Raw genomic sequence first — 388,210 nt, forward strand, 5'->3', positions numbered from 1 at the left:
TTAGAACAGCCAACCCCTGTTACTTTTACAACGATCCCTACCCATGTAACGTGTAATGGCTTATCGGATGGTACGATCGAAGTTGTTCTTGACGCTTCGAACGACAATCCGCCATACAGCTATGAGCTTTACGACGGCGGTGTATTGATCGCCGGACCACAGGTATCGCCAATATTTACAGGACTACCTGCTGGGAGCTACGAGGTACGAGTGATCTCAGATCGCGGATGTGATAACACTGTAATAGAGATCATCAACGAACCTGCGGCGGTTACTGCCACTGCAGCACTTACAGCAGACTTTACTTGTGATGCGAGCAATGGTGTAAGCCAGGCAGAGATCACGGTAACGGCCGGTGGCGGAAGCGGAAGCTATCTCTACAGTATCGACGGGGTGAACTTCCAGAGTTCGAACGTATTCTTAGTGAACGATACGGGATCTGCAGAGACCTATACGATCGAAGTTCGCGATGGCAATGGCTGTCCTGTAACGACAACGATCGACGTAGATCCTATCAATGTATTTAGTGCCGACCGCGTTCAGAATATTGCGATCAGCTGTATTAACCCCGAAGAAGTACTGGTAACGGTAACCGATGACGGTAACCCTGCCAATACGTATGACTTTGAATTGCTACCTGTTGGAAATGCCAACGGTACGTTTATCAGCAGTCCGAACAATACTTCAGCGATCTTTGAACTCACCGCACCCGGTGACTATGTGTTCCGTGTAACGGATACTGCTACCGGATGTTTTGTAACTACAGTGCCTTATACGATAGCGCCTTACGATACGATCGAGGCTACAGCAGTAACCACAGCGAATGTGAGTTGTTTTGGAGGTAATGATGGCGCTTTAGAGTTCACTGTAGACCAGTATACAGGAAACTTCGATTACGAAGTATTCAATAGTGACGGCACTTCTGCGGGAATTACTGCTAGTGGTGTAGCGCCGACAACGATCGCCGTTAACGGACTCACCACCGGGAATTACTATATTGCCATTACTGCTACAGATTATCCGAACTGTCCTGCCCAGACCAATGTGGTAGCGATCAGTGGTCCGGATGCCCCTGTAAGCCTGGTGGAAGTAAATAACATCAATGGAAATTGTAACAGTGGGGCCGAAGTAGTAGTAGCTGCTTCAGGAGGAACTCCTGATTACCGTTATGCTGCAGTACCTGCAGGCGATCCTGCACCGGCCGCTTCAGCGTATACGAGCAGTGCTACCTTTATATTCAGCCCTGCTACCTATCCTGCGAATTACGACATCTATGTATTAGACAGCAATGACTGTGGTACGTCGATCACGGTGACGGTAGATGTAGATCCTGAGCCAACAGTTACGGCTCCTGCCTTTGCTGCCGATCAGTGTACTTCTGACGGAAGCAGTTATACCTTTACGGTTACGGCTTCAAGTGGTGTGGCACCATACAGCTACAGCATAGGAGGCGCCTTCCAAAGCAGTCCGACGTTCACGGTAACTTCTACGGGAGTTTACACGGTAACGGTACGCGATGCGAATGGATGTACCCATGATGCTCCTATAGAGATCTATCCTCCGGTAGATGTCACTCCGGAACTGGCCGCACAGGTAAGTTGTGCGAATAATGACGGAGCGATCACGGCCAACGGATTTGGTGGAAGCGGAAACTACGAGTTCGAGCTTCAGGACGGTACCGGTACTACCCTGGTAGCACAACAACCTTCCGGAGATTTCCTCGGACTTGGCTTTGGCGATTATATCGTAGTGATCCACGATACTACAACCGGATGTACGGCTAATGCGCCGATCACCCTGGAGCAACCGGCAGCAGTCGTATTTACTACTGCAACCACCAATGCGAATTGTAATGCAATGGGTACGATTACGGTAGATCTTGACGAAACGGTTTCTGTGGATCTTCCTTATCGTTATGAACTAAGCCAGGGAGGAACTGTACTGCAAACCAACAATACGGGAGTATTCACCGGGGTTGCAGCAGGAATTTATGATGTGACCGTTATTTCGGGTAGAGACTGTGCCAACACCCAGTCTGTAGAGATCTTCACCGATCCTACACCTGAGATCACCTTGGAGGTAGCCGATAATTGCGATGCTTCCGGCCAGTATGCCATTACTGTAAATATGACCACAGAGGGCATTGCGCCTTACACATTGAGCGTGAACGGAGCAGTTCGAAACATTACGATAGACAGCAGCACACCTTATGTGATCACCGGATTATCTGAGGGTACTTATGATATTGTACTTACCGATGCCAATGGTTGTGGTGTGAATGCTACCGGAAACATTGACATTGTACCGCTTGATTTCAACGCCCAGGTTACAGGATTACTTTTCTGTGACGGACCTGCTGAGATCACCATAGATAATATTACGGGAGTTGGGCCTTATGCCTACAGTATAGACGGCCCAGGAGGTTCAGATCTCTCGCAGACCACCCTGGATCCTGCCGGAACCACATGGAACGGTGCCGATGTGGCCGGAACCTATGTGATCACGGTTTATGACCTCAATGGTACTTGTGATATCACCAAGGAGGTGATCGTGCCGGAAAGAGTAGAGCCAACCCTGGATGTGATAAGCATTACCGATCCTTCCTGTCATGCAGGGGCCGGTCAGCTTATTGTAAACGCTCCGGATAATGGTATTGGTCCGTTTACCTTTGAGATGATCGCCATTGATGGTGCTGCAACGAATGTAGCTCCTGACCAGGAAGATGGCTATAATGCAGTATTCAGCAACCTTAATGGTACGACCACAGGAACGGTTTACACGATACGTGCCACTGCCCAGAACGGTTGTACTGTAGAAACGGATGCTACCATCACCCAGCCTGAGCAGATCGCCTTCCCAACACCAACCGTTACACCGTTTGGTTGTGATGCGGGAAGTAACAATCCGAATAATGCCCTGGTTACCGTAGATGTAGCTGGAATTACAGGAGGTACCGGAGAATATGTGCGCTTTGCCTTTGAATTTAACGGCATCACTCAGATCTCTTCGAGTCCGCAATTCATCGTTGCCGATCCTAACGGAGGGGTGGTGAATATCACCGTATACGACAGCAATAATTGTACAGCGACCGATAGTGTTATTGTAGCACCGTTCATCGGCATAGAACTTATCGATCTGATCACCGATAGCACTGCTACATGTGTTAATGGGGAAGATATCACCGTAAGTGTTGATGTTTATGAAGGCGTTCCCGGGAATCCGGCAACGGCTAACCTGCAATACGAACTTACCGATATCGACGGATTCGTACTGGAGACCTCTGCTGTGACCACAGCAACGAGTTACCAGTTCACCGATCTGGCACCGGGATCGTATTTCATCAATATCCTGAATACCGATACCGGTTGTGAGGTAAGTACTTCTCATACGGTTAACGATCCGGATACCTTTGTACTCACTGCCGCAATGGCCGATCCTGCTTGTTTCGGTGAATCTAATGGTAGTGTAACCATCAATATGATCGATACCTTCCTTGGAGATGGCGATCAGTCCGGAAGTTTCGACTGGACCATCACCGGTATTACCAATAGTTATACTGTTTCCGGTAGTAGCACTTCAAGCGAGATCACCATCGGCGGACTTCCTGCCGGTCATTATGAAGTATCGGCAGTGATCACCAGCAATAGTCTTGGTTGTGATTTAGATCCAAGTGAGTTCACCATTACAGAGCCACTGGAAGATCTTCAGGCTACCATTGAAGAGGTTGCGAATGTAACCTGCACCAACGACCGCGGTGAGATCTATGTAGATGCCTGGGGAGGATATCCTTATTACGAGATCACCCTTATTGGAGATAACGGATACGCTCAAACGCAAACCAATGTAGACGGTTACGTATTCCTCGGTCTTGCTGCCGGAGTGTATACCGCTTACATCACCGATGAGAGAGGATGTACTTTTGAGACGGAGTCTATTGAACTTATAAGACCTGAATTCATTTCTGCCGAGATCACCGGACAGCCTACAACTTGTTTTGGTTCTAACACCGGAGAAGTATCGGCTATCAATGTTACCGGTGGAGCCGGACCAGACAGCTATTATTACGAGCTGTACGATCAGGCAGGCAATATGATCGGGGAGAGCCAGGAAGAGGCCACCTTTACCGAGCTTCCTGCTGGAGCATACTTCATAAGAGTTAGGGATGCATGGGATTGTGATTTCGATACAGAAGTGTTCGTAGTTTCAGAACCGGAAGAGATCGCGATCACAGTTACCGATCAGCCAAATGTGGTTTGTTTCGGAACTACCGATGGATACTACGAATTCGTACTTACAGGAGGAACCGCTCCTTATACCGCAGAACTGTATCATCCGGAAAACGATACGCCGGTAGCTACCTACACCGGTATCGGTCTTGCCGAGGTGGTGTCGTTCTGGGATCTGGAAGGCGATGTGGATTACCGTATCGTGGTAACTGATGCCAATACCTGTAGCAACGAGTCCAGCTTTATGATCCCTACCGGACCGGACCTTAGTTCGGCTGTAAATGTGGTTTACGAGTGCTCTACAACGCTTCCGGACAATTATATAGAGGTAACCCTCACTCAGACCGATATGGACCCTTCTGAGGTGTTATATGCGCTAAATAGCACAGACATCAATGATGCTGTATTGTTTGCAGAGGTGATCGACGGAAAAGGGATCGTGAGAAACGTTCCTGCCGGATCCGATCAGTTCATCACTATTTTCCACGAAGGATGTGCTCAGGTAATGCCTGCAGAAGAATTCTTTGAGGTGATCGCTTACCAGCCACTGGAAATTTCACTGGCAAATGAGACGTTGAATGTGATCGACTTCACGGCAACTGGCGGTCAGACTTCGTATACGTTCTATGTAAATGGAGAGTACGTAGGAAATGACACAAGCTATCGTATCAGAGAAACAGGCATTTATGAGGTGGTTGTGATCGATGCCCTAGGTTGTGAGAATAGAGCTGAGATCTTCGTAGAATTTTACGATATTGAGATCCCGAATTTCTTTACACCTGATGGCGATAGTAACAACGACGTCTGGGCACCAGGAAATGATACGGCCTACCCGAGTATTCTAACCCGAGTTTATGACCGTTACGGTCGTGAAGTAGGTAAGATGCGCGTAGGACAAACGTGGGATGGTACCTACAACGGTTCGCCATTGCCAAGTGGAGATTACTGGTATGTAATTAAATTCAGCGAAGACGAAGACGAAAGAGAATTTGTGGGTCACTTTACCCTATACCGATAACGAAAGAAGGATTAACCATGATGAGAAAACTTATTTATGCTACGATTGCCCTGTTAGGTATGGAAGCTTCCGCCCAAGAGCTTACCTTGCCTACCTTTACACAGTACACCTCAGATAATGAGTTCGTGATCTCGCCCACCTACGCGGGTATCGGAGACTATGTAAAGGTGAGAGGGAACGCCCTGACCCAATGGGTTGGGATCAAGAATGCACCCGACACGCAAACCCTGGTCGGCGATGTACGACTGGGAGAACGCTCTGGTACCGGAGTGTTATTTTACAACGACCGTAACGGATTTACGAGTCAGCGCGGTGCGCGATTATCATTCGCACACCACCTGACCCTGAACAATCAGGACGACAAGTTCCTGAGTTTCGGTTTGTCGTACAATGTTAACCAGTTCCGTATTGACATCAACGAGTTCGACCCTAATGCCGATCCATCGGTAACCGACGATCGTTCGACCACCAATCACAACTTCGATGTGGGGATACTCTATCGTCAGGGGCAGTTCTTTGCGAGTTTAAATGCGGCAAACATCCTGAACAAGGACCTGAATGTTTTCGCAATTTCTGAGCCTAACCGACTTAGAAATTACTACCTCTATACCGGGTACCGTTATAAGAAGAACATCCGCTCTGACTGGGAATACGAACCTTCAGTATTCTTTCAACTTTTTGAAAGTGACGGCCGTTCGAGTACCGATGTGAATTTCAAGGTGAGGTATTTTGATTTTGAAGACTATTACTGGTTCGGGATCACCTATCGATTCCTGAACGACCAGTTCTTCAACCCTTGGAATATCGGACCTATGGCGGGACTTAAGAAGGGAGGTTTTTACTTTGGTTACAGTTACCAGGTGATCTTTAATGAGATCCAGCTTTACAGTACCGGAACGCACGTGATCACCCTTGGGGTCGATCTGTTCCAGGGAATAAGCAATTGTAAATGTACCATGAGATAGGTTTCATGCGGAATAATCTTTTATCTACATCTTAAACCATAAATCAAAGTCGGAATGATCTTTACACGAGACCATTCCGACTTTAAAGGTTTTAACGAACCAGATGCTACCCATCCCGAATATTGAAAATAATAGCAGGAGTAATTTTATTATGACATCATCTAAATCCTACTTTCCCCCCCAAGGACTATGGTCTTTACTTTTTTTTGTACTTGTTACCGGGCTTCAGGCCCAGGTAAAGCAGCCTTTTGAGGTGCGTTACCAGGAAACCATTAAGGGGGACCTGACCTTTATTGCGAATGGTATCGTGAATCGCGAAACGGGAACAGAAAATCCTGAAGATCCTTACGATCTTACCGGATCGGGCTCACAGGCCAACGATTTCCTGAACATGCAATATATCGATGAGGATAATGACACCATTACATTTAGTTCCTCGTCTGCTCAATTTACCTTACCCGACCCCTCCTGTTCTGTAGTGCGTTACGCGGGATTATACTGGGGAGGTATTTATCCGTTTGAGGGGAGTGATACGACCAATGTCAGGGAGGGCGATTTTTCTGAGATCAAGCTGCGTATTCCGGGGGAAGTGCTTTACAGGGATATTGCGGCAGATACGGTGATATTTGACGGACTCAACGATCCTGATCTTGGAGATTATGCACCTTATGTGTGTTATAAGGATGTTACAGGTGTGCTCACGTCACTCTCTGACCCTCAGGGGGTATATTCCGTAGGAAATGTAAGAGCTGCAGCAGGAGTGGCCAGTAATGAGTTTCCCGGAGGGGTTTCTGCAGGATGGACCCTTGTGATCGTCTATGAGAATCCGAACCTGCCGGCCAAGAATATAACCACTTTTGACGGTTTCGCAGGGATCGAACAAACGGCCACTGCCCCGGTAGACATTCCTTTTAACGGTTTTACCACCTTGCCCAACGGATTACCGGTTCGGGCCAACCTTATGGTTGCAGCCCTGGAGGGAGATAACAACCTTGTAGGAGACCAGTTGTCTTTCAGAGCGAACAGTAATGCTACCTTCACACCGTTGGCAGATGCCCTGAATCCGGCTGATAACTTTTTTAACAGTAGTATCAGTCAGCTGGAAACCCCTTTTAACAACCGAACGCCCAACAGTCAGAATACTCTGGGCTGGGATACCGATCTGCTCGCCATTGACAATCCGGGAAACAGCATTATCCCCAATGATGAGACCGGTGCGGTGCTGCGTGCTACGACTTCCGGAGATAAGTTCGATCTGTTCTTTACAGCCCTGGCCGTAGAAAACATTGAACCAAATATAGAGATCACCAATACTGTAGAAGATCTTAGCGGGACCAATATCGATGGCACTACAGTAGCTCTTGGACAGGAGATGGATTATGTGATCACCTTTGACAATACAGGGAACGATGATGGGGCAGATTTTACCATGACCAATGTACTGCCGGCCAATGTGGATCCTGTAATCGACGATTTTGTGCTTCCGAATAATGGAGATCCGATATCGGTATCTTATGATGAAAATGCACATCGGCTTACTTTCGACATTCCGAATTCGTATATCGAGGTAGCCGATAATCCTTATGAGATCAGGGTACGCGTACGTGTACTTCAGGATTGTTTTGGGTTGAGAGATGCCTGTTCCAATATTCTGGAGAACACGGTGTATGCCACTTACAGAGGTATATTGAATACGAACCAGATCACTACAGACCCCAATGTTTCTGTATTCGGTGCCTGTAGCCTTCCTGCTCCCGGTGCAACGAACTACATCAACCTGGATCAATGTGACTTTGAACGTGATGAATACCTTTGCGGAAGCAGTATTACGCTGACCGCCGGAAGCGGATACTCGACCTATCAGTGGCAACGACAGGATACCGCCGGGAATTTTATCAATATTCCGGGAGAGACCGGGGTGAGTTATGAAGCGACTACTCCCGGAACATACCGTGTGCAGAAAACAGCTCCTTCTCCTTGTATTTCGGACGATGAGACCATTAATTTGATCCTCGTTGGAGATGTGGGGAGCGTACCATTTACCGATGTAGCCGATGAGGTACTAACTTGTGCTGCAGACGGCGCTGTGGTTCCGCATTTTTACTTCTGTGATCCTGCAGACGACCGTTTGCTTGAAACCGATTTTCCAAATGCTATTTCCATAGCATGGCAGCGCCTGGATGCCAACTGTGCAGATCAGATCAACGGGGCTTGTCCGATATCCTCACCTACCTGTAGTTGGAGCACTGTAGCTACGGGAACATCATACACGCTGAACAGTGCAAATGCCGGAGAGTACAGGTTGGTGTTGGAATACGATAACGGATGTACGGCGACCTACCCATTTAAGGCATTCGACTTTTCTATTGACCCAATTGCTGAGGTAACTTATTTATGTGTCGGAAACACTACCTCGAATGAGGTAACGATCACGATCGGTGACAATTCCTTTACCGATGTGATCTATAACCTCGACGGAGGAGACGACAGTTTTGATAATATGTTCCGTAACCTGGCTCCGGGACCTCATACCGTTACTGCAAACTATAGAGGATGCATCAGAACTGTCGATTTTGAGATCGATGGTGTTGCTCCGCTTGAACTGTCTTTGGCTAATGAGATCCCCAATGTGATCGAAATGGGAGCTGTTGGTGGAGTTGCGCCGTATACCTTCTATGTGAACGATGCTTATCAGGGAGAGAACAGGACTTACCGAATAAGGGAAACAGGCTTGTATAATGTACTCGTGGTAGATGCTTCGGGCTGCGAGAGCAGGGCACAGATCTACCTGGAATACTACGATATGGAGATCCCGAACTTCTTTACACCCGATGGAGATGGTCAGAATGATGTTTGGGGACCAACAAATACTGAGGACTACCCGAATTTAACAACCATTGTTTACGATCGCTACGGAAGGGTGGTAGGAGAAATGCGCCCGGGGGAATACTGGGATGGAACGTACAATGGCAGTGCGCTGCCTACCGGAGATTACTGGTATGTACTTCGGTTCGATGAAGGTGATAAGATCAAGGAATTCGTAGGACACTTTACCTTGTACCGTTAAGAAACCATAAATAGCACTTTAAACAGTCCATAGCCTGATGCGAAAGCCTAACCTTTCGGATCAGGCTTTTTTTATGGCAGGGCAGTGCGCTTTAGATCCAATTTCGTTCCTCACATAGCGTCCCGGCTAACCGATCACTCCGGGCCCAATTCGGCATAGATGGTATTCCAGGCAACTATTTTGACCTCCTTTTTTCACGGCATTCCCTCTAAAATGTGCATTACATCGATAAAACACCAAAAATATTCGTTGAAATGCATTCTATCTGTAAGAATTATCGTATAATTACTACATAATTATCTGATTACTCGTATGAATATATAATTACTAATACCCGTTCAAACATTACCGTCTGTCCAAACGGTGATCGCGAACACAACTTTTGCTTATGAAATCAGCCCCAATTCACAGCGCCTTATGGCTTTTCGGGCAACCACGGCACCAGAGCTCCGATCGTACCGACGGTATCTCGTCGCAACGAACAGAAGCTGCACCGGTAATTCCAGCCCATTTCGATCTATGTTTTAGGAGTACTTACAGAAGCCGCCGTTCACACGACTCCTCCTAGTCTGTTCAGGCGAATTTCTTTGTCCGGGAAATTATTCGTGTACCCTAAAATCGATCAACATTATGAAGTCCACAGCTACCTATTTACATAATCTTCTGCTTTTAGCAGGCTTGTTTTTATTGGGATATGTTTCCACGTATGCCCAGGTAAAAAATGATCTTGAAGTAAGATATCAGTCTAATATCAGAGGAGACATTACGTTTATCGCGAATAATATCATGAATCGCGATGACAACGCTCATGATCCTGAAGACCCGTATAATGCAACGGGCACCGCGTCCCAATACAATGACCGGCTCAATATGCAGTACATTGATATTGACGATGATCCTTCGACCTTCTCTTCTTCTTCTGCCGATCTGATCATGAATGACCTTAACTGTACCCGAATACGGTATGCCGGGTTATACTGGGGAGCGGTATATCCCTTTGATGGCGACAAGCAATCGAACGGACGAAGCGACGATTTCAACCAGATCAAATTCAGTATTCCCGGAGGAACCTACCAGGATATCACGGCAGACGAGATCCTTTTTGACGGACTTAATGACAGTGATTTCGGAAGTTACAGTCCGTACATATGCTACAAGGATGTCACCGCACTGGTCACATCACTTGATGACCCTACAGGAACGTATACGGTGGCTAATATAAGAGCCGCTACGGGTGGTAGAAACATCAGGGGAGGAATATCCGGAGGGTGGACTTTGATCCTGGTTTATGAGAATCCCACCATGCCGGCAAAGAACATTGCCACCTTTGATGGGTATGCAGGGATCAAATCGGGAGAGACCATTGATGTTCCGTTCAACGGATTTAAAACCTTACCTGATCCTTTTCCGGTGAACGCAACCCTTGGGGTGGCAACCCTGGAGGGGGATAATCGTATTACCGGCGACGGACTCTCTTTTAAGGCCGATAGTAATTCGGCATTCACCCCATTGGGTGACGCCCTTAACCCGGCGAATAATTTCTTCAACAGTAATATTACTCATTTTGAGAACGAATTTCTCGATCGCGATCCTAATAGCCGCAATACCCTGGGGTGGGATACCGACCTGATCAGGCTCGATAATCCGGCCAATTCGTTATTACCTAATGATGAAACAGGCGCAACCCTTAGAGCTTCGTCAACGGGAGATAAATACGATATCTTTTTTACTTCCCTGGCTGTTGAGGTCATCGAACCGGATATCCGGTTGACCAAGATCGTTGAAGACCTTCTGGGCAACGATATTACCGGTAGCGATGTAAGGCTGGGCCAGGAGATGTTCTACGTACTGGGTTTCCAGAATGTAGGGAACGACGATGCGGTTAATTTTACCCTAAGAGATGTACTTCCGGTCAACGTAGACCCTATTTTGGCAGAGATCGAAGTGCCGGGAGCCATAAACGGGGAGCAGGTGACCTTTGATTATGATCCCGATACCCATGAGATCGTATTTCACATCCCCGACACCTATATCGAAGAAGACGACCCCTATTACGAGATCAATCTAAAGGTTAAGGTGCTTGAAAACTGTTTTGGGTTGCGGGATGCCTGTTCGAACATTATTGAGAATACGGCATATGCCACCTATTCCGGGCTTATAAACGATGCGGTGATCTCTGATGACCCCTCTGTTGCCGGATTCGATGCCTGCGGACTTGCCATTCCCGGGGCGACCAATTTTCTGGTAGACCTTGAAGATTGTGATTTTGTACGTGATGAATACCTCTGTGGGTCAGAGATCACGTTGACTGCCGGGGAGGGCTTTGCAACCTTTCAATGGCAAACAGATATGGGAGGAGGGAATTTCGTTAATATTCCGGGAGCTACCAACCAGACTTTTGAGGCTTCGGCCTTTGGCACCTACAGGGTGATAAAAACAGCGCCTGCTCCCTGTATGGAAATGGAGGAGGTCATTCATGTGATCCCTTTTGATAACGGAGCAACGAATCCGTTTCTGGATGCAGCCGATGAAGTGGTAACCTGTTCTAATGACGGCTCCCAATTACCCAAGTTCTACCTGTGCGGTACCAACGATACCAGGTTTCTGGACGTGACCTTTAGTGATGCCGTGTCTTTTGAATGGCAGCGACTGGATGAAGGGTGTGCCGATGAGGCTATTGATGATTGTCCGACCCGATCGCGTACCTGCTCCTGGACGACGGTTTCCACCAGTGAAGATTACACCCTGGAGGCAGCAGGGGAGTACCGCCTGATGGTGGTGTATCAGAACGGATGCTTTAACCAGTTCTATTTTAAAGCCTATGAGAACTCCTTAGACCCTAAGGTGAATTCACGCGATATTATTTGTGATGCCAACGGAAGTATTACGGTAAGCAATATTCCGTCGGGCTATGAGTTCGCGATCACTACCCAGCCGGATATCTTTGATCAGGCCACAGCGGCATGGCAATCGAGCGGATCTTTCGTTATCACTTCAGAAGGACTTTATACCATCTTTATGCGACAGCCGGATGTCTTTACCGATTCCGGTACGGCCTGCTTGTTCGCTGTTCGCGATGTAGCAGTAGAAGCCAGGGAGTTTCGCGCTGAGGTATCGGTAAATCAACCCCTATGCCCAACAGATTTCGGAAGTATTGGAATTTCTGTTTACGATGCCGAACCGCAATATACCTATGAGTTAAAAGACGATACAGGGCAATTGGTAAACACCTATGGTCCTGATGATGATAACAACCACACCTTTACTTCGCTTCCGGCAGGAGCCTATGAGGTTTCTGTAAGTACAGAAGACGGTTGTGTGTATGCCGAGGAAGTTATCCTGGAGAGTGACTCTGATCTTGATCTCACGGCAAGGGTATCTCAGCATATTGTTTGTGACCAGGGGAATATCCTTGTGGAATCTTCAGGAGGACAAACTCCACACCGCTATGCCATCTGGAGCTACGCACCCGATAGTGAAGCGACCAACGCTCCGGTTAGCTATGCAAGTATTGATGATATTCCGCCTTCAGTGTACCAGACCAGTGTGATCTTTGATATTCCTTTTGGAGGTCAGGGGACCTATCAGTTCGTGGTGATCGACAAAAATAATTGTACCGCATTGTCCAATCCTGTTAAAATTGACCTGATCCCACCAGTGGAATATACCGTAGATCCTACCGATGTTTCCTGTTTTGGAGCGACTAATGGGGCGATCGATGTGAATGTATTGCCCGGTCAAAAAGGTGGCGGATACCGAATGAGTTATGAGCTGACCCATGCCGATGGAACTGTTCTTGGAAATACCTCGGGCACCTATGAGAATCTGGCTCCGGGAGACTACGAGCTTGTGGTGTACCAAACCCATGGAAATCAGACGTGTGAATTCCGTCATGAAGTAACCATATCGCAACCTGATGCTCCGCTGCAAGCTGAGGTTGTCCTGGTGCAGGATGCTAAATGCGACGGGACGTTGACCTATAGTTCCGGAATTATCGAAGTACAGCATATTACAGGTGGAACACCACCCTATGCCTTTAGTATCGATGGTTTGGATTATAGCAATACCACCGGAAGGTTTGAAGGACTTTCACCCGGGACATACACGGTTTTTATACAAGATTCCAGAGGGTGTACCTGGTCGGATAATACGACTACAGTAACACCCCCAACTCCGCCCACAGCTATTGATTTCGATCTCACTCCCGTGGTGTGTCCGTCGCTTTCATCAGATGTTACGCTCAGCGTTAACGGAGGTTCAGGAGATCTGCTCTATGAGATCGTAGCCCCTGCAGGCGCTGCTGAGAGCAATACTACCGGAGTGTTCAACGATCTGACTCCCGATACCTACACCTTTAAGGTTACCGATGCCGATGGTTGTGCCTACGAGGAGTATCTAACGATAGATCCGATCACACCAATTGGAGTTTCCGGAAGACTATTAAGCAATGTGACATGTGCAACGGATGCTGACGGCGAGGTAGTGTTCGAAGTATCGAATTTCAATACGTTCGACTATGAAGTAAGAGATGCCGCAAACGATCCGGTTCCGGGAGCAAGCGGTGCGGGAGCAACCACATCGGCCATTAGCGTCCCCGGTTTAGCAGCAGGTAATTACACCATCACCGTTACCGATAATGTTACCAGCTGTTCTGCTACGGCCAGTGTAACAGTAACTGCCCCTGCAGCAATAGCGGTTGCTCCGGCGATCACCCGAGAGCGTTGTGATGCCTATACCGTAACCCTCGAAACCAACGGAGGGTGGGGTACTTATACGTATGAACTCACCTATCCTGATGGAACACTTATCGGGGGACCACAGAGCGCTGATACCTTTACAGGTATATTGTACCAGACCGGAGATTACTCCTATACGGTAACCGATGTAAACGGGTGTTCGTTTACCGATACCTTTACGATCACAGCGCCCGTTCCTTTAACAGGAGCAGCTGCAGCCAATAGCAGTTGCATTACCGGTGCAGGAGGTTTAACGATTATAGCAAGTGCTTCAGGAGGTACAGCACCCTATGAGTACCGTGTAAATGGAGGGGACTGGCAAAGCGCAATGACTTTTAGTGGGCTGCAGCCCGGAGTTACCTATACCGTTGAAGTGATCGACGCCAATGGCTGTACCGATGTTATTGATACCTCGATCGAAGCTACAGCACCCCTGCAAGCCAATGCTGTGTTGATCAAAGATCTTGATTGTAATACGGCCCCGCCTGAAGCGGTGATCGAATTGAACATCGCAGCGGGAACCCCGGGATATACCTATGATGTGTTCAGAGATGGCATTGAAGTAGCTTCTGATATTTCGGTATCCTCCCTTCCTGTGGTATATACTGCGACGGTATCCGGAGACTATACCTTTGTGGTTTCTGATAACGGACCATGTCCGGATGTGACCACCAATACCGTTACCGTTAGCGAACTGGTTCCGGTCACCTACGATCCTGTGCTTACCAACCCAAGTTGTTACGGAACAAGCGATGGAGTGGTTGACCTGAACATAAGTGGTGGTACTCCTCCTTATTCCATCTTTTTTGACGGGGCAGGACCATCTGCTCAGCAAGTATATTCCGGTTTAAGTGCGAACACCACCTATACCTTCTCCGGAACAGACGCCAAGGGATGTGCCTTCAGCGGGACCGTAACACTCGCCCAGCCGCAACCGATAACGTTTAGTATGCTGGCCCAGGATGTATCTTGTGATTCCGGATCCGGCGCTACGACCCCGGGATCAATAACGGTCACTATAACCAGTGGCGGAGAAGCTCCTTTTGATTACTATTTGTATGACAGTGCTGATGATTTGATAGAAGAGCGATCAGGAGAAACAAATACTTCTTATACGTTCCATGGGTTGGATTACGGTTTTTACTACGTCAGGATCGTCGATGCCAATGGCTGTGAGTCTGAGGTAGGATCAGAACGCGTGGCTGCGGCCCCCTATCTGGATATAGCCGGCGCACCGGTCTTTAACGGGTGTGTTCTTGGTGCCAGTGTTACCCTGGAAGCCAGCGGAGGGTCCGGAAACTATGCTTTCGAGATCTATGGAACGGGCACTCCGCCAACTGCCAATAACGGGGAAGTTTCTCCGGGGGTTTATGAAGTGGTTTACGACGGACTTGACCCAAACAGGGAATACGTTTTCCTGGCGACAGACCTGGATACGGGATGCCTGAGTTATTTTGAGGTCACTACCCCCGGGCCGGTTAATAGCATGGATGTTACAGTTGTAGCAGAAATTCCTTCGACGTGTTATGGCAGTGATGACGGGGCTTTGGAATTTACGGTAGCTAATTACGACCCCGGTGCTTCAGCTTTGGCATATACCATTTTTGAACGGTACACCAATACCGTTGTTCAGGGACCGGTAACCTTTGCTAATCCGCCCTCAGGAATTGCGATCACGGAAACAGTTACCGGAATAGCTCCCGGAGATTACAGTATACAGATCACTGAGATCGGCGGACAGGAATGTGTTGAAAGTGTAAATTTCCGCATCACCGAACCTACCCCCGTAGTTGCGGAGGTAATAAGCAATACCAATGCCAATTGTGTAGACGATACCCAGGTGATCGTACGAGCCACCGGAGGAAACGGGAGCTACGAATACGCCCTGATCCCCGATACCCAGGCAGCTCCTTCGCCCGGAGATTGGCAAATCGGTCAGATCTTTGATCGCGACCCGTCGATCACCGATAACTGGCATCTTTACGCACGCGATGTGAATGGATGTCTTACTACTCCGGTGCCGGTAAGTATCGCCTTTGATCCTGTCGTTGACATTGAAGCCAACCTGGTCGATGCGTGCGCAGGGGAGGGGAATTATGCCATTACCGTAGTGATCGATCCTTCAGGCCTGGGACATATAGGTATTCCTCCTTACCGCATTAGTCTTAACGGGGGAGCTTATCAGCAGGTGAATACCTGGCCATTTACCGGCTATACGAACCTCACTTCAGGAACTTACGATATTAAGGTCGTTGACGCCAATGGAGAAGTGTGTGCCGCCACCGATCAGGTGATCATCCACCCTGAACTTGTATTAAATTCAACCATTGATGCGCAGCCGGGTTGTGATGTTAATGATGGGATCGTTGCTTATGAGGTACTTGGCGGCTCCGGAAGTTTCACCGTCGAATTATTCGATAGCTCGGGAGATCCGGCGGGGATCATCCAGGATACTTCCGGAAATCCGGGAGACCCATCGGTTGCTCCGGGACGATTTGCAGGGCTGGCCCCCGGCACGTATACTGTGAGGGTTATTGATGCAGAAGCCGATATTTGTCGGGTAGAAAACACGCTTACGCTGGACCCGGCTCCGCAGATCATTCCGGGAACACCGGAGATCGATCATGTAACCTGTAACGCAGGATATGGTGCTGTGGCAGTGCATCTCAACGGGACGAATCAGGCTATAATCACTTCATATGAGCTGGAAGAGATCGACGCCATCGGAGGGACGCCGATCGGGGGTATTACCCGCGGGCCACAGGCGAGTCCTTTCTTTAATAACCTGCCGGCCGGGTTCTATAGAATCACCCTGACCTCAACACGGCATTGTGAAGCGACCATTGATATGGAGATCAAAGAACCGGCGCTGCTAACAGCCACTGCAGCCGTTACTACCGATTTTACCTGTAATGTGAGTAATGGGGTGAGCCGGGGGGTGATCACGGTACAACCTATTGGAGGAACGGCACCCTATGCTTACAGCATGAATGGCGGAGCCTTTCAAACTTCAGCAGAATTTTACGTGAATGATACGGGGTCTCCGGAGACCTATACGTTCGAGGTTCGAGATGCCAATGGCTGTATAGCGAATGCGACTGTAACTGTTGATCCGATCAATGCCTTTACCCTGGATCTTACCAGGGATCTGGCTATAAGCTGCGACGATAATGAGCGGGTAACCGTATTTGTGGCTACTGATAACGGCAACCCTTCAAACAGCTATACCTTCGAATTATTACCCATAGGAAATACAGTAGGAAGCCTCATAAGCACCACGGCCAATTCGGCTACCTTCGATCTTACGGCTCCTGGTGATCACACCTTCAGGGTAACCGATAATGTAACCTCTTGTTATCAAACCATCACGCATACCGTTGCTCCTTTCCGTACGATCGAGGCGGTAGTAGTAGCGAATACCCAGGTATCTTGTTTTGGAGGCGCAGATGGCGCAATGGAGTTGACCATAAATGGTTATTCGGGAGCTTATCAATACGAGGTTTTCGATAATAATGGTAATGTGGTTATTGCATCAACTCCTGCCAATACCGCTACCGATCCGTTAACGATTAACGGCTTGCATGCCGGAAGCTTTAATGTGGCGATCACAGCTTTAGACGCGCCATTCTGTGATACGATCTCCAATACGGTTGCTATCACCGCACCTGATGCTCCTGTACTGCTTGACCTGCAGATCTCAAGAGCGATCACCTGTGACGAGCAGGGCCAGCTTATTGCCTATGCCAATGGAGGTAGCGGAACCTATGAATATCAACTTCTGGATGCCGACACCGGCGATGTGCTTGAAGCCTTTTCGTCCAATTATATGTTCGACGGACTCTCTGCAGGAGCCTATGAGGTAGTGGTAAGAGATGCCAAAGGGTGTGAGGCCATTGCCGGGATCACCCTGGATGCACCTGCTCCGATCGCCGGCCTTTTAGTAGCAGGAGCTCCCGTGCTGTGCGAAGGCGCAACATCCGGAAGTATTACCGTAACATCTGTTAGTGGCGGAAGACCGGAGTCTGATCCGAATGCCGACTACCTTTACATACTCAATTACCTGGATGCCTCCGGTAATATGTTATACAGCAGCGGAGGTCAGTTATCCCCTGAATTTGAAAACCTTCCTGCCGGTAGTTACAGCGTTACGATTACCGATGGTTGGGGATGTGATTTTACCACGCCTGTGGAAGTGATCACCGAACCGGACCCTGTAATTGCACGTCTTCGATTGGCAAGCGATAATACCTGTGCTATCGATGCTGTTGTTGAGCTAACGGCAACGGGAGGAACAGCCCCTTATTACTACAGTACTGATGCAGATGGCACTTTTTACCCCATGACCGGAAGTACCATAAGCTTAACGGTTCCTGAGGGTCAATACCGGTATTTTGTGAAAGACGCCAATGGCTGTGTTTCACAAGTAAGTAATGCCATCGGAATTGGCCCGGTAGCACCGGTGATCATCCATGTTGATACGATCTCTGATGTAACCTGTTACGAAGAGGCTACGGGCTATGTTGAGGTCCGTGCAACCGGCGGATTAGGTAATTACACCTATACCTTGCTCAATGCTGCTCAGGACGGGTCTGACCCCGTACGGCCTGCACAAGACACAGGCGTGTTTACCGACCTGCCGGCCGGAGTGTATTACGTGAGGGTAGATAGTGAAGATTGCCATGAAGTAACCCGTATTGAGATCGAAGAAGGGGAGCCCATATACGCCTCAGACCCCGTTGTAACCCAACCTGCTTGTCCGGACGACCTTGGTACCATAGCCATCAATCTCGAAGGAGGAACCGGGATCTATCAGTACGCGATCTCGCCAAGGTTGGATCAGTTTCGGGAGGATAATGTTTTTTACGACCTGGAGCCCGGAACATATACGGTGATCGCCCAGGATTCGAAAGGGTGCAAGCCTTTTGTGTTTGAAATAGACATTGTTGCTCCTGAGCCGTTAGTGATCACCCCGGAGATCCTTTTGCAGGAGTACTGCGAGGGAGAAGATTCGGGAATTATTGCCCTGGATATTACCGGGGGTGTAGCCCCTTACTACACGGCTTTGAACTCCAATAGCCCAGCCGACTATATTGAAGGGCAGTTGGTTTTTGAAGGACTTTCGGGAGGAGCTACCTATACCATTTTTGTAAAGGATGCCAGTGGGTGTGAACAGCATGTGACGGTTAGCCTGGATGCTCCGGTGCCTTTTGATCCAGAAGTGGAGGTGATCTACACCTGTATGGACAATGTATCATCGAATGAGGTGAGCGTTCATCTTGGCGACGATAGGGTGACTGATGTGATCTATAGTTTGGATGGCGGAACCGATCAGTTCGAGAACTTCTTTTTAGATGTGACTCCCGGAAGGCACGTGATCACGGCTTATTATCAGGGATGCGAGCGCACCCTGGAATTTGAGGTCGATGCTGTAGCACCACTTGAGCTTTCTGTAAGTAATGAAGAGATCAATGTCATGGAGATACATCCTTCAGGAGGTTATGCACCCTATACCATCTATGTGAACGGGGAGCATATGGGTAGTGAAACCATCTACCGGATCGAAAAATCGCGAACCTATGAGGTTGTGGTGGTCGATGCCAAGGGATGTGAGGTGCGCACCGAGATCTATTTGGAGTACTACGACCTGGACATTCCGAATTTCTTTACTCCCGACGGAGATGGGAAGAACGATCTGTGGTCGGTTGTGAATGCCGAGGCCTACGATATTGAAAAAACGATCGTTTACGACCGTTACGGCCGCGTGGTAGGAGAAATGCATGTAGGACAGCAATGGGACGGCACCTACAACGGTTCTCCCTTACCTGCGGGAGATTATTGGTATGTATTACGGGTTGAAGAAGGAAAAGCGCTTAAAGAATACGTTGGGCACTTTACCTTGTACCGATAAGCTCATGAGATAGCTATCGGGGCATTTAGCGAGATAAGTGCCCCGGGGCTTTCTCATCCTGTGCGATTAACGTATTTTTGCAGGAAACAATATTCCTGTGGGAACAATAAGGGTTACCAATATTCAGGTATATGCCTTTCATGGCTGCCTGACCGAAGAAGAGAAGATCGGGAGCGATTATCGCGTTGATGTTGCTGTGAAGGCCAATTTACAACCTTCGGCACATAGTGATGAGTTGAAAGACACCGTGGATTACGTACATATTAATCGCATCGTAAAGGAAGAAATGGCGATTCGTTCAAAGCTTCTGGAACATGTGGCTAAGCGTATGTTAGACCGTATCTTTGCTGAGGTTCCTATTGCTATGGAGGCTACTGTTGAGGTTTCTAAGATCAATCCGCCCATCGGTGGTAATGTGGAACAGGTAACCATAGAAATGACCCTTAGCAGGTAATGTAAATTGTTTTTGGTTTAAAGAGAATTTATTTCTTATTTTTGACGCCCGTTAAAACGGCATCGTGGCCGAGTGGCTAGGCAGAGGTCTGCAAAACCTTGTACAGCGGTTCGAATCCGCTCGATGCCTCAAAAAAAAGACCGTTCATTGCGAACGGTCTTTTTTGTTATATGGTGATAAGGTTATAAAGTGATGGGGTGGAAATGTACTAAAGGATTAGAGCCCCTGGAAAATAAGAGGTAATTTCTATTAGGCCTGATGTTTGGTAAAACAATGTAAGATTCGGATCTTCTCATAACCTCATAACCTCATAACCTCATAACCTCATAACCTCATAACCTCACTCCGCCTTTCGGTGCAGAAATCTCGTAAGGGAAAGCGACAGGTCGGTAAAGATCACCTTGCTGTTCACGTTACGTTCTACCTGGTAAAGGGCGGTTTCCAGTTCTTTATGGATCTCGGTGATGTTATTCCCGTGCACGAAAGGCGCAAATTTCTCCATTTTGAATCCGGTTTCGAATTCCATAAAAGCGAGTTCTTTGGCATTGTAATTATACACCAATGCCTGGCGAAATACTTCCATGCAGTAATAGATGAACTTTTTTTGAGTTTCCCGACCTGTTTTGGCGACCTGGTCGCTCCAGGTGATCAGGTCATTGACCACAGCCTTGTTTCCTCTTGCTTTAAAAGCGGTACGCACCCAGGTAACGAACCATTTTTCAAAAACTTCGTCTTCAGAGCGGTTCTCGATGAGGTCAAAGGCTTTGTTCAGGTTTCCGTCTGCACGGTGAGCGATCTTTAAGGCTTCAGCAGGTGGAGTGCCCTTTTGTTCCAGTGCCTTTACCACAGCTGCTTCAGCCAGGGGCGGGAAGTGAATGACCTGACATCGCGAGCGTATGGTTTGTAATAAGGCTTCTTCATCTTCAGCAATAAGAATGAACACGGTTTTCTCCGGCGGCTCTTCAATGAGCTTCAGCAATTTGTTTGACGCTGCATTGTTCATGAATTCGGCCATCCACATGATCAGAACGCGGTAACCACCTTCATAAGATTTTAGCGCCATTGACTTCATAATGTCTTTGGCCTCATAGACCGATATGAGACCCTGCTTTTTTTCGATCCCGATACTCAGCAGCCAGTCAAAGAGATTGCCATAGGGTTGTTCTTTGAGAAAGTCGATCCATTCTGTGGGGTAATCTTTACTGGTAGGGTCCTTTTTTACCTTATCACTGGTATTTACCGGATAGGAAAAATGCAGGTCGGGATGCCCGAGGGCATCGAATTTCATATGACAGGCCTGCTGGTTGTTCAGGTCGTTGTTGCAAATGATATATCGGGCATAGGCAATGGCCATGGGAAGCGTTCCCGAACCTTCGGGGCCTGCGAACAATTGTGCATGGGGAATTCTGCCCTGATCTGCACTGTGTTTCAGGTGATCCTTGATGTGTTCCTGACCGATAATTTCTTCGAATTGCATAGACGCTGTTTAACGTCCGAAAAATAGCGGTTATTAAGGGTTTCTACAAGCGATTACAATGATTTTGAGCAGGAAAACAAAGAATTTTTCCCTAGTAATTTAATAGGGAATTCGCATTTGCAACTTTTGATAAATACGTAACTTTGTGTATAATTTAGATGAATGATATGAAAACAATAGACGATTTTAATTTTGAGAATAAGAAGGCCCTGATCAGGGTTGATTTTAATGTTCCTGTAAACGAAAACTTCGAAGTTACCGATACTACCCGTATCGAAGCTGCGAAACCTACGATCATAAAGGTGCTTGAAGATGGAGGTAGTGCTATTTTGATGAGTCATATGGGGCGTCCTAAGGGGCAGGTGAATGAGTCGATGTCATTAAAGCATATTCTTGATAAGGTTTCTGAAGTTATCGGGGTGCAGGTAAAGTTTGCTGCTAACTGTGTTGGAGAAGAGGCAGAGCAAGCAGTAGCCGATCTCAAACCCGGAGAAGTATTGATGTTGGAGAATCTTCGTTTTCATGCTGAAGAGGAAAAAGGTGATGAGCAATTTGCAGAGCAGCTTTCTAAATTAGGTGATGTTTATGTGAACGATGCTTTTGGTACTGCCCACAGAGCCCATGCTTCGACCACCATCGTTGCGAAATTCTTCCCTGAGAACAAATGTTTCGGGTACCTTCTTGCCCGTGAGATCGAATCGATCGATAAGGTAATGAGCAGTGGTGAGAAGCCGGTAACGGCGATCCTTGGGGGGTCTAAGGTGTCCTCAAAGATCACCATCATTGAAAATATTCTTGATAAGGTAGATAACCTGATCATTGGTGGAGGTATGACCTATACCTTTATTAAAGCCCAGGGAGGTAAGATCGGGGATTCGATCTGTGAGGACGATAAACAAGACCTCGCCCTGAGTATTCTCGAAAAAGCGAAAACTCACGGAGTGAACGTTTACCTTCCTGTAGATGTGATCGCGGCCGATGATTTCAATAACAAGGCCAATACCAAGATCTGCGCAGTAGATGAGATCCCTGACGGATGGCAAGGACTGGATGCCGGTCCTAAGACCCTGGACAACTTCAGAGAGGTGATCCTGAACTCTAAGACCATTCTTTGGAACGGTCCTGTAGGGGTGTTCGAAATGGAGAGTTTCGCCAAGGGAACTATCGCTGTAGGTGAGTTTATCGCCGAGTCTACTGCCAACGGAGCCTTCTCTCTTGTAGGGGGTGGTGATTCTGTTGCTGCTGTAAAACAGTTCGGTTTCGAAGAAAAGGTGAGCTATGTGTCTACCGGTGGGGGAGCCATGCTTGAAAGCCTTGAAGGAAAAACGCTTCCGGGAATTGCTGCTATCAGACAATAGGCAAGATCATTTTACGTTATATATCGCAAACCCTTGTACTTGATGCAAGGGTTTGTTTTTTAACATTGTGTAGGGAGGATTGTTTAAAATTTCTCCGATTTTTGCACGTCCTAAAATGCCCTGAAAGATCATGAATGCAATAAAGTATTTTTTACTGTTTATCCTTTGTGCGCCTTTTGCACTGAACGCCCAGGATGGTGTCAACCCATCGGGTAGCGCTGCGATTACCTCAGACACCACTGCTGTAAATAAAAAGGTGGAAGAAGAGAGATCATCAGATGCTGGATCTGCAAAAGGGATCGACCTTTTCGTGAAAAATGGAAAATACATACTTCCCGATGTTCCTTTCGCTAAAAGGGTAGACAGTCTTTGGTTACAGCAGTTCTACGGATCCGGTCTCTACGATACGGTATATACCGATATTTCTTCCTTAGAATTTGAAAGGCCAGCACCGGTCGTATTGCCTACCGACACCTTGAAAGCGCGTTTGGAAAGGCTTAATCGTAAAACACCGTTTAATATTGAGTACAATCCGGTTCTGGAAAGCGTGATCAATAGCTACCTGAAACACCGCCAAAAGCACCTTACCAAGCTTATGGCCTTGAGTAAGTATTACTTTCCGATGTTCGAACAGGAATTCGATAAACACGATATTCCGCTGGAGATGAAATACTTGGCCATTGTCGAGTCGGCATTGAATCCGCGTGCAAAATCTAGGGTAGGAGCTACGGGACTTTGGCAATTCATGTTTTCGACCGGAAAGATCTACGACCTGAATGTAAGCAGTTATGTCGATGAGCGAAGCGATCCGGCACGTTCTACAGAGGCGGCGGCAAAATTCCTGGCGAAGCTGTACAAGATGTTCGGCGATTGGGACCTTGCCCTGGCGGCGTATAATTCAGGACCCGGAAATGTGTCAAAGGCGATACGTCGTAGCGGCGGAAGTGAGAATTACTGGAATTTAAGACCATTTTTACCCAGGGAAACTGCAGGTTATGTGCCGGCATTCCAGGCTACCATGTATATTTTTGAATACGCCAAAGAACACGGACTGCAGGAGTATCACCCGGAGTGGTCGTATTACGAGTCTGATACCGTTAGGGTAAGGGAGCTCATTACCTTTGATCATGTGGCGGAGGTACTTGATATGGATGTAGAAGCACTCGAGTTCTTTAATCCGTCGTACAAGCTCAATATTATCCCGGATCTCGAAGATCGCAACTACGCGCTGAGATTGCCTGTAGATAAACTCGGAAAGTTCGTGGCCAATGAGCAGGTGATCTACGAGCATGTGAAGGCAGACCTGGCCAAAAGAGAAAAGCCATTGCCTGAATTGGTAAAACAGAATTCGCGCATACGATATCGCGTACAGTCCGGAGATTACCTCGGTAGGATCGCCAAAAAATTTGGTGTCAGGGTTAGTGATATTAAGCGATGGAATGGTATGAGAAATAGTAATATCAGGGCCGGACAGCGTCTTACCATTTATCCGCGAAGACTCTGATGACCGGAGCGATCTCAAGAAGATAAGAAGAGAATACAGGCCTTCTGAACCGCGCTCAACACGGTCTGAAGGCTTTTTTATTAAATTTATGTCCCCGATTTTCGGGATTGGAACGATATTCGCGGTAAGATCTGGTGAATTGTAATCAAAAAAGAATCAAAAGATGAAGAACGTAGTCCTCTTGTTTTTCCTGTCACTTTTCCTTTTTTCATGTGAAGAGTCTGATAAAAAAGTACTCCCCAAGTCTGTGGGAGCGATCAATGAGATCTCTGTAGTGGTTGAAGACGAACTGTGGCAAGGTGCCCTGGGAGATACCATAAGAAAGTATTTCGCAGCACCTGTAGACGGTTTGCCATGGGATGAACCCCTGTTCACTATTCGCCAGGTGAGTCCGGAAGTATTTACCGACTTCGTACGTACCCGAAGAAATATTCTCATCGCCAAGGTAGACAGCACAAAACAGGCAGTTGTAAAGAACGACCTGTTTGCCAAGCCGCAGCAGGTAGCCATTCTCGAAGGTGGCAATACCGAAGCGCTTATGGCTCAGGTGGCACGTTTTGCTCCGGATATTATCGGGAAGTTCAAGGATATGGAACTCAAAGAGTCTCAGAAACGTTTTCAGCGTTCCCTGAATAAGGAGAAAGATCTCCAGGAACTGGGAATATCGCTTACCATGCCGTCGATCTACAAGATCACCAAAAAGGAAAATAACTTTTTCTGGATGGAAAGGATCATTCGCAATAACGGAACTATGAACATCTTGGTTTATGAGATGCCGTTAAACAGTATTCCTAACGATACGACAAGGGTTGAGACCATCGTTAAAATGCGCGACAGCATTGGTGAGACCTATGTTCCCGGAAGGGAAGAGGGTATGTATATGATCACTGAGAAGGCTTATGCGCCTTATGTGTTCGACACCGAGCTTGCCGGCAGAAAGGCTGTAGAGACCAAAGGAATGTGGGAAGTGAAGAATTTCTTCATGGCAGGTCCGTTCGTTAATTATATCGTAGAAGACAAGCCTAATGACCGTTTATTGGTTCTTGAAGGGTTCACCTTTGCGCCTTCGACCAATAAGCGCGATTATATGTTCGAATTAGAAGCGATCCTGAAAACCTTAAGATTCACAGATCAGGGGCAAGGAGACTCCGGTGTAGTTAGTGCATCGAAGTAATTGCGAAGATACCGTAACAAAAAAGCCTTCTGAAAAGAAGGCTTTTTTTATGAAGGTAGATGATTAATTGCTTAATCGTTCTTTTTGTCTGTTTCTGATGGGTCTTCTTCTTTGGAAGCTTCCTTAAATTCTTTAATACCGCTACCAAGCCCTCTCATAAGTTCAGGTAATTTCTTCCCCCCGAACAACAAGAGTATTACAACAGCGATGAGTACCATTTGAGGCCATCCAATCATAAGAGAAAATACTAATGCCATGATTATAAAATTAAGTTCAGCTGCAAAGGTAAGAATTAAACTTTAAACTCTTATTTTTCAGTTATACAAAAAGCCAGTTTCCTCCTGTTGAAATACAGAGGGGTTTGGTTATATTTGCTGTGATATGGCAAAAAAAGAAGAAAAGAGAAAGCAGATCAAACAGAAGTTACTTCACAAATACCGCCTGGTGGTATTGAATGAAGATACTTTCGAAGAACGGCTGTCTTTCAAGCTCAATCGGCTTAACGTTTTCGTTCTGGGTACGCTTTTTACCACGCTGCTTATTGCGGGGACCATTCTTCTTATCGCCTTTACCCCTTTGAAGGAGTATATTCCGGGGTATTCTTCCACTGAACTTCGCATTAAGGCTACCGATCTTGCATTTAAGGTAGACTCCCTGGAGTACAAGCTTGCTGCAAATGAGGCGTATTTTGGAGAGATCCAGAAGGTGCTCAAGGGCGAGATCAATACGGAAGAGATCGACAGGGATTCCCTTTTCTCCGAGTTTAAATTGAACAACGATACGGCCGAGGTGGCTTTACAGCCCAACCGACAGGATTCGCTCCTTCGCGAAAAGGTGGCATTGGAAGATAAATACAATCTTTTTCAGGCGGCTTCTTCCCGTTTGGACTTTGTGCTTTTCCCTCCTTTGCAGGGAACAGTATCTCAGGGGTATAATCCTCAGGAAGAACATTTCGCTATAGATCTTACCGCCCCTGCCCAAACCCCGGTGAAATCGGTTGCCGATGGTACCGTGATCTTTTCTGAATGGACGGCAGAAACCGGATACGTGATCATTGTAGAACATCCTTACGGACTGCTATCGGTATATAAGCATAATTCCTCTTTAAGCAAGCAACAGGGCGACCTGGTAAAGGCCGGTGAGGTTATTGCCATTATTGGGAATACCGGGGAGCTTACTACAGGACCCCACTTGCATTTTGAACTATGGAGTGAAGGGCATGCGGTGAATCCGTCCGATTATATAGACTTTGAATAATATGTCGATTAAAGCAATAGGGGCAAAGGTCTTTGCCCGGATCGTTACCCAACGAATAAAGAAATGGTCAACGCGACCGGTAGAAACTCAGGAAAAGGTTTTTCGCGAGTTGATAGCCAAGGCTAAGGATACACGGTTTGGCCGTGATCATGACTTCAGGTATATCAAGAGTCATGAGGACTTTGCAGCAAGAGTCCCTGTAAGGGATTACGAAGCACTTAAGTCATATGTGGAGCGCGTGGTGAAAGGAGAAGAAAACGTGCTCTGGCCCGGAAAGCCGATCTATTTCGCGAAAACTTCAGGAACCACTTCGGGGGCGAAATACATTCCGATCACCGACGACTCCATGCCCTACCACGTTAAAGCGGCCAGGAATGCTATCCTGTGCTACATTGCCGCAACGGGAAATACAGACTTTGTCGATGGAAAGATGATCTTCTTGCAAGGGAGTCCGATCCTTGAGGAAAAGAACGGAATTAAACTGGGGCGCCTTTCCGGGATCGTAGCGCATTATGTACCGCCTTATCTTCAGAAGAATCGAATGCCCAGCTGGGAAACCAATTGTATAGATGACTGGGAGACGAAGGTGGAAGCGATCGTCGATGAGACCGTTAAGGAGGATATGACCGTGATAAGCGGAATTCCTTCGTGGGTTCAGATGTATTTCGAACGATTGCAAAAGCGTACCGGAAAAAAGGTCGGAGATATCTTTCCCGGATTTAACCTGTTCATTTACGGAGGGGTGAATTTTGAGCCTTACCGCCAGCGTTTTGAATCGCTCATAGGCAGAAGGGTGGATAGTATCGAGCTCTTCCCGGCCAGTGAAGGCTTTTTTGCCTACCAGGATTCGCAAAAGGAACCAGGAATGTTGCTGTTACTGGATGGGGGGATCTTTTATGAATTTATCCGCGCCGAAGAGTTCTTTGATGAGAACCCTGAACGGCTTACCATAGGGCAGGTGGAGAAAGGAGTGAATTATGTGATGATCATTTCTACCAATGCCGGACTTTGGGGATATAACCTCGGGGATACCGTTCAATTCGTTTCTACAGATCCGTACCGCGTGATCGTTTCAGGACGTATCAAGCATTTTATATCGGCCTTTGGGGAGCATGTTATTGCCAAAGAAGTGGAACAGGCTATGCAATTGGTCACTGCGGAACAAGGGATCAAGGTCAGGGAGTTTACGGTAGCGCCACAACTCGACGTTCGGGAGGGAGAACTTCCGTACCATGAATGGCTGATAGAGTTCGAAGAGGTGCCGGCAGACCTGAGCGCCATGATCGCCCGTTTGGATGAGGAAATGCAAAAGCAAAACTCCTATTACTTCGATCTTATAGAAGGTAAGGTTCTGCAGCCGCTTAAGATAAGTGCGGTGAAGCACGGCGGATTCAATGCTTACATGAAGAAGGCCGGGAAATTGGGCGGACAGAATAAAGTGCAGCGACTGGCGAACGACAGAAAGGTGGCTGATGGCCTGAAAGACTTTCTTGTTTAGGATGCCTGTTGCCTGAAAGCCCCAAGGGTAAAATCCTTAGGAATTATGAAACACGATCTTTTTAATATCTCCGAAATAAGAGCAGCTCTTGAAGCTGCTGTGGTTGCCGGAAAGGCCATCATGGAGGTGCATGGAGGCGATCTGGGGACTGAGTATAAGGAAGACGATTCTCCTGTAACTATAGCCGACAAAGCGGCCCATAAGGTGATCTCTGAAACCCTCGAAGGCACCGGGATCCCTTTACTGAGTGAAGAGATGAACCATCCGGAGTACAGGATCAGAAAAAACTGGGAGCGCTATTGGTTGGTAGATCCCCTGGATGGCACCAGGGAATTTGTGAACGGAGGAGACGATTTTACGGTGAATATAGCCCTGATGGAAAATGACTTTCCTGTTCTGGGCATCATCCTGATCCCGGTAACCCGTGAATTTTATATAGGGGGTACTTTGCCCGGGCGTGTTTACAAGCATCAGTTACCTCGTTTGGAGCTTTCAGAGCTGGAAGGCATGGAGCCCGAAGAACTGAAGCCTATAGTGTCTGAGCATATTGGGGTAGCAGTGAGTCATTCGCATTTGAATAAGCGTACTCTGGCATATGTGGAAAAGCTCAGGCTGAAGTACGGTGAAGAACGTATTCGCCTGATCAGGCGTGGTAGTGCGGTTAAATTTTGCATGTTGGCCGAAGGGCAGGCTCAATTTTATCCGCGGTATTCTCCTTGTATGGAATGGGACACTGCTGCAGGGCAGGCCATCTGCGAGACCCAGGGAGCCCGAATGGTGAGAATGGAAGACCAACAGCCTTTGGATTACAACAAAGACGACCTTTATAATCCGCCGTTCCTGTTAAGTGCTTCCGGTTATTATTAGCGGATTTTACGAAAAAACAATACGTTTCAAAATGCTTAAATTACAGTAAGATAGCTCTTGTATAGTGGAGAGTTGGAAAAGAACTCGTATTTTTGCCGGGAAATAGGTGAGATGAGTACTACAGCTAAACGCACCCGGGCCCAGGAATCTACAGCGGCCATTGAACGCATGTACATCACCATGCGTCATCTTTTTAACAGAGGATTTTATAAACCCATGGGAGTTTCGGGAGAGACCCTGAGAGAAGCTTTGTTGCAATTGCGACCGGAGATCTACGGATCGGTGGCTGAGGAAAAAACAGAGCTGCACGGCTTGTTATATGTTTTGGACAGGCTTCCGTATGGGATCGAAGAGTGCAGGTTTATTAACCTGACCAGTGATGAAGGGTATAAGAATTCCGGATTCAAGGTGATCATTCCTCCAAAGCGTCGACGCAATTGCTATCGCATAGACAAGGAGCAAATGAATATTGAGATCACCAGAGGGCGTTCGGATATCTATGATATTCTGACCCATCTTACCTTTATGTTCATCGAGTCGAATAAGATCGCCAATCGCATTTACGATGAAGAAGACAAGACCATCCTGAGGGATTGGGAGCGACTGGAGGAGGCGATCCAAAAGAAAAAGCTTACGGTCACTGAACGTGAAGTAGCCCTGAGTCATATGAGTAATATTATGGGGCGCACCTTTGCCGAATTAAAGAATGCCCACGGCATTTTTAAGACCAAGGAAGAGCCGGACAGATTTCTCCACATCATTTACTGGATGGGGAAACTCGGACTTGCAGAGATCAAAGAAGGGAAGAAACGCACCATAACTTTTAGTCCGGTACTCAGAGAACGCCTTGGACACCATATCCATGGAGAAAGGTGGGCGAATAACATCAAAGAGGTGTTGCACAAGAAAGGACTGCTACGCCGTCCGATCCATATTATCAGTGCAAATATGCACTCGGTCATGAATACGCTTTTCGCCAGAAAGGCTCTTGGTACCCAGGTAAAGGCAAAGTCGGACCTTGACCTCTATACCGAACTGAGTCAGCCGGAAAATAACGCCATGCGTAAGAAGGTGACCGCCTATGCCGAAAAGAATGGCATGATCAGTATTGACGATACCTCAGGAACCAATATCGACGTGCAATTATTCGACCTGAAAAGTATTGGTGGTACAGGTAATAATCCTAATTTTGCAGCCGATAATGAGGCACCTGTCCTTTTTGTGATGGATTATGCCTTTGGTGAGCAGGCTTATGAAACTATTGATGAGTTTTTAAAGCCTTATAAAGAGAAGGATGAAACAAAGCATTATATGAATATTGCTTCCGTTTCGATCATGGGGAAAGCCGGGATCCTTGAAGGAGGAAAAGGCGACCTGATGATCCCTTCGGCACATATTTTTGAAGGAACAGCCGATAATTATCCGTTTAAGAATGAGCTTTGCGCCGATGATTTTAAAGGCAACGGACTCAAAGTGTGTGAAGGAACCATGATCACGGTACTGGGAACCTCGTTGCAGAACAGGGATATTCTGAAGTTTTTCCACGACAGTACCTGGAATGTCATCGGACTGGAAATGGAAGGGGCTCATTATCAAAAAGCCGTGCAATCGGCTTCCCAGATCAGGAAGAGTATTTCTGAGGATGTCAAGGTGAGATATGCGTATTATGCCTCAGATAATCCACTGGAAACAGGGAGTACGCTGGCTTCCGGCGGATTGGGAACAACGGGTGTAAAGCCTACCTACCTGATCACAGAAAAGATATTAGAACAGATATTTAATAGTAAGTAAACCATGGACAACAATTTGCAACCTACCCCCCCAAATCGCAATGCTGAGGAAATTGATCTAGGACAGTTATTTAAGCTCATAGGAGATGGGTTTAGAAAGCTATTCAATTTTATCGGAGGGATCTTTAAAGGCCTTTTCGGATTCTTATTGCAGTTTCTTTTATTCATCCAGAAGCACTTTTTGAAGTTTGTGATCGCAGGGGTGCTTGGAGTTATCCTTGGAGTGGTTGCTGAAAACTTTACCAATACGAAATATGTATCTACCATGGTCGTAGAGCCTAATTTTAATAGTGTTCAGCAGCTCTATAACAATGTTAACTTTTATAACGAACTGGCAGCGGTTAGGGACTCAGTAAGTTTGGCGGAGGCGTTGGAGATTTCTGTCGCGGAAGCTGCGACATTGAGAGAGTTTAGCATTGAATCCTATGCCGATGAGAATCAGAAGGTGAGACTCTTCGATCAGTTCGTTAGGGAGTTAGACACCACCACACAGAAGACCATCAATATGGAGCGTTTTATGGAGAACTTCAACTCTCTGGACGCGCGCTTCCACAATATTTCGGTGGTTGCCACAGATCCTTTTATTGCTCAAAAGACAAGACCTGCGATACTTAATTCCATATCCCGTAACGATTACTTCAAGCTGCAAAAGAACATCACCCAGATCAACCTGGACCTTCAGGATGAGATCATCAAAAAGCAGCTGGCAGAGATCGATTCTCTTCAGGAGCTTTACAAGCGTGTGATGGAGAAAGAAGCCGAAAAACCGCTTCAGGGTACCAATATCAGCCTGGGTGAGAATGGTTCTCAACAAAATAAGGAGTTAGCGCTGATCAACCAGATCGATGAACTTAAGGCTTCTATGGTTTCTTTAAACCAGGAAAAAGCGAATAAGTCAAGTATTATTAATGTGATCTCTGATTTCCCTCGTAGGGGGGTTGAATTAAAAGGACTTGCCAATAATCTGGTCTTTTTAGGACCTGTGGTCTTGATGTTATTGACCTTTTTAGTATTACTGGTTTTAGAGCTTAATAAGTTTCTTATTGCGTATAGAAATAAGTTGAGTTAATTCTATAGTCATAATAATAGATAAGGCCCGGTATTCACCGGGTCTTTTTTGTTGATGACATTCCGTTTGAGATTGAAGAATTGAGGAAAGTTCTTTAATTCTTTCTTATTTTCGTACAAATCGCGAGTTACGCATGACAAAACTACTTATCACCGGAGGTGCAGGATTTATTGGCTCTCATGTGGTTCGGTTATTGGTTAATAGGTATTCCGAATACCAGATCGTTAACCTCGATGCCCTTACCTATGCAGGTAACCTGGAGAATCTAAGTGATATTGAAGGATCACAGAATTACCGGTTTATCAAGGGAGATATCACTGATGCTGCTTTTATTTCAGGACTTTTTGCCAAGGAACGTTTTGACGGGGTGATCCATTTGGCGGCCGAATCTCATGTAGATCGCTCGATTAATAATCCCCTGGTTTTTGCCAAAACCAATATCCTGGGAACGATCAATTTGCTGGAAGGGTTCAGAGCCCTGTGGGAGGATAATTGGGAAGGCAAGCGGTTTTATCATATCAGCACCGATGAGGTCTATGGAACCTTAGGGGAAACCGGTCTTTTTCGTGAAGATACGCCTTACGACCCGAATTCGCCCTACTCGGCATCCAAGGCTTCCTCCGATCACTTCGTGAGGGCATATGGGGAAACCTACGGATTACCCTACGTGATCTCTAATTGTTCTAATAATTACGGACCTAATCAATTCCCTGAGAAGTTGATTCCGCTCTTTCTGAATAATATTATTGAAGAAAAGTCACTTCCGGTATATGGTGATGGAAATTATACCAGGGACTGGTTGTACGTCGAGGATCATGCTGCTGCCATTGATCTTGTTTTGCACAAGGGGAAGACTGGAGAAACTTATAATATCGGTGGATTTAATGAATGGAAGAACATAGACTTGGTGAAATCACTTTGTAGGGTAATGGACTGTAAATTAGGTCGCCCGAAGGGTGCCAGTGAAAAACTGATCACCTTTGTCAAGGACAGACCCGGTCATGACCTGCGTTACGCTATCGATGCCTCAAAGATCAATAATGAATTGGGATGGCAGCCTTCCGTGACCTTTAAAGAAGGATTGGAAAAAACAGTAGATTGGTATTTAGCGCATCAGGAATGGCTCGATCACGTGACCTCGGGAGCGTATCTTGAATATTACAATAATCATTACCATAATAACCAACCCACATGAAAGGTATCATCTTAGCAGGCGGCACCGGCTCTCGATTACATCCGCTTACCCTCGCGGTGAGCAAGCAGCTCATGCCGGTTTACGACAAGCCCATGATCTATTATCCGCTGTCTACCCTAATTTATGCGGGTATTCGTGAGATCCTGATCATTACAACCCCTGAAGACCTGCCGTTATTTCAAAAATTACTGGGCGATGGCAGTCAGTTGGGTTGCTCCTTTCAATATGAGACCCAGGCAAAGCCAAAAGGAATTGCAGAGGCGTTTATTATTGGGGAGTCGTTTATTGGTGATGACAAGGTCGCCTTGATCCTGGGAGACAATATCTTTTACGGCACCGGTTTGGCAGAACTGATGCAGGCCAATAGTGATCCGAATGGAGGTGTGGTTTTTGCGTATCACGTGAACGATCCGGAACGCTACGGGGTGGTGGAATTTAATGAGCAAGGGGTGGCAGTATCTATTGAAGAAAAGCCCGCTCAGCCCCGTTCAAAATTTGCAGTACCCGGAATCTACTTTTATGATAACGAAGTGGTGAAGATCGCCAGGGAGATACAACCGAGTAAGCGAGGTGAATTGGAGATCACGGATATCAATAAAGCCTATATGCAGAAAGGACGGTTAAAGGTTGGCGTATTAGACCGCGGAACGGCATGGTTGGATACCGGAACGTTTCAGTCGCTAATGCAGGCTTCACAATTTGTAGAGGTGATCGAAGAGCGTCAGGGGTTGAAGATCGGATGTATAGAAGAAGCCGCCTTTAGAATGGGCTTAATTGGTAAAGAAGCACTGAAAGAATTGGCCAAGCCCTTAATGAAAAGTGGTTATGGGGAATATCTTTTGGGATTGGTGATATGAATTTGGCTAATTCCGAGAGTTTCGTGAGTTGTAGATGGGGGTAAATTGTAAATCAATTATCAGTTAGTTTGGAAGCTAAGCTTATAAGCATTCGCTTTATGCGCATCAGATCATAGGTGTACTGGCTAATATCGGTAGTGAACCCCAGAAGTTTTGAGATTTCCAGTAATGTTTCTACTTCTGCCGTTGATCCAATGGCAATATTTATAAAGTATAAGAATTGTTTCGAAGTATTCCGGGCGCTTCCTTCAGCGATGTTGGCAGGAACAGATACTGCAGCCCTTCTTATTTGACTGATCAATCCGTATTTCTCTTCTTCGGGGAAAGCTGCAGTTAATTGGTAGAGTAAGCCAACCATTTGGAGGGATAATTTGTAGACATCCAGATCTTTATGTGTTCTGACCAAAACAATTAAATTTATACAAATATATAGAAAATAACCTACACCACTTATTTTGTTATTATCACATTCGTTCAATCTCGCAATTAACGTAATTCAACCAATTCACGCAATTCACGCATTTAATGTAACTCACGAAATTCTCCTATCTTTATCCCAAAACCTGATCAGTGAAAATTACTACAACGCCTTTAAACGACTGTCTTTTACTTGAGCCAAAGATCTATAAGGATGATCGGGGTCTTTTTCTTGAGTCCTTTAATCATAAAGCATTTACCCAGGCGCTTGGATATGAGGTGAACTTTGTCCAGGATAACCTTTCAGTATCTGTTAAAGGGACCTTAAGAGGGCTGCATTTTCAGAAAGGGAGTGATAGTCAGGCTAAATTAGTTCAGGTGTTAAAGGGAAAGGTTCAGGATGTGGTTGTTGACCTTCGGCCGGGATCTTCAACTTATGGGAATACATTTTCCATAGTTTTAGACGATATCGAAAGAAAACAACTCTTTATTCCAAAGGGTTTTGCCCACGGTTTTCTCGCCCTTTCTGATGAGGTGTTGTTTTCCTATAAATGCGACGGGTTCTATGCTCCCGGATCGGAGTCGGGGATTATTTATAATGATCCTGACCTTAATGTTGAATGGCAATTACCAGCGGAGGAATTGGTGCTTTCCGATAAAGACAGAATATTAAAAGGCTTTGATGCCCTTGAATCAGAGCAAGCTTTTCAATGGTAGCGGGGGAGGACAAGAAAGATCCGGTTAAAGTTCTGGTCACAGGAGCCAGTGGACAGCTGGGTATGACCTTGCAGAAATACTATGGGGCAGAGACCGGTATGCAATGGAGCTTTTTTAATTCCAAAGAATTGGATATCTGTGATCCTGAAGCCTTAGCGGCAGTCTTTGAGGATCTCCAACCTGACTACTGCATTAATTGTGCAGCTTACACCAATGTAGAAAAAGCTGAATCAGAACCTGAAAGGGCATTTAAAGTAAATGCTGAAGCGGTTAAGTCTCTAGCGGAACAATGTAAGAAGCATGAAGCCATACTTATTCATATTTCCACTGATTATGTATTTGACGGTACTAAAGGGGCTCCATATACTCCCGATGATAGACCTAATCCGCTGAATGTCTACGGGAAGTCCAAGTTAGCCGGCGAACAATTTATTCAGGAGATATTGGAGCACTATTATATTGTGCGTACCTCCTGGCTATACAGTAAAGAATTCGGCCATAATTTCTACCGCACGATCAAAGCGAAGGCCGAGAAAGGAGAATCGTTAAAGGTCGTCGATGATCAGGTGGGGTGTCCTACCAATACAGTCAATTTATCACGTCACATTGTTGGCCTCATAAATAATACCGTTAGTTTTGGGGTTAAGCATTTTTGTGATGGTGAGGCAATGAGTTGGTATGATTTTGCGCAGAGAATTATAATGGAACTTCGTTCCGAAAGTACACTTCAACCAATGTCTTCAACAGGACTGAAGCAATTAGCAGTTAGACCACCCAATTCTGTGATGCTTACAGAATAGTAAAAAAATTTATGGTTATCCTCACCCATTTGAGCAGTCTCTAATATACTGCTATCTTTTACATGTTAAGGGAATGAAATAATTTGTCAGCCATTGGGGTTGTTGTATTTTTGCAGGCTATGAATTTGCGGTTAAAGAAAGTTATGATTACTAAAGGTTGCCTGCAATTAAATATGGTACGAATTGAAAAGGTATAAAGTATTACTTAAGAGTTCTGATTTCCGGAAGTTGTTTTCGAATTTCAGTGCCTTGTTCGTTATTCAAATCGCGAATTATGTCCTCCCTATTTTGGTACTACCTTTACTGGTAAGGCAATTAGGTGCAGAAAACTTTGGTTTGGTGATGTTTGCACAATCTATGATGGTGTTTTTTCATGTTTTTGTAGATTTTGGGTTTAGTTTAAGTGGAACCAGAGAAGTTTCATTAAACAAGGATACCCCTGAGGAATTATCTAATATCTTCAGTGCTATTTTGTTTATTAAGGTGATATTGTTGATTCTTGGAGCGGGGGTTTTGGCAATAGTGATATTTTCATTTGATAGGTTTAAAGGTGAGGAATTGGTTTACCTTTTAAGCTATGGAATTGTCATAGGGCAGGGGTTGTTTCCCATTTGGTACTTCCAAGGTGTTGAAAAAATGAAAGTTATCACCTTACTCAATGTATCCGCAAAGGTGATATTTACCCTATTAGTGTTTGTTTCAATTCGAGAGGAGTCTGACTACCTGTTAGTTCCAATCTTTAATTCATTTGGATTTATAATTTCCGGTATTCTTGGATTAGTCCTTGCTATAAAAAGTTTGAAAATACGGAAGCCTAAAATGTCCTTGACAATCAGATTACTTAAAGAAAGTTCCTTACTTTTTTACTCTAATGTAGCAACAAGTTTGTACACTGCCAGTAATGTTTTTATACTAGGGTATTTTTCAGGTAATGTTATGGCGGGAATTTTTGCGAGTATGGAGAAGCTGATACTTGCTGTTAAAAATATTTACGTGCCAATCTATCAGGCGGTATTCCCTTGGCTTTCTAAAAAGTCTCCAGCTGAAATACGAGAACTAATAAAGAAATCGTACCCGTTTATTGGTTTAATTGGAGTACTGATGTTTATAACCATTTTATTTGGGGCAGAAACCATCTTAAATTTGTTGTATAATGATCAGAGAATCGGGGAATACTTTTATGTATTACAGTTGTTGGGTCTAATTGCAATTTTTTCTGGTCTGAATATGCTTTTTAATACGTTGTATTTTCCAGCCATAAAGGCTTACAGTGTTAGAACTAAGATATTGATTGCAGGGGCAGTTATTAGCGTAATCCTTAGTTTGATTTTTGTCCCCTTATATAATATTAATGCTACCGCCATCATAACGGTGGTTACGGAATTATTATTATTGATTTTTGCGGTTTTTTATTTCATTAAAGAAAATCCATTTAAAAATGCGTAAACTAGTAATTCTACAAACGACCATTCCCGATTATCGAGAGAAAATATTTTTGTATTTAAGAGAAGAATTGGGTGAGAATTTCATTTTGTTTGGCGGTGATAATTACTTTGAAAGCTCTGTAAAAACTAACTATGGTTTACCATTTATGTGTTTTGTGAGAAATCGGTTTTTTCTAAAAAGAAGGTTTCTTTTTCAAACAGGTATGTGGGGAGCTATTTTGGGGAATAATGTATGGGTTATGGAGATGAATCCCAGAATTATTTCGAACTGGTTGATATTGTTAATACGAAAAGCTGCTGGGAAGAAAACAGTATTATGGGGGCATGCATGGCCACGCGCAGGAAAAGGTTCTAAAAGTGATCGTCTTCGCCATTTTATGAGATCTCTGGCTGATGAAATTATTGTTTATACACATTCTCAAAGAAGGGAGCTTCACGAGCTCATGCCGCATAAAGCTATTGTTGCTGCTCCTAATTCTGTTTTTTTTAAGGATGAGATGTGTTTAATTAATGGAGATCAAGTCTCCAAGCGAAAGAATTTCATTTATGTAGGCCGTTTAACATTGTATAAAAAGCCAATGTTATTGGTTAGGGCATTTAAATGTTTGTGTGCAAAAGATCAAGCTATGGATGTAAATTTATTGATTGTAGGTGCAGGCGAGGAGTATGAAAAAATTCGGCAATATATAGAAGAGAATAATTTAATAGACAGAGTCAAATTGTTTGGACACGTTGGAGATTATGAAGAATTAAAAGACTTATACTCTACTGCAATAGCAAGTGTTTCTCCAGGTTATGTAGGTCTGTCAATTACTCAAAGTTTTGGTTTTGGTGTGCCGATGATAATTTCGAAAAGGGAGAATCACAGCCCAGAGATAGAGGCTGCTGTTGATGGTTTTAACTCGCTTTTCTTTAATACGGATGATATGGAAAATTTAGCAGAGAAAATGGAAGGTGTCATAGCCAATCGTAATTCCTGGATTTCAAGAAGTGAAGAAATAATAGATTTTGCAAAGGAGCGCTATTCTGTTGAAGCAATGGGATCAGCCTTTTTGGAATTGCTGTGATTTATAGTAATTATTAGACAGAAAACGTTACCCACCCCACATGAAAATAAAATTAGCAACTCTTTTCCCACTTATTTTTGCAGGAATTTCGTTTGTGCTATTCTTGTTATATAGCGGTCCGATAAAGGTCTTGGCGTCCTTTATTTTTAATTTCGTTGTTGTTTTTTTTATAACATGGTATCACCTAAATAACGAGAGAAATCACTCCCCTTTTTTATCTTCTTATCTCATTTTTAGTAGCCTGTTTCTTTTTTTTGCACCTGTTATTCAAATAACTAATTTACAGATAAATGGAGGTAAATTTCCAAATGGGTTTCCTTTTAATGATTCCTTGATTATTTACATCAATCTGTTGATTGTGCTCTTTCATATTGTATTTTTTATTTCTTACATATATTTCAGTTCGCGATTGATGGTTAAATTGAAAAGACGGGTAAATATTTCCCGGAATTTTCCATTGCTCGTTATGATCTTACTTGGCGTAGCTTTATTGATTGCAGTTTTTAATTGGAATTACTTAATAACAGAAATGGTAAGGCCCAATTGGTCGGAACTTCAAGAATCTGTTGCCATGTTTTTAGTGAGGAAGAAGGTTCTTTTTCTTGTTCCCTTAGGTATTATTATAATTTGTTCATCTTACCTGAAAAGCGGATTTAAGGTAAATGTAAATTACCTCACAGTCTTGTTCGTTTGTATAATTAGTATTCTTTTGCTTTTATTTTTTAAAAACCCGCTAACAGAAAAGAGAAACGCATTAGGGCCAATCTATATAACACTTATTTTTCTTTTCTTCCCAAGATTATTGAATTCAAACTTAAAATCGTATTCGTTTTTATTTTTTGCACTGATACTAGGATTTCCTTTAATGGCTGTTATCACTCATATTGATGCAACTTTTGATGAAATGATTGGTAGCCCAGGAATATTTATTAATTATCTGAAACATGAAGGCGTCTTTAAAACCTTTAATACTTTGCATTATGATGCCTTTGCAAATATTATGGCAACGATAGATTATGTAAGTGTGAATGGTTTGACCTATGGATTTCAATTGTTAAGTGCATTATTTTTTTTCATTCCTAGGTCTTTGTGGCCGGCTAAACCTATTTCAACAGGTGAATTAATAGGGAATTATTTGATTAGCGATTATGATTTTGTTTTTAATAATTTATCAAATCCATTAATATCTGAGGGGTATGTTAATTTTGGACTCTTTGGAGTGGTATTATTTGCAATTCTGTTGGGATATTTTGGGGCCTATTCTAAAATCTGGTTATTAGAATTTCAATCACCCTTATTGAAGTCGGTTGCATTTTATAGTTCAATCCACTTGATATTCTTGTTGCGGGGAGACTTAACTAACGGATTTGCTTACTTATGCGGTTCGCTGATCGGTTTTTACTTTATCCCTAAATTCTTCAATTTTTTTGTTTCTCGTTTTAGATTATGAAGATCTCAAATATTAATATAAATATCTCGCCTAACGTATTATTCCATATACTTTCCATATTGGTGATGAGTTCCATTTTATTGCCTTTTAATTTTAGACCTTATATAATTGCAATATTTGGTATTGGGGTAATTCTTCATATCATTGCAAATCGTCGAGCCTGGGATAAGGGCTTTTTTATTGTAAATTCGTCAATTTTTCTTGTTTTAGTAATTAGTCTGTTGTACAGTGCAGATTTTCATTATGGGTTAAAAAAGTTAGGTACAATGTTGCCTTTACTGGTTTTCCCATTTTTATTTTCTTTTTTGATAAAGAACAATGACTTAACAATGTATGTTAGGGAAAATCATTTTAGAATAGTGATTTTCTTTCCAATATTTGTTTTGATTTTTAATTCTGTTTTTTTTTCATGGTTTGTTCTGACTGAATTCACATTTTCTGAGACTATAAAGCACTATGCATACTTGGTAGATAATAAGTTGGGGGATTATAATATTCACTCAATCTATCTTTCATGTCATATTGGGATTTCAATATTAATATTAGGGTTTTATATTTTGGACGATAGATTTAAAACGATCCAGAAGATTTTTTGGTTTGTGCTGATCTGCTTTTTGTTAATGTTTTTAATAATCCTTAATAAGAAAGGTCCTGTTCTTTCCCTGTTAATAACATTATTAGGTTTAATAATATTTTTAAAACGTAGAAAAGTTGTTCTTTTTTACTCAGCTATCTTGATTTTGATTATGTCGATATCAACGATTGCGATAATTTCAGACGCAGATAGAGTTCAGCGATATAGAGAGTTGCTTGAAATAAATTATTCTGAGCATACTGGTGGTTTAGATTCAACCTCCATTAGATTGTCCATTTATCAATGTGCATTGAATTTATTTAAATCGAATCCTATTTTTGGCGTAGGTGTAGGGGATACAAAAGACAAGTTGTTGAATTGCTATAATGAGTCGGGTTATGATGATAGATTCACCATTGAGGCATACAATACCCACAACCAATATCTTAGTGTGCTTTTGTCATCTGGATTAATCGCACTTATTGTTATTGTTGGCATGTATTTTAAATTATTGCAGTATTCAGTACGTAATAGTAACATAATGTTATTTATATTTTTATGTTTTTACTTGGTTGAGATGTTGACTGAAAATTTGTTAGAGCGCCAGGATGGAGTGTTTTATTTTTCATTTTTCATCTGCTTTTCGCAACTTCTTAATACACCAAAAAAATGAAGAAAATTTTGATTATAGGTCCCTTGGAGGAGCCAATTACAGGGGTAACTGTGTCCAATGATTTGGTCTTAACCATTTTAGATGAAAGAGGTATTTGTTCGGGTAAGATTAATATGTCGATAAAGTCATTTGAGGGAGATTTTGGAACATTTTCCTTTAAAAAAATGATACATTTTATAACGAAATGGTTTCAGGCTTTTAAGATTATTTATTGTGACACTATTTATATAACCCCAGGACAAACTTTTAGTGGGATTTTGAAATATGCACCATATATAATTATGGCAAGGATTTTAGGTAAGAAAGTAGTAACTCATATCCATGGGAATATTCTTCAATTCACTTATAGCCAAAGCAATGTGGTTAAAAAATCATTTATGAAATTTCTGCTAGGTCAAAGTCACCGGGGGATAGTGTTATCCGAATCGCTTAAGAAGAACCTTGAATTCGCTATTAATGAAAGTCGAATTCATTGTTTGTCTAATTTTGTGACAGATGATATTGTTTTTGATGAAAATGAAATTAAATGTAAAGATTTCAACGTTCCCAAAATTATTTTTTTAAGTAATCTAGTAGAGGGGAAAGGAGTTTTTGTTTTACTAGAAGCTTTAAAAATCATTGAAAGTCTGGGGGTTGAGTATGAATGTCAGTTGGCTGGTAATATCGATGTAAATCATCGCGAAGAGTTGTTGAGAAGTATTAATGATCTAAAACACACTCGCTATCTTGGCGTTGTGAAGGGTAGGGTTAAAAGGGAACTTTTATTATGGGGAAATATTTTCGTTCTTCCTGCATTGCAAGTGGAGGGGCTTCCAATTTCTATTTTGGAAGCAATGTCCTCGGGATGCATGGTTGCAACCACTACACAAGATTCATTGTCAGACTTGTTTTCGAATGAAGAGTTAAAATATATCGAAAGAGGCTCAGTAGAATCCATTGTTGATTTGGTAAAGGAATTTCGATGGACTGAAGATTCTGCATTGAGAAATAACCATCATGTTAACTTAAATTTTACGGAAGAGCATTTTCAAGATCAATTATTGGAGATAATTCATTAATTCTGAATTTAAGTTAGAAATGGTAATAAGAAGGATGATTTGAAAGATCAAAGAAATATTGTTTATCAGGATTTGAAGTTGAACCGTACTCCAAAGGATTTTAGGGGGAGGTCTAAAGTTTATGTTCAATTGTGGTGGATTGTTCAGGCATTGCTCTTCAATCCTTCCCCTCAGGTGTTTTACAGATGGAGAAATTGGCTTTTACGACGTTTTGGTGCGAGTATTGGTAAAGGTGTATTAATACGTCCATCTGTAACTGTCACTTATCCCTGGAAGCTTTCTATAGGGGATTATAGCTGGATAGGAGATGATGTCACGTTATATACTCTGGGAGAAATCAAGATAGGAAGTAACAGTGTGGTGTCTCAAAGATCCTATTTGTGCGCTGGATCTCACGATCACAAGAAGATTGATTTTCCATTAACCAATGAGCCCATAACGATAGAGGATGAATGTTGGGTTGCCACCGATGTATATATAGCCCCAGGTGTTTGCATTGGAAAGGGCACAATAGTTGGAGCGCGAAGTAGTGTTTTTAAGTCACTTCCAGGTGGTAATATATGTGTAGGGTCCCCTGCTAGAATTATTAAGGAGAGAAAAGGATATGATGATTAAAAATGTAACGATAATCGGAATTAATTTTTATCCCGAGGATACTGCAATTGGCCTTTATTCAACAGGAATGGCTAAACATTTCCAAAATGAATCCTGCAATGTAAATGTCGTAACCGGATTTCCATACTATCCAGCCTGGAAGATTTCTGAGGAGTACAGATTCAAAAAAAGGTACCTGGAAGAGAATATTGATGGTATAACCATTTATAGATATAAACAGTATGTTCCTAAGAAGCCGACATTTATCTCTCGGATTTTCCACCTTCTGGACTTCACTTTTGGGAGTATACGTAATGTATTTAAAATTGATAGGACAGATTTGATCATTGTCATTGTTCCCTTTACGAGCTCTTTGTTGCTTGGGACGTTATTAAGGTATCTTAAAGGAGGGAAGTTATGGGTTCATGTGCAGGATTTTGAGTTTGATGCGGCTTCTCAGGCAGGGTTGTCCAATGGCCAAGGCAGTAGGTTGAGAAAAGGGATCTTCAATATGTTGTTCAAATTGGAAAAATTTCTTTTTTCAAAAGTGGATGGCGCCAGTACGATTAGCTTCGCGATGCTCAAAAAGCTTCGCGCTAAAACTGGTCTTACTGATGATAGACTACTGTATTTTCCAAATTGGGTTGATCCTTCCGAAATAAATCCTAACCAAGCAAGACCACATGATTATTTTAATAAGGATAAATTCAACATTCTTTATTCGGGGAATATTGGTGAAAAGCAGGATTGGCAATTATTTGTTGACTTTGTTAAAAGGTTGGATACCAAGCTGTTTAATGTTGTTCTTGTAGGCGATGGGGCGAAGCGAGAATGGGTCCGGGAGGAAATGTCCAATTTAACTAATATTCAATATCATCCACCGGTACCTTTTGAAGATTTAAACGATTTACTGTGTGGAGCAGATTTGCATATTTTATTTCAGAAAGCGGAAGTTATAGACTCTGTAATGCCTTCAAAATTGTTAGGTATGTTTGCCAGTGGAGTTCCGTCTTTAGTTACCGGTAATAAGGAGTCTGAGGTTGCTTCAATTTTTGAAAAGTCACAATGTGGTTATTATGACTCTACCGGAGAGATATATCCTTTAATTGACTTTGCCAATAAACTTCAAAGAGATTTAAGTTATAAGGAAGAGCTAGGTTTAAATGCACGAAGATTCATTATTAAAAACTTTTCTTCTCAGGAAATTCTAAATGCTTATTCGTCAGAGATAGAAAGTTTATTTAGCTCCCCCTAAAAAAGCTAATAGCGATTTTAATGCTTCTACAATTTGACTTACTTTTGCGAAATAAACCTACATCCTAACCAATGTTTCATAAACAAGGGAGATATTCCGGATTGCTAAAACCCGTTTCCTATATCATAGATCTCACCATTATTCTTGGTTTAGCCTATGTCCTGCCCTTGAAGTTGAGATATCCATTGCTTATCCTGGCGTATTTGGCCTTTACTTGGGTGATCATATCGGTTAAGAATGAGTTCTATCAGGTACAGCGTTATGCTAAGGTGTCGCGGGTTTTCTCTCTGTTATTCCGCCAGTTCGTTATTTTCTTTGTGGTGCTCTATGGCTTCATAGGGTTCTTTAAAGAGCATATGGTAAGCCGCTTGTTACTTGCGCAGTACTTCGCACTTTCTTTTTTTTTGGTCGCCTTTTTTAAGATCTTGATGTATTATCTCCTGCAGCGCTATCGAAGGGCTCTTGGAGGCAACTTCAGAAACACACTGGTGGTTGGAAGTAACGTCAAGTCTGAGCAGCTTATCAATATCTTTAAGGATAGGCCTGAGTTTGGTTTTGTATTTAAAAAGCAGTTCAAGCCCGGTTCGAGATCATTTAAGGTTGAAGAGCTTATAGCTTATGCTGAAAGTGAAGAGATCGATGAGATCTACTGCTCGGTGGCAGAGCTAAATAACGAAGATCTGGGTGATATCGTTGACTATGCAGATAACAATCTGAAGGTGGTTAAATTCATCCCGGACAATAAGTTTATCTACAACCGTCGTCTCAAATTTGAATACTACGATTACCTGCCGGTACTGTCCTTGAGAGATATTCCGCTTGATGAATCGATTAATTACGGATTGAAAAGAGTCTTCGATGTGGTTTTCTCACTTCTGGTTATTGTCTTTATACTATCCTGGCTGGTGCCTTTAATGGGCTTACTGATCAAAATGGAATCTAAAGGTCCGATTTTCTTTAAACAGAAGCGTCATGGTATCAACGGAGGTGAATTTCAGTGCTATAAGTTCCGTTCTATGGGGGTTAATAAGGATGCCGATAAGGCGCAAGCCACCAAGAACGATATGAGGGTAACCAAGATCGGAAACTTTATGCGCAGAACAAGTATCGATGAATTGCCTCAGTTCTTTAATGTGCTCTTCGGACAAATGTCTGTAGTAGGCCCTCGTCCGCACATGGTTTACCACACCGAGCTATATGGCGATCTTGTAGACAAATACATGGTACGTCACTTTGTGAAGCCTGGGATTACCGGCCTGGCGCAGGTTCGTGGTTATCGTGGAGAGATCTCCAAGGATAGCGATATCATCAACCGTGTACGACTGGACATTTTCTATGTGGAGAACTGGTCTATGGCACTGGACTTCAAGATCATTATTGATACCGTACTCAACGTCTTCCGCGGAGAGGAGAATGCATATTAGGGTGAAGGTGTAAAGAGGTAAAGGGATAATGGATATTTGTGATTCAGGCCTGAGGATGCTTTTTTCATACCTGCATACCTGCGTACCTGCGTAACTGCGTACCTGCGTAACTGCGTAACTGCGTAACTGCGTAACTGCGTAACTGCGTAACTTAAAATCGCTATCTTTGCTGCGTTTTATAAAACGAACTAATCCATACGTAAATCATCATTTCATGAACATTCTTGTACTCGGTTCCGGAGGACGTGAACACACCCTAACCTGGAAGATCGCTCAAAGTAATCACGTTGATCATCTATTTGTAGCTCCCGGAAATGCAGGCACAGCTGCTATCGCGAATAACGTGCCTGTATCTCCCAACGATTTTGAAGCTGTAAAGGAACTGGTTGTTAATGAAAACATCGATATGGTGGTTGTCGGACCTGAAGATCCGCTGGTACAGGGAATCTACGATTACTTCCAGGAACAGGAGGAGTTAAAAGGAGTGCATGTGATCGGTCCGTCAAAGACCGGAGCGATCCTCGAAGGAAGTAAAGAGTTCGCTAAAGAATTTATGTCAAGACATAACATTCCTACCGCGGCCTACCAAAGTTTTACCTCGGATAGTCTCGAAGCGGGTTATGCTTTTCTGGAAACACTCAAGGCACCGTATGTATTGAAAGCCGACGGACTCGCAGCCGGGAAAGGGGTGCTTATTATTGATGATATTGAAGAGGCAAAAGCCGAACTAAAAAATATGCTGGTCGATGCCAAGTTCGGACAGGCTAGTGCCAAGGTGGTGATCGAGGAGTTCCTTAGTGGGATCGAACTCAGTGTATTCGTGCTTACCGATGGTCGTGACTATCTGATCCTGCCTACAGCTAAAGATTACAAACGTATTGGCGAAGGCGACACCGGACTCAATACCGGGGGTATGGGGGCTATTTCACCGGTACCTTTCGCCGATGCCGAATTCATGCAGAAGATCGAAGAGCGCATCGTTAAACCTACCGTAGACGGCTTTAAAAAGGATAATATCACCTATAAAGGATTTGTTTTCATCGGACTCATTAAAGTCGATGGAGAGCCTTATGTGATCGAATACAATGTTCGTATGGGTGACCCGGAGACCGAGGTGGTGATCCCTAGGATCAAGAATGATATCGTAGACCTGTTCCTTGCAACTGCTAATGGGAGCCTGGCCGATAAGACCCTGGAGATCGATGAGCGTGCTGCCACCACGATAATGGCAGTTTCCGGAGGGTATCCCGAGGCGTATGAAAAAGGTAAGGAGATCGTCGGACTTGAAAATGTGAAAGACAGTATCGTGTTCCACGCCGGAACAAAGCAAGAAGGAGATAAAGTAGTCACCTCAGGTGGTCGGGTCATCGCCTTCACTTCGTTTGGTGACGACTTCAGAGAAGCGCTTAAAACCTCATACGACAGCCTGAACAAGGTGTGTTTTGACGGGATCTATTACCGCAAGGATCTTGGGTTTGATCTTTAAAATGGCCAAGCCATTTTAAAGATCTGTTATGGGCTAGGAGTTAGGAGCTAAGGGTTGTTAGCTTATTGAACGGCTTTAATGAGGTTGATTAACATTCTTCTAATTGAGGTTATTCTACTAGTTAAGTGCTCTGAATATTCAGCATAACCAAGATCAGCTGCAATTTCAAGTTGAGTATCTAGTTCGGCAAGAGATCCTAATGAAATGTATAGAAACCTACAAAGTTCTTTATTTCCTTTTCGTGCAGACCCTTCTGCAATGTTTGAAGGAATCGAAATAACACTTCTTCTAATTTGGCTTTGTAGAGCGTATTGCTCATGTTGAGGAAAGTCTTTGGTGTGCATGTAAACAATGCTTACTAATTCTTTTGAACTTTTCCATACTCTAAGGTCTTTATGTGTTGTGATCATTATTCATCTCATTTTCAACATAATATAGAAAAAATTCTATACATTTCATTCTGAATAGTTTTAATTCTACCTCAAGTTTTCTAAATCCAAAACTTTTAAATTAGCCCTTAGCCCTTAGCCCTTAGCCCTTAGCCCTTAGCCCTTAGCCCTTAGCCCTTAGCCCTTAGCCCTTAGCCCTTAGCCCTTAGCCCTTAGCCCTTAACTTATAACCACAAAAAAACCCCAAAGCCTTTCGACCTCGGGGTTCTTTCCAAAAATTGTATTGTTGAGAAACGCTTACAGGTAAGAGTGCCCTGTTACGTCTTTTCTTTCTTCGTTATTGTCGTTAAATTTCTTTAACTGCCCCATCCAGTATACGAATGCTACAGAACCGATCAACATAAAGATCCAGTTGAGGGTGTTGGCACCCCACCAGCTGTCCATTCCTCTCAAAGCGTGAAGCGGAGCGAAAAGATAATCTTCAAATAAGGTCTGTATACCGTAGAAAAAATCTGCCATGACTAAAAGATATATTAAATTTACCCCGCAAACATACAAAAAGCCTCCATGATTTCAAGCATTTTTGGAAGAACTAAACCGATAAACTATATCTTTCTTGCGCTTTTTGGCCTCATCTTTCTTGTTTGCTATTTTTTGATTGCGGCTCCCGATGTTTTTTCTTTGGCTCAGCTGCCCGGTATCGCCCTGAATATCTTCCTGGTATTGTTTACCATGATGCTGGTCGAGTTCATCAACCGAAAGAACGACCTCACCAGGGATAACACCTACCTGAGTTTTCTTTTTCTGACCTTTCTCTGCATGTTTCCGCGGATCTTCGCCGATCTCAACGCGGTTATCGCACATATTTTTATCCTGCTGGCGTTCCGCAGAGTCATTAGCATTCGCAGCGGCCAGGATGTACGCCTAAAGATCTTTGATGCTGCCCTATGGGTTTTTGTGGCCACCCTGTTGTACAGTTGGTCTGTGGTCTTTCTTTTATTGGTCTTTGCCGGAATATTTCTTTACGGAGTGAATTACTATAAGAATCTTCTGGTGCCTCTGGTGGCACTGGTGGTTGTGGCCATCCTGGCCATCACCTTTAATCTTTGGACCGGCCAGGGCCTGCAATGGGCAACCTACTTTGATCTTACGCCTACCTTTACCCTGGATAAATACGATTCTTTGCGGTTTTTGGTGCCGGTTATTTTAATGGCCTGCTTGGGAATCATAGGGCTTACGGCGTATTTTGTAGGGGTTGGTCGTAAATCGTATAAAGCCCGAATTCCGGGATGGCTTATCCTGTTCTTTTTTGCCCTGGCTGTATTACTGGTAGCACTCGTAGAAAGCGCCAATACTTCAGAACTGATCTTTGTGGCCTTTCCCCTCTGTGTAATGATCGTTAATTACCTGGAAAGCCTGGAGCGAAAGTGGATAAGAGAGGTAGTCCTTTGGCTGTTTCTGCTGCTACCGTTAGTGGCATTATTTCTGTAGTTTTTCTCCAAAGGCCAGGTCCCCGGCATCTCCCAGCCCGGGTACAATATAGGCGTAGTCGTTGAGTTCCGGATCAATATCTCCCACCCACAGTCGTGTTTCCGGCGGAAAATGCTTTGCGATATAATCTACGCCTTCCTGTGAGGCGATAGCAGTTACCAAATGAATTTCTTTGGGAAGTCCGACTTTCGTAAGGGCTTCAAAAGTAGCCACCAGTGAGTGTCCGCTGGCCAGCATAGGGTCGGCGAGAATGAGAACCTTCTTGTCGAGATCGGGACTGGCGAGGTATTCTACGATGATCTCAAATTCGGTGTCGCTTGTGTGATAGCGGTAAGCTGAAATAAAGGCGTTCTCTACCCAGTCAAAATAATTGAGGATCCCCTGGTGTAATGGAAGTCCGGCCCTTAATACCGAACAGATCACGATCTTGTCCTGAAGGTTTTGTGCATGTTTAACCCCCAATGGCGTGACAATGTCTTCTTCCTGAAAATGAAGATGCTTGCTGAGCTCATAACTGAGGATCTCTCCGATGCGTTCCAGATTTCGTCGAAACCGCATGGAATCTTTTTGGATCTCTTGATCTCTTAGCTGGTTCAGGTAATTGTTTAGTATGGAAGGCGCTTTTGCCAGATGATGGATCTTCATGTTCTAAATTTAGGTATTTCTGCTGTTTTATGAGCTGCAATTTCCAGCTGGCTAAGGCTGTTTTCATGATCTATGGGCGTCAGGGAATCCCGTGTGCTGTCATTAACTCCTGATTCAGGATTCCATAGCCTCATTATCCGTTGCTTCCTGGGTAGGTTTTAAGGCGTCGTATTTTTCAGATCCTGCCCCTAATTGCTGCAGCGTACTAATAACTTCTTTGGGGGTCATGTCGAGCTTTATAATTCGTGAGGGATCTACATATATTACAGATCCGGACCACGGATTAGGGGCGCCGGGGAGGTATACGACTACACGGCCTTTTTTGGTGCGTTCGATCTCAAAGCCTACCTGCGCATTATCGTCAAATTCAGCCAGTACAGGCAGGAAGTTCTCTGCAGCCTTCTCATTGCTTTTGAATCCGTCGGTTATCCCTTTGACAAAACGGTATCCCGGCAGATTGATCAGCACCTTGTTTTCAATGACACTCTGAAGCTTTTTAAGGTTTTTAGCGTTTGCCGCCAAACCCGCCAGGAAGCAAAGCACTAAAATAGCCATGATTGCAAGGATGTTGGCCAGGGCTACACCGCCAACCCGTTCTATAGGGATTAATTTACCCAGCGGTTCGGCAACCCTCAGCATGATCTGAAATGCCTTGGTGAGGATGATGAAGATCAAAACAAAAGGTATTAAAAAGAGTATACCTCCAATGATGGTGGTTTTTAGGAATTCGAACATCTTACTCATAATGGTCAGGCTTTAATTGGAGGGTGTAAATAATTTAATATCAGAAAGTTATGAATTATTACTGAATATTTTGTATTTGCATGGCTTACAGCTTGATAGGAGGTGAACGCTCGAATGCCGTTGGATTTTCAATGATGTCTCTTGCCTTTTTTTGCAGCCTGTTTACAAGTTTGAAATATGGTGCGGTTTTTATTGCTTTTACGTTGCGTGTAATTGGGGTGGTATGCCTGGTATGATCATGTGGTTTTGCGCCTTGTTTCCTGTGAACACATCGGTTAAATTGCCTATCTTTACCGACAAATTACAAGCCTATGTTTAGCGAATTTGCTTTCAAGATATTTGACGAGAGTATTGAGAAATACCACGTAAAAGACGATGTTTATCAATCGTTCGAAAACCCATACCCAAAAGACCAGATCGAGCACCTGCTTTACCGCAAGAATTGGATCGATACTGTACAATGGCACTACGAAGATATTATCAGAGATCCTGAGATCGACCCGGTAGCCGCTCTTGACCTTAAGCGCAAGATCGATGCTTCGAACCAGGACCGTACCGATATGGTAGAATATATCGACAGTTTTTTTCTGAATAAGTACAAGGACGTAACTCCTGAAGAAGGGGCTACCATTAATTCTGAAAGTCCGGCATGGGCTATCGATCGTTTGTCGATCCTCGCCCTTAAGATCTACCATATGCAGGAGGAAGTAGACCGTGAAGGCGCTTCTGAAGATCACAAAGCTAAATGTGAAGCGAAGCTGAATGTTTTGCTGGAGCAGAAGAAGGATCTTTCTACGGCTATCGATCAGCTGTTGGCCGATATTGAGAGTGGCAAGAAATACATGAAGGTGTATAAGCAGATGAAGATGTACAACGACGAAGAGCTTAACCCTGTGCTTTACAAGAATAAGAAATAATCTGACCTTTCGGTCGTACAATCACTGCTGATATGGCACAAGACAAGAATATTCACATCTTCTGCATGAAATGGGGAACCCTCTACGGGCCGGAGTATGTGAACCGTTTGCACGCTATGGTAAAGCGCAATCTAACCCTCCCTTTTACCATGGTTTGTTTTACCGACAACGAGGAAGGGATCGATAAAGACGTAAAGTGCTTTCCAATTCCTGAGATCGATATTCCCGGAAACCTTCCGGAGCGTATGTGGAAGAAGCTCACCACACTTAAAGAGGACCTCTACGGACTCGAAGGAACGGCGCTTTTCCTGGATCTCGATATCGTGATCGTAGACAATATCGATTGCTTCTTTGAAGATGATGCACCGTTCCGAATTATTAAGGATCATTCATGGAGAACCTGGAGAATAACCGGGAACTCTTCGGTATACCGCTTCGAGATCGGAAAACACGGATATGTTTTTGATTACTTCACCAAGAATTTTGACCAGATCAGAAAGGATCATCGTAACGAACAGGAATACCTTACCTGGGCGGTTCATGAAAAGGGATATTTGAACTACTGGCCCAAAGAGTGGTGCCCGAGTTTTAAATACGATTGTGTTTCGCGATTCCCCCTGGCCTTCTGGAAGAAGCCGGAGATCCCGGAAGGGTCTAAGATCATTATCTTCCACGGAGAGATCAATCCGCATAAAGCCATTGAAGGCGGCCGCGGAAAATGGTACCGATATGTAAGACCGGCACCTTGGGTAGCCGACTATTGGAAATAAAAAAAAGGGAAGCACAATGCTTCCCTTTTTTAGTTATAACGTTATGAGGTTAAAAAGGTTATGATGCATTAAACCCGTCTTTCCTCTTTCCTCTTGACTCTGATTAAACATCATCGTAATCGAGCGCAAGCGTACTCGTGGTAGGGTGTGCTTGGCAGGTAAGGATCAATCCTTCTTCTAACTCGCTGTCGGTGAGGATCTGATTTTTGACCATTTCTGCCTTTCCTTCGGTTACCCTCGCAATACAGCTGGAGCATATGCCGCCTTGGCATGAGTAAGGGGCATCGATATCTTCTTTAAGTACGGCGTCGAGCACACGCTCTTTTTTATCCATTACCAGAGCGTACTCTTCATCATCTACGACAACAGTGACTTTAGTTTTTCCTTCCGGGAGATCACCGGTAACCTCGGCAGTATCTTCTCCGGAGGTAAAGAGTTCGAATTTCACAGCATCTTTAGCAATACCACCGCTTACCAAGGCATCAGAAACATTGTTGATCATGGTTTCCGGACCACAGAGGTAGAACAGGCAGTCTTGCGGCTTTTCAACTTTGTTCTTGAGAATATAGTTTACTGTAGAACGCTCAATGCGGCCAAAGAGGGCATCCTCATTCTGTTCGCGGCTGTAAACGAATTGTACCTGGAAACGATCCTTGTATTGCTTCGCCATTGCTGCGATCTCCTTATGGAACATGGTTTCTTCCAGCTTCTTGTTTCCATACACCAGGATAAAGTTCTTATCGGTTTCCGATAGCACCGAGTGCATAATGCTCATGATCGGAGTGATCCCGCTTCCCGCAGCAAAAGCCACTACCGTTTCGGCCTCGTCCTTCGAAGCATCAAAAGTGAATCGGCCTTCCGGTGGATGAACTTCAAGTTGTACACCTGCTTTGAGTTCATCATTGGCGTATTTAGAGAAGAGTCCGTCGTGGATCTTTTTGATCCCTACCGATAGTTGCTCTGCATTTGCAGCCGAACAGATCGAATAGGAGCGACGTATCTCCTCTCCATTGATGCGGGTTTTAATGGTGATGTATTGCCCGGGAGTAAAAGCAAATTCTTCTTTTAAGGCTTCCGGAAGTTCGAAAGTCACCTTTACAGCATTGGGGGTTAGCCGTTCTATATGCTCGACATTTAGATGTTTGTACTTATCCATTCGGTAAAATTTTTTTCAAAAATAAGGATTGTAAAGAAGTCTTTCGTCTGACTTTCTGATTTTTATACCTAAATTATTTAGGTATGACGGGTCGATTTACTAGATTGTGAGTGTTTTATGGATAAATGGAAGTTGTATAAAGGGAGTTTAGACACGATCGTGTTGCAATTATTGGGGCAGAATGACCGCATGTATGGCTATGAGATCACCCAAAAGGTGAAAGAGGTTACTGAAGGCGAACTCGAGATCAAGGAAGGAGCACTTTATCCTGCTTTACATCGCCTGGAGGCAAAAGGCTTGTTGGAGGTCGAGGTGGATCATGTGGGTAACCGAATGCGTAAATACTACAAGCTTACCGAGCAGGGATTACGTGAAAAGGACAATGCTTTGCAACAACTGGAAGATTACCTCTCAACGATGAAAAAACTTATTGACCCTAATATTTCATTCGGATGATCACATTGGAACAAAAACATATCGACCACCTGTACGATTTTGTGCGGAGGCACTTCGTGCCCTATTACGACCTGCAAACCGAGCTGGTAGATCACCTGGCCTCGGGGATCGAAAAATTATCGGAGGAGCATCCCGGGAAATCCTTTGAACAGCTTCTCGATATAGAATTCAGGAAGTTTGGAGTACACGGATTTGAAGATGTGGTTGCGAAAAGAGCGAATGCCCTGTCGAAAGAGTATTACCGGTTGGCATTAGAACGGGTGGCCGGTTATTTTAAGTGGCCGGTGATCCTCCAGAGTCTTTTCTACGGGGTGCTATGCTATTTTACGCTTACAGTTATCGATAGCCAATGGCTTCCGATGGCATTTTATGTTTTCATTATTGCAGTTGCGATTGCCGGGGTTGTGCGGCTTTGGAGACAAAAAAAACAAAGGGAACGTAAGTATTCAAGGAAGTGGCTTCTGCAGGAGATCATTTTTAATGGTGGTGGTGGAGGGGTAGCGATCCTACAGCTGCCACTGCAGTTACTTTTGTTCTTTGTTAATCATGGCAGTGAACGGATAGAGTTGCTGTGGTTTCGCCTTTTGGTTGCTGTGAGTGTAGTGGTTCTTTTCAGAATAGTGCAAGTAGTTTGCTGGGTGATCCCAGACCAGATCGATTCCATCCTTGAAGAACGCTATAAAACTTATAAATTTTCAGATTAGTGTAACATTTTACCGGAAATGAACACTAACCTTTTGCAAACCATCAACCTATGCTTAAAACCTTTATTTCCCTACAGTGGAAGTCCTTTTTCCGTGCGGCCTCTTTTCAGACCAACCTGGCCATCAAGATCCTCATGGGCTTTCTTGCCCTGTACTTTATCGTGATCTTTACAGCCTTAGGGACATTCTCTTTTCACATCATTAAAGATCAATTAAATGAAGATCCCTTGCGGGTGGTCAATAAGATCCTGATCTTTTACCTGATCGCAGATCTTGTTATTCGATACCTGCTTCAACGCATGCCTGTTGTGAATATCAAACCCCTATTGGCATTGCCTTTCAGCAAGAATAAGATCGTACATTTTAGCCTCTGGAAGACAGTTATTTCTTTCTTCAATGTTATTCACGCCTTCTTCTTCCTGCCCTTTTTTATTGTTTTACTTGTTGAAGGGTATCCGCCCATACAGGCCACAGCCTGGTTCGTGATGGTAACCGCCCTTATCTATTCCAATAACTTCATCAATATCTTCCTTAATGATGTTGATAAGGTGTTTTATGCGGCATTAACCATCGTTGCTGTTTTTGCAGGACTCATGTATTACGGGGTATTCGATATCACCAAATTCATTGCTCCTGTATTCGATTGGGTATATGATCATCCGCTATGGGTGGTAATTCCGGTAGGAGTACTTGCCGGTTTGTATTATACGGCTTTCCGCTACTTTAAGAATAGGCTTTATCTGGATGACGGATTGCAACGTAAGACACAGGAGGCGACTTCTGAAGATCTCTCCTGGCTTAACCGCTTCGGGAGTCTTGCCGTATTCCTGAAGAACGACATAAAGCTGATCAAAAGAAATAAGCGCTCGCGCACCTCGGTGCTTATGAGTGTGTTCTTTTTGTTTTACGGATTCCTGTTCTTTTCCGGCGGATTAGAAGTGTACGAGGGGCCGATATGGCGCATCTTCGCCGGTATATTTGTGACTGGCGGATTTTTATTCACCTTCGGACAGTTCGTGCCCAGTTGGGACAGTTCGTATTATCCGCTCATGATGAGCCAGAACATTAAATACCGCGATTACCTCAATAGTAAATGGTGGCTCATTGTGATCGGGACGATCATTTCTACGATTCTGGCTTCTTTCTACCTGTATTACGGGTGGGAAGTATATCTCGCCATCGTTGTTTCGGCCATCTATAACCTGGGCGTTAATTCACATATGGTGCTTTGGGGCGGGGCGTATATCAAAACCCCTATCGATCTGACCTCGGCTAAAAGGGCCTTTGGCGATAAACAGGCTTTTAACCTAAAAACCATGCTGTTCACTATTCCGAAACTCGTACTGCCCCTGGCACTTTATGGGGCCGGACATTATACCCTCGGGCCTAACTTTGGATATTTCCTGGTGGCCCTGGCGGGAATCATCGGATTCGCCTTTAAAGACAAGGTGTTTAACCTGATCGAAAAGGTTTATAAGAATGAAAAATACAAAACGCTCGTAGCATATAAACAAAACTCCTAATTCATTTTCTGCGTTATGATCTCATTACATCAACTTACCAAAACATATAAATCAGTAACGGTTCTCAATGTACCCTCCCTCGAAATTCCTAAAGGGCAGAGTTTCGGACTCGTAGGGAATAACGGTGCCGGGAAGACCACCATGTTCAGCATGCTGCTCGACCTTGTACGTCCTACCACAGGGTATGTTCTCAATAACGATATCAAGGTGAACGAAAGCGAGGCATGGAAGCCTTTTACTTCGGCCTTTTTAGATGAGACCTTCCTTATTGGTTACCTCACTCCGGAAGAGTACTTCTATTTTATCGGAGAGCTTCGCGGGCAGAATAAGGCCGATGTCGATAAGCTGATGTCCGGTTTTGAAGATTTTTTCAACGGGGAGATCCTCGGGGTGAAAAAATACCTCCGTGACCTTTCTAAGGGGAATCAGAAAAAAGTGGGCATTGTAGCTACCCTGATCGGGAATCCGGAGGTGATCATTCTCGACGAGCCTTTTGCCAATCTCGATCCCACCACCCAGATACGACTGAAGAAGATCCTGAAGGAACTCAAAGAGACACAGGATGTCACGGTGTTGATCTCCAGCCACGACCTTATGCACGTTACCGAAGTGTGCGAGCGTATTGCGGTGCTTGAAAAAGGAGAAGTGGTGCGCGATCTGCAAACTTCCCCGGAAACCCTGAAGGAATTGGAGCAATTTTTTTCCGGAGTGCTGCAGGAAGCGTAATGCTGTATACCCGCCCTTTTTTACAGGGAAGTCGCAATTGTTGGAAAAGAAACGTATTTTTACCTCGGTACAGCAATATTTTGCCTGTGCCGCGGTTATTATTACTCCAGAGCTATTGCGGTGAAGCACCTACTTAAAATACTACTGACCTTTGCGGCTGTCCTGATCGCAGTGACTTCCTGTTCTACCAAAAAGGATGCTTTCCTCAATAGGAAATGGCACGCCATGAACTCCAAATACAACGCGATCTATAATGGAAAGAACGCTTTAACCGATGGTCGTCAGAACCTTATAGACAACTACCGTGATAATTACTGGGAAATACTTCCCGTGGAGCGCATGGAGGTTCGGGAAGATATCGTATTGGACGGTACAGAACTCACTCCGGATTTTGAGCGTGCCGAAGAAAAGGCAGTGAAGGCCATTCAAAAGCACGGGATGAATATCGGTGGCCAGGAGAAGAACACCCAGATAGACGAAGCTTATCTCCTACTTGGACAAGCCAGGTATTACGATCAGCGGTTCATTCCGGCCCTGGAAGCTTTTAATTACGTGCTCAACAAATACCGCGATAGTGATATCATTGGCCAGGCCCTGATATGGCGTGAAAAGACCCATATCAGGCTCGAGAACGATGAGCTGGTGATCACCAACCTAAAGAAGCTCCTTAATTACGCCGCCTATATTGGCGACCAGGATTATGCCGACGCCAATGCGATGATGGCCCAGGCGTATATGAATCTTCAGCATAACGACTCGGCCCTGCAGCGCCTTAAGATCGCTTCGTTACACACGAAAGATAAGGAAGAGCAAGGGCGCTACTTTTTTATCATTGGGCAACTTTACAATGAGCTGGGGTATGCCGATAGTGCAAATTATGCCTTTGATAAGGTTATTGACCTCAATCGCCAAACATCGCGTATCTATCACGTTAATGCGAAGGTGTTCAAGATCAGAAACCTGTATGAACTTGGGTATGACAAGGAAGAATTGCTGGAGATGCTCACCAAAATGGAGAAGAACAGGGAGAACCGTCCGTATCTTGGCTTGGTATACCGGCAGTTGGCACTATATCACGAAGACCAGGATTCTTTAGATCTGGCAAGTCATTTTTATAACAGATCGCTACGGGCTTCAACTGCAGACTCCATACTCAATGCAAAGAATTACCAGGCCCTGGGTAAATTGGCCTTTGATGCCCGTAACTATACCCTTGCAGGAGCCTATTACGATAGTACGCTCACCAATATGAAAGGGGGGAGTAAGGAATTCAGGTTGCTAAAGCGGCAGCGTGATAACCTGCAGGATGTGATCACCTATGAAGCCGTTCGCAAGCGCAATGATAGTATCCTCGGATTGCTTTCCATGTCGAAAGCAGATCGTACCGCATACTTTGAATCTTATATCGATTCGCTCCGGGCGGAAGAAGAATTAAAACGCCAGCGACAAAGGGTGCGCGAAATGGAAAAGGGTAAAGGTCGTTCGGGCTTCTTTGGCGGAGGTTCAGGAGGCAATGGAGATTTTTATTTCTACAATCCGGCAAGTGTGACCTTTGGAAAGGAAGAGTTCAGAAAGATCTGGGGAAATATAGAGCTGATCGATAACTGGAAATACGGAAAACAGGGCGTGGTTGGCGCTGCGGGAGCAGGGATCCCTGATGCCAATGCCAATACCGCTACTGCCGATATCTATGATGTGAAGTTCTACCTCGACGCCCTGCCTCAGGTTCCGGAGGCTATTGACAGTATTCAGCAGGAACGGGATCAGGCCTACTATCAGCTTGGGTTGCTTTACAAGGAGCGATTCAGAGAATACCAGCTTGCGGCCCAACGTTTGCAGGATCTGTTAACCTTCTATCCGGAAGAGCGATTGGTTCTGCCTGCAAAATATAACCTCTATCGTATTTACAGGGAAACAGGATCACCGCTTGCGGAGGCCATGGAAACCGATATCCTTAATAATTACGCGGATTCGCGTTACGCTCAGTTCATCAGGGATCCTCAAGGTTTTGCTTCAGACGATGCCGATGATCCTGAAAAGAACTACAAAGAGCTGTACAGCCTGATGGAGAAGCAAAAGTATGAGCAGGTGATCACTCGTGCAGAAGCATACAGTAGAAAGTATAACGGAGAAGATATAGCGGCCAAATTCGAATTGCTCCGGGCCATGGCCCTTGGGAAGCTCGAGGGAATAGTGACGTTAAAAAAGATACTTACGGGTATAAGTCTTAATTACCCCTCCAAGCCCGAAGGACTTCAGGCGCAAAAGCTTTTAGAGACCAGTGTGCCACAGCTTGAAGCCCTGGCCCTGCCGGATAATGAAGCCGATCTTACGCATTGGAAGTTGTGCTATGTGCTTAAAAAGACTGACAAGAAAGGGTTGGAAGCCCTGCTCGAAAAGGTTTCGGCAAGCCTTGAAGAATTTGAGCAACGCGGGTATTCGTACTCCGTAGATGTTTATGACCGCGATCTTTTATTTGTTGTGATCCACAAGATTCCTACAGCTCTGATGGCTGAGGGGTATGCTGAATTAATGCTTAAGGATAAGGATTATTTGGTTGATATAGAGAATTTTGTAATTTCGCGTGATGCGTATAAAGTGATCCAGGTAAAGAAGAACCTGGAAGCCTATTTGCTCCGTACGGGGCAATCTAACCCGAATCTAAAATAAACGACATGTTTTCAGAATCTAAAAAAACGAAAATGGAACCTACCAGTGCTTTAAACAACCTTATTACTAAAAACACGAAGATCAAAGGAGATATTTCTTCAGAATCCGATATCCGTATTGATGGGGAGGTTGAGGGAAGTATCCTTACTACCGCTAAGATCGTAATTGGAAAGTCTGGAAAAGTAACCGGGAAGATCCAATGTGAGAACGCTGATTTCGAAGGTACTTTTAACGGAGAACTCAAGGTGAACCAGGTACTGTCACTTAAAAGTTCTGCAGTGATCGAAGGCGATGTGGTGGTTGGTAAACTGGCCGTAGAACCCGGAGCCAGCTTTAACGCCTCTTGTACAATGGGAGGGGCAGCAGTAAAGTCACTTAAAGATGACCAAAAAGGAAGATCCGAAAAATCCGCTTAAAAACTTCGCGATATTTTCAGGTATCGCAATTCAAATGGGTGTAACCATCTTCCTGTTCGCATGGCTGGGAAGATGGTTAGACGACACCTATAACGATGGGGAAAAGCTATTTCTCATCATATCTACCCTATTCGGGGTGGCCATGGCTATTTACGTCGTGATCAAGCAACTAAACCAAATGCAGAAGTGAGGTCTACTTCCCGAAAAATCCTTCTCAATCATATTCTTTTACTTCTGATCTTGCTGGGCGTTGCCGGCGGATTGCACTTTTATGTACTCCAACGTTTGCATATTGAGCCCGAGAGTGTGCTGTTGGGGCGTGCTTATCTGGTCAATACTATAGCAGCTATACTCATACTTGTAGTGATCTACCTGCTCCGAAAACGCATGTTTTCTCAGATAGGCTTCTTATTTCTCGCCGGAAGTATGTTTAAGTTCCTGCTCTTCTTCTTGTTGTTCAATCCTACATACCGTTCAGACGATATCGTCACGAGGCCCGAGTTTATTGGGTTTTTCATACCCTATTGCCTGAGTCTCATTATTGAAACGTTTGCGGTTTCCAAACTGTTAAAAGAAAATTCCGATTCAGACTCCTGAGCAAGTGCGCTTTAGACGGGGGAAAGAATAGCGTAAAATTGTTTTTGTTTTTCGATTAAAGCGTTACATTTGCAGCGATTTTTAAGCCACCTTTACTTGAGTGATATGCGAAGAGAATTAATTGAAAAGATCCTGGTAATCTTATTCATTTCAGCCCCGTTCTTAACCTGGGCACAACATGAAACAACCGAAGGGCATGAGGCCCCGGAGTCGAAAAGAGAAAGTATTAAGGCCTTTATTGACCACCACCTTCAGGATTCTCATTATTTTACCCTTTCCGAGGATGAAGAAGCTGGTGCACATTACGGTATTCCACTTCCGGTGATCCTTTGGGATAACGGACTCAAAGTTTTTTCTTCTTCAAAATTTCATCACGGCGAGACCGTAGCTGAGGTAGATGGCAATCACTACGCTCTTTACCACGGAAAGATCTACAAAACCGATGCTCAGGGTACCATTACCTATGATGAGGATCATCACCCTACTAACGCAAAACCACTTGATTTTTCGATCACCAAAAATGTAGTGACCATGTTATTGGTTTCATTGCTGATGTTCATGCTGTTCAGAGGTCTTGCTAAAAGTTATACTAAGAATAACGGACTTCCAAAGGGGGTTGGGCGTTTCTTTGAGCCGCTCGTGGTTTTTGTGAGAGACGAGATCGCTATTCCGAATATCGGAGAGAAGCACTATAAAAAATATATGAGTTTCCTGTTAACCATCTTCTTCTTTATCTGGTTTCTGAACCTGTTAGGGATGACTCCGCTTGGGGTTAATGTTACCGGGAATATTGCAGTGACCTTTGCGTTGGCGTTGTTGACCTTCCTGATCACAACCTTCACTGCAAATAAGAATTACTGGGGACACATTTTCTGGATGCCGGGTGTGCCTAAGCTAATGAGAATCGTTTTGGCTCCCATCGAAGTTTTGGGAATGTTCATTAAGCCGTTCTCACTAATGATCCGTCTCTACGCGAACATGACCGCAGGTCACGTGGTATTGATGAGTATTATCGGACTGATGTTCATCTTCAAGAACTGGATCGGTAGTAGCTTGTCTTTCGGACTTGCTTTTGCCCTTTCGATTCTTGAATTACTGGTAGCTGCGCTTCAGGCGTATATCTTTACCATGCTTTCTGCACTTTATTTCGGTATGGCGAACGAAGAGCATCACGACGATCATTAATAAATTGAATGTTTAATTTTTAATTATATAACTATGGAAATCCCAACTATTGTAGGAGCTGGTTTAATTGTAATTGGTGCTGGTCTTGGTATCGGTAGAATCGGTGGTCAAGCTATGGAAGCTATCGCCCGTCAGCCAGAAGCTTCTGGTAAGATCCAGACTGCTATGCTTATTGCTGCAGCTCTTATCGAAGGTATTGGATTTGCTGCTCTTTTCGCAGCTTAAGACTACTAGATAGACAGCTGCAACGGTTGGTTGCAGCTGCCTATTATCAATTGTCGATTAAACATTATTAAAAAATATTACATGGAAAAGTTAATAGAATCATTCTCATTCGGACTCTTCTTTTGGCAGATTGTCATTTTTGTTGGATTAGTATTACTCCTTAAGAAATTTGCTTGGGGTCCAATCCTTAAAGCGGTTAACGATCGCGAGGAAGGGATCAAACAAGCTTTAGAGTCTGCAGAAAATGCCCGTAAGGAAATGCAAAACCTTCAGGCGGATAATGAGAAGCTTATTAAAGAGGCCAGAGCAGAGCGCGATATCATGATGAAAGAAGCTCGCGAGGTAAAAGATAAGTTGATTTCTGACGCTAAAGAGCAAGCCCAGGAAGAGGCGAACAAGATCATTGCTTCAGCTCAGGCAAGCATTGAAAGCGAAAAGCAGGCAGCTATCAATGACCTTAAGAACAAGGTTGCAGAGCTTTCTATCGAGATCGCTGAAAAAGTGGTTAGAGAAGAGCTTTCTGCCAAAGACAAGCAATTGAAGCTTGTAGAAGGAATGTTAGAAGACATTAAGCTAAACTAATACAGGAAATGACAGGTAGTAGGGCAGCAACAAGATACGCCAAGGCAGTTTTAGGGTACGCTCAGGAGCAGGGGCTTTTAGCATCTGTGCAGAGCGATATGCTTAAGATCGTTAAGGTGATCGAGGAAAACGAAGAGCTTAAGGCTTTTATAGAAAGTCCGGTGATCAAGGCCGAGCTAAAAAGTGGTGTACTCAGAGAGATCTTCGCAGATCTTAGTGATGCCAGCCATAAACTTATGGCTTTGCTTTTGGAAAATAAACGTGTTGAACTTCTCGGTATGGTAGCTGAGAAATTCACTGTGCTTTACGACGAGCTGGAAGGAAAACAAAATGCTATGGTGACTACTGCAGTTCCATTAACTAAAGAGTTAGAGGCTAAAGTACTTGCTAAGGTACAGGAACTTACCGGAAAAGATATTACCCTTGAGAACGTAATAGACGAAGCCATTATTGGCGGATTCGTGCTTAGGGTTGGAGATATGCAGTACGATGCGAGTATTGCGAATAAATTAAACAATCTTAAAAGAGACTTTATCAATAAAGCGGTAGTCTCTGCGTAACAATTAAAAAATGGATGACCTTTAGCTTTCGGGCTTAAGGTCGAAAATCTAAATACTTAATTAAGATGGCTGAAGTTAAAGCTGCTGAGGTATCAGCAATATTAAAAAAGCAACTATCAGGGTTTGAAGGAAAGGCTTCTTTGGATGAAGTTGGTACCGTTCTAACTATCGGTGACGGTATTGCCCGTGTATTCGGACTGAACAACGTTCAATATGGAGAGCTTGTTGCTTTCGCTAACGGGATGGAAGGTATCGTACTTAACATCGAGGAAGACAACGTAGGTGTCGTACTTCTCGGACCTTCAACTGAGGTAAAAGAAGGTGATACTGTAAAAAGAACTGAGCGTATTGCTTCCCTTAAAGTAGGAGAAGGAATGCTTGGACGGGTAGTGGATACCCTGGGTAACCCGATCGATGGAAAAGGGCCCATTACAGGAGATCTTTACGAAATGCCGCTGGAGCGTAAGGCTCCCGGGGTTATCTTCCGTCAGCCTGTAGATGAGCCACTTCAGACCGGTATTAAGTCGGTAGATGCCATGATCCCTGTAGGTCGTGGACAGCGTGAGCTTGTTATTGGTGACCGTCAGACCGGTAAAACTACCGTGTGTATCGACACCATCCTCAACCAAAAGGAGTTTTACGATGCAGGTGAGCCTGTATTCTGTATCTATGTAGCTATTGGGCAGAAAGCCTCAACTGTGGCTGGTATTGCTAAGACCCTTGAAGATAAGGGTGCTCTTGCGTATACCGTTATCGTAGCTGCAAACGCATCAGATCCTGCTCCAATGCAGGTGTATGCTCCATTCGCAGGTGCTGCGATCGGAGAGTACTTCAGAGATACTGGTCGTCCTGCACTTATCGTTTATGATGACCTTTCCAAGCAAGCGGTAGCTTACCGTGAGGTATCCCTTCTGCTTCGTCGTCCACCGGGACGTGAGGCATATCCTGGAGACGTATTCTTCCTGCACTCAAGACTTCTTGAGCGTGCTGCGAAAGTGATCGCAGATGACGATATCGCGAAGAATATGAACGATCTTCCGGAGTCGCTTAAGCCGGTAGTTAAAGGTGGTGGTTCGCTTACTGCCCTTCCAATTATCGAAACTCAGGCGGGTGACGTTTCTGCATATATCCCTACTAACGTGATCTCGATCACCGACGGACAGATCTTCCTGGAGTCTGACCTGTTCAACTCAGGGGTACGTCCTGCGATCAACGTAGGTATCTCGGTTTCTCGTGTAGGAGGATCGGCGCAGATCAAGTCTATGAAAAAAGTAGCAGGTACACTCAAGCTTGACCAGGCTCAGTACCGTGAGCTCGAGGCGTTCGCCAAGTTCGGTTCAGACCTTGATGCTGCTACTATGGGAGTTATTGAAAAAGGTAAGCGTAACGTGGAGATCCTTAAGCAGGCTCAAAACGACCCTTATACCGTAGAAGATCAGGTAGCTATTATCTACGCCGGTTCTAAGAACCTTCTTAGAGATGTACCTGTAGAGAAAGTTAAGGAGTTCGAAAGTGATTTTATCGCTTATCTGAACACCAAGCACAGAGATGTTCTTGATACCCTTAAAGCCGGTAAACTTACAGAAGAAGTTACCGATACGCTTGAGGCAGTAGCAAAAGACCTTTCTGCGAAATACAAGGCTTAATTTTAATTTCAGATCCGATTCAGGGTTATACATCCCTGGATCGGATTCATAAATCTAAGTATGGCAAATTTAAAAGAAATACGTAGCAGGATTACCTCGGTAGGATCCACCATGCAGATCACCAGCGCAATGAAGATGGTATCTGCGGCCAAGCTGAAAAAAGCTCAGGACGCGATCACTGCCATGAGACCTTACGCCGATAAGCTCACTGAGCTTTTGCAAAACCTAAGCGCTACCCTTGAAGGAGATTCAGGAAGTGTTTTCGCAGAGCAAAGAGAGGTGAACAAAGTACTTATCGTAGCCATTACTTCAAACAGAGGTTTGTGTGGAGCCTTTAATGCCAATGTGATCAAAGAAACTCAGCGAGTAGCTAAGGAAGCTTATGCTGCTAAGGAGGTAAACGTGGTTACCATCGGTAAAAAAGGAAACGACATTCTTTCGAAATCATTCCCTGTTGCATTTAACAACAACGATATCTTCGACGACCTTACCTTTGATAATGCTGCCGCCATCGCAGAAACCCTGATGCAGCACTATGCCGAAGGTAAATACGACAAGATCGTATTGATGTACAACAGCTTTAAGAATGCCGCTACGCAGATCGTAAAGACCGAAGATTTCCTTCCTATCAGCACTGCTCAGGAGAATTCCGGAGCCGCTATGGATTACATCTTCGAACCTACCAAGGTGGAGATCGTGGAAACCTTGATTCCGAAATCGCTGAAGACCCAATTATATAAAGCCATCAGGGATTCTTTTGCTTCGGAACACGGTGCGCGTATGACCGCTATGCACAAGGCTACCGATAACGCTGCTGAATTAAAGGCAGAGTTAACACTTACTTACAACAAAGCCCGTCAGGCTGCTATTACCAGCGAGATCCTCGAGATCGTAGGTGGTGCAGAAGCGCTGAACGGATAAGTATAACAACCTAAGGTTGTATAAAAGCCCCTATGCATATCGCATAGGGGCTTTTTGGTTATGAGGTTTGCAGTTACAAGGTTACAAGGTTATAAGGTTCCAAGGTTATACATTTACGAGTTTATACCGCCGCGAAAGCGTTAATAGGGCTACAGGTCTTTTTGTAGATCAGTGTTGTACTCGAACTACTAATAGGGGGGTAAGTGATTTTTTCCCAGCAGCTAAAAAGTGAACGCTCTCCTTCCCCTGTCAGGGAGGGTCGAGCGTTTAGAAAAAGTCGGTGGACTTTTTTAGCGAAGGGGCCAGCCGGCGCGCGGGAGTTTTGCGAAGCAAAGGCGAAAGGGGTTGATTCTTATTCCTCGCATATCATTTCCCTTTTCCCTCTTCCCCCATCTCTAATACTCGGCATCACTTTTGAATGTGTATCTTTATAACATCAACACGACGCCCATGAAGAATGTTTTTAAGCTATTATTTGCAGGAGTTACGATGCTGGCTTTTGCCCAATGCGGAAGTTCCCAGGTTTTTGAAACCGATCCGCCTTTTAGTTTGGATGCTTGCCATATTGAGCCATGGACAGCCGGAGAACAAAAGGAGTTTCACGGTGTTAATCTCTTCTTTCCTGTGAAAACAGGTAAAGATGTCCTCCTTGATACGGTATACTTTACAGATAAGAAAGCGCCACTTCAGCGCATACAGCGAGACAGCTACCTCGTTTATAAAGCGGTAATAGATATGACCAATGCCCCCTACGATATTATAGCCCACGCCGACCCCAAAGAAGAATTTGGTAATCGTCCGCCGCGAAGCGATAAAAGTCCGTTCGATCTCCAAAAGAATGAGGCTGTTATTTCGTATTCCGATGCAGGGGTGCGCAAGTATTTCAAGGTTACGGGACTGCTTACTTCCCCGGCGCTTCATTATCCCGAACGCCCCAAGATCAAAAATTAGTGCTCATCGCTGGCTATCCCTGATAAAATAGATACATTTAGACCCTAAAAAGCAGCCATTGAGTGCCCTGAAGAAACTTTTTAAGCATACATTCATCTACGGACTGGCTACGGTGCTTCCGAGATTGCTCGGACTTATCCTCACGCCATTGTATGTTTCCGGATTGCCGGAAAAGGAATTTGGGGTGTATATCCTGCTCATGGCATCACTGGTCATGGGTAACGTTTTGCTTACCTATGGTATGGAAACCGCTTTTTTTCGCTTTGTCAACCGGGGAGACGACCAACGTAAAGTGCAGCGTACAGCGCTTACATCCCTTTTGATCACCGCGCTTACCTTCTTGTTGATGGTGGTCTTGTTCCGTTATCAGATCTCCGACTTTGTCGCTTATAAAACGGCCTATATTCTTTACGCCGTGGTGATACTCTGTTTAGATACCCTGGCCGTGATCCCTTTTGCCTGGTTCAGGCAGAACGAACAGCCCATGCGGTATTCTATGATCAAGATCACCAATGTGGTGATCAACCTGGGACTTAACCTGTTCTTTTTTCTCGTATTACCCGTACTTGCATCAAAAGGTTATGGCTGGGTCGATGCGCTCATCTTTGAGAATAAGATCCACTACGTTTTTATCTCCAATGTCATAGCCAGTGCGGCTACCTTTCTGATGGTGTCTCCCTTGTACTTCCGTATCGGATTACATATAGATCTTAAGCTTTGGAAAGAGATGTTCTTCTATGCCTTTCCTGTACTTATTGCCGGTCTGGCCTTCTCTATTAATGAAGTAGGTGATAAGATGATCTTACGCTACCTCCTTCCGGCAAATATCGCAGAGGCAGAGGTAGGTGTTTACGGCGGCGCCTATAAACTGGGGGCTTTTATGACGCTCTTTATTACAGCCTTCAAGCTGGGGGTAGAGCCCTTTTTCTTTAGTCAGGCTAATGAGGATAATGCCAGGTATACCTACGCCAATATCACACAGTACTTCGCGATCTTCGGCTCTTTTATATTGCTGTTCGTGGTCGTCTATACCGATCTCTTTGCAATGATCCTCCTTCCTGAGAAAAGTTATTGGCGCGCTTTGTGGATCGTACCTTTTATATTGCTGGCCAACCTCTGTCTGGGCATCTATCACAACCTTTCGGTTTGGTACAAGATCACAGACCGCACCAGGTTCGGAGCCTGGATCTCCATGGGGGGCGCAGTGATCACCATAGTGCTTAACTTTTTACTTATTCCTGTACTTAGCTATAAAGGTTCGGCTATAGCCACCCTCGCGGCCTATGGTACGATGATGATCGTATCTTATGTGCTTGGACAAAAATATTACCCGGTGCCCTACGACCTTAAAAAGATCGGTGCCTATATGGGGACGTCTGTTCTGTTCTCTGTCCTGTCGTTTTATGTTTTTGACGGGGCGATATTACCGGGAACCGTACTACTTTTAGTATTTTTGAGCCTTATTTATTATCTGGAGCGAAACGAACTCAGGAGGCTGTTCCGGCCCCTGCTGGAAAAAGTCTCCGGAAAGTTTAAATAAACCCATCTTATGAAAATTAACGTTATCAACAGATCCGCACATGCGCTGCCTGAATACGAAACACTGGCTTCTGCAGGAATGGATCTCAGGGCAAATATCGATGCCCCGATCACCCTTCAACCCCTTGAAAGAACCATCGTAAAAACCGGACTTTTTCTGGAGCTTCCTGTAGGTTATGAAGCGCAGGTTAGACCGCGTAGTGGTCTGGCCGCCAAAAAGGGGATCACTGTACTTAATGCGCCCGGAACGGTAGATGCCGATTACCGTGGTGAAGTGGGTGTGATCCTGGTGAACCTTTCTAACGAGCCTTTTACCATTGAAAATGGTGAGCGTGTGGCTCAAATGGTGATCGCCAAACACGAACGTGCAGAATGGAACGAGGTGGCGGAGCTTTCAGAAACCAGCCGCGGAGCCGGCGGATTCGGAAGTACCGGAACGAAATAAGAATTGATTACTATACATAAACAGGAGGCCGAAAGGCCGTAAATGCAAGAAGATATGAGAATAATTGTGCCCATGGCAGGTCGCGGATCACGATTGAGACCACACACCCTTACTGTACCCAAACCCCTTATTCCTATCGCGGGGAAACCTATTGTACAGCGATTAGTGGAAGATATCGCCGGTGTGCTGGAGGAGGAGATCGAAGAGATCGCGTTTATTATCAAGGATGATTTTGGGACAGAGGTAGAAGAAAACCTGGTCAAGGTGGCTGAAGGTCTCGGTGCAAAAGGAACCATTTACTACCAGGATAAGCCTCTTGGTACCGGTCACGCTATTATGTGTGCTAAGGACTCCCTGGAAGGTCCTTGTGTGATCGCTTATGCCGATACATTGTTCAAAGCCGATTTTGACCTGGATAAAAACGCCGATAGCGTGATATGGGTCAAGCAGGTAGAGAATCCGCAAGCCTACGGGGTAGTTGAGCTTAATGAAGCAAATGAGATCACCGGATTGGTCGAGAAGCCGGAAGACTTTGTTTCTGACCTGGCTGTGATCGGGATCTATTATTTCAAGGATGCAGGCGTGTTGAAAAGCGAGCTTCAGTCGGTGCTTGATAATAACATCATCCACGGTGGCGAATACCAGATCAACGACGGGATCAAGGCTATGATGGCTAAAGGAATGCGTTTTGTGCCCGGTAAGGTAGACGAATGGATGGACTGCGGAAATAAGAATGTAACTGTTGAGACCAACAGCCGTATGCTGAACTTCCTTCATGCCGATGGGGAACAACTGGTATCGAAAAATGTAACGCTTAATAATGCAGAGATCGTCCCTCCTTGTTATGTTGGTGATGGAGTGGTGCTCGAAAACGCAACGATCGGACCAAATGTGTCTGTGGGTAATGGTACACATATTGCCAATGCTACTGTTAAAAACAGTTTAATACAGTCTCATTCCACTGTAAAAAACGCTAACTTAGATAATGCGATGATCGGGAACCACGCTACCTTTAACGGGGAGTTTACCGATGTGAGTATCGGAGATTACTCTGCGCTTACCTAAGGACTACAGCGTGGTGACGGTCGGCGCACCTGAATAAGCAGAATTGGATTTTCATGATAACCCGGGTTCGTAGCATAACAATACTTTTACTGGCAGCGCTGTGGTGTATTCCATTGATCGTTATGGGCCAGGAAGAGGGTAGCGCCGACCTTGCTACCGAAGGTGTTGAGGATGCGTTTCAGGAAAGCTTTTTTGAAGCCCTTAAAGAAAAGGGCATTGGCAACCTCGATAAAGCCCTGGGCTTGCTCTCCAAATGCAAGGAGATGCGACCCGACGAACCCGCGGTGTATTATGAATTGGGACGAATTTACCTCGAGCAAAAGCAATATAGCCTTGCTCAGTCTCATCTGGTCAATGCCCTGGAACAAGACCCAACTAATGTGTGGTATCTTCACGCGGCAGCGCAATTGTATCTCGATCAGAAAGCTCCGGAGAAAGCCGTTAGCCTGGCAGAGCAGTATCGGGATCAGGGTTGGAAGCAAGCGCTTTTGCTGGCAGGATTGTGCATAAGAGCCGAAGACCTTGACCGGGCAGAACTGGTTTTGGCAGATGAGGAGATCCTAAAGCATGCCCCGGTGCAAACAGAAGAACTGCGTGCGCGAATTCAGCAATTACGGGATAGCAGTGCAAACCCGGTGGTTATGAAAGAAGCTCCGGAAGTTGATACGCCCGCAACCGAGGTGTTACAAACTGTCGATGGCTTCAGGAGATCCCTGGCCGTGCTTGCAGAAAACAGGGACTACGAGTCACTTTTAAAGCAAAGTACTGAGGCCGTGAGCAATTTTCCGGCACAACCGGAGTTTTATTACTTTAAAGGCCTGGCGCTGTTGCGAACAAATGCCCCGGAAGAAGCATTGGAAGTTGCAGAAGAAGGTTTGGCCTACTTATTGGAGGATAATGAATTGGAGTTGTCCTTCTACAGGCTTATGAAGGAGGCTTATGAACAATTAGGGAACGAGAAAAAACGAAAGGAACTTGAAAACAGGATCGGACAGAAAGGATCGTAGATCGCTAAGGTCATTGGTCGCCGGAAGTTTAGCGGCGACATTGGTTTTATTGGTGTTGTCGTCTTGTGGCTCAAAAAGGGCTGTAGCTTCAGGAGAGGTAGACGGTAAGCTCAATGCCAAGCAGATCATTAGAAATCACTACAAGAACGATCTGGACTTTGAAACGTTGAGAGCACGTGTTAAGGTGGATTACGACGACGGGAAGGCCGATCAGGGTTTTGCCCTTAGTCTTCGAATGAAAAAGGATGAGGCTATCTGGTTGTCGGCTACCCTTTCGGTGGTGAAGGTCCTTATTACTCCGGAAAGGGTGAGTTTTTACAACAAGCTCGATAATACCTATTTTGACGGCGATTTTGAATTGCTCAATAAGATCCTCGGCACGGAGGTCGATTTTTACATGGTTCAGAACCTATTGCTTGGTCAGTCTATCTTTGACCTCAAGGAACAACGTTATACCGCTTCTGTGGCGCAGAACAGGTACCAACTGAAGCCTGATAAGGAGCTGGAGCTATTCAAGCTCTTATTTCTGCTCGAGCCCAGCAATTATAAAATAGCCCTGCAACAACTTTCGCAGCCGGAAAAAGGAAGAATTCTTAATATTGCATATGAAAGTTATCAGGATGTAGGTGGCAAGGTGGTGCCCGATAAGATCGTACTTAATGCTCAAGACGGCCCTTCGGTAACCACTATCGATATCGAATACCGGAATCTGGAATTCGACCAAAAGCTGAACTTTCCGTATAATATCCCCAGCGGATTTAAGCCTGTAGAACTGGATTAAGTTTATGAATAACCTCAGATCGCGCCTCGTTTTTACCTTGTTGTTAGTAATGCTTGCCCTTGGGGGTGCCTATGGGCAAACGGCAGAGCAGAAGAAGCTCGAAGCCCGAAAAGAACGCTTACAACAAGAGATCAAACAGATCAATTCTTTGCTGTCTCAGCAGCGCAAGGAACGAAAATCGGTACTTGAAGAGCTCGAAGATCTCAACCAAAAGATCAGGGTGCGCAGAGAGTTGGTAAAAGTGACTAATCAGCAGGCTAACCTCCTCAACCGCCAGATCAATAGCAATCTTAACGAAATAACGTCGCTGCGCTCCCAGTTGGAGACGCTTAAGCAAGACTATGCGGCCATGATCCAAAAGTCGTATAAGAGCCGTTCTCAGCAAAGCCGACTCATGTTCTTGCTTTCATCAGAGAGTTTTCAGCAGGCCTTTAAACGGGTAAAGTATATGCAGCAATATGCAGCATATCGCAAAGAGCAGGGGCAGGAGATCCTCAAAACAACAGAAAAGCTTAAAGAGCTCAACAACGATCTTATTGTTCAGCGCAAGGAAAAAGAACAATTGCTTGCCGAGAATCGCCTGGTGCAGAAGGACCTGGAGAAAGAGCTCGGGGCACAACGGGAATTGGTAAATTCCATCAAGAAAAAAGAGGGAGAATACGCTGCCCGTATCCGTCAGAAGCAAAAAGAATCGGATGCCATCGACAGGGAGATCGATAAGCTGGTTCGGGAGGCTATAGCACGTTCCAATCGTGAAAACCGTAAGAAAGGCGAAAAGGCATCTGCGACCAGTTTTGCCCTTACTGCCGAGGCGAAGCTCGTTGGTAACGACTTCCGTCAAAATAAGGGTAAGTTGCCATGGCCGGTAGAAAAGGGGGTCATTAAAATGCGCTTTGGTACCCAGCCACACCCCGTAGTACGTTCGGTTAAGATCAAGAGTAACGGGGTGCGTATCGCTACCGAAAAAGGGTCAAAGGCCCGGTCGGTATTCAATGGTAAGGTGCTTGCCGTTACCGGTTATAAAGGGGGGAATAAGGCCGTACTAATCCAGCACGGTAATTATATCTCGGTATACAACAACCTGGGTAAGGTCTTTGTAAAAGAAGGCGACAAGGTGTCTACAAAAGAACAGATCGGAGAGGTGTTTACCAATAACGTGACCAATGAGACCCTCCTTAAATTTATGATCTACGACAACAATAAGATCGACAACCCTTCTAACTGGATATACCGAATGTAATACTTCGTAGTCTGAGCAGTGATCAAAACTGACATTTGTTTGGTGTTTTGTTGAAAATAGCTGGTATTTTTAGCAAATGTGTAATAGAGTAAGCACTTTTATAAATTAAATCCAAATAATATGTTATCAGATATAGAGATCGCTCAAAAGGCGAAGCTGGATCATATTCGAAATATTGCCGCCAAACTGGGAATTTCGGAAGACGATCTTGAGCAATACGGGAAGTACAAAGCTAAACTTCCTCTTTCACTAATCGACGATACTGCTGTAGACCGCAGTAACCTGATCCTGGTTACCGCGATTACGCCTACCCCTGCCGGAGAAGGTAAGACCACCACTTCGATCGGGCTGGCTGACGGACTTTCCCGATTGGGTAAAAAAGTTGCCGTGGTGCTTCGGGAGCCTTCGCTGGGTCCGGTATTCGGGATCAAAGGAGGGGCAGCCGGTGGTGGTTATTCTCAGGTTGTGCCTATGGAGGATATCAATCTTCATTTCACCGGTGACTTCTCTGCCATCGAAAAAGCCAACAATTTGCTGGCAGCCCTTATCGATAATAATATTCAAAGTAAGACCCGTAGCCTGGGTATCGATCCCCGTACCGTGTTGTGGAAGCGGTGTATGGATATGAACGATCGATCACTTCGTAAGATCGTAAGTGCCCTTGGAGGTAAGTCGGGTGGTATTCCAATGGAAACAGGGTTTAATATTACTGCCGCATCAGAGATCATGGCTATTTTGTGTCTTAGTAACGATATGGCCGAACTCAAGGAGCGTCTCGGGAATATCTATGTGGGAGATACCTTTGACGGTAAAGCGATCTACGCGAGAGACCTGAATGCTCAGGGTGCCATAGCTGCCTTGCTTAAAGATGCGATCAAGCCCAACCTGGTGCAAACCCTGGAAAATGTTCCTGCGTTCATACACGGTGGGCCGTTTGCAAATATTGCGCAGGGAACCAATAGTGTGATCGCTACCAAAATGGGGATGTCGATGGCCGATTATGTGGTTACCGAGGCCGGATTTGGTGCAGACCTGGGTGCGGAGAAGTTCTTTAATATCAAATGTCAGAATGCAGGGATCGCCCCTAAGGCTGTGGTCCTTGTGGCTACCATCCGCGCTTTGAAATACCACGGAGGGAGAGCGCTTTCTGAATTGCAGGAGCCCGATGCGAAGGCCGTGGAGGCAGGAGCCGAAAACCTTCGTAAGCACCTGGAGACCATTGCCAGTTTTGAAGTGCCTGCTGTGGTGTGTATCAATCGTTTCCAGTCTGACAGTGATGAGGAAGTGGAAGTGCTTCGTAAGGTATGCGACCAATACGGGGTAAAGGTAGCCGTGAGCGAAGGCTTCGTTAAAGGAAGTGAAGGGACCACAGAGCTTGCACAGGCCGTTGCCGATGTGATCACCGATGCTCCGGCTTCATTCAAGCCAACGTATAACCTCAAAGACCCGGTACGCGATAAGATCGAAAAGATCTGTCGTACTGTGTATGGCGCTAAATATGTGATCCTTTCGAATAAGGCTAAAAGTCAGTTGAGGCGTTTTGAAGCGCTGGGATTCGGAGAGATGCCTGTGTGTGTCGCAAAAACACAAAAGTCGCTCTCAGACGACGAGAAGTTGCTGGGAAGGCCTAAAGACTTCGATATACATATCAGGGAATTCGAGATCGCCGCAGGAGCGGGATTCCTCGTGCCTATAGCCGGAAATATACTCCGTATGCCCGGACTGCCGGGAGTGCCGGCAGCAGAAGGAATGGATATCGATGCTGACGGAAATATCAGCGGACTTTCCTGATCAGGAGCAATGCCATTAAGTTTATATATAAAGGCGGTCTTTGTTAATCAAAGATCGCCTTTAGTTCTTTAGCGTCCTGGGGTTTCATTTTTCCTGCAAGAACCAGGCTGAGCTGCTTTCTTCTAAGGGCGGCGGCAAAACGCTCTTTTTCAAGCTCTGTTTCCGGTCGTACAGGAGGCACTTCTACCGGTCTTTCGGTTTCATCTACGGCAACAAAAGTGTAAATGGCTTCATTGGCCTTGGTGCGGTTACCGCTTTCACGATCTTCGGTCCATACATCAATAAACACCTCCATAGAGCTGGTAAAGGCTCTGGAGATATTGGCTTCTACCGTAACCACACTGCCCAGAGGGATGGCACGATTAAAGGCTACGTGATTTACAGAGGCGGTTACGCATACCCTGCGGGAGTGTCTTCGGGCGGTAATACTCGCTGCCCTATCCATACGCGCGAGAAGTTCTCCACCGAAAAGGTTGTTTAGCGGATTGGTTTCGCTGGGGAGTACCAGGTCGGTCATTACGGTACGGGATTCATTCGGTGTCTTTGCCTTCATTTTTGTGAACTTTTGTGCAAAGATACCGTCTGTTACAGCAAATATGAAATCTTAAGCGGGTGTTTCTGCTTTTGAGGGTGTATTCTAGTTGTAAAAAACCCCTTTTAGGAAGGTTATCATGTCTTCTATCGGGATTATGGCATCCTTCTCAAAACTCGTCCCGAGGTATTCGTTGTTTCCCGAATCCAGATAGGCGTGAGGTTTTCCCGGGTATATCTTGAATAGTGTTTGGGCTCCGGTTGCTGCAATGGCCATTTCATAGGCTTTTATGCTTTCGGGAGTGGTGGTGTTGTCCTTTTCTCCTACATGAAGAAAAACCGGAGGGTGCTTGCGGTCTTCGGGAATGGTATACATAGGTGAAACTGCCTTGTAAAGTTGAGGATGGTCTGCTACGTTGATGCTGTCGCCAAAGATACCTCTGGCTGTTCCGTTACCCATTTGCCAAAAGAAATTGGAAGGACTCTCAAATCCGGTTCCCGGTCCGTTCCCTATGGCTGCTATATGTATGTCTACTGCGGGATAGCTAAGGATGGCTGCCTGTACTTCCAACATATTCCGGGATCTTACCATTTCGGGTGTTACGCCTTCAGGCAGGAACGTAGGGCTAAAACACAGGTGATCGGTGGTGAGTCCGCAACTACCTAATGCAGATGCTCCATTGATCACCATGGCTGCCAGGTGACCTCCGGCACTGTCGCCGGTAACCGCGATCCTGTTCGGGTCGCCACCATATTTGGTGATGTGTTCTTTTATCCAAAGAACGGCGCCCATGGCATCTTCGATGATCTCATGCATGCCCGTTGTGTTGTTGTTGGCGGTAAGAAGGCGATAGTCAACATTACAAACCACGAATTTTCCTGTTGTCGCCATATAAGCGCTCATCTCGTCCATGATCGATTTATTGTTGATGAGCCAGCCACCGCCGTGGTAAATAATAAGGACGGGCAAGGATTCATCGGGTTTCTGCGGACTGTAAATATCCATGTGGAGGGTGGCTTCGGGGGCGTTGGACCAAACGACATCTTTTGCAAGATCGAATTGCTGGGCTCTGATCTCGGCGATCAATAGGGTGAAGAGGAAGAAAATGAGGGTGGTGTAAGTGCGTGGCATGATGCTCTTGTTTTAAGGATTAGGTGACTTTTAGCTGATAAGCAAATTCCTTAAAATAAAGATACGAACTTCAGTAGCGCGATCCTTACTGTAAGTAGGGAAAGCTTTATGAAGAGATGCATTGTAATCGTAAAACATCAGGCTTGCCTATGTGCAAGCTGTTGCTGATCTGTTGTAAAATAGAGGGGTATTAGTCAACGAGGAGCCATGCATCTGAAGTCTCGTCTTTCTTGATCTTTCTGAGATAAGAAAGGGCTTCGTCAACATCCGCAAAGCTCGAATACGCAACCTGGTGCAGGCCGTATTTGTTCACCCCGATAAGGCGTGCATTGTATCCTTTGGCTTCGAGCTCATGTACTCTGTTTTGTGCATTGGCTTCAACGCGAAATGCGCCGGCTACAATGTGGTATTTCAGATCGGCCTGGTGCAGTTCAAGCGTCACAGCGGGTAGTTCGATAGGTGAGGTATCAAAGAAGGTGGCTTGCTGAATGGTTTTCTCGACCTGCTCCTGTGCCTGTTGCTGGGCAACTTCCATGCGATTGTTGTAGTCGCGCTCCACAAGTTTGTAGCCGATAGTTCCTGCAGAAAGGCTTAACAGGAAAATGGCGGCGTACTTAAGCAGCGGAGACGCTTCTTTACGGCGTTCCGGAGTAAATGCGATCGGCGCTTTCTCTTCCAGTGCTTCCACCTCTGCCTTCAATACTTCTCTTGTAACAGCGGGTGCTACGTACGTAGAAAGTCCAAAAGAGCTCGTGAGGTAATTTACATGGTCTGAAGGTTGGAAAAGGATCTTCTGTTCTTCATTGTACCAGATGTCTCCGATGTTTTCCAGAGAAATGGTTTGGCCCTCTGCCATTTTAGAACCCCAGGATCTAACCACTTTCGCGATCTTTTCAGACGCCTCTTCGTATGCGATATCATTGACCTGTGCAACATGCTTGGTAAGCAGTCCGTCATCGGTGCGTAGCTGTCCGTTAAAAGAGATCTCTTTTGACGGTGGATAAAAAGCATTGGTGGTTTGATGCACCTTTGCCGATTGGTACCTGGCAAGGAATGCTCCGAGTCCGGGTACGGTTACACATTGATAACGATAAAGGAGGTCACTGATGTATTTTTCTATTCGCATAAAACAAAGATGTAAAAAAATGCTAGAGATTTTCACTTTGTTATCCTAATTTTATTAACACTTACCCACCCCCGCTTTGAACGGTCTAAAAATCAGTTTAATGGAGTATTCTAAAGAGTTAATTTTTTTATTGGCATTGCAAAATGTCAAGGGGTTGGGCGACCTTACCGCGAGAAAGCTCATCGCTGCCTGTGGCAGTGCAGAGGCGGTTTTTAAAACGTCGCCTTCGTCACTTCGGTGTATTGAGGGTGTGAGGCCTTTTATCATTCAAAAGCTATTGGATCCGCAACATCTGCGCGCTGCCGAATCTCAACTTGTCGCCATTCAAAATTCCGGACTAAGGGTGGTCACGTATATCGATGTTGATTTCCCCGATCGGTTAAAACATTGTCCGGATGGACCCTTGTTGCTGTTTGTAAAAGGAGAGGCCGATCTTAGGGCGAGGAGAATGATCAGTGTCGTGGGTACGCGCAGACTTACCCGGGGAGGACGTGAATTTTGTGAGCAGTTCATCGAAGCGTTGGCGCCTTTGGAGCCAACCATCGTTAGTGGGTATGCCTACGGTGCCGATATCTGTGCACACAGGGCTGCTCTGGATCAAGGATTGCAGACCATAGCGTGTATGGCTCATGGTCTGGATACGACCTATCCTTCGGCTCACTCCCGGTTTAATGAGCAAGTCATGGCGAATGGCGGATTTATCACCGACTTCTGGCTTGGGGTAATGCCGGAAAGAGATCACTTTCTGCGCCGTAACCGGATCATAGCCGGAATTTCGGAGGCTGTGGTTGTTATCGAATCGGCCGAAAAAGGAGGTAGCCTGGTAACGGCCGATATCGCTAATTCGTATGACAGAGAAGTATTCGCAGTGCCCGGCAGACCATCAGATACATACAGTCGGGGATGCAATATGCTTATCAAGGCGCAAAAGGCGCATTTGCTGGAGAGCGCTGCCGACCTTGCGTTTATGTTGGGTTGGGATCCTGAAGATCGCAAGGTGTCTGCACCTGTACAAAAGCAACTTTTTCCGGACCTTGATCCCGTTGAAGAAACGGTTTTTGCTACTTTGAGTAGTGGCGGGAAAATGTTATTGGATCAATTGGCCTTTTCTTGTGAAATTCCCGTACACAAATTGTCATCGACACTATTGTCGATGGAGATGAAAGGGGTGGTGAGGCCTCTTCCGGGAAAATTATACGAACTAACCTGATCTAGTATCCCATTTTTTCGCGCACACGATCGAGCACGCCATTGGCTACGGTCGAAGCTTTGGCAGCACCCGCAGTAAGAATGCGGTCTACTTCTTCAGGGTTTTCCATGTAGTGGTTAAATCGTTCTCTTTCCTGGGCGAATTTTTCCAGGATAAGTTCGTAAAGCGCTTGTTTGGCATGTCCGTATCCAAATCCGCCGGCAAGGTATTTTGCCCTCAGGTCTGCTGTTTGCTCTTCAGTGGCCATAAGCTGAAACAGTGCAAAGACATTACAGGTGTCCGGGTCTTTGGGGTCTTCCAGAGGGGTGCTGTCTGTGGTAATGCTCATTACCTGCTTACGCAGCTTTTTGTCTGGAAGAAATATGTTGATGATGTTGTTGCGGGATTTACTCATTTTTTCACCATCGGTTCCAGGTACGAGTTTGGTGTTTTCCTGTACACGTGCCTCGGGCATCACAAAGATCTCACCCACTTTGTTGTGAATTCTTGATGCCACATCCCTGGTCATTTCAAGGTGTTGTAGCTGATCCTTACCTACAGGTACATATTCTGCGTCGTAAAGAAGGATGTCGGCTGCCATTAACATCGGATAGGTGAATAATCCGGTGTTCACATCATCCAACCTGTCGGCTTTGTCCTTAAAGGAGTGTGCCAGGGTTAGTCTTTGATAAGGGAAATAGCAGCTCAGGTACCAGGTGAGCTCGGTGGTTTGCGGTACATCACTCTGACGGTAAAAAACGGTCTTTTCAGTATCCAATCCGCAGGCTAGCCAGGCAGCAGCAGTAGCCAGGGTGTTTTCCCGTAGCGTTTCGCCCTCTTTGATCTGGGTGAGCGAATGTAGGTTGGCAATAAAGAGAAAAGAATCGTTATTTGGATCTTTTGCCATTTCTATTGCCGGGATGATCGCTCCCAGTAAATTGCCCAGGTGGGGTACCCCGGTACTTTGTATACCTGTAAGAATTCTTGCCATTTTAATCAGATTTGATACTAGACGCGCAAAGTTAAGTATCGCGACACACATTAAAAACTGCCAACCCCATATTTATTGGGGTGATTTGATTTATTCGTTTATGTTTGTAGCTCCCGCGACAAGTTAATACCTATGCTAACCCTCTTAAGAAACCTGTTTCTCGTTTTTTATCGCGTTTGGTTCTACGTGCTGGTAGCTGTGCCTATCATTCTGTTTTTCCCTGTACTGTTAGTGTTGAGTTCGTCAGAGCGTTTGTATCCCCAGTTCTTTTGGGTTGCCCGAAATATTTGGGCAAATATCGTGCTCTACGGGATGGGCTTTGTGCCGAAGTTTGAAAGGGAAGAGGTTATGGAGAAGGGAAAGAGTTATATGCTGGTGGCCAATCATACATCGATGACCGACATTATGCTTATGCTTCGTGCAAGTAAGAACCCTTTTGTGTTTGTTGGAAAGAAAGAATTGGTAAAGATCCCGGTTTTCGGATTTTTCTATAAAAGGGTTTGTATTATGGTAGACCGGTCTTCGGCGCGTAGTCGAAGTGGGGTCTACATACGGGCACAAAGGCGACTAGGTCAGGGATTGAGTGTGTGTATCTTTCCCGAAGGTGGTGTGCCGGAAGAAGAAGTGGTGCTCGATGTGTTTAAGGACGGCGCGTTTAAGCTGGCCATCGAACATCAAATACCTGTGGTACCTATGACCTTTTACGATAATAAAAAACGATTCCCGTGGACCTTTTTTAAGGGTGGCCCCGGGAAGTTGCGGGTGAAGGTCCATCGCTTTTTGGCTACCTCAGGATTGGACCTGTCTTCAAGGCAGCAACTTAAAAAGGAATGCCGCGAACTTATTTTGAATGATCTGCTAGAAGATGCTGCCGGCAATCATACTTAATTGGAGCGGGCTACCGGTACTTCGTAAATAAGGAATTGTTCTTCGCCATTCTCATCTTGACCGGCATAGAATTTAAACACATAGGTGCCGGTAAATAACACTTGAAAATTAAAATAGGCGTCGGTATTGCGTGCATCGTATTCCTGGCAATCTGTTCGGTCCAGCACTGCAGCAATCGGATAAATAGTCCTTTCGGTCATGGTGTCACCGGTTTGTTGAAAATCAAAGCCTTCAAAGAAATGGCAATTACTCGGTAGCCTCATGTCTACATAAATGCGGTAGGTACCGCCTCGAACAAATGAGGTGGGCAGATCTGCGGCAACTACTTCCAGGGCCTCCAGGTAATATCTCGTGCCGTCATCATCGTCATTATTACAACTATGAAGCGATAATGCAAGGGCACTAAAGAGGGTGAGCACCAAAAATTTCTTCAGCATGTTCATCGTCTTCGTTTTTTAAGGATTCTTAATCCAATATAGGTAAAGTTCTCAAAATAAGCGCCTTGCAATGATGTTAAAATCAACAGGGGTGAAGGGTTGTACTTTTATAGATACCAGGGAGTGGCTTCCCCTTTTGTTGGCAAGTTGTTGTCATAAAGATTGTGACGGGTTGGTTGTTGCTTTCTTTAGAATGCGATTAGTGCATAAAAAAATACCCTCAGAAGGTGAAGCACTTCCTGAGGGTATCATATGATAGATTAGTTGGTTTTATTCCTTAAGCGCGTTGATCGCTTCCCTGATCTTCTCTTCGAGTTCTTCAAGAAGTTCCGGGTTATCCTTGAGCAGGGTTTTTACCGCATCGCGACCCTGGCCAAGTTTGGTGTCTCCGTAGCTAAACCATGAACCGCTCTTTTTGATGATATCGTACTCGACACCGAGATCCAGGATCTCCCCGATTCTGGATATCCCTTCTCCGTACATGATGTCGAATTCTGTAGATTTAAATGGCGGAGCCACCTTGTTCTTTACTACTTTAACACGGGTTTTGTTACCGGATACATCTCCCGAAGTGTCTTTGATCTGTGTAGATCTGCGAATATCCAGACGCACAGAGGCGTAGAATTTAAGGGCGTTACCTCCCGTAGTGGTTTCAGGGTTTCCGAACATCACTCCGATCTTTTCCCTCAGCTGGTTAATAAAGATCACGGTACACTTGGTCTTACTGATGCTCGAGGTAAGCTTTCTCAATGCTTGTGACATAAGTCGTGCATGAAGTCCCATTTTAGAGTCTCCCATTTCCCCTTCGATCTCGCTCTTTGGAGTAAGTGCAGCAACAGAGTCAATGATGACAATGTCGATGGCTCCCGAACGGATCAGGTTATCTGCGATCTCCAGAGCTTGTTCCCCGTTGTCAGGCTGGGAAATGATGAGGTTGTCGATGTCTACACCTAATTTTTCTGCATAGAAACGGTCAAAGGCGTGTTCCGCATCGATAAAGGCGGCGATACCACCTGCCTTCTGAGCTTCGGCAATAGCGTGGAGTGTTAGCGTGGTCTTACCGGAAGATTCAGGTCCGTAGATCTCAACGATCCTTCCTTTTGGATATCCTCCTACGCCTAATGCGATGTCCAGTCCGATAGATCCGGTAGGGATCACTTCTACATCCTGAACTACGCTGTCTCCCATTTTCATTACGGCACCCTTACCATAGGTCTTATCGAGTTTGTCAAGGGTAAGTTTCAGTGCTTTTAATTTCGCATCTTTTTCCGAGCTCATGTACGGTGTGATTTAATTTTGTGAATGGTGCTAAAATACTATTTATTTTTTATCGGGCAATCAGAAAACAAGGAAAAATTATGGAAAATATCCACTTATAAGGAAATAATCCAAACACACAACGTACTGAAAACCTTTAGTGTAGAGGTGAAATGCGGTGTGGAATGATTTTCAGGAGGGTTAAAAATGCCTTATTTTTGCAGCTGAAAAAGAATTAAAATTAACGTATAGCATGCAACTGTACAATAAACTAAGCGCAGAAGAGCGCCGGGAATTGATCGAACGCGCCGGGGAAGACCGGTTGACCATCTCCTTTTACCAATACGCGAAGATCGAAGATCCTCAGGAATTCAGGGATGCCCTTTTCATGGCCTGGAATGCCATGGAGGTGCTTGGGCGTATTTACGTAGCACACGAGGGTATCAATGCCCAGCTCTCGCTGCCGGCAAAGAATTTCGAAACCTTTAAAGACCATCTTGACGGGATTTCCTTTTTAAAGGATGTACGTCTTAATATCGCTATCGAACAGGATAATTTTTCCTTCCTTAAGCTTAAGGTCAAAGTGCGCCATAAGATCGTGGCAGACGGACTTAACGATAGTACTTTTGACGTGACCAATATCGGGGTGCACCTCAATGCCGAGCGTTTTAACGATATTATAGAAGATCCTAACACCGTGGTTATCGACATGCGCAATCATTATGAGAGCGAGATCGGACATTTCAAGAATGCGTTAACTCCCGATGTAGATACCTTTCGTGAATCCTTGCCCATTATCGAAAATGACCTTAAAGAGCATAAGGACGACAAGAATCTCGTGATGTATTGCACCGGAGGAATTCGTTGCGAAAAGGCCAGTGCCTATTACAAGCATAAAGGCTTTAAGAATGTTTATCAGCTCGAAGGCGGGGTGATCAATTACTTCCGACAGGTAAAAGAGCAGGGGCTTGAAAATAAATTTATCGGGAAGAACTTCGTTTTTGACGAGCGCCGGGCAGAGCGTGTTTCCGACGACGTGATCGCCCATTGTCACCAGTGTGGTAAACCTTGCGATACGCATGTGAATTGTGCTAACGATGGATGCCATTTGCTTTTTATCCAATGCGACGACTGTGCTCAAGCCATGGATAATTGTTGCTCGGATGAGTGTAAGGAGATCATTGCCTTGCCTTTGGAAGAACAAAAACGACTACGAAAAGGGAAGGATAACGGCAATAAGATCTTTAAAAAAGGTCGGTCTGAAGCGCTTCCTTTTAAGAAATAGTTGGTTTTCGTTGTCAGGAAATAATCTTATCTTTACGAGATAGTAAATTTAATTATGAACTTTCTCCGGAATGACCGGTAAGCGGGCATTTTCGGATCAAGATATATAGATATATGGGTTGTAGCAGTTGTTCAACCGGTAAGGATGGACAACCTCGTGGCTGTAAGAACAATGGTACTTGTGGCACCGATGGTTGTAATAAACTTACTGTTTTTGATTGGCTTTCCAATATGACACTCCCCAATGGTCATGAGCCTTTTGACTGTGTGGAGGTCCGTTTTAAAAATAGCAGAAAAGAATTTTTTCGGAATACAGAAGGGTTAACCCTTTCCATGGGTGATGTGGTGGCTACTGAGGCCAGTCCCGGCCATGATGTGGGTATCGTAACCCTGGTCGGAGAACTGGTAAAGGTGCAGATGACCAAAAAAGGGGTGAAACCCGATGACCCTGCCCTGCCAAAAGTTTACCGAAAGGCTTCTCAAAAAGATATCGATATCTGGCAGGAGGCCAGAGACCGTGAAGCTGCTGTGCAGAAACGCTCGCGGGAGATCGCTATCAGGCTTGGCCTGGAGATGAAGATCTCTGATGTGGAGTTTCAGGGAGATGGTTCTAAGGCCACATTCTATTACACGGCAGAAGGGCGTGTAGATTTCAGACAGCTTATTAAAGATATGGCGCGTGCGTTCAATACGCGAATCGAAATGCGTCAGATCGGTTACAGACAGGAGGCTTCGCGTCTGGGGGGCATTGGTTCCTGCGGGAGAGAACTGTGTTGTTCGACCTGGCTTACCGATTTCCGATCGGTTAATACCGCCAGCGCCAGATACCAGCAATTGTCCCTCAACCCGCAAAAGCTTGCCGGACAATGCGGTAAGCTGAAGTGTTGTCTGAACTATGAGCTGGACGCCTATCTCGATGCTCTTAGGGAGTTTCCGAAACAGGATATTAAACTAGATACCGAAAAGGGGCTAGGGGTTTGTCAAAAGATCGACATCTTTAAAGGGCTTATGTGGTATGCCTATGAAGGTGACTGGGCGAAATGGCATATGCTATCTGTAGAGCAGGCTAACAAGGTCATAGCGAAAAACCGTGAAGGTGATAAAGTAGCCAGTCTTGAAGATTTCTCTTTAGACCTTCCCGAACAAAATAAAAAGGAATTTGAGAACGTTGTAGGTCAGGATAGCCTTACCCGTTTTGATCGTCCGAAAAGACGTAAAAAAGGTGGTCGACCTAATAAAAAACGTCCTGCATCAGGTAAGGGTGGAAATCGTCCTTCAGCCGGAAAGGATGGAAATCGTCCTTCAGCCGGAAAGGATGGAAATCGGCCTGCATCAGGTAAGGGCGGTAATCGCCCGAAAAAACAAAAGTCCGCTCCGAAAGCTCAGTCTGCCTGGAATAAAGAAGGAGGTAATAAAGGGGCGGCTCCTAAAGGGAAAGGCAACAGAAAACCTAATAATCGCAGAAATCCCCGAAATGCTTAAATACACCGTTTTGATCGGCCTTCTCCTCACGCTGTGCAGTTGCAGCAATAACAAGGTCGAATTCGCAGATTACAGTAATTTACCGGACGGGTGGGAAAAGGATAAAGCGGTGAGCTTTACATTTAAAGCACCCGATACCATTAACACCTACGATGTATTCATTAACCTTCGTAACGATGAGCGCTATCCCTTTAGCAATCTTTTCCTGATCGTGAATATGGAATTCCCGGATGGAAAGGTGATCACTGATACGCTGGAGTACGAAATGGCAAAACCCGATGGGGAATGGCTGGGACAAGGCTTTACCGATCTTAAAGAGAGTAAGCTGTGGTATAAGGAGGCTGTTCGCTTTCCGGATACCGGAAGCTACCGCATGGAGATCTTTCACGCCATGCGTAAGAACGGAAATATCGATGGGGTAAGATCCTTAGAGGGTGTTACAGACGTAGGTATATCAGTAGAAAATTAAGAATAGGATTTGATCTATGGCGAAGAAAGCTGCTTCAAAGAGTAAGAAAAAAACACAGGGATTCAGAAAGTATATCGGTTGGTTTTGGCGTTTGTTCGCCTTGGGTGTTCTCTTGATCGCAGGAGTGTTTGCCATGGCTGCCTATGGCTTTTTTGGACCGCTGCCTACTTTCGAGATCCTGGAGAATCCGCAAACTAATCTCGCCTCAGAGATCATCTCTTCAGATGGTCAGACCCTTGGGAAATACTATCTGAGTGATAACCGTACCCCCGTGCCCTTTGAAGAGCTTCCAGAGGAATTGGTAAATGCGCTGATCGCAACAGAAGACGAGCGATTTTATGACCACTCGGGTATCGATGCCAGAGGAACATTGAGAGCAGTGGCTTTCCTGGGAACTAAGGGAGGTGCGAGTACCATTTCTCAACAGTTGGCAAAGCAGCTTTTTACAGAACAGGTTTCGGCCAACATCAGAGAGCGTATCCTGCAGAAGATCAAAGAATGGATCATCGCCGTACAGCTTGAAAAGCAATATACGAAGCAGGAGATCATCGCGATGTACTTCAATATATACGACTTTAATAATAACGCCGACGGAATTCGTTCTGCGGCGAGGATCTATTTCGGGAAAGAACCAAAAGACCTGAAGATCGAAGAGTCGGCCATGCTTGTGGGAATGTTTAAGAACTCGGCCCTTTATAATCCGCGCCGTAATCCCGAAGGTGTAACCAACAGGCGAAATGTGGTGTTAAGCCAGATGTATAAGAACGATTTTATCGATGAGCGCACTAAGGATAGCCTTCAGGCTATTCCCCTGGAGATTGACTACCATCCGGAATCTCACAGCCAGGGTACGGCAACCTACTTTAGAATGTATCTCCAGGACTGGCTTAAGAAATGGGCGGCTGAAGAAGAAAACCGTAAGCCTGACGGATCAAAGTATAATATTTTCCTTGACGGATTGAAAATATTTACCACTATTGATTCGCGCATGCAAACCTATGCCGAAGATGCGGTTAATGAACATATGCCTAGATTACAGGCAGAATTTTTTCATCAAAACACCAAAAAGCGCAACCCCTCCGCTCCCTTCCAGGACCTTAGAAAAGGGCAGATCGACACGTTGATGCGTGTGACCATGAAGCGCTCGGAAAGATGGCGTCATATGAAATACGACCTTAAGAAAGAAGATAAGGAGATCGAAGCTTCTTTTCATGAACCTGTTCCTATGGAGGTCTTTTCATGGGAAGGAGAGATCGATACCGTGATGACGCCGTATGATTCGATCAGGTATTATAAATATTTCCTGAGAACGGGAATGATGTCTATGGAGCCTCAAACAGGACACGTAAAAGCCTGGGTGGGTGGTATTGATTATCGTCACTTCCAGTACGACCAGGTAAAACAAGGGAAACGCCAGGCCGGTTCGACCTTTAAGCCTTTTGTTTACGCTACAGCGATAGACCAGTTACACCTTTCGCCCTGTGATGAGTACCCCGACCTTCCTACATGTATCGAAGCCGGAAAGTACGGTAACATGGAGGCATGGTGCCCTGAGAATTCCAATAGTAAATTTAGCGGGGAGAACCTTACCTTGAAGCAAGGCTTAGCGAACTCGATCAACTCTATTACGGCAAGACTTATGGATATGGTAGGGCCTGAACCTGTGGTGAGGCTCATCAAAAAGATGGGAGTTGAGGCCGATATTCTGGCAGTGCCTTCCATCGCGCTAGGGACACCGGATATTTCCCTTTACGAAATGGTAGGTGCCTATGGTACTTTTGCCAACCAGGGGGTTTATGTGAAACCTGTTATGATCACCCGTATTGAAGATAAGAATGGAACCTTACTCTACGAATACGTTCCGGAAACTAAGGACGTGCTGAGTCCGGAGATCGCCTATGCGACCGTGAATCTTATGAAAGGCGTTACCGAGTCAGGGTCCGGAATGCGATTGAGGCATACCACCCTTGGTGAAGTGCCGGTATATAAGGAGATCATTACCGGTTATCCTTATGGGTTTGAAAACCCTATTGCCGGGAAGACCGGAACAACCCAAAATCAAAGTGACGGATGGTTCATGGGTATGGTGCCGGACCTCGTTACGGGAGTTTGGGTCGGAGGAGAAGATCGTGCGACGCACTTCGCCGGGATCACCTACGGTCAGGGAGCTTCAATGGCATTGCCTATTTGGGGACTGTATATGAAGAAGGTTTATAATGACGAAACCCTGTCGGTTTCTCAGGAAGATTTTGAAGCGCCGGAAGAACTTACCATTCGCGTGGATTGTGATTCCTTGCCGGAAGCTGAAGTGGACAGTATTCCTAAGGTGAAAAAGCCAAAGATCGAGATCGACTTCTAGGGGATATGCTTTAATAAGCGGGTTCTCGTTTTCATTATTGTATTTTTTTGTACCCTTTTATTGATTATTCGTAATTTTCAGGTTAGAACAAAACCAACATCGTTGCGGTAGCGATACCGACAGCGATCACAAACACTGAAAATTATGATCAAAAAAAAGGTGCCCTCTGCTGTGGAAGCTCTTAAGGGAGTTGAAAGCGGTATGACCCTTATGCTCGGCGGATTCGGACTCTGTGGGATCCCGGAGAACAGTATAGCCCGGCTGGTGGCCTTGGGCGTTAAGGACCTTACCTGTATTTCGAACAATGCCGGTGTCGATGACTTTGGACTCGGCTTGTTATTACAAAATCATCAGATCAAAAAAATGATCTCTTCATACGTTGGGGAGAATGACGAGTTCGAACGGCAAATGCTTAGTGGTGAACTCGAAGTAGACCTTATCCCCCAGGGAAGTCTGGCGGAACGTTGCCGGGCCGCCCAGGCCGGTGTGCCTGCATTTTATACCCCTGCCGGTTATGGCACCGAGGTTGGTGAAGGGAAAGAAAGTAGGGAATTCAATGGGAAGATGCATATCCTTGAGCATGCCTTTGATGCCGATTTTGCATTTGTAAAAGCCTGGAAGGGCGATGAAGCCGGCAACCTGATCTTTAAAGGTACAGCGCGTAATTTTAATCCGGTAATGTGTGGGGCTGCCAGGATCACTGTTGCGGAGGTCGAAGAGCTCGTCCCTGCCGGAGAACTGGATCCTAACGCCATACATATTCCGGGGATCTTTGTGCAACGCATCTATCAGGGTGAGCGCTACGAAAAGAGAATCGAACAACGAACCGTAAGAAAACCAGCATAACATGAGCCTTACAAAAGATCAAATAGCACAACGCATTGCCAAAGAAGTTAAAGATGGCTATTATGTGAATCTGGGGATCGGAATACCTACCCTCGTAGCCAATTATGTTCAGGAAGATATCGCTGTAGAATTCCAAAGTGAGAATGGAGTATTAGGCATGGGACCCTTTCCTTTTGAAGGGGAGGAAGACGCCGATGTGATCAATGCCGGGAAACAAACCATTACCACCCTGCCCGGAGCTTCATTTTTCGACTCTGCCATGAGCTTTTCCATGATCCGTGGCCGTCATGTCGATCTTACCATACTCGGAGCCATGGAGGTTGCTGAGAACGGGGATATAGCCAATTGGAAGATCCCCGGAAAGATGGTAAAAGGTATGGGGGGAGCTATGGACCTGGTCGCTTCAGCAGAGAATATCATCGTGGCTATGATGCATACCAATAAGCGGGGAGCGTCTAAATTGTTGGAACGCTGTAGCCTTCCGCTAACCGGGGTAGGCTGTGTGAAAAAAGTAGTCACCAATCTGGCCGTCCTGGAGATTCGGGACAATGCCTTTATTTTGAAGGAACGTGCACCAGGTGTTAGCGTGGAAGATATCGTTAAGGCTACTGCCGGTACCCTTGTAGTGGAAGGGGATATTCCCGAAATGAAGTTTTAATCTACCCCTGAGACAGTATATAAAAGGCCCGTTTGGGTCTTTTTTTGGGTTAGGCGTGCATTTCATCGAAAAAAAAGTGTTTTTCGTCGAGGATGTAGGAAAATTACATATGTTTGTTACAGAAAATGATTTGAACGTTCTTTCAACATATAAGGAGTGGTAAATGAGTGGTTTGCAACAAAATACCTCCGGTTGGCAACATTAATTATGAGAACCTGAGGTTGCTGCATACTTTTATACCTCCTAAATGTCTAACCTGCTTTAAACTACTATGCTATGCGAAGATATTCTGAAGCCTACCGGAATGTTGTTTCCAGGTTCCGTAATGAACTGAAAGCCCTGAATGAGAATTTAGCGTCGATCCTGGAATTGAGTAAAAGTTTGATGTTAGTTACCAAAAAGCTATTCATGTTCTGATTGCCCCTCAGAACGGCCCCAAACCCCGCTTTATTGGTGTAAAATCAAAAAGAGGCGCAAATTTAGATTTGCGCCTCTTTTTTTGTTTTAAAACGGGTTGTATGTTGATGTCTTCCGAGTGTTCTTTTTCCCGGTATTTTTAATTTTATGGACCTGTGTGCCAAGCGAACTAAGAAATGCCTTAAACGCGCTTTACTTAGCTTCTGTGGGACCTGTTTTAATTTGTTCAGGAACCGGGAAAGTTGGGGTGATTCATGATCTCAGAGATCTGATCATTGTGTCGCATCTGGTGCCCGGCTCCAAAGAGCAACATCTGGTAGGTGTCTATAGGGCCAAATGGCAGTTCGGCGTAATGGTTTCGGAGGTCACTATCTGTTTTTCTGATAAATTTCTCGGTATCCTTTCGCGCCTGTTTGAAAGCTTTGAAGGTTTCTTTGGTGCTGGACCACTTGTTTGATGGTTCCAGGGGTGCTGAGGTCTTCACCTTTTGACTCCTGTCGGTGATCATATTGTACAGGGTCTTATCGTCGAAGCTTTTCTTGCTGGCTTTTGAAGGGTCGGCGGGAGTTTCCAGCGACTTATTAAGCATATCCATGAACATGGTTTCTGAAAGCGCCATGTGTTCTATGCAGTCTGCAATAGACCAGCTGTCTTCTGAGGGTTTAAAATTTAATTGTTCAGCCGAAAGTCCTTTGACATAGTCAGATGTTTGCGACATGGCCCGGTCATAGAGGTTTAGTGCGCGTTTACGCTCTTCTTTACTTATGGTTTGCGCTGCAGCAAATGTGATGGTGAGCAACAGGGTAAGCGTGAGTGTTCGTGTGATCAGTGTTTTCATGATTGTTTATTTTAATTAGGTAAAGCTACGAATTAATCGCTTCAAAACATTGAAAAACAGATAGTTAAGGATTAACCGGGAGTGACTTTGGGAATTTCGGGCCATAAAAAAAGCCCGATTTAAAAACGGGCTCTCTTTTAGCATATATAAGGGGGTTATCCTTTAAGCGAAGCCGAAAGGTACTCTCTGTTCATTCTTGCGATGTTCTCCAGTGAAATACCTTTAGGGCATTCGATCTCACATGCACCTGTATTGGTGCAGTTCCCGAATCCTTCGAGGTCCATTTGTCTAACCATGTTCATAACACGCTCTGTAGCTTCTACCTTACCTTGCGGAAGTTGGGCGAATTGCGAAACCTTGGCTGAGGTGAAAAGCATTGCGCTGGCATTCTTACAAGCAGCAACACAAGCTCCGCAACCGATACAGGTCGCTGCATCAAAGGCGTTATCGGCATCGTGCTTATTGATCGGGATCGTATTCGCATCGATGGTATTCCCTGAAGTATTTACAGAGATAAATCCACCGGCTTGCTGAATACGGTCAAAAGCGCTACGGTCTACGATAAGGTCTTTAACTACCGGGAATGCCTTAGCTCTGAAAGGTTCAATATAAATGGTGTCTCCATCGTTGAACTTTCTCATGTGAAGCTGACAGGTGGTGATCAAACGGTCGGGCCCATGTGGTTCTCCGTTGATCTGTAGGGAACAGGTACCGCAGATCCCTTCACGACAATCGTGATCGAATTCTACCGGCTCTTCTCCCTTGGCTATCAATTCTTCATTAAGTACGTCCAGCATTTCCAGAAAAGACATATCGGGAGATACGTTGCTTATCTGGTAATCGTGTAGTTTCCCTTTCGAGTTGGCATCTTTCTGACGCCATATTTTGAGTTTTAAATTCATAATCGTGATGCTTTAGGCCTGCCATAGGACAGGGGTTGCGCGGGCGCAACAGTTTTACTTATAACTTCTGGTCTTAAGTTCGATGTTCTCATAAACCAATTCTTCCTTGTGGAGGACAGAACTTTGTGGGTCTCCTGTATATTCCCAGGCGGCTACATATCTAAAGTTCTCATCATCTCTCAGGGCTTCGCCTTCTGCAGTTTGATACTCTTCTCTAAAGTGTCCTCCACATGATTCTTCTCTGTGCAGGGCGTCTTTGGCGAAGAGCTCTCCCAATTCGAGGAAGTCGGCTACACGAAGTGCCTTTTCCAGCTCTGAGTTCTTTCCGTTGTCATCACCCGGAACGATCACGTTCTTGTGGAAGTCTTCGCGCAGGGCACGGATCTCTTCCATGGCCTCTTTAAGGCCTTGTGCATTACGGGCCATACCGCATTTGTTCCACATGATCTTACCGAGCTTTTTGTGGTAATGGTCAACAGAATGGGTTCCTTTATTGTTAATAAGCTTACTGATCTGCTCCTTGATCTGTTTTTCGGCCTCTTCGAATTCCGGAAGGTCTGTGGAGATCTTTCCGGTACGAATATCATCTGCGAGGTAATCACCCATGGTGTAAGGCAGTACAAAATATCCGTCTGCAAGACCCTGCATCAGGGCCGAGGCACCCAGTCTGTTCGCGCCGTGGTCAGAGAAGTTGGCCTCTCCGGCTACGTAACATCCGGGAATAGTACTCATAAGGTTGTAGTCTACCCAAACACCTCCCATGGTATAGTGTACCGCAGGGTAGATCATCATTGGAGTTTTATACGGATTCTCATCTACGATCTTTTCGTACATCTGGAAAAGGTTACCGTACTTAGCCTCGATGATCTCTTCTCCAAGCTTTCTGATCTGCTCTTCAGAAGGGTTGTTCATACCGCTGGTGATGGCTTTTTCTTTACCGTAGCGCATGATGGCCGCAGAGAAGTCCAGGTAAACCGCTTCTCCGGTTGCATTGACACCGAAACCGGCATCACAACGCTCCTTAGCTGCTCTGGATGCTACGTCACGAGGTACCAGGTTACCAAAAGAAGGGTATCTTCTTTCCAGGTAGTAATCGCGATCTTCTTCAGCGATCTGTGTGGGTTTAAGTTTGCCCTCGCGAATTGCTTTGGCGTCTTCCAGCTTTGCCGGAACCCAGATCCTACCATCATTTCTAAGCGATTCTGACATCAGGGTTAGCTTGGATTGATGGTCACCGGAAACCGGGATGCAGGTAGGGTGGATCTGCGTAAAACAAGGGTTCGCGAAATAAGCTCCTTTTTTGTGGATCTTCCAGGCTGCAGTTACGTTGCTTCCCATCGCATTGGTAGATAGGAAGAATACATTACCGTATCCTCCGGAAGCAACCACAACCGCGTGGGCAGAATGGCGCTGGATCTCTCCACTTACCATATCTCTGGCAATGATCCCTCTTGCTTTCCCGTCAACGATCACGAGGTCGAGCATTTCGTGGCGGTTGAACGCCTGGATCTTACCTCTGTTTATTTGTCTGTTCATGGCGCTGTAGGCACCAAGCAGCAGTTGCTGTCCCGTTTGTCCCTTAGCGTAGAACGTTCTCGAAACCAGTACACCACCAAACGAACGGTTGTCCAGTAATCCACCGTAGTCACGTGCAAAGGGAACACCCTGTGCCACACATTGGTCGATAATATTTCCGGAAACCTCTGCCAGGCGGTATACGTTAGCCTCTCTTGAACGGTAGTCACCACCTTTTACGGTATCGTAGAAAAGACGATAATCAGAGTCACCGTCTCCCTGGTAGTTCTTTGCGGCGTTAATACCTCCCTGGGCTGCAATAGAGTGTGCTCTTCGGGGAGAATCCTGGTAGCAAAATGTCTTTACATTGTATCCGAGTTCGGCAAGCGTAGCAGCTGCCGATCCTCCGGCGAGACCTGTTCCTACCACGATAATGTCTATATTACGCTTGTTCGCAGGGTTAACCAGGTTGATCTCGCTCTTATGTTTTGTCCACTTCTCGGCTATAGGGCCCTGTGGTATCTTTGAATCTAAAGTTGCCATGTTTTTAGTGGTTTAATGATTAAAATGATGGAATAGGGCGATAAAAATGAAACCAAAAGGGATCAGGATCGAGTAGATCATACCTGCTTTTTTGATCGCCGGAGTGTATTTGTTGTTCACTCCCATGGTTTGGAAAGCCGACTGGAATCCGTGCCATAGGTGCATGGCCAACAAGATGAAGGCAAGCACATAAAGACCGGTTCTTACAGGGCTTTCAAATTTATGCACCAGCTCCGGGAAGTATCTGGAAGGGTCCTCCGGGCTGAATTCCACATACTTGTATACCATTTCCGGGATCCAGAAATCGTAAAAGTGAAGGCCTAGAAAGGCTAAAACAGTAACTCCTGAAATGATCATGTTACGCGACAACCAGCTGGCGTTAGCACTACCCTTGAACATAGCGTATTTTACGGTACGTGCTTTTCTGTTCTGAAGTTCCAGGACAAATCCCATAACGAAATGGAATACGACCCCGAATACAAGAACAGGCTGCATGAGAAACTGAATAACAGGGTTGGTTCCCATAAAATGAGACAACTCGTTAAACGTATCTGCGCTTATCACCGAAGCGAAGTTTATGATAACATGTATGATCAAAAAGGTGATCAGGAAGAGACCGGACAGCGCCATCGCTACCTTCCTGGCAATTGAAGTGTTCAGTAATCCGCTCATTGAAATAGTTTTGTTAGTTCCTAGCAAATTTAACCCAGTGCATACTATTGCACAAGAGTAAGCACCCCTTTTTAGAGGGAATTTAGAACGATTTTAAAGTACTTGGTGTGCATTATTTATGGCGGTTTCCTGAAAAATTATGTTATTTCATTGCGATTTTACAAGAATAACACAGGTCGTATTCAAATATAATAAAAACCCCAGTAAGTTACTGGGGTTTATGATTTACTTTAACATTCGACTATTTTATTTCAAAAGACTTTTCGGTTGTGGCCTTATCTTTTTTAACCTTCAGGGTAAATGTTCCCTTGGGTAAATAGGTGGTTCCGTTCGCAGCACTTCGGAGCTTATTAGAACGGTTCTTTTTGTTGTAGCGGTTTGCCAGATCTTCATCTGCAGAAAGGTCGTATGCAACCAGGTTGAATCCTTTCTTCAGCGGAGAACTAAAGGTTTTGAGCTTATTGCCTGAGTCATCGGTTACCTCCAGGGTTGCCTCGCCTTCAGCAAGACTGTAGATCACGATCTCCATTTCCGGCTCATAGGGATTGCCCCATGCTCTTGAGGCTCCCCACCTTGGTGAGCGCCTGGTTTCCGGAAGCTCGAAGATCACAAGCTCTTCTTTTAGAACATTTGCATTTGCATGCTGCAATGCAGCGATATCTATTACATAGATACCGCGGCCATGGGTGCCCACCACGAGGTCGCTCTCGCGTTCCTGTATGGCCAGATCGTGAACCGCTACTTCCGGCAGATTATTGCTAAAGGGCTCCCAGTGCATCCCCCCGTCGAAACTTGCATAGAGTCCGTTGTCGGTTCCTGCAAAGAGCAGGTCTTTGTTTGACGGATCTTCAATGATCACATTTACAGGGGATAATGGAAGGTTGCTGCTTATGTTCTTCCAGGTAGTACCTTTATCGGTACTTACATATACATAAGGTGTAAAGTCGTCCCAACGGTATCCGTTAAGGGTGGCGTATACGGTGTTCTCGTCATGGGCAGATGCTATCACACGGCTCACCCATAGATCCTTAGGGAGGCTTTCTGAAATAAGTTTCCAGGTGCTGCCGCCATTTTCAGAAACATGAATTAATCCGTCGTCGCTACCGGTATACAGGAGCCCGAAACGGAAAGGCGACTCACTTACAGTGGTTAGGGTGCCATAGGCCACATTACCGGGTTTACCGCCTGTGGTAAGATCGTCTGAGATCGCCTCCCAGGTATCACCCTTATCCATACTCCTCATGAGCTTATTGCCACCCAGGTAGAGAATGTCTGCATTGTGGGGTGATAATAAAATAGGTGTTTGCCAGTTAAAGCGGTATGGTCGATCTCCAAGCTCGTGTTTTGGTTGGATGTACTTTCTCGACGCTGCCTCAAGGTCAATGCGGAAATAATTTCCGAACTGGAATCCGGTGTAAACGATATTGGGGTTCCTTGGGTCTACTTCTACCTGCATCCCGTCGCCACCCATGATCATTTTCCATGGGTATTCACCTTGCTGATGCCAGCTTGTATTTTCCCTCGCATTACGAGGGGCCATCCATACCCCGTTGTCCTGAAGTCCGCCATAGATATGGTAGGGTTCCTGGTTGTCTACCTCAATAGCGTAGAATTGTCCCACCGATGGGGTGTTGTTCTTGATCCAGGATTCTCCATCGTCATAACTAATATTCACTCCGCCATCATTACCATTAATAATATGGCCGGGTTTCTCCGGATTGATCCAAATAGAGTGGTGGTCGGCGTGCACATTGTCACCATTGATCGATTTCCAGGTCTTACCGCCATCGTCCGAGCGAATAATAGGTACACCCCCGGCGTATAATTTTTCCGGATTGTTAGGGTCTACTGCGATCTGGCAGAAATAGTATCCATAGCTGTAGAACAGGTCTTCGATACTGCCTTCATGTGTTTTTGACCAGGTGGCTCCGCCATCGGTACTCTTATAAACCTCCGCTCCGATCACAGGTGTGTCAAACAACATGGCATTGGCATCTTCCAGGTAATTGGCCAGGTCGATAGGTTTTACCGCCCCACTTCTCACCAGCTGTTTCACGTTCTCTGCACGGTATTTTTCCTGGAAGCCATTGGTCTTGAGGTAGGTGTTTAGTTTCTTATTGTCGAGAGCAAGGAAGGTCTCCACATCCATTTCTTTAAAATCGTCTTTAGAAAGGTGGTCCTTGTCCTTTGTCGCATCACCCTTCTTTTCACGGTGAAACTGGTTGTCGTGAATGGCGAAGATCGTGTTGTTATTGTAAATGGCCAGTCCTATACGGCCAACGCCCTCCCCGGTTGGAAAGCCGCTCTCTTCGGTCGTGATCAGGGTCCAGTTCTCCCCGCCATCTGTACTTTTATAGATTCCCGAGCCATTTCCGTTTCCAATGAAATTCCAGGCTTTTCGGTCTTTTTGCCATGCAGTGGCAAAGAGGGTCTGCGGGTCTCCCGGTACAGCGGCCAGGTCGATGATCCCGGTTTCGTTGTTAATGTAAAGGGTTTTTTTCCAGGTCTTACCGCCGTCTGTCGACTTGTATACACCGCGTTCTTCGTTAGGTGAGTACAAATGACCTGTTACACCTACCCAAAGGGTGTTCGGATCTTCAGGATGAAGAATAATACGTCCGATATGGTGCGCATCCGGAAGTCCGCTATGTGTCCAGGTAGCGCCCTGGTCGTCTGATCGCAGCATACCGATGCCGGCGTAAGACGAGCGGGAGGCATTGTTCTCCCCCGTACCTACCCAGATGGTTCCGGTTTCCCAGTTCACCGCCAGGTCGCCTATGTTTTGAGTGGGTGCATTATCCATAACAGGGGTAAAGGTGGTCCCGTTGTTATTCGTATGCCAAAGTCCACCGCTGGCATAACCAACGTAAAATTCAGTGGGGTCCTTCGGATTTACCGCGATATCCGTTACACGGCCACTCATGATCGATGGCCCTATATTTTCCAAAGGTAGCGCCTGTACGCGGGAGTTGGATGTGAGTGCTGCTTTTTCTTTTAATGCCTCCAGGTTAGATTCAGGGGTGGTGGCAGGTTGTTGTGCCTGCATCTGGAACTGGAGTCCGGCCAGCAGGGAAAACAATAATGGGTATTTCATAATAGGGTTGGTTTTTAAATCGCGAAAGGCAGTTAGCATTTTGCCTAACAATTTTGTTCAAGTTTAACGCTTAAGGATGCCAATCTTCTTAAATTTGAGGAAATTTAAACAATAGATATGAAATACGACCTAATAGACCGTAATCTATTCATCAAAAACAGAAAGAAATTCATGGCTCAAATGAAGCCGAAGAGTATTGCTGTTTTTAATTCCAACGACATTTATCCCATTGGAGCCGATAGTACGATGCCTTTTCAACAGGCCAGAGACCTGTTCTATCTTAGTGGGGCCGATCAGGAAGAGACCATTCTTGTGCTCTTTCCGGATGCCTTTGAAGAAAAGCACCGGGAAATCCTTTTTGTAAGGGAAACCAATGACCATATTGCCGTTTGGGAAGGAGAGAAGCTCACCAAGGAAAAGGCTTTTGAGGTGAGTGGTATTAAAACCGTTTACTGGCTTACCGAATTCGAAAAGGTCTTTCACGACATCATGACCGAGGCCGAGTCGGTGTACTTCAATACCAATGAACACTACCGCCAGGCTGTAGAGACAGAGACCCGTGAAGATCGCTTTATCAAATGGTGCAAAAAGAAATATCCTGCCCATAAGTGGGAGAAGAGCAACCAGATCCTTCAGCACCTCCGCGGTACCAAGGAAACCCAGGAGCTCGACCTTTTACAGCATGCCTGTGATATTACTGAAAAAGGATTCAAGAGGATCCTGCAGTTCGTTAAGCCGGGAGTCTGGGAATATGAGATCGAAGCAGAATTCATGCATGAATTCCTTAGAAATCGTTCCCGCGGATTTGCCTATACCCCGATCGTAGCTTCTGGTAATAACGCCAATGTACTGCACTATATCGAGAACAAGAATCAGTGTAAGGATGGCGATATGCTCTTGCTTGATGTGGGGGCAGAGTACGCCAATTACGCAAGTGATATGACCCGTACCATTCCTGTGAATGGTCGATTTACTAAACGTCAGAAGGAAGTGTACAATGCCGTATTGCGCGTAAAGAACGATGCTACCAAAATGTTGGTGCCCGGTGCGTTCTGGAAAGAATATCACGAAGAGGTAGGGAAGCTTATGACCAGTGAGCTGCTCGGACTCGGACTGCTGGATAAGGCAGATGTTCAGAATGAAAATCCGGATTGGCCGGCATACAAGAAATACTTCATGCACGGTACCAGTCACCACATCGGATTAGATACTCACGACTACGGGCCTCTCAAAGCTCCGATGACCGCGAATATGGTGTTTACCGTTGAGCCGGGGATCTATATCCCTGAAGAAAAAATGGGGATCCGTCTCGAGGACGACGTGGTCATACGCGATAATGACGAGCCTTTTAACCTGATGAGGAATATTCCGATCGAGGTAGAGGAGATCGAAGAGTGGATGAATAAATAAGTTTTGATTTTTCCATAGTGGAAAGAACCGGTTGGCAAGGTGATCACCTTCCTTCCGGTTCTTTTTTTGTTTGTGCCAAAAGAAAAACTGCTGCTGCCGGCAGGATCCAGCTAAAATGTGTGGTGTTCCATGGGGTAATGCTGCTTAAGTACTCGCTGGGTCCGGAATACCCTAAAGCGTTCAGGATGTCGGGAATGCTGAACAGGATCACGGTTAGGGTCACCGCTCTGAACGTAAAGGCAGATACCCATTTTTGCGGGAGGTTGTGCAAAAGGATAAATATGATAATGAGCGGGTAAATAAAAAGTAGTGCGGGGAGTGCTATCTCGATGATGTATTCAAATTTCAATTGGCCTATAAGCACTCCGGTAATACATGAGAGGAGGGCGGTGAGGAGGTAAGCCCATTTTTGTTTTGGGAGCAGGCCTTTGACAAAGTCTGAGGCCCCGGTAATTATCCCTACCGTAGTTGAAAAACAGGCAAGCGCAATAAGTATGGCGAGGAAAATATGTCCCTTTTCACCCAATGCGTAAGTGATCATGGCATTGAGTACCCCGCTGCGGTCCAGGTCGGGGTCCAGGGTGTTGCTCAACAAAGCGCCTCCGTAGATAAGACCGGCATAAATTAAACACAGGCCGGATCCCGCGAGGATCCCCGCCCTGTTGATCACTTTGCGGCGAACGTTGTAATCGAGTTCCTGTCGGTAATTGAGAGAAATGATGATCACGGCACCTACCACCACGGCGCCCATAGCGTCAAAGGTCTGGTAGCCTTCAAGAAGCCCTTTTGAGATCCATTGTTCCGGGGTATAGGTTAGCTGATCCAGTGAAGTGCCGGTGAGAATGAGAAGGATGATCGCACTAAGTAATACGAGTAACATCGGGGTGAGTACCTTGCCGGTGATATCGAGGATACTGGAGCGAAAGATCACAAAAATGAATACCCCAAGAAAGTAAATGCTGCTGGTAAGCAGACTGCTGGTGTCAAAGTAGGGCGCTATGGCCATTTCATGGGTGAGACTGGCCGTTCTGGGCGCCGGCAGAGCTACAGCTATGAGATATACCAAAATCCCGAAGATCACACTAAAAACCGGAGACATACGATCGGCAAAATCCAGTAAGCTACCTTGCAAACGGGCATGTGCGCGGATCCCGAGAATAGGGATGAATACAGCAGAAATGGCAAACCCCAGGGTTACCGGTAGCCATTGGTCTCCCGAAGTGAACCCCAGATAAGGAGGCAGGATGATGTTCCCCGCTCCGAAGAAAAGAGAAAATAAAGCAAAGGCAGTTATCAGGGTAAGTTTCGTATACCTCATCGGGTTGAATTATCTTTGATAAAAAAAGGTTCAGACCCGGTTAAGATAGCATAAAATGGAATTAGCTTACAAAGGGACGCGTATTTTTTATACCGATGAAGGCAAGGGCACGGCATTGGTGCTCTTACACGGATTTTTGGAAAACAGCAGTATTTGGAAAGAGCTCAAAAGCAGGCTTACTTCCCGGTACCGTGTGGTCTGTATCGATCTTCTCGGTCACGGGGGTACCGGATGCCTGGGGTATATGCATACCATGACCATGATGGCTGAGGCCGTTAAGGCGGTACTCGATCATTTGCGATTGCGCAAGGTGGTCTTTGCCGGCCATTCTATGGGGGGCTATGTGGCCCTTGCCTTTGCAGAGATGTATCCGGACCATGTCAAGGGGCTGGCATTGATCAATTCGACGCCTTTGCCCGATTCTGAAGAAAAGAAGCTCAACCGGGATCGTGCGATCGCCGCAGTAAAAGAGAATCACAAAAGCTTTATCCGCCTGGCCATTGCCAACCTGTTTAGTCCTAAGAATCGCAAGATCTTCTCTGAAGAGATCAAGACCCTCAAGGCAGAGGCTCTGAAAACTCCTCTTCAAGGGATTGTCGCAGCCCTTGAAGGTATGAAGATCAGGCCCGACCGGGAGGTGCTCATGCACTTTTCACCCTATCCCAAACTATTGGTTCTGGGAGAGAGAGATCCCGTTATGGATGCGAAAGCATTGAAAAACAGGCTTGAAGTAGCGGCTGTTGAAATTCGCGTTTACCCCGACGGACATATGAGTTTCCTCGAGAATTTTGAAGTTTTACAACAAGATCTGAAGGATTGGTTAAAAAATATTTGATAAAAAACAAATTTTTCTTAGCTTAGGATTCCCAAAATCTTTCTTAACCTATGAAAATGTTTGAATTTAACCTTGGAAAAACCATTTGTTCGGTTTTTGGCCACCGCTTCCGGGTGGCAAAAGAAGTTACCCCTCACATTTCAGAATACAAATGTACTTGTTGTAACTGCGAGTTAACGACCAATGCCAATGGCCGACTCGATAAACTGACTCCTGAATTAAAAGAGGTGAACAGGACCCTGGCTGATTTTTACAGAAAAAGGCATACCCTGAGACACGCCCTATAATTCTTTATTCTTTCTTTAAAGCATTCCAACCTCTGGCCTCCAGGGGTATTTTGGTATTCGCCCTGGTGATGAGATGCGCTCCTTCGCGCTCTTCGGTCATGTGGCCGATCACGGTGAGGTGCGGATTTCCTTTGATCTTATCGTAATCTTCCTGGGCAATGGTAAAGAGCAATTCATAGTCTTCGCCCCCGCTCAAAGCAACTGTAGTGCTGTTGAGTTCAAACTCCTCAGAAGTAGAGATCACCTGTGGGTCGAGCGGGATTTTATCTTCGTAAAGATTACATCCCACCTTAGAATTTTTGCAAAGGTGAAGGATCTCAGATGAGAGTCCGTCACTTATATCGATCATGGAAGTGGGCTTAACGCCCAGTTCTTTAAGGAGCACAGGGATGTCTATTCTGGCTTCCGGTTTAAGTTGGCGTTCTACAATATAGGTATAGGGTGTAAGGTCGGGTTGGTTGTTAGGGTTTACCTGGAAAACCGCTTTCTCTCTTTCGAGTACCTGTAGCCCCAGATAGGCCCCGCCCAGGTCGCCTGATACTACAAGAAGGTCGTTAGATCCTGCCTCATTGCGATAGGTGATCGCTTCTTTTGGGGCTACTCCCAGGGCCGTTACCGCTATCAAAAGGCCTTTGTTAGATGAGGTCGTATCCCCTCCGACCAGGTCTACCTTGTAGTGGCGACAAGCCAGAGCAATACCTTCGTACAGTTCTTCGAGAGCCTCGAGCGGAAAACGATTGGAGACAGCTATAGAAACCGTGATCTGTGTCGGGGTGGCATTCATCGCGCAAACGTCAGATACATTGACCACAACCGATTTGTACCCCAGGTGCTTCAGGGGGGCGTATGAAAGGTCAAAGTGAACGCCTTCTACAAGAAGGTCGGTTGTAACTACGGTCTGTTGGTCTGTATAGTCCATAACCGCAGCATCATCGCCCACAGCTTTTACGGTAGAGGGTTGCACCGGTGAAAAATTTTTGGTGAGGTGTTCGATCAAACCAAATTCTCCCAGTTGTTCAAGGGACGTACGTTGTGGATTCTTGTCTTCTAGCATGGTGCAAAGGTAAGCAGTAGTGGATATATTCAACAAAACTGAAGGTCATCAATTTGGTGAGGAGGCTAAATTCTCTTTGAGTGGTGTTCGGGAGGGTGAAAAATGGCTGAAAAAACCCGATCAAATAGTGCTAAAGGTTTGATAATTAAGATTATATTAAGGCGTATAGGAAATGTTTATATGACTATATGATTTATAAATTTGTTAAAAGACCATAGTTCATGTTTAACTTCTTATTTTTGTGGACTATTTAGAAATAATCTTGATAAAGATGATTAAAGTATCTGATACGGCTAAAAATAAACTCGCCCAACTCATGGCAGAAGAAGGCTATAATGTGAGCAACGACTTTGTTCGTGTTGGGGTAAAGAGCGGTGGTTGTAGCGGTTTGTCTTATGATCTGAAGTTCGACAAGGAGCAACAGGAGAACGACAAGGTCTTTGAAGATAATGATGTTCGCATCATCGTAGATAAAAAGAGTTTCCTTTATCTCGTTGGAACCGTTCTGGAGTATTCCGGCGGACTCAATGGGAAGGGGTTTGTTTTTAATAATCCCAATGCACAGCGAACCTGTGGATGCGGAGAGAGCTTTTCACTTTAACAGCATAAGAAAAACATAATGGCTTATACCGAAGAAGAATTAAAAAAGGAATTAGAGACCAAGGAGTACGAGTATGGCTTTTATACCGATATAGAGGCCGACACGTTCCCTGTGGGACTTAACGAAGATGTGGTTAGGGCGATCTCTAAAAAGAAGAACGAGCCGGAATGGATGACCGAATGGCGTCTTGAAGCGTTTCGCGTATGGAGTGAAATGGAAGAGCCGGAGTGGGCTAATGTAAAGTATAAAAAGCCCGATTTCCAGGCTATTTCTTATTACTCTGCCCCTAAAGGGAAACCAAAGTACGATAGCCTCGATGAGGTTGACCCGGAACTGCTGGATACCTTCAAAAAACTGGGGATCTCCCTGGAGGAGCAAAAGCGCTTGGCAGGAGTGGCAGTAGATGTGGTAATGGACTCGGTATCTGTAGCGACCACCTTCAAAAAAACCCTGGCAGAAAAAGGGATCATTTTCTGTTCTATCTCTGAAGCCATCCAGGAACACCCTGAGCTGGTAAAGAAATATATTGGGTCTGTAGTACCCCGTAAAGATAACTTCTATGCAGCGCTTAACTCTGCTGTATTCTCAGATGGATCTTTTTGTTACATCCCTAAAGGAGTGCGTTGCCCTATGGAGCTGTCAACTTACTTCCGAATCAACCAGGCCGGAACAGGGCAGTTCGAAAGAACCCTCGTTATTGCCGATGAAGGGAGTTATGTGAGTTACCTCGAAGGATGTACCGCGCCGATGCGTGATGAGAACCAGCTGCACGCCGCTGTAGTGGAACTAATCGCACTTGACGATGCAGAGATCAAGTACTCTACAGTACAAAACTGGTTCCCCGGTGATAAAGAAGGTAAAGGAGGGGTCTTTAACTTCGTGACCAAAAGAGGATTGTGTGAGACCAATGCTAAAATTAGCTGGACTCAGGTAGAGACCGGATCGGCAGTAACCTGGAAGTACCCTTCTTGTGTGCTTAAAGGTGATAATTCTATAGGAGAGTTCTACTCGATCGCGGTTACCAATAACTGGCAACAGGCCGATACCGGAACCAAGATGATCCACCTCGGAAGAAATACCAAGAGTACCATTATCTCGAAGGGTATCTCTGCCGGAAAATCACAAAACAGTTACCGCGGTCTCGTGCAGATCAACAGTCGTGCAGAGAACGCCCGTAACTTCTCGCAGTGTGATTCCCTGCTTATGGGCAACGAATGTGGAGCCCATACCTTCCCGTATATTGAAACCAAGAATAAATCGGCTCAGATCGAGCACGAGGCGACCACTAGTAAGATCGGGGAAGACCAGATCTTTTACTGTAACCAAAGAGGTATTGATACCGAAAAGGCAATTGCCCTTATCGTAAACGGTTTTAGTAAAGAGGTATTGAATAAGCTGCCTATGGAATTCGCTGTAGAGGCGCAAAAACTATTGGAGATCTCATTAGAGGGGTCAGTTGGATAATTAAAAAATTAAAATTTCCGGGAAACCGGAAAGACACATACAGATATGTTAAAGATCAAGAATTTACACGCTAACGTTGAAGGAAAAGAGATCCTGAAAGGAATTAATCTGGAGGTAAATCCAGGGGAAGTTCATGCCATCATGGGGCCTAACGGTTCCGGAAAAAGTACCCTCGCCTCTGTGATCGCAGGTAATGAAGATTTCGAGATCACTGAAGGAACTGTAGAGCTCGAAGAAGAAGAACTCAATGAAATGGCTCCTGAAGAGCGAGCACATCAGGGCGTATTCCTATCGTTCCAGTACCCGGTAGAGATTCCCGGAGTAACCGTGACCAACTTCATGAAAACAGCCATCAATGAGACCCGTAAGGCAAGAGGTCTTGAGGAGATGCCTGCCAATGAGATGCTGAAAAAGATCAGAGAGAAGTCTGAACTGCTCGAGATCGACAGAAAGTTCCTATCGCGTTCCCTGAACGAAGGATTCTCAGGAGGTGAGAAAAAGCGAAACGAGATCTTCCAGATGGCGATGCTCGAGCCGAAACTGGCCATTCTTGACGAGACCGATTCCGGTCTTGATATCGACGCGCTAAAGATCGTAGCTAATGGGGTGAACCGCCTTAAGACCAAAGAAAATGCAACGATCGTGATCACCCACTATCAGCGTCTTCTCGATTATATCGTTCCCGACCATGTTCACGTATTGCTTAACGGTAAGATCGTTAAGAGCGGAGGTAAAGAGTTGGCTCTCGAACTCGAAGAGAAAGGATATGATTGGATCAAGCAGGAAGTTGCTGTTTAAAAACCAGAGAATCACATGGATTTGAAAGATAAATTATTGTCGTCTTTTATGGCCTTTGAAGATACGGTAGATGTAAACCTGCCCGTTCATGAAGTGCGTACAGAGGCGATCAAGAATTTCGAAGCCCAGGGCTTTCCAACCAAGAAAATGGAATCCTGGAAATACACATCACTTAAAGGGTTGCTTAAGAGCGACCTGAGCGTATTTCCTAAGAAGGAGACCACCCTGGAATATAAGGATGTAAAGAAATATTTTATTCACGAGATCGAATCATACCGAATCGTTCTTGTTGATGGTGTGTATAGCTCACAGCTTTCAGAAACGTCGCACGACGGAATTGATGTGTGTTTGATGAGCGCAGCGCTGTGTAAGCCAAAGTATCGCCTGATCATTGAAAATTATTTCAATAAGACGGCAGAGGCCGACGGATTAACTTCGTTGAACACAGCGTTCTCAAAGGAAGGGGCATTTATTAATATCCCAAGAGGGGTAGTGGTAGACAAGCCTATCCAGATCATTCACTTCTCTACGGGAATTGAGCCTTCGCTCATGCTCCAGCCAAGAAGTCTTGTGGTAGCCGGTGAGAACTCTCATGTACAGATCATCGAAAGACACCAGAGTCTTACGGCCAATGCAACACTTACCAATAGTGTTACAGAGATCTTTGCCAACAAGAGAGCGATCGTTGATTATTACAAGATCCAGAATGATGGCGAGGCTGCTTCGCTTATTGATAATACCTATATCTCTCAGCAGCAAAACAGCCATGTCTCTGTGCATACCTTCTCTTTAGGAGGGAAGCTTACCAGAAACAACCTTCAGTTCTTCCACAAAGGAGAGCACCTCGATTCAACGCTTAAGGGGGTAACCATCACCGATAGAAAGCAACATGTGGATCATTCTACCCTGGTGCACCATGCACAGCCTAATTGTGAGAGCCACCAGGACTACAAAGGGATCTATGCCGATAAGAGTACCGGGGTATTCAACGGACGAATCATTGTTGAGAAGGAAGCTCAGAAGACTAATGGATTCCAGCAGAACAACAACATCCTTCTGGATGATACCGCCACCATTAACGCCAAGCCTCAGCTCGAGATCTTTGCAGACGACGTAAAATGTTCGCACGGATGTACTATCGGGCAGTTAGACGATGAGGCGATGTTCTACCTCCAGGCCAGGGGTATTCCTGAAAAGGAAGCCAAGGCATTACTTATGTTCGGGTTTGCGAATAACGTACTGGAGAGTGTGAAGATCCCGCAACTAAAGCAAAGGATCACCAAGCTTATTGCTCAAAAACTGGGAGTAGATCTCGGTTTCGATCTATAGCAGATATATAGAAATGATTGCTATGAAAAAGAGAGGTCGCTCATTGGAGCGACCTTTTTTTATTGAATGGCGTTGGTGATACCTCCTGTAAATTCGTTAAAGTCAAAGTAATTGCCATCTGTGATTCCCATGCGCACCACCACCAGGTCTTTTGAAGGGATCACATATACACGCTGGCCTTGATACCCATCGGCAAAATAGGTGTCTCTGGGCACATCGGGAAGAACGCCCGACTCGTTCAGCCAGAACTGAGCGCCGTAAGTGCCTTCCGAATCCGATGCCGAAGTGCTTACGTAATCGGCCCAGGACTCGGCGAATATACGGTCTCCATTCCAGTTGCCCTTATGGAGATAGAGCAATCCGAATTTTGCCCAGTCTCTCGCTGTTGCCCAACTGTAGGAAGAGCCCACATAGGTGCCGGAAGCATCGGTTTCCAAAACCATGCTATGCATCCCGATGCGGTCTATGAGCATTTGGTACGGGAAGTTGAGGTATTCCTGTAGGTTCCCGATCTCTTGTTTTAAAAGCCCGGAAAGCAGGTTGGTGGTTCCCGATGAATAATAAAAGTGAGTTCCCGGTTCGTGAAGGAGTTCCTTGTTTTCTGCTACTGCACTCATGTCGCTTGCCGTGAAAAGCATTTTGGTCACATCAGAGATCCTGGAATAATCTTCTTCCCAAGCCAGTCCACTGCTCATTTGCAAGAGGTCATTGTAGGTTATATGTTTTCTGTTGTCGTTTTGCCAGGAGGCTACCGGAGCGGGGTTGGCGATATCGATCATGCCCTCCTCCTGAAGAATACCGTAAAGTGTAGCGGTAATACTCTTGGTCATGGACCATCCCAGATGCAGGGAGGTTTCGTCAAATCCCGGCGCGTACTTTTCACCAATGATCCGGTCCTTGTAAACCACAAGAACAGCACGGGTCTTTTTTAAATGATTGTCGCTAAAGGCAGCATCTATGGAGGCGTTTAGTTTTTTGTAATCGATCTCCGGAAAGGTGGTGTCTTTTTGAGCTCCGTTGCCGTAAGGATAGGGAGCTGCGCTTATGGAGTTGCTTCTTCTGGGCCTTTGCGAAAAGTCGAGAGCCTTCTTTCCGGGGGGCATGAGAATACAACCCAGCCCGGGGATGTATTGTGCGGTGCGTTTCTTTAACCCAAAAAGACTGGCCGATGCAGTTTCCTCGGTGCGATTGGTGCGATCACTGGCGAGATTCACCGGAGAAAAATTATTGTCGGTACTGTCTGTAAAAGCCTCCGGGCGTCTGGCGACATAGGTGCAGGAACAATGACTTTTAGAGGAATAACCGGTGATAATGTCGAGCTTAGGGTAGTTGAGGTATAGCGCGATCCCGCCACCGATAATAACCAGAAGGATCACCAGGGTTAGAATTCGTTTGAAAATACGCACGTAACGATGAGTTTTAGAAGGGTTAAATATTGTTCAAGATAGGATTTCTGCTCATAAATACTTAGTATTTTTGCGTAAAGAATTGTTATGATCGATATTAAGAGTTTACGGGAAGATTTTCCCATTCTCCAAAGAAAGGTCAATGGCCAGCCCCTGATCTACCTGGATAATGCAGCGACATCGCAAACACCTAAGCAGGTGGTCGATACTATTGTAGACTACTATTACAACTACAATGCGAATATTCACAGGGGTGTGCATACCCTTTCCCAGGAGGCTACCGATAAATACGAACAGGCAAGAAGAACCATCCAGGAGCATTTTAATGCGGCTCATCCCTATGAGATCATTTTTACCTCGGGAACTACTCATGGGATCAATATGATAGCGAGCGGATTTGAAAGTTTGCTTCAGCCGGGAGACGAGCTCATCGTTTCTGCTATGGAGCACCATTCAAATATAGTTCCGTGGCAAATGCTCTGTGAGCGCACCGGCGCAATACTCAAGGTGATCCCGATGAGTGAAGAGGGAGAACTGTCTATGGAAGCTTACGATACCTTGCTGAATGAAAAGACCAGGTTGGTATTCTGTAATCATATTTCCAATGCTCTGGGAACGATAAATCCGATCAAGACCATCATCGATAAGGCACATGCCGTTGGTGCTGCCGTACTTATCGACGGTGCACAGGCTTGTCCGCATATCAAGGCCGATGTTCAGGCATTAGATGTAGATTTCTATGTGGTTTCTGCCCATAAAATGTGTGGCCCTACAGGGGTTGGGGTGTTGTACGGAAAGGAGGAATGGCTGGAGAAACTGCCGCCTTACCAGGGTGGTGGTGAGATGATCGCAGAGGTGTCTTTTGAGAAGACCACCTATGCCGGTTTGCCCCATAAGTTCGAGGCTGGAACCCCGGATATTTGCGGAGGGATAGCCTTTGGAGCCGCCGTAGATTATATCAATAGGATCGGGATGGAGAACATTGCGGCCTATGAGCACGAACTCCTGGAATACGCTACAGACAAATTACTGGAGATCGACGGACTTCGAATCTATGGAACAGCAGGGAAAAAGACCTCTGTGATCTCCTTTAATATCGAAGGTATTCACCCTTATGACATCGGAGCTATCCTGGATAAACTAGGGGTGGCCGTGCGTACCGGGCATCACTGCGCTCAGCCTGTAATGGAGTTCTATAAGATCCCCGGAACAGTGAGAGCAAGCTTTGCCTTCTACAATACCAAAGAGGAGATCGATACGTTCGTTGCAGCCCTTATCAGAGCAAAGAATATGCTGCTGTGACCGGTGACCACCTATTGGTTAAAGCTATGATAACATTGGTAGAAACAGTTGAATAGGAGGTCTGCATGTTGTATTTTTGCAGGAAAAGTAGTCTATGACCATTAAAGAGATACAGGAAAATATTGTAGATGAGTTTTCGATGTTCGACGATTGGATGCAGCGTTATGAATACATGATCGAACTTGGAAAATCACTACCGCTTATCGATGAGCAATACAAGACCGATGATAACCTGATCAAAGGCTGTCAGAGTAAGGTATGGGTTCATGCCGGCCTCGATAACGACAAGGTGGTTTTTACCGCCGATAGCGATGCCATTATTACCAAAGGGATCATCGCCATTCTGATCAGAGCGTTTAGCGGTCAGGCCCCTAAGGATATCATTGAAGCAGATACCGGTTTTATCGATGAGATCGGTCTTAAGGAACATCTTTCGCCAACCCGTGCCAATGGGTTGGTGAGCATGATAAAGCAAATAAAGATGTACGCTATTGCTTATCAAACACAATTAAATTAGAAGAACATGAGTGAAGCAACAATAAATACTACAGAACTGGGAGAAAAGATCGTAAAGGTGCTCAAGACCATCTTTGATCCGGAGATCCCTGTTGATATCTACGAATTAGGATTGATCTACGATGTTTTCGTTAACGAAGACCGCGATGTAAAGATCCTGATGACCCTGACCACTCCTAACTGTCCGGTGGCAGAAACCCTTCCGGTGGAAGTGGAAGAGAAGGTAAAGACCATCGCCGAGGTGAATGATGCTGAGGTAGAGATCACCTTCGATCCGCCTTGGAGCCAGGACCTTATGAGTGAAGAGGCAAAACTGGAGTTGGGACTGTTGTAAGCAGTAGATCGTTTGCTGTTTGTCTTGAACAGCAGGCAGATCTCTAAGAGAAATACGTGAAGGGGAAATGTCTGTATGAAGAGGCTTTCCCCTTTAAATTTAAAATTCTAACCAAATGGACGAGATCAGAAATCGTGTAGCCGAGAGCAAGCTTATTACTGTAGACCTGGAAGATTATTATCCGGAGGGCCCCCGAAAGGTCATCGATATCAGCCAGTGGTTATATGAAGGGCTCTTGTTGAGAGAGAAGGAATTTCGCGCTGCCCTTAAAGAGGTTGATTGGAGTGTTTATGAAGGCGCTTATGTGGCCTTACATTGCACTACCGATGCCATAGTGCCTGCATGGGCTTTTATGCTTATCGCAGCTAATCTTTCGCCCTATGCCTTAAAGACCGTCAAGGGGAGTGCAGAAGCCTTGGAGAGCGCCCTTTATCAGGAGGTGATTGCTGATCTTGATCTGGAATACACGAGAGATATGCCGGTGATCGTAAAGGGGTGTTCTAATAAGCCTGTTCCTGAAAATGCCTACCTGTTCCTGATCAAGCGTTTACAGCCGCTCGCTAAGAGCATCATGTACGGAGAGGCGTGTTCGTCTGTGCCATTGTACAAACGTCGATAATTTCCTCAGACTTCCCTCTTTTATCTTTCGGTTTCTATATATTTAGTGTAAGAAACTGGCGTTCAGTATGATCGCTGCTTAAACATACACTATGAAACAGGTAATGTTATTTGTCGTGCTCGGGATGTTTGCCCTTACTTCACAGGGTCAGACCGTGGAGGAGTTAAAGGCATTGAAATCACAAAAGCAAGATTCTATAGATGCCCTGCAGTCGGAGGTTGATGATCTTACCAAGCGTATCGATCAGTTTCCCGGATGGAAATTCGGGGCTATTGCCACAGTAGGATTCAACGTCTCGCAATTTAGTAATTGGTATGCCCAGGGCAGTCCTAATGTAGACGCCGGAAAGATCGGTATAGGCTTTAGTGGTTATGCCAATCTGGACAGGGAAAAGTATTTCTGGAGGAATTCTATGACCGTTAATCTTCAGTGGGTGAAATTCGATGATAAGGATGACCCGGATGATGTGGAAGGATATCGCGAGGCTACCGATGTGTTTAATATCAATTCCCTTTACGGATATAAACTGAGCGATAAGCTGGCACTTTCTGCTTTAGGAGAATACCGAACCACGCTACTCAGTAATTTTAACGATCCGGGGTATCTGGACCTTGGGGTGGGTTTTACCTGGACGCCTGTCAATGAATTGGTGGTAGTAGTGCACCCGCTTAACTATAACTTTGTGTTTAGTGACGATGATGATATTTTCGAATCGTCTGCAGGGTGTAAGATCATGGCCGACTACATTAAGGACTTTGGCGGTCTGAAATTCAAGTCTAACTTTTCCGGTTTCCTGAGTTATAAGGATTCCAATTATTCCAACTGGACCTGGACCAATAGTCTGGGGTATTCCCTTTGGAAGAATATTGGGCTTGGGTTTGAGTTTGCGCTCAGGGACAATAAGCAGGAGGCGCTTAATTACGCCATTAATTCTCAGGGCATAGAAGATGCTACCTTCGATAACATAGATAATGACTTGCAGTCGTATTGGCTGTTCGGACTCAATTATAGTTTTTAAAAGAAAAAGGCAGTCCTGTACAGACTGCCTTTTTTTATGGAGTTTTCCTTTGCTGTTGTTCTTCCCCAGATTCGAGGTTCTCGTATTCCGGATAGAGAAAGTTGTTGTATGGAAAGCGCGTAACGTGGATCTCTCTTACCGCCTGGTATACGCGCTTGCGGAACTCTTCAAGGTTTTCCTTGTTGAGCGCCGAAATGAACAGGGCATTATCTCCTATGCGACCCATCCAGGTGTTCTTCCATTCTTCGAGGGTGAAGTGCCTCCCCGTTTTTTCAGTGATCAGGTCGTCTTCGTCTATGGTTTCATGCGTATAGGCATCGATCTTATTGAAAACCATGATCGTAGGCTTGTCGGCACTGTGTATCTCATCGAGGATCTGGTTCACAGAAGCAATATGTTCTTCAAAGTTCGGGTGAGAAATGTCAACCACATGAAGTAACAGGTCTGCCTCCCGTACCTCGTCGAGGGTACTTTTAAACGACTCCACCAGCTGGGTGGGTAACTTCCTGATAAATCCAACCGTATCACTTAGCAAGAACGGCAGGTTGCCAATAACCACCTTGCGAACCGTGGTATCGAGGGTGGCAAAAAGTTTGTTCTCGGCAAACACATTGCTCTTGCTGATCACATTCATCAGGGTCGACTTCCCTACATTGGTATATCCGATGAGTGCGACCCTAACCAATGCTCCACGATTACCGCGCTGGGTTTCCATTTGTTTGTCGATCTTGGCGAGCTTCTTTTTAAGCAAGCTTATCCGGTCGCGAACGATACGGCGGTCGGTTTCGATCTCAGTTTCCCCCGGACCGCGCATTCCAATACCCCCACGTTGACGCTCCAGGTGAGTCCAGAGCCCTGCCAGTCGTGGCAGTAAATACTCGTATTGTGCCAATTCGACCTGGGTACGGGCATAACTGGTCTGGGCGCGCTGGGCGAAAATATCGAGGATCAGGCTGGTACGATCCAATACCTTGCAACGCAATATCCGTTCGATATTCTTTTGTTGGGCCGGCGTTAACTCGTCGTCAAAGATCACGGTTCCGATCTCATTATCATTTACGTAGGTGAGGACTTCTTCCATCTTCCCGCTTCCAATAAATGTCTTCGGATTGGGTACGTCGATCTTTTGGGTGAAGCGTTGTGTTACCTCCCCTCCGGCGGTGTAGGCCAGAAACTCGAGTTCGTCCAGGTATTCCTGAGACTTCTCTTCGTCCTGCTCCTGGTTGATCACTCCCACGAGGACTACTTTTTCATATTCAAAGGTCTTCTTTTCAAGCATAGATTCAATTCTGATGCAAAGGTACTGAATTGTACAGTTATTACGATTCGGTAAGCATGCCATTATTGTACGGAGGTGATCGTAAGGATAGAAAGAAGTATGCTGATTATGAGCAAACTATTGCGATCATCATGGGGGTGATTTTAAGAGGGTAGATTGTTGTTATATAAGAACCGTAGGGTAAATCGGAGAAAGAGTAGACTGATGCAGTTTTATATCGATAAAGAGTATGTTTTTGCAGACCAAATACCATAATAGGGTCATTTTTACAGAGGTTGTAAGCATTAATTTAGGCGAAATCCTACCTTAAGTGTGTATTTCATCGAAAAAATCATGCATTTTACCCGATATTGTCAGGTTAATATTACATTAGTTGTGCCCTTAAATCATGAATATGAATAACCACCGGAGTAAGCTCTTGGTAATTGTATGCCTCGTTATCTGGTCTCTAGCCGGATCCCACGTTGGTTGGTCGCAGGAAGCGACTACTTCTACATACAATAAAGCTGATGTGGAGCAAATATTGCGCGGGCTGGCTGCGAAGTTTAAAAAGCGTGCCATAGCCAATAAATCAGCAGCCGTCAGAAAGGCCAATATTTACGGATGGCCCATTACCTCGACGCTTACCGGCGGTGGTTTTAGAGAATTACAAAAAGTTGGCCCGGATGGTACGCCCCTTTACAAAGAGACCTACAATGATATGGTGGTAAAAACCTCCCGGGCCGACTTTTTATCTGATGGGAATACCTTTGATTTTGGGGTAGATGGTACCTCGATGACCATTGGGATCTGGGATAGTGGTAAAGCGCTTTCAGACCACCAGGAATTTGGAGACAGGATCGTTTTTGGCGACCGTTCTCCCAGGGTAAGCGGTCATGCAACCCACGTCATGGGAACAGCCCTGGCAGCCGGGGTAGACCCAAAAGCTCAAGGGGTGGCATTTAACGCTACCGGACTTTCTTTTGATTGGAATAAGGATGAAGGTGAAGCCGCCGAACAAGCTGCTGCGGGATTGTTGATCTCGAATCACTCTTATGGCCTAAGTGGCCGTAACCTTCCCGATTGGTATTTTGGATCTTATATCTATCAGGCGCAGGACTGGGATGAGATCATGCATGCCGCACCGTATTACTTAATGGTTACAGCGGCGGGAAATACCCGACACCTCAACTATAACGATACGCCTGTGGCGGGTAGCGCAACCGATGGTTATGACCTGCTGCTAGGTTTTGCCCTGGCTAAGAACGGGATCACCGTGGCTGCTGCCGATAATGTGAATGTAGGTAGTAACGGAGAGTTGCTGGGAGCAGAGATCGCGCCATTCAGTAATTTTGGTCCTGCCGATGACGGACGTATTAAACCCGATATTACCGGGGCCGGAGTCGATGTATACTCTTCATACGACAGGGATACAGCTAATTATCGCATACTTTCGGGAACCTCAATGGCTTCTCCCGGAGTGGCTGCTTCCTTGCTGTTAATGCAACAATATCACTATGTGGCCTACGGTAATTACATGCGGGCGGCTACCCTTAAAGGATTAACCCTGCATACGGCAGATGAGGCTGGAGATCATGCCGGGCCCGATCCTAAATTTGGTTGGGGAATTCTTAATAGTAAGCGTGCAGCAGAGGTGCTGGATGCTAAAGATGTAAACAGCAAAGTCGAAGAGCTCACTCTGAGTCAGGGAGCAGAATACACCCTTGAAGTACATGCTGAAACAGGGGCTACGCTCTCGGTTTCTATAAGCTGGACCGACCCTGCCTATCCCGATAAGTTCAATGGAAAGACCAATGATGCAACCCCTGTTCTGGTTAATGATCTCGACCTGAGAGTGTATAAGGGTGGAGAGCCTTACTTACCCTGGAAATTAGAATTGAGTAACCTTGAGGCAGGAGCTGTAAAGGGTGATAATAAGGTAGATCCGTTTGAAAAGGTAGAGATCGCCCTGGCCGAAGGTGAGTATACGATCGTAGTGAGCCATAAAGGACAGCTCGTAAATACCGCCCAGGACTTTTCACTTGTAGTTACCGGAATAACCGATACGAATTGTGCCGTAGTTCCCCCGGGAAATACCCAGGCTGATACCGTTGGACAAGATAACGCCAGTATAAGCTGGGATGCAGTAGATGAAGCCTTTTATGAAGTGCGTTACAAGGCGAAAGATCAGGAGCAATGGCAAAGTGAACTGGTCGCCGATACCGGTATACAGCTTGAAAATCTTTTAGCCGATACGGAATATAGCCTTCAGGTGCGATCCCTGTGTTCGGAGATCATGGGTTCTGATTTTTCTGAGGTGTTGCTTTTTAGAACAGCAGAGGCACAGCATGAAGAGGAAACGAATACAGATCCTGTAGATCCTGAAGGTGATGGCGAAAATACGGATGGTACTACAGGAGAAACCACCGATCCCGAAGCTGGTGCCGGAGATACCGATGGAGGTGATACTACAGACGGTTCTACAGGAGAGACTACCAACCCTGATGCGGGTACCGGCGATACAGGAAATGGCGATGCCACAGGAGACGGGACCGGAGAAACAGGAGGTACTCCCGGAGGAGATAATACTACGGACGGTTCTGCAGGAGAGACTACCAACCCTGATGCGGGTACCGGAGATACTGGGAATGGCGATGCCACAGGAGACGGTACCGGAGAAACAGGAGGTACTCCTGGAGGTGATACTACAGACGGTTCTACGGGTGAAACCACCGACCCTGATGCAGGAACCGGAGATACGGGTAACGGAGACACCACAGGAGATGGTACCGGAGATACGGGTAATGGAGGCACCACAGGAGATGGCACCGGAGATACTACCGGAGGCGATACTACAGACGGTTCTACGGGTGAAACCACCGATCCTGAAGCTGGAACCGGAGATACGAGTAATGGAGACACCACAGGAGACGAAGCGGGTGATACCACCAATCCCGATTCAGGTGCCAACGATTCGGGAACTGGAGATCATACTACCGGCGGTAGCGAGAATGCCGGAAACGACAGTAATCCTGATGCAGGAACCGCAGATGATAATGTAAGCGGTCCGAATACCGACGATAACCTTGGTCAGCTACCGGATTACCCGGATCCGGCGGGGCCTCCGTTTCTTGAGGTTCCCGGTGATAAGGTTTCCGGAAGTGGTCTCGACGACCCGTATGGTGATACTGCGAACGATACCCTGAACGAAGATGAAGAGCCGCAACTGGCCTGGACGCCCGATGGTAATCATGTAGTGGTAGTGGGTAATAAAGATCGTCTTGGTGACTACTATGTTGTAGACCTCATGGGACGGGTATTGCTCACAGGCCCTGATGCCTCAAAACCTATTCCTGTAGATGGGTTCAGTAAAGGCTTTTACGTGCTTGCCTTTGAGGTTAACGGGGAGTATAAGGCGAAGAAATTCGCCAAGTGATCAAACGTGTTTGATGGCGTCTTCCTCAAGTAATTCATCGCCGCGGAGTTTGAGAATGACCTGGGCTACGGCTATCACATCCTTTTCGCAATAGGTCACGATACGGTCTATATCATTTTCTTCCCAATACACCTTACCTACCATACTGCCGTCTATATCGTCCTTGGGCGAGGGGATGCCTAACACATGGGTGAGCAGTTTCAGGGAAGTGTAATGTTTAAAGTCGCCAAACTTCCATAGTTCCATGGTATCCAGATGCGGAATTTCCCAGGGTTTCTTTCCAAAGAGGTTGAGCTTTTCCGGAAGCGTGATCCCGTGAATAAGCATGCGTCTGGCGATATACGGAAAATCGAACTCCTTGGCATTATGCCCACATAAGATCTTTTGCGGGCCGTAATAATGGGTCTCCAGCAGGTTCTTGAAATCCCGTAGCAGGGCGTCTTCTTCTCCAAAGAAAGAGGTGGTTCGGAACTGGCGTTCTCCTTTGACCAAAGCAAAATACCCCACAGAGATGCATACGATCTTCCCGAATTCGGCCCAAATTCCGGCCCGTTCGTAAAAGTCTTCCGGCGATTGGTCTTCCTTGCGCTGGTACCGTGATTTATGATCCCATAAGGTCTGCTTTTCGGGAGCCAGGGACCCGAAGTCCGGGGTTTCAGGAACGGTTTCTATATCTAAGAACAGGATGTTGTCAAGGGCGATCTTATGAAGCATGTTTAATGGGTTATTTTGGGTTGGTTCCGGGTTGCCTTTTCGAACGACTCCATCCCGGCTATATGCTAAATATAGACATATTCGTATTAAAAAAGCGACTGTTGTTTTGCTGGTTGTTCGTGTTCGAGCAGCCATTTTTTGCGCCATAATCCCCCTGCGTATCCCGTTAGCGAGCCATCACTGCCTATTACGCGGTGGCAGGGGATAATGATCCATAGCGGATTCCTGCCATTGGCTGCAGCTACAGCCCTGATCGCCTTGGGATCGCCTAATTGCCTGGAGAGGTCCATGTAAGAAGTGGTCTTCCCATAAGGGATGTCCTGCAGAGCGGCCCAGACCTTTTTTTGAAATGGGGTGCCTACCGGGTCCAGTGCCAGGGCAAAGGTTTGGCGTTTGCCTTCGAAGTATTCGGTGATCTGATCGGCCGCCTCCCGAAGCACTTCCGGTATCGGAGTGTTCTCCCGGGATGCAGCGGTGAGTTTAAAGGATCTTAAACCATGGTGGTTTCCCTCCAGGATGGCAGCTCCCAGTGGGGTGTTAATTACTGCCTGTAGTGTTTTCATCCTGATCGTCGTAGCTTTCCAGTATGCCCATACGTTCTGCGCGGATCTGCCAGTTACGGCGAGCTAATAGCTGTAGATCTTCTACGTTGTCACTCTCATCTACGATCTCCAGGCCGAGAAGGGTCTCAATGATATCTTCCATGGTAACGAGTCCGCCGATCGAACCGTATTCATCAACGACCAGGGCAATATGGTCTTTGTTGGCGATAAATTTTTCGAAGAGTTTCGGGATGGGCATGTTTCGCTTGGTGAGCAGGATCTCTCTTTTTAGTGTAGCTAATGGTTCTGAGCCACCGGCATTGATCATTTCTTCTAATACCTGGTCTTTGAGTACAAACCCGGTAATATTGTCCGGCTTATCCTTGTAGATGGGGATCCTTGAGAAACGGAGTTTCGGATTTTCTTCAAAGAATTCTTTTATGGTTTGATCTTCAGAAGCGGTCTTCATTACCGTTCTGGGCGTCATCACATCTTTTGCTTCGATCTGGTTAAAGCGCACCAGGTTCTTGATCACCTTGGATTCAGATTCTTCAAAAACCCCTTCCTCATGGGCGATGTCGGCCATGGCGGTGAAGTCTTCCCGCTGAAAAACTGACGTATGAACGCCTTTGCCACCGATGAGTTTGGTGGTGAGTTGCATGAACCAAAGTATCCCGGTGTATTTCAAGGGAAGTATGAGTATGGTGAGGGCCTTAGAGGTAAAGTTGGCCAGTTCCTTCCAGTAGGTAGCTCCCAGGGTCTTGGGTATGATCTCAGAAACCACAAGGATGAGAAAGGTCATTACGGCAGAAACAACTCCTACGATATTAACCCCCCAGATATCGATCTTATAAGGGAGTTTTTCGGCTTCCACCCCAACCAGGATGGCTCCAACGGTGTGTGCAATAGTATTAAGGGTGAGGATAGCGATCAAGGGTTGATCTACATCCTTCTTGAGTTTTTCAAGGGTGTTGGCATAGGCTTTTCCTTCCTTTTTAAGCACATTAATATAGGTGGGGGTGATGCTTAAGAACACTGCCTCCAAAATGGAACATAGAAAGGAGAAGAAGATGGAAAGCAGGGCATAAAGAATGAGTATGGTCATTATTGTGATAGTTGCTTTCCTGCTAATTTACTAATAAAATCGCGATTAGCTACTTACCATCCGCTATAACGTGGCGGGGTTAAGTCCATTAAATTTAAATACACCACCAGTTGTCCGCGATGATGGGTTACGTGATCGTGAAGGAGGTTCAGGATCTGCAGTCTGCTTTTAGGGCCCGCGAAGAATTTGACTTCTTCACTCAGGCTCGTCATATCTGTTTGGTTTACCAGGTCGTGAACAACCGTGAAGGCTTGCTCCAGAGCTTTCGAAAGGTCTTCTTTTCCGGCATTTTCGGCAAGAGCAGGATGGGTGTTGGTGCTGTCATCGCCAAAATAGGTATGCCCCAGCCAGAGCATGTTCATGCGAATATGTGCCAGCTGTTCTCTCACCGACATTTGTCTCGGGGTGGGTTTGTAATCCAATGAATCGGCCGGGATACTATCGACCATGGCCAAAAGGTAATTCTTCGAATTTTCCCATTTCTCCAGGAAAGCCCCTTTGGGTTCGTTTTGTTGTGCGAGCATACCGTTGTAATTAAAGGCCAGGATCAGGATAAGTACAAGAGTTCTTTTCAAGAGGGTGGTGTTTAGGTGTTCTGAAGTATTTTGGCAATGTCTTTGGCAAAGTAGGTTGCGATGATATCGCCACCTGCCCTTCTAATGGCCATAGTTTGCTCCATCATAACGGCATCGTGATCAAGCCATCCCTTTTCGGCTGCTGCCTTGAGCATGGCGTATTCTCCACTTACCTGGTATACAGCTACAGGTACATCTACGGCATCTTTGATCTCCCTTACAATATCGAGGTAGCATAGTCCCGGTTTTACCATCACGATATCTGCGCCCTCTTCGATGTCCATAATGGTTTCCTTAATAGCTTCTATACGGTTGGCAGGGTCCATCTGATAGGTTTTCTTATCTCCAAATCCCGGAGCCGAATCTAAGGCATCGCGAAAGGGACCGTAAAATGCCGAGGCGTATTTGGCGCTATAGCTCATGATCCCGGTATCGGTAAATCCTTCTTGCTCGAGTGCCGATCTCATGGCCAGGATGCGACCGTCCATCATATCACTTGGAGCTACCATATCGGCTCCTGCTTTAGCATGACTCACAGCCATTTGGGCGAGCACTTCTACGGTAGGATCGTTGAGAATGAGTCCGTTCTCTACAATACCATCATGGCCGTAAGACGAGTATGGGTCCAGGGCTACGTCGGTAAGTACGTGCATCTCGGGTTGTATGTTCTTTACGGTTTTCACCGCTCGCTGCATGAGTCCGTCGGGATTCAGGGCTTCCGTACCCTTATTGTCCTTCAGATTATCCGGTACCTTTACGAATAGCAGGACAGACCGGATTCCTAATTGGTATAAGGATCTGATCTCTCCTTCAAGCAGGTCCAGGCTATAGCGGTAATAGCCGGGCATGGATGCGATCTCTTCCTTTACCTGTTTTCCTTCAACAATGAACAAAGGTGCCATGAGGTGTTCCGGGTGCAGGGAGGTTTCCCTGACCATGTCTCTGATGGCTGTGTTAGTACGTAATCGTCTGTTTCTGCGTAACGGATACATGATGATGTAATTTATGATTTAAGATACCCAGTTTACCGGGTTTTTCAATACGTTCAGTAATTTTTCTTCTTCAGAACCTTCCGCCGGATGGTGGTCGTATACCCATTGCACATGAGGAGGCAGACTCATCAGGATACTTTCGATACGGCCATTGGTCTTTAATCCGAAGAGGGTTCCCTTATCGTGAACCAGGTTAAATTCCACATAGCGGCCTCTGCGAATTTCCTGCCATTCTCTATGTTCCGGGGTGTATGCTAGGTCTTTACGCTTATTTACGATCGGCGTATAGGCTTCAAGGAAGCTATTGCCTACTTCTGTAACAAAAGCGTACCATTCTTCCATGGTCATGTCTTCATTAGCCCGGCAGTAATCAAAGAATAATCCGCCTATACCCCTCGCTTCATTCCTGTGTGAATTGTAAAAATACGCATCGCATTTGGTCTTGAACTCAGGGTAGAAGTCGGGATGGTGTTTGTCGCATGCATTTTTACAGGTTTGATGAAAATGCGTGGCATCCTCCTCGAACAGGTAATAAGGAGTAAGGTCTTGTCCGCCACCAAACCAGGAATCGATCACCGTACCGTCTTTATCGTACATTTCGAAATACCTCCAGTTGGCGTGTACGGTGGGAACGAACGGATTCTTAGGGTGTATCACCAGGCTGAGTCCGCATGCGAAGAAGTCAACCTCCCCCACATTAAAGTATTTCTGCATGGCAGGAGGCAGTGGTCCGTGAACAGCCGAAATGTTGACCCCGCCTTTTTCAAAAACGTTACCGTTCTCGATCACGCGGGTACGTCCGCCGCCACCACCCTCGCGTTTCCAGAGGTCTTGCTGAAAAACAGCTTTTCCGTCAATGGCTTCAAGGCTGGCGGTAATGGTGTCTTGTAGTTGTTCTATGTAACTGTAAAACTTGTGCTTCATCTTCTTATTCGGTAATGTAGACCAGGTGGTCGTTTAAGGTTTTAAGGTCCTCTGTTGCCCGGATCTTTACTGCCTGGTCCAGCAAAGGTAATAAGGCTTGTGTTATTTGCTCGGGATCAGGGCTTTGGTTTTTAAATTGATGGCTGTAAAGTTCCCTTCCGATCCTATTGTTGTGAAGATCCATGGCTCTTGGTAAAGGCGGATTAGGGGAGAGCTCATCTTCATGCCAACAGGTGAGGTCCTCTGCCCATTTAGCTGCCTCTTCAATGGTCTTTACCACACCGGAGGCAGAGCTCATAAGGAGCATATTCCAGAGGGCGTGCCTAAAGGCATTGGTTTTGTTGTTCTTGTGGTGTGCCGTTCCAAAAAGCCTGTTGCAGACACCTATGCACCTAAGGGTAGCCGGGATGGCAGTGCTAAAAAGTAAGGGGTGCCTGGTAAATAACCGGGCGGCCCCTTTTATTTTTCGCCCATTCAGATCGCGCAGCAACTGCAGGACTTGCTTCATTAATTGGCATATTCTTTAACGGCTTCGATAAACGCCTTGGCGTGGTCTACCGGAACCGTTGGTAAAATACCATGCCCCAGGTTCACCACGTATTTGTCTTTTCCGAAACGGTCGATCATCTCATGTACCATTTTCTTGAGTTCCGGGATCGGCGTGAACAAGCGCGATGGATCAAAATTTCCCTGTAAGGTGACATTACCACCGGTAAGTTTTCTTGCGATCTCCGGAGAGCAGGTCCAATCTACACCAAGGGCACTTGCCTTACTCTGTGCCATGGTGTCGAGTGCGAACCAGCATCCTTTTCCGAATACGATCACCTCGGTAAGTGGCGAAAGGGCTTCAACGATCTGGTTGATATAAGGCCATGAGAAGGTTTGATAATCTTCAGGAGAAAGCATTCCGCCCCATGAATCGAATACCTGCACGGCGTTTACCCCGTGTCTTACCTTTTCTTTGAGGTAGGCAATGGTCGTGTCTGTTATTTTTTGGAGGAGTTGGTGGGCTGCTTCGGGTTGTGAGAAGCAAAAACTCTTCGCGGTGTCAAAACTCTTTGAGCCTTTACCTTCTACAGCATAACATAGAATGGTCCATGGCGATCCGGCAAATCCAATAAGTGGCACCTCGTCGTTGAGCATTTCTTTGGTGAGCTTGATAGCATCCATAACATAGCCCAGGGTTTCATCGATCTCGGGAACGATCACTTGCGCTACATCGGCTGCACTGCGAATAGGTTGCGGCACCCATGGTCCAACGCCCGGTTTCATTTCCACATCAATATTCATGGCTTGTGGTATGACCAGGATATCAGAGAACAGGATAGCAGCATCGGGCTTTACGATCCTGATAGGTTGTACCGTGATCTCGGCCGCCAGTTCAGGAGTACGGCAGCGGGTGAAGAAATCGTATTTTTCTTTCAATACCATAAACTCCGGAAGATAGCGTCCGGCCTGGCGCATCATCCATACCGGTGGTCTGGATACTTCTTCTCCTTTCAGGGCTCTCAAAAACAGATCGTTCTTTATCATATGCTTGTTTCTCTATTATGGGCGTTAATGCTTTTAAAATATTTTACCGTTTCCAGGATGAGGTGTTCAGCAGAAGGCTGCTTTGCTGTAACAACGGTTTTGGTGTGTGCCTCCAGGGCCTGGGCCGTTGTGGGGCCAATGCTGAAACACACGGTTTCTTTAAATGAATTTTCCCGGCTGAAGGCGTCTACAGCACTGGGACTAAAAAAAAGGATGCCATCATAATTTCCCGGCACCCTATGGCTTTCGGGCAGGGTTTTGTATACTTCGATCTCCTTTAACGGTGTGTTATTGGCTTTCAAATGCTCAGGTAGTTCGTCTCTCCTGGAGCGAGTGCCCAGAAAGTAGAATTCTTCTCCCTGATAAGCATCTGTAATTTTTTCGGCCAGTGCACCTGCATTGTCGGCGGTGATCTCCACCTTGTAACCTGCCGAGCTTAATGTCGTGGCCGTTTTTTGACCTACGCAAAAAACCGCGTCGATGCGCAGTTGTTTGTTTGCGATAGCTTTTGCCGCGTTATTGCTGGTAATGATCGCCCTTGCTATGCTGTCCGGAGCTGTAAAAGGTACCTGCTCTGTTTTAATAAAGGGGATCTCGGTCAGGGCAAATCCGGCCGCCAGTAACCGCTCCCTTTGAGGTTCAGTTAATGTCCTGGTGCTTAATATCCGGATGTTCGAAGCCATGACGATTATTTGCTCAGTTTTTTCTTGATCTTTTTCATGATGGCCTCTCCGCCATTGGCGAGTGCTTCGCGGGCGCAAATGGCACCCAGGCCATCGAGGTTTTCGATTAGGATCCTTTTCTCGACTTCAACCTTCTGTTTTCCGTCAAGCGAATGGAGCACCCCTATAAAATTGAGGTAATCGACATCGATAGTGGCCAGGGCTCCGATAGGTGCGGTACAACCACCCTCAAGGGTTCGTAAAAAGTCTCTTTCGATACTTACGCAAAGATCGGTCTCGTAATGGTTGAGTTTGGCGATGGCCTTAAGTAGTTCCTTGTCTTTTTCAAGGGCGGCGATCATCATGGCGCCTTGAGCAGGTGCAGGGATCATCCAGTCGAGTGCTACCGCATTCTCAGGTTTAAGATCGATACGCTCGAGGCCTGCAGCGGCAAAGATAGCTCCATCCCAATCGTTATCCTGTAATTTCTGCATGCGGCTGTTTACATTCCCTCTGAGTTCGGAAACCTTGTGTTTAGGATAGCGACTCAGCCATTGAGCCTTACGCCGGAGACTACCCGTGGCAATATGCGCTTTTTTCTTGTCGGGAAAATCGGCTCCGTCCTTCATGACCATAAGGTCTGAAGTATTGGCGCGTTTCAGGACCGCAGCTTTAACAATGCCTTTGGGGAGCATGGTTGGAACATCTTTCATGCTGTGCACGGCAATGTCGATCTCCTCCTTGAGGAGCGCTACGTCAAGTGTTTTGGTAAAAATACCGGTAATACCCAACTCGTATAGGGGCTTGTCAAGGACCAGATCGCCGGTACTCTTTACAGGTACTAATTGGGTTTTGTGGCCCAGAGCTTCCAGTTGTGCCTGTACATTTTTGGCCTGCCACATTGCCAGTTCGCTGTCGCGGGTACCAATTCGAATTACTTTCGTCATTTAGAAGTCTCTAATTGAAATACTTTCTTGATAAGTTCAATGCTGTCATCAGAAGAGTTCGGACTCTCCCTTAGGTGGTTGGCAAAATGTGTGGTGATCTTTTGTATGATGCGATCGCTGAGGATCTCGGCGTGTTCGTCGTTGAAATCCTTGATCTTTTTTCGCTGATTATCGATCTCGGCCTCTTTGATCGACTTGAGCTTTTTCTTCAGGGCCTTGATGGTGGGGGCAAATTTCCTGGTCTCCAGCCATTTTTTGAAATCGCCTTCTACCTCGTTAATGATCCCTTCGGCCATAGGTACGAACTTTTCGCGACGCTTTAGGGTATCGGCGGTCATCTTGGAGAGCTGGTCGATATGTACCAGGGTCACATTGCTCAGTTCGTTAACGTTTTCATCGACATTACTTGGTACCGAAAGGTCAAGTATGAGCAGGGGTTTGGAGGTGTGTATGAGTTCTTTAGATACCGTTGGGTGTTGCGCACCTGTGGCAACAACCAGCACGTCTGCCTTGCGTATCTCTTCTTGTAGCTGACCAAATTCCTTAACGATAAGGTTGAATTTCCCGGCGATCTTTTCTGCCTTATCGCGGGTTCTGTTGATCAGAACAATATGGTCATTAGTGGTGTGTTTTACCAGGTTTTCACAGGTATTCCTTCCGATCTTACCTGTTCCGAAAAGCAAAATATTCTTTTCAGAGATGTTAGGAACTTTGGAGAGGATGTATTGTACAGAGGCAAAAGCAACAGAGGTCGCACCGGAAGAAAGTTCGGTCTCGTTCTTAATACGCTTGCTGGCCTGGATCACCGAATTGCATAAACGCTCCAGGAACGGATTGGCCATGCCCTCTTCTCTCGAGGCTACAAAACTCTGACGTATCTGACTAATAATTTCAAAATCGCCAAGGATCTGGCTGTCGAGTCCGGTTCCAACACGAAACATATGGTTTATTGCTTCGTAGTTCTTGTAGACATAACCCACGCTCTGGAATTCTTCAACGGTACCGTTCGTATTCCCGCAAAGAAGCTGGATAAGCTGGAAGGGGTGCTGCGCAAAACCGAACAACTCGGTACGGTTACAAGTGGAGGTTACCATAATTCCGTCAATACCAGACGATTTGGCCTGACGCAACAAATTGGTTCTTCCGTCATCGTTGAGGCTGAATCGACCACGCATATGTACGTCGGCCTTCTTATAACTCAATCCTACAACGTAAAAAGAACTATGTTTAGAGATGTTATATGCTTTCATTCAGTTAGTTCCGAAGTGAAATGCAAAAATAGGATGCATCCCTTTAAAAAAATAACGCTCAAAGAACTTTTTATAACGCTATAAGTGATTTGTCTTTTTTTTGAGCGATATTCTCCGTAATTGCCTTATTTTTGAGGTGTTAACAAGGTTTTACACCCTTACTGTTTAGAATAGTTCTAAATAAAATAACGCAAAACACCACTCGCGAACATGGAAAAAAATATCGCTGTAAGTACGCCGGGAGAAGTACACTTTGAAGATGGGTTTATGCTCATTATTACCCGTAATGATTCTGATTCTTTCGCAGAGTTTTCAAGAGATGTCGACCGGACCTTCATTCAGTTTCACTTTTGCCTGAAGGGAGAGGGGAGCTTTCTGTTTAACCAGGGCAGCTATGCCATGAGCCTGAAAGAAGACGATTCCCTCTTGCTCTACAATCCGCAGCGGGACCTTCCCATACATCTGGACCTTACGGCCAAGACCTGGGTGGTTTCTGTGTTGATCTCGATAAAGCAGTTTCATTCGCTCTTTTCAATGGAGGCCGGCTTTATCCCTTTTCTGAGCGAGGAGAACCTGGACAAGAAATACTACAATACCGCTCCCATTAATCCGGCCATGGCCGTGGTGTTGAGCCAGATCATTAATTACAACCTTCACCCTTCAGTGCGCAAGCTGTATCTTAAGGGTAAGGCCTACGAATTGTTGGGGTTATACCTGAACAAGCCTGAGGATGCCGATACCGAGCAGTGTCCGTTCCTGGTAGATGAAGATAATGTGCTAAAGATCAAGCGGGCTAAGGATATTATTATTTCCAGGATGACCGATCCGCCCGGACTGCAGGAGTTGTCTGAGGAGATCGGACTGAATATGAAAAAGCTCAAGGAAGGCTTCAAGCAGATCTACGGTGATTCGGTGTACAGTTTTCTTTTCGATTATAAGATGGAGGTGGCCCGAAAAATGCTCGAAAGCGGCGATCACAATGTGAATGAAGTTGGTCTGAAGGTAGGTTACAGTACCTCAAGTCACTTTATTGCTGCCTTTAAAAAGAAATACGGTACGACTCCTAAACGCTATCTAACGTCTTTAAATATAGGTTAAGCGATGAAAGCATGGATCGCAGTTTTGGTCTTTTATTTATTCGCCTGCGCGGGCGATGAAGCTACCGTGCCTGCCGGGGATCATAGCGGGGAACGCGTTCTGGTGTTCACCAAAACAGAAGGCTATCGCCACGGTTCGATCTCAGATGGAGTTTCACTTATTAGGAGGTTAGGCCGTAAGAACGGATTTGCGGTTGATCGTACCGAGAACGCGGCCGATTTTAATGAAGACGAGCTCAGTAAGTACGATCTGGTGATCTTTTTATCGACTACGGGCGATGTGCTAAATCAAGTACAGGAAAAGGCCTTTGAAAATTATATAGAAAATGGCGGCAACTTTATGGGGATCCATGCTGCCGTAGACACCGAGTACGACTGGCCCTGGTATGGTGCCCTGGTGGGTGCTTACTTCAGGTCGCACCCTAAGGTGCAACCCGCAAAGCTACGTATTGTTGACAACACCCATCCGGCAACCTCCTTTTTGCCCGATCCATGGGAGCGTACAGACGAATGGTATGACCTTAAAGACCTGAAAGACGACCTGCGTATTCTGATCACCCTTGATGAAGATTCGTATCAGGGCGGTCGCATGGGCGACTTCCACCCTTTTGCGTGGTGTCGCGAATTTGGTGACTCCAGAAGCTTTTACACCGCCGGCGGACATACAGGGGGCGCATATAAAGAGCCATTCTTCGAAAAGCATATTTTAGAAGGTATACTTTGGTGTCTCGGGCGTAGCCAGATCGATTAGGTATTGGTTTAAGCTATCGGACTATTTGGATTTTGATCTGCCTGCTGGGGGAGAGACCGTCATTTAATTATAACTTTGCGTAAAAAATATTACTGACTATGAAAGGAGTTTTGCTGGTAAATCTTGGATCGCCGGATTCTACAGATCCTAAAGATGTTAAACGCTATCTCGATGAATTCCTTATGGATGAAAGGGTGATCGATGTCCCGAAATGGCTGAGAACCTTTCTCGTGAGGGGAATTATCCTGAATACCCGCCCGAAAAAATCGGCCGAAGCCTATTCAAAGATCTGGTGGGACGAAGGGTCCCCGCTAATTGTCTTATCTGAACGGCTGCGTAAAAAGGTCGATGACCTGACCTCTGTTCCGGTGGTTATGGCCATGCGTTATGGCAATCCGTCGATCAAAGCAGGATTGCAGGAACTCCATGATCAGGGCGTTACCGAGGTGCTGTTATTGCCGCTGTATCCGCAGTTCGCCATGGCAACTACAGAAACCATTTTGGTATTGGCAGAAGAGCTCCGGAAGAAGCACTTCCCGGAGATGCGTTTTACCAATGTGCCGGCATTCTACAGCCACGACGATTATATACGCGTACTGTCGGAGTCTATAAAAAGACATCTCGAAGATAAGGATTGGGAGCATATTCTGTTCTCTTACCACGGGGTGCCGGAGCGCCATATTAAAAAATCGGATATTACCCGATCGCATTGTAAGATCGACGGACAGTGCTGTAAGTCGCCCTCGCCGGCACATCAATTCTGTTATCGTCATCAGTGCTATGAAACCACACGGAAAGTGGCCGAATACCTGGAGCTTAAAGAAGATCAATACTCTACCTCCTTCCAGTCGCGCTTAGGGTTCGATCCGTGGCTGCAGCCTTTTACCGATAAGACCGTAAACGGTTTTGCAGATAAGGGCATGAAGAAACTCGCCGTGGTTACCCCCGCATTTATTTCTGATTGTCTGGAAACCCTCGAAGAGATCGGAATGGAGGCCAATGAGGAGTTCAAAGAACACGGAGGGGAAGAATTTCACCTTATTCCCTGCCTCAACGATAATGAAGACTGGGTGAAGGTGGTTGCACGATGGGTCGACGAGTGGGCGCATCAGCCACAGGTGCAACACAGTTAATCTATTAGATATGTAACGCATGGCAAGGGTCTCTTCTGAAGATATGGGCACACAGTCCATTGGAAGCCTGTTGGTAAAACAGGCTGTTCCTGCATCTATAGGGATCCTTGTGATGTCTTTGAACATTTTGGTCGATACCATTTTTGTAGGGAACTGGATCGGTTCGGTAGCTATCGCAGCGATCAATGTGGTGCTCCCGGTATCTTTCTTTATCGCAGCTCTTGGTATGGCTATCGGGATAGGTGGGGCTTCCATTATTTCCCGGGCACTGGGAAGTGGTCAGAAGGGTAAGGCCCTGCATACCTTCGGCAATCAGATCGTACTTACCTTATTGCTCACCATAAGCCTTGTCGCGGTAGGTATCACCTGGGCCGATGAGATCATTCCGAGCTTTGGAGGTAAAGGCGCTATTTTTGACCCTGCCCGTATCTATTATCTCGTGGTGCTCTACGGGGTGCCTTTTCTCGCCCTGTGTATGATGGGGAACAGCGTGATCAGAGCTGAAGGGAAACCTCGGTTCGGCATGATCGCCATGATCATCCCTTCCATTGGAAATCTGGTTTTGGATTACCTCCTTATCAAGGGGTTCGATCTCGGGATGGCAGGAGCGGCCTGGGCTACAACCGGATCCTACCTGCTCTGCTTTGCCTATATTTTATGGTTCTTTCTTTCTGCCAATTCTGAACTAAAGATCGGCTGGAGACATTTTAATCCTAACCTGGAGGTGCTTAAAGAGATCGGATCCCTGGGCGGAGTTACGCTGGCACGGCAAGCCGTGGTTAGTGTAACCTACCTTGTGGTGAATAATATCTTATTCGATCTGGGGGGAGAATCTTCCATTACGGTTTATGCCATCGTAGGCCGTATGCTCATGTTCGCCCTGTTTCCGGTATTAGGGATCACTCAGGGATTTCTGCCTATTGCAGGATATAATTACGGTGCCCATAAATACGAAAGGGTCAAAGAGTCGATCAAGACAGCCATTAAATATGCTGCCTTGCTTGGGTTCGTGGTTTTTGCCCTTATCATGGCCTTTCCCGAACAGATCACCAGGGTGTTTACCGATAATGAAGAAGTGCTCAGGGAGGCACCCGATGCGATGAGGTGGGTATTTGCCGCCACTCCTGTAGTTGTGGTTCAGCTCATTGGCTCGGCTTATTTTCAGGCCATCGGAAAAGCAACGCCGGCCTTCTTTCTTACCCTTACCCGCCAGGGATTCTTTTTTATTCCGCTGGTGCTCATCCTGCCTGGATTTCTCGGCGAGTTGGGGGTGTGGATCTCCTTTTCTGTAGCCGATCTTTTGTCAACTATTGTCACGGCATTCTTCTTAGATAGAGAAGTTCGTATGAATTTAGTACGAAATAGCAACGATTCGCAATAAATTCATAAATTCATAACCTAATTTTTTAACCAACTAATTAAGATGCGAGATCTCACATGCCTGAGGGTAACCCTCCTGTTATGCTTATTGTTTGCCTTTGCTCCTGCAGAGGCTCAGAAAAATAAAACAGAATATCCGGAATCGCTTTACGGTTCGTTAGAATACCGGTTGTTAGGTCCGTTTCGCGGTGGGCGTTCTGCTGCCGTGACCGGAGTTCCGGGAAAACCCAACCTCTATTATTTCGGAGCCACCGGTGGTGGGGTTTGGAAAACTGAAGATGGCGGTCGTGTATGGGAGAATATTTCTGACGGTTATTTTGGCGGAAGTATTGGGGCCATTGCTGTTGCTAACAGCGATCACAATGTGATCTATGTGGGTGGTGGTGAACAAACCGTACGTGGTAATGTTTCATCGGGTTACGGAATGTTCAAGAGTGTAGATGCCGGAAAGACCTGGGAGGCTAGCGGTCTTGAAAAGAGCAGGCATATCCCCAGGATCGTCATACATCCTGAAAACCCTGAGGTGGTTTATGCGGCAGTGCTTGGAAATATTTATAAGCCTACGCAAGAGCGCGGGGTGTATAAGAGTACTGATGGCGGTAAGACCTGGAGAAAGACGCTTTTTGCCAACGATATGGCCGGAGCGGTCGAGTTGGTAATGGATCCGAATAATCCACGTATCATGTATGCGTCTACCTGGCGCCTGCAGCGTACGCCTTACAGTCTGAGTAGTGGTGGAGAGGGCTCTGCCCTTTGGAAAAGTACCGATTCCGGGGAAACCTGGAAGCAGATCTCCGGGAACAAGGGTTTTGCAAAAGGAACTCTTGGTATTATTGGGATGGCCGTATCTCCGGTAAATTCAGACCGTGTTTGGGCTATAGTTGAGAATAAAGATAAGGGTGGGGTGTACCGTTCAGAAGACGGAGGTGCTACCTGGAATTATATAAACGACAGTCGTGCGTTGCGCCAAAGAGCGTGGTACTATACCAGGATCTATGCCGATCCTAACGATGAAGATGTAGTTTATGTGATGAACGTGTCTTACCACAAGTCAAAGGACGGAGGAAAGACCTTTAGTTCGAGTAATGCACCACACGGTGATCACCACGATCTTTGGATCGCTCCGGAAGATTCTCGACGTATGATCATTGGTGATGATGGTGGCGCCCAGGTGAGTTACGATGGTGGTGACACCTGGAGCACGTATCACAACCAGCCTACAGCACAATTCTACAGGGTAACGACAGACAATCATTTTCCTTATCGTATCTACGCGGCCCAGCAGGATAACAGTACCATCAGGATCGCTCACCGCTCTGATGGAGGAGGGATTACCGAAGACGATTGGGAGGCTACAGCCGGAGGCGAATCTGCGCATATTGCCGTAGACCCTGAGAATAACGACATTGTTTATGGGGGTAGCTACGGAGGTTTTCTTACCCGTGTAAATCATAAAGCCGGAACCGTAAGGGCGATCAATGTATGGCCCGATAATCCGATGGGTCATGGTGCTGAAGGGATGAAGTATCGTTTTCAATGGAACTTCCCGATCATTTTCTCTAAGCATAATCCCGATAAGCTCTATACCTTCTCTAACCATGTGCACGTGAGTGAAAATGAAGGACAGAGTTGGGAGGTGGTGAGTCCGGACCTCACTCGAAACGATCCCGAAAAACTCAAATCTTCAGGAGGGCCTATCACCCAGGATAACACCGGGGTGGAGTATTACTGTACGATCTTTGCTGCCAATGAGAGTCCGCTAAAAGAAGGATTGCTTTGGGTAGGTAGTGACGACGGATTAGTACATATTACCCGTGATGGTGGAAAAACCTGGGATAATGTTACGCCAAAGCAGGCGCCAGAATGGTTGATGATCAACAGCATTGAGCCATCGCCCTTCGATGAAGGCACATGTTATGTGGCAGGAACACTTTATAAGGAAGGTGACTTCCGTCCATACCTATACAAGACCACCAATTACGGTAAGAGTTGGGAGACCATTACCGACGGTATTAACGAAGAGCATTTTACCAGGGTGTTGCGTGCAGATCCTAAGCGCAAAGGCCTGCTCTATGCCGGTACCGAAACAGGAATGTATATTTCCTTCAACGACGGTAAGTCATGGGCTCCTTTTCAGCTTAACCTGCCGGTAGTGCCTGTTACCGACCTGGCGATCAAGGAAGATAACCTGATCGTGGCAACCCAGGGACGTAGTCTTTGGATCATCGACGATCTAACCGTACTGCATCAGTTAGATGACGATGTGGCTTCGGGCGATTTCACCTTGTTTAAGCCACGCAATAGCTATCGTACCTCCGGAAGAGGAGGGAGGCCTTCGGCAACCCAGGGCACCAACCTTCCTAATGGGGTGATCACGCATTTTTACCTGAAAGACTTCCAGGCAGAAAAGGATTCAGTGGCCCTTACTTACATGGATAAGGCCGGAGATACTATAAAGACCTATGCCACCTACGATAGTAAGAATAAATTAAACAACCTGAAAAAGGGTGGAAATACCTTTGTATGGAATACCCGTTACGATGGGGCAGAGCGTCTCAAAGGTATGATCCTTTGGTGGGCGAGTCTCAGCGGAGCAAAAGCGGTTCCGGGCGCTTATAAGGTAGTACTTAATGTAAATGGCGAGGAGCAGTCGCAGGATTTTGAGATCCTTCCTGATCCTCGTGCTGAGGTTACCGTGGCCCAAATGCAGGAGCAATTTGATTTTGTTGCCGACGTGAATGCTACCGTAGATGGGGCGCATAAAGCCATTAAGAAGATCCGCGGTATTAACGGGCAGCTCGATGCTTTCGTAAAAAGGTACAAGGATCGCGAGGAGGTAGCAGACCTGGTAGAAAAGGCCGAGGCCATGAAGGAGAAGCTGGAAGGTGTTGAAAAGGCATTGTACCAGACCAAGAACAGAAGTAATCAGGATCCCCTGAATTTCCCGATAAAGCTTACCAATAAGCTGGCCCACCTGAACAGTCTGGTGACTATGGGCGATTTTCCTCCAACCGCCCAGGACAAGGCCGTAAAGGAAGAGCTCACCACGCAGATCAAGGCAGAATTAGAGAAGTTTAATGCCGTTGTTGACGAGGAAATAGATACCTTTAACCAAGCGTTTAACGCTAAAAAATTAGAGTATCTGGATCTTAATTAATTTTTCGATGACCGAATCGTATAATTACATAAAAGCCCTGCACATCATCTTTGTGACCACTTGGTTTGCAGGGCTTTTTTATATTCCGAGGCTATTCATGTACCAGATCGAGGCATGGCATAAACCATCGCCCGATAAAGAGATATTGGGCAAACAACTGGCGCTAATGACCAAGCGATTATGGTATATCATTACCTGGCCTTCGGCAGTGCTTGCGACCATATTTGGCGTATGGATGCTCATCCTCTTTCCTTCATGGCTTACCCAGGGATGGATGCTGGTAAAGATCGGTTTTGTCGTTTTGCTCTATCTCTACCATGGTAAATGCCATCAAATGTTCAAGCAACTGCAGGTAAATGACGTTCGCTATTCTACCGGATTTATGCGTATTTGGAATGAAGGAGCTACCATTATTCTATTTTCTGTGGTCTTCCTTGTTGTGCTTAAAAGCACCATTAACTGGGTGTTCGGTGTTGTGGGTATTATTGGTCTGGGCATCTTGCTCATGCTGGGTATCAGGCTCTACAAACGCATCCGACAGCGCAATCCCGAAGCCTGATTGGTGCGGTTATTGCTGTTCTTAACCTCAAAACAGGTCGTTGGTGTATAAAAAGCTTTCACTTAGATCCCGAATATTTTTAACTACCATTCTTTTGGTGGTCATCGCCTCTATCTTTTTTGCGGGACTTACCATCTACCAGTACCGGGAGCAGAATAAAGACTACCATAGAAATCGCCTCGAGCGTAAAGAGGAGCAGCTAAAAACGCATATCGATTATGTGCTTTTTAATACCACCTATGAGGTCAAAACAGAGAATCTCCAGTATATCTTTAAGGACGAGATCTATGTGCTCTCAGATATTCAAAACCTTCCTTTTAATATCTATGACCTGGAAGGTAACCTGATCAAAAGTTCTAAGCCGTTCAGTGAAGACGATTATGAGTATATGCGTATTCCTTCGGAAGTGCTGCAGAAACTAAGTGAAAGTCCCGGTGAGAATCAGAATCTGGGAAAGCGGTATGTGGAGCGTAAAATGGCTGCCGGAGAACGCTATCAGACCTCCTATAGTTATATTTTAGACAAACGTTTTAAGCCTATCGGGATCCTGAATATCCCGTATTTTGAAGACAATACCTTTAGCGACTCCGAATTAAAGGAGTTCTTGTTGCGACAAGGGTTGGGAATACTTATCGTACTGGCATTGGCCGTGTTTTTAGCCTACCTGATCTCGAGTTATATCACCCGTTCGCTAAAGACCATCGGGAAAAAGCTCGATGAGTTCAGGCTCAGTGAGAGAAATGAAAAGATCATATTGGATGACCCCAGCGAAGAGATCGGAGCCTTGGTAGATGCCTATAACAGTATGGTCGAGGACCTGGACGAAAGTGCCGCCCTTCTTGCTAAAAGCGAGCGGGAACAGGCATGGCAGGAAATGGCGCGACAGGTAGCCCATGAGATCAAGAATCCCCTTACACCCATGCGGTTGAGTGTGCAGAGTTTTCAGCGCCGTTTTGATCCTGCCGATCCCGAGGCCGGGGAAAAGCTCTCCCAGTTTTCAGATACCCTTATCCAACAGATCGATACCCTAAGCAATATCGCCTCAGCCTTTAGTGATTTTGCCAGTATGCCTGCCCAGCAAAAAGAAACGCTTAATGTCGTGAAGGTGGTGCGACTGGCGCTGGATATCTTTAATGAAGATTATATCACCTTTGTAAGCAATGAAGAAGAAGTGATCGCTAAATTAGACCGCACCCAATTGATTCGCGTGGTGACCAACCTGGTAAAAAATGCGGTGCAGTCTATTCCCGAAGGTCGTGCACCCAAGGTGGTGGTTACCGTTTATTCTGAAGGGGATCAGGTGAAGATCTCGGTGGCCGATAACGGACTAGGGATCTCAGAGGAGAATGGCGATAAGATCTTTGAGCCTAAATTTACGACCAAGACCAGCGGAATGGGACTCGGATTGGGAATGGTGAAAAATATTGTGGAAACCTACCGGGGAAGTATTAACTTTACGTCTGTACCCCAAAAAGGATCGGTGTTTACCGTTAGCTTCCCCAAAGTCTGATCCGATCTCCGGCCTTTAAATGCTTGGCAATTTATAAGTATTCAACACCAACCTAAAATCATTAATGAGTATGGATTTTGTAAATATTCTATCCGAAAAAGAAGGGAACATGGCTGTTATCACGATTAACAGGCCTAACAAGCTCAATGCCCTGAATCGGGAAACGATCACAGAATTGCATCGTGCCTTTGACGAACTGGATAAGGACAAAGAGGTGCAGGTGATCATTGTGACCGGTTCCGGACCCAAGGCTTTTGTGGCTGGTGCCGATATCTCTGAATTTGCGGATTTCTCTATAAAAGAAGGTTCTATTCTGGCTGCCAGGGGGCAGGAATTGTTGTTCGACTTCGTAGAACAATTAACCACCCCGGTGATCGCTGCAATCAATGGTTTCGCTCTTGGTGGAGGCCTGGAGCTTGCTATGGCGTGCCATTTCAGGGTGGCCAGTGATAACGCGCGAATGGGGCTTCCGGAAGTTACCCTTGGGCTTATTCCGGGTTATGGAGGTACACAGCGCCTTCCACAACTGGTAGGTAAGGGCAGAGCCCTGGAAATGATCATGACCGGTGAAATGATCGGTGTCGAAAAGGCACATCTTTACGGGTTGGTAAACCATATCGTGGCCCAGGAAGAGCTTCTGTCTTACTGCAAGCAAATAGGGGAGAAGATCGCTAAAAATTCGCCTAAGGCCATAGCTACGGCTATCAATGCAGTAAATGCCGGTTTTTCGAGAAGTGGATATCGTTCCGAGATCGAAGGATTCGGAGCCTCCTTTGGCACAGCCGATTTTAAGGAAGGTACTTCGGCCTTCCTCGAAAAGCGAAAGCCGAATTTTAAAGGAGAGTGATCCTGATATGAATTTCATGAATATCGACTACCTGAAAAACGGCAGTTCGACACAGATAAATGTATTTAAGGCGTTGCGGGAACTTCAGGTTCCCGGGCGCCTTTCTCATTTTAGCCCCGTCCTCGCAGGAACATTTCCCCTTGGCCTGAACATTAAGGGAAGTGACCTCGATATTCTTTGCGAAGTCTACGACAGCGATCGGTTTATTTCCCGTATACAGGCGGCATATGGCGGACAGAAAGGGTTTTATATTACGGTGAAAGCCCTGGGTGGAATTCCGGCGATCATCGGGCGGTTTGAATATTCCGGATTTCCCGTAGAGGTCTTCGGGCAGCCTAAACCGGTAACCGATCAGCACGCGTTCTTACACCTGCAGGTAGAATACCAATTACTGCAAGACCGTTTGAGAAACAAGGAGGCAGAACTCAGATCACTAAAGCGCCGGGGCTGGTCTACGGAGGAAGCTTTTGCCGCATTGCTGGAGTTAAAGGGAGATCCTTACAAAGCTCTCATTGCGTTAGGTGATCAAATGGGCTTATTCACTTAACGCTTACCTTCCCACTCTTCATAGAATTGTTCAAGAAAGTCTTTCATGAACTGGTGGCGTTGTTGCGCCAGGCTTTTGCCGGTCTTGGTGTTCATGCGATCCTTTAGTAAGAGTAGTTTTTCGTAAAAATGATTGATGGTCGGAGCCTCGCTCTTTTTGTATTCCTCCTTGCTCATATTGAGTTTTGGAGGTATTTCCGGATCGTAAAGCGGTCTGTTCTTAAATCCGCCGTAATTAAACGTTCTGGCGATACCAATGGCTCCGATAGCATCCAGTCGGTCGGCGTCCTGAACGATATCCAATTCCAGGGAGCTGAATTTTTGATCGAAGTTACCGCCCTTAAAAGAGATGTTCTCAATGATCTTTACGACGTGGTCCGTGACCTTGTTATCTACCCCTAGTTCGGTCAGGAAGCCACGCGCCATTTCCGGCCCTACCGATTCGTCGCCATCGTGAAATTTAGAATCGGCGATATCGTGCAGTAAGGCCCCCAGCCCTACCACTAGCGGGTCTGCAGATGGCTCGTCCTTAGCGATGAAAAGGGAACTTTTAAAAACCCTTTCGGTGTGAAACCAGTCGTGGCCGCCTTCTGCGTTGGTGAGTGCCGATTTTACAAAGGTGATGGTCTTTTCGATGATCTCGCTGTTCGTCATGGTTTGATTCCGGAATTAATGGTTTGTTCGATCTGGTCTATCAGTGCGTCTGTATTGGTGCTGTTCACGATCACCGGTTGGTGCACATCAAAGGTGATGCATTCGCCTATGCCCATGGGCATATTGCCGTATTTCATGGTTTTCCATGAATTATTGATGGTGATCGGGATCACCTGTGCTTCCGGCATTTCTTTGAAGAGGGTACGCAGGCCGGATCTGCGGAAGGGTTTCATTTCTCCCGTTTTACTGCGTGTCCCCTCAGGAAAGATCACCACAGAGCGATTGTGGGTGTTAGCATAGGCTGCGATCTTCTTGATCTCTTTGATCGCCTGGTCGCCATTGCGCCGATCGATAAGTACAGAGCCGCCGTGTCGCAGGTTAAAGGAAATGCTGGGTATGCCCTTGCCCAGTTCTTTTTTACTGATGAATTTCGGGTGGCACTTTCTCATATACCAGATGATCGGGGGAATATCGTACATGCTCTGGTGGTTCGCTACTATGATCGAAGGGCGTTCGTTAGTGCAGGGGTATGGGTTGTTAAAGTTCACCCTGTTTCCAAGGAGTAATAAACAACGTGTGAGTCCCAGGTTGAGGTAGTCTACACTATTTTTGTGCGCCTGATAACCAAGGAGGTTAAAGCATAGCCATTGAATGGGATGGAATACCAACAATAGTAAACCAAAGGCGAGGTAATAGATAATGGTTAGAGGGTAGGCAAGTAATTTACGCATGTTCGTCACTGTGATTGGGGGAGAAAAATACTTCAATTTAACTGCTTCGGCAAATGACCGCTTTTGTTTTTTATACCTGTCGTATCCGGGGATCTGCTATGGATGGATTGCTCGATCGTTTCTTTGAGTTGCCGGGCGATCTCTTGTGCCGGAATGCAGGAGTTTTGCCGCGTTTAGATGTAAAAAAGCCACGAGTAAGACCGTGGCTTTTTGTACTTAACGTATGTTGTTCTTAGCAATACTCGTTGTAAGCATCCATCAGGTTCTCTGCGATCAATTCTGCAGGACGACCCTCGATGTGATGACGCTCTAACATATGTACTAGTTCACCGTCTTTAAAAAGAGCGATAGATGGTGAAGAGGGAGGGAACGGAAGCATAAAGCTTCTTGCTCTGTCGGTAGCTTCACGATCTACCCCTGCGAATACGGTGTAAAGATTCTCAGGTTTTTTAGTGTTTTGAAGGCTTAGTTTGGCGCCTGGTCTTGCCATGGCAGCGGCACATCCACACACCGAATTCACAACAACAAGGGCAGTACCTTTTCCGGCCATTGCTTCTTCTACGGCTTCAACACTTAAAAGTTCTGTAAACCCTGCTGAAGTCAGGTCTTCTTTCATGGGTTTTACTAATTCTGCTGGATACATATTTTTTCTTCTTAATTAATTGCACGGCGTATCTGGATACGCACTGTTTTTTTAGTTATTTAAGCAGTCGCAAATATAGGTAAAAACATACATTTGAAAATGCATTTTTCTTTTTCGGTCTTGGTTTTCAGGAAGAAGGATAGGGTTAAAGAGGTAAAGTTAAAGAGGTAAAGGGGTAAAGGATGGAAGGGTATGTTTTCGAAGTTTGATCTTTTTATATTGTCTTCAGATCATTGCATAACCGCATAACCGCATAACCGCATAACCGCATAACCGCATAACCGCATAGCCGCATAGCCGCATAACCGCATAACCGCATCGCTGCATCACTGCATCCCCGCGTAGCCGTATGTCGGTAACAAAGTGACAGCGGTAACAAGAGTAACAGGGATTATGGATGGTGGATTATAAATGTACAATTTTCGTACCCACGTACCCACGTACCCACATAACTGGGTCACCGTGTCACCGCTTCACTGTATAACTCCATAAACACTATATTTGAAGCTTCAAACTACTACTTATGTATAAATGGATCGCTGCCATTCTTGGTTTTTTACTCTACCGCATGCCTGGGGCATTTCTGGGATTCTTTATCGGGAGTTTTCTCGATGGGTTCAGGGGTGTAAATATGAGAACGGAAACCGTTTTTGGCAACCGCACCCGTGATGTGAGTCCTGCCGATTTCGAACTCAACCTGCTCTCTTTATGTTCGATCGTGATCAAGGCCGATGGAAGGGTGAATACCACCGAACTGGATTATGTGAGGCGGTATTTTGTCTCCACCTACGGCAAGGAGAAGGCTAATGCCATCTTTCGCACCTTTAATGAGGTGGTGAAGAACAGGGAGGTGAATCCCCAGCGTATTTGCGGCTACCTCAACACCAGGTTGCGTTATGAGGTAAAACTTCAGCTTATCCACTTTTTATTCGGGATCGCTGCTGCCGACGGGGCGGTGAGTGAAAAGGAAAGTAGTAAGATCAATGATATAGCCGGATTTTTCCGTATCGGATATCGCGATTTTGAAAGTGTAAAGGCCATGTTCGTTCGTTCTGCAGATAATGCCTATAAGATCCTGGAAGTAGATCCGAAAGCCACGGATGCAGAGATCAAAAAAGCCTATCGAACTATGGTTAAGCGCTACCATCCGGATAAGGTGCGAAGCCAGGACGAGGCCATTCGAAAAGGAGCAGAAGACAAGTTCAGGGAGGTTCAGAAGGCCTATGAGGAAATACAGCAACAACGCGGTTTCTAAGACGTTTTAAAATACTATTTAAGAAGAAAATTTATACTAAAAAGTTGTAAGTTTGGGCTTATTTGAAAAATACCCTCAACTCCTATGAACGACTTTTGGTTTAATTTTAAGCTGGGGCTCACCCATGTGCTGGATATTAACGCCTACGATCACATTCTTTTTCTTATTGCACTTACGGTGCCTTTTACCTTTAACAGCTGGAAGAAATTGCTTTGGCTGGTTACTGTTTTTACCATAGGCCACACGCTGAGTTTGCTGCTTGCAGCATACAATGTGGTTTCGGTGAATATGGCCTGGGTCGAATTTCTTATTCCTGTGACCATTCTCATTACAGCCCTGTTCAATGTATTTACTGCCGGGAAAGGAGCGCGTAAGGAAAAGATGGGAATTCACCTGTTCATTGCCCTTTTCTTCGGGTTGATCCACGGACTCGGATTTTCGAGTTTCTTCAGGATGAATGTGGAAGGTAGGGATAATAAATTGCTCACCCTCCTGGAATTTGCTCTTGGTGTGGAGGCTGCCCAGATCATCGCAGTACTCGCAGTGCTTATCATTGGCTTTGTGGTTCAAAGCGTTTTTCGTTTTAACAAACGCGACTGGGTCATGGTGATCTCTTCCGTGGTCATTGGTGTAGCCCTGCCCATATTGAGAGATACCTACCTCGGTTTATCATAATTTTAATAGGTATGAGGTTGTAAATCAGTGACAAACCTTATATCTTCGTTACTAATCAGATAAGGCAACCTATTGAGTTTTGGATAGCGTTGCTTTTTTTGACCCAATTTTACTTATGTCTGAAAAAAAACAGAGAAAGTATGACAAGGCCTATTTGCGCATGGCCCGGGAATGGGGGAAATTGTCATACTGCAACCGAAAACAGGTGGGAGCCGTGATCGTTAAGGATCGGATGATCATTTCTGATGGTTATAACGGTACACCCACAGGATTCGAGAACTTTTGCGAAGATGAAGAGGGGTATACCAAATGGTACGTGCTCCACGCCGAGGCCAATGCCATTCTCAAAGTAGCCTCTTCTACCCAATCCTGCCGGGGTGCTACCCTGTATATTACCTTGTCGCCTTGTAAGGAATGCAGCAAGCTTGTGCATCAGTCCGGGATCACGCGAGTGGTCTATAACCAGGCGTATAAGGACGATTCAGGGTTGCAGTTTCTGGCCAGAGCCGGAGTCGAATTGGTCCATATGCCCGACCTAGATGAAGATTAAATGAAGAAACGATATTATTTACTGCCTCTTTTTCTCGCGATAACATTCTCATCGGGATTGTTCATCGGGGGCAAACTGAATTTTAATGATACTCCGGAAAAGCTGTTCTCAACCAATTCGAAAAAGGACAAGCTTAACAGGCTCATTGATTTTATCGATTATGAGTATGTCGATGAAGTGAATACCGACAGTATCGTTGATGTTACGGTAAATAATATTTTGGATAAGCTCGATCCGCATTCGGTATATATCCCTAAACAGGAAGCCTCGAGGGTTGCCGAAAATATGAAAGGTGATTTTGTAGGTGTGGGGGTGAGCTTCTATATGTACAAAGATACCCTTGCAGTGATACGGCCGCTCGAAGACGGCCCCAGTATAAAGGCGGGGATACAACCCGGAGATCGTATTCTTATGGCCGACGGAGATACCCTCTATGGTAAAAACCTGTCGAACGAAGCGGTTGTGAGCAAACTTAAGGGCATGGCAGAAACCCCGGTAAAGCTCAGGATATTCCGTAAGTCTGAAGGAAAATACTACGATGTTAATCTGCGTCGTTCCAGTGTGCCTATTCCCAGTCTCGATGCTTTTTATATGATCTCTGATGATCTGGGGTATATACGCCTTAACCGTTTTGCCGAAAGTACATTCAAGGAGTTTAAAACGGCTATGACCGTGCTTAAGAGGCAGGGAATGAAAAAGCTGGCGCTTGACCTCCGTGATAACCCGGGAGGATACCTGGGGATCGCCGAGCAGATCGCCGATGAATTCCTCCCTGCGAAAAAACTCATGCTTTTTACCAGGAACAAAAGTGGCGCTGTAGAGCAGTCCTTTGCTACGCGAAAGGGCGATTTTGAAAACGGAGAGGTCTTTATCATGATCAACGAAAAGTCGGCTTCAGCCAGTGAGATCGTGGCCGGGGCTTTACAGGATAACGACCGGGGGACTATCGTTGGCAGAAGGTCCTTTGGTAAAGGTCTCGTTCAAAGAGAAATGGAATTGGGAGACGGTTCTTCGGTAAGGCTTACCGTATCCCGCTATTATACCCCTACAGGGCGGTCGATACAACGGTCTTACGAGAATGGTACCGATGACTATTACGAGCAATTCTACAAGCGGTTCGAGAATGGTGAATTGTACTCGGCAGACAGTATTCAAGTAGCCGATTCCCTGGTGTTCCGAACACCCGGAGGAAAGATCGTTTACGGTGGTGGGGGGATCATTCCGGATATCTTCGTTCCCCTGGAATCCACGCGTGAAGAAAGCTTTTTCAATAACTTCTTCGAATCCGGATATATGTCTTTTTACATCTTCGAGTATCTCGATCACCACAGGGAGAAATTCGCGGAGATGGATTTTGAGACCTTCCTCGATGAGGTGGAGGTCGAAAGTGCCCTGGCTTACGGATTTACCGATTACCTCAATGCCAGAGGCCTGGATGTAGACCTGGAGAAGTATCGCGATAACCTCGAATTATATCTTAAAGCGGGTATAGCCCAGCAGCTGTATGGAAACAATGCCTACCAGCAGGTATTGCGTGAAAACGACCCCATGATCAAAGTCGTGGTTCACATTAGTGAAGAGGGTAAAATGTAGGTAGGTGACTTTCTCCCCAAAAGGATCGGGACTACTATGTGGTAACCTTGTCGTGAACCTTGGTGTGTGCACCTCCGTTCCAGATAGTGAGAATATCAGTAGCTACCTGTGCTCCGCTACCGGCAGCAATAGCGAACTGACTGCGGCCTCCGGCCAGCGTGCCGGCAACCCATAATCCGGGAAATACCAGATGATCTTTATTCTTAAGCCAAATGCGATTTTTTGATTCCGGAGAAAGCGGGTGCGCACCTATATAGGCTTCCAGTCCCTTGATGGTGAACAGATCGGTATATCCAACGGCAATAACCACCTGTTCGGCGAGGTATTCTCCCTTGTTGGTTTCTACCTTGAAATGGCCTTGTGTTCCCGTTACGCTTTTTACCTTTTCCTTGTGGATCTGATCGATATGAGGGTATAGGTTTTCCAGTTGTTGTTTTCCCTGTTCCAGGATGTCCTTACCGGTGGTCCCGGGTTTGAGTCCCAGAACATTGTTGAAAAGGGCATTCTGTAAATGTGAGCTTTTTTGGTGCATGATAATGCCGATGCGCTTGCCTTGTGCATAGGGTTTAACCCCTGCAGAACCAACAACCAGGGCGCACTGCATTCCGGCAGCACCACCTCCAACGATCAAAAGGTCGTACTTCATGAGTTGTTCTTGATCTTGTCCTGTATCTTTTTAGACAGGTTGAGAATGGTCAATAGCAAGATAGCACAAAGTGCAGCTACAACCCCTATGATGGCTACGGTACTGTCTCCCTGAAAGGGATCGTTAAAGTCGATAAGGGTAGCGTTGTAAACAATAAGGGCCAGCGCAGCAAAAAGAAGTATGGCGTTAAATATTTTCATGATAATGCGTTTATAAAAGGTCTGAAATATTGGTGGTAAAAAGTTTTACGGCGATAGCCAGCAGGATCACGCCAAATATTTTTCGAATTACCGACAGACCGGATTTTCCCAATACCCTTTCGATCTTCTTTGAAGACTTCAGGATAATGTATACAAATATAATGTTGATAATGATGGCAACAATAATATTTTCCACATGATATTCTGCCCTGATCGACAGCAGGGTGGTCAGGGTTCCTGCTCCTGCGATAAGCGGAAAGGCCAAAGGTACTATGGAGGCTGTTTCCGGAGCATCGTCCTTATACAGGGTGATTCCCAGGATCATTTCCAGCGCAAGGAAGAACAAAATAAAACTACCTGCGACGGCAAAGGAGTTAACGTCAATGCCGATAAGTTTTAGGATCTTGTTACCGATAAACAGGAAGGCAACCATGATGATGGCTGCAACCACAGAGGCTTTCTCTGATTCTATATGGCCAACCTTGGCCCTTAGGCTTACGATAATAGGTACACTACCAATGATGTCGATCACCGCAAAGAGGATCATGGTAGCCGGAACGATCTCAGAAATACTGAAATTCATGGGTTTAGGTTTTTAAAATCGGCTGCAAAAGTAATAATAACATTCGGATTGATGTTAGCTGCATGTTAAAATAATACCGGTCGGGTTTTCAAATTAATAAATCGTAAAAACGGGGTATCTTTGCATCATGTTTCAACTGGGAAAAAGTATCGTATCAGAAGAGATCATAGAGAATGATTTCGTGTGTAACCTCACGGCCTGTAAGGGGGCGTGCTGTGTAGAAGGAGAGGCCGGTGCCCCCCTGGAGGAGGAGGAACTGGCTGTAATGGAAGAGATCTATCCTAAGGTGAAGCCCTATCTGAGGCCGGAGGGTATCGCTGCTATAGAAGAGCAGGGGGTCTATGTAAAAGGTAAGGACGGAGAGTGGGAAACGACCCTGGTGAATGGTTCGGAATGTGCTTATGTGATCTTTGACGAGAAGGGAACAGCACTTTGCGGTATCGAAGAGGCCTGTAATAAGGGTGATATCGATTGGAAGAAGCCGGTGTCCTGCCATCTGTATCCGGTACGCGTAAAGCAGTATGCCGAGTTCTCTGCAGTGAACTATCACAAATGGCATATCTGTGATGATGCCTGTACTTTGGGGAAAGAACTTGGAGTACCGGTATACAAGTTTGTAAAGGCCGGACTTATCAGGAAATTCGGAGAGGCCTGGTATAAGGAATTAGAAGAGGTGGCTAAAGAGTTAAAACCCTGATAGTGCCTAAACACAATAGGTCACTCTTTATGAGAAACCAAAGAAAATAAAAAAACCGCAAGCAACGCTTGCGGTTTTTTTTTGTGACAACGTATTTCGTTTATTCGGCATCTGTGGTCACTTCTGCAGCAGGAATACGGCTGTCGTATTCGTTGCTGTAGAGTTCCATCAGATTCATCACTGCAGCTGTCAGGTCTTTGGTCTCCATAAGGAGGCTAAAGTACAGTGAAGTGTTCTTCGGGCTCGATTCTTCGGTGCGGGTTCTTGCGATCTGCTTTTGTACCTTTTCCGTTACGCGACCCGTGATCTGATCTTTGTTCTGTAAGATGGTTTCTATCGCGTCAAAATCTCTGTTCGTAAATGCGTTGTGGATGCTGCTGAACAGGTTTTGCATCTCCTGTTGCAGTTCCAGTAATTCACGGGTTTGGTTGAACTTGAGCTTGCGGTGATTGTTGTTCACGTGCTTGTAGCTGGCCTTGCCTATGAATTCAAGCGATTGACTCATATCCTGCAGGTATCCCAGAGCAGTGATATAGAAGTTTGAGGCTCCAACACTCGACTCATCGAGATTCTTGATGAAGTAGAAGATGTTGTCGCGCATTTCTTCAACCTCGGTCGCAAGCTTGTTGGTTCCTTTTTTACTCTTCTTCAGTAAGGTCAGGTCTTCTTTAGACAGACCGGTTATTGCATCGGTAAAGATCTTGTTACTTCTGCTGGCAACAGCGGCAATATTGTCTGCGCTTTCCTGGATAACTCCCTGGATAGAACTGCTTTCTGCACGCTTCATACTGTCGGCCTCACGTGTGGTCGAGCTTTTCTTCTTGTAGCTAATGTAGTTGCGAACAAGTAGTACGATCGCAAAGAACAAGAGGATAGCAACGGCAGTAGCACCACCCATATAGATAATGTACGCCATGATCGAAGCTGCGATAAAGGCAGAGAAAGCGGTGAAGAACCATCCTCCGATCACGTTAAATACTCCGGCTACTCGGTATACAGCACTCTCACGACCCCAGGCGCGGTCGGCAAGCGACGTACCCATAGCCACCATAAAGGTTACATAGGTAGTAGACAGTGGTAATTTCATTGAAGTTGCGATAGAGATCAATACCCCTGCGATCATGAGGTTTACAGAAGCACGGATCATATCGAATACCGGTGCGTCTTCCTTCTTCATCTCCTTGGTAAGGGCAGGCTTGGTGAATTGCTTGTCGATAAAGGTCAGCGTAGAAGCTGGTAATACCTTCGCAGCACCTTCGCTTACTCTTGTGCTAAATCGTACGATAGATCTCGAAAGCAGGTTCGGGTTAAATTTCTCTTGTCCCTCATCTTGTCTTGCAAGTCCAAGCTCGGTTTCGGTAACCGAACGGGCTTTTTTCGAGAACCAAAGGGTAAGTACCATCACCCCACCGGCGATAAATAGCAGTACCGGTTCTGTTGGTACCTTCTTAGAAAGTACTTCCATCGAGAAGCTGTCGGCAGGCACTCCTGAAACACTCCAGGCTTCGTAAGAGTGGTAAGCAGCCATTGGTACCCCGATAAAGTTTACAAGGTCGTTCCCTGCAAAAGCAAGAGCAAGACCAAAGGTACCCATAGCGATAACGAAGGTCAGGATGTTCTTTTTAAACACCGACTGGAACAATAGTGAGAACAGGGTCCAGAACACGAAAGATCCTCCGATGATCATAAGTTCGTTCCCTTCAAGGATGCTTTTAAGGTCACCGTAGTACGGAGTTCCTTTAAGTCCTTTCATGATGATAAAGTAGGTGATCGCAGAAAGTGCGATACCGCCAAAGATCGAACCGAAGTGCTTGATCTTTTTCTCGTACTGGAATGAGAAAACCAATCGGGAAATGAACTGTACGATGGCACCCACAGAGAATGCGATCACTACAGAAAGCAAGATCCCCGAGATGATCATTAGTGCTTTATCAGAATTGATGTAGTTTCCTAGGTCTGCAAAGGTTTCGGTGTCTGAAGCTCCGATCTTGATCAGGGCCATGGCTACCGCTGCACCCAGTAATTCAAATACGATAGAAACCGTAGTTGAAGTAGGCATCCCCAGGGTGTTAAAGAAATCCAGTAGCAGAATGTCGGTGATCATTACCGCCATAAAGATGATCATGATCTCGCTGAACATGAACTGTCCCGGGATGAAGATCCCCTTACGGGCAACTTCCATCATACCGCTTGAAAAAACGGCTCCAAAAAAGATACCCAAACTGGCAATGATCATGATGGTTCTGAAGGAAATGGCTTTGGAACCGATCGCCGAGTTCAAAAAGTTTACAGCATCGTTACTCACACCTACCACCAGGTCGGCTACAGCCAGGATGGCCAGTGCAACGATCATTAATAAATAAATATTCTCCATTGTGATCTGAATTAGTATGCTATTATGCAGTTAAATTTCTTAGAAGTGGAAGTCCAATTGCAGTCTCCACATGATACGGTCGTTATTGTCGATAAAGTCAATATACGATACGTCAGACTGTAACTTGAGCTTATGGCCTACAAAGTATTTTGAAACTCCAAGGGTGTATTGCTCTTCTTTACCAACACCTGTAAGGGTTTCGTCGATATTGGTCGTGGCATAACGCCCGGTAATTTCGATATTATTCTTAAAGAGGTATCCCGACATCAGGTTGAGTCCGTCTCCTACCCAAACTACATCTCCTGTTGGTGTTCCGTCAAGGTTGGTCGCAACCGGAGTATCGGCATCTCTTTTTGCGTATTCTCCCATAAAAGAGAACCCTTTGTACTTGAACATCATGTCGGCAAAGAAGGTGTTGATATCGGTTTCATGGAACCCGTAATCGGTAGCCATATATCTACCCATATTACTTCTTGTTCTCACCGCATTCTTGTTCATATCGTAAGTAGCAGAAAGCATGAGCTTAGGCGTCGTCTGACGATCCAGGGCAGCTCCTTTGTAATCTCCTTTACCGGAGAATTTACCGAACGGAAGCAATTCGATGCGCCCGGTGTACTGTTGTCCGCCAAGGTTTCCTGTAGTAACATTACGTCCTTCTCCCTGTGAAAGGGCAAGCTTCTCTCTGATAAGGAATTTTTCACCCAGGGTGATGTGGTGTCTCAGTTGGATCCCCATATCACGGTCGATGTTGAATCGTGAGTTCACAATAGAACGGTCAACAAGCTGAAGGTCTCCGGAAGAGATCACACGTTCGATGTTACCGGGTAGTTTTGTTTGTCCGGCCCAAAGTTCAAAGTTTTCGTAAAAATTGTATTTGATCACCGCATCCATGATAAAGCGGGGTGTATTGTTGGTGAAAGGTGAAACACCTCCCATGTCTCTGTTCGAGAGACCAAACTCCATCTTATAGGTGATCTTAGGGCTGTATAAATGCCCTTTGAATTTCAATCTTGACCGTCTGATCAGGGTGTTGGTGCGAGGGTCCTGGAAGGTGCCTTCGTTGTCGGTCCATACCGTGCTTGATAATAACTGTACCCTTGCAGAGAAGTTCATACTCCAGGTACTGTCTTGACCGACAATGTTTAAAAGTCCTTTTCCGAATTTGGGGGCAGTCACTTCCTGTGCTTGCACAGCAGCAGAAGTCATCAACAGCATCATGACTGCGATTGCAAAATGTCTCATTATAAGTAGTAGTTTTTGTCGGTGGCAAAGAACTATCTTCAATGTTAACTTAATGTAAACCGATTGTTATTTAAAGAATAGATTTTCGGTGCTAATCTCCTGGCTTTGATGTAGTGGGAATAAAAAAGGGTTGCCTGGCCAAAGGCAACCCTGTAATACTTCATTGAAGTCGACAAAAACTATTTATAATGAAATATTTCTTGTCTCGAGACTGGCACAAAAATGAGCTTTAATACTTATACAAAAGTTTCCGAAATATTAATTTATCATTAATTGCGAAACTATTTTAAATGATTTTCAGTCGATATCACCTCCTTGTTTTGGTTTGAGCATAGTATATTGCACCGTAAAATCTATAGCATGAACTGGGAAGACCTATTGTCATTGAAACGCCACGGCGATACTACGAAACGCATTAGAAAGGAACAGGATGAGACCCGACTGGGATTCGAGGTCGATTACGACCGTATCATATTTTCCTCAGCATTTCGAAGCTTGCAAGACAAGACCCAGGTGATCCCTTTATCGAAGACCGACTTTGTGCATACCCGGCTTACCCATAGTCTTGAGGTGTCGGTTGTAGGTCGAAGCCTCGGGCGTGCGGTTGGTAGAGCAGTGCTTGAAAAGCATCCTTACCTCGCCGAGGTACACGGGTATAGGTTTAACGACTTCGGAGCGATCGTGGCTGCCGCTGCCCTTGCCCACGATATTGGGAATCCGCCCTTCGGCCACAGTGGTGAAAAGGCAATAGGTGAATTTTTTGAGCAAGGTGCAGGCAAGGAGTACAAGGCGCTGCTTACCGATAAAGAATACCAGGACCTGGTAGATTTTGAAGGGAATGCCAACGGACTCAGTATTCTTACCGAAACCCGTAAAGGGATAGATGGCGGACTCCGCCTGAGTTACGCCACCCTTGGAGCGTTTATGAAATACCCTAAAGAATCCCTTCCGAAACGTCCCTCCGAGAAGATCGCCGATAAAAAGTACGGCTGTTTTCAGGCAGAAAAAGCGGTCTTTAATGAGGTGGCCCGGGAGTTAGGGCTTATCCCTACCGGAAAAGGCGATGATCATTCGTATTGCAGGCATCCTTTGACCTTTCTCGTGGAGGCTGCAGATGATATATGCTATACCATCATCGATTTTGAAGACGGGATCAATCTGGGGCTCATCGGCGAGGAATACGCCCTGGAATATCTCATCAACCTGGTTCGCGATTCTATTAATACGGCCAAGTACCATGCGCTTTCCAGTCGGGAAGACCGATTGGCTTATCTGCGTGCGCTTTCCATAAGTACCCTCATAAATGATGCAGTACGTATCTTTCTGGAAAATGAAGAGGCTATACTTGCCGGAGAGTTTCATGTGGCCTTATTAGAGCGTTCTAAGTTCAAAGCTCAGATCGACGATATTATCAAGATCAGTGTTTCGCATATCTACAGGAGCCAGGAGGTGGTGCAAAAGGAGATCGCCGGGTACCGTATTCTCAATACGCTTCTGGATATCTTCTGTGGGGCTGTGATGAGAGACTATTACGGGAAGGCCTCCAATTACGATAAACTCATACTGGATATGCTGCCTGAACGTTTTAAGGAGGCGAATACACCTTATAGAAAATTGTTGTCGGTGAGCCAGTTCGTGGCCGGACTTACCGATGGTAATGCCTTGCTGATCTTTAATAAGATCAACGGTCAATCCCTTTAGAAATCATAGGTTAACCCGACACCCAGCAGCTGCTTCAGCTGGATCCTGGGGCCGATGGGGGTGACTTCTCCTGTAGGTGATTCCACCGAACTAAACTTGATGTCGTTATCGTAGATGATATGGGTGCCTAGGGTAGCCTTTACGTACTCGTTCACCTTGAGTTCTACATCTACGATCCAGTTCACGTCGATATTTCCGAAACTGTTGAGGTAGTCGGTATAGAGGCTTAATTTATTCGATAGGAACATGTTTTCCATGATCTTGGTCTGGAAAGCGTTCGTGATCAGGATCCCTACCTCTGTGAAAATCATTTGCCCATCTCTGATCTTTTCGCCGGTAACCACATCATATGCGGCCGGCCTTACCCCAAAGGACCCCGCGTCTGCCAGACGTTGATCAAGTACGAAAGTTGACTTTTGGGTTAGGGGAGAAAGGTAAAGGGTGAAATCTTTACCCTCGGGTGAGTATTCTGCTCCAACCCCCAGGAAAAAATATCCGGGAGCCATGAACCTCGAGATCGGAGTGTCCCGGTCCGGGTATTTGTAACCGTTCGAGAATTGGGTGCTGAAGTTACCCTTGGCAGAAAGATACCATTGTGAAAAAGCATCGTGGCGCGCCCCGAAGGTGGAGTTGAGCTGGATCGCATCGTCGGTCTTCCGTATTTTTTGTCCCTCCTGAACGTTAATACCATAGCGCAGCACAAGGTCGTTTGCCCATTGTACGTTGCGATGCTTGTACTTTCGTTTGAATTCGGCGCGAAGGAGGGTGGTAATGGCATTATTTCCCCCCGCATTCCAGTTTACAAAGGCGATCTCACTAAGGTCAAAGCCCAGTTTATTGCTTTTGCTCCATTTAGGGGGAGCCGGGGTGAAATTGATCAGGATCTCCTCCATGTCAACGGTGTCCTTTTCGATCACCATTTTATGCTGAGGTAAAGCCGGGTCACCCAGGATCTCCTTATCGGTTTGGGCTATCAGAGGCGAGCAAAACATAAAAAGCAGGACAACATTCCAGTACTTCATAGGTCGTTTCAGGTTTGTTCAGGGTTGTTATTACGACAGCAGGATCTTCCTCAATTCCTGTGCCAAACTGTTCTCATCTATTTGGGTTAGTTGTTGTAATTCTTTAACGCTTCCGTGGGTTATAAAATTGTCGGGTATCCCTTTTATATGTACAGGGACATTATAGTTGTTCTGAGCAGCAAATTCAAGCAGGGCGCTACCCATACCTCCTGCAATAACGCCATCTTCTATAGTGATCACGGCTTCGTGTTCTCCAAATACCTCATGCAGCGTATTGCTATCAAGGGGTTTTAAGAACCTCAGGTCATAATGCGAGATCTCATTGCGCTCTGTCTCGGTTAACAGTTCGAGAGCGTCTTTTACATTATAAGCCATGGTGCCAATACTCACTACTGCAATGCGTTTTCCTTTTTTCAGGATGTCGGCCTTACCTATAGCAATGCGGTTGAACTCTTTTTCCCATTGGGTAATGCGACCACGTCCACGCGGATACCGTATCGCTAAAGGCCCTTCGATGCCCTTTGAGGCGGTATACAATATATTTCGAAGTTCGATCACGTTGCGGGGAGCAAAGATGGTGAGGTTAGGAATACATCTCAGGTATGCCAGGTCAAATACCCCGTGGTGGGTGGGGCCGTCATGGCCAACCAATCCCGACCGGTCGAGACAAAAGATCACAGGCAGGTTTTGCAGGGCGACATCGTGAATTACCTGGTCGTAGGCGCGCTGCAGGAACGTGGAATAGATACTGCAAAACGGGATGAGGCCATTGGTGGCCATCCCGGCAGCAAGGGTCACTGCATGTTGTTCGGCAATGCCCACATCGAAGGCGCGGTCGGGGTAGGCTTTCATCATGATATTTAAAGAGCTTCCCGTAGGCATAGCAGGAGTAATGGCAGTGATCTTTTCATTATATCCGGCCAGTTCGGTAAGGGTTTTTCCGAAAACATCCTGGAATCTTGGGGGGAGTCCTTCCTCATTTTTAGGGAGGAGCTTTCCGGTTTTGGCGTCAAATCTTCCCGGGGCATGGTAGCGCACCTGGTCTTCCTCGGCCTTTTTAAGGCCTTTACCCTTGGTGGTGATCAGGTGGAGAAATTGCGGCCCTTCAAGATCTTTGAGTCGCCTGAGCTCTTTGATCAGAAGCGGCAGATCATGGCCGTCGATAGGGCCGGAATACTGTATGTTAAGCGCGTCAATGATATTGGGATTGCGCGACTTCTTCCCGCTTTTTACCCTGGTGAGGTACTCTTTAAGGGCGCCCACACTGGGATCAATGCCAATGGCATTATCGTTCAGGATAATGAGCATATTGGCCTTGCTTACCCCGGCGTGATTTAGGGCTTCAAATGCCATCCCGCTGGCGATGGAGGCGTCGCCGATCACCGCAATATGTCTGCGATCAAGGTTCCCCTGAATGTAAGAGGCCATAGCCATACCTAAAACCGCCGAAATGGAGGTGGAGCTGTGCCCCGTGCCAAAACAGTCGTAGATGCTCTCTTCCCTGTTCGGGAATCCGCTTATGCCTTTATATTGCCGGTTCGTATCGAATACCTCTTTTCTGCCGGTAAGCAATTTATGGGGGTAAGCCTGATGGCCTACGTCCCAAACTAGCATGTCGTCGGGAGTGTTAAAGATGTAATGCAGTGCAATAGTGAGCTCCACAACCCCCAGGCTTGCACCCAAATGCCCTTCTTTGGTAGCTACGATCTCGATGATGAAATCCCGAAGCTCACCTGCCAGCGTGCTGAGTTCTGAAGGGTTCAGCCTGCGCAGGTCTTCAGGGGTCTTGATCGTATCGAGAAGGGAAGTGTTCATGGCGCAAATTTACAAGGAGATTCTGTTTGTACCTATCGAATTATTTAAAATACTGCAATAAAGGGTGGTAAATCGTACTTTTGCGGGTATGATAAATGCATTCGACGATAATTATTTTATGAAGAGGGCCTTACAAGAAGCGCAGGAGGCCTTTGACCGGGATGAGATCCCGGTAGGTGCGGTAGTGGTTGTAGACAATCGCATTATTGCCCGTGCTCATAACCTTACCGAAACGCTTAATGACGTTACAGCTCATGCCGAAATGCAGGCCATTACTGCTGCAGCCAATTTTCTCGGGGGGAAATACCTTAAGGGATGTACCCTTTATGTGACCCTGGAACCTTGCCAGATGTGTGGTGGGGCCTTGTATTGGAGTCAGATAGATAGGATCGTCTATGGGGCAAAAGATGAAAAGCGTGGTTGTGGTGCCATGGGGACTCAATTGCATCCCAAGACAAAGGTGCAGGGTGGTGTTATGGAAGAAGAAGCCGGAGCGCTGCTCAAGAGGTTCTTTATAGAGAAACGAAATCTTAACTAGCCCTTTAAGAGGCTAGGGGTGGCCTGTCCTGAAATTGGAATAGGGCCCGTCTTAAAATAGAAATGCACCCCGAAGGGTGCATTTTTACAAAATAAAATATATCACTTAGCCGATAACTTCTACGTCTGTAGCAGTCATCCCTTTTCTGCCTTCTGCTTCTTGATATTCTACTTTGTCACCATCACGGAGCTCAACTCCATTCAAATTAGAAATGTGAACAAAGATGTCCTTTCCTGATTGATCATTGGTGATGAATCCATAACCTTTAGATTCATTGAAAAATTTAACTGTACCAGTCATTGTAATAAATAATAAAAAATTAAAGCCCAAAGGTATGGTTAATAAATTGAGAAAGTGTTAAAAAAACATTTTTTAAATCAAAAATTATTGATTATCAGGTCTTTTGTGTTTTTGTTCCTTCATCTTATCAAAGTTTTCTTTGGTGAGGGTGTAATCCTTTAATTTTTTTCCCTTTGTTCTGTGGAATATGAACAGGGGCATCAAAATAAAGGCCGTAGTGAGGATGGCGATACCTACGATCCGGTCGCCGGTAACATGGTCATTTTGCCATTTAAAGTAGTACCCTACGGCTATGGCGCCAAGAATAAGTACGAACAGGATCTGCAAAAAGCGTTTCATATCTTAACGTGTTATGTGAATGAGTTTTCTTCGGTATGCAGTGAGCAATTTCGATTTTGATACAAAGCCGTAATACTTCCCGTCTTTAATAACGGGTAGGTTCCAGGCTCCACTATCCTGGAACTTTTTCATCACCCGGGTCATTTTATCTTTCTGGATCTTGATCACGGCCGGCGGATTGTGCATGAGGTCTCTTGCGGTGATCTCCTCGTAAAGCTTACGATCGAACATCACCGGACGAAGATCATCCATAAGAATGATGCCTTCAAGATATTGGGTTTCCCTGTTCAGTACGGGAAAGATGTTCCGCGTTGATTTGACTATGGCCTGGTTGACCATTTCTCCCAGGTTCATATCCGGGTACACCGGCACGAAGTTCGTTTCTACCACACTGTCGATATCCATTAAGGTGAGTACAGCATGGTCTTTATTATGGGTAATGAGCTCTCCTTTTCGTCCGAGTTCCATGGCATACACCGAGTGGGGTACAAAATACTTGGTGATCCCGTAAGAGATCGCCGCCGTGATCATGAGGGGGACAAAGAGGTCGTAACCTCCGGTGAGCTCTGCGATAAGGAAGATCGCTGTAAGCGGGGCGTGGAGTACTCCGGCCAATAAACCTGCCATACCTACCAAGGTGAAATTACTCGTGGATATGGTTTTTGGAAAAATGTCGAGGGTGTTGATAAACAAAGCAAGGCAGTAACCCATAATGCTCCCCATAAACAGGGTAGGTGCAAAGATCCCTCCGACACCCCCGGCGCCAAAGGTCAGGGAGGCGGCGACGACCTTAAAGACCACAAGTCCGGCGAGCAAGCCGATAATGATCCATGCGTTTTCCAGATCTAGATCAAAGATGTTATTTTGAAGAGCCGCTTCCGGCTGATCCTGAATGAGGTGGTTGATCACATCGAAGCCTTCCCCGTAGAGTGGAGGGATCAGAAATAACAACAACCCGAAAGCGAGTCCCCCGATAAGCAGTCGCTTGGTCGTGCTTTCTATTCTTTCAAAGTATTTTGCCACCCGTTCGTATACCCATGAAAAATATACCGAGGCAAAAGCGGCAACAATACCCAGAACTATATAAAAGGACAGGTCGCTAATGGTAAAGGTCTCGGTGATGCGGAAGGGAAGAATGATGTCGTTCCCGAAAAAGAAATAGGAGGTCAGGACTCCCGATAAGGAGGCTAGCAGTAAGGGTAGCAGCGAAGCCAGGGTAAGGTCCAGGCTGAATACCTCTACAGCAAAAATGATCGCCGCTATGGGGGCTTTAAAAATAGACGACATGGCTGCCGCAGCAGCACACCCTATGAGTAGCATACGTGAGGCCTGGTTGGTGTGTAAAAGCCTGGAGAGGTTCGAGCTTATGGCTGCGCCGGTAGCTACTGTGGGCCCCTCGAGTCCTACAGACCCTCCAAAACCAACGGTAATAGGGGCAGTAAGTAAACTCCCGAACATCTGAAACCTGCGCATGATCCCCTTTCGTTTGGAGATCGCATAGAGGGTAGAGGGGATGCCGTGACTCACCTTGTGTCTGATCACGTATTTGATGATGAGCAAGGTGATTGAAAATCCGATGATGGGAAATATAAAGTAAAAGGCCAGGTGAAGGTCGCTCACTGCACTGAGGTCCAGAAGGACTTCGATAAAGTGGGTGAGGTTTTTCAGGGTAACGGCCACCAGACCCGAAGCGAGCCCGACGATCACGCTGAGAATATAAATGAAATTCTTGTCAGAGATGTGCTTGTACTTCCAGATAAGGAAGCGCGTCAAAAGATTTTTTTTAGACCTGGCAGTGGGCATTTCAGATAATTTACTAAAAGCTACGGAAATAAAATAAGACTGCCTCCATGGTGGAGGCAGTCTTTATGTTTCTATTGCTTAAGTGCAATGTGTAGTTCATCGAGTTGGTCGTCGTCCAGTTTTGAAGGGGCGTCGATCATCACATCTCTTCCTGAATTGTTCTTAGGGAAGGCGATGTAATCCCGAATAGATTCTTGTCCGCCGAGGATGGCTGTAAGTCGGTCAAATCCGAAAGCGATACCCCCGTGCGGTGGTGCTCCGTACTGGAAGGCATCCATAAGGAATCCGAATTGCTCTTTCGCCTCTTCTTCTGTGAATCCGAGGTGCTTGAACATCAGGCTTTGGAGGTCTTTATCAAAAATACGAATAGATCCTCCACCGATCTCGTTACCGTTTAGTACCAGGTCGTATGCGTTGGCGCGTACAGCTCCCGGATCGGTTTCAAGTTTGGCGATATCCTCTGTTTTAGGTGAGGTAAAGGGGTGGTGCATGGCGTGGTAACGCTCTGTTTCCTCATCCCACTCCAGCAGTGGGAAGTCGATCACCCATAGCGGTGCGAACTCATCGGCTTTACGAAGTCCGAGTCGCTCGGCCATCTCCATACGAAGCGCGCTGAGTTGTGCGCGCACCTTTCCGGTGTCTCCTGAAAGTACACAGATCAGGTCGCCGGGCTTGGCACCGGTAGCTTCCGCCCATTTGGCCAGGTCGTCCTGGTCGTAGAATTTATCTACAGACGATTTAAAGCTTCCGTCTTCATTGCATTTTACATAAACCATACCCAGGGCCCCTACCTGCGGACGCTTTACCCAGTCTATAAGTTTGTCGATCTCTTTTCGGGTATATGCCGCACCTCCCGGAATGGCGATCCCAACAACCAGTTCTGCACTGTTAAATACTTTGAAATCCTTGTGTTGGGCAACGGCATTGAGTTCACCAAATTCCATTCCGAAACGAATGTCCGGCTTGTCGTTCCCGAAACGACGCATAGCCTCGTCATAGGTCATGCGAGGGAACTCCCCAACTTCAACACCTTTAAGCTCTTTAAGTAAGTGCCTGGTGAGTCCTTCAAAGGTGTTCAGGATGTCTTCCTGCTCTACAAAGGCCATCTCGCAATCGATCTGCGTGAATTCCGGCTGCCTGTCGGCACGAAGGTCTTCGTCGCGGAAACACTTTACGATCTGGAAGTATTTGTCCATTCCACCTACCATAAGCAATTGCTTAAAGGTTTGTGGCGATTGCGGAAGGGCGTAGAATTGTCCTTCGTTCATACGTGATGGTACTACAAAATCACGTGCTCCCTCAGGAGTCGACTTGATCAGGTAAGGAGTCTCAACCTCGATAAAGTCCATTTCTGAAAGGTAGTTTCTCACTTGCATGGATACCTGGTGGCGAAACATAAGTTTGTTCTTCACCGGGTTTCTGCGAATATCCAGATAGCGGTACTTCATACGAAGGTCTTCTCCGCCGTCACTTTCATCTTCAATTGTGAAGGGTGGTACTTTTGCACTGTTCAGTACCTCAAGCTCCTTTACCAGGATCTCGATGGCCCCGGTGGGGATGTTCTTGTTCTTCGATTCTCTCTCAATAACCTCACCCTTAACCTGGATCACGAACTCACGGCCAAGTGTGCCCGCTTTTTCAAAAACCTCTTTTGGGGTGCGTTCCTCGTCAAAAATGAGCTGGGTGATCCCGTAACGATCCCTTAGGTCGGCCCATACCATGAATCCTTTATCTCTTACTTTTTGTACCCATCCGGACAGGGTAACCTCCTTGTTGATATCTGTAGCTCGTAACTCGCCGCAGTTGTGACTTCTGTACATATTCTTTTAGTGCATTTAAGCTGCAAAGGTAAGAAGTTCACGAAATAAATACGTCAAAGAAGATAAGGGAATGGAGAAAGAGTTCAGGGCGATAACAAAAGCGGTTTAAAAAATGCTGATACCTGTGTTTTTAAGGTCTCTTGCTGCGATCGGATGGGAGATGAAATACTCCTTATTCAGAGTGTCTGCGTATCATGGGTTCTGAAGATTTTCGATAGCATATGTGTTGGGGAAGCAAAGGAAAGGATCTTAGTAGAAGAGGAGGGGTGGTTGCGTTATTATTTGTTTTTCAGTGAATTATAAGGTCAATGTAAACTTAATGTTAATCAAAATTTGTAAGTAAATGACAGAAAATCAATCTAATAGGGGTTCAATGTTAATTTAATGTTACGTAAATGTTTCTTAAGATTAAATAATTAATTATATTTGTTATATTAATGTAAATGAACTAAAAGCTGAAGGTTATGAGAACGCTACTTTTTACACTCGCAATGATGTTTTCTGTTGTTGCATTTGCGCAGCAGGAAGTGCAACCACAATATGAAGTTGAAGGAGATATGGTAAAAGCTACCTATTTTCACGAGAATGGTCAGATCGCTCAAACCGGATATTACCTCAATGGAAAGCTTCAGGGGGTGTGGAAGGCCTATGATCGCGATGGCAAGAAAATTGCCATGGGGAATTACGAGCAGGGAGAGAAAGTTGGTAAGTGGTTCTTTTGGGAAGCATCTACCCTCAATGAAGTGAGTTATGATAACAGCCGTATTGCTACAGTAACTCAGTGGAACAACGCCAATCCTGTTGTGATCAATCAGGAATAGATTCCAAACTAAAGCTTACAATATATGAAAGCCCGGATTTTCCGGGCTTTTTTTATGGCTTCTGCCGGCCACCTTGCACTCCTGCTTCAGGTAGTTAACAATTTCGTACTTTTGCTCTAATTAAATTCAGAACATGATCCATTCCATGACCGGGTTCGGGAAGAGCGTTAGACAACTTCCCTCCAAGAAGATCACCATCGAGATCAAATCGCTAAACAGTAAATCTCTGGACCTCAATGCCAGGATCCCTTCCAATTACAGGGAAAAGGAACTGGAAATGCGCAGGCTTATTGCCGATAACCTCCAACGAGGGAAGGTCGATTTTAACCTGTATATAGAGATCACGGGAGAAGAGACTACCACCAAGGTAAATCAGGGTATTGTTCGTGAATACGTACAACAACTCATGCAGGTGTTTCCCGGGCAAATGGATGAGGAAGCCGCTAAGGTGGAAATGTTGAAAATGGCCGTGCGCATGCCTGATGCGTTAAAAACGGAGAAGGAAGAGATCGATGCGGCAGAATTCGGGGTGATCCTGGAAGCCCTCGAAGAGGCCCTCGTACAGATCACTGCTTTCAGAAACCAGGAAGGGGAAGCCCTGGAAAAGGATTTTCGTGAGCGCACTGCTACTATTTCCGACCTGCTGGAAAAAGTAAAGGCCATAGACCCGGAGCGTTCTGAAGCGATAAGAACCCGCCTGGAGAATGCAGTTGCCGACCTTAAGGAGAACGTAGACGAGAACCGATTCGAGCAGGAGCTTATCTATTACCTCGAGAAATTTGATATCACCGAAGAAAAGGTACGCCTTGCCAACCACTTGAAATACTTTAGCGAAAGTCTTGATTCTGACGACTCCAATGGTAAGAAACTCGGATTTATATGCCAGGAGATCGGGAGGGAGATCAATACCATTGGTTCTAAAGCCAATTACGCACCTATGCAACAGCTGGTGGTGCAAATGAAAGACGAATTGGAGAAAATAAAGGAACAAGTTTTAAACGTACTATAATACAGATCTATGAAGGAGAGCCAAAAAGGCGGGAAGCTCATTATTTTTTCAGCCCCGTCGGGGAGCGGAAAAACAACGATCGTTAAACATTTACTCAACTACCCTGAACTGAACCTGGCCTTTTCGATCTCGGCCACATCCCGCGAACCTCGCGGAGAAGAGAAAGACGGGGTGAACTATTATTTCTTATCTACCGAAAAATTTAAGGAGCACATCCGAAACGGAGATTTTCTGGAATGGGAAGAGGTGTATCGCGATAACTTCTATGGTACGCTAAAAACAGAAGTAGAGCGCTTGTGGAGCGAAGGTAAGAATGTGATCTTCGATATCGATGTGGCAGGAGGATTGCGCATCAAACGCAAGTTCCCGGAGGAGACCCTCGCCGTATTCGTTAAGCCGCCTAGTGTAGACGAACTCAAAAAGCGTCTTAAAAAACGAAAGACCGAAAGTGAGGACAAGATCAATATGCGTATAGCAAAGGCCTCTGTAGAATTGGCCACTGCCCCGCAGTTCGATACGATTATTAAGAATTACGATCTCGATACGGCCAAGCAGGAGGCCTATGACCTTGTAGCCGGATTTATCGGGCTCAAGCCTGTTGCAGAGCAAGACGAGAAGCAGGGAGAGTAGTCTTCGTTGGGTTTATGAAAAAAGTAGGACTCTATTTCGGAACCTTTAATCCCATTCATATTGGGCACCTGGTCATCGCTAACCATATGGCAGAATTTAGCGATATGGATGAGGTGTGGCTCGTGGTCACGCCACATAATCCGTTGAAAAAAAAGCGAACCCTCCTCGAAGACCACCATCGCTATGAGCTGGTGTATCGTGCTGTAGAGAGTTATCCAAAGCTGTTGCCCAGTAAGGTGGAGTTCGGTTTGCCGCAACCCAACTATACGGTAAATACCTTGGCGCACCTGGAAGAGAATTATCCCGATCACCGCTTTGCCCTGATCATGGGTGAAGATAATCTTCGCACGCTGCACAAGTGGAAGAATCACGAGGTGATCATGGCCAGGTATGAGATCTATGTCTATCCGCGGTTACAGGCCGGAGAGGTGGCAGGTGAGTTTGAAGATCACGGAAACATCCACAAGATCGATGCCCCTGTCATGGAATTATCGGCCACTTTTATCAGGAAGGCGATCGCCGAAGGTAAAGATATCAGGCCGATGCTTCCTGCACCCGTATGGGAGTATATCGATGAGATGAATTTTTACAGGTAAAGCTTCGTAAATACGATTCAAAACCCTCAATGGTTTAAATAAAAAAAACCGTTCTCCTTGTGTAGGGGAACGGTTTTCCAAACTAAATAACCAACCAAAAAAATCAAATAACTAAGCCCACCGGGGTCGTTATGGCATTGCCGGTTCTCCGGTTGCATGTTCGCAGGATCGGTGATCATCGATTCCGCGAAATTGATCCTCTTAATCTCTGTAAACAGAACGCCCGGATGCGCTTATTAATTGTTCGGGGTCTTCATAATCTGATGTTAAAATTTAATGGTGTTTATCGTGCAGTTCCCATGGGTCTTTTAGGTCTCGCAACAAGGAAAAGATCCACGGGTTGGGGAGGAAACCAGCTTGGAATACCATTTAAACCTGACTTGTTACGAAATTTGAGGGGAAGAAGTGTAAGGGATTTAGATTATTACCTGTATTTTTGATCATACATATTTACAGCAAATTCATGAATGATAAGGCTAAAGTGGCGGTTTTTGGTGGTGGTAGCTGGGCTACCGCTATTGTAAAAATGTTATGCGAGAACCGGGAGCAGATCGGGTGGTATATGCGCAGTGTATATGCCAAGGAGCATATTTTAAATCAGCAGCACAATCCCAATTACCTGAGTTCTGTGGAATTTCACACCGAACAGCTCAAACTGAGTAACGACATCAATGAGATCGCTGCCTGGGCAGACATCCTGATATTTGCCATTCCGAGTGCATTTTTAAAGAACGAATTGGAGGCGCTGGAAGTATCCCTGGAAGATAAGGTGGTCTTCTCTGCCATTAAGGGAATCGTGCCTGAAACCGGGCAGATCGTTGGAGAGTACTTTAACGAGCACCATAAAGTGCCCATGGATGCTATCGGGGTGATCACCGGTCCTTGCCACGCCGAAGAGGTGGCACTGGAGCGCCTGTCTTATCTTACTGTTGCTTGTTTTGATGAGCAAAAGGCCGTGGAGGTTGCGGGGTATCTTTCCAGTGATTATATCAAGACCAAGATCAGCGATGATATTATTGGTACGGAGTACGCTGCCGTTCTAAAGAATATCTATGCCATTGCTGCGGGAATTGCGCACGGACTCGGTTATGGCGATAACTTTCAGGCCGTACTTATGAGCAATGCCATTCGGGAAATGAAGCGTTTTATCAAGCGTGTTCACAAGATGAAACGCAATATTAACAATTCGGCCTACCTGGGAGATCTGCTGGTAACGGGATATTCGGTGTTCTCAAGGAACCGGATGTTCGGTAATATGATCGGGAAAGGCTATACGGTGCAAAGTGCCAAAATGGAAATGAATATGGTGGCCGAAGGGTATTATGCCACCGATAGTGCCTATAAGATCGCCAAGAAGCACAAGCGTAGCTCGAAAACCCCTATTCTCGATGCGGTTTACCAGGTGCTCTACCAAGGTAAAGAACCAGTTATGGTATTCAAAAAACTTACTGAAAAGCTCGATTAAGACGTGCTGCTCGTAAAGGTCGAATGCTCCCGTACCGCTTCGCTGATACGGTCGCGCAATAATGCTATTTCTTTCTGTGAAACGTTAAAGGTTTTGGCGTAATCGCTCAGGATCACTTCCGCGTGGTTAGCAACGCTTTCGATATGAAAATACAAGCGCCCCGTACGTCTTATAAAGAAGTCTAAAGGATCCAGGATCATTTCATTTGCTGTGCAGAAGGCAAACTCTGCCCTGAGCATGCGTTCTTCAGCAGGCCCCTCTGCAAGTTTTTGGTAGCGTCCTATGATCTTGTCGGCTTGTTTGCCATAGGTATGCGCCAGGTACCTCGCCTCCTCGGTATCCAGTCCGTCGCACTGCAGGATCTCTGTTAGTTGCCCGATATATGTGTTCACTTCGTCATAGCCTTTTTTCCATGGGCCACCACAGAGTGTAATGGTATGGGTGCTGCAAGGTGAAGTAGTGCGACCCTGATGCTTTTTTAATCGCTCCGCCACCTTATCTACTGCTCTTTCGGCCATCTTCCTGTATCCGGTAAGCTTGCCTCCGGCAATGCTGATTAATCCGCTTTCTGAAACAAAGATCTCGTCCTTTCTGCTGAGTTCAGAAGGCGATTTACCCTTTTCATGAATAAGCGGGCGAAGCCCGGCCCAGCTCGAAGTAACATCGTCTATTTCAAGGGTGATATCAGGGAACATGCTGTTTACGGCATTGATGAGGTAGGAGGCGTCTTCGGTATTAGTGGTCACCTTATCTTTATTGTCGTGGTAGGTAGTGTCGGTGGTTCCTACATAGGTCACTTTACCTCGGGGAATAGCAAAGATCATGCGTCCGTCGGGGGCGTCAAAATAGACCGATTGACGTACCGGGAATTTCTCGACCGGAAATACCAGGTGCACCCCTTTGGAAAGGTGGAGTTCCTTTCCGTTCCTGGACTTGTTCAGGGTTCTGAGCTCATCGACCCACGGCCCGGTGGCATTGATCACATAAGAGCAATCTATTTGAAGTTCTTCACCGGTGATCTGGTCTTTAGCTATGAGTCCGCATATGATGCCTTCTGTATAGGTGAACTCGGTCGCAGCCAGGTAATTAATAGCTGTACCTCCGTGATCCAGGGCGGTTTTAATGTTTTCCAGGGTGAGGCGTGCATCGTCTGTACGGTATTCTGCGTAGTATCCCGCCCCTTTAATGCGTTCCCGGGGGAGTAAGGGCTCTTTTAGCAACGTCTCTTCACGCGTAAGCATCCTTCTTTGGTCGTCAGGAGCTACGCTTGCCAAAAAGTCATAGACCATGAGTCCCATGGAGGTAAGCCATTTGTTGTAGGTGCCATTGGCAACCAGGGGGAGGAGCATTTTTTCCGGGATCACCAAATGAGGGGCCATGCTATGGACTATGGCCCTTTCAGTTCCCACTTCGCGAACCAGGGCGAGGTCGAGTTGTTTGAGGTACCGCAGCCCGCCGTGGATAAGTTTGGTTGATTTGCTACTGGTGCCTGAGGCAAAATCACTCTTTTCCAAGAGCAATGTTTTAATGCCTCGTGAAGCCGCGTCGAGTAGAATACCTGCCCCGGTAATGCCACCGCCGATCACAACAAGGTCGTAATGCTCCTGGGAGATCTCCCTGATAAGGGCTTTACGGTCTAAGTTGGAGAATTTACGTTTCATAGGTGCTCGGTTTTTTTCATAGGTGCCATCCAGTTTCGGGTACGGGCCACGGCCTCCTGCCATCCCAGGTATTTACTACTCCTTTCGTTTGGGTTCATCGCAGGAGCGAACACCTGCTCTATACTCTTGTTTTCTTTTACCTGTTCCAGGTCCCAAATACCCATGGCAACGGCGGCCAGGGCGGCTGCACCCATGGCTGTGGATTCAACTGATTTGTACCTGATCACTTCGCAATCAAGCATGTCGGCCTGGAATTGCATGAGGTAATTGTTAGCACTGGCACCCCCATCGACCTTCAGTTGGGTGAGTTGGGTTCCGGCATCGCGTTGCATGGCATCAAGCACGTCTTTGGTTTGGTAGGCCAGGCTGTCAAGGGTCGCTCTTGTGATATGAGCGATCCCTGTGTCGCGACTCAATCCGAAGATGGCCCCCCGGGCATACATATCCCAATAGGGTGCTCCGAGACCCGAGAATGCCGGCACGACATATACAGGGTTGTCTTTAGCTGTACTCAGTGCGATAGCCTCAGAATCGGGGGCTTCTTCAAAGAACTGTAACTCATCACGCAGCCATTGCACCGCAGCACCCGCTATAAAGATACTTCCCTCCAGGGCGTAGTATACCTCGTTGTCTAGTCCCCAGGCAATGGTAGTGAGAAGTCCGTTCGAAGACCATTTGGGTTCTTTACCGGTATTCATGAGCATAAAACACCCGGTGCCATAGGTGTTCTTGGAATCTCCGATCTCAAAGCATCCCTGTCCGAATAAGGCTGCTTGTTGGTCTCCTGCAACCCCCATAATAGGGATAGGGTGTTCGTCGATCACCAGATGCCCGAAAAGCCCTGCAGAAGGCATCGCTTTAGGAGCCATGCTCAGAGGAATATCGAGGCGGTCAAAAAGATAGGCGTCCCACGAAAGCTTCTTAATGTCAAAAAGCATAGTGCGCGAAGCGTTGCTGTAATCGGTAAGGTGATTGCGTTCTTTGGAGAAGTTCCAGATGAGCCAGGTGTCGATAGTTCCAAAAATAAGGTCGCCATTATCGGCGAGTGTTCGGGCATCGGGCACATTGTCGAGGATCCACCTGATCTTAGTAGCCGAAAAATAGGAGTCTATTACCAGGCCGGTACGTTCGGAAATCTGTTCGGTAAGGCCCTGTTCTCTGAGGTCTTCACATAGCGCAGCTGTGCGCTTATCCTGCCAGACGATGGCGTTGTATAACGGCTTTCCTGTGTGGCGATTCCAAACCACAGTGGTTTCCCTTTGATTGGTAATACCAATAGCGCGGATCTGTTGAGGTTGCAGGTGGTGGGTTTTAAGCAGGTCGGTAAAGGCCTCCATTTGGGAGGTCAGGATCTCTTCCGGGTCGTGTTCTACCCATCCCGGTTTTGGGAAATGTTGCCTGAAGGGCCGTTGTTGCATCCCTTTGATGCGGCCGTTGAGGTCGACTAAAAGGGCTCTTGAGGTCGTGGTGCCCTGATCCAGGGCCACGATGAATTCCTCCTTCATAGTAATGGTCGGTTTTTAAATAAATATACTCGAAAGGCCCTAATTATCAAAAAAATAACCCCGCGAAGGGCGGGGTTATCGGTCTTGTCTATTCACCGTAAATGCCTATATCAAGTTTGCCGTCCTTGTCGATACTGGCCCGATACATACCCGGGGTATTGAACTCTGTCGTAATATTACCGTCCCTGTCAATGGCAATGATACCACCGGTACCACCAAGGGCAGTGAGTTTTTCCTGGATCACCTCCCTGGCTGCTGCTTTTAGTGATCTTTCCTGATACTCCATCTTGGCAGCGATATCATAGGCAACAACCCCGCGTATAAAAAATTCACCCCAACCGGTTGAAGAAATTGCACAGCTGGCATTGTTGGCATAGGTCCCGGCACCAATGATGGGAGCATCACCAATGCGGTTATACCTTTTATTGGTCATACCGCCGGTAGAGGTTCCTGCGGCCAGGTTGCCGTTCTTGTCAAGTGCAGCACATCCTACGGTACCGTATTTAGAATCTTTGATCATAGGATCGTAAAAAGCGGCCTGTCCGTCGTGGTCAAGGGCTGTTTCTTCTCTTTCAATGGCGCGCTGTAACGCTTTCATCCGGTTCTCAGTGTAAAAGTATTCGGGATCTACCATTTCCAGGCCTTGTTCCTGAGCAAAGGTTTCGGCACCCATGCCCGAGAGCATTACATGTTCGGAACGTTCCATGATCGCTCTGGCCAGTGAAATCGGACTTTTTACCTTGGTTACACCCGAAACGGCCCCGGCATTGAGATCCTTCCCGTTCATGATGGAAGCGTCGAGTTCATTCTTACCTTCATGGGTGAAAACCGCTCCTTTTCCCGCATTGAACAAGGGCGATTCTTCCATGACCTGGATGGCGGCGATCACAGCATCAAGGCTTTCGCCTCCATTTTCCAGGATCTCATATCCGGCATGTGCAGCTTCTTCAAGTTTGGCGCGGTAAGCGGCCTCTTTTTCAGGGGTCATGTTCTTTTTGAGTATGGTTCCGGCTCCTCCATGTATCACAAGGCCTATAGGCTGCTTGTCAGGAGTGGTTTCGGTAGTATTTTTCGCAACAGATGGTTCTTCTTTAGGTGTTTTACAACTGATAATCAGTAACATAAGAACGAAAAAACGGGTAGTTTTCATGAACTTCTTTTAGTTTTTGGTTTTAAATCCCTAAGTTAGGTCATTCCTCGTCTTATCAAAAAGGAATTTACCCTTCTTTTCTTTTAGGTTTACAGTCCCCGGGTCTCCGCGCCCCATTCTGATCATGTGCTTGTTAATGAGAAACAAGTAATGAGAAGTGCGTATTTTTTGATTTTGATCTTGTTAGGCGGCTTAGGTGCTTCCTGTTCTAAGGAAGAGGTAAGCGATATTGCTGCCTTGTCGGTAACAGAATTACAGGTAGAGGCTGTCCTCGAAGAGCAGACGGTACGATTGGTTAATGATTTTCGTTCCTCCAACGGACTGGGGACACTTGAGGTGAATGAAGATGCCTATGAAATGGCGCTTGCACACACCCGTAAAATGGCCTCCTCGGGGGTTATGTCACATGCGAATTTTGACGCCAGGGCCAAGAGTCTTGCCAATAAGGTAGGAGCTGTTAAGGTGGCCGAAAATCTTTCAACCAATTTTGATTCTGCTGAAGAGACTCTGGAGAAATGGCTCGAGAGCGAAGGGCATTATACCAATATCATAGGAGACTTTACCCATACTGCAGTTGCCGTGATAAGTACGCCAAATGGCGATATTTACTACACCCAGGTTTTCTACAAAAAAGGCGATTGATCCTTATTTAATAGCCTTATTCCAGGTGGTCTTAAGGAATTTGTCAAGGTTTTAACGCTTGCCTTTTAGGGCTTTTTATAATTTTAAAGTCCAAATAAATACGAAGTATCTATGGCTGTTAAAGCACCATTTAACCTGAACAGGTGGCTCGAAGAGAACCGCGATACCCTTAAACCGCCTGTAGGTAATCGAAATCTTTACAAAGAATCAGACGACTACATAGTTATGGTGGTTGCCGGTCCTAATGCCCGGAGGGATTACCACTATAATGAGACCGAAGAATTGTTCTATCAGCTGGAGGGCGAGATCGAGGTCCATATACAGGAAGACGGCCAAAAGAAGACCATGAAACTGGGGCCCGGAGATATGTACCTGCACCCTGCCGGTGTTCCGCATTCTCCCGTTCGCAAGGAAGGTTCTATAGGATTGGTGGTCGAACGTAAACGCAGCGGAGCATCCGGGAAGGACGGCTTGTTGTGGTTTTGCGACAACTGCAATGCAAAACTGCATGAGGTTTATTTTCCACTCCACGATATCGAAAAGGACTTTCTCAGGCACTTCAAAGATTTTTATTCCTCTGAGACACTTCGCACCTGTAAAAGTTGTGGGGAGGTCATGCCGGTAGATAAGCGTTTTATTGGAAATGGAGAAAGCGAATAGCAGCGTTTTTTTGTTCGCCTAATACTGGGCAGGCATAAAATCTTTTGTACATTCGTGAAAAATGTAACAAAACCTACCTAAAAAGTTATAAAAATGTCAATCACTTTAGCAGATCATGGTATTCAGCAGGCTTTAGACCAACTGGGTGTCAAAGAAATAAATTTAGGAACCTCTACCGGGAAACAATGGTTTGGAACGGGAGCACTCATCGAGTCGGTGTCGCCTGTAGATAACCAATTGATCGGTAAGGTGCACGAAACCACAAAGGAAGACTATGAAAAGGTGGTCAAAGTAGCTTCAGAATCCTTTAAGGTGTGGAGAAAGATGCCTGCTCCTCAGCGAGGAGAGATCGTGAGGCAGTATGGAGAACTACTTCGTCAATACAAGGAGCCTCTTGGAAAACTGGTATCCTATGAAATGGGTAAATCGCTTCAGGAAGGTTATGGAGAGGTTCAGGAAATGATCGATATCTGTGATTTTGCTGTGGGGCTCTCCCGACAGCTGCACGGTTTAACCATGCATTCGGAGCGTCCTAACCACAGAATGTATGAGCAATACCATCCGCTTGGTGTGGTAGGGATCATCTCTGCCTTTAATTTCCCTGTTGCCGTTTGGTCCTGGAATACTGCCCTCGCCTGGGTGTGTGGTGATGTGTGTATTTGGAAGCCATCTGAAAAGACGCCATTAACCGCCGTAGCCTGTCAGCACCTTATGACCAAGGTTCTGGAACAAAATGATCTTCCGGAAGGGATCTCCTGCCTTATTAACGGAGATTACCGCGTGGGAGAGTGGATGACCAACGATACACGCGTGCCGTTGATCTCTGCTACCGGTTCTATCAGAATGGGTAAGATCGTAGCTCAGGCAGTAGCTAAGCGTTTGGGTAAATCATTACTCGAGCTGGGAGGAAACAATGCCATTATCGTAACCCCCGATGCCGATATCAAAATGACGGTGATCGGAGCAGTATTTGGTGCGGTAGGAACCTGCGGTCAACGTTGTACTTCGACCAGACGTCTTATTGTTCATGAAGAGGTGTATGATAAGGTTAAGAACGCCTTGTCTGAAGCATATAAGCAGCTCAGTATCGGGAATCCGCTTGATGAGCGTAACCATGTAGGGCCGTTGATCGATAAGGATGCGGTTAATAATTACCTCAATGCCATAGCCCAGGTGAAAGAACACGGAGGTAATATGGTCGTAGACGGAGGTGTTCTCGAAGGAGAAGGTTATGACAGCGGTTGTTATGTGAAGCCGGCCATAGCTGAAGCTGAAAACCATTGGGAGATCGTTCAGGAAGAAACCTTTGCTCCTGTACTTTACCTTTTAAAATATACAGGTGATGTAGAGAATGCCATTGCCATCCAAAACGGGGTGAAGCAGGGACTTTCTTCTGCGATCATGACCACTAACCTGAGAGAGGCCGAAAAATTCCTTTCACACGCCGGATCAGATTGCGGTATCGCCAATGTGAACATCGGTACCAGTGGAGCTGAGATCGGTGGGGCCTTTGGTGGTGAGAAAGAAACCGGGGGTGGCCGTGAAAGCGGTTCAGATGCCTGGAAGGTGTATATGAGAAGGCAAACCAACACCATTAATTACGGTGCAGACCTGCCTTTAGCACAGGGTATCAAGTTTGACCTGTAGCATCACGATGCAATTAAAATATAAGCCTCCCAATTTGGGAGGCTTTTTTTGTGGCATAGCTCCTTCATCATAAGGGTGATCGTACACCGTGGTAGTTCAACGTCTTATTGCATATTTTCTTACGTCAATTGTTGAAAAGAAGTTGTTTTTGCATAAATTTATAAGTAATTCAAAACTAGATAATTAATGGGTAATAAGAGCGCTTTATTGATAGGTATCGCTTTGGTGATCGCATTGGGGACCTATCTCAACTGGGAGTATTGCTGCAACCCCGCCTCGGCCAGCTGGGATCCTGATGAGGTAACGGTTGCTTCTGGACCAAAGAACAAGTTCGAACTGTCCGACCCTGAGGGAGGCTTTTCTTTTCGACACAACGATCATTTTAATTTTTTCTTTTCACAAAACCGCATCCTTCCGCCCCTGGGCAGGGGAGTAAGTGCCGGGGTCGATTCGCTCAAGGCCTATCTCGAAAAGCATCCGGGGCGTATATTGGAGATCACCGGGCTCTATCGTCCGGGAGAAAAGAACGCTACCGATTATCCCGATCTTGGGGAGGCGAGGGCCTCGCAGGTTAGAAATTATATGATCGGCAGGGGTGTTAAACCAAGACAGATCAGTTATTTTGGCCGTATTTCCGATACCATACAGGTGTACGACAGTATCATCAGGGGGCCATTAGTATTTGCTTTCTCCGGAGTTTCTCCGGCAGCGGTTACCGATCTTGAAACAACCGTAGCATCTGTTCAGGCCGATCCCTTGGTCATTCGTTTTGATTGGGGCGAAAGCGAGATCAGCCTTACCGCTGCCGAGCGTGAAAAACTGGGCCGTATAGCCGATTTTATGGCGCGTTCTGAGGCCGGGGTCTGTGAAGTTACGGGTCATACCGACAATACCAGTTCTGCCGGATTTAATAAGGAGCTCGGATTAAAACGCGCAAACTTTGTGAAAGACTACCTGGTGACCCAGGGTATTCCTCAGGACCGTATCGTAACCCGATCTATGGGTGAAACAGAACCTGTTGCCAATAACGATTCAGAGGGCGGAAGGGCGCTGAACCGACGTACTGTTATTACAATTAGAAATTGATCAACTAAAACACCGACTAGTATGAACCTTTGTATACTCATTCCCGTTATAACCGGGATCATTAGTGCCCTCCTGGGGTATCTTTTGGGGAAACTCCTCACCAATGACAATACAGCCGATATTGAGCTGTGGAAAACGCGTTATGTGGCTCTTGAAAGTGAACTTGCCAAGTGCAGGTCACAGGTCATGGCCATGGAAGAAAATCAACTCTCCGGGGTGGCTTTTGATGCCGCCTTAGCGCGCAGTGTTTTCGGGAAAGCCATTAAGGAGAACGACCTGAAGGTGGTGGAAGGTATCGGCCCTAAGATCGAAGAGCTGTTTAACAAGTTCGAGATCACTACCTGGGAGCATCTCGCCACAACCACGGTTGAGCGTTGTCATGAGATCCTCGATTCTGAAGGAGAGCGTTTTCGTGTTCACGACCCGGAAACCTGGCCGGAACAGGCACGACTTGCATACCAGGGTAAATGGGAGAAATTGCACGAATGGCAACAACAGCTTAAAGGCGGTAAACTTTAATTGCGACCCTGTTCGTCGGGGTAAAGGTGGTCTGCTCGATCGCTTTGCCAGTATTCCTTGCTGTCTACATCCATGATGGTTAGCGGACTGCGGTAGGCCGCCCCCGTATCCATATTCCAAATGGTAGCCACATTTACAGGTGTGGTCTTGCCTATACGTATCGTTGGGGTGTGTCCTATAAAGATCTCGTCGTAATGTAACAACCGCTGCGGATAATTGGGGTCCTGCGGGGTGAGTTCCGGATTTAAGGCCAGAGCCATTTCCCAAAGCGAACGGTCCCAGAACAGCATGTCGGTAAAGTATTCCCGGGTTACGCCGTGAAGGTTGGTGAACCCGGCGTGAACAAACAGCCGGTTCTTTTCGTCGAGGTGATAGTTGTCAAGGGCTTCCAGGAATTGTCGGTGAAGGTCGGTCCTGGTGTTGGTCACTTCCCGGTAGGCATCGACGGTGGTCTGACCACCATGCATGAGCCATAACTTGTTCTCTTCTCTGGTCTGAAGGTAATTCAGGAAGAGCTGGTCGTGATTTCCGCGAATAAAAACACATTCATGACTGCTTTTAAGGGTGATAAGTTTGTCAATAACCCCGGGAGCATCGCTCCACCCGTCAACATAGTCTCCAAGAAAAATAAGCCGGTCGTTCGTGGTAACCGCGGCGCGGTCCAGAACCTGGTCCAAAGCCTTAAGGGCCCCGTGAATATCTCCTATCACTAATGTGCGCTTTGCCATGTTGCTTTAAAATTGAATTACAAAGATACTAACCTCTCTCATAAGTTGTTTTCGCCCTTTTGGAATAAGGGGTAATTGCCTATCTTTAAGAGTGAATACAATGGGATCTGCAGGATGAAAAAAGTTTATTGCATTGGTGAACTTCTGGTTGATATGGTAGCCGAAGGTCAGGGGAAAGACCTGTCCAAAGCTGTGCAATTCACTAAGAAGGCTGGAGGCGCTCCGGCTAATGTGGCTGTGGCCGTTTCCCGGCTTGGGGGTAAGGGCGGTTTCATAGGTGCTGTGGGGAGAGACCCGTTCGGTGAATTTTTAATGCATACCCTGACAGAAGAAGGTGTGGATGTTCGACATGCCCAAAGGGTTCAGGAATTCACCACCATGGCGTTCGTATCTCTTGACAGCAATGGCGAACGTGACTTTGTATTTAACAGAGGGGCAGACAAGGAATTAAAATACGACTCCCAGCTGGTGTCGGTGTTCGGCGGACAGGTACTTCACTTCGGGGCCGCTACTGCATTTCTGGGTGGGGGGCTCGAAACGGCCTATAATCAATACCTTAAAGAAGCCGGTGCTTCAGGGTGCCTGGTGAGTTTTGATCCGAATTACCGTGAAGATCTGTGGAAAGAGGGGGCAGATCATTTCATTCATCATAGTCGTCGCTTTCTTAAAAGAGCCCATTTCGTGAAAATGAGCCTGGAAGAAGCCAGGTTAATTACCGGGCAGGACGAACTGGATACGGCATGTGCTTTTATGCACGATATGGGAGTTGTTTGCGTCACCATTACCCTGGGGCATCAAGGAACTTACCTGAGTGTTAAAGGTGAGGCCCAACTTATTGCATCGATCGATGTTTCGGTGGTAGATACCACAGGGGCCGGAGATGCCTTTGTAGGCTGTGTGCTTTGGCAGCTTGCTTCGACAGGAGATCCCTTTGCCGTGATCAATGATCTCAACCGGATGAAACATATTGTAAGTAAGGGGAACAGAGCAGGTGCTTACACCGTAAGGTCCCATGGAGCCATCCCGGCTTTGCCGTCTCTGGCCGATATTGAGGAGTTTCAAGACTAGCTGTACTGCACCTTTCGCAGCACGCGCAAGGCCTCTTTCAGAGAGCGATAGGTAGCAGCATCCTGGGCCTTTACATATTGTTTATAATCTTCCATCATTTGCTTTGCTCCTTCAAATCCGTTGAGGTAACATATGAGATGTGTTGCGGGTAGTTGGGCCAGATCCCGCCTGTCTGAAATCGAAAGTCTGATGCCTTTCTTTAGTTTTTCAAGGATGGTGTTGTTGGTGTTGAACACGTGATACAGCATTTTTTTGTCGTACTGCGGGGGCTTAAAGATCAGGGTACTGTTCATGCGGTAGGTGCCGTTATTCGCAAAGGTGATCACAACCCTTTCCAGGGGGTAGAATTTCTTTTGATCGCCTAATCCTAATTTCACGTATTCCGTGGTGGTAAAGCTGTGTTCATCATACCTGATCTCGACCTCGTCTAATGCAGAATAGAACAGTTTTACCTGCTCGTTGATGAGCTCGATATCCAGGCGGGAATAGTAGGTTTTATCCTTGACCTTTTTGGTTTGTCCGGCCCAGCAAACTACGAACTGTTCTTTAAATACCTTGTAGTGGGATTCGAGGTCGGGGTGGCGGTTGTTGATAAAGTCCATTACCCCGTCCAGGGTGAGCTCGATGTTGTTGCGCGCATGTTGTTCGATATCGGCTACAATGGCCGAGTTGTGATCCTTCATTTCGATATCAAACACCTTGGGCATGCTCATGCTACCATCCCTGAAAAATACCGAACCTCCCCAGTATTTCCAGATGTTCTTTCTCAAAGCGCAGAGCTTCCCGGCAGACCTGATGGTGACCAGCCCAACCACCTTACCCTCGGGTAAATGCGGGAAAGGGATATTTTCGTAGGTGATCACCGGCGGATTTTGAATGTAAGCATTGACCAGGTTCTGTATCTTACTGTCGTCAAAGAAGTCTACACCTACGATCTTATTGTCTTCATCTTCGACCCCGATCACGATATACGAATTGTTGGCAGGATTGGAGTTTGCCAGGGCACAGATGTGCTTGATGAACTTTGCCTTACCTTCCTTATCGCCAATATTGATCTGTCGCTTTTTGTCATAAAAGCTGTTCTCATCGTTATGAGCGAGCAGGTTCTTTATGAGGAGGCGTTTATTGATCATGGTCTTGTCCTTACCGGAATTTTTTGGAGGCGTGATCACTCACGCCTCCTGAGTATATTATACTTTTTTATTTACTATGGTGCTGCTGGCCTGATCGGTACACATCACGGTAAGGTCTGCAATGTTTACATGGGGTTTACGGGAAACGATGAACCATGCGATCTCAGCAACGTCTTCGGGGGTGAGCGGGGTGTAACCTTCGTACACCTTGGCGGCCCTTTTCTTGTCGCCTTTAAAGCGCACTTCGCTGAATTCGGTTTCTACCAGTCCCGGGTTGATCGCTCCAACGCGAATATTAGATCCGTTAAGGTCTAGCCTCATGCCCTGGTTAATAGCATCTACAGCATGCTTACTGGCACAGTATACATTGCCTCCTGGATACACTTCCTTTCCGGCTGTCGATCCGATATTCAGGATATGACCTCCTCCCCGGGATCTCATTCCAGGCAATATGTGATGTGTCACGTATAGAAGCCCTTTCACATTGATGTCCATCATCGCATCCCAGTCGTCGGGATTACCGCGATCAATAGGGTCCAGGCCGTGCGCATTCCCGGCGTTGTTTATCAGGATATCAATATCCGAGAAGGGGGCACTCAATGAGGCAATGGCATTACCCACCTTCTCCCGGTCTCTCACATCGAAGTTGAGCGTGGTTACCTCGGTTAGAGCAGACAGTTCTGCAGCAAGCTCCTCCAGGCGCTCCTGCCTTCGTCCGCATAGCACCAGGCGTATATTGTTTCGGGCAAATTCTCTGGCTATAGCCCGGCCGATACCACTAGTGGCACCGGTGATCATTGCAGTTTTCATATGGTCTTAATTTTAAGGTACTTCATGTCCGAGGCTGGCTTCGTGTATCGCGAACCAGTCTTCCAGCTCGAGTTCGATCTCTGCGGCCTTAGCCGAATTGGCAATGCGATCCGGATTGGTGGTTCCGATCACCGGGGCAACCCCCGCCGGATGTTTCATGATCCAGGCCAATAACAATTGATCGGCCGAAGCCTTGTATTTTTCGATGAGATCGAACATTAATTGTTTTATGCGTTGTGTCTGAGGGGTGTCTTCCCGGAATACCGACCCCAGCGGATTCCATGCCATGGGTTTGATGTTGTGCAACATCATATGATCCAGGTCTCCATTGAGCATGGAGTTAAAATCGGTGGCCGAGAATTGGATCTGATTTGCTTTGACCTCGGTTCTGGATCGCAACAGATCGGTTTGTGAAGGGGTGAAATTAGAAACCCCCAGTTCGCGTATCTTTCCTGACTTCTTTAGTTTTTCGGCTGCGTTGGCAATTTCGTCAGGATCCATCAAAGGACTGGGTCTGTGAATAAGCAACAGGTCAAGGTAGTCTGTACGGAGGTTCTTTAAACTTTGCTCTGCACTCGAGATGATGTACGATTCACTCTGTTCGTAATGCTTCACCTTGTTGTTTCGGCTCTCTGCCAGGAGCTGTATTCCGCATTTGGAGATAAGCTGTATGTCGCTCCGGTTGACAGAAGCTTCCTTAAGTGCTGCTCCGAATTCAGCCTCCGTGGTATACCCACCGTAGATATCGGCATGGTCAAAAGTAGTAACCCCGTGATCCAGGCAGTAATTGATGAGGTCGCTCATCTGTGTGGTGTTGAATTTTTTTCCCCACACCCCCCATGTCATGGTTCCGGCTATAATATTTGAAAATTTCATTAACGCGTCGGTTTTGTTTTACAAGTTAATTAATACGGGAGTAACGGGGGTTAATATTTGGTAAAACCGACGATTCTTTACCCGTGTTTTTTACAGAGGGGGTAAAAAATAGTTTCTGTGTTGTTGTATTTAAACAGGTTCGTTTTTCCTGTTCCACGGTAATGGTAGAATTTACCATGAAAAGATCCAACCCCCGTTTCTTAGCCGTATATAACAATAACTAATTAATTATTAATAATTTACCTATAATTATGCGCAAGAAAATCTTACTTAAATTCTTTGCAATTATTGCTGTGATGGCGACTTTGGGCAGTTGTAGCAATAATGATGACAGCAGGCTTTCAGACAGCGCCCGTTTAAAACTTTTCCTAACCGATGCGCCGGGAGATTATGACGCGGTGAACATCGATGTTCAGGATGTGATGATCAACACATCTTCTGATGAAGATATGGGATGGGAGAGCTTACCGGGAGTGAATGCCGGTATTTACGACCTGCTGGAACTTACAGGAGGGCTCAATGTGCTTTTGGCCGATAATGAACTACCTCCGGGAGAGCTCAAGCAAGTACGCCTTGTACTCGGACCTCAAAATACAGTGGTTATCGATGGGGAGACTTATCCTTTGAATACGCCCAGTGCAATGCAATCGGGGTTAAAGATCCAGGTGAATGAAACCCTGGAAGCCGGATATACCTATGACATCGTACTTGATTTTGATGTTGATGCTTCGATCGTTGTAGCCGGAAATTCAGGAAAGCGAAACCTCAAGCCGGTGATCAGAGCCAATGCTATTGCTACCACAGGAATTATTTCCGGATCGGTTGTCTTTGACGGAATGGAAGAGCAACCCGATTACCAGGTCATGGTAAGCGTGATGGTTGGAGAAGAACAGGTAAGTGCTTACACCAACGAGGCCGGAGTTTTTATGCTCTATGGGGTGCCTGCAGGGGTTTACGATCTAGTGGTGACTCCCGAGCCTGCTTCCGGATATGGAGAAGTGGTTACAGGCGGAGTTGAGGTGGTAAACGGAGAGACCACTACCGTGGAGACCATCGTTCTGGAAAGACTCGAGAATGCCGGGAATCTTACCGGTAGAATTACTACTGAAAACCTCGAATTTACTGCGACCGTAATGGTTGGTGAAGGTGATGACGAAAAGGAAGTCGAAGCCAGCTACGATGAAGGCGGAGTATTTACTTTTTACAACCTTCCGGTGGGAACGTATATCGTTAAGATCACCCCTGCTGAAGAGTCGGGTTACGGAGTATGGTACCTTGCCGATGCAGAGGTTAAGGACCAGGCAACGACAGACCTCGGTGATATTGCGTTCGACTAACGTTAATTTCTGCTAAAAATATATTAAGAGTGACCTAAACCCGGTCACTCTTTTTATTTTTAACCATATGTTAACAACATACTCTGAGATTAATTTCCAATTTGCGAATTACCACAGTTTATATTCAAACGAAAACAGAAAAGTATATGGAGCAAGAAACTACTATTGATATTAGTAAGATCAATGAAAAGATCGCTACGGAAAGTGCTTTTGTAGATCTTCTTACAAAAGAGATGACCAAAGTGATCGTAGGCCAGCAACATATGGTAGAACGTTTGCTGATCGGGTTGCTTGGTCAGGGGCATATTTTACTGGAAGGTGTTCCCGGACTGGCAAAGACCTTAGCGATCAATACCCTTGCTAGAGCCGTTCACGGTAGTTTCAGCAGGATCCAGTTTACTCCGGACCTGCTTCCCGCAGATGTTGTGGGTACGCTTATCTACAACATTAAAGAGAATGATTTCTCTATCAAGAAAGGGCCTATTTTCGCCAATTTCGTTCTGGCAGATGAGATCAACCGTGCCCCTGCCAAGGTGCAGTCGGCGCTGTTAGAGGCGATGCAGGAAAAGCAGGTGACCATTGGAGATGAAACTTTTATCCTTGACAAGCCTTTCCTGGTTATGGCCACCCAAAACCCGGTAGAGCAGGAAGGTACATATCCGTTGCCTGAAGCCCAGGTAGACCGTTTTATGTTAAAGACGGTGATCGATTATCCGAAGATGAATGAAGAGCAGCTCATCATGAGAGCCAACCTCCAGGGAGGCTTCAGCGAGGTGAAGCCGGTGGTAACCCTGGAGCAGATCTTAAGAGCCCAGGAAGCGGTAAGGGAAGTGTATATGGATGAGAAGATCGAGAAATATATTCTGGATATTATTTTTGCCACCCGATACCCTGAAAAATACGGCTTGGACGAGTTGAAGCCGTTAATTAGTTTCGGGGCCTCACCAAGGGGGAGTATTAACCTGGCCAATGCTGCCAAGTGTTACGCCTTTATCAAGAGAAGAGGTTATGTGGTGCCGGAAGATGTAAGGGCGGTAGTGCTTGATGTGCTCAGACACCGTGTAGGGATCACTTATGAGGCAGAAGCGGAGAACATCAGTTCAGAAGACCTTATCCACAAGGTGGTAAATGCCATTGAGGTACCATAGATCACGATCTTGTAAGAACCTTTACTTCCAGACCGAACCCTGACAATGGATACCAAAGAAATACTAAAAAAAGTACGCAAGATAGAGATCAAGACCCGCAGACTGAGCGATCACGTCTTTGGCGGTGAATACCACTCTACCTTTAAAGGAAGGGGGATGACCTTTAGTGAGGTGCGTCAATATCAGTTCGGTGACGATGTGAGGTCTATAGACTGGAATGTTACCGCAAGGTATAATGAGCCGTTTGTAAAGGTATTCGAAGAAGAGCGCGAACTCACCATGATGCTTATGGTCGATGTGAGTGGTTCTGAATTCTTTGGAAGTACCGGGCAGTTCAAGCGGGAGGTGATCACAGAGATCGCTGCTACCCTGGCTTTTTCGGCCTTACAAAATAACGATAAGATCGGGTTGCTTTTGTTCTCAGATGCAGTAGAGCTTTACATTCCACCCAAAAAAGGTAGGTTCCACGTATTGCGCATCATTCGCGAACTTATCGAATTTACTCCGGGAAGTACCAGGACCGATCTGGACCAGGCCCTGAAATTCCTGTTGGGTGTGATCAAAAAGAAAGCCATCGTTTTTGTGCTTTCAGACTTTATAACCTCGGGCTATGAGCACACCCTGAAGATCGCAGCCAGTAAGCACGATATTACAGGAGTGAGGGTATACGACCGCCGGGAAGCCCAACTGCCCAATATCGGGGTGGTGCATATGAAAGACGGGGAGACCGGAGAGCTCATGCTGGTGGACACCACGTCGAAACGCATTCGAAAGATGTATGAAGCCGACTACCGGGAACGGGTGGAAGGTTTTAACGATGCGTTCAAAAAGAGTGGTGCCGGTGCCCTGAGCACACGGGTCGATGAAAGTTATGTAAGAAATTTATTGGGATACTTTAAAAGAAGAGCGTAAACTATACATGAAGAACTGTTTCCAAAATATCCTATGGAGAAACCGGAGTCTGGACCTTACCGGACTCTTTCTGTTTTTCATCTTTGCGGGGGGGATTACCCTACGGGCGCAGGATGCGCGTGTAGTATCGTCGGCCGATACGGCCCAGATCAGAATAGGAGAGCAGATACAGTTTCGTATCGAAGTGGAAACCGATACGGTAAATCCTGTGTTCTTTCCCGAGGGCCAAACCTTTTTGCCACTGGAAGTGGTAGAGGCCTACCCTGTAGACACCCTCAAGACAGAAGACAAATACAGCCTCATTAAAAAGTACGCCCTCACCCAATTCGATTCCGGAAGTTATGTGCTGCCTGTGCAGCAGATCATGGTGGGTGATAAAGCGTATTTTACAGATTCGCTGGTGGTGGGCGTGAACACCGTCATGGTTGATACCACCAAGCAAAAAATGTACGATATCAAGGGGTTGCAGCCGGTTAAGCGCAGTTATAGCGATTGGTGGAAATATCTCTTGTTGATGCTGTTTATTGGCGGGGGCGTATGGTTTATCCTGTACTGGTTCCTGTGGCGCAAAAAGCCGCTTACAGAAGATGAAAAGGAGGCGATGTTGCCCCCTTATGACCGTGCTCTTCTTGCCCTGGAGCGACTTGATAATTCAAGATACCTTATACAATCGGCGTACAAGGACTACTATTCTGACCTTACAAATATCGTGCGTTCATATCTGGAAGATGAGGTGCATATTACGGCCCTCGAAAGCACGACCTCAGAACTGATCACGAAGCTGGAAATGCTTCGCGATTCCGGAAGTTTAAAACTGGACGATGCCTCTATTCTTCAGTTTCGAAAAGTACTGGAAACGGCCGACCTTGTAAAATTTGCGAAGACGGTGCCCGCCGATGAGGTGATCAAACAAGACCGGAAAGTAGCAGAGCTACTGGTGAACAGAACCAAAGAAGCACTTCCGGAACCGGAAGAGAACAGTGAAGAAGCTCAGGCGGCCATCATGGCTCTTGAGCGTAAACGCAAAAGAAGACAGGTGATCTATGCCGTAGCCGGAGCCTTAGCCTTTTTATTGGCTGTAGGAGGTGTCCTGGGGTATTTTTACGGTTTTAAAGAGGTGAAAGACACCTTGCTCCTCCACCCTACCAAGCGCTTGCTGGAAAAAGAATGGGTGGGTAGTGATTACGGATATCCGTCTATCTATGTGGAGACGCCCGAAGTGCTGGTGAGAACCGATCAGCCTTGGCCGGAAACCATGGCAAAAGAGATCTATGGCAGCCAGGTGTTCGAAGAAGGCGCACTGGGTGATCCGTTTTACATTAATCTCCGGATAACCACCTTTAAAAAGGAGTCCAAGATCGAGGGGACTCAGGCCCTGGATAATGCGATCAAAATGCTCGAGGATTCCGGAGTTCAGAATATGCTGGTCAAGGAAGAAAAGTATACTTCGGTAACCGGTAAAGAAGGTTTAAAGATCTACGGCAGTATGCGGGTGCCTCAGGAAAAGGGAGAAGCCAAGCGCATGGAGTACGCCCTCTACAATTTTGTGCATGCCGGCGGACTTCAGCAATTACTTATCGTGTATGAGCCGGGAGATACCTATGCCGAACAGATCATGGAGCGAATTTTAGATGCTATCGATTTTAAAAAGTCAGGTGCCAATGTTGGATAATATTGAATTTGCAAATCCGCAGTTTTTCTGGTTGCTGTTGCTTTTGCCGGCAGCCGTACTTTGGTATGTGCTTACCCGAAAGCGGGAGGCAGCATCGCTTACCATGCCAACACTTGACAGCTTTAAGAGACACTCGTCTTTTCTGGCCCGCTTAAAACCTGTGCTGTTCGCACTTCGTTTGCTGGCCCTGGCTGCGATCATTACCGCTATGGCCAGACCACAGACCAAGGATGTCTCAACACGAACAAAGACCAGTAAGGGGATTGATATCGTAATGGCTATTGACGTGTCATCCAGTATGCTGGCCAGGGACCTTAAGCCCAATCGCCTGATGGCCTTAAAAGAAGTGGCGGCAGAATTTATTGGTGACCGGGTGAGCGACCGTATCGGACTGGTGGTGTATTCGGGAGAGAGTTTCACCAAGACGCCGATCACGAGTGACAAGGCCATTGTATTAGCCGCCCTGGAAGAGATACGTTACGGGCAGCTGGAAGATGGAACGGCCATAGGAATGGGATTGGCTACTTCTGTAAACCGATTAAAAGAAAGTAAGGCCAAAAGTAAGGTGATCATTCTCCTTACCGATGGAGTAAATAATTCCGGTTTTATAGAACCGGCCACTGCGGCCGAGCTCGCTGTTGAATACGGGATCAAAACCTATACTATTGGAATTGGAACCAACGGGAAGGCAGAAACCCCGGTAGCCTATAACCTTGACGGTAGCTTTCGCTATGCCTACCGTCCGGTAGAGATCGATGAAGAATTGCTTACGGCCATAGCCGAAAATACAGGAGGTCGCTATTTCAGGGCTACCAATAACGAAAGCCTTTCAGAGATCTACGACGAGATCAATAAACTCGAAAAGACCGAGGTCGAAGAGTTTCGTTATACGAATTTTGAAGAGCGCTTCAGACCGTTGGCACTATTGGCCGGAGGATTGTTTTTGCTCGAGATCTTTTTGCGTTTCACCTTTTTCAGAAGCTTTGTGTAAATGTATCAGTTAGACCAACATATTTATTTTTACCTCCTCCTGGTGATCCCGGGGCTGGTAGTGATGTACGTCTTGCTGCAACTCTGGAAGCGACGTGCCCGAAAACAATTTGGTGACCAGAACCTTTTAAGAAGGCTTAGTCCGGAGCGTTCCTCCCTAAAGCCATTGCTTAAGCTCATTTTGTGGTGTCTGGCGCTCGCCCTTCTGGCATTCGCCCTGGTGAATCCGAAGATCGGAACCAAACTGGAAACCGTAAAACGCGAAGGAGTAGACCTGGTCTTTGCTCTGGATGTATCTAAGAGTATGGCAGCCGAAGATATTGCTCCCAGCCGATTGGAAAAAGCCAAACGCATTACCTCAGAGATCATCAATAACCTGGTAAGCGACAGGATCGGGATCATCGCCTATGCTGCCGGTGCTTATCCGCAGTTGCCTATCACTACCGATTACGCTGCTGCCAAAATGTTCCTCCAGAACATGAATACCGATATGATGTCTTCTCAGGGAACAGCCATCGGACAGGCCATCGACCTGGCTACGACCTATTTTGACGATCAGGATCAAACCAACCGGGTGCTTATTATCATATCGGATGGGGAAGATCACAGTGGCGGATTTGAGGATGCTGTAGAAAAGGCTTTGGCAGAAGGAATACGCATCTATACCATAGGGGTGGGTACCGCCAGGGGAGGTCGTATACCCCTGCGCTCAAGAGGAGTTATACAGTCGTATAAGAAAGACAGTAATGGCGATGTGGTGATCACGCGCCTGAATGATGCTACCCTGCAGCAGATCGCCGATCTGGGAGAGGGTGGCTATGTGAATGGAACCAATACCGAAGAGGTCGTTGAGTATGTGAGCGAGATGCTCGCCCAGATGGATAAAAAAGAATTTGAAGCGAAGCAGTTCGCCGATTTCAAAGATCAGTTTCAATGGTTCCTCGGAGGGGCTTTGTTGCTGTTGTTTCTGGATGTGTTCTTTCTGGAACGCCGCACGGCATGGCTGCGCAGACTGAACCTGTTTAATGAAAAGGAAGAAACACCTTAAATGTACATTACTATGAGAATATCGTTGTACAAGATCTTTTTTGGTCTCCTGTTCTTACAGGGAGGTGCCTTTGCTGTGGTGGCCCAGGAGCAGGAGCCTGAGGCTGATGCTAAAGATCTTAAAACTTCTGTAGACCTTACCTATGAGGCGAATAACGAACTGGAAGAAGATTTTGTAGCGGCAGAAGCCACCTATAGAAAAGCGATCGCCAAAAGCGAAAAGAATGCCGTGGCGCGTTACAACCTTGGTAATGCCTATTATAAGGAAAATAGCATGGGAGAGGCCTTTATGCGCTATAAAGAGGCCGGTGAAACGGCCATGACCAAACCCGAGAAACACAAGGCATTTCACAATATGGGGAATGTTTTTATGAAGAACGAGGAGTATCAAAAGGCAGTAGAGGCTTATAAGGAGGCACTTAGAAATGACCCTACCGATGAGGAAACCCGTTATAACCTTGCACTGGCAAAAGAAAAGCTGAAGAAAGAACAACAGCAGAATCAGCAAAACCAGGACGACCAGAATCAGGATAACCAGGATAATAAGGATAACCAGCAAAATCAGGACCAGCAAAACCAGGACCAGCAGCAAAAGGATGAGCAACAGCAGGACCAGGAAGGTGGTGAGCAGGATGACGAGCAGGATAAGGGCGATCCAAATAAGGATGGTGACCAGAAAGAAGAGCAGGAAAAAGAAGGTCAGGGCGATAAAGAGCAAAAGCAAAAGAAACCGGAAGAAGGAGAGGGCGAGCCTCAGCAACCCCGTAAGAGTCAGCTTTCCCCTCAGCAGATCAAGAATATTCTCGAGGCCATGAACAATGAAGAAAAGAAGGTGCAGGAAAAAATAAATGGGAAAAAGGTCAAAGGTGCCCAGGTAAAAACTGAAAAAGATTGGTAAGTCGGTTGAACATACAAATGAAACTTTTTAAAACATATATTTCGGTATTAATGGTATTCGGAGCAGTGTGGTTCGCACACGCTCAGGATGATGAGGTGAGCTTTAATGCTTCGGTAAGCAAGAGCAAGCTGGGCATCAATGAACGCCTCCGTATCGATTTCACCATGAACCAGGACGGAGATAATTTTACACCGCCCGATTTTGACGGATTCAGGGTGCTCATGGGACCAAACCAGTCGGTAAGCCATCAATGGGTGAATGGCAAGAAGAGTTTTTCTAAATCCTACTCTTATGTGCTTTCGCCTCTGAAGAAAGGAAATTTCACCATTCAGCAAGCAACGGTAGAGATCGACGGAAAGGTGTTTAAGACCCTGCCGGTTAAGGTCGAGGTCACTGCTGCAGTAGACGATCCTAATGCACCGCCAAGTGCTAATGATATCGCAGAAGAAAAACTTCACCTGGTCGCCGAACTTTCCAATTCAAGACCCTATTTGAACGAGGCTATTAGCGTGGTGTATAAGCTTTACGTGAGCCCGGATATCAATATTTACGATTTTATTCCAGTAGATAATCCAACCTATAACAACTTTTGGTCTCAGGAGATCGATGTTAAAAGATTGAGGGCAGAGAATGGTCTGTATAACGGGAAACAGTACCGCTATGTCATACTAAAAAAGGTGGTGCTTTATCCACAACGCAGCGGAGATCTGGAGATCGAACCCCTGACCCTTGAGGTGAAAGTAGAGGTGCCTACCAACAGGAGGAATATCTTCGGAGAACGGGTGTATACCCAGGCCCATGTTAAGGTGGCCACTAAGAACAGTACCCTTAAGGTAAAACCGCTTCCTGAAGCGGGCAAGCCGGAGAATTTCTCGGGTGCTGTGGGGAATTTCGATTTCGACGTGATCCTATCTAAAAGCAGCCTTAAGGCCGGCGAATCGCTCACGGCTAAGATGGTGGTTAACGGAGAGGGTAATCTCAAGCTTTTCCAGTTGCCTAAACTAACCTTGCCGAGTTCTCTGGAGGTTTACGAGCCGGAGTTCTCAGAGTCTGTTCGTACCGGATTAGGGGGGATGAAAGGGCAGGTAACAGAGAGTTATACGATCGTACCTGAGTTCAAAGGCAAATACCCTGTTCCGGAGGTGGCGTTCTCTTATTTTGATCCGGAAACCGAACAATATAAGACTTTGCGATCGGTGAGTAGCGTGATCGATGTGTTCGACGGACCAATTGCCGGAGCAGATCCTGCCAATGCTGCAAACGCCCCCGTAGTGAAGCAACGTGTGGCCATGACCGGTGATCAGTTCAGGTTCTTAAAGCTTAAGGCAAACCTTGTTCCCGTTGTACAAAAGGAATTTTTAGGCACGCTTAAGTTCTATCTCTTGTATTTCGGGCCCTTATTGTTGATCCCGCTGGCCATTATTATTGGTAAAAAGCGAAAAGAACGAGAACTTGACGTTGAGGGTAATAAGGTGCGTAAGGCCAATCGTCTGGTGAAAAAATACCTGTCGGAAGCTAAGAAGAATCTCAACGACAGCAATCGTTTCTATGAGGCGCTGGAGCGTGCGCTTCACAATTACCTCAAGGCGAAGCTCAAGCTGGAGACGGCCGATCTGAGTAAAGAGAAGATCAGTGCCCTGCTTAAGGAGAACGGTGCTAATGAAGACGATATCGTCGGGTTTGAAAGGTTGATGAGCTCTTGTGAGCTGGCGCGTTACACCCCTGTGACAGCAGATGGTATGAAAGTAGATTATGAAAAGGCTGCAGAAGTGATCTCTGTACTTGATAAACATCTTAAGTAATGAAGCAAACAGATTACAGTTATACCAGATCTTTGATGGTGTTCGCCTTGTTCCTGCTATGGTCTTTTGCTACCGCAAATGCGCAGCAGGGAAGTCTTTTTGAAACGGGTAACGAACTGTACAATCAGGGAGAATACCAGGCAGCTATCGATACGTATAAGGAGATCTTAGCTGCCGGTGAGCATTCGCCGGAAGTATATTTCAATATGGGGAATGCCTATTACAAGATGGATCGCATTGCGCCGAGTATTCTCTATTATGAAAAAGCCCTCTTCCTGGATCCCGATGATGAAGATGTCAAGGTGAATCTGGCCTATGCACGCAATATGACCATAGACGATATCGATGCCCTGCCTAAAACCGGTTTTGCTAAACTCACCAGGGGGCTGTTGGGAGCGTTTACCTATAGCGTATGGTCTTACCTGGCCATTGTTGGTATGTTGTTGTTCGTGCTCTTTTTTATCGGGTATTATTTTGCCGATCGCGAAGGACGAAAGCGCTTGCTTTTTGCTATAAGCGGCGGATGGGTCTTCTTATCCCTGCTTTGTTTGTTATTTGCTTTTCAGCAGCGTAAATGGGAAAGAAACTACGATCCGGCCATTGTCTTTGCCAGTGAGACCACCGTGAAGTCTGAGCCCAACCTGGGAAGTGATGAAATATTTCGACTTCACGAAGGCACCAAGGTGTTTATTCTGGACGCCATGCACGACTGGAAGAAGATACGTCTGGCCGACGGGAAAGAAGGATGGCTCCCTGCTGAAGAACTTCAAAGGATTAAAGATTTTTAAAAAAAAAGTGCTTCTTTTTAAGAATACTACTAAATTTACTTACGAGAAGAAGCTATTTTGAATACTAAGGAAAGACTTTATCTGTATGTTTTTCTCCTTAGTTTTTGCACCTTTATTATTAGTCCCTCCATACTTGTCTTGATAGAAGATCAAGCCGATGTGGCGTACTTTTTTAATACGGCAGAAGAAGAGGAGAAAAAAGAAGAAGGCAAGGAAAAGGATATGAAAGAACATTTCATATTTGCTTTTCCCAAGGCCGATATGGCCTTTATGCAGGCAGAGGTTAAAGGATTCTTTTATCTTCAGGGTTTTGCGGACGATCTCTTTCCCGACCCCGTACTACCCCCTCCGGAGATCTGTTCCTGATCTTCATTGGCGCTATGCCAAATATTATTCGCTTACATAACCAATAAATAACTTTTAAGGATATCCCTTCCGGGTTGTCCTAAAACCATAATACATCTATGTTCAAATACTTAAAAAATGACCTTCCCGCCAGTTTGGTGGTCTTCTTTGTGGCGCTTCCGCTTTGTCTTGGGATCGCCCTGGCAAGTGGGGCCCCTTTGTTCTCCGGTCTTATTGCCGGGATCATCGGTGGGGTGGTGGTAGGATCGCTCAGTGGCTCCAACCTGGGGGTTAGTGGTCCGGCAGCAGGACTTGCCGTTATTGTTCTTAATGCTATAACCGATCTCGGTAGCTGGGAGGTTTTCCTTGTTGCTGTAGTTCTTGGTGGGGCCCTCCAGATCGTACTCGGAGCCATTAAGGCAGGGGTTATAGGGTATTACTTCCCTTCTTCAGTGATCAAGGGCATGCTGGCCGGTATTGGGATCATTATCTTTTTAAAGCAGCTGCCCCATGCTGTTGGTTACGATTCAGACTATGAGGGAGACCTTTCTTTCCTTCAGGCCGATGGGGAAACTACGTTTTCGGCACTTAGTACCATGATGCAGAACTTTTCTTCAGGAGCTATAGTTGTTACCCTGGTGTCCCTTTTTATTTTATTGTTGTGGGACCTGGTACTCACTAAGAAATCTGATGTCTTTAAGATCATTCCCGGGCCTCTGGTAGCGGTGATCATAGGGGTTGTTTATAACTTCTTTATTGCTCCCGGCAGTACCTTCGGTATTTCACCCGAGCACCTCGTTTCAGTGCCGGTGCCGGAAAGTACAAGTGATTTTCTCGGGCAGTTCTCCTTCCCTGATTTTTCGGCTATAACCCGATATGATGTTTGGATCACGGCCATTACATTGTGTATCGTAGCCAGTTTGGAAACGCTTTTATCGGTGGAGGCTACAGATAAGCTTGATCCGCAAAAAAGGGTGACCCCAACCAACAGGGAGCTCTTTGCTCAGGGAACCGGAAACATCGTTTCCGGACTCATAGGGGGATTGCCTATTACCCAGGTGATCATTAGGAGTAGTGCCAATGTGCAAAGTGGAGGGAAGACGAAGATGTCGACCATAATCCACGGTTTTCTTTTGCTTACTTCTGTAGTGGCCATTCCTGCCTTACTCAATAAGATCCCGCTGGCAGTGCTGGCAGCCATCCTTCTTGTGGTGGGGTATAAACTGGCCAAGCCAGCTCTTTTCAGGAAAATGTATAGCTTGGGAAGAGAGCAGTTCATACCGTTTATCGTGACGGTGCTTGGGGTGGTGTTTACCGATCTTTTACTCGGAATAGGACTTGGGCTGGGGATCGGGATCTTGCTCATTCTTATTAAGAACTACCAGAATTCACACTTCCTGCACATCGTAGAGCGGGATAGCGAAGTGCACCGGGTAAGAATGACCCTTTCTGAAGAAGTGAGTTTTTTGAATAAGGGAGCAGTGCTAAGAGAGCTTAATAATCTTGAAGACAACACTCACTTGGAGCTCGATGTGTCGAAGGTGGTGCGATTTGATTACGATATTCTGGAGATCCTCGATGAATTTCGACTCAGGACCAAAGACAAAGGCATTCATATAACGGTGATCTCGGAGAAAGGTACTTTTGAGAACCCGGAAAGTTTCATCAAACTGTTTCGCTCAAAGAGTATCGCCTGAAGCATTTAATAACGACTAATTCTTTCCAATAATGGACTATAAACAAATATTTGAGAACAACGCTGAGTGGATAAAAGATAAGCTGAATACCGATAAGAACTACTTCGAGGAACTCGGTAAGGGGCAAAGCCCGGAAATGCTTTATATAGGGTGTTCAGACAGCCGTGTTACCGCTGAGGAACTCATGGGGCTGGCGCCGGGTGAGGTTTTCGTACATCGTAATATCGCTAATGTAGTGTCGAATATCGATCTCAATGCGATGTCGGTTATAGAATATGCCGTAAACCACTTAAAGGTGAATCACGTAGTGGTTTGTGGCCATACGAGTTGTGGTGGGGTTAAAGCGGCCATGCAGGCTGTTGACCTCGGACTGCTTAATCCGTGGCTGCGAAATATTCGCGATGTATACCGTTTGCATAAGGATGAACTCAATGCCATAACCTGCGAAGAGGAACGTTACGACAGGCTGGTAGAACTCAATGTACAGGAACAGTGCGTGAACCTTATTAAAACAGCCGCCGTACAAAAGGCCTATAACGAGAGAGGACTTAAGGTTTACGGTTGGGTTTTTGATCTGCACAGTGGAAAACTGGTCGATCTTCACATCGATTTTAAGGGTATACTCGACAACATTAAAGAGATATACAACCTCGGATAATACCGCTAACGATTGCGTAAAAAACCCTCAGTAGTACTGCACTATTTGAGGGTTTTTTTATGTCTTTTCCGATTTTTCTCGGAACTTTGAAAGAGTTAAAGAAAACATAAAATGAAACAATTTTTCTCCAACTTTAAGGGAGACCTCTTCGGTGGGGTCACGGCTGGTGTTGTAGCGCTGCCTCTGGCGCTTGCGTTTGGAGTAAGTTCCGGAATGGGTCCGAGTGCCGGATTATACGGTGCGATCTTTATAAGTTTTTTTGCTGCTCTTTTCGGGGGTACTAATACGCAGATCTCCGGGCCAACTGCTCCTATGACGGCCGTGACCATGGTGTTAGTGGCGAGTGTTGTAGCGGCCTTTGGGGGTGATCTCCAGGAGGCCTTACCCTCCATACTTTTTGTATTCCTGTTAGCAGGGGTCATGCAGATCGGACTCGGACTGCTCAAGGTAGGGCAGTTTATACGGTATATTCCGTATCCGGTGGTTTCCGGATTTATGACTGCTATTGGGGTGATCATTCTCATCACCCAGTTGTTCCCTATGCTGGGGTATTATCCAAAGGAAGATGCTGAGCTTGCGACTGAATTCCGCTCTGTATCACAAGAGGTTATTCTCAATAAAATGCTTAAAGAGGAAGCCGGAGATGGTGTTTTGGTCCTGGAAGATTTTAAAGGTGCCATCGCAAGGGCAGAAAAGATCACTATGGATGATATCGAAAAAGAAGCTGCCATTCAGGCAAAAAATGCGGCTTCGGGGGTGAAGGGTACGATCTTTTATGCCGGGCGCGCATTTAAAAATATCGATTGGCTTGAACTCGCCCTGGGGGTGATCACTATTGTGATCATTTACGGTTTCAAGAAGGTCACCACAGTTATTCCAAGTACCCTGGTAGCACTTGTCGCTGTAACGGCAGGAGCGTATTTCCTGGGGCTTGATTACCGTCCCATACAGGAGATCCCGGCCGGATTCCCGGAACTGCGTTTAGAGCTTTTTAGCGGATTTAAATTCAGCGCGGTGAGTCCGTATATATTTACTGCTTTTACCCTGGCCTTGTTGGGGTCAATAGATTCCCTGCTTACCTCGGTGGTAGCAGATAACCTGACTAAAACCCGTCACGAGCCAAATAAGGAATTGGTTGGTCAGGGTATAGGTAACGGAGTTGCAGCCTTGTTTGGCGGTATTCCCGGGGCCGGTGCCACGATCAGAACCGTGGTGAATATCAATTCCGGAGGAAAGACCAGGCTTTCGGGTATGGTTGCCGGACTATTGCTTCTGTTTATATTACTGGCCATGGGGCCTGTTGCTTCTCAGATCCCTGCAGCGGTACTTGCAGGTATCCTGGTCACTGTTGGGATCGGGGTTATGGATTACAAAGGACTACGTGCAGCGCGGTTTATGCCGGTGAGTGAAGTGATCATTATGGTGGTCGTATTGTTGCTTGCGGTATTCTGGAACCTGGTTTATGCGGTAGGTATCGGCCTTGTTCTCGCCTCTATTGTCTTTATGAAGAAAATGGGTGATGTTACCGCAGGACTTTCAAGGGTGTTGCCTTTAGAGACCTATGGAACCGATAAGAGCCTGGATCTCGACCACGATGGCTATAAGGATGTGTTTATCAAAAGACTGCAAGGGCCGTTGTTTTTCGGATTTACTTCAGAGTTCCAGGATATGGCCGAGCAGATCCCTGCAGAGGCACAATGGGTGATCATAAGAATGAAACAGGTGCCTTATATGGATCAATCGGGTGTCTATGCCCTGGAAGATGTAGTAAGGCAGCTAACCAAATCGTCGAGAAAGGTGTTGTTTACCGGTTTGCAGGAGAGGCCCTTGGCGTTTATGGAGAAGGCAAATATCTTTAAGGGTCTTGATAATGACGTTCACTTTTTCGATCATCTCAATGATGCTTTGAGATTTATAAAGGAAAAAGAAAGTGAAAAGACCTCTTGATATTAAAGTGATCTTAAGGCGTTTTGATAATAAATTGATCTTAGAGCGTTTCGGGGATCTCCTGTAGGTCAGGGATCCCTGATTCTTCTTTAAGGATGAACTGGAAAATCAGGTTTCCCATATCTTTCACCGGCTCGTAGAGGTAAGATTCCTCGGTTTGTGCCGATTCAAAAATGGGGATATTCACCTGTAGACGGGAGATAAATATGAGCAGGCCGCCCAAAACCACTATGAATTTGAGGGCGCCAAAAACACTTCCCATGATCTTGTTCACCAGGCCAAGGGCTGCAATATTGGCCAGTTTGGTGAGTAGTTTACCAATAAGCGATACAGCAATAATGATCGCGATAAAGGTAATGGCAAAGGCTGCAAGGTTAATGTATTCTTCATTCCAGTCTACATGCTCAGTTAGAAAGTTACCCGCCACATACGAAAAGTGAATGGCTCCAAAGATCCCTGCGATCAGGGCAACAAGTGAGGCTACTTCTATGAATAAACCATTTAGGAACCCCTTGATGAGCCCATAGAGGATAAGTGCTCCCAGAATAATATCAATGAAATTCATACAGACAGGAATTTGAACAAATATATGTTATTTGAAGTTCTTATTTTTGCGAAAAAAGAAAGCTATGGCACGCGATGCGCAACTCAAGCAACGATGGGAGACCCTTGTTGAAAAACTCTCTATGCGGTTTGCAGATGGAGATGAACTCGATCTTGACTCTGTGATCTACCTGGTAGGAGTACAGGAGTTGGGACAGCTACACCGACGTTTTAAGAAAGATGAAAAGGTAAACCTGATGCATATCGCGATATGTCGATTGCTCGAGCCTTACGGGTACTACGAGTTCGACTTTTTTGATAATGACGGCTGGCCGCATTATAAGCTTCTGCAGCAATTGCCTGTGCTTAAAGCAGGAGAGCAGAGCGTTTTGATGAAAGAGGCCATTGTACAATACTTTCTGGAAAAGGAGTTTATCGATTAAGTCCGGCAAGAAGTGGTTCCCTGTAGGTTTGACTACACTTCAATGTGTTGAGCCGCCTTGCCATGTGTTGAGAAGTCCTTGCGCGTATTGAGTGAAACCGTTATGATCAGTGCCAGGACATCTTATTGAACCTGTAATAATAATGGTATGACATTGCGCCTGAATCTGTAATATCATTGGTATGACATCGTACCTTTACCCGTATTATCAGCGGTATGATATCAGGCCTTGTAATAACCGCATATAAGGGGTTAGTATATGCGAGAATTATTTAAATTTGCCCATCCAAAGTAATTAGGATTATGATAGAGACCATTAAGGAGCATTTGGCTCAGGTAGAAGCGTTTACTGCAGATAGTGTGAAAGAGGTAGAAGCTTTTCGAATTAAGTATCTTGGAAAGAAGGGACTGCTTAACGACTTTTTTGCCGAGTTCAAGAATGTTCCGGGAGATCAGAAAAAGGAATACGGTCAGACCATCAACCAGCTGAAAACAGCGGCTATGGAGAAGGTGAACACCTTGAAGGAGGCGTTAGAAGACCAGCAGCAGGAAACCCGTCTCTACGGTGACCTTACCCGTCCGGGAACCCCACTCGAATTAGGGGCAAGACATCCTATCTCTTTGGTGAAAAACCAGATCGTAGATATCTTTTCGCGTATCGGATTTAATGTTTCTGAAGGGCCGGAGATGGAAGACGACTGGCATAACTTTACGGCGCTGAACCTTCCGGAATACCACCCTGCAAGAGATATGCAGGATACATTCTTTATTCAGACAGATCCTGATATTTTATTGAGAACCCATACCTCTTCGGTACAGGTGCGTTATATGGAAAACAATCAGCCGCCTATAAGAACCATTTCTCCGGGACGTGTGTACCGTAATGAAGCGATCTCTGCTCGATCGCACTGTTTCTTCCACCAGGTGGAAGGGCTGTATATTGATAAAGGGGTTTCGTTTGCCGATCTTAAGCAAACCCTGCAGTATTTCACTACCGAAATGTTCGGAAAATCAAGGATCAGACTGCGTCCGTCTTACTTCCCATTTACCGAGCCAAGTGCCGAGGTTGATGTGTATTGGGGGCTGGAAACAGAAACCGATTATCGAATGACCAAGGGAACCGGATGGCTGGAGATCATGGGTTGTGGGATGGTAGATCCTAATGTACTTGAAAATTGCGGGATCGATTCTAAGGAATATTCCGGATTTGCCTTCGGGATGGGGATCGATCGAATTGCTCTTTTACTTCATCAGATCTCTGACATCAGAATGCTGAGTGAAAATGATAAGCGATTCCTCGAGCAATTTAAGACCGTACTTTAATCAAGAGCCTCTTAAGAAGTATAGAAGATGAAGAAGGATATACAGATCCCTGAGGTAAAAGGAGTTTCATTGCTCGCCCTGCACGAAGCGCAGGAAGGTTCTGATGCTAAGGTTTGGAACATCTATTTGCTCAATAGCGGAGCGCAAAGCATGGAAACCATCATGATCGTGTTGCGCGGGTCTTCTGAAGACAAGAAAACCTCTGTGATGAGGCGTAGCCTTGAAAAACTGGGTTCGGGGTGTTTCGCCCGATTGGAATTCGTGCCCGACGAGTTGGTGAGCTTTCGCAATGAATATCTTATTACCTATTTTCAGGATAATACCATGTTCGAAAAGAATTATACGTTGGAGCCGGGGAGCCTGAATACCGATGCCATGGTCAACATACCTGAACTGGGTGCACAGGGGATACGCTTTGAATAGCATGTTACGTTTCCGCGAATACCCCGGGATATAAATAAACACAGGGGGAGTTGTTGATGAAACTCCCCCTGTTCTTTTTAATACGTTTTACAGGCCTGTAATTACCGGTCTTGTACCAGTTTCATTTGAGTGATAAGACTGTCTGTTATCCGTTCGAGTACCTTCCTGTTTCTCGTTAGGGGCTGCAGATCTAAAATGCGAATGTTCCTGAAGTCTATGGGGTGACTTTCACTTTGCAAGGCAATATATCCTTCTTTGAGTGGCTTGCCTTCATGTCTGAAGGCCTCAGCTGCATCCTCGGCCATAGTTCCACCCAGTTGTGGCTTGCTGTATCTTAAAACCTCTTTTCCGTTCACGTAGTGTACGATAAGCGAATCGGCTAAGACCAGGAATCCCGCTCTGACCCATTGTTCGTCGTGGAAGGTGGGAGACGTTGAATTTACGCAATGTGGAGTGAACAGGCTGTCTGCCATAACCACATTGGTGCCCGGGGTGCAAAGGTTCATGGTGGGGCGTGGATCTGTGCCATTTCCCCCCAGGAACTGGCCTTCAAGACTTACCGGGAAGTTCTGGTCGGGTAGCATGGATGACGCCGATTGCGAATGGAACATGACTCCGCTGTTCTTGAATGCCCATCCCTCCCCGTCGGGAGCCTGATCGCCCAGAAAGCGGTACTCAAGACTGAGGTAGTAGGCTGCATAGGCTTCTTTGTAAAAAAGATGCCCGAAGCGGTTGCCGAAAGTCTCGTAATTGTCGTAAGTCACCCGGATCATGCCGTCTTCAGCCTTAAAGGTATTAAGAGAGTCCATGCCTGCCGGTTGCCCTGTGATCTTCGGTGTCCATCCCTCAAGGGATTGTCCGTCGAAAAGCACCTCCCATTGCAGATCGGGCTGCGCTGTATGGGCAGTTTTTGCACCGGGGGAGCTTTCCTTACAACCTAAGATGGTGAGGGTGAGCAGGAGTGTGAGCATTTTTTTCATAGAGAAAGGGCTATGGTCTTATTCCTCTACGATAAAGGTACCTTGCATCTGTGCAAAATGCCCGGGGAAACTACAAAGGAACTGATAGGTTCCGGGTGCGGGCGCTTCGAAGGTGATCGTATCTGTTTGACCTCCGCCAAGCATTTTAGTGTGGGCGATCACGTCTTCTGTACCTTCAGGAATATAATCAGATTCCTGAGCCGAAGATGCCTGGGAAGCAAAGCCAATCAAGTCTGCTCCTTGCTTGAGTAAAACCCAGTTGTGGCCCATGACCTGCTTGTCGAGTTTCCCGATGTGTTTCAGGGTAAGCGTAACCGTGGTGCCCGCTTTAACACGGATCTCCTTGGTATTGTACTGCATCATGTCGTTTCCGGTGATCACGATACCGTCTTCGGCCTTATCGCTTGCAGGAGCTTCTTTTTCCGGAGCTTGCTCGTATTGGAATCCGTCTTTCTTTTCCTCTTTTTGACCTTGTCCGCAGCTCATAAAAAGGAGGAGACTAAGGCTTAGCATAGTTGATAATATGGTTCTCATAGATCTAGTTTTTTGGTTTTAAGCTAAAATACATTATTCCGTTTTAATTAAAAGGGAATTCCCGGTACACTTCCCAGTGATCGCCGCGATGCTTTAATAGCGCTATTCCGGTGATCCCAAAGTCGCGTGTATAGGTGCGATCGCGAAAAGCATCCCAGCAGGCCGGAAATCGTTCCGGGGTAAGGTCTCTGTTGGCGATGGTTATATGTGGGTGAAACCGTTGGGGGAGCTTTTTATCGCCAAACCCAAAGGTTTCCCGGAGCATAACTTGCAGGTTGATGCGTAAGTTGTTTAGGGTGGTGTTAGGGTTTATGGCTATAAAGATGGTGCGATCGCCAAAATGCCCCAATCCTTCTGCCGTACATGAAAAGTTATGGTGGCTCTTTGCCAGGGAGGCCAAGGCTGTTATAAGTTGCGATTCCTGTGCTTCTTCAAAATGAAAGGGCATCTGAAGGGTGATGTGGGCCGGGGAACGCAGGGCATGTCCCGATCCAAAATCTTGGAGTACCTCTTCCTTAAAGACTTTGATCTCACTTCTGATGTCTTCCGGTGGTAATACTGCGATGTAGTACATGATCTTCATTGCGCTCTGCCTGTTGTTTAAGGGGTTGCCTTTTCCATGACAAACCGAATGGTTCGCGATTCGCTGTAATAGTGGTTGTTGCGATCATAAAATCCAACATGGCCTCCGTATTTAGGCACTTCGAGATGAAGGGCATTGTTTTGTTCGGCACTGGTTACAGGATAGCACCCTTCATCCAGAAAAGAATCGTTGGCCGCATTAAGAATAAAGGTAGGTACCTGTATCCTGTTGAGGTGAGGTAAGCTGCTGGCCTTTTCGTAATAATCCAGACCGTCGCGATAGCCATGGGCTACACTGGTGTATACATCGTCAAAGTCTCTCAGCAAACGTAATCTTTTAAAATCGTCTTCATGGATCAGGTCTGGGAAGTGAGGCTGTTTTTTACGGAGCTTGCCGATGAGATTCTTTTTGAATTTCAGGGCGTAAAGAAAGTTTTCAGCTTTGTGTAGGGCGACCATAGAATGGTACAGGGAACAGGGTACCGAAATAGCGATGCCGGCCTTGATCTCTTTGGGTATATTGTTATGGGTACCCAGGTATTTCAGGGTCACATTGCCACCAAGACTAAATCCGTTGATCACGATATGGCTGTATTTCCTTGTTGCCAGGATGTGTTTGATCACCCGCTCCAGGTCGTCGCTGGCACCGGAATGATACGATCGGTAAAGGCGATTGGTCTGGCCGCTGCACCCGCGGAAGTTCAGGGCGCAGGCATCGTATCCTGCATCCAGAAAGGCCTTCACCGCTCCCAATACATACGGGCGCTGGGCGTTTCCTTCAAGTCCGTGAAGTACGATGGCAAGATGTTTTTTCGCGACCGGATTTGGGGTGTAACTCCAGTCGAGGTCCATAAAATCACCATCTTCCAGTTCGATGCGCTCACGTTCCTGCCCCGGATTTTCTACCCGGCGTACAAGTCCCGAATAAAGGGTCGAGATGTGTCCGTTGCGAAATGGAAAAGGAGGAAGGTAAGCAGACTGTATTACCGGCATAGCTTAATTTTCATTTAAAGATAACGATGATTTGTCAAAAAGGCCCTAATTTTGACTAGATGCTATGCATGCATAATAAAATCAAAAGAATGTATTTTAAGGAATTTGAGATCAGGTGGAACGACCTGGATGCCAACAGGCACTTAGCGAATAAGGCATATGTGGAATTTGCGGCACATACCCGTATGTCGTTTTTAATAGAACGCGGATTTGACCATTCATTATTGGATAAGCTCAATATCGGGCCGGTCGTATTTTACGAACATATCTACTATTTTAAGGAAGTGTTCGCCGGGAAGCCGGTAAAGGTTTCATTAGAGCTCAGCGGACTTAGTGAAGACGGTATGTTCTTTGAATTCCGCCATAATTACTACGATTACAAAGGGCGCAATGTGGCGCATTGCGAGATCATGGGAGCGTGGATCGACCTCAAGACCCGTAAGCTCATAGGGCTTCCAGAGGAGGTTTTGCCTATGCTGGCCGACGTAGCGAAATCTGAAGATTTCAGGGTGTTGACCAAAGAAGATACCCGTCGCCATCAAAAGCGTCCTGTAGACCTTAAATCTTAAGGGGCTGTTCTCCTGGAGACCAGGTAAACCCCGGAAAAGACCATGGCAGCTGCTGCCAGTTTTAAGGGGCTGAGCGTATCGGCCCCTGCCATCAGGGCAAATACAATGGCAATTATGGGCTGTAGATAGATAAAGGCACCTATGGTCGAAGCCCTCAGCACTTTCAGGGCATAGATATTTAAGAGGTAGGTCATAAAGGTGGTCCCAATGACCACAAAGGCCATTTTCCAGATGGCCTCAAAGGGTAGTTCACGCCATTGTACTTCCATGAATTCTCCCAATGTTATCGGTAAGTTGATAAAAATAGCGATCAGGAAGAGCCATTTCATCAGCGTGATGGCGTGGTATTTCGCGGTGAGCGGTTTTGCCAGCACCAGGTATATGGCGTAGCTGGTGGCATTGATCAGAAACAGGCTGTTTCCAAGGGGGATGTTCGGGGCGTCCTGCCGTATCTCCTGGCCGTAGAGTACCAATAAAAGTGCTCCGGCAAATCCGGTTAGAATACCCAAGCTTCTTTTCAAAGTGATCTTTTCGCCTATGAGGATGGCAGAGAGAATGAATACGATAATGGGCGACAAGGTGATGATCACCGAGCTGTTGATCGGGGTCGACAGGGAAAGGCCCTTAAAGAACATAAGCATATTGATGACCATTCCGAAAACGGCACACGCCAGAAGACGAAGGCGGTCTTTGGGCTCGATCCTTTCTTTTGGACCCCAGATGCTGAGGATCCAGAACAATATCGCAGCGCCTACCACTCTTAATAGTATGAGTCCGTAGGGCTTGATATAAACGGGCATTAACCCCTTGGCAATGGTGTGGTTCATCCCGTAAATGGCACTGGCTCCGAAGGCGGCCAGAATGGCGAGAGTTCTGCTGTTCATTCTTTTGGTATCCGGATAACTATTGAAGGGCTGCTTTTGCTTCGGCTACGGTTTTTTTGCTATTCCCTGCAAATACCTTTCCGTTGATCACCAGTACCGGGCGTTTTAAGAACGTATAGTGTTCCAGGATCAAGGCGCGGATATCGTCTTCGCTCAGGGCTACGTCTTTTAGTCCGCGTTGCTTGTACAACTGACTTCTTTTGTTGAGCAGCGCCTCATAGCTTCCGGTATCACCGTACATTTCGTCCAGTTGCTCTTCGGTGACCGGCGTTTTCTTGATATCAATGATCTCTGCATCGGCGGGAAGATTGAGTTCTCCCATGATCCTTTTGCTGGTATCGCAAGTACTGAGGTAGTAAAATTTTTTCATGCCCAAATGTACATCATCCTGAGAAAATAATTCAGGGGATATAGGGAATTGCATGAGGTGGTGTTAAGACCTTGATCCCACCTGGTATCCTAAAAATGCATTGACCTCTGCGTAAGGGATCTCCAGGGTGATCTGTCCGCTGGAATAGGGAGCGATCTCGTACGGATTGTAGATGAGTTTTAGACCGTTGTTCGTAAAGCCGATGTTATCCGGCAGGTGAAATTGATCATTTTCAAACATGAATCCCTGTTCGTTCAAAGGCGTATTCACATCAGAAGCATAGTGCTCTCTGAATTTCTGTTCTGCCAGAGCAGTAAATCCGTCAACATCTTTTATGAGCTCTTCTCTGGTGATAAGCGCTCCTTTTTTCTTGTCAAAAAGCAGGTAGTGGGAACTGCCGTAGCCGTGGGCACCTCCGGTGTAGGAGTAGGTTTCCATACAAAAGGCCAGGAGCTTTTCATCCTGGTAACACATTTCTCCCTGTACGGAGGTTTCCCATGTAGCATGGTAATCATCGGGAAAATCGTTAGCCACCTCTTGGTACCCTTTGCTGAAATTTGAAACGGCTTCTTCTACAGTGGAGGGAAGTGATTCTGAAGTAAGTTCGATGGTGCTGATCACCCATTTTTCAAGGGCGGCATTGATCTTTCGTTCGGTTCTGTTCTTACCCGCGGTAACAGGGTACTGCAGTGATGTCCTGGCACACGAATCACATTCGGGTTCGATATATTCAAAATCAACGGTCTCGATGGTTTTATTGCGGTCGCAGGCGGTAGACAGGCATAGCATTGCAGCGGCAGCCAGTAGGATCTTCTTCATGTTCAGGGGCATTACTAATTATTCCGGGCGATAAATATACGTCCTTCTTTGTATTGGAAAAAAACAAAAATTACATTTGTTTAAAACAACTTTAAAACGATGAGCAGCAGCAAAATAGCTTTTAATACGAAAGTGATCCACGGTGGGCAGGAGCCCGATAAGGCTTACGGATCTGTAATGCCTCCAATTTATCAGACCTCGACCTACGCCCAGTCTACGCCGGGGGGACATAAGGGGTACGAATATTCCAGAAGTGGGAATCCTACACGACATGCCCTGGAAAGATCCCTGGCCAGTATTGAAGGGGGTGAATACGGACTCGCTTTTGGGAGTGGTCTGGCTGCTATTGATGCGGTCATGAAGTTGCTCTCTCCCGGCGATGAGGTGATCTCCACCAACGATCTATATGGGGGTAGCTACCGTCTTTTCAAGCAGATCTTTGAAGGTTTTGGGATCCGCTTTCATTTTGTTGGCATGCAGGATGCCCAGGCCGTCGAGGCGCTCATCAATGAAAACACACGTTTAATATGGGTAGAAACCCCAACCAACCCCATGATGAACGTCATCGATATCCGGGCGATGGTAGCCCTGGCGAAGAAACACCAGGTTTTGCTTGCGGTCGATAATACCTTCGCCACACCGTATTTGCAGCAACCATTAGAGATGGGTGCAGATATCGTGATGCATTCAGCGACCAAATATTTGGGCGGTCACAGTGATGTGATCATGGGAGCCTTGGTGGTTAAGGATAAGGCGCTTGCAGACCGTTTGTATTTTATTCAGAACGCAAGTGGAGCGGTTCCGGGGCCTATGGATAGTTTTCTTGTGCTCAGGGGGCTCAAGACCTTGCATGTGCGCATGCAGCGACACTGTGAGAACGGAGCCGAGATCGCGGCGTATCTACAAAAGCATCCGAAGATCGAGAAGGTCTTTTGGCCCGGGCTTGAAGATCATCCGAACCACGATGTGGCCAGGACACAAATGAACGATTTTGGAGGGATGATCTCATTCATTCCCAAGGGAGCCGATTTTAAAGATGCCGTGACTATAGTGGAGACATTAAAGGTGTTTACCCTGGCAGAATCGCTGGGTGGTGTAGAATCTTTGGCGGGACATCCGGCCAGCATGACGCATGCTTCAATTCCAAGATCTGAACGCGAAAAGAGCGGGGTTGTCGATTCGTTGATACGCTTAAGTGTTGGTATCGAGGATGTTAAGGACCTGATATCAGATCTTGAAGCTGCCTTAAAGAAAATTTAACTACAACGTTTGAGAAATTCTAAAAAAGTAGGGGGTTAAGTTTTTTTATTTACATAATTTTGCCCCCAAATTATAAATCTTTCATTTATTCGATTTTTATGAACACGATCGACCAGAAAATAGAGACGTTTATGGAGGAGGTAAGACTCCGTAACGCTCATCAGCCGGAGTTTCTTCAGGCAGTGCAAGAGGTAGCAGAAACAGTGATCCCTTATATTGCCAAGAATGAGATCTACAACGGTAAGAATATTCTTCTTCGCATGGTGGAGCCTGAAAGAGCAATTACTTTCAGAGTGCCATGGGTAGATGATAAGGGAGAGATCCACGTGAATCGTGGTTACAGGATTGAAATGAATTCTGCGATTGGTCCGTATAAAGGAGGACTGCGTTTTCACCCTACAGTGAATATGAGTATTCTGAAATTCCTCGCCTTTGAGCAGGTATTTAAAAATAGTTTGACCACCCTTCCTATGGGAGGTGGTAAAGGAGGTTCTGATTTCGATCCTAAAGGGAAGTCGGATGATGAGATCATGAGATTCTGTCATAGCTTTATGTCAGAGCTCTTCCGTCATATTGGGCCAAATACCGATGTGCCTGCAGGTGATATCGGGGTAGGTGCTCGTGAGATCGGATTCCTTTTCGGAATGTACAAGAAGATCAAGAACGAGTTTACCGGGGTATTAACCGGAAAAGGGTTGTCATGGGGTGGATCACTCATCCGTCCTGAGGCTACCGGATACGGTACGGTTTACTTTGCTCAGAATATGCTTGAAACCCGTAATGACAGCATCGAAGGAAAAACAGTGGTGATCTCCGGTTCCGGTAACGTAGCCCAGTTCGCGGCAGAGAAAGTGCTTCAACTGGGAGGTAAGGTTGTGACCCTTTCAGATTCTTCAGGATATATCTACGATAAGGATGGTATCGACGAGGAGAAGCTGAAATTCGTTATGGAGCTTAAGAACGAGAAGCGCGGACGTATCTCCGAATACGTGAATACGTATCCGAACGCCGAGTTCTTTGCAGGTGAAACGCCATGGGGTGTTCCTTGTGAGGTAGCCCTGCCTTGTGCTACCCAGAACGAGCTCAACGGAGACGATGCGAAAACTCTCATGGCCAACGGATGTATCTGTGTGAGTGAAGGGGCTAATATGCCGAGTACTCCTGAGGCAGTTCACGCATTCCAGGATAAAAAGATCCTTTTTGCTCCAGGTAAGGCATCGAATGCCGGAGGGGTGGCGACATCAGGATTAGAGATGTCTCAGAACTCGCTTCGTGTGAGCTGGACCCGTGATGAGGTTGATGACCGCCTTAAGGCCATCATGAAGAATATTCACGAGTCTTGTGTGGAATACGGCACCGAAGGCGATTATGTAAATTACGTTCAGGGCGCAAATATCGCCGGCTTTGTAAAAGTTGCCGATGCTATGCTTGCCCAGGGGGTGATCTAAATCGTCATATCCATAAAAAATGCGAACAGCTTCCCTCTTGGGGAAGCTGTTTTTTTTGATACTTTTAGGGTCGAATTTCAGGCAACAAACCTTTCTAATGATCGAGCAATCGCGAGCCATCGTTATCTCGGCCCTCAAATACGGAGATAACGGCCTCATAGTGAAAATGCTAACCGAAACATCGGGTATTCGGTCATACCTCGTACGTGGTGTTCTGGGGTCGAAGAAAGGAAAGTTCCGTATTGGCTACTTTCAGCCGTTAACGCTCCTGGAGGTGGTCGCCACCCATAAGGACAAAGGCGGATTGGAATACCTGAAAGAAGTAAAGCTGCTCCAGCATTACCGCACCCTGCAAACCGATATCCGAAAGAGCGCCATCGTTATGTTTCTCTCCGAATTGCTCAACGGAGTGCTCCGGGAAGAAGAGGAAGATGTTTCCCTGTTCACCTTTTTGATGACGTGTTTTGAATGGCTGGACCACCATGATGATGTGGCCAATTTTCATATTGCCTTTATGATCCAGTTAAGCCGCTACCTGGGGTTCTACCCTGAAATTAGCGGGGCAGGCCTCCCGATGTTCGACCTTCGGGAAGGAGAGTTTACTACAAATACCCTGCATGAGACGATAACAGGAGAGCAACTCGAAAAGTTTAAGGCTTTTTTGGTTGCCGATATCGAAGAAAGTGCCCTGATCAAAATGAATAAGCATCAGCGAAGCGAAATGCTGAGGTCACTTATCACATACTTTCAGTTACATTTACAAGGCTTTCGGGAACCCAGATCCCTTAACGTGTTGAATGAGATCTTTAATTAGTATTTGCTATGAGAACCGTATACATCGTTTTTTGTGCTCTGCTGGTAAATGCTTTCGCCTTTGCCCAGGGGGTCACTGTGGTGAATGCTGAGACGGGCGAGCCCTTGAGTCATGCTTCGGTTACGACCCAGGGTAAAGACCGCTATGAGATCTCTGATGCCGATGGCCGGGTAGACCTCTCCGGTTTTTCAGATAATGATCTGTTGTTCTTTAATCACGTGGCTTTTGAGACGTTCAGGTCGCGGAAGGGCGCCATTTTGGACCGCGGGGGACAGGTGGCTATGATTCCCCTTTCTGAGGAGCTCGATGAGGTAGTGCTTTCTGCCAGTAAATGGAAAGAAAAACGAGATGATGTAGATCAGCGCGTGGTACTTATCAATAAAGAAGAGGTGATGTTCTCTAATGCCCAAACCAGTGCCGACCTCTTGCAATCTTCCGGGAAGGTATTCGTGCAAAAGAGTCAGCTCGGAGGAGGGAGCCCGATGATCAGAGGCTTCGCTACCAATCGCTTGTTGCTGGTGGTTGATGGGGTGCGAATGAACAACGCCATTTTTCGCGGCGGAAATATCCAGAATATCATCTCTATTGATCCCCTTACCGTAGCGCAAACAGAGGTGATCTTTGGGCCGGGGTCTGTGATCTATGGGAGTGATGCTGTTGGTGGGGTCATGAACTTTTTTACGGAAACCCCCGAATTGCGTTTTGAAGGCGCAGGGTTAAACGGAAGGGCTCTCGCCCGATATGCTTCTGCCAACAATGAACGAACGGTGCATTCGCTTCTCAATTATGGGGGGCGCCACTGGGCCGGGGTTAGTGCAGTTACGTATTCAGACTTTAATGACCTGATCATGGGGAGTTATGGTCCGGAAGAATTTTTAAGGCCGGAGTATGTGGCCCGTATTGACGGAGTCGATGTCGTGGTGCCCAATGACGATCCAAAAAAGCAAACGCCCACGGCGTATGAACAGTTAAATTTCCTTCAGAAATTTCGATTTGTGCCTTCTTCCGCCTGGGAATTAAAGGCCAACCTAATCTATAGCACTACTTCCGATTATGCTCGTTACGATCGTCTTACCCGATACCGCAATGGGCTGCCGAGGGCTGCCGAATGGTATTATGGACCGCAACAGTGGTTTCTCGGGAGTCTTTCAGCCGAGATCCACACTCAGAACAAGTGGTTCGATGAGCTCAGGATCACCAATGCCTATCAGCAATTTGGCGAAAGTCGCAATGACCGTGATCTTGGCGACGATCAACGGTTCGTGACCAGTGAGAAGGTGCATGCTTTCTCTTCGAATGCCGATCTTAAAAAGGACCTGGGCGCCAAAAGCACCTTGTATTACGGATTGGAATACCTGTACAATAAGGTGCGCTCAGACGGGAAAGTAGTTATCCTGCCGGCGTTAACAGAAGCACCCATCGCTTCGCGATACCCCGATGGATCAACGTGGGAGTCGTTTGCTGCCTATACCAATATGAATTACCGTCCGGGACGGAGGCTTACGCTCAGGGGTGGATTGCGATATACACTTATAGCTATCGATGCCGATTTCAGGGATAATAACATTTTTTACGACCTGCCGTTCGATACGGCTTCTATTAATACCGATGCCCTTACCGGTAGTTTGGGGTTGCATTGGAGGCCCGGAAGAATGTTGCAGTTCCGATTGCAGGGAGCAACGGCATTCAGGGCGCCCAATATTGACGATATCGGGAAGATCTTTGACTCGGAACCCGGGTCGGTAGTGGTGCCAAATCCGGGATTAAAGCCGGAGTACGCCTACAATGTAGACCTTGGAGTGCAGCTCAATATGCTGGAAAGGCTCAAGGTAGACCTTACCTATTTTCATTCCTGGCTTAAGGATGCCATGGTGAGAAGGGATTTTTCGTATAATGGACTCACCCAGATCGAATACAACGGAGAGCTTTCCAATATCCAGGCCATACAAAACGCATCAAAAGCCCGGGTATATGGATTCGAAGGTGCGGTAAACTGGAGGTTGAGTGATGTGTTCAATGCCGGGGGTACCATGACCTGGGTTAATGGGGAGGAAATTCTGGAAGATGGATCGCGATCACCGTTGAGGCATGCGGCACCTTTGTTCGGAAATGCTTCCCTGACCTACGAAAAGGAGCGGTTGCGATTTGAATTATGGACACAATTTAATGGTGAGATCAGCTATAACGACCTCGCGATATCGGAAAGAGGAAAGCCCTACCTCTATGCGATCGATGACAATGGGAATCCTTTTGCGGCTTCCTGGTATACCCTCAACCTCAGAGGGTCTTATGATGTGTTGGAACAAACCAGATTGCAACTGGCTTTGGAGAATATTACCGACCAGCGTTACCGAACCTATTCCTCGGGGATTGCCGCTGCAGGGATCAACCTGGTGGTTACCCTGAGGCAAACCTTTTAGGTGCGGTGCGAAATGTTGACTGTGATACAGACAGAAGGCTGCGGGTAGCTTTTATTTTAAGGTCTTGTGGGGCCTACAATTAACTGGAATTTAGTAATTTTGCCAACTTTAATACGAGAAGGTATTTTGAAAATGAATTTTACAGAATATAAGGGATTGGATCTTCCGAAGGCCGCAGAAGAAATTCTGAAGTATTGGGAAGAGCACAAAGTGTTTGAAAAAAGTATTAGTGAAAGAGAAGGAAATGAGCCTTTTGTCTTCTTTGAAGGTCCGCCTTCTGCAAATGGTTTACCCGGGATCCACCACGTGATGGCGCGTGCCATCAAAGATATTTTCTGTAGATATAAAACCCAAAAGGGATACCAGGTAAAGAGAAAGGCCGGATGGGATACCCACGGACTTCCTGTTGAGCTTGGCGTAGAAAAGGAACTTGGAATTACCAAGGAAGATATCGGAAAGACGATTACCGTTGAAGAGTACAATGCTGCTTGTAAAAAGGCGGTAATGCGCTACACAGATATCTGGAACGATATGACCCGTAAGATCGGGTATTGGGTAGATATGGATGATCCCTATATCACCTACAAGTCAAAATACATGGAGAGTGTATGGTGGCTGCTTAAGCAGATCTATGATAAGGGTCTTATTTACAAAGGTTACACCATACAGCCATATTCGCCTAAGGCAGGTACCGGATTGAGTTCGCATGAGCTTAACCAGCCGGGAACCTATAAGGACGTTACCGATACTACGGTTATCGCCCAGTTTAAGGCCGTGCAGGAAAGCCTTCCGCAAGTATTACAGGGATTTAAAGACCTGCACTTCCTGGCATGGACGACAACCCCGTGGACCTTACCTTCGAATACTGCGTTAACGGTTGGTAAAAAGATCGATTATGTGGTGGTAAGGTCGTATAACCAATACACCCATGAACCTATAACCGTGGTACTTGCCAAGGCACTGGTGAAAAGTGTTTTTAGCGGGAAGTTCCAGGCCGTGGAATCGGCAGAAGCCCTGGAGGCTTATGAGGAAGGTGCTAAAAAAGTGCCTTATCTGGTGGTTAAGGAATTCAAGGGAGCTGAGATGTTGGGTGCGCGTTATGAGCAGTTGCTCAATTATGCCCTTCCGTATGAGCATCCGGAAAATGCCTTCCGAATTATTGCCGGTGACTTTGTAACCACAGAAGATGGTACAGGGATCGTGCATACGGCTCCGACCTTTGGTGCCGACGATGCCAAGGTGGCCAAGGAGGCTGAGCCCGAAGTGCCACCAATGCTCGTGCTTGATGAGAACGGGAATGCCGTTCCGCTTGTCGACCTGCAGGGACGCTTCAGAGAAGAGCTTCCTGAGGTGGGTGGTAAGTACGTGAAGAACGAATACTATACCGATGGTGATGCTCCGGAGCGCTCTGTAGATGTAGAGATCGCTATTAAGCTCAAAGAAGAGAATAAAGCATTTAAGGTTGAAAAATATGTCCACAGTTATCCGCACTGTTGGAGAACCGATAAGCCGGTATTGTACTATCCGCTCGATTCGTGGTTCATCAAGGTGACCGATGTCAAAGAGCGCATGTTCGACCTGAATCAGACCATTAACTGGAAGCCTAAGGCCACCGGGGAAGGTCGATTTGGAAACTGGCTTCAAAACGCCAACGACTGGAACCTTTCCAGATCTCGTTTCTGGGGGATCCCGATCCCGATCTGGCGCTCAGAAGACGGAAAAGAGGTGAAGGTGATCGGTTCTGTTGAAGAGCTGAAAGCCGAAATGGCCAAGGCTGTTGAAGCCGGGGTAATGGAGCAGGATATCTTTGCCGATTTCACCGTTGGTGATATGTCGGAAGCCAACTACGAAAAGATCGACCTTCACAAGAATGTGGTAGATCGTATCGTGCTCGTATCGGAGACCGGTAGACCTATGAAGCGCGAGGCCGACCTGATCGACGTATGGTTCGACTCCGGGTCGATGCCTTATGCCCAGTGGCACTACCCGTTTGAAAATAAAGAAAAGATCGATAAGGGAGAGACCTTCCCTGCCGATTATATCGCAGAAGGGGTAGACCAAACCAGAGGTTGGTTCTATACCCTGCATGCCATAGGAACCATGGTGTTCGATTCTGTGGCCTATAAGAACGTAGTTTCTAATGGTCTCGTTCTCGATAAGAACGGACAGAAAATGTCTAAGCGTTTAGGTAATGCTGTAGATCCATTTGAAACTATTAAGGAGTACGGCCCTGATGCCACCCGTTGGTATATGATCGCAAATGCCAATCCGTGGGATAACCTTAAGTTTGACCTTGAAGGTGTTGCCGAGGTACGAAGAAAGTTCTTCGGCACCCTCTACAACACCTATTCGTTCTTTAGCCTTTATGCGAATATCGACGGATTTGACTACAGCGAAGCTGATGTAGCCCTGGAAGAACGTCCGGAGATCGACCGATGGATCCTTTCAGAACTTAACAGTCTCGTGGAAAAAGTCGATGCGTCGTATACCGATTACGAGCCTACAAGAGCAGCACGTGCTATTTCAGATTTCGTACAGGAGAACCTGAGTAACTGGTATGTGCGCTTATGCAGAAGGCGATTCTGGAAAGGGGAGTATGGTACCGATAAGATCTCGGCTTACCAGACGCTGTATACCTGTTTGCTAACGGTTTCTAAACTGGCCGCACCTATAGCGCCATTCTTTATGGACAGGCTGTACCAGGACCTGGTAAAGGCGACCAAAAAAGAGTCGCATGAGAGTGTGCACCTGGCCTACTTCCCGGAATACAATCCGGCATTTGTAGATAAAGATCTCGAAAGCCGTATGGAAAAAGCGCAGGTGATCTCATCGCTGGTATTGTCGCTTAGAAAGAAAGAGATGATCAAGGTGCGTCAGCCCCTTATGAAAGTGATGATCCCTGTACTTGATGCGAAGCAAAAAGACGAGATCAAAGCCGTTGAAGACCTTATCAGGTCTGAGGTGAACGTAAAAGAAATAGAACTCCTTGACGATGCTTCCGGTATCCTGGTGAAACAGATCAAGCCTAATTTTAAAGTGCTTGGACCTCGATTTGGTAAGGATATGAAGCAAATTGTAGGAAAGATCAATACGTTCACTCAGGAAGATATCCAGAAAATTGAACGTGAAAATTCGATTTCACTTGATATTAATGGAAAAAGTATTACTTTAGGAATCGATGAGGTGGAGATCTCATCACAGGATATAGAAGGCTGGTTAGTAGCCACCTCAGGTCCGATCACAGTAGCCCTGGATGTTACCATAACCGATGAATTGAGAAAAGAAGGTGTGGCCAGGGAGCTCGTTAACCGAATTCAGAATTTGAGAAAGGATTCAGGTTTCGAAGTTACCGATAAGATCAATGTTTTGTTGCAGAAGGATGGAGTGATCGAAAGCGCCGTAGAAAGCAATCTCGATTATATCAAAAACGAAACCCTTACAGCAAATCTTTCTTTAGAGGATAACCTCGATAACGGTACGGAGATCGCATTTGATGAGGTCAACACCAAATTATTGATTCAAAAATACTAGTACTATGGATGCCGATATAAAAGTTAGATATTCGGATAAGGACCTGGAAGAATTCAGAGTGCTTATTGAAAATAAGATCGAGAAGGCTAAGCAAGATCTGGAGCTGCTCAGAAGTTCTTATAAGAATGATGGTAATAATGGTACCGACGATACTTCACCAACCTTTAAGGCTTTTGAAGAGGGGTCGGAAACTATGAGCCGTGAGGCGAACACCCAACTTGCATTAAGACAAGAGAAGTTTATTCGTGACCTTAAGAACGCCCTTGTGCGTATCGAGAACAAAACCTATGGTATTTGCCGTGTTACAGGTAACCTTATCAACAAGGAGCGCCTGAAGCTGGTTCCACACGCTACTCTGAGTATCGCTGCAAAGAACATGCAAAAGAGATAATACACGTTACTATGCCGTATAAAGGATTACGCCCTTTCAAAGGGCGTTTTTTTATGGCCATAGCCACGGTCGCTATCCTGCTCCTCGGAGGGGCGGAACTGAAGGCTCAAAAGCGATCGGTGAGAACCTTTGACGCCACCACCCTCACCAAGCTCGAGATCGACGCCGAAAAGATCTTTGAGGTTATTCTTGAAGAAAGCGCCGGAGATCTGTTGCAGGCAGAAGTGGCTATAGAAGGTGAATACCAACAGGAAATGACCCTGGGTGTCAAAACAGAAGGGAGTACCCTTTTTCTCAGAGGACTTTTTCTGCCAACTTTCGAAGACCCGAACGATAAGCTAAGTGCTCATAAGGTGTTGTCGGTGCGCCTTAAATTAAAGGTTCCCCGTCACCTTATGGTTTCCCTTGCCGGGCTCTCGACCCGGGTGGTGGCTACAGGATACTTTGAAGATCTGCAGCTGCGTACAGCCAAAGGTCCGGTCGTGCTTAACAGGCCGGAGGGCATGATACATGTAAGAACTACGGGAGGTATGATCAAAGCGTCTCAATGCGCAGGTTTCGTTTCGGCCACTTCATCCTATGGGCATGTTTACAGAGGGGCACTTCCAGAGGGTAGATCGACCCTGATCCTTCGATCGGTAAGTGGTGATATTTACATGAACAAACACGAATAATATTCTTATTTTTGAGGGCCTTTGAATCGTCAAACGCCCTGAATAATCTGAAATCGAACTGAAATAAAATGTCGTTAAAAAAAGCCGGATTAGTGATCTTCCTGGTCATTCTTATAGACCAGTTGTCAAAAATATACATCAAAACCCACTATGTATTAGGAGAGTATACCGAAGTTTTTAGTTGGTTCAAGATCTTATTTATCGAAAACGAAGGTGCTGCCTGGGGAACCAAACTCAGCGATATCGTACCTGCGATCTCTGATAGTACCGGAAAACTCGTATTGACCATCTTCAGGATCTTCGCAATTGGCGGTATCGGATACTGGCTTTGGGATACGGTGAAGAAAAAAGGGACGCCTACCCTGATCCTCGCCATTGCCCTGATCTTTGCAGGTGCCCTTGGTAATATTATCGATTCTGTTTTTTACGGTGTTATTTTCAACGACAGTTACGGACAAGTAGCTACCTTATTCGCAGATGAACCTTACGGCAGTTTGTTGAAAGGGAAGGTGGTCGATATGCTTCATTTTCCTCTTTTCGATACCGTTTGGCCTGATTGGGTGCCGGTACTGGGTGGAAGTAATTTTCGATTCTTTGAGCCCGTCTTTAATATTGCAGATGCTGCAATTAGTATCGGGGTGGGTATTTTGATCGTATTCAATAAAAAGGCCTTTCCAAAACAACACGAGGCACTGGAGCCTTAATCTCTGAAATCATAGATCTCTTCGGGGGTAATACACATGTCGAGCGCAATATCCTGCCCGGCTACATCGTCTATGGCGCTACAGGGAGGGAAGAATGAAAGTCCGGCCTTGATCGTGTGCTCCGGACAATTCGCCAGAAACCTGTCGTAGAATCCCTTTCCATATCCAACCCTGTTCCCTTGGCGGTCGTAAGCCAGTAAGGGGATAAAGACCACATCGAGTGTATCGGCCTGTACTTCAGGCCCGGATTGCGGTTCGGGAATGCCATAGGAGTTCACCCTGATCGCGGTGTCTTCGGTGAGTAAGAAATGGCGCATGCTTCCGTCGCTGAAATCAGACCTGGAGATCACCACATCCTTATCCTTGCCTTGAAGGGCACTTAGAAGGAAAGAGGTGTCAACCTCCTTGTGCCGGGCTATAGGCAGAAACAAATGATAGGTGTTAAATTGCCAAATGGGAGCTTTTAGGGCCTTGTTGGCTAGTGCCAGGCTTAGGTCTTCGATGGTGTCCTGGTCCATTTTGCCTCGCTTCTCCTTATAGAGTGTTCTGAGATCGGTTTTGTTCATGATCGCAATAAGCTGTTCAGCGTGATTCATAGAAGACGGTAGTATTACGCACGCCTTCTTGTGAAATGTTTATCGAATGTAAGCGTTTTGATCCTATATGTCACTGAGTTTTGGAAGATGTGCCTGCCTTGTCAGATGAATGGGATTTGAGTTTGGCATGTAATGTACTGTAGTCAAATGACTTAGTGTGTAAAAATGACTATTTCTTCCCGAAGGCAAGAACGGGTTGCTCCCGGCGATGTTTTTGGTAATTTCATAAATTATAAAGCCTATTCCCGCTAAGGTATTAACTTTATACACCTGCTGAACAAGATGGCCGGTCATAGTTAAGGATAGAAAATTACATGTCAGAGACGAATTTAGATCTTCAGGTTAAAACACTCCCCGATAGTCCGGGGGTGTATCAGTTTTACGACAAGGACGACAAATTGCTCTATGTTGGGAAGGCTAAGAACCTGAAGCGAAGGGTGTCTTCGTATTTTCAGAAAACTCACGATCACGGGAAAACGAGGGTGCTGGTGAAAAAGATCCGTTCGCTCAGGCATGTGGTCGTTCCTACAGAGACCGATGCCTTATTGCTGGAGAACAACCTGATCAAAAAGTACCAGCCGCGGTATAATGTCATGCTGAAAGACGACAAGACCTATCCCTGGATATGCATCAAAAACGAGCGTTTCCCAAGGATATTTCAAACGCGGAGGGTGATCAGGGACGGGTCGGAATATTTTGGTCCCTATACCAGTGTGAAGACCATTCGCACCTTGCTCGACCTGATCAAAGGCCTCTATAGTATACGAACCTGTAATTACGACCTCTCTGCAGAAAAGGTGAGCTCCGGGAAATACAGGGTGTGTTTGGAGTATCACCTGGGCAATTGTCTTGGTCCTTGTGAGAATTTGCAATCGGAAGCTGCCTATAACAGGCAGATCGAAGAGATCAGGAAGATCATTAAGGGCGATTTTAAAGATTCCCTGGGGCATTTTCGAAAGCTCATGAATTCCTATGCCAGTGAAATGCGATTTGAAGATGCTCAGAAGATCAAGGAAAAGATCGAGGTGTTGGAAAATTACCAGGTGAAGTCAACCGTTGTGAATCCGAAGATAAGTAATGTCGATGTATTCAGTATCATTTCTGATGAGGGGTTTGCCTATGTTAATTTTTTGCAACTCTCCTATGGGGCGATCATCAGGGCACATACGGTGGAGATCAAAAAGAAGCTCGATGAATCTGACAGGGAATTGCTGGAGTTGGCGATCACCGATATGAGGCGGAAGTTTCATTCCAATTCGCCCGAGATCTACACCCCGTTTCCGGTAGAGGTAGGAGAAGGTATCAAGGTGACCGTACCTAAACTGGGTGATAAGAAACGCATCGTGGAATTGTCTGAACGCAATGCCAAGCTTTACAGACAGGAAAAGTTCAAGCAGATCAGAATTACCGATCCGGACAGGCATACCAAGCGTATCATGGAGCAAATGAAGAAAGATCTGCGCCTTCCCTTTGAGCCCAGGCATATTGAATGCTTCGATAATTCGAATATCCAGGGTACAAACCCCGTGGCTGCCTGTGTAGTCTTCAGAGATGGGAAACCGGCCAAAAAGGAATACCGTCATTTTAATATCAAGACCGTGGAAGGCCCCGATGACTATGCCTCTATGGAAGAAGTGGTGCACAGAAGGTATAGCAGGATGCTGGAAGAAGACCTCGATCTCCCTCAGCTTATTGTTATCGATGGAGGAAAGGGGCAACTTAATTCTGCCTTAAAAAGCCTCGAAAGACTTGGATTGCGCGGACGAATAGCTATTATTGGCATCGCTAAAAGGCTCGAAGAGATCTACTACCCCGACGATCCTGTGCCTATGTACCTTGATAAACGGTCGGAAACCCTGAAGATCGTACAGCACCTCAGAAATGAGGCACACCGATTTGGCATCACTTTTCATCGAAAGAAGAGGGCTAAGGCAGCAATAGATTCCGAACTTGAACGTATAGATGGCGTGGGGTCTAAGACAGTAGCCCAATTGTTAACCAAATTCAAGTCGGTAAAAAGAGTCAGAGAAGCTTCCCTTGAATCATTGACAGCCGTGGTAGGTCCTTCAAAAGCATCGAAAATATACAAAGCTTTTCACTAAAATTCGCAGTATCTTTAGGGCATGAGGTCATGGATTATACTTTTTATCCTTTTCGTATCTCCTTATTTGTTGTTCTCACAGAGCGAGAGTAGGGACAGTATAAAGGTTGGCCTTGTTTTAAGTGGTGGGGGAGCCAAAGGGCTTGCCCATATCGGGGCGCTAAGAGCCATTGAAGAAGCCGGTGTTCGCATTGATTTTATTGGTGGAACCTCGATGGGGGCTATTGTTGGGGCATTATATGCCAGTGGGTATTCTGCACAGGCCCTCGATTCGATCTTCAGGAATACCGATATCCAATCGCTTATACAGGGGGAGATCCCCCGTGGCTCCATGAGCTTTTACGAGAAGAAAAAGGATGAACGCTATGCCCTAAGCCTTCCTTTTGACGATTTTAAGGTTTCCGTGCCTTCTTCGATCACCAGTGGTCAACGGGTATACAACGAATTTTCGCGTCTTCTTTTTCACGTGAGTGACGTCGAAGACTTTAACGATCTTCCCATTCCCTTTTTCTGTATGGCGACCGATGTGGAGACCGGAGATATGGTCAAGTTAGATAACGGCTATTTGCCGCTCTGCATTAGTGCTTCCGGGGCATTTCCTTCGCTTTTTGAGCCAGTGCGCATAGGTGATCGTACCCTGATCGATGGTGGGGTGGTAAACAACTATCCTATTGAGGAGGTTAGAGCGATGGGAGCCAACGTCATTATTGGGGTCGATGTACAGGATGCGCTAAAGACCAAAGAAGAGTTAAGGTCTGCCACCCAGGTATTGCTTCAGATCAATAATTACCGCACCGTTAGGGGAATGGTAAACAAAAGAGATTCAACCGATATTTACATCAAGCCTGATATTACAGATTACTCGGTGATCTCCTTCGATGAGGCTTCAGACATCATTGACCAGGGCTATCTTGCCGGGGAGCGCAAGCGAAATGCCCTTGATAGCCTAAGTGCTTTGCAGGCTCCCAAAAAGAAGCAGGAGGCATTTCCCGAAATAAAGAATGATTTTGTGTTGAATAGTGTGGAGATCTCCGGGAATCAACAGTATTCAAGACGCTATATAAAAGGTAAGCTGCGATATGAGATCAATGAGGTTACCAGCTTTGATGAGCTGGAACAAGGGTTTAGTAATCTGGAAGCGACAGAGAATTTCAGCAGTATAAAATATGTTTTAAGGCCCGCGGCTAAAGAAGGCCGGTATGATATGGAATTGCAATTGCAGGAAGATGCTACCAAAAGCTTTCTGCGTTTGGGAATTCATTACGACGGACTTTACAATACCGGTGGTTTGGTGAATTTAACGCGTAAGCATTTCCTGTTGTATGACGATGTGGTCTCTCTTGACTTTGTGGTGGGAGACCAGGTGAGGTATAATTTTAATTACTACCTCGATAAGGGGAGTTACTGGAGTCTCGGTGTTCGCTCCCGGTTCAACACCTTCGAGAAAGATGTCGATTTTGAATTCGTTACCCGGGAGACCGGTGTCGATCTTCCGGAGGTCAATAAATTGGATATCAAGCTTGCAGATCTTACCAACCAGATCTACGTGCAGACCAACTGGGGAGAAGAATTCGTTTTTGGTCTCGGACTGGAGCATAAATGGTTGCGCATACGTTCGGAAACCGTAGCGGCACGCCAAGGGCAATCGGTTGATCTGGATAATTCGAATTACCTTAGTGGTTACGGATTTCTAAAGCTGGATACCCTGGACGACCTGTATTTTCCAACAAGAGGCGTATTCTTTGATGCCGATTTTCATCTGTACATGGTCGTGACCGGATTGGAGTTTGAGGATACGAACAGTTTTTCGATCGCAAAGGCCAAGGGAGGTTTTGCCTTACCCATTACGCATAATTGGGCGCTAAATCTTTCTACTGAAGGTGGATTTAGCCTCGGAAGCGCCGACGTTAACTCCCTGGATTTTGTTTTAGGGGGCTATGGCGCAGCCTTCATCAATAACCTGACAGAATTCGTAGGGTACGATTTTTTGAGCTTTGGGGGCGATAGCTATGTTAAGGCAACCTTTAAGACCGACTGGAATTTTACCGGGAGTCACCACCTGAACTTTACGGCTAATATTGCAAATGCCGGGAACGGCATCTTCGAAAATGGCGAGTGGTGGACTCTTCCTGATTATATAGGATATGCTGCCGGATATGGATTCGAATCTCTGGTGGGGCCTGCAGAGATCATGTACAATTGGTCCCCTGAAGGTTCCAACGGTTTCTGGATGTTTAGTATCGGGTACCGGTTTTAAGATTTCCTTGTTGTAATTCCCCGACAATAATTACGATATTTGTCAAAAATTCAAACGTTTGAGTTATGCCTTTCTATCATAAATTGGGTAAGATCCCGCATAAACGTCATACCATTTTCCGCAAACCAGACGGTTCGCTCTATTACGAACAACTGTTCGGAACCATTGGCTTTGACGGGATGTCTACCAATTTGTATCATGTACACCGGCCTACACAGGTAAAAGAGATCAAAGGGAAAAAAGATGTGACCCCGAAAGTGGCTATTGAAAACAATATGCAGTCGTTCCGTTTTCACGGATTTAAAGTGAAACCCGAAGACGATTATCTTGATAGCCGTAAGGCTGTGCTTACCAATAGCGATTGTACCATTATCCTGGCTGCTCCGCGCAAATCGTTGAAAGACTATTTCTATAAGAACACCGATGCCGATGAGCTCATCTTTATTCACAAGGGTAGCGGAACCCTGCGTACCATGCTCGGGAATATCGATTTTAAATACGGCGACTATTTACTGGTGCCCCGGGGAGTGATCTACCAGATCGATTTTGATAGTGACGAAAACCGACTGTTTATCGTAGAGTCGAGGCGTCCGATCTATACGCCCAAACGCTACCGAAACTGGTTCGGGCAGCTTCTCGAGCACTCGCCTTTTTGCGAACGCGACCTGAGAGCTCCGGAAACCCTGGAAACTATCGATGAGAAGGGCGATTTCCTGATGAAGGTGAAAAAGCAGAATGCGGTCTTTGATATGGTGTATGCCACGCACCCTTTTGATGTGGTGGGATACGACGGATTTAATTTTCCGTATGCGTTCAGTATTCACGATTTTGAGCCTATAACGGGAAGAATTCACCAACCGCCACCGGTGCATCAGACCTTTGAGACCGATGCCTTTGTGGTGTGTAGTTTTGTTCCCCGACTGTACGACTATCACCCGGAATCGATCCCGGCGCCATACAATCACAGTAATATTGATTCTGACGAGGTGCTCTATTATGTCGATGGCGATTTTATGAGCCGTAACGATATCGAAGCCGGACATATATCCCTGCACCCTGCAGGAATTCCTCACGGCCCGCATCCGGGAGCTGTAGAGCGCAGTATCGGTAAGGAAAAGACCGAAGAGCTCGCGGTAATGGTAGACACCTTTAAACCCCTTATGGTTACGGAAGAGGCTATGGCCATCTCAGATGGTGATTATTACCGTTCGTGGTTAGAATAAAGAGAAGAAACTTATGTTAGACAGAAGAATAGATATTACCCCGCATCTGCGAGCAATGTGGTGAGTTGTTCATCAACAACATAAACAAGCGATGAATACTAACCTGTTAAATGAGAAAACAATGTCAACGAATACAACTTATGATCTGAATAAAGAGGTGGAAGGAGCAGAAGACTTCCTGCCTATTCTTGGAACCGATTACGTAGAACTTTACGTAGGTAATGCCAAACAGGCAGCACATTATTACCAATCGGCATGGGGCTTTCAGCCTGTGGCCTTTGCCGGACTGGAAACCGGTGTTAAAGACCGTGTGTCTTACGTGCTGCAACAAGATAAGATACGTCTGGTGCTTACTTCGCCCCTGCAGCAGGGAGGTGAGGTGAACCGTCATATCGAAAAACACGGTGATGGTGTTAAGGTGGTAGCCCTATGGGTAGACGATGCCACCAAAAGCTACCACGAGACCGTAAAGCGCGGGGCCGAAAGTTATATGGAGCCTAAGACCATTAGCGATGAGCAGGGAGAGGTAACGCTCTCCGGGATCCATACCTATGGTGAGACCGTGCATATTTTCGTAGAGCGTAAAAATTACAAGGGGCCTTTTATGCCCGGATTTAAAAAGTGGGATCCCGATTTTAAGCCTGAGCCATTAGGACTAAAATACATTGACCATATGGTAGGGAATGTGGGCTGGAACGAAATGAATAAATGGTGTGAATTCTATGCCAAGGTAATGGGCTTCGCCCAGTTGGTGTCTTTCGACGATAAGGATATCTCTACAGAATATACAGCCCTTATGAGTAAGGTGATGAGCAACGGGAATGGAAGGATCAAGTTCCCGATTAACGAACCTGCAGAGGGACGCAAGAAATCACAGATCGAAGAGTATATCGATTTTTACAACGGTGCCGGAGTGCAGCATATCGCCGTGGCTACCGATAATATTATAGAAACCGTAAAGCAATTAAAGGCTCGAGGTGTAGAATTTTTGTATGTTCCTGAGACCTATTACGATACGGTGCTGGATCGTGTGGGAGAGATCGACGAAGATCTGGAGCCACTAAAAGAGCTTGGGATCCTGATCGACCGCGATGATGAGGGGTATCTTTTACAGCTTTTTACCAAGCCGGTTCTCGACAGACCGACCATGTTTTTTGAGATCATTCAGCGAAAAGGGGCTCAATCTTTTGGAAAAGGGAACTTTAAAGCCCTTTTTGAAGCCATTGAAAGAGAGCAGGAATTGAGAGGAACACTGTAAAAAATTAAAATAATTGACGATTCGGCAACTTTTTGACCCGAACGTTAACCAGAAACTGCTAAAACAGTTAAACTTTATTTTGTCGCTTTTGCATCTGGAAACCTGTAGTATATTTGCCCTCGCAAAAGCGGGTGGTGCCCTTTTGCTGACTTTAAGTAAAGTTTTCATAATTTAAAGTTTTTGGTTGGTTAATGGAAGCCTGGCGTTATGCCGGGCTTTTTTTTTGCCCTTTGGAATAATAATTGTTTAGTACTCCGTTAGCATAAGTATGTTACTGAATTTTTTATTTTTGCACCATGTTTAGATACCTGCGATATAGTATGTTAGTGGTATTGCTCCTTTTCTCCACCGGCTTTGCTGTAGAAGAACCATCGGAGTACGGGACTAATACTTTTGAATCCGGTGAATGGTTTCGCTTTCGCATCCATTACGGATTCCTCAATGCGAGTTATGCAACCCTATCGCTCACAGAAGAAGAGTTCAAAGGCAAAGAGGTATTTCATGTCGTAGGGGAAGGTAGTACCACGGGATTGGCCCGTTGGTTCTTTAAAGTAGACGACCTTTACGAAACCTATTTTGATAAGCGATCGGGAAAGCCTTACCGCTTCATACGAAAGATCGATGAAGGAGGATACACCAAAGATCTGCTCATTGATTTTGATCATAAGACAAACGAAGCCCTGATCATAAACAGGAAACACGGGAAGCAAAAGACGATCCAGACCTCGGAAGGTATTCAGGACCTATTGTCGGGGTTCTACTATCTTAGGAATAATTATGAATCCAAGGACCTGGTCGTAGGAGAAGAGATCTCTCTTGATCTTCTTTATGATGAAGATGAGGTGTTTAAGTTCAAATTGAAGTTTCTCGGCAGAGAGGTTGTTGAGACCAAGTTCGGAAATGTACAATGTTTGAAGTTCAGGCCTTACGTATATTCCGGAAGGGTGTTCAAGGAGGAAGAAAGTCTTACTCTTTGGGTGTCTGATGATGATAACAAAGTGCCGGTGCGTATCAAGGCCGATCTGGTGATCGGTTCGCTTAAGGCCGATCTGGATGCCTTTAAAGGGCTCAAGTATCAATTTAAAATACTGATGTAGATGGCAATATCGCCTGATATTGAGAAACGTATTAAGTTACTCGAAGAGAAATACAAGAATTCCGGGCAGGACCTGGGATCTTACCTCGACGGATTATTACACGACCGGTACCTTACGTACTGGGACTATATACATTTAGACACCTTGCTGAGCTTGCAGGTGCCTAAGACCCACTTTCCCGATGAAGAGATCTTCATCATGTACCACCAGATCACAGAGCTCTACTTTAAACTGATCATCCATGAGCAAAAACAGCTCATCGATCACAAGATGCAGGATGTGAAGTTCCTAGCCTCCAGGATCGAAAGGATCAATAATTACTACCGCACGCTTATTTCTTCTTTCGATATTATGATCAAGGGGATGGACAGGGAGCAATTTTTGCAGTACCGGATGTCATTATTGCCTGCCAGCGGATTTCAAAGTGCGCAGTTCAGGATGATCGAGATCTACGCGACGCCTCTGGAAAATCTTCTGCATAATTCGGTTGCCGACACCTATGATATGGACACCGATCTGGAAACCCTCTATGAGAATATCTATTGGAAGAAAGGGGCTATAGACACTGCAACGGGAGAAAAGACCCTGACGCTAAAACAGTTTGAATACCGCTATACGCCGAGGTTCATGCGCATAGCTACCCAGGTTAAAGGGAATACGCTTTATGAAAAATACCTGAAGCTCCCGAAGGAGATCCGTGAAGACCGACACCTGGTAAAAGCCATGAGAACTCTCGACCAGAATGCCAATATTAACTGGAATCTCATGCATATGGGGGCGGCATACCGCCACCTCAGTAAAGATAAAACCACCATTGATGCTACCGGTGGTACAAATTGGAAGCAATACTTGCCGCCCAGTTTTCAAAAGGTCATCTTTTTCCCTGAGCTATGGAGTGCTCAGGAAAAGGACGAGTGGGGAAAACAATGGGTAGAACATATTTTTAATCCTCAAATCAAAAAGAACAATGCTTAAGAATGTAATGATTGGGATATTGCTGGTGTTCGCAGCAATAGGATGTAAGAGTGAAACTAAAAGTGATGAAGGGCTTGGAGAAAATGCCCTGACAGCAGAAGCTGTTGAAATTCCGGAGCCGGAAATAGCCTATGGTTATGACCTTTCGGAATATGAAGTGATTCGGGATACCATTGAGACAGGCGACAGTTTTGGTGCTATTCTACAAAACAACAAGCTGGAGTATCCGCAGATCTATCAGATCGTAGAAGCGGCTAAAGATTCTTTTAATGTAGCTAGTTTACAAGCCGGGAAGCCCTATACCTTGTTGTGCTCTAAAGAAGACAGTCTGCAGCGCCCCGTATGTTTTATCTATGAGCCTAACAAGGTGGAGTATGTGGTGATCGATTTCTCAGATTCTACCAAGGTGCGTAAAGAACGCAAGCCGGTGAAATTAGTAGAACGCGAAGTTTCGGGAGTCATTAACAGCTCCCTGTATGAGGCTTTCGTAGAGAACAATACGAATATTCTTGTCGCGTATAAGCTTTCGGATATCTATGCCTGGACCATCGACTTTTTCCGTATTCAGGAAGGCGATCGTTTTAAGGTGATCTTTACCGAAAAGTTCGTAGAGGATACCATTCCGGTTGGAGTGGGAGAGATCAAAGCTGCCTACTTCGAGCATAAGGGAGAGCCTATCTATGCCTTCCCTTTTGAAGTGGATTCGACCAAGCATATCGTAGATTACTTCGATGAGAATGCAAAAAACCTGAGGAGGGCCTTCCTGAGAGCCCCTGTTCAGTTTAGCAGGATCTCATCAAGATACAACCTGAAAAGACGTATCGCCTATTACGGATACAAGGTGCGTCCGCATAAAGGAACAGATTTTGCAGCTCCTATCGGAACGCCAATTCTTGCCACCGCCAACGGTACGGTGATCGAGTCCAGAAGAAAAGGGGGTAACGGGAATTATGTAAAGATCAAGCACAATGGAACCTATTCGACCCAGTACCTGCACATGCAGAAACGTCTGGTGAAAGTGGGTGACTTCGTAAAACAAGGCGATGTGATCGGGACCATTGGGATGACCGGAAATACCGGAGGCCCTCACGTGTGTTACCGCTTTTGGAAGAATGGACGCCAGGTAGATCCTTTCCGTCAGGACCTGCCGGATGCCGAGCCTATTAGTGAAGACCTTAAGGAAGAATACCTGAAGCATATCGCCCCGATAAGAGAACGTATAGATCTACTCGAATTTCCTGAGGAAAAACAGGAGATCCAGGGTAATGAGGAATTAATAACATTAAACGAATAACACAGGATATTATGGCTTTAAAAGCGATAAACCCCAGTAAGACCGGGGCATGGGAAAAACTGCAAGCCCATTTCGAGGAGATGAGCGACAAGCATATGAACGACCTCTTTAGTGAGGATCCTGCAAGGGCTAAAGAGATGGCCATTGAGTGGAACGACTTTTTTATAGATTATTCTAAGAACCGAATTACCGGTGAAACCCTTGAGCTTCTGCAGGAATTGGCAACAGCTTCTGAACTCAAGGATGCTATCGAAAAATATTTTTCAGGAGACCTGATCAATGAGACCGAAGGAAGAGCGGTATTGCATACTGCCTTGAGAGCAGCAGAAGATGCAGAGGTTATGGTGAACGGTGAGAATGTAATGCCTGAGATCTATAAGGTTCGCAATAAGATCAAGGAATTTTCTGAGGCTGTGATCAATGGTACCTTTAAAGGGTATACCGGAAAAGCGTTTACCCATGTGGTGAATATCGGGATCGGAGGTTCTGACCTCGGCCCTGCGATGGTGACCGAAGCTCTGGCCTATTACAAGAATCATCTCGATGTTCGTTTTATCAGTAACGTAGACGGAGACCACGTATGGGAGTCATTAAAGGGACTTGATCCTGAAACGACCCTTTTTGTGGTGGTTTCTAAAACCTTTACTACCCAGGAAACCCTGAGTAATGCGACTACTGCTAAGAATTGGTTACTGAAGACCGCAGCTCCGGAAGATGTAGCGAAGCATTTTGTTGCGGTGTCAACCAATCTTGAAAAGATCGATGAGTTCGGAATTGACAGTGCTAACGTATTCCCGATGTGGGACTGGGTTGGCGGACGATTCTCCCTTTGGAGTGCAGTAGGACTTTCTATCGCTCTGGCTGTAGGTTACGACAACTTTGCCAAGCTGCTCGACGGTGCAAGAGCCATGGATACCCACTTTAAGGAAACACCATTCGAAAGAAATATCCCAGTAGTACTCTCACTTATTAATGTGTGGTACAACAATTTCTATGGGGCCGATACCGAAGCTATTATTCCTTATACACAATATTTACAGCGTTTCTCGGCATACCTGCAACAAGGTATCATGGAGAGTAACGGAAAGAGCGTTGACCGTAATGGGAATCCTGTGGCTTACCAGACCGGGACCATTATCTGGGGAGAGCCGGGAACCAATTCACAGCACGCGTTCTTCCAGTTGATCCACCAGGGGACTAAATTGATCCCGGCCGACTTTATCGGTTACGCAGAGCCACTGCATGGGGATATGGATCACCACAACAAGCTCATGTCGAACTTCTTTGCCCAAACGGAGGCCTTGCTTAACGGGAAAGCCAAAGATGTGGTGGTAGCAGAGTTGAAGGCTCAGGGTAAATCGGAAGCAGAAATAAAAAAACTTACCCAGTTTAAGATCTTTGAAGGGAACCGTCCTACCAATACTTTCCTTATTGATAAGTTAACACCTCAGTCACTGGGAGCACTCATCGCCATGTACGAGCATAAGATCTTCGTTCAGGGGGTGATATGGAACATTTTCAGTTACGATCAATGGGGTGTGGAACTCGGAAAACAGTTGGCAAATAACATCTTAAAAGACTTTTCAGGCGAGTCCGGCCAGAAGCACGACGCATCTACCGAAAACCTTATAATGAGATATCTTCAAAAATAATGTGAAAATATTGACTTTTTAGCGACTTTTTTAACTAAAATGGCTGATGGTTTATATTGACTGTCAGCCTTTTATGTTTAATAATTTGTTAATTTTGCATCGGTTAGTCATAAGACTGACTATTGTATTTTTGCAATTATAATTCAAACTAACAATTCAAAAATGAGAACATTCTACAAATTTCTCTTACTGGTTGCGGTATTCTTCGCGGGCAGTTCAGTTTTTGCACAAGGTGTTGTTACCGGTACGGTAACCGACAAGGATCTCAATGAGCCTCTGCCGGGAGCCAACGTGACCGTAAAAGGTCAGACCGTAGGAGCATCTACAGATTTTAACGGAGAGTTTTCCCTTGAGGTGAACTCGAATTCAGGAACACTTTTGGTGAGCTACATTGGGTTCGTAACCCAGGAAGTGCCTTTTACGTTAAGTGGAGGTACTGCGAATGTAGGGACTATTAGCTTGGCTGCCGACGCAGAAGAGCTTGAAGGTGTTGTGGTTGTAGGTACAGGTGTTATTGACCTTGCCAGCGATCGTAAGACTCCAATTGCTGTTTCAACCATCAGCGCAGCTGAGATCCAGGAAAAAGCGGTAGGTAACGTTGAGTTTCCTGAGATCATGAAGAACACGCCAAACATTTACGTGTCTAACCAGGCAGGTGGATTTGGAGATTCTCAAATGTTCGTGAGAGGTTTTGACCAGACAAACGTAGCATACCTGCTCAATGGTCAGCCGATCAACGGGATGGAAGATGGTAGAATGTACTGGTCTAACTGGTCAGGGATGTCAGACATCGCTAACGGGATCCAGGTACAACGTGGTTTAGGATCGTCTAAACTTGCGATCTCTTCTGTTGGAGGTACGGTGAACATCGTTACCCGTGCGACCGACAGACAAGAAGGCGGATTTGCTCGCTTTATGGTAGGTAACGGAAGTTACTTCAAGACTACAGCTTCTTACAGCTCAGGTCTTAATGAGAACGGATGGGGATTCTCTTTCCTTTTCGATCACTGGCAGGCACACAGCAAGTGGGCTAACGGTACTAAAGGTCAGGGTCAGAACTATTTCTTCTCTGTTGGAAAGCAAGCAGGAAACCACAACTTCAACTTCCTGATCACCGGTGCTCCTCAGTGGCACGATCAGAACTTCTCTAAGAACCTTGATCTGTATGATGCATACGGTCTGAAATACAACAACAACTACGGTTTCAGAGATGGTGAATACCTTTCACTTCGTCGTAACTACTACCACAAGCCGGTTATGAACCTTAACTGGGACTGGAACATCAATGAGAAATCTAACTTCTCTACAGTAGTTTATGCTTCTTTTGGTAGAGGTGGAGGAACAGGAGATTACGGTGGTGGTATCCGCTTTATCGACTATCCTAATGGTGGAACAGATCCGCTTCAAAGAGGTGCTTATGATCCTGAGAACGGTCTGATCGATTGGGATTATATCGTGAATACTTCGAACTCGGGACTTCCTGGAAACCTTAGTGATGGTTTCAACGGAACAGTGCTTAGAGCTTCTGTGAATAACCACGCATGGTACGGATCTGTATTCAACTACAGCTACGATACCCTTAAGAACTTTACCTTTAATGTAGGTGCCGATTTCCGTTTCTATAAAGGAGATCACTTCCGTCAGCTAACCGATCTTTTAGGTCTTGACGGACGTATCGAAGATGGTATCAGTGGCCGTCCTGACGGTTATGTAGTATCTTCTACTTTTGAAGCTAATCCATGGTCTGCCCTATTCGATTTTGCCGATGAGGGAGAGCGTATTAACTATGACTACTCTGAGAATATCAACTATCAGGGTGCTTTCGGACAGGTTGAGTATGCGAATGGCGGATTTACTGCCTTCCTTCAGGGGTCGCTTTCGAACCAGTCTTATAAGCGTGAAGATCGTGCTAATTTTGATACTCCTAAGCAATCGCCTACCGTTAACAAGGACGGATACAATATCAAAGGTGGTGCTGCATGGAACTTTACCGAAGGACATACCGTATTTGTAAACACCGGTAAGTATTCAAGACAGCCTTTCCTGGATAACATCTTTGGAAACCGTCGTGATCAAACCGAGCTTGCTGAGCCTGAAGTAGAAAATGAAGAGATCTTCGGATTCGAAGGAGGTTACCGCTTCCAGACTTCAGACTTCAGATTGAACATCAACGGGTACTACACCAAGTGGGATAACAGATTCCTCGCTTCAAGCGGTGATTACGAAGATGCTGCCGGAGATATCGTATTTGCGAACTTCCAGTTCAGCAACATCGGTCAGGTGCACACCGGTATCGAGATCGATGCGAAATACAAGCCTTCTGTAGACCTTATGTTTAGAGGTTACTTCACCGCTGGTGACTGGAACTTCGACGGAACGACTCCACTGCGTATTTTTAACAATGATACCAACGAGGAGATCGCTCAGGAAACCGTAACTCTTGATACTAAAGTTGGTCAGGCGCCACAAACGTCTTACGGACTAGGAGTGTCTTACAGCCTGCTGCCTAACAAGCTTAGCTTTGATCTTGACTGGAATGGGTATGCTAACCTCTACGGATTTGTTGATGTAGAAGATGTGGTTGAGGCTTCCAGAAATGGTGAGTCTTACGAGGCTGAAAAATTGAATAACTATTCACTGTTCGACCTCGGAGCTTCATATATCTTCAACCTTGGAGAAAATGACCTTGTATTGAGAGGAAACATCTATAACCTCTTTAATAATGAGTATATCAACCAACGCGATAACTTCGGGTACTTCTACGGAAACGGAACTACCTATAACGTAAGCGTTCGTTATAACTTCTAATAGCTTTTAAGCTATAATAAGAGGCCCCATCAACCGATGGGGCTTTTTTTATACGTAAAATGCTTACATTTGATACCATATAAAATCGCTAACAACTATGTACACCTATCTGAATACCTTACACTCGTACTGGGCATACTTTACCCTGTTCATTCTTGTAGTAGCCGTTATTAACGCTGTAGCCGGATTGTCTTCCAATAAGGAATACACCATGGCGAAAGACCTGCGTATCGGACTCTTCGCGCTCATTTTTTCACATATCCAATTGGTGTTGGGACTTATTCTTTATTTCGTTACTCCGCTTTTCGAGGCGTGGAAAGCCGGTGGAGTGATGGGAGATAGTTTGTTGAGGTTGCTCCTGGTGGAGCACCCCTTCGTGAATATCCTGGCCATCGCCTTGATCACTATCGGATGGAGCAAGCATAAAAAGGAAACTACATCGAAAGGGAAGTTTAAAAAGATCGCCGTATTCTACGGTCTGGGGCTAGTTCTCATTCTTTCCAGAATCCCCTACCACCTTTGGTTCGACTAAAGGGTCGTGTTCAGAAGCAGTAAAAAGAACGTAGACCGGAAAATGATCGCTGTATCCGCCGGTATAAGTTCTGCCAATATAGGTTCTTAACGGGTATCCCCGGTAAGCACCCCTTGAAGACCTTAACCAGGCCGGCATGAAAATGCCGGCCTTTTTATATGCATAAGAGTGTTCCTGATTACCCAACTTTTTACCGGAAAGCAATATTTGATCAAATAAATGCCAGCGATCCCTGTAGGCCAACGAGCCGTATCCCTTTCTGAATAGTTCGAGCATGGGGTTAAAAAGCGTTTCCAGGCTGTCTGAAGCCTTATTTCTTCCTCTTAGGCCGTAGTACATGCTGGGGTCCGTAGGATCGTCGTTAAAATCGCCCATAGCAATCAGAAAAGGCTCGCTGTACAGCCGTTTTATCGAATCTATCGCCCTGCGGTTAAGCTTTGCGGCCAGCGACCTCAGTCGTGCGCTTTGTTCCTTTCCACCCCTTCGTGAAGGCCAGTGGTTAATGAGAATATGAATGAGTTCTTCTCCCAGGTAACCGCTAACTACCAAAAGGTCCCTGGTGTATAGGCGGTACCCTTCTTCATGGTACATGCGTAGGGTATGAGTCTCAGTGTGATGGGGTATAAACGATGATCGCCTGTATAAAAGGGCCACATCGATGCCTCTGTGATCGGGAGAATCTTTATGGATGATCTCGTAATCTCCACCCTGAAGGGCATCGTGATGTATAAGATCTTGCAATACGCCTGCGTTCTCAACCTCTGCCACCCCCAGAAGGTCTGGCCCGGGTTTTTCATGAAGGCCTCCCAGAGACCTGATCACCCTCCCCAGGTTCCTGATCTTGGTGTTGTATCGCCTAAGGTTCCACTCCGGTTGGTCGTAAACCGAATTCGATGGTTCGGGTAGTTCAGCACGGTGTGGCGAAAAAAGATTTTCTACATTGTAAAAGGCAATAAGCGTTTCGCGCGTCTCCTGGCTGCACACCTTCGAACACGAGCATAAATGAAGAAGGATAAGAATGATTACTGTTCGCATATGGGAAATTATTCAGCATAAATATAGAAAATATTCTCTATATTTGTTTGGTAATCAATTCAGTAAGGTATGTTTCGCATATGTTTGTGGCTTACCTGCTTGTGCTTCCCGTTAAAGATCTTAGCTGTTAATTTTTCATCCCTCAGTGGCCTGGTGGTCGACGACCGTACCAGGGCACCGCTCTCTTCGGTTTCGGTATGCCTCGATGACTGCCGTATACGCACCATCACCGATGGTTCCGGAACCTTTATGTTAAGGGATATCCCTCCCGGGAATTATGAATTGCGACTGGAATTATCGGGGTATCGCCCTGTGACAATGCCTTTAGAGTTAACGCCGAACAAAGCCTTAAAATTAGGGGTTGTGACCATGGAATCGAAGGTGAATCCAGGCGATGAGACCGACGAGTTGTCTGATACGGGGCTGGTATTTGCAGAGGGTGATATGATAGCCGATTTCACACCCTTGAGTGCACTTCGTGAACCTTACGAAAAACGTATCGCCTTTAATTTCAGCCAGGCCTTTTATCGTTACCGCGGGTACGACTCCCGATACAGGGAAGTATTGATCAATGGTATACCTGTGAATTCGCTTGATAACGGAAGGGCGCCTTTTGGACTATGGGGCGGATTAAACGATATGTTTCGCAACAGGGAGTTCGCTACGGGTCTTGGCAGTTTCGCGATGGGTAGGGGTAGTGTTGGGGGAAGCTTACAGTTCGTTCTGGACCCCGATCTCAACAGGCGGGGCTTGCGGGTGAGTTCTTCGGCATCTAACCGGGGTTATGGCGGAAGGCTCATGGCGACTTATAATTCGGGAAACCTTCCCGGCAGGTTTTCTTATAGCTTCTCTGTATCTCGTCGTTGGGCAGAACAGGGGTATGTTGAAGGTACGCTTTACGATGCACTGTCTTTTTATGCGGCCGCGAGATATCGATTGGGCAGTAAGGAATCCCTGGTGTTGAATGCGCTTTATGCGCCTCAGCGCAGAGGTTCCCGTTCGGCACTTACGCGGGAAGTGGCCCAACTGGCGGGACATCGCTATAATCCGTTTTGGGGATATCAGGGAGGTACACGGAGAAACAGCAGGGTAAAGCGCAATAATACACCTTTGCTCCTGCTCAATTATCAGCACCGGTCTGTAAAGACCGATTGGGACCTGGGACTTATGTACTCTTTTGGAAAACGCAGTTCCGGGAGGCTGGGGTATTTCAACGCTCCGAATCCCGATCCCGCATATTATCGGTACTTACCCTCTTTCCAGTTGAATAGTGGTATCGTGAATTATGAGAACGCCAGGTTGGTGAGAGCGCGTTTTATGGAAGATCCTCAATTGAACTGGGTAGAAATGTACAGGATCAATCATAGTGGAAACCCCGATGGCAGGGCTTCCTATGTACTGTATGACGATGTAAGTTCCGGGTATCGATTCGGGGTTAATGCCCATGTGCTTTTTCGGTTGAAGAACCGCGGGGAGCTGCGTTTGGGCGTCTACGGACAGCAGGTAGCAGGCGATCATTTTGCCTTGCTCAGGGATCTGCTGGGGGCTCAGTATCATCTGGACGAAGATCCCTTTTCTGAAACTGCAAATCAGCTCAATGGGCAGGACCGGGTATACGAAGGCGACCGGTTTAACTACAACTACCGGTTAACCTCTCAGAATGCCCGAAGTTATGTGCGTTACCGGCACAGCTTTAAGAAGGGGCAGGCCTATCTCACTCTGGCAGGAGACTACCTGCAAACCATCCGGGAAGGACTGTTCAGGAATGAGCGGTATCCGGAGACTTCTTTTGGTGGCGGCGATCCTGTTCGGGTCTGGGGGACATCGGTAAAGGCCGGAGGGTCCTATCGCTTTAACGGGAGGCATATCCTGTTCGCAGATGGTGCTTTTATTAATAGGATACCACCGCTCACTGCGATCTTTGCAGATCCTCGTGAGAACCATTCCACGGTCATGGATCCCCGGCCGGAAAAGGTTGTGGGGGGAGATCTGCGCTATCGCATGGATCTGCGGTCTCTAAGGTTGCGTTCGACCCTGTTTTACACGGAATTCTCTGAGGTCAATAAGGTGAGCTACTACTACCTTGATGGCGGGGTGGGTAATGCCTTTGTTAAAGAGATGCGCACCGGGGTAGACAGCAGGCACCTCGGGGCAGAATTGTCACTTGAATACGACCTTTCTTCAAGCGTAAAGGCCGATCTGGTGGTAGCTTATGGCGACTATCGCTATACCTCTGATCCCGATATCACCCTCAATTTCAATACGGTTAATGAAGAAGAGGTGATCGATGAGACCGGAGCTTTAGACCTCGGAAAAGCCACAATGAAAGACCTATATGTGTCTAATGGTCCGCAATCGGCCGTTTCGGTGGGGATCGAGTACCGGTCTCCGGATTACTGGTGGGTAGGTGCTGTGGCGAGTTATCTCGACAGGAACTTTACCGGGGCCTCTGGGGTGCGAAGAACAGCAAGTTTTTTTACCGACCCCGATACAGGTGAACTCTTTGAAGACCTGGATATGGAGTTGGCCGGCTCCCTGTTGCAGCAGGAACGCCTTCAGCCCATTTACTATCTCGACCTTACGGCAGGGAAGTCGTGGCTGTTCAATTCGGTGTATGTGTCCTTATTTCTGAGTGTGAACAACCTCTTTAATGCCATTTATGAAACGGGTGGGTATGAACAACATCGCACCGCAAATTACCGGGATCTGTACAGGGATTCCCTTAGTGGCGACCCTTCTTTTGGAAATAAGTACTGGTATGGCTCCGGTCGTACCTTCTTTATAAACCTCGCTATTACTATTTGATATAATGACGACTATAGGAAATATGAAAACCCTACGTAAATACTCCATCCTTTTGGTATGGTTATCCTTGTTTCCTGGGTGTGTTCCGGGAGACGATTATGAAAGTATTTCTCCCTGCGAAGCTCCGGAAGTAAGTGCGGTGAAAGCAACCGCCTTCTTCGATACGCTGCAAAATGAAGTGACCCGTATAAAGGAGCCAATTTACCTAAAGCTCTATGTGACCTCGAGTGATAAAGAAGATAATATCTACGGGGCGATCTACCTCCAGGACCATCCTTCTTCCCCCTCTTTGGGGGTAGAACTTCGCACCGGATTGCGAGACGCTTACCTCCTTTATCCGCCGGGAACTGAGGTGTTGCTGGGTCTTGAAGGTTTGTATGTTAAGCCGCATAAGGGCGGACTCCAGGTGGGGAGTAAGCTCGAGAGCTTTGGGAATACAACGCTGGGTAGAATACCCGCCCAGGTTACCAAGGAGTACCTCCGGTTGTCTTGTGGGGTTGTAAAGGAGGTCGCTGCAAGATCTGTTGCTGCCGACACTCTGGACGGTAACTACAGTTTTATGTATGTGCGTTTTAATGATGTGCAACTCGTGACCGACGATCTGTGCAAGCGTTTTGCTGAACCACAGCACACGACCATAAGGACCTTAAACACTTGTGACGAAAAGAAACTGGAGTTGCTCAATAGTGGCTATTCAGCATTCAGTGACAGCCTGTTGCCTTCGGGTACAGGTCATGTACAGGGAATTCTTAAATATAGGGGGAGTGTGCCTCAGCTCCTCTTGAATTCGGTTAAGGAAGTGCAGCTTACCGATAGCCGTTGCGATGGCCTGGAATTGGACTGCAGTTTATCTCAGGCGGATTCAGGATCGGAGGAGGATGACCCTGTCCCTACAGAGGAGGGGCGTGTTCTGATCTCTGAACTCGCCGATCCTTTGAATACAACTACCTCCGGGAACGGACGGTTCATAGAGCTTTATAATGCTTCTGATCTACCCGCAGATCTTTCCGGCTGGGAGCTCAGGAGGTATACCAATGGCAATACGGAATTTACAAACAGTACAGTGGTCACCTTCGATCAGGTCGTAATGAAGGGGAAAAGCACTTTGGTGATCGCAGCCAACCCGACACATTTTGAGGAGATCTACGGATTTGCCCCGGACCTCTCCGGAGGAAGTGCAACTGCTGCCGATAGTAACGGAGACGATAATGTGATTCTCGTTAATGCTCAGGGGCAAACGGTAGATGTGTTCGGGGTTCCGGGAGAAGATGGTACCGGTACGGATCGCGATTTTATGGATGGGAGAGCAGTGAGGCACGGGCATGTGACCTTGGGAAACCCTGTTTTCGATCTGTCTGAATGGGAGGTCTATCAGGGCTATAATGCAGACGGTAACAATTTCCTGCCCCGTTATGCTCCCGCCGATCTTACTCCGGGAGTACATGATGGAAGTTGATCGGATAATTGTTCGGACTTGCTGAATTATGTATCTTCAGGTGGATGTTTAAACAGCTTTATGGAAACACTGAAGACAGCACTGGTACAAGCCGATCTCATATGGGAAGCCCCGGGAAAGAACAGGGCGTATTTTGAACGTGTATTTGAGGCTTTAGATTCCGATACCAACTTGGTGATATTACCCGAAATGTTCACTTCGGGATTCACTATGAGTCCTGAGGCGGTTTATGAGACCATGGATGGGGAGACCGTAAGCTGGATGAAAGAAAGGGCCCGGCATTACGGCTTCGCCATAGCCGGTAGTTTGGTGATACGGGAAGATGGGGTTTACCGCAACCGATTTTTGTTCGTGCATCCGCACGAACAGGTAGACCATTACGATAAGCGCCATGCCTTTACCTATGCCGGGGAGCATAAAGCTTACGTTCCCGGAGACCGGCGGGAGCTTATAACCTATAAGGGTTGGAAGATCTTTCCCCAGGTGTGTTACGACCTCAGGTTTCCGGTATTTTCCCGCAATGATATGGATTACGATCTTTTGATCTACGTGGCCAACTGGCCCGTGATGCGCATCGATGCATGGGATGCCTTGCTAAAGGCCAGGGCCATAGAAAATATGGCGTACTGCATTGGCGTGAACAGGATAGGAAAAGATGCTAACGGCTATGAATACCCCGGACATTCAGGGGTATACGATGTGCTTGGCCGGGAGGTTGTGCACACCACAAAGGAAGAAGTGGTATATGCCTCCTTAGAAAAAACACCTGTCAGTAAACTTCGCAATAAACTGGGCTTCCTTAAAGACCGGGACCAATTTGACCTAAAATAAAGGTTTGCTCGATCTCCCAATTGGCTCGCAATTCGATCATTTCGGGGTAATAGCTAATTCTTTCCGGTTGCCTTTTTTCGAGGAAATCTCCCGTATCCCATTTGCCATTACCGTTTACGTCATGAATGACGCGGATCATGTAGTTGCCGGGGTCGATATTGCTGAAATTATAACCGGGCAGGGGTTCCCGAATGACCTTCGATGCTTTCACCTTGTTTTGCTGGTCGGTGAGCTGAAGCACTATCGGATAAGAATCTACTCCCTGAAGCTTAACCCTGATGGTTCCCAGTTTCCCCAATTCTTTGGTGCTTATGCGGTATTGAAGGGTGTCGTTCTGTTTTTCAAAGAGGTCGGTCATAGCGCCGGGCAGGAGCTGGATATCATAGCGACTTCCGGGCTCCAGAAGCCACAATAAGCGCATTTCGTTCTTTTGTTCTTCCAGTAAAACAGAAAAATCTACCGCGGTAGAATCCTGATCGAGAATAGAGATCAACTCTTTCTCGTAACTGGTAAGTGGTGTGTTTGCGGCGATCGCAAAAGTATCTGTTAATTGGATGTTCCCGCTTTGAACAGCAGTTACCTGCAGGGTATCGTTGTATAACTCTCTCAGGCGAACGGTGAACGTATCGATTATTGTTTCTTTCTCTACCCTGAATAAAAGTGAATCGGCTTCAAAGGGAGTGAAGTAATAATTTAGTGTATCGGTTTCGCGATCTTGGATGATCACCGAACGGAAATCTTCCGGAGTGTCAGACAGCAGTTCGATCTTCATGCCTTCAGGCCTGCCTTCGTAACCGAAAACGATCTTGTTCTTGTTTGCCAGTGATGGGCGGGTAGCTCTGAATTTTGGAACCTCCCTGAAAAGGGTTAGTTCATAAATGGTATCGTTAGGGATCAAGATCGTATCTGCCACAAAACCTATCTTATCGGTCTTTGGTGAAAAGAGGTTGTCGTTGTTTTCATCTTTTATGGCAATAAGTCTGTATTTCCCTTCCTTGAGGTTGGTAAGCCTGAAGTCGGTTAAACTGTCCAGGGTATTGGTAATATAAGTGGGTTGCTTTCTGAAAACGGCAGAGTCGGTATAAGCCGTATCCATTTCATAAAGCATGACACTTACAAAATTGTCGGGTTCTTTTTGACTTGCATCAGTAACGAATCCGCCCAACTCGAGAGAATCGATATAAGAGCCGGTGGAGAATACGTACGAATAGAAAGGATAAGGATTACCTTCGTTATAATCTACAATGCTTTGCCCGAAATTGAGTACGTAGGTGGTGTTCTCTTTGAGGGTGTCGAGCAGTTCGATGGTTATTTTTTTATTCGCCGACCCCTGGGGAGATACCATGGGGGCATTTTTTAACGGGGGCGATACGATCAGTTGTTTTTGGAGGTCGTTTAATTTTACGAGCTCATCAAAGGTCAGGGTGATCTTATTGCCGTCGAAACCAACCTGGTAATTATCCGGATTTGTAGACAGGATCTCCGGCGGGGTCTCATCTTTTGGACCTCCGGTTGGCGTACTCCTTTTAGCGCAGTTGATAAGCGAAAACATCAGCCCGAAGAACAAGCTGTAATAAAGAAATTTACTGGATCTCATCGAAGCTGTTTAACGCTGCAAAATAACGATTATTTTTACGAAAGATAAAACTCAGGCTGTAATTGCCATAGTGGCAATACTGATCTTGATGTCGGCATGGGTCTTGATCGCCCGGGCTGCAGCTTCAAGGGTTGTTCCCGTAGTAACAACATCATCGGTTAGCAAAACATGTTTATACGGTTTAAGCGCTTCGGCATCGACCTCGAAAACAGGCCCGGTTTCCAAAGCTCTTGTTTGACGGCCACGGAAGGCAAACGCTCCCGACCTGTCGGTTCTGGTAAGTACATCTTTTCCAAGGGTTACTCCTGATCCCTGTGCTATGGCCTTTGCAAAGGTGTGGGTTTGGTTATACCCTCTTTTTCTCAATTTTCTTTTTTGTAATGGCATGGGTAATACCAGGTCGATATCTTGGAACCTCGAAGATCGTTGCATTTCCTCATACATCCATTCGCCCATCCACGATCCGGCATATTGCTGTTTCCTGTATTTTAATTCATGGATAATTTGCTGAACCGCTCCCTTCTTATGAAACCAGAATAAGGCAGTGGCTGCTTCTATCCTTACGCGACCGTAAAAGATCCTTTCTACCTGGTTTTCAGGCCTGTCTGTAAAATGTGTTTGCGGTAGTTGGTGAAGGCAGGTAACACAAACCAGTTGTTCTCTCAGAGGCAATATGGCCCTGCAGGAAAGACAAGCCCCGGGAAAGAAAAGGTTTTGGAGATCATTTACTATCTTTACTGCGGTCCGCAAGGTTCAAAATTATAAGTTATTCTCAAAGCTAATTATTTTTGATGAGCTCCCAAAAGAAGCAAATTGGTCAGAAAATAGTCCTGGGAGTCCTGCTACTATGCGTTATAGCCTTAACAGGATTTTCCTACTTAAACTACATTGAAACAGAAAAAAAGGTCTCTTTCCTGGAGAATGCCAAGGGTATGATCATGGATGATCTCGAAGAGATCGAAGACGACCTTGAAGGCCTGGCCCGTGAGAACGATTCGTATGCACGCGAGATCGAATCGAGCAGAAAGCGTATCACCCTGCTCATGGATTCGATCAAGCGAATGGAGGTAGACTACCAGATCCTGGATCGCTATCGAAGGGAGCTTGCTTCCATAAGAAAAGACAACCGGGAGTTAAAGGAAACCCTGGATTCTGTGCGACGACAAAATGCCCTGTTGGTGCAGGAGGTCGACAGTGCAAAACTTCGTTATACCGAACTGGAGCGTTATTCTGAGGCACTTAAGATCGCTAATGAGGACCTCTCCCAGTTCACCGATTCCCTTATTAATGAAAACATACAGCTTACCGCAAAGGTCAAAGGGAGTGCCGCCCTGAGCATTAGTGCTCTTGAAGGTACGGCCTATCGCGTACGCAACAATGGTAAGGCAGTAAAAACATCGAAATTTCACAATGCAGAACGCCTCAGGGTATGTTTTAACCTGGCGCCGAATACGTTGTTGCAGCCGGGAGATAAGGTGTTTTACATTCAGTTCGTAGATCCAAAGGAGAATGTTCTCGGGCAGTCAGACGGTGGTGCCGATACATCCGGTGAGCTCCCATACAGTAAAAAGGTGGTTATCGATTACGAAAACCGGCCGATGAATATTTGCGATTATATTGTCGTGAACGATCTGCAATACCCGGGGAATTACAGGGTAAATGTATTCTATGGCAATAATCTGCTTGCATCCTCGCTTTTTACCCTGAATTAAGTAAAAATCTTTTCAAATAGCATATTTTTGCGGCATGGCAAAACAAGAAGATCAATTTAAAAAGGTGATCTCACACGCTAAGGAATACGGGTATATTTTCCCTTCCAGTGAGATCTATGATGGCCTGAGTGCTGTATATGATTACGGGCAGAAAGGTGTTGAACTTAAAAAGAATATCCGCGAATACTGGTGGAAGGCAATGGTGCAGATGCACGAGAACATCGTAGGTCTCGATGCAGCCATTTTTATGCATCCTACCACCTGGAAAGCGTCAGGACACGTAGATGCTTTTAACGATCCGCTTATAGATAACAAGGATTCTAAAAAGCGTTACCGCGCCGATGTTTTGGTTGAAGATCACGTTGCCAAGATCGAAGCCAAGATCGAAAAGGAAGTGAATAAGGCGGCGAAGCGCTTTGGGGATGCTTTTGATAAGGAGCAGTTCATGGCAACCAATCCTAGAGTACTGCGCTACCGTGAAGAAATGGATGCCATCCTGAAGCGTTTAGGGAGTTCTCTTGAAAAAGAAGATCTGGCCGATGTCAAAGCGCTTATCGAGGAATTAGGGATCGCCGATCCGGAGACCGGAAGTAAGAACTGGACAGATGTTAAACAGTTTAACCTGATGTTCGGAACAAAACTGGGTGCGAGTGCCGACTCGGCAATGGACCTCTACCTGCGTCCGGAAACGGCACAGGGTATTTTTGTAAACTTCCTGAATGTGCAAAAGACCGGAAGAATGAAGATCCCATTTGGGATCGCTCAAACGGGGAAGGCCTTCAGAAATGAGATCGTTGCCCGTCAGTTTATCTTCCGAATGAGGGAATTCGAACAGATGGAGATGCAATACTTTATCAAGCCGGGAACCCAGAAAGAATGGTATGAATACTGGAAGGAGGCACGTCTTAAATGGCATCTTTCCCTGGGAATGGGTGAAGATAACTACCGTTATCACGATCATGAAAAACTGGCGCACTATGCCGATGCTGCCGCCGACATAGAATTTAAATTCCCATTCGGATTCAAGGAGTTGGAAGGTATTCACTCCAGAACCGATTTTGACCTTGCTAAACACGAAGAGTTCAGTGGGAAGAAGTTGCAGTACTTCGATCCTGAAGAGAATAAGAGTTACACTCCTTATGTGCTTGAAACCTCTATCGGACTCGACAGAATGTTCCTCGCTGTATTCTCAAAAGCCCTTCAGGAAGAAGAGCTCGAGAACGGAAGTACGAGAACTGTTCTGCGTATTCCGGCTGTTCTGGCTCCAACCAAAGTGGCTATTCTTCCATTGGTGAAGAAGGACGGACTTCCGGAGGAGGCCAGAAAGATCTTCGATGAGCTTAAATGGGATATGCAGGTGGATTATGACGAGAAAGATGCCGTGGGAAGAAGGTACCGCAGGCAGGATGCTGCAGGTACGCCGTTCTGTATCACTGTAGATCACGAAACCCTGGAGAACGATACTGTTACCCTGCGTCATCGCGATAGCATGGAGCAGCAGCGGGTTGCCATAAAAGATCTTAAAGATTTGATCAGTAAAGAGGTCGATATGCGTTACTGGCTGGAGAAGTGCAAGTAATGAATTAGACCCTGAAAAATAAGAAGACCTGTGTAAGCGGGTCTTTTTTTTTAAGTACGCTAAGGTGCGGACAGAAAAGAAGGATTTTTATATTTTAACCCACAGCAAAAGAAAGCATATCATTTATGAAAATCATAAGTTATAATGTTAATGGAATACGAGCTGCGCTCAGAAAGGGATTTATTGACTGGCTAAAGGCTGCCGATCCCGACGTGGTTTGTATTCAGGAGACCAAAGCCCATAAGGAACAGCTGGATCTGCGCCTGTTCGAAGAGGCCGGCTATGCATACAACTATTGGTTTAGCGCTCAGAAAAAAGGATATAGCGGTACGGCCATTCTCTCGAAGACCGAACCCGACCATGTGGCCTACGGTACCGGGATCGATTATATGGATGCCGAAGGGCGCAATATCAGAGCCGATTTTGGAGATGTCTCGGTAATGAGCATGTACCTGCCATCCGGGACCAATATGGATCGCCTCGAATTTAAGTTGCAATATATGGACGACTTCCAGCGTTATGCAGATACCTTACGAAAGGAGCGTCCAAACCTGATCGTGAGTGGAGATTACAATATATGTCACCGCGCCATCGATATCCATGATCCGGTGCGAAATGCCAAGGTGTCCGGATTTCTGCCCGTAGAACGTGAATGGATCGATAATTTTATTAAAAGCGGATTTACCGATTCGTTTCGCGCCATGCACCCTGAAGTGGCTCATGAATATTCCTGGTGGACCTACAGGGCAAATGCAAGGGCCAATAATAAGGGGTGGCGTATCGATTATAATATGGTCTCCGAGCCTTTACAAGAGCGCATTACAAGAGCCGTAATGCTTCCTGAGGCTAAGCACAGTGATCACTGTCCGGTGTTACTTGAGCTGGATAACTAGGGCAGACTGTTCCGTATCATTTGAGCAACATCGCTGGGAGTAGATGCATTCGACATTCCAAAGATTAAACAATCCGATAAATAAACCCTAAATACTAATAACAAAACTATGAAGACCTTTTTATTCGCTTTGGGAGCCGGGCTCATGCTTAGCTCTTGTGTAACGGCTAAGGTGTATAAGGACCTGGAGTCGCGTTATGAGGAATTGAAAGAAGAACGAGCCGCCCTGGCCGACGAGAACCAGAGATTGCAAAAAGAAAATAATAAGCTTTCGAATACGATCGAGGGTCTTGGAAAGACCCTGGAAGAAATGCGTGCGGAACGCAATAAGTTGCAACAGCAATATACGGCAGCAAGTAAGCATCTGGAAGAATTGAAAAAAGCTTACGATGCCCTGGAGCGCAATAGCAGTAGTGCACTTGCCGAAAATGCCCAGCGCAACAGGAGCTTACTGCAAGATCTGGAGAATCGCGAAAAGGTTCTTGATCAGAAATTGGAAGAGCTGGAGCGTATGCGGAGGCAAATGGAGTTTCAGTCCGGACGCGTAGCCGAACTGGAGGGGATACTGGCGTCTAAAGAAGCCGCCATGCGTTCGCTTAAGGTGGCCATATCGAAAGCCTTGTTAGATTTTGAAGGGAAGGGGCTAACCGTAGAACAGCGCAATGGAAAGGTGTATGTTTCCATGGAGAACAAACTCTTGTTCGATAGCGGTAGCTGGTCGGTCAATGCACGGGGGAGACAGGCCGTGATGCAGCTGGCCGGGGTCCTTGCTGCCAATCCTGATATCGCTGTGCTCATAGAAGGTCATACCGATAATGTGCCTTATGCCGGAAAAGGAATGATCGAAGACAACTGGGACCTTTCGGTAAAGAGGGCGACGACCATCGTAAAGATCCTTACCGAAAATAGTGCTATTGATCCCGGCGGACTTTCAGCTGCAGGTAAAAGCTATTATATGCCCGTGGCCGATAATGGAAACGCCGAAGGAAGAGCCAGGAACAGGCGTATTGAGATCGTCCTTGCACCCAAGCTCGATGAGGTTAGTAAATTGCTTAGCGAGATCTAATGTCTCGGATTTAGTATTTTTGAAGTCTCCTGCCGGTTCGGTGGGAGGCTTTTTTGTTTGAAAAAAATTGTGATATGAAATATACATTGTTACCGCACACCGATATCAAGGTGAGTAAGATCTGCCTGGGAACCATGACCTGGGGGCAGCAAAACACAGAAGCCGAAGGGCATGCTCAGATGGATTACGCCTTTGATCAGGGGGTGAATTTCTTCGATACTGCCGAATTGTATCCGGTACCTGCAAAGGCTGAGACGCAGGGAGAGACCGAGCGTGTCATTGGAACCTGGTTTAAAAAGAACGGGAATCGTGAGCAGGTGGTTCTCGCTTCCAAGATCGCAGGTCCGGCTGCCTTCACTCAACACATTCGTACAGGCGGATTCAAAAAGGAAGAGATAGAAGATGCCATCCATAAGAGTCTGAAACGGCTTCAAACCGATTATATCGACCTGTATCAGCTTCACTGGCCGGAACGAAATACCAATTATTTCGGGTCTCGTGGGTACATCCATGATGAGCAGGAGCAATGGGAAGATAACTTCCGAACGGTATTGGAAAGTCTTGAAGATTTTGTGAAGCAGGGAAAGATCCGTCAGGTAGGATTGTCTAATGAAAATCCTTTTGGGGTAATGAGATACCTCGAGGAGCATCGCAATCACGACCTGCCGCGAATGATCACCATTCAAAATCCGTACAACCTTCTTAATCGTTTGTTCGAAGGAGGTAATGCTGAGGTTTCCATGAGAGAAGGAGTGGGGCTGCTGGCGTATTCTCCTCTCGGATTCGGAACGCTGTCCGGTAAGTACCTTGGCGGTAAGATGCCGGAAGGTTCGCGTATAAAATTGTTCCCGAATTACAACAGGTATATCAAACCACAAGGGGTTAAGGCTACAGAGAAGTACGCTGCCCTTGCCGAAGCGAACGGACTGTCGTTAACACACATGGCGCTGGCCTTTGTAAATGCCCAGCCTTTTGTGACCTCAAATATTATCGGGGCTACCCGTCTGGATCAATTAAAAGAGAATATCTCGAGTATTGACGTGGAGTTATCGCAGGAGGTGCTCGATGCGATCAATGAGATCCACAATGAGATCCCGAATCCTGCGCCGTAGTAACAGGGTTTAAAGGGCATAGTTAGCCGAATAGGAATTGAGCAACGTCTTCTATTCGGTTAACTTTTTTGATCACGATCTGATGGTTCTTCACCGTGATCTTATTGCTTCCGGCAACCATAATGGTTGAGAATCCGAGTTTTTCAGCTTCCAGAATACGTTGGTCAATACGCTGTACCGGGCGAATCTCTCCCGCGAGTCCGACCTCTGCAGCAAAACACACGTCTTTACTTATTGCAATATCTTCATTAGAAGACAATACAGCTGCTACCACAGCCAGATCGATCGAAGGATCGTCTACATTGATGCCCCCTGTGATGTTCAGAAAAACATCCTTGGCACCCAGTCGGAAGCCGGCTCTTTTTTCAAGTACCGCCAGCAGCATGTTCAGACGTTTTACATTGAACCCCGTACAGCTGCGCTGGGGTGTGCCGTACACGGCAGTGCTCACCAGAGCCTGGATCTCTACCATTAAAGGGCGCATACCTTCAATGGTGGCGGATATCGCTGTACCGCTGAGTTCTTCTCCGTTCTTGCTGATCAGGATCTCCGAAGGGTTGGTAACCTCTCTTAATCCGTCGCCAAGCATCTCGTAAATACCCAGTTCGGCAGTAGATCCGAAACGGTTCTTATGAGCGCGAAGTATGCGGTATACATGATTCCGATCGCCTTCAAACTGAAGCACGGTATCTACCATATGCTCCAGGATCTTGGGCCCGGCTATGTGGCCGTCTTTTGTGATGTGGCCAATGAGCAAAACAGGGATGTTGGTTTCTTTAGCGAACTTGATCAGTTCTGAGGTGCATTCCCTGATCTGGGAAATGCTTCCTGCCGATGATTCTATATGTTCGGTTTGCAGGGTTTGTATGGAATCGATGATCACGATCTCGGGTTTGGTCTCAGCGATCTGCTTAAATATGTTTTGTGTCTTTGTTTCGGTTAGCACATAGCAGTTCGCATTAGAAGGGTTGATGCGCTCGGCCCTCATCTTGATCTGCTTTTGGCTTTCCTCTCCCGAAACATATAGGGACCTTATGGGGAGCTTAAGGGTGATCTGAAGTAAAAGTGTACTCTTTCCGATCCCGGGTTCCCCACCGAGAAGGGTTACCGATCCTGGCACGATACCTCCGCCCAGAACCCTGTCGAGTTCTCCGTTACCGGAGGGGACGCGCAATTCACTACTGCCGTCGATCTCGTGGATCTTTAGGGGGCGGTTTACTTTTTTGACCTTACCAGGTTCGCGGTTCCAACTTCTCTTATCCTTTTTTTCCACCAATTCTTCTACAATGGTGTTCCACGCCCTGCAAGAGCTACATTGCCCTTGCCATTTTGCGAATTGGGTGCCGCACTGCTGGCAGAAATAAGTGGTCTTGACCTTAGCCATGAAAAACAGAATTAGAGGGTTGCTGTAAGAGCTGCTAAAATACGCATTCAGGTTGAAGCGTAGGTCTTACCAACCGAAATCTTGCTTTAGCTGATCGATACGTTGCAGTGTCAGATCTTTGGTCAGGAAATCGATCTCCGGCATGCTGAAGGCTTTTTCGTAGGTGCGCATGGCCTTTTTAGGTTCTCCGGAGAGCTCGAGGTACTCTGCTTCGATAAAGAATCCCAGCATGGTGTCCGGAAATTCTTTTTTAGCAAGCTTGCTGAGAGCATCGAGAGATTCTAGACTTTCTTTCTTCTTACTTGCCGCATACACCGCCATAAAATCGTTCAGGCTCATCGCCTTTTTAAATCCGAACAGACTTTCTATGGTGTTGTATTTGTTTTCGAGGTACTCATAAGGCTCGCCCACATAGGTCATGAGTTTGTTCTTGTATTCTTTTACACTTATAGGGGTGTAAATATCAAAGATCTGGTCCATGGCCTTGGGTATGGCATAGGCGGCCAGAGCGTGGTGGTCTGCGATCTCGTATTTTTCATAGAGGTAGTGCAGGTTGTCATTGCTTATGAGTTTTAAGCGGGTGTTGAGTCGGCTTACACTCTCTTTGTTCTCGCGGGTATCGTTGGCAGAGGTGGCAAGAAAGTAAAAGGTATTTCCGGAGGCTTCGGCAAGGCGTTCCGGTATATACTCTTCCATCTGAACAGGAAGGGTTGGAGACAAGCTGATATACGCCTGGAAAAGCGGATCTTCTTTGAAGAGGTAATAATTGATGAAATTCCCTGTTAGGCCGTGGCCGATCACCGCCTTAAAAGGCGCTATTTCGTATTCTTTTTCTATGGCCGGAATGAGTTCCATACCTAAGAATTCAAAGAAATTTGCTCCCGATTCTTCCGGGAGTCCAGAGGTAACACTATAGGCGATATCGCGATCTCGGGTGTTCTTTTGGTTAACGCCCAGGACGATGCATTGCGGTAGTTCTTCTTTGTATGCAAAGAATTTTGCAGACGCTACGGCCTGGTCAAAAAGGTAGTCTCCGTCGAGAACTACAATTAGAGGGTATGATCTTTCGGGGGTGTAGTCGTTGGGTACGTAAAGGCGGTAGCCTCGCTTTTCTCCCAGTTTATAAGAATCTATAGATCCGAGACTGGTTTGTGATAAAACGGGCGCGCAATAGAGTAGTCCTGTGATTAGCAGGCAAATAAATTTTCTCATGATACGTTGATTTGGGAGAGAAAGATAAGAAATTATTTGCTTCTGTTGTAAAAAGGCAAATACAAGAAAGAGAAGGCTCCAAGGATCACGACCATAAGGGTTTGGGAAGTCCACATGATCCATCCGAAGGAGTCTGCAGCGGTTTGAGTAATGCCGTACAGTACAAGTACTTTCCCCACGGCCAAAGGGTAGAGTCCGATACCTCCGTTTGTCGTGCTCATAGCGAAGGCTCCGGCAACAAAGGCTACCAGCATGGAGGCGATCCCCAGATCGATAGTTTCCGGGATACTGTATTTGATGAGCCAGAACATAACGATGTACATGATCCAGATACCCAGGGTGTAGAGAATGAACGCTCCTTTGCGGCGCATTTTGAAAATACTGGTGATCCCCTCCATGAGTCCGCGAACAAGTTGACGTATGCGTTGCAGCCAACCAATATGGGTACGGTTGATAAAGTAAAGGAACGCCAGGCCTGCACATCCGAGAACGGCTAGAACGGCAATGGTCTTTAAGGGGTGAATGCCTTTGCTTTCCAGGTAACTCACGATGAATTCCGTTTGAAATGCAGCGGCTGTAACCACGACCAGCAAGAGCATGATGAGGTCTATGATGCGTTCGGCAACGATGGTCCCGAAGCCTTTTTCAAAAGGGATCTTCTCGTAGGTGCTTATGGTGGTTGCCCGGAACACCTCTCCGGATCGCGGAATACCCAGGTTGGCGAGATAGGCTATAAAAATAGCCATGATATTATTGGCAAACCTCGGGTGGTAGCCCATAGGTTCCAGCAGCAGGTTCCATCGCCAGGCTCTGAACAAGTGACTCAATAAACCCGCCAGGAGAGAAAGCACAACCCAAAAGTAATTGGCTTCTTTTATAGTATGGTAGATCTGCGTGCGATCTGCGGGGGTGGTTTGGCGGTATGAGTAATAAACAAGAAAAACTCCCAGGGCTAGTGGGAGTATGGTCTTTAATTTATTTTTTAGTCTTTTGTTCAAGCTTAGGTAAGCGTATTGTCTTTCTCATTTGGGAAAACCAATGAAGGCTTAAAGCTTTTTGCTTCTTCAAAATCCATAAGGGCATAAGAAATAATAATGATCACATCTCCTTTTTGAACCTTGCGTGCCGCGGGTCCGTTAAGGGTGATCTCACCACTGTTTCTGTTGCCTTTAATGGCGTAGGTCTCGAGGCGTTCACCGTTATTGATATTCACGATCGTAACCTTTTCCCCCTCAATGATGTTCGAGGCTTCCATCAGGTTTTCGTCAATGGTGATACTTCCTATGTAATTAAGGTCGGCTCCAGTCACCGTAACGCGGTGAATCTTAGACTTTACAACTTCAATTTGCATGGCGCAAAGATATTAATTTAGGGCAATATTGTCGATGAGGCGTACATCATTTGCGAAAACGGCAATGAAAAGCCTGTAATCTTTCCCTTTTTCAAATTTTTTAACGGGTCTTAACGTAGATTCATCAGCAATTTCGACATATTCAAGCTTCAGGAACGGGTGGTTAACGAACTGATTTTCAGTCCATTCCTTGATCTTTTCGGCTGATTCTTCCGGAAATTTACTTTTCGCTTCAGTGATCGTTGCGTAGATAAAGGCAGCTTCTTTTCTGCTTTCTTCGCTCAGGCGTTCATTACGGGAGCTCATGGCAAGGCCATGGGGCTCTCTTAGTATCGGACACCCGATGATCTCTGTTGCTATATGTTGTTTTTCAACCAATTTTTTAATGATCTGTAGCTGTTGAAAGTCTTTTTCTCCAAAGTAGGCCTTGTCGGCTTCAACCAGATCGAGGAGTGATTTAACGATGGTTCCAACCCCGTCAAAATGCCCGGTGCGAAACTTACCTTCCATCTGATGTTCGAGTCCGTCAAAATCAAATTTCCCTGCGGTAACCTCTTCAGCGTACATTTCTTCTACTGAGGGAGCAAATACCACGACCTCTTTTTGCGTTCCTTCGAGTAATTTGAGGTCTTGTTCAAAGGTAGATGGATACTTGGCCAGGTCTTCCTTATTGTCAAATTGTGTAGGGTTTACAAAAATACTCACTACCGTGAGGTCGTTTTCCTTCGCGGCATTCAAGACCAGGGACAGGTGTCCGGCATGCAATGCACCCATGGTAGGTACGAGGGCAATTCGTTGTCCTTCGCCCCTTTTGAGGTCCAGATAATCCCTGAGCTCATTTTTGTGTTCGAATACGCGCATTTGAGAAAAAATTAACAGCGTGCAAAGCTAGGTATTTTAAATAAAATAGGCATATTTTTTGTAATTTTGCATGCTTAAGACTTAAAGTGTAAAGAAATAATTGAATTTATGACAGACAAAAGAGTATTATTTGTCGCTTCTGAAATGATCCCATACCTTCCGGAAAATGAAGTATCATCTTTGGCTTACGAAAGTCCAAGAATGGTGAACGACAGAGGCGGGCAAATACGCATCTTTATGCCTCGTTTTGGGAATATCAATGAGCGCAGACATCAGTTACATGAGGTAATTCGACTTTCGGGAATGAACCTGGTGGTGAACGATATGGATATGCCTTTGATCATTAAGGTGGCCTCGATCCCAAAAGAACGCATACAGGTGTACTTTATTGATAATGAAGAGTACTTTAAGCGCAAAGCCACTTTTACCGACGAAGATGGAAATCTTTTTCCGGATAACGATGAGCGTGCGATCTTTTTCGCCAAGGGTGTAGTGGAGACTGTTAAGAAGTTGAACTGGAATCCTGATATTATTCATGTTCACGGCTGGATGGCGTCTTTACTGCCTCTTTATTTAAGGAAGTATTATGCCGATGAGCCCTTGTTCAACGAGAGTAAGATCGTTACTTCGGTATATGGGAAAGGGTTTGAAGGAAGTTTAGATCCGGAGATGATCAATAAGGTTACCTTTGATGGTATTGAGAAGGAAACGGTTCAGGTTCTTGAAGATCCAACCTATAACAACCTGCTTAAGGTAGCGGTTGATAATTCTGACGCTGTTATCGTGGCTTCTGAGACTATCGACGACGACCTTAAGACGTATCTTGATAACTTGTCTAAACCGGTACTGCCCCACAAATCCATTTATGAGTTCGAAGAGGCTTATAGTGAGTTTTATGAGAACGAAGTCTTAAGTTAACCTGCTAATTCCATGATTTTGAAAAAGAGTTATGTTAAAAAGACACTGCTCATTATGAGTGGTGTTGTTTTTTTTACCTCCTGTGAAAAAGAATTTACTACCCTTGGTGCCGACCTGGTTGAAGATCCCGGGTTTGAGGTGAATAAAAGGGTGTTTGAAGTAAATGCCGAAAATCAGGGGCTGGATGCGGTGCGAACCGATCTTATGCCTATGTACGAGCTCTCTGATTATGTGGATCCGGTTTTTGGGCGATCTGAAGCTTCTTATATTACACAGCTCTCGCTTAGTCAGACCTCACCTTCATTTGGCGGACTTTCTGCGGAAGATGAAGCTGCAGCCGATGCTGATGAGGATCCGTCTACGATCAGGGAAAATGAAACGGTGACTGCGGTTTACCTCGACATTCCTTTCTTTAGTGTGGCTAATGACACCTTAGACGATAGCAATCTGGCCATACCTTATGAGATAGATTCTGTTTTTGGTGATGTGGAGTCTCCAATAAGGATTAGCGTTAATGAATACACCAAATACCTGCGTCAAAACGACCCGTCTACTAATTTTCAGTCTGAGCAGGAGTATTTTTCGGATGAAGACCCTCAGGCGTTTTTAGCAGACCTTCTATTCGATGGTGATTATACCTTAAATTTTGAAGAGCTTCGTTTCTTTGATAACGAGGACGATCCCGATACCGATGAAGATGAGTCTGAGAATGTTTCTTCCCGTTTGTCTCCACGTATCAGGCTGGAGCTGGACAATGACTTTTTTCAGCGTCGTATCATAGACATGGAAGGTCAGGATGTGCTCAAAGATCAGGAGCTCTTTCGTGAATACCTGAGAGGGATCTATGTGAAGATCGATCATCCTTCTGACAACCTCAAGATGTTGCTCAATACCCTGGAAGGGAATATTACCATTAAGTATACTTACGATGACTATAACTCCGAGACCGAAGAGGTTGAGGTAGCCAGAGATAGCTTTATTCTCAATCTGGGTCGCAAGTCGATCAATGTATTTAACGGTGATATGTATCCCGGAAGTGTAGAGGATGCGATTGCTGCCGGCTCAGATGCCGGTCGCTTGTATCTTAAAGGGCAGTCTGGTGTGAGTGCTAAGATCGATATTAGTGCCGGACAGGATGTTGAGAGCTTTTTGGCTGAAGCCAAAGCCAATAACTGGTTGGTTAATGAAGCAAACCTGTATTTCTATATCGATGAGCAGGCTTCTGATGCTCAGAATATTCCTGACCGTCTTTATTTATACGACCTGGACAACCAGGTGGCCCTTCCTGATTATGTTCAGGATCCGGTGGGTGTGGTAAATACCGCTCCGGAGTTGAGTTATGCCTTTTATGATGGCCGTCTTGAAGAGGAAGAAGGTGATGATCCTTTTTACAGGTTCCGTATCACCCAGTTTGTAAGGAATATAATTAATAACGACTCTACCCATGTGAATCTTGGGCTTGGAGTAACCTCAAGTATTGCTAACCCGGCACTGGTTTCGGCCAAGAATCGTCAGGGGGAAGAGTTGGTGGTGCCTCAGGCTTCTATAGGATATCCTTATGGGGTGGTGTTATACGGGGCAAATGTGCCTGCCGAAGAACAATCTAAACGCGTCAGACTCGAATTGATCTATACCGAGCCTGAGCAGAAATAATCAATAAAATACTTAAATAACCATTTTTAGGAAGTTATGTGTGGGATAGTTGGATATATTGGAGAGAGAGAAGCCTTCCCGGTGATCATTAAAGGATTACAGCGCCTGGAGTACCGTGGGTACGACAGTGCAGGGGTAGCGCTTTATAACGATGGAAAGATCAACTTGTGTAAGACAAAGGGAAAAGTTGCCGATCTTAAGGCAAAAGCAGAGCAAGAAGTTGTTTTAGGTGGTAAGATCGGGATCGGTCATACACGTTGGGCGACGCACGGGGAGCCTAATGATGTTAATGCGCATCCGCATTATTCGAATAGTGGAGACCTTGTGATCATTCATAATGGGATCATCGAGAACTATGCATCGATCAAAGAGGCGCTTATCGCACGAGGATACCACTTTGAATCGGATACCGATACTGAGGTATTGGTGAATCTTATTGAAGATATAAAAAAGAATGAAAAGGTAAAGCTGGGTAAGGCAGTGCAGATCGCCCTGAATCAGGTGGTTGGTGCCTATGCGATTGCTGTGTTCGACAGGACCAAGCCCGATGAGATCGTGGTGGCTAAATTAGGTAGTCCGCTGGCGATCGGGGTTGGTGATAATGAGTACTTTATTGCCAGTGATGCTTCTCCTTTTATCGAGTATACGAATAATGCCATCTACCTGGAAGATGAGCAAATGGCAGTGATCAAGAAAGGTCGCGATGTAAAGGTAAGACAGGTCAAGGGTGATAAGGTCGTTAATCCTTATGTTCAGGAGCTCAAGCTTAATATCGAGCAGATCGAAAAAGGTGGTTACGATCACTTTATGCTAAAAGAGATCTATGAGCAGCCGGAAGCGATCAAGGATACCTATCGTGGTCGTCTGAGGATCAACGACGGGATCATTAAAATGGCAGGGATCGAAGATAACCTCCAGAAGTTCCTTAATGCCAACAGGATCATCATAGTTGCCTGCGGTACTTCCTGGCATGCCGGTCTGGTAGCAGAGTATATTATTGAAGAGTTGGTTCGTATTCCTGTGGAAGTTGAATATGCTTCTGAGTTCAGATACCGTAACCCGGTGATCAACAAGAACGATGTGGTTATTGCGATCTCTCAGTCCGGAGAAACGGCCGATACCCTGGCAGCGATCAAGTTGTCAAAAGAAAAAGGAGCCTTCGTATTTGGAGTTTGTAACGTAGTAGGTTCTTCCATCGCAAGAGAAACACACGCCGGTGCCTATACCCACGCCGGTCCTGAGATCGGGGTGGCTTCGACCAAGGCCTTTACCACGCAGATCACCGTACTCACGCTTATGGCGTTGAAGCTGGCACAGGAGAAAGGTCAGATCTCAAGGTCAGATTTCTACAATTACCTTTCAGAATTGGAAGCCATTCCGGAAAAAGTAGAGCAAACCTTGAAGTCTGATGCCAATGTAGCTGCCATCGCCGATATATATAAGGACGCAGAGAACTGTCTTTATCTGGGTAGAGGGTACAACTTCCCTGTGGCTCTGGAAGGAGCGCTTAAGCTTAAAGAGATCTCTTATATTCATGCCGAAGGATACCCTGCGGCCGAGATGAAGCACGGACCTATTGCGCTTATCGACGAACAGATGCCGGTGGTGGTAATAGCTACCCGAAAAGGGCACTATGATAAGGTGGTAAGTAACGTGCAGGAGATCAAATCGAGAAAAGGAAAGATCATTGGTGTAGTAACTGAAGGTGATAAGGAGGTTCGCGGTTTGGCCGATCACGTGATCGAAATTCCGGAGACAAGCGAGATCCTCACGCCTCTGGTAACGACCATACCGCTTCAGCTGCTTTCATATCATATAGCCGTTATGCGCGACTGTAATGTGGATCAGCCAAGAAACCTTGCGAAATCGGTTACGGTAGAATAGTGTAGCACATTGCAGTTATATCAAGGTATTAAAACCCCGAATGTAGGAAAAACATTCGGGGTTTTATTTTTTTGTTTATCTTTCTCGCCATAACTTAAAAAATTATTGATGAGAACTTTACTATTACTGTGTGTTTTTCTGGTAGGGGCAACACTATCTGCTCAGACGACACTATCGGGAACCGTGGTCGATCCAGACGACCAGCCTGTACCCGGTGCCAATGTAAAATTGGTCGGGGCTGCAGCAGGGGCGGTCACCGACTTTAACGGGAAATTCGAATTAACGACCCGTGAATCACTTCCATTTTCTATTACCGTTAGTAGTATTGGATTTAAAACGCAAACGATTGAAGTTTCTTCAGCTTCTCAGGCTTTGTTTATCCGTATGGAAGAAGAAACTACACAACTTGGAGAGATCGTGCTTTCGGCATCGAGAACTCCGGAAAGGATCTTTGAATCGCCGGTAACCATCGAGCGTTTCGGAATTAAAGAAATTAAGAATACAGCCTCGGTAGATTTCTACGACGGATTAGAAAATCTGAAAGGGGTTGATATCAACACGAACAGTTTAACCTTTAAGTCGATCAACACCCGCGGATTTGCCACTTTTGCCAATACGCGTTTCGTTCAGTTGGTAGATGGGATGGATAACTCTGCGCCTGCGCTTAACTTCCCGCTGGGTAACCTTCTTGGTATTACAGAGATCGATGTTCAGAGTGTTGAACTTCTTCCCGGTGCATCTTCTGCGCTTTACGGTGCCAATGCCTTTAACGGGATCCTGTTCATGAGAAGTAAGAGTCCGTTCGATTACGAAGGGGTAAGCGGATATGTAAAATCGGGGATCACCTCTCAGGAGGCTGCCGGTGATAACGAATTCTACGACGTTGGAATTCGTCTGGCCAAGAAATTCTCAGACAAGTTCGCTGCCAAGGCCAACTTCTCTTTCTTAAGAGGTACCGACTGGTGGGCTGTAGACGAGGCTAACCTCAATAATCCTGGTCTAGGTCGTGGTGATGATGTGAATTACGACGGATTGAACGTTTACGGAGATGAGGTAAGCACGAACATCAGAGGGGTAGGTGAAGCCCTCGTGAACCTTGGGGTGCTTCCAAGTGCCGGTCTGGTAAATCTTTTGCCGGATGAGAACGTAAGTAGAACGGGGTATCTGGAAAGCGACCTTACCAACTATAACGCAGAAAGTGTCAAGTTTGATGCTGCCTTGCATTACCGACCTTTTGCAGATGATTTTGAGATCATTTATCAGGGGAAGATCGGGAAAGGTACTACCATTTATCAGGGTGCTAACCGTTATACGATCAAAGATTTCTTCCTGCAGCAGCACAAGCTGGAGTTTAAGAACGACAACTTTTTCGTAAGAGGATATATTACAGATGAAGATGCAGGGGACTCATACGATATGCGTTTTGCAGGTATTAATATTAACCGTGCCTGGAAAAGCGATAACCAGTGGTTCGGAGAATACGCTGGAGCCTATATCCAGGCTGTTCTGGGTGGAGCGAACAGCGAACAGGCGCACGGTATTGCCCGTGGTGTAGCCGATACCGGTAGGTTGATCCCCGGTACTCCTGAATTCCAGAATACTTTCGATCGTATAACCGATGATCCGGACCTTACTACAGGTGCTAAGTTCCAGGATGCGTCGCAGTTGAGACACGTTGATTTCAACTACAACTTTGCTCACCTTACGCATGATATCGCCGACATCCAGGTGGGTGGGTCTTTCCGCGAATACAAACTGAACTCTTTCGGTACAATTTATACCGATTTCGACGGACCGATAAGATATAGCGAAGTAGGTCTCTACACGCAGATCCAAAAACAATTACTCGACGATCGCTTAAAGCTTACCGGAGCGGTGCGTTACGATAAGTCCGAATTGTTCGACGGTCAGTTCACGCCAAGATTATCTGTGGGGTATACTGCCGGAGCGAACAGGGATCACAACATCAGGGCTTCTTTCCAGACAGCCTTCCGTAACCCGACCACCCAGGACCTCTTTATTGGTCTTGACGCCGGACGTGCTATACTGGTAGGTTCAGCTCCAACCAACCTCGACAGGGATGTAAGAACCTTTGAGCTTTCAGGACAGGGAGCTGCTATTGTTGGTTCAACAACTGTTGACGTTGTTGGACGTCAGGCTTATGAAAATGCCTTCTCTCTGAGTTCTGTAGGTGCGGGTGCTCCGGCATCTGCCAATGTAGGCTTGGTTGCTCCGGAAAAGGCGAAGGTAGCCGAACTGGGGTATCGTGGAGTTGTAGGGCCCTTTACTATTGATATGAATGGGTACTACTCCTGGTACGACGATTTTATCGCTAACGAAACGGTTCTCGTACCTTTCTATGGTGATGTTAATGATGTTGCTGCCGATGGCACGCCACAGCAAGGGTACGGACTCGCAGTTCAAGCCCTTCAGAACGACGACTTCTTTGCTTACCAGACCTATACCAATGCAACAAGCCAGGTAAGATCTTATGGTGCGGCTATTGCAGCCTCTACCACGATCTTTAAGAAGTTCGATGTTAGTGCGAATTATACGTATGCAGATTTTGAATTGGACGATCCTGATTTCCGTGCCAACTTCAACACGCCAAGACATAAGTTTAAAGCGAGCTTTGGTAGTGTGAACCTCTTTAAGAATTTCGGATTTAACGTGAGTTACAGATGGAATGATACCTACCAATGGCAATCGAGTTTTGCCGACGGTCAAATTCCGTCATTCGATGTGCTCGATGCGCAGATCAATTATCGTGTACCATCGCTTAAATCGACCTTTAAGGCGGGTGCTGCGAATATTGGAGCCGATGAGTACTTTACAGCTATTGGTACCGGACGTATCGGTGCTCAGTACTATGTGTCATGGACCATCAATAACTTATAATCTTAAAAACGTATCAAAATGAAATTATCATATAAATGGATCCTTCCGATCTTAGCGCTTGGGTTTGTCGCCTGTGAGAGTGACGACGATGGCGGAATGGACCCGATCACCGAGGTAGAGTATTCTGCCGGAACGGCCGATTTTTCAACCTATGTTTCTCTTGGAAATTCCCTGACTGCGGGGTATACCGACGGAGCCTTGTTTCAGGCTGCGCAAATGAGTTCCTTTCCTAATCTGCTGGCCGGGCAATTCGGCCTTGTGGGAGGTGGAGAATTCACTCAGCCTCTAATGGCCGATAACCTGGGAGGTATGCTTATTGGCGGAAACCAGTTCCTGGAGAATCGTTTGATCTTTGACGGTTCAGGTCCGGTTCGTTTGCCCGGTAACGCCACTACTGAGGTAACCCAAAAATTGTCAGGACCTTTTAATAATATGGGGGTTCCGGGTGCTAAGAGTTATCATTTGGTAGCTCCGGGATACGGAAGTCTGGCTGCCTTGCAGCAAGGACTCGCCAATCCGTACTATGTACGATTCTCCTCGGGTGAGGCCTCTACTGTTCTTGAAGATGCGATGGCGCAAAATCCTTCTTTCTTTACCCTTTGGATCGGTGCTAACGATGTACTTGGGTATGCGATCGATGGAGGTGATGGTGAGAACCAGGCAGGGAATTTTGATCCTTCGACCTACGGGGGGAGTGACATTACCGATCCTCAGGTGTTTGCTCAGGTTTACAGCTCTATTGTTACTGCACTGACTTCGGGAGGTGCCAAAGGAGTTGTTGCCAATGTTCCTAATGTAACCGTGATCCCTTATTTCACGACCGTACCTTACAATGCCATTCCTTTAGATGGTCCGACTGCGGCCTTCGTAAACCAGGGATTTGCACAGTATAATGGCGGATTGCAGCAGCTTGTGCTTGGTGGAGCTATCACTGCTGAGGAAGCTGCACTAAGAACTGTGAACTTTATGGAGGGGCAAAATGCACCTGTGATCATCGATGAAGATCTTACTGATCTTTCAGGATTCGGATTGCCTCCATACAGACAATTGAAAGAAGGCGAGCTCCTGGTGTTACCAAGTGCCAACTTCCTGGGTACTTTGGTTAACGATGATCCAACCCTGGTAAACGGTGTTTCTGTGCCTCTGGAAGACAAGTGGGCGCTCACCGCAACCGAGCTGGAAGAGATCGATGTGGCCACCCGTGCCTTCAATGAAGTGATCGCAGCAGTTGCTGCTCAGAACGATCTGGCTGTAGTAGATGCCTATACCATCATCAACCAGGCTCCGGAGGGAATTCCTTTCGATGAGTTTGTTTTCACCAATGACCTGGTGACCGGAGGATTGTTCTCCCTCGATGGGATACACCTTACTCCAAGAGGAAATGCCTTTGTAGCCAACCAGTGTATGGCTGCTATCGAAGCGAAATACGGTGCTGTATTACCAAGGTACAAGGCCGGTGATTTCGGAGTTTTATATCCGGTACAATTACCGTGATCCTTTTAAAATATTGAATAGAAAAAACCCGATGCTATATCGGGTTTTTTTTGTCTCTACTCTAAGGTTTGAAGTGTCTGTTTCAGAGGGTCAAAAAAAAAGATCAAAAAGGATGGATTTTCAATTAAAAGCATATCTTTGCAGCGCGAAAAAAGTCCGTTTTGAAGCGAATGCAAGTGGTTTTTTCGCCAAGATTAAGCTAAATATTAAACACTTAAGTAATGTCTAAAGTTACAGGTAAAGTTGCACAGATTATTGGTCCGGTTGTAGACGTGGAATTTGGTTCTGAATCAGAACTGCCAAAGATTTACGACTCACTGGAGATCACTAGAAAAGACGGTTCCAAATTGGTTCTTGAGGTACAGTCTCATATTGGAGAAGATACAGTAAGAACGATCTCTATGGATTCTACCGATGGTTTAAGTAAGGGTACTGAGGTTGTTGCCATGGGTAGCCCTATTCAAATGCCTATCGGAGACGATGTATACGGACGTTTGTTTAACGTGATCGGAGATGCAATTGACGGACTTGGAAATCTTCCGAAAGAAGGAGAAAACGGACTTCCAATTCACCGTGAGGCACCTAAATTTGAAGACTTAACAACCACAACTGAGGTTTTATATACTGGGATCAAGGTGATCGACCTTATCGAGCCTTATGCAAAAGGAGGTAAGATCGGACTCTTCGGTGGAGCCGGAGTAGGTAAGACCGTATTGATCCAGGAATTGATTAACAACATCGCGAAAGGACACGGAGGTCTTTCTGTATTCGCCGGTGTTGGAGAGCGTACTCGTGAGGGGAACGACCTTCTTAGAGAGATGCTTGAATCAGGAATTATTAAGTACGGAGATGGTTTCATGCACTCTATGGAAGAAGGTGGATGGGATCTTGAAAAGGTAGACAAGAAGGCGATGAAAGAGTCTAAGGCTACCTTCGTATTCGGACAGATGAACGAGCCTCCTGGAGCACGTGCACGTGTTGCCCTTTCAGGTCTTACCATCGCTGAGTACTTCCGTGATGGAGCTGGAGAAGGACAAGGGAAAGACGTTCTTTTCTTCGTAGATAACATCTTCCGCTTTACCCAGGCCGGTTCTGAGGTGTCTGCACTTCTTGGACGTATGCCTTCTGCGGTAGGTTACCAACCAACCCTGGCTACTGAGATGGGTGCTATGCAGGAGCGTATTACTTCTACTAAGAGAGGATCTATTACATCTGTTCAGGCGGTATACGTACCTGCGGATGACCTTACTGACCCGGCACCTGCTACAACCTTTGCTCACCTTGATGCTACAACCGTACTTTCAAGAAAGATCGCCGAGCTTGGTATCTATCCTGCAGTAGACCCACTGGAGTCTTCTTCAAGGATCCTTGCTCCTGAGGTGATCGGGAAAGACCACTATGCTTGTGCGCAACGTGTAAAAGAGCTTCTGCAGCGTTATAAAGAACTTCAGGATATTATCGCCATCCTTGGTATGGAAGAACTTTCTGAAGAAGATAAGCTTGCTGTAGCAAGAGCGAGACGTGTTCAACGTTTCCTTTCTCAGCCATTCCACGTAGCAGAGCAGTTTACCGGTATCCCAGGTGTTCTTGTAGATATCAAAGACACTATTAAAGGATTCAACATGATCATGGACGGTGAGTTGGATCACCTTCCTGAGGCAGCCTTTAACCTTAAAGGGACCATCGAAGAAGCTATCGAAGCTGGTGAGAAAATGCTTGCTGAGGCTTAATCAGATAACGGTTTTGGGAGCGATCCCGATAAGGAATACTGAAAATTGTAAACTATGTATTTAGAAATAGTAACACCCGAAGCTACACTGTTCAAAGGAGAGGTAACCTCTGTTGCCGTTCCGGGTATCGATGGTGAGTTTCAGATGTTGAATAACCACGCCCCGATCGTTTCGATCCTCGGAGAGGGTAAGGTTAAGATCTATGGCGATATTACTATCGAAAAGCAATACGCCGACAGGTTCACTAAGGGTGAGAAAGATGCAACTATTCTCGCTATCAATAGCGGAACCATCGAGATGAACGATAATAAAGTGATCGTTCTCGCAGACTGATAAGTTTAGACTTTAGATAAAAAAAGCGCCGGTAATTACCGGCGCTTTTTTATTTTCTCCCTTTTTATTCCTTCTTCTTTTCAAGCCACTGCTTTCTTTTTTTCTTCGCTTTCGCAGGTGCATTCGGGTCTGTACTTATAGTGACCACGGGAGACCTTCCGAGGGTTACCTTCCTGTTCATGATCTTCCCGAAACGTGCTATTTCCAGGGTTACCTCTTCCTTCGGTTTTACCATGCTCAGAAAGGCCTCTTGGTCTTTGATGTTTGCCTTTACACCATTTACCTTGATGATCACGTCGCCCTTACTTAGCCCTGCCTTATAGGATGGACTTCCTTGTATTGGATAGCTGGTAATGGTATTGTTGGTTAGTTCGGCTCCGAAATAGGGGGAATTCGTATCCGTGGCGATCATGACCCCCATGTTTCTAAAGAGTTTTTGGTAATCAGGTCGCTCTGCACCGTAGATGTATGCCTCGAAGAAACCTTCTGCAAAGGTTTTTCCCGCATATTCACCTAATGTGGTTTTGAGGTTGTCAAGGGTGTAGGCTCTTTCTGTTTTTCCGTATTGGGACCATAGAATTTTAAAGTACCCATCCAGGTCTTTATCCATACTTCTTAATTCCAGGTCAAGTGCGAGTCCCAGCATATGTCCGTATGAATAATAGGAGATAAAGGTGTTACCTCTGTTTACCGGGTCAACAGAGGTTGCGGCATCTACAAAGGGGGCCTGGTAGCTCATCTCTACCGGATTGAAATACGCCCTTGCCGGTGATCCCCACACGTAATTGAAGGTTGGCGTGATACTGGTGAGGTATTGCTCTGTATCGATTATGCCTGCACGTTTAAGGGTGAGGTTGGTGTAGTAGGAGGTAAACCCTTCTGCGAACCACAACGCACCGCTCATATTCGCATTCCTGTAGTCAAAAGGTTCCAGCGACACCGGTCTTATGCGTTCTACGTTCCAGGCGTGAAAAAATTCATGGGCGACGGTACCCAGTAAGCGGGCCTCATTTTCAGGAGTGAGCTCGAGGCTGCTGGTAAGAATTGTGGAATTGCGGTGTTCCATCCCGTCGCCATACACCCAGGGCAGGTAACAGGCAATAAAGGTGTATTGCCCCATATCGTAATCGGGAGCTTCTCCAAATACAGCGATCTCTTCAGAAACAATAGACTTTACCTTCTCAAAGAATGCATCAAAATGTTCTGCGGTACTGTTGTGGTGCAGGGCGAAGGTGATGCGTTGTTCTTTGTCGCCTTTTTTTATGATCGTTGTTCGGGTGTCGTGGTCTGATAGTTCTGTAGGACTGTCCATGAGGTAATCCAGATCGGGGGCGCTATAGGTATGATCATTTTCCTTAGCCAGCTGGGTGGCTATCTTCCAGTTGAGGTCTTTTCGCGTCTCAAAGGTAATGCGGTGTTCCTTGTTCCTTTGGGAAGGAGCATATATCAGGGTAGCGGGCATATTGAGGTGGGCATGCGATTCGCTGATGTCACTATAGGTCCCGTCGGCATAGTTGGCGAAAAGGGTGTAGGTTACTTTAAGGTAATTTCCGCTAACCGGGATCTTCCAGTCATACGGATTCGGTCTTACGGCCGATACTTCTTCCCCCATGTTGTTAAATGCTTTCAGGCTGTATACATTTTTCATGAATTCGTGAAGGGCATATCTCCCCGGAGAACTCCTGCTCATGGTAAGGTCCAAAGTGTCTGTGTCCAGATCTCGGAATTCGATCGCAATGGTTGCTTCGTGGTGAATAGCGTTGTCAAAATTCACAGTGTAGGCCACTGCCGATTGAGCGCCTGTCTTGATCATACTGAAAAGGAAGAGGGTGAAAATGATGTTCTTCATGGATGCAGGTTGGTTAATAAAGGCCTGAAGTTATTGAATATTGGCGGTTTGACGATGGGGTCGTCGGGGATTTTATGCGATAAGAGTTGTATTTTTACCTGCGAAAAAATTGCAGATCAGTGAAGTTTCCTGAAAAGTTAAATCAAAAGTTAGCAAAGCGTATCGCTGAAGATGCACTTCGTACGCTCTCCGGAAAACGCCCGGCAACAGACTTTTCTTCTAATGATTACCTGGGACTTTCCAGGTCTGAAATGTTGTGGCAACGCACGCACGAGATCCTTGAAACGTATGAGGTGACAACCTCAGGAAGTACAGGTTCCAGACTAATAAGCGGGGATCATGCGCTGTATAAAGCTGCTGAAGATCGTTTAAAGGAACACTACCTGGCTGAAGATGCCCTGATCTTTAACTCCGGCTACGATGCCAATGTAGGTTTCTTTTCTGCTGTACCTCAGCGCGGTGATGTGGTGATCTATGACGAGTATATACATGCTTCGGTCAGGGATGGTCTTCAAATGGGGATCGCCCGAAAATTCAAGTTTCCACATAATGATCTATCCGCTCTTGAGGGGTTGCTTGACAAGTTTGCTGATCCCGATACTACGGTATACGTGGTCACTGAATCTGTTTTTTCTATGGATGGTGATCGGGCCGATCTGCCTGCTATGGTCGAACTCTGTAGAAACCACCATGCTTATCTCATTGTTGATGAAGCTCATGCAGTAGGAATTATAGGTGAAGGCGGACGCGGAGCGTCTTACGATGCGGCGGTACGCGATAAGGTGTTCGCCCGGATCGTGACCTTTGGTAAGGCGCCCGGTGTTCATGGAGCAGCTGTTCTCGGTTCTGCAACGTTGAAGCAGTACCTTGTTAATTTTGCCCGAAGCCTTATCTATACTACGGCGCTTCCTCCGCATGCACTGGCAGCTATTATGGCGTCGCATGAGCTCATGAAAGATGATGCCCTCAGGGAAGCTTTGGAGGCGAGAATAACACTTTTGGCCAAAAACCTACAGCAGCTGCCCGATGGGATGATCGTTAAAGCCGGTAATTCTGCCATAAGTACGGTGGTCATACCGGGTAATGAGCGCGTTAAGCAAGTGAGTGATGACCTTATGCGATCGGGATATGATGTTAAGGCTATTTTATCGCCAACTGTTCCGGAGGGGCAGGAGCGTCTTCGTATTTGCTTGCATACGTATAATTCTTTTGAAGAAATAGGGGGGCTTATTGAGAGACTTCTTATTTTTGTGAATCCCAGTCGGGAAAATGTCTAATGTGTACAGTATTAGTGATCTATGAGTAAAAGAATCTTCGTTACCGGCATCTCTACCGATGTTGGTAAAACCATCGCTTCGGCCATCATAGCAGAGGCATTGGAAGCCGACTACTGGAAGCCCGTACAATCCGGTGATCTGGATTATTCAGATACAGACAAGGTTAAGGAACTGGTGAGTAATCTGAAAACCAAATTCCACCCTAATAGCTACGCACTTAAAGTTCCTATAAGTCCGCACGCTTCAGCAGCCATCGATGGGATAACCATAGATAGCGCAAAGATCACTGAACCCGAAACAGAAAACAGTCTCGTCATCGAAGGGGCGGGAGGGCTGTTGGTTCCGCTTAATGATCATGCGACCATTCTGGATATCATGAAACCCGATTACAAGGTGGTCGTGGTTTCCAGGCATTACCTGGGAAGTATCAATCACACCTTGCTAACCATCGACATGTTAAAGCGAAAGGGATATGACATTTCCATTCTGTTTAGCGGAAAGAAGCATCCTACAACAGAGCAGATCATTCAGCGTATGACGGGAGTTCCGGTGATAGGCCGTATTGACGAGGAAAAAGAATTCACCAAAGAGGTCGTAAGGCGGTATGCCGATCATTTTCGTGAGCCTCTTAACAAGCTCTGATCTCATATAGATATCAGTTAATTATATTCAGGCTCAGTAATCGGGCCCCTTGCGCCATGCGTACAGATCAATTAATCAAAGATCGCAATGACCTTATCAGAAAGAGATAAAAAACACCTGTGGCATCCGCTCACACAACATAAAATAAACCCGGATCACCTGGCAATAGCAAGTGCAAAAGGCGCTGTGTTTACAGATGAGAAGGGCAAAGATTACGTAGATGGCATCGCTTCGTGGTATACGAGTATGTACGGGCATTGTAATCCCTACATCACGGCCCGGATGAAAGATCAGCTGGAACGTTTGGACCATGTGATCTTCTCGGGACTTACCCATGAACCTGCAGTCAAATTATCGGAGCTGCTTGTGGAGATCCTTCCTGAAGGGCAGGAAAAGCTCTTTTTTTCGGATAATGGTTCTACCTCTGTAGAGGTAGCCATCAAGATGTCGTTGCAATACCATTTTAACCGCGGGGAGCATCGTAATACGATTGTCGCCTTTGATAACGGATTCCACGGGGATACCTTCGGGGCTATGTCGGTGTCGGGCTTGTCTGTGTATAACGGGCCTTTTGAAGATTTCTTTTTACGCGTAGAGCGAATTCCGGTACCTGACGGCCGTAATAATGAAGCGGTGATCGATCGCTTCAAGGCCTTTCTTTCTTCGGGAAAGGTAGCTTCCTTTATCTTTGAACCCCTGGTTCAGGGTGCGGCAGGTATGAAGATGTATGATGCAGCTCCCCTGGAGCAACTTATGGAGATCGCTTCGGCTCACGGGGTGCTCAATATTGCCGATGAGGTTATGACAGGCTTTGGGAAGACCGGAACCTTGTTCGCTTCTGATCAGTTAAGGATTAAGCCGGATATGATCTGCCTGAGTAAGGCCCTGACCGCCGGAATGCTCCCAATGGCAGCTACCAGTTGTACGAAGGAGGTTTACAATGCCTTTCTTAGCGATGATCTGGGCAAGGGCTTTTTCCACGGACACACCTATACGGCAAATCCGTTAGCCTGCGCCGCAGCCATTGCCGGAATCGAATTATTGCGCTCGGAAGACATGCAAGAGAATATAAGTCGTATCCGGTCGTTGCACAGGGACTTCGAGGCCCGGATCTCTCCGTCTCCCCTGGTTAAGAATACCAGAAGACTTGGGGTGATCTTTGCTTTTGAGCTGGATATAGAAATGGAGCGTTACGGCAACCTGCGCCAAAAGCTATACGACCATTTTATGGCTCATGGTGCCTTTTTAAGGCCTTTAGGAAATACGATCTACATCCTCGCGCCCTACGTAACTACGAATGAGCAAATGGAAGTGCTCTATAGCGCTATAGAGGCCGTTCTGGATAAGGGTGGGGCGTTGTAGTTGGTTATAGCGGGTAATGCATTGCCCTGCGCGTATTATCTCGTATTTTTGCCTGCCGGATCATCCGATAAAGAAATTGCATGAAGAAGATAGCTATCACAGGAATTGGAAGTGTTTCGCCTCTTGGGGGAACGCTTGAAGAAGCCTGGTCGAGATACCAACAACCTGATCATTGTTTTGAAGATCGTCTGGAAAACGGGAAGGTGTTTCCCGTTGCACCAGTAACCGAAAGTGAGGCCCGGATTATAGATTTATTACGGAATTCGGATAGTAAGTACGGCGAGCTCGACGATTCTGTTTTATTCGCATTACAGGCCTCCCGCAGGGCGGTGCAAATGGCCGGATGGAAAAAGGGTGATCATTTTGGTGTTAATGTGGGGTCATCCAGGGGCGCTACGGGGTTATTTGAAAAATATCACGCTACTTATTTAAATGAGGGGTATGCACCCACACTCTCTTCGCCAACGACCACGCTGGGGAATATTGCTTCCTGGGTAGGGCACGACCTGCAGGCAGACGGGCCTGTGATCTCTCATTCTATCACATGCTCAACAGCACTTCACGCTGTGCTCAATGGTTTTGCCTGGTTGCATTCGGGACTCACAGATAAGTTTCTCGCAGGTGGCAGCGAAGCCGGATTAACCCCGTTTACCCTCGCACAAATGAATTCCCTGAAGATCTATGCAAAGGCCGGGGCCGATTATCCTTGCAGGGCTTTAGATCTTGAAAAGAACAGGAATACCATGGTCCTTGGAGAGGGGGCGTCTATGATCTGTATGGAAAGTGACCCTCACACAATACCGTTGGCCTATATTGCCGGGATAGGCTATGCTACAGAACGGTTAAAGCACAACATCTCGATCTCTTCAGATGCAAAATGTTTTCAAAGGTCAATGAAAAAGGCACTGGGCGATCTTTCGCCCTCAGAAGTAGACGCCATTGTTATGCATGCTCCCGGAACCATTAAGGGAGACCTGTCTGAGGTGCGCGCTATCGAGGCTGTTTTCGGGAAGGAGAAGCTACCTGCCATAACCTCCAACAAGTGGAAGATCGGGCATACCTTTGGAGCCTCGGGCACCCTGAGCCTGGAACTTGCGCTTTTGATGCTCGAGAAACAGGAATTTGTAGGCGTTCCCTTTACCGAAAATAACACCGGTCCCAAAAAACTGGAGAGGATCATGGTCAATGCCGTAGGCTTTGGCGGTAATGCGGTGAGTGTTTTATTGGAAACACCTTGAAATTATTTTCAGGAGTAATTTTTTTATAGGCTCACAAGTACGATGATGCCAATATATTTGGCCTGTGTATACGCCTTAGCAATTCCATTTTCTTTATTTTTGCCTCTATATTCAACCAACGATCTGCTGTGAAATTTGAAGGCAGATCCATGATAAGTAATGTCCTTATGAGTGAGATAAGACACAATTGGACCAGGGAAGAGATCCTGGAGATTTACAATAAGCCTCTAATGGACCTGTTGTACGAGGCTGCAACAGTGCACAGAAAATATCACGATCCTAATACCGTTCAGGTATCAACCCTTTTATCTATTAAGACCGGTGGGTGTCCTGAAGACTGCGGGTATTGTCCGCAGGCAGCAAGATACCACACCGACCTGGAAGGTAATGACCTCATGTCTGTGTCACATGTAAAGGCACAAGCTTTGAGAGCGAAGGCTTCGGGTAGTTCCCGTGTATGTATGGGAGCAGCCTGGAGAAATGTAAAGGATGGTCCGGAATTCGACCAGGTGCTTGAAATGGTGAGAACCATTAACAAGCTGGATATGGAAGTTTGTTGTACCCTTGGAATGATCACCGAGACCCAGGCTAAGCGACTTGCTGAAGCCGGACTCTACGCCTACAATCACAACCTCGATACCTCTGAAGAATACTACAAGGAGGTGATCTCTACGCGCGGATATGAAGACCGCCTGGAGACCATCGATAACGTACGTAAGACCAATGTTACCGTTTGTAGTGGTGGTATTATCGGGATGGGTGAATCTGTAGAAGACCGCGCAGGGATGCTCGTTTCATTAGCGAGTTTGAATCCGCAGCCTGAATCAGTGCCGATCAACGCGCTTGTTGCAGTTGAGGGTACGCCTATGGAAGAGCAAAAGCCAGTGCCTATCTGGGAGATGATCCGTATGGTGGCCACCACCCGAATTGTGATCCCTGAAACCCAGGTACGTCTGTCGGCCGGTAGAACCGAAATGAGCAGGGAAGGGCAGGCCATGTGCTTCTTTGCCGGTGCCAACTCTATCTTCGCAGGAGATAAGCTGTTGACCACTCCCAATCCCGATGTGAACGAGGACATGGAAATGTTCGAAATGTTAGGACTGAATCCGCAGAAACCTTTCATTAAAAAGATGCAACCGGAAACTGTGGAAGCTGAAGATTCACAGTACCAGGCCCTGGGTGAAAAACCAAAATGGAGCCGTCCGGGACATACTATCGAGCGTAATGAAGAGGCTAAGATGAAGGCCAAAGAATTGAAAAAGGCGAAGTAGTCACTTCGCCCCGATACCTAAACCCTATTTTCTAACCGAAATGTTTCTGGAAAAGATTCCCGAGATCGAGAATATAAGTAAGGAGGAGTTTTTGAGGTCTTATGTAAGGCCTCAGCTCCCCGTTGTGGTTAAGGGGTTTGCGAAGCATTGGCCGGCTTATGAAAAATGGGATCTGGATTATATAAAGTCTATCGCAGGAGAGCGGGTAGTGCCGCTCTATGACGACAGGCCCGTGTCTCATGAAGATGGTTTTAATGAGGCGCATGCCGAAATGAAGATGGCAGCGTATATAGATCTTCTTAAAAGCAAACCTACCAACTACCGCATCTTTCTTTATAATCTGATGAAGGAGGTGCCGGGATTGCAAAAGGATATTCGTTGGCCTGACCTGGGGTTAAAACTTGTAAAACAGCTTCCGATGCTGTTTTTTGGAGGTGCAGGGAGTAAGGTGTTCATGCATTTTGATATCGACCTATCCAATATCCTTCATTTTCATTTTCACGGTGAGAAGCGATGTGTCCTTTTTCCGCCCGATCAAACCGATTACCTGTATAAGATACCTCATTCGCTGATATCACGGGAAGATATTGATTTCGATGCTCCCGATTACGAGAAGTGGCCTGCCTTAAAGGAGGCTAGAGGTTATGTGGCAGATCTCGAGCATGGTGATATGTTGTATATGCCGGAAGGTTACTGGCATTACATGAAGTATGTTACACCGGGGTTCTCTATGAGTCTGCGGTCATTCCCCGGAAAGCCTGCTAACTTGATGAAGGCGGCTTACAATGTTTTTGTGATGAGGCATTACGACAACCTGATGCGCAGGTGGAAGGGGCAGGAGTGGATCGATGTCAAGAATGAGCGGGCTGTGGTTGAAACGCACAGGAAGTTGGGGATTACCCGATAAGTTCACTGACCTTCTCGTAGACCAGATGAGACTCCCATCCGCGATATAGCAGGTAGTCTGCGAGCTTTTTTCTTCTTTTCAGGGGGTTGACCTCTTTAATTTGTTCAAGGCGTTTTAAGGCTGTTTCATGAAGGGTGTCGAGGTATTCGCCTTCAGGGATCTCTTTCATGGCATCTTGTATATTGAATCGCGAGATCTCCCTAAGTTTTAATTCCCTGATGATCCTGTTTCGACCCCATTTTTTAACCCTGAACTTTCCTCTTGCGTACTCCCTGGCAAACCTGCCTTCATTTAAGTAGTTGTGTTCTATGAGATGGCCTATAATACTATCGATGGCCAAGGGGATCATGTTCATTGCCTTGAGCTTGTTGATCACTTCTTTATGGCAGCGCTCCTGGTAGGCGCAGTAGTTTTCCATTTTCCGGGTGGCTTCTTCGACGGTATAGGAGGGCTTGGTGTTCATGGAGGCAAATGTAAACAATTGCCGGTACTTTAGGTTCGGCGATCGGTAGGGAGTAGCTGTTGAGAATGTAAAGGAGCCGTTTGGTGCGTAAAGGGAATAGGGTAGGGTAGAAACAAAAAAACCACGCCCTGAGACGTGGTTTTTATAGCTATAATAAATTCTGACCGTCTTTATCTTTAAAACGGTATTCTAAATAAGTGTAAGCATCTCTGGGTAGGACTTTAACCCATTTTTTGTGTTCCAAAAACCATTTGGAACGGACGGATGGAAATCCTTTGGTTACGTAGGCTGCAATAAAGGGGTGTGCGTTAAGTACGATCCCATTCTTGTATGCCTTGTTGTTAATAATGCGCTCGAGGTCGGCGGTCATCTTTTGGATCAGAACGATCGGAGCTTCTACTTCTCCTGGTCCGTTCGGATTCTCTTCTCTTGTTTTGATGTTAACCTCCGGTCTAACGCGTTGTCTTGTAATTTGTATGAGGCCAAATTTACTTGGGGGAAGTATTTTGTGTTTGGCCCGGTCATCCTTCATTTCTTCCCGCAGGTGGTCGTATAGTTTTCTGCGGTTTTCTGCAGACGACATATCGATGAAGTCGATCACGATGATTCCACCCATATCCCTGAGGCGCAATTGTCTTGCGACCTCTTTAGCAGCGATCAGGTTTACCTCCAATGCGGTGTCTTCCTGATTTTTCGCTTTGTTCGAACGGTTACCGCTGTTAACGTCGATAACGTGAAGGGCCTCGGTGTGTTCTATCACTAGGTAGGCCCCTTTGCTGGTGGATACTGTGCGTCCGAAAGAAGTTTTGATCTGTCGTTCTATCCCGTATTTCTCGAAGATAGGAACGTTAGATTCATACAATTTTACAATAGATTCTTTTCCCGGTGCAATTTGTTGCACGTAGTCTTTGATCTGAAAGTAAAGCGTTTCGTCGTCTACATAGATGCCGGTGAACTCATCGTTGAACACGTCTCTTAAGATAGAGGCTGCTCTGTTAAGCTCACTAAGTACCTTAGACGGGTGCTTTGCTTTGTAGATCTTCTTGCACATTGCTGTCCATTTGGTCAGCAAATTGTTCAAGTCTTTGTCTAGTTCGGCGACTTTTTTGCCATCGGCTACGGTACGAACGATCACCCCGAATCCTTTCGGTTTGATACTTTGTACGAGCCTTTTTAAACGGTCCTTTTCTTCCTTGCTTTCGATCTTTTGTGATACGGAAACGCGGTCTGAAAACGGAACCAAAACCAGGTAGCGTCCGGCTATAGATAGCTCAGAACTGATCCTGGGCCCTTTTGTCGAGATAGGTTCTTTAACGATTTGAACCAAGATTGACTGGTTGGCTTTTACTGCGTCGTTAATGCTGCCATTCTTGTCAATGTCCTTTTCAAAAGGGAAGCCTTTTAGAGAATAATCTTTTAGTTTACCTGTGCTTACACGTTTAATGAATTTCAGCAAAGACTGGAGCTGAGGCCCCAGATCGTGGTAGTGAAGAAAGGCATCTTTCTCATACCCCACGTTTACGAAAGCGGCGTTAAGGCCGGTAACCGGCTTTCTGACCTTGGCAAGCATGATGTCGCCTACCGAGAAGTCGCTGCTGTCCTGTTCTTTGTGTAATTCAATGAGTTTTCCATCCTTTAATATGGCAAAATCAACGTCAGAGGAACCAGATCTTACGATTAATTCTTTATTCACTCTGAATGAATTTATATCTGTCTGAAATGAACAGACCGATGGATTAAACAATCATTTAAGATCCGGGAGGATCCTAAATCTTCTTGTTGTTCGACAGGTTTAAAATTATAACCCGACAGGATGGGTGCGTTTGCATATGCCATCCTTATTTCAATGAACGATCGGTATACTTTACCTATACCATGAAAAAAGAAAAAGTAGTTAATCTAACTACTTTTTCTTGTGACGGTTAGCTCTTCTTCTTTTCTTACGCTTATGCGTGGCTACCTTATGTCTTTTTCTTTTTTTACCACTTGGCATCGACTAATGAATTTATATTAATACTAATTTATTTTACTTCTACGTTAGACTTAACGCCTTCTACAAAAACTTTCGCAGGCTTGAACGCAGGAATATTGTGTGCTGGGATCTTAATAGTAGTGTTCTTAGAGATGTTTCTTCCTGTCTTCTCAGCTCTTGTCTTAATGATGAAGCTACCAAAACCTCTTAGGTAAACATTATCTCCACTTTCTAGTGAGATCTTCACTTCTTCCATAAATGATTCCACAGTTGCCTGCACATCATTTTTTTCCATTCCAAGCTTCTCCGAAATCTTCGCTACGATGTCTGCTTTTGTCATTTTAGTACTTTTGTTTAGAGTTATAATTTAGGGGTTGCAAATATATAAATTAATTAGTCAATAAATAAAGTGTAATTAATTAAAATTAAACTATCTAAAGCCAATATAGGAAAAATTTTTACTTTGCTCTATGACTTTTCATCAACACTTAACACGCTGGTATACAAGCAATAAGCGCGACCTTCCGTGGCGAAATACGCTAAACCCCTATAAAATATGGCTTTCCGAGATCATGTTGCAACAAACCCGGGTCGATCAGGGAATGCCTTATTATCTCAGATTTGTTGATAAGTTTCCTACCGTTCATCACCTTGCAGCGGCAAAAGAAGATCTTGTCATGAAGATGTGGCAGGGTTTGGGGTACTATTCCAGGGCGCGTAATCTTCATGCAACCGCCAAATACATTAGTAATGAGTGCGATGGGAGGTTTCCTCAGACATATACCGAGCTTAAAAAGCTGAAAGGTATAGGTGATTATACGGCAGCAGCCATTGCTTCGTTTAGTTTCGGGGAGGTGGTGCCCGTTGTAGACGGTAACGTTTACAGGGTGCTGTCCCGGTATTTTGGAGTAGACATGCCCATAAATGCTACGGAGGGGGTTCGCTATTTCAGGGAACTTGCAGCCGGCCTGATCAGTGAAGAAGATCCCGGAACCTATAACCAGGCCATTATGGAGTTCGGCGCCCGGCAGTGTACTCCCAGAAATCCCGATTGCAATGTGTGTCCGTTGAACACTAGTTGTGTTGCCTTGCAAAAAGACCAGATCGGGGAGTTGCCTGTGAAGTTGAAAAAGACCAAGGTGAAGAAAAGGTATTTCAACTACCTGATACCTTATAATAATAAGGATGTGCTAATTACCAAAAGAACGGGTAAGGATATATGGAGAGACCTGTATGAATTCCCATTGGTGGAGACACCACACACAGCAGATTGGGAGGAGGTGAGCCGGCATGCGCTTGTTCGGGATATTCCCGGCGTGTCTTCGGCCGATGTACGACTGTATAATGAAGCGGAGGTGGTTCACAAATTATCTCATCAACATATCTATACGCGTTTCTGGATCGTTGAACTTGAAGGCGACCTGAAGCAGGGGGTGTCAAAAAGTAGCCTTTCAGATTATGCCATGCCCGTTTTGCTGGCTAACTTTGTAAACGAATTTGAATTTTCCAATTAGGTAAATTTTAATACATTTATCGATACTAAGAACAATAACCATACTTAAACATGAGTGGAACACTAAATAAAGTAATGTTGATCGGTCACCTTGGAGATGATGTGAAGATGAATTATTTTGAAGGAGGGAACTGTATTGGCAGATTCCCACTCGCGACCAACGACTCCTACACGAACCGACAGACCGGAGAACGCGTTACCAATACAGAATGGCATAATATAGTCATGAGAAATAAGGCTGCCGAGATCTGTGAAAAGTACCTGAAAAAGGGAGATAAGGTCTATGTTGAAGGCCGTTTGAAGAACCGTCAGTGGCAGGGAGAAGACGGGAACATGCGATATACCACAGAGGTGCATGTAACCGATTTTACCTTTTTGTCTAATAAGACCGAGTCCGGATCTTATTCGCCCGATGCCCAGCGTTCTGCACAGCAGAGCCAGGGAGGTGGGTATACTGCCGGAGGTTCACAGCAACAGCAACCAACACAGCAACCGCAACGTCCTGCAGCGCCACAGCAGCAAGAGGAAGACGACGATCTTCCATTTTAATGTTGTCTAATCAAATTTGAAGCACTTGGACCCTGAGCCCTCGAGTTTACTTACTTTTTTAATGACCGTAGAAACGGCCGTCGTCCTTAAGTTCGCAGTATTGATCCTGCTGCTTATGTGTTCGGCCCTGATATCCGGCGCAGAAGTATCATTCTTTTCATTAAATCCTTCCGATCTCCAAAAAGGAAAGCAGGAGGGAGATGGCAGAGCAGTTGTTGTAAGCAGTTTGCTCGACGATCCGAAACGACTGCTTGCCACGATCCTTGTCGCTAATAACTTTATCAATATCGCTATTGTATTGCTTATTAGCTCTCTGGGCGAATACCTGTTCGGCAACATCAAGGGGGCGCTATTAGGTATTGTTTCCTGGCGCTTTATTACCGAGGTAGTTCTGGCTACCTTTCTTATTTTGCTTTTCGGGGAGATACTTCCTAAGATCTATGCCAGCAGGAATAATGTGAGTTTTTCGCGTTTTATGGCCTATCCGCTGCAATTCCTGAGTAAATTGTTGTCGCCGCTCAATGTGCCGATGCGGGGTATCACGCTTTACCTTCAGGATAAGCTGGGGAAGCAAAAGGCTAATATTTCTGTCGACCAGCTGTCGCATGCACTGGAGCTCACCTCTTCTGAAGATACCACCAAGGAAGAGCAGAAGATACTTCAGGGTATCGTGACCTTTGGTAATACCGATACCCGACAGGTCATGAGGCCCCGTATCGATATCTTCGCCCTGAGCGAAGATATGAAGTTCGAGGAAGTGATCTCTTCTATCATAGAAAATGGATATTCCCGTATCCCGGTATTCAAAGAGCATATGGATCAGGTAACCGGGGTGTTGTATGTAAAAGATCTTCTGCCGTATCTCGATCGTAAGTCCTTTGACTGGAACGCTCTTAAGCGAGAGGCTTATTTTGTGCCGGAGAACAAAAAACTGGATGACCTGCTGAAGGAGTTCCAGGATATGAAGAGTCACCTCGCGATCGTGGTTGACGAATACGGGGGTACCAGCGGTCTGGTTACCCTTGAGGATATTATTGAAGAGATCGTTGGTGACATCAGTGATGAGTTCGACGATGAAGACCTGATCTACTCCAAGCTTGACGATAAGAATTACGTCTTTGAAGGCAAGACTTCGCTTAAGGATTTTTACCGCGTACTGCGTTTAGAAGATCCTGCGGCCTTTGAAGAGAATAAAGGAGAGTCTGAAACCGTGGCCGGATTTGTTCTGGAGATCGCCGGAGGTTTCCCGAAAAAAGGAGAGCGCATACGATTCAGGGAATACACCTTTATAATTGAAGCCCTGGATAACAGGCGTATCAAACAGATAAAAATTACCCTTGATCCATGAATGTTATGATAAAATGTCTGAGTGTATGCTTTGCAATGACCATTGCTGTTGGTATGGTTTCCTGCTCAGATCCGGTAGTGCCTAAGCCTAAGGCGATGTTGCGTCTGGAATATCCTGAGGCGCAATACGAAACGGCAGAACTGCCTTGTTCCTTCGCTTTCGATAAAAATACTTCTGCTAGGCTGGTAGGCGAGAAAGACTGTTCGTTCGTTCTCGATTACGACAAGTTCAATGCCAGTATCTATGTAACCTATAAACCGGTAAAGGGCGACCTGGATAAGTTGCTTCGCGATGCCCAGAAGCTCACCTATGAGCACGTGGTCAAAGCCGATAATATCACCGAGCAGCCCTTTGTCAATGCAGAAGACGGGGTGTATGGCATGTTTTATGAGCTTGAGGGGAATGCGGCTTCTCAGAGCCAGTTTTATCTTACCGACAGTGTTCGGCATTTTATTACCGGGTCTCTTTATTTTAAGGTGAAGCCCAATTATGACTCCGTGATGCCTGCCGCTCACTACCTGGGTAACGACATCCGAAAGGTGATGGAGTCGTTCTATTGGAAGTAGCCGGACCCGAATTTCTTTCATAAAGTTTAAGATACCGGGTATAAAAAAACGCCTCTAAAGTGCAATGCATTTTGGAGGCGTTCTCGCAAAGGGTGTTTTCTGTTTCCGGTCAGGTTATTGCATTAGTAGCTTTTCGGCTGCTTCGATGCTTGAATTAACCTGGTCGCGCATTGCCTTGACTTTGATCTCTTCTTCGTCCAGCCATTGCTTTTTTTCCGGGGTGAGGGCTTTGCCTTTCAGGATCTCCTCAGAGTCAAATCGATCTCCAAATCCTTTCATCCAATCCATCATCGACTTGTGTGCCGCTTGCAGATCGGTCATGGCTTTATGGTATTCAGAGTCTGCTGCCGTAGTATCGGCTATAGGCTTGAGTTGGCCTACCAGGCTGCTTATTTTCGACATTTTTGGCATCACTTCGTCGTGAATGGCCATCACCTGCTCCATTTTTGTAGGTCCCTGGGCCTTGGGCTCCTGCTTGCAGGAGTAGGTGACAAAGAGAGAAAAGCAAAGTAGTAGTGCGAGTAATTTTTTCATCGGTGTGCATTTTAAATGATACCGTAAAATTACGGAAGAAAGATGTAATTGCAGGTATGTGCGGTTGAGGATTCCCATAGCAGTGTCGATCGGTGCATGGGGGACGATGTCGAGTTTCACCTGTCTTTCGGCCCTGCTCGTCGCTCTCCGTATCTAATTATTCCCCGAAGGTGTTTTTTTTCGAAAAAAATATCAGACTTTTGCCACTTAATTTTCAGGATGCATACAGATCAGCGCAAATGGGTATACCTTATCGTGCTTTCCCTGGTATGGGGGAGTTCGTATATTCTAATTAAGAAAGGGTTAGAAGGATTTACGCCGGTTCAGTTGGGGGCGGTGCGTATCGTTTTCTCTTCTGCATTCTTGCTGTTGGTTGGTTGGAGTTCTCTTAAAAAAATTGAACGATCTCACTACAAATGGATCGCGGCATCGGCTTTATGCGGCACCTTTATTCCCGTATTTCTCTTTGCTTATGCAGAGACTGAGATCGATAGCAGTATTGCCTCGGTGCTCAATTCTCTTGTTCCTTTGTTCACCATCCTTATCGGGTTCCTGGCCTTTCGTATGCAAACGCGGTGGGTACAGGTTGCAGGGGTACTTCTGGGGCTGGCAGGGGCTGTGATCCTAATCCTTCAGGGGGCAAAGGTAAACCCCGGACAAAATTACCTTTATGCCTTGTTGGTGGTTCTTGCGGCCCTTATGTATGCGGCCAATGCTAATATTATAAAAGCGAAACTTCAGCATGTTCCTGCCATGGCCATTGCTACCGGGAGTTTTGTGCTTATGGTGATCCCTGCGATCTTCCTTTTGTTCTTTTCAGGAGTGTTCTCACAACAAGTGATCTCGGGAGATCATTTTTGGTCCGGTATAGGGTATGTTGCCCTGCTTTCGGTCGTGGGAACGGGGATCGCGAAGATCATGTTCAACCGGCTCATTCAGATCTCTACCCCGGTGTTTTCTACGTCTGTCACCTATTTGATCCCTGTGGTGGGTATCTTCTGGGGGCTCCTGGACGGGGAGCGTTTTACCCTGATGCAGGTTGCAGGGGCCGCGGTGATCCTTGCGGGTGTCTATCTCGTGAACAGAAAACGGAAATAAAAAAACCCGACCTTGATAAGGCCGGGTTTAAGGTTTCCTCAAAGAGGGTATTGTCTTAGTTGAAATCTGACTCTTCCATAGGTTGGTTTACCAATACTTCCTGGGTTTCCAGGTCTATGGTTTGTGGTCCTATGTTCTGAGACATGCTAAACGGCATCATAACCCCTTCTACAGCTCTGTAATCTCCGAAGGTCTGAATGTTCTTCATGGTATTTGGTCCCATTTTCACGGTGCTTTCCTGTTTTACTTTAAGGCCTGTTTCCTGGTCGTAGTAATACAGTTCGCCTTCGGCGATCTCAAGAACATAGGCGGGCTTCCCGTCTACCATTTCCATACCTTTTAATTCAGGAGCATTTTCCAGCCAGTCGAGCTCCGGAATAATAGCGGCAGATTCAGCCAGTTTTTTGGCCTGTTCGCCCTCGAGCACGTTCTTTTGTCCGCGGGCAACAACAAAAGCTTCAGAGCCGTTGTACACCTGCTTGCTCATCGAATTGCCCTGCATTTTCATGTCGAGCATGAACTTGCCATTACCTTTTTTCATTTCTACCTCCAGGGGCATTCCCTGGATGTTGGCAGTAGAGGTAGCCTGGATCGTTTTGATGGCTTCAATAGCAGATCGTCCGCCAATGGCTTCAATGTAATTATTTAGAACTGTAGCGCCGTCCATGCCTTCAGGAGCGCTCACTTCGTATACCGGTCTTTCGATGGCTGTAGCTTCGCTGTCAAAATATTTAACAGGGATCTTTTTCCCCTGGTAGTTGATGTTTTCGAGTCCGTTTAGTACTTCGCTTCCTTTTCCAACCACTACGATGCGGAATTTTTCGGGCTTCAGGTACTTTTGTGCTACCCTCTGAATGTCTTCTACACTCACCTTGTTAACGTTTTCAAGGTAGGTTTTGTAGAAGTCTTTGTCGAGGTCATTGATCTTTACGTTAAGTGCCAGGTCGGCGATGGTTTCTTCGTCTTCTAAAGACATGATGAAGTTTCCTGAGTATTTGGCTTTGGCTCTCTTAAGCTCTTCTTCACTAACAGGGTTGTTCCTGAAATTGTCGATCACGTCGAGAAATGCAACTACTGCGCTATCGGTTACCTCGTTCCTTACACTTGCGCTGGCCTGGAAGGTCGTAGGGCCGTATTTGCTTGGGGTTGCTCTGGAGTACGCCCCATAGGTATATCCTTTTGCTTCTCTCAATTCCTGGAATAAACGCGCTTCACCACCACCTCCAAGAATGTAGTTGGCCAGGAGGGCAGGGAAGTAGTCTTCATCATTAAGCGTGAAGTTCACCAGATTCTGTACGCGAATATCAGACTGTACTGCATTGGGCATATCTACAAAGTTGATCTGGCGGTACTGCGCATCCTCTGGTTGGGTGTATGACAGATCAAGTGGCGATGATTTTGCCCATTTAGAAAAATGGTTGGTGATCTTTTTCTTGATGTCGCGGTATTCGATGTCTCCCACGGCGATCAGGTAGGCACTACCCGGCGAAAAACTGTTGTTGTAAAAAGATCTGACGTCGGCGAGGGTAACGCGATCTACACTTTCCTCTGTAGCGAACTCTCCCCTCGGGTGTTTTTTACCATAGGCAAGGGCTCTTGATACTCTACCGGCGATGTTGCTCACGTTCTTAGCGTTGTTGGCTATGTTTTCTTTGAGCTTTTTCTTCTCATCTTCCAGCCCCTCTTCTTTGAAATCCGGATTCAATATCGCATCAGAGAATAATTCCAGGATGCGGTCGGTGTACTTTGAGAGTCCGCTGGCAAAAGCTCCTCCTGAATAGACGTTGATACGCGCTCCCATAAAATCTACCTCTTCGTAGAATTCGTCTTTGGGAACGTTTTTAGATCCTTGCCCTAACAGGCTTGAGGTTAAAGAAGCTACCCCGGTCTTATCGCCTTCTGCCATTGGCGGATTGTCGATGTTGAGGTAGAAAGCTACCTTCGGTAATTTTTTGTCTTCTACCACCAGAACGGTTAATCCGTTAGGCAGAGTAAACTCTTTTGGTGAGCCCAGGTTGATCTCCGGTTCTGGGCCTGATTTTGGCATTACAGAACGGTCGATCTGAGCCGAAACGGCAGTGAAACTGCAAATCAGTAATAATGTTATAAGCCTTTTCATAGTAATTTTTTTATTGGTTTTCTTCCGGAAGATATTCGATAACTGCTTTCTTGCCGGGTAAGAGGTATTTGATGGCTACATCCTGGATCTCTTCCCTGGTAATGCTTCGGTAGATGTCGATCTGATCATTGATCAGGTTGGTGTCTCCGTAAAGCATGTAGTAACGGGCAAGGCTGTTTGCGATACCCTGAACACTCGAATTTGAGTTAATGTAGTTGCTCTCAAATTGATTTTGAAGCTTTTTAAAGTCGCGTTCAGAAATGAGCTCGGTTCTCAGCTTTTTCATCTCCTCTTCGATCTCTTCCTCTAAAGTTTCCAGTGAGGTTTCACCCAGTGGCAATGCAAACACCAGGTAAATGCCGTAATCTTCCTGCTCCAGGTTAAAGGCGCTAACCTGCAGGGCTTGTTTTTGGTCGTCTACCAGTTTCTTATACAGTACAGAACTTCTTCCGTTGCTCAGGTAGGTAGAGATCATATTGAGCACATAAGCCTCTCTTGATCCGAATCCCGGAGTGCGGTAAGCGGTAATAAGGGCCGGATTCTGAATGTTACTGTCGTAGTGCTTTGTTCTGATGGTCTGTTCGATCGGAGCTTCTTTAGGGTAGTTTCTAACTACAGGAGCTCCCTTTGGCACAGGGCCAAAATACTCCTTGATCATCTTTTTGGTCTTGTCCATGTCAATATCCCCGGCAACAACCAGAACAGCGTTGTTGGGAACGTAATACTTTTTAAAGTACGCCTGGAACTCTTCCAGCGATGCTGCGTCAAGGTCTTTCATGTACCCGATGTTCGGATCTTTATAAGGGTGGTTCTCGAAAAGCGCCTCGCAAACAGCATTAAGCAACTGACCATAAGGGGCATTGTCTACCCGCAATCTGCGTTCTTCTTTTACCACCTCGTTCTGGGTGTCTACGCCTTCTTGCTTGATTATGGGGTGAAGCATTCGTTCGGACTCCATCCACAGCCCCAGTTCGAGGTTGTTCGATGGGAATACTTCGTAGTAGTAGGTGCGGTCGTTACTCGTATTGGCGTTGTTGTTACCGCCATGAGAGCTAACGATCTCGAACCATTTACCTTTTTCGATATTCTCTGTACCTTCAAAAAGAAGGTGTTCGAAGAAGTGTGCGAACCCGGTTCTGCCTTCTTCGCGGTCTTTACCACCAACGTGATACATGACCGAGGTGGTAACTACAGGAGCTGAATTGTCCTGGTGAAGAATAACGTGCAGCCCGTTGTCGAGGTCGTATTCTTCGAAATCGACCTGTTGAGCTAAAGCGGTGTATCCCGAAAAGAGGCAGGCTAGCACCAAAGTGATCTTTTTCATAGTTTACATGTTTTGGTTTTATTTTAGGAAATACACCCTTGATAACCAGGTGTTTTTCCTGTGAAGTGTTTCAGATTCCGAAGATATAGGAAATTTCCCTCAGTTCAAAAGTGCGCAGGTTAATTTTAGTGCAATTTTAACCTGCTCAAAATTGATTTTTTGTAAATTCGAAAGAATCATTAAAAAATATAATACATTGAATCCGAATAAAATACACATAAGGTATGGCGTTGTGATCGCTATCATTCTGATCGCATATTTCCTGGTAGTTCGCTTATTTGGCCTTCACGAAAACCCTTGGTTACGATTGCTCAACGGAGTCATCATGGCTTACGGTATCTATATGGTCATTCGCTTTAGAAAAGTTTTAGAAGGTGAGAACTTCGAATATTACAACGGCTTCAAGACCGGGATCTATACCGGGTTTCTCGCTACGCTCATTTTCGTGGCGTTCCTGGCCGTTTACATGTTCCACATAGATCCGACCTTTGCCGAGCGCATTTTAGATAATTGGATGGATGACTACAATCAGGGGCCGGGAATTCTCTTATTCGTGCTCGTGGTCGAGGGGTTTGCATCTACAGTAGTTCTTACTCTGGCGTTTATGCAGAAATTCAAGCCCAGCTGGAACCTGAAAAAAACGCCTAAAAAGGCATAATACATTTGCGTTTTAGTGAATTAGCAGTATATTTGCACCCGCCTTAAAATGAGATTGAGGCGTTTTAAGTTGTAAATTAATTTATTAATCCATACGTATATGTACGCAATTGTAGAGATAGCAGGGCAGCAATTTAAAGTTGCGAAAGACCAGAAGGTTTACGTGCATCGTTTGCCATCGGCAGAAGGAGATAAGGTTACTTTTGATAATGTTCTTCTTCTTGATGATAACGGTAATGTAACCATTGGCGCCCCGGCTATAGACGGAGCCGCAGTAGAGGCGAAAGTCGTTAAGCACCTTAAAGGTGACAAAGTGATCGTTTTCAAAAAGAAAAGACGTAAAGGTTACCGTGTTAAGAACGGTCACAGACAGGCCCTTACTGAGATCGTGATCGAAGGGATCACTGCCAGCGGAGCTAAGAAAGCTGCTCCAAAGAAAGAAACTAAAAAGGCAGATGCACCAAAAGCTGAAGCAGGAAATGACCTTAGCGGTCTTACCGTAGCTGAGCTTAGAGAAATGGCTAAGGCAAAAGAGATCAGCGGATATTCTTCAATGAAGAAAGCTGAGCTTATCGCTGCATTGAGCTAATTGTTTAATTTGATAACGAAATAAAACTCTAATACAATGGCACACAAAAAAGGAGTTGGTAGTTCTAAGAACGGTAGAGAGTCAGAATCGAAACGCCTCGGGGTGAAGATCTTCGGAGGTCAGGCTGCTATCGCCGGAAATATCATCGTAAGACAGCGTGGTACTTCTCACAATCCAGGTGAGAACGTATACATGGGTAAAGATCATACCCTGCATGCTAAAGTTGATGGAATTGTAAAATTCCAGAAGAAAAAAGACAACAAATCTTACGTTTCTATCGAGCCTTTCCAGGCATAATGAAACAAAAGATACTTTTTAGAGAAGCCCTTCAGGAAACTGAGGGGTTTTTTTGTGTCCCTTTTGTGGTGGCGCCCTGTCTTCCTTCGGGTTTTGGGTTGTTGTTAGTTTTTGTGGTTGTTGCTGTGATTTGTTGAAATCCGGGTTGGTACTCGCTGTCAGGTCTTTTGAGTTCGGCCTGTGAAGGTGTATTCTTATGAACTTAGTGGCTTGTCACTTTTGTTTTATGTAATCCCGAGTGTATGGTAGTGGTTGAAGGTGTGATGTGTATTCTATCGACTTTTAGGTGCAGTAGCCTAATTTTGAGGGAATTAGAATCGCTGGCTGGATATTTTTTCTATATTTAGTTTTCGCAACTAAAACTATCATTATGAAAAAAACTATCATTTGTATCGCATTGGCCAGTTCGGTCATGTTTACCAGTTGTCTCGGTTCTTTCTCGGCCTTTAATGGATTAAAAGACTGGAATATGGAGCTCACCGAGAATAAATTTGTAAATAACCTGGTGTTCTGGGGGTTGGTGATCGTTCCTGTATATGAGATCTTTCTTGTAGGTGACGCACTTATCTTTAACACCATCGAATTCTGGTCGGGGAATAACCCGGTAGCCATGAAAAAAGGTGAGAAAGAAGTTCAACTTGTAGAGCGCGATGGAAACACCTATCAGATGACAGCTACGCAAAATCGCATGCAGATCGAAGTGATCGATGGTCCTAAGGCCGGCGAAAAAGTAGACCTGGTATACCGTCCGCATGAAAAGAGTTGGAATGCCATCAAGCCCGATGGAGAGGTGATCCCATTGAGTTCCTTTAAGGAAGGATATTATATCGTACACACTCCTGAAGGCGATATCAAGATCGATGCTGAGGCCACCCGTCAGGAAGGACTTGCTAAGATCCAGGCCTTCAAGCAGGATTACGTAGCCAAGTCTATGCTCGCAGAGGCAGAGTGATCAGGCTCTTAATATATCAATTAAAACCCCGCCCGGAACGGCGGGGTTTTTAGTTGGTTGCCCTACAGTTTAAGTTGTACACCATAGGGGTACGGTGAGCATTAACTTTGCTATATTTGTTTCCTGCCTGCTGCTTAGGCTTGTCAAGATGCATAACCTATGAATGAATATTTAGACCCTACGGGTGATCACTTTACTCCGGAAGAGAATGATATCGAGAAAGCGTTAAGGCCTTTGTCGTTTGATGATTTTGCAGGCCAGGATCAGGTTTTAGAAAATCTTCAGGTTTTTACTGAGGCGGCTAACCTGAGGTCTGAAGCGTTGGATCATACCCTTTTTCACGGGCCTCCAGGATTGGGTAAAACTACCCTCGCGCATATTCTGGCCAATGAGCTTGGCGTAAATATCAAGGTGACCTCCGGGCCCGTGCTCGATAAGCCCGGCGACCTGGCAGGACTGCTCACCAACCTGGAAGAAAGAGATGTCTTGTTTATCGATGAGATTCACAGGTTGAGTCCGGTGGTTGAAGAGTACCTGTATTCGGCCATGGAAGACTATAAGATCGATATTATGATCGAGAGCGGCCCCAATGCCCGTACCGTCCAGATCAATCTGAATCCTTTTACCCTCGTAGGGGCCACCACGCGTTCCGGGCTGCTTACCGCTCCGATGCGGGCGCGTTTCGGTATTAGCAGCAGACTGCAGTACTATACCACCGAACTTCTCGCCGATATCGTGCAGCGAAGTGCGCAAATACTAAGAGTTCCCATCACCATGGAGGCGGCTATTGAGATTGCGGGGCGCAGCCGCGGGACACCTCGTATAGCCAATGCTTTGTTGCGCAGGGTAAGGGATTTTGCCCAGATAAAAGGGAATGGGAAGATCGATATCGAGATCTCCAGGTTTGGATTAAAGGCACTTAATGTTGATGCCTTCGGCCTCGATGAGATGGATAATAAGATCCTGGCGACCATCATAGATAAGTTTAAAGGTGGTCCGGTAGGGATCACAACTCTGGCTACTGCAGTTTCTGAAAGTGCAGAGACCATTGAAGAAGTCTATGAACCTTTTCTTATTCAGCAAGGATTTATTGTGAGAACCCCCAGGGGGAGGGAGGTTACCGAATTGGCTTATAAGCATCTCGGAAGAACGCAACACGGGACTCAGGGCGGACTTTTTTAGGAAAACCGTTACTCTTGGCGTTTCTGCCGATGAGATCAATGAAATAAAATTTGTGGAGCGGTCTGCTCCGCAATAAATGATAAAAACCGATTTAGGACTTTAGAGGCCTTGCCGTTGATTGGCAAGGCCTTTTTATTTGGTTTCCTAAAGATTGATTGCATTGCTTACCTTTGAATTTATGGGAACCCGTGAAAAATATACCCAAATGATAAAAGCTGAGGCGAAACGCCTGGGATTTCTCTCCTGTGGTATCTCAGAAGCCGGCTTTTTGGAAGAGGAGGCACCCCGTCTCGAGGACTGGCTTCATAAAGGGATGCAGGGAGAAATGGGGTATATGGCCAATCATTTTGACAAGCGTCTTGATCCCCGACTTCTGGTTGACGGTGCGAAGTCTGTGATCTCCGTCATTCTGAATTATTACCCGGAGCAAACCCAGAAAGACCCTGAGTCACCTAAGATCTCCAAGTACGCCTATGGTGCCGATTACCACTTTGTGATCAAGGATAAACTCCGGAATTTACTAGAATTTATTCAGGAGGAGATCGGGGAGGTCCAGGGACGGGCCTTCGTAGATTCGGCTCCCGTGCTGGATAAGGCATGGGCGGCAAAGAGCGGACTCGGATGGATCGGGAAGAATGCTAATTTACTCACCAAGCAGGTGGGGTCATTCTATTTTGTGGCAGAGCTTATAGTAGACCTTGAACTGGAGCCCGACACCCCGGTTACCGACCACTGCGGGTCTTGTACCGCTTGCATAGATGCCTGTCCTACACAGGCTATCGTGGCGCCTTACATTGTAGATGGCAGCAAGTGTATCTCTTACTTTACTATCGAGCTTAAAGATGAATTGCCCCCTTCCTACAAGGGTAAGTTCGATAACTGGATGTTCGGCTGTGATGTGTGCCAGGATGTTTGTCCGTGGAACCGCTTCTCAAAACCCCACCGTGAAGAAGCTTTTAAGCCCCATCCGGAATTGCTCGAAATGAGTAAGGCCGATTGGTATGAGCTTACTGAAGATACCTTTAAAAAGGTGTTCAAGAAGTCGGCTGTCAAGCGTGCTAAATACAGCGGACTCACCCGTAATATTTCCTTTCTAAAAGACGCCTCAGAGTAAAGGTTGTTCATTTTGTTATCCCTTAATATTGTGTATATTGAGAAAAAATTATGAAAAGCCTTGAGGTATATGTAATATTTGGCTTTAAATATTGTGACATCTCAAAAGGCGCTTTTACTTAACTAAATCATACCACAGCTACTTATGGGCTCATTACAGACGCTTGACGTAATTGTGATCCTGGTCTACCTGGTAGGGATCATCATATACGGAATATCCAAATCGAGAAGAAGCAGTTCAGAAGATTATTTTTTAGGAGGAAGAACCATGACCTGGCCCATTGTGGGGATCGCCCTTTTCTCGGCGAACATCTCCAGCTCGACCCTGGTAGGTCTGGCTTCAGATGCCTTTCAGACCAATGTGAACGTGTATAACTACGAGTGGTATGCGGTCGTGGTGCTTATATTTTTTGCCATCTTTTTCCTTCCCTTCTATCTGCGGTCTGGAGTGTATACCATGCCGGAATTCCTGGAGCGCCGATATGACAGGCGTTCCCGCTATTACTTTTCATTTATCACCATTGTGGGGAATGTACTCGTTGACACCGCTGCCGGATTGTATGTGGGGAGTATCGTCTTGAAGTTGCTCTTTCCGGAGATCTCTTCGACAACGATCATCATTATTCTCGCCATTGCAGCAGCTGCCTATACGATTCCCGGCGGACTCAATTCGGTGATACAGACCGAGGTTGTGCAAGCAGTCTTGCTCATTATAGGTTCTTGTTTGTTAACCTATTTCGCCTTTGATCGTCTCGGTGGGGGGTGGAATATGATGACGGATAAGCTTGATCTTATGCTGGCTTCCGGCGATGTGAATTTTGGCGATCGTGCGGCAGAGGGTAAGTTCATACCCCAAAATGCCGATGAGGTATTTAGCCTTGTTCGTCCGGGTAACGATGAGTTTCTTCCCTGGTGGGGACTTCTTTCGGGTGTACCGTTGCTCGGATTCTACTTTTGGGCCAATAACCAGTTCATGGTGCAAAGGGTTCTGGGAGCTAAAAACCTGAATCACGGTAGGTGGGGAGCCTTGTTTGCAGGATTTTTAAAATTGCCGGTGATCTTTATCATGGTCGTTCCCGGGGTGTTAGCGCTCTTGTTGTTCAGTGGCCTGGATATTTCCGGACTTAATTATCCGTTGCCCGATGGCGGTGTTTGCGAGGACCTTGCAGACTGTCCTAATCTCACCTATCCGGTATTGTTATTCCAACTATTGCCAACGGGGGTACTCGGACTTGTGGTCGCCGGATTACTGGCGGCTATGATGTCTTCTGTGTCGGCTACATTTAACTCGGCATCGACTTTGATAACCATGGACTTTGTTAGAAATATGAATCCGCGTCTTACCAGTAAGCAGTTGGTGAGGGCCGGACAGATCGCTACGCTAGTATTGGTGATCCTGGCTTCTGCCTGGGTGCCTTTTATTGAGCGGGTAAGTGATTCGCTCTGGGGGTATCTCCAATTGGTGATCGCTTATACGAGTCCGCCTGCCGTTGCTGCCTTTGTACTTGGTTTGTTCTGGAAACGCGCCAATGGTACCGGGGCTATCGTAAGTTTGATCTCCGGTGGTGTTCTGGCGGTATTGATGATCTTTTCCCAGATAAATGGCTGGTTGCCCCTGATTGATGATATGCATTTTCTCGCCCGGGCATCCTTGCTCTTTGTGATCTGCATCCTGATCCTGGTCGGGGTGAGTTTGATGACCGCGCCACCCGAAGCAGTGCAGGTGGCTGAATATACCTATAAATCGTCCCTTTATAAAGAAGAGACCGTTGAGCTTAAGGCACTGCCATGGTATAAGAATTACCGCGTGCTTTCTGTGATCCTGTTGGTGATCACGGCAGTGATCGTGGGCATATTTTGGTAATAAAAACGAAACGATTTACATATGAAGATCTTTTTGAAATTTTCGCTCATTGCGCTCCTGTTGGCAGTCTTACATTCTTGTGCTGAAGATAAGCCCTATGCCTTAGAGGTTGTGGTAGATGCGAGCCTTAATGCCTTGCTCGATGATGAGGATACCGATGGCGATAAGAAGATAACCCGTGATGACGAGGGCGATAAGACTTTCGAACTCGAGCTTACAGATGGTGATACCTATACGGTGGCTACGACCTATCATTTGTCGAATTTACTTCAGGAACTAGCACTTCAAAAAGCCGATGGTGTCGACACGGCCCTTATTGAAGTGGGCAGGATCGAAGAGTTGCCTACGCAGCGTATTTCCAGGAATATCAAACAGGTTTATTGGGATGACCTCACCCGAACGATAGACCGAAAAGGCCTGAAGCGCATTCTTGAGGATTCTAAGTCGTCTGATACCATAACAAGAAGGATCTATGTTCCTGCTACCGACCCTGCAGGTCAAAAGTATTTTGAATCTTTAGCCCTGGAGTTCGATAATTTTAAGGTCGAAATATTGCCGGATAGTATTACTCCTGAGTATGTGAAGTCTATTAACGATAAACCGGGAATACTTTCCCTCAAATTAGACCAGGGAAAAGGGGTGCCCTTTGTAGTGCCGGGCGGCCGGTTTAATGAGATGTACGGTTGGGATAGTTATTTTGAAGGTGTAGGACTCATTATAGACGACCGTATTGATCTGGCCAGGGCTATGGTCGATAACTTCGCCTATCAGATCGAGCATTACGGTAAGATCCTTAACGCCAACAGGACGTATTACCTCACCCGATCCCAGCCTCCGTTCCTAACTTCCTATATCAGGATGGTCTATGATGCCATGGGGGTTGAAGATATCGACTGGTTGCGCGGGGTTGTAGAGGCTGCCATTAAAGAATACGAGACCGTATGGATGACACCCGGTCAAAGACTTACACCTAATGGCCTCAATCGTTATTACGCTTCCGGTATCGGTATTCCTCCGGAAACCGAAGAGGGACATTTTGATGAGGTGTTGAGCGTTTTTGCCGATCGCTATAATGAGGCGAGATCAGCATTCGAAAAGAAAACCTTGACGGTCGAAGCCTATGCCGAAGCTTATCAAACAGGAGAGATCCTCGACCCTGAGCTCGACAGGTATTTCCTTCATGACAGGAGCCTAAGGGAAAGTGGTCATGATACCTCCTGGAGGCTCGATAATGTGTGTGCCGATCTCAATACGGTTGGTCTTAACGCCCTTTTGTACAAATATGAGAAGGACTTCGCCCTTTTAATTCACGATCATTTTGGCGGTACCTTCGAATCGGAAAATGGCCGCACCTATACTACCGGCGAATGGGAAGACCGGGCAGAGCGTCGAAAGAAGCTCATGAACAAGTATATGTGGGATGAGGAAAAAGGTGGTTTCTTCGATTACAATGTATTGGCAGGTAAGCGAACCGATTTTGAATCGGCTACCAATTATATTCCGCTTTGGTCAGAACTCGCTACCCCCGAACAGGCGGTCGTGATGCTGGAGCGCTTGCAGGCTACCCTGGTGGAGCACTGCGGGGTAGCTTCCACTTCTAAGGAGTCGGTGGCGAAATACGCCTCGAACGATGTGCAGCGCCAATGGGATTACCCCAACGGTTGGGCACCCCATCAAATGATGATCTGGACGGGCTTGCGAAATTACGGTTTCGACGAAAAGGCAGAAGAATTGGCCTATCGCTGGTTGTGGATGATCACTAAAAATGCGGTCGATTACAACGGAACCATTCCGGAGAAATACGATGTGGTATCCTGTACCCATAAAGTGTATGCCGAATATGGGAACGTGGGCACCGAATTTGACTATATCACTACTTCCGGATTCGGATGGATGAATGCCTCCTACCAGTTAGGGCTTGAAATGATTTCTTCTGAACTCAAAGAAGATCTTGACGCGCTGTTGCCTCCGGAGGAATTGTTTTGACTTTTTTTTGTTGGGCCGCACATATTGCCTTTAAAAGTTTAATATTCTTTTACCTTTGTCTGCAACAAACGAACAACTATGAGCAAATCGAGTAAAAGAAGAGAGGCTTTAATTTATCATGCCAAGCCTCAGCCCGGTAAGATCAAGATCGTACCAACCAAGAAATACTCTACCCAAAGAGACCTTGCCTTAGCCTATTCTCCCGGGGTGGCAGAGCCCTGCCTCGAAATAGCCAAGAATAAAGATGATGTTTATAAATATACCACCAAGGGGAACCTGGTGGCTGTGATCTCCAATGGTACTGCTGTACTTGGATTGGGTGATATCGGACCGGAGGCGTCTAAACCTGTGATGGAGGGTAAGGGATTACTCTTTAAGATCTTTGCCGATCTCGACGGTATGGATATCGAACTTGATACCAAGGATGTCGATAAGTTTATTGAGACCGTAAAGATGATCGCACCGACCTTTGGAGGGATCAATCTTGAAGATATTAAAGCTCCGGAAGCCTTTGAGATCGAAAGGCGTCTGAAAGAGGAGTTGGATATTCCGGTAATGCATGACGATCAGCACGGAACGGCCATTATTTCGGCTGCTGCGCTGCTCAATGCACTGGAGATCGCCGGAAAGAAGATCGAAGATGTGCGTATCGTGATCAGTGGGGCCGGTGCCGCTGCTGTTTCCTGTACGCGTTTGTACAAGGCTTTTGGTGCCAGTGCAGAAAATATTGTGATGCTCGACAGTAAAGGGGTCATCAGAAAGGACCGCGAAAACCTTACACCCGAAAAACTGGAGTTTGCCAGCGATCGCAAGATAGATACGCTGGAAGAGGCTATGGAGAATGCCGATGTGTTCATCGGGCTGTCTATTGCCGATATCGTTACCCCCGAGATGTTGCTGTCTATGAATAGCGATCCTATCGTATTCGCTATGGCAAATCCGGATCCGGAGATCGCCTATGACCTGGCCATAAAGACCAGAGAAGATATTATCATGGCTACCGGACGTTCGGACCACCCTAACCAGGTGAACAATGTTCTTGGGTTTCCTTTCATTTTCCGTGGGGCCATGGATGTTCGCTCTACCAAGATCAATGAAGAGATGAAAATGGCCGCCGTAAAGGCTTTGGCCGACCTGGCTAAGCAGCCGGTACCCGAGCAGGTAAATATCGCCTACGGCCAGACACGACTTACCTTTGGAAAAGATTATATTATCCCGAAACCTTTTGATCCGCGACTTATCGCAGCAGTACCTCCTGCTGTAGCCAAGGCTGCAATGGATTCCGGGGTGGCCAGAATGCCGATAACCGACTGGGAGGCCTACGAAGAAGAGCTTTTACAGCGTCTGGGTAATGATCATAAGATGGTGCGTATGCTTCACAACAGAGCCCGTACCAATCCGAAAAAGATCGTTTTCCCCGAAGGAGATCAACTCGATGTGTTAAAAGCTGCTCAGATCGTTCATGATGAGGGTATCGCTATTCCTGTACTTCTCGGTCGTAAAGATGTGATCGAAGAGCTTATGGCAGAGATCGAATTTGAAGGTGAGGTGGAGATCATAGACCCAAAGGGTGATTGTACCAAAGAGAAGAAAGCACATTATGCCCAAAAACTGTGGGAACGCAGACGAAGAGACGGGTTTACCCAATACGAGGCAGAAAGAAAGATAAGAGATCGAAATTACTACGCGGCCATGATGGTGAATGAAGGTGATGCCGACGGATTGGTTTCCGGGTATTCGCGCTCATACCCAACCGTAGTTAAGCCTTTGTTCGAGCTTATCGGAAAAGCTTCAGGGGTGTCAAGGGTAGCGGCGATGAACCTGATGATCACCGATCGCGGGCCGATCTTCCTTTCCGATACTTCCATCAACATAGATCCTGATGCCAAGCAGTTAGCCAAGATCACTCAAATGACATCTCAGGCTGCTAAACTGTTCGGGGTAGATCCGGTAATAGCTATGTTGTCTTATGCCAATTTCGGATCGTCCAAGCATCATAGTGCGACCAAGGTAAGTGAGGCGGTAGAATACCTGCATCGCTATTGTCCCGATATTTGTGTAGACGGTGAGGTACAGTCGGACTTTGCTCTGAACAAGGAAATGCTTCAAAGCAAGTTCCCTTTCTCTAAGATCGCCGGTAAAAAGGTGAATACGCTGGTATTCCCTAACCTGGAGTCTGCCAATATCACGTATAAGCTCATGAAAGAGCTTGACGGGGCCGATTCTATCGGGCCGATCCTTCTCGGGATGAACAAGCCTGTTCACGTGCTTCAACTTGGGGCCGCAGTAGAGGAGATCGTCAATATGGCAGCCGTTGCTGTGGTCGACGCTCAGGAAAGAGAAAAACGTCAGAATAAATCAGAATAAACCCGCATTGCAGCAGGTAGGTTAATGTCTCAGTTGGAAATTATTTTACTACATTTGAGGCATTAACCTATTTGTTGTAATGATTTCACATATAAATGGAAAACTCGTTGAGAAAAATCCGACAGATGTTATTATAGAATGTGGTGGTGTCGGCTATCTTATCAATGTTTCCCTTTATACCTATTCCCGGATCCCTTCCCAGGAGAATATTAAATTATTTACACATCTTATCGTTAGAGAGGATGCGCATACCCTTTATGGATTTTTCGATAAGGGGGAGCGTGAGATCTTCCGTTTGTTGATCTCAGTTTCAGGTATTGGAGCGGGAACGGCAAGAACCATGTTGAGCTCGATGACGCCCCAGGAGATTATGGAGGCTATCGCTTCGGGTGATGCCCCGGCCATCCAGTCGGTTAAAGGTATCGGTGCTAAAACAGCCCAGCGTGTGATCATCGATCTGAAGGATAAGGTGGTTAAATTATACGGTATGGAGGAAGTCTCGGCTGTTGAACACAATACGGCCAGAGATGAAGCGTTATCTGCTTTGGAGGTGTTAGGATATCCCCGAAAACAAGCAGAAAAAGTTGTAGCTAAAATCTTGAAGAACGAACCAGGTTCAGGTGTCGAAGAGATCATAAAAGGTGCTCTGAAAAGTTTATAGAGGACCGAAGAACCATAAATAAGCCACAAAATTGCTTAACCGACTTAACAAAGCTGTACTTACATTTCTTTGTGTTCTTGTAAGTGCTTTTTCGTTTGCCCAGGAGGAGGACCGGCAGGAGCAGGATACCACCAGGGTTGGCGTGGCTTTGGGCAAGATCAAACTTCAGGACCCGGAGAGCATAGTAGCGAAGTACACCTACGATCCCATCATGGATCGTTATATCTACACGGAGAAGTTGGGAGAATACGATACGCGATACCCCATTATTCTCACCCCTCAACAGTACCAGAATATGGTACTCAAGGAGCAAATGCGGGCTTATTTTCACGAAAAGATCGATGCGGTTAGCGGACGCGCAGGAGAAGAGGACGCCCAGAAGAACCTGCTGCCTTCCTTCTATGTGAATTCAGACTTTTTTGAAAGCGTATTTGGTGGAAATACCATTGAGGTGATCCCTCAGGGGTCGGTGGCGATGGACCTGGGGTTGCGCTACCAGCAAAATGACAATCCTGCCCTGTCTCCCAGGAACAGAAATAATTTTTCTTTTGACTTTGATCAGCGTATTTCGCTGAGTCTTCTCGGTAAGATCGGTTCCCGCCTGTCGGTAAATGCTCAGTATGATACCGAGGCGACCTTCGATTTTCAGAACCTGATCAAAATTGAGTATACACCTACCGAAGATGAGATCCTGCAGAACATTGAGATCGGTAACGTGTCCATGCCCATAAACAGCTCTCTGATCACAGGGGCCCAGAGTCTATTTGGGGTAAAAACAGAACTTCAGTTCGGGAATACCACCATTACCGGGGTGTTCTCAGAGCAACGTTCCCAAAGCCGTAATATCACCGCCCAGGGAGGAGGGACCATTAACGAGTTCGAGATCCTCGCCCTGGATTACGATGAAGACCGTCACTACTTTCTTTCCCAGTTTTTCAGGGATCAATACGATGAGGCCTTAGAGAATTATCCCTTTATCCAGTCTCAGATCCAGATCACCCGTATCGAGGTTTGGGTAACCAACCGCGTGCAGCGAACAGATAATGTGAGAAACATCGTGGCGCTTCAGGATATTGGAGAGCCCGATCCCGATAATACCCGTATTAATGGTAATGCCCCTCCGGGATTCTTTGATCCGGCAAATATTCTACCGCGTAATGAGGCTAATGCTTACAACCCAAGAGCGATAGGAGAGGCGGGAGCTGCCCTGAACGAGAGTATTCGCGATATTTCTACCGTACAGCAAGGTTTTAATACCGGAGCCTATATGACCAATCAGGGCTATGACTACGCCATTCTTGAAAACGCCAGGAAGCTGGAGCAGGGGCGCGACTTTCAGTTGTATCCGCAGTTGGGGTATATCTCCCTGACTCAAAAGCTCAGCAATGATGAGGTATTAGGGGTGGCCTTCCAGTATACGTACCAGGGAGAGGTTTACCAGGTAGGAGAATTTGCCAACGACGGGGTGAACGCAACCTCTTTCGAATCGAATAACGGGATCGTAACAGCTGTGAATCCGCAGTCGCTTGTCGTGAAGATGCTAAAGAGTAACATCTTTAATGTGGCAGATCCGGTCTGGGACCTTATGATGAAGAATATCTATTCTACAGGTGCCTTTCAGCTGATGCAGGAAGATTTTCGTATGAACATCCTCTATGTGGATCCTTCTCCGGTGAACTATATCAGTCCTATCGATGAGGCTACCTGGCCGCAGGGGCTTGAAGAAGATATTTTACTTGATGTTTTTCACTTTGACAGGCTTAATATCTATAACGATGCCCAGAACGGGGGGGATGGATTCTTCGATTTTCTGCCGGGTATTACGGTAGATACCCGGAACGGAAGGATCATCTTTACCAAGGTCGAGCCTTTCGGGGAATACCTTTACGACCTTTTGGGGGATGGTGGTAATTACGACGATCCGAACTTTACGCCTAATAACCCCAACCAGGAGCGCTACGTGTTCCGCGATCTCTATAAGCTTACTAAGGCGGCGGCCCTGGAGGCAGCAGATAAGAACAAGTTCATGCTTAAAGGCCGCTATAAGGCAGAGAGTAGTGGGGGAATCCCGATCGGCGCATTCAATGTGCCTCGTGGTTCTGTACGTGTTCGTGCCGGCGGACGATTATTACAGGAGGGGGTAGACTATACCGTAAACTACCAGGCCGGTACGGTACAGCTTCTCGATGAAGGGCTCAGGGCCTCTAATGTGCCTATCGAGGTTTCGGTAGAGAACAACGCTGTTTTCGGCCAGCAAACCAGGAGGTTTACCGGACTTAATATCGAACACCGTTTTGGGAAGAAACTTACCCTTGGGGGGACCTTCCTCAACCTTAATGAACGTCCGCTCACACAAAAAGCTAATTTTGGAGTGGAGCCGGTTAATAACAGTATTTTCGGGGTCAACCTGAACTATTCTACCGAGATGCCCTTTATGACCCGATGGGTGAATAAGCTTCCCGGTATCGATACCGATGTGCCTTCGAACCTTTCGGTGCGGAGTGATTTCGCCTATTTGGTTCCCGGATCGCCTCGTAATGCCGATTTTGACGGGGTTACCACCTCTTATCTTGACGACTTCGAAGGGGCTCAGGCCTTTATTGATATACGCTCGGCAATTGCGTGGTCGCTCTCCAGTGCTCCGATAGGTTATGGCGGGGAGCTTGAGAACGACAACCTCGCTTCCGGTGGGCGCAGGGCTAAGATGTCCTGGTATACGATAGACCCGGTATTCTACAGTTCTCAGCGTCCGGACGGGGTAACCGATGCTGACCTTTCAGAAAATGAGACCCGCCGTATCTTTATCGATGAGATCTTTCCGCAGCAGGATGTTCCGCAGGGGCAAACCCTGGTGCAGCCTACCCTTGATGTAGCTTATTATCCGCAGGATAAAGGTCCTTACAACGCCAATAGTAATTTTGAGTCGCTTTCCGGTAACGACCGCTGGGCAGGGATCATGAGGTCGCTGAGCAGTACGAACTTTGAACAGTCTAATGTAGAGTACATACAATTCTGGGTGCTCGATCCGTATTACAAGGATGGGGTAATACCCGGGCAAGGGGGTGAGCTCATCTTTAACCTGGGTAACATAAGTGAAGATGTGCTTAAAGACGGGAGGAAACTTTACGAGAACGGATTGCCTCTCGAGCGCGATCCTGCACTCATACATACCACGAACTTCGGGGAAGTTCCTGCGTCACAATCGCTGGTTTATGCCTTCGATAACGATCCGGAACTGCGGCCTGTGCAAGACGCCGGTTTTGACGGGATCCTGGATGAGGACGAAGCGGCCATCTACGGCAACCCCGGGCCGGACCCCGCACTCGATAACTACGAGTTCTACCTCAATAGAAGCGGAGGCATTCTGGAGCGCTATTACAATTACAACAACCCCCAGGGGAACTCTCCCATTGAGGTAAATAATACCAACAGGGGGTCTACGACACTCCCTGATGTAGAAGATGTGAACCGCGACCTCACCATGAATACCATCGATAGTTATTTTCAGTATCGTATCCCTATTCGTCCGAACATTCAGCGTAACGATAATTATGTGTCTGATATTCGTGAGGTGAACATAGAAACTCCCGACAACCAGCAATACCGGGTGCGATGGATTCAGTTCAAGGTTCCTGTAAGGGAGTTCGATGAGGCCATTGGTGGTATTACCGATATCCGTTCGGTGAGTTATATGCGTATGTTCCTGACCGGCTTTAACGATCCGGTGGTGTTGCGTTTTGCGACCCTTGACCTCGTACGCGGTGACTGGAGGAACTTTGTGGGTACCTTCCAGCCGGATGAGGACCCCAATCCCGACGACGATGGAACCCTGGTCGATGTGAATACGGTCAACATTTTGGAGAATGAGCAGCGCGATCCTATCCCGTACCGACTTCCACCGGGTGTAGTACGTGAGCAGCTCAATAATAACAATACCATTGTAAGGCAGAACGAGCAATCGCTGTCGTTCGCTGTATGTGGCCTCGAGCCTAAGGATTCCAGGGCTGTATTTAAGAATGTCAATGTAGATCTCAGGCAGTATAAACGCCTTAAGATGTTTATCCATGCCGAAGCTTATAATAACGTTCCGGTGAACGATGGGGAGGTGGTAGGATTCCTGAGGTTCGGTACCGATTTCCGCGATAATTTCTATCAGGTCGAAGTGCCGCTGCGTATTACCCCGCCGGGTACTACCGATCCGCAAACGATCTGGCCGGAGGTCAATAATATCGATCTGGCCCTGTCGCTGCTTTCAGAGATCAAATCGCAGGCTATAGCCAATGGTAGCCTTCAGGAGCTCAATTATTTTGATGAAGAAGGGAATCCGGCTCCAGAATTCGGACTGCTGGAGCCCGGGCAACAGCGTGTGGCTATAAAGGGTAATCCGAGTTTGGGTAACATCCGTGCTGTGATGGTCGGGGTGAAGAATCCGAGTACGACCCTTGGTGATGACGCCTGTGCTGAGGTTTGGTTCAATGAGCTCAGGCTTGCCGAGCTGGATAACCAGGGTGGTTGGGCAGCGATCACTACTATCGACGCGAATGTAGCCGATTTCGCCACTGTTTCGGCAACGGGACGAATGAGTACTTCCGGATTTGGCGGTCTCGATGAGTTGCCAAATGAGCGCGCGCGGGAAGAGGTGCAGCAATACAACCTGAATACCAATGTGAACCTCGGGCAATTGCTTCCGGATAAATGGGGAGTGCAATTACCACTTAACTACAGCGTATCTGAAGAGTTGATCACCCCGGAGTTCGATCCGCTCTACCAGGACCTCAAGCTCGACGATCGCCTTGCTGCAGCAGAAACGCCGGAAGAGGCCAGGCTGCTTGAAGAACAGGCGCAGGATTATACCAAAAGAAAAAGTATCAACCTGATAGGTGTTCGCAAGAACAGGAATGAGGAGCAGCGTGCCGATTTCTACGATGTGGAGAACCTCACGTTTAACTATGCCTACAACCAGACCGATCACCGCGATTTTGAGATCGAGCAGTTCAGAGATCAGAATGTGAAAACAGGAGTACTCTACAGCTATAATTTCGATCCGTTAGAGGTTATGCCGTTCAAAAAGACCGACTCCATCTTAAAAGGTGCCTATTGGGACTGGTTGAAGGACTTTAACTTTAATCTGCTTCCGTCGAGCATATCTGCAAATACAGGATATACCAGAGCCTTTAACCGTCAAAGTTTCAGGCAGGTTGTTGGTCTTGGCGGCGATACAGAATTGCTGGGGCTTCCAGAACTGCAGCAGCGAAATTACATGTACGATTGGCAATTCGCCATGAACTACAACCTGACTCGCTCCCTGCAGGTTAATTTTACCGCCTCGAATAACAATATCGTTCGTAATTACTTCACCGAGGATGAGAACGGTGAGCGCATCGTAGATCCTACCCTTGGATTGTGGGACGATTTTTGGAATATCGGTGAGCCTAACCGTCATGCGCAACGACTGCAGGTAAATTACACCTTGCCTTTTAGTAAGATCCCTTTACTGAGCTTTATCGATGCCACCTATGCCTATTCTGCCGACTTCAGCTGGCAGCGTGGTAGTGATGTCTTGAATGAGGTTGCAGGAGAAAATCTTAATACCATTCAGAATGCCGGAACCCACGATATAAATGCTTCCCTGGGTATGGAGCGTCTCTATCGCTACCTGGGTCTGGTGAAGCGATCGTCTGCAGGAGCCTCTGCACGAAGGGCGGGCAGAAGTGCCATTCCGGGGCAGGATGATGTGGCGCCATCTGAAGCGGTTACGGCAGGACAAAAGAATTACGGGGTGACCAATACCCTCGTCGGATTGCTTACCATGGTTAAGCGAATGAATCTGACCTATAGTGAAAATAGCGGAAAGATGCTCCCGGGGTATACGGAAAGTATCGGATTTATAGGGACGCTGAGGCCATCGCCGGGATTCGTTTTTGGTAGCCAGGCCGATGTGAGGTACGAGGCCGCCAGAAAAGGGTGGTTGACCACCTTCCCCGAATTTAACCAGCAGTATACAGACCGAAAGCAGGAGCAGTTGAGTATGACCGCCAACCTGGAGCCCTTCCCTGAGCTTACGGTAGATCTCATTGCCGAGCGCACCTATGCAGATGCCCTCACCGAAAATTATAACGTGATTGATATCGATGGGGACGGACTCCTCGATTATAATCCGCTCATCGAGAATCGCACCGGTGACTTCTCCATTTCGGGGATCATGTTAAAGACCTCATTCTCTCCAAAGTCGGAGGGCGAATCAGAATTGTTCAGCACCTTTGGCGATAATCGTATCGTGATCGCCCAGCGTCTGGCAGGGGTGCCGATAGATCCAAATGCTACAGAATACCCCGAAGGATATGGCCCCGACAACCAGGCGGTAATGTTGCCTGCGTTTGTTGCGGCCTATACCGGTGAAGATGCTTCAAGCGTTGATCTGGGCGCTTTCAGGGATGTTCCGTTACCGAACTGGACGGTGAAATATACCGGGCTCATGCGTTCCAAGTGGTTTAAGAATACCTTCAGGAGGTTCTCTCTTACCCATGCCTACAGGTCGAGCTATAGTATAAATCGCTTCCGCAGTAACCTGGAATTTGGTAAGGGGTCTGACTTTAATGAAGCCGGAAACTTTAAGAACGAGCTGTTGTTCACCAATGCAACCCTCATCGAGATGTTTAATCCGCTGCTGCGAATTGACCTGGAGATGAAGAATTCTATAAGCGTACAGGCAGAATTGCGAAAAGACCGGGCGCTTTCACTCAGTTTTGACAATAACCTGCTTACCGAGCAATGGGGCGATGAGTATATCGTGGGGCTTGGCTATCGCTTTGCCGATGTGCGGCTGCCCACCCGGATCGGAGGCAGGCAAACCGTGCTTAAGGGGGATATCAACCTTAAGGCCGATCTCTCGCTCAGAGATAATGTGACAGTGATACGAAACCTGGATATCAATACCAACCAGGTAACCGCCGGACAAAATATCTGGGCGCTTAAGTTTACTGCAGACTACGCTTTGAATAAGAATATGAACGTGTTGTTCTTCTACGATCACACCTTCTCTCAGTTCAAGGTGTCGACGGCATTTCCGCAAACCACCATCCGTTCTGGCTTTACCCTGCGCTATAATTTCGGAAATTAACCGCACACCCTTTTGAATTCAACACAAGAATGAATTACATTTGTGGCACGTAATATCTAATCGATTTTTGTTATGAATATTCCATCAGATTTGAAATACACCAAAGACCACGAATGGGTGAAGATCGAAGGTGATGTAGCTACCGTTGGGATCACCGACTTTGCACAAGGTGAACTTGGTGATATCGTTTATGTGGAAGTAGAAACCGTAGATGAAGAGCTGGAGCGCGAAGAAGTATTTGGTACGGTAGAGGCTGTGAAAACAGTTTCTGACCTGTTCCTGCCACTTTCAGGAGAGATCGTTGAGTTCAACGAATCCTTGGAAGAAGAGCCTGAAAAGGTGAATTCTGATCCTTATGGAGAGGGGTGGATGATCAAGATCAAAATGACCGATGCTTCGGAGGTAGAAGATCTGATGAGCAGTGACGAGTACAAAGAGCTTGTGGGTGCTTAAAAAATTTGGTTTTTTGCTCGCTGCAGTACTTTGGTTGCTGTCGGTGAGTCTGGCCAGCCTGGTGTCTGCATCCTTTCTTCCTAAAGTCGAAGGAGGAATCCCTAATTTAGATAAGTTAGTTCATGCCGTATTCTACATGGTCGCTACCCTGCTACTGTATATGCATTACAGGAAATCGCAGGCAAAAGGCCTTTTGATCAGGATCGCAGGATTCTGTTTGGTGTATGGTATAATTATTGAGGTTTTACAGTATAGTTTGCCCTACGAAAGAGCTTTTGAATGGGCAGATATGCTGGCAAATGCAACGGGAATTATCCTTGCTATTATTTTGATAAAGTTTGTCTTAGCACCCCGGCTGGGGTTAAAGGATAAAATTTAGTTGCAAGTAATGTGAATAAATAATTAAATTAGCGAACATAAACAAACGAAACCTATGGAACCGAAAAAGAATCCAAAAGCGGATCTGACGAGAAATAGCGGGCTTTACTTCGCGATCGGTCTGGCGCTGGTACTGTTCATTACCTGGCAGGCGATCGAGTGGAAAACCTACGAAAAACAAGAGAAGTTCGAATATTCAATGGACGTTGATGAACTCTTAGATGAGGAAGTTCCAATTACCGAGCAACTCAATACGCCACCACCACCGCCACCACCACCGGCAGCTCCCGAAGTGATCGAGGTAGTTGAAGATGAGGCTGAAGTGGAAGAAACCATTATCGAGTCTACTGAAACCGACCAGGAAGAAGAGATCGTTGAGGTTGAGGAGATCGTAGAGGTTGAAGAAGAGATCGCTGTAGACGTTCCATTTACGGTTATTGAAGATAAGCCAATGTTCCCGGCTTGTAAAAATGTTCCTAAGAACCAACAGTTCCAATGTTTCAAAGAAAACCTTGATAAGCACGTAAGAAAGACATTCCGCTATCCGGAGATCGCTCAGGAAATGGGTATTCAAGGTAGGGTTTATGTAAACTTCCGTATTAATAAAGATGGTACGATCACCATTCTTAATACACGTGCTCCCGATAAGTCTCTGGATGAAGAGGCTAAAAGGATCATTAACAGCTTGCCTAAGCTGATCCCAGGAAAGCAAAGAGGGAAACCAACTCCTGTAACCTTCGCTTACCCTATTGTATTTAAGTTGAACTAACAGTATTTCAGATATATAGAAAAGCCCGGACGTGAGTCCGGGCTTTTTTTTGGTATGCTTCTTGTGTTTTATGATTTCATTAACAAAAACAATAATTTATGAGATCAGTGAAAACCGGAACACCATCCCACGGCAATGGGGTGGGTTCCAAGCTAAGAAAGCACGATGTTAATTTACCAAAAAATGGCTTCTTACGGTTCCAGGTAGCCTTATTATTAGTGCTGATGTTCGTGTATGGCGGCTTACAGCTGTCATTCGAAGTATCTGCGGCTAGTCCGCCGGCGGTCACTTCGCTCCCCGAAGAGATCGTGGAGTATACCATTGGGGAGGTCACTGCCGAGGAGGAAGAAGTGCCGGAGCCGGCTGTGGAGAAACAAGTGGTCAAGGTTGTAGAACCGGAGGTGTTCAAGGTGGTTGAAAACACCAGTAAGACCAAAGAGAGTGCTGTGGCTCCCACAGAAACGGACGCACCGGAATTAGAGGTGGGCGATGTGCCCGATGTAGAGCCGGAACTCGAGCCTATTCATGTCAATGTGGTGGAGTTTGCCCCCGTTTTTCCGGGATGCGATGTGAACATGAGTAATCCCGAACTCATCTCGTGTATGAATGAACAGATGAACCGGTATATTCAAAAGTATTTTGATACGAATATTGCTGCCGATCACGGGTTAACAGGGAGGCAGCGTATCTATCTTAAGTTTACCATCAATACCGATGGTATGATCACCAATGTAGAGGTACGTGCCCCGCATGCCGTGCTCGAGCGCGAGGTTAGAAGCCTCGTAGGTAAGTTTCCGAGGATCGCTCCCGGTAGGCAGGGATCACAGCCTGTAAAGGTGGTTTTTATGAAGCCTATTATTTTTGATGTGCAGTGATCCTTGAGATGAAACATATTTAAAAACGGGCGGTATGCCCGTTTTTTTATGTCAGGTAATTAAGTGGTTGGGGGTGTGGTGTTGTTCGGTGTGCTCATGAATTGTTTGGGAAGAGGTGTGTACCGATTAATGTAATCTGTCTGTCGTAAGCGTAATTTAATTTCGCACAGGATGTTAAAACGCCTGATCCGTTGCATTGTACACTTTTGAACGTTATCTTTGCCACCCGATTTTTAGAGAGAATAGATGAAGACCGCAGTGAATACCGTAGCTAAATCAAGGGTTTTACCCTTAAGTTTTAGCGATTTTAAGCAGCTAACCAAGGCAGGACTCGCTTTTAGCGTAGTTTTTTCGTCTATAGCAGGGTATATGCTGGGAGCCGACAGGCTGGACCCACTTGTGATACTCCTTCTGGCGGTTGGTGGTTATTTTATGGTAGGGGCTTCTAATGCGTACAACCAGGTTATTGAGAAGGACCTCGATGCCCTGATGAAACGCACCCGTAGGAGACCCGTGCCTTCAGGGCGTATGTCGTCTACCACGGCCCTGACCATTGCTACGACCTTCACCATTTTGGGTGTGCTTACCTTGTACGTGGTGAATCCGAAAACAGCCATGTTCGGTGGATTCTCCATTTTTATGTATGTCTGTGTGTATACACCCCTGAAGACAAGAACGCCCCTGGCGGTTTTTGTCGGAGCCTTCCCGGGCGCCATCCCTTTTATGTTAGGTTGGGTGGCTGCCACTAATAACTTCGGGATCGAACCGGGGACACTTTTTATGATACAGTTCTTTTGGCAGTTTCCTCATTTTTGGGCCATCGGCTGGTTTCTGGACGACGACTACAGGCGCGCCGGGTTCAAGATGCTCCCCATGAACAAAAAAGATACGGCCACCATTATCCAGATCATTATGTACACCTTCTGGATGATCCTGGCTTCTGTATTCCCGGTTACCGGCCTCACCGGTGATCTTACCCTTAGTCCTGTTGCAGCGGGAATAGTGGCCTTGTTGGGATTAGGGATGCTGCTTTTTGCCTTTAAACTCTTTAGTAAACGCGATAATCGTTCTGCCCGACAGCTCATGCTTGCAAGTGTAAGCTATATTACCCTGATGCAGATCGTTTACGTAGCCGATAAATTCTTATAGATACATGGACCTTACCCAAGGAAATTTTCAAGAGAAGAACGCCAGAGCCAAAAAAATGATGCTTTGGTTTGGAATGATCAGTATTGCGATGATGTTCGCCGGACTCACCTCTGCATACGTGGTGAGTAAGTCGCGTCCGGACTGGCTGCAAGACTTCCAGATACCTGCCGCCTTCTTTTACAGTACTGCCGCTATTGTGCTGAGCAGTCTTACTTTTCATCTGGCCGGCAAGGCCATCAAAAAGGAAGAGCGACAAAAGTCGAATGTGCTTCTGGGGATCACCCTGGCGCTGGGACTTGCTTTTGTGGTGCTGCAGTTCGTTGGTTTCGGTGAAGTTATCGACGCCGGATATTATTTTACCGGGATGGAGAGTACGGTGACCACCTCCTTTCTGTATGCCATTGTTTTCTCGCACGTTGTTCACGTAATTGCGGGGATCCTGGTGCTTTTAGTAGTGATCTTTAAAAATTTTAAAGGAAAATATAATCCCTCCCAAATGCTTGGTTTCGAGCTAGGCGCTACCTTTTGGCACTTCCTCGATTTTCTCTGGGTTTACCTCATTTTCTTTTTCTATTTCTTTAGATAAATAAAAATCTTAAATTTGACCAATTTTTTAACTGGATTTCTTAAAAAACAATAATGGAAGCTACTGCTAACACAGCTACTGATCAAAAAGTATGGAGCGGAGGGAATGAACCTCTCAGAGCGAGCTATGGAAAAATGATGATGTGGTTCTTCATCGTATCGGATGCCCTTACCTTTTCCGGGTTCCTCGCTGCTTATGGATTTTCGCGATTTAAATTTATTGAAACCTGGCCCATTGCCGATGAGGTGTTTACTCACTTCCCGTTCTTGCATGGAGTAGATGCTCCTATGTATTACGTGGCCCTGATGACCTTTATACTGATCTTTTCTTCGGTAACCATGGTGTTCGCCGTAGATGCAGGACATCAAGGTAACAAGAACAAGGTAGCCTGGTATATGTTGCTTACCATTATCGGTGGTCTGGTGTTCGTTGGATCACAGGCCTGGGAGTGGAAGAACTTCATTAAAGGGGAGTACGGAGCAGTAGAACTTAAGTCAGGAAGAATTCTTCAATTCGTTGACGCTTCTACCAATGAGCGTATCGCCCTTTCAGAGTTTGCAGTTGATGTGCCTTCTGAGCGAGTTGCTCACGAAAATAAGAACGGATTGTGGTTCGAAGATGAAGGTAGCCTTACTGAGCATAGTTTGGAAAGTGTATTGGCCGGATTTGAGGCTAATAAGAATATTGTCGTGCGTACCGAGCGTCTCAACGAAGAGGGTAAAAAGACCGTTCTTTCAAGAGAAGCATCGGCAGAGCGCCTGAAGCAAGCCGTTATGGTAGTAGAAGGGGCAAATCTTGTTCACAACGAATACGGGAACAGACTGTTCGCCGATTTCTTCTTCTTCATTACAGGTTTCCACGGATTCCACGTATTCTCAGGGGTAGTGCTTAACATCATTATCTTCTTTAACGTGATCCTTGGTACTTATGAGCGAAGAGGTCACTACGAGATGGTAGAGAAAGTTGGTCTCTACTGGCACTTTGTAGACCTTGTTTGGGTATTTGTATTTACATTCTTCTATCTGGTTTAAAACACTCTATTATAAAATGGCACACGCACACGAATCAAACACAAAAAGAATCTGGACAGTATTTGTTATCCTGTCTGTAGTAACAATAGTAGAAGTTGCTTTTGGTATTGTAAAGCCGGAATGGACCATGGCTCCCATTTTAGGGATGAAGATCCTGAACTGGATCTTTATTATCCTTACCATCGTTAAGGCGTATTATATTGCCTGGGCGTTCATGCACCTCGAAGGAGAAAAGGGTAGTTTCAGATGGTCTATTGTATTGCCATTGCTTATCCTTATCCCTTACCTGGCCTTTATTCTGCTTGTCGAAGGAAATTACATCCACGATGTTTATGCAGATGGCTTTGTAAGCTGGGACTTCTAAGCGATACAAACACAGAATAAAAGACGGTTTTTCAACCGTCTTTTTTTATTTTTGTACCCACTAAAAAGCATGTGCTCCATGAAAAAATACCTGGTACTTGGAATACTTTTCGTGTTACCCATCCTGGCTTATATGTTCTTCGCTTCCGGGGTGAATAATTTTGGAAAATTATCGGTTATGCATGAAGGGGTGACCGCTCCTGCATCGGGTGCGGTGCAATTTGATGGTAAGATCACTATTCTCGGGTTCCCGGGAAGGGATATCGATCAAAAAATGACCAACGCCCTTAACCTTAATCAGAAGATCTATAAACGTTTTAACGGTTTTGACGATCTGCAGTTCGTGATGCTCATACCTCCGGGAACAGAAGATAAGGTGGCCGACCTAAAGCTCGAACTGGAGAAATTGACAGACATCGGTAACTGGAACTTCGTAACCCTTCCGGAAGATGAGATCACTACAGTTTTTAACAGTCTAGGGACCATTCATAGTCTTAATGCCGACCTGGGAACGGACCTGGTGTTTATTGTAGACAAAGAAAGTAGGTTGAGAGGACGCGAACAAGACGATAATGATCTGCCATTGTACGGCTATGATGCTACCTCTGTGGCGGTGATCAACAATAAGATGGTCGACGATGTCAAGGTGATCCTTGCCGAGTACCGCTTATCACTTAAAAAGAACAACAATGCAACCGGTGGACGGGACGCTATTTTGAAAAAGAAGTAAGTCATGATGAATAAGAAATATATATGGCTCGGACTCGTTATCCTGGTTTTCGGAGTGATCTTTATCCCCGATATCTACAACAGGCTTACCTCCGGTAATGTGGTCGATAGTGACAGGCATAGTGTAGGCATGCCCACGGTAGCTGAAGAAGAACTGCTCACCATAGGAAAGGTGCCTGAATTTAGTTTTACCGACCAGGATGGGGAAACCATTACCAATGCCGATTATGAAGGTAAGGTATATGTTATTGAATTCTTTTTTACGACCTGCCCGACCATCTGTCCGGTAATGACCGGGAATATGCTCAAACTGCAACGGAAGTTCAAGGATAGAAACGATTTTGGGGTAGCCTCCTTTAGTATCAATCCGATGAATGATACTCCCGAAGTGCTTAAGGCCTATACAGAGACCTACGGGATCACGCATCCTAACTGGCATTTGCTTACCGGGGATCTCGATGCGGTGATGAAGCTGTCAAATACCGGTTTTAACCTTTATGCGGGGATTAACCCTGAAGTGGAAGGCGGATTTGAACATTCCGGAATGTTTGCCCTTATAGACAAGGAAGGACGTATACGTTCTCGTGCCGACCAGTTTGGCAACCCCATTGTGTATTACGACGGTACCACGAATGAAGGTACAGAGCTTATTGCTATGGATATTGCAACCCTTTTAAACAAGTAAAATGAAAGGAACACAGAACGCTTTAGAAAAGAAATACAACAAATACATCTGGATACTCTCTGTAGTGATCCCGGTGGCCGTAGCCGTGCTATTCAGGGTGCGTATTCCTAATGTGGAGCCTTTGAGCTTTTTGCCACCGGTATATGCATCTGTAAATGCGCTGACGGCTGTCTTGCTGGTCATGGCGGTCGTAGCTGTGAAGAAGGGGAACCTGAAGACTCATGAGAAACTTATGAAGGCTTGTATCGGGTTATCTCTGGCTTTCCTCGTGATGTATGTGGCCTATCATATGACCTCAGATCCGACACCTTTCGGAGGGGAGGGCGCCATAAAGTATATCTACTACTTCCTACTTATAAGTCATATCCTTTTGTCTGTTGGTGTGATCCCATTGGTGCTTATCACCTTTGTGAAAGCCCTGGCCGAAAGATTCGACAAACATAAGAAGATCGCCAAGGTAACCTTTCCTATCTGGTTGTACGTGGCCGTAACCGGAGTGGTGGTGTACCTGATGATCGCTCCGTATTACCAATATTGATCGTAACGGGTTATGAAGAAAAAGGGATTACTCTTATTGTTGCTTCTGTTTGTGGTATGCTTGCCGGAACAGGCGTTTGGTCAATGCGCTATGTGTCGCGCTGTGCTGGAAAGTGGTGCCGATCAGGAGGCTGCCAAAGGCCTTAATGACGGGATCATCTATCTCATGGCGGTGCCCTATGTGCTTATTGGAGCTGTAGGTTACTTTATTTATAGAAAGATGAAGTAGTTGAAGCCGGGTTTTAGCATTTTAACATAACCTTAATAAATATTCTGTAACAGATCGCCCTTTGAATAGTCTTACATGATGAACGCCTTATGCAATAAGGCAAGACATAACCTCGTGCAAATGTCGGGGTGACAAAATACTAACCATCATGATTGAGATCAAAGATCTTCACAAGTCCTATCGTACAGGTAGCACTTCCCTGCATGTATTAAAAGGGATAAATTTTTCTGTTAAAGAAGGAGAGCTGGTAGCCATTATGGGTTCTTCCGGTTCCGGGAAATCTACCCTTTTGAATATTCTGGGAATGCTCGATGGTTACGACGAGGGCTCTTATCACCTTGACAACGTCCTGATCAAGGACCTCAATGAGACCAAGGCGGCCAATTATCGCAATAAGTTTCTCGGTTTCATCTTTCAGTCATTCAATCTTATCAACTATAAAACGGCCTGGGAAAACGTATCTCTGCCATTGTATTATCAGGGCGTGGGCCGAAAAGAACGCAAAGAACGCGCTATTGCCTACCTTGATTCTGTTGGTTTGAAGCCCTGGGTAGAGCATCTTCCTAACGAGCTTTCGGGTGGTCAGAAGCAACGTGTGGCCATTGCCCGTGCCATGGCTGCAGAGCCTAAGGTACTCCTGGCCGATGAGCCCACTGGAGCCCTGGATAGTGTGACCTCTCATGAGGTGATGGCTTTGATCCAAAAGATCAATGATGAAGGAAGAACCATTCTCGTGGTTACCCACGAAGAGGATATTGCCCATATGTGTAAACGTATCGTTCATCTTAAAGATGGGGTTATTGTAAGTGACGAGGTAGTTGAACAGCAAAGAGTAGAGGCCAATGTTTAGCAGGGATCTCTGGGGTGAAATCTTTCACAGTATAAAGAGTAACAAGCTCAGAACCTTTCTTACAGGGTTCTCGGTAGCCTGGGGGATCTTTATTCTGGTGATCTTACTCGCTTCCGTAAAGGGAATGGAGAACGGATTTATTAAGCAGTTCGGAGACGATGCAACCAACTCGATCTTTATATTTCCCTCAACGACCAAAAAGCCTTACGGCGGTTTCGAAGCCGGCAGGCGTATCAGGTTAGACAATGACGATGTTACCTTTATAAAAGGTACGTTCGAGGATTCTTATGAATATATCTCGCCGCGATTTTCCAATTCGGTGAATGCCTCTTACGGCAATGAAACCGGAAACTACAGTATTACCGGAGTAACTCCCGATCATCTTTATATCGAAAAGACCGAGATCTATGCCGGGAGGTATATCAACCAGAACGATATGGCGAACACCTTAAAGGTGGTCGTTATGGGAAAGGTTATCGCCAAGGAATTGTTCAAAGACGAAGACCCCCTGGGGAAACAGGTTATTCTGAACGGATTGGCATACCGGATCATCGGTTTGTTCTCTGACGATGGTAATGAGCGTGAAGAGAACAAGTTCTATGCTCCGATTTCCACCATGCAAAGGGTTTACGGGAATACCGATCAGGTCGATCAATTGGCGCTTACCTATAATCCGGAATTCACCTTTGCCGAGGCGATCAATTTCTCTGATGTTCTGGAGATCGTTATGAAGCGTCGAAAGGTCATTGATCCAGACGATCAGGGAGCCATATACGTTAGAAATTACGCAGAGGGATTTGCACGGGTAACCGATTTTACTACAGTGCTTAACCTCATAAGTATCGCCGTTGGATTTTTGGTGCTTATTGCCGGGATCGTGGGGATAGGTAATATCCTGATCTTTATAATTAAGGAACGCACCAAGGAGATCGGAGTGAGAAAGGCTCTGGGAGCAAAACCTTTTGATGTGATCAAATTGGTGTTGCTGGAATCTGTATTCATTACCACCATTGCCGGTTTTGCCGGTATGATCTTCGCCATGGGGATCATTACGGCGATATCGCCTTTTATTGATACGGAGGCCTTTTCAAATCCATCTGTAGATATTGTCACTGTAGTTACAGCTACCGTAGTGCTCATCGTGGCAGGGTTGATCGCAGGACTGGTTCCGGCGATCAAAGCGGCAAAAGTGAAACCAATTGAAGCATTAAGAGCAGACTAAGATGAAAATATTCGATAAAGACTTATGGGACGAGGTGATGGCTACGCTAAGCAAGAACATGCTGCGTACCTTTCTTACCACCCTGGGCGTAATTTTTGCCGTTCTCATCCTGATCTTATTGTTGGGCGCTACTACCGGGTTATCTAACGGATTTGCAAAGATATTTGCAGGAACGGCCACCAATAGTATGTTCCTTTGGAGCCAGCAAACCTCTATGCCCTACAAAGGATTCGATAAGGGTAGGAGAATTGAGTTTACCCTTGACGATGCCGAGCTCCTTACCAAACAGGTTCCCGAGATCGAATTGATCTCACCAAGAACCCAGCTCGGTAATTTCCGTGGAACAGTAACCGTTACCCGTGAAGGGCGCACGAGTGGTTCAAGTGTATACGGCGATTATCCTTCTATCGATAGGGTGTCTAAAAAGCGAATGGTAGAAGGACGCTTTATCAACCAAAGTGATCTCGATGAAGCGCGAAAGGTTTGTGTGATCGGTCTCGATACCTATCAGCTCTTATTCGATAAGGGCGAGAAAGCAGTAGGAGAGTTTATTCAGGTAAACGGGATCTACTTCATGGTGGTCGGAGTTTACAAGCGAAACGACAATATAAATTTTGAAGGTGAAAATTCTGTCTTCCTCCCTTTCTCCACCTTTAGCAGGGCCTTTAATACAGGAGATAAGATCGGCTGGATGGCCATTATGGTAAAGAGCAATGCATCGGTAGCCACCGCCGAAAGAAAGATCAAAACCATCTTAAAAAGAAAATACTCCGTTCACCCGGATGACCCCAGAGCGATAGGATCCTTTGATTTTTCACAGATCTTTCAGGGCATTAGCGCATTTACATTTGTGCTGCAAGGATTTTCCTTTTTTATAGGATTGTTCAGTTTGATCGCCGGTGTTATTGCGGTGAGTAACATCCTTCTTATTACCGTTAAGGAGAGAACCAAAGAGATCGGGGTGCGCAGGGCGCTGGGAGCAACACCCAGGATCATCAAGACCCAGATCCTGATGGAGTCTATCGTACTTACGGTATTCGCAGGGCTTGTTGGTTTCGTGATCTCGACGGGACTGCTTTATGTGCTCAACGTCCAGTTCGGTGATGGGGAAGATTTTCCATTTAAGAACCCTACAGTAAGTATCGTACAGGTCACAGTGCTTTTTGCACTGATGGTCGGTCTCAGCCTGTTGATCGGATTAATACCGGCCAACCGCGCAATTAAAATAAAACCAATAGAAGCATTAAGAGAAGAATAAACTATTTAAACCTATGAACAAGTATTTAAAGTTTTCATTGATCGCTGTTTTGATCGTAGCGGTATTAGGTGCCGCAGCCTGGATCATTAAATCGAACAGTGCCCCTCCTGTTACTTTTAAGACCACTTCTCCCACCAAGGAGACCATTATCAATAAAGTAGTAGCAACAGGGAAGGTGATCCCGAAAGAAGAGGTGCTTATCAAGCCGCAGATCTCCGGGATCATTGATAAGATCCTTGTAGAAGAAGGAGACAAGATCAAATCCGGCGACCTTATCGCGATAATTAAGGTAGTTCCTAACGAGCAGTCCTTGATGAGTGCCCGTGGCCGTGTGAGCAATGCCGAGATCGCCTTGAGAAATGCCAAGATCGAATACGAAAGAAACAAGACCCTTTTCGAAAGAGGGGTGGTAGCCAACCAGGACTTCCTTGATATCGAACTGCGTTACAACCAGGCACAACAAGAACTTAAGAATGCCAAGGTCGATTACCAGATCATCAGTAGCGGTTCTGCAGGAGGTTCAGCAACAGCGAATACTAATATCCGCGCGACCATTTCAGGGACCATCCTCGAAATTCCGGTAGAAGAAGGATTCCAGGTGATCCAGGCCAATAACTTTAACGATGGTACGACCATTGCTACCATTGCCGATATGAATCGTATGATCTTCGAAGGGAAGGTAGACGAGGCCGAGGTAGGGAAACTGAAGCTGGGTATGCCATTGGAGATCAGTCTTGGTGCCCTCCAGGAGGAGACGCTTAAGGCCGACCTGAAGTTCGTTGCACCTAAAGGTATCGAAGATCAGGGAGCGGTTCAATTCAAGGTCGAAGGTGATGTGGCCCTGGATAGTATCAGCTCTTTTATCAGAGCGGGTTATAGTGCCAATGCCTCGATAGAACTCGACAGGAAAGAAGATGTGCTGGCTATTAAAGAAGCCTTGCTGCAGTTCGAGAAGGATTCGGAAGAGCCTTATGTTGAGATCCTGATAGGAGAGCAGGAATTCGAAAAGAGAAAGGTAGAATTGGGTATTTCAGACGGGATCAATGTAGAGATCTTATCCGGACTTGAGGAGAATGATAAGATCAAGATCTGGAATAAGCTGGAGCCTATTGAAGAAAATACTGAAAACGACGCCTAATCCATGATGAATATGAAAATTAAAAATAGCCTGAAGCTGTCTGTTCTTTTCCTGTGCCTTGTAGGGATGCAAACTTCCTTCGCGCAGCAAAAGAAATGGAGTCTGAGGGAATGCGTGGAATACGCGATCGAGAATAACATCACCGTGCAACAGTTCGAGCTGGACCTGGAAACGGCAGAGCTTGACAAGAGTGATGCGATCGGAAATTTCATTCCTTCGTTTAATGCCAATACCAATGTGGGATTCAGTAGAGGTCTTACCATCGATCCGATATCGAATACCACGGTTTCTGAGAATATTGTAACCATGAGTGGCGGCTTGACTTCTCAGCTCTTGATCTTTGACGGACTCCGAAATTTCAAGCAGCTTAACCGGGCCAAACTGAGTGCGCTTTCTGCACGTTATCGCCTGGAGGGGATGAAAGATGATATCAGATTGTCTGTAGCCAATGCCTATCTCAACGTGCTGGCCAACCGTGAAACCCTGAATACCTTCAGAGCCCAGTACCGCGCTACCGAACAGGACTTGAAGCGTACCGAAGAGCTCGTGGCTAATGGAGTGCTGCCCGAAGGTGACCTGTTGGAGATCCAGTCTACAGCGGCTACCCAGGAGCAACAGATCATTAATGCAGAGAACAATGTTTACATTGCCCGCATTAACCTGGCGCAATTGCTGCAGATCACCGATTATGAGAATTTCGATGTGCTCGATGAAGGATATATGATCCCACAATCGGATATCCTGGATTATTCTGCGAAAGATATCTTTACCAAATCGCTGGATGTGATCAACAACATCAAGGCATCAGAGCTCAATGTAGAGCTTGCTCAAAAGGACCTGGAGATCGCGAAAGGGGCAAGGTATCCTACCCTTGGAGCCAGCATGAACTACAATACCCGTTACAGTTCTATTGATTATGTAAGGGATGAGACCGGCCGTCCTGTTATTCCGCTGTCGACCATTCCCTTTGTAGATCAGCTCTGGCTCAATGACGGGATCACCTATGGGATCGGATTGAATATCCCTATTCTGAATGGGTTTACCGTAAAGAACAATATCAAGAGAAGAAGGATCGCCCTGGAGCGTCAGAGATTGCAGTTCGAGAATGACAAGCTTGACCTGGAAGCCAATGTGAACCAGGCCTATGCCGATGTTAACGGAGCCTTTAAATCGTATGAGGCCGCTACCAAAACGGTTGAGGCACGACGCCTGGCCTACCAGTACGCCAAAGAGCGTTATGATGTGGGACTTATGAACAGTTTTGATTTTAGTCAGGCCCAGGCCAGACTGGACAATGCCGAGGCAGAGCTCATACGTTCCAAGTATAATTACATCTTCAATTTGAAAGTATTGGAATTTTATTTTGGGGTGCCTCTGGATGAGTTGTAATTTTGCAACTAAATTCAATGTATGGCCACCATATTAAATTTAGAAACAGCCACCACCAATTGTTCCGTAAGCATTAGCAGGAACGGGGAGGTGGCTTTTTTGCGCGAAATAGCCGAGCAGGGGTATTCGCATGCAGAGAACCTGCATCGTTTTATACGTGAGGGCATGGAAGCTCTGGATATGGGTTATAACGACCTCGATGCCATAGCGGTAAGTATGGGGCCGGGGTCATATACCGGACTGCGCATAGGTGTATCTGCTGCCAAAGGTCTTTGTTTTGCCGGGGATATTCCCTTGATCGCCCTTGCTACCCTGGAGGTGCTCAGCAAGCAGTATATGCAGGAAGACGGTCACACCGTGGCCATGCTCGATGCCAGACGTATGGAAGTGTATTCGGCCGTATTCGATGCTGAAGGCCGGCAGGTGAGAGATACCCGTGCAGAGGTCATTGATTCCGATTCATTTGCAGAAGAGTTGGAAAGGGGTAAGCTGTATTTTGTCGGGAACGCCAATGAGAAATGCAAGGAGGTTATTACCCATCCCAATGCCTGTTTTATAGATTCGGTTACCCTGCCTTCTGCTAAAGAGATGGCCGTGCTGGCAGAGGCGTATTACCAACAGGAGAAGTTTGAAGATGTGGCTTACTTTGAGCCTTTTTATTTGAAAGACTTCGTGGTGACCAGGATGAAGAAATAAGGATCACCGGTTTGCTCTCCGGTAATTCATGTTCATAATAAAAACCCGCTCAAGGCGGGTTTTTTTATAAGTTGAAAGGGCGTAAAAAGCCTTATCCCTGCTTGTGTATCTCCACCTGGTGAGGAAATGGGATCTCGATGCCTGCAGCATCGAGGGCGTTCTTACAGCGTTCCACACACCCAAATCGCACATCCCAGTAATCTTCGGCGTTGGCCCATGGCCTTACCACGAAATTTACCGAGGAGTCTGCCAGCTCCGAAACCGCTACTGTCGGGGCCGGGTCTTTTAGGGTCTTCGGATGCGAGGTGATCGCTTCCATAAGTACTTCCTTGGTCTTTTGAAGGTCGGAAGCGTAGTCTACCCCCATAACGAGATCTACCCGAAGCTGTCCTTTTCTGGTGTAGTTTACGATGTTTCCGTTAGAAAGTGCCCCGTTCGGGATCACAATGGTCTTATTGTCCGGTGAGTTGAGAATGGTATTAAAGATCTGTATTTCTTCTACTACTCCCAATTCGCCTTGTGCTTCGACAAGGTCGCCCACCTTGACGGGTTTAAAGATCATGAGCAGGATACCGCCTGCAAAGTTCGATAAGGAACCCTGTAATGCCAGACCAACAGCAAGACCGGCTGCAGCGATCACGGCGGCAAACGATGCGGTACTCACCCCGAGCGTGCCCAACACTACGATCACCAAAAGGATCTTGAGTCCGTATTTTAAAAAGTTCAGGAGAAATTTGGTGAGACTTATATCGTAGTCCCGTTTCTCCATAAGGTGTTTGACCACTTTTACAAGACGGGAAATAAGCCATGATCCTACGAGCCATATGAGAATGGCGCCAATGACCTTTGGACCGTAAAAAACAATAAAGTCCAATCCCTTGTCTATCCATTTATCTAATTCCATGCTAACGGTGTTTTAAAAGGTTAATGAAAACCTTAGCACAGTAAGTCGTCGGGGATCAGACAAGGGGGAGGATCGCTTTATGCCTGCTTGTGGATCTCTACCTGGTGCGGATAAGGGATCTCGATGCCTTCAGCGTCAAATCGCATTTTCAGCTCCTCCATAATATACCATCGGCAGTCCCAGAAATCGGCATTGGTAGCCCAATACCGCAGGTAAAGATTCACCGAACTGTCGCCCAGTTCTGCAACCATGACCTGTGGTTCAGGGTCCTTGAGTACTTTATCAAAATTGGTGGCAATATCCAGAAGAATATGCTTGGCCTTTCGAATGTCCGAATCGTAGCTGATCCCTATGGTCAGACTTTCTCTTCGGGTGTTTTCTGCGCTGTAATTAATGATATTCTCATTGGCGAGTTTTCCATTGGGCACTACAGCCAACTGATTTCCGAAGGTGTTCATCTTGGTGTTGATGATGCCTATTTCTTTCACGGTACCCATAACCCCCTGAGCTTCGATAAAATCACCTACTTTGAAGGGTTTGAATATGAGAATGAGTACGCCACCTGCAAAATTGGCCAGCGATCCCTGTAAGGCCAGACCCACCGCTAAACCGGCCGAAGCGATGATGGCAGCAAAAGAGGTGGTCTCTACTCCCATGGTGCCGAGAATTGCCAGGATGAGAAGTATTTTCAGAGCCCAGGAGAGCAGGTTCTTTAAAAAGAGTTTCAGGGAGAGGTCGTACTCCCTTTTATCCATGATGAATTCAACTCCCCTAACAAGCTTTCTGATCAGCCAGAAGCCGATGATCCAAAGGGCAATGGCGGCCCCTACTTTGATGAGCATGTCTACCAGGTCGAATTGAGCTGCATAATTGATGGCAGTATCGATCCATTGTTTGGTGTTGGTTGATGTGTCTTGCATGGTTATTTATTTTTCTTAAAATTAAGAAATCCATTAAAGGAAAAATACATAATAACTTTCAAATGATTCATTTGGTCGTTATGGTGAATGGGGTCCTAATTGGGCTTTACAGGCCTCAAGGTTGTTCACCGGAAGGTTGCATTGCCGGTCGCGGCAAACATAGAAAAGCGTCTTTCCGGATTGATGGCGATCGCGAAGCAGCGGAATATTCCCCGGTTGCTCTGCAGGGGCCACGAGCACATTGGGCAGGTAGTCTGTTTGCAGTTTTCTTGCCTCTTGTACAGCATTGCTTCCGCTAATAGCCACCTCGTAGAAAGGGTGAGTATACCGCAGGGCGAGGCTCAGCCAATTGGCGTGGCTGTATGCATAAGCGCTGAGGTCTCCCTTCATGCGTCTAAGCATTTCATCGCAAATATTGCGGTAGCCGGTGTTTCCGAACAAGGCAGCCAGGAGGAACAGGTTATGAGCCATGGCCGAATTGGAAGCAGGGGTCACATTGTCGCTTTTTTCGATAGGGGTACTCACCAGTTGGGTGGTGCGTATGGAGGTAAATCGAAACATTCCGTTTTCCGGATCGTAGAAATTATCGATCACATAATTGGTGAATCCCCGTGCTTTGAGCAGGTATGCATCGCCGCATCCGGCCTGATAGAGGTTGATATACGCTTCGATAAGAAAGGCGTAGTCTTCGAGGAATCCCTCGATCGTACCGCGGGTACCTCTGCGATAGTTGTGGATTACCCCTCCGTCGGATTGGGTCATGACCTGCTCGATAAAGGCCAGGTTTTTCAGGGCTGTTTCGAGAAATTTGGTTTCTCCGGTGGCGAGATAGGCATGGGTCATACCGGTTATGGTAAGGGCATTCCACGAGGTAAGGCATTTATCATCAAGGCCGGGCGACTGCCGTTTCTTGCGAACCTCCAGTAATTTATTTTTACAGGCTTCCAGGGTGTTGTTCAACCTTGCCCGATCTATCCCGTGATCCTTCATCAGTTCTTCGGTGGCAGAAGTTTTTAGCAGTACATAACGCCCTTCTTCCCAATGCCCTCTGGCATCGATGTGATAGGCACGTGCAAAGAGGTTGAAATCATCTCCAAGGATCTCCTCAAGTTCTGCCTTGGTCCATGTGTAATACGCCCCTTCTTCCATCTTGCCTTCATCATTGAGACTGTCGGCATCGAGGCTGGAGTAAAATTCACCTTTTTCGCCCTGCAGCTCCCGGGTTATAAAATTGTATATACCATGAATGGCTTCCAGGTGATCCGGATCTTTGTATTTGCGCCAGGCCAGGGCATAGGTGGTGAGTAGCTGGGCATTGTCGTAAAGCATCATTTCGAAGTGGGGCACATGCCAGCGTTCGTCGGTAGAGTACCTGGCGAATCCGCCCCCAAGCTGGTCGTAGATGCCCCCTCTTAGCATATGGTCAAGGGTGGTTTTAAAATGATCTTCTGTTTCCCGGTCGCCGGTAAGGGTAGCGTATTGAAGCAGGAAATTGAGGTTAACCGGCATCATGAACTTGGGGGCACCCTTTCTTCCCCCGTATACCGGGTCCATATAGGTGCTCCAATGCGCTACGGCCTCTGAAATAGCGGTTGCATTGGGCAGGCTTTTGTCTTCTGCCGGAGGCACCATGTTCACGATCTGAAGTCCTTCGGTAAGTTTTTCGGCGTATTCTTCAACTTTTGGAAGGTCACTATGATAGAGCTCTCCCAATTGCTTCAGGGTAGAGAGCCATTGTTGCTTTTTAAAATAGGTACCTCCCCAGAAAGGCCTTCCGTCCGGTAATGCCACTACATTCATGGGCCAGCCGCCATTCCCGGTCATGATCTGTACGGCCGACATATAGAGCTGGTCGATATCGGGCCGCTCTTCGCGATCGACCTTGATGTTTATAAAATACCTGTTCATGACCGCAGCCACTTGCGGGTCTTCAAAACTTTCTTTCTCCATGACATGGCACCAATGGCAGGCAGCGTAGCCTACGCTAATGAGCAGGGGTTTGTTCTCCTTCCTGGCCAATGCCAGGGTGTCTTCGTTCCAGGCCTTCCAATGTACCGGGTTTTCTGCGTGTTGCTGGAGGTACGGACTGTTTTCCTTGTGTAATTCGTTTCCCATAAGTTCATAAAAAAAACGTCCTCGCTAGAAGGACGTTGATCGGTCATTTTTGCGGGGTGCAATTATTTAATGCCAAAGGTGATCTTAACATTCACGCGATAGGATGAGATCTTACCGTCTTTTACAGTGGCACTTTGCTCGTTAATATACACAGATCTGATATTATCTACGGTTTCGGAAGCTTTTTGAACAGCTTTGTCGGCGGCATCTTCCCAGCTTTTATCAGATTCAGCGAGGAGTTCGATTACTTTTAATAGAGACATAATTCTACGTTTTAAATTTTACTTAAATTTATAGAATAAAGATAATAAATTCCTTCGGGAAGACATTGTAAATAGCTGGTAATCAATAGGTAACATATCGGATAAATATAGAGTTAATCTATTTTTAACGCTTAGATAACGGGTGTTGTTCAAAGATGTACCACATTTACAGTTAGCCAAATATTTTTTATGGAACAATTATATATCTTCATGTTGGTAGCCCTGTTCGTATTGGCTATTACCGATCTGGTCGTAGGGGTTAGCAATGATGCAGTAAATTTCCTGAATTCAGCCGTAGGTTCAAATGCGGCTACCCTCCGAACTATTTTAATCATTGCCAGTATTGGGGTTGCTGTGGGAGCGATCTTTTCCAGCGGACTCATGGAAGTGGCACGTAAAGGGATATTTGATCCTTCCCGGTTCTATTTTGATGAGATCATGATCATTTTTATATCGGTCATGATCACCGATATCTTATTGCTGGACCTGTTCAATTCTCTGGCTCTGCCTACCTCTACTACGGTTTCTATCGTATTCGAGTTGCTGGGAGCAGCGGTTGCTGTTTCGATGATCAAGATCCTCAGTGCCGATGGCAGCATGCTGGAACTGGGCGATTATATTAACGGTGCCAAAGCTACCGAGATCATTTTGGGAATACTCCTGTCTGTAGCCATTGCCTTTACTATAGGTGCGATTGTACAATGGTTATCCCGGATGCTGTTTTCCTTTCACTATGAAAGACGCCTGAAATGGGTTGGTGGTATTTTTGGCGGGATCGCCATTAGTGCCATTACGTATTTTATACTTATTAAAGGGATCAAGGGGATTAGCATTATCCCTGCATCTTTCCTCAAACTGGTTACGGAAAATCAATGGGTGATCCTGTTGGGTAGTTTTGTGGTCTTCGGCCTGCTCTCCCAATTCCTGGTAAATTACACCAAGGTGAATTTGCTCAAGGTGATCATCCTTATCGGGACCTTTGCCCTGGCGCTTGCTTTTGCGGGGAACGACCTGGTAAACTTTATCGGGGTGCCTATTGCAGCCTTCCAGTCGTATGAGCTGTGGCACGCTTCCTACGAGGCAACGGGCGTATTGCCCTCGGAGTACGCCATGGATTCGCTGGCCGGAAAGGTAGAAACCCCGACTTACCTGCTGGTGTTTGCAGGGATCGTTATGGTGGTTACCCTGTGGCTGTCTAAAAAGGCACGTGCCGTGATGTATACAGAGATCAACCTCGCCCGAAGTGGAGATGGTTCGGAAAAATTTAATCCTAATTTCCTTTCCCGTATCATCGTTAGGGCTTCGGTGAACCTTAACGCTGCTCTGCTTTTGGTCATGCCTAATAAGATAAAGACGGCCATTGACGAAAACTTTAAGCAACCATTTGAAGAGAAGAAGAAAAGTAAGGAAGAGCCTGCCTTCGATATGGTTCGTGCTGCTGTGAATCTTATGGTGGCCAGTATCCTGATCTCGATAGCCACCAATATGAAATTACCCCTGTCTACTACCTATGTGTCATTTATGGTGGCCATGGGTACCTCTTTGGCTGACAAGGCTTGGGGAAGAGAGAGTGCTGTATACAGGGTAGCCGGGGTGTTCAATGTGATCGGTGGTTGGTTTATTACTGCCCTGGTCGCTTTTAGTGCAGCTGCCATCTTCGCTACCTGTATCTATTTTGGAGGGCTGTATGCGCTTATTGCCCTTCTTGCTCTTGCGGCAGTATTATTGGTGCGAAGCTTCCTGGCACATCGCCGTGCTGAAAAGAAACGAGCACTGGAAGAGAAAAAAGACCGTACCTCCCTGATCACGATCAATGAATTGATCACTGAGAGTTCCGGGAATATATCCAGTGTTATAGGCGGAATAAATAGTATCTATTCGGACACCATAGACAACCTGGGACTCCAGGATCTTAAGAAGCTTAAAAAAAGTAAAAAGAAACTTGGGGCACTTGAAGATGAGGTGGATAACCTGAAAGGTGAGGTGTTCTATTTTATCAAATCCCTGGATGAAAATTCGGTAGCTGCCAGTAAGTTCCATATTCTCATACTCGATTACCTTCAGGATATGATCCAGTCTATTGGCTATATCAGTAAGTATTCATACAACCACGTAAATAACAACCACCGCAACCTGAAGTTCAACCAGATACGCGACCTGAAGCGTATTGACGATCGTCTACAGGAACTTTTTGATCGGGTTAAGGCCGATTTTGACAATAACAGCTTTGAGAATATCAGTGAGATCGTAACAGATCACCACGCCTTGCTCGATGAGGTTTCTGCACTTATTGAAAAGCAGGTAAGCCGCATTCGAAGCACAGAAACGAGTCCGAAGAACACCAAACTGTACTTCAGTTTACTTTTGGAGACCAAAGACCTCATTATCGGAACCGTAAATCTGCTGAGCTTGTTTAGCGAGTTCAATGTGAAATACGCTAAGATCAAATAAGTACACGCACTACATAAAAAAACCGCGCTCATGGCGCGGTTTTTTTTATGCTTTAAGGCTTGCTTACCCGTTAATAGCGATCACTTCATTTACCTTATCGTGAAGCATGTTCTTCAACATGGTCTCGATCCCGTTCTTCAGGGTAAAGGTAGACGAAGGGCATCCGCTACATGCCCCTTGCAGGATCACTTTTACGGTTTTTGCTTCTTCGTCGTAAGAGTCGAACATAATATTCCCACCATCGCTGGCCACAGCCGGTTTCACATATTCGTCAAGGATAGCCACGATCTGCTGTGAAGTTTCGCTGAGATGGGACAGGTCCGGTTTAGCAGGGTTGGCCTTGGCAGCACCTGCTGCCGGCTGACCTCCCGGTTGCTTGCTTATAGCTTCTACGGTCACAATATCTTTTCCTTCCTCTATGAACGATCTCAGGAATTCTCTCAGTTCCATCGTGATGTCGTTCCACTCGGCAATATCGTATTTGATCACCGATACGTAGTTTTCGTCAATGAATACCTCTTTTACGAATGGGAAGTGGAAGAGTCCTGTTGCCAAGGGCGAAGGTTTAGCCTCTTCGATATTCTTGAATTCGTAGGGCGCCAGTACCAGTTTCTTATTGGCAACGAATTTCATCGCTGCCGGGTTTGGGGTGCTTTCGGCATAAATGGTAACCGGTACTTTTTTATCCTGGGTGTTATCTGTATCAACGATCACCGGTTCTCCCGAATTGAGGTAGTTTTCGATCTGCTCGGCAACCTCTTCCTGAACATCGGGCCACTCGACAATATCAAAACGCTCGATGGCGATAAAGTTACCCGAGATGTATACGGTTTTGGTAAACGGCAGATAGAATAACTGCTTAGCCAGCGGACTCACAGCCGCTTCGTCGACATTGCGGAATTCGTAATTCCTGTCTCTCGAAATAAATTTATTGGCTTCAAATTTTACTATAGAAGGCCTGTTGGTAGGCTTGATCTGGATCTCAACCTTTGTCATAGTCACAATTTTAGCGCAAAAATACAAAAACACAATCGAATAGCACACAGGGTTAAGAGGTCTTATGACCGGCGACCATCACACTTAGAGGCAAGTCTGTAATGAATTCATGTTAAAGAGCGTTTTTTTGTTTTCAGGTTAGATGAATTCCCCCGAAATTTGCTTAAAAGCGCAAGCATGATCATCAAAGAAGTCAGGGGGAAAGCCCCACAATACGGAAAGAATTGTTTTTTTGCCGACAATGCCACCATCATTGGAGAGGTCATCATGGGAAATGAGTGTAGTGTCTGGTTCAACGCGGTCGTACGCGGAGATGTACATTTCATCAAAATGGGCGATAAGGTCAATGTGCAGGATGGAGCAGTGATACACTGTACCTACCAGAAGTGCCCGGTAACCATTGGTAACAATGTCTCTATAGGGCATAATGCCATTGTGCATGGCTGTACCATAGAAGATAACGTGCTTATTGGTATGGGAAGTATTGTGATGGATGAATGTGTGGTAGAAAGTAATGCCATTATTGCCGCCGGAGCTGTGGTGACCAAGGGAACCAGGGTGCAGTCGGGTTGTATTTATGCCGGCGTACCGGCTAAAAATATAGGCAAGGTAAGTCCGGAACTCAGCACTGGTGAGATACAGCGTATTGCCGATAATTATGTGACCTATGCCTCCTGGTTCAAGGAAGGTGATACGGTTTGAATTAATTAGCTACTTTTGCATTTGAATATTCAAAACACGAAGCATGAAAGCATTTGTTTTCCCCGGACAGGGGGCGCAATTTTCGGGTATGGGATTAGACCTCTATGAGAGATCTCCCGAGGCCCAGAGACTTTTTGAACAAGCGAACGAAATTCTTGGGTTTTCCATTACCGATATCATGTTTGAAGGTTCTGCCGAAGACCTCAAGCAAACCAAAGTTACCCAACCAGCGATCTTTTTGCATTCGGTGATCCTGAGCAAAGTAATGGGAGACGCCTTTAAACCGGATATGGTTGCGGGGCATTCACTGGGAGAACTATCTGCCCTGGTAGCCAATGGCGCATTAAAGTTTGAAGACGGACTCCAACTGGTATCCCGAAGAGCTATGGCTATGCAGAAAGCCTGTGAGCTGGTACCAAGTACCATGGCTGCGGTTTTAGGTTTAGACGACAAAGACGTTGAAGAAGTATGTGCAGATATGCAAGGTATCGTTGTTCCCGCGAACTACAACTGTCCCGGACAGTTGGTGATCTCCGGTGAGCTGCATGCCGTTGAAAAGGCCTGTGAGGCCATGAAGGAACGCGGAGCGAAAAGAGCGCTGCTACTTCCTGTTGGAGGTGCTTTCCACTCACCACTTATGGAGCCTGCCCGTGAAGAACTGGCAGCAGCTATTGAACAAACGGAGTTTAGCACACCGATTTGTCCGGTATACCAAAATGTGACCACAACCGCTGTGACTGATCCTGAAGAGATCAAGAAGAACCTGATCGCTCAGTTAACAGCTCCTGTTAAATGGACGCAGAGCGTTAGACAAATGATCGCCGATGGTGCTACATCCTTTACCGAAGTAGGTCCCGGAAAAGTGCTGCAGGGTCTTGTGAAAAAGATCGATCGCAGTGCTGAAGTGGCATCGGGGTTATTCATTTCGGAGGAATAGCCTGTGGCCTGTTAACCCTGGATCGTCAAATGAAGAAGTTTATAATGATTGTTCTGGCCCTGGGAGTAGCGGTTGGAACAGTTTCCTGCAGGGAGAAAACTACTGCAGAAAAGATCGAAGATTCCCTGAAAAGGGCCGGTAAGAAACTTGAGGAAGCCGGAGAAGAACTTGAAGACGCAGCAGAAGAAGCCGGGGAGGCCCTGGAAGAAGAAGCTGAAAAAGTTCAGGATCGATTAAAGAAAAAGATCGGCAAGATCAAATAATAAAAAAAGCCCCGGAGATCATCCGGGGCTTTTCTTTTTTAGGCTGAAAGTACACAGTCTTTGCAATCTTTGACCGTGCCGTAATAGGTCTCGCGGTACTTGTGCAAAGTTTGAAGCGGAATTAAACCTAAAAGCATCTTCTTAATATAAGTTACTTTCACGCTCACGTTCCCCATCTTTTTGCTGTACCTTTTTTCTACTCGGGTCTTTCTTTTGATTCGTATCAAAATGATTTATTTAGAATTATACCTCAAATAACGTGTTTACAGGCACTTAAGTCAAATAGTTATATCTTATGTAAAATAGAAATAACGCTCCTGAGCCTCCCCAAAGCACCAATACTCCGCTGTAAGATTAGTCTTTAGGAATGTTTAAATACGATAAGCACATTCCTTTGTTACCCCCTATGTTCATAGACTTAAGCGAAGGTTGCTTTTTTTTTAAACCCCCTTTTTTTACTGGGGTTTTGGCGTGCTAATCTTGCGGTATAGATAAAACTTATAGCAGCCCTGAAATTCGCACTGAAAAATAAATGGTTAAACATTTATTTGGTCATATGATACGTTTACCATAGCGAAACAGGGTACAACTTTAGGTTCTGCGGCCAAGTATCCCAGACTTCCCCAAACCCGTATATGGTCGCTATATAGGGTTGCCTGAAGTTATTCTTTGGTAGGATCAAGAACGAACACGGCGAGTGGGGTTTCTGAAGTGCTGCTGCCCAGGGTAAGCGTATTTCCCGTAATGCTATAGGTTTCTGTGGTTGTCATAACATCCATGAAGGGACCTTCGATATCGTTTGGGGGACAAGCCATTTGGGTGTTCATTAATTGTGAAAAGCTCAGAGAGTTGTTATCCCCCAACGTGTAGAAGCCACCAATACGATTACAACCGTTGCTGCCGGCAACCCTGCGTTCTTCTTCAAGGAATACTAAGGAGGCTTCATCGGTCATTTCTACATTGCTTACATCGACACCCTTAAGGGTAATAAGTTTCCAGTAACCGTCGGTAAGGGAAGCATTCGCAACAGGCTCAGGCTTTTCCGTTTCGGGAGTGGCATCTTCACCTTTCTTTTCTTTTTGTTGACCACAACCGGTTACGGCGGTAGCAACGATGAGTACTGTTAAGAAGAGTTGGACGATTTTCATGATCGGTGGTTTTTGTTGTTTGAAATTTAGAATAATATTAAGGAAAATAGCGGTAACTAACTGTAAAACAGTGGTTAAAAATGGTTATTTTTAAAGAAGAGGTGGATGAATACACCGCATAGGATCGTCCTTAGATAGCGAAAGGCACTCTTTATGAACTGTAATAATCGTGGTTATGAGATATACAACAAGATCAGTGCAAGTACCCCAATGGTTAGGCATGTTCATGCTCGTGGTACTATTAGGTGCCTGCGGTTCAGGCAAAGAGGTCGTGTCGGAAGCCCAAAGGGAGGCGGTACGGCAGATGGTCGAATCCCGTGAATTTGAATTCAGAGGCCAATGGGCCATGCCGCTATCTGGTAATGACATGAATGCCTTATGGAGGGCAGGTCTCCTGCCACCCGGCGATACCCCCAACCGGATCGATCTGTCCAGTAATCCGAATTATTTAAAATTGAACAAAGATGAGGTAAGCGCCTATCTTCCCTTTTATGGTACCCAGCAATTTAATGTTAGCCTTAATTCTCAGGATCAGGCCATACAGTTCGACGAGGAGGTGAGCGATCTGCAGGTGACTTACAATAAAAAGAAAGACCTGTACGATATGCGTTTTTCTGCCTCAAAAGGTACCGACGGTTATGTGGTATTTTTAACGGTATTTCCTAATGCCACAGCAACCCTACGTATTAGTAGTGCTTCCCGAAATAATATAAGCTACCAGGGGCGTATCAAGGCACTGGAAAAAGACACGGAGGAACCCGAGGAGTAGGTCGGAGACCCTGATCAACCATCCGATATACAGGTTCTTGTTATCGTCTATTTTCTAAATAGCGTAAATTCATCTGCTTTGCGATAAGGCGTCTACAGAAATCATGATCATCGTGCAGGTGATAATGAATTTAGATGTGATGAAATGACCTGAAAAACAGCTTTAAAAGTTTCATTTAGGGTTGATTTGTGGGAGATCAAGCCCATCTGTTAATATAAATTTTGTTAATGATAACATTACGGTTTGTATAATAAAGCTGATGATTGTGGTATCATATTTGTGTATGATGTAGTATAAAATCTATATGTATGAAAAAAATTGGTTTATTATTTACAGCTCTCCTGATGCTTTCCTGTAGTGCTTCTAAGGAGGTCATAAAGGGTGACGAATGGAGCGGATTTGAAGAACTCGTAACCGATCAGGGCATAGAATTCAGGGCCGAATGGGCCAAACCACAACAACAAATCAATATGGGTGGTCTTACCAGGGTAGGTGACAGCCCGAACAGGATCAATTTACTGGGGAATCCGAATTTTGTGCAAGTTTCCGGAAACAAGGTCTCGGGACAGCTTCCTTTTTTTGGTTCGCAGTCGTTCAATGTGCAGTTTAACTCCCTTGACCAAAATATTGCCTTTGAAGATGCCACACCCCAGAACATGCGTATGAAGTTCAATGAGCGTAAAAACCAATACGAGATCTCTTTCAATGTCACCGGACAATCAAATACCTATACTATGCATATGACCGTGTTTCCGAACAAGAGCGCTATCCTTAGGGTAAATAGCGCCAACAGGAGTACGATAAGTTATGAGGGTAAGTTGGTCGAGGAAAGAACAGAGATCTGAGAACACGACTTTAAACCTGGCCGTGGAAGGCAATAAGGTAGTCTGCAGGCCAGTCATGCTTGCCAGGTATGGGTACTTGCTTGTATATCTCTTGTCTGTTGATCGATAAGATCCTTATGGAGCAGTGGGTCTGTCCCTAACGAGAGTTACACTGTTACCAGGATCCAAGCAAGAAGTGAACCCGGTAGCCACCTGCTTGTGCCGAACCAGTTTTTTGATCATTGTTGACTTGAATCTTATAATTCTTTTTCTATGATAATGGGATATATCCATTACCGTATTTACCGCGCAGGAATACCCCTGTTTCTAAATCTTCTTTTGCTGCTTCCTATGGCTGTATTGGGACAGGAAAAAGAGCAGTTTCCCGTTTTTATAACCGATAGTCTGGAACAGTATATCGTTACAGGTATGGCCGAATGGAAGATCCCCGGACTTTCTGTTGCGATCATTAAAAACAACAACGTGGTGCTAAGCAAGGGGTATGGAGTTACAAGGGCTCATGATACTGTTCCCGTAGACGAGAATACCCTATTCATGATCGGTTCGCTCACCAAACAGTTTACGGCTACGGCCTTATCGATGATCGCAGAATCGTCATCATTTAGTTTAACGGATAAAGTACAAAGATGGTTGCCGGAGTTTAGGTTGAAAGATCCCTACGCGTCCAAGGAAGCCAATATCATAGACCTGCTTTCGCACAGGCTGGGATTTGATGCCTTTCAGGGCTCTTTTGTGCACTGGACCTCCAGGCTAACCCGGGCTGAGATCATAGAAAGCATGAGCCGTATTGCTGCGCCCAATGATTTTCGATCTTCCTGGGGGTATAGCAATGCCGCCTACGTGGCTGCAGGGGAGCTTATTCCAAAAGTGACCGGAAGGACCTGGAGAGAAGTGGTGAGAGACAGTATACTGAAACCGCTAAAGATGCATCGTACCCTCACCTTATCGGCTACTTTATCCGGTAATAGCAATGTGGCCCGGCCACACGCCCTGGTCAATAACGAGCTTGTTGAGGTGCCGGTGAATCAGATCGATAATATCGCCGCTTCAGGCAGTATGAGCTCTACGGTAAAAGACCTCTCAAACTGGTTATATGCCCAGCTTAATAACGGCTGGTTGCTGGGAGAACCGATCCTGCCTATCCGTAGTGTCGGAGCCATCAGGCAACCTCATAACCTGGTCGACCTGGATGAGCGTATGGGGAGACGTACCCGGTTTAATTTATACGGTCTGGGATTATTTATACGCGATGTTCATGGCAAATTAGAATACTATCACGATGGTTCGGTTGAAGGGTATACGGCTGTGCTTTCTTATATCCCTGAGGAACAACTGGGGGTGGTTATCCTCACCAATACCAATAATTTCTTTGCCCAATCCCTGTTGAACAAGATTCAGGATACCTACCTGGGAATAAACCCGGAAGATTATACCGTTAAATCTGCTATCGGAAGAGGAAGTGTGAATACCGTTCGGGACCAGAGAATAGATTCATTACGGGCCATAGACAATCGATTAGTGCCCAAATTACCAACCAAGGCCATAATAGGGAATTACTCGAACACGGCATATGGTCAGATCGCCATCAGGAGACAGCAAAATGACCTCATCTTGCATTTTTCAGAGCATCCTGATCTTATCGGAAAACTGGAACACCTGCATGATGCTACCTACCTGTGCACCTTTTCCAATCCGCTTTTCGGGAGGTCTGAGGTACCGTTTTACGTTTTGAACAATAAAGTTCTGGGCTTTGATTTCAAGGTGGATCCAAGGATCGAATACTCAGAATACGAATTCATCAAGACCAGGTAGGGCAGTATTCCCCGGCGGACTCTAAAAGGAGGTTTGACAGTATTCCTCACTCTTTTGCAGGAGCAACTTTCGTTATGTATCCCCGATAGAAAAACGCCACCCCGAGAGGTGGCGAATTCAAATTTGCTTTTGGTCCTGCCGGAATTGAGCTTTGCTCACCATAGCCTGGCCTAATTTTTAAAGAGCAATTCGGCTTCTTTATTCTCCATCTGCGGAAGGTCTTCTTTCTTTTGTTTTAAATAGTGGTCGAACCAGCGCATCATGCGCAGGCTGTAGTCGTAACGGGCGGTCGATTTTCGGTTACCGTGACCTTCTCCCGGATAGAGCACCATACGTACCGGAGTGTCGGTACGGGTTTTAATGTGTCGGTACAATTCGTAAGATTGCCCCGGATCTACCCTGGTGTCGTTCTTACCGTGCATAATGAGCAGTGGAGTTTCGGCCTGATCGGCATAGTAAATGGGGCTGCGTTTCAGGAAGAACTCATAATCGTCCCAGATACGCTTTCTGCTGTGCACCAGGAACATCTCTTCAGGAATATCGCTGGTTCCCCATTTTGAGAGGTTGTTGGAGATACCCACGAACATCACCCCGGCCGCAAAGCGCTTGGTATGTCGGGTAGACATCCACGCGGTGGCATAGCCACCGTAAGAACCTCCGGTGACCCCGACCCGGTCTTTGTCGATCCCGTAATTGGCGATCAGGTGATCGATCCCGTCTATGATATCGTCAAATTCTTTTCCTCCGGGATCTCCCTGGCTCGACATGGCAAATTTCACACCCCGGCCGGTACTACCCCTGTAGTTGGGGTAGAACACCGCGAATCCTTGTCCTGCGGCCATCTGTCCCGGCATGGAATATCCGGTGAGCCATCCGTTGTCATAATGCGCCTCCGGTCCGCCGTGAACCACGGTGATCATGGGCACAGGACCATTCTTTTCTACAGGATGTATCAGGAGTCCCTGGATCTCCATCCCGTCTTTCGCCTTGTAAACAATTACTTCCTGTTTCCCCATTTTTTTATTCTTCAGCCATGGGTTGAGGTCGGTGATGCGTTCCGGAGCGCTGCCCATACCCTTGAGCAGGAACAATTCTGAAGGGTGCTCCGGAGTGCTGGCCACAACAGCTACCACACCATTATTGGCGGCGCTGAAGTCATTGATAGCATAGTTCTGGCTGGTGTATAGTCGTGTCATTTTGCCGTTCTTATCTATGCTTCCCAGGGTCGAACTTACTCCCTCGCTTGCCAGGAACATCAGATGGCCATCTGCCGACCATTGTAAGCCATCTATAGAGCCTTCCATACCTTCGGCCTGCATCATCGGACTACCACCTACGGGGCGAACCTTGAACAGTCTTCCTGCGGTGGGATCGTGCTCATCGGCGCCGGCTATAAAGGCGAGGAACTTGCTGTCGGGCGACCATTTCATAGGGCCCATTTTACCTTTGTGCATGACCTCCCCGGCGATGGATCGGTCTATGGTATTTAGGATATAGATCTTCTGGCTGGTGTAGAAATCGTCGACCAGGGTACTGGGCGATACCCGCACCGCTATTTGTCCGCCATTGCCATTCCAGGCTACGGCCGTAACATGACCCGACATCGGGATCTCAGTGAGTTTGTCGCTGCGGAGATCGGTAACAAAAGCCCTGCTCATTTTCATACCTTCCTCATAGATCTCGGGAGTATAGGGAAGGTCAGGCTTGGTTTCTTCTTCCACCTCTTTGGCAATAAAGGCCAGGGTGTTGCCATCAGGATTCCAGTCGTATCCCGAAATGGAATTTCCATAAGAGAGGATCAGGGCAGGAGCACCTCCCTCTGCCGTCATTTCGTAGATGCCCGTATGATCGGCACCTTCGGGTTTTGCAGTAAAGGTAAGTGTGTTGCTACCCGGACGAAAGGCCAGGTTACCCACCGAATGATCGGTGATCAGGGCAGTATGGGCCTTGGTATCGGTGTCGTATTTGTACAAATGACTGCTCGCCGGAGCGTTTTCGACCTTCGGATCGGCAGGAACGCTTACCGTGTAATAAACGGTTTTTCCGTCTTCAGTGATCATGGCACTGGTTACCTGTTGCAGCTTAGCAATGTCCATGGGTGTTAAGACCTCTGATTCCTGAGCATATCCCCAGGAAAAACTTGCTAAGAACAGCAATAAGACTATTCTTTTCATAAAGTAATGGTGTTGGTTATTGACTGTATTAAGATATTGAATTTGTGTGAATTAAAGGAGGTTGTGGTTCCGTTTTCGGTAAAAGGGAGGGATGTTGAATCGCGGGAAAATTTAAGTGATTGTGTTCATAGGATCACTTAGAAGCAGCCCTGGTCATGCGATCGTTCACGGAAGCCCCAACGCCTTCTTCAGGGAGTAATTGGGCGATGATGAGGTCGAGGCCGAGTTCGTCAAGTTCGTGCATCATACCGTAGAGTTTTGAGGCTGCCTCCCGGGCGTCTCCTTCCGGGGAGAGAATTCGGTACAGGGCATGTGCGGGGGGGGTGTCCGGATCGCCGAAATACAGGATCCCCAGTTTTTTACCGGGGTGTTTTTCTACCTCTTCCTGTACATTGGTCGTCACGGTAAACGGCGTTCTTGGGGAATAATGCTTTTTAAACATTCCCGGTGCTACGACCACCTTTCCGGGGGTGTTGCCCATTTCAACGGGTCTGCCCAGAACCTTCTCGAGCTCTTCTCTGGCGGTAGTCCCCAACCTGTAGATCGTTGGTGTGCCTCGCTCAAAGCCCACAATGGTCGATTCTATGCCCCTGGTGCAATGACCACCATCAAGGATAAAAGGTGCTTTATCGCCTAAGGAGTTCTTTACGTGTTCGGGTCGGGTCGGACTAATATGGTTCGAGCGGTTTGCACTGGGTGCTACCAATGGGAAGTCAAGCTTACGCAACAATTCAAGGGTAAGCTCATGGTCGGGGATGCGCACAGCAACGGTAGTCTTTCCCGCAGTGACCTTATCAGAAATATGCGGAGCTTTTTCCAGTACCATGGTCAACGGCCCGGGCCAGAAATGTTCGGCCAGGGTATAGGCCATATCCGGGATGTTTCTCGCGATCTCCGGCAATTGGTCGATCGAATGGATGTGGACGATAAGCGGATTGGTAGACGGACGGTTCTTGGTCTCGAAGATCTTCGCCACAGCTTCATTAGAAAAGGCATTGGCGGCCAGTCCGTAAACCGTCTCGGTCGGGATGGCAACCAGCTCGCCCTGCTTTAGGAGGGTTGCTGCTTTTTCGATGTCTGACATATTTTCCACTACCTGTTTTTATTTCACGAACGGTGTTCGGGGCATGTATACTTCAGCAAAGATACTTCACTCCGGTCGTTATCAAACAGCAAAGTTTCTAATTTATACGCCCTTTTTGAGAAATGCGAAAGGAAGGTGTTTGCAAATCTTCGGCTGTAAAAATTGTGAATATCAGGGCCTTGCGTTATTTTTAAGAAGTTTCCTGACCCCACTCCTTCCGCAATACCCTTATCTACAGGACCTGTGAAGCATAAATGTGCAAGATGAAAAGAAGAGAGTTTAATAAGAATGCGGTTCTGGGACTTTTCGGGGCAACAGCGCTGACATCAGGATGCGAATCTGCATTTCTTCCGGATCCCGGACCCCGGATCAAGGTGAACACTCCGCCGGTATCGACCGATCTAAGTGAGCGTATGTACACCAAAGCTTTGGAGCTCACCAAGGCTAAGGTGCGCGGGGGCGTCAGTGAACCCTTTTTTAAAAAGCCTTTCGTCGATGCCGCCTTTTCCGATAACATCTTCCTTTGGGATACCTGTTTTATCGTCTGTTTCGCCAAGTACCATTTGGATACCCTGCCTGTGTATCAGGCCCTGAATAATTTTTATGACCGCATGGATCCCGATGGATTTATCTGCAGGGAATACCGCAGCGATGGCAGGCCGCTTTGGTCAAAAGACCATCCCGTATCTATTAATCCGCCCTTGCTCGCTTTTGCCGATGACCCCGATTATAAGGGTTGGGGCGATTACTGGCTGGGCGGGGTCTGGCCGCCTACAACCTATATGGTGTTGAAGGGATTAACGGCCTATGGCAAACACGAACTGGCTTACGACCTCGCCGTGAAGACCTACACTGCTGTGGCAGCGGTGTTCGAGGCTAACGGCACCTTCTGGGAAAATTACGTCCCCGATCTGATCGCCTATGGCATGCCTTCCAAAAAGGATTTTTGCGGGTGGACAGGGCTGGTGCCAGTGGCCATATACAGGGAATACCTGGCGGAGACTCAGGATAGTTAAATTCATCTAATGCGATGACAATACATTGTAATTCAGTAAATTGAATTTTTAAAATTTAAATGATGAAACGAAGATTATCGATCATAGGGGTGGTGATGTTCACTGCGTTGGTGGCCTGTAATTCAAAGAATGCTGAAAAGTCAGCTCAGGAACCTGAGGCCGTTATTTATCACAACGGGGATATCCTGACCATGGAAGGCCCAACTCCTGTTTATGCAGAGGCCCTGGTGGAAAGGGAGGGTAAGATCGCCTTTGTGGGCAGTGCTGAAGAGGCCAAGGCCAATTTTGGAAGCCATGCGCAGTGGGTAGATCTGGACGGTAAAACCTTGTTGCCCGGGTTTATTGACGGCCATGGCCATATGTACAACACCGGATTGCTGAGTCAGGCGGCCAACGTGCTGTCCCCGCCTGATGGTGCCGGAGGCAGTTTTGATGAGCTGGTAAATGCCGTTAAGGCATGGGCAGATAGCGACGATGGCAAGTTCCTGGTGGGAAAAATGGGATGGATCATTGCCAACGGGTATGACGATTCACAGCTTCAGGAAAAACAACACCCTACCAAAGATGTACTGGACAGGATAAGCACCGAGGTTCCCGTGGTGGTCATTCACCAATCCGGCCACCTGGCGTGTGTGAATACCAAGGCTCTTGAAGTGGTGGGGTATTCCAAAGCCACAGGGGAGATCGAAGGCGGAGTCATGCGCAGGGACAGCAACGGGGAACCCAATGGCGTTCTGGAGGAAGCGGCTTTCTTTAATGCCTTACTACCCATCATCATGGAAAAGACCGATGCCGAGCTCCAGCAGAAGAGTGTTCAGCGCGGACAGGAGCAATACGCGGGTTACGGGTATACCACGGCTCAGGACGGACGCAGTACTGCCGATGTTACTTCGGCCTTTGAGAAGGCTGCCGCCGGGAATCAGTTCTTTATCGATGTGGTGGCCTATCCGGACCTGATCTGGAATAAGGAGGCGGTAACTCCGGATTTTTACAAGCCCGACCGCAGTTATACGAACCACTATCGCATAGGGGGGGTAAAACTCACCCTGGATGGTTCGCCTCAGGGAAAAACCGCCTGGCTATCGAAATGTTACCACGTAAACCCTGAAGGAAAGGAAGGCTGCTATACGGGATATCCTATTCTTCCGGATGAAAAGGCTATCGAATACGTGACCACGGCCTTTGAAAACCAATGGCAGATCCTGGCACATACCAATGGCGATGCGGCCATCGACCAGCTGATCAAAGCGGTGGATGCGGCCCAAAGTACCCATGGGTATCCCGATCACCGCACGGTGATGATCCACGGACAAACACTGAGGAAGGACCAGATCCCCGATCTGGTTCGCCTGGAGATCCTGCCTTCTTTGTTTCCCATGCACACCTTCTATTGGGGTGACTGGCATAGGGAATCGGTGCTCGGGGAAGAACGGGCTGCCTATATTTCCCCTTCCAGGGATGTAGTTGATGCAGGGATGACCATGACCTCCCATCACGATGCTCCGGTGACCTTTCCCAATTCGTTAAGGGTACTGGATGCTACAGTGAACCGGGTAACGCGCAGCGGATTCATTCTTGGACCCGATCAGCGATTGACTCCTTATGAAGGACTTAAATCGCTTACCGAATGGTCGGCCATTCAGCATTTCGAAGAGGATAGTAAGGGGACGCTTACCGAGGGTAAATTAGCTGATCTGGTGATCCTGAATAGGAATCCGTTGAAAGTGGATCCGATGAAGATCAACGAGATCAAAGTATTGGAAACCATAAAAGAAGGAAAAACCGTGTATAAGAATGAAAATGCCCTGGGTGGGTGGAATACAACCAAAGTAGAAGGCGATGTGAAAGAAGCTTTGGACTATGCTTTGGGAGCCGTAAGGCCTAATGCGGAGCTCAGGGAGGTGCTACGTGCAAAGAAACAGGTGGTCAGGGGATTGAACTACGATCTGGTCTTCATCCTGGAGAACGGGGAAACCTGGAATGTCACCGTTTACAGGGACCTGGATGGGAATTTAAGTGTGACGAAGAAATCAAAGACACCTGTGCCCGGAGGATGGTCGGCTACAGAGATCACTCCGGAAGTAGAGGAGGCTGTAGATTTTGTGCTTTCCCGAATGAACAATGCCTCACCGCTAAAAGAGATCCTGTCGGCCGAACGTCAGGTGGTCAAAGGCATGAACTACCTGGTGACCTTTGCCCTGGAGAATAATAGTGAATGGACGGCCAGGGTGCATCGCGATCTGGACGGGTCCTTCACGATGCTGGAGCAGGCGAAGCAAAGACAGTAAAAGGCAGGGCCTGGTGGTAAACCGGCGTGCATTTAAATTTTATCATTGCCGTAAGGGTTGGGGTTTTATTTCCTAACACTGGTTGAGGTATGGGGGCAGATTAAACTTTACAGGAGGCCGCTCTTTTCAAGGGAAGTCCGAAGCTTCTTCTGATTTTCCCAAAACCGGTCATGGATCTGCTGAATGGTGGTCTGATATTCGGGATGCTGTTGCAGGCCTTTGATCAGCGGGTCTTTTTCGAGGAATAACAGGATCCAGTATTTGTAATGGTCACGGGTGGCGAAGGCCTTGAGCTGTTCCATAGCCTCTTCTGTTTTCCCCTGGTAGAGATAGAGAAAGGCCGTACTGGCACTTTTGTAAATGGATGCGTCAGCAGCACAGTAGTCCGCGTACCGGTCGACAAATTCCTTAGCTTCTGCTTTCAGCCCCATCTTTTCGTAGACGATACCGATCTTAAGGTCTTCGTGCGGATAAATGGTCAGGCCCCGGGACTTTCGGAGCTCAGTGAATTTTTTATAGTAGGGGAAGGCACCTTCATAATCTCCCTGAAAATAGTACAGCTTGCCTACCTCCTGCATGAGGTCCAGGCGGGTAGTGTCTTTCTTGAATTCCCGGATCAATGTATTTTTTGCCCGCTCCAGATCCTCATCCTTCGCATACTGAATAAACGCTTTCAGGTAGGGCGCATAGTAATTGTTCGGGTCGAAGTCTGTGCATCGGCCCATATAGGTCATGGCCTCTTCTGTGAATCCGCTTTGCGCCAGGGCATCGCTAAGGCCCAAATAGATATAACTTTGGGTGATGGAATCGTTCACTCCGATCTCCAGTTGGGAGCCCATCAGGGCGTATTTCAGGTATTTGGCGGTATCGGGAAGGTAATTGTTGTAAATGCTGGAAAGTACCTGCACCACGGCAGCCGAATTCGGGTTGTATTCCAGGGCTTTCTCTAGGTGAGGGACGGCCAGGCGGTATTCTCCCGTATGGATGTAATAAAGGGCCTTTGCGATCAGGCTCAGGTCCGACCGGGAGTCGTAAAGCAATGCCTTATCGGCATTTTTATTGATGCGTTCGGTGTACTGTTTTTGTTGGCGGTTGATATCCAGGAAATAATAGGAAATGGCCAGATCGGCATAGGCCATAGCGAATTTCGGATCCTCACTGATCGCCTTTTCAAACAGGGGGATGGCTTTTTCCAGTCCTTCCTCCGTACGGGACTGATAGGGATCCAAGGCCTGCAGGTAGTAATCGTAGGCTGCCAGATTGTCGGTAGGGCGTTTTTCGATCTGTTCGAGCTCGGCAGGGGTGATCACGGCCTCGATGGCTTTGGCGATCTTTTGGGCCACATCGTTCTGCAATTCAAAGATGTCGACCACCTCCCGGTCGTATTGTTCGGTCCACAGGGGTGTGTCATTAGCAGCATCGACCAGTTGTATATTGAGCAGCACTCGCTTCCCGATCTTTTGTCCGCTCCCTTCCACGAGGTAGTTCACCTGCAGTTCTTTGGCAATATCGGGGATGCTTTTGTCGGTTTTCCGGTATTTCTCTACCGAGGTGCGGCTCACCACCCGAAGGTCTTCGATCTTCTGCAGGTTGTTCAGTGCCGAAGCCATGAGTCCGTTCACAAAATACAGGTTGGTCGAATCGGCACTTTCATTCTTAAAGGGAAGTACCGCGATCGACCGATCAACTTTTATTTCGATGCCTTTTTCCTTTTCCTGAAACAGTAAAAAGTAGGCTAAGGCCCCGATAAGGAGTAGGGCCGGAAGCGGTAGCCATAGGTATTTCTTTCTGGAAGGGACTTCTTCTTGTTTAGGGGCAACAGTGTTAGGTCGGGTACTTTCCTCGACCACTTCCTCTAGAGTTTCTTTTTGTTCCTCAAGTGCTCCTGGAGGAAAACCATAGTGTTCCCGGAAGCATTTGATAAAATAGGACGGACTGCCAAATCCGACCTTGAAAGAAACCTCAGAGACCGTCATCGATCCCTCTTTGAGCAGGGGTAAGCTTTCTTGCAGGCGCACCTGGCGAATGAACTGGCTTGCAGACAATCCGGTTTCTTTTTTGATCTTCCGCAACAGGTTCGACCGACTCATATGCAGGGCTTCCGCAAGTTCGGAAACACCGAAGTTCTCGTTGCCTAAATGCTCCTGAAGAATGGTTTCAGTTTGTGAAAGAAATGCCGATCGATGCGAAGAAGTATGGGTCATGCTGTTGTTTGGAGCTTCTAAATTAGAAAATTGCGGGCACATATGCCCTATTCCACCATCCCTTTATTTACCGTGTTCCGCATGCGTTTTGCGTCATAATTTATATCCCTGCGCCATAGTTTTCAAGGGCTGTTGAAACTTGATAGCTTCCTCTGCATAGGTCATAGGTGCTGCGTCATGGTTAGCCCCAACTTTGTAGTAACAAAAACAAATGTTAAACCTTTAAATAAAAAGATCATGAAAACTTTAAAGATCAAATCACGAATCGCCACAGGAATCCTGACCCTGGGACTCTTAATGTTCACTGCCTGCGGACAGCAAGGCGAAAAGTCCGTAGAACGAACCGCCGGTGGGAGCGCAGCCCTGTCGGAAGTAAAAGCACCGAAGGTCGGACTGCAGGAGGCGGTCCTTACCGATAACCTTGAGGCGGTAAGGCAGCATATTGTAGCCGGAACGAATATCGACGAGAGGGACGCCCTGAGTGGATCGACCCCCTTGATCACTGCCGCGAGCTTTAATAAGAAGGAGATCGCCGAGGCGCTTATCGATGCCGGGGCCGACCTCGAAGTCAAGAATAATGACGGGGCCACCGCCCTCCATACGGCCGCCTTTTTCTGCAGGGTAGAGATCGTACAACTGCTTATGGATGCCGGGGCAAATCTTCAGGCTAAGAATGCCTTTGGAGCCACCCCGAGGGAATCGGTTATGGGAGCTTTTGACGAGGTGAAACCTATTTACGAGATGCTTCAGCAACAACTGGCACCTTTCGGGATGCAATTCGACCTGAATGAGATCGAAAAAACACGTCCGGTAATCGCCGTGATGTTACAATAGTCAATCTTAAAAAACAAGGATCATGAAAACGAACAGAAGATACGATATCGATTGGCTGCGGGTCATTGCCATTGGCCTGCTGCTGCTCTATCACATCGCCATAGTATTTCAACCCTGGGCCACCTTTATCGGCTTTATCAGGAGTGACGAACTCCTGGAGGGATTGTGGAAACCCATGACCATGCTCAACGTCTGGCGTATTCCGTTCTTGTTCTATGTTTCCGGGATGGGCGTATTTTTCGCCATCCGCAAACGCAACTGGAAGCAGCTGCTTTCAGAACGTGCCCGCAGGATCCTGCTGCCCTTCGTCTTCGGATTTGCAGCGATTACCCCCCTGCACATCCTGTTGTTCCAGAAATACTACCATATGCCCCTGTCGTATTATCCGCATGCAGGCCACCTGTGGTTCCTGGGGAATATTTTTGCGTATGTAGTAGTGCTGTCACCGTTGTTCTTCCGGATGAAGAAAAGTGCGGACAGCAAGTGGGTCAAAGGGCTGGCACGCATCATGAGGAATCCGCTGGGGCCCTTATCGGTAACGGTGTTCTTTATCGCTGAGATCATGCTTGTAAAACCCCAGTTGTTTGCGATGTATGCAGAGACCTGGCACGGCTTCTTCCTGGGGTTGCTGGCCTTCTTTTTCGGCTTTGTCTTCATGCTTAGCGGGAATACGTTTTGGGAGACCGTACGCAAATGGCGTTGGGGGTACTTCGCATTGGCCGCTGTATTGTTCGGGGTGCGCTATGCGCTATATGCCACCGAAGCTCCGGGCTACCTGATGGCTGTCGAATCCAACAGCTGGATCTTTTGGGTGTTCGGCACGGGGTATACATACCTTAACAGGCCCGGTGCTGTACTTAGCTACCTGAGCGAAGCGGCTTATCCGGTGTATATTTTGCATATGTTCGTGCTCTACGCCGGTACCATGCTTATTTTGCCTACGGAAATTCCCGCCATCCTGCAATTTGTCGCCATTAGCGCATTTACCTTTGCCGGGTGTTTTCTGATCTACGAGCTGGTGGTAAAAAGGGTATCATTTTTAAGGCCGCTGTTCGGATTAAAACCGAGACTGAAAAAGGAGGTAAAGCTGATATCGACCATAGCCGAGGTATAGCGTAGCATGGAACCTGAGTGCTTAAAGGGAATGAAATAAGCACATCAAGATCAATAAGTGTAGGAATAATAGGTATTTTTAAAAAAATAATAATCGTATGGCCTTCTGAAACCCGCTTTCAGGTGGAAGCGATCTCAGACAAAGGGCCATGCCGGTTTCTCCCGAAAATAGGAATCATAATGGATCAAAAAACCAAAAAACGCATCTTTCAGGTTGCACTCTTTCTGGGTACAGCCATCTCCATGTTCTTTGTACCCTGGCTATTGGTCAAGGCGTGGATACTCCCGCTGCCGGATACGGTACAGGAGCAGCTGGATCAGGCTGTTGGTCACGGATTTGAAGGCGTGATCGTTTATGTGGATCAGGCAGGCCAACCTCCGCAGTACTACGCTTCGGGGTGGCATGACCGGGAAGCCAAGATCCCCGCCGATGCGCATGCACTGTTTAAGATCGCCAGTATGGATAAGTTGTATACGGCCGTAGTGATCACTAAACTGGCAGCCCAACAACGTGTGGAGCTGGATAAACCGATCATTGCGTATTTCCCGGAGTTCAAAGGGAAAATCGCAAACGCAGATAAGATCACGGTGAGGATGCTCGTTCAACATCGCAGCGGACTCCCAAATGTTACCGACACTCCAAACTTCTGGACCGATCCTCCAAAAAGCAGTCAGGAATCCCTGGAGCGCATTTTCGGCATACCGGTCAGGTTTGACCCGGGCGAGAAGTACGAGTACTGCAATACGAATTATCTGCTCTTGTCCATGTTGATCGAAAAGATCACCGGAAAGCCTAAATATGAGATGATCAGGGAAGGTATCCTGGAGCCCCTTGGGTTAAAGAATACCTATGGATCCATTCACGATATTGATATGGATAGATTGATGAGCGGGTATTATGTCGGGGTAGACGAAGATATTAAAACTACCGATTACGGTGCCATGGTGGCTACTGCCGAAGATGTGGGCATCTTTATTCGGGCATTGAATACAGGTGTCTTACTCACCCCGGAAGAGCAGGAATTGTATGCCTCCCTTTATGCATACGAGCACGGCGGACTCATTCCCGGGTACCAAAGCCTGGCAGCTTATGATAAAGAGAGCGATGCGGTGATCGTTCAGTTTATGAACACTACCGATTTTGAAGGATATCAATGGAACCTGTCACAGATCGTTTTTGGGCGCATAGAAAAGATCGTAGCCAGGTCGGGGGCTGAGTGAGGTGGAGGCTTAAAAGTCGTAGATCCCTGTAACAACACCTGCGGTTACTCGTCATCATAAGACACTAACCTAAGGATCGACATATGACTTCACAAAAAGACGATCGCTCATCATTGACCGATACGCCCGTAAGCACTAAATTAAAACTGGCCTCCCTGTGGACGGCCCTGATGTTTCTCTACATCTATGCCGATTATTTTAGGCTGATGACCCCGGGGAAACTGGAAAAGATGATGGAACTAAAAACGCCCATGGGACCTACAACCCCGGAGCTACTGATCATTTTTTCTTCGATCCTGATCGTACCGGCACTGATGATCTTTCTTTCGGTTTTTCTGAAACCACTATTCAATAAATGGCTCAATATCACCATAGCACTTCTGTATGCTGCCATCTCTATTCTGATCATCGTATCCGGTATGGGCGATGCCTGGCAGACCTTTTTTGTGCTGTTCAATGGTATCGAACTGCTGGTTCTGGGGATCATCCTGTACCAGGCATGGACATGGCCGCGAAACTAAAATGCGTAGATTGTAGTAAATATTAAGGCATAAAAATGAACCACACTCCCCGACTTAAGTTCACTGTAAAAAGAGTTGTATTATTATTCGTTGCGCTGGTTTTTACAGCCGGCTGTTCCTTCCCGACCCGGGAATCCGCTCACTCAGGGAGTCAGACAGCTAAAGCGGATTGTCATACCCCCGGGGATGGAGATAGAAGGAAGGTGGCATTGGAGCATGGGATTCGCGGACAGGTGCGGTTCGTGGACACACCTGAACAGTTAAGTACCATCCGGGATAAAATGTCGGAATATAAGATTCCGGCCCTTTCCCTTGCCGTTATTGAAGCAGGTGAAATTGCATGGGCTGACCTGTACCGGGATACCACACTTTCAAAAGGGCATCAGCTGGATTGTAACAGCATTTTTCAGGCAGCATCCTTATCTAAACCGGTAACTTTTTTAGCCGCCTTGCGCATGCAAGATGCCGGAGCGATCGATCTGGATGAAGATATTCAGAAGTACCTGAAGAGTTTCAACTTGCCGGAGGGTGAACAAACAGCAGATAATCCGGTGACCTTTCGCAATATCTTCGCTCATACCTCAGGGATCACTCCCGGGGGGTATCAGGGGTATCTTAAGGAAGTGCCTTTTCCTTCAGACCAGGATGTGTTGAAAGGTGCTGAGGGAGTGAATTCCCCCGCTATTTCGGTGGTGTCGCCGCCAAACGAATTACTGGCGTATTCCGGTGGCGGATATACCCTGGCGGAGGTTGCCCTCCAGGATCATTTTGGCAAGGAATTCTCTGAGATCATGAAAGAATGGATCCTTGACCCTGTTGGAATGAAGCATTCTGAATTCACCCAACCGTTACCCGAATCGGAGTATGAACGTGTAGCGAAGGGGCATACCGCAAATGGAGAAATGATCGCCGGAGGCTGGCATAACCATCCTGAGCAGGCAGCGGCAGGGCTTTGGAGTAATGCCGGAGATATGGCTAAGTTTCTTATTGAACTCTATAAAGGATACCAGGGAGAGAGCGAGGTGTTTTCAAAGGAGGATATTCTGAAGATCTTAAAGGAGGAACGCGACGGACTTGTTTACGGATTCATCATCAACCGGAACGGCGATGACCTGGCGGTCACCCATTATGGAGGGAATGCCGGTTACCGTACCGGAATGACCATAAGCCTGACCACCGGGAAAGGATTGGTCTACCTCAGTAATTCCGACAGCGGGGGAGCCCTTGGTAACGAGTTGCTTTTGTCTGCCTCCCGGATCTACGGTTGGAAGCATTTCGAGCAGATCAGCTTTGAGCAAACACAGGTAGAGCCGATGGTTTTAAAGGGACTCGAAGGCAGGTACCTCTGGGATGATCAAGTAGCGCTTTCAGTAGCCCTGGATGACAATGAGGGACGTATAGCTTTATTTTTCCCCAATGGCGACGCCTATAAACTCACGCCTGTTGTAGGGGAGGATCTGGATTTTGTTCATCCGGGTACAGGAGTTACCGTTGCCTTTAAAAAAGATGATGATCACCGGTCTTTCACCCTCTATGGGCGAACCGCCGTTAAACTTGATTCGTTGTAGCATCGGGTTGAGGCCGATCCTCCTGAAGCCGCTTGCAACAAAAATCGAGCAGAACGATAGCCCTGCGTAAATAAACTAAAACCGTAAAAAAGAATAGCCATGATGAATAACCAACCAAAAGAACTGATCAAAACCGCAAGAGTCGCCGGGATCTGGTACCTGCTTATGGCCATTTCAGGTATTGTTGGATTTTTGATCCTGCACTCCAAGGTGTACAACGCCGACCCACAGCAAACCTTGAACAACCTGATGGAGGCAACTTCTATGGCCCGGCTGCGACTGCTCATGGAATTTATGATCATCTTATCTCAGGCCCTTACCGCGGTGTGGTTCTATAAACTATTTAAAGACATCAATAACACCGCTGCCCTCGCTACCGGAATATGGGGTACGGTCAATACGGTGATCATTACGGTGAGTGCCATTGCCATGGCAGCTGCCATTAAGATCGCTCTTTCGGATCATCCGGAAGCCGATAAGGTCTTGGTCATCGACCTGCTCACCAACCTGATCCGGGGAGCCTGGGGTGTTGGCGGACTCTTTTTCGGGATGTGGCTGCTTCCGTTGGGATATATCGTGACCAGTTCCGGAAGAATGCCTGTTTGGCTGGGGCGGACTCTCATTTTGGGAGGTGTAGGTTACCTCCTGAGTACTTTTATTGCCTACGCCGGAGTTTCCGGATCGTGGGAGAGTAGCCTGACCATTCCTGCTACCATCGGAGAGTTCTGGATGATCGGGTATTTACTGATCTTTGGAATACGTCCTGAAAAAGAATAATGGAATGAATACAGAAGATCACTACAGGGAAACTCATGCTACCTGGGACAGTATAGCCGGTCCCTATGAGGAGCTGTTTATGGATCTGCCGATCTACGATCAAACCTATGTGCAGTTTTGTGAGCTTTTGCCTCATGCCAAAGCATCGGTACTGGAATTGGGATGCGGCCCGGGGAATATTGCCCGGCGCCTGTTGGAAATACATCCCGACCTGGATATCCTGGCCACCGATGTGGCACAGAACATGATCGACCTGGCCAGGAAGAACAATCCCTCGATCAGGACGCAATTATTAGACTGTCGGTATTTGGATAGCCTTAGCGGGTCATTTGATGGGGTCGTTTGCGGATTCACCATTCCCTATCTTGCTGCTGAAGATGTGGCTAACCTGATCGCGCATTGCAGCAGGTTGTTGAATCCCCGGGGTGTATTGTATCTGAGTTTTGTGCCGGGGTCGAATGACCGCTCCGGATTTATTTCCGGGAGTACCGGACAGCGCACCTATTTTTATTACCACGACCGGGAGACGGTAAAAGAGCAGCTCATACAAAATGGCTTTAACAGGATCACTGAGGAGGAGATTATTTATGAAAGAGCAGGAGGGGCGATTGAAACTCACCTTGTTGTGCATGCTCAAAAAAATACCCTTTAAGCTATCCGAATAACTTTTACTTTTCGATCATGATGAAGTACTTAGCATGATTGCGTATATTGTAGCGTCATAGAAACATTGTTTCAGGAAGAACTCTTGACCTGCAGCTTCCTTTGGTTAGCGGTCGAGGAATTGTATAGCATAAATGAAATACTTCTCCATACATCTGTATCGAAAAATGCTCAATTGCGCCATCGCAGAGGGCATGTCGCGGGAAGATTTTACGGACCTGCCTACCCCCATTAACGCTATGGATCATTTGCAGGTGGTCGCAGCCGAAGAATTTCTTTCCCTCCATGAGCTTCTCGATGAAAAACTGGGACCCGGATTTGGTGTAAGGGTCGGACAGCAAATGAAGATCGACGATTACGGGGTGTTGGGTTTGTCATGGCGAACCTGCTCTTGGGTAGGAGAGATCTTTGAAAGGAGTGAGCGCTATTTTAAATTGCTCTCGAATACCTTTGCCTGGACGATACGCGAGGAGGGTGATATTTCCCGGATCTTACTGAACAGAGAAGCCCATCGCAGGGGTATGGAGTTGTCTACAGAAGCCAGCTTGTCGGCTACGGTCGTGGTACTCCAGGCGATGACTGAGAAAGAAATCCTTCCTGTTGAGGTGACCTTTAAACACGGTCCGCCAATAGACCTTTCCAGCTTTACCCGTGCTTTTAAATGTGCTGTACGCTTCAATGAGCCGCAGTACAGTATTAGTTATCAAACTGCAGATCTGAAACTTAGGACAGCCAAGGCCGATGCCAGTATAAACCATTACTTATTAAAACAGGTCGATGAGAAAACCAAAGGGATCAAAATTCCCGGGAATAGTCTTCTTCGCGATGTAGAAGCCCTGATCCGGGACGGCCTCCCTACAGGTATACCGAGTGTAGATCATATCAGTGATCTGCTGGCGATGAGCAAAAGAACCCTGACCCGTCGACTGTCGGACGAAGGTGTAACCTATCGCGACCTGATCAGAAAAGCTCAGGAGGCTATCGCGAAAGAAAAACTAAGGGAAGCCGAACTTAGTATAGGAGAGATCGCCTTCCTCACCGGGTTTTCCGAACAAAGCGCCTTCAACCGCGCCTTCAAGAAATGGACGGGCCAGACACCCACCGACCTCCGCAAGAACAGCTAGATCTTCCAATTGGCGTAAAATGTCAAATCATTGACCAATAGGGTCAAAAATCAAAGCCTTTATCCTCAGACCTTTGCTTCATCAAAGTAATAAACTAATGATGACGTTAGCACTGGTTAAAATGATCACCGTATTCATAACCTCCCTGGTTACCCTGAGTGCCGCTCCGCAATTACAGGATCCCATCCGGGGAGAAAATCAGATCGTAGCCTCTTTCTATGAGGAAACTCCGGAAGTGTTTTCCATTTTAGACCATAAGTGTAATGTATGTCATAAAAGACGCAATCGAAGACGTGTCTTTACCCCGGAAAATATGGGGAGTTATAAAAACGAAATATACACGCAGGTATTTGTAAAGAAAAGGATGCCTAAGGGCAACAGCATACGGCTTACTACTAAAGAACAACAAGAATTACTAACGTGGATAAGCTCCACCAAAATTGAACGTCATGGAATTTAATTTTAAACTCAGCGTATTACTTATTGGGATTCTGTTCACCGGATTAACAGCGGGCTTGTGTTTTACCTGGTCCAATGCGATAACTCCCGGAATAGGACGGTTGGATGACCTCACTTTTCTGAGATCGTTCCAGGCCATGAACCGGGCCATTATCAATCCTTCCTTTTTAGCGGTATTCTTTATGCCGGCTTTGTTGCTGTTCGCTAACGCCTACCTGTATCGAAATGCCGACCCTAAGGTGTTCTGGTCTTTTTTGATCGCAGCGATACTGTTCTTCGTAGGTATTGGATTGATCACGGTCTTTAAGAATGTACCCCTCAATGAACTCCTTGAACATACTGTGCTGGAAGAACTCACCGATATCCGCTTAAAGGAATTAAGGACAAAGTTTGAAGCTCCGTGGAATCGCTGGCATATGATGCGCACGATCAGTTCCACAACGGCATTTCTGTTATTGATCATCGGACTGATCTATACAAAATAGAACAGCCATTTTCAAAAGATCACAGAACAAATCGTTTCAAAAGAATTTTATAAAGACTTCAGAAAGCTGGAGTACCATACTCATCAATTAAATACCATAAATTATGAAAACAGAGAACATTTTAATTATCGGAGGAACCGGGAAGACCGGTAGTCGAGTAGCGCAAAATTTAAGAAGAGAAGGTCACAACGTAAGGGTCGTGGGAAGAAGAACGGTCCCGGCATTCGATTGGGAACACCCGGAAACCTACGATGCTGCTTTAATTGGGATCGACAGGGCATATATCGTTTACTACCCGGATCTTGCGGTGCCCGGAGCGAGAGACGCGATCAGCACCCTTACAGCGAAAGCCCTGAAAGCAGGTTTGGAGAAAGTGGTCTTACTCTCGGGGAAAGGGGAGAAAGAAGCCGAGGCTTGTGAGGCAATTGTTGCCCATTCAGGACTTAACTATACCCTGGTGCGAGCTTCCTGGTTCAATCAGAACTTTAGTGAGGGGGCCTTTTTGGAATCGGTGCTTAACGGCGCGGTTGCTCTTCCTATGCCGGAGGCGGAGATCCCGTTTGTCGATGCCGATGATATTGCCGATGTGGTAACCAAGGTATTGGTAGACGATAGTTACAACGGTCAAACCATTACGGTAACAGGTCCGGAAAAATTAACTTTTAAGGAAGTGGTAGGTATGATGGCAGAAGCTTCCGGGAAAGACATCGCATACATCCCTGTTTCCATAGAAGATTTTAAGCAGGGTATGCGGGATGCCGGCCTTCCCGATGACTATGTTTGGTTATTCGGCTACCTGTTTAAAGACGTATTGGGGAATCCGGAAAATCAGGAGGTGTCGGATGATGTCGCTAAGGTGTTGGGCAGACCACCTGTCTCATTTGAAAGCTATGCCGAAAAGGTTGCAGCCACGGGACTCTGGAATACCCCGGTCACCGCAAAATAATAACTGGTTTAACCCACTCCTCCTTACCTCATTACTCCTGAGGTTTGGGGGAGTCGTTTAAATGTCACACCTTTATGCAAACAACAATAAATAAAGGCTCATGACAGGCCCGGATAAAAACACAAAATTCCCGCTGGAGCATTACAACAGGCTCTGCTTTTTAAAGAACGTGGTTAAGAATCCGAACATCATCGTTGGGGATTACACCTATTACGACGACTTTGAGAATGTGGAAAATTTTGAGAAGAACGTCAAATACCACTTTGATTTTACGGGCGATAAACTGATCATCGGGAAGTTTTGTATGATCGCTTCAGATGTGAAGTTTATTATGAATGGGGCCAATCATTTAACTGAGGCCATATCGACCTATCCCTTTGCCATTTTCGGCAACGGCTGGGAAAACGCCATGGAAGGAAAGTCGTATCCGTCAAAAGGAGACATTAATATTGGCAATGATGTGTGGATAGGCTATAACGCCACCATCATGGCGGGGGTCACCATAGGCGACGGGGCTATTATTGCCACCAATGCCACGGTAGTCAAAGACGTTGCGCCCTATACCGTTGTTGGGGGCAATCCGGCCCGGGAAATTAAAAAACGCTTTTCGCCCGAGGTCATCGAAAGACTCCTGGAACTGCAGTGGTGGGACTGGGATATCGAAAAGATCAGCAGAAATGTGCAACATCTTACGGGGAATGATCTAGATAAGATCGTAGAATAACCCGGGCATAGCTACCCGGCTGTTGGCTTGCCGCGGTCTTGAAGCAAATAACCTCACTATCGCTCGTCGTCACGAGATCCCTTATCAGAAGTCCGATGGAACCTGGAAATTCATGTGGTGGTTATAGCCCGTAAACTGTAGAGCATCATCGATATCTTTTGAATCCAAAGAACCATAGGGTATTAAATGATCTCAGTAATCCAGGGTAAAAAGGATATTTATTGTAATCCGGACGACTCGGGAGAAGGGTGATTTCACTACCGCTTTAACGAACTTTGTTTTTCAGGGTGCCTTATTAAACACAGACCTGGAGAAAATAAACCAGCTTTTCCCCTGGTCGGTAGTGCCTTCAACCAAATGTGTGAACGAGCGTTCTGTTATGTCTTTGTATGTTAATCGAAAGTGCAGGTGTTTACCGTCTTCAGTTTTAACAGGGAGGTCTGAGCTTAGATTGTCAAATACCAGCGCATTGTTCGTCCACCCACCTAGGTAAATATCCATAAGGCCATATTCTTTATCCATGGCCGAGAGCTTGAACTTTTTGGCCTTGCTGTCAAATCCTATAAAGGTGATCATGTTGATCGTTCCAAAGGGAGTTAGAAATTTGGTCCTTTCAGAAACAAACCTACCATCGTGCTCCAATGCCCCCGTAGATTTTGTGGTTCCGAGAAGCTTCCATGTATCGTTCTCCCGGGCAAAATTACGTACTTCCCAGGTGCCGGATAAAAAATGCAACGATGCAGTAGTATCTGTTTCAGTCTGTGCGTAGGTGCCGGAAGTGAATGCCATACACACCAGGATGGCTGTGATATGTACCATTTGGTGTAATTGTTTCATAATGCAGGTGTCTTTAATTTGCAATAGCTCGTATGACGAAGGTACCCTAAGTTGATCTTTACAGGGTTCTGATATTTGAAAGATCGTAAATTAGAACCATATGTTGGTTGCGGATCGGTGGGAGTGTTCTTGAATTATTCATATTAGTTTTATACTTTGCCCACCCTATGGGGGTTCTCAATACATTACAAATAATCGCTGCCTTTAATTTTTTCCTGATAGGGTCGCTCATCTTGCTGAATAAGAAAGTAGTTACCTATAGCGTAAAATTGCTAGGGGTATTCCTGGTCGCTAAGGGAATTACCCTGTTCACCAATTTGGTGTACATCATGCAATGGCCGGTTCCCCGAGCATTGGTCCTGATCCTATCTTCGGCTCTGTTCGTATATGCACCATTTTTGTACTTCTTTGCACGCTACCTGGTGCACAGAACCGTGGTAGACCTGCGTAAAGACTGGCTTCATTTTATACCCTTTGGCGCGTATCTCTTATTCAACCTTATCCAGGCCGTTGCCCCTTTTCAAAGTATGGTTGCCGATTATGTGATCACAGCGTCGTACTACCTGCAGGCGGTGACCTATACCCTGTTTGCCTTCAGGCTTATGCATAATAAGGGCGATAACTCCAAAAGTCACTATTGGTTAAAGAACCTCTTATTGTCGTTTCTGGTGGTTTGGTTCATGTTCCTCTTTGAGGTTGTTTTCGGCTTAGCGGGGAATGCGGACATGGCCTTGTTGTTTAAAACCCTGGGGGTACTAAGTATTTTAATACTCGCCAACCTCACCCTGGTTATTGCGATCTATTCTCCGGAACTCTTTTTTAAAGGATTGCGGGTGATCAAAAAGGCGAATGTTGAGAATGCGATAGTGACGGAAGGCAACTATAATCGCATGTTGTCTTTAATAGCAGAGAAGGCCCTTTATACCGATCCTCAGTTAAAATTGGCCGACCTTGCCAATGCCATGGGACTCTCGGAGCGCAATACCTCATTGATCATTAAAACATTCCACAAGGGGAATTTTCCCGATTTCCTGAACTCCTTTAGGATAGAGGAGGCCAAAAGGCTGTTCGTTGAGAAGCAAGACGAGCTTACCATTTCAGAAGTGCTGTACGATGTCGGATTTAACAGTAAATCTGTTTTTAATACCCTTTTTAAAAAGAAGGTGGGCATGACCCCTACCCAGTTCAAAAAAAGTCACGCCGAACGATACTCCGCGAGCTGACCTTTTTTTCTGTTTCATTTGTTAAGGCCTGTTAAATACAGGTTCGGATAACCGCTTTTACGATAATCCGAACCCTGTAACCTGCTGTTGCTCATAGTTTAGCCGTCAAATCAATATAAAAATGAAACTTATGAACTTTATGATGTATGGACTCATCTCCATGTTATTACTGATCACCTGTGCCGATAAGCAGGTGGCAAAACCGGAAGTGTTTCGGTTTGGCCAAAGCCTGGCGGAAATTAAAGAACGGGTAGCCGCTTTTAGCGATTCAGTTACCGTACGTCCGGAGGAAGAACTTCAACTACCAACTGCCAGAAAGTCTCAGGCCCAACTGGATGTTTACGGATTTATGTTTGCCGGGAAAAAGCGACATGTAGAGCTCATCTTTGCCGATGATCAACTGGACGTGGTTTGGATATTAACTGATGCTGAAGAAGAAAAACGATTTATCGACGCACTGAAAAAACAGTTTGGGGAACCAACCCATAAGAACGACATGTTCACCTTTTTTATTGATGATGGGGTAGCTGTAAGAAATCAGCCCCACGAGGTGTTGTTCATTTCCGAGCGATTAAAAGCCCCTTATAAACAATGGTTAAACGGTCAGGGATGAAAAGGGTAATGTTTTATATACCACTGTTTTTGCTTGCAATTTTATCGGTAGGTTGCACAAGTGGTAAGGGCCCTTTTGCTGCTTATTCCGATGCAGTATCTCCTGAGAAATTAGGGGCCGGAACCTTTTCTGCAGATGGGGTGCAGTGGAACAATGTTTACGTTGCCCAAACTGGGGAATGGTATTTTACAAAAATGGAAGCCTCTGCCTCTGTGATCCATAAGATGAATGAGGAGAACGGCACCTTCAGTCCTTCGGAAGCCCTGCCGTTTCCCGCCGGATCGCCCCACTCTGATGTATATGTGAATGAAGAAGGCAATACGATGTTGTTTTCTTCCCTTATGCCGGAGCATGCACAGGATACGGTTACAGATTGGAATATCTGGATGTCGAAGCGGAAAGATGGTAGTTGGACCGCTCCAAAGCCTTTTTTTGATAAGCCAGTAGAGGGGAATCAGTTTTACCCGTGGCTTACCGACAGTGGCAACCTCTATTTTGCGATCACCCCTCATGGGTCTTCGAACAGTGACCTCTATGTCGCCCCCTATGTTAACGGGGAATATAAGGCTCCGCGAGCACTGACCTCGGTGAATTCAGAACACCTGGAAGGCGATGCCTTCGTGGCCCCCGATGAATCGTATATGATCTTCGCAGCCTTTGACAGGCAGCAAAACCTGGGGAGATCAGACCTGTTCATCAGTTTTCGCAAGAAAGGCAGCTGGTCGGCCCCGGTCTGGTTGGGCGAAACCATCAACTCTGAAGGATACGACGGGAGTCCGTTCGTAACTAAAGATGGCCGCTTCCTCATCTTTACGAGCAGCAGGGGGAGTACAGATGAGAACACCTTCTTTAATCATTATATCATACCGCTGGAGATAGATAAATACCGATCCAAATGATCATAGTTCATCCTTAGTTCAGAGAATTACAAAATGCGGCTCCTGCCTCGGTTAGGACGGGGTGGATCGAGGCAAGGTCTCGAGACGGGATGGGTTGTTCTCAGCTCGAATAAAACGGCTCGTAAAACACGACTAAAATGGTTCTGATTCGTGATTCAGCAAAGATCAGAACCCCTGGATCAGGCAGACCGGCTAGGTTTGCTTCAACATCATAAATCCTAAAAAACGAACGAATATGAAAGTCATACAACTTATCACAGCCCTGATCATAACGCTTTTTACTCAGCAATTACTTCAGGCACAACACACCGAATATTACAGGCATCTGGTATTCAGGGAGAGTCCGTATGCAGACCTTAGGGGAATCCACCAGATCGATAAAGCCAAGGCAGAGGCCGAAGCCCATTATCGGTTCGTATACGACGAGGAAGAGCAACTCATTGAAGTGTCTCATCGCATAGGCGATGACGTTATTGCGAACAACAATAACTGGGACAGCTTTATGTGGTTCAGTCCGAAAGTGACCATACAGTACACTTCGGGTGAAGAGGTTCGTGAGTATTACGACCACCTCGGTCAGCAGATCGCAGCGCATGGTAATGTGTACCGGGCTGTATTTAAAAAAGACCCACAAGGCAGAAGAACAGCGATGCGATTTTACGATGAAAAGGGACAACCTTCAGAAAGTGAATGGGGCATTCACCGCTACCAATGGACGCAGCACACCGGGGAGTCGGTCATGGAAGAACGCTTCGATCTAAATGGAGAACCCAAGACCATCCGACCTGAATTCACCTTCTATACCGTGCAATTGGTGTATGGGGACGACGACTACCTGGATTTTATCTATCACCTGGACGAGAACGGCGAGTTGATCAATAATACCATGAAGGCGGGCCTCGATCGCATTGTATACGACAATGAGGGGAATTTTTCGCGCTGGATGGTCTTCGATAAGGACAGGAAACCGGTAGAAGGCAATGCCCCCGGATTCGCCATCGGGGAGCACCTGTACGACTGCAGGGGGAATAAGGTAGGACTAAGGGGATTTGATGTGGAAGGGAACCTGAAAGCCTTCCCCTCGGGAGGGGCAAGGGTAGTGAACACCTATGACCGGTTTAATAATCAAACCGAAGTGAAGGTGTATGACCTGGCCGGAGCATTGTTGCAAAGGGTAGGCTACGAATATAGTGCCGATGGCAGGCGACTGGAATGGATCCGGTTTTTAGATGCCGAGGGTAACCTGGTCGACGATCCGCGGTCAAACTTAGCAGCGATACACCTTACGTATTCCGAAGATGGTCGCGTTGCCTCCAGGGTGCGTTATAACGCCGAATTGCAAGAGATCAAAGAAATCTAATCAAAAACGATGATACTTATGAATACAATGAAAAAAAGCAGGCTGCTGCTTCTGATCACCCTTATGTGCGTTACCTCTGTGGCTGCTCAGCAATCTTTTGATTTCGCAAAAAATCAAATAAAGGTATGGGAGCTGGCCAGATCAAGAACTATTGAAGTGGCTAATGCCATGCCGGAAGGCAGCTATAATTATAGCCCGGTAGCAGGAGTGATGAGTTTCGGACAGCAAATGACACATATGGCCAATAGTCTGCTTTCCATGCACACACGATTTATAAAAGGAGCAAGATACCAGGGTAGGGAAAAGGACGCTTCAAAAATGAACAAGCAGCAAATTATCCAAGCCCTTGATCAGGCGTTCACTACCGTAATTGAAGATATGCAAACGCTGTCTGATGCCGATCTGAAAGCCACTGGTAAAATGCACGGTGCTTTTCCGTTAACCAAGTGGCAATCCCTTTTATTTATGCGGGATCATATTACCAATCACAGGGCTAAGGCTGTTGTATACCTGCGTCTAAATAATATTATGCCCCCGGCTTATGGATTCAATTAATATCGGTAACATGTTCGTAAAATGTATTGCATTAGCGCTCATCGCGACATTGTTTACAGCATGCTCTGGCGATGGTGAAGTGTATGTGATCTCTGAACAAGATAAAAAGGAGATCGAAGCGCTTAAAAGGAGTATCCCGCTGGTACTGGCCGAACAGGGTTGGGAGGCCTACGAATCGCTCTTTTCCGAAAATTATCAGAACTGGCATATGATGAGCGATGAGGTGCGTAAGCGGGATGAATTCCTGCAGTCGGTAAGGCAATGGTATGAGGCGGGCAACAGGGCTACAGATAGCGAGGTGGCGTCTATCGCCTTTATTCCCCTGGCAAAAAATAAGGTCATGTACCTCCACAAGCAGGTGGAAACCTTTGACCTTGCCCATGATGAAGAGAGCACTTCTCGGGATATCCGATTTTTAGGGGTTTTTGTAAAGGAAAAAGAGGAGTGGAAGGTGGAGTTTACCGCATTTATGGATGCCCATTGAGATAGCTGTCCGTAGTGGATTTTTGAAGAACAAAATTTTGAAGTATGAAGAATACCCTATGGGTTATAGGCGTTTTTTACCTTTTCACCTGTAATGGGCAAGAGGAGCGGCACCATGCAGCGCAAGGCGGTGCGGTGGAATACTATACCAAGCTTGCCGGGATCATATCCCCTTACCTGGAATTCAAAGGAAGGGGGCAGATCACCGGGGAAGAGACTGTAAGATTATCGCATTATGAATTCACCTATGGCCCTCAGGGAGAATTGCGGTCCATCCGGTTTTTTGAGGAAAATGAACCGGGCAATAACAGTTATTACGGCACCCATGAAGTTCGATATACCTATGGGACTGGGCAACGGGTGCGAACGTATTACGATGCCAACGGCAATAAGGCCACAACTTACAGGCATTATTATTCCGGGGGAAACATTCATAAGGAGGTGTTTACGACCGATGATGGTGACCGCACTTCATTAGTGTTCCTGGATACACTGGGCGATCAGGTGGCAACCGGGATGGGGACGTACAGGATGGAGTTCCAAAGATGCAATGAGAGGCACTTTATTCAGGAGCAATTTAAAAAGGACGGGACTCCCAATATCCTCACGACCTATTTCCCATTGTACCGCACGGAGATCAGGACCAACGAATCAGGCTTTTTAAGGTCGATCGTAAATCTGGATAAGAACGGTGCGGTTGCAAAGAGTGAGCAGGCAGGGTATGCGCGGGTGGTATTTGACTTTGATGCCTATGGTAATGAACTGGGTTGGTCCTTTCATGGTATTGATAACAACCTGTCTGATCGGAAAGCGGCATTTGATATGGATTTTGGATTTGCAAAAGTAGTTTACGAGTTCCAATGGAAAGATAAAAAGCTAGGACTTCACCATGGGTTTAAAGAGTTCTATTACGACGAACAAAATGAGCCCGTAGAAAATAACAGGGGAGTGCATCGCATTGCATACGTTTACGACGACCATGGTAATTTTCTCCGCAGTGTAGCCTATGACCTCGGGGGTAGGGAAGTGGAATAAATGGACTTCAGATCGGGGTTGTGAGGAGTCCCAGTCCTAATTGATCTGATGATGGGGGCTTGTATTAGCCGTGTTTTAAGACCTTACTTTTCTTCCCAAAGGCAATAAGCACCAAACCGATAATGGTAACGAGTCCGCCGATTAGCGCTATGTGCTCCGGAAACTGTCCGAAATAGAGGTAGGCGCCCAGTAAAACGAATAGTCCCTTGGTGCTGGTAATAATGGCCCGTTGGGACAAAGGGATATACTGCAGGGCCAGGTAGCTGGAGATCACCGTTAAGAACGGACCCAGGGTGGCGCCGATGGCTATATTGGTAAGCGGTTTAATGCCTATAACCAGAGATTCTCCCGTATACCACAACGCCAGGATGGAAAAGGTGAGGAGGAATAAACTGCGATTGGTAGTGATCACAATGGGGTCGATGTGTTTAATGTTCTTCTTTATGATCACTGCGCTCACTGCAGAAAAGGCACTCGCGTAGATCACGTATTGCGCCCCTTCCATAAACATATCCTTAAAAGCAGCATTCCCTTTATAGCTGATGATAAATGCACCGAGAAGGGCGAGTAGCATCCCGAAAAACTCCATACGGTTAAAGCGTTCTTTCAAGAACAGAAAACTTAATGATATCACGAATACCGGCGATATGTTTCCAATGAAGGAGGTGATCGCCGGATTGGAAATGGTGTATATGGCCTTAAAGAAAAAATAAGAGCTGGCGATCTCTATAGCCCCTAAAAGCAGGAGTATTCGGGTGTGGTCTTTTGCGAACAAGGTAACCGAACGGAAGGTGCGTTGGGTACAACCGTAGATAAAGATCCATAACAAGCCAAAGCTAAACCAGTACACTCCGAACTGTGGCAGGGACACTTCCATAAGGGCGGCCTTGGAGAAAATGTAGACGTTCGATACCGCGATGACCGATACTAAAGCCAGCAGAACACCTTTGAAAGTTGAGGAGATATTCATTATATAAAGATACTTCCGGATGAGTTTAATGAGCGTAACATTTGTTGCAAATGGGTTTGCTTCACATAAAGGCTCCTGGGGTCGGGTAGATCTTTTTACCGATGAGGATGTGCTTTTTTCTTTTTTTTTGCGAGTTTATCGTTGTGATTTAAAGCAGGTTAGCTTACATTTAAAAAGATGCCTGTTCGAGGGTGTTTCAGGCTGCCGTCCTACCGATCCGGGGCAAGAACAAATAAGATCGCGAATTCCTGACCATGATAAGTCGCAGCGTACATAAATGTATACCTTCCGTCTTTTTTACCGGGCAGTCCCGTTATACCCGGGGCAGGACCCGATCGGGGGGGCTGATGTCCTTCGAACATTTAAGTGTTTTGTTTTTTCTCTTCATTTTAATCGGGGTAGCAGAGGTGGTATCGGCCCAGAAGCGGGAGGTGGTTTACAGTGATCAACAATGGTTCCAGTATTACAATCAAACGAAACTTAACGATAAGTGGACCCTGCTTTTTGATGCCGGATCCAGGTGGCGGGAAGGATTTGAAGAAAGTTCTCAGTATATCGCCAGAGCAGCCATAGGATATGCCTTAAGGCCAGATATCCGCATTTCTTCAGGGCTTGCACATTCAGGTTATTATATTGCAGACAAAATAAAGAAAGTTGAATTCCGGCCTTATCAGGAAATTGCGGTCAGGAATACCTTTCATAAGATCGGACTGGTTCACAGGTACAGGATCGAGGAACGTTTCTTTAATGCTGTGGCCAATAGCGAGATCGAGATCCCCAACAGGTTTAATTTCCGCTTTCGGTATTCATTGATGTTAAGTATTCCGCTGTTTCATTTGTCAAAAGAAAATACCGATAAGGTGTTCCTGCTTAATATAGGAGATGAGATCTTTGTGAATGCCGGAAAGGACGTGGTCAATGTCTTTGGGCAGAACCGGTTTGTTGTGAGTCCTTCTTTAGGGTTTAATGAGATCCTCACCTTTTCTTTGGCCTGGAACAGTCAGTTTACCAGTACCCCTGTTGAAGATGTTTTCAGTTATTCTGACGTCTTCTGGTTGCAGATCAAACACCGGCTTGATCTAAGTAAGTAGCGGTCGTAATACTTTGGGTTCCGGTTTTGAGTACAGATCAGGAATGTTTCAGTTTCTTCACCGGTCCTGGGTTGGAATTCCTGGGATGAGGTTTTTTATATTAAGGATCTCAATGCCGTTGACACACAAGTTGACCGTGTTTTATTGATCATACTTTATAAAAGTCTGTAAAGCCATATTCCCGGAAATAATAGCTGAATTCAAGAGTGTGGTATTTTTACTATATTAGTTAGGTGAATCTTTCTTTTAAGATGGTTTTTGGCGTCATTCTTTATATCCGGTATGGTGGGAACCAAGGGAAGAATGAATAAGCAGAGATCATGAGATCAGATATACGCATCGGCCTTATCGTATGTGCCATCGTACTGTTACTCGCTATTGTGTTGTTTCAGTTGAACGTTCTTGACTCCCAATTGGTGTTCAATATTTTCATTGTGCCGGTATTTATCGGGAACTTGATCCTGATCTTTAGAGTTTACAGAGCGAATAAAAAGGTCAGGTAGGCCCCGGTAAAGCTGCGTTAACCATTGTTGTAAAAATCGGCGTATGAATATCAAGTATAACGAATCGGATAACACCATCGAGATCAAGGACAGACTTAAATCGGTTTATTGGTATCAAAGGATATCGGCGATCTTCATAATCATTGCTGCTATGTCTTTAAGCAGCTCCGTTTGGGGTAAAGATCTGGCTTTATGGACTGTTTTTATATGGGGATTTTGTGTCTTAGGCGGAATAGCAGTAATGCTTTACCTTTCTTTTAAAAAGACTTCAGCAGAACGATTGAAACTTTCTGAGATCAGTGCACTTTGTGAAGATCAGTTTTTTGGCCGGAGGCGGTTACGTATTAAATTGCATAATGGAAAGTCCAGGGACCTGGTCGACCTGAGTAAGGAATCTGATATGAAATTCACCAAGGCCTTTTTTAAGGAAAGGGGTATTCCGATCATTTGATCTAAGATGATAATAGACGATCAGCAGGCCTTAGCTTAGACTTACTTGCTTAAACGGAATAAAAGTTTGAGATCTTTTCTGGTGTCTTTATCAAAGCTTACGTAGCCAATATTGGTGATAAAATGACTCAATAGCACGGCAATGGCAGCGCCGGTTACCCCATATCCGGGAATCAGCAGGCTGCATAGTATGACATTGCTTACACAACCCAGGGCAAAGCGGTAGATATTGTGTTTTAGCCTATTGGTGGTGAGTAAATGCTTTTCGTAGAGCATGCCAATGAATACGAATAGAGGCGCCCAGGAGAAAATGCGCAACGCCGTTTTGCCCTCGTTGTATTGTTCTGAAAAATAATGGTCAAGTACGAAGTCGCCAAAGGCCGTATAAAACATGGCAATAGCGAACCCTAACAGGACCAGGAGGTATAGCAGATGCCTGTTCTTATTGTAATAATAAGTTTTATCAGTGTTGAAGGACTCTGCTAAAGACGGATACAAGGCATTGACTATCGCAAATCCGATCGTCCAGCATAATCCGATCACCAGGAATTGCACACTGGCAAATACCCCATTGGCATGATCGTCATGAAAGTACCTTAAAAAGATCTCATCAATACCGATATAGACCATGATGAGGGCTTCAGAAACGATGAGGGGCAATGCCATGATAAGCAGGTTCACCCCTAATTTCCGGGAGAATTTTAAATGGCGGAAGCGTATTTCCCTTTTTGACCATAACACCAAAAAGTAAAACACACCCTGCAGTAAAAAATCCAAAACAATGGTGAATGCAAAGTACGATACACTCAATTGTTGTTTGATCCCGTAGTACTGTAAAGAAACAACACAAGCAAGACTTAACATCTTTCCTATAAAGATGAATTTAGCCCTTTTATTGGCGAGGAGGTAATACTCGAATACATCGGTTAGCCGAAAGAGGTATCCAAAAACTAAAATGGCATAAATAGAGAGTAGGGTTTCGTTGTTTTCCAAATAGAAATACCCGATAACCCCCACCGCAACAAATGCCCATGCGATGAACCGCATCACAAAGGCCGTAGCCATGATGCGCTGACTATCCCTAGGTTTAAAGACCATTTCGCGCACGCAAACCGCAGATAACCCTAAAAAGAACAAAGGCGAAAACATGCCCAGTATCGACTCTGCCAGTTTCAGTTTTCCGATATCTACAGTCCCTAGCGTATTAAAGATCTTAGGCATGATAAATACCGAAACGATCATAAGGATGATCTTTTCCAGTGAAAACCAAACGGTTGTGCTTATGTCTTTTTTATCAAAGGAAGTAGCCATGAAGATGTATTGGGTTTCAAAGATAAAAAACGCGGGGTGTTTGAGTCCTGTTTATTACATTTAGCGTGAATAAAGCTCGCTTATGACTCCTGAGTTTCTTCGACGATACTATGTGATGCGCATCATTACCACCCCGAAGGTGTATGGCCTTCCGGATGGGTATGTCGCATTGGAACAGTTACAGGGTACCCTGGAAGACATCCGGGAGCGAAATGCAGACGATGTGCTTTATGAAAAGCTCGAGTTACACAGTCGTAAAACCATCAACCGGGATCTTAAGAAGATCGAATCCTACTACAAGGTGTTCATCAAACACAAGCGCAATTATGGCTTTTACGTAGAGGATAACATTAGCCGGGATGAGGAGCAGCTTAAAGAGGTATACGAGAAAACAGAGTTGTACCTGCTCAATCATCACGCGCATGCCTGGAAGGATTTTGTAACCTCGGCGCGTACTTCCCTGAGTACCTATGTGGATATCGTCGGACTCATTAATGCGATAGACCTGCAGTTACTGGTGGAATTGGAGTATAAGGGATGGTATGACGATAATAAGTTCACCACCTTCAAAGGGGTGGTCCAGCCATTGCATATCAAGGAGATCAACAATGCCTGGTATTTAATAGCACGCCATTCGGAGAAGGGTATTAATGCGTTTTGTTTGGACCGACGAATCCGGGAGTTTAAGGTAACTACCAGGAAGGCTGTTAACCAGGAACCCTTTGATGAAGCGGAATATTTTAAAAACTCCATAGGGATCTTAAGAACCGGCATGAAACCGGAGTGGATCCACCTGAAAGTATCCAACCATCATTTGCGGTATTTGGAGGCGAATAAGATGCATCCTTCCCAGGAAGTGATCTCTTATCCTAAAAAACCGGAGACGGACTTTATAGATTTTAGCGATCCGGATATTTGGGGGGAGATCAAGATCTGCGTGGAACCGAATTACGAGTTTTTAATGGAGGTCCTGAAATACAATCTCTGGGTACAAGTGGTTAGTCCCAAATCGGTTCGGGATATGGTCGCATCACATGTGGATCGAATTGCTGATTACTACAAGTAACACCTCCCCTCTATAGCGAATATTTAAGGCTCTTACGATATTTCTGTCATACCAATAGATTCTTACAAAAAGAATTAAACTTTCGAGTCAACTCCGTTATTGATGAATAAATCATAGTGTTAACCGTTTCCTGCCCTGTGGATTTAGATCCTCGCTGAAAGCGTATCCTAAAAAATTCTTTCCACCTCCTGAATCGGACACCTTTTGTCCTTTTCAGGGCTACATTTGTGTAGGAAACCAAGTACACTTAACCGAATCTACTACGCTTATGGCCTCCTTCGAGATCAAAACCAAATTCGCAATCAATGTTCAAGGTAAATATGTTGATGGAGGATTATCTGTTCAAGTAACTTCTATGTGTTCTAATCCTTTCGACGAAGCAGATAAAATTCATAAGGCATTTAAAAGGATCTATGATATTGATCTGAAGCCGGAAGGGTATTTGAATCAAGGGTATTTGGAGTATAGAGCATTGTAAACAAACTTAATCATAATTAAAATTCAATCTATTTATGTCAAATCAAACTGTAGTAAAGGAGAGTTATGAAATGAAGTCACCTGATTTCATTGATATTATCAAAAGTGCTATTACGAAAGCAACTAAAGAGCGAGGTCAAGTAAATGTTCTAATTGCGGGAAAATCAGGGGTAGGGAAATCAACGTTGATCAATGCTGTTTTTCAGGGAGATTTTGCTACAACCGGACCAGGAAGGCCTGTGACACAACAAACTCGTGAAATTAAGAAAGAAGGGGTACCTCTAACTTTATTTGATACAAGAGGCTTAGAATTAAAAGAATATAAGGAAACTTTTGAAGAACTCGAGAATCTTGTTGAGAATAGAAATAATGATTCTAATCCTATGAATCATATTCATATGGCTTGGGTTTGTATTGATGAAAGTTCCAGACGAGTTGAAGATGCTGAAATTGAACTTTGCAAATTACTTGCTAATCATATGCCGGTTATTGGTGTAATTACAAAAGCTTCTTCTGATGAAGGTTTTAGATTGAAAGTTTTAGATATTTTATCTACGGTCAAAAATGTTGTACGGGTAAATTCAGTTTCAAAAACTTTAGATGATGGTTATGTAATTAAGCCTTCGGGATTAGAAGAATTAGTGGAATTGGCCATGGAGGTTGTTCCTGAAGCTCAGAAAAATGCCTTCGCAGCAGCACAGAGGGTTAGTATGAATCAGAAAATAAACAAATCACATGCAATTGTAGCTACTGCAGCAACCTCTGCCGCTGCAACTGCTGCTGTTCCTATTCCCTTTTCGGATGCTTTAGCTTTAGTTCCAATCCAAGTGGGAATGTTGGCAGGGATCACATCTGTTTTCGGATTTGAATTAGAAAAGGGATTCCTTTCTACATTAGTTTCTTCAACAATTACTGGAGGAGGAGCTACTTTATTAGGCAGAACAATTGTTACAAACTTATTGAAGATGTTTCCTGGAGTAGGAAGTGTTGCGGGTGGAGTCATTGCAGCTACAACAGCTTCAGGTTTGACAGTTGCATTTGGAGAGGCGTATATTGCTGCATTAGCCCATATTTTACAGGAAAAGGAATTACCTGAGGTGAAACCAAACGATATTGTAGTGGAATTCAAAAATAGATTTAAGAAGTAAATTATAAACTAAATAATACAAAATGGAGTTTAATGAGCATTATATGTAGACCCATATGCGCTATAATGACTAGGAGGATGATGAGTGGACTGATGAAGATGCCAATGATATCCCAAATTCAATATTTCCTAATGGTTTGGATGATGATCATGATTAGCTTTTTTTAATACAATCTGTATTAACCTTTAACAGGGATAAGTAATGAGATCTATAGAAGAATTAAGGGAATCGGTTTTTAAAATGATTGGTGAAATGGAATCGGATACAGATTATAGTAGAAGCCAGGAATTTCTTGAGGAATTTTGGAAAAAACGTAATGAATTGTATGATGAAAAGTACGGTTCTTATGGAGAAGAAGAGAAGGGTGTTATCAGCGACCTCATTAATTTGTTGAATAGAAAAGGTGAGGAAAATGACATGGAGTCTTGGTAGATATTATGATTACTCTTAAAATAGACATTCTAACCTGCTTTACGTCATGTGGGTGTTGCAAATATTTAAATGATTCTTGTGAAAAGGAATTTAGAAAATGGATTTAATTCATGAGTAAAGAAAATCTTCAGCTCGTTTACCTTCCTGAGTTCAGCCCAGGTAAACGAGCTTTTTTATTTCAATTCATATAGTTTCCAAAAGTAGCCCCACACCCCCTCTAAGTGTGGGTTAAAATAACTTCAGAAAATTTCACATAATACTTACTTTTCAGATTATGAACAGGACATGTTCTGTCCGTTTCGTTTCTACATTTGCGTAGGAGATCAGCGAGTTGAAGCAGATCTCTTTGAAGTGGCCTCAAATTTTATCATAATTTATAATTTAATAGAGCTATGTCTAGTCTAACCTTAGTGGAGGAAAAGTATGAAGCGAAATACTCTGATGTCCGATTTTGGAATAAGGTTCAAAAAGTGTGCAAATGGGCAGGGGTTAAAGTGATCTATCCTGCTTTGCTACTCAACTATGCACTACAAGAAAAGGATGTTCCGCTGTGGGCTAAAACCACCATTATTGGAGCATTAGGCTATTTTATATCCTCATTAGACGCTATTCCCGATCTTATTCCCATTGCCGGCTATATCGATGATCTAAGTGTGCTGACTACTGCGGTTACGATTATGGGAGACCATATTAATTGGGGCGTTAAACAAATGGCAACAGATAAACTACAAAATTGGTTTGGAGAGTTTGATGAAAAGGAACTTTTAGACGCTTAGATCCTATTAATTTTTTTAGCATAAACAAAGACAGTGTGTTTGTAAATCCATGGAGCTCGTTTACATGCCTTTGAACCAGGTTGGGTAAACGAGCTTTTTTTTAGGGTATCCAATAAAAGGTCCAACACTGCAATCATGTTTGTATGTTTCTTGATCTACAGCCTTATGCACTTGCCAATAACGGGACATGGAAACCTGACTTACATTTTTTGTCCCTGCTGCAGGGGTTTAGAGGAGGTATGACAAGCTGATGTGCGGTAATCTGTTTCTTACAGATATAGGATATTTATTATATATTTATGATCGTAAAATAAACGGTTCAATTTCATTGATGGTTGGAATGTTGATCTTGACAGTTGTCTAGCAAAAGGAGCGGACAATTGCCCCGGTGGTCATAGCAAACATGAATACGCAGTATCTTTTGAGGATGTTCTGTTTTCCACACTATGGATAAAGAATATAAACTTTATAAAACCAAAGCCCTTGCCATGGCAACCTTGATCGGAGGTCCCTTGGCAGGTGCTATTCTGTTAAGGGAGAATTACCTCTCATTAAGTAATAAGAAGAACGCCCGAAGAGCCCTGATTATGGGGGTGATCCTGTTCTTTGTTTTTGATCTTTATCTCATGCCAAATAATACGCTGATGTCATTAATTGTCAGAGCAACCAATAATACATCACCGGTAGCTGGAATCTATAAGCTGATCTATTTTGGGGCTGCCTTTTTTTGTTATAACGCATTACAGGCAGACGTGCTCCTGAAACACGAAAAAGCAAAAAGGGATTTCTACCCCAGCCTGGATGGATTTACCATAGGTTTGGTGATCTTCGGAATGCAAATTCTCATCTTATACCTGATAGGTAAATTTATTTATGCATGATGGATCAGACCTCAATTCTTAATAAGAAAGCTATCCAGTCGCTTGCCATGAATTTTGGTATTCATAATTGCGTTCGGAATCTAAATAATACCATAAAAACAACCTTATGAGTTTTGGAGCAGGCCATGTAATGGACATGATCAAACGCAGGAAACAAAAAAGTGTTCTCGATCCTTCTAACAGATCCAAATTTAAGGCAGATAACAGAGAAACTATTTATTCTAAAACGGATAAGGATTCAAAGAAGCTGAGGTTTAAGGTCCTTCCCCCAAAAGAACTGAAATATGTTTTAAATCAGATAAAGCAAAAAGCGACAGCGGAAAGGAAAAGGAAGCATGTTATTAGCAGTATTGTGATCTGCATCCTTACCATCCTGGTTTTGGCAGTTTTCAAATGGTTAAACTATGGATGAGTTACAATAAAAAATTGGAAAGAACTAAAAGCCTTATGGAATACTTAGTTTATTCAGGCAATATCCTTTATCGATCCCGGGAACATGTAAGCAGATAGGGAAGGATCCCAGCTTAACAAATTATATTTAATAATGCAGAACAACATTCAAAGCATCTTGCGCAATTCGGTAGATGTAGTAAAAAATAATTATAAGATCATTCTCACCTTAGGAGTCATCAGTTCGGCACTAAACATATCTTATCAGTTATTACTTATTATACAGGAAGGCATAACTTCCATTGGATTAAAGTTGTTATTTCTTCTGTTTACCCTTGGGAGCTTGATACCTTTTGTCTATTACAGTACAAGATTATTCATCACCATGATCTTTATCCTTGACGATCGATTACATGAAAAGGATACATCATTAAGCCTCGCTTTTTCGCGATCGGGGAAGCTATTCTGGGGAGTGTTCGGGAATCTGTTTCTTCTGATACTGATATTTATTGTCCCGGTGATCTTCTTTACGTTTATCTCCTCTGCCGGATTGAATGCAATAGCTACGCTAATTTTGAAGTTTCTGGTGATCTTGGGATTTATGGTCTTTTTATTACTTAATTACGGCATGTCTATTATCATTAGTGTATTAGATCCCCGGGAGCAGAGCTATTTTAAGAAGAGCCAGTCGTTATTTTTCGCGAACAAGTGGATGATGATACAAGTTTATGTTTTGATTGCGTTATTGTCTGCTATAAACTCCTTACTGCCGGAAATGCTTATGGAGGATCAGCTCTTATTTGGGATGATCAGTTCAAAATTGATCCTTGCTGAAGCTATCAGCATTTTTATATCCCCCTTGATGCTTAGTTTGATGGTAGCGTTCTACAAATATGCCAAGCGCGACAAAGCAGAAGTTTCAGGTGAATCCTTTGCGTAAGGATTTGGCAGTGATTGGAATACCAGCATTAAGCGCAAGATCAGTAAACAATAACCAACCATCACCACCAAATTCAAACAAATGAACAAACTGAAGCTTATTTTCGTTTTGGTACTTGCAGTATCGGTTCTCTCCGGCTGTGACTTCCTGGGAAACGCCCTCACTTATAAAGATACGACAGCGCAGTTTGTTGAGGCTTTGATAGCAGAAGATTATGATAAGAGTGTCTCGTATATGACTGCCGGAAATGAGGAGGTCATGCGGGCAAATCTCGATACATTAAAAGCAGGGCTGGCGAATTTCCGAAAGGTCGTAGTAAGCAATTTTGGGGAAGACTTGCAGTATAAGTTCATTACCGCCGAGAAAAGGTTCTCCACAGAAGAGGGGGAGGGTACAGCTCCCAATACAACCCTGGCACATATTCAATTTTCCAATACTTCTGAGTTTGGGATGTTTGAGATCACCTTCGATGATCTTACCAATAAGATCTTGCACATAAGGATCCTGGATGTAAAAGAGCCTATCCCCGGGATGATCTTGTACTGGGTATTCGGACTCCTCGCCATTAGTGTACCTGTGTTCAATATTTTAGTGATCCGCATGATCAAGAAGAGTGATCTAAAGCGAAAATGGGTGAAGTATATGGCTGTGGTCTGTTTGAATATTACGGCAATAACCTACGCCCCGGTTTCCGGGATCACCTTTGAGGCGTTTAGTTTACAGGTGTTGTTCGGATTTAGCTTTGCCTATATGGGATACCTCAATTCGTTTTGGTCTTTCGGCATACCCCTGGGTGGCATCTATTGGATGATAAAACTGAAACGTTAAAAGAGAACAACAAAAGAGGTACTGAAGCCTCAGATCGCTATGGAATAGGAAAGCGCTTCCGTTAGCATGATCAACACCATATGATGGTCCCTCTTCGGAAGAGCTAAGCTCTAATTAACCGCTCATAATTTCAAAGTTTAATCTGAAATAAAAAGGAATATTTTCGCTAGATTAGCTAACGTAATCAGTATGCAGCCTCTTCTTTTTAAGGTGGTTTGTATCCCAATCAAACGTATGATGAAATTCAAGATCCTTATTACGCTTTTCCTTGGAAGCTTTGTAGCCATTGGTCAATCTACTCCGGAGACCGTAAGCTCAGTTTTAGAAATATCGGGGGTAGATCAACCCATAAAGCAAATAGATGCCATGGTCGAGGCTAAGATCAATGAAAAGCAAGGTTCTTTCCAGGATGAAGCAGATTATAACAAGTTCGCAAAGATCATGCGTTCCGGTTTCAAGGCCGGGGTAGCCATGGAATACTACAAGGAGTATTTTGTAAAGAACGCTTCAGAAGATAGTCTTAAGATGGTGCTCAAAATGTATGAGGATCCATTATTCGCAGAAATGAATGCGCTTGAAATGGCGGCGGCAACATCTTCTGATGAGCAGGAAATGATGACCTTTTTTCAAGGTTTACAAAGTGATCCGCCTTCACCGGAAAGGATTCAGGACCTGATGGCTTTAAATAAGGAGGTTTGTTCTTCAGACATGACCGTTAAGATCATCCGTAATACCGTGATCTCAATGGCCGAGGGGGCCAATAAGTTAATGCCAGAGGAAGAACAGTTGGACCAAGAAGAATTGAAGCAAAAGATGGAAAATGCTTTCTCTCCGGCTATGGTCGAGCAGTTAAATAACCAAATACTTGCACTCTCATTGTATACTTATAAAGATGTTAGTGGTGAAAAGTTAAAGGCCTATATAGATGCCTGGAAAACTCCCGTAGGGCGGTACTTTGTCGGGCAATATCTTAAGGCGATGGATTATACCTTCTCAAGAATGGGAGAAGACCTCGGGGCTTCCCTGGTCAAAGATCTTGAATAGGACTTCTCTGGTGTATTAATTCACATTATCAAGCATTGAACAACCTTCTTTCTTCCTTTTACAGGAGAAGGTTACCATGGGATTTGTTGCTTACCTCCCGCCTGCATTTTGCTATCTTTACGGCCTTATGAAAGCATCTTTAAGAGCGTTCATTCTTGAACAAACCGGAGCTTCTTCATGCTATCAAAAGGAGGTGATCCAGGAATTGTGGAGTGGATATGGAAAAATATTGCGCATAGGACTTGATAATGCTGATGTAGCCAGTGTCGTGGTCAAGCATGTGCAGATCCCCATGCATAGCAATCATCCTCGCGGATGGAACACCGATATGGGTCATCAACGCAAACTGAAGTCCTACCGGGTAGAAACTACCTGGTACGATCGCTATAGTAAGGTCAGCGCTGCCCGGTTACCGCAATGCCTGGGTATTGAAACGCAAGGTGATGAGGTGATCATGATACTAGAAGACCTGGATGCAGCGGGTTATCCCTTACGGAAGGGTACAGTCTCATGGGCTGAAATAGCAGCCTGCCTGGAGTGGTTGGCCGGGTTTCATGCGAGTTACATGGGTCAAACTCCGGAAGGCCTGTGGGACGTTGGCACCTACTGGCATTTGGAAACCAGACCCCAGGAGTTGGAAGCATTGGAGGACCTTAAGCTGAAAGCCGCTGCGCCGATCATAGACGAGAAACTCAATAACTGTACCTATAAAACCTTTGTTCACGGCGATGCCAAACTCGCCAATTTCTGTTTTTCAAAAGACGGACAGGTCAGCGGAATCGATTTTCAGTATGTCGGCGGTGGTTGCGGGATGAAAGACGTCGCCTATTTTATAGGAAGCTGCCTTCGTGAAAAGGACTGTGAGCGATTGGAGGCTAAGATCCTCGACACTTATTTCGGGTATTTGCAGGGAGCATTGGCAGCACCTAATGAGGCCCTGGAAGCCGAATGGCGGGCTTTATACCGGGTAGCCTGGGCCGATTTCCATCGTTTTTTGAAAGGATGGAGCCCCGGCCACTGGAAGATCAATAGTTATAGCGAACGTATCACCGCAGAGGTGATCGATAATTTATAGCCATGGAATTGTCAGCACTCACCAATATTGCTATCCAGGCTGCCAAGGCTGCAGGGAAGATCATTCAGCAGCACATGAATGATGATGCCAAAGCTATGAAAAAGGAGGTAGGTTCAAGCCAGGCCTCCCAGGTGGTCACGGCAGTGGATATGGCCTGTGAAAAGGAAATTCTTTCGTATCTCCTTCCCACTTGCAGGGAGTACGAATTGGGACTATTAACTGAAGAACTCGAAGATGATGGTAGCCGATTTAAGGCCAGTCATTTTTGGTGTATTGACCCCATGGATGGTACCCTCCCGTTTATTAACAAACAACCCGGTTTCTCGGTGTCCATTGCCTTGATCACCAAAGATGGAAGTCCGCAGATCGGCGTGGTATTCGACCCTGTTACAGATACCTTGTATCATGCCGTTAAAGGAGAGGGGGCGTTTAAGAATGGTGAACCCTGGAGCATCACCCATAGCAATGACTACCTCACCTATGTAACCGATAAAGAATTAAAGAATACCCCCAGGGCTTCTGAAATAAAAGCTTTGCTGGCTGAGCAAGCAGAACGATTGAACCTAAATGTGGTAAAGGAACTTTCCGGAGCGGGGTCGGTGATGAATGCCATTAGAGTCCTTGAAAATGGCCCGGCCTGCATGCTAAAACTTCCAAAGAAAGAAAAGGGTGGAGGAAGCATATGGGATTTCGCCGCTACGGCATGTATATTTCATGAGTTGGGATTGCCGGCAACGAATTTTGCCAGAGGAAGGTTGGTTTTGAATAGAAAAGATGACACCTTTATGAACCGTGAAGGGGTCTTTTACGGAAATTTAAAATCTTGATTTCTGGGGTTTCCGTTCAATGCATTAAACCCAAAGTATACCTTCATATCTAATAACTAAAAGACCATCATGAAATATTCCCTACTGCTAATTTTCACGGTATTGCTCTTTGGTTGTGATAACAACGATGAGTCCGCTGCGCTTCCTGAAGGATCACCCATGTATTATCCTCCTTCAGACACTAACGAATGGCTTAGTATTTCTCCAAATGAAGCAGGATGGAATTCCTCTTCTATCAATGAGCTCTTAACATTCCTGGAGGATAACAATACAAGAGCATTTATTATGCTTAAAGACGGGAAGATCGTGATCGAAGAATATTTTGGAAACAATCTGTCCGGAACCGGACCCTTTGGTCAGAATTCCCAATGGTATTGGGCTTCGGCAGGAAAGACGTTGACAGCTACCCTAGCGGGAATTGCCCAACAGGAGGGGCGGTTGAATATCGCTGATCCAACATCCGACTATTTAGGTAAGGGGTGGACAAGCCTGCCTGCTGATAAAGAAGACCTGATCACGGTAAGAGACCAATTGACGATGACCACCGGTTTGGATCATGAGGTAGCAGATCTCAATTGTACCCTTCCCTCTTGCCTTACCTATAAAGCGGATGCCGGACAACAATGGTTCTATCATAACGCACCTTACACCTTGCTGGAAAAGGTGATTGAGAATGCGACAGGTGTGGACTATAATGCGTATACCGATCAAAAATTGGAAGCGGTTACAGGGATGCGAGGCCAATGGATCAAACAGGATTATAATAATGTTTATTGGAGTACTGCCAGAGATATGGCCAGGTTTGGACTATTAATGCTTAACAAAGGGGAATGGGATGGTACAAAAGTGCTTTTGGATGATGCATACTATGATCAAATGGTAAATACCTCTCAGGTCTTAAATCCTTCCTACGGCTATTTGTGGTGGCTAAATGGCAAAAGTTCGATAATATTTCCGGGGTTACCGGATGTATTTAATACCTCCTTATCAGAAAATGCCCCAGGTGATCTGTTTGCCGGGTTGGGTAAGAATGGACAATTCGTAGAAGTGATCCCAAGTAAGAAATTAGTCGTTGTCAGAATGGGAGAAGCACCTGATGGATCACTCGTGCCCATCGCTTTTCATAACGAAATGTGGGAAAAGATCAATCTCCTCTAACAGTAAACATAATACAAATGAACAGAAAACTTTTAGTCCCCTTACTTTTTACCACGCTCCTGATGTCGGTTTTGAACGCGGGAACACATAAGTTTCAAACGCACCGGCCACAGGAAATGGATGGCATTGAACGTATTGAAGATGAATATATAAAGATCACCTACAACCAGAAAGTTAATGGGTATGATGTAAGGGTCACCTGGAAGCCGGAAATGATGGGTCTTGATGAGGTTATTGGGCCCGCCATACTTGAATTTAAAAAGAGCGATGCTGAATTTACCATAACGAACAACTACTTTTCGTTGCCTATGGAAGCAGTCGATCTGAACATTGATCAGGGGGGCGTAGTTGGGATCAATAAAAACAATATTTCCCTGGACTATCACGATCCCGGTTTTAAAGACGGAGGCTTTGATGCTATTGATGTTCCCTTTGTATTCGTGGATCTGGACTTTGACGGAAACGAGGAATTGGTCGTGACAAAGACGAATCAAGGTCAAAGATACGTCAATGCGTATAGCGTTTATTCAGTTGAAGATGGGGGATTGGCGCCTGCTCAATATCAACTAACAGATCAGAAGCCATTCTCTGAATTAGATGCTATGGCTGAATTGAATAGGGAAAAGAAAGAAATAACCCTTATTGGCTCCGGCGGATATTGTTTCGTCACTTTTGAAACATATAGCTTGATTAACGGTGCATATGCACTAACCAAAATTGTTGAGATGGAAAGAGATGATAATGAAGACAAGTGCTATAAGTTCGTGTATGATGTAGTTAACGGAATTAAGAAGCTAATGTCTAAGGAAGAAATGCAATAGTAAACAGGTACCACCAAATTGGGCTCCTTTTACGTATATGACAGGGGGGAGGCACAAATACCCCTTTTGGAAATGTAATATTCCCCATCATTCCAGGCAGGGCCCAGCGCATTAAATCATCCGCAGCTCCGTTTTAGCTAAGGAGGCAGCCGGCGTTGGGGTATTCATGGCAAAGCCATGAGACGGGGTGGTTCCCCGGCGGACAAATAATTAATCACCAGATTGAATTTTGATCTTTTCTACAAACTCTTTCCGGTTACTCACCTCTAACTTGGCATAAATATTACGGATGTGGGTTTTTACCGTACTCACAGAAATGAAGAGTTCGGTGGCAATTTCCTTGTTCGTTTTATCGAGAACGATAAGCTCGGCAATGCGTTCCTCCTGGGCCGTTAGGTTGATGTTTTCCTGTGGGATAGCTGCCTTTTTACTTCGTTTTAGTTTTATCAACAATAAGATGATGCCTATTACTAAAATAAAACTAACAACTCCAAGGATATAGGTCGCTCGTTGGTAATAGTCTAATTTCTGATCCCTTTCGGCCCTGGTAAGGGAATTGATCAACTCTTTAAACTGTTGGGCATAACCGGTATTATTGTAGTAGCTATTAAGACGCTCCTGAAGCTCCTCATAAAATCCGGGGTTATTTTTATGGTCCTCCTTGAGAACACTGTATTCAACATCAGAAAGTAAGATCAGGGTGACTAAGGGATGGACGTCTTTGTTGATGGCGTAAGCCTTTAATTCGGAAAGTAGCTGGGTATTTGGCTCTTTCTTCTGCTTAAATTCACTTACCGATAAGAGCTCCATCTTTAGCTGACTAGCATAGCTGTAGTATTCCTGCCATTCCTTGTCAACAGGGTTCGTATTGGTATTGCTGGAGAACCAATATTTGCTGTTTTTTTCAAAAACGATGGTATCCTGGTTAGAGAACACAAAATTGTGTAAGTTCTTGAGCTCCTCATGATTGGCCATTTGTAAGGGTCCTTCATTTTCATCAACCCTGGAATGGATACGATATAAGGCATGCTTTTCGGAGAGTAATTTACCCTCAAAGGAAAAATAGCCCAGGCTGTCGGTGAGCGTAGACATTAAGATCTGTTCTGGAGCGATCGTACTTTGCTCGTTATATTTCAGCAGACTCAGATACACCCGTTTATTTTTGGTCGGAGTATCCAGGTATCCTGAAATGGAATATTGACCAAAGGCAGAATACCCTGAGGCTAAAAACAAAAAGCAAATAAGGAATAAGGAGCGCTTCATATGATAAATAAAAGTAAAGAATTTCACTGATTATCAAAATCAAATGAAAACTTTAACCTTCACCATCATACCCATGGAGGTATGGGTAAAGCGCTTGGGAATAAGATGTCAACAGGGCGTTTAATGCCCTTGATTTATTCCAGGAAACCGGTTAAATGAAGTGTGGCTAACAACTTCTGTCATTAGCCACACACTTTAGAACCCCGGTATCATCAATCGGTCTAAATCAAATTTAGAAATCTTGAGTTCTATTGTAATGCTTGCAGTTCTTCCATGGTGAATATTTTGTTTTCCTGGTAATTTTCGATGCAGTAAGCCAGAGCATCTTCAACTTCTTTTGACTGCATTCCTTGTTCATTCGCCAGTTTCGCAATGTGATAATTGAAAAACAAATGGTAGTATTTTACACGCTTTGGTTCAAGATCGAGATCGGTTGTGGTATTTAAATAGGCTTTGGTCTTCAGCATAAGCTCCATCAACCCATCATGATCTTGAATCTTTTTAAATGCGGTGATCGCTTTTTCAAAGTTTGCCAAATAAATTACCGGAGGCAGGAATGTTTGGATCTGATCGAATGCCAGGGTATAGCTTTCAGCACTTTTCTTATAATCCTCAACCATAAAATAGAAATTCCCTTTATTGGCCCCGTCCAAGCCCGCTGCTTCTTTCATTTTAGGGAGGTGCCATAGTTTATGATCCTCAATGAATGCTAATAGCACTTCCAGCTCATCCTTTTTCTTCCCCTCCAGGATATCCGTCAATACGGGCTCCATGTCGGTAATAGCATAGGCTTCTTTTAACCCGTAATGCGCTTCCATATCTTTTAAATAATGGTCTCTGTATGCGGCCAGGTTGGTATAGTTTTTAAGATTTCTGTAATCTTTGAAAACAAAGCGAATACCATCAACTAACGCGAGGGGGACTACCGAATTATGATTGGCCTCGTAGGTGTTCTTTTTGAAGTGGAAGTTCGGATTCGTATTCCCCCCGTAAAGTTTTTCATAGTCATTACCTGCTTCAATGCGGTCCGGGGAATCGGAGGTGGCATTGGCAACAAAGTAGTACAGGTTCTTACCGGTATAGTTATTCATGAGCTCACCTATTTCTTGTCTCACATCGGTAGCGAAGAAATTCGTAGAGAATGATATGAATCCTCTGAACGGGTTTTCTTCCTCAAGTAACAGGAAGTGATTGTATTCAGCACCATTAGAGTGTCCGATCATCACATTAAAGTCAGATGTACTGTAAGTGGTATTGATATAGGGAACAAGTTCTTTAAACACGAAGTCCTTGAATTTTTTACCGCTTTCTCCGTAATACACGTCCAGGTCGTCATTTCTGTTTGACCGGCCATTGGTGCTTCCGTGAACAATGCCAACCAAAATAGATTCCGGCATCAATTTATATTCTTCAAGGGGAAGGTTGGCCATATAATTTTTTACTACAGAAAAGATATTCCATCCGGCGTCTGTGGTATAGAAAACAGGATACTTTTTAGCGGGGTCATAATTCTTTGGCAGCACAATTTTGATCGTGCGCTCGGCCCCCAGGTATTCCGATTTGAAGTTTTTAATGTCATAGTCCAGACCTAATGCCTTCGCATTGGGATCATTGGCCCAACCCTTGATCATAAAAATGTTTCTGGAATCGCTGTTTTCCAGCTTTTGGTTCGGATTGTCTTCAAGAGTATTAACGATCCCTTCATTTTCCCATTGGCCTTTGGTGAATTTGAATTCGGCAGGATACGTAATGTCTACAACAACCTCTCTTTCGAAATCGGATACCTTTTTCATTTTCACAGTACCCGGATCCCAGCTCCCGAGGACATCCTGGTTCCCGGTAATATAAACCTCGTCTGATGCGTCTGGTACAATGACCTTAATAGTTCTCTTTTCCTGGGCAAATACGTTTGCTATAAAAAGCAAAGCCAGAGTAAATACGATTGATTTTTGATACATGATATTCAGTTTTTGATTTGGAACAAATGTACCCTGAAATTCAGGTAAGCCCAGTAAATACGGGGGGTGATATTGGTGCTAGTCCCCCGGATGAATTTTAAACAACACATGTATACCCCACTTTTTGAGCCTGGGTCAATAGGCTATTACACGTCTTTGCGAGGGGTCGCTAAAATTGGATATCTTGTGGAGGATGATGACGAGTGTCACCTCGATCGTGCCTACCGAAAGTATACTTGCGAACTGAAGGTATGGTGATCTCGCAAAGCGGGATCGTATGGAGAGCTTAAAAGCCCGAATAGTTCTCGATACACTACACTTTTGGCGTGGCACCTGCCTACCTCAGGCAGGCTCGAACTGACCTCAGAGGATATCAGTTATGCAATACTGTTTAGATAACATGAGGGGTAGCTTTCGCAACAAAAAAATGGAGCTTGTTGTTACAGGGATTATACTTGTAGTGAATTTCAGTTCTTGTAATAAAAATCTTCATAATTATACATAATGGCATAGAACTTGTCTGAAGGCATATATCAAACAAGAACCGATCTTAACTTAATCTTACTCAAATGAAAAAAATTAAACTCACTATTGCGCTTTTGATCGTTGCTGTAGTTGCTCATGCGCAAAATGCACCTGAGACATGGAACAAGGAATTTCCGGAGGCTGTGCAATTTCAAAAAGTTTCTGCTTTTGGCCATTACCTGGTTGGAACCGATAATGCTTTATGGTATATAGAGCAGGAAACCGGAAATATCATATGGAGTAATCCTGAATTTAAAAATTTACAAGAAGGCGATGTATCGCAAGTAGGTAATTCACCGCTTATTTCCGTGAATCAGGGTACTACTGTACATATGATCGACCCCTTTACCGGCGAATCTAAATTTGATTCAAAAAAGGCTGGTATCAAGGAGATCAATGACCAAATGTTCATGTACAATGCTGACGCTATTTTGGTTTCCGGTCGTACCTACGATAACAACGATATTTTGATCATGTCTTCTTTAAGCGACGGTGAAATTCTGTGGAAACTGGAAGATGATTTCGGCCGGTTTATTACCGCCAGGGATCTGTCAGATTCAGAAGTGCTCATCGTTACCCTGTACAATAACTATAAGATAAATACGGCCTCCGGTGCATTGATCTGGAAGAACGATACCTCGAGCGCTAACGAAGAATTAGATAAACTGGGAGCACTTGGCGGATTAATGAAAAAGGCTGCTGCGAATGTAGCTCAGAATATGGATTTCAATATTCGGTTCTATCAAAACCCTTTTGAGCCTGTGTTTTACATTGCCTCAGAACAGGAGGGTAGAGCAAAGACCAGTGGCTTTTCATCAAGCGTTTCCAATGGAGACCCTATGTACCATACCACGTATACCGCTTTTAGCTTAAAGGACGGGAGCAGACTGTGGAAAAAAGACCTGGATGTAAATGGAAGAATGGGGCAATTGTATTTCCACGAGCAAGGATTGGTGATTTTACCTGATGATGGCTCAAAAACAAAGATCAATTTATTCGATTACAATACTCAGGAAGGCCTGTGGGGTAAAAAAGGGAGAGGTATTAAGATCAAAGGTGGTGTATACGACTATTTGGAGACCGACAACGGACTCATACTGATCTCTCAAAAGCCGAATAACAAGAATTACATCTCATTCCTTGGTCTGGACTCCGGAAGTTTAGCGTTAGAAGATCCTGTAAAGATCAACGGGGAAGTGGTATTTGGTGAAATAACACTTGCCGGTTTGCTTTATGTGACGACGAATGAAGTGAATATTTTAGATATCCAGTCCGGGGAAACCATTCTTGACAAACAAATAAGAACCAGTCCTTCCCTTGTCGATCAAAATGAAGCCGTGCTTTACGCCTATGACCATGGTAGTGCCACAATAAAAATGTTGGATAAAAATACCGGATCTGTAAGTGTGTTAAGTGATGCGATCGAATTTGAAGGAAAGGAATCGCCTGCTGCGATAAGCATGAGAGACAACGGAGTATTGGTTTCCTCTTCTCAGAATTTAGCATTGGTAGATTACTCGGGTAAAACAACCTTTCAAACCTACCTGGAAGCACCTCGCGAACCTGGTATCATAAAGGCCCTTCGTTATGCCCAGGCCATTAGAGCCGCTTATGTAAGCGCTGCATCTTATGCCGGATCTGCGGTATACAGAAGTGCTGCAACCGATGTGAGCAATGAAAATCAGGCTGCGGGAGCCCTCCTTGCAGATGTAGGTGCGGCATACCAGGACCTGGGAGACCAGGCTGCCGATATGGCTAAAAGATCACTGCAAATGGCCAATGCGCGATTTAAAGCCACTCAGGAGGCAGATGATTATGTGGTTATCTTAAGTCAGGTGGATAAAACCAACTACCTGATGAAAGTGAGCAAAAATACCGGTGAGATCGAATCGAGAATTGATCTTGGAAAAGACAGAGAACCGTCCTATGCCATGGATGGCATTACCGGAGTGGTGTTTTACAAAACGAACACTAATCAAGTTACGAGTTATAAGCTCTGATCCGGTCACAGATAAGATCACATCGTAATAATGCAAAAGGCAACCTTTCGGGTTGCCCTTTTTTATATTCCGTCGTCTTTGCGAGGCGACCTTTAGGTCGACGTGGCAATCTCCCTAATACATACTGAAGTGCCGGAACCTAATAAGGACTATTTCTTCTTCTTACGATTATTAGATCTTTTATCACCCCGGGTTTTAGGCTTCTTATATTTCTGTTTGATCGTCCTTCGATAGGAGCCACCTTGGTTGGTCTTCTTGTTCTTTTCCTTTTTTTCATGGAATGCCGGTCCGGGGGCATCGCTGTCGGAATAGGTCAACGGATTGTAAGCTTCCTTTTTTTGTGGCCGTTCATCGGGGCTCAGCTGGGTGGCGATCTCTATGTCTTCCGGAAGCGTAATTTCCGGGATCTTGAGATCCATAAGCTCTTCGATCGCTTCTTTCAACGGTTGTTCCTTTTCTGTGAACAGTAAAATAGAGGTTCCCTTTTCCTTGGCCCTCCCGGTACGTCCTATACGATGAATGTAGTTTTCCGGATAAAACGGGGTGTCAAAATTGATCACATGAGAGATCTTCTCGAGATCGAGTCCGCGGGAACTCACATCAGTGGTTACCAAAATACGCTGTTCACCTTTTTCAAATTGCTCCAGGGACCGAAGGCGGTAATTCTGGGTTTTGTTCGAATGAATAACGCCTAGCGATTCTCCAAAAGTATCTTGCAGGGTTGAAGCTAGCAGGTCGGCACTTTTTTTATTGGAAACAAACACCAGGACCTTTCTGAACACTTCCTCATCTGCCAGGAGGTCACGCAGCAGATTTACCTTGGTGTAAAAGTTGGGTACGGCATAGGCCGTTTGGGTAATGTTTTCCAGGGGGGTGCCACTTAGGCCGACGGAAACCTTGGTCACGTTGGTGAAGAAATTCAATATAAAGGCTTCAATGTCTTCGGTCATCGTAGCAGAGAACATAATGTTTTGTCTGCGCTCGGGAAGCAGATCAAAAATATTGGTCAGCTGAAAACGGAATCCCAGGTCCAGCATAATATCTACTTCATCCAGTATGAACTTATTGATGTTGCGCAGTTGTACAGCCCTGGAAATGACCAGGTCGTATAGCCTTCCCGGGGTAGCCACCAGGATATCACAGCCGAAGCTTAGCATATCTTTTTGGCGGTTGATATTCGTACCTCCATATACCCCAAGAACACTGAGATTCAGATCCCGGCAAAGGGTCTCAGCAGTATCGGCCACCTGAACCACCAACTCTCTGGTGGGAACTACGATGAGTACCCTGGGATGCGGGTCTTTGGAGAATTTCAGTTGATCTAAAACCGGTAACAGGTACGCCAGGGTCTTTCCGGTACCTGTTTGTGCTATTCCGAGCATGTCAGACCCGGACTTGATAACCGAAAATGATTTTTCCTGAATAGGTGTGGGTTGGGTGATCCCAAGTTCGCTCAGGGGTTGTTGTAGGCGTGGGGACAGGTTGAATTCTTGAAACGATGACATGTATATGCTTTTTAATGGGAAGAATAAACGAAGTCCTCCGAAATGCAGGGCAAAGATAGTGAGACATTTAACGTGATGGGTAGTGGGAGGGCTTTTTTGGAATAGAATGTCTCATTTTTGAGGGGTCTGGTTCCAATTTTTAGGGTTGAGCGGAATCTTTAGTAATACGTTATATGCCTTAGTGTGTTACCCTTTCGTTTTTCCGCCTTTTTTTTTATTGACCTGTTAATGAAAAGGTGGGAAGAACTTTTGAATAATAGCGGGTATAAACTATATTCGATATAACGTAAGTGATAGTGTTTTACCTCTGTAATTAGGGGGATATAAACCACGAAACTACTTATATAAAAACAAGTTGGTAATAATTTAAAAAAAATCACAATCAACAACTTAGTATTTTTAAACACATGAAATACTTCTCTATAAATCTATATGTCAAATTGCTTAATTGTGCTATCGAAGAAGGTGTGCCTAGAGAAGATTTCATGCATTTACCAACACCTATTAATGCTCTAGACAATGTGTCTGTGATACCTGCAGAAGAGTTCTTATCCTTGCACGAATTTCTTGTCAATAAACTCGGACGTGGTTTTCCAGTGAGGGTTGGTCAAAAAATGATTATTGAAGATTATGGCGTTTTAGGTCTTTCTTGGCGCACATGCTCAAAAGTTGGAGAGATTTTTGAACGTAGTGAACGCTATTTTAAACTCTTATCCAACACATTTGATTGGCAAATTAAAAAGGAAGGAAGTATTTCTCATATTGTACTCAATCGTGAAGCACATCGAAAAGGGATGGAACTATCAACAGAGGCTAGTCTTTCTGCAACAGTAGTAGTACTCAAAGCCATGTCTGAAAAAGATATTTCTCCTATTCAAGTAAGTTTCAAACATGAAAAACCCGAAGATCTTACTAGTCATATAGTGGCATTTAATTGCCCTATGTTATTTGACCAACCACAATACTCCATAAGTTATAAAACAGTCGATCTAAATTTAAGAACTGCTAAGGCAGATGCCAGTATCAACAGGTATTTACTTCAACAAGTTGAAGAGAAAACAAAGGGTATAAAAATTCCTGGCAATAAGTTTGTTCGTGATGTTGAAACGCTTATAAAAGATGCCCTCCCAACTGGTATTCCAAGCATACATTTTATAAGCGATCTTATGGCAATGAGCAACCGAACACTTGCCCGAAGGCTTGCTGAGTCTGGTGTTACCTATCGTGATTTGGTCAAAAAAACCCAAGAAAAAATAGCTAAAGAGATGCTTCAAAAAAACACGGAGAGTATAGGTGAAATAGCTTTCTTAACAGGTTTTTCTGAGCAAAGCGCTTTTAATCGTGCCTTTAAAAAATGGACTAGCCTTTCCCCTTCTGAATACAGAAAAAATATTTAGAATTCACGTTTTGGCGTAAAATGTCAAAAGCTTGTCTTTAGGTGTCAAAATAATCTTTTGAACACAGCGCATCTTTGTACCATCAAATTAATTAAACAAATTAATGATGGTAATTACAGTAAAACTTCTAACAGGAATTATTATAGCGCTTTCAGCTGATTCACTAAATACTTATACATCTGTTGAACCCAATAAGGAACAAGCTGAATTACACACATCAAATTATATAATTACAAACCCTAGCGAAAAAGCTTTTCAAATTCTAGACTACAAATGCAACGTTTGCCATCGCAAGCGAAACAAAAGACGTGTTTTCACGAAAGAAAACATGGATTACTTCGCGCCTGATATTTATAAACAGGTATTTGTAAAAAAACGTATGCCTAAAGGCTGAAAAATAAAACTTACGTCTGAAGAGTATCAGGACGTTTTGACATGGATATCAAACACAATAAAATAAATAAAATGGAACTAAATTTTAAAATAACTGTATTGACGCTAAGTATCTTATTTACAGGGCTAACCGCAGGATTGTGCTTTGCCTGGTCCAATGCTGTGACACCTGGGTTAGGCCGGTTAGATGACCTAGGGTTCTTAAAAGCATTTCAAGCGATGAACAGATCCATCCTTAATCCAACTTTCATAATCGTATTTATGAGTCCATTTTTACTGCTTTTTATAAATGCTTTTTTATTCAAAAACACAAACCAGTTTACATTTACCTCTTATTTGGTTGCAGCGGTTCTGTTTTTTATAGGCGTCGGTCTGATCACAATATTTAAAAACGTCCCTCTTAATGAAATACTGGACAAAACGATATTAGAAACTGCCACTAATGTAGAGCTCGTGGAATTACGAAAAACCTTTGAACAGCCCTGGAACCGCTGGCACATGATACGTACCGTATGCTCATTTATCTCATTTGCATTACTGGTTACAGGTCTGCTATTCCATAAATAAAAACACTTTTAATTTTATTAATCAACATCAAAAAACGAACAATCATGAAACATTTAAGAGCAATAGGTGTTGGTATTATCATCTGGATTCTAGGTGTCAGTGTTTATAATCTGTCCTTTTATATATCGTTTTTAGAGGACACACAACAACAAGCCAATATGCTGCTTTTTATTGCAGTAATGCCTTTGGTCTGGTTTGGCGCAAAACAGTATTACAAAAAAGGTGCGAACGCACATGGCTATTGGGTAGGCCAAACCTTCTTTTTAACCGCAACCGCTTTAGATGCCTTAATCACGGTTCCCGTTTTCATTATTCCAAATGGCGGTTCTTATTATCAATTTTTTACCGATTTAGGGTTTTGGCTTATAGGGTTCGAATTTATAAGCATAACAGTACTGTATTGGTATATCAAATTGGGTATAAACAAACAAAATCAAACTATATAAAACATAAAAAACATGAAACAGAATATTTTAGTTATCGGAGGTACCGGTAAAACCGGTCGCCGAGTAGCCCAAAATTTAACGCAAACCGGACACAACGTACGTGTCGTGGGAAGAAAAACTAATCCAGCTTTTGATTGGGATAACCCTGAAACGTATGCTGCGGCATTAAAAGATATGGATAGAGCTTACATCGTGTATTATCCGGATTTAGCTGTGCCTGGAGCAAGGGATGCCATAACAGCATTGACCGAAAAAGCCTTGAAAGCTGGTTTAGAAAAAGTAGTCTTACTATCGGGTAAAGGAGAAACCGAAGCTGAAGCTTGTGAGAATATCGTTGCCCATTCAGGGTTAAACTACACCTTGGTTAGAGCTTCGTGGTTCAATCAAAATTTTAGTGAAGGTGCCTTTTTAGAATTTGTACAAAATGGCCTAGTCGCTTTGCCGTTGCCGAATGCAGAAATTCCTTTTGTGGATGCAGATGATATTGCAGATGTGGTTTCCAAAGTCTTAATGGATGATTCATACAACGGACAAACGATAACCGTTACTGGCCCTCAAAAAAGGACGTTTAAAGAGGTGGTAAACATTATGGCTGAAGCTTCTGATAAAACCATACAATTTGTGCCGATTTCAATTGACGAATTCAAAGAAGGAATGAGACAAGCCGGTTTACCCGATTCTTATGTTTGGTTATTCGGGTATTTGTTTAAGGAAGTTTTAGGTAATCCAGAAAACCAAGAGGTTTCTGAAGATGTGGCCAAAGTCTTGGGCAGACCTGCCAAAGATTTTGAAACCTATGCAAAGGTAACTACTGCCACTGGTATTTGGAATTAAAATAATTAAAGTGAAGACAAAGAAAGTTACAATATCTCTTGTCATTCTTCTTTATTCTGTAGCCGTGCCATTTTTAGAGATTAACGACACCCATGTATATAATCCAGATTGGACGCCACATGCCAAAATTCATGAAGTATGGCAACTTATCACTAACTCCTCCATAGGTATACTTTGCCTATGGTTGGTTTGGGTGAAAAATGAGTTGAAAACTAGTATACTGTTGAGTATGCTTGTTACTGGTGGGTTCTTAATCGCTTATTGTATACAAGATGTATATGGAGGTTCTATGAAATATTTAGATGGGAGTGAGAAAGCTATTCTGGGTATCAATATCGGTGTTCTTGGGTTTGGAATCAGTTTTATACTTCTAATACTAATTTTTTTTAGGCTAGAACATCAAAAAAATAACCACAGCATTAAATTGGATTATTAAGGAATAACAATAGTTGTAGTTAATTAAGTCGGTAACATTATTATGATTAGAGAATCGTCTTCATTATAAAACATTTAGTAAATGAACTTTAAATCAATCAAAATTTCGCTTGCGGTACTTTCTGTAATCTTCTTTCAACTTATTGCTAATGCACAATTAGCAGACAAAATAGATCTAACCGAAGACAATCAGCTTTTAGGTTTAGGAACACAGTACATCTTAAAATCTGAAATTTTACAAGAAGACCGTCCAATTATTATTTCATTACCAAAGGGATACAAAGAGGGTGATGCCAATTACCCTGTTCTTTATCTTTTAGATGGGTTGGGTAACATAAAACATCAAGTTGGTACAGTTGAACTTTTAACAGAATCAGGAATTATTCCCCCAATGATTATTGTGGCTATAGAAAGTCTAGATAGGGCAAGAGATTTAACGCCATCACAAGCAGGCCAAGATGTTTATGGAGGAGCAGGTACAGATATACCTCAAAGTGGAGGCGCTCCCAATTTTCTCAAGTTTTTAGAAAACGAATTAATTCCATACGTAGAATCAAATTTTCGAACTCATCCCTATCGACTATTGGAAGGGCATTCTTTTGGTGGATTGTTCTGTACATACGCATTGATGAACAAACCAGAATTATTTAATGCATTCATCGTTCAGGCACCCGCTTTATGGTGGAATAAAGAAGAAATGACCGAGCAAGCTAAAGATTTTTTCAATTCCAATGATTCCCTAGATGTATCCGTTTATTTTGGAACTGGTGGAGCTGAAGGCTGGGGCATGCGACAAGAACTAGCTCGTTATGTAGATATTATTAAGCAGAATGCCCCTAAAAATTTCCGTTGGAAACATGAAGAAACTGTTAGTGGTGAAGAACATGATGATTCTCGTTTATTACTAAATTATTATGGTTTGAAATTTGTGTTTTCAGATTTAAAGGCTTCTGAGGATTTGCAAACAAATTACAGTGACGAATCTTTTTTGCAAGGTGAGCAGGAATTAAGAGATAAGTATGGGCAAAAGGCCCGAAGACCAGCCAGTGATTACGTTTACATAATTATGGAATTGCTAGATAAAGAAAACAACCTGGGAGCAATTACAGTATATAAAAGAGCTTCAGACGCATATCCAAGGTATATTATGTTTTTAAACAATTTAGCTGTGTTGTATGAGAAAACAAACCAATTAGATAAGGCAATTGAGACTTATAAGTCGGCTATAACGGTTTCAAAAAAATTGAAATTAGGAAACGAGGAAGGTTATCAAAAAGAAATTGAAAGATTGAAAAAAATTAATTACAGCAATGTGCAAAAAAAATAGCACAAGCCTTTCCTACAACTATGGTTTGGTCATCTTTGGAAAATCGCCAAATTTTTAAATCTGACGATTTCCAAGAATAAGATATAAAGTAAAATTTAAAAATATTGCTTGTGTTTCATCTGAGAAGTAACAGCTTATTTTCAGGGCTAACTTTCATATAGGAGATCGTTAGTCTTAATTAGAAAAATAAAATATTTGAATTAATTAACATAGTACCTTGCATAACAAAGTTCTTTGTGTTTGTTTTGTGTGTTTAATTCATCAATCAAAATCAATCAAAAATGAAAAACCAAAATTTACTAATAGTAGTATTTATCGCGCTACTATGCTCTTGCGGAAATAAAAGCGATTCAAAAGATTCAGAAGTAGCATTTAATGAAAAACCGTATACAGATAAACTCAATGATTTGTTTGATGTTCTTCATAAAAATAACAAGTTCATGGGTACGGTGTCCATTTCACATGAAGGTAATACCGTCTATTCAAATACAATGGGTTTTGCTGATGTTGAAAATCAGAAGGAGACAACTACTTCTACCAAATATAGAATTGCCTCAATCACCAAAATGTTCACAGCGACGATGGTTTTTAAAGCCATAGAAGATCATAAGTTGAGCATCAATCAAACCATAGATGATTTTTTTCCATCAATTGAAAATGCGAACAAAATAACAGTTGGCAATTTATTGAACCACAGAAGTGGTATTCCTAGCTTCACTAAGGATGGTACTTTTTTTGACTATCGCACAGAGCACAAATCCAGAAAAGACATGCTAAAAATTATTTCCAATTATGAAAGTAACTTTGAGCCCAATAGCCATAATGAATATAGCAATTCAAATTATTTCTTATTATCTCAAATTCTAGAAACGGTATATGATTTGCCCTATGAAGATCTTTTACTTGAAAAAATAATTAAGCCATTAGGTTTAACAAACACCTATTCGGGTGGGCTAATAACGATAGACAACAACGAATCGTACTCCTACAGCCGCTCAGAAAAATGGACTGAATTCCCAGAAACCAACCTATCCATTGCTTTAGGAAGTGGTTCGATTATTTCGAATCCTAGCGACCTGAACGCGTTTATCGAAGCGCTTTTTAATGAGAAGATTATTTCAAAAGAAACGCTCGATGAAATGACTATGATTAAAGACAACCATGGTATGGGTATCATGCCATTTAACTTTAAGGAAAAAAAAGGGTTTGGACATGGCGGCCATATTGATGCTTTCCACTCGATATCCATTTACATACCTCAAGAAAAACTAGCAGTAGCTATTTCAGCTAACGCAATTGATTATAACATAAACAATCTGCTAACAGACGTATTAAAATGTTACTTTAAAGAGCCTTTCGAGCTTCCCAATTTCGACCATGTTGAAATTACGTCAAGTGAACTAGAAAAGTATGTCGGTGTTTATACCGCCCAAGAAGGAGGCGGAAAATTCACCATAACACAAGAAAATAACACTTTGTTTACACAATTAAACGAACTTCCTAAGGAACCTTTGGTGTACAAGGGAAATCATAAGTTCACAAATGAGGAGATTGGGGCAAACTTCATTTTCTACCCTGAAAAAAGCCAACTAGGTTTGGAACAAAGCGGTGTAGCGGATATTTATCTGTTTACCAAACAATAACTATAGTTCCCAAATAAATAACAATGAGAACAAATTTAAAGTTCATGATAACGCCGCTACTTGTTTCATATGCTATTATTATGTCGGCTCAAAACAATACAGAGCAAATCAACATTGATCACATAGCAACCAAAATCGATAGCCTTTTAAGCAATTACAATGAGAGTGAACCAGGAGTGGCAATTGGTCTTGTACAGAACAATCAATTGATGTATGAAAAGTACTTTGGATTGGCCAATCTTGATTATGAGATACAAATTCACAAAGGGACTTCTTTTCATGTGGCCTCAGTGTCCAAACAGTTTACTGCATTTGCCATACTCTTACTTGAAGATGAAGGGAAACTGTCTTTGGAGGATGATATTAGAATCTATCTACCCGAGATGCATGAGTTTAAGCATAAAATAACCATTAGCCACCTGTTAAATCATACAAGTGGACTAAAGGATAAGTATAACCTATTACGCCTCTCAGGCTGGACGCTCGATGATGTGATTACAAATGAACAAGTATTGGAGCTTATTTTTAATCAAGAGACCTTGAACTTCAAACCAAACGACAAGCACATGTACAGTAATGCCAACTATGCATTGTTGGCCGAAATCGTAGCTAGAATATCGAAGATGTCCTTTGCAGAATTTACGCATAAGCGCATCTTTGAGCCCCTACATATGTATGATTCAAAATTTTTAGATCAAAAAGGACAGGTGGTTAAAAACAAAAGTCTTTCCTATTTAAAGGTCGATTCAACTTACGTAGAAGACCTGTTTAATAACTTCAGTGTTGGTGCCACCAACCTTAACACGACTATCACAGACTTGAGTAAATGGGCCATTAACTATGACACAAAAACGGTAGGCAGCGAAGTTATCTTTACTAAAATGCAAACCTTACAGCATTTGAATAATGGAGAAACCTATGGCTATGCCAATGGTTTATTCATAAATACTTATAAAGGGTTCAAGCGTATAGAGCACAGTGGCCAAGATGCGAGTTATCAGGCCTATTTGGCCACCTTTCCCGAACTAAACTTAAGCGTGATTTTCACCAATACAAATGGAGAAATCAATGGTGCTAGGATGGTGTATGATATCATGGATATTTGTCTAAAACCTTATCTTAAAAATAAATCATCAAATTCATCAATAACAAAGCTATTTACCCACAAAGAACCTATTGAGAAAACAACTACATATTTAAAGCAATTTGAAGGGTATTATTGGGATGAAAAGGATAAAAATTCACGACACATTAAAGTTGAAAACGACACCTTAAAATATATAAGAAGTAGTACAAATAAAACAGCGTTGATTCCTGTTGGAGAAAATGAGTTTGAAATGGCGCTAGATGAATATGTATCCGTCTCGTTCAACTCCAATCAAATGATTGTAACTTTAGATGATGGCTATCAGATTATTTCAGAAAAATATAGTCCAGCAAATTATAATGTATCCACACTTGAGGAGTTTACCGGAAGGTACTACAGCACAGAATTGAATGCCTATTACTCGTTCTATATTAAAGAAAATCAGTTAGTAGCAAAACACACCAGACTTGGTGACTTCAAATTAAAAGCTATTAAAAACAACTACTTCTTAGGCAATAAAGGCTCTTTTCTAAAAGTAGTCTTTGTAAGAAACTCATCTAATGAGCTTATAGGATTTGAAGTATCTAGCAGTAGAGCTAAAAATGTGTTTTTTACAAAACTGAACTCATGAAAGCATCATACGTTACATTCTTAATCTTGATCTTCCTTTCTTGTAGTAAAGAAACACCATCTAACCTCACGCTATTAGATGCAAACATTCCAACTGATGTCCCCCAACTTTTTGCAAAAGGAATTGTCTCTACAAATAACTATGAGTTTGCAATAACCTTTACTCCAGAAATGGACGAACTCTATTTTACACGTAGGAAACCAGAAGAAGACAATGAAATTTATACCATGAAATTGGTTGATGGAAAGTGGACGGACCCAAAACCAGCTTTTTTTACAGCAACTGAAGGATGGGATTTTGAGCCTCACATTAGTCCTGAAGGAGATAAGCTATATTTTGGAAGTACACGACCGCTACCCGACTCTTTAAAATCAAATGGACTTCACCAATGGTATAGCACGAAAACCCAGAATGGGTGGAGTAATCCGGTCCCATTAAAAAGTCCATTCATGGATAAATCCATCATTATGTATTTGACCTCGTCAGAAAATGGCAACTTATATTTCACGACTGGAGAAAAAGGAGACAAACCCGAAGATTGGGTGATTTACAACTCGATTAAAAAAGATGGTCATTACGTTAGTATAGATCGAATGGGAACAGAAATCAACGCTACCGGCAAATGGATAGCTCATTCATTCATTGCACCAGATGAAAGCTACATGATATATGATTTCAAAAGTGATTCAGGTTATGGCGAAAGTGATTTATACATCAGCTTTAATCTAAATGGAAAATGGACCAAACCGTTCAATCTGGGGCCTAAAATAAACACCGATCAAACTGAAATGGCAGCAAGTGTCTCGCCTGATGGAAACTATTTATTTTTCCATAGAGGAGGCAACGACATGGGGAATATTTATTGGGTAAAGTTTAAAACCCTAAAAGAAAGTTTATTGGAAAACATGGACTTGATTTCAGAAATTGGTGAAATTAATAATGAGAAATCATACCTCAATAATTCACCTACTGCAGAATCTATCTATTTTGAAGAAAAACCACCTATGCTAATTCCTAAATGTTTTGATCCAAAAATAGTATCACCAGATGGAAGGTTCGAGGGTGGTACATTTTCACCTGATATGAAAGAGTTTTATTTCACCAGGAAAAATGGGGAATATGAAAAACGTACATTTTTTGTTATTCGATATGAAAATAATCGTTGGGGTGAAGAATCTGAAACTTATATAAAATGGCCACAATTCTCAATTGATGGCAAAAGAATGTATGTTGGTAAAACGTATAGAGAAAGAACAGTAAAGGGTTGGTCTGAGCCCAAAAGTCAGGGTGAATTCTTAAATGATATGGCACATGGCATGTCGGTTTCCGCTGAAGGAAACTATTACTTTACTATTTATAGAAAAGAAGATAATGGTATAAATGGCGCTATTTATTTTTTTGGTAATAAAAATGAAAAACCAATGAAATTGAGCACGAAGATTAATACAGGAAAATACATTGCTCATCCATACATAGCACCAGATGAGTCGTATTTAATTTGGGATGTAGTCAGAGACGATGGGTACGGAAAAGCAGATATCTACATTAGTTTTAAACAGAAGGATGGTTCATGGTGTCCTGCAATTAACATGGGGGATCAAATAAATACCCCTGAGCAGGAAAGTGGAGCGAGTGTCTCACCTGATGGAAAATATCTTTTTTTTTCAAGGACAAAACAGAAAGAGAAAGTAGATGGTAGTACATATCAGGTTATAAATCAATATTGGGTAAACTCACAGATTATTGAAGAACTCCGAGCTAAACAATAACAATCAATGAATAAAAAATATAGTCTTCTATCGGTAATAGGAATAAGTTTAATGTTACTTAGCTGTCAACAAACGAGTTCTAATCTGGTTTATTTTAATCAAGTACCACCAGCAAATACGCCAAAATTATTTGCGCCGACTATAGTTAATACCGATAGCATTGAAATCAATACGGTGTTTAACACATCTTTCACTGAACTATTTTTTACAAGAATCATCGATAAAAAATTTATCATACATCATTCTGAATTCTTTGATGGTAAATGGAGTTTACCAAAACCCATACAAATGTTTTCTGAACAAGGGAAAGAGTCCGTTGCAATTGATCCTTCCGTTAGCCAAGATGGAAATACAATGTATTTTCTTGGTATAAGTCCAGAAGACCGTTTAAAAAACGCTAAACCAGACATATATAAAAGTCAGAAAATAGATGGTAAATGGCAATTAGCCACTAAGGTTGGATACCCTATATCAACTGAGGAATATGCAGAATCATACCCTGTAGTAGTTGCAGACGGTAGTTTGTATTTTACATCAGATAGACCGGGAAGTTTAGGGAAAAGAGATATTTATCGGGCTCAATATTTAGGTGATGGAAAATTTGACACTCCTATAAATATTGGTCCTGAAGTAAATTCTGAGAAGGGGGAAAGAAGTACTTATGTTTCACCGGATGAAAGTTTCCTTATCACTGCTAACACCTATACTGATGAAAAAGGATTTGCAGTCTCATTTAAAAAAAATGGCAAGTGGCAAAAACCTACTTCTTTTGAACTTGGTGAAGATATAGAGGAGGACTGGGCTTATTATTGTCCTTATATGTCACCAGACAACAAGTATCTTTTTTTCTCAAAAAGATATAGTTCTCCTCCTAATAGTGGATGGAAAGGCGTTGCAAAAGGTGAAGTGTACTGGGTAAGTTCTGCCGAGATTTTTAAAAATAAGGAAAAATAACAATAGCTAACAAAAGTTAAAAACACAGAGCCCCCAAATATGAGAAAAATAATAGATTTTAATGTTGCTACACTTGCGAGCTTATTTATTCTATGAATTCTTACTCTTTTTAATATGGCTATTTAATGGGCATAGTATTGTTTGACTATGTGCCTATTGAATTTTTGTGGGGAGGACAAATGAAAACAGTCACGCAATTAGTAAATTTCGAAATAGTTTCATTGTTTACCACTGTCATTTTTATTTTTCTGCTGTTAATAAGATCAAAATGGATAAATAATCCTAAACTATCAGGAATCACAAGCATTGCAATGTGGGTGGTATTTGTTCTTTTTTTGAGAATACAATAGAAAAAAGGGTAGTAATGTTTTATCAATAAATCAGCTATAAAAATTAAGAAACAACAACTTGTTAAATAGATTCAAGTGAGATTAAGAAAAGCAACAACCAACGACATATTGAGCATTGTAGAAATGATCGCGGATGATCCCCTGGGTAGTAAACGAGAAAACTTTACCATCCCATTGCCCAAAACCTATTATGATGCTTTTGAGCGAATCGATGCTGACCAAAACCAAGAACTGATTGTGGTTGAAAACGAAACTGGACGGCTCATCGCTGTTTTTCAATTGACGTTTATCCCTTATTTAACCTATCAAGGAGGAATAAGGGCACAAATTGAAGGAGTACGCGTGCATAAAGATCATCGAGGGCTTGGTATTGGGAAGACCATTTTTCATTGGGCTATCCAGAAAGCGAAGAAACGTAACGCCCATGTATTACAGTTGACTACCGACAAAAAACGTCCCAATGCCATTAGTTTTTATGAGTCCCTCGGATTCAAAGCCACTCACGAGGGCATGAAAATGCATTTTAAAATAGAATAAAAAACTATTGCCAACTTCGCATATAAACCATAAATGAAACTTCCTCCAGCTCGTTTACAGGCCCTCATACCAGGCCGGGTAAACGAGCTAGTTTTATCACGATACTTTATTCTGCAGTTCCTAAACAAGCCAAACGTAAAAGGTTAAAAATATTAATAAGACTAAAGGGTGTTATTTGGTAGCGGTACTGCTTTGGTCCAGTTACTTCAATTTCTCCTTGAGCAGACCTACGTCTTCTCCCAACTTTCGGTCAATGATCTTGGCGCACCAAAGACTTTTTTGAAAATGTAATAATCCCCTCCTTCCTAAGGAGGGGTGCTCCGCAGGAGCGGGGTGGTTTGCCGAAGGCGGGAGTTAACTCTCTTCTTAACCGTATCAAAGCATAACCGTATCACTTTATGGCGGGAGTTAGCTCCCTTCACTCGCTGGATTCCCAAGACGTCATGTTGAGAATACAAAGCCAAGCCCCTTCGGGCCTTATCTTTTTCGTTTCCCTTCACTCCTTTGAAAGCAAGCTTTCAGGAGTTCCGGGAAACAAAAAAGCCAGGACTTTCATCCTGGCTTTGTATTCATCTGTACTCGAGGTGGGAGTAGTTTTAAGGGGCTTTTTGCCTGTGTTTACAGGCCTTCCCAGAGGTTGTTTTTGGAGTGCCACCGAATGCGTAACCTTTAACAAAGTTTAACATTTTCAGTTCTGAAATTTAAACTGTCTTGATGGTTTTTGCCTCCAGTTGTCATAATCTTATATTTCTAAGAGTTAGTGACGGGATGTAATCCCGAAGTTTTCGTAAAAATGGATTTTTAGCTTTTAAGTCCTTAGACTATTTTCGTTATATTAATCCTCTATATTCATCGCTAATGTCTATGTAAGAGCAATTACTCGACCTTTTTTGAAGTTAGCGAATAAAAGATCGTAGTGTTGTTCCCATCACATGAATATAAAGCCTAAACTTAACCTGATTTGTAAATGACTATACCTAAAGCCTTTTTATTTACTGCATTGCTTGTCGCCATTGAAGTTGCGATTTATTTAGGGTTTGAAGTTCTTTTGAATCCGATTACAGTGAATTTTTTGAAGGGCGATTACCTGGAACATTATTATAGATTCAGTGGTGAATTACCTTTCGTTTTGGCATATATACTGATGTTTTTGATCTTTTTCAGGAGTGATTTTGGGCGGGCAAAGGGGACAGAGCATTTAAGGGGGTTAAATTTTAGAATCTTAAGCTATATTGTAATATTGGCCATAGGCCTGGAGTTTCTGGACAGGCCTTTTTTTGACTTTAGTAAAATTGTGGACAGCTTTAATGGGATGGAAGTTCAATTCACTCAGTATTCTTCTCGGGACATGTCCATTTATAGAATCATTTCACTGGTGTTATTGGGACCTGTATTTGAAGAGCTCTTTTTTCGAAAGATGGTCTTCGGGAGATTATATAATAAATATTCCTTGAATGTATCCATTCTGGTCTCGAGCGTATGCTTCTCCTTGATACATCTGCCAGGCTATAGAAATCTCTTGCCTACTTTCATTTTTGGAATTGTATCCTGTTTAGTTTATCATAAGACACATAGTATTTTATATTCAATATTGCTTCATGTTCTAGCTAATCTAAGTTTGGTATTACTCAGTATATATGGAGAAGGGTTTTATGATTGGATCTTCAGCCTAAAATTCAGTTTCATTTATTGGGTAGTATTCCTGGTAGGCTTTGCAATGACCTTCTTTGGGCTGAGAAAAATCACATCAGCGAAAGTCTACAATAAAGCATAGTGTGGAGTTTCTTCTGAGAAGTAATATATCCGCTTTAAACACGAATTCCTTGTCCCTAATCTTCCATAACTAACCTATGCAATGCCCGTACTAAAATGTTACTACAGACAACCCAAAGTTGTAGTAAGATGAAACATGGGATTTCATTAATTTTTATAGGGGTTAAGCGGAATCTGTAGTAATTCGTAACATGCCTTGGCGTGTTACCCTCTCGCTATTCCGCCTCTTTTTATACTAAACTGTTAAAGAAAAGGAGGGAAGAACCTTTGAATAATAGCACATATAAACTATATTCGATAAAACGTAAGTGATAGTGTTTCACCTCTGGGTTTAGGGGGATATAAACCACAAACTACTTATATAAACAAGTTGTATGTCATTTAAAAACATGAGACCTAAAATCAAATCTTTTCTGTTATTTACCTTATTTGTTACCATAACATTGAGTTGCAAAAAAAAGCATCATGAATCCGATGATTATGAAATACTTTCTGCCGTTTTGAATTATGCTTTCGGAAATGAATCAGATCTAGAAAATGGACAAGGTTGGATTGACGAGACTAAAGAATATCACTCTTTATTGTTATTGAACCACACGAATCTTAGGAGTTTCGACATCGAAAGTATTGATGCTTATTTAACGTTAAGAGAGATTTCGGAGTTTACCATTGAAGATTTTAAATTAAAGCATAGATGGAATATTGAGAAGATTAAAGACTACAAGAGGTATAGACTTGTAGCGGAATCTGACCAAAATATAAGAAGCCCATATATTGGAATGGTTCAAATCTCTTCAATTAGCTACAACCAGAATTTTGATAAAGCCATAATATATATATCATTCTTATGTGCAGGAAATGGAGATTGTGGGTTTTCAAGCATATTGCACCTAAAAAAAGATAAAAATTGGGTTATCGAAAAAGAGGAAATATTATCCGTTTCATAAAAACGACATACAACAAAGAACTGAGTTAAAATCCAACCCCTTTTCAAGCTAATTTCGACCGGTAATTTTCATCATATGGTATCCCGGATGTAGCCACTGCGAAG

General features: G+C 45.6%; 344 protein-coding genes and 1 tRNA gene. 250 read left to right on the forward strand and 95 right to left on the reverse strand.

Features of this window, described 5'->3' with window-relative positions:
* The 6 genes from IS446_RS02950 to IS446_RS02975 all read left to right on the forward strand — a co-directional run.
* Positions 1-5,244: T9SS type B sorting domain-containing protein (locus IS446_RS02950; RefSeq protein ID WP_203058448.1), on the forward strand; the 5,244-nt coding region annotated here is incomplete at its 5' end.
* A gap of 20 nt (positions 5,245-5,264) precedes the next feature.
* On the forward strand, positions 5,265-6,209 hold the full coding sequence (locus tag IS446_RS02955) for a PorP/SprF family type IX secretion system membrane protein (RefSeq protein WP_203058827.1): 945 nt from the start codon (positions 5,265-5,267) through the stop codon (positions 6,207-6,209).
* 151 nt (positions 6,210-6,360) lie between these two features.
* A complete protein-coding gene (locus IS446_RS02960; protein WP_203058453.1) occupies positions 6,361-9,276 on the forward strand; it encodes a T9SS type B sorting domain-containing protein in 2,916 nt (971 codons plus the stop codon).
* Between the two features lie 630 nt (positions 9,277-9,906).
* Complete coding sequence (locus tag IS446_RS02965; RefSeq protein ID WP_203058459.1) at positions 9,907-19,920, forward strand: T9SS type B sorting domain-containing protein; 10,014 nt, start codon at positions 9,907-9,909, stop codon at positions 19,918-19,920.
* Positions 19,921-20,017: 97 nt separating this feature from the next.
* Positions 20,018-20,374: a dihydroneopterin aldolase gene (gene folB / locus IS446_RS02970; RefSeq protein WP_203058461.1), complete on the forward strand. Its 357-nt coding sequence runs from the start codon at positions 20,018-20,020 to the stop codon at positions 20,372-20,374.
* Between the two features lie 58 nt (positions 20,375-20,432).
* A tRNA-Cys gene (locus IS446_RS02975) sits at positions 20,433-20,503 on the forward strand.
* 211 nt (positions 20,504-20,714) lie between these two features.
* Here IS446_RS02975 and IS446_RS02980 read toward each other — a convergent pair.
* Positions 20,715-21,851 (reverse strand): DNA polymerase III subunit, encoded by a 1,137-nt coding sequence (locus IS446_RS02980; RefSeq protein ID WP_203058463.1) that lies wholly within the window; start codon positions 21,849-21,851, stop codon positions 20,715-20,717.
* Positions 21,852-22,018: 167 nt separating this feature from the next.
* Here IS446_RS02980 and IS446_RS02985 point away from each other — a divergent pair, with 167 nt between their 5' ends.
* The 3 genes from IS446_RS02985 (at position 22,019) to IS446_RS02995 (ending at position 25,887) form a co-directional block, all read left to right on the forward strand.
* Positions 22,019-23,209 carry a phosphoglycerate kinase gene (locus IS446_RS02985; RefSeq protein ID WP_317192156.1) on the forward strand — a complete coding sequence of 397 codons (1,191 nt, stop codon included), beginning with the start codon at positions 22,019-22,021 and terminating at the stop codon, positions 23,207-23,209.
* 130 nt (positions 23,210-23,339) lie between these two features.
* Positions 23,340-24,713 (forward strand): lytic transglycosylase domain-containing protein, encoded by a 1,374-nt coding sequence (locus IS446_RS02990; RefSeq protein ID WP_203058474.1) that lies wholly within the window; start codon positions 23,340-23,342, stop codon positions 24,711-24,713.
* A gap of 163 nt (positions 24,714-24,876) precedes the next feature.
* Positions 24,877-25,887 carry a DUF4837 family protein gene (locus IS446_RS02995; protein ID WP_203058476.1) on the forward strand — a complete coding sequence of 337 codons (1,011 nt, stop codon included), beginning with the start codon at positions 24,877-24,879 and terminating at the stop codon, positions 25,885-25,887.
* A gap of 71 nt (positions 25,888-25,958) precedes the next feature.
* On the opposite strand, the gene IS446_RS03000 is transcribed toward IS446_RS02995, so the two are convergent.
* Positions 25,959-26,144 carry a twin-arginine translocase TatA/TatE family subunit gene (locus tag IS446_RS03000; protein WP_317192158.1) on the reverse strand — a complete coding sequence of 62 codons (186 nt, stop codon included), beginning with the start codon at positions 26,142-26,144 and terminating at the stop codon, positions 25,959-25,961.
* Positions 26,145-26,268: 124 nt separating this feature from the next.
* Between IS446_RS03000 and IS446_RS03005 the strand changes: the two genes are divergently transcribed.
* From IS446_RS03005 to rfbA, 7 genes are all read left to right on the forward strand, one after another.
* A complete protein-coding gene (locus IS446_RS03005; RefSeq protein ID WP_203058478.1) occupies positions 26,269-27,144 on the forward strand; it encodes a M23 family metallopeptidase in 876 nt (291 codons plus the stop codon).
* Position 27,145: 1 nt separating this feature from the next.
* Entirely contained in the window at positions 27,146-28,642 is a 1,497-nt protein-coding gene (locus IS446_RS03010) for a GH3 auxin-responsive promoter family protein (protein WP_203058480.1), read from the forward strand.
* A gap of 45 nt (positions 28,643-28,687) precedes the next feature.
* Positions 28,688-29,509 carry a 3'(2'),5'-bisphosphate nucleotidase CysQ family protein gene (locus IS446_RS03015; RefSeq protein ID WP_203058482.1) on the forward strand — a complete coding sequence of 274 codons (822 nt, stop codon included), beginning with the start codon at positions 28,688-28,690 and terminating at the stop codon, positions 29,507-29,509.
* A gap of 111 nt (positions 29,510-29,620) precedes the next feature.
* A complete protein-coding gene (locus tag IS446_RS03020) occupies positions 29,621-31,300 on the forward strand; it encodes a DUF6909 family protein (RefSeq protein ID WP_203058484.1) in 1,680 nt (559 codons plus the stop codon).
* 3 nt (positions 31,301-31,303) lie between these two features.
* Positions 31,304-32,368 (forward strand): hypothetical protein, encoded by a 1,065-nt coding sequence (locus IS446_RS03025; protein WP_203058486.1) that lies wholly within the window; start codon positions 31,304-31,306, stop codon positions 32,366-32,368.
* 133 nt (positions 32,369-32,501) lie between these two features.
* Positions 32,502-33,563, forward strand: coding sequence for a dTDP-glucose 4,6-dehydratase (gene rfbB / locus IS446_RS03030; RefSeq protein WP_203058488.1), 1,062 nt, complete (start codon positions 32,502-32,504; stop codon positions 33,561-33,563).
* A complete protein-coding gene (gene rfbA, locus IS446_RS03035) occupies positions 33,560-34,420 on the forward strand; it encodes a glucose-1-phosphate thymidylyltransferase RfbA (protein WP_203058492.1) in 861 nt (286 codons plus the stop codon). Before rfbB ends, rfbA begins: the two co-directional genes overlap by 4 nt.
* A gap of 52 nt (positions 34,421-34,472) precedes the next feature.
* On the opposite strand, the gene IS446_RS03040 is transcribed toward rfbA, so the two are convergent.
* Complete coding sequence (locus IS446_RS03040) at positions 34,473-34,826, reverse strand: four helix bundle protein (RefSeq protein ID WP_203058494.1); 354 nt, start codon at positions 34,824-34,826, stop codon at positions 34,473-34,475.
* 164 nt (positions 34,827-34,990) lie between these two features.
* On the opposite strand from IS446_RS03040, the gene rfbC reads away from it, so the two are divergent.
* The 11 genes from rfbC to purD all read left to right on the forward strand — a co-directional run bounded on the left by rfbC (position 34,991) and on the right by purD (position 47,380).
* Complete coding sequence (gene rfbC, locus IS446_RS03045) at positions 34,991-35,554, forward strand: dTDP-4-dehydrorhamnose 3,5-epimerase (RefSeq protein ID WP_203058496.1); 564 nt, start codon at positions 34,991-34,993, stop codon at positions 35,552-35,554.
* Complete coding sequence (gene rfbD, locus IS446_RS03050) at positions 35,548-36,354, forward strand: dTDP-4-dehydrorhamnose reductase (protein WP_203058498.1); 807 nt, start codon at positions 35,548-35,550, stop codon at positions 36,352-36,354. Before rfbC ends, rfbD begins: the two co-directional genes overlap by 7 nt.
* Positions 36,355-36,537: 183 nt before the next feature.
* Entirely contained in the window at positions 36,538-37,800 is a 1,263-nt protein-coding gene (locus IS446_RS03055; RefSeq protein WP_203058500.1) for a flippase, read from the forward strand.
* On the forward strand, positions 37,793-38,866 hold the full coding sequence (locus IS446_RS03060) for a glycosyltransferase (protein WP_203058502.1): 1,074 nt from the start codon (positions 37,793-37,795) through the stop codon (positions 38,864-38,866). The genes IS446_RS03055 and IS446_RS03060 overlap by 8 nt, the downstream gene beginning before the upstream one ends.
* A gap of 40 nt (positions 38,867-38,906) precedes the next feature.
* Positions 38,907-40,316 carry an O-antigen polymerase gene (locus tag IS446_RS03065; protein WP_203058504.1) on the forward strand — a complete coding sequence of 470 codons (1,410 nt, stop codon included), beginning with the start codon at positions 38,907-38,909 and terminating at the stop codon, positions 40,314-40,316.
* A 65-nt stretch (positions 40,317-40,381) separates the two neighbouring features.
* On the forward strand, positions 40,382-41,563 hold the full coding sequence (locus IS446_RS03070) for an O-antigen ligase family protein (protein ID WP_203058506.1): 1,182 nt from the start codon (positions 40,382-40,384) through the stop codon (positions 41,561-41,563).
* The gene (locus tag IS446_RS03075) at positions 41,560-42,621 is read left to right on the forward strand and encodes a glycosyltransferase family 4 protein (protein ID WP_203058508.1); all 1,062 of its coding nucleotides are present in this window, start codon (positions 41,560-41,562) and stop codon (positions 42,619-42,621) included. Before IS446_RS03070 ends, IS446_RS03075 begins: the two co-directional genes overlap by 4 nt.
* 39 nt (positions 42,622-42,660) lie before the next feature.
* On the forward strand, positions 42,661-43,236 hold the full coding sequence (locus IS446_RS03080) for a putative colanic acid biosynthesis acetyltransferase (RefSeq protein ID WP_317192159.1): 576 nt from the start codon (positions 42,661-42,663) through the stop codon (positions 43,234-43,236).
* On the forward strand, positions 43,226-44,470 hold the full coding sequence (locus tag IS446_RS03085; protein ID WP_203058510.1) for a WcaI family glycosyltransferase: 1,245 nt from the start codon (positions 43,226-43,228) through the stop codon (positions 44,468-44,470). The genes IS446_RS03080 and IS446_RS03085 overlap by 11 nt, the downstream gene beginning before the upstream one ends.
* A gap of 71 nt (positions 44,471-44,541) precedes the next feature.
* Entirely contained in the window at positions 44,542-45,894 is a 1,353-nt protein-coding gene (locus IS446_RS03090; RefSeq protein ID WP_203058512.1) for an undecaprenyl-phosphate glucose phosphotransferase, read from the forward strand.
* A gap of 214 nt (positions 45,895-46,108) precedes the next feature.
* The gene (gene purD, locus IS446_RS03095; protein WP_203058514.1) at positions 46,109-47,380 is read left to right on the forward strand and encodes a phosphoribosylamine--glycine ligase; all 1,272 of its coding nucleotides are present in this window, start codon (positions 46,109-46,111) and stop codon (positions 47,378-47,380) included.
* A gap of 62 nt (positions 47,381-47,442) precedes the next feature.
* Here purD and IS446_RS03100 read toward each other — a convergent pair whose 3' ends face one another.
* Positions 47,443-47,790, reverse strand: a complete 348-nt coding sequence (locus IS446_RS03100) for a four helix bundle protein (protein WP_235996381.1) — start codon at positions 47,788-47,790, stop codon at positions 47,443-47,445.
* Between the two features lie 276 nt (positions 47,791-48,066).
* Positions 48,067-48,288, reverse strand: a complete 222-nt coding sequence (locus tag IS446_RS03105; protein WP_203058516.1) for a DUF6341 family protein — start codon at positions 48,286-48,288, stop codon at positions 48,067-48,069.
* Positions 48,289-48,336: 48 nt separating this feature from the next.
* Here IS446_RS03105 and IS446_RS03110 point away from each other — a divergent pair, with 48 nt between their 5' ends.
* On the forward strand, positions 48,337-49,260 hold the full coding sequence (locus IS446_RS03110) for a DUF6427 family protein (RefSeq protein ID WP_203058518.1): 924 nt from the start codon (positions 48,337-48,339) through the stop codon (positions 49,258-49,260).
* Here the strand turns inward: IS446_RS03110 and upp are convergent.
* Together upp and IS446_RS03120 are read right to left on the reverse strand one after the other, a co-directional pair.
* The gene (upp, locus tag IS446_RS03115) at positions 49,249-49,905 is read right to left on the reverse strand and encodes a uracil phosphoribosyltransferase (RefSeq protein WP_203058520.1); all 657 of its coding nucleotides are present in this window, start codon (positions 49,903-49,905) and stop codon (positions 49,249-49,251) included. The two genes, IS446_RS03110 and upp, sit on opposite strands and share 12 nt — an antisense overlap.
* Before the next feature lie 114 nt (positions 49,906-50,019).
* Positions 50,020-50,649 (reverse strand): DUF502 domain-containing protein, encoded by a 630-nt coding sequence (locus IS446_RS03120; RefSeq protein WP_203058521.1) that lies wholly within the window; start codon positions 50,647-50,649, stop codon positions 50,020-50,022.
* Positions 50,650-50,960: 311 nt separating this feature from the next.
* Here IS446_RS03120 and IS446_RS03125 point away from each other — a divergent pair, with 311 nt between their 5' ends.
* Both IS446_RS03125 and IS446_RS03130 read left to right on the forward strand, forming a co-directional pair.
* On the forward strand, positions 50,961-51,566 hold the full coding sequence (locus IS446_RS03125; protein WP_203058522.1) for a DUF4254 domain-containing protein: 606 nt from the start codon (positions 50,961-50,963) through the stop codon (positions 51,564-51,566).
* 32 nt (positions 51,567-51,598) lie between these two features.
* Positions 51,599-52,336: a glycosyltransferase gene (locus IS446_RS03130; RefSeq protein WP_203058523.1), complete on the forward strand. Its 738-nt coding sequence runs from the start codon at positions 51,599-51,601 to the stop codon at positions 52,334-52,336.
* A 103-nt stretch (positions 52,337-52,439) separates the two neighbouring features.
* On the opposite strand, the gene IS446_RS03135 is transcribed toward IS446_RS03130, so the two are convergent.
* Complete coding sequence (locus IS446_RS03135) at positions 52,440-53,492, reverse strand: ferredoxin--NADP reductase (RefSeq protein ID WP_203058524.1); 1,053 nt, start codon at positions 53,490-53,492, stop codon at positions 52,440-52,442.
* A gap of 117 nt (positions 53,493-53,609) precedes the next feature.
* Between IS446_RS03135 and IS446_RS03140 the strand changes: the two genes are divergently transcribed.
* The 22 genes from IS446_RS03140 (at position 53,610) to IS446_RS03245 (ending at position 74,522) form a co-directional block, all read left to right on the forward strand.
* Complete coding sequence (locus IS446_RS03140; RefSeq protein WP_203058525.1) at positions 53,610-53,948, forward strand: PadR family transcriptional regulator; 339 nt, start codon at positions 53,610-53,612, stop codon at positions 53,946-53,948.
* Positions 53,945-54,652, forward strand: a complete 708-nt coding sequence (locus IS446_RS03145) for a hypothetical protein (RefSeq protein ID WP_203058526.1) — start codon at positions 53,945-53,947, stop codon at positions 54,650-54,652. The genes IS446_RS03140 and IS446_RS03145 overlap by 4 nt, the downstream gene beginning before the upstream one ends.
* 50 nt (positions 54,653-54,702) lie before the next feature.
* Positions 54,703-56,175, forward strand: a complete 1,473-nt coding sequence (locus tag IS446_RS03150) for a DUF5687 family protein (protein ID WP_203058527.1) — start codon at positions 54,703-54,705, stop codon at positions 56,173-56,175.
* Between the two features lie 15 nt (positions 56,176-56,190).
* Positions 56,191-56,901 carry an ABC transporter ATP-binding protein gene (locus IS446_RS03155; RefSeq protein WP_203058529.1) on the forward strand — a complete coding sequence of 237 codons (711 nt, stop codon included), beginning with the start codon at positions 56,191-56,193 and terminating at the stop codon, positions 56,899-56,901.
* Positions 56,902-57,021: 120 nt separating this feature from the next.
* On the forward strand, positions 57,022-59,571 hold the full coding sequence (gene porW / locus IS446_RS03160; protein ID WP_203058531.1) for a type IX secretion system periplasmic lipoprotein PorW/SprE: 2,550 nt from the start codon (positions 57,022-57,024) through the stop codon (positions 59,569-59,571).
* Positions 59,572-59,603: 32 nt separating this feature from the next.
* Entirely contained in the window at positions 59,604-59,987 is a 384-nt protein-coding gene (locus IS446_RS03165) for a bactofilin family protein (RefSeq protein WP_394370942.1), read from the forward strand.
* The gene (locus tag IS446_RS03170) at positions 59,953-60,177 is read left to right on the forward strand and encodes an AtpZ/AtpI family protein (protein WP_203058535.1); all 225 of its coding nucleotides are present in this window, start codon (positions 59,953-59,955) and stop codon (positions 60,175-60,177) included. Before IS446_RS03165 ends, IS446_RS03170 begins: the two co-directional genes overlap by 35 nt.
* Positions 60,174-60,584 carry a DUF6168 family protein gene (locus tag IS446_RS03175; protein ID WP_203058537.1) on the forward strand — a complete coding sequence of 137 codons (411 nt, stop codon included), beginning with the start codon at positions 60,174-60,176 and terminating at the stop codon, positions 60,582-60,584. The genes IS446_RS03170 and IS446_RS03175 overlap by 4 nt, the downstream gene beginning before the upstream one ends.
* A 105-nt stretch (positions 60,585-60,689) precedes the next feature.
* Positions 60,690-61,769, forward strand: coding sequence for a F0F1 ATP synthase subunit A (gene atpB, locus IS446_RS03180; RefSeq protein WP_203058544.1), 1,080 nt, complete (start codon positions 60,690-60,692; stop codon positions 61,767-61,769).
* A 33-nt stretch (positions 61,770-61,802) separates the two neighbouring features.
* On the forward strand, positions 61,803-61,994 hold the full coding sequence (atpE, locus tag IS446_RS03185; protein WP_117158138.1) for an ATP synthase F0 subunit C: 192 nt from the start codon (positions 61,803-61,805) through the stop codon (positions 61,992-61,994).
* 81 nt (positions 61,995-62,075) lie between these two features.
* The gene (locus tag IS446_RS03190) at positions 62,076-62,576 is read left to right on the forward strand and encodes a F0F1 ATP synthase subunit B (protein ID WP_203058546.1); all 501 of its coding nucleotides are present in this window, start codon (positions 62,076-62,078) and stop codon (positions 62,574-62,576) included.
* An 8-nt stretch (positions 62,577-62,584) separates the two neighbouring features.
* Complete coding sequence (gene atpH, locus IS446_RS03195) at positions 62,585-63,136, forward strand: ATP synthase F1 subunit delta (RefSeq protein WP_203058548.1); 552 nt, start codon at positions 62,585-62,587, stop codon at positions 63,134-63,136.
* A 65-nt stretch (positions 63,137-63,201) separates the two neighbouring features.
* Positions 63,202-64,782 (forward strand): F0F1 ATP synthase subunit alpha, encoded by a 1,581-nt coding sequence (atpA, locus tag IS446_RS03200; RefSeq protein ID WP_203058550.1) that lies wholly within the window; start codon positions 63,202-63,204, stop codon positions 64,780-64,782.
* 60 nt (positions 64,783-64,842) lie between these two features.
* The gene (atpG, locus tag IS446_RS03205) at positions 64,843-65,703 is read left to right on the forward strand and encodes an ATP synthase F1 subunit gamma (RefSeq protein ID WP_203058552.1); all 861 of its coding nucleotides are present in this window, start codon (positions 64,843-64,845) and stop codon (positions 65,701-65,703) included.
* Between the two features lie 450 nt (positions 65,704-66,153).
* Positions 66,154-66,654 carry a hypothetical protein gene (locus tag IS446_RS03210; RefSeq protein ID WP_203058553.1) on the forward strand — a complete coding sequence of 167 codons (501 nt, stop codon included), beginning with the start codon at positions 66,154-66,156 and terminating at the stop codon, positions 66,652-66,654.
* A 58-nt stretch (positions 66,655-66,712) separates the two neighbouring features.
* Positions 66,713-68,194 carry an oligosaccharide flippase family protein gene (locus IS446_RS03215; protein WP_203058554.1) on the forward strand — a complete coding sequence of 494 codons (1,482 nt, stop codon included), beginning with the start codon at positions 66,713-66,715 and terminating at the stop codon, positions 68,192-68,194.
* Between the two features lie 9 nt (positions 68,195-68,203).
* Positions 68,204-68,638 carry a dUTP diphosphatase gene (gene dut, locus IS446_RS03220; RefSeq protein WP_203058555.1) on the forward strand — a complete coding sequence of 145 codons (435 nt, stop codon included), beginning with the start codon at positions 68,204-68,206 and terminating at the stop codon, positions 68,636-68,638.
* 54 nt (positions 68,639-68,692) lie between these two features.
* Entirely contained in the window at positions 68,693-69,703 is a 1,011-nt protein-coding gene (locus IS446_RS03225) for a sugar nucleotidyltransferase (RefSeq protein WP_203058556.1), read from the forward strand.
* Between the two features lie 53 nt (positions 69,704-69,756).
* Positions 69,757-70,710 carry a tetratricopeptide repeat protein gene (locus tag IS446_RS03230; RefSeq protein ID WP_203058557.1) on the forward strand — a complete coding sequence of 318 codons (954 nt, stop codon included), beginning with the start codon at positions 69,757-69,759 and terminating at the stop codon, positions 70,708-70,710.
* The gene (locus tag IS446_RS03235; RefSeq protein WP_235996382.1) at positions 70,679-71,491 is read left to right on the forward strand and encodes a DUF4292 domain-containing protein; all 813 of its coding nucleotides are present in this window, start codon (positions 70,679-70,681) and stop codon (positions 71,489-71,491) included. Before IS446_RS03230 ends, IS446_RS03235 begins: the two co-directional genes overlap by 32 nt.
* A gap of 4 nt (positions 71,492-71,495) precedes the next feature.
* Positions 71,496-72,731 carry a murein hydrolase activator EnvC family protein gene (locus IS446_RS03240; RefSeq protein ID WP_203058558.1) on the forward strand — a complete coding sequence of 412 codons (1,236 nt, stop codon included), beginning with the start codon at positions 71,496-71,498 and terminating at the stop codon, positions 72,729-72,731.
* 120 nt (positions 72,732-72,851) lie between these two features.
* Entirely contained in the window at positions 72,852-74,522 is a 1,671-nt protein-coding gene (locus IS446_RS03245; RefSeq protein WP_203058559.1) for a formate--tetrahydrofolate ligase, read from the forward strand.
* Between the two features lie 43 nt (positions 74,523-74,565).
* Here the strand turns inward: IS446_RS03245 and IS446_RS03250 are convergent, their stop codons facing one another.
* From IS446_RS03250 to IS446_RS03260, 3 genes are all read right to left on the reverse strand, one after another.
* Positions 74,566-75,075, reverse strand: coding sequence for an acyl-CoA thioesterase (locus IS446_RS03250; RefSeq protein ID WP_203058560.1), 510 nt, complete (start codon positions 75,073-75,075; stop codon positions 74,566-74,568).
* Between the two features lie 84 nt (positions 75,076-75,159).
* Positions 75,160-76,185, reverse strand: a complete 1,026-nt coding sequence (locus IS446_RS03255; protein ID WP_203058561.1) for an alpha/beta hydrolase — start codon at positions 76,183-76,185, stop codon at positions 75,160-75,162.
* Positions 76,186-76,375: 190 nt separating this feature from the next.
* Positions 76,376-77,311, reverse strand: a complete 936-nt coding sequence (locus tag IS446_RS03260; RefSeq protein ID WP_203058562.1) for an HU domain-containing protein — start codon at positions 77,309-77,311, stop codon at positions 76,376-76,378.
* A gap of 100 nt (positions 77,312-77,411) precedes the next feature.
* Here IS446_RS03260 and dprA point away from each other — a divergent pair, with 100 nt between their 5' ends.
* On the forward strand, positions 77,412-78,521 hold the full coding sequence (gene dprA / locus IS446_RS03265) for a DNA-processing protein DprA (protein ID WP_203058563.1): 1,110 nt from the start codon (positions 77,412-77,414) through the stop codon (positions 78,519-78,521).
* 1 nt (position 78,522) lies between these two features.
* Here the strand turns inward: dprA and trpS are convergent, their stop codons facing one another.
* Entirely contained in the window at positions 78,523-79,491 is a 969-nt protein-coding gene (trpS, locus tag IS446_RS03270) for a tryptophan--tRNA ligase (RefSeq protein WP_203058564.1), read from the reverse strand.
* Positions 79,492-79,623: 132 nt separating this feature from the next.
* Between trpS and IS446_RS03275 the strand changes: the two genes are divergently transcribed.
* The gene (locus IS446_RS03275; protein ID WP_203058565.1) at positions 79,624-80,379 is read left to right on the forward strand and encodes a lysophospholipid acyltransferase family protein; all 756 of its coding nucleotides are present in this window, start codon (positions 79,624-79,626) and stop codon (positions 80,377-80,379) included.
* Here IS446_RS03275 and IS446_RS03280 read toward each other — a convergent pair.
* A complete protein-coding gene (locus tag IS446_RS03280; protein WP_203058566.1) occupies positions 80,376-80,816 on the reverse strand; it encodes a hypothetical protein in 441 nt (146 codons plus the stop codon). The two genes, IS446_RS03275 and IS446_RS03280, sit on opposite strands and share 4 nt — an antisense overlap.
* A gap of 270 nt (positions 80,817-81,086) precedes the next feature.
* Positions 81,087-82,094, reverse strand: coding sequence for a recombinase RecA (recA, locus tag IS446_RS03285; RefSeq protein ID WP_203058567.1), 1,008 nt, complete (start codon positions 82,092-82,094; stop codon positions 81,087-81,089).
* 232 nt (positions 82,095-82,326) lie between these two features.
* On the opposite strand from recA, the gene trhO reads away from it, so the two are divergent.
* The 7 genes from trhO to IS446_RS03320 all read left to right on the forward strand — a co-directional run bounded on the left by trhO (position 82,327) and on the right by IS446_RS03320 (position 89,588).
* Positions 82,327-83,358, forward strand: a complete 1,032-nt coding sequence (gene trhO / locus IS446_RS03290) for an oxygen-dependent tRNA uridine(34) hydroxylase TrhO (protein WP_203058568.1) — start codon at positions 82,327-82,329, stop codon at positions 83,356-83,358.
* A gap of 113 nt (positions 83,359-83,471) precedes the next feature.
* Positions 83,472-84,839, forward strand: a complete 1,368-nt coding sequence (locus IS446_RS03295; protein ID WP_203058569.1) for a PSP1 domain-containing protein — start codon at positions 83,472-83,474, stop codon at positions 84,837-84,839.
* The gene (locus IS446_RS03300) at positions 84,832-85,308 is read left to right on the forward strand and encodes a gliding motility lipoprotein GldH (protein ID WP_203058570.1); all 477 of its coding nucleotides are present in this window, start codon (positions 84,832-84,834) and stop codon (positions 85,306-85,308) included. The genes IS446_RS03295 and IS446_RS03300 overlap by 8 nt, the downstream gene beginning before the upstream one ends.
* 16 nt (positions 85,309-85,324) lie before the next feature.
* Positions 85,325-87,667: a penicillin-binding protein 1A gene (locus IS446_RS03305; RefSeq protein ID WP_203058571.1), complete on the forward strand. Its 2,343-nt coding sequence runs from the start codon at positions 85,325-85,327 to the stop codon at positions 87,665-87,667.
* Positions 87,668-87,811: 144 nt separating this feature from the next.
* Entirely contained in the window at positions 87,812-88,513 is a 702-nt protein-coding gene (locus tag IS446_RS03310) for a CoA transferase subunit A (RefSeq protein ID WP_203058572.1), read from the forward strand.
* A 1-nt stretch (position 88,514) separates the two neighbouring features.
* Entirely contained in the window at positions 88,515-89,171 is a 657-nt protein-coding gene (locus IS446_RS03315) for a 3-oxoacid CoA-transferase subunit B (protein ID WP_203058573.1), read from the forward strand.
* 276 nt (positions 89,172-89,447) lie between these two features.
* Positions 89,448-89,588 (forward strand): hypothetical protein, encoded by a 141-nt coding sequence (locus IS446_RS03320; RefSeq protein ID WP_203058574.1) that lies wholly within the window; start codon positions 89,448-89,450, stop codon positions 89,586-89,588.
* A gap of 226 nt (positions 89,589-89,814) precedes the next feature.
* On the opposite strand, the gene IS446_RS03325 is transcribed toward IS446_RS03320, so the two are convergent.
* The 5 genes from IS446_RS03325 to IS446_RS03345 all read right to left on the reverse strand — a co-directional run bounded on the left by IS446_RS03325 (position 89,815) and on the right by IS446_RS03345 (position 97,152).
* The gene (locus IS446_RS03325; RefSeq protein ID WP_203058575.1) at positions 89,815-90,426 is read right to left on the reverse strand and encodes a DinB family protein; all 612 of its coding nucleotides are present in this window, start codon (positions 90,424-90,426) and stop codon (positions 89,815-89,817) included.
* 155 nt (positions 90,427-90,581) lie between these two features.
* Complete coding sequence (locus tag IS446_RS03330) at positions 90,582-91,328, reverse strand: succinate dehydrogenase/fumarate reductase iron-sulfur subunit (protein WP_203058576.1); 747 nt, start codon at positions 91,326-91,328, stop codon at positions 90,582-90,584.
* Between the two features lie 54 nt (positions 91,329-91,382).
* Entirely contained in the window at positions 91,383-93,386 is a 2,004-nt protein-coding gene (locus IS446_RS03335; protein ID WP_203058577.1) for a fumarate reductase/succinate dehydrogenase flavoprotein subunit, read from the reverse strand.
* A gap of 12 nt (positions 93,387-93,398) precedes the next feature.
* Entirely contained in the window at positions 93,399-94,058 is a 660-nt protein-coding gene (locus IS446_RS03340; protein WP_203058578.1) for a succinate dehydrogenase cytochrome b subunit, read from the reverse strand.
* A 241-nt stretch (positions 94,059-94,299) separates the two neighbouring features.
* Positions 94,300-97,152: a VPS10 domain-containing protein gene (locus IS446_RS03345; protein ID WP_203058579.1), complete on the reverse strand. Its 2,853-nt coding sequence runs from the start codon at positions 97,150-97,152 to the stop codon at positions 94,300-94,302.
* A 117-nt stretch (positions 97,153-97,269) separates the two neighbouring features.
* Here IS446_RS03345 and IS446_RS03350 point away from each other — a divergent pair, with 117 nt between their 5' ends.
* The gene (locus IS446_RS03350; protein WP_203058580.1) at positions 97,270-98,562 is read left to right on the forward strand and encodes an aminopeptidase P family protein; all 1,293 of its coding nucleotides are present in this window, start codon (positions 97,270-97,272) and stop codon (positions 98,560-98,562) included.
* A 43-nt stretch (positions 98,563-98,605) separates the two neighbouring features.
* On the opposite strand, the gene IS446_RS03355 is transcribed toward IS446_RS03350, so the two are convergent.
* Entirely contained in the window at positions 98,606-99,880 is a 1,275-nt protein-coding gene (locus IS446_RS03355) for a branched-chain amino acid transport system II carrier protein (protein WP_203058581.1), read from the reverse strand.
* 55 nt (positions 99,881-99,935) lie between these two features.
* On the opposite strand from IS446_RS03355, the gene IS446_RS03360 reads away from it, so the two are divergent.
* Together IS446_RS03360 and IS446_RS03365 are read left to right on the forward strand one after the other, a co-directional pair.
* The gene (locus IS446_RS03360; protein ID WP_203058582.1) at positions 99,936-100,715 is read left to right on the forward strand and encodes an alpha/beta fold hydrolase; all 780 of its coding nucleotides are present in this window, start codon (positions 99,936-99,938) and stop codon (positions 100,713-100,715) included.
* Between the two features lie 50 nt (positions 100,716-100,765).
* Entirely contained in the window at positions 100,766-101,002 is a 237-nt protein-coding gene (locus IS446_RS03365; RefSeq protein WP_235996383.1) for a hypothetical protein, read from the forward strand.
* Positions 101,003-101,006: 4 nt separating this feature from the next.
* Here the strand turns inward: IS446_RS03365 and thiL are convergent, their stop codons facing one another.
* Positions 101,007-102,056 (reverse strand): thiamine-phosphate kinase, encoded by a 1,050-nt coding sequence (thiL, locus tag IS446_RS03370; protein ID WP_203058583.1) that lies wholly within the window; start codon positions 102,054-102,056, stop codon positions 101,007-101,009.
* A gap of 271 nt (positions 102,057-102,327) precedes the next feature.
* On the opposite strand from thiL, the gene IS446_RS03375 reads away from it, so the two are divergent.
* Genes IS446_RS03375 through sufD form a run of 4 tightly spaced genes read left to right on the forward strand, consistent with a single transcriptional unit; the run spans position 102,328 to position 106,248 of the window.
* A complete protein-coding gene (locus IS446_RS03375; protein WP_203058584.1) occupies positions 102,328-102,657 on the forward strand; it encodes a HesB/IscA family protein in 330 nt (109 codons plus the stop codon).
* 18 nt (positions 102,658-102,675) lie between these two features.
* Complete coding sequence (gene sufB / locus IS446_RS03380) at positions 102,676-104,121, forward strand: Fe-S cluster assembly protein SufB (protein WP_203058585.1); 1,446 nt, start codon at positions 102,676-102,678, stop codon at positions 104,119-104,121.
* Positions 104,122-104,166: 45 nt separating this feature from the next.
* Entirely contained in the window at positions 104,167-104,919 is a 753-nt protein-coding gene (sufC, locus tag IS446_RS03385) for a Fe-S cluster assembly ATPase SufC (protein WP_203058586.1), read from the forward strand.
* Between the two features lie 15 nt (positions 104,920-104,934).
* The gene (gene sufD / locus IS446_RS03390) at positions 104,935-106,248 is read left to right on the forward strand and encodes a Fe-S cluster assembly protein SufD (RefSeq protein WP_203058587.1); all 1,314 of its coding nucleotides are present in this window, start codon (positions 104,935-104,937) and stop codon (positions 106,246-106,248) included.
* Positions 106,249-106,307: 59 nt separating this feature from the next.
* Here sufD and IS446_RS03395 read toward each other — a convergent pair whose 3' ends face one another.
* Positions 106,308-107,654 (reverse strand): serine hydrolase domain-containing protein, encoded by a 1,347-nt coding sequence (locus IS446_RS03395; RefSeq protein WP_203058588.1) that lies wholly within the window; start codon positions 107,652-107,654, stop codon positions 106,308-106,310.
* An 87-nt stretch (positions 107,655-107,741) separates the two neighbouring features.
* Between IS446_RS03395 and IS446_RS03400 the strand changes: the two genes are divergently transcribed.
* The 5 genes from IS446_RS03400 (at position 107,742) to IS446_RS03420 (ending at position 111,443) form a co-directional block, all read left to right on the forward strand.
* Positions 107,742-108,956 carry an aminotransferase class V-fold PLP-dependent enzyme gene (locus tag IS446_RS03400; RefSeq protein WP_235996384.1) on the forward strand — a complete coding sequence of 405 codons (1,215 nt, stop codon included), beginning with the start codon at positions 107,742-107,744 and terminating at the stop codon, positions 108,954-108,956.
* A gap of 94 nt (positions 108,957-109,050) precedes the next feature.
* Positions 109,051-109,473 carry a SufE family protein gene (locus IS446_RS03405; RefSeq protein WP_203058589.1) on the forward strand — a complete coding sequence of 141 codons (423 nt, stop codon included), beginning with the start codon at positions 109,051-109,053 and terminating at the stop codon, positions 109,471-109,473.
* Positions 109,474-109,479: 6 nt separating this feature from the next.
* Positions 109,480-109,806 carry a DUF59 domain-containing protein gene (locus IS446_RS03410; protein ID WP_203058590.1) on the forward strand — a complete coding sequence of 109 codons (327 nt, stop codon included), beginning with the start codon at positions 109,480-109,482 and terminating at the stop codon, positions 109,804-109,806.
* 115 nt (positions 109,807-109,921) lie between these two features.
* Entirely contained in the window at positions 109,922-110,425 is a 504-nt protein-coding gene (locus IS446_RS03415; RefSeq protein ID WP_203058591.1) for a DUF2480 family protein, read from the forward strand.
* 91 nt (positions 110,426-110,516) lie between these two features.
* Entirely contained in the window at positions 110,517-111,443 is a 927-nt protein-coding gene (locus IS446_RS03420; RefSeq protein ID WP_203058592.1) for a DUF3078 domain-containing protein, read from the forward strand.
* Positions 111,444-111,477: 34 nt separating this feature from the next.
* Here IS446_RS03420 and hflX read toward each other — a convergent pair whose 3' ends face one another.
* A complete protein-coding gene (gene hflX / locus IS446_RS03425) occupies positions 111,478-112,722 on the reverse strand; it encodes a GTPase HflX (RefSeq protein ID WP_203058593.1) in 1,245 nt (414 codons plus the stop codon).
* Between the two features lie 394 nt (positions 112,723-113,116).
* Here hflX and IS446_RS03430 point away from each other — a divergent pair, with 394 nt between their 5' ends.
* Positions 113,117-116,137, forward strand: coding sequence for a S8 family serine peptidase (locus IS446_RS03430; RefSeq protein WP_203058594.1), 3,021 nt, complete (start codon positions 113,117-113,119; stop codon positions 116,135-116,137).
* Here IS446_RS03430 and IS446_RS03435 read toward each other — a convergent pair whose 3' ends face one another.
* The 11 genes from IS446_RS03435 to hemA all read right to left on the reverse strand — a co-directional run bounded on the left by IS446_RS03435 (position 116,138) and on the right by hemA (position 125,381).
* Entirely contained in the window at positions 116,138-116,851 is a 714-nt protein-coding gene (locus IS446_RS03435) for a 3'-5' exonuclease (RefSeq protein WP_203058595.1), read from the reverse strand.
* Positions 116,852-116,937: 86 nt separating this feature from the next.
* Entirely contained in the window at positions 116,938-117,414 is a 477-nt protein-coding gene (locus IS446_RS03440; RefSeq protein ID WP_203058596.1) for a methylated-DNA--[protein]-cysteine S-methyltransferase, read from the reverse strand.
* Positions 117,389-118,498, reverse strand: coding sequence for a CNNM domain-containing protein (locus IS446_RS03445; RefSeq protein WP_203058597.1), 1,110 nt, complete (start codon positions 118,496-118,498; stop codon positions 117,389-117,391). The genes IS446_RS03440 and IS446_RS03445 overlap by 26 nt, the downstream gene beginning before the upstream one ends.
* 53 nt (positions 118,499-118,551) lie before the next feature.
* The gene (locus IS446_RS03450; RefSeq protein ID WP_235996385.1) at positions 118,552-119,073 is read right to left on the reverse strand and encodes a DinB family protein; all 522 of its coding nucleotides are present in this window, start codon (positions 119,071-119,073) and stop codon (positions 118,552-118,554) included.
* Positions 119,074-119,084: 11 nt separating this feature from the next.
* Entirely contained in the window at positions 119,085-120,065 is a 981-nt protein-coding gene (gene hemB / locus IS446_RS03455; protein ID WP_203058598.1) for a porphobilinogen synthase, read from the reverse strand.
* 18 nt (positions 120,066-120,083) lie between these two features.
* Complete coding sequence (gene hemF / locus IS446_RS03460) at positions 120,084-120,989, reverse strand: oxygen-dependent coproporphyrinogen oxidase (protein WP_203058599.1); 906 nt, start codon at positions 120,987-120,989, stop codon at positions 120,084-120,086.
* 4 nt (positions 120,990-120,993) lie between these two features.
* Complete coding sequence (locus tag IS446_RS03465) at positions 120,994-121,497, reverse strand: DUF6973 domain-containing protein (RefSeq protein ID WP_203058600.1); 504 nt, start codon at positions 121,495-121,497, stop codon at positions 120,994-120,996.
* Positions 121,497-122,522 carry a uroporphyrinogen decarboxylase gene (gene hemE, locus IS446_RS03470; RefSeq protein WP_203058601.1) on the reverse strand — a complete coding sequence of 342 codons (1,026 nt, stop codon included), beginning with the start codon at positions 122,520-122,522 and terminating at the stop codon, positions 121,497-121,499. The genes IS446_RS03465 and hemE overlap by 1 nt, the downstream gene beginning before the upstream one ends.
* Complete coding sequence (locus IS446_RS03475) at positions 122,519-123,205, reverse strand: uroporphyrinogen-III synthase (protein WP_203058602.1); 687 nt, start codon at positions 123,203-123,205, stop codon at positions 122,519-122,521. The genes hemE and IS446_RS03475 overlap by 4 nt, the downstream gene beginning before the upstream one ends.
* 5 nt (positions 123,206-123,210) lie before the next feature.
* Positions 123,211-124,131 (reverse strand): hydroxymethylbilane synthase, encoded by a 921-nt coding sequence (gene hemC / locus IS446_RS03480; RefSeq protein ID WP_203058603.1) that lies wholly within the window; start codon positions 124,129-124,131, stop codon positions 123,211-123,213.
* Positions 124,128-125,381, reverse strand: a complete 1,254-nt coding sequence (hemA, locus tag IS446_RS03485) for a glutamyl-tRNA reductase (RefSeq protein ID WP_203058604.1) — start codon at positions 125,379-125,381, stop codon at positions 124,128-124,130. Before hemA ends, hemC begins: the two co-directional genes overlap by 4 nt.
* Before the next feature lie 210 nt (positions 125,382-125,591).
* Between hemA and IS446_RS03490 the strand changes: the two genes are divergently transcribed.
* The 9 genes from IS446_RS03490 (at position 125,592) to IS446_RS03530 (ending at position 136,362) form a co-directional block, all read left to right on the forward strand.
* Positions 125,592-126,479 carry an AraC family transcriptional regulator gene (locus tag IS446_RS03490; protein ID WP_203058605.1) on the forward strand — a complete coding sequence of 296 codons (888 nt, stop codon included), beginning with the start codon at positions 125,592-125,594 and terminating at the stop codon, positions 126,477-126,479.
* A gap of 3 nt (positions 126,480-126,482) precedes the next feature.
* Positions 126,483-127,229, forward strand: a complete 747-nt coding sequence (locus tag IS446_RS03495; protein WP_203058606.1) for a ThuA domain-containing protein — start codon at positions 126,483-126,485, stop codon at positions 127,227-127,229.
* Between the two features lie 98 nt (positions 127,230-127,327).
* Positions 127,328-128,362 (forward strand): ferrochelatase, encoded by a 1,035-nt coding sequence (hemH, locus tag IS446_RS03500; protein ID WP_203058607.1) that lies wholly within the window; start codon positions 127,328-127,330, stop codon positions 128,360-128,362.
* Between the two features lie 19 nt (positions 128,363-128,381).
* Positions 128,382-129,743, forward strand: a complete 1,362-nt coding sequence (locus IS446_RS03505) for an MATE family efflux transporter (protein WP_203058608.1) — start codon at positions 128,382-128,384, stop codon at positions 129,741-129,743.
* A 42-nt stretch (positions 129,744-129,785) separates the two neighbouring features.
* On the forward strand, positions 129,786-132,899 hold the full coding sequence (locus tag IS446_RS03510) for a WD40/YVTN/BNR-like repeat-containing protein (protein ID WP_203058609.1): 3,114 nt from the start codon (positions 129,786-129,788) through the stop codon (positions 132,897-132,899).
* Between the two features lie 7 nt (positions 132,900-132,906).
* Complete coding sequence (locus IS446_RS03515) at positions 132,907-133,458, forward strand: CopD family protein (protein WP_203058610.1); 552 nt, start codon at positions 132,907-132,909, stop codon at positions 133,456-133,458.
* Positions 133,459-133,501: 43 nt separating this feature from the next.
* Entirely contained in the window at positions 133,502-134,968 is a 1,467-nt protein-coding gene (locus tag IS446_RS03520) for a sensor histidine kinase (protein WP_203058611.1), read from the forward strand.
* Between the two features lie 70 nt (positions 134,969-135,038).
* Positions 135,039-135,815 carry an enoyl-CoA hydratase/isomerase family protein gene (locus IS446_RS03525; protein WP_203058612.1) on the forward strand — a complete coding sequence of 259 codons (777 nt, stop codon included), beginning with the start codon at positions 135,039-135,041 and terminating at the stop codon, positions 135,813-135,815.
* 7 nt (positions 135,816-135,822) lie between these two features.
* On the forward strand, positions 135,823-136,362 hold the full coding sequence (locus IS446_RS03530; RefSeq protein ID WP_203058613.1) for a DUF4269 domain-containing protein: 540 nt from the start codon (positions 135,823-135,825) through the stop codon (positions 136,360-136,362).
* Here the strand turns inward: IS446_RS03530 and IS446_RS03535 are convergent.
* The 3 genes from IS446_RS03535 to IS446_RS03545 form a co-directional block, all read right to left on the reverse strand.
* On the reverse strand, positions 136,359-137,015 hold the full coding sequence (locus IS446_RS03535) for an HD domain-containing protein (protein WP_203058614.1): 657 nt from the start codon (positions 137,013-137,015) through the stop codon (positions 136,359-136,361). The two genes, IS446_RS03530 and IS446_RS03535, sit on opposite strands and share 4 nt — an antisense overlap.
* A complete protein-coding gene (locus IS446_RS03540; RefSeq protein ID WP_203058615.1) occupies positions 137,012-137,746 on the reverse strand; it encodes a lysophospholipid acyltransferase family protein in 735 nt (244 codons plus the stop codon). The genes IS446_RS03535 and IS446_RS03540 overlap by 4 nt, the downstream gene beginning before the upstream one ends.
* Before the next feature lie 232 nt (positions 137,747-137,978).
* On the reverse strand, positions 137,979-138,389 hold the full coding sequence (locus IS446_RS03545) for a BrxA/BrxB family bacilliredoxin (RefSeq protein WP_203058616.1): 411 nt from the start codon (positions 138,387-138,389) through the stop codon (positions 137,979-137,981).
* A gap of 523 nt (positions 138,390-138,912) precedes the next feature.
* Between IS446_RS03545 and IS446_RS03550 the strand changes: the two genes are divergently transcribed.
* The 4 genes from IS446_RS03550 to IS446_RS03565 all read left to right on the forward strand — a co-directional run bounded on the left by IS446_RS03550 (position 138,913) and on the right by IS446_RS03565 (position 142,462).
* Entirely contained in the window at positions 138,913-139,644 is a 732-nt protein-coding gene (locus IS446_RS03550; protein ID WP_203058617.1) for a TerB family tellurite resistance protein, read from the forward strand.
* An 84-nt stretch (positions 139,645-139,728) separates the two neighbouring features.
* Entirely contained in the window at positions 139,729-140,319 is a 591-nt protein-coding gene (locus IS446_RS03555; RefSeq protein ID WP_203058618.1) for a HupE/UreJ family protein, read from the forward strand.
* 115 nt (positions 140,320-140,434) lie between these two features.
* Entirely contained in the window at positions 140,435-140,869 is a 435-nt protein-coding gene (locus IS446_RS03560) for a deoxycytidylate deaminase (protein ID WP_203058619.1), read from the forward strand.
* A complete protein-coding gene (locus IS446_RS03565) occupies positions 140,870-142,462 on the forward strand; it encodes a S41 family peptidase (RefSeq protein ID WP_203058620.1) in 1,593 nt (530 codons plus the stop codon).
* Positions 142,463-142,496: 34 nt separating this feature from the next.
* On the opposite strand, the gene IS446_RS03570 is transcribed toward IS446_RS03565, so the two are convergent.
* Genes IS446_RS03570 through IS446_RS03580 form a run of 3 tightly spaced genes read right to left on the reverse strand, consistent with a single transcriptional unit; the run spans position 142,497 to position 143,891 of the window.
* Positions 142,497-143,108, reverse strand: a complete 612-nt coding sequence (locus IS446_RS03570) for an NAD(P)/FAD-dependent oxidoreductase (protein ID WP_203058621.1) — start codon at positions 143,106-143,108, stop codon at positions 142,497-142,499.
* Positions 143,105-143,308, reverse strand: a complete 204-nt coding sequence (locus IS446_RS03575) for a hypothetical protein (protein WP_203058622.1) — start codon at positions 143,306-143,308, stop codon at positions 143,105-143,107. The genes IS446_RS03570 and IS446_RS03575 overlap by 4 nt, the downstream gene beginning before the upstream one ends.
* 10 nt (positions 143,309-143,318) lie before the next feature.
* Positions 143,319-143,891, reverse strand: a complete 573-nt coding sequence (locus IS446_RS03580) for a MarC family protein (protein ID WP_203058623.1) — start codon at positions 143,889-143,891, stop codon at positions 143,319-143,321.
* Positions 143,892-144,018: 127 nt separating this feature from the next.
* Between IS446_RS03580 and IS446_RS03585 the strand changes: the two genes are divergently transcribed.
* Positions 144,019-144,588, forward strand: a complete 570-nt coding sequence (locus IS446_RS03585) for a DUF3109 family protein (protein ID WP_203058624.1) — start codon at positions 144,019-144,021, stop codon at positions 144,586-144,588.
* 100 nt (positions 144,589-144,688) lie between these two features.
* Here the strand turns inward: IS446_RS03585 and IS446_RS03590 are convergent, their stop codons facing one another.
* The gene (locus IS446_RS03590) at positions 144,689-146,962 is read right to left on the reverse strand and encodes an inorganic phosphate transporter (protein WP_203058625.1); all 2,274 of its coding nucleotides are present in this window, start codon (positions 146,960-146,962) and stop codon (positions 144,689-144,691) included.
* 39 nt (positions 146,963-147,001) lie between these two features.
* A complete protein-coding gene (locus tag IS446_RS03595; protein WP_235996387.1) occupies positions 147,002-148,204 on the reverse strand; it encodes a porin in 1,203 nt (400 codons plus the stop codon).
* Positions 148,205-148,564: 360 nt separating this feature from the next.
* Between IS446_RS03595 and IS446_RS03600 the strand changes: the two genes are divergently transcribed.
* Positions 148,565-149,905 (forward strand): deoxyguanosinetriphosphate triphosphohydrolase, encoded by a 1,341-nt coding sequence (locus IS446_RS03600; protein WP_203058626.1) that lies wholly within the window; start codon positions 148,565-148,567, stop codon positions 149,903-149,905.
* On the opposite strand, the gene IS446_RS03605 is transcribed toward IS446_RS03600, so the two are convergent.
* Together IS446_RS03605 and IS446_RS03610 are read right to left on the reverse strand one after the other, a co-directional pair.
* The gene (locus IS446_RS03605) at positions 149,902-150,927 is read right to left on the reverse strand and encodes a DUF3078 domain-containing protein (RefSeq protein ID WP_203058627.1); all 1,026 of its coding nucleotides are present in this window, start codon (positions 150,925-150,927) and stop codon (positions 149,902-149,904) included. The genes IS446_RS03600 and IS446_RS03605 overlap by 4 nt on opposite strands.
* A 30-nt stretch (positions 150,928-150,957) precedes the next feature.
* Complete coding sequence (locus tag IS446_RS03610; RefSeq protein ID WP_203058628.1) at positions 150,958-152,742, reverse strand: 1-deoxy-D-xylulose-5-phosphate synthase; 1,785 nt, start codon at positions 152,740-152,742, stop codon at positions 150,958-150,960.
* 88 nt (positions 152,743-152,830) lie between these two features.
* Between IS446_RS03610 and IS446_RS03615 the strand changes: the two genes are divergently transcribed.
* A complete protein-coding gene (locus IS446_RS03615; protein WP_203058629.1) occupies positions 152,831-153,280 on the forward strand; it encodes a nucleoside deaminase in 450 nt (149 codons plus the stop codon).
* Positions 153,281-153,385: 105 nt separating this feature from the next.
* Here IS446_RS03615 and IS446_RS03620 read toward each other — a convergent pair whose 3' ends face one another.
* The 4 genes from IS446_RS03620 to aspS all read right to left on the reverse strand — a co-directional run bounded on the left by IS446_RS03620 (position 153,386) and on the right by aspS (position 157,542).
* Positions 153,386-153,580 carry a cold-shock protein gene (locus tag IS446_RS03620; protein WP_203058630.1) on the reverse strand — a complete coding sequence of 65 codons (195 nt, stop codon included), beginning with the start codon at positions 153,578-153,580 and terminating at the stop codon, positions 153,386-153,388.
* A gap of 84 nt (positions 153,581-153,664) precedes the next feature.
* Positions 153,665-153,919 carry a hypothetical protein gene (locus tag IS446_RS03625; protein ID WP_203058631.1) on the reverse strand — a complete coding sequence of 85 codons (255 nt, stop codon included), beginning with the start codon at positions 153,917-153,919 and terminating at the stop codon, positions 153,665-153,667.
* 3 nt (positions 153,920-153,922) lie between these two features.
* Entirely contained in the window at positions 153,923-155,722 is a 1,800-nt protein-coding gene (locus tag IS446_RS03630) for a chloride channel protein (RefSeq protein WP_203058632.1), read from the reverse strand.
* A gap of 71 nt (positions 155,723-155,793) precedes the next feature.
* Complete coding sequence (gene aspS, locus IS446_RS03635; RefSeq protein ID WP_203058633.1) at positions 155,794-157,542, reverse strand: aspartate--tRNA ligase; 1,749 nt, start codon at positions 157,540-157,542, stop codon at positions 155,794-155,796.
* A 464-nt stretch (positions 157,543-158,006) separates the two neighbouring features.
* On the opposite strand from aspS, the gene IS446_RS03640 reads away from it, so the two are divergent.
* The 5 genes from IS446_RS03640 (at position 158,007) to IS446_RS03660 (ending at position 162,063) form a co-directional block, all read left to right on the forward strand.
* Positions 158,007-158,363: a toxin-antitoxin system YwqK family antitoxin gene (locus IS446_RS03640; protein ID WP_203058634.1), complete on the forward strand. Its 357-nt coding sequence runs from the start codon at positions 158,007-158,009 to the stop codon at positions 158,361-158,363.
* 133 nt (positions 158,364-158,496) lie between these two features.
* Positions 158,497-159,372, forward strand: a complete 876-nt coding sequence (locus tag IS446_RS03645; RefSeq protein WP_203058635.1) for a YicC/YloC family endoribonuclease — start codon at positions 158,497-158,499, stop codon at positions 159,370-159,372.
* Between the two features lie 9 nt (positions 159,373-159,381).
* Positions 159,382-160,002 carry a guanylate kinase gene (gene gmk, locus IS446_RS03650; protein ID WP_203058636.1) on the forward strand — a complete coding sequence of 207 codons (621 nt, stop codon included), beginning with the start codon at positions 159,382-159,384 and terminating at the stop codon, positions 160,000-160,002.
* 14 nt (positions 160,003-160,016) lie between these two features.
* Entirely contained in the window at positions 160,017-160,598 is a 582-nt protein-coding gene (gene nadD, locus IS446_RS03655; protein ID WP_203058637.1) for a nicotinate (nicotinamide) nucleotide adenylyltransferase, read from the forward strand.
* 463 nt (positions 160,599-161,061) lie between these two features.
* Positions 161,062-162,063: an NAD(P)H-dependent glycerol-3-phosphate dehydrogenase gene (locus IS446_RS03660; RefSeq protein WP_203058638.1), complete on the forward strand. Its 1,002-nt coding sequence runs from the start codon at positions 161,062-161,064 to the stop codon at positions 162,061-162,063.
* Here IS446_RS03660 and IS446_RS03665 read toward each other — a convergent pair.
* The 3 genes from IS446_RS03665 to IS446_RS03675 form a co-directional block, all read right to left on the reverse strand.
* A complete protein-coding gene (locus IS446_RS03665) occupies positions 162,060-163,724 on the reverse strand; it encodes a glycerol-3-phosphate dehydrogenase/oxidase (RefSeq protein ID WP_203058639.1) in 1,665 nt (554 codons plus the stop codon). The two genes, IS446_RS03660 and IS446_RS03665, sit on opposite strands and share 4 nt — an antisense overlap.
* Positions 163,721-165,229, reverse strand: coding sequence for a glycerol kinase GlpK (glpK, locus tag IS446_RS03670; RefSeq protein WP_203058640.1), 1,509 nt, complete (start codon positions 165,227-165,229; stop codon positions 163,721-163,723). Before glpK ends, IS446_RS03665 begins: the two co-directional genes overlap by 4 nt.
* Before the next feature lie 88 nt (positions 165,230-165,317).
* Positions 165,318-166,379, reverse strand: coding sequence for an isoaspartyl peptidase/L-asparaginase family protein (locus IS446_RS03675; protein WP_203058641.1), 1,062 nt, complete (start codon positions 166,377-166,379; stop codon positions 165,318-165,320).
* A 150-nt stretch (positions 166,380-166,529) separates the two neighbouring features.
* Between IS446_RS03675 and IS446_RS03680 the strand changes: the two genes are divergently transcribed.
* The 5 genes from IS446_RS03680 to IS446_RS03700 all read left to right on the forward strand — a co-directional run bounded on the left by IS446_RS03680 (position 166,530) and on the right by IS446_RS03700 (position 170,933).
* Entirely contained in the window at positions 166,530-167,021 is a 492-nt protein-coding gene (locus IS446_RS03680; protein ID WP_203058642.1) for a CAP domain-containing protein, read from the forward strand.
* A gap of 111 nt (positions 167,022-167,132) precedes the next feature.
* The gene (locus tag IS446_RS03685) at positions 167,133-167,681 is read left to right on the forward strand and encodes a 3-hydroxyanthranilate 3,4-dioxygenase (RefSeq protein WP_203058643.1); all 549 of its coding nucleotides are present in this window, start codon (positions 167,133-167,135) and stop codon (positions 167,679-167,681) included.
* 93 nt (positions 167,682-167,774) lie between these two features.
* Positions 167,775-169,328, forward strand: coding sequence for an L-piperidine-6-carboxylate dehydrogenase (amaB, locus tag IS446_RS03690; protein ID WP_203058644.1), 1,554 nt, complete (start codon positions 167,775-167,777; stop codon positions 169,326-169,328).
* A gap of 186 nt (positions 169,329-169,514) precedes the next feature.
* On the forward strand, positions 169,515-170,414 hold the full coding sequence (locus IS446_RS03695) for an OmpA family protein (RefSeq protein ID WP_203058645.1): 900 nt from the start codon (positions 169,515-169,517) through the stop codon (positions 170,412-170,414).
* Between the two features lie 21 nt (positions 170,415-170,435).
* The gene (locus IS446_RS03700) at positions 170,436-170,933 is read left to right on the forward strand and encodes a hypothetical protein (protein WP_203058646.1); all 498 of its coding nucleotides are present in this window, start codon (positions 170,436-170,438) and stop codon (positions 170,931-170,933) included.
* On the opposite strand, the gene IS446_RS03705 is transcribed toward IS446_RS03700, so the two are convergent.
* On the reverse strand, positions 170,930-171,661 hold the full coding sequence (locus IS446_RS03705) for a metallophosphoesterase family protein (RefSeq protein WP_203058647.1): 732 nt from the start codon (positions 171,659-171,661) through the stop codon (positions 170,930-170,932). The genes IS446_RS03700 and IS446_RS03705 overlap by 4 nt on opposite strands.
* Positions 171,662-171,775: 114 nt before the next feature.
* On the opposite strand from IS446_RS03705, the gene IS446_RS03710 reads away from it, so the two are divergent.
* Entirely contained in the window at positions 171,776-172,729 is a 954-nt protein-coding gene (locus IS446_RS03710; RefSeq protein WP_203058648.1) for a carbohydrate kinase family protein, read from the forward strand.
* Here the strand turns inward: IS446_RS03710 and IS446_RS03715 are convergent.
* From IS446_RS03715 to IS446_RS03725, 3 genes are read right to left on the reverse strand one after another with little or no spacing between them, the layout of a single operon-like run.
* A complete protein-coding gene (locus IS446_RS03715) occupies positions 172,726-173,862 on the reverse strand; it encodes an ATP-binding protein (protein WP_203058836.1) in 1,137 nt (378 codons plus the stop codon). The two genes, IS446_RS03710 and IS446_RS03715, sit on opposite strands and share 4 nt — an antisense overlap.
* A gap of 57 nt (positions 173,863-173,919) precedes the next feature.
* A complete protein-coding gene (locus IS446_RS03720) occupies positions 173,920-174,672 on the reverse strand; it encodes an SDR family NAD(P)-dependent oxidoreductase (RefSeq protein WP_203058649.1) in 753 nt (250 codons plus the stop codon).
* Between the two features lie 12 nt (positions 174,673-174,684).
* The gene (locus IS446_RS03725; RefSeq protein WP_203058650.1) at positions 174,685-175,548 is read right to left on the reverse strand and encodes an aldo/keto reductase; all 864 of its coding nucleotides are present in this window, start codon (positions 175,546-175,548) and stop codon (positions 174,685-174,687) included.
* Positions 175,549-175,799: 251 nt separating this feature from the next.
* Here IS446_RS03725 and IS446_RS03730 point away from each other — a divergent pair, with 251 nt between their 5' ends.
* The 13 genes from IS446_RS03730 to IS446_RS03790 all read left to right on the forward strand — a co-directional run bounded on the left by IS446_RS03730 (position 175,800) and on the right by IS446_RS03790 (position 190,789).
* Positions 175,800-176,885 carry a DUF4382 domain-containing protein gene (locus IS446_RS03730; protein WP_235996388.1) on the forward strand — a complete coding sequence of 362 codons (1,086 nt, stop codon included), beginning with the start codon at positions 175,800-175,802 and terminating at the stop codon, positions 176,883-176,885.
* A gap of 146 nt (positions 176,886-177,031) precedes the next feature.
* On the forward strand, positions 177,032-178,033 hold the full coding sequence (locus tag IS446_RS03735; RefSeq protein WP_203058651.1) for an AAA family ATPase: 1,002 nt from the start codon (positions 177,032-177,034) through the stop codon (positions 178,031-178,033).
* A gap of 45 nt (positions 178,034-178,078) precedes the next feature.
* Positions 178,079-178,945, forward strand: a complete 867-nt coding sequence (locus IS446_RS03740; protein WP_203058652.1) for a DUF58 domain-containing protein — start codon at positions 178,079-178,081, stop codon at positions 178,943-178,945.
* Positions 178,946-178,952: 7 nt separating this feature from the next.
* Positions 178,953-180,617, forward strand: coding sequence for a hypothetical protein (locus IS446_RS03745; protein WP_235996389.1), 1,665 nt, complete (start codon positions 178,953-178,955; stop codon positions 180,615-180,617).
* Entirely contained in the window at positions 180,607-181,608 is a 1,002-nt protein-coding gene (locus IS446_RS03750) for a vWA domain-containing protein (RefSeq protein WP_203058653.1), read from the forward strand. Before IS446_RS03745 ends, IS446_RS03750 begins: the two co-directional genes overlap by 11 nt.
* Positions 181,609-182,655, forward strand: a complete 1,047-nt coding sequence (locus IS446_RS03755) for a VWA domain-containing protein (RefSeq protein ID WP_203058654.1) — start codon at positions 181,609-181,611, stop codon at positions 182,653-182,655.
* 12 nt (positions 182,656-182,667) lie between these two features.
* Positions 182,668-183,552 carry a tetratricopeptide repeat protein gene (locus IS446_RS03760; RefSeq protein ID WP_203058655.1) on the forward strand — a complete coding sequence of 295 codons (885 nt, stop codon included), beginning with the start codon at positions 182,668-182,670 and terminating at the stop codon, positions 183,550-183,552.
* A gap of 17 nt (positions 183,553-183,569) precedes the next feature.
* Positions 183,570-185,354, forward strand: coding sequence for a BatD family protein (locus tag IS446_RS03765; protein WP_203058656.1), 1,785 nt, complete (start codon positions 183,570-183,572; stop codon positions 185,352-185,354).
* Positions 185,354-186,142, forward strand: coding sequence for a tetratricopeptide repeat protein (locus IS446_RS03770; RefSeq protein ID WP_203058657.1), 789 nt, complete (start codon positions 185,354-185,356; stop codon positions 186,140-186,142). Before IS446_RS03765 ends, IS446_RS03770 begins: the two co-directional genes overlap by 1 nt.
* A gap of 138 nt (positions 186,143-186,280) precedes the next feature.
* The gene (locus IS446_RS03775) at positions 186,281-186,508 is read left to right on the forward strand and encodes a hypothetical protein (RefSeq protein ID WP_203058658.1); all 228 of its coding nucleotides are present in this window, start codon (positions 186,281-186,283) and stop codon (positions 186,506-186,508) included.
* Positions 186,509-186,606: 98 nt separating this feature from the next.
* Entirely contained in the window at positions 186,607-188,184 is a 1,578-nt protein-coding gene (locus IS446_RS03780) for a SulP family inorganic anion transporter (protein WP_203058659.1), read from the forward strand.
* A gap of 31 nt (positions 188,185-188,215) precedes the next feature.
* Positions 188,216-188,842 carry a carbonic anhydrase gene (locus IS446_RS03785; protein WP_203058660.1) on the forward strand — a complete coding sequence of 209 codons (627 nt, stop codon included), beginning with the start codon at positions 188,216-188,218 and terminating at the stop codon, positions 188,840-188,842.
* Positions 188,843-188,953: 111 nt separating this feature from the next.
* The gene (locus tag IS446_RS03790; RefSeq protein ID WP_203058661.1) at positions 188,954-190,789 is read left to right on the forward strand and encodes a SulP family inorganic anion transporter; all 1,836 of its coding nucleotides are present in this window, start codon (positions 188,954-188,956) and stop codon (positions 190,787-190,789) included.
* Between the two features lie 40 nt (positions 190,790-190,829).
* Here the strand turns inward: IS446_RS03790 and IS446_RS03795 are convergent, their stop codons facing one another.
* Entirely contained in the window at positions 190,830-191,354 is a 525-nt protein-coding gene (locus tag IS446_RS03795; RefSeq protein WP_203058662.1) for a CvpA family protein, read from the reverse strand.
* A 64-nt stretch (positions 191,355-191,418) separates the two neighbouring features.
* Between IS446_RS03795 and IS446_RS03800 the strand changes: the two genes are divergently transcribed.
* The 3 genes from IS446_RS03800 (at position 191,419) to IS446_RS03810 (ending at position 193,520) form a co-directional block, all read left to right on the forward strand.
* Positions 191,419-191,775 (forward strand): hypothetical protein, encoded by a 357-nt coding sequence (locus IS446_RS03800; RefSeq protein ID WP_203058663.1) that lies wholly within the window; start codon positions 191,419-191,421, stop codon positions 191,773-191,775.
* Positions 191,776-192,077: 302 nt separating this feature from the next.
* On the forward strand, positions 192,078-193,097 hold the full coding sequence (pheS, locus tag IS446_RS03805) for a phenylalanine--tRNA ligase subunit alpha (protein WP_203058664.1): 1,020 nt from the start codon (positions 192,078-192,080) through the stop codon (positions 193,095-193,097).
* Positions 193,098-193,124: 27 nt separating this feature from the next.
* Complete coding sequence (locus tag IS446_RS03810) at positions 193,125-193,520, forward strand: hypothetical protein (protein WP_203058665.1); 396 nt, start codon at positions 193,125-193,127, stop codon at positions 193,518-193,520.
* Between the two features lie 101 nt (positions 193,521-193,621).
* On the opposite strand, the gene IS446_RS03815 is transcribed toward IS446_RS03810, so the two are convergent.
* From IS446_RS03815 to IS446_RS03830, 4 genes are read right to left on the reverse strand one after another with little or no spacing between them, the layout of a single operon-like run.
* On the reverse strand, positions 193,622-194,500 hold the full coding sequence (locus IS446_RS03815) for a 3-keto-disaccharide hydrolase (protein ID WP_203058666.1): 879 nt from the start codon (positions 194,498-194,500) through the stop codon (positions 193,622-193,624).
* Between the two features lie 18 nt (positions 194,501-194,518).
* Positions 194,519-195,034 carry an azurin gene (gene azu / locus IS446_RS03820; protein ID WP_203058667.1) on the reverse strand — a complete coding sequence of 172 codons (516 nt, stop codon included), beginning with the start codon at positions 195,032-195,034 and terminating at the stop codon, positions 194,519-194,521.
* 43 nt (positions 195,035-195,077) lie between these two features.
* Positions 195,078-195,617: a 2'-5' RNA ligase family protein gene (locus IS446_RS03825; protein WP_203058668.1), complete on the reverse strand. Its 540-nt coding sequence runs from the start codon at positions 195,615-195,617 to the stop codon at positions 195,078-195,080.
* A 17-nt stretch (positions 195,618-195,634) separates the two neighbouring features.
* Positions 195,635-196,609: a YheT family hydrolase gene (locus tag IS446_RS03830; protein ID WP_203058669.1), complete on the reverse strand. Its 975-nt coding sequence runs from the start codon at positions 196,607-196,609 to the stop codon at positions 195,635-195,637.
* An 89-nt stretch (positions 196,610-196,698) separates the two neighbouring features.
* On the opposite strand from IS446_RS03830, the gene IS446_RS03835 reads away from it, so the two are divergent.
* Complete coding sequence (locus tag IS446_RS03835; protein ID WP_203058670.1) at positions 196,699-197,178, forward strand: acyl-CoA thioesterase; 480 nt, start codon at positions 196,699-196,701, stop codon at positions 197,176-197,178.
* Here the strand turns inward: IS446_RS03835 and IS446_RS03840 are convergent.
* The 3 genes from IS446_RS03840 to IS446_RS03850 form a co-directional block, all read right to left on the reverse strand.
* Complete coding sequence (locus IS446_RS03840; RefSeq protein ID WP_203058671.1) at positions 197,175-198,062, reverse strand: DMT family transporter; 888 nt, start codon at positions 198,060-198,062, stop codon at positions 197,175-197,177. The genes IS446_RS03835 and IS446_RS03840 overlap by 4 nt on opposite strands.
* A gap of 19 nt (positions 198,063-198,081) precedes the next feature.
* Positions 198,082-198,432, reverse strand: coding sequence for an arsenate reductase family protein (locus IS446_RS03845; RefSeq protein WP_203058672.1), 351 nt, complete (start codon positions 198,430-198,432; stop codon positions 198,082-198,084).
* Positions 198,433-198,495: 63 nt separating this feature from the next.
* Positions 198,496-199,251: a DUF3298 and DUF4163 domain-containing protein gene (locus IS446_RS03850; RefSeq protein ID WP_203058673.1), complete on the reverse strand. Its 756-nt coding sequence runs from the start codon at positions 199,249-199,251 to the stop codon at positions 198,496-198,498.
* Positions 199,252-199,350: 99 nt separating this feature from the next.
* On the opposite strand from IS446_RS03850, the gene IS446_RS03855 reads away from it, so the two are divergent.
* The 8 genes from IS446_RS03855 to IS446_RS03890 all read left to right on the forward strand — a co-directional run bounded on the left by IS446_RS03855 (position 199,351) and on the right by IS446_RS03890 (position 210,493).
* Entirely contained in the window at positions 199,351-200,511 is a 1,161-nt protein-coding gene (locus tag IS446_RS03855; protein ID WP_235996390.1) for a cystathionine gamma-synthase, read from the forward strand.
* Positions 200,512-200,609: 98 nt separating this feature from the next.
* Complete coding sequence (gene gdhA, locus IS446_RS03860) at positions 200,610-201,959, forward strand: NADP-specific glutamate dehydrogenase (RefSeq protein ID WP_235996391.1); 1,350 nt, start codon at positions 200,610-200,612, stop codon at positions 201,957-201,959.
* A 97-nt stretch (positions 201,960-202,056) separates the two neighbouring features.
* Positions 202,057-202,773, forward strand: coding sequence for a DNA repair protein RecO (gene recO, locus IS446_RS03865; RefSeq protein WP_203058674.1), 717 nt, complete (start codon positions 202,057-202,059; stop codon positions 202,771-202,773).
* An 8-nt stretch (positions 202,774-202,781) separates the two neighbouring features.
* Positions 202,782-205,193 (forward strand): TonB-dependent receptor plug domain-containing protein, encoded by a 2,412-nt coding sequence (locus IS446_RS03870; protein WP_203058675.1) that lies wholly within the window; start codon positions 202,782-202,784, stop codon positions 205,191-205,193.
* 132 nt (positions 205,194-205,325) lie between these two features.
* Entirely contained in the window at positions 205,326-208,724 is a 3,399-nt protein-coding gene (gene ileS / locus IS446_RS03875) for an isoleucine--tRNA ligase (RefSeq protein WP_203058676.1), read from the forward strand.
* Positions 208,725-208,728: 4 nt separating this feature from the next.
* Positions 208,729-209,115, forward strand: coding sequence for a TraR/DksA family transcriptional regulator (locus IS446_RS03880; protein ID WP_203058677.1), 387 nt, complete (start codon positions 208,729-208,731; stop codon positions 209,113-209,115).
* Between the two features lie 11 nt (positions 209,116-209,126).
* Positions 209,127-209,789: a hypothetical protein gene (locus IS446_RS03885; RefSeq protein ID WP_203058678.1), complete on the forward strand. Its 663-nt coding sequence runs from the start codon at positions 209,127-209,129 to the stop codon at positions 209,787-209,789.
* Between the two features lie 68 nt (positions 209,790-209,857).
* Positions 209,858-210,493, forward strand: a complete 636-nt coding sequence (locus tag IS446_RS03890) for a lipoprotein signal peptidase (protein WP_203058679.1) — start codon at positions 209,858-209,860, stop codon at positions 210,491-210,493.
* Here the strand turns inward: IS446_RS03890 and IS446_RS03895 are convergent.
* Positions 210,490-211,059, reverse strand: a complete 570-nt coding sequence (locus IS446_RS03895) for a 5-formyltetrahydrofolate cyclo-ligase (RefSeq protein ID WP_203058841.1) — start codon at positions 211,057-211,059, stop codon at positions 210,490-210,492. The genes IS446_RS03890 and IS446_RS03895 overlap by 4 nt on opposite strands.
* 344 nt (positions 211,060-211,403) lie before the next feature.
* On the opposite strand from IS446_RS03895, the gene uvrC reads away from it, so the two are divergent.
* The 10 genes from uvrC (at position 211,404) to IS446_RS03945 (ending at position 226,286) form a co-directional block, all read left to right on the forward strand.
* Entirely contained in the window at positions 211,404-213,191 is a 1,788-nt protein-coding gene (gene uvrC / locus IS446_RS03900) for an excinuclease ABC subunit UvrC (RefSeq protein ID WP_203058680.1), read from the forward strand.
* 21 nt (positions 213,192-213,212) lie between these two features.
* Complete coding sequence (locus IS446_RS03905; RefSeq protein ID WP_203058681.1) at positions 213,213-215,447, forward strand: patatin-like phospholipase family protein; 2,235 nt, start codon at positions 213,213-213,215, stop codon at positions 215,445-215,447.
* A gap of 65 nt (positions 215,448-215,512) precedes the next feature.
* On the forward strand, positions 215,513-216,670 hold the full coding sequence (locus tag IS446_RS03910) for a homogentisate 1,2-dioxygenase (RefSeq protein ID WP_203058682.1): 1,158 nt from the start codon (positions 215,513-215,515) through the stop codon (positions 216,668-216,670).
* Positions 216,671-216,791: 121 nt separating this feature from the next.
* On the forward strand, positions 216,792-217,928 hold the full coding sequence (gene hppD / locus IS446_RS03915) for a 4-hydroxyphenylpyruvate dioxygenase (protein WP_203058683.1): 1,137 nt from the start codon (positions 216,792-216,794) through the stop codon (positions 217,926-217,928).
* A 296-nt stretch (positions 217,929-218,224) separates the two neighbouring features.
* Positions 218,225-219,025 carry a DUF3108 domain-containing protein gene (locus IS446_RS03920; protein WP_235996392.1) on the forward strand — a complete coding sequence of 267 codons (801 nt, stop codon included), beginning with the start codon at positions 218,225-218,227 and terminating at the stop codon, positions 219,023-219,025.
* On the forward strand, positions 219,026-220,000 hold the full coding sequence (locus tag IS446_RS03925; RefSeq protein ID WP_203058684.1) for a tryptophan 2,3-dioxygenase family protein: 975 nt from the start codon (positions 219,026-219,028) through the stop codon (positions 219,998-220,000). It abuts the gene before it with no gap.
* A complete protein-coding gene (locus IS446_RS03930; protein ID WP_203058685.1) occupies positions 219,993-221,294 on the forward strand; it encodes a M23 family metallopeptidase in 1,302 nt (433 codons plus the stop codon). Before IS446_RS03925 ends, IS446_RS03930 begins: the two co-directional genes overlap by 8 nt.
* Before the next feature lie 11 nt (positions 221,295-221,305).
* A complete protein-coding gene (gene pgi / locus IS446_RS03935; RefSeq protein ID WP_203058686.1) occupies positions 221,306-222,946 on the forward strand; it encodes a glucose-6-phosphate isomerase in 1,641 nt (546 codons plus the stop codon).
* Between the two features lie 162 nt (positions 222,947-223,108).
* The gene (locus IS446_RS03940; protein ID WP_203058687.1) at positions 223,109-225,754 is read left to right on the forward strand and encodes a TonB-dependent receptor; all 2,646 of its coding nucleotides are present in this window, start codon (positions 223,109-223,111) and stop codon (positions 225,752-225,754) included.
* Between the two features lie 97 nt (positions 225,755-225,851).
* Complete coding sequence (locus IS446_RS03945) at positions 225,852-226,286, forward strand: hypothetical protein (RefSeq protein WP_203058688.1); 435 nt, start codon at positions 225,852-225,854, stop codon at positions 226,284-226,286.
* Here IS446_RS03945 and IS446_RS03950 read toward each other — a convergent pair.
* The gene (locus IS446_RS03950) at positions 226,239-227,321 is read right to left on the reverse strand and encodes an endonuclease/exonuclease/phosphatase family protein (RefSeq protein ID WP_203058689.1); all 1,083 of its coding nucleotides are present in this window, start codon (positions 227,319-227,321) and stop codon (positions 226,239-226,241) included. The two genes, IS446_RS03945 and IS446_RS03950, sit on opposite strands and share 48 nt — an antisense overlap.
* 69 nt (positions 227,322-227,390) lie before the next feature.
* On the opposite strand from IS446_RS03950, the gene IS446_RS03955 reads away from it, so the two are divergent.
* The 3 genes from IS446_RS03955 to IS446_RS03965 are packed head-to-tail and all read left to right on the forward strand — an operon-like array spanning position 227,391 to position 232,413.
* A complete protein-coding gene (locus IS446_RS03955; RefSeq protein ID WP_203058690.1) occupies positions 227,391-230,126 on the forward strand; it encodes a carboxypeptidase-like regulatory domain-containing protein in 2,736 nt (911 codons plus the stop codon).
* 22 nt (positions 230,127-230,148) lie between these two features.
* Positions 230,149-231,582: a DUF5689 domain-containing protein gene (locus IS446_RS03960; protein WP_203058691.1), complete on the forward strand. Its 1,434-nt coding sequence runs from the start codon at positions 230,149-230,151 to the stop codon at positions 231,580-231,582.
* Between the two features lie 60 nt (positions 231,583-231,642).
* Entirely contained in the window at positions 231,643-232,413 is a 771-nt protein-coding gene (locus IS446_RS03965) for an amidohydrolase (protein ID WP_203058692.1), read from the forward strand.
* On the opposite strand, the gene IS446_RS03970 is transcribed toward IS446_RS03965, so the two are convergent.
* The gene (locus IS446_RS03970) at positions 232,382-234,010 is read right to left on the reverse strand and encodes an Ig-like domain-containing protein (RefSeq protein WP_203058693.1); all 1,629 of its coding nucleotides are present in this window, start codon (positions 234,008-234,010) and stop codon (positions 232,382-232,384) included. The two genes, IS446_RS03965 and IS446_RS03970, sit on opposite strands and share 32 nt — an antisense overlap.
* 51 nt (positions 234,011-234,061) lie before the next feature.
* Positions 234,062-234,760, reverse strand: a complete 699-nt coding sequence (locus tag IS446_RS03975; protein WP_203058694.1) for a ComF family protein — start codon at positions 234,758-234,760, stop codon at positions 234,062-234,064.
* Positions 234,761-234,801: 41 nt separating this feature from the next.
* On the opposite strand from IS446_RS03975, the gene IS446_RS03980 reads away from it, so the two are divergent.
* From IS446_RS03980 to IS446_RS04000, 5 genes are all read left to right on the forward strand, one after another.
* Complete coding sequence (locus IS446_RS03980; RefSeq protein ID WP_203058695.1) at positions 234,802-235,722, forward strand: hypothetical protein; 921 nt, start codon at positions 234,802-234,804, stop codon at positions 235,720-235,722.
* 34 nt (positions 235,723-235,756) lie between these two features.
* Entirely contained in the window at positions 235,757-237,301 is a 1,545-nt protein-coding gene (locus IS446_RS03985; RefSeq protein ID WP_203058696.1) for a glycine--tRNA ligase, read from the forward strand.
* A 125-nt stretch (positions 237,302-237,426) separates the two neighbouring features.
* The gene (locus IS446_RS03990; protein WP_203058697.1) at positions 237,427-238,194 is read left to right on the forward strand and encodes an exodeoxyribonuclease III; all 768 of its coding nucleotides are present in this window, start codon (positions 237,427-237,429) and stop codon (positions 238,192-238,194) included.
* A 108-nt stretch (positions 238,195-238,302) separates the two neighbouring features.
* On the forward strand, positions 238,303-239,259 hold the full coding sequence (locus IS446_RS03995) for an OmpA family protein (protein ID WP_203058698.1): 957 nt from the start codon (positions 238,303-238,305) through the stop codon (positions 239,257-239,259).
* Positions 239,260-239,333: 74 nt separating this feature from the next.
* Positions 239,334-240,371, forward strand: coding sequence for an NADP(H)-dependent aldo-keto reductase (locus IS446_RS04000; protein WP_203058699.1), 1,038 nt, complete (start codon positions 239,334-239,336; stop codon positions 240,369-240,371).
* 22 nt (positions 240,372-240,393) lie between these two features.
* On the opposite strand, the gene radA is transcribed toward IS446_RS04000, so the two are convergent.
* The 5 genes from radA to panC form a co-directional block, all read right to left on the reverse strand.
* Entirely contained in the window at positions 240,394-241,755 is a 1,362-nt protein-coding gene (gene radA, locus IS446_RS04005; RefSeq protein WP_203058700.1) for a DNA repair protein RadA, read from the reverse strand.
* 66 nt (positions 241,756-241,821) lie between these two features.
* A complete protein-coding gene (locus tag IS446_RS04010) occupies positions 241,822-242,967 on the reverse strand; it encodes an alpha/beta hydrolase-fold protein (RefSeq protein WP_203058701.1) in 1,146 nt (381 codons plus the stop codon).
* 32 nt (positions 242,968-242,999) lie between these two features.
* Entirely contained in the window at positions 243,000-243,965 is a 966-nt protein-coding gene (locus IS446_RS04015; RefSeq protein ID WP_203058702.1) for a lysylphosphatidylglycerol synthase transmembrane domain-containing protein, read from the reverse strand.
* A gap of 2 nt (positions 243,966-243,967) precedes the next feature.
* A complete protein-coding gene (gene panD, locus IS446_RS04020) occupies positions 243,968-244,318 on the reverse strand; it encodes an aspartate 1-decarboxylase (RefSeq protein ID WP_203058703.1) in 351 nt (116 codons plus the stop codon).
* Between the two features lie 12 nt (positions 244,319-244,330).
* A complete protein-coding gene (panC, locus tag IS446_RS04025) occupies positions 244,331-245,179 on the reverse strand; it encodes a pantoate--beta-alanine ligase (RefSeq protein ID WP_203058704.1) in 849 nt (282 codons plus the stop codon).
* Between the two features lie 108 nt (positions 245,180-245,287).
* On the opposite strand from panC, the gene IS446_RS04030 reads away from it, so the two are divergent.
* From IS446_RS04030 to IS446_RS04060, 7 genes are all read left to right on the forward strand, one after another.
* Positions 245,288-246,097, forward strand: a complete 810-nt coding sequence (locus tag IS446_RS04030; protein ID WP_203058705.1) for a glycogen/starch synthase — start codon at positions 245,288-245,290, stop codon at positions 246,095-246,097.
* 12 nt (positions 246,098-246,109) lie between these two features.
* Positions 246,110-247,750 (forward strand): DUF4270 domain-containing protein, encoded by a 1,641-nt coding sequence (locus tag IS446_RS04035; protein ID WP_203058706.1) that lies wholly within the window; start codon positions 246,110-246,112, stop codon positions 247,748-247,750.
* 36 nt (positions 247,751-247,786) lie between these two features.
* Positions 247,787-249,634, forward strand: a complete 1,848-nt coding sequence (gene glmS, locus IS446_RS04040; RefSeq protein ID WP_203058707.1) for a glutamine--fructose-6-phosphate transaminase (isomerizing) — start codon at positions 247,787-247,789, stop codon at positions 249,632-249,634.
* Positions 249,635-249,742: 108 nt separating this feature from the next.
* On the forward strand, positions 249,743-252,532 hold the full coding sequence (locus IS446_RS04045) for a TonB-dependent receptor (RefSeq protein ID WP_203058708.1): 2,790 nt from the start codon (positions 249,743-249,745) through the stop codon (positions 252,530-252,532).
* 18 nt (positions 252,533-252,550) lie between these two features.
* Positions 252,551-254,026: an SGNH/GDSL hydrolase family protein gene (locus IS446_RS04050; protein WP_203058709.1), complete on the forward strand. Its 1,476-nt coding sequence runs from the start codon at positions 252,551-252,553 to the stop codon at positions 254,024-254,026.
* Between the two features lie 221 nt (positions 254,027-254,247).
* The gene (atpD, locus tag IS446_RS04055) at positions 254,248-255,756 is read left to right on the forward strand and encodes a F0F1 ATP synthase subunit beta (RefSeq protein WP_203058710.1); all 1,509 of its coding nucleotides are present in this window, start codon (positions 254,248-254,250) and stop codon (positions 255,754-255,756) included.
* A 54-nt stretch (positions 255,757-255,810) separates the two neighbouring features.
* Positions 255,811-256,089, forward strand: coding sequence for a FoF1 ATP synthase subunit delta/epsilon (locus tag IS446_RS04060; protein ID WP_203058711.1), 279 nt, complete (start codon positions 255,811-255,813; stop codon positions 256,087-256,089).
* Positions 256,090-256,153: 64 nt separating this feature from the next.
* Here the strand turns inward: IS446_RS04060 and IS446_RS04065 are convergent, their stop codons facing one another.
* The gene (locus tag IS446_RS04065; RefSeq protein WP_203058712.1) at positions 256,154-257,938 is read right to left on the reverse strand and encodes a M61 family metallopeptidase; all 1,785 of its coding nucleotides are present in this window, start codon (positions 257,936-257,938) and stop codon (positions 256,154-256,156) included.
* Positions 257,939-258,057: 119 nt separating this feature from the next.
* Between IS446_RS04065 and IS446_RS04070 the strand changes: the two genes are divergently transcribed.
* From IS446_RS04070 to IS446_RS04095, 6 genes are all read left to right on the forward strand, one after another.
* The gene (locus tag IS446_RS04070; RefSeq protein WP_203058713.1) at positions 258,058-259,215 is read left to right on the forward strand and encodes an aminotransferase class I/II-fold pyridoxal phosphate-dependent enzyme; all 1,158 of its coding nucleotides are present in this window, start codon (positions 258,058-258,060) and stop codon (positions 259,213-259,215) included.
* Positions 259,216-259,236: 21 nt separating this feature from the next.
* Positions 259,237-259,857, forward strand: coding sequence for a dethiobiotin synthase (gene bioD / locus IS446_RS04075; protein ID WP_203058714.1), 621 nt, complete (start codon positions 259,237-259,239; stop codon positions 259,855-259,857).
* A gap of 87 nt (positions 259,858-259,944) precedes the next feature.
* Entirely contained in the window at positions 259,945-261,219 is a 1,275-nt protein-coding gene (gene bioA, locus IS446_RS04080) for an adenosylmethionine--8-amino-7-oxononanoate transaminase (protein WP_203058715.1), read from the forward strand.
* 80 nt (positions 261,220-261,299) lie between these two features.
* On the forward strand, positions 261,300-262,457 hold the full coding sequence (locus IS446_RS04085) for a beta-ketoacyl synthase N-terminal-like domain-containing protein (protein WP_203058716.1): 1,158 nt from the start codon (positions 261,300-261,302) through the stop codon (positions 262,455-262,457).
* 167 nt (positions 262,458-262,624) lie between these two features.
* Positions 262,625-263,728 carry a biotin synthase BioB gene (bioB, locus tag IS446_RS04090; protein ID WP_203058717.1) on the forward strand — a complete coding sequence of 368 codons (1,104 nt, stop codon included), beginning with the start codon at positions 262,625-262,627 and terminating at the stop codon, positions 263,726-263,728.
* A 40-nt stretch (positions 263,729-263,768) separates the two neighbouring features.
* Positions 263,769-264,635: a cupin-like domain-containing protein gene (locus IS446_RS04095; RefSeq protein ID WP_203058718.1), complete on the forward strand. Its 867-nt coding sequence runs from the start codon at positions 263,769-263,771 to the stop codon at positions 264,633-264,635.
* Here IS446_RS04095 and IS446_RS04100 read toward each other — a convergent pair.
* The 3 genes from IS446_RS04100 to IS446_RS04110 all read right to left on the reverse strand — a co-directional run bounded on the left by IS446_RS04100 (position 264,625) and on the right by IS446_RS04110 (position 267,410).
* Entirely contained in the window at positions 264,625-265,098 is a 474-nt protein-coding gene (locus tag IS446_RS04100) for a regulatory protein RecX (RefSeq protein WP_203058719.1), read from the reverse strand. The two genes, IS446_RS04095 and IS446_RS04100, sit on opposite strands and share 11 nt — an antisense overlap.
* Positions 265,099-265,246: 148 nt before the next feature.
* Complete coding sequence (locus tag IS446_RS04105; protein WP_203058720.1) at positions 265,247-266,791, reverse strand: Rne/Rng family ribonuclease; 1,545 nt, start codon at positions 266,789-266,791, stop codon at positions 265,247-265,249.
* Between the two features lie 328 nt (positions 266,792-267,119).
* Positions 267,120-267,410 (reverse strand): HU family DNA-binding protein, encoded by a 291-nt coding sequence (locus tag IS446_RS04110; RefSeq protein WP_203058721.1) that lies wholly within the window; start codon positions 267,408-267,410, stop codon positions 267,120-267,122.
* A gap of 130 nt (positions 267,411-267,540) precedes the next feature.
* Here IS446_RS04110 and mutY point away from each other — a divergent pair, with 130 nt between their 5' ends.
* Genes mutY through gldD form a run of 4 tightly spaced genes read left to right on the forward strand, consistent with a single transcriptional unit; the run spans position 267,541 to position 271,046 of the window.
* Positions 267,541-268,584 (forward strand): A/G-specific adenine glycosylase, encoded by a 1,044-nt coding sequence (gene mutY, locus IS446_RS04115; RefSeq protein WP_203058722.1) that lies wholly within the window; start codon positions 267,541-267,543, stop codon positions 268,582-268,584.
* A gap of 50 nt (positions 268,585-268,634) precedes the next feature.
* Positions 268,635-269,132 carry a single-stranded DNA-binding protein gene (locus tag IS446_RS04120; RefSeq protein ID WP_203058723.1) on the forward strand — a complete coding sequence of 166 codons (498 nt, stop codon included), beginning with the start codon at positions 268,635-268,637 and terminating at the stop codon, positions 269,130-269,132.
* A 25-nt stretch (positions 269,133-269,157) separates the two neighbouring features.
* Positions 269,158-270,480, forward strand: a complete 1,323-nt coding sequence (locus IS446_RS04125) for a gliding motility-associated protein GldE (RefSeq protein ID WP_203058843.1) — start codon at positions 269,158-269,160, stop codon at positions 270,478-270,480.
* Positions 270,481-270,485: 5 nt separating this feature from the next.
* Positions 270,486-271,046: a gliding motility lipoprotein GldD gene (gene gldD, locus IS446_RS04130; RefSeq protein WP_203058844.1), complete on the forward strand. Its 561-nt coding sequence runs from the start codon at positions 270,486-270,488 to the stop codon at positions 271,044-271,046.
* 114 nt (positions 271,047-271,160) lie between these two features.
* Here gldD and IS446_RS04135 read toward each other — a convergent pair whose 3' ends face one another.
* Positions 271,161-271,580 (reverse strand): hypothetical protein, encoded by a 420-nt coding sequence (locus tag IS446_RS04135; protein WP_203058724.1) that lies wholly within the window; start codon positions 271,578-271,580, stop codon positions 271,161-271,163.
* A gap of 219 nt (positions 271,581-271,799) precedes the next feature.
* On the opposite strand from IS446_RS04135, the gene IS446_RS04140 reads away from it, so the two are divergent.
* Positions 271,800-272,678, forward strand: coding sequence for a DMT family transporter (locus IS446_RS04140; RefSeq protein ID WP_203058725.1), 879 nt, complete (start codon positions 271,800-271,802; stop codon positions 272,676-272,678).
* 55 nt (positions 272,679-272,733) lie between these two features.
* Here the strand turns inward: IS446_RS04140 and IS446_RS04145 are convergent, their stop codons facing one another.
* Both IS446_RS04145 and IS446_RS04150 read right to left on the reverse strand, forming a co-directional pair.
* On the reverse strand, positions 272,734-274,797 hold the full coding sequence (locus IS446_RS04145; protein WP_203058726.1) for an insulinase family protein: 2,064 nt from the start codon (positions 274,795-274,797) through the stop codon (positions 272,734-272,736).
* Between the two features lie 10 nt (positions 274,798-274,807).
* On the reverse strand, positions 274,808-276,121 hold the full coding sequence (locus IS446_RS04150; protein ID WP_203058727.1) for a M16 family metallopeptidase: 1,314 nt from the start codon (positions 276,119-276,121) through the stop codon (positions 274,808-274,810).
* 196 nt (positions 276,122-276,317) lie between these two features.
* On the opposite strand from IS446_RS04150, the gene IS446_RS04155 reads away from it, so the two are divergent.
* The 29 genes from IS446_RS04155 to tsaB all read left to right on the forward strand — a co-directional run bounded on the left by IS446_RS04155 (position 276,318) and on the right by tsaB (position 309,246).
* A complete protein-coding gene (locus IS446_RS04155; protein ID WP_203058728.1) occupies positions 276,318-276,779 on the forward strand; it encodes a DUF4199 domain-containing protein in 462 nt (153 codons plus the stop codon).
* Positions 276,780-276,878: 99 nt separating this feature from the next.
* Positions 276,879-277,367, forward strand: coding sequence for a 50S ribosomal protein L21 (gene rplU, locus IS446_RS04160; protein WP_203058729.1), 489 nt, complete (start codon positions 276,879-276,881; stop codon positions 277,365-277,367).
* A 36-nt stretch (positions 277,368-277,403) separates the two neighbouring features.
* A complete protein-coding gene (gene rpmA, locus IS446_RS04165) occupies positions 277,404-277,664 on the forward strand; it encodes a 50S ribosomal protein L27 (RefSeq protein WP_203058730.1) in 261 nt (86 codons plus the stop codon).
* A 370-nt stretch (positions 277,665-278,034) separates the two neighbouring features.
* Positions 278,035-278,616: a DUF3332 domain-containing protein gene (locus tag IS446_RS04170; RefSeq protein WP_203058731.1), complete on the forward strand. Its 582-nt coding sequence runs from the start codon at positions 278,035-278,037 to the stop codon at positions 278,614-278,616.
* A gap of 159 nt (positions 278,617-278,775) precedes the next feature.
* A complete protein-coding gene (ruvB, locus tag IS446_RS04175) occupies positions 278,776-279,798 on the forward strand; it encodes a Holliday junction branch migration DNA helicase RuvB (protein ID WP_203058732.1) in 1,023 nt (340 codons plus the stop codon).
* Positions 279,799-279,976: 178 nt separating this feature from the next.
* A complete protein-coding gene (queG, locus tag IS446_RS04180; RefSeq protein ID WP_203058733.1) occupies positions 279,977-280,912 on the forward strand; it encodes a tRNA epoxyqueuosine(34) reductase QueG in 936 nt (311 codons plus the stop codon).
* 144 nt (positions 280,913-281,056) lie between these two features.
* Positions 281,057-282,775 (forward strand): sodium:solute symporter, encoded by a 1,719-nt coding sequence (locus tag IS446_RS04185; protein ID WP_203058734.1) that lies wholly within the window; start codon positions 281,057-281,059, stop codon positions 282,773-282,775.
* A 21-nt stretch (positions 282,776-282,796) separates the two neighbouring features.
* Positions 282,797-284,761, forward strand: a complete 1,965-nt coding sequence (locus IS446_RS04190; RefSeq protein WP_203058735.1) for a trehalase family glycosidase — start codon at positions 282,797-282,799, stop codon at positions 284,759-284,761.
* A 78-nt stretch (positions 284,762-284,839) separates the two neighbouring features.
* On the forward strand, positions 284,840-287,128 hold the full coding sequence (locus IS446_RS04195) for an NADP-dependent malic enzyme (protein ID WP_203058736.1): 2,289 nt from the start codon (positions 284,840-284,842) through the stop codon (positions 287,126-287,128).
* A gap of 79 nt (positions 287,129-287,207) precedes the next feature.
* Entirely contained in the window at positions 287,208-287,789 is a 582-nt protein-coding gene (gene ruvA / locus IS446_RS04200) for a Holliday junction branch migration protein RuvA (protein ID WP_203058737.1), read from the forward strand.
* Positions 287,790-287,820: 31 nt separating this feature from the next.
* Complete coding sequence (gene sov / locus IS446_RS04205) at positions 287,821-294,909, forward strand: T9SS outer membrane translocon Sov/SprA (RefSeq protein WP_203058738.1); 7,089 nt, start codon at positions 287,821-287,823, stop codon at positions 294,907-294,909.
* A 72-nt stretch (positions 294,910-294,981) separates the two neighbouring features.
* Entirely contained in the window at positions 294,982-295,362 is a 381-nt protein-coding gene (gcvH, locus tag IS446_RS04210; protein ID WP_203058739.1) for a glycine cleavage system protein GcvH, read from the forward strand.
* 13 nt (positions 295,363-295,375) lie between these two features.
* Positions 295,376-295,741 (forward strand): VanZ family protein, encoded by a 366-nt coding sequence (locus IS446_RS04215; RefSeq protein ID WP_203058740.1) that lies wholly within the window; start codon positions 295,376-295,378, stop codon positions 295,739-295,741.
* A 54-nt stretch (positions 295,742-295,795) separates the two neighbouring features.
* A complete protein-coding gene (locus tag IS446_RS04220; protein WP_203058741.1) occupies positions 295,796-296,509 on the forward strand; it encodes an energy transducer TonB in 714 nt (237 codons plus the stop codon).
* 98 nt (positions 296,510-296,607) lie between these two features.
* On the forward strand, positions 296,608-297,384 hold the full coding sequence (locus IS446_RS04225) for an energy transducer TonB (protein WP_203058742.1): 777 nt from the start codon (positions 296,608-296,610) through the stop codon (positions 297,382-297,384).
* Between the two features lie 246 nt (positions 297,385-297,630).
* A complete protein-coding gene (gene cyoE / locus IS446_RS04230) occupies positions 297,631-298,533 on the forward strand; it encodes a heme o synthase (RefSeq protein WP_203058743.1) in 903 nt (300 codons plus the stop codon).
* A 4-nt stretch (positions 298,534-298,537) separates the two neighbouring features.
* Positions 298,538-299,119: a cytochrome c oxidase subunit 3 gene (locus tag IS446_RS04235; RefSeq protein ID WP_203058744.1), complete on the forward strand. Its 582-nt coding sequence runs from the start codon at positions 298,538-298,540 to the stop codon at positions 299,117-299,119.
* Between the two features lie 53 nt (positions 299,120-299,172).
* Entirely contained in the window at positions 299,173-300,150 is a 978-nt protein-coding gene (locus IS446_RS04240) for a cytochrome c oxidase subunit 3 (RefSeq protein ID WP_203058745.1), read from the forward strand.
* A 16-nt stretch (positions 300,151-300,166) separates the two neighbouring features.
* Entirely contained in the window at positions 300,167-300,514 is a 348-nt protein-coding gene (locus tag IS446_RS04245) for a cytochrome C oxidase subunit IV family protein (protein ID WP_203058746.1), read from the forward strand.
* Between the two features lie 78 nt (positions 300,515-300,592).
* A complete protein-coding gene (locus tag IS446_RS04250) occupies positions 300,593-301,243 on the forward strand; it encodes a hypothetical protein (protein WP_203058747.1) in 651 nt (216 codons plus the stop codon).
* A gap of 3 nt (positions 301,244-301,246) precedes the next feature.
* The gene (locus IS446_RS04255; RefSeq protein WP_203058748.1) at positions 301,247-301,927 is read left to right on the forward strand and encodes an SCO family protein; all 681 of its coding nucleotides are present in this window, start codon (positions 301,247-301,249) and stop codon (positions 301,925-301,927) included.
* A 1-nt stretch (position 301,928) separates the two neighbouring features.
* A complete protein-coding gene (locus tag IS446_RS04260; protein WP_203058749.1) occupies positions 301,929-302,465 on the forward strand; it encodes a DUF420 domain-containing protein in 537 nt (178 codons plus the stop codon).
* A gap of 12 nt (positions 302,466-302,477) precedes the next feature.
* Positions 302,478-302,693 (forward strand): hypothetical protein, encoded by a 216-nt coding sequence (locus IS446_RS04265; protein WP_203058750.1) that lies wholly within the window; start codon positions 302,478-302,480, stop codon positions 302,691-302,693.
* A gap of 148 nt (positions 302,694-302,841) precedes the next feature.
* The gene (locus tag IS446_RS04270) at positions 302,842-303,543 is read left to right on the forward strand and encodes an ABC transporter ATP-binding protein (protein ID WP_203058751.1); all 702 of its coding nucleotides are present in this window, start codon (positions 302,842-302,844) and stop codon (positions 303,541-303,543) included.
* Positions 303,536-304,765: an ABC transporter permease gene (locus IS446_RS04275; protein WP_203058752.1), complete on the forward strand. Its 1,230-nt coding sequence runs from the start codon at positions 303,536-303,538 to the stop codon at positions 304,763-304,765. The genes IS446_RS04270 and IS446_RS04275 overlap by 8 nt, the downstream gene beginning before the upstream one ends.
* A 1-nt stretch (position 304,766) precedes the next feature.
* Positions 304,767-306,023 (forward strand): ABC transporter permease, encoded by a 1,257-nt coding sequence (locus IS446_RS04280; RefSeq protein WP_203058753.1) that lies wholly within the window; start codon positions 304,767-304,769, stop codon positions 306,021-306,023.
* 13 nt (positions 306,024-306,036) lie between these two features.
* The gene (locus tag IS446_RS04285) at positions 306,037-307,161 is read left to right on the forward strand and encodes an efflux RND transporter periplasmic adaptor subunit (protein WP_203058754.1); all 1,125 of its coding nucleotides are present in this window, start codon (positions 306,037-306,039) and stop codon (positions 307,159-307,161) included.
* A 12-nt stretch (positions 307,162-307,173) separates the two neighbouring features.
* Positions 307,174-308,550 carry a TolC family protein gene (locus IS446_RS04290; protein ID WP_203058755.1) on the forward strand — a complete coding sequence of 459 codons (1,377 nt, stop codon included), beginning with the start codon at positions 307,174-307,176 and terminating at the stop codon, positions 308,548-308,550.
* A 21-nt stretch (positions 308,551-308,571) separates the two neighbouring features.
* Entirely contained in the window at positions 308,572-309,246 is a 675-nt protein-coding gene (tsaB, locus tag IS446_RS04295; protein ID WP_203058756.1) for a tRNA (adenosine(37)-N6)-threonylcarbamoyltransferase complex dimerization subunit type 1 TsaB, read from the forward strand.
* A gap of 91 nt (positions 309,247-309,337) precedes the next feature.
* On the opposite strand, the gene IS446_RS04300 is transcribed toward tsaB, so the two are convergent.
* From IS446_RS04300 to IS446_RS04315, 4 genes are all read right to left on the reverse strand, one after another.
* A complete protein-coding gene (locus IS446_RS04300) occupies positions 309,338-310,150 on the reverse strand; it encodes a mechanosensitive ion channel family protein (protein WP_203058757.1) in 813 nt (270 codons plus the stop codon).
* A gap of 77 nt (positions 310,151-310,227) precedes the next feature.
* A complete protein-coding gene (locus IS446_RS04305) occupies positions 310,228-311,070 on the reverse strand; it encodes a mechanosensitive ion channel family protein (RefSeq protein ID WP_203058758.1) in 843 nt (280 codons plus the stop codon).
* Positions 311,071-311,148: 78 nt separating this feature from the next.
* The gene (locus tag IS446_RS04310) at positions 311,149-313,185 is read right to left on the reverse strand and encodes a thioredoxin domain-containing protein (protein ID WP_203058759.1); all 2,037 of its coding nucleotides are present in this window, start codon (positions 313,183-313,185) and stop codon (positions 311,149-311,151) included.
* Positions 313,186-313,247: 62 nt separating this feature from the next.
* The gene (locus IS446_RS04315) at positions 313,248-313,448 is read right to left on the reverse strand and encodes a dodecin family protein (RefSeq protein WP_203058760.1); all 201 of its coding nucleotides are present in this window, start codon (positions 313,446-313,448) and stop codon (positions 313,248-313,250) included.
* 189 nt (positions 313,449-313,637) lie between these two features.
* Between IS446_RS04315 and IS446_RS04320 the strand changes: the two genes are divergently transcribed.
* Positions 313,638-315,899, forward strand: coding sequence for an inorganic phosphate transporter (locus IS446_RS04320; protein WP_203058761.1), 2,262 nt, complete (start codon positions 313,638-313,640; stop codon positions 315,897-315,899).
* Between the two features lie 63 nt (positions 315,900-315,962).
* Here IS446_RS04320 and IS446_RS04325 read toward each other — a convergent pair whose 3' ends face one another.
* On the reverse strand, positions 315,963-316,895 hold the full coding sequence (locus IS446_RS04325; RefSeq protein WP_203058762.1) for a NifU family protein: 933 nt from the start codon (positions 316,893-316,895) through the stop codon (positions 315,963-315,965).
* Between the two features lie 177 nt (positions 316,896-317,072).
* Between IS446_RS04325 and IS446_RS04330 the strand changes: the two genes are divergently transcribed.
* Genes IS446_RS04330 through IS446_RS04340 form a run of 3 tightly spaced genes read left to right on the forward strand, consistent with a single transcriptional unit; the run spans position 317,073 to position 318,797 of the window.
* Positions 317,073-317,597, forward strand: a complete 525-nt coding sequence (locus tag IS446_RS04330; RefSeq protein ID WP_203058763.1) for a gamma carbonic anhydrase family protein — start codon at positions 317,073-317,075, stop codon at positions 317,595-317,597.
* Positions 317,598-317,640: 43 nt separating this feature from the next.
* Positions 317,641-318,534, forward strand: a complete 894-nt coding sequence (gene fabD / locus IS446_RS04335; RefSeq protein WP_203058764.1) for an ACP S-malonyltransferase — start codon at positions 317,641-317,643, stop codon at positions 318,532-318,534.
* 29 nt (positions 318,535-318,563) lie between these two features.
* Entirely contained in the window at positions 318,564-318,797 is a 234-nt protein-coding gene (locus IS446_RS04340) for a hypothetical protein (protein ID WP_203058765.1), read from the forward strand.
* 38 nt (positions 318,798-318,835) lie between these two features.
* Here the strand turns inward: IS446_RS04340 and IS446_RS15400 are convergent, their stop codons facing one another.
* Positions 318,836-319,030 carry a hypothetical protein gene (locus tag IS446_RS15400; RefSeq protein ID WP_317192167.1) on the reverse strand — a complete coding sequence of 65 codons (195 nt, stop codon included), beginning with the start codon at positions 319,028-319,030 and terminating at the stop codon, positions 318,836-318,838.
* Positions 319,031-319,459: 429 nt separating this feature from the next.
* Positions 319,460-319,945 carry an META domain-containing protein gene (locus IS446_RS04345; RefSeq protein ID WP_203058766.1) on the reverse strand — a complete coding sequence of 162 codons (486 nt, stop codon included), beginning with the start codon at positions 319,943-319,945 and terminating at the stop codon, positions 319,460-319,462.
* Between the two features lie 175 nt (positions 319,946-320,120).
* Between IS446_RS04345 and IS446_RS04350 the strand changes: the two genes are divergently transcribed.
* The 3 genes from IS446_RS04350 (at position 320,121) to IS446_RS04360 (ending at position 323,371) form a co-directional block, all read left to right on the forward strand.
* Positions 320,121-320,714 carry a DUF4251 domain-containing protein gene (locus tag IS446_RS04350; protein WP_203058767.1) on the forward strand — a complete coding sequence of 198 codons (594 nt, stop codon included), beginning with the start codon at positions 320,121-320,123 and terminating at the stop codon, positions 320,712-320,714.
* Positions 320,715-321,022: 308 nt separating this feature from the next.
* Positions 321,023-321,559 (forward strand): DUF4251 domain-containing protein, encoded by a 537-nt coding sequence (locus IS446_RS04355; protein WP_203058768.1) that lies wholly within the window; start codon positions 321,023-321,025, stop codon positions 321,557-321,559.
* 258 nt (positions 321,560-321,817) lie between these two features.
* Positions 321,818-323,371: a serine hydrolase gene (locus tag IS446_RS04360; protein ID WP_203058769.1), complete on the forward strand. Its 1,554-nt coding sequence runs from the start codon at positions 321,818-321,820 to the stop codon at positions 323,369-323,371.
* A 170-nt stretch (positions 323,372-323,541) separates the two neighbouring features.
* Here IS446_RS04360 and IS446_RS04365 read toward each other — a convergent pair whose 3' ends face one another.
* Together IS446_RS04365 and IS446_RS04370 are read right to left on the reverse strand one after the other, a co-directional pair.
* Positions 323,542-325,545 carry a S9 family peptidase gene (locus IS446_RS04365; RefSeq protein ID WP_203058770.1) on the reverse strand — a complete coding sequence of 668 codons (2,004 nt, stop codon included), beginning with the start codon at positions 325,543-325,545 and terminating at the stop codon, positions 323,542-323,544.
* A 133-nt stretch (positions 325,546-325,678) separates the two neighbouring features.
* On the reverse strand, positions 325,679-326,629 hold the full coding sequence (locus tag IS446_RS04370; protein ID WP_203058771.1) for an L-threonylcarbamoyladenylate synthase: 951 nt from the start codon (positions 326,627-326,629) through the stop codon (positions 325,679-325,681).
* Between the two features lie 263 nt (positions 326,630-326,892).
* Between IS446_RS04370 and IS446_RS04375 the strand changes: the two genes are divergently transcribed.
* Both IS446_RS04375 and IS446_RS04380 read left to right on the forward strand, forming a co-directional pair.
* Positions 326,893-327,645, forward strand: a complete 753-nt coding sequence (locus IS446_RS04375) for an MGH1-like glycoside hydrolase domain-containing protein (RefSeq protein ID WP_203058772.1) — start codon at positions 326,893-326,895, stop codon at positions 327,643-327,645.
* 62 nt (positions 327,646-327,707) lie between these two features.
* A complete protein-coding gene (locus tag IS446_RS04380; protein ID WP_235996396.1) occupies positions 327,708-329,933 on the forward strand; it encodes an amidohydrolase family protein in 2,226 nt (741 codons plus the stop codon).
* A 107-nt stretch (positions 329,934-330,040) separates the two neighbouring features.
* Here the strand turns inward: IS446_RS04380 and IS446_RS04385 are convergent, their stop codons facing one another.
* Positions 330,041-332,137: a helix-turn-helix domain-containing protein gene (locus tag IS446_RS04385; RefSeq protein ID WP_203058774.1), complete on the reverse strand. Its 2,097-nt coding sequence runs from the start codon at positions 332,135-332,137 to the stop codon at positions 330,041-330,043.
* A gap of 237 nt (positions 332,138-332,374) precedes the next feature.
* On the opposite strand from IS446_RS04385, the gene IS446_RS04390 reads away from it, so the two are divergent.
* The 12 genes from IS446_RS04390 to IS446_RS04445 all read left to right on the forward strand — a co-directional run bounded on the left by IS446_RS04390 (position 332,375) and on the right by IS446_RS04445 (position 342,572).
* Complete coding sequence (locus tag IS446_RS04390) at positions 332,375-332,971, forward strand: ankyrin repeat domain-containing protein (protein WP_203058775.1); 597 nt, start codon at positions 332,375-332,377, stop codon at positions 332,969-332,971.
* 22 nt (positions 332,972-332,993) lie between these two features.
* Positions 332,994-334,085, forward strand: coding sequence for an acyltransferase family protein (locus IS446_RS04395; RefSeq protein WP_203058776.1), 1,092 nt, complete (start codon positions 332,994-332,996; stop codon positions 334,083-334,085).
* A 179-nt stretch (positions 334,086-334,264) separates the two neighbouring features.
* Positions 334,265-335,305 carry a serine hydrolase domain-containing protein gene (locus IS446_RS04400; protein ID WP_203058777.1) on the forward strand — a complete coding sequence of 347 codons (1,041 nt, stop codon included), beginning with the start codon at positions 334,265-334,267 and terminating at the stop codon, positions 335,303-335,305.
* An 83-nt stretch (positions 335,306-335,388) separates the two neighbouring features.
* The gene (locus IS446_RS04405; RefSeq protein ID WP_203058778.1) at positions 335,389-335,826 is read left to right on the forward strand and encodes a DUF6326 family protein; all 438 of its coding nucleotides are present in this window, start codon (positions 335,389-335,391) and stop codon (positions 335,824-335,826) included.
* Between the two features lie 35 nt (positions 335,827-335,861).
* The gene (locus IS446_RS04410) at positions 335,862-337,394 is read left to right on the forward strand and encodes a serine hydrolase domain-containing protein (protein WP_262896239.1); all 1,533 of its coding nucleotides are present in this window, start codon (positions 335,862-335,864) and stop codon (positions 337,392-337,394) included.
* Positions 337,395-337,493: 99 nt separating this feature from the next.
* Complete coding sequence (locus IS446_RS04415; protein WP_235996397.1) at positions 337,494-338,171, forward strand: DUF4386 domain-containing protein; 678 nt, start codon at positions 337,494-337,496, stop codon at positions 338,169-338,171.
* 4 nt (positions 338,172-338,175) lie between these two features.
* Entirely contained in the window at positions 338,176-338,823 is a 648-nt protein-coding gene (locus IS446_RS04420) for a class I SAM-dependent DNA methyltransferase (protein ID WP_203058780.1), read from the forward strand.
* 145 nt (positions 338,824-338,968) lie between these two features.
* Positions 338,969-339,958, forward strand: coding sequence for a helix-turn-helix domain-containing protein (locus IS446_RS04425; protein ID WP_203058781.1), 990 nt, complete (start codon positions 338,969-338,971; stop codon positions 339,956-339,958).
* A 97-nt stretch (positions 339,959-340,055) separates the two neighbouring features.
* Positions 340,056-340,418, forward strand: a complete 363-nt coding sequence (locus IS446_RS04430; RefSeq protein ID WP_203058782.1) for a hypothetical protein — start codon at positions 340,056-340,058, stop codon at positions 340,416-340,418.
* Positions 340,408-340,902 (forward strand): anthrone oxygenase family protein, encoded by a 495-nt coding sequence (locus tag IS446_RS04435; protein WP_203058783.1) that lies wholly within the window; start codon positions 340,408-340,410, stop codon positions 340,900-340,902. The genes IS446_RS04430 and IS446_RS04435 overlap by 11 nt, the downstream gene beginning before the upstream one ends.
* 103 nt (positions 340,903-341,005) lie before the next feature.
* Positions 341,006-341,848 carry an NmrA family NAD(P)-binding protein gene (locus IS446_RS04440; protein WP_203058784.1) on the forward strand — a complete coding sequence of 281 codons (843 nt, stop codon included), beginning with the start codon at positions 341,006-341,008 and terminating at the stop codon, positions 341,846-341,848.
* 100 nt (positions 341,849-341,948) lie between these two features.
* Positions 341,949-342,572 carry a CatB-related O-acetyltransferase gene (locus IS446_RS04445; RefSeq protein WP_203058785.1) on the forward strand — a complete coding sequence of 208 codons (624 nt, stop codon included), beginning with the start codon at positions 341,949-341,951 and terminating at the stop codon, positions 342,570-342,572.
* 282 nt (positions 342,573-342,854) lie between these two features.
* Here IS446_RS04445 and IS446_RS04450 read toward each other — a convergent pair whose 3' ends face one another.
* Positions 342,855-343,409, reverse strand: coding sequence for a DUF1579 family protein (locus IS446_RS04450; protein WP_203058786.1), 555 nt, complete (start codon positions 343,407-343,409; stop codon positions 342,855-342,857).
* Between the two features lie 167 nt (positions 343,410-343,576).
* Here IS446_RS04450 and IS446_RS04455 point away from each other — a divergent pair, with 167 nt between their 5' ends.
* From IS446_RS04455 to IS446_RS04485, 7 genes are all read left to right on the forward strand, one after another.
* Positions 343,577-344,632 carry a helix-turn-helix domain-containing protein gene (locus IS446_RS04455; RefSeq protein WP_203058787.1) on the forward strand — a complete coding sequence of 352 codons (1,056 nt, stop codon included), beginning with the start codon at positions 343,577-343,579 and terminating at the stop codon, positions 344,630-344,632.
* A gap of 121 nt (positions 344,633-344,753) precedes the next feature.
* Positions 344,754-345,245, forward strand: coding sequence for a hypothetical protein (locus IS446_RS04460; RefSeq protein WP_203058788.1), 492 nt, complete (start codon positions 344,754-344,756; stop codon positions 345,243-345,245).
* A gap of 29 nt (positions 345,246-345,274) precedes the next feature.
* Entirely contained in the window at positions 345,275-346,144 is an 870-nt protein-coding gene (locus tag IS446_RS04465) for a TolB-like translocation protein (protein ID WP_203058789.1), read from the forward strand.
* Between the two features lie 235 nt (positions 346,145-346,379).
* Positions 346,380-347,504 carry a hypothetical protein gene (locus IS446_RS04470; protein WP_203058790.1) on the forward strand — a complete coding sequence of 375 codons (1,125 nt, stop codon included), beginning with the start codon at positions 346,380-346,382 and terminating at the stop codon, positions 347,502-347,504.
* Between the two features lie 18 nt (positions 347,505-347,522).
* Positions 347,523-348,059, forward strand: coding sequence for a DinB family protein (locus IS446_RS04475; RefSeq protein WP_203058791.1), 537 nt, complete (start codon positions 347,523-347,525; stop codon positions 348,057-348,059).
* Between the two features lie 10 nt (positions 348,060-348,069).
* Positions 348,070-348,543, forward strand: a complete 474-nt coding sequence (locus IS446_RS04480) for a nuclear transport factor 2 family protein (RefSeq protein WP_203058792.1) — start codon at positions 348,070-348,072, stop codon at positions 348,541-348,543.
* A gap of 44 nt (positions 348,544-348,587) precedes the next feature.
* Positions 348,588-349,577 (forward strand): hypothetical protein, encoded by a 990-nt coding sequence (locus IS446_RS04485; RefSeq protein ID WP_203058793.1) that lies wholly within the window; start codon positions 348,588-348,590, stop codon positions 349,575-349,577.
* Between the two features lie 64 nt (positions 349,578-349,641).
* On the opposite strand, the gene IS446_RS04490 is transcribed toward IS446_RS04485, so the two are convergent.
* Positions 349,642-350,547, reverse strand: coding sequence for a DMT family transporter (locus IS446_RS04490; protein WP_203058794.1), 906 nt, complete (start codon positions 350,545-350,547; stop codon positions 349,642-349,644).
* A gap of 371 nt (positions 350,548-350,918) precedes the next feature.
* On the opposite strand from IS446_RS04490, the gene IS446_RS04495 reads away from it, so the two are divergent.
* From IS446_RS04495 to IS446_RS04505, 3 genes are all read left to right on the forward strand, one after another.
* Entirely contained in the window at positions 350,919-351,638 is a 720-nt protein-coding gene (locus tag IS446_RS04495; protein WP_203058795.1) for a DUF2490 domain-containing protein, read from the forward strand.
* Positions 351,639-351,958: 320 nt separating this feature from the next.
* On the forward strand, positions 351,959-352,141 hold the full coding sequence (locus IS446_RS04500; RefSeq protein ID WP_203058796.1) for a hypothetical protein: 183 nt from the start codon (positions 351,959-351,961) through the stop codon (positions 352,139-352,141).
* Between the two features lie 43 nt (positions 352,142-352,184).
* On the forward strand, positions 352,185-352,592 hold the full coding sequence (locus tag IS446_RS04505; protein ID WP_203058797.1) for a hypothetical protein: 408 nt from the start codon (positions 352,185-352,187) through the stop codon (positions 352,590-352,592).
* A gap of 41 nt (positions 352,593-352,633) precedes the next feature.
* On the opposite strand, the gene IS446_RS04510 is transcribed toward IS446_RS04505, so the two are convergent.
* The gene (locus tag IS446_RS04510; RefSeq protein ID WP_203058798.1) at positions 352,634-353,902 is read right to left on the reverse strand and encodes a flippase; all 1,269 of its coding nucleotides are present in this window, start codon (positions 353,900-353,902) and stop codon (positions 352,634-352,636) included.
* A gap of 82 nt (positions 353,903-353,984) precedes the next feature.
* On the opposite strand from IS446_RS04510, the gene IS446_RS04515 reads away from it, so the two are divergent.
* The 14 genes from IS446_RS04515 to IS446_RS04575 all read left to right on the forward strand — a co-directional run bounded on the left by IS446_RS04515 (position 353,985) and on the right by IS446_RS04575 (position 365,765).
* A complete protein-coding gene (locus IS446_RS04515) occupies positions 353,985-354,968 on the forward strand; it encodes a helix-turn-helix transcriptional regulator (protein ID WP_203058799.1) in 984 nt (327 codons plus the stop codon).
* A gap of 268 nt (positions 354,969-355,236) precedes the next feature.
* Positions 355,237-355,446 (forward strand): DUF6140 family protein, encoded by a 210-nt coding sequence (locus IS446_RS15585; protein WP_394370945.1) that lies wholly within the window; start codon positions 355,237-355,239, stop codon positions 355,444-355,446.
* A 34-nt stretch (positions 355,447-355,480) separates the two neighbouring features.
* Positions 355,481-356,593, forward strand: coding sequence for a YcjF family protein (locus tag IS446_RS04520; RefSeq protein WP_203058800.1), 1,113 nt, complete (start codon positions 355,481-355,483; stop codon positions 356,591-356,593).
* Positions 356,594-356,794: 201 nt separating this feature from the next.
* Complete coding sequence (locus IS446_RS04525; RefSeq protein ID WP_203058801.1) at positions 356,795-357,025, forward strand: hypothetical protein; 231 nt, start codon at positions 356,795-356,797, stop codon at positions 357,023-357,025.
* A 392-nt stretch (positions 357,026-357,417) separates the two neighbouring features.
* Positions 357,418-357,801 (forward strand): YkvA family protein, encoded by a 384-nt coding sequence (locus IS446_RS04530; RefSeq protein ID WP_203058802.1) that lies wholly within the window; start codon positions 357,418-357,420, stop codon positions 357,799-357,801.
* Positions 357,802-358,289: 488 nt separating this feature from the next.
* Positions 358,290-358,682: a hypothetical protein gene (locus IS446_RS04535; protein WP_203058803.1), complete on the forward strand. Its 393-nt coding sequence runs from the start codon at positions 358,290-358,292 to the stop codon at positions 358,680-358,682.
* Positions 358,683-358,788: 106 nt separating this feature from the next.
* The gene (locus IS446_RS04540) at positions 358,789-359,094 is read left to right on the forward strand and encodes a hypothetical protein (protein WP_203058804.1); all 306 of its coding nucleotides are present in this window, start codon (positions 358,789-358,791) and stop codon (positions 359,092-359,094) included.
* Between the two features lie 132 nt (positions 359,095-359,226).
* Positions 359,227-360,012 carry a hypothetical protein gene (locus IS446_RS04545; protein ID WP_203058805.1) on the forward strand — a complete coding sequence of 262 codons (786 nt, stop codon included), beginning with the start codon at positions 359,227-359,229 and terminating at the stop codon, positions 360,010-360,012.
* Between the two features lie 81 nt (positions 360,013-360,093).
* On the forward strand, positions 360,094-360,840 hold the full coding sequence (locus IS446_RS04550) for a hypothetical protein (RefSeq protein WP_203058806.1): 747 nt from the start codon (positions 360,094-360,096) through the stop codon (positions 360,838-360,840).
* A gap of 234 nt (positions 360,841-361,074) precedes the next feature.
* Positions 361,075-361,884 carry a hypothetical protein gene (locus tag IS446_RS04555; protein WP_203058807.1) on the forward strand — a complete coding sequence of 270 codons (810 nt, stop codon included), beginning with the start codon at positions 361,075-361,077 and terminating at the stop codon, positions 361,882-361,884.
* A gap of 127 nt (positions 361,885-362,011) precedes the next feature.
* On the forward strand, positions 362,012-362,959 hold the full coding sequence (locus IS446_RS04560) for a phosphotransferase (RefSeq protein WP_203058808.1): 948 nt from the start codon (positions 362,012-362,014) through the stop codon (positions 362,957-362,959).
* 2 nt (positions 362,960-362,961) lie between these two features.
* The gene (locus IS446_RS04565) at positions 362,962-363,786 is read left to right on the forward strand and encodes a 3'(2'),5'-bisphosphate nucleotidase CysQ family protein (protein WP_203058809.1); all 825 of its coding nucleotides are present in this window, start codon (positions 362,962-362,964) and stop codon (positions 363,784-363,786) included.
* Positions 363,787-363,855: 69 nt separating this feature from the next.
* A complete protein-coding gene (locus IS446_RS04570) occupies positions 363,856-364,944 on the forward strand; it encodes a serine hydrolase domain-containing protein (RefSeq protein WP_235996398.1) in 1,089 nt (362 codons plus the stop codon).
* Between the two features lie 17 nt (positions 364,945-364,961).
* Entirely contained in the window at positions 364,962-365,765 is an 804-nt protein-coding gene (locus IS446_RS04575) for a hypothetical protein (protein ID WP_203058810.1), read from the forward strand.
* A gap of 210 nt (positions 365,766-365,975) precedes the next feature.
* Here the strand turns inward: IS446_RS04575 and IS446_RS15555 are convergent, their stop codons facing one another.
* Both IS446_RS15555 and IS446_RS04585 read right to left on the reverse strand, forming a co-directional pair.
* A complete protein-coding gene (locus tag IS446_RS15555; RefSeq protein ID WP_317192165.1) occupies positions 365,976-367,028 on the reverse strand; it encodes a response regulator transcription factor in 1,053 nt (350 codons plus the stop codon).
* Between the two features lie 248 nt (positions 367,029-367,276).
* A complete protein-coding gene (locus tag IS446_RS04585; RefSeq protein ID WP_203058811.1) occupies positions 367,277-368,986 on the reverse strand; it encodes an alpha/beta hydrolase-fold protein in 1,710 nt (569 codons plus the stop codon).
* 569 nt (positions 368,987-369,555) lie between these two features.
* Here IS446_RS04585 and IS446_RS04590 point away from each other — a divergent pair.
* Positions 369,556-371,511 (forward strand): outer membrane protein assembly factor BamB family protein, encoded by a 1,956-nt coding sequence (locus tag IS446_RS04590; protein ID WP_203058812.1) that lies wholly within the window; start codon positions 369,556-369,558, stop codon positions 371,509-371,511.
* 149 nt (positions 371,512-371,660) lie between these two features.
* Here the strand turns inward: IS446_RS04590 and IS446_RS04595 are convergent, their stop codons facing one another.
* Entirely contained in the window at positions 371,661-373,016 is a 1,356-nt protein-coding gene (locus IS446_RS04595) for a DEAD/DEAH box helicase (protein WP_203058813.1), read from the reverse strand.
* A 407-nt stretch (positions 373,017-373,423) separates the two neighbouring features.
* On the opposite strand from IS446_RS04595, the gene IS446_RS04600 reads away from it, so the two are divergent.
* The 13 genes from IS446_RS04600 (at position 373,424) to IS446_RS04665 (ending at position 388,106) form a co-directional block, all read left to right on the forward strand.
* The gene (locus tag IS446_RS04600) at positions 373,424-374,413 is read left to right on the forward strand and encodes an AraC family transcriptional regulator (protein WP_203058814.1); all 990 of its coding nucleotides are present in this window, start codon (positions 373,424-373,426) and stop codon (positions 374,411-374,413) included.
* A gap of 465 nt (positions 374,414-374,878) precedes the next feature.
* Positions 374,879-375,373, forward strand: coding sequence for an anthrone oxygenase family protein (locus IS446_RS04610; protein WP_203058816.1), 495 nt, complete (start codon positions 374,879-374,881; stop codon positions 375,371-375,373).
* Between the two features lie 44 nt (positions 375,374-375,417).
* Positions 375,418-375,819, forward strand: coding sequence for a DUF5367 family protein (locus tag IS446_RS04615; protein ID WP_203058817.1), 402 nt, complete (start codon positions 375,418-375,420; stop codon positions 375,817-375,819).
* 12 nt (positions 375,820-375,831) lie between these two features.
* Positions 375,832-376,653 (forward strand): NmrA family NAD(P)-binding protein, encoded by an 822-nt coding sequence (locus tag IS446_RS04620; RefSeq protein WP_203058818.1) that lies wholly within the window; start codon positions 375,832-375,834, stop codon positions 376,651-376,653.
* 10 nt (positions 376,654-376,663) lie between these two features.
* The gene (locus IS446_RS04625; RefSeq protein ID WP_203058819.1) at positions 376,664-377,089 is read left to right on the forward strand and encodes a hypothetical protein; all 426 of its coding nucleotides are present in this window, start codon (positions 376,664-376,666) and stop codon (positions 377,087-377,089) included.
* 81 nt (positions 377,090-377,170) lie between these two features.
* Entirely contained in the window at positions 377,171-378,415 is a 1,245-nt protein-coding gene (locus IS446_RS04630; RefSeq protein WP_203058820.1) for an alpha/beta hydrolase-fold protein, read from the forward strand.
* A 281-nt stretch (positions 378,416-378,696) separates the two neighbouring features.
* Positions 378,697-380,058 carry a serine hydrolase gene (locus IS446_RS04635; protein WP_203058821.1) on the forward strand — a complete coding sequence of 454 codons (1,362 nt, stop codon included), beginning with the start codon at positions 378,697-378,699 and terminating at the stop codon, positions 380,056-380,058.
* A 23-nt stretch (positions 380,059-380,081) separates the two neighbouring features.
* Complete coding sequence (locus IS446_RS04640) at positions 380,082-381,776, forward strand: serine hydrolase domain-containing protein (RefSeq protein WP_203058822.1); 1,695 nt, start codon at positions 380,082-380,084, stop codon at positions 381,774-381,776.
* A complete protein-coding gene (locus IS446_RS04645) occupies positions 381,773-383,545 on the forward strand; it encodes a TolB family protein (RefSeq protein ID WP_203058823.1) in 1,773 nt (590 codons plus the stop codon). Before IS446_RS04640 ends, IS446_RS04645 begins: the two co-directional genes overlap by 4 nt.
* Positions 383,546-383,551: 6 nt before the next feature.
* A complete protein-coding gene (locus IS446_RS04650; protein ID WP_203058824.1) occupies positions 383,552-384,499 on the forward strand; it encodes a TolB-like translocation protein in 948 nt (315 codons plus the stop codon).
* 425 nt (positions 384,500-384,924) lie between these two features.
* The gene (locus IS446_RS04655; RefSeq protein WP_317192166.1) at positions 384,925-385,386 is read left to right on the forward strand and encodes a GNAT family N-acetyltransferase; all 462 of its coding nucleotides are present in this window, start codon (positions 384,925-384,927) and stop codon (positions 385,384-385,386) included.
* A 967-nt stretch (positions 385,387-386,353) separates the two neighbouring features.
* Positions 386,354-387,160, forward strand: a complete 807-nt coding sequence (locus IS446_RS04660; protein ID WP_203058825.1) for a CPBP family intramembrane glutamic endopeptidase — start codon at positions 386,354-386,356, stop codon at positions 387,158-387,160.
* Positions 387,161-387,533: 373 nt separating this feature from the next.
* Entirely contained in the window at positions 387,534-388,106 is a 573-nt protein-coding gene (locus tag IS446_RS04665) for a hypothetical protein (protein ID WP_203058826.1), read from the forward strand.
* The last annotated feature ends 104 nt before the right edge of the window (positions 388,107-388,210 follow it).

The sequence above is a fragment of the Robertkochia sediminum genome (assembly GCF_016786255.1).
In the GTDB taxonomy this organism is placed as follows: Bacteria; Bacteroidota; Bacteroidia; order Flavobacteriales; family Flavobacteriaceae; genus Robertkochia; species Robertkochia sediminum.

Coding starts and splice junctions, on each gene's coding strand:
- IS446_RS02955 (WP_203058827.1), top strand. CDS start 5,265: ATGAGAAAACTTATTTATGCTACGATTGCCCTGTTAGGTATGGAAGCT.
- IS446_RS02960 (WP_203058453.1), top strand. CDS start 6,361: ATGACATCATCTAAATCCTACTTTCCCCCCCAAGGACTATGGTCTTTA.
- IS446_RS02965 (WP_203058459.1), top strand. CDS start 9,907: ATGAAGTCCACAGCTACCTATTTACATAATCTTCTGCTTTTAGCAGGC.
- IS446_RS02980 (WP_203058463.1), bottom strand. CDS start 21,851: ATGCAATTCGAAGAAATTATCGGTCAGGAACACATCAAGGATCACCTG.
- IS446_RS02985 (WP_317192156.1), top strand. CDS start 22,019: ATGAAAACAATAGACGATTTTAATTTTGAGAATAAGAAGGCCCTGATC.
- IS446_RS02990 (WP_203058474.1), top strand. CDS start 23,340: ATGAATGCAATAAAGTATTTTTTACTGTTTATCCTTTGTGCGCCTTTT.
- IS446_RS02995 (WP_203058476.1), top strand. CDS start 24,877: ATGAAGAACGTAGTCCTCTTGTTTTTCCTGTCACTTTTCCTTTTTTCA.
- IS446_RS03000 (WP_317192158.1), bottom strand. CDS start 26,144: ATGGCATTAGTATTTTCTCTTATGATTGGATGGCCTCAAATGGTACTC.
- IS446_RS03005 (WP_203058478.1), top strand. CDS start 26,269: ATGGCAAAAAAAGAAGAAAAGAGAAAGCAGATCAAACAGAAGTTACTT.
- IS446_RS03010 (WP_203058480.1), top strand. CDS start 27,146: ATGTCGATTAAAGCAATAGGGGCAAAGGTCTTTGCCCGGATCGTTACC.
- IS446_RS03015 (WP_203058482.1), top strand. CDS start 28,688: ATGAAACACGATCTTTTTAATATCTCCGAAATAAGAGCAGCTCTTGAA.
- IS446_RS03020 (WP_203058484.1), top strand. CDS start 29,621: ATGAGTACTACAGCTAAACGCACCCGGGCCCAGGAATCTACAGCGGCC.
- IS446_RS03025 (WP_203058486.1), top strand. CDS start 31,304: ATGGACAACAATTTGCAACCTACCCCCCCAAATCGCAATGCTGAGGAA.
- rfbB (WP_203058488.1), top strand. CDS start 32,502: ATGACAAAACTACTTATCACCGGAGGTGCAGGATTTATTGGCTCTCAT.
- rfbA (WP_203058492.1), top strand. CDS start 33,560: ATGAAAGGTATCATCTTAGCAGGCGGCACCGGCTCTCGATTACATCCG.
- rfbD (WP_203058498.1), top strand. CDS start 35,548: ATGGTAGCGGGGGAGGACAAGAAAGATCCGGTTAAAGTTCTGGTCACA.
- IS446_RS03060 (WP_203058502.1), top strand. CDS start 37,793: ATGCGTAAACTAGTAATTCTACAAACGACCATTCCCGATTATCGAGAG.
- IS446_RS03065 (WP_203058504.1), top strand. CDS start 38,907: ATGAAAATAAAATTAGCAACTCTTTTCCCACTTATTTTTGCAGGAATT.
- IS446_RS03070 (WP_203058506.1), top strand. CDS start 40,382: ATGAGTTCCATTTTATTGCCTTTTAATTTTAGACCTTATATAATTGCA.
- IS446_RS03075 (WP_203058508.1), top strand. CDS start 41,560: ATGAAGAAAATTTTGATTATAGGTCCCTTGGAGGAGCCAATTACAGGG.
- IS446_RS03085 (WP_203058510.1), top strand. CDS start 43,226: ATGATGATTAAAAATGTAACGATAATCGGAATTAATTTTTATCCCGAG.
- IS446_RS03090 (WP_203058512.1), top strand. CDS start 44,542: ATGTTTCATAAACAAGGGAGATATTCCGGATTGCTAAAACCCGTTTCC.
- purD (WP_203058514.1), top strand. CDS start 46,109: ATGAACATTCTTGTACTCGGTTCCGGAGGACGTGAACACACCCTAACC.
- IS446_RS03100 (WP_235996381.1), bottom strand. CDS start 47,790: ATGATCACAACACATAAAGACCTTAGAGTATGGAAAAGTTCAAAAGAA.
- IS446_RS03105 (WP_203058516.1), bottom strand. CDS start 48,288: ATGGCAGATTTTTTCTACGGTATACAGACCTTATTTGAAGATTATCTT.
- IS446_RS03110 (WP_203058518.1), top strand. CDS start 48,337: ATGATTTCAAGCATTTTTGGAAGAACTAAACCGATAAACTATATCTTT.
- upp (WP_203058520.1), bottom strand. CDS start 49,905: ATGAAGATCCATCATCTGGCAAAAGCGCCTTCCATACTAAACAATTAC.
- IS446_RS03120 (WP_203058521.1), bottom strand. CDS start 50,649: ATGAGTAAGATGTTCGAATTCCTAAAAACCACCATCATTGGAGGTATA.
- IS446_RS03125 (WP_203058522.1), top strand. CDS start 50,961: ATGTTTAGCGAATTTGCTTTCAAGATATTTGACGAGAGTATTGAGAAA.
- IS446_RS03130 (WP_203058523.1), top strand. CDS start 51,599: ATGGCACAAGACAAGAATATTCACATCTTCTGCATGAAATGGGGAACC.
- IS446_RS03135 (WP_203058524.1), bottom strand. CDS start 53,492: ATGGATAAGTACAAACATCTAAATGTCGAGCATATAGAACGGCTAACC.
- IS446_RS03140 (WP_203058525.1), top strand. CDS start 53,610: ATGGATAAATGGAAGTTGTATAAAGGGAGTTTAGACACGATCGTGTTG.
- IS446_RS03145 (WP_203058526.1), top strand. CDS start 53,945: ATGATCACATTGGAACAAAAACATATCGACCACCTGTACGATTTTGTG.
- IS446_RS03150 (WP_203058527.1), top strand. CDS start 54,703: ATGCTTAAAACCTTTATTTCCCTACAGTGGAAGTCCTTTTTCCGTGCG.
- IS446_RS03155 (WP_203058529.1), top strand. CDS start 56,191: ATGATCTCATTACATCAACTTACCAAAACATATAAATCAGTAACGGTT.
- IS446_RS03165 (WP_394370942.1), top strand. CDS start 59,604: ATGGAACCTACCAGTGCTTTAAACAACCTTATTACTAAAAACACGAAG.
- IS446_RS03170 (WP_203058535.1), top strand. CDS start 59,953: ATGACCAAAAAGGAAGATCCGAAAAATCCGCTTAAAAACTTCGCGATA.
- atpB (WP_203058544.1), top strand. CDS start 60,690: ATGCGAAGAGAATTAATTGAAAAGATCCTGGTAATCTTATTCATTTCA.
- atpE (WP_117158138.1), top strand. CDS start 61,803: ATGGAAATCCCAACTATTGTAGGAGCTGGTTTAATTGTAATTGGTGCT.
- IS446_RS03190 (WP_203058546.1), top strand. CDS start 62,076: ATGGAAAAGTTAATAGAATCATTCTCATTCGGACTCTTCTTTTGGCAG.
- atpH (WP_203058548.1), top strand. CDS start 62,585: ATGACAGGTAGTAGGGCAGCAACAAGATACGCCAAGGCAGTTTTAGGG.
- atpA (WP_203058550.1), top strand. CDS start 63,202: ATGGCTGAAGTTAAAGCTGCTGAGGTATCAGCAATATTAAAAAAGCAA.
- atpG (WP_203058552.1), top strand. CDS start 64,843: ATGGCAAATTTAAAAGAAATACGTAGCAGGATTACCTCGGTAGGATCC.
- IS446_RS03210 (WP_203058553.1), top strand. CDS start 66,154: ATGAAGAATGTTTTTAAGCTATTATTTGCAGGAGTTACGATGCTGGCT.
- dut (WP_203058555.1), top strand. CDS start 68,204: ATGAAAATTAACGTTATCAACAGATCCGCACATGCGCTGCCTGAATAC.
- IS446_RS03225 (WP_203058556.1), top strand. CDS start 68,693: ATGAGAATAATTGTGCCCATGGCAGGTCGCGGATCACGATTGAGACCA.
- IS446_RS03230 (WP_203058557.1), top strand. CDS start 69,757: ATGATAACCCGGGTTCGTAGCATAACAATACTTTTACTGGCAGCGCTG.
- IS446_RS03240 (WP_203058558.1), top strand. CDS start 71,496: ATGAATAACCTCAGATCGCGCCTCGTTTTTACCTTGTTGTTAGTAATG.
- IS446_RS03245 (WP_203058559.1), top strand. CDS start 72,852: ATGTTATCAGATATAGAGATCGCTCAAAAGGCGAAGCTGGATCATATT.
- IS446_RS03250 (WP_203058560.1), bottom strand. CDS start 75,075: ATGAAGGCAAAGACACCGAATGAATCCCGTACCGTAATGACCGACCTG.
- IS446_RS03255 (WP_203058561.1), bottom strand. CDS start 76,185: ATGCCACGCACTTACACCACCCTCATTTTCTTCCTCTTCACCCTATTG.
- IS446_RS03260 (WP_203058562.1), bottom strand. CDS start 77,311: ATGCGAATAGAAAAATACATCAGTGACCTCCTTTATCGTTATCAATGT.
- dprA (WP_203058563.1), top strand. CDS start 77,412: ATGGAGTATTCTAAAGAGTTAATTTTTTTATTGGCATTGCAAAATGTC.
- trpS (WP_203058564.1), bottom strand. CDS start 79,491: ATGGCAAGAATTCTTACAGGTATACAAAGTACCGGGGTACCCCACCTG.
- IS446_RS03275 (WP_203058565.1), top strand. CDS start 79,624: ATGCTAACCCTCTTAAGAAACCTGTTTCTCGTTTTTTATCGCGTTTGG.
- IS446_RS03280 (WP_203058566.1), bottom strand. CDS start 80,816: ATGCTGAAGAAATTTTTGGTGCTCACCCTCTTTAGTGCCCTTGCATTA.
- recA (WP_203058567.1), bottom strand. CDS start 82,094: ATGAGCTCGGAAAAAGATGCGAAATTAAAAGCACTGAAACTTACCCTT.
- trhO (WP_203058568.1), top strand. CDS start 82,327: ATGCAACTGTACAATAAACTAAGCGCAGAAGAGCGCCGGGAATTGATC.
- IS446_RS03295 (WP_203058569.1), top strand. CDS start 83,472: ATGGGTTGTAGCAGTTGTTCAACCGGTAAGGATGGACAACCTCGTGGC.
- IS446_RS03300 (WP_203058570.1), top strand. CDS start 84,832: ATGCTTAAATACACCGTTTTGATCGGCCTTCTCCTCACGCTGTGCAGT.
- IS446_RS03305 (WP_203058571.1), top strand. CDS start 85,325: ATGGCGAAGAAAGCTGCTTCAAAGAGTAAGAAAAAAACACAGGGATTC.
- IS446_RS03310 (WP_203058572.1), top strand. CDS start 87,812: ATGATCAAAAAAAAGGTGCCCTCTGCTGTGGAAGCTCTTAAGGGAGTT.
- IS446_RS03315 (WP_203058573.1), top strand. CDS start 88,515: ATGAGCCTTACAAAAGATCAAATAGCACAACGCATTGCCAAAGAAGTT.
- IS446_RS03320 (WP_203058574.1), top strand. CDS start 89,448: ATGCGAAGATATTCTGAAGCCTACCGGAATGTTGTTTCCAGGTTCCGT.
- IS446_RS03325 (WP_203058575.1), bottom strand. CDS start 90,426: ATGAAAACACTGATCACACGAACACTCACGCTTACCCTGTTGCTCACC.
- IS446_RS03330 (WP_203058576.1), bottom strand. CDS start 91,328: ATGAATTTAAAACTCAAAATATGGCGTCAGAAAGATGCCAACTCGAAA.
- IS446_RS03335 (WP_203058577.1), bottom strand. CDS start 93,386: ATGGCAACTTTAGATTCAAAGATACCACAGGGCCCTATAGCCGAGAAG.
- IS446_RS03340 (WP_203058578.1), bottom strand. CDS start 94,058: ATGAGCGGATTACTGAACACTTCAATTGCCAGGAAGGTAGCGATGGCG.
- IS446_RS03345 (WP_203058579.1), bottom strand. CDS start 97,152: ATGAAATACCCATTATTGTTTTCCCTGCTGGCCGGACTCCAGTTCCAG.
- IS446_RS03350 (WP_203058580.1), top strand. CDS start 97,270: ATGAAATACGACCTAATAGACCGTAATCTATTCATCAAAAACAGAAAG.
- IS446_RS03355 (WP_203058581.1), bottom strand. CDS start 99,880: ATGAGGTATACGAAACTTACCCTGATAACTGCCTTTGCTTTATTTTCT.
- IS446_RS03360 (WP_203058582.1), top strand. CDS start 99,936: ATGGAATTAGCTTACAAAGGGACGCGTATTTTTTATACCGATGAAGGC.
- IS446_RS03365 (WP_235996383.1), top strand. CDS start 100,766: ATGAAAATGTTTGAATTTAACCTTGGAAAAACCATTTGTTCGGTTTTT.
- thiL (WP_203058583.1), bottom strand. CDS start 102,056: ATGCTAGAAGACAAGAATCCACAACGTACGTCCCTTGAACAACTGGGA.
- IS446_RS03375 (WP_203058584.1), top strand. CDS start 102,328: ATGATTAAAGTATCTGATACGGCTAAAAATAAACTCGCCCAACTCATG.
- sufB (WP_203058585.1), top strand. CDS start 102,676: ATGGCTTATACCGAAGAAGAATTAAAAAAGGAATTAGAGACCAAGGAG.
- sufC (WP_203058586.1), top strand. CDS start 104,167: ATGTTAAAGATCAAGAATTTACACGCTAACGTTGAAGGAAAAGAGATC.
- sufD (WP_203058587.1), top strand. CDS start 104,935: ATGGATTTGAAAGATAAATTATTGTCGTCTTTTATGGCCTTTGAAGAT.
- IS446_RS03400 (WP_235996384.1), top strand. CDS start 107,742: ATGATCGATATTAAGAGTTTACGGGAAGATTTTCCCATTCTCCAAAGA.
- IS446_RS03405 (WP_203058589.1), top strand. CDS start 109,051: ATGACCATTAAAGAGATACAGGAAAATATTGTAGATGAGTTTTCGATG.
- IS446_RS03410 (WP_203058590.1), top strand. CDS start 109,480: ATGAGTGAAGCAACAATAAATACTACAGAACTGGGAGAAAAGATCGTA.
- IS446_RS03415 (WP_203058591.1), top strand. CDS start 109,922: ATGGACGAGATCAGAAATCGTGTAGCCGAGAGCAAGCTTATTACTGTA.
- IS446_RS03420 (WP_203058592.1), top strand. CDS start 110,517: ATGAAACAGGTAATGTTATTTGTCGTGCTCGGGATGTTTGCCCTTACT.
- hflX (WP_203058593.1), bottom strand. CDS start 112,722: ATGCTTGAAAAGAAGACCTTTGAATATGAAAAAGTAGTCCTCGTGGGA.
- IS446_RS03430 (WP_203058594.1), top strand. CDS start 113,117: ATGAATAACCACCGGAGTAAGCTCTTGGTAATTGTATGCCTCGTTATC.
- IS446_RS03435 (WP_203058595.1), bottom strand. CDS start 116,851: ATGCTTCATAAGATCGCCCTTGACAACATCCTGTTCTTAGATATAGAA.
- IS446_RS03440 (WP_203058596.1), bottom strand. CDS start 117,414: ATGAAAACACTACAGGCAGTAATTAACACCCCACTGGGAGCTGCCATC.
- IS446_RS03445 (WP_203058597.1), bottom strand. CDS start 118,498: ATGACCATACTCATTCTTTATGCCCTGCTTTCCATCTTCTTCTCCTTT.
- hemB (WP_203058598.1), bottom strand. CDS start 120,065: ATGTATCCGTTACGCAGAAACAGACGATTACGTACTAACACAGCCATC.
- hemF (WP_203058599.1), bottom strand. CDS start 120,989: ATGAAGCACAAGTTTTACAGTTACATAGAACAACTACAAGACACCATT.
- IS446_RS03465 (WP_203058600.1), bottom strand. CDS start 121,497: ATGAAGCAAGTCCTGCAGTTGCTGCGCGATCTGAATGGGCGAAAAATA.
- hemE (WP_203058601.1), bottom strand. CDS start 122,522: ATGATAAAGAACGATCTGTTTTTGAGAGCCCTGAAAGGAGAAGAAGTA.
- IS446_RS03475 (WP_203058602.1), bottom strand. CDS start 123,205: ATGGCTTCGAACATCCGGATATTAAGCACCAGGACATTAACTGAACCT.
- hemC (WP_203058603.1), bottom strand. CDS start 124,131: ATGACGAAAGTAATTCGAATTGGTACCCGCGACAGCGAACTGGCAATG.
- hemA (WP_203058604.1), bottom strand. CDS start 125,381: ATGAAAGCATATAACATCTCTAAACATAGTTCTTTTTACGTTGTAGGA.
- IS446_RS03490 (WP_203058605.1), top strand. CDS start 125,592: ATGGAAAAAAATATCGCTGTAAGTACGCCGGGAGAAGTACACTTTGAA.
- IS446_RS03495 (WP_203058606.1), top strand. CDS start 126,483: ATGAAAGCATGGATCGCAGTTTTGGTCTTTTATTTATTCGCCTGCGCG.
- hemH (WP_203058607.1), top strand. CDS start 127,328: ATGAAAGGAGTTTTGCTGGTAAATCTTGGATCGCCGGATTCTACAGAT.
- IS446_RS03505 (WP_203058608.1), top strand. CDS start 128,382: ATGGCAAGGGTCTCTTCTGAAGATATGGGCACACAGTCCATTGGAAGC.
- IS446_RS03510 (WP_203058609.1), top strand. CDS start 129,786: ATGCGAGATCTCACATGCCTGAGGGTAACCCTCCTGTTATGCTTATTG.
- IS446_RS03515 (WP_203058610.1), top strand. CDS start 132,907: ATGACCGAATCGTATAATTACATAAAAGCCCTGCACATCATCTTTGTG.
- IS446_RS03525 (WP_203058612.1), top strand. CDS start 135,039: ATGGATTTTGTAAATATTCTATCCGAAAAAGAAGGGAACATGGCTGTT.
- IS446_RS03530 (WP_203058613.1), top strand. CDS start 135,823: ATGAATTTCATGAATATCGACTACCTGAAAAACGGCAGTTCGACACAG.
- IS446_RS03535 (WP_203058614.1), bottom strand. CDS start 137,015: ATGACGAACAGCGAGATCATCGAAAAGACCATCACCTTTGTAAAATCG.
- IS446_RS03540 (WP_203058615.1), bottom strand. CDS start 137,746: ATGCGTAAATTACTTGCCTACCCTCTAACCATTATCTATTACCTCGCC.
- IS446_RS03545 (WP_203058616.1), bottom strand. CDS start 138,389: ATGTATCCAGCAGAATTAGTAAAACCCATGAAAGAAGACCTGACTTCA.
- IS446_RS03550 (WP_203058617.1), top strand. CDS start 138,913: ATGTATAAATGGATCGCTGCCATTCTTGGTTTTTTACTCTACCGCATG.
- IS446_RS03555 (WP_203058618.1), top strand. CDS start 139,729: ATGAACGACTTTTGGTTTAATTTTAAGCTGGGGCTCACCCATGTGCTG.
- IS446_RS03560 (WP_203058619.1), top strand. CDS start 140,435: ATGTCTGAAAAAAAACAGAGAAAGTATGACAAGGCCTATTTGCGCATG.
- IS446_RS03565 (WP_203058620.1), top strand. CDS start 140,870: ATGAAGAAACGATATTATTTACTGCCTCTTTTTCTCGCGATAACATTC.
- IS446_RS03570 (WP_203058621.1), bottom strand. CDS start 143,108: ATGAAGTACGACCTTTTGATCGTTGGAGGTGGTGCTGCCGGAATGCAG.
- IS446_RS03575 (WP_203058622.1), bottom strand. CDS start 143,308: ATGAAAATATTTAACGCCATACTTCTTTTTGCTGCGCTGGCCCTTATT.
- IS446_RS03580 (WP_203058623.1), bottom strand. CDS start 143,891: ATGAATTTCAGTATTTCTGAGATCGTTCCGGCTACCATGATCCTCTTT.
- IS446_RS03585 (WP_203058624.1), top strand. CDS start 144,019: ATGTTTCAACTGGGAAAAAGTATCGTATCAGAAGAGATCATAGAGAAT.
- IS446_RS03590 (WP_203058625.1), bottom strand. CDS start 146,962: ATGGAGAATATTTATTTATTAATGATCGTTGCACTGGCCATCCTGGCT.
- IS446_RS03595 (WP_235996387.1), bottom strand. CDS start 148,204: ATGAGACATTTTGCAATCGCAGTCATGATGCTGTTGATGACTTCTGCT.
- IS446_RS03600 (WP_203058626.1), top strand. CDS start 148,565: ATGAACTGGGAAGACCTATTGTCATTGAAACGCCACGGCGATACTACG.
- IS446_RS03605 (WP_203058627.1), bottom strand. CDS start 150,927: ATGAAGTACTGGAATGTTGTCCTGCTTTTTATGTTTTGCTCGCCTCTG.
- IS446_RS03610 (WP_203058628.1), bottom strand. CDS start 152,742: ATGAACACTTCCCTTCTCGATACGATCAAGACCCCTGAAGACCTGCGC.
- IS446_RS03615 (WP_203058629.1), top strand. CDS start 152,831: ATGATAAATGCATTCGACGATAATTATTTTATGAAGAGGGCCTTACAA.
- IS446_RS03620 (WP_203058630.1), bottom strand. CDS start 153,580: ATGACTGGTACAGTTAAATTTTTCAATGAATCTAAAGGTTATGGATTC.
- IS446_RS03625 (WP_203058631.1), bottom strand. CDS start 153,919: ATGAAACGCTTTTTGCAGATCCTGTTCGTACTTATTCTTGGCGCCATA.
- IS446_RS03630 (WP_203058632.1), bottom strand. CDS start 155,722: ATGCCCACTGCCAGGTCTAAAAAAAATCTTTTGACGCGCTTCCTTATC.
- aspS (WP_203058633.1), bottom strand. CDS start 157,542: ATGTACAGAAGTCACAACTGCGGCGAGTTACGAGCTACAGATATCAAC.
- IS446_RS03640 (WP_203058634.1), top strand. CDS start 158,007: ATGAGAACGCTACTTTTTACACTCGCAATGATGTTTTCTGTTGTTGCA.
- IS446_RS03645 (WP_203058635.1), top strand. CDS start 158,497: ATGATCCATTCCATGACCGGGTTCGGGAAGAGCGTTAGACAACTTCCC.
- gmk (WP_203058636.1), top strand. CDS start 159,382: ATGAAGGAGAGCCAAAAAGGCGGGAAGCTCATTATTTTTTCAGCCCCG.
- nadD (WP_203058637.1), top strand. CDS start 160,017: ATGAAAAAAGTAGGACTCTATTTCGGAACCTTTAATCCCATTCATATT.
- IS446_RS03660 (WP_203058638.1), top strand. CDS start 161,062: ATGAATGATAAGGCTAAAGTGGCGGTTTTTGGTGGTGGTAGCTGGGCT.
- IS446_RS03665 (WP_203058639.1), bottom strand. CDS start 163,724: ATGAAACGTAAATTCTCCAACTTAGACCGTAAAGCCCTTATCAGGGAG.
- glpK (WP_203058640.1), bottom strand. CDS start 165,229: ATGAAGGAGGAATTCATCGTGGCCCTGGATCAGGGCACCACGACCTCA.
- IS446_RS03675 (WP_203058641.1), bottom strand. CDS start 166,379: ATGAAAACTACCCGTTTTTTCGTTCTTATGTTACTGATTATCAGTTGT.
- IS446_RS03680 (WP_203058642.1), top strand. CDS start 166,530: ATGAGAAGTGCGTATTTTTTGATTTTGATCTTGTTAGGCGGCTTAGGT.
- IS446_RS03685 (WP_203058643.1), top strand. CDS start 167,133: ATGGCTGTTAAAGCACCATTTAACCTGAACAGGTGGCTCGAAGAGAAC.
- amaB (WP_203058644.1), top strand. CDS start 167,775: ATGTCAATCACTTTAGCAGATCATGGTATTCAGCAGGCTTTAGACCAA.
- IS446_RS03695 (WP_203058645.1), top strand. CDS start 169,515: ATGGGTAATAAGAGCGCTTTATTGATAGGTATCGCTTTGGTGATCGCA.
- IS446_RS03700 (WP_203058646.1), top strand. CDS start 170,436: ATGAACCTTTGTATACTCATTCCCGTTATAACCGGGATCATTAGTGCC.
- IS446_RS03705 (WP_203058647.1), bottom strand. CDS start 171,661: ATGGCAAAGCGCACATTAGTGATAGGAGATATTCACGGGGCCCTTAAG.
- IS446_RS03710 (WP_203058648.1), top strand. CDS start 171,776: ATGAAAAAAGTTTATTGCATTGGTGAACTTCTGGTTGATATGGTAGCC.
- IS446_RS03715 (WP_203058836.1), bottom strand. CDS start 173,862: ATGATCAATAAACGCCTCCTCATAAAGAACCTGCTCGCTCATAACGAT.
- IS446_RS03720 (WP_203058649.1), bottom strand. CDS start 174,672: ATGAAAACTGCAATGATCACCGGTGCCACTAGTGGTATCGGCCGGGCT.
- IS446_RS03725 (WP_203058650.1), bottom strand. CDS start 175,548: ATGAAATTTTCAAATATTATAGCCGGAACCATGACATGGGGGGTGTGG.
- IS446_RS03730 (WP_235996388.1), top strand. CDS start 175,800: ATGCGCAAGAAAATCTTACTTAAATTCTTTGCAATTATTGCTGTGATG.
- IS446_RS03735 (WP_203058651.1), top strand. CDS start 177,032: ATGGAGCAAGAAACTACTATTGATATTAGTAAGATCAATGAAAAGATC.
- IS446_RS03740 (WP_203058652.1), top strand. CDS start 178,079: ATGGATACCAAAGAAATACTAAAAAAAGTACGCAAGATAGAGATCAAG.
- IS446_RS03745 (WP_235996389.1), top strand. CDS start 178,953: ATGAAGAACTGTTTCCAAAATATCCTATGGAGAAACCGGAGTCTGGAC.
- IS446_RS03750 (WP_203058653.1), top strand. CDS start 180,607: ATGTTGGATAATATTGAATTTGCAAATCCGCAGTTTTTCTGGTTGCTG.
- IS446_RS03755 (WP_203058654.1), top strand. CDS start 181,609: ATGTATCAGTTAGACCAACATATTTATTTTTACCTCCTCCTGGTGATC.
- IS446_RS03760 (WP_203058655.1), top strand. CDS start 182,668: ATGAGAATATCGTTGTACAAGATCTTTTTTGGTCTCCTGTTCTTACAG.
- IS446_RS03765 (WP_203058656.1), top strand. CDS start 183,570: ATGAAACTTTTTAAAACATATATTTCGGTATTAATGGTATTCGGAGCA.
- IS446_RS03770 (WP_203058657.1), top strand. CDS start 185,354: ATGAAGCAAACAGATTACAGTTATACCAGATCTTTGATGGTGTTCGCC.
- IS446_RS03780 (WP_203058659.1), top strand. CDS start 186,607: ATGTTCAAATACTTAAAAAATGACCTTCCCGCCAGTTTGGTGGTCTTC.
- IS446_RS03785 (WP_203058660.1), top strand. CDS start 188,216: ATGGACTATAAACAAATATTTGAGAACAACGCTGAGTGGATAAAAGAT.
- IS446_RS03790 (WP_203058661.1), top strand. CDS start 188,954: ATGAAACAATTTTTCTCCAACTTTAAGGGAGACCTCTTCGGTGGGGTC.
- IS446_RS03795 (WP_203058662.1), bottom strand. CDS start 191,354: ATGAATTTCATTGATATTATTCTGGGAGCACTTATCCTCTATGGGCTC.
- IS446_RS03800 (WP_203058663.1), top strand. CDS start 191,419: ATGGCACGCGATGCGCAACTCAAGCAACGATGGGAGACCCTTGTTGAA.
- pheS (WP_203058664.1), top strand. CDS start 192,078: ATGATAGAGACCATTAAGGAGCATTTGGCTCAGGTAGAAGCGTTTACT.
- IS446_RS03810 (WP_203058665.1), top strand. CDS start 193,125: ATGAAGAAGGATATACAGATCCCTGAGGTAAAAGGAGTTTCATTGCTC.
- IS446_RS03815 (WP_203058666.1), bottom strand. CDS start 194,500: ATGAAAAAAATGCTCACACTCCTGCTCACCCTCACCATCTTAGGTTGT.
- azu (WP_203058667.1), bottom strand. CDS start 195,034: ATGAGAACCATATTATCAACTATGCTAAGCCTTAGTCTCCTCCTTTTT.
- IS446_RS03825 (WP_203058668.1), bottom strand. CDS start 195,617: ATGAAGATCATGTACTACATCGCAGTATTACCACCGGAAGACATCAGA.
- IS446_RS03830 (WP_203058669.1), bottom strand. CDS start 196,609: ATGCCGGTAATACAGTCTGCTTACCTTCCTCCTTTTCCATTTCGCAAC.
- IS446_RS03835 (WP_203058670.1), top strand. CDS start 196,699: ATGTATTTTAAGGAATTTGAGATCAGGTGGAACGACCTGGATGCCAAC.
- IS446_RS03840 (WP_203058671.1), bottom strand. CDS start 198,062: ATGAACAGCAGAACTCTCGCCATTCTGGCCGCCTTCGGAGCCAGTGCC.
- IS446_RS03845 (WP_203058672.1), bottom strand. CDS start 198,432: ATGAAAAAATTTTACTACCTCAGTACTTGCGATACCAGCAAAAGGATC.
- IS446_RS03850 (WP_203058673.1), bottom strand. CDS start 199,251: ATGAAGAAGATCCTACTGGCTGCCGCTGCAATGCTATGCCTGTCTACC.
- IS446_RS03855 (WP_235996390.1), top strand. CDS start 199,351: ATGAGCAGCAGCAAAATAGCTTTTAATACGAAAGTGATCCACGGTGGG.
- gdhA (WP_235996391.1), top strand. CDS start 200,610: ATGAACACGATCGACCAGAAAATAGAGACGTTTATGGAGGAGGTAAGA.
- recO (WP_203058674.1), top strand. CDS start 202,057: ATGATCGAGCAATCGCGAGCCATCGTTATCTCGGCCCTCAAATACGGA.
- IS446_RS03870 (WP_203058675.1), top strand. CDS start 202,782: ATGAGAACCGTATACATCGTTTTTTGTGCTCTGCTGGTAAATGCTTTC.
- ileS (WP_203058676.1), top strand. CDS start 205,326: ATGAATTTTACAGAATATAAGGGATTGGATCTTCCGAAGGCCGCAGAA.
- IS446_RS03880 (WP_203058677.1), top strand. CDS start 208,729: ATGGATGCCGATATAAAAGTTAGATATTCGGATAAGGACCTGGAAGAA.
- IS446_RS03885 (WP_203058678.1), top strand. CDS start 209,127: ATGCCGTATAAAGGATTACGCCCTTTCAAAGGGCGTTTTTTTATGGCC.
- IS446_RS03890 (WP_203058679.1), top strand. CDS start 209,858: ATGTCGTTAAAAAAAGCCGGATTAGTGATCTTCCTGGTCATTCTTATA.
- IS446_RS03895 (WP_203058841.1), bottom strand. CDS start 211,059: ATGAACAAAACCGATCTCAGAACACTCTATAAGGAGAAGCGAGGCAAA.
- uvrC (WP_203058680.1), top strand. CDS start 211,404: ATGTCAGAGACGAATTTAGATCTTCAGGTTAAAACACTCCCCGATAGT.
- IS446_RS03905 (WP_203058681.1), top strand. CDS start 213,213: ATGAGGTCATGGATTATACTTTTTATCCTTTTCGTATCTCCTTATTTG.
- IS446_RS03910 (WP_203058682.1), top strand. CDS start 215,513: ATGCCTTTCTATCATAAATTGGGTAAGATCCCGCATAAACGTCATACC.
- hppD (WP_203058683.1), top strand. CDS start 216,792: ATGTCAACGAATACAACTTATGATCTGAATAAAGAGGTGGAAGGAGCA.
- IS446_RS03920 (WP_235996392.1), top strand. CDS start 218,225: ATGTTTAGATACCTGCGATATAGTATGTTAGTGGTATTGCTCCTTTTC.
- IS446_RS03925 (WP_203058684.1), top strand. CDS start 219,026: ATGGCAATATCGCCTGATATTGAGAAACGTATTAAGTTACTCGAAGAG.
- IS446_RS03930 (WP_203058685.1), top strand. CDS start 219,993: ATGCTTAAGAATGTAATGATTGGGATATTGCTGGTGTTCGCAGCAATA.
- pgi (WP_203058686.1), top strand. CDS start 221,306: ATGGCTTTAAAAGCGATAAACCCCAGTAAGACCGGGGCATGGGAAAAA.
- IS446_RS03940 (WP_203058687.1), top strand. CDS start 223,109: ATGAGAACATTCTACAAATTTCTCTTACTGGTTGCGGTATTCTTCGCG.
- IS446_RS03945 (WP_203058688.1), top strand. CDS start 225,852: ATGTACACCTATCTGAATACCTTACACTCGTACTGGGCATACTTTACC.
- IS446_RS03950 (WP_203058689.1), bottom strand. CDS start 227,321: ATGCGAACAGTAATCATTCTTATCCTTCTTCATTTATGCTCGTGTTCG.
- IS446_RS03955 (WP_203058690.1), top strand. CDS start 227,391: ATGTTTCGCATATGTTTGTGGCTTACCTGCTTGTGCTTCCCGTTAAAG.
- IS446_RS03960 (WP_203058691.1), top strand. CDS start 230,149: ATGAAAACCCTACGTAAATACTCCATCCTTTTGGTATGGTTATCCTTG.
- IS446_RS03965 (WP_203058692.1), top strand. CDS start 231,643: ATGGAAACACTGAAGACAGCACTGGTACAAGCCGATCTCATATGGGAA.
- IS446_RS03970 (WP_203058693.1), bottom strand. CDS start 234,010: ATGAGATCCAGTAAATTTCTTTATTACAGCTTGTTCTTCGGGCTGATG.
- IS446_RS03980 (WP_203058695.1), top strand. CDS start 234,802: ATGAGCTCCCAAAAGAAGCAAATTGGTCAGAAAATAGTCCTGGGAGTC.
- IS446_RS03985 (WP_203058696.1), top strand. CDS start 235,757: ATGGCAAAACAAGAAGATCAATTTAAAAAGGTGATCTCACACGCTAAG.
- IS446_RS03990 (WP_203058697.1), top strand. CDS start 237,427: ATGAAAATCATAAGTTATAATGTTAATGGAATACGAGCTGCGCTCAGA.
- IS446_RS03995 (WP_203058698.1), top strand. CDS start 238,303: ATGAAGACCTTTTTATTCGCTTTGGGAGCCGGGCTCATGCTTAGCTCT.
- IS446_RS04000 (WP_203058699.1), top strand. CDS start 239,334: ATGAAATATACATTGTTACCGCACACCGATATCAAGGTGAGTAAGATC.
- radA (WP_203058700.1), bottom strand. CDS start 241,755: ATGGCTAAGGTCAAGACCACTTATTTCTGCCAGCAGTGCGGCACCCAA.
- IS446_RS04010 (WP_203058701.1), bottom strand. CDS start 242,967: ATGAGAAAATTTATTTGCCTGCTAATCACAGGACTACTCTATTGCGCG.
- panD (WP_203058703.1), bottom strand. CDS start 244,318: ATGCAAATTGAAGTTGTAAAGTCTAAGATTCACCGCGTTACGGTGACT.
- panC (WP_203058704.1), bottom strand. CDS start 245,179: ATGCGCGTATTCGAACACAAAAATGAGCTCAGGGATTATCTGGACCTC.
- IS446_RS04030 (WP_203058705.1), top strand. CDS start 245,288: ATGACAGACAAAAGAGTATTATTTGTCGCTTCTGAAATGATCCCATAC.
- IS446_RS04035 (WP_203058706.1), top strand. CDS start 246,110: ATGATTTTGAAAAAGAGTTATGTTAAAAAGACACTGCTCATTATGAGT.
- glmS (WP_203058707.1), top strand. CDS start 247,787: ATGTGTGGGATAGTTGGATATATTGGAGAGAGAGAAGCCTTCCCGGTG.
- IS446_RS04045 (WP_203058708.1), top strand. CDS start 249,743: ATGAGAACTTTACTATTACTGTGTGTTTTTCTGGTAGGGGCAACACTA.
- IS446_RS04050 (WP_203058709.1), top strand. CDS start 252,551: ATGAAATTATCATATAAATGGATCCTTCCGATCTTAGCGCTTGGGTTT.
- atpD (WP_203058710.1), top strand. CDS start 254,248: ATGTCTAAAGTTACAGGTAAAGTTGCACAGATTATTGGTCCGGTTGTA.
- IS446_RS04060 (WP_203058711.1), top strand. CDS start 255,811: ATGTATTTAGAAATAGTAACACCCGAAGCTACACTGTTCAAAGGAGAG.
- IS446_RS04065 (WP_203058712.1), bottom strand. CDS start 257,938: ATGAAGAACATCATTTTCACCCTCTTCCTTTTCAGTATGATCAAGACA.
- bioD (WP_203058714.1), top strand. CDS start 259,237: ATGAGTAAAAGAATCTTCGTTACCGGCATCTCTACCGATGTTGGTAAA.
- bioA (WP_203058715.1), top strand. CDS start 259,945: ATGACCTTATCAGAAAGAGATAAAAAACACCTGTGGCATCCGCTCACA.
- IS446_RS04085 (WP_203058716.1), top strand. CDS start 261,300: ATGAAGAAGATAGCTATCACAGGAATTGGAAGTGTTTCGCCTCTTGGG.
- bioB (WP_203058717.1), top strand. CDS start 262,625: ATGAGTGAGATAAGACACAATTGGACCAGGGAAGAGATCCTGGAGATT.
- IS446_RS04095 (WP_203058718.1), top strand. CDS start 263,769: ATGTTTCTGGAAAAGATTCCCGAGATCGAGAATATAAGTAAGGAGGAG.
- IS446_RS04100 (WP_203058719.1), bottom strand. CDS start 265,098: ATGAACACCAAGCCCTCCTATACCGTCGAAGAAGCCACCCGGAAAATG.
- IS446_RS04110 (WP_203058721.1), bottom strand. CDS start 267,410: ATGACAAAAGCAGACATCGTAGCGAAGATTTCGGAGAAGCTTGGAATG.
- mutY (WP_203058722.1), top strand. CDS start 267,541: ATGACTTTTCATCAACACTTAACACGCTGGTATACAAGCAATAAGCGC.
- IS446_RS04120 (WP_203058723.1), top strand. CDS start 268,635: ATGAGTGGAACACTAAATAAAGTAATGTTGATCGGTCACCTTGGAGAT.
- gldD (WP_203058844.1), top strand. CDS start 270,486: ATGATAAAATGTCTGAGTGTATGCTTTGCAATGACCATTGCTGTTGGT.
- IS446_RS04135 (WP_203058724.1), bottom strand. CDS start 271,580: ATGAAAAAATTACTCGCACTACTACTTTGCTTTTCTCTCTTTGTCACC.
- IS446_RS04140 (WP_203058725.1), top strand. CDS start 271,800: ATGCATACAGATCAGCGCAAATGGGTATACCTTATCGTGCTTTCCCTG.
- IS446_RS04145 (WP_203058726.1), bottom strand. CDS start 274,797: ATGAAAAGGCTTATAACATTATTACTGATTTGCAGTTTCACTGCCGTT.
- IS446_RS04150 (WP_203058727.1), bottom strand. CDS start 276,121: ATGAAAAAGATCACTTTGGTGCTAGCCTGCCTCTTTTCGGGATACACC.
- rplU (WP_203058729.1), top strand. CDS start 276,879: ATGTACGCAATTGTAGAGATAGCAGGGCAGCAATTTAAAGTTGCGAAA.
- rpmA (WP_203058730.1), top strand. CDS start 277,404: ATGGCACACAAAAAAGGAGTTGGTAGTTCTAAGAACGGTAGAGAGTCA.
- IS446_RS04170 (WP_203058731.1), top strand. CDS start 278,035: ATGAAAAAAACTATCATTTGTATCGCATTGGCCAGTTCGGTCATGTTT.
- ruvB (WP_203058732.1), top strand. CDS start 278,776: ATGAATGAATATTTAGACCCTACGGGTGATCACTTTACTCCGGAAGAG.
- queG (WP_203058733.1), top strand. CDS start 279,977: ATGGGAACCCGTGAAAAATATACCCAAATGATAAAAGCTGAGGCGAAA.
- IS446_RS04185 (WP_203058734.1), top strand. CDS start 281,057: ATGGGCTCATTACAGACGCTTGACGTAATTGTGATCCTGGTCTACCTG.
- IS446_RS04190 (WP_203058735.1), top strand. CDS start 282,797: ATGAAGATCTTTTTGAAATTTTCGCTCATTGCGCTCCTGTTGGCAGTC.
- IS446_RS04195 (WP_203058736.1), top strand. CDS start 284,840: ATGAGCAAATCGAGTAAAAGAAGAGAGGCTTTAATTTATCATGCCAAG.
- ruvA (WP_203058737.1), top strand. CDS start 287,208: ATGATTTCACATATAAATGGAAAACTCGTTGAGAAAAATCCGACAGAT.
- gcvH (WP_203058739.1), top strand. CDS start 294,982: ATGAATATTCCATCAGATTTGAAATACACCAAAGACCACGAATGGGTG.
- IS446_RS04220 (WP_203058741.1), top strand. CDS start 295,796: ATGGAACCGAAAAAGAATCCAAAAGCGGATCTGACGAGAAATAGCGGG.
- IS446_RS04225 (WP_203058742.1), top strand. CDS start 296,608: ATGAGATCAGTGAAAACCGGAACACCATCCCACGGCAATGGGGTGGGT.
- cyoE (WP_203058743.1), top strand. CDS start 297,631: ATGAAGACCGCAGTGAATACCGTAGCTAAATCAAGGGTTTTACCCTTA.
- IS446_RS04235 (WP_203058744.1), top strand. CDS start 298,538: ATGGACCTTACCCAAGGAAATTTTCAAGAGAAGAACGCCAGAGCCAAA.
- IS446_RS04240 (WP_203058745.1), top strand. CDS start 299,173: ATGGAAGCTACTGCTAACACAGCTACTGATCAAAAAGTATGGAGCGGA.
- IS446_RS04245 (WP_203058746.1), top strand. CDS start 300,167: ATGGCACACGCACACGAATCAAACACAAAAAGAATCTGGACAGTATTT.
- IS446_RS04250 (WP_203058747.1), top strand. CDS start 300,593: ATGAAAAAATACCTGGTACTTGGAATACTTTTCGTGTTACCCATCCTG.
- IS446_RS04255 (WP_203058748.1), top strand. CDS start 301,247: ATGATGAATAAGAAATATATATGGCTCGGACTCGTTATCCTGGTTTTC.
- IS446_RS04260 (WP_203058749.1), top strand. CDS start 301,929: ATGAAAGGAACACAGAACGCTTTAGAAAAGAAATACAACAAATACATC.
- IS446_RS04265 (WP_203058750.1), top strand. CDS start 302,478: ATGAAGAAAAAGGGATTACTCTTATTGTTGCTTCTGTTTGTGGTATGC.
- IS446_RS04270 (WP_203058751.1), top strand. CDS start 302,842: ATGATTGAGATCAAAGATCTTCACAAGTCCTATCGTACAGGTAGCACT.
- IS446_RS04275 (WP_203058752.1), top strand. CDS start 303,536: ATGTTTAGCAGGGATCTCTGGGGTGAAATCTTTCACAGTATAAAGAGT.
- IS446_RS04280 (WP_203058753.1), top strand. CDS start 304,767: ATGAAAATATTCGATAAAGACTTATGGGACGAGGTGATGGCTACGCTA.
- IS446_RS04285 (WP_203058754.1), top strand. CDS start 306,037: ATGAACAAGTATTTAAAGTTTTCATTGATCGCTGTTTTGATCGTAGCG.
- IS446_RS04290 (WP_203058755.1), top strand. CDS start 307,174: ATGAAAATTAAAAATAGCCTGAAGCTGTCTGTTCTTTTCCTGTGCCTT.
- tsaB (WP_203058756.1), top strand. CDS start 308,572: ATGGCCACCATATTAAATTTAGAAACAGCCACCACCAATTGTTCCGTA.
- IS446_RS04300 (WP_203058757.1), bottom strand. CDS start 310,150: ATGGAATTAGATAAATGGATAGACAAGGGATTGGACTTTATTGTTTTT.
- IS446_RS04305 (WP_203058758.1), bottom strand. CDS start 311,070: ATGCAAGACACATCAACCAACACCAAACAATGGATCGATACTGCCATC.
- IS446_RS04310 (WP_203058759.1), bottom strand. CDS start 313,185: ATGGGAAACGAATTACACAAGGAAAACAGTCCGTACCTCCAGCAACAC.
- IS446_RS04315 (WP_203058760.1), bottom strand. CDS start 313,448: ATGTCTCTATTAAAAGTAATCGAACTCCTCGCTGAATCTGATAAAAGC.
- IS446_RS04320 (WP_203058761.1), top strand. CDS start 313,638: ATGGAACAATTATATATCTTCATGTTGGTAGCCCTGTTCGTATTGGCT.
- IS446_RS04325 (WP_203058762.1), bottom strand. CDS start 316,895: ATGACAAAGGTTGAGATCCAGATCAAGCCTACCAACAGGCCTTCTATA.
- IS446_RS04330 (WP_203058763.1), top strand. CDS start 317,073: ATGATCATCAAAGAAGTCAGGGGGAAAGCCCCACAATACGGAAAGAAT.
- fabD (WP_203058764.1), top strand. CDS start 317,641: ATGAAAGCATTTGTTTTCCCCGGACAGGGGGCGCAATTTTCGGGTATG.
- IS446_RS04340 (WP_203058765.1), top strand. CDS start 318,564: ATGAAGAAGTTTATAATGATTGTTCTGGCCCTGGGAGTAGCGGTTGGA.
- IS446_RS04345 (WP_203058766.1), bottom strand. CDS start 319,945: ATGAAAATCGTCCAACTCTTCTTAACAGTACTCATCGTTGCTACCGCC.
- IS446_RS04350 (WP_203058767.1), top strand. CDS start 320,121: ATGAGATATACAACAAGATCAGTGCAAGTACCCCAATGGTTAGGCATG.
- IS446_RS04355 (WP_203058768.1), top strand. CDS start 321,023: ATGAAAAAAATTGGTTTATTATTTACAGCTCTCCTGATGCTTTCCTGT.
- IS446_RS04360 (WP_203058769.1), top strand. CDS start 321,818: ATGGGATATATCCATTACCGTATTTACCGCGCAGGAATACCCCTGTTT.
- IS446_RS04365 (WP_203058770.1), bottom strand. CDS start 325,545: ATGAAAAGAATAGTCTTATTGCTGTTCTTAGCAAGTTTTTCCTGGGGA.
- IS446_RS04370 (WP_203058771.1), bottom strand. CDS start 326,629: ATGTCAGACATCGAAAAAGCAGCAACCCTCCTAAAGCAGGGCGAGCTG.
- IS446_RS04375 (WP_203058772.1), top strand. CDS start 326,893: ATGAAAAGAAGAGAGTTTAATAAGAATGCGGTTCTGGGACTTTTCGGG.
- IS446_RS04380 (WP_235996396.1), top strand. CDS start 327,708: ATGAAACGAAGATTATCGATCATAGGGGTGGTGATGTTCACTGCGTTG.
- IS446_RS04385 (WP_203058774.1), bottom strand. CDS start 332,137: ATGACCCATACTTCTTCGCATCGATCGGCATTTCTTTCACAAACTGAA.
- IS446_RS04390 (WP_203058775.1), top strand. CDS start 332,375: ATGAAAACTTTAAAGATCAAATCACGAATCGCCACAGGAATCCTGACC.
- IS446_RS04395 (WP_203058776.1), top strand. CDS start 332,994: ATGAAAACGAACAGAAGATACGATATCGATTGGCTGCGGGTCATTGCC.
- IS446_RS04400 (WP_203058777.1), top strand. CDS start 334,265: ATGGATCAAAAAACCAAAAAACGCATCTTTCAGGTTGCACTCTTTCTG.
- IS446_RS04405 (WP_203058778.1), top strand. CDS start 335,389: ATGACTTCACAAAAAGACGATCGCTCATCATTGACCGATACGCCCGTA.
- IS446_RS04410 (WP_262896239.1), top strand. CDS start 335,862: ATGAACCACACTCCCCGACTTAAGTTCACTGTAAAAAGAGTTGTATTA.
- IS446_RS04415 (WP_235996397.1), top strand. CDS start 337,494: ATGATGAATAACCAACCAAAAGAACTGATCAAAACCGCAAGAGTCGCC.
- IS446_RS04420 (WP_203058780.1), top strand. CDS start 338,176: ATGAATACAGAAGATCACTACAGGGAAACTCATGCTACCTGGGACAGT.
- IS446_RS04425 (WP_203058781.1), top strand. CDS start 338,969: ATGAAATACTTCTCCATACATCTGTATCGAAAAATGCTCAATTGCGCC.
- IS446_RS04430 (WP_203058782.1), top strand. CDS start 340,056: ATGATGACGTTAGCACTGGTTAAAATGATCACCGTATTCATAACCTCC.
- IS446_RS04435 (WP_203058783.1), top strand. CDS start 340,408: ATGGAATTTAATTTTAAACTCAGCGTATTACTTATTGGGATTCTGTTC.
- IS446_RS04440 (WP_203058784.1), top strand. CDS start 341,006: ATGAAAACAGAGAACATTTTAATTATCGGAGGAACCGGGAAGACCGGT.
- IS446_RS04445 (WP_203058785.1), top strand. CDS start 341,949: ATGACAGGCCCGGATAAAAACACAAAATTCCCGCTGGAGCATTACAAC.
- IS446_RS04450 (WP_203058786.1), bottom strand. CDS start 343,409: ATGAAACAATTACACCAAATGGTACATATCACAGCCATCCTGGTGTGT.
- IS446_RS04455 (WP_203058787.1), top strand. CDS start 343,577: ATGGGGGTTCTCAATACATTACAAATAATCGCTGCCTTTAATTTTTTC.
- IS446_RS04460 (WP_203058788.1), top strand. CDS start 344,754: ATGAAACTTATGAACTTTATGATGTATGGACTCATCTCCATGTTATTA.
- IS446_RS04470 (WP_203058790.1), top strand. CDS start 346,380: ATGAAAGTCATACAACTTATCACAGCCCTGATCATAACGCTTTTTACT.
- IS446_RS04475 (WP_203058791.1), top strand. CDS start 347,523: ATGAATACAATGAAAAAAAGCAGGCTGCTGCTTCTGATCACCCTTATG.
- IS446_RS04480 (WP_203058792.1), top strand. CDS start 348,070: ATGTTCGTAAAATGTATTGCATTAGCGCTCATCGCGACATTGTTTACA.
- IS446_RS04485 (WP_203058793.1), top strand. CDS start 348,588: ATGAAGAATACCCTATGGGTTATAGGCGTTTTTTACCTTTTCACCTGT.
- IS446_RS04490 (WP_203058794.1), bottom strand. CDS start 350,547: ATGAATATCTCCTCAACTTTCAAAGGTGTTCTGCTGGCTTTAGTATCG.
- IS446_RS04500 (WP_203058796.1), top strand. CDS start 351,959: ATGAGATCAGATATACGCATCGGCCTTATCGTATGTGCCATCGTACTG.
- IS446_RS04505 (WP_203058797.1), top strand. CDS start 352,185: ATGAATATCAAGTATAACGAATCGGATAACACCATCGAGATCAAGGAC.
- IS446_RS04510 (WP_203058798.1), bottom strand. CDS start 353,902: ATGGCTACTTCCTTTGATAAAAAAGACATAAGCACAACCGTTTGGTTT.
- IS446_RS04515 (WP_203058799.1), top strand. CDS start 353,985: ATGACTCCTGAGTTTCTTCGACGATACTATGTGATGCGCATCATTACC.
- IS446_RS15585 (WP_394370945.1), top strand. CDS start 355,237: ATGGCCTCCTTCGAGATCAAAACCAAATTCGCAATCAATGTTCAAGGT.
- IS446_RS04520 (WP_203058800.1), top strand. CDS start 355,481: ATGTCAAATCAAACTGTAGTAAAGGAGAGTTATGAAATGAAGTCACCT.
- IS446_RS04525 (WP_203058801.1), top strand. CDS start 356,795: ATGAGATCTATAGAAGAATTAAGGGAATCGGTTTTTAAAATGATTGGT.
- IS446_RS04530 (WP_203058802.1), top strand. CDS start 357,418: ATGTCTAGTCTAACCTTAGTGGAGGAAAAGTATGAAGCGAAATACTCT.
- IS446_RS04535 (WP_203058803.1), top strand. CDS start 358,290: ATGGCAACCTTGATCGGAGGTCCCTTGGCAGGTGCTATTCTGTTAAGG.
- IS446_RS04540 (WP_203058804.1), top strand. CDS start 358,789: ATGAGTTTTGGAGCAGGCCATGTAATGGACATGATCAAACGCAGGAAA.
- IS446_RS04545 (WP_203058805.1), top strand. CDS start 359,227: ATGCAGAACAACATTCAAAGCATCTTGCGCAATTCGGTAGATGTAGTA.
- IS446_RS04550 (WP_203058806.1), top strand. CDS start 360,094: ATGAACAAACTGAAGCTTATTTTCGTTTTGGTACTTGCAGTATCGGTT.
- IS446_RS04555 (WP_203058807.1), top strand. CDS start 361,075: ATGATGAAATTCAAGATCCTTATTACGCTTTTCCTTGGAAGCTTTGTA.
- IS446_RS04560 (WP_203058808.1), top strand. CDS start 362,012: ATGAAAGCATCTTTAAGAGCGTTCATTCTTGAACAAACCGGAGCTTCT.
- IS446_RS04565 (WP_203058809.1), top strand. CDS start 362,962: ATGGAATTGTCAGCACTCACCAATATTGCTATCCAGGCTGCCAAGGCT.
- IS446_RS04570 (WP_235996398.1), top strand. CDS start 363,856: ATGAAATATTCCCTACTGCTAATTTTCACGGTATTGCTCTTTGGTTGT.
- IS446_RS04575 (WP_203058810.1), top strand. CDS start 364,962: ATGAACAGAAAACTTTTAGTCCCCTTACTTTTTACCACGCTCCTGATG.
- IS446_RS15555 (WP_317192165.1), bottom strand. CDS start 367,028: ATGAAGCGCTCCTTATTCCTTATTTGCTTTTTGTTTTTAGCCTCAGGG.
- IS446_RS04585 (WP_203058811.1), bottom strand. CDS start 368,986: ATGTATCAAAAATCAATCGTATTTACTCTGGCTTTGCTTTTTATAGCA.
- IS446_RS04590 (WP_203058812.1), top strand. CDS start 369,556: ATGAAAAAAATTAAACTCACTATTGCGCTTTTGATCGTTGCTGTAGTT.
- IS446_RS04595 (WP_203058813.1), bottom strand. CDS start 373,016: ATGTCATCGTTTCAAGAATTCAACCTGTCCCCACGCCTACAACAACCC.
- IS446_RS04600 (WP_203058814.1), top strand. CDS start 373,424: ATGAAATACTTCTCTATAAATCTATATGTCAAATTGCTTAATTGTGCT.
- IS446_RS04610 (WP_203058816.1), top strand. CDS start 374,879: ATGGAACTAAATTTTAAAATAACTGTATTGACGCTAAGTATCTTATTT.
- IS446_RS04615 (WP_203058817.1), top strand. CDS start 375,418: ATGAAACATTTAAGAGCAATAGGTGTTGGTATTATCATCTGGATTCTA.
- IS446_RS04620 (WP_203058818.1), top strand. CDS start 375,832: ATGAAACAGAATATTTTAGTTATCGGAGGTACCGGTAAAACCGGTCGC.
- IS446_RS04630 (WP_203058820.1), top strand. CDS start 377,171: ATGAACTTTAAATCAATCAAAATTTCGCTTGCGGTACTTTCTGTAATC.
- IS446_RS04635 (WP_203058821.1), top strand. CDS start 378,697: ATGAAAAACCAAAATTTACTAATAGTAGTATTTATCGCGCTACTATGC.
- IS446_RS04640 (WP_203058822.1), top strand. CDS start 380,082: ATGAGAACAAATTTAAAGTTCATGATAACGCCGCTACTTGTTTCATAT.
- IS446_RS04645 (WP_203058823.1), top strand. CDS start 381,773: ATGAAAGCATCATACGTTACATTCTTAATCTTGATCTTCCTTTCTTGT.
- IS446_RS04650 (WP_203058824.1), top strand. CDS start 383,552: ATGAATAAAAAATATAGTCTTCTATCGGTAATAGGAATAAGTTTAATG.
- IS446_RS04660 (WP_203058825.1), top strand. CDS start 386,354: ATGACTATACCTAAAGCCTTTTTATTTACTGCATTGCTTGTCGCCATT.
- IS446_RS04665 (WP_203058826.1), top strand. CDS start 387,534: ATGTCATTTAAAAACATGAGACCTAAAATCAAATCTTTTCTGTTATTT.